Below are 461,373 nucleotides of genomic sequence, written 5' to 3' on the forward strand. Positions count from 1 at the left end.
TCCAACATTTCTGGAAAATCAGTGATTTGTGAAACTTCAATAACGGTTAAACCTTGATCCACAAGATATGAGTAGGTACCTCCTGTTGAGATGATTTCCCATCCCAATTCAAGAAGTTGATGACAAAACTCATAAACCCCTTCCTTATTGCTTACTGACACCAATGCTCTACGCTTCATGTTGCCCTCCTATTAGTACATGACGTCCATCGACTTTTAAACAATGATTACAGAAATAGACTACAGTTTTTACAATCAAAGCATGTTCAATTTCAAGAACACGATTGGTTAGTGATGTTACTGTATCTTCAGAATTAATTGCAACAATCTCTTGAAAAATAATAGGACCTTCGTCCGCTTGCTCTGAAACGAAGTGGGTCGTTACTCCTGTGTACCGAACACCATAGTCAAGTGCCACTTGCGCGACCTTTGCCCCGTAATACCCTTTTCCGCAAAAACTGGGAATTAGTGAAGGATGAATGTTAATGATTTTGTTTTGATATTGTTTAACAATCTGCTGCGGAACTATTTTAAGATAACCTGCTAATATGATACCGTCCGGTTGTACTTCATCAAGTTTCTTATTGAGAAATTCATCATAATTATGTTTGTCAGGAACGAATGTTTCGATTCCCTGTTTCTGAGCTCGTACAAGTCCGTATGCATTGGCATTATTAGAAACGACCAATACGATATCACCACAATATGCGTCACTATCCAGTAAAGCCTGAAGATTGCTTCCATTTCCAGAAATCATGACCACGAGTTTATGTCTTATTTTAGACATATGTTGCCATTTCCATCTTCAATTGTTCCTAAAATAAAGGCGGAATTCCCTAGTAATTCAAGTGTTTTATCGGTATCTTCTTCAGCAATAACAACGACGAATCCGACTCCCATATTGAAGGTGTTGTACATTTCTTCGATATTGATATTTCCGTAATTTTGAAGAAAACTGAAAATTTCCTGATGTGGAATATTTTTTGTTTGTACACGTGCAGATACATTACGAGGTAAAATTCGTGGTAAGTTTTCATAGAGACCCCCTCCGGTAATATGGGCCATTCCTTTAATCGAAACATGATCTCGAAGATTTAAAATTTCTGATACATAAATACGAGTTGGTTCCAACAATACTTGACCTAGAGTTTTCTCACTTTTACCAAATTTTTGATTTAAGCTAAGATCTGAAACGATTGCTCTAACAAGCGAAAAACCATTACTATGGATTCCTGAACTTTCGATTCCTATAAGAACATCCCCTTTTGAAATATCATTTCCTGTAATAATATCTTCTTTATTAACGATTCCTACGGCAAATCCTGCAAGATCATATTCAGAGCCATGATAGACTCCCGGCATCTCTGCAGTTTCACCACCGATTAAGGCCATGTTTGCCACTTGACACCCCTTCGCAACTCCTTCAACGACTGCGACAGAGATATCTGGATCCAGAGAACCTGTTGCAAGGTAATCCAAGAAAAATAAGGGTTTTGCTCCCTGACATAGAATATCATTAACACACATTGCGACACAGTCAATGCCAATACTGTCATGAATTCCCATTTCATAAGCCAATTTCACTTTTGTTCCTACTCCATCAGTACCCGATACCAAAACAGGATGCACTCCTTCATGACAATCCAACTCATAGAGTCCGGAAAATCCACCAAGATGGGAGAGAACATTAACACTATGAGTCTTATTAACCGCTTCTTTAATTCTCTCTACATGATGATAGCCTGTTTCTTTATTTACACCCGCATCACTATATGTCTTTACCATAATAACCTCCATCTTCCGCAATTGATTTGCCATCAAAGTATTCTGTATAGAAATGCGGTTGATGACAACTTGATATTAATTTTTCTAAACTTAAAAATTTAATGGAATCGCATCCTAGTTCATGGATAAGATCTTCTTCGGTCTTTCCGTGACACATTAAGTTCTTAGGATTTGGAATATCAATACTTAAATTATCTGCAAATAAGACGGGTGGTGATGAAACACGAATATGTACTTCGGATGCTCCGGCCTCTTTTAATAGTTTCACAATATGTTTGATCGTGGTTCCCCTTACAATTGAATCGTCTACTAAAACAACCGACTTTCCTTTTACCAGCCGACTGACAACTGATATTTTGATTTGAACGTGATTGTTTCGTTCTGAAGGATTAGCATTGATGAAAGTGCGGTTTACATATCGATTTTTTACCAGTGCTTTTTGATACGGAATCTGTGTCTCTTCTGAATAACCGAGCGCTGCTATCATCCCAGAGTCAGGTGACCCAACAACGATATCAGCGTTTACAGGATGTTCTTTCGCAAGTTCATGTCCCATTTGTTGTCGACATTGGTAGACAAGTTGACCATCAATGGTGGAATCAGGACGTGCAATATAAACCATCTCGAATAAACACAAATGCGGTTGATGGTGTTTTGATGATTGCAGACTCTTGAGTCCGTTTTCATCAATAACTATGGTTTCACCAGGCATGATATCACGAAGAACACTTCCACCTAAGCTTTCGATCGCGCAAGACTCAGATGCAACAATCCAAGTTTTTTTAATTCTTCCTAAGACAAGTGGTTTGATTCCCATTAAATCACGACTGCATATCATACTTGAAGGACTGATTTTAATTTGTGCTTGTGCATAATCCCCATCAAGACGTGACTTGCCATCTTCAATGATTAATGAATTATCAACACGAATTGGCATCATGGGTTCCTTTTTCTTTTGATTTGTAAAAGCATACCGTGTCATAGCACATGCGACAGATGCATGAATATCAACCGGATTCATAGTGTCGATCGTACTTGAATGATGAAAGATAACTTCTGTCTCATCTAACCACAGTCCAATTCCAATCCCATCTTGTCCTCGATGTTGCAAACCGTATATGCCTTTAATGAGTGTTGGGATCACATCTTCGTTTTGAAACGAAATACATCCAATTAAGCCACTCATCTAAAAATCCAATGCCTTGTTCATATCCAGAACGTGTTCTCTCATTGATTCTTTATGCTGTATCAGTGATTCCTTTAACTGTGGATCACGAATAGATAACATTTGAATTGCAAGATAAGCAGCATTTGCAGAGCCATTGATTGCGACAGTAGCAACAGGGACTCCTTGTGGCATTTGTACGGTTGAAAGCAACGCGTCCATTCCATCTAAAGCGGTGGATTTCACAGGAACACCAATTACTGGCTGAATGTTGATTCCGGCGATTACTCCTGCAAGGTGCGCAGCTTTTCCAGCAAAGGCTATGTAGACATCTGTGCATTCTTTCTCTTGTTCGCAATATGCTTGAAGATCGAAGAGTGCACGATGTGCTGAGATGACTTTAACTTCATAATTAATATTAAAATTCTTGAGTACGTTAATACAATCTTTAACACATTCTTTGTCACTAATACTTCCCATTATTACAGATACTTTCATGATTATTTACCCCCTATGAAATATTCAAATAGCATCGCAAGTAACGATTTATTATTTTCAATTTGACACAATGTCCCAATTATTCGACCTTCAGCAGCGTGCATTCCTATAACCATAGGTTGATTGCTAAGGGTTTCTGTAGCTTCTAAAAACACTTTATCAAATGAGTATTGGACCTCGATTTCGGAATAAAACGCATTGAGACTTACATCAAAGTGATTTCCTAGCTGATTTTGAAATAACGCATTTTCATCGGATACGACACGACACTTTAGATCGCGATGCATAAATTTATGGTGTGGATTTGAATAAACTTTGATATCATCACCGAAGTAATTGTGATTAATTAATCCGACAAAGCCAGCTCCACTACCAATTATTAAACCTTTCCTCGAAATAAGCATTTCTAAAGATTTTTTAACTTTCGGATGTGAAAGGAAAACACTGATTTGTGTTCCACTATTGAAGACGGTGTTAACCATTTTATAACCATCACATAGAAATAGTGTGTTGTGATTCTCTATTTTATTTACAAATCGATCAATTGAAGCCTCGTAATCATTTGTTTGAATAATTATAAATTCATGATGAATAGAAAGTGCTTTAAGGTTCATCTCAAGTTCCAAGTCCCCAGTCATTCCTGGCAATATTGGAATTAAAAGTGAACATGCTTCATCGTTTTTAAGTTCAAAATCTGCTTTATCCTTAGGTGTTGGTCGTAGTGTTCGCCATTTCGAAGTTTGATAAATTTCAGAGAGTGGTTTTTCCCACATATCTATTTGTTTACGAAGTGGTTGTTGGTTGAACTCCATTTTCTTAAGTGTCTTGCCAATTATTTGATAATCTAAATCCTTCAAAGATTCAAGGTTTTCTACTTCTAAGATTAAAGATCCAGGAAGAAATCCAACAGGTAGATTTTCTTCGAATGCGACTCCAATGAGCTTATCCGCTGTCATTTCTAAAACTTCGTGCTTTATATCAGTGGTCACAGTTGAAGCAGATAAAATTTTCTGTTCATTCATTAGTTTATGAATTAGAGTCATCTTACTTCTGTAGTTTTCAATATCAAGCAACGTTTCGTGAGAATAACCTGCATTAACAAGAATTAAAGTTGAGGTATTTGATTTGAGGGATCGACTGACTAAATTACCACCTTCAATAACTTGGATAGCAAAGCAAAGTAATGTCGGTGGTACCATCAACTCTTCAAACGTTCCACTCATGGAGTCTTTACCACCCAGTGCTGGAATATCGAGAGCTTTCATAACCTCAAATGCTCCGAGAAGACTGGCCAAAGGTTTCCCCCAAGATTCATCGCATGTAAGTTTTTCAAAATATTCTTGATATGATAAGCGAATATTTTCGAGTGATCCACCCATGGCAACAATCTTGGTAATTGCATCTATGGTTGCGACATAACCACTGTGATAAGGACTTGATTCAGCAATAAAGGGATTGTACCCATGAGTCATTAGCGACATTTTGGACGAGTAGCCGTCTTTTAAGGGTATGTACGACATCATTCCAAGTTGCGGAGTGTTGTTATGAAAATCCAAGTATTGACCATTAAATTGCTCTCTTAGGCCCTTTGCGACGCTTTATTCAAAGGATCCATTTCGCATTGAACCTCGTGGCTTTGCATCAATACATTTTGATGTTTAGAAACACCGTTGCTATCAAGAAAATTCCGAGTAATAGCTGCAACACACGAGTTATCATAAAACATTTCTAATTTTTGAGTGTCTGTAACTTCAGCAATGACAGTAGCTTCGAGATCTTCAAAAAATGCTTCACGAAACATGAATTCAACGTCGTCTTTTGCAACAACGATAGCCATGCGTTCCTGAGATTCCGAAAGCGCAATTTCTTCAGCAGAGAGTCCAGGATATTTGAGGGGCACACGGTCCAAATAGATTCGTAAACTTTCTGCAAGTTCACCTACTGCTACACTAACGCCACCCGCTCCAAAGTCATTGCAACGTTTAATACGTTTTAAAAATTCAGGTCTTTTAAATAAGCGAACAATTTTTCGTTCTAAAACCGGATTACCCTTTTGAACTTCAGCGCCAACTGAACTCAAACTGCGTTTTGTTGATGCTGATGATGACCCAACCGCGGCACCCAACCCATCACGTCCAGTTCTACCACCAATTAGAATGATACAATCACCCAATTCAGGAATTGATTTTTGAACATCTTCTTTAGGAACTGCAGCGATTAGAGCCCCCAGTTCAAGTCTTTTTGCTTCGAAGCCATCATGATAATATTCTTTAACATATCCCCCATCGATACCCATCTGATTCAGATAATCGGTATAACCTAAAGCAGCATCTTGACAGATTTTACGTGATGATAATTTTAGAGGGTGCGTTTTCTTGTATGAAAGTGTTGGATTTTTGGAACCACTAATACGCATAGCTTGATAAGCATACCCTCTTCCGGATAATGGATCTCTTACACCACCACCAATACAAGTTGATGCACCGCCATAAGGTTCAACTTCGGTAGGATGATTGTGAGTTTCGTTTTTAAATAAAAGTAGCGTCTCTTGGTTATCCAAAGTAACATTAATACTCGCTGCATTCACTTCTTCTGATATATCCCAATCCTCAAGAAATCCTTTTTTCTTTATTTCTTTGGCATTGATCGTTGCAAGGTCCATGAGTGTTATGGGTTTCGTTCGATTCAGATACTTTCTAGTTTCCAGATACGAATTCCAAGATTTTAAAATGAGATCTGTGTATGTTCCTTCGATAGAAACATCGTCCAGCACGGTGTTGAATGTTGTATGACGACAGTGATCAGACCAGTATGTATCAATGATTTTAAGCTCTAATTGATTCGGTACTCTATTCTCAGATTCAAAAGCTTGAAATACATAATCAAGATCTGCCTGATCCATGCCAAGTCCTAAAGTTTCGTTTTCAGCATAATTTGTTACACTGTTATTCTCATCTTCAGTGACAAGTTCCATTTCTAATGGATTAACAATATAATCCCGAAATATTTCAAACTCTTGATATGTGATACTTTCTAGTGAATAAATTAATGAATGTGTGATAGAAATATGATTGAATCCGAGCATGGTATGAACCATTTCTTCAACTTGGTCTTCGATAAAATCATATTGTCCTGAAATATGTTTTATCTTGAAATGAGTTCTTGGTAAACTTGGTACACTATCGTAGATAATACCAATAGGTTCTTTAAAAATTTGGTTTTTGATTGTATCGAGTTCGAATGAATTTGCATTTTCAATCTCAAATACGTGAAGAATTCTCACGGATTTAAGTGTTTGTAGTTTTAAGTAATTTGTAGCTTCAATAACAAGTCTACGACCTTCGTGGTTGTAGTTAGAAAAACGTTCTGTAATAATGGTTCGACCCATAATTTCCTCCTAGAATATAAGTCAGATACCCTATCGCTACCCTCAATAGGAGTTAGAAACAACAAAAAAAACAATCACAGTATAACTCCCCTTAAAAATATTGTGACAACTCGAACGGTTTTAAAACGATTCCGTTTTTAGCAACACGCATATTACCTGTCGAAACTTCATCGATAAGCATAATAGTATTTGATTGCGTATTGAGACCAAACTCGAGTTTGATATCCAATAAATCTAAGTCGTGATTGTGTAATTCTTCCTGAATTAATTTACAGATTGATTGTGTCATTTTTGTAATTAAGTTATAAGTCTCTAAATCCATAATATTGAGGATTTCAAGTCCTTGTGAAGTAATAAGTGGATCTTCTCGTAAATCATCTTTAAGAGTCATCTCCACATATGCATTCAGTGGTTGTCCATCTTCGATATATGCTCCGTAGCGCTTAACAAAGCTTCCTTTAGCAACATAACGACAAATCACTTCTACTCCTTGACCGAAAACCTGAGCTTCTTTAACAATCATTGTATTATCGTTCAAATCCGCACTCACAAAGTGTGTTGAAATTCCACTTTGATTAATAAGCTCAAAGAAGTATTTTGACATTCTCAAGTTTTCATTGCCAATGCCATCCATTGTAAGTCCGACATGATTAGCGCCCGGGTTAAAAACACCGTCTTCTCCGGTAACATCGTCCTTAAACTTCAATAACAAGTTCATACCATCGCATTGGTAGACATCTTTTGTCTTACCTGCTTGTTTCAATATCATTCCTTGTCCTCCTAAGGTGATAAGAAAAATAAAATAAGCCCAGAGTGGGTAGGCTTAGCGAAACCTACCCCTCTGGGCTTTTATCCCTTAGGTGTGACATCTTCATGTCTGTACCGCTTGGACCAGCAAACTTAAGTTTCGGAACCCTAGGTACACTTTCGCCCATTTCGTAATGAGCTTATTCTTTTTTCTAATTCCAAGATAACAACTTTTGAAAATAAAGTCAACTTGGAAACAAGAAAAAAGACATCTGAAACGGTTGTATAAGTAGAAATAACCGCTATAGAATGCCTTATTATCTATATATGAAACTTGTGAATTATTTCGAATTCTTTTCTAAAAGCGAACGTGGTGTCTTAAATACATCTTGCTTTAATTCTTGATTAAGACGTGAAATAATATCATTTACTGTTGGCTCAGTCAAGTCATCGAAGATGTTGAGTTGTTCGATTATTTCATCTTTATAAACAAGGTTAGATAATGAAATAGAAATGAATGTAACACCATCTAAACCATCAAATTCATCATAAAGACCCATAACTTTCTCGAAAATTACATCACTTGATTGAGTTGGTTCATCCAGGGTAATCGAGCGCGCAGCAGTCTTATAGTTTTGAAGTCGAATAGAAAAAGTAATTGTCTTTCCTACCATATCTCTGTTAAGAAGTCTGCGTTCTATTTCCTTGATTTCAAATAAAATAGCATTTCTTATTTCATCCAATTCTACCATTGGATGTGTAAAAGTCTTCGATTGACCTATGGATTTGGCCGTTGTGTCGGTTTCAATGGGGCTACTATCGATTCCATTTGCTTTATTGATGAAGTTTTGCGTATTAACACCTAAAGTATTTCGTAAACTATCTTCATTAGCCTGTGCTAAATCTCCAATTGTTTTTATGCCCATTTTTTGAAGCTTTGGAACAGTTTTAGAGCCAATTCCGTGCATGTCTTCAATCGGTAATTGCCACAACTTTGACTGTACCTCACGAATTCTAAGAACCGTTATTCCTTTGGGCTTTTCCATATCGCTTGCCATCTTTGCTAGGAATTTGTTGGGTGCAACACCAATCGAAATGGGCAACTTTAATTCGCGATACACGCGTGTCTGAATTTCATATGCAAGATCTAAAGGTCGTTCGTATTCTTTAATCTTTTCGGTTACATCAACATAACACTCATCAATACTTGCAGGCTGCATCAGTGTTGAATAGGAGCGAATAATATTCATAAATTTTGAAGACAAATCTTGGTACAACGAGAAATCGATTGGAACTACCACAAGATCTCGACAAAGCGTTTGTGCATAAGAAAGAGGCATCGCTGAATTGATGCCAAATTTTCGTGCTTCATAAGAAGCAGTAGTGATAACAGAACCACGGTGATTACTGCAAACCACGAGTGGTTTGCCTGCAAGTTCAGGCTCTACGACCGCATGAGCACTTGCATAAAATGCATTAATATCAATATGTAAAATTACTGCCATTAAAATTGTTGTCCTAACTGGTATATTTCTTCTGCTGCCTTGAGTGAATTGTCAGAATCATTTCCCGACATAATAAGCGCAATTTGTTGAATTCTTTGTTTTTCATCGATTTGTTTAATCGAAGTGATACTGGATTGATCATCGTGTGATTTTTCAATTAAATAGTGATGATGGGCACAAGCTGCTACCGAGCCAAGATGTGTAATGGATAACACTTGGGTTGTTTCTGATAAAGCCTTCATTTTTTCACCAATTCGAAGTCCAACACGACCACTTACTCCCGTATCTATCTCGTCGAAGACAAGAGTGGAAATTCCGTATATTTGTGAGAAGATTACTTTCAATCCTAACATCAATCTCGAAAGTTCTCCCCCGCTCGCGACTTTATCGAGTGGTGCTAAAGCCATCCCTTTATTCATGCTAACCATGAATTGTATCGTATCATAGCCATCATGAGATAGTTCTTTGTCAGATATTTTAATTTCGAACTGAGCTTCTTCTAAAAGCAACTCGTTTAATTGAATAACAATTTGTTCTTCAAGCTCTTTCGCTGCCCTTTGACGCACTTTTCTAATTTGTAAAGCTAGTTCTTCACAAACTGTTTTTTGGTGTTTTAATTCAATTTCTATATCTTCTAGAAACTCGTCATAGTTATCCGCTTGTTTAATTCGAATTTGCAACTCTTCTTGTTTCTCTAAAGCATTTTCGACGCTACCAAATTTTCGTTTTAAAGCTGTGTATTGCATCATTCTCTCTTGGTAACGATTAAATTCGTATTCATCGAACTGGGTATTGTTGTTTATCTTCTGAATGGATTCATAAACACTTTCTAATGAAAAATAGGCATCTTTGTAAGCTTGAACAAGTTCTTCATTTGCGATGCCTTCGATAATATGCATACCATCATAAAGCGTATCCATAACCGAGATACGGCCATTAAAGACCGCTTCGAGTTCATTCCATTTAGCCTTATTCTTCTCAAAAGCAATCATGGTTTCAAGTTTGCTTGCAATTTCTTCATAGTTATCCACAGTTGGTTGAATGGCCTCAATTTCTTTTAACTGAAACTTTGCGAAATCAATCTCATCAGGGTTGATATCACTATTCATGATGGCATCCCGTTCTTTTTCTAATTTTAAGTATTGACGATATTCGTCACGGTAATCTTGATGTAATGAACCATTGCCTGCGTACCGATCTAGTAAGAGTCCGTGGTTCTTCGCATCCAATAAATATTGAGTTTCGTGCTGTGAATGAATATCTAAGATACCTTCTAAGACATCTTTTACTACAGATAAATTCACAAGTCTTTGATTTATGCGGCACACACTGCGCCCTTCTTGACTCATTTCTCGTGAGACAATCATGACATGATCTTCTTCGTATAAGCCGTATTCATGAAGCTTATCATGAATGGGATCATTATCACTCATAATAAAGATTGCTTCTACACGTGCAAAAGTGTCGTGGTTTCCCACGACATGAGCGCCACTACGTTGCCCTGATATAAAATTCAGAGCATCAACGAGAAGTGATTTCCCTGCGCCCGTTTCACCAGTGAAAACATTAAACTGATTAGAGAGTTCGACATCAATATTTTGAATTAATACATAATTATGTACACTGAGTTGACTTAACATAGCGGTATCCTTTCTTTTAGTTCAAAGTGAAGAGTTTTAATGCATCATCAACATGAAGATGATTGCGTGTTTTGATATCCTTTGAGGATGCATTGAGATCGACATTGCTTAAATCAATTAACTTAAGATTGAGAAATTGGTGGGTTGCTGCACAATATTCTTGAATATTATGATACAACGCATTATTTGTCGACTCAGTATTATATACGACGACAAGTTTATTAAGTCTGATAAGGGCTTCGATCACTACATCATCGACATGATTCATATCAATAGCATTATATAATGCTATATTTAACTCATTATTAGAAATTCGTGATTTGAATTGTTGAACAGAATTGCCAAATGTTATTACAACACCATTTGAGTCATCATTTAATGGAAGTGCAAAGTATCCTTCTAATAAATTATCAGGTGCTGTTTCTACTACAAGTTTTTCGTATCCGGAACTGTAGTTTAAAACATTGATTCCAGGTTCATTCAATAATAGTTGAAGCAATTGGTAATTTTCACCAATTGAGGAACCCGTGTACATATTAATATTATCAAAATAATTAGGGTTCATAATCCCTTGTTTATAATACTCTCCTTGTGGCGAAAGTCCTGAATCAGAAATCAAAATTGTAATGGGGAGTTTGTTTAAAACAAACTGATTTACAAGTTGCGGATAACTTTCTAAGAATCGGTATGATTTCATCATCAAAACGACCTGTTTTCCAGATTCTACCATACCTGCTGCTATTGTAACTAAGGATTGTGTAGATCCTGATGTACTCAGATAACTCTGTGTATTTTGCAATGCAAAATCAATAAAGTGATCCTGAATTGAAATGGTATCTGCTAATACGAAGAGATTATCGCGTACTTTAGCTTCAGCTGATAGCAATTCATCAAATGCTTCTTGAGTCGTGGTGTAGTTTTCAGGACGTGTCATATCCGTTTTGAAAGCTGGGAACTCTAGTTTTCTTTCACTTCGGTGTTTGAGTCGTGTCTGGACGTGAATAATATTGGGTCCACTGAACTTTGTTGATAATTCAAACACTTTGATAAGCTCATTCATATTTTGTCCATTAATTGGCCCATGATAGTTAATTCCGAATTGGGTAAAAATTGTAGGTTCAAGGACTGTTTCTTTAACAGCATCTCGAATCTTTGTAAGTGTCGTAAGTAACGGTCTTGAAAAGGCATTGGAATCTAAAATGGCTTTCATATCTTTTTTTAATCCAGTATAGGTTTTACTAATACGGATTGATTTAACCAAAGAATCTACAGACGAGTAATGACGTAGTAAAGATTGTTGTTCATCAATCAAGATGATTGTAAGATCTGGTTGCAAACGACCAATTTGCATTAATGTTTCATATGTTAAGCCATAATTGAGTGCATTATCATCCATCATAATAACAGTTCTACCATTATCATTAAGTGCATAACCCAGTGCAACACCTAGACCCTCTCCAATGTCTCCTCCTTTATATGCATCATAAGGATTAGTCGGATCAAGATAGATAGGAGTATTGGTTCTTAATTCAAGTTCTGAAGCTCTACCAGTCAAGATTTTATGAACAAGAACTTGAGTACCACCATCAAAAATTAAATGATCTCTTTGAAAATCGTAAACATGATGAAGTGCTACTGTAGTTTCAAGAACATTTAAATTTTTAATAATTGTTTCAATATCAAAACGAGATTTCGAAGCTAAAAAACTAGCGATTTCATCACTAATTTTATTCATTTCTTTAACTGAAAGTTCTTTTAAGTCGATTGGATTTTCGAATTGATTCAAGATAACCGCCTCCTATAAATTACGGATCATCATTTCTTCAATGAGGTCTTTTAAATAAGAATCTTTTAACTCAAGTTTTAAAAGTAACGATTCAATGTCGTTAAAATATGATTGTGTAAGTTCTTGAGCTGCCTCAAGTCCTAATAAACTCACAATGGTAACCTTTTCTCGGTCAGCATCACTTTGGACACTTTTTCCAATTTCTTCACTTGTTTTCGTTACTTCAAGGAGATCATCCTGGAATTGGAAACAAACTCCCAATTTAAAACCTAAATCATGAGCGTCTGTTTGTTTTTCAGGTTGACCCGCAATGACCGTCGCCATTTCGAGCGCTGAGGCAAAGAGACATCCTGTCTTTAACTCATAGCAAGCTATTAACGCATCCAGATTGTGTATCTCGTTTTTAATATCATATTCTTGACCTAATATCATGCCTAATGAACCAGCATTACGAGCAAGAATTTCCATACAAGATGCTTTGATATTTGAGTTTAAATCAGATTGTGCAAGGGTCGTAAAGGCAGCAGTAAGCAAACCGTCACCACCTAGTATCGCCATTGCTTCACCGAATACATTATGATTTGTTGGTTTGTGACGTCTCATGTCATCATCATCCATCGCAGGAAGATCGTCATGTACTAATGAATAAGTATGAATCATCTCGAGCGCACACCCAGGATAAAGTCCTTGATTCATATCGCCACCGAGATCGTTCAATAACGATAATAGAAGTCTGGGACGAATACGTTTACCACCACTCATTAGTGAGTATGTCATTGAATCTTTAACAGTCGATTCAGGATAAATCTCTAAAGTTTTCAGTAAATTTGTTTCAATTAAGTTAATCATTTTTCTCCCCTTGATTTTTTTGAACAAGTTCTTTGACTGTTTCCCCGTATTCAGAAAGTTTCTCTTGGCAAATCTTCGATAATTCTAAACCTTCTTCAAAAAGTTTTATCGCATCATCAAGAGGCAAACTGTCTTTTTCAAGTTCATCAGCAATTGTTGTAAGACGAGCCATTGCTTCTTCAAAATTAAATTTATTTTCCATTTTTATAATCCTTTCGAATGACACGTGACGTGAGAATACCATCTTCAAATTCAAGTGTCAATTCATCATCGATTGAGACCTGATGAGCACTTGTGATCAGTGTGTCGTTTGATTTTGTTAGAGCATATCCTCGAGCCATTATAGCCAGTGGATTACGACTGCTCATTACCTTAAGTATATCGGTAAAACGGCTTTGTTTCAAGTTGAGAACCCTTCTCATTTGTGTGATGTTATGGGCATCTAATTGAGATATTTGTTTTTGGTTCAAGACAATTTTTTGGTCCAGTTGAGCCGTGATTCTTGAGAGTCTTGTATCTAAAATTTGATACTTATTTTTTTGATGGGTTAATTGTTGATTTAGGTAGAAGCCAAAGTCTCTTTCATGAGATACGAGCATTTGTTCTCGGCGCATAATTTTGGTATTCATAAGGTTAGTTAAATTTAATTGTGTTTCATTTAATTCCCTTTTCAAGCTATCAAAAATACGAATTTGATGAGTTATTCGACCTTGTAACATATCAAGTTGATATTGCTTGAGTTCAACAAATTTAACGGGGTCAGCGAGTTTACTTGATCCGATAATGTGTTTGAGATTTTGAGATTGTTTAAGATATTTATTACGCACCGCAATGTAGTAACGATTTTTGTAATCACGGAAAACTTGTTCGAGTTCTTTAGCATTGGGAGTTGCATATACGGCAGCTGCAGTCGGTGTCGCTGCACGATAGTCGGAGACGTAGTCGCTAATTGTTTCATCCGATTCATGACCAATCCCAGTCACGATAGGAATCGTACAATTATAGACAGCTTCAATAACCTCAAGTTCATTGAAAGCCCATAAATCCTCGATCGAACCTCCCCCACGTCCTAGTAGAATGGTGTCTACTCCAAGGTTTTGTGCTTTTTCAATTTGAGTCACAATACTCTTAACTGCAAACTCTCCCTGTACGTATGCTAATAAATCAATTTGTTCAGCAAGTGGCCATCTTTCTTTTAAGGTTCTGCTGATATCTGCATACGCTGCAGAGTTCTCTCCAACAATGACTGCAATGCGTTCTGGAAATTTAGGAATTGGTTTCTTATGAGCAGCATCAAAATATCCTTTTTGAGCAAGTTCTTTCTTGAGGGCATCATATCGTATATAAAGATCACCCAGTCCATCCAAATTCATACGTGATGCGTAAATCTGAACACTACCATTAGCCTCGAACACTTCACATGCGCCACTAATAATTACTTTATCGCCATCTTTCGGCTTAAAAAGAACAGACTGTGCTTTACTTCGAAACATGACACAGTTAATCCGACTTTTATCGTCCTTTAAACTAAAATAAAAATGTCCACTATGATGAGCTTTAAAGTTTGAAAGCTCACCGATCAGTGTGACATTATTAAAAGAAGGATGATTTTGTATCACATGTTTCAAATCACGTACGAATTCCGATACGGTTTGAGCATCCTTTATCATAGAGCGTCTAAGACTCCATTAATATATTTATATGAATCGGCGTCGCCATACTCTTTAGCAAGGCGTACTGCTTCATTGACAATAACTTCCTTAGGTTGGTATGCCAATTCAAGCTCAGCACATGCTAAAAGTAATACAGATTGTTCGATAAATCCAAGACGATCAAAGCGCCAATTTTTAAGATAATGCTGAATCGCACGACCATAAATTTCTTTACGTGATTCAACACGACTCACAATTTCATGCATTTCAGCACCTAATTTAAAACGAGGTAAAAATGTTTCAATTTTGAATTCTACTTCGTCTTCATCTTGTAAATCCAAATATGAATCTACAGGATTGTTGTCTTCTTCAGACATAACATAACCAATTGAAGTCACAAACTTATTATCAGCGAGTATTTCTTCAACTGACATTTCACGCATTAAGTGAATATAGATTACTGACATTGCATTTTGGCGTTCGATAACACGCGACATAACTAACCCTCCACAGTAAAAGAAGCAGATATCTGCTTCTAGTTAAACTTAAATCCTACAACACTGATGTTGATATCAACATCATCAAAATCAACCATTGTAGCAATGCTACGATGTAGTTCATCTTGTAATCCACGGCAGACTCTTTCAACGTCTCGACCATATTGCACTCTTACTTTTAAGTCAACTTTAGCATGACCATTTTCACTTGTAACTGACAACGACTTTTTGCCGGTTCCGTCTTCAAAGAAAACATACTTACTTTCGTTAACTGTAATCGCAGCAATGTGATTGATTACATTAATTGAAACTGCAATTTGTCCCAATCCTTCTGATTGAGGTTGAATTAATACATATTCATTTGCCATATTTATCACCTACTAAAGTCATTATAACAGAAATATATTAGAAACTAAAGAAGTTTCCTAAGAAGCCTTAGGCTAAATAACCAGGAAATCTATTTTCAGAATTACTTAAAGAAAAATATATGTAATTCTTTAAGTAATCTCAGACGAATGTTATTAAGTTATATAGTCTCAAGTTAAACTAGTTTGACTGAATCAGAATGTGTTATTTTCAATAAACTTTGAGACGATTTGCCAAAGTACCTGTATGGAGCTCAAATAAGTGATTATCATAATCATAAAAATACAAAGATGAAGCCTCTCCATCAATTCTTGGTCGTCCTGTTTTGATTTCTAGTCCCAAATCTGTAATCCGCTGGTAATATATATTAAAACTGTCTTCGTCAATCTTGAAAGCTGTATGATTGTATGATCTTTCTACAGATTCGCCTTGCATCGCACAAATCCAGATATCCCCAATCAAGAAAAACTTTTCTTCAGATATGGAAAAGTATTTACCATCTGAAGAGTAAACTTCTTTAGCGCCAAAAACACCCTCAAAAAATGCTTTTGCTTTATCTAGATCTTTTACTATAAAAGTTAAATGACTTATTCCTTCAATCATATGTATTTCGACTCCTTAAGTTATTTAATGTTTCTCCCCTTACCGTTATTTTTTTAAAAAAATGACAGTATCATCTCAATTCCCACGCTTAGGTAATTTCTAATTCAACTCAAAGAAAATAGAAACCGGTACGTTCTCACTGTATCAAGTAGAGGTTTAGGAAATAAAAACCCCCTAAACATTCCCTTCTTGAATTGCAAATGTTTGAAGCGAAATCTCCGTTCTATTGCAGTATGCTTCAAGCGATTCATGATCAATTCGAACCAACAAATTGAATGGGTCTGTTTTGGGAATTCTCTTAAATACGGGTGTTTTCTTAAATTCACGGACAACACCTTCAATGACCTCAAGATATCCATCAGGGTCATTTGCATAGTAATGGCTATACAACTCCGACTCTACCGGCTCAATACTTCCAATACCTTGATAATTCCAGTTCAAAGTATCGAAGCGCATATTCATTTTCCACAGGTCGCAATCACAGTTAGCTTTTGGGTCATTGACTTCGAAATATCGCAACTTTCTATAAAAATCAAAATCAGTGTTCATTGATAAATCAATTTCCCCTGTCTCTGTATTAACATCTAATGCAAACGCATAAAAACGCAAAGACTGGTGATCTTCAAGGAATAATGCAACGACTTCTTTGGTATAATCTAATAAATTATTTCGTATATTTGTATTTACTGTTCGTTTACTAACTACCATATCGTCCTCCATAACCTCATTTTACCATATTCTTTAATAAGAATAGTCTTCAAAACGATTACGAAGTCCTTTTGGATAGCGATTGTTTCCACGTTTCCCATCCCCTTTTACAAACCCTAGTGAAAGTCCGTTATAGGTTACACAATGTATTCCTTTAATGGGTGTGTTAATTGGATGACCGTACAGATAGCGATAAGCATCTTCAAGGGAAAGTTCAATACTCTCAAAATCATTTTTAAAGGAAACAGATTGAGAAAGTGCATGATCGTAATCAAAGTGCTTTTTCTTCATAACACCCATAAGGACACCGTCACGTTTGATATTTAAAGAGGATTTAAATGCACCTCTATTTTTGAGTCCATAAACAACATCCCCTTTAGAAATAAAATGGCCTTCAATTTTACGATCAAAAAAGTCGAACGATGATTCTTTGAATGGCTTAAATGTTAATTCGTTTTCTGACTCATGCTTATGAATCTTAAGTGCTGCGATAAAATGACCTTCCGCATCAGCAGATGGGAAATATCGTGTAACACTCTTTCCAAAACCTTCATACCCTTCACGACCTTCAGGTAAATTGAGAGGAATTAGAGAACACTCAGGATGACTCTCTAAGAAGTGTTTAATCACACCTTCGTTTTCATGAAGGTTTAGCGTACAGGTTGAATAAACGAGTGTTCCACCATCCTTAACGCACTGATAGGCATCCTCCAGTAATTCTTTTTGCAGTTTTGCAAATCCCATTGCATTTTGAGGCTGATACTCAAGTGCGAATTCGGGATCACGACGGAAAAGGCCTTCCCCACTACACGGAGCATCAAGAAGCACTTTATCGAAGGAATTGGGTAATGCTTTTGCAATTTGTTCAGTACTATTTTGAACCACCACCACATTTTCATGGCCCCAACGGTCAAAATTATGACAAAGCTTTTGATTCCGTTTGCTATCCACTTCATTTGCAACTAAAAAACCTTCAGATATTTTAGTTAAAATATACGTAGATTTACCACCTGGTGCAGCACACAAATCAAGCACTCGATCAGTTGGCTGTAAATTCAAAGCTACAACTGGCATTGAGGCAGATGGGTCTTGAATATAATACCCTCCTGCATGATGAAAAGGATGTGTTACCAACCGACTGTATTGATTCGGAAGGTACACATCACTATTTAATGGCGATGGTATGTCGTTTTCAAAGGGGTTAACCATTTTTAAAGAATTCATACGATAACCATGTACAGATTCTAAATTATATGCTTCTTCAATTTGGTGTGATAAATCGGCACCAAATGTAGATTCGAGCATACTCTTATATTGCGGATTCAATTTCATCGAATAATTTCACAGCCTTTTCTTTATCTTCGTTCATTTGCACAATTAATGCATCGATTGAATCGAACTTGATTTGTTCACGAAGGCATGAAACAAATGTTTGGGATATCACTTCTCCATAAATATCTTCGTCAAAATCAAGCAAATGAGATTCTACAGATAACTTAACAGAATGATTAAATGTTGGGTTATGACCAATGCTAATAAGTGAGCGGTATGTTTTACCTCGAACTGTTGCGTACCCTGCATAGACACCTTCTTGAGGTATCACGTATTCATCAGTGATTTCAATATTCGCAGTTGGAAATCCAATTTCACGCCCACGTTGATGGCCTTTCACAACGAAACCAGATAGATGATACTCACGTCCAAGCATGTCATTCGCTGATTCGATATCTCCTTTAAGTAAGGATTGAACAATAGCTGTAGTTCCAATTTTTTTATTAACAGAGTAATCAATTTCCATGATATGTGTATCAAAATAATAACGAGCATGTTCTTGTAAGAACGCAACATTACCAGCACCACGGTATCCGAATCGGAAATCTTCACCACAAACGAGTACTCGTACATTCAGAGGTACTAAAATGGTTTCTACAAATTCAATGGGTTCAAGTTTGGAGATATCTTTCGTAAACTCTATAATTATTAAATGATCAATGCCCATTGATTCAGCAAGTGCAATTTTATCGCGCATTGGCGTTAAATGGTTAACGTGTGATTTATTATTGACGACTGTCCACGGATCTGGATCAAATGTAATAATTGCGGATTTGAGTCCACGTTCTTTTGCTACGTCCTTAACTTCATTAATAAGAAGTTGGTGACCCTTGTGAAGTCCATCAAAATAACCAATACATGCGACAAGTTCATCGCGTTTTTCTACAAGTTGTAAACGATCTTTAATACGTGTTTCTTTCATCACCATAACCCTCTCACTGACTTAAATGTCTCATCTTTCTCTCGTTGGTAAACAGCATAGTACTCCCCTGCATCAACCAATACCTGATCATGAGGCGTGTTTAATTTAAGCCGTTTACCGTTTTTTACATAATCTTCCAATTTATCGTTTATGATTTTCGGAAGTGCAATCGAATCTTTGACATTCCATAGCTTTGTATCCGGTTGAATTTCATCAATAGAAATAGCATCGTCCAAAGTTAAGTTACCTACCCGAGTACGTTCTAGATAACTCATTGAACCGAGGTTATTTAGCTTCTCAGCGATATCTTCACACAGGGTTCGAATATACGTTCCATTTGAGACATGTGCTAAGAATTCTATTGTGTTTTCATCAAATGACAATAACTCTATTTTATAAATTTCAATATCAGTATACAACTGTTTTACTTCTTTATTCTCAAATACATAGTCATAGGAACGCTTTCCGTCGACTTTTTTCGCAGATACTTTCGGAACTCTTTGATTTAGAGGACCAGTTAGTGATTGAAACACTTCTAAAATTTGTGCTTCAGTGAATGGTTGTACTGGCTTTTCTTCAATAACGTCTCCCCAAATATCTCCAGTCGAAGTTTTTTGTCCCATCTGACACTTTCCGTGATACACCTTATCTTCAAGACCAAGATAAGGTAAAGCCTTGGTGGCTTGATTCACAGCGATAATAAGTAAGCCTGTTGCCATTGGATCCAAGGTTCCGGCATGACCCACTTTCGCATTCATGATTCGTCTAACTTTAGCTACAACATCAAATGATGTCATGTCTTGTGGTTTGTTTATACATAAAAGTCCCTTCATAACGACCTCTTTTCCTTATAAATTATAGCCTTTTTTATTTTATAGTCAAAGATAAACTTGACAATTATTCAAGCAGTGCTATCATGAATACGAAAAGATAAATATTAGAGGTAGCGGTGCAGATGAGTACTTACTGGAGTCGACAGACTGTGAAAGTAAGAAAAGGCAATCACCGCCGAATAGATTGTTTTGGTAAAAACAATCTATGGGGTTATGAGGAATACTTATAACACTCCTTTGTTAAGCAAAGCGGCGCTAGAATTCTCCCAATAAGGGCCTTCTAGTGAGGTCCTTTTTTATCTTTAAGGAGCAAGTATGAAAAAAATATTAATAGTATTAGCCTCACTTTTACTACTTACAGCCTGTTCTCAAACAAGTCCTAAAGAGAATACTTTAAAAGTGGGTATGGAGTGTAATTACGCACCTTTTAACTGGACTCAGAAAAATGATTCACCTGAGGCTGTCGCATTACCAAACAACCAGGGATACTGTGATGGTTATGATGTTCAAGTCGCTAAACATATCGCAAAAGATCTTGATATGAACCTTGTAATCAAAGACTATCCTGTATTTAAAGGATTGCTCGAAGGGGCAAAAGTTGGTGATATCGACTTAATTATTGCAGGAATGACGAATACAGAAGAACGTCGTCAAGAAGTTGACTTCACAGATATCTATTACAAGAGTGATATGGTTCTGGTTGTTAAAAACGACAGTACTTATGCTAATGCAACATCCATTAATGATTTCAAGGGAGCCCATGTTTCAGCTCAAATTGGAACAATGCATGATCAGCTAATTGATCAAATCCCTGATGTCAATCATGGAGTTCCACTTGAATCTTTCCCTTCGTTGGCAACAGCTTTAAAATCAAATGCGATTGATGCCTTCGTATCGGAAAAACCGGTTGCTCAATCAATTATCAGTAGCAATCCTAAACTCAAATATGTTGAATTCGCAGAAAACCAAGGATTTACTGTCGCGGATGAAGAAGTAACGGTATCTATTGGTCTTGCAAAAGGCAACGATAAACTTAAAGAAGCAGTGAATCAATCATTATCTTCATTAAGTAAAGAAGATCGCGATAAACTCATGTTGGAAGCCATTGAACGCCAGCCAACATCAGAAGAAAATGAATCTGCACAAATGCCGGCTGGATTCATTGCAGGAACATTATTTTTACTACAACATTACGGTTCACAATTTCTTAAAGGTGTTTGGGTAACGCTTCTTATTGCTTTATTAGGTACAGCATTTGGATTGTTTATTGGTCTTGTAATTGCAGGCTTACGACAAATTAAAATACATCCTCGAGACCGTGCAATGAAACGTGTCTTAAAACGTATTAATTCAGCAATTACAACTGCCTATGTTCAATACTTACGGGGAACTCCAATGATGGTACAAGGTATCTTAATCTATTACGGACTTAGAGGTATGGATGTAGCCATATCCCCTACTGTTGCTGCGGTAATCATTATTTCAATCAATACTTCCGCGTATATGTCAGAAATACTTCGTGCGGGTATCCAAGCCATTGATTCAGGTCAAAATGAAGCAGCACGATCTTTGGGACTCAGTGAATTCCAAACGATGTGTTATGTAATCCTTCCACAAGCAATCAGAAATGCCCTACCTGCAATTGGTAATGAATTCGTCGTAAATATTAAAGATTCCTCAGTATTAAATGTAATCACCGTTACAGAACTATTCTATCAAGGTAATAAACTGACAGGTATCTACTACCGTCAAATGGAGCCATTCTTCATTGTTTCCTTAATTTATCTATTCCTTACAATTGTTTCAACACAAGTACTTAATATGATAGAAAAGAAAATGGATGCTCCTAAAGGGAACTATCCAAAATCAGTAACTCACACTGTACATTATGACAGTTTGAAAGGAGATCAAAAATGACATTCCTAAAAATTGAACACTTAAGCAAATCTTTCGATGATTTAGAAGTCTTAAAAGATATTAATCTCAATATTGAAGAAGGAGAAGTCGTATCTTGTATCGGATCCAGTGGATCGGGAAAGTCCACCCTTCTTCGTTGCATCAACCTTCTTGAAGAATTTGACGAAGGAAAAATTTTCTTTGAAGGAAAAGATATTTCGGATATCAATATGGATATCAATGAATATCGCTCTCAAGTCGGTATCATCTTTCAATCTTTCAATCTTTTTAATAATCTTACCGTCTTAGAGAACTGCACTCTGGCACCAATCAAAGTCTTGAAAATGAATCCAGATGAAGTTAAGAATAATGCCATGGCCAACCTTGAACGAGTTGGAATGGCAGACTTTGCAAATGCAAATGTTAAAAAGCTATCAGGCGGTCAAAAACAACGTGTTGCGATTGCGAGAGCACTCACGATGAAACCTAAATTCTTATTACTAGATGAACCAACATCGGCATTAGACCCCGAAATGGTGGGCGATGTCTTGGACGTTATCGAAAGTCTTGCTAAAGAAGGCTATACGATGTTTGTTGTTACACACGAAATGTTATTTGCAAAACAAATTAGTACTCGAATTCTATTTATGGATAAAGGAATCATTTTGGAAGAAGGAACTCCTGATGAAATATTCAACCATCCGAAAGAAGAAAGAACAAAGCAATTCCTTGCACGATTCCACAATCAAAACGACTAAAAAAAAGGCGGTCATATAATTTGAACTGCTCCCTGTCAAGTAGACAGGTGAAATAAATAAAATACCCAAGATGATTTATCGCTTTACGATGAATCATCTTTTCTTATGCTACAGTCGCCTGCATTTGCTTTTCTCTAATGTTTGACCAATAAGCTTCAATTTTCTTGTTGGTTGGAATTGAATAACTTATAGGTGTCTCTGATCCTAATGCTTCAGTTCGAACCATCATTGGTGTTTTGTTTTTAAATCGTTTTTGAAGTCTCTTGTTGTTATAAAAATCAATATACACATCAATTGCTTTCTTTAACTCGCTTTTAGTATTGAATTCATTAGGATAGTACATTTCTGATTTGATAGTTCCCCAGAATCCTTCCATAGGACCATTATCAATACAGTGTCCCACTCTAGACATACTTTGTATCATTCCTTGATCTTCTAGCTGTTTTCTAAATACCCTACTTGTATATTGGAATCCTCGGTCACTGTGAAATAAAGGTTTTGCCTCTGGATATCTCGTGATAGCTTTATGATAAGTATCAAACACAAGTTGATTATTGTTACGATCACTTATGTGGTACGCCACAATACTCAAATCATAAAGATCAATAATCGCACTGAGATACAGCTTCTTACCTGAACCTTTAATCTTAAATTCTGTGACATCTGTCAACCATTTTTCATTTGGTTTAGAGGCAAAGAAGTTACGATTTAAAATATTTTCAGCTGTGATTTCAGGAGTGCTTCGTGAATACTTTTTAGACTTTTGCCGAATCACTGATTTCACACCCAGCTTCTTCATGAGTCTTCGAATTCTCTTTGGATTGTACTGAACTCTATTAAACTCATTAATCCAATCTGTCATTCGTCGATAGCCTAAGATATGTCCAAACATTTCATCATAATCAAGAATGAGATTACAAAGCTCATGATTCTCAATTTCATTGCTTGTTTCAACACGGTGCGTCCATTTATAATAACTACTTCTTGCGATTTTAAGTACTTTACACATCCATTGAATACTCCAACCATGTTTATGATGAAGTTCTTGGACTGCGAGATACTTTACTTCTTGTTTTGCTTTGGAGAATATCGCCGCCCTTCTATTTCCTTCACTTTTTTTAATAGAATATTCTCACGTTCTTTCAGTTCAAGTTCTCTTTCGAGTTGTTTGATTTTACGTTCTAAACGTTCTTCATTACTGAGTTGATCTTCTTGTTTTCGTTTGCCACGTTTATCAAGAAGCCCTTCATATCCTATCTCGTTATATTTTTGAACCCACTGGTAAACTTGAGCATAGGAAAGCCCGTAGAGTTCGGCTGTTCCCTTATAATCGTAGTCATGTTCAATACAATGTGCGACAATTTCTTGACGTTCTTCAATCGTTGTTTTTCTACCTTTTGTCATATAGACTTCTCCTTTAGGATCGTAATCCTTTATGGTTTCAAGTCTATTATACTTGTTTATCCATCCACGCAAAACCTCATCGGAACTTATATCGTATTTGATAATAATATCTGCGAGAGAACCTAGTCCTTCAAGGTAATCTTGAATAGCAGATTCCTTAAGTTCTTTCGAATAACTTTTATTTCGAGGTTTATATGAGAATGCTTCAACACCGACGATTTGGTATTTTTTCACCCATCTACGCAATGTCCCAGGATTAATCGATAATTCTTGGGATATTTCCATTGCACCTTTTATGCCGTTCAAATATTCTTTAACTACTTGTTCTTTTATTTCCGCTGGATATTTATTCTTTCTACCCATAGAAAAAGCTCCTCCTTTTTGTAGTACCCGTTTTTATTTATTTCGGGTGTCTACTTTAAGGGGAGCTTATCAATTGATCGCCTTTTATAATGTCTGATAAACAGTTTGTGTATCTCTCAGTTGCATTTGTAGTCTTGAGATTTCATCTTTTAAAGCATTTCTACCATCTCGAGTTATAGAGTAGTATCTTTGATTATTATCAGAGGGTAATTCCTTAATCATACCACTCTTAAGAAACTTCCCTGTAATGCCATATAACGTTCCAGGTGGCAAACTAATTCTCTCATTCGTTAACTCTTGAACATAACTTGCAATTTCAGACCCACATCGAGCCTTCTCTAGTAATGATAAAAGGACATAAAACATCGGTTCGCTCATAATTTCTCCTATCGTGTTGCGACATCGCTTTCCGATATTATATCATATATACACTCCTAATGCTATATTCCCTCGACTCATCTTAAATATAAAAATAAGCGGAATCGTAACGATTCCGCTTATTCTATTACTTTTTATTGTTTAATTCTTCGAGAATTGAATCAATATGTGATCCATATTCTGCAGATTCATCAAGTTTAAAGATGAGTTCTGGAGTTCTTCGAGTTGATAGAGCTTTACTTACATCTGTACGTAATAACCCTTTTGCTTTCTCTAAAGCTTCCATACCAGGAACTTTATCCTTTTCATCAAAGAAGCTGATGAAAATTGTTGCGAATGAGAAATCGTTCGTTACTTCCACATCAGTAATTGTTGCGAAAGATAGTGATTTGTCATTTAATTTATTTTGAATTGAACTTGCAATTTCTCGCTTAATAATTGATTCAATACGTTCTTTTTTAACTGTCATAATAAATTACTCCTGTTCTACTTGGATTTCTCCGTGTGATTCGATAACATCGCCCTCTTTAATATCATTAAAGTTTTCAATTGTAATACCACATTCATATCCTTGAGCAACTTCTTTAGCATCGTTTTGGAAACGTTTAAGTGATCCCAACATTCCTTCATAGATTACAACACCATCACGCATCAAGCGAACTGATGAATCTTTAACGATTTTACCGTCTGTAACCATACATCCAGCAATTGTTCCCACTTTGGATACTTTATAAATTTCACGAACTTCAGCTTGACCATGGATAACTTCTTCAAATACTGGAGCAAGCATCCCTTTCATAGCTGCTTCCATTGCTTCGATTGCCTTATAGATAATGTTGTAAAGGCGGATTTCAATACCTTCTTCTTCAGCTTTCTTACGAATTGCTGCAGTCGGTCTGATATTGAAACCAATAATGATAGCATTGGATGCAGAAGCAAGCATAATATCATTTTCAGTAATTCCACCCACTGTGGCACGAATTACTTTAACACTAACTTCTTTACCGTCTCCAACTTCAATACGTTCTAGAGCAGCCTTAACTGCCTCTGCAGAACCTTGTACGTCAGCTTTTAGGATGACGTTGATATCTTGGATATCACCATCAGCGATTTGTTGTGATAAATCATCAAGACTTAATGCACTTGATTGATTACGATCATGTTCAACACGAACAACATTACGTTTTGCAGCAACTGCACGAGATTTCTTTTCATCATCAAATGCTTTGAAGAGATCTCCAGCGATTGGAACTTCGCTAAGTCCGATAATTTCAACTGGCATTGAAGGAAGTGCTTCATTTAACTCACGATTTCTGTTGTCAACCATCTTACGGACACGTCCGTATGTCGTACCAACAACAATTGGATCACCTTGACGAAGTGTTCCCTTTTGAACAAGTAATGTTGCAACAGGGCCACGGCTCTTATCAAGTTTTGCTTCAATAACGGTACCAAATGCTAAACGGTTTGGATTAGCTTTCAATTCTTCAAGTTCAGCACTTACAAGTACTGTCTCAAGGAGTTGATCAATTCCTTCTCCAGTTTTAGCTGAAATCTTAACAAATACTGTATCGCCACCCCATTCTTCAGGCATAACACCTAAATCTGAGAATTCTGAGTAGACACGATCAATGTTTGTATCTGGTTTGTCAATTTTGTTAATTGCAACGATGAGTGGAACACCAGCTGCTTTAGCATGGTCAACCGCTTCGCGAGTTTGAGGCATAACCCCATCATCCGCAGCAACAACAACGATAACAATATCAGTAACACTTGCTCCACGAGCACGCATTGCTGTAAAAGCCTCGTGACCTGGAGTATCTAAGAATGTAATTTTTTTACCTTTATGTGTGATTTGGTAAGCACCAATATGCTGTGTAATACCACCAAATTCACCTTCTACAACAGCACTGTTACGGATTGTATCAAGTGTTGTTGTTTTACCATGGTCAACATGACCCATGATTGTAACGATTGCAGGTCTTTCTACAAGATCTGCAGGATCATCTTCGATTGAATCTTCTAACGTTAATTCGTCAACAGGTTCAACCTTCGTAGCTTCAACATTGTATTCCATACAAATAAGTTGAACTGTATCATCATCAAGTGATGTATTGATGGTTACCATAGTACCCATCATAAAGAGAAGCTTAATAACATCTGCGGGACTTTTATTGATAAGTTCTGATAAATCTTTAACAGTAATTCCTTCTGTATATTCAATATCAGTAACTACAATATCTTTCGGTTTAAAAGTCTCTTGAGTTGGTCGCTTACCTCGTTGATTGTTATTGTTTCTCTTCTTTGTATTTGGTCTCTTTTTATTCGTCACTATCTACGCCACCTCTTTCTGTATGAGCTTTTTTAACCAGGTTGCCCAATCCTGTATCACTAACCCCTACGGCAACACGATTCATTGTCCCAATCGCTTGAGAAAGTTCATCACGTTTAAGGCCAGTTACTACTGTTATCTTGTAGAAAGCACATTTATCAAGAATTTGCTTACGTGTGCGATCCGATGCATCATCTGCAACAACGACAACAGTTACATTTCTTTTTTGAATTGCTGGAATGAGTTCATCACCATGTACAAGTTTCCCTGCACGTTTACACAAACCTAAACTGTTAAGTAGTTTTGTGTTATTGGACATAATTCATCAGCTCCTCAAATATTTCGTCATCAATCTTAGTTTTTAATGCTCGATCTAATGCACGATTCTTTTTCGCTAGTTCTACAGCTTCAATTGTTTTAGAAAGATAAGCTCCACGCCCATTCTTTCTTCCTGATTCATCAATTTCTACTGTACCCTCTGGTGTCATTACAACTCTTAACAATTCATTTTTAGGAAATTGTTCCTGAGTTACAACGCATTTTCGCATTGGTATTTTACGCATTATCCACCTCCTATTTATTACTCTTGATCATAGTAGTCATCATACTCGTCAAAGTCGATTTCTTCCTCATACCATGAGTTTTCTTCGGCTTGTTCGCGTTTTTTGACTTCTAGCAACTCTTCTTCCGTATATTCTGGAACAATTTCATATTCCATTTCTTTTAGAAGTTCACTTGTATTTACAGGTTTTTCTTCTTCACGGTTATCGCGTTTGTTATATCTACGACGTGCTACAGGTTCTTGTTGTTTTGGAGCCCCAGCTAGTTGTTCAAACTTAGATACATAATCTGTACGTGGTTTGAATACATCTTTACGAGAAACCTTAACTTTTTCTTCTGCAGGTTCGTCTGTAGACTCTTCTTCAACCGCTTCTTCGATTGTTTCTTCAACAACTGCTTCTTCGACAGTTTCTTCGATAGCTTCTACTTCCGCTTCGACTTCTTCTACAATTTCTACTGCTTCAATTGTTTCAACAACTGCTTCAGTCGCTTCTTCAACGATTTCGTTTTCAACTTCTTCGACAACTGCTTCTTTAGCGAGTTTTTCGTTAATTTCAGCTTCGTACGCTGCCATCTTACCGAGATAGTCAATACCATCAGCAGTTGCATCCGATACTGATTTAATATCAATGCGTTGTTTTGTTAAACGAACAGCAAGACGTGCATTTTTACCACGTTTACCAATGGCAAGTGATAATTGAGAGTCATCAACAATTACAATTAATCCCTTGTTTTCATCATTTGGGAAAACAGCAACAACTTCTGCTGGAGCAAGTGCATTATGAATTAATTCAATCATGTTTTCGCTCCACTCAAAGATATCAATTTTTTCACCTTTAAGTTCTTCAATAATTGTTTGGACACGTGCACCACGTGGTCCAATACATGCTCCAATTGGATCAATATCTGGATCATGTGAGTAAACAGCAATCTTTGTACGTTCACCTGCTTCACGAGCAATCGCCTTAATTTCAACTTGTCCATCGAAAATTTCAGGAACTTCTGCTTCAAAAAGACGACGTACTAACATTGCATCTGCACGAGACACTAGAATTGGTGCCCCTTTAGCATCTTTATTTACATCTGTGATAACAACTTTTAATGTTTGACCTTCTTGATAGATTTCTCCTTCAATTTGTGCTGCGCGTGGCATCACCGCAAGAGATTTACCAAGATTTAAAACAACAAATTTATCTTCAACACTTTCAACCATAGCGAAGATCATTTCACCCAGTTGATCAATATATTCATCGTAGATTCCTTGTTTTTCAGCTTCACGAATACGTTGTTTAATAACGTTTTTCGCAAGAATTGCTGCAGCGCGACCTAATGAATCAATAGGTTGTTCAATCTGGTAGTAATCACCAACAACAAGTTCAACATTGTCATCATCTAATTCATGGATTCCAACTTCAAGTTCATCATCCATAACTTCTTCCACAATTTTATATTTATGGTAGAGTTTAATATCTCCTGATCCCTCAGAAATCACGACGTCTACTAACGCGTCAGGAACCCCTATTTGACGGCGGTAAGCCTTAGCAAGTGAGTCTTTTAAAGCGTCAATTACTATTTCTTTAGGAATATTCCGGTCGTTTTCGATAGCTTGCATCGCGAGCATTACTTTATCAACGTTCATTTTTAATCTCCTTACAACTTAACTGCTAATCTTAGCATTTTAATGTTTAAACGTTCAATTTTCACTTCTTTTAAAGCGTGTTTTTGTCTATAGGAAATTACGATATCTTGGTCATCCACAGATACGACAGTTCCTTCAACATAATCAGCACCCATAAATGGATTAACGAACTGCACTAAGACATATTGATCAACAAGGCTATCAAAGTCTTCTGCATCAATTTCTCGCTCAGCACCAGCTGAACCAACATCTAAACCGATTTCGTAATCTAAAGCTTCGCCAAAAGCTTCTGCTGCACGGGTGCATGTATCTAAATCAATAGGTTCATAGTTTTTATTCGCAATACTTATTTCCAATAAATCCTTGTTAATAAGTTCTGTTTCAATAATGTCTAATCCTAAAGAATCAGCTACAGGCTTAATAAGTTCTACATACTTTTCCATACTCGCTCCTTAGACAATATATAAGGAGTGGTCTGACCACTCCTTGTTAAAGTATATTTAAATTATAGCTTAACTCATAGTAAATATCAAGGTTACAATACTTACCAACACGATTTAAACTTGGAGTTGTTAAATCACAACTCTATTTTACCACAAACTCTTCTAAAATACCTAGATTAATGTCTTATAAGATTGTTTGTGACCCTCTTTGTATCGATAACTATGTTAAAATGAATCCAAGGAGGATTTACTATGTCAAAGATTGCTTTACCAAAAATGCTTGAGTCAGTAAGTCATGACTATGATTGTGTATATTATGATGAGACTTTAGGGGCTATGGATGATGTTGAAATTGTTGTTGGATATCCGAAAGACCTTATCGAATACATTGCGAACTACCCGTCCCTCAAGTTGGTTCACCTTGTTTCTGCAGGGTTTGATTATGTTGATTTGGAAACTTTAAAAAATCACGGAGTTGAGGTTTACAATGCACGGGGTGTTTATAGCATTCCTATTGCCGAGTACATTGTAGGTCATTTGTTATCGTTAACAAAACAAATCCCCTATTATCGTGATATGCAATCACAACAGCTTTGGGAACCCCAAGTAAGTCACGAACTCTTCGGCAAATCAGCACTCTTCTTAGGCGCAGGAGATATTGCTCAAGAAACTTCCAAACGATTAAGAAGTTTTGGCGTCACAACTACCGGTACCAATCGCAAGGGTAATCTAATTGAAACGTTCGATCAAGTGTATCCACTTGATAGCCTAAATGATTTGTTGCCAAACTACGATATTGTCATTAATACATTGCCGGCAAATAACCACACAATTCATATTCTAAATAAGCAGACCTTAAGTTTGATGAAAAAGGATGCGGTACTCATTAATATCGGAAGAGGAAATGCTCTATGTACCGATGATCTTCTTGAAATTTTAGATAATCATCTTGATCATGTTATTCTTGATGTATTCGAAGAAGAACCGTTACCCCAAAACCATCCTTTATGGAAACACCCCAAAGCAACCTTAACACCTCACTGCTCGGGTCGCTCTGACGCTATCGATTTGCGACTCTTTAATCTAATCAGCAAAAACATCGACGCCTTTATCCGAAAAGAACCAGTTGAAAATAAAATCATTTAAAAAAGTAACCTTACGGTTACTTTTATTATGCATTCTTTATAATCTTCTTCAGCGCAAAGACAAGTGGTGTCACAATCAATGTTACGATTATCGTCTTAATCAAAGTGGAAACTGAAATCGCACCTAAAATATATTGGAACGCGGGAATACCGGTTGTTTCATAAATCGGTTTTGCATACAACAGATACAACATTGCGTAGACTGCGAATGTATTGGTTAAATTCCCTACTACAGCAGAAATCCCAACAGCAAATTTTGAATTGATTTTCCCAGAAAGAGCTTTATAAACAAAATATGTTGTTACTGGAATAAGAACTCGCGGCAAAATAGATATCAGCGGATTAACAAAGAACGGATCCAGAACACCTGTGGGTGTCGTCAATGCAATAAACAAGCTAATCAACCCAAATACAAATGCTACAGCAACACCTTGCCACAATCCCAGCACCATTGCCGCAACAATCGCTGGAATATGAGCAATTGTCACACTAACCATTGGAAGTCGTAATGTTCCAAGTGGCGTAAACATCATTATTACTGTCAATGACACGAGCATTGCAGTAAAAACTAAATCTCTAGTTTTATTTTTTTCCATAAAGAAACCCCTTTAGCGCAAACATTGTAACATAAACAATCTCGAATTTCATTGATATCGCGTAATTCAAAAGTTCGAAAGAAAAACAGCGACTTACTTGAGACGCTGTTTTTAACTTAATTAGAAGTCAATGATGACAGGAATATACATGCAAGTATACGTTACATATACAGTCTTAGAATTTTCATCATAAGTAATAATTGGAGTCTCAGCCAAACTTGCTTTGAAATCAACAAATCCACCATATTCGGTTGAGCCATCGCCTATGTACCCATTTTGACTTTGAGAGTAAGATCCAAACGATTCTTTTTCGACCCCATTCTCATCTAAATAGAACGTATTCAATTGGACTTCCTTAGGTAAATCATTAATATTGAATTCCCAGTTAGATAACGTTACTGATTCCAGTTCTTCTCCGTACTTAACCACTACTGTGCGATTTGTGATGGGTTCATTGAATTTCAAATAGTAATTTGAAAAATCAATAACCTCCGCTTGGTAACGTGATAGATCAGGGACTGCTATAAAGTCCTTAGTTGGGTAACCGTTTTGAACATGTTTAAATTTCACAACAGTTGTCATATATTTAACGGCCTTATCATAAACCACTGTAACTTCTTGATTTGATGCAGTGAATGTTCCTTCAAAGTTCCCTTGAAATTCTTTGAATTGATAACCATCTATAATTGGCGCTTCAACTTTATAAGAACTCCCTGTCACCCCAGTAAGAGTTACAGGATCTTTGATTTGATTGCCTAGCATATCGTGATAATTAACTAAAACAGTACCTTCAGTTAGAAGTTTGTTATATGTAATCGTAATGATTTGATCTTCAACTAAGAATGTATTGTTGCCAGGATTAGAAATTTCTTTAAATTTATAGCCATCAATTTCGGGGATATCTACTTCGAAACCAGTACCTACTTCCCCAGACAAAACATTATTTGGTTTGAGCGGTGTTCCAGTTTCATCACGATATTCAATCGTTACCTTACCTATGGAAGAAACAATTTTTCTATATTGAACGATGACTTCTTGTTGCTGTTCAGTAAAGAGTCCTATGTTATTGCCGACAAACTTAACAAACTCATACCCGTCAATCATATCAATTGAAACAGTATAAGTACTGCCTATACTACCAGTCATAATTTTAGTAGGTCTGATTGTATTTCCATCAATGTCTTGGTAATTAACAGTCAAGTTTCCATTCTTTATTACTTTATCATATACAAGAGTTATCACTTGATGTTCTTTAGTGAATAAGGCATTACCTAGATTTTCAATATGATTGAATGTGTAGTTTGATATTTTAGGAATATCAACCTTAAATACAGATCCAATGCCACCTGTTAGCTTCATCTCAGGTTTGATAGCATTTCCTAAGGTATCGTGATAACGAAGTGTAACGAATCCAACTTTCGAATCGTTTTTTCGATAAATTGCAGTTACAGTTTGTTTTTCGATTGTGAAGCGCCCTTCAGAGTTACCTCTAAATTCTATAAATTGATATCCTTCGAGATCAACCACCTCAATTTTAAACGGTTTATTAACAACTCCTTTAACTTGAGTTTTGTTTGCGAGTACATTGCCAGTTTCATCTTGATAATGGACTTCAACTATGCCTTCTTTGTCTTCCACAACTTCATCAGGATTATCCTTTGCTGCAACTATATATCCTAGATATTTATAACCCTGAATATGTTCTGGTTTTGGAGTAAAGGCTTCACCCTTAGTGACTGTAAGCGTAGTATCTTGAATTAGCGTTGAAGCATCAGCATAAATGTTCATAGCACCAATTGCGCCTACAGCAATAATGGTTCCAAGAATAACCAATCCAAACAAATTACCTTTTCCTGTTTTTTTGAAGAGTAACATTAAACCAATTGCGAGAAGTGCGACTCCTATAAATATAAAGGGAGATACAGAATTGAGTCCTGTATTAGGAAGCTCATTACCTCCAGTAATTTTCGAATAGATCATCCGAATATTGTAAACGTCCTGAGTAACACTAATCTCAGAAGAATCTTTAATTATAGAAGCTTTCTCAGAATCTGATAAATTATCGTAATTTATATGTGATACTGTTATTTCAGATTTTTTCGTATCACTCAACGCAAATGTTTGAGTGGCACCCATCAGCGACATTACCAAGACCATACACAATAATCCAATCTTCTTTCTCATGTATTATTTCTTCCTTTCATATCGAGTCAGATCATAGCCAATTTAATCTTATTATATACGATGATTTCTTTACGTTGATGATACTTAAGTGAAATCATCATGAAACATAAGAAAGAGATGGTAATGAATACCATCTCTTCGCTATAATATTTTGTTAATAGTTGTAATGACTTCGTTTTTAAATCCCTCAACATCTAAATCTAATGCGACTGAAACATTGGGTTTTTTTAGTTCGTTTTGAATGTTTACATCCATTACGGTTCTTCCCCACTGTTTTTCATCGGTTAACACATCAATCTTAAATTTTGATGTAGAAACAAGATCTGGTCTCAGCAATGCAATTACCGCTAGTGGGTCATGCATTGCTGCTCCATTCCAAGCTGGATAGATCAGTTCATGGGCTTTGAAGTAGTGATCCATAATTGCATAAACTGTTTGCGCCTTAGCACTGCCCTGTTTCCATGATTCTAAGTCGTTTCTCGAGAAAATAGCTCGGGATGTCACATCGAGGCCAACCATAATAATCTCCATATCACTTTGAAACACAACTTTTGATGATTCAGGGTCTTGCATGATATTTGCTTCAGCAACAGCACTTACGTTACCTGGAACACATAGAGCACCACCCATAAGCGATAGTTTGCCGACCCGACTCATTACATCTGGATCCATTTTGATTGCATCTGCTAGATTAGTTAATGGTCCTGAAGCAATGATGACAAGTTCTTGACCATACTTACGAGCGGATTCTACAAGAAATGATGCTGCATCGAGCGCTTCATATTGGCGTGTTACATCAAGTGTAACGTTACCAATTCCATTATCTCCATGAAATATTTTACTTCCACGTTGTTGTTCATACGTGCTATTCTGCGAAGCATGCCCTGCTCCTCGATAAACAGGAACATCTGATCTTCCAAACAAATCAAGAAGTCCTAAAGTATTCCGAGTTGCTTGGTCTACATCCGTGTTACCATAAACACACGTTACCCCAATAAGTTCCACATCTTCAAGCGCGGCAAGGTATGCGAGGTTTAAAGTATCATCAATGCCTGTATCAACATCTAAAATAACTTTCATAATTATCCTGCAATCATAATTCCAAGTTGCGCTAGAATAGCACGACCGAGATAACTACCTAAGAATACAAAGAGAGCCACAATAATGTATTTCCATGAGTTTTTTGATAAATCACCGAGGTTATCTGCGACAGAAATTCCTGCGAAAGCAAGAACAGGCGTCGTGATTGAAAGGAAATCGACACCACTGATTGCTTGAATAAAGAAATCAGAAATGAGGCAGAAAATCAATGATGTCACGGATACCCAACCTAAAACCGGGAAATCAGCCAATACTTTAACACCTGTCTTTTTCATAAGTTCCGCAATCAGTAATCCAATGTACGCAAATAAGACAAGGACTATCAATCCCATAATAGTATTCATTGTAATCGGTGTTGAAGCTGGGTTTTTAATAAGTTTCACAAATTGAGTGAAGAGAATTAATCCTGCTCCTAAAAATAACATTTTTAATTTTGGTAATTGTTCTTTTATAATCGTAATCATGGGGCCTCCTAGTTAATAGCTCTTTCTTTTTTAAATACACGATACATGGCATTCATCAATGGAATTGAAACAAAGACCATTACATAAGTACCCATGAAACTTGTAACTAATTGACTTGCTCCTGCAAATGAAGTAATCGTACTTGCATGTTCTGGATAAAGACCTACAATCGCACTTGATGAAGCTGTCATCATACTTGCAGAACCCAACCCTGACGCAATAGCAAGCGCACGATAGTCAAATCCTACTGCACTTAATAGTGGTGGAATAAAGCTAAAGAATAACGATCCAAATAAGGTTCCTACAAGATACATTGATAGAACACCACGACCTTCATCGCCATTCAATCCAAATTTTTCAGTAATAAATGCAAGTTCACCTTCACGACCAATACCCAGAGTCGCACCGATTGCTTCACGATTTAAGCCTAATAACAGAGCTATTGGTAATCCTAAAATAACGGTACCGATATTTCCAACAGATTGGAGTAAGAATACCCAACCAAGTTGTAAAATTTCATTGATTTTAGGCGCAACATCCGCACCATAGCGTGCCATAAGTGGCAACATAATAAAGATTAAATTACTTCCTGCAAACTTGATGTTTTCCTTAGAATATACTGATTTCAAAGGCCCTTTTCTTAGTGCTGGTATTCCAATAATCATCGTTAGTAGCACAGCAAATACAAGTGGCAATACTAGAATTGTAATACTCCCTACTTTGATGAATTGCATACCAATCATTTCTGATATAAAAATAATTCCCATTACATATAGTAAAAATACTATTTTATCTTTTTTCAATGTGTTGTCTCTCCTTAAAGTCTGAATACTTAATCATCTCAACATGTTTAATCCCAAATTTTTGTATGGGATCACTTTCCGCAATAAATCCTTCTGATTTATAAAAGCTTTGTAAATGCGCTTGTGCACAAATCGTTGCAGTATTAATACCAAGTGTAAATGCCATATCAATTGAATCTTTCACAAGACGTCTTCCCAAAGATTGCTTACGGTAACTGTCTTTAACGCAGATTCGCTCTATATAGCCCCTTCCATCTACAATTCGTATTCGTGAACTGGCGGCAACTTCACCATTATTCGAATAAACAAGATGCATGCAATCGTCATCTTCCTCGTCTTCAGGATAGAAGTCAATCAAAGATTGTTCTTGAATGAAGACGGAGTTCCTTAGCGCAACAACGTCATCCCAGATAGGTTGTTGTCGGACATTACCAAAAAATCGTTCCACTATTCCTCCTTAAAATTAAAAAACTGCCATGTTCGGCAGAAAGAGAAAATAGTAAAACGATTTGCAATTGCAAATTCTCTTTTGCCATAGTTCGTATCTTTACGGGACACAAGTAGAGACTTCCGGACCTTATTACCAGAAATATATGGAGTTTTTACGAGACAATAGTATCATTTACAAACGTGAGAGTCAACCAAACGACTCCCTTTTAACTTGACTAAGATTTCACTTAGTTTTTATAGGTTTCAACAAAAAATAAAGACGAGCTATTGCTCGCCGTTGATACTAAATTTGATTGTGAATTTCTTTTGACTTACGCCATGCAAGAATAGCGTAACTGCTTGTAGCGATTGCCTCTACAATAATTGTATGAGTGTTTGTTATCGTATACAAACCACGAGCTTCATCGGGCATAATTAATGATAAAACAGATCCAGCTACAAAAAATACAGCGATAATAGTCATAATAATTTTAGATTTATGAACAACTTGATCATCCAAGCCGTCTCGAATCATCATATAACTTACAACAAAGAAGAGACAGGCGTATATCATTGCGAAGTCAAAACGTGTTAGAGACTCAATTGTTAATCCAAAAATGTCGACACAGAAATCTTTCACTACAATCATGACGATTAGCATCAAGAAACCGTATAATACCCCTTTACCTCTAATAGCCAGCATTCTTTCATCCATTTCACTTGTAAACATACTAATTCTCCTCTCTCCAGAATAAATCATTTAAAGTAACCTCCAACGCCTTACATATCTTAATACATAGATCCAAAGTTGGATTGTAATCTCCGTTTTCAACACTGACTATCGTTTGTCGTGATACTCCAACAATTTTCGCCAGTTCTAATTGCGAGTACTTCTTAGATAGTCGCAACGTTTTCATGGTTTCATTTTTAATGACGACCACCTCCAATGTCAAATATAGTATACACCGGGTTATTTCCGATGTCAAATATATTTTACATAATAAAAGAGAGCCTTTGCTCTCTTTATTTAGAATAAACTCATTTGATTACTTTCTTGAAGATGATCAGTTACTTTCAATTCATCGAGTTTCTTAACAGTTGTGGAACTGATGCCACCTCGAGACATTAAATCTTTTTTAGAAATAAACATTTGTTCTTCTCGAGCTTTAACAATTTGATTTGCAACGTTATTTCCCAAACCATCTACCACGTTAAACGGTGGTAAAATCGCTTTAGGATCTCGTGGATCTAAACAGTATTCTGTTGCTAGTGAAAGATTCAAGTCAATCGGACTAATATGGAAGCCACGACTGATCATCTCTATCGTAACTTCTAGAGTGTCGATGAGATTCTTTTCTTTAATGGATACATCCTTTTTAGTTTCGAAATCTTTAAGTCGCATATTAATAGAATTAAGGCGGCTTTGAACAACTTCGAGAGATTTGGTTTGTGTTTCAATTTCATGAGCATTTACCCGTAGTGTGAAGTACACTGCATAATATGCCAATGGATAATGAACTTTAAACCAGGCAACTCGTATCGCCATCATAACATAGGCAACAGCGTGAGCTTTCGGGAACATATATTTGATTTTTAAACAGGAATCAATGTACCACTGCGGTACAGAATTTTTATGCATCGATTCAATCCAGTTATCACGAAGGCCGCGTCCCTTACGAACACTTTCCATGATATCAAAGGATTCTTTTGCTTCTAAACCTGCATGCATGAGGAAAACCATAATATCATCACGACAACCAATAACATCCGTTAACGTTAATCCACCGCTTTTAATCAAATCTTCGGCATTGGTACGCCAAACGTCTGTTCCGTGAGAAAGTCCGGAAATTCGTACCAAATCAGAGAATTTATCAGGCATTGTAGCCTCCAACATTCCACGAACAAATGGCGTGCCAAACTCTGGTAATCCCAATCCACCTGTCGCTTCATGATACGTTCTCTCATCAACTTTCAATGCATCTGTTGTATTAAATAATGAAAGTGTTGCTGGGTCATTCATTGGTACATCATGAATATCAACTCCTGTAAGTCTTTCTAACATTTTCATTGCTGTTGGGTCAACATGACCTAAAATATCTAGTTTTAAAACGTTATCGTCAATATCGTGGAATTCAAAGTGCGTTGTATACCACGGAGAATCAGGGTTATTTGCTGGAAATTGAATGGGAGTAAAATCATGGACATCCATATAATCAGGAACAACAATGATTCCCCCAGGATGTTGTCCAGTCGTACGTTTAACACCTTCAGCACCCGAAGCAAGATATGTATTCCAAGCGTTATTTGTGTTTGAAATATTCATGCTTTCGTTATATCCCAAGACATAACCAAAGGCAGTTTTTTGAGCCACTGTAGAAATAGTACCCGCACGATATACATATTCGTCACCAAAGATTTCTTTGGTGAAGTTATGGGCGTGTTCTTGGTAATCTCCTGAGAAGTTCAAATCAATATCAGGAACTTTATCCCCTTCAAATCCAAGGAAAGTCTCAAATGGAATATCTTGCCCTTCACAAATTAGTGGTTTACCACAATTAGGGCAATCTTTGGCTTCTAAGTCATAACCACTCGATACTTCTCCATTTAAGAAGAACTCATTGTAATGACATTCTTTACATACATAGTGCGGTGCAAGCGGATTAACTTCCGTAATTTCAGCCATGGTGGCTACAAATGATGATCCAACCGATCCTCGCGATCCAACTAAGTATCCATCATCCAATGATCGTTTAACCATTAGGTGAGAAATATAATAGATAACGCCATATCCATTTCCAAAGATAGATTTCAATTCACGTTCGAGACGTTTTTCTACGAGTTCTGGTAATGGATTGCCATAAAGAGCATGCGCATTTTCATACACAATTTCTCGAAGGTTTTCATCAGAGTTTTCAATTTTTGGTGTGAACAGATCACTTTGTTTTGGTGAAAAATCCTCAATTTTATCGAGTAAGGCTACAGGATTATCAATTACAAATTCTTGAGCCTTTTCTTCTCCAAGCCACATGAACTCATTTAGCATTTCCTCAGTTGAACGGAAATGTTGATCGGGAGCTACAAACTTCATACGGCGTTCTTCATTAAAAATATAAAGTGGATGTCGTGATCCTCCAATACCTTGTGAATGAATATAAACATCACGAACAACTTTCTCACGAGGATGATTGTAATGTGCATCGCCCACAGCAAGAATTGGTTTGTTTAAGCGTTCTGCCGTACTAATAATTCGATTTAAAATTTCTTCAAGACGTTCTTCATTTTGAATTGCGTTATTTTCAATTAAAGGAGCATAATTTCCCAGTGGCATAATTTCGACATAGTCATAAAATGATACACATTGGTCAAGTGTAGCTTGGTTTTTATTCATAGCTATCTCAAAAAGCTCAGAATTGGTGCAGCCAGCACCAATTAATAAATTTTCACGATGTTCCATGAGATGACGGCGAAGAATTCTTGGTTCCGCCATAACAGCATCCCCTTTGCTCGTCTTGCCAAAGAACGCTAAGTATTCGGTATGTGACAATGAAATCAATTGATACAACGTTTTAAGACCCGTTCTATTTTTAGCAATAACGTTAACGTGTGAGTTGCGAAGTTTTGTAAAAGCATTTTTGCCACTCAACGTTTGAAGCTCATCAATCGTTTTCATGTTTTGAAGGCGATCATCACGTAAAAGCGCAAGATAAACAAGACTTAGAACTTCCGCATCATAGTCAGCACGGTGAGCAACACCTTCGTCATAAGGGATACGTAGCAAGCGAGCAATACTTCCCAATCGATAAGAACGTCTGTTATCAAACATGGCTCTCGAAAGATCCAATGTATCAACAACACTATTTGTGATGGGTTCACGACCAATACGGCGTAATGATTCTTGAATAAAATCAATATCAAACTGTGCGTTATGGGCAATAAGTGTTGCATCACCAATAAAGTTTAAAATATCATCAATACCTTCTTCAAAAGATTTCGCATCTTTTAGATCTTCGTTGGTAATATTTGTGAGTTCTTGAATGAATGGTCGTACAGGAACCGGAGGTTTAATAAACATCTGCATTTTTTCAACCGTTTTACCTTTAACGATACGAACAGCACCAAATTCAATAATATGATCGTAGTAGTTAGAAAGTCCTGTAGTTTCCAAGTCAAAAGAGATGTATTCAGTCATATGTAAATCTTGACCCTTAACATTTGATGCAATCTTAAGATTTTCTTCAACCATATTCATTTCCACACCGTAACCGAGCTTAAACTGATGGTCCGGATACTTCTTGCGAAGACCCTTCAATGACCCATAAGCTTTAGGGAATGATTGAACCGCAGTATGATCAGTAATAACCATACCAGGGTGTCCCCATTCAAAAGCTTGCGCCATATATTCTGAAGCATCAGAAATACCGTCCATTTCAGAATACTTAGTGTGAAGATGAAACTCAGCACGCTTGCGCGGTGCATGGTCGTAACGTTTGAAAATATCCTCAACAACTTCGTAGCGGTCCATTTTGAAAATATAATCTTTTTCGTAGCGCGCATCAAAGATATAATTCCCCATTGCTTTAATACATGTGTTTTTCGGAATAAACTCATCTTCAGAGTTCACAAATCCAGATACTACTAATGCACCTTTTCCGTCAGTTAAATAATACTTAACGATAAAAGATCCGGAGCGAGTTTCCCTTGTTTCAACTTCAAACACTTTCCCAACAATCGCAACATCATGAGCTTCATCAGTTAAAGCAGAAAGAACAATGTCTGTATATTCTTTCTTGCCACGTCTTTGCGGTTTATTAAAAGTCTGTGGCTTTTCTTGCTTTACAACGCGTTCACGCGGTGCAACCATCACAGTTTCTTCTTTAATTTCCATTTCAATCATACCTACTGCCACAGGGTATGTAATACCATAAACAGAAATCATCTCAATAAATTGAGGCAAAGATCTTTCGATTGCTTCAAGATGAGAATCATCACGACATAAGAGTCGAATTTCATTATTAATGAGTTGGTAAGAGGCATCCATAAGCGCCGAAATTCGTGAACTCCGAGCAACAAAATCAACATAATTAGAAACATTTAAAAAATCAAGGTTACAAGAATCTGAAACGACACTGAGTTTTACTTCACATTTAATAAATAGTTTTAATTTCTTTGCGAATTCACGGTAAACAGAAAAAGGTAAGGTTTCTCTTACCTTTATTTTTAATTCTAAAATATTATCATGACGATGGTAATCTGAAACGAGGAGTTCTGAAGACTCAAAATAGGAATAATACTTTTTATTAAAATCAATTTTATCTAACAATTCAAACATGTCTCACACCCCTATTTCACTAATTTCTCAAATGCATCCTTTGCAGCCATTTGTTCGGCTTTTTTCTTACTTAGACCTTTTCCAATTCCAAAAACGAGTTGATCAAGTTTCACAACAACTTCGAATTCTGGTGCATTAGAAGGTCCTGTTACGTTAATCACTTCATAGGATACAGATTTTCTCGAATCTGCTTGGATATATTCCTGAAGTTTCGTCTTGTAATCTGTAATTCCTAGTGAATCAAGATCATTTAAGGCTTTATTCATCACAATATCAAGGATAATATTGACTGAACTCATACCACTATCAAGATAAAGCGCACCAATAAAGCTCTCAAAAAGGTCCGCAATGATAGATGGACGTTGACGACCACCATTACGCTCTTCACCTAATCCCAACATTAAATATTCATTGAGACCCAGTTTAAGACTATACGAAGCCAACGCTTCCTCACAGACTAATTTTGCACGGTATAAAGTCATGTCACCTTCACTTAAAGGTACTTTATTCTTGAAAAGGCGCTCTGATACACAAATTTGTAAAACAGCATCACCCATAAACTCAAGACGTTCATTATCTTCTAAAAATTTGTTTTGTTCATTCACGTACGAAGAATGTACAAAAGCATTCAAAATTAAATCTTCATTATGATACGGAATATTTAATTTATCGAGTAGATTCCACACTGTCATTTTCTATCACCTGTTTTTAATTATACAACACTATATTGTTTTAAAATAGTCTTGACCTTTCACATGTTCCAAAATTTTAATATAATCCGGATTGTCGCTATTCGCTACAATTCGCTGCGCATCCTTTTTTGCTTGTTCCATAATTTTAATATCTTTTTCAATATCGCCAAGTAGAAACTGTGGTAGTCCTGACTGTCTAACTCCCAGTGCATCACCATAGCCTCTTTGGCGCATGTCTATCATAGAGAGTTCAAACCCGTCATGAGACTGAACGAGGGCCTGCAAACGATTGTTACTTTCTTCTGATTCACTTTTGGAAAGCAAATAACAGAGACCACCTTTTTCACCACGTCCGATACGACCTCTTAGTTGGTGTAATGTTGCGAGTCCAAACTGTTCCGCATTATAGATGATCATCATATTAGCATTATGAACATCCAGCCCAACTTCTATAACTGTTGTACTCACCAATATATCAATTTCATGATTTGCAAAGCTTGTCATCATGATTTGTTTATCTTGACCACTCATCCGCCCATGTAATATTCCTGTATTATATTCCGGAAATAACTTTTGCATTTGTTCATGAATACCAAGTACTGTCTTTACTCCCGGACGCTCATCCTCATCGATGGCGGCACACACAATATATATTTGACCCCCTGCACTGAGTTCTGCTTTCATTTGCGGAAGAAGTGTTCTTACCGAATTTTCCGAGATAAGTTCTGTCCTACTCTCTTTACGATGACTTGGGTAATGAGTAATATTTGAAATATCCAGATCATAAAAGAGTGTGTTTGCAAGTGTGCGAGGAATTGGTGTTGCTGAAAGCATCAACAAATCCACATCGTCTCCCTTATCAACTAATTTTTGACGTTGGAGAACTCCAAAACGATGCTGCTCGTCAATAAGTACAAACCCTAGCTTGTTAAAATGGACATCATCTTGAAATAAAGCATGGGTTCCAAAGACCAATGGGCAATTGCCATCTTTTAGATCTTCAAGAATTTTTACCTTATTCTCTGAATTTTGCGAATATACACTATAGTCAATATTCGGAAACAGTTTTGCAAAAGAAGCAGCGTGTTGATACAGCAAAACTTCAGTAGGAACCATATAAGCTACCTGGAAACCCGCTTCGATAGCAGCAATCAACGATAAAAACGAAACGATGGTCTTACCACTTCCTACATCCCCTTGTAAAAGACGATTCATACGCTTATTGGATTTTAAATCTCCCAATATTTCATGAAGTGCAATATTTTGATCTTCAGTTAATACAAACGGTAACGATTCTTGATATGTCTCAATGACATGATTATCAAAGCGCTTTGAAATACCATACTCAAAATCGCTCTTATTGAGCGCAATGGATACTTGGTATTTTAAGAATTCATCATATTTCAATGTGCGTTGAGCTTGATAGAGTTGTTCTTTAGTATTAGGAACGTGAATCCATTTGAGTGCTTGTTGTGTTGAAATGAGTTTATAACCACTCCTAAATTCTCGAGGTATGACGTCTTCAACATCACAAAGAGAAAGAGTTTTCTTCATTAACCGGATCACTTCATAATTTTTTATTCCACTCTTTAATGGATATTGCGGTTCAATCCCCAATACGTCATCAAGAGGTTTATTAGTAATCGTTCTTGCGACAACCTTTCCATCACTGAACTGTCCAGTAACCGTAATCCCTTGAGTATAATTCGATTCTTTAAGATAGGAGCGATTGTAAATAACAACTTTAATTACTTCATCATTCGTATTCACTTCAAAATTAGTTGCAGAACGATTTCTACCGAATCGATAGGTTTTAAAACTACTCGCTAAAAACCCCGAAAAAACTACAACATCTCCAGGTTTCCAAGTATCACGAGTTTTATATTCTAAAAATTGATAGCGATGAGGAAAGTGAAATAGAAAATCACAAGGAGATGTATATCCTAATGATTCGACTATTTTATTTTGTTTATCCGTTAACATAATAGTAAAAAAGGGCAAAGCCCTTTTTATTCAACTCCGATAATAAATGAGTATACCGGCTGATCCCCTACATGGGTTTCAACTTCGACATCAAAGGATGATTCAATATAATCTGTAATTTCAGATACTTCCTCTTCCTCAACACCTTCACCAACAATTAAAGTTAGTAATTCGCTCTCATCATCAATTAGTTTGTCACAAAGTTCTTTTGTCGCTTCAACACGATTTGGATTTGTGACAACGATATCTTTTTCTAAAATACCAATAAAGTCATTTTCTTTGATTTCGATTGATTCAAAGACGGTGTCTTTAATTGCATATGTAATTTGACCTGTTTTAGTATTTGCAACAGCTTCTAACATTTCTTCAAGGTTAGATTCAACGTCTGTGTCAGGATTAAACATAACACATGCTGCAAGTCCTTGAGGAACAGTCTTAGTTTCAATCACATGAATATCTTTATCTTCAAGAATTTGCTGCGCTTGTTTTGCAGCCATAATAATATTTGAATTATTTGGCAAGATGAAAATGTGATCTGCATCAATTTTTTCAATTACTTCTACGAAGTCTTCAGTTGATGGGTTCATTGTTTGACCACCACTAATGATATATTCTACGCGAAGATCATTAAACATTGAAACAACTCCTTCACCAGCAGCTACAGAAACAAGAGCATACTTGCTATGTTCTTTAGTTGCTTGAGCTTTATGAGCGTCGTTATCAAGAATTGTATTATGTTGTTCAGACATATTTTCAATTTTCAACTTAACAAACTCACCATATTGTTGTCCTAAGTTTAGAGCATTACCAGGTGTTAATGTATGAACGTGAACCTTAACGATATCTTCATCAGTAACAACTACTAAAGAGTTACCTAAAGCTTCAAGTTTGCTACGGAATTTATCTTCATTGTAACGGTGAACTGAATCTTCGTTTAAACGAATAATAAATTCTGTACAGTATCCAAATTCATCATGCTCGAAATCAGATGCAGCTGCATGAGATTCATCGCTGATATCTTTTAATTCAATTGGATTACCTTTAAGAGCTGCGACAAATCCTTCAAGAACTGTCACATAACCTTTTCCACCACTGTCAACAACGCCAACTTCTTTTAAGACTGGTAGTAATTCTGGTGTATTATCAAGTGATTTATTTGCTTCATCAACTAAGAACTCGAAGAATTCAAGAACAGATATTTCTGGATTCTTTAAGACATGTTCATAAGTTGCATCTGCACTTTCACGCAATACAGTTAAAATTGTACCTTCTACTGGACGCATAACAGCTTTATAAGCTACTTCTTTTCCACTTACAAAAGCATCTGCCAATTGTTGAACATTAACTTCATGGAAGTCTTCAACAGATTGCGCAAACCCTCTGAAAATTTGAGATAAAATAACTCCTGAGTTACCACGAGCTCCCATTAAAAGACCACGTGATAAAGTTTTGGATAATTGTCCAATATGTGATGTCATGACTTTTTTAGAATCATTCAATCCACTTGTGAACGTTAAATTCATATTGGTACCTGTATCACCATCTGGAACAGGGAAAACATTCAATGCGTTGATTTCAACATGTTTGTTTGTAAGATTGTGAGCACCACTCTCAAGCATTGTTAAAAATATATCACCATTTATTTTTTGCATTATTCTACTACCTTAATCCCTTGTACATAAACATTAACCGAGTTAACTGCGATTTGTAATGTTTTTTCAAGCATGTATTTTGCTTTCTTTTGAACTTCTAAAACCACTTCTGAAATTTTTACATTATAGCTCACAATAATGTACAAGTCCAAGTTAAATCCTTCTTCAGTATTCTTAACAATTACTCCTTTAGAGAAATTCTCTCCTTTAAGTAATTCTGCTAATCCATCTTTAAAAATTTGTTGAGAAGCCATACCAACAACACCGTAACATTCTGTTACAACGCCACCAGCTAGCATTGCGATTGCTTCATTGGAAATATTGATAGATCCAAATTCATTTGATTTTTCGATCGCCATATTCTCCTCCTCTTTCTCTTTTTATATTAATTAATCACATTCACGAGTTGTAACCGTTTGTGTTTCATCGTTAGGACCATACTCCGAAAAATAAAGACAACGATTATTCGGGTCAGCCTTACTTATTATAGTAGCATAATCCTTTAGCAATGGTAAAGTGTTCACGCCCGAATATGCACGATATTCGTTATTTAGAACAATCATCATCGCTGTTTCATCAAATTTTGTCGGTTGAAGATGAACTTCCGAAATTGCATTCAAGGTTGCATCTCCGACTTTACCAAAATTTTCTAAAAGTTCTTTTGTAAGAGATTCATCTGAGAATCCTTCAAATACCGGGAGTCCAACGATAATTGAACTATTATCTCCAACATCACGCTTCGTACCATCTGACATGAGTACTCGTAGCGGATCTTTTTGATATCCCACAGCTGTTACTTCATGGACATTAATGCTTACAATCCCCTTAGAATAATACAACGAAGCATCCAAACTTTCAACTCCTGGAATTTTTTTACCTTTTCTTTCGAGTAAAGGAGCAAGCTTCGTATAGATACGATCGCCTTCATAAATACCAAGACTTTCAGCAACTTCTTGTTGCGGAACAACATTAGTTCCATTGATTTTGACTTGTTTAATTCGTGAATATTCACTTTTATCAAACAGGTACCAGGCAACAATAAGAAGTATTAAAAGTAAGATACGAAAGACTTTCATTGTTGTACGTTTTCGTTTTCTTTTGCGCTCCAAACGTTTTTTTTCTTCTAAATCTTTTTTTATTTGATTGTAAGATTCATTATGATCAGATTGTTCAGTCTTTCGACGACCCATAACTATCTACCACCTTTTCTATACAATCAGCAATATCAGAAACTGCATTAGGCATCGCAAGATTTTTGGCATTGATACCTATTTGCTTACGTTTTTCTTCATCATCAAGAAGCGAATTAACCTTTTCATTCAAAGTTGTGGATCCAATGTTAGCTTCTTCAATCATCTCACAGGCATTTACATCATATAATGACTTAGCATTATAAAATTGATGGTTATTTGCAACATGAGGACTTGGAATGAGAAGCGATGATAACCCAAACGATTCAATTTCCGCGATGGTTGATGCACCAGAACGGCAAACAATTAAATCAATTTTAGGGAGCAATGCTTTTTGATCAACAAAATCCACAACATGTACATGTTCATCTGGTGTTCCCATTCGTTTAACAAAACCTTCGTAATTAGTAGGTCCAACAACAATAACTACTTGATAGTCCGTAAACTCAAAATTTTCAATATATTGTAGAAACTTCTCATTCATTGACGAAGATCCTTGAGATCCCATTACCATTAACACAGTTTTTAAGTCGTCTTTCAAACCTAATCGTTTCCACTCAGGTTCAGAATCAATAGTTTCATGGATTAATGAAGCACGAGGATTTCCAAGATACTGAACTGTTTTCATATCCGAGAACGCTTCTTTATAACAAGTAATAATAACCGATGCACGATCCGCTACCATTTTATTTGCTTTTCCAGGAAAGGCATTTTGTTCATGAAGAACCAAAGGAATGTTTAATTTAGATGCTGCAAGAGAAACTGGTGCGCTAACGTAACCACCAAAAGCAACAACAACATCTGGCTTAATATCCTTAAGATGCGACCTCGCGACACGATATGCTTTAAATTGAGAGAATACGGCTTTGACTTTGGCAATAACACTTCCTTGTAATCCCATATTGTGAATACCATAGAAAGCATAGCCTGCTTCAGGAATAATCTTACTTTCCATCTTGTAATCATTACCGATAAAGACGACTTCATCGCCTCTATTTTTGCTGATATAGTCAGCATACGTTAATGCAGGATAGATATGTCCGCCACTACCACCTGTTACAATACATACTTTCATAGGTCACTCCTCATCCATGACTTGCGTCAGTATTTCAATCTTTAAATGCTCATACGCTCTGGCTGTCGCGACACGACCTCGCGGTGTTCTATTTATAAAACCCAATTGTAATAGATAAGGTTCATAGACATCCTCTAGTGTCATTGTCTCTTCAGAAATTGATGCTGCAAGTGCTTCAATTCCGACAGGACCACCATCAAATCTTTCGATGATTCCACGGAGATATCGAATGTCGACATCATCTAATCCGACCTCATCTACTTTTAGTTTGTTGAGTGCAATTTGCGTAACTTCTAAATCTACGACATCATCATTAAGAACCATCGCGAAATCTCGAACTCTTCGAAAGAGTCGATTCGCAATACGTGGTGTTCCCCTTGATCTTTTAGCAATTTCGCAAACAGCCTCATATTCTATTTCTGTATCAAAAACGCGCGAAGTACGTGAAACAATTTGTTCAAGTTCTGGTTGTGCATAATACTCTAATTTAGAGATAATTCCAAATCGATCTCGTAAAGGACTTGATAAATCCCCTGCACGTGTTGTCGCACCCACTAATGTAAATGGTGGCAAATCAATTTGAATACTTCGTGTTGAAGAATCTTTACCTACCACTAAATCCAAAGTGAAATCTTCCATAGCAGGATAAAGAACTTCTTCGACTACTTTAGGGAGTCGATGTATTTCATCAATAAACAAGACATCCCCAGGTTCTAAACTCGATAGAATAGCAGCCAAGTCACCCGTTCTTTCAATACTCGGTCCTGAAGTAATTTTAATACCGGCATTCATCTCCTCAGCGATAATGTATGCGAGCGTTGTCTTACCCAGTCCAGGAGGACCATAAAACAAAAGATGGTCCAATGTTTCATTTCTCTTCTTCGCAGCCTGTATAAACACTTTAAGGTTTTCTTTCAACTCAAATTGACCAATATACTCATCAAGAGTTCCAGGTCTCAAAGTAACTTCATAATCATTGGCTGTTTCAAGTTTTTCTCCTGACACAATTCGATTCATCGTGACCCAACCTTTCTGGAGTGTAATAATTGTAATCCAAGCTTAATCAAACCGTCCACAGATTGATCCTCTGATGCAACGAGTTCTTTTTTTATCGCATTGATTTCATTACGTTTAAATCCTAGTTCAAGAAGTGTTGCCATAACATCATCAAGATTTGAAGATGAAGCTACAGATACATCCTGATCAGAAGATACAAATTTCCCTTTAAGATCAAGAACGATTTGGGATGCCATTTTCGGACCCACTCCAGGGAGTGTTCTTAAGAATACAATGTCTTCGTTCTCTACTGCTTCAATTAAGCGATTTGCAGGTGCTTTTCCTAAGATTCCAAGACCTGTCTTCGGTCCAACACCTTTCACGCTTATGATTCGCTTAAATAATGCGAGTTCTTGTTTGTTTGAAAAACCAAATAAAATGATTGCATCCTCTCTCACATGCTGATAAGTATACAATACAGTGGGTTCGTTCAAAGACATCTCATGACTTTTCGCACAATAAACCTGATAACCAATTCCGTGGTTATCAATAACTACTGATTCTAAATCTTTATCTACAACTGTTCCTGAAATAAATGCAATCATAATATCACCATTCTTATTCTACCATACCTTCATCAAAAATGAATTGTACATCTGCTAAAATTACTGTATCGCCATCACGAGCACCTGCGTCTCGCAGTGCTTGATCTACGCCGAGACGTTTCATAGCAAGACCAAATTGAATTACTGATTCTTCCGAATCGAATTCAAACTGTCTAAAGATACGATCAATAGCATCTCCCGCAACACGATATGTTTCTGCATTTACACGTTCAACATCAAATTCGCGTTTTGGAGCTTCATATTTATACACAACTGACTCTGATTGTTCTTCCACAGCTTCTTCAACTGTTTCATCAAGAATATCAGCAAGTGCATAGAGTAGTTGATCAACACCTTCACCCACCATTGTAATAAGTTCGTATACCTTTACACCTGGATAAGCTTCTTTAAAGCGTTCTAAGTTTTCTTGAGCGCCGTCCATATCCATCTTATTGGCAACTACTACCATTGGTTTATGAGTGAGTTTTTCATCATACTTCGCAAGTTCTTCATTAATAATGCGGTAATCTTCAACAGGATCACGACCATCTTCCGCTCCCATATCAACAACGTGTGTTAGAACACGACAACGTTCAATATGTTTTAAGAAGACATGACCTAAGCCTTTCCCTAGGTGAGCATCTTCAATAAGACCCGGAAGGTCTGCAACTGGGAATGAACGACCATCAGGTGATTGCGCAATTCCTAAGTTTGGTGCAATTGTTGTGAAATGATAGTCAGCAATTTCAGGTTTAGCACGAGAAATAACTGATAAAAGCGTCGATTTACCCACAGATGGGAAACCAATAATTCCAACATCAGCAAGTAATTTTAATTCTATAGTGATTTCCAAGCTTTGGCCTAACTCACCTTTTTCAGCAAAATTAGGAGCTGGATTTTTAGCAGAAGCAAAACGCGTGTTACCACGACCGCCTCTTCCACCGTGTGCAATAACTTCACGTTGACCAGGACGAATGAGATCCGCTATAACAATCCCCTTCTCCGTATCCGTGACAATGGTTCCAACAGGAACTTTAATGATCGTATCTTCAGCATCACGACCATGCATTTTTTTATTTTTTCCTGCTTGACCATGGCTTGCTTTAATTAAACGGTTATAACGCAAGTCTAAAAGTGTTGACTTGTGAGAATCCGCTACAAATACGATATTTCCGCCTCTACCGCCATCTCCACCGTAAGGTCCTCCTAAAGGAACATACGCTTCACGACGAAAAGACATCATTCCGTCCCCGCCATCACCGGCGACTACGTTGACTTTTACGCGATCTACAAACATAACATCATCCTTTCAATGAAAAATCCCCTAAACAGGGGATTTGATTAGCACTAAGCTACTGGATAAACAGATACGCATTTACGGTTTTTGCTAATGCGTTCAAATTTAACTACACCGTCTACTTTAGCAAACAATGTATCGTCACCACCACGTCCAACATTAGTACCTGGGTGAATTTTTGTACCGCGTTGACGGTAAAGAATTGAACCACCTGTTACAAATTCTCCATCAGCTGCTTTTGATCCAAGACGTTTCGAATGTGAATCACGACCGTTCTTTGATGAACCAACACCCTTTTTAGATGCGAATAGTTGAATATCTAATTTGAATTTCATGAACTTACCTCCTTTTCATGAATATTTATATAGTTTGGATATGTCTCTTCAATTGTTTTTAATTGAAGAAGCATAAATTTAAACATTAATTGATTTGAATCGTTAACCTGGTTAATATCAATCGCCACAAGTGGTGAATCATTCATTTCCAAATTAACATCATCATCTAATTCTGAGAAAGCATTGAGCGATCCAATCATGACGGTGCTCACACCGGCACAAACCAAATCAAACCCTGGTTCTCCTGAATATGCATGCCCACTGACACGGATTCCTTTATATTGGTTTCCTTCAGTTAAGACAGATACCTTTATCACTATAATTAACCTGAGATGATATCTGTAACGATTAATTTAGTATAAGGTTGACGATGACCTTGTTTACGACGTGTAGATCCTTTTTTGGATTTATATTTGAAAACAGTAATTTTCTTACCTTTTCCTTGTTTTTCTACACGAGCTGTAACTGTAGCACCCTTAACATAAGGAGCTCCAACTTTTAAAGTTCTGTTTTTTACAGCAACAACTGTATCAAAGACAACTTCTTCACCTTCTTGAACATCAAGTTTTTCTACGAAGATAGCTTGATCTTTTTCAACAAGAATTTGTTTTCCACCAGTTTCAATAATTGCGTACATAGTACACCTCCTTCAATTTGCCATAAGACTCGCCACTTAAGGTGGATTTCTCACTTGAACCTTAATATGTGCGGTTGTATGTCCTTGGGACATGCAACATACGCCTATAAATGCTTTAACATTATAATTCAAATAGATACCGAAATCAAGATATTCCACTAAAAAACATCATATTTACGATTTCTAATTAAAGTAAAGCACCCATTCAGCCATGGTTTAGCCGAATCTGTTTAAATTATACACTATTCTCGCCTTTTTAACCAATATATTTACTCGAAAGTTGATTCTATACACAAATTAATATAAACACATGTTTTCTGTCTTTTTTTCACAAGATTCTCAGTAAAACAGGACTGTTTTATGATAACATATAAGTATTATGAAAGGGACTGTTCAGAATTACAGATAAGGTCAATCTATGAAAGTACAACAAACAAAAAAAGTAAGAAAATTAAATAAGAAAGCAGTCGCGATACTAACACTCATTGTCGCAGTTCTTATTACAGGAGTTACCCTTCTCATCTTGGATCCATTCAACAAATACCCAAGATATATGAGAAAAGTAGACAACTCCCTTAAACAAGCAGGAACTCATGAAGTTACCAAAACAATGAATGACAATCTCATCCAGGTATCTCATTTCCCTAAATTCAAAAGCGAAGCAATGGATACTTGGGTAGCTGAAACACTCAAGAACCAAGAAACACAGGCACTCACTCAAGTTAAAGAAGGTACTAAAACTGAAGTACTTCAAGATTACACAAGTGAAAACGTCTTCGACATGTATACCTCCGTCGTTGTGAAGACACAGGTAAATAAAGAGACGATTGCCGAATCAGGTAAAGTGTTCTTTAAAAAAGAAGGCACTGCAGTAGAACCTTCAAACTTATTCAACCATCAAGGCGCACGTAAATTAACATATGATATTCGCAAGGATCTAACAATCACAAACGAAAATCGTAGTGCACTCTTAAATGCAACAAAGCTAGATGCTCAGACACCATGGAGTATCAACAAAGAATCTGTTTCATTTTATCCAGAAAATAAAGCAATCACCTTCAACTTTAAAGACATCACCGATTATCTTGAAGACAAAGTTGGAGATTATACAAAGACAGATGGTGCAATTCCACCAGTTTATCTTGACGAAGGTGTCAGTGGCAATGAGAAACTTGTCGCATTCACATTCGATGACGGTCCTCATCCAGAAAATACCAAACGCGCAATGGACATTCTTGAAAAATACAACGGTAAAGGAACTTTCTTCGTCGTCGGAGAACGCGTCGAAGGAAATGCCGGTACAGTTCGAGATGTTATAAATCGCGGCCATCAAATCGCAAGTCACTCATACGACCATCCAAACTTAAATGGATTACCTGTTGATCAAGTACAAAAACAAATCAACGAAACAGAAGCGCTCATTCGCAAGGTATCGGGATATGAACACCCTATTATGGTTCGTCCTCCTTACGGAGCCGCAAACGAAACTGTTCGAAACAGTGTTGACGTTTCCTTTGTAAACTGGTCGATCGATAGTGAAGACTGGCGTTCACACAATGCAGAATCAATTTGTAATATTGTTGAGACCTATCAACATGACGGGGCTATTGTTCTAATGCACGATCTTTACAAAACAACGATTGATGGATTTGAATGTTCAATTGAAAAACTAAGCCAAAAAGGTTATAAATTTGTAACAGTAGAAGAACTCTTAAAAGCTCGTAACATTCCGATTGAAAATCACAAATTGTACTTTGATGGTACAAAACCTAGAAATTAAACCTAAAGGAGCCCCGCTCCTTTTTTTTTTGATGTTTTGCTCAATAAAAAAATGCACGTACCTCTTTAGAAGTCAGTGCACTTTATCTTTAAATATTAGTGACCATTTTTTTCTTTTTTAATATTCTTAAAGATATCTTTCATTGAGAGCTTATTGCCATAATTTAGTGAACCGTAACGATAAATATAAATTGACAGTTTCGCTACAATGATAGTTGTTGCAATCATAACCAATGAAGAAATTAAGATTTCAATCCAGGATACCGAGGTCAACAGAACTCGAATCGGCATCGTGAATAAAGAAACAAACGGAATATACGAACTTATTTTGGCTAATGAACTCTGCGGCATTTGTAAACTAATTGATGCAATAACAAACGCTACAACAAACAACATTGTGATTGGTGTAACAGCGGAGTTCACATCTTCCACCTTCGAAACAAGTGATCCAAGTGAAGCATAGATAAATAAATATAATGCATAGCCAAGTACAGAGAATAGCAAATAGAGCAAGAAAACAGATGGTGTCATCGTATCTTGAAGTATTGCTAAGATCATTGGTGGATAGTTAACTTTATTAACAAGAATTCCTAACACTAAGGTAAGAAGGATTACACCAATTTGCAAGAGCCCAACACACCCCAACGCAGCAACTTTTCCTAAAATCAATGCCTTTGGCTTAGTACTTGTAATCAACAGTTCCATAGTACGGGAGTCTTTCTCGCGCGCAACCGAGGTTGCAACAGATTGTCCAAAGAATAAGATTAACATGTACATGATAAACATAATCGCGTAGGATACAAAGAACCCTTTAGAAGCGTCTTTTCCAAACTGTTCAACGACACCTTCAACTTTAATTGACTGTGCTTCATGAACGCGTTGTGTGTCAATTCCAAACGATGAAAGATACTCATCGGACGCATAACTTTGTAAGGCAGATTGAATCATTCCTTCTTCAAAAGAGTACATACCTTTATCATTAACTAGCATGGTATAAGAAGTCAAAGAATCAATCACAAAACCATAGGTTATTTCTTTGTCTTCGATCGCTTGTTTAAGTGCTTCTTTTGATTCATAAACATTAACAGATTGAAGTGCAAGATAACCACTCAGTTTTTCAGAAGAAACTTCAGAACTCAGAACAAACCCTAAATCGTTTCTTTCCCCTAATGAAGGTGTCACGTTTTCACTCGTTTCAGCAGGTTTCAAGTCCGCTTTATTAAACATTTTAGAGATTGTTGGAATAGACGCTCCAATAAACATGAAAATACATAATATAATCGTAGTCGTGAGAACACTTTTCTTCTTAATCATTTCAGAAAATTCGAATTTAAATACAATATTAAAATTATTCATGGTCTTCCCTCGCTACTTCTACAAAAATATCTTGAAGACTTGGAATATAATCATCAAAATATGATACTTCGAGGTTGTTATCGACACACGACTTCAATAGTTGTTGCTTGGTCAATGACTCAGGGCATGCAACGATAAGCGATTTCTTATCAAATTCCAAACTTACGTTTAATGTTTCTAGGTGGCTTTCTAATTCATCTCGTTGTGCACTATCAATTCTTAGTTTATTTTTACCCCAGTCTTTTTTTATTGTGCTGAGTGATCCATTAAGAACAATTCTACCTTTATCAATGATAGCAATATCATCACAGAATGTTTCAACATAACTCATTTGATGACTTGAGAAAATAATAATTCTATCCTCAGAAATATATTCAACAAGAGCATCCTGAAACACTTTTGAGTTTACAGGGTCAAGTCCTGAAAATGGTTCATCCAAAATAAGAATATCCGGTTCATTTAGAAATGCCTGTGTAATTTGAACTTTTTGTTGGTTTCCTTTTGACAAAGTATCTAATTTACGATTAAGATATTCTTCAATTTCAAATTTCTTAGCCCAGTATGTTGCAGATTTTCGAGCATCACTACGACTTGCTCCACGCAGCATTGCAAAGTAAATTAATTGATCCATAACTTTAGTTTTAGAATACATACCACGTTCTTCTGGCAAATATCCAATTTTATAATTCTTAGGGTCGAAAAGTTTTCCATCCATAAGAATTTCACCACTACTTGCTTTGAACACATCCATCATTATACGAATAGATGTAGTTTTCCCAGCTCCGTTTCTTCCTAAATATCCGAAAATCTGTCCACTTTTAACCGAAAAGCTAACATCTTTTAGAACATGGAATTCTTCGAAGTATTTGTTTATACTATTGAATTCTAATTTCATAAGTTTCTTTCTCCATGTGATTAAAAAAATCCATCCCGTTCATACGGTTGATGTGTAATACTTGGTGTTTCCAACTTCAAGGTATAAAAGAACGTTGATCCTTCTCCTACTGTCGACTCCACCCAACACTTGGAGCCCGTAGCATCACATATCGCTTTAACAATTGATAAGCCGAGTCCCGAACTTTTTACAGTTCGTTTATGATTTTTATCAATCTTGTAATATCGATCCCAGATATGTTCTAGAATTTCATCAGCGATACCAATACCATGATCTGTAACAGAAACAACTATTTCTTCCCCTACTTCATGTGTGTTTATTTCAATAATATTGTCGTCTCCGACATATTTTGTAGCATTATTTACAAAATTATAAAGGACTTGTCCCATTTTCACTTCATCAGCCACAACTTTAACCTTAGGTTTAACATTGACCACAAAATCAACATCCATTCCTGAAAATAAAGAAACTGTTTTTTCGATATGTTTTTGTAAATTAAAGGCCGAGAGTCGGATTTCAAACGCGTTCGCTTCATATTTAGAAAGTGTCAACATATCAGTAACTAAATTCTCAAGGTGTTCTGTTTCATCTAAGATAACTCCGAGATGCTTCGCACGCATTTCCGGATCATCACCAGATAAGTCCTGAACCATTTCAGCATAAGCTCGAATCATGGTCAGCGGCGTTTTTATGTCATGTGAGACGTTTGCAACCAAGTCACGGCGAAGTTCATCGGTCTTTTTAAATTCCTGCGTTGCATAGTTAAGCGTCTTCGAGAGGGCTTTAATCTCGGTGTAATCCTCACCTTCGAAATTAACCGTTAAATCCCCCATAGCCAAACGGTTCGCACTTTCTGTAATACGTACAATAGGAAACGATAATTTACGAGCTAAAATAAGCGTAACTATCGTTGCAATAGAAAATATAGATAACGCAATCAATGTGAATTGTTTTTTCAGTACATGAACCGTAACATCCGCCAACTGCACAGAACCACTGACAAAAATATAGTAAACATTATCGTTGACCTTACTATATTTCCCCACTAAATGAGTTTCTTGTAGATTGGTATCATCGACAAAAGGAATCGACATCACTCCCGATGGCGATTCATATGCCATAATCATATATTCATTGATAGTCGCTTGTGGCAACTCCTTTAAGAAACAATTACTCTTCACGTCATTAAGATTCGCAAGATTTGTTCCAAAGCCGTTGTAAATAGCTCCACAAAGATTATCGTAGCTTAAAAGCTTATTTGCTGCATCCCGCGTAGTATCTATCGAACCTTTGGACAACAAGACTTCAATTTCCGAAATTTGATTATCAATAGTTTGAACACGATTTCTTTCATAATATGATTCAACAAATGTTATTTGAAGAAGCCACAGTATTGAAAGAAGCAATGTTGTGAAAACTAAAAAATAGAACCAAATTCGAAATGCCATGTTTTTAGTTGTCGGCTTCAAACTTGTATCCCGTTCCTCTTACGGTAACAATATAATCACGGTAAGGGCCTAGGTTTTGTCTTAACATCTTAATGTGTGTATCTACAGTACGGTAATCACCAAAATAATTATAATTCCAAACTTTATCTAAAAGAACATCTCTCGATAACGCTTGATTTTTATGTTGAACTAAATAAACAAGTAGATCAAATTCTTTAGGCGTCACTGTAACACGCTCTTCATCAATGATAAGATTGCGGCCTGTGATATCAATTTCAAGAGTATCAAAACGATACACAGAGTGTTTCTTACCTTTTGAACGTTCAACCGCAACTTTCACACGAGCAATAAGTTCTCGAGGCGAAAAAGGTTTGGTAACGTAGTCATCAATCCCTAATTCAAATCCTAAAAGTTTATCAAACTCTTCTTGACGTGCTGAAAGCATGATAACTGGAATGTCTTTTATTTCTTTTATTTGACGACATGCCGTGTAACCATCAAGATTAGGCATCATGATATCCAAAATAACAACATCATAGTTACCTGTCTTAATCTTCTCTACCGCTTCAACACCATCTTCTGCTTCATCACATTCAAAGCCAGATACTAACGCGTATTCCTTAATGACCTCTCGAATTTTAATTTCGTCATCAACAATTAATAGCTTAATCATAATATCCCCGTCCTTTGTTATCTCTTCTCAAACTGATATATATCATTAACAATGATTGATTTCTCCTCTTTCATCGTTCCTTTGATTAATATTAGCGCCCCAACCTCTAAGGTTTCTTTAATACTATTATATACTCTTGGAAATAATACGCAATCAACATTTCCTGTATCATCGCTGATATTCACAAAAGCCATAAGTTCACCTTTTTTTGTTCGATGTTGTTTTATACGCTCAACCATACCAATAAAACGATAAGCTTCTTCTTGAATCCTTAAACTCATTATCGGTGTTGTCTTATGTTTCATACGAAGACTAAGACTTGGATGTTCTGAAAAATAGAAACCCAGCACATCCGATTCTTGAGTTAAAATTTCACGTGGACTCTCTTTCACCTCAGTAACCAACGGCTCCGAAATTAAAGAATAATCCAGTTTATCCCCTTCTATGGTAGATACTTTCACAATGTTTGCATATCGTAGTGCTTCATCAAGTGTCGCAAGCATATTGAGTCGATCATACCCAAAGTAATCAAAAGCCCCAGCTTTTATCAGATTCTCGAAATTATTTTTCTTGATACCCGCTAAATTCAAACGCGCAATAGCATCGAAAAATGATTGATAAGAACCTTTCAAACTACGTTCTTGTTCAATTACCTTACTTGTATTATAACTTATTCCCTTAACAACAGTAAAGGGCAAGCGAATTTTGCGCCCTTCAAGCTTGTAAGTGTCATAACTTTTTTCTAAATTTGGGCCCATTAGAAGTACATTTCTATTTCGGCATTCATCGATGTATTGTTTTGTTTTTGAATCACTACCGATTACACTGCTTAGTAAGTAAGTATAGAACATGTATGGATGATTCGCCTTTAGGTAAGCCATTTGATAGGCTATCAAACCATAAGCAACGGAGTGCGATTTATTGAATCCGTAATTCGCAAACTTAAGTACAAGTGCAAATAACTCTTCCGAAAAGTTCTTATCGTACCCCTGTTTAATACATCCAGATACAAATTGTTGATGAACCGATTCCAACTCTTCAACATTCTTTTTCCCCATCGCTTTTCTCAAAATATCTGCTTCACCCAAGTCAAATCCCGCCATAATTTGCGCAACTTGCATGATCTGTTCCTGATAAATTAAGACGCCATAAGTCGATTCTGTTATTTCCTTGAGTTTTGGATGCAAGTACTTAACCGACTTCGGGTTTTCCCGAGCACTTAGATACAGTGGGATGTTTTCCATAGGACCTGGGCGATACAACGCAATGGTATCCACGATATCAGAAAATTGGTATGGCTTCATTTTCATCAACAACTTCTTCATACCCTCTGATTCTAACTGGAATATCCCTACCGTTTCACCTCTACCTATCAAATCATAAGTTTTTTTGTCATCTAATGGTATTGTCATAATGTCAAAGGTTTCAGTAGTTTTTATTTGTCTTGAAATATTATCAATGATTGTTAAGTTTCTTAAGCCAAGAAAATCTATTTTAATAAGTCCAATTTTTTCAATGTGAACCATATCGTATTGGATACAGTAAGTCGTATCGTCCATCTGCATCATCGGAACAACACTCAGAAGTGGTTGCTTTGACATAACGATACCCGCCGCGTGAAGTGAAGTATGACGTGGTAACCCTTCTACTTTTACTGCAAGATTAAACACATCTTGCAATAAGGGATCCGTATCAATCATCGTTTTAAGTCTGCTTTGCTGTTCGTAATTATCTCGCAAGGATGCCTGATTCATCAATTTCGTCGCTTGGTCTACTTTCCTTATTGGAACCTGAAGAACACGTGCAACATCACGAAATGCTTGACGGGCTTTTAAAGTACCAAATGTCACAATGTGTGCGATATGATTATCCCCATACTTTTCTCGAACATAATCAATCACATCTTGACGACGGTCATCAGGAAAATCGATATCAATATCCGGCATTGAGATTCTTTTAGGATTTAAAAATCTTTCGAAAAGCAAATTATATTCGATTGGATCAACTTCAGTGATCCCTAAAGAGTATGCAACAAGTGATCCCGCAGCACTCCCACGACCCGGACCAACATAAATCCCTTCTTGTTTTGCAAAACGAATGATATCGTAGACAATTAAGAAATAATCTTCAAATGACATGGACGTGATTACAGAAAGTTCATAAGCTAATCGTTCTTTGTACTGCTGATTAAGCTTATTACCCAATCGTTTTTGCAGCCCAAATTGACTCAATTTTTCAAGGTAATAAGCATTTTCTACATTTTGTCCCGTTTCAAAACGAGGCAACTCAGTTTTTATACTTAAAATATCGACGTTACAGTCGTTCGCAATCAATTCAGTTTCCTTCAAAAGTGATTCAGAATAAAGTTCTCTCAATTCCTGTTCAGAATAGAAGTAGCGGTTCGGTGCTGATACCAATGTTTTATCACCAATATAAGTGCCCTTTTCAATTGCACGTAATGCTCGAAACGCTTCATCATCTGTTTTGTGTTTATAGAAAACTTTTGTCATAGCGACACATTTCACATCATTTAATAATGCAGTTTCATACAGTTTAAGATTTCGTTCTTTGAAGAAAGCAGATTCTTGATGTGACATACCAATTCTTAAATGTTTAAAAAGAGATTTATACTTTGTAATTTTAGTTTGAATCAATCCGTAATCTTCATGAATTAATGCTTCCTCAAAACATCCGTTTTCTGAGAACATAATGACATAAAGATTATCCGAGTCTTTAGCTAAATCTTCTAGATTAATACGATGATGTTGTGATAATTCAAATGAAATCGCCATAAGACGTTGATACCCGACATTATTCCTTGCAAGAACAAGTGCATCATATTGTTCTTCATTTTCTTCAATCGTAATTTCCATACCAAATATTGGTTTGATTCCTAAGGTTTGGGCACGAATAAAAAAATCTAACGATCCAAATAGAACATGATAATCAGTTAAAGCAACTGACTTCATACGATTCGATTTCGCAGATTCTAATATTTCATTTAAACTCATCATTCCATTTAGAAGTGAATAATAACTTCTGACATTTAAATGAACACTCATGATCACACCCCGCTTTCTCTATTATACCTTAAATAAGAAGCATTCGGGTTAACAAGCATAGTAAAAAGTGAAAATTAATCTTTGAACGATCAAGAGCAAGACTAAAAGGAAGTATGATAATCGCGGATTTTTAATATTATAGAAAAACGACGCAACTAAACTAATTACTAAAATCGCTATAAAATCATAAAACAAGAGTATATTATCTATAGATTTAACCTTTATTATCATTAAAAATAATGATTGAGATAGCGTGAGAACAAGAATAAAAAATACATTGATAAAGTAAAGAAGTTTCATTTTACAGCCAATTCGAATGCGGATCAAATTTTCTAATTGCTTTAAGTTGTTTATTGACGACAGTACAATCACAGCCTTCGTCGAAATATCAAAAAAGCTAATCCAAATCGTGCTGATATTTTGATACATAAAGCCATATTCAATCAAAAAGAACTCTTGAGGCGAATAATTTAAAGATAAATAAACAGCTAAAGAAGAGAAGATAATCCAAATCATTCTCCTCTGTATAATTAGCATATGTCTTATTTTAAATTTCAATAACATGGTCAAATTCTATTTTACTCATGTTTTCTTTATCATGAGATGCAATGATGATTGATTTCCCTTCGACAGATAATTCACTAATAAGTTTAATAAAAGAATCCACACTTACATCATCCAAGCCCCTAGTAGGCTCATCTAGTAAAATTAAATTTTGGTCTTCCATAATTGCTTGAATGATCCCTAATTTCTGTCTCATACCTAATGAGTATTTTTTTACTAAACTCGAATCGTAGAAGTCAAGATAAAACAAACTGCATAGTGATTCTAACTTTTCGATATCATACAAAGATTCTGATTTCAATTTAAAAAGAAAGTCTAAATTTTCTCGTGCCGTAAAGTTTGGAACAAAACTCGGGTTTTCTATAAGGGCCCCTATTTCCGTCCCTTCGCCATAAATTATCAATCCATCATCAGGCTCCAACAAACCCGCAATAAGCCGTAGAATCGTTGTTTTACCACTCCCATTACTTCCCTTGATTAAAGTGATATCACCTTTTTCAACACGCAACGATAAATCACAAATTATACTTTTTCCACCTAATTTTTTTGAAACATTAATTACTTCCAGCATCTTTCTATCCTCCATCAATTAATCCTTGTCCATATTTTTCTTTTCTAGATAATCTGTAAAGCTATATAAACATATATGTAGTAAATAACAGCAAAAACATAGATTGCATTTTTGGGTTTGTTTATTTTTTTATCAACCACTATAAAGGGCATAATTATAAATTTTCCCAGTTCAATTATTAAAATCAGACACAGTTCAAAACTTGGCTTGAACGGATAATGAATCCAAAGATTAAGTGATGTTAATATTACAAACGGAATAGACCATAAAAGCTCATACTTCTTGAGTAAGGTGAAGTAGGATTGACCCAATCGAAGCTGGCTATTGGTATGTACAATGTCGTAGAAATTAACACGTTCAATCAACAATAGTAGAAAAATCGGAAACAACACCATGGTCAGTCTGGCCTCGTAGAAGGATAAATTTAAGTACTCACTTATGTTTCCAGCGTCTAAATAAACTGAACCAAGAATTGATTTCCTCTCAACTGCAGTAACAACAACGTAAATAAATGCGATGCCTACAATCATTCGCAAGCTTATTTTTCTGAAACAAACCTTTCTTGAATGTCGGATCATATTCGCCCCATTCTTTCTAATTGAATAAGTTTCTTAGAAATCCAACGTATCAGCACCAAATAAACAATTAAAGAAGCCAGAAAATTAAACATATTTGAAAATGGCAACATAAATAAATCATAGTTTGGAAAAAGCAAGGTTAGTGGATTAATTATCGAAAATAGAGGTATTACAAAGGGTACGATTTCGTTAAAGAACGGAAAAATCATTGTAACCAAAGCAAACACAACAACAATACCTGTAGATACAGCAACTGTACCTAACAATAGTGATAGGTAATATAAATATTTGTTTGGTCTCAACCTGGTTAACATAAACAAACACACATTAGCGATTCCCATTCCAATTGATTGTAGAAAAACACTCAATAGAAATTCAATGATTGGATTATTCACTTGTGTCAGGGTATTATTTGTTACTGAAGAAACGAGCTTAACACCACTACTGGGATGCACAATCCATATTGTGACAATCACCGCAATATTAATAGCGACACCAAACACAAATCCTCTCATAAATGATTTTAGTTTTTCTCGCTTATAAAAATCTATGATAGATATTCTTTGAATGATTAGATAATCCATTCTCGAACTTACAGTCTCGATATTAAATCCATTCAGGAGCATCGGCATAGAAATTAGTAGAATTAGAATATATGGAAAACATCTGCCACACTGAAAATCACTCATTAGCGATAAAAAAGTATATTCTTCGACAAATATTACTTTTGGTATCTCATTATAAAGATAACTTAATACTACAAGCAAAATCACAAGAGAAAATAGCACGTATTGTGCTACTTTCTCACCAATACCTTTGGAAATTCTATTCATCAGTTATGGTCCCCATTCCACTTAGCTTTAATAGTAAGACCATGTGGATCAAAACCGTTTGTATTAACTCTAAGATGCAGTTGCGATCCTCTAGCAGAATCAAACATTGTCACAAGATTGTGACGATATCCTGTCCCAATTTTAAATGATTTTGAATAATACTGCCTGTTGGAGCTACTTACCATTTGACCTGTTGGCGCTAACCAGGCACTCACATCCCATGTTTCAACAGTTCCATAAGTACTCGTTGTTTCTTTTGTTGCGTAATCACTCGAGATAACAAATCCCCCTTTTGGTGGAACATATAGGGTTTCTCTACTTGAATATGCTGCATGAACCGTTTGAAAAATGATAATACATCCCAACATCAATATCACCTTACCAATAATATTGTTTACCCTCTTCACCGTTACCCCTCCTTCTAGCCTCGGCATTATAACATATGCATGAACCATCTTGTTTTCCTAATGTTAAGTGTTAAAAAAATTGATATATTCGTAAAAAAAAGAGACCTGAATGGTCTCTTTAGTTTTGACTGATTTCTGCGAGCTTCGCAATGATTTCTTGAACTTCTTCAAATGAAATATCACCGATACCACAAGCAAGACGGTGTCCTCCACCGCGATATTCGTTAGCTAGATCACTGACTGTAGCAGATCGTGAACGAAGTGATGCTGTATAGCGACCATCTTCCTTCTCAGCAAAGATTGCCCAGATAGCAAACTCTTCAATGCCACTCATCATATTAACTTGATCTTTTGCACCACGGTCAGTGATGCCAAGCGAATCCTGAGTTTTTTTATCGACAATAGCATAAGCAAAAGCATTATTCCATTGTACGAGGTTTTGTAATGTGCGACGCACTTCAAAGAATGTTAGTGATCTGTTAAATATTTTCGCATTCAACTCACTAATATTCGCACCATTTTCAAGTAAGAAGGCTGCTGACATTAGTGTTTGAGCTGAAGTATTTTCAATTGAGAATCGAATTGTATCTGTTAAAATACCTGATAATGTTGTATTCGCAATCTCATCATTCATTTTCAAATCACATGCTTTGAAGATATCTGCAACGATTTCACAGGCACTTCCGCGTGTTGTATCGACAATTTGTAAATCTCCATATTGATCAACTTCGAGATGATGATCAATCTTAATGATTTTTTCTGCTTTTAAGTATGTATCTGAATCGATACGATCTTGGTTTGCTGTGTCAATAACGATAGCGAGGAAAACATCTGCTAGTTCAGGATTTTCCATTTTGTCATAAATTTTAAATCCATGATCATCTTGTCCAAAAGTATGTACGTGCTTATTAGGATAATTATAGCGCAACCACTTTGTCATCCCAAGTTGTGAACCCAGTGCATCACCATCCGGATTGGTGTGACGATACACATAGATTGTGTCGTAAGCTTCTACAAGATTTAAGAATTCTTGCGTATTATACATTGTGGATTTCGTATGAATCGGTTGCAATCATAAGTTCTTCATTTGTAGGAACAATCCAAACATCTACTTTTGAATCATCAAGGCTGATTTTCACTTCATCGCCATGAACGGAATCGTTAAGAGCTTTATCATATGTAATTCCCATTCCTTCTGAGATTACTTCTAAAATCGCTTCACGTGTTCCATTATCATTTTCACCCAGTCCAGCTGTAAATACAATTGCATCTACACGACCAAGTTGTAATGCGTAAGCACCAACATATTGAAGAACGCGTTGTGCATACATTTTACGAGTTAAAATTGCACGAGGATTTCCTGCTTCAATACCTGCTTCAATATCACGAGCATCACTTGATAATCCGGAAATTCCTGCCATTCCTGATTTCTTATTAAAGATATCAAGAACTTCTTCAGCTGTAATATCTAATTTACGCATTAAGTAAGTAACGATTGCTGGATCTAAATCACCCGTACGTGTACCCATCATGACACCCGCAAGTGGTGTGAATCCCATTGAAGTATTGACACATTTACCATCTTTAACTGCTGAAATTGATGCACCGTTTCCTAAGTGAAGTGTAATTACGTTTGTACCTTCATTAGTGCGTCCCATTAACTCAGCAACACGGTGTGATACATATTCGTGTGAAACACCATGTGCTCCATAACGACGAACTTGTAAGTCTGTATAATATTCGTAAGGAAGAGCATACATGTATATTTCTTGTGCCATTGTTTGATGGAATGCTGTATCAAATGTGAATGTATGTGTAGCATTTGGTAATGCTTCTTTAAATGCACGGTAACCTATAAGGTTTGCTGGGTTGTGAAGCGGTGCTAAGTCAGCAAGTTCTTCAACTTTTGAAATTGAATCTTCATCACAGATTACAGATCCTTGGAAGTATTCTCCACCATGTACAACTCGGTGTCCTGCGGCTACGATATCTTGTAAATTTGCAACGATATTCTTTTCAACAAGTCCTTTAAGAACTAAGTCGGCTGCGACAGAATGATTCGGAATATCAAGAATTTCTGTATCTTTCTTTCCGTCATATTTGAAAGTGATAACACCATCATTTAAACCAATACGTTCAACGATACCACTTACTAAAACCTCAGCATGAGGCATTTCTAACAATTGAAACTTAAGGGAACTACTTCCCGCATTAACTGCCAATACTTTATCCATTATTCTATTCTCCTTTTTTTATGAATTCATCAAGTATTTGATTCACTCTTGAATCATTTAATTCACTTAACTTATTAAACAATGTTTGATATCGCGTTGCAACCCCAAGTTTTTTTTCATAATCTTCAAGAAGATTACTGGTACGATTTAAATTATCATACACGGCTGCACGAGATATTTCCTGAATATCTGCAATTTCTTGGTAGGACAGATCTTCATGATAATACATACGAAATACTTCTTTTTGTTTTTGAGTTAGAAGTGGTTCATAATAATCAAACAGTTGATTTAATAATATTGCTTTCTCAAAGCTCATGGTTATATACCAATTGGTACAGATATGCTTGGATATCAAAAGGTCTTAAATCATTAACCTTTTCACCCAAACCAATATGACTCACTTTTAAACCAAGTTCATCTTTAATGCTTAATAAGACGCCACCTTTTGGCGAACCATCCAATTTTGTCACAATTAATGAATCAACCGGAGTGACTTCCGTGAAGACACGTGCTTGGCTGAGTCCATTTTGACCAGTATTTCCATCAATCACTAAATATGTATGGTCAATACTTCCCGCCTCACGTTCAAGAACTCGTTTCATTTTTTCAAGTTCTTTCATCAAGTTTACTTTATTTTGAAGACGACCTGCACTATCACAAATCATGACGTCAAAGTTACCTTCTTTTGCATAACGAGCTGCATCAACATAAACGGATGCAGGATCGGCATTTTCTTTACCACCTACAAAATCCACACCGATTTCATCAGCCCAGACCTGCAACTGGCTACTCCCTGCTGCTCTGAAGGTGTCGCCACCAACTAGTAGGACCTTCTTACCATCTTGGTGGTATTGCGCAGCAAGTTTAGCGCATGTTGTAGTTTTACCAGAACCATTAACACCCACTACAAGAATTGTGTTCAAGCGGCCTGGCTCAACCTCATATGGAGCAACATCGTCACCGTATTGTTCTAATATGATTTCAACGAGCAGTTCAAGTGATTCCTCTTGTGTCATATTAGATTTAACTTTCTTACGGAAAGCCTTAATAATTTTTTGCGCACTTTTTAAAGAAACATCCGATTGGATTAATACTGCTAAGAGATGGTCATACCAAGCATCATCAAACTTAGGTTTACCCATAAACATTTCTTTTAGTTTGTTTCCAAAGGTTGCTTTTGTCGGTTCGAGACCCGTTGTGTATAATTCTTGATCTTCCTTGTTAGAGAAAGATTTTTTTAATTTATCAAAAAATCCCATTAAGCTTCCTCCTTGTCTTTCAATTCAATCGCTTCATCTAATTTAACGCGTAACATTGATGAAACACCTTTATTAGGCATGGTAACACCGTAGAGCACATCACACTGTGACATGGTTCCAGGACGGTGTGTAATGACAATAAACTGTGTGTCATCACTGAAGTTCTTAATATAGTTTGCAAGACGTTCAACGTTTGCTTGGTCCAGAGCAGCCTCAACCTCATCAAAAATACAGAGCGGAACATGTCTTGCCTTTAGAATGGCAAACAGAACTGAAATTGCAATTAAACTCTTTTCACCACCAGAGAACAATCGAATGTTTTGCACTGATTTTCCCGGAGGTTGAACATCAATATCAATTCCTGTATTGAGTAGATCATTCTCATCCTCTAACACAAGGCGAGCTTTACCACCACCAAAGAGTGCTCCGAATACTTCCGGCAATTCTTCGTTGATCCGATCAAACATTTCTTTGAACTGTTTAACCATAATTTGGTCCATGTCTTCAATAACTTGAAGCAACTTATCACGTGCTTCCACGAGTTCTGCAAGTTGTTTTGATAGGAACTCATAACGTTCGGATGCTTCCTTATATTCTTCAGGAGCCTCCAAGTTAACATTTCCTAAGGCACCAATATCACTACGAAGTTTCATAACTTCTTCACGACTTAATGCGGAATCTTCATCATAGACATTTTCCATCGCATAATCAAAGGTCATTTGATATTCTGATGATAAACGTTCTAATCCTGTTTCCATCTTAGTACGTGATTTTGTAATTTCCAGCGATCCTTGATGAAGTTTTTGAGTATATTCGTTTAACTCTGATCGATATTGACGTAACGACATTTCTTTTCGTTGCACTTCATTACCAAGATTCAAACGCTTTTCTCTCATCAATGAGAGATTCGATGTCAATTCATCACGCTCCATATAAATGCGGTTTAATTGTGAAACAACATCCTCACCAACACTAACCTCGTCTTCGTGATCGTCCAAATTAAGTTCTTCTAAATCTGCCTTTAAGCGATCGTATTTTGCTTTTTTCACATCAAGAAGTGGTTCAAGCTGTGCTAAAGCAATCCGACGTTGCATTAAGACTTCGTTAGAATCTTTAATTTTTGTTTCGAGTTCATTACGTTGATTTTCAGCAAGAATTAATTCATCTTTCTTTAAAGTGATTTCTGTTTCAAGCTGAGATTTATCTTTCTTGAGGGTTAGCATCGATTGACCTGAGCCTTTTGCTTTACCACCAGTCATCGTACCACCACGATGTATCACATCGCCATCGAGTGTCACAATCTTAACTTGGTGATTCAAGCGTTTCGCTAAAGTATTTGCTGCCTCAATATTAGAAACCACACATACATTACCTAATAGACTTTTATTTAGAATGTCATAAGCTTCATCATTTTCAACAAAGTCGCTTGCAATACCCAAATAACCGTCTACGTGGTTCGCAACCGTTTGTGCATCATCACTGACAAAACGATTTCGACATGAAGTAAGTGGAATAAAAGTTGCACGACCTGAGTAGTTTTTCTTGAGGAAGTTAATGGCATTAACTGCCGCTTTATCATTCTCAGTAACAACATGCATTAACGAACCCGATAACGCAGTTGAGATTGCAACTTCATACCCTTCCTTCGCAAGGAGGACACTTCCAACCACATCATGAATACCAAACAATGAATTCTTGTTATTCATAACGGCTTGGACACCCGCTTGTGATTCATAAGGTCTTTCAAGACGATGATTCACTAAATCAAGTCGGTTTTGTGCTTGATTGATATGTGAATGTAGACTGTTGACGCGTTGATTGCGCTCAGCACTCTCACGGTTTGCATCATAATTTGATTGAACAAGAAGTTCCACTTCAGCACTCAGTTCATGATGTCGCTTCAAACGATCATCATATTCTGTTTTTGATTCTTGAAGTTGTGCCCGAAGTTCCATAGCCTTAGCTTGTTGGTCACCAACTTCTAAGGTGTATTTACGACGTTCTTCAATCTCAATTTTTCGTGTTTCAAGATTACCAATTTCACGAACCATTTCCATCATTTTTTCTTGATACTTCACGATGTCCTGGTCAATCTTAAAAATAACCGAACGCTTCTCATTTATATCGTGGTCGTAGACACCAATATTTGTTTCAAGACCTGCAATCTTCGACTCTAAATCATACAAGCCAGATTGTGTTGCTTCGATAGCATCCGAACAAAGTTTGATATCATGACACAATACAGAAACCTCAATCGCTTCAAGCATCGCTTTTTTATCACGATAAAGTTCTGCTTTTTTTGCTGCTCTTTTTAAAGAATTAACCTGTCTCGAAATTTCATCAACAATATCTTGCATACGATCAACATTTTCTTTCGTTCGTTCGAGTTTGTTGATGGATTCAATTTTACGTTTTTTGTACTTCGAAACACCTGCAGCTTCTTCAAAAATTACGCGACGCTCAATAGGCTTCGCTTCTGCAAAATAACTAATCGTTCCTTGCGAAATAATCGATAATGAATCACGACCCAATCCTGTATCCAGAACTAAATCATGAATATCTCTTAAACGACATGGAACTTTATTAATTAAATATTCTGATTCACGTGTGTCTCTATAGAGACGACGTGTAACCTCAACCTCTTCATATTCAGAGTTTAATGCCTTGTAGGTATTATCAAAAACTAATGTGACTTCGGCCAAATTCACTTTTCTACGCGTTTCAGACCCATTAAAAATAACATCAGTCATACTGGATCCCCGCATCGATTTGACGGATTGCTCACCCAATACCCAGCGGATAGCATCACTAATGTTACTCTTACCACAACCATTAGGACCCACGATACCTGTGACGGGATCCTCAAAGTTTATGACAACACGATCAGCAAAGGACTTAAACCCCTGCATTTCAATTTTCTTGAGGAACATAATAACCCCCATTCTTAACTTTAATATTATATCTTATCTACTGATACATTGAAAGTTTTAATCTTGCTTTATCCACTGTTTGAACACTTTTTAGTAGAGAAACAGACTTTTAGATTCACTTTTTTTCTAATTTAGAGGCATAAAACCCTAATTTTCGTTCAATTAACCGCTTTATCAAAAATATTTTGTATGCGCTAACAATCCACTCCTGACTGAGTATAATGATCATTGACAACTTACCTTCTGAGTTAGGTTGTTGCATTCCTATCATAAACGTGGTAATCTATCCTATGTAAATAAGGAGGATTTTTGCAAACTATGCGAAAACGAATTGTTTTGATTGCATTCACATCAATAGCAGTTCTCTCACTATTTGTTGTCTTATACGATCAATTTAAACCCAAAACGAATGCTTTAGCACGTACAGCGACTACAACCGATAATGTTATCGCAACATCACAATCTTTCAGTGATGTGTCCAACTATTTTAAGACGAATCCCGGAACCCATGTTCTCTTCGTTAGAGATTCAAGTTCTGATTCTGATTATGTTGTCGATAATCTCTTATCACCACTCGCTCACGAGCACGACGTTCGACCTACTCCCAACATTGTGAGTGTCGACATGAGTGAAACTAAAGATTTATCCGTCACACGTTTAAAATCAACACTCGGTATTGAAAAATATCCAGCGTTTGTACTTGTAACGACAAATAATGAAAAGAATTCATTTAGCGTTGATTCAGTGATTGAATATGACAAGAAGAAACCTTTCTCAGTCACAGACTTAAGAAAATGGTTCTTCGATAATAAATTATGGACTGGACCTTACGGAGACAATTAAGTCTCCTTTTTTTATGTCCATGTCCACTTTGTTAAAAATCAATGACTAACATGTCATTTTCATCAAAACGCCAATCCTTCGAATAAGCAACTTCCCAATAATAACCATCCAAATCTTGGAAATAGCCACTATAACCACCCCATGCAACTTCTTGCGGCTGTTTTACAATGACGCCACCACTCAATTTAGCACGTTCTATAATTTCATCCACTTCATACTTCTCTTTTACATTACACGCTAATGTAATACCTGAAAACATTGAAACATCTCTTTGTGGTGGATTTTTAGAATCAATATCAGCTGCCAGGTTTTCAATAGGATACAATTCAAGTTTACTTCCCTGATTATTTAAAAATACAATTGCACTTCCCTCATTCGCCAATGTTTCAAATCCTAATGACTTATAAAATAATAATGAGGCATCGAGATCGGATACGCCCAAGCAAATCAAATTTATACGATTCATAATTTTCTCCTTTTTATAATTATATAACAAAAAACAACTATGGTTTAATAGTTGTTTAAAGTGTTTTTAGATATTCCGTGCAAATCAAGGCTGATTTTTCACTTGCAAGATTAAGATAGGTTTCAAAATCCATATCATTTCCTTCAACATGAGTCACATCACTCAGGCTTCGTAAAACGATAAAATCCGTTTCAGTACGTTCACATACTGCCGCAATAGCTGACGCTTCCATTTCTACACAAATAGCCTCAGGAAAGTTTTTTGCAATAACCGGGAACTGACTTTGATGCTTGGTAATAAATTGATCACCTGAAACAATCAGTCCTTCATGGTACTTCATTTCAAGTTCACTAAGTAGGTGAGTCGTTTGACGTCCATGTTTCACACTAGGAGTAAAAATGAATCGAGGATCTGTGGGTGTTTCGGGTCCAATATCTAAATCATGATATTGGAGCTTTGTTGCCACGACAATATCCCCTACTGTCTGGTTTTCTTTCAATCCACCTGCAGAACCAATATTGATGACAAGTTCTGGATTGCAGTGATGAATAAGCGTTGTCGCAGTATAAGCTGCATTAACTTTACCGACACCCGACCTTGCAACAACAACCTGTTTACCACTTAAAGTTCCTTCAAATAATTGAACATTTTGAAAAAGTTTCTCTTCAACAGTACTCATACATGCTTTTAGAGCATTAACTTCTTCATCCATTGCTCCGATAATTAAAATCATATTGACTCCTTTGTTGCAATCAAGCGAACTTTCTCACCTTCATCAGTAATTCCATCTTTATCAAAATCGGTCATTACTTTAACGTTATAACCTTTTTCTTTATAAGCATTAATTAGAATCTCCGGATTAAAAACCCACTGATAAATAGCATCAAACGTACCGTCAAGAAAATTAATGACATGAACCAGATGTTCACCTTCAACTTCAATTTGATAGGCATAGTCAAATGCATCCGTTGAGCCTTCCTCGTAATAATCATTACGGAATTCGTTAAGACGGAATGGATGATGACAATCAAGAATAATATGATCTGACAATTGCGTTGATACTTCAACAAATTTCATAAGGTCTTCTTTATTCAAGATGTAATTAAGACTATCACCGATACAAACACAGTTATCGTATCGTTTTGTATCGGTATACTCTAAGAAATCACCTTCAGAGACTTTACCTCTAAGATCCGGGAATTTTGTTAGAGTTGTCGCAATCATTGTTTCGTCAAGATCAATTCCTACTACATCGTATTTCTGGTTTAATCTGGATAAAATATCTCCTGTACCACATGCTAATTCAATAATGGAATGTCCAACAATATTATCAGACACGTATTTGTAATAAGCATCCAATCCTTCATCATTTGTGAACAATGCATCATAGTAATTAATCATTAATAATGTACCCCTGATAGAGTTTCTCAAGATTGTAGTGTGTTCTTTCTTCAGTTAAGAATAAATGAATCACGACATCACTGGCATCAATTAAGATCCAAGTGGATTCACGTTCTCTTTCAACATGCTTCACAGCATAACCTTCTTTTTCCAATGCTTCAATCACGTCATCTGCAATGGCATTAATTTGACGTAAGCTGGGTGCATCAGCAATAACAAAAAAGTCACAGAGTGAGTTTTCTCGCTTGAAATCAACGACAACGATGTCATTTGCTTTTTTATTATCTAATGTTTCCGTTACTAAATTTAATAATTTACTCATGGTTCCTCCTGTTTAAATACGATTCTTGTGAATCTTTGACGGCTAAAAAGCCTTTTCTAATATCTTTTTTTGCAAGCTCAATGAAGGGTTCACTATCATAACCTCTTCCCCGCTCGCACTTATCTGCAATATATAATAACATCCCGAGTTGGGTTGTCGACTTCCCGTTCACATGGCCTTGTATCGCTTTAAGTACATGTTTGTTTCGCACATAATATCTTTGACTCAACTCTGAAGAAGCTGCAAAGGCATGATAAAATGCAGGATGCAAATCAATTTGTTTCGAGAAATTCGCCTGAACAGAGTGCTTTAACTTATCTTTATCATCATCTTTTGCAAGATCATGCATCATGGCAGCGAGAAAAACTTCTGATTGGTTCATTCGATGATTGTTGGATATTTCCAAAGCACACTCCGTGACGCGAAGCACATGCTCATATCGAAACTCACTGACTCTGTTCTTAAGAATAGAGTCTAAATAGAGACCTTGAGTCATCATATAATTCAAAACACGAGGGCTCGTATTGGTACTCATACCATTTCGAATCTCTGTAGAGCTTACCTCTATAACAGGACCCTGTATTTGTGGATACTCATGATTTTCTACTATTTCAGTTCTCTTGTACACGACAAATTGAACTTCATCTTTAAGTTGGTCATAGTTTTTCCACTCATGCATTCTCGCTAATTGATCGGAGCCTATAAGCCAATCAAATTGAATACATGGGTATTGTTTTTTTAATGCCAGTACTGTGTCAATCGAGTAAGATGGTGATGGTAAATGATTTTCAATATCACAAATTTTTAACTTTCGAAATGGAGAAATCATCAATTCTATCATTGCTTGTCGATGTTCAAAAGATGTTCCTCCCGATTTAAACGGACTTACTTTAGTAGGGATAAACCACAATTCGTCGGCTTGCCGTTGTTTAAGCGCAGCCTTCGCAACATCAAGGTGTCCGTTGTGAATGGGATCAAAGCTCCCACCAAACAAGATGACATGTCTCAAACTTTAATGCGACCTTTCGAGGAATAACGATAAAGAACCGCAACACGACCAACTTTGCTGACGAGTTCGCAAGCAAATTGATCAACAAGTTGTTCTACAACTTCGTCAATTGTGATATCTGCATTCTTTTGGATTCCTACCTTCACAAGGTTATGTGAGACAAGTGCTAACTCAAAACTTTCAAGAACAGTTTCCGTTAGACCGTTTTTACCGATAGATACGACGGTATTTTCATTGTGAGACAAGCGTCTCAATTCTTTCTTTTGATCTTTATTTAACATTAGATTATTGCCTTTCTCATAATAATTTCCGCATCTTCATCGAAATACGTACTTAATTCCTTAATATCCCCTTGAATTGATATAAAACCAATGTCAAAGATTTCAATATCGATTTTATCACCACTCACCGGCCATTTTCTCATCTTATAAATTGGGTTGTCAATTTTAAAATCCAAATCTAAAGTGAGATTTTTTTCAACACGATCGGGTTTGACACGTTTTATGTCGAAAGGTAGATAAGAAATAACATTGATGGTTTTCTTGGGATCTACAGTGATTGCTCCGATGTTTCCAATCATTAACGATTGTTTTTCATAAATCTGAAATACAGCAGGTTTCAAAGTCTTTTGTGGTGCAAGTTTCACAAGATTTTCGTCATCTACTTTATCAAGTAATTTTGTTTCCACGCTTAATCCTGGTGTATCAAAGACATCTACAAATTCAGTCTCAATATGCACAACATCTGCTGTTGTTGATGCAACAGGAGATACTGAAAGTTGATCTTTTTTTAGAAGTGCATTAAGAAGCGATGATTTACCTGCATTAACACATCCAACAAATGCACACGGTGCATCATCAAGGTACGGTAGAAGTGGTTCTAGTGTTTTGTAACGTTTGGCAGATACAAAGATGAGATCCATAAGACTGACATCTGCATCTTTTAGAGCACGCATAATCGACTGAGAGAGCTTTCCATCTGACACTGATTGAGGGAGTAAATCTCTCTTATTGACGACTAACACGACATTTTTATTTCTAAGTGAACGTAGAAGTCCGGGATGAAGTGATTGATTGAGATGCATGATATCTAAAATCCAAAAGATGTGACCTTCGAAATTCTCAATGAATTCAAGGGTTGCGCCATCATCAACAACAGCTTTTACACGTTTGAAATCACGATAATGTTTGAGTCGAAAGCAAGATTGACATAAATCATTATCGATTGAATTTACATATCCTCTTCCCTCTTTATCTGTTGATTGAAGTACACTACCACAACCTGAACATTTTTTTTGATTCATTTATAGTTTCCTTTCATAAATTGCTAACATTAATAATATACCACATATAGTGCTTAATGTTTAAGTTTTACAAATAATAAAGTCTGGAATTCTCCAGACTTTATCGGTATAGAAATAGGGTTTTTATATATCTAACTTCATTGGTGTATCATGAGGTTCAGATTTAACACTTGGTTTCGCAACAACTGGAACATAAACTGGTTGATGTACAATCACAAAATCTGTTTCTGTTGTGGCCGTGGAGAATGTAGCATCCAAAGACATAATTGCAACATCTTTAACGGCTAGTGTTGAAAAATGATCATTGTATAACATGATATCATCTTGGATTCCACCTACGAGTACATCTTCAATATAATGAGGATTACTCTTTACGACTTTGACGACTAAGTTTCCTTGGGTCGCGCGATTATTAATAGGAAGATCTCCTTCTTTAATACGTTTGAATTGACCACGCTCACTCATGATGACAACATCACTTTCATTATGATGTGTTACAGAGCAAGATACGGTATCGCCTGTTTTTAACTTAATTCCAATAATTCCTTTGGCTTTAACCCCTAGTGGTGCAACATCATCAAGTTCAATACGGATGCCTTGACCATTGCGAGTAAACATGAGCAGATGATCTGACTCATGGGCAATGTGAGCTCCCACTAAGGTATCACCTTTCGCAAGTTTCATGACATCATAAAGTTTGTTGGTACGTTTAACTTCTAAATCTTCAATGAATGTCTTTTTAATCATCCCAGATGCTGTAGTTGTAACCAGCACCATATGTGTTTTAAATGTCTTCAAAGTAAATGCCGAGACAACACGTTCATCAGGATCAAATTTAAGATATTGGTTCATATGTGATCCAATATCGCGCCAACGCGCCTCTTCGATATCATGAACAAGAATAATTCCGTAGCGACCTTTTGTAGTCGTAAATACTAAATTATCAATGGTTTCTACTTCTCCAACAAAAATTGGAACATCGTCTTCTTTGAGTGCAAGAATGTCTTTTTGACTGGATCCATAGGAACGCAGTGATGTTCGTTTTAGATAACCGTCTCGCGAGAGTGTTAACATCACTTGTTCATTTGAAATTAAGCTTAAATGATCAACTTCTAGATCGGAGATTTCATCTTCGATTGATGATCGACGTGGCGTTTCAAAGTCCTTTTTAATTTCATTAAATTCTTTAACAAGCATCGCATTTAGCATGTCATTATTAGTTAGAACTAGGTTTAGCTCTTCAATTTCATTGGCTAATTTAGCAAACTCATCACGAAGTGCAAAAATATCTGTTGATGACAAACGATATAATTGTAAGTCCACAATTGCACTTGCCTGTTCATGGGTAAAACCGAATTCTTTCATGATATTATCACGTGAATCAGCACGGTTATTTGATTGACGAATGACCGCAATTATTTCATCAAGAATTGATGTTGCTTTCATGAGTCCTTCAATAATATGAATACGTTTTTCTTTTTGTGCTTTACGATACTCCGAACGCGCTAAGACTACTTCACGACGAAATTCAAGATAGGCATCCAACACTTGCATGACTGAACATACTTGTGGTCTACGATCAACAATCGCAACCATATTAGCATTGTAGTAAACTTGTAATTCGGTATGTTTGTAGAACAAGTTAAGAATCGACTGGGCATCAGCATCGCGTTTACAATCAATAACGATACGAAGACCATTTCTATCCGATTCATCTCGAACGTCCATAACATCTCCAAAACCTTCATTTGCTTTAGTAAAACGAAGTTCGTCAATTTTCTTCACGACATTGGATTTAATAACTTCATAGGGTAATTCGGTAATTACAATTTGCTTAAGACTTTTATTTTCTACAATCTCAGCACGTGCTTTTACAACAACACGACCGCGTCCCTTAGTAATAATATCGCGAATACCCTCTTTCCCCTGTACTACAGCACCTGTAGGGAAATCAGGACCTTGAATAATATCAAGAATATCATCATCTGAACATTCAGGATTATATAATCGATGAATTGTAGCATCCATTACTTCTGTAATATTAAATGGTGGGATATTGGTTGCATATCCTGCAGCAATACCTGTCGCACCATTAATGAGCAAGTTAGGATAACGAGCTGGTAATACAGATGGTTCTGAATCAGTATCATCAAAGTTTAAAACAAAGGGAACAACATCTTCATCAATATTATCAAGAAGACGATGGGATAGATGTGATAATCGTGCTTCGGTATAACGCATAGCTGCGGCCGGGTCATCATCAACACTCCCGTTATTTCCTTGCATATCAATAAGTGGCTTATTGTATTTCCAATCTTGAGACATACGAACCATCGCATCATAAACTGATGAATCACCATGAGGATGATAATTACCAATTACAAGCCCTACGGTCTTTGCAGACTTACGGTAAGGTTTATCAAAATGGTTGCGATCATTATACATCGCATAAAGAATACGACGTTGAACAGGTTTAAGTCCATCACGAACATCCGGTAATGCTCGATCTTGAATTATATATTTTGAATAGCGACCAAAACGCTCCCCAACAATATCTTCAATGGGAAGTTTGATCAAAGCATCATGAGACATATTCTTCCTCCTCTAATGTAAACGCGACATTTTGTTCAATCCAATTTCTTCGAATATCGACTTTATCGCCCATTAGGGTTGCAACTCGCTTATCAGCTGTCAAGAAATCATCGATTTGAACTTGAATAAGTGAACGAGTAGCTGGGTCCATGGTTGTTTCCCAAAGTTGATCCGCGTTCATTTCTCCCAATCCTTTGTATCGTTGAATTTCAATTTTTCCGTACTGTTTTCGGTACGCTTCCAATTCTTCTTCTGTATAGCAGTAGTGAGAATTTTTACCAGATTTAACACGGTAAAGTGGTGGTTGCGCAATGTAGACATATCCAGCTTCAACTAACGGTCTCATATGACGGAAAAAGAAAGTTAATAATAAAACTTGAATATGGGCACCGTCGGTATCAGCATCGGTCATGATGATAATTTTATTATAATTGCTATCCGCAACTTCGAAATCTTGACCCACACCTGCACCAATACAGTGAATAATAGTATTCAATTCTTCATTCTTTAAAATATCGTCAAATTTTGCTTTTTGAGTATTAAGTACCTTACCTCTGAGTGGCAAGATAGCTTGGAACTTACTGTCCCGACCTTGTTTAGCCGATCCACCCGCAGAATCTCCCTCAACAAGGAACAATTCATTTTTATTCTTGTTACGAGTTTGAGCATTCGCAAGTTTTCCAGATAAGATTCTTTCAATACGATTTTTCTTACCAGAACGCGCTTGTTCACGCGCTTTACGAGCCGCTTGACGCGCATGCGATGCTTTTTGAATTTTTGTTAGAATCATGGTTGCCTGTTCATGATGTGTATCAAGGTAAAACGGCAATTGTTCAGAAATGATCGTATCGACAACTTGTCGTGCAACAGGAGTACCAAGTTTTCCTTTTGTTTGTCCTTCGAATTGTAGTAAATGTTCCGGAATACTTACAGAAATGATAACTGAAAGTCCTTCACGAATATCGCCACCCTCGAAGTTTTTATCTTTTTCTTTTAAGAAATTATGTTTACGAGCATAATCATTCATTACTTTCGTAAAACCAGATCTAAATCCCGCAACATGAGTCCCACCATCATTAGTACGGACTAAGTTAACATATGAATAAGTATCCTCATTGTAGCCTTCGTTATATTGCAAAGCGACACGTGCTTCAATTTCTTGGTCTTCACCTTGTAATACGATTGCATCATTTAAAACAGTTTGATCTTCATGAATATAACTCATAAAGGCATTCAAGCCATCTTCATATAAGAATGTTTTTTGAGCATCAACTCTTAAGTCAACAACCTCAAAAGAAATCCCTTGTAATAAGAATGCAGACTCTTGTACCCTTTCGCAAATTGTATCGTAGCTAAATTTACAATTTTTGAAAATAGATTCATCCGCTCTAAAACGAACCCAACTTCCGACAGGTCCTTTTTCATCAATTTTCTCTAGAGAACTTACGTCTTTTCCGCCATTTGAAAAATGCATCATATACGTTTGACTCTTTGTAAATACCTTTACATCAACAAATTCACTTAATGCATTCACAACAGAAGCTCCAACACCATGGAGTCCCCCACTTGTTTTATATCCACCTGATTGTGAGAATTTCCCACCAGCATGTAAAACAGTAAAAATGACTTGCAATGCACTGACACCACTCGGGTGCTTTTCAATTGGCATTCCACGTCCTTCATCTCTAACACTAATTGTCAGGTCATCTTCGATAACCAGTTTAATTTTTGATCCAAAACCATTCAGCGCTTCGTCAATGGCATTATCCATGACCTCCCACACTAAATGATGGAGTCCACGTTGATCGGTTGATCCAATGTACATTCCTGGGCGTTTACGAACTGCTTCAAGTCCTTCTAATATTTCAATGCTTGATGCAGAATAATTTTTTTCACTCAACTTGTCCAACTCCTTTACAGACTGTATTATAACACGTTTATTCCCACAATATTTAATCAAGTTAAAACATTTTAGTACCAAAAACCTTTATAAAACTTAAAGATTGGGTATAATTAGAATACAGCTCATCCATCATAGCGGATGTAAGTTTTAAAGGAAAGGTTTATTTTCAAAAGGGGTAATTATTTATGCAAATATTTTTAGCGAGCCTGGTAGGCTATATTTTAGGTTCAATACCGAATGCGCTCGTAATCGGGAAAGTTTTCTACAATACGGATATCCGTGAACATGGATCCGGAAATCTTGGAGGTACCAACGCAGGACGAACACTGGGTGCAAAAGCTGGTATGTCCGTTGCTGTTCTTGACGTTTTAAAAGCAACAATTGCTATGGCTCTTGCCTATTTCCTTTTTCCACAGACAATCATATACGCGGGATTCTTTGCAACACTGGGACATTGCTTCCCTGTCTTTGCACAGTTCAAAGGTGGTAAGGCCGTATCAACGGCAGTCGGTTTCCTCCTTGGAATCACGATTTTCATCACCCATCAACCTGTTTACCATTTCATTATTCCAATTGCATTATTCTTCGGAATACTCTATTTAAGTAAAATGGTATCACTATCGGCAATCATCACACTTATTGTAACAAGTATCATCCTGGCTTTCACAACCTCTGACATTGCGATATCGGGATCATTCGCAATCATTACAGTTATCGTAATCTATCGCCATCGTAAAAATATCAAACGAATCATGAACGGAACTGAATCCAAAATCACTTGGATGTAACCTTAACAACTGAGACAATACGCTCTCAGTTTTTTTATCGTTGCATTACTGTACTATTTATGTGGTACAACATTCGATTTTATGATAAAATGAAGGCACATGAACTAAAGGAGAAGCATTCATGATCAAATTAGAAAATATTTCAAAGACATACAACAAAACACATCTTGCAGTTGATGACTTAACGTTAGAAATCAAGCCGGGTGAAATTGTTGGATTTATTGGCCCAAATGGTGCAGGAAAGACAACCACTTTAAAGATGTTGACCGGAATTCTTAAACCCGATACAGGAAGTATTTTTATCAATGGATACAACATTCAAACTGACCCTATTGAAGCTAAAAAAGAATTCGGCTATGTATCTGATGATCCCAATGCATTTTTAAAACTAAAAGGGATTGAATATTTGAATTTTATTGCTAACATGTATCAAGTTGATGTTGAAACTCGAAATGCACGTATTTCCGAATATTCCAAATTATTGCAAATGGAGAATGCATTGGGTGATACAATCAGTTCTTATTCTCACGGTATGCGTCAAAAGATTATGGTTATGGGAGTTCTTGTCCACGATCCGAATCTTTGGATTCTTGATGAGCCCCTTACAGGTCTTGACCCACAATCATCATACACATTAAAATCATTGATGAAACAACGTGCTTCGGAAGGAAAATCAGTTATTTTTTCGACCCATGTTCTTGAAGTAGCTGAGAAATTATGCGACCAAATTGCAATTATTAATCACGGAAAAATTGTGTACCAAGGCACACTTGAATACCTTAAAGAAACATCAGGAGATCTCTCTCTTGAAGAAATTTTCTTGGAGTTAACACGATGAGTAGAATTCTAAGCCTTACTAAAGTATTGCTGAAGACATCCACAGACGCTTCATTGCAATCCTTATCCTTCCGAAAAAAATCAAAGGATACATCCGGTAAAAAGATATTACGAATCATAGGGTTCGCATTCCTTGGTCTTTACCTCAGTTTTATTGCATTTATCTTCATTGATGGTTTGCTTTCACAATACGCCCCGATCCAACAAGAAGGTGCCGTACTCTTTTTAATCTACATGGTACTTACATTCTATTTACTCATGTTTAGTGTTCTCATTATTCCGTCAATATTCTATTTTTCAAAGGATATCGACTCTCTAATCGTCTTACCATTGAAACCTTGGGAAATTTTAATTTCTAAATTTCTCGCCACGCTTGCATCACTTTACGTAACAATTTCATTTATTGTATTACCTCTATTTATCAGTCTCTTGATACGTGTGCATCCAAGTTTCTTATCCATGGTTATCTACTGGATTAGCGTTATTCTTTTACCGATTATTCCACTAAGTATTGCATTAATCGTGATAGTCATCTTGATGGCGTTTATCCCTTTCTTTAAGAATAAGAATATCTATACTTATCTCACGATGGTGTTCTCATTAGGAATTGCTTTTGTATTCATGTCAATTGGTAATTCAATGAGCGCTGGTGCAGATGGTTTGGATACGTTGATGACCGCTTTGCAGCAAGGCAATAATTCCTTAATGAATTCACTTAATACTTTTATTCCTACTGTTAAATGGCTCTCTGACGCCATTATCTTCATAGATTTTAAGAGTCTCATCTACGCAATTTTATTTGCAACCGTACTCCCTTGTGCCGTACTCTTTGCAATTCAAAACCTGTACTTTAATGCTGTAGTTGGAATTGACGAACAAAGCAGTAAAAAGAAATCATTAACTTCTTCAGAACTAAAAAGAGAGAACAAACAAAACAAACGTTATGTATCAATCATGAAATATGATTGGATGACGATTAAAAGAACACCAACATTTATGATGAATTATCTTGTAATGTACATTATCATGCCTGTAATGATGTTATTTCCAATCATAACAAAAGGCGGTTTCTCAGAAATGTTTGCAGTTCAAGATGAGATAGTAGAAATGGTTGCCGTCATTCCACCACTGCGATTAGCTATCACTGTGACCGTGGTCGGATTCCTAGCTTCGATTGTGTTGGGAAGTATGAGTTCGATTAGCTCCACTGCAATTTCTCGCGAAGGACAATCAATTTTGTCCTTTAAATCAATGCCGTTTAACCTCTTAGAACTAATTCATGCAAAAATTATTTTGGGTTCAATCACCACTTTAATTCTTCCAACAATAATTGGAATTCTTGCCGTTATTTATTTAAAACTTAATCCGCTCTATTTTGTATTATTTGGCCTGGCGGCTATTTTAGGAGCTCTCGCCATTAATACAATTGAAATTAGTATGGATGTATTCTTCCCTAAACTTGATTGGGAAAACGAAGTACAAGCAGTTAAACAAAATTTTGTAGCTGCTATTATTCCGTTATCAGTTATCATGATTACATTTATTACCATTGGTTTAAGTTTCGTTATTGATATCAATACGGTTCTAATTATATATACAGGAATACTCATAATCATTGCTAGTATAGCTTATCAAATAATAAAGAAAGCTGGCATTAAGAAATTAAATGAAAAAATTGAATCACTATAAAAAAGATGAGGCCATTTAAGCCTCATCTTATTTTTTAGTTGTACGGTCATCAAGCCAATCAATGCTATCTTGAATAACTTCTTTGCCATTAGGTTCATTATAAAGAACATGGCCCATTCCCTCATATATTTTCAAATCTTTGTCCTTAGAAGCAATCGTATCGTAAAAGTGTTGCGAAACTGCTACAGGAATCGTTTGATCGTTTGCACCATGAGCAATGAAGCACGGATAATGATAACTATGCATCGTTCGTAAAACTTCACTGGTTGCGTCTACAAAGATTGTTTTTAAGAAACGAACAGTAAAGTATTCTGTTCTCATAGGATTTTCAGCACGCATATGATATTTTAGTTCGAGTTCAGCTTTTTCCTTTGGACTGTTGAATTCAATGATACCATCCTTAAAGTGTAGTAGCGAGTCCTCTGCGAGCATATTAAGTCCATTCATCAGAACCTTCAAACGCGGATTTATAGCGCGTGGATACCCTACAGCAGGTCCTACCATCACTTGGCCACTTAAGGTATTGGGATACTCTATACCAAATAGAGCAGAGACTAAACCACCCATACTAAAACCAAGCGTAAAAAGAGGAACATGGACATTTTCTCGAAGTGCCATTCGAACAATTGTATGAAGATCATAGATATAGGTTTGATATGTATCAATATCACCCAGTTCAGACAAAGTCTTTCCATGCCCTCTCATATCATAACGATATACAGTATACCCTCTTTTGTTAAGCGCTTTTGCGTATACCTCGTATTCACCAAGGTGATTTGAGAATCCATGGCACATGATCACAACGCCCCTTGGATTTTTTACTCGATCAACCAGATAAAATAATTGATCATTATTGCTAACTAATAAATAATTATCCATCATAAGCCCTCCGATATAATATATCGTACCACGATTTTAATAAAAGTGTCCTTAATAGCGATCATATTTCAGAACAATATCACAAAAAAAGACCAAACATAAGTTTGGTCTTAAATAACTCCCAAAGATTTGATTGATGTTTCAAGTCTTTTATAAGCTAAGTAATTAGCTGCTTTCAAATAATTATTACGTTCACCCAAAGACTCTGCAGCATCTACAAGATCTTTGAAAATCTCGTACATACTTTTCTCAAGTAAACGATCAACATGCTCGAAGCTAAAATGCTCAAATTGCGCATTTTGTCTCATTTCGATTCCTGACGCAACTACACCACCAGCGTTTGCTGCTTTTCCAGGTATAAACGTAATATCTGATTTCATAATTTCTTCGATTGCTTCTGTCGTTAGAGGTCTATTTGCCCCTTCCGCTATTACTTTGCATCCATTTTCAATAAGTGAAATAACATGCAGTTCATTTACCTCATTTTCATGAGCACACGGCAATGCAATGTCGCAAGGAACATTCCAGATTGGAAGTTCAAATACGAAACGGACGCTTGGATCAGAAATTTCAGAAAGTTTTTTCCCAGATTCTTTATGCTTCTGAATAGCAAGAATATCGAGTCCCGACTCCTTGTAAACATAACCACTACGATCACTCATAGCAATTACACGCCCACCAAGAGTATTCACTTTAAGTGCTGCATAAATTGCGACATTTCCGCTTCCTGATATTACAACGTTTTTATCTTCAAAAGAATCATGATGGTGATCTAACAGTGCATCAACCATATATACGAGTCCATAGCCCGTAGCTTCTGTTCTCGCAAGCGCACCACCATGTTCAATGTTTTTACCTGTAAGGGTTGGACTAAAGGAATTCGTCAATCTTTTATATTGTCCAAACAAATAGCCGATTTCTCGTTTACCAACACCGATATCTCCTGCTGGAATATCTGTTTCAGAACCAATATGTTTCGATAGTTCGGTCATAAATGACTGACAAAACATCATGATTTCCATTTCTGTTTTATCCTTAGGGTTAAAATCACTTCCCCCTTTAGCGCCACCTAAACCAAGTCCTGTTAAAGCATTTTTAAATGTCTGTTCAAAAGCAAGGAATTTCATGACGTCCAAGTCTACAGAAGGATCAAAGCGCAATCCTCCTTTATAAGGTCCGAGTGCACTATTATACTGTACACGATAACCATAATTAACTTGAACACGTCCATGACGATCTACCCAAGGAACACGAAATATAATCGTTCTCTCAGGATAGAGTAATAATTTCAAAATATCAGGTTCTATATGCTCTTCAATTGAGTCAACGAAATCCATTACAGCATTTTGGAATAAGGTCTCATCAGGATACTTCAATAAAATTTCTCTTGCTATTTCATTCATATTATTCTCCAGACTCTACATTATGATAGTAGTTTTGAACATCTTCAACTTCATCTAACATTTTAATCATTTTCTCATAGTTTGGCATGTCTTCTTCTGACATGGTCACATACTCATGAGGGAGATACGTAATTTCTAATACATCAAAGGTTGTTTCCCCTAATGCTTCTTCAATAGCTTCTTTTGCTTTGTGTAAGCTTGTAGGATCTACTGTTACTGTAATTGAATCTTCTTCAAGTTCAATGTCTTGTAAGTCAACTTCATGTTCCAGAAGAATTTCCATAATAGCTTCTTCATCATTATGTTTGAATGATAATAAACCAACATGGTCATATCCATGAACAACTGACCCATTGACACCAATTTTTCCTTTTGATTTAGTGAAACAGTTTCGAACTTCACTATAAGTACGATTGTCATTGTCTGTAAGACATTCAACAATAAATGAAGCGGAACCCGGTCCAAATCCTTCATAAGTTACTGCATGGTAATTTTCTTCTGAACCGCCTTTAGCTTTTTCAATAGCACGGTTGATGACATCAGCAGGAACTTGTTTCGCACGTGCTTCATCAATGATACGTTTTAATCCAGTATTCATTTCTGGATCAGGAACTCCTGCTTTCGCAGCCATATAAATTTCTTTTCCGTAACGTGAATATACTTTTGTTTTTGCCGCAGCAGTTTTAGCCATCGACGCTTTTCTAACTTCAAATGCTCTACCCATAACTTTTACCTCTTTTTCTTTTAACGAATTTCAACATTGTGTTTTTCAACTAACAGTGTTTTGATATCTTCCATTATAGCATTAATTTCTTCAATTTCTAAAGTTCTATTTTGGCCAAACGACAACTGGAATGCGATTGATTTCTTATCTCCTAATTTTTCAGAAGTAAAGACATCAAACACATTTAAATCAACGAGATAACGTTTCGAACCTTTTTCAATGGATTGAATTAAATCTTTAACCGCAATATCTTTATCACATAAGACCGCTAAGTCACGTGTCATGATTGGATATTTTGCAACAGGTTGCGCTTTGATTGAGCTCCCCTTTAAACCTAACAATACATCTAAATCAATTTCTGCATAAACAGCATCTTTGAGATCATTTTCTTTGAGAAGACGTGGATGGACATGTCCTATATAACCTATTGGTTTGCGATTAATCAAAATTTGAGCAGATTTATAGGGATGTAAGGTTTCTCCAAAATCGCAATCCGATTTAAACTCGAATCGTTTTTCGGCATATCCTAATTGATCGAAAAGATTCATAAGAATGCCTTTTAGTGTAAAGAAATCTAAATCGATCGAAACGTTATTCCAGTTCTCTTTAATTAAAGAACCACTACCAATCAATCCAAGACGATGTGTTTTTTCACCTTCTACTTGAATCGCTGTATGTTCAAAGTATAATCCTTCCGAAATTTTATGAGAGTTATTATACGATAGTACTTCTAACATTGAGTTAAAGAGTTGTGTTCTTAAGTAAGCACGTTTATCTGAGATTGGACTCATCAATTTCACAGGCGTACCCAAGCTAAACAATCCTTGTGTCTTTGGTAAATCTACAAGTGTATAGGTATTCGTTTGATTGGCACCATTACCAAGAAGCACGGATTCAATTTGACGAATTGTACGTTGGAATGGATTCAAGCTACCCATTGTTAAATCGAGTAATGGTAAAGTCTCTTCTAAAATATCATATCCAACAATGCGGATAACTTCTTCAATAAGATCCACTTCAATATCCAAGTCTTTACGATATGAAGGAACCGTACATTCAATGGTATCTCCACTTACAGCAGGATTAAAGTTTAAGCGTTCAAATACAGACACAATTGTTTCATTTTCTAACTTTGTTCCAAGATAGCTATTAATCTTGTCGCTTGTAATTTTTATTTTCTTAAGTTCTAAGTCAACATCACCATATTGTACAGTATCTTCAATTCCTGATGCATCCGCATATTCAATGAGTAAATCAACAGCACGATTTACAGCATTAAATGTAGCCATATTATCCATCGGTTTTGTAAAGCGTTGTGAAGAATCAGTACTTAATCCAAGACGTGTTGCTGTTTTACGGACGGACACGTGATTAAAACGTGCAGCTTCAATCACAATCGCAGTCGTATCATCTTGAATCATTGTATTACCAAGTCCCATAATACCTGCAATACCTACCGGTTTGTCGCCATTTAAAATAACTAAATCATTTTCTTCTAATTTGTACTCATGATCATCGAGTGCAACAACTGTTTGATTCAAGTTATCTGCTACAGAAAGGGTCATCGTATCCAGTGCTTTCTTATCATAGAAATGCATGGGTTGACCGGTTTCAAGCATTACAAAGTTCGAAATATCTACAAGGTTATTGATAGGTTTAATTCCAGAGCCAATTAACACTTCACGCATCCATGACGGTGATTCTTTGACCGTAACTGAGTTCACAACCTTAGCTAAGAATAAGAAACATTTTTCAGTTTCTGAACTTACTTGGAAGTCACTCTTAGTTCCTGTTTGCATATGATTTTTAATTTCAGGAATTTTTACTTCGCGTTCAAAAATCGCTGCTACTTCATGTGCAATTGCAAAAATAGACATAAAATCAGAACGGTTTGGCGTTTGAGAAACATCCAGTATTTCATCGTCCAAACCAAGTGCCACAGCAGGGTCACTACCTGGTTCAGATTTCGGTAATGTCACGATTCCTGTCTTTTGAGATTCTGTTTGGAATTTTTCTGCAACACCCAATTCATTTAAAGAACAAATCATCCCGTTGGATTGAACTCCACGGACTTTTGTTTCTTTAATAGACATATCTTTGAGTTCTGCACCAACCTTCGCAACAACAACATATTGTCCAGCAGCAATATTTTCTGCACCACAAACAATTTGTTCATGCATATCACCCAAATTTACTTGAGTAATATTTAGATGGTCACTATCAGGATGGGGTTCGCATGATTCCACATAACCAACAACAAGGTTTGTTCCTTGGATTAGTGAATCAACTCCCTCAACTTCAAGTCCTGCATTGGTTAATGAATCCGCAAGTTCTTGAGTTGAGATTCCTTCTAAATCTACATATCTGTTTAATAATTTTCTACTAACTAACATACTTTTCTCCTATTCAAAACGTTTAAACTGTTCAATAAAGCGTTTATCATTAATATAGAATGAACGAATATCTTCAATGCCATATTTTAACATTGCAATACGTTCAACACCCGCACCAAAGGCAAATCCTGTTAATGTTTCATCCTCATAGCCAGCATCTTTTAGAACATTTGGGTGAACCATTCCTGCTCCAAGTATTTCAATCCAACCCGTTTGTTTACATACGCTACATCCCTTACCATCACAAATATGGCAAGAGACATCAACTTCTACCGAAGGTTCTGTAAATTGGAAATAGGATGGTCTAAAACGGATGACACGCTTATCGCCAAACATACGCTTACCAAATAGAGATAATGTTCCCTTCAAGTCAGCAAGTGTGATACCGTGTCCTACGACAAGTCCTTCCATTTGAACAAATTGATGAGAATGGGTTGCATCATCATCGTCACGTCGGTAGACTTTACCAGGACAAATTACTTTCAGAGGAATACTTGGTGCAAAATGCTCCAATGTACGCGTTTGAATCGCTGTTGTATGAGTGCGTAATAAAGTATGCTCATCAATGTAGAAGGTGTCTTGCATTTCACGAGCTGGGTGATCTTGAGGAATATTTGCACGTTCAAAGTTATAGAGATCCAACTCTATTTCATCGCCTTCAACAACTGAATATCCCATCTCACGGAAAAGATCTTCAATTTCGCGTTGAATCATAACAAGCGGATTTTGAGAACCTGAAACAAATTGAACACCTGGCATTGAGACATCAATCTTGTCTTCTTTCATTTGTTCTAAGAGTTGTGCTTCTTGAAGTTCTTCTTGTTTTTCTTTAAGTGCAACTTCAATTTCCTGTTTCACTTCATTAACCTTTTTACCAAATAACGGTTTTTCTTCGTTAGGTAAAGATTTCATTTGTCCCATAACTTGAGTCAAATGACCTTTTTTACTTAAATACTCAATACGAACATCATTGAGTTTATCCAGAGTCGAAGCACTTTTAATAGCTTCAATCCCTGAATTCATAATATCTTTTAATTCCATATTTCTCCTCCTAAATATAAAAAAGTACCGCACGTCCAGGAACGTAATTACGCGGTACCATCCTGATTTATACAATTGTATACATCTCTCATGTTTTTAACGCAAACATACGGGAATGATTAGTTCCTCTCCGAGGTGAATTCGCAGCATATGATATAACACTCTCATCAATGTGTTACTTTCTGAAATCATACGGTATCTGTTACTCTGTCTCATCATAGATTTTACCATTATATTATATCGTAATCCTAGCTACTCTTCAAGGATAACCTCTAACTGATTGGACAATTAAATACTTTCAATAAAATGATCCTCATACACATTCCAATACTTATCATAAGTTCTTTCGACACCATCAAGATTCAATTGATACATTCTAAAGGTAACCTGAATATTTTTAGGTTGCCACATCTCAACATACGAATATTTATATTCCATCCCAAGTTTTTTCATAATTTTACCACTTGCGACATTATTTATATCGTGTGTTGCAGTGATGTAACGATATCCAACACGGGCCAATTCTTTTATTACCGCTTCGGATGCTTCAGTAATGATTCCTTGATTCCAATACTCTTTACGAAGTCCATATCCAAAATCGTGGCTATCATCACCACTTACCGTTATGTACCCGATAGGAAGATTATCCGTTTTTAAACATACAGCAAAATAAAAACCATTTTTATTTATATATCGGGTCAAAATACGTTTAGTATAAAAATCAATGGCTTCTTCAGTAGTACCCAATGGATACCACGGCAAATAGCGATTCACATCAACGTCTCTCATTATTTTGAATAATGCATGGTAGTCACCATCATTGTCTTCAAAATTTCTGATTATTAATCGTTCTGTTTCCATTTTCATTTCCTCATTCCTATAGATCTGTATCGTTGATTCTTCGATACATTGGATGTGAAGGTTCAAATTGAATTAGATCCCAGAGGTTTCCGTATAAATCTTTAAATACAGCAACCTTTCCATAATCGGCTTCTTTAGGTTCCCTTACAAACTCAATATTTTGATTCTTCAGTTTCTGGTAATGTCTATCAAAGTTATCGGTACTTAGAAACAGAAACACCCTCCCACCTGCCTGATTACCAACAAACAAATGTTGTTCTTCTTTTGATGCTTTCGCCAACAACAGAGTTGTTCCTAGAGAGTTGCGAGGAGAAACAACGACCCAGCGTTTATCTTGTTCAGCTTGGTACGTATCTTCAATTAACTCAAAATCAAGTTTGCTAACATAAAAATCAATGGCTTCATCATAATCTCTCACGACAAGTGCAATATGAACTATTTCCTGTTTCATCTTCAATCTCCCTGCACATTAAAGTAAATAACTATTTACCAAGCACCAATTCATCAAATTATTTATCACTTTTAGGATAAAAAGTTAGTGTTTTAATGCTTTTTAATCCATCGTTATACAAGAAAGCAATCGTTCCATTATCAAATTCAAATGAGTCTCGTGCGAGCGGTTTAGTTCCAGGTTTCCATCCCCACTCTTTAAGTATATCTTCGTTAATATCTTTAATATCTACGCCATTGTAAATGGCAACCCCCGGTTGTAAGTCCGCAAGGTCAAATGAATAATAATGTAATTCACCTGTTTTCGCTACTTCTTCAGTTTCCTTAGGAATACTGCTTGAACCATAATATTTTGTTTTAAATCCCGCTTCTAAGATACTTCCATCAATGTCAAATAAATACGAGAAAGTAATTGTTTCAGAGTCCTTTTTAACTGCTGCCGGCGGCACAATTTTTTTAACTTTATATTCTGAAAAGTCTGAGATATTCAGCCCTTTGGCAAAAGAAATTTCCTTCCCGTTAAATTCCAATGTTGTAGGAAGATTGTCAGATACTTTTGTCTCTTCTTTAGTTTCGGTTGGTTTACCAGAACTACACCCAACTAGCATTACACTCATTAATAACACGATTATAATTTTTTTCATGTTTGCCTCCAATAATTCGTCATAAGTTATACTGAAATTATACTTTTTTAAATGTTGCGAATCAAAGACTTATAAGAAATGTCATAAAGGTTTCACATTCAAACATAGATACCTAACTAAAGGATACTTTTCAATATAGCAAAAAAGGGATGTGATACTTTAACATCCCTTCGATCTATGCATGTTTTAAATTTCTTAATGATTTGTAGAATAACGAGAACACGAGCATCACAACACTTAGTAGAACAATGGTTCCACCTGGTGCAATATCAAGATGATACGAAATCGTTAATCCTAACCAAACGAAGATAAGTGATAAAATCACAGAAATACCCATCGTTGATTTATAACTCTTCGAAAATTGCATGGCACAGGCTGTTGGTATAACCATCAACGAGGATACAATCAGAGCCCCAATAATTCGTGATGCAATGGATACAGTAATTGCGGTAAGCATTGTGAATAGTAGGCTGAGTCGATCTACTGGGATACCTGCAAGTTTTGCGGCTTGCGGGTCAAACGCCATATAGAAGAACTCACGATAGTATTTAAGCGATAATACGATAACCACAATACTCAGTACAATTGCAAGCGTGTTATCATTATCACCAATCGCAACGATGCTTCCAAATAGGAAACTATTGAAGTTTGCTGGATTCTTCACAAATCCTAATAGCACACCTGATAAACCAATTCCAAATGACATAATTGCAGCAATTGCAATTTCTTGGTATTTTCCTAATTTCTTTTGAATAAATTCAATACTGATTGCGGCAATCAATGACATCACGATTGCTCCAATCAAAGGATTAATACCCAAAATGAGCCCAATTGTAATCCCACTGAGTGAAATATGCGATAATGCATCTCCTATCATAGACATCCTTTTAAAAACAATAACGACTCCAATTAGTGGAATAATGATTGCGAGTAATCCACCAATTATAAATGCGGTGCGCATAAACTCATATTGAAGCATGATGCACCTCCGTTAGTTCTCCATATTTAAGTTTATAGGTCTTTGTAAAACACTTGTTCATGTCCTCAATTTGATGAGTAACCATAAGAACAGTCATATCATGAACTTTTTGTAAATGTTCAATCAAGGTGAAAAGCGTTTGAATCGATTGCTGATCAAGTCCTGTTGTTGGTTCATCAAGAATTAACAGCTTCGGATCCATAATCATCTCTCGAGCAATTAGAACACGTTGTAGTTGACCACCAGACAAGTTACCAATCAAATCATATGCTTTATCTTTGAGTCCAACATGATCCAGTGCATTCATCGCTTTTTTGACACGATCTTTGTTCGAGAAATTAAAGAAATTTCCTTTAGGCAGTCTTAGAAGAACAACTTCTAATGCTGTAGCAGGAAATTGGGAAGACGCAATGAGTCCTCCCTGTGGTACATAACCAATACTATCAAATTGATTGAATTTTTGGATGGGTTGACCATGCAAAATTATTTCCCCAGTTTGAATCGGTAATTGATTTAATATTAATTTGAGCAGTGTCGACTTTCCTGATCCGTTCTCACCAATTAAGGCAACTACTTCACCAGATTGAATTTGAAAACTGACATTATCAAGAACCTGCGTTTCTCCAAAGGAGTGTGATAAGTTCTTAACTGTGAGGATGTCATTCATTTAATCCCTCCTTGAGTGACTTGAGATTCTCTTCCATTTTATCTAAATATGTTACACCTTTATCATATTCTTCTTGTGAAACAGTTTCAAGTGTACTGAGTTCATGAATTGAAACACCCGTTTCCTTCACAACAACATCCACAACTTTTTTAGCATTAAATGCATCGAGATAAATTGTTTTTATGTCGTTTGTCTTTATAAATTCAATAGCTTCCTCGATTTGCTTTGGAGTTGGTTCCTCACTAACAATTCCTTTAGCAATCGGTTTTTGTTCCAAATTGAAGTCTGCAGCAAGATAACCAAATGCTAAATGATCCACAACCATAGTACGTGTTTTAACGTTTGCGAAAGCTTCGGTATATTCAGCAATCAAACTGTCGATTTCTGTGCTGAATTTTTGGTAATTAGCTTCGTAATCTTGTGCATGTTCAGAATCTTTCTTAATGAACGAATCAGCGATCATTCTCGCTTCTAATCGAGCATTATTTGGACTCAACCAAGTATGGGGATCAAAAGACCCATGGTCATGACCCTCATGATCATGGTCGTCATGGTCATCGTGATCATCTTCGTTAGAACGCAATTGAACCGCTTTACTTACTTCAACAGTTTCAATCTTATCCCCTTTCAGAGATTTCACCACGGAATCCGTCCAAGATTCAAATCCTGCTCCATGATAGATAAAGACATCAGCATTTTCAATTTTTACACGGTCTTTCGCACTTGGTTCAAAGGAATGTGCTTCAGCACCAACAGGTAATACACTCACAACTTCAACATGGTCTCCTCCAATTATGTTAGCTAAGCTATAAAGCGGATAGAAACTTGTGACAACACTGAGCTTATCATTTTCTTTCGATGTCGATTGGCACCCAGTTAAAACCAACCCTAACACCATTATTGTAATTAGTATTTTTTTCATTATAATCTCCCTATTGCAAATCGTTCGCATTTAAATTATATTCATGCTCTTCCAAAATGTCAACAGAGAAACACTTTAAATTATTTTGTATTTAGGAATCGTTCATTATTTGTTCAAGAAACATTCTAAAAGAATCATTACGTTTCCAAAGATTAAAATCCTCGAGATTAAATACTTTTGGATGCAAATACCTAAACGTAGTTTCTACTTCTCTCACTGTGATTACTACGCATTTCTCGACGTTTTCGAGTGATAAACAAAGTGGATATTTACCAGGAATACGAGAATTCACAGCATGACTTGTTTTTAGTTCTTCCTTAGCATTCTGACCAAAACTATTATATGCATCAACGCCTTCAAGGTGATCGAAATTATCATACTGATCAATGATTCGATCATAAGCAATAATTCTCGGTTTATCAGCAACTACATCAATAATAAGTGGTCTCCCTGAATAATTAACAAAATTACTCGGCAAGTATCCTATCATCGAGTTTCCTTCCGAGAAACGCCATCGTAGACCATCACAGTCTCCCTCATCAATTCCGACTTCGAAATAAGTAATCAAATTATTATATTGATGAATCTTTCGAATATTTGAAAAACTTGACCCTTCTTTATAGTAACTTAACCCTCCATACGAGACCGAACAACGTTTACTTTGGTTGAGAATACCGACTTCAGAAGAATGAGCAGGACCATTTGGAACGACAAGTGTATGATAAAATACGCTGAGTTTAACATGTTCCTTAGATGGACTCACTTTAAAATTTTTATTTCCAATTTTCTTTTGAAGATTGGATTCATTCGGATAGAATAAAGGCGTTCTATAAGATTGACCCATAACTTTGGAATTTAAAACAAGATAAACTGTATATGATTCGTCCGGCGAAAACTTCTCATACGGAATTAAAGCAAAAAATCCGACATTATTGAATTCATAATTACATCTATTTTCATTTTTAGCCGATCCACTACACTTGGGATAACCTCGATACGCCATAAACGATGTAAGCGAAATCGGCTTTAGTTTGGCTGGTACCATAAATCTTTCCTTCTCACCCACGAATTCGAGTTGATAATTATGGGTTTTCTCACCAAAGAAATTATGAGATTCAAGCAACATCCCCCACCCTTCGATACTAATCCCAGTATCTGTCATTTGTACATTTCTTATTTCATATGAGAATAAAGATCGATCATCAACATCAATTGTATCGGCCTCGACACCCCTCACCATTGCAATTAAACATATTAAGATAACTAAAGTTTGTTTCAATTTAAACCCTCCTCATTTAAGTAGGCCTTGAGCAAGGGAATGCATAAAAAAAACCGCACATTAGCGGTTTTTAGATTATCGTCTGTTGTTACGATTATTATTGACTGCGATAAGTCTCAGAATGTTAAGTACTGTACTTAATAGTGCGGCAACATACGTTAATGCTGCAGCTGTTAGCATCTTTTTAGAACCTTCCAACTCACTACTATCTAAGATAGATTCTGAGCTTAATATCTTCAATGCACGTTTCGATGCATCAAATTCAACTGGAAGCGTTACAAATTGGAATAAAGCAATAATAGCAAGCATTGCAATCCCTACCGTGAAAAAGATACTAGTACCTTTTTGAGGTGAAGAGAAAGCAAGTCCAATAAATACAGACAACATACCAAATTTACTTGAAATAATTGTCATTGGTAAAAGCTTATTTCTGATTCCAATAAATGCATAAGATTCTGAATGTTGAATAGCATGCCCCACTTCGTGAGCAGCTACTGAAACAGAAGCAATTGATGAGTCATTGTATACTTTTGGAGAAAGTGCTACAACTTTTTTTGTTGGGTCATAGTGATCACTAAGAACACCACCACGAGACTCAACAATTTCCACATCGGTAATTCCTTTTAAATTCAAAATCATTCTCGCTACTTCAGCACCGGTACGGCCTTCAATAGTATCAATTTTACTGTATTTTGAATAGCTTGATGTCACAAACATTTGGGCAAACATCGCCAATAAAGCGGCAATGATTACAAACCAAATACCTGACGTATCAAAATAAAACAATGGCATTACAAACAACTCCTATCTTGAAAAGGAGCCATAGGCTCCTTAATTATTATTTAACTGCGTCTTTTAATGCTTTAGCTGGCTTGAATCCTACACTGTGTGATGCTTCAATGCGGATTTTTTCTTTTGTTTGTGGGTTGAATCCATCACGTGCTGCACGGTGACGAACTTCAAATTTTCCGAAACCTGCTAAATCAACAGTTCCTTTTTCCTCTAAGATTCCTTTTACTTCTTCAAGGAATGCGTCTACGAATTCATTTGCTTGTTTTTTACTTACATCTAATTTTTCTGCGATTGCTTCGCCTAATAATTTTTTATTGTATGTTTCAGTCATATGTGAAACCTCCATTTCTAATAAAATAATATCATCATACTGGTTAAAACACAAGTTAAAGATTTTCTGGCTTCAGATCTCTTTTCATCAAGTCATCAATGGCTTTACGGGGTTCTTTACCCTCGTACACTACTTTATAAACTTGTTCAGTAATGGGCATTAAAATACCTTCTTCAGAAGCAACATCATGGACTACTTTTGTAGCAAAAATACCCTCTACTGTTTTCTCTAAATTTTCAAGATAATTAACAGCCGAATTAGCTTTTCCAATTTCAAATCCAGCTTGGAAATTTCGTGAGTGAGGACTGGTACAGGTAACAATTAAATCACCAACACCACACAGTCCTAAAAAGGTTTCTTTCTGACCACCAAAGTAAACACCATATCGCGTCATTTCCGCTAAACCACGCGTTATTAGTGCTGCACGAGCATTGTCACCAAGGTCTAATCCAGCGGCAATTCCACTTGCTAATGATATAATATTTTTAATAGCAACTCCTATTTGAGAGCCAATAATATCAGTGTTTGTATATACTCTAAAGTAATCATTAGAGAACATGTTTTGAATCAGTACAGCAAGTGTTTCACTGTCTGAAACAGCATTGATTGTCGTTAACTTTCTAAGGATAACTTCCTCTGCATGTGATGGGCCAATTAGACTCACCACACCTGCAAATTTATCAGGGTCAACACTACGTTTAATAACCTCTGATAAGAGCTCATGTGTAGTAGGATGGAACCCCTTTGCAACGTTAATTATGATAGTTGGTTTCACCAAAATTTCATTTAGCTTTAACGAAACTGACTCAACTGCGCCTGTTGGAACAGCCAATAATATCGTTGAACACTCTTTTAGATCTTCAAAATTCAAAGTTGCTTTCAAATTTTCATTAATTAATGTATCACCAAAATACTTAGAGTTTTGATGTTTAAGGTTAATATCATCAATTTCAGAAGCCTGACGGCCCCAAATAATGACGTCATTATGGTTGTCAGCAAGCACTTGAGCAAGAGCTGTACCCCAACTACCAGAACCTACAACTCCAATCATATTAAGCACCTCTTTTTCTTACAATAATGTGAATCGGCGTTCCAGTAAAATCAAACGCTCTACGTAATGAATTCTCTAAATAACGTTTGTATGAGAAATGGAATATTTCCGGATCATTCACAAAAATTACAAACGTTGGTGGCGCAACACTGACTTGAGAAGCATAAAGAATCTTTAATTGCTTACCGTGACGTGTAGGTGGCGGTGTTAGCATTGCTGCATCATAAATAACCTCATTGATAACACTCGTACCAATACGTCTTTGACTGTTTGCATAAACTTCTTGAACAAGCGGTAAAATAGTGTGAACACGCTTCTTAGTTAGAGCCGATACAAAGACGATTGGAGCATATGATAAATATGAAAACTCAGTTTCAATTAACTTACGCATATCATCCATCGATGTTTCTTCAGTATCCACTGTATCCCATTTGTTAAAGACAATAATGATTGGTTTTCCTGCCTCATGTGCGTAACCAACAACATGCTTATCTTGAGCACGAATACCCGCTTCACCATCAATTAAGAACAAGATAACGTCCGAACGTTCAATGGCAGCCATGGAGCGAATAATTGAATATTTTTCAACTTCTTCATAAATTTTACCACGCTTACGAATACCCGCAGTGTCAATAACAACATAATCTTGATTGTTATATCTAAACGGAGTATCAATTGCGTCTCGTGTTGTACCTTCAATGTCCGATACAATTACACGATCTTGATTCAGTAATGCATTTACAAGTGATGATTTCCCAACATTAGGTCGACCAATCACACTAAAGCTCAACTCTTCATTGTATTGTTTTAATCCTTCTTCAGGTAAATTTTGAATTACTTGGTCTAAAAGATCACCAATACCAATTCCATGTTCACTACTTACTGCAATAGGTTCTTCATATCCTAATGCATAAAATTCATAGATGTCTGCTTTAAACTGCATATCATCTACTTTATTTGCGACAACAATAACAGGTTTGTTTGAAGCACGAAGAAGACGCGCAATATATTGATCATCATTAGTTAAGCCATCCATTGCACTTACTACAAAAAGAACCATATCTGCTTCTTCAATTGCGATTTCAACTTGAACTTGAATTTCTTCAGCAAAGTTTTGATCCTCAAGCTGAATACCACCTGTATCAATAAATCTCAAATTTTTTGTTAGCCATGTTGTTGCTCCATATAATCGATCACGAGTCACACCCGCTTCTTCATGAACAATTGAAATTCTATCGCCCATAATACGATTAAATAAAGAAGACTTCCCAACATTTGGACGGCCAACGATTGCTACGACACCATCAATCATTTAAACCCCTACTCTCTATATACTCTTTTACTAAATTTACAACATCATCAATTTCGAGGTAAGTTGTATTAATTTCCAATGCATCATCAACTTTGATTAGTGGAGATTCACTACGATTCATATCTCGGTAATCTCGTTCAACAAGATCATCATAAATTTCATCAAAATCAACTTTCATTCCAGAATTAATCATTTCGTCATAACGACGTTTCGCACGAACTGATACATCAGCTGTTTGATATACTTTTACTTCAGCATCTGGAAGTACTACAGACGTGATATCACGACCGTCTAATACATATCCCTTTTTCGACGCAATCTTGCGTTGCATATCTACTAATTTCTGGCGTACACCTGCAAACTTTGATACCTTGGAAGCAGCATATGAAACCTTATCATTTCTGATTAGACTTGATACGTCTTCTCCATTAACAAAGACTGAACCATCAGTCTTTAAGTTTAAATCAATATTATTTGCAGCTAACACGCACTCTTTTTCATCATCCAAATCAACACCATTGGTTAAACAGTAATAACCTACTGCACGATACATCGCACCGGTATCAATATGTGTAAATCCTAATTCTTTTGCTAATCGCTTAGCAATGGTACTTTTACCAGAGGCACTCGGGCCATCTATTGCTATATTAAACACACCAATCACCTCATTTAATTAAAAACTTTTCCAAATAAGCACTACAACTACCGCAATCGCAATAAACAATAACGATAACACTACATTCATTAAACGGTTCGTACGAACCATTGTTTCGTTCATTTCATCAAGACTACGTTCTTGATCAATGATTTTGTGTTGTAATGTTTGTGTTTGACTTAATAATTCTTTTCTAAATCGTTCATCATCGAATACCATGATATCTTCATCTTCAAGATCACCCTCAAGTGAAGATTCTGATAGAATATTAACACTTGATTCTACTACTGGTTCTTCTGCTTTAGAAATAATAATTTCTTCTACAAAATCATCTTCATCAGATTCTGAAATTTCATTATCTACATCACGAATTGCCATAGCAATTGTTTCTTCTAATGTAGACTCTGGTTGTGTTGATTCAACTAAAGCATCACTTCTATAAATTTGAGTTGCTTCAATTGATTCCTCTACATCTTCAATTTCTATTTCATCTTTAAGCTCAGGATCAACCTGTTGTAGCACTGACTTGATTTCTTCATCATTAAAAGGACGAACCATTTCAGGAGAAATGTTAAGTTCTTCAATAATGTTAGATTGAGTATCATCAACTTTACGATAACCTTTTTTAACGTTATACTCTTTCACTTCGTCAAGGAAGTCTTTAAGATACGCACTTTCAAAGGTATCAAAGTTTTGAACTGCTTTTTCTTCAGTACGCTCAAACTCTTCTTTGTTATCACGAGCATGCGAAAAATCGTAAGAACGATTATCATTGGTTTTTATCGTATCAAACTGTGAATCAATTTGATTGAGTCGGTCTGCAAAATGAGATAAATCTGAATTAACAACATCACTCTCTAAATCAGTAGCAAGTTGATCATGTAAAACTTGATTTTTTTGTACACGAGATTTCATAATTTTTTACCACTCCTTGAATCAATTATAGCATAGAATTATAACTTGATTCTATGTAAATATGGTTCAATAAGGTAGTATAAGGCGAATAAAATGCCTCCCTTAACAAGATTAAAGGGAAAATAGGTCGCAAACAAGATTTCCCAAGCACCATTTTTACTTAAATGGAATAGAGGGAAAGTAATATAGTAGTTTAATACATTCATAACTACAGCAGCTAAAACTACTGATATCGCTGCGAAAACTATTTTGTTAAATCCGTGTTTTAGTTGTGGTTTATAAATTGCGAATGGAGCAAGGATACAAACAGCATATAAGAAGTTTGCAATCTCTCCTGCAATCATTGGGTTTTTTGATATAAAGATTATATGTAATAAATTTTTCAATAGTGCAACACATATCCCAGGAATCCATCCCATTGTAACTGTTGCTATTATTACAGGTAAATCACTTAAATCCATTTGTAATGGTGGCATAATCGGGAACTCAAACATAAAGAGCACCGCTGACATTGCACTTAAAAAAGCAATGTATACCATTTTACGAGTCTTATTATTCTTCATCATTTTTCCTCCTTGTGAATCAATAATAATCCTCAAGGCACGAAAAAAAACTTCTTTCATCCAGACTTTAACTGTCGCCATCGTAATTACAACGATTCAACCTTTGTGGTTCGCGGGGTTTACCGCCGATCGGGAATTTCACCCTGCCCTGAAGTACACCTCAATTATAAAGAAAGAGCCCTGTAATGTCCATGATTAAACCTTTATATGCTTAGAGAGTATTCTAATTCAATCATCTTGCACTTATATTTAAGACTTAAGGGAACTAGTTTGTGACAATTTATCTGAAATATCACATAAAAAAAACCGCGGTAGCGGTTTAGTTAGCACGTCCTGAGTATTTACCATCCGTTGTATTGATAACAACAACTTCACCTTCAGAGATGAATAATGGAACACGAATTTCATATCCTGTTTCAAGAACTGCATTTTTTTGAGCATTTGTAGCTGTATCACCTTTAACTGCTGGTTCAGCCTCTGTAACAACGAGTGATACTTTTTCTGGTAAGTTGAGTCCTAAAACTTCTGATTCGTAGAGCACTATTGTGACGTCTGCATTTTCTTTCATGAAGTTTAGTTCCCATTCTAATTTATCTTTAGCGATTTCAATTTGTTCATATGTTTCGCCATCCATGAAAACGAGAACATCGCCACCATCATATAGATATTGCATTGGTCGTTTTTCAATGTGAGCTTGTTCTAACTTGTCTCCACCAATAAGCGTTAACTCTGTAACAGAACCTGATCTCATATTTCTAACTTTAGCTTTAATAATCATTTGACGTTGAGCTGTTTTATTGTGTGATGTATCAATAACTTGATATAAATTTCCTTCATAAATTATTGACATACCTGATCGTAAATCATTTGATTGAATCATACGTTTGACCTCCATTAGTTCAATTTATAACTTCCATCATCAATTATATCATAGACGTTATCAATTGAGATAGCCCCATCGACAAAAAGATATAATTTATCCGCGTCTTTAGAGGCTGTCACCCACGATTTATGGGTATATAAAAATAGAGGTTCTTCAGATTCTCGAAAGTGATTTAGAACTATTTCTTCAATTTCTAAAGAACTTCTAATTGTATCGAGATAGAACTGACTTTCATGGTACATCATGCGGTTTGCAATAACATCTGCATGCCACAATATAAATGATAAGAAGAATACAAGCACACTTATTAGAATAATTCCTTCGCGATTATTTTCCCATTTCATAATGAATGTCACAACTTTCATCAAAATATATTGATTCAACATTTTCAAGTAGGATTTCATATCCAGGACTTTTTACAATCCGGTTGCGATCAAAATAAATTTCAAACTTTCTCTGTTCATTGCTAATTGTTAGCACCGATTCACTACATCCAACCAAATGAGATCTTTGAACCAATTGCTGGAATTGAACATCAAAAATATCCTCTTGATTAACCATCTCAATCTTATGATTGACCATCACATTTAATATCCCAAGCTCGATAGTCAATATTATCGGAATAGATAGAAGGCAGAGTAGCACTTCGACAAGTGTAAACCCTATTTTTTTAATGATACAAACCCCCTAGAGTAAATACGATAACACCCAAAACTAACAGCGATAACATCACCTCAATGATTAAGCTACCTTTTTTCACAATTAAACCGTCCAAATCCGAGTTGAATCGTACAACTATAACCATTTGTAAGAATACTTTGGGCATGATTAACGTTGCCATTTTTATTAAACCAAAGTGATGTGGAATGGATTTGCGATTTACGTTCATACATCGCTTTTAGTTGTAAATAGTGAAGTTTTGAAGTGGGATCAGTACTAACATATATATGAATCGATAATAAACAAAGCATCATAAGAACGCCAATCACAAAGAGGACTGTCATCATCTCTAATAATGTAAAACCTTTCTTACTCATGTACTGCTTGGCCATTCAGAACATTAATCTTCGAACCATCCCCACAATAACACTGTCTATCAGATAAAAAACCACCTTCTACAAGCTGGGACATGCTGATTGGAATCGAGTCATTTTGCAATCGCCATTGCAAGATTGCAGCATCCACAACTTTCAATTGAGCATCACACCCTTTATCATTCACAACATGAATGGTTTTTTGAATATTTGGAATTGTTAATAGAAATAGAATAACAATTACCGATACCACAAGAACCATTTCCATTAGAGTAAAACCACGCTTCATCATAACCCCTCCATTATTTTCAGCGGAACCAATAAACTTAGATAAAACAGAACAACGGATACAAATATTGATAAATAGCTCAGAAATTTTATCCATCTTATTATTACCTTCTCACTTTGCTGAATATCTTCTTCCATTACTGCAAGATGATTTTGAAATGAGCAATTTTCATAATCAATCTGGATTAGATTTAGAGTATTTTGCGCCTCTTTATTTAAGTAAGAATTTTGAATACTTCTTTCCAGAGATTTCCCATTGATTAAATCATTACGTATTGATGACGCTACCCAAAATTGAGAAGTTTTACGCGTCATTTCCATAATTTCTTTTAATACATCTTGGATTGACAAAGAATAGGCAAGATAAATTGTAACTATTTTAATGAATTGGTAAGATATCAATTCATTAAAATATTTTCCGATTCCTTTATGTTGATACTTGAGCAAGAAACTTATCCTCAAGTCCACTTTAGAATAAATATAGAAACCTACGAAGACAGCAAAAATAACAATCAAACATATCCCAATTACACCACCAGAGATTAATCTATACGTATAAATTATAGTGGGGTTAACACCAAAATCGTTTAAGAAACCTATTAGTACTTTAGAAAAATACAAGCAATAAAACAATGAAAACAAAATAGCCACAAACCAGAGAAAAAGCGGGTACGCGAGTTTCAGACCAATATTTCGAATTCTTGTTTTCTTATCTCTATGTAACACTAAGTAAAGCTCAATGTTGCTGGGAGCAGATATCGTAGAAGAACAATAAAAATCAAATATATCTTTCATAAACGATTCAAGACTCTGGTTATTAATTGAATATTTAAACATGATATCATGCCACGATATTTCATGCTCCAAATCAAATTTTATTCGTTCAAGTTTATTATTTACTTCATTTCTTTTGAAGTAGTTTTTTAATTTCTCTTTGATTTTTAATTTTGTATTTAATGTGTACGTCGTTACCCTCTCTTTTCATTTCTTGAAATATGATTCCTTGAAGCAACATTTCTAAATCATCAATACTTGTATCTAACTCAGTGAGACGCCGTATCACTTGATCGAGTTCTCCACTATGGATTGTTGATGCGACTAAGTGCCCCGACAGACCACATCGTATGCATTGCCGGATGTCTTCTTCGGTTCTGATTTCTCCAAGAACAATAATATCTGGATCATGTCTTAGTAGTTGCGTAATCCCTTCCGAATACGTTAACAAATCATTAACTTCAACTTGAACCCAAGAATCATTAATACGCTCAATTGGATTCTCTAATGTATATATTTGTTTACTTTCAAGACTGGAAACAACATTAAATAACGTTGTAGACTTACCACTACCGGTTGAGCCACAAAACAATATGATGCCACTATTCGATTCAAAAAGCTTGGTTATCTTGACTCTATCCTCGGCGCTATTTATGGAACTTTGTATAGAATCAATTCGATTCATATTCAAAACTCGTATCACCCCCGTTTGGATGTTGTTGGTTTCTATACATGCAAAACGAAACTGATAGTCAAAGGAATTAATACAGTAGGAAAATACAACTGTTTGAGGGCGGAAACGATCAGTTAAACTGACTTTTGAGTAAAACTTAATATATTGGAATAATGCATCAATATCTTTTGATTTAAAGTCGGTAATTAACAATTTATGTCTTCTCAAAACAATCTTTTGAGATTTCGAGTCCATTGTGATATGAATATCAGTACAGCATTTACTAATAGCTAAATTCAAAAGATTGTTAAATTCTAAATGTAATTGTTCCATGTTAACAACTATGAATGATTCTTCATGAAACCTAAAAAAAAATCACCGAAGTGATTTCATTTTAGTGCTTGCTTAACATAATAATTACGTTTTATTTCTTCATCCAAGGTTGTTGTATTACCATGGCCTGGATATAATATGATCATGTCATCTTTATAAGTATCAACAAATTCGCGAATTGCTTCATTCAAAGCATTCATACTTCCTGTAGGCAAGTCTGTCCTACCCACAGATTCTTCAAAGATGAAATCACCATCAAATACATGATTATCCAAAACATAACTAATTGACCCACTTGTATGACCTGGTGTCTTGATAACATCAAAATCAAAAGATCCAATATTCAATGGTTCTAAATGGATTGGTGTTACCTCTGCTTCGATAATATACTCTTCCGGAATTTGATTGGATAGGTTAACTCGAGGATTTTTAAGGTAATGTATTTCTTCATGGTACATATAAACAGGACAATTGAATTTATCAACTACTGCATCGATACCAGAAATATGATCAAAATGACCATGTGTAATTAATACTGCTATAACCTCTTTGCCCTTTAATGGTTGTAGCAATCGTGTCGCATCACGATTAGGATCTAAACACGGATCAACAACGATAACTTCATTGTCTTTCTCAATGTAGTATGTGTTGGTAGCTGCAAACCCTAACGTACGATATGTTATTTTCATATCAATAGAAAAAAAGCCTATACTAGGCTTATTTTTTCTCTTTGTGTAGTGTATGTTTTTTGTCACGTGGGCAGTATTTTGTGACTTCCATACGTTCTAATTGAACTTTTTTATTACGTGATGTGTAGTAGTTTTCTTCACCACATTCAGCACATTTTAAAATAACTTGAGTTCTCATGGTTTACCTCCGTACTTAATAAGCTATGTCATTATAGCATAAATTAATTATCTTTCATATAGTAATCTATTACTTTTGTTGTAAGTGGACCACAAACATTTAATAACGCATATCCTGTTCCACGATCTGGATAAGCATTTGGAGCAACACAGCTCACAGCTACCTTTGGCGAATCAAACGGAGCAAATGCAACGAAGGTTGAATTACGCAATCCATTCGAATCTTGAGCGGTACCTGTTTTCGCAGCAACTGGGAATCCCAGACGGTTGATGTCAGTACAGTTTCCTGTTGCAGCACACTGTCTCATTCCTTCACGAACATGTGACAATGCCTCCGGATTTTCTAATACATTTAATACTTCAACATTGTTTTGATAAACAGTTTCTTTAGTATCATGATTTTGAGCTTCGGTTACAAAGCGAGGTTTCATTCGATATCCACCATTCGCAATGGTTGAAATATATTGATTTAATTGAAGCGCATTGTAGTTATCAAATTGGCCAATAGCAAATTCGAGTAATGTACCCGAGTTATTCGTTGAACCTTTAAATCCAATTTCTTCACGAGGATAGTCAACTTGAGTTTTAACACCTAAACCAAATTGGCTATAGTAATCTCGCATAGTTCCATAAGTTTTTATTGGATCTGGGAAAACTAGCGGTCCATTGGGAACGTAAGTTGTATTTCCTAAACCAATTGCAACATAGAACATATAAATATTACTTGAGAGTTTTAAAGATGACACATCATCTACCATACCAAGGTTACGATACGAGACACGTGCAGGAGTTCCTGCAATCGTCATAGGCGTATCCATAATCGCCTGACCATGTTTCATGACACCCTCGTTAAGTCCCATGTAAACAGTAGCTCCCTTAACGGTTGAACCGAGTGGGAAAGCATTTAACATGATACGTTGCGGATCATTGAAATAATTACCATCACTGCCTCGTGTAACTGCAGAAAATGCGAGAATATCTCCTGTATTCGGATCAGAAACAACGACTTGAATTTGGTCCATATTTTTCCGGTCAGCAATACCTTCCATACTTCTTAGAAGTGCTTCCGATTCACTTTCAACATATTTTTGCAAATCAAAGTCAATTGCAGTTACGAGATCAAATCCTTTTTGACCTGGTTTCTTTTCGCTGACTTCAATTTTGCTACCATTCTTTTCATATTCCACATCAACGCCAGAAAGTAAGCGTTCATATTGATACTCTAATCCATAGACTCCAACTTCAGCGTCTTTTGCATAACCGCTAGAAATAAAGTAATCGAGTTTCTCATATGGAATATCTCCAACACCACCGAAGATGGTTTCTAAGTTAATTTCTTCGTTATGTTCTCGTTCATATCGAATTCGATGTGAGAATCCAGGAAATTCATTAGCATGTTCTGCAAGGTATGCAATCTGTTCATTCGTAACTTCTTCCATAATTAATGCAGATTGACCCATCTGAATATTTTCCATTTTAGAAACGATATTAAAAGCTTTTCTCTTTTCAGAACTCAAAGAATTAATCATTTCCTCAGTAATTCGTTCTCGTTTCAATTTTTCAGCTTCTGATTCTTTCAAACTCCCCTTTTTGAAGAGTTCATTTTCTTCATCTGTTAATAGCTCTTTACCAAGTTTGTTTTCACGCAACCAAAGTGTTTTGAGATCATACTCATTGAGTTTTTCTTCAACCGGAAATGCATTTGCAAAATGCATTCCCAACTCCATTTTAGCGTCATAATCCATTGACTTAATAGGATCATAAACAATGGTATTAATCGTTCTATTAGAAACAAGTACTTTACCATTTCTATCATGGAATTCACCACGCATAACATTACCTTTTATAGGTGGTGTCGTATATTTTTCTCGAAGATCTGCAAAATGTTCTGCTTGAACAATTTGAACTTGATATAAACGCCAAACTAGAATTCCAACAAGGATCATGATAATCCCCATTAGAATCTTCAGTCTGTAATTTATAAGTTTCTCAACATCCATTTTCTTTTTAAGGTGTTCACTACTTCCTGAATAGTCTTTAACACGATTTTTATTTTTAAGGAAATTCATGACTCACCTCCGTTTTACATTTCTCGTTCTTTTTGTTTTGCTTTAGCTCTTTCTTTTTTCTGAAGTCTGATTTCTTCACGAATCATTGCACGTTTCTTACGTGACATCATATCATCAATCTCACGTTTACGTTTCACTTTGTATCCAGGTTTAACTTTAATCTTTTTACGATTTAAGATTTGAGCAACTTCAGGATCGACTTTTTTCGTGCGTTTCTCAATATTGTAGAAAGGACGTGCCGGAACCAAGGTCCCTTTTTCAATTTTCATATAATTGAATACAACATTACTCTTCATCAATTTTGAGACAGAATTTTGATCTTTAGGACCTACAATAGAGATACAGTATCCTTCACGACCAGAACGCCCTGTACGACCAGAACGGTGTGTATAGAATGATAAATCATGTGTTGGAAGTCCAACATTAATAACATGACTAATCTCTGGTAAGTCAATACCACGAGCAGCTAGGTCTGTTGCAACGATGTATTGAACTTTCTTACTATGAATTCGTGACATAACTTGTTTACGACCACGGTCATCAACATCTCCATGGATTTCAACGCAGTCGATACCATAATCACGTAAGTATCTCGCAATTTCAACAGCTTCTGTCTTTGTATTGGTAAAGATAATAACTAGAAGCGGATTGATAACTGATAAGATATCTAATACAGCTTCTTCACTATTACGGTGGCGCCTGTTTACTAATATATGTTCGATTCTAGGTTTAAGTTTTTCTTCCGTAGAAACAATTTCAATCGGATGATGAAGGTATTTTTTAATAAAACTTCTTAATCCCGATGGGATTGTTGCTGAGAAAAGCATAAAGGTAGTTTCAGTTAGCAATCGCGATGCGATGGTATCAACTTCATCAATAAATCCGTAGTCTAACATCATATCTGTTTCATCGATAATACATACCTTAATTGTATCAACACGAAGTACATTCCAACTTAAAATATCAATGAATTTACCAGGTGTTGTTATTAAGATATGAGGTTGTTTTGCCATTTTAGACTCAAGACGTTTGTTATCCATCCCACCAATTGCAAGTTCAATTGAAATTTTGGGTTCAACTTCGATAATATCACGCGCAAAATTATTTATTTGCATCGCAAGTTCACGAGTTGGCGCTAGAATTAAAGCCTGTGTTTGGTTTAAGTCTGGATTAATTTTTTCTAAAATTGCGAACAAAAAAGCATGTGTTTTCCCTGTTCCGGTATCGGATTTAACAATTAAATCTCGATTTGTTTTAATTTCCTTCAATACTTTTTCTTGTACCGAAGTTAACTCAACGAAATTATTTTTTTCAAATAACTTTTGTGATAGTTCATTCATGAGCACCACTTCCTTCTAAATACGTTTGTATCACATTGAATTCATGACTAAGGTTTTCATCATGTTGTTTTATTGTTTGTAATTTATCACGTCGTTGTTGCAGATGCTTAATGTATTCCACATCTTTATTACGTGATAAAATGGGACCAATTATTTGTTCTTGATCAGTTAGGATTCGTTCATTTTGGCTATAACTAACTTTAATAATAAAAGTAGGAATCGTACGATCAAACATAAATAGCTCATCTTCAATTTCAAAGCCTGCACCACTTAATTTTTGACGTAACCAAGGATTCTTAGTATTTGATTGAATAATTATCAAATCGTTTTTATCAAATGTATATCCCAAAATAATATCCCAAATTGTTTCAGCACCCATACCCGCAATTACAAAGCAATCAGCATCGCCCTCAAACCCCTCTAAGCCATTTCGCAATTGTAATTCAACACAATCATTCAAATCGTACTTAGCAATATTCTTTTGAGCTTGACTCAAGGGCAATTTCGCAATATCCAATCCATAGGCTTTACGAACCTTACCACTTTCAATACTTTTTGCAATCAACAACCCATGATCAGTTCCCACATCAGCAAGAATTGCATTTTGCGGGATTAAATCATGAATTGCCATTAATCTTTTTGATAACTGAATCATTATCGTTTGTCTACGAAGTCACGAAGACGTTTTGAGCGTGTAGGATGTTTAAGTTTTCGTAATGCTTTCGCTTCGATTTGACGAATACGTTCACGTGTAACATTAAACTCTTTACCAACTTCTTCAAGAGTGCGTGTTCTACCATCTTCAAGTCCGAAACGAAGACGCAATACTTTCTCTTCACGTTCAGTAAGGCCTTCTAACACCATGTTAATTTCTTCTTTGAGTAATTGATTGTTTGCATACTCATCTGGTGACATTGCATCTTTATCTTCGATAAAGTCTCCTAAATGAGAATCATCTTCTTCACCAATTGGTGTTTCCAATGAAACTGGATCTAAAGCAATCTTTTGAATTTCACGAACTTTTTCAGGTGTGATGCCTTCCATCTCAGCTGCAATTTCTTCTGCAGTCGGTTCACGTCCAAGTGTTTGAACTAATGAACGTTGCACACGAGTCAATTTATTAATTGTTTCAACCATGTGAACTGGGATACGAATTGTACGAGCTTGGTCAGCAATTGCACGTGTGATTGCTTGACGAATCCACCATGTTGCATAAGTTGAGAATTTGAATCCTTTCGTATAATCGAATTTTTCAACAGCTTTAACAAGACCCATATTACCTTCTTGGATCAAGTCAAGGAATAACATACCACGTCCAACATATTTCTTAGCAATTGAAACAACAAGACGTAAGTTAGCTGAAATTAAGATACGACGTGCTTCTTGTCCATCAAAGTATGTATCAATACAGTTGTCAACATAAGCAAGGTTTGATTCATCATCTTGGAAATGGTCTTGAAGAATGTCAAAGATATCTTCAATCTTCAACTCTTGCATAATTATCTCAAATTCTTCATCATCAACATCTGCTGCAAGATGCTCACGATAGAGATTTATAATCAATTCTTTCGCTTGTTCACCCTCTTGAAGTCGACGTGCAATTTCAGGTTCGTCTTTAGGATCAAGAAGATTAACACGACCAATTTCCTTCAAGTACATTTTCACTGGATCATTGATACGTACAAGGTTAGCGGATGTGAGTTCATTTTCATAGGAACTTAAATCAACCTTATTCATGGAGTCATCAAAAGGAACATCTCCATCAACAGCATCATCATCTAAAAGCGCATCGTCTTCCAATGCATCTTCGTCATCAAGAAGAACTTCTTCTTCAATGTCATCCTCTTCATCAACTAAGATAATATTATTATCTGAAAACCAATTGAAGAGTTCTTCTGATTCATCATCAGATAAATTCAAGTGATCAATTGCTTTCTCAACATATTCATTAAGTAAACGTTGATCTTTCTCAGACTGTTTTAAAAACTCCTCTTTTACTTCTTCTAAAGTTTTAATCTTTTTCGCCATTCATGTTCTCCTTTTTATTCGTTCTCATCGTTTTGATTGCTTGTTCAAATAATTCAATTTGATCATCAATCGTAACTTGCTCTCTTATTTGGTTTCGATACGCATTAACATTCATCGTTACCAAACGTTTCTTCACTAATTCAATATTTTGATATAACCCTTCTTTGTTATATCGATCAATCAGTTCATCCTCTTCCAATTCAATTGCGAACTTTTTCAATTTGTCATTCACATCCAAAGATAAAATATCGGCAATGGCAATTTCTTGTTGATTACGATATTGATCTAATAGAATCAACGCAAAATCAGTTGCTAAATCCGATATCAGAAATCCTAATTGATCTCGATATATATATGCAGCTTCTTTCGATAACATCATATATTTTAATATGGATCTTTCAGGGATGCTTATGTTAAATTGATTCATGTTCTCGACAATTGTTCGTTGCACAATTTCAGGTTGGTCCGTTTTATGAACAAGTTGTTGCGACAAGACGCTATACTCGAAACCTGTTTTGTCTGCAAGTTTCTTTAAATAATAACTTTGTTCAAGTTCGTCCTCTTGACCCAGATGTTTGAGCATAAATTCGACGACATGTTTGCGTTTTTCAAATGAATCAAGGCCGTATTGGCCAATCGCATAGCTCATTAAAAAATCAAGCCAATGGATTCTATCATCTATTCCACGTCTTACTGCGTCTTTCCCGTTTTTACGAACTGCTTCATCGGGGTCGAGACCACTATCATTATACCATACTGTGATATTACATTGTTCATTTCTTAATTTCGTTCCTATCTGATATGTTGCCTCGAGTCCAGCACGGTCACCATCGAATGCTAAAACAATATTATGACTGCATTCCTTAATAAGACGAATTTGGTCTGGAGTACATGCTACTCCGAGTAATGAAGCAACATTCGGGAAACCAATCTTAGTAAAAGCAATGGTATCCGTGACACCTTCTGATAAGATGATAAACCCCTGTTTACGAGCTACATCTTTAGCACGGTGAAAGTTGTAAACAGTTTTCCCCTTAACATAAAGCTTAGTCTCACTACTGTTGATATATTTAACAGAGTTATTGTTATCTAAAGCACGCGCGCTAAACGCGATAACTTGACCATATCTATTATGAATTGGAAACATAATACGATCATAGAATACATCCATAACGCCACGATCATTAAGGCGCGCCAAATCACACGCAATTAACGTTTCATCATCAAACCCTTTTGCTTTCAGAAATTTAGTAAGCTGAAAATTATCATAAACAACGCCAATTCCGAATTCTTTAATTAATGCGTCATCATAACCACGTTCACGAATCGCACTTAATCCGCGTTGCCCTTCTTTAGTAAAAAGTTGGAACGACGTAAATTTTTGCGCCTCATCCATGGCTTCTAATAACTTTTCTTTTTCTTCGTCAACAGGTTTTGTCTCTATTGATTCGTATTCACTCACATCAATATTTGCATACGTTGCTGTTTTTAATACTGCATCAATAAAATTCACTTTTTCATAATCTTGGATAAAAGTAAAAACATTGCCGCCCGCTCCACAAACAAAGCATTTATATATTTGCCGATCTGGAGAGACAGACATTGACGGATCATGATCATCGTGAAAAGGACAAACACCAACATAGTTTTTGCCCTTTTTTGATAATGAGATATAACGTGATACAACGTCAACAACATCCGTTTTAGAGCGAATGTCATTAATTAAACTTTCTGGCAATCGCCTCATTTTTCATCACCCATTAATTGCTTTTGTAATAATATCTTTTGCTTCTTCAATTGTTACACGAACTTGTTCCATTGAGTCACGGTAACGAAGTGTTACAGTGTTATCTTCAAGAGAATCAAAGTCTACTGTGATAACAAATGGTGTTCCAATCGCATCTTGACGACGGTATCGTTTGCCGATGCTTCCGCTTTCGTCATAATCGCATGCAAATTCGCCCATAAACTCACCAAGGACTTCTTGCCCTTTGTCAGATAGCTTTTTAGACAATGGTAAGATACATACTTGTACAGGAGCTACTTTCGGTGCAAATCGCATAACGATACGTGAATCGTTTTCAAGTTCTTCTTCATCATATGCTTCACAAATCAATGCTAACATGAGACGTTCAACCCCTAATGATGGTTCAACACAATAAGGAATATATTTTTCATTTGTTTCTGGATCTAAGTACTCCATATTAACTTTCGAATGAATTTGATGTTGTTTAAGGTCATAGTCAGTACGGTCTGCAATACCCCATAATTCATCAAATCCCCATGGGAAACGATATTCGATATCACTTGTACCTGTTGAATAGTGAGATAGCTCTTCAGCATCATGTTCACGCAAAATCAAGTTTTCTGAATCAATGCCTAAATCAATTAGCCAATTCATTGCAAAATCTTTCCAGTATTCATACCATTTTAAATCTTCACCTGGTTTAACAAAGAATTCAAGCTCCATTTGTTCAAATTCACGTGTTCTAAAGATGAATTGACCTGGTGTGATTTCATTACGGAATGACTTACCAATTTGAGCAATACCAAATGGTAACTTCTTACGCATCGTGCGTTGAACATTACGATAGTTTACAAACATACCTTGAGCGGTTTCAGGACGTAAATAAATTGCATTCGTATTATCTTCGGTAACACCTTGGAATGTTTTAAACATCAAATTAAACTGTCTAATTGATGTGAAATCATGACCACCACAGTTAGGACATGGAATTTTATGTTCAGCAATGTAGCTTTCCATTTCTTCATTTGTCATAACACCTGCATTAACAGTGTTCCCTGAAAATTCTTCAATTAATTTATCTGCACGATGACGTGTTTTACATTGACGACAATCCATCAATGGATCATTAAACGTATCTAAGTGTCCACTTGCTTTCCAAACACTTGGGTTCATTAAAATTGCAGACTGAATCCCAACGTTATAAGGGTTACGGGATACAAATGATTGCCACCATAACTTCTTAACATTTTCCTTTAATTCAATTCCTAAAGGTCCGAAATCCCATGTGTTAGCAAGACCTCCATAAATCTCGCTTCCTTGGAATACAAAACCTGTCTGTCTTACATGATTGACAATTGTTTCAAATTCATATTTCTTTACCATTTTCTCTCACCTTCTCATATACTTTCTCTATTATACATTAGAAATTAGTTTCCAACTATTAAATTTATAATCTCCATGATATTCCAAATAATCAATCAGTACTGATAGTACTTGTTTAGCGTCTATTTCTTCTAGATAATCACGAATAGATTCCCGTGTAAATAGACCTTTCAAGGCTATTAACAACTCTTTTTGATTATGTCGATGGTTTCTTACATGTTGTTGGCAAAGATACCCACCTTGCTCAACTGAGAATTGCGAAATCAGCGAACTACCGCAGATAACACAACCCGTGACATCTGGCGTAATCCCTTGAATTTCAATGATGTTTTTTACAAGCTCAATTAAAGTAATAACTTGAGATGTATCTCTTAAACCCTTTGCAAACATTGCATAGAACAGGTCATGATATTCTTCATCATAACAACGAATCGTAATCTCACTTAAACAAGAACTATACAACAACCAATCAAAATCTGATCGTCTCGTTAAATAACCATCTAGAAGTTCACCACCTGTAATACGGTTCAGTTGATTATCATTAAACTTTGATTCATATTTTACATAAGAATATTCCAAGCCCAGTTTCCCCTGTTTTGATTTAGGTTTATAGTAACCCGGCAAAATCAATCGCATGAGCCCATGGTTCTCGGATAAAAACGTAATCATTGCGTCATGTTCACGGTAAGGAACTACCGCAAGAACATAACCACAATCAGGATTCATATTGAATTTCAATATATCCGAGTTGATTTAACATCTTAGCACGATTACGCCAGTTTTTCTCAACGCGAACATAAGTTTCAAGATAGACTTTCCCACCCATGATTGTTTCTAATTCTTCACGAGCTAGAATACCAATTTTCTTAATCATTTGACCTTGTTTACCAATAATCATTCCTTTTTGTGAAGGTCTATCTACAAAGATAACAGCAGAAATAATAGTAGAACCATCCTTCTTCACAATCTTTTCAATAGCAACGGCCACTGAGTGTGGGATTTCTTCTTCCGTAAGTTTTAAAATTTTCTCGCGAATAATCTCAGCATAAATGAATTGTTCAGGATAAGCACTAACTTGATCTTTTGGATAGTACATTACTCCTTCTTCAAGATAATCTAACGTTACATCTAGTAAGCGATCAACATTTTGGTCTTGAAGTGCAGAAATTGGAATGATTTCTGTAAACTCAAAATCAGAGAATGTCGCAATTTTAAGTAACATTTCATCTTTCTCCATTAAGTCAGCCTTGTTGATAACAAGAAACACAGGCAACTTAACTTTCTTTAATTTTTCAATTACAAATTCATCACCTTTACCAAAAGGTTGTGATCCATCAATAATATAGTAAATAATGTCTACACCTTTAAAGTGAGCATACGAAGCACTATTCATTCGTTCGCCCAACTCATGTTTTGGTTTATGAATACCTGGAGTATCAATAAAAATCATTTGATAATCTTCTTCTGTTCTCACACCAATTATCGCATCGCGAGTTGTTTGTGCTTTTTCAGATACGATTGCAATTTTTTGCTTTACAATTTGATTAATAAGTGTTGATTTTCCTGCATTCGGTCTTCCAACAATTGATATAAATCCTGACTTAAATTCCATTCATTTCCTCTTTTCTTAAATAAATCGACCTACGACAATAATTACAGCCACAACGACCGCATATAATGCCGCCAACAACACTGCCCCTGCAGCGATATCTTTAACCTCTTTAACATGTAAATCATATTTTTTTTCAACAAGATCACATACATCTTCAATTGCTGAGTTCAAAAATTCTGTAATAAGAACTAAAAAAATTGCTGACAGAACAAAGAGCCACTCGTTTGTGGTAATTCTAAAAAAACTGAAAAAGACAATCGAAAGAATCGCAAATACAAATTGTATTTTGATACTTTTATCAAATCTTAGTCCAGCGATAATACCTTGAATAGCACATTGGAATTTTTTTATCGTTCGATTAACGAGACTTTCTTGCGATTTCATCCAATATCCTTTCTTGAAGCCCAAACATTTCCGCTTCATCTTCAGGAGTCATATGGTCATAACCCAAAAGATGTAAGTAACCATGAGTTACAAGAAAACAGAATTCTCTTTTTAAACTGTGTCCATAATCTTCAGCTTGACGACGAATTGCATCCACACTAATTACAATGTCCCCTAACATGTGAACGCCATCTTCAACTGAATGATCTTCAAAACTTAATACATCAGTCGGACGATCAATGTCTCTAAAATCTCGATTCATAACATGGATGTCCTCGTCATGAACTAAAACGACACTAACTTCCACATTTTTGTCTGTGTCCGTAAGCGTCAATGTCTTATCAAGAATTGGTTCTAAATACTTTTTATAAGAAGCCCATGATTGTTCACGGCTGTTATTTATATAGTTTATTTTCATATCATCACTTCCGTGTTCATTATATCACAATTTTATTTATTATTACCCTTTAATTACTCGCTATTCCCAAGTGTCCTTTCTCTAAATAATATGACTCCAATAAAAAAAGTGAATCACCGATATTCAATGACTCACTTTTTCACATTAATGTTTATTTTCGTAACTATCTTTTTTCTTTTTAATCATCTCAAGAAGGACAACCATTCCTCCGAGTGCTGCAACCGCCATTGGAAGTGAGTTTTCCGCCACACCCGTTTCCGGAAGTTTTTCTACAGGTTCAGGTTTAACTTCTGGTTTTGGGGTTTCGGGTTCTGTTACTTCGGGTTCTGGTTTAACTTCTGGATCTATGGATTTTTCATTCCATTTTGCAAAGAGAGTAATATCAGAATTAACAACATCAACAGTAAAATTCCATTGAGTTAAGAATGTTGAATCGCTATACCAACCTGCGAACGTAAATCCTTCGCGTTGTGTGATTGGTTCAATTAACAATGTTCCAGCACTTACCTTAAACAAATCATCGACCTCTGTTCCACCATTTTCCTCAAAAGTCACTGTATAAGTCACAGGGATTGCTTCCCATTTAGCATAGAGTGTCACATCTGATTCAACGAGATCAACTGCAAAGTTCCATACAGTTGTGAAACTAGCATCTCGATACCAACCTTTAAATGTATAACCCGCTTTTGTAGTTGTAGGTTCTGTTAGTTTCGTTCCTGTTTCTACTTCTGTAAGATTCGCAACCTCAGTTCCGCCATTTTCTTCATAAGTAACTGTGTACGACACAGGAATTGCTTCCCATTTCGCATAAAGTGTCACATCCGATTCAACAAGATCAATATCAAAGTTCCATACAGTTGTGAAACCTGTATCTCGGTACCAACCTTTAAATACGTAGCCCACTTTCGTAGTTGTAGGTTCTGTTAGTTTCGTTCCTGATTCTACTTCTGTAAGATCCGCAACCTCAGTTCCGCCATTTTCTTCATAAGTAACTGTGTACGACACAGGAATTGCTTCCCATTTCGCATAGAGTGTTACATCCGATTCAACAAGATCAATATCAAAGTTCCATACAGTTGTGAAACCTGTATCTCGGTACCAACCTTTAAATACGTAGCCCACTTTCGTAGTTGTAGGTTCTGTTAGTTTCGTTCCTGATTCTACTTCTGTAAGATCCGCAACTTCTGTTCCACCATTTTCTTCATATGTTACAGTGTATTTCTCATCAGTTGCTTCCCATTGAGCATATAGCGTTAGGTTTCTGGTAATTGGCATATCAAAATTAAAATCAATCATGAAATCATCATTATCAAAGTACCAGCCCATAAATTTGTAACCGGGTTTTACTGGATTGCCTTGATCAGCAATTAGTGAACCATTCTTTATATTAAGTATCGGGTCAATTGACGAACCACCATTCGTATCAAAATCAACTCTATGGAAGATTTCCAATTCCCCGACATCTACCAACACTTGATAACTAAAATATGTATTGAAATTATCTTCTGGAATTGCTCCATTTTCATCTACAGCACCATCGGGTATGTCGTAGTCCATAGAACCCGAAAGAACTTTTGTTGGTGAATTCATGGTATTCATTTCATAATCAGGATCATTACTTCGACGAATCATGTCTGCCATCTGTGCTTCACTTAGTAAGATTTCATAGCGTGTAAAGAACTCTGGAGCATCAATATCATCAGAAAACCCTTCTATTAAATTTCCATCTCTGTCTAAGTATCTAACTATAAGGGGTTTATCTAGTTCGTCGTAATAATCATCTGGATAATCATCATAACTTCCAAAGTCATAACTTGAATACACAGCATTTTTCATATATTTACTTTCAGAGTCGACCACTAGTTTATTTTGACTATTTAAGTATGTAACCATAAACGGATTATCAAATACAATTTTGTAGTAAACTTTCTCATCGACTATCTCAACTTCAGGTTTTTCAAAAAATGTTGTACCAATTTCTCCAGATTGCATTTCAAATGAAAACGATTCAGAACGTTGATTCAACTGGGTTAAAAAACTCATATCAACGAACTTTAGAGAGTAATCAAAATGTATTTGCACTTGATTTTCCCATCCACTTAAAACTGGATTGAAAGATAGAGCCAACAAAACTTTAATGACTTCATCTTCAAAAATTTTGACATTTTCTTTACTTGATAATGTTTTTGAAATGTACCAATCTTGGTCAAAATAATCTGCATTCATTACATCTTCCGGCAATTTTGCTTCAAAAACAACTTCATAAATATTTGTCATTTTAGCTAATCCTTGTAGCTCCTCATTAGTGATTGGTGTATTAGGATCAATTCTCACAGTTAATTTATTTACATTTTTAAAGTATTCAATACCTGTGTAATCACGAATTTCTCGATACTCGAATTTAGAGGTATCTTTATCTTCGAAAATATAAGGCGTTTCAAAATCATAAACGAAATTCAAATCATCTTCACTGAATGGCAATTCATATCCTTTTGCATCAATCATATACTGCACTAAATCATCCGAAATGAGTGAAGTGTCAAATTCCTTCTCCCAATATGCATAGAAAGTTTTATTTTCTGTAATGCGGCCTGATTGACTAATCTCAACTTTATATTCTTCATCCGCATACCACCCTTTAAAAATAAATCCTTCTTTTTTAGGTTCGGGATATGAAGAAAAAGCTTGCGAAGGATAGCTACCTTCATCTACTTCGTACACTGTTTTATCCATGGTTCCACCCATTGGATCAAAAGTTACAATTACTATAGCGTTATCTTCAAGCTGATCGAATTCGTTTTCTGAAATTTCAAGTTCGAGAATTTCTTTATCCTCAACAGGTTCCTTAGCCTCTTCGATTGATAAAGGTTCATCTTTATTATCTAAGGACTCAGCGTTTGTGTTAGAATTTGCAGTTGGTTCATCTAATAATGGTGACTCTTCTGCATTAATAAGAGCATAGTTACTAAACGAAAACAAAAGCAAACTCATAGATACTGTAATACTTATTGTTTTTTTCATACTTTTCTCCTTATTCATTACTATAAATTATAGATGTATTAATCTTTAACAATGTGATAGAACAACGAAAGTTAAAACAAAAAAGTGCATTTTGATCCATGTTGGAATACTATCTCATAAAAAAACGCCACAATCGTGACGTTTAATCTTACCCAAAATCAATGTGTTGACCCTTTACAATATAAATCACCTGTTCACAGATATTTTTCGAATGGTCCCCTGCTCGTTCAATATTTCTTAAAATGCCCGTTGTGGCAAGTGGGAAACGATGTGCTGCATCAGTATCATCAGCGAACCGATTCATAATACGTTTGAATGCATCATCAAGACGATCATCAAGTTCTGCAGCAATATAAGCTTGCTTCACATCTTGACTCTTTAAGACACCTACAACAGCGTCAAAGTTCTCTAAGAAGAGATTTCCGATTTCCTCAATCTCTTCATCATAAGGTGTTTCAAGATAATCATTTTTGATAACAAAACGACCAATGTTTTTTGAATAATCACCGATACGTTCTAAGTCTGAAGCAATTTTTATGCCACCTATTAACCAACGCAAATCTTTCGCAACAGGTTGCATTAGCGAGAGAATTTCAACCGCACTGTCATTGATACTCTCATCAGCATAGTTAATGTGATCATCACGTTCAATAACTTCTAATGCTAACTCTTTATCACCTGAAATTAATGCTTTAATAGCCATGTCCATTGATTTACGAACACGATTCGCCATATCCAAGATTTCTTCTTGGTATTCTTCCATTCTTTCTTCGATTCTCATAGAGTTCCTCCTTATCCGAAACGACCTGTAATATAATCTTCGGTTCGTTTATCTTTTGGTGTGTGGAATAGTTTTTTGGTTTCTTCATACTCAATAACTTCACCCAGCAAGAAGAATGCTGTCATATCAGAGATACGTGCTGCTTGTTGCATGGAGTGAGTAACGATAACGATTGTGAAGTCCTTTTTCAATTCCACAATTAATTCTTCAATTTTAGCGGTAGCGATTGGATCCAATGCTGAAGTAGGTTCATCCATCAAAATTACTTCCGGTTTAAGAGCAATGGCACGCGCAATACAGAGACGTTGTTGTTGTCCACCAGATAGGCGTAATGCAGAAGCATTCAAACGGTCTTTCACTTCTTCATAAAGTGCAGCTTTTTGAAGCGACTCTTTCACAACCTCATCTAAAATCTTCTTATCTTTAACACCTTGACAACGTAGGCCATAAGCAACGTTATCATAAATACTCATTGGGAATGGGTTTGGTTGTTGAAAAACCATTCCGACGTTTGTTCTTAGTTCTACAACATCAGTTTTACTACTATAGATGTTTGTTCCATTGAAATTGAAGGTTCCCTCAATACGACATGAAGGAATTAAATCATTCATTCGATTAAAACATCTTAGAAATGTTGATTTACCGCAACCAGATGGTCCAATAAAAGCGGTGACTTTACGATTTTTTATATTCATATTTATATTTTTTAAGGCTTGATGATCGCCATAATATAAATCTGCATTACTGACTTCAAAACTATTCATATTAAGCTCCTAACTTCTTACTGAGTCGTTTGGTAAACAACTTCACTGATATATTTAATATTAACACAATTGCTAAAATAATTAACGAAATGGCAGATGCTAACTCGAAATTTGGTTGTTCTGCACTCATAACTGCCCAGATGTGAACAGCAAGCGTTGTTGCACCTTTACCAATTTGCGGAGCATCATTGATAAATGTTCCCATCGTGTAAATAAGAGCAGCAGATTCTCCAATAACTCTACTTACCGCAAGTAGAACTGCCGATAAAATACCTGGCAATGCGGAAGGTAAGATGATCTTGAAGATAGTTTGAGTTTGAGTAGCACCCAAAGAAAGGCTCGACATACGATAGCCTGTAGGAACAACAATCAGAGACTCTTGAACTGATCGAATGATTACTGGCAAGAGAATAATAGCCATTGTCATTGATCCAAGTAAAATACTTAACCCGTCAATTCCCAGCATTGCTGTTATTGGGTAGAGTACAGCAATTCCCATTAGACCAAAGATAATACTTGGGACACCTGCCAACATTTCGATGCAACGTTCAATGAGTTTATTCATCTTATTAGGAACAGCAATTTCATTTAAATAAACAGCTGCGAAAATTCCCAATGGTAAAGCAAATAGTAGTGATAAACCAATCAACATTAACGTAGCCAGTAACGAGCCCCAGATTCCTCCTCCTGGTGTTTTAAAGTACAAGGAGTCAACATGATCCATGAAGTCTAGCTTCATCGCTAGCGACTCGGATTTATCACTGAAGATTGCACCACCAAACATAGGCGTTCCTGTTTCATTAGTTCCTTCAAGTTTTTCAACTTGATCTCCGACAGATATAGTCAATTTTTCACCGTAATTTGGTCCTTTTGACGCATTTACAGATTCATTGAAAGGCGACTTGGCATCAATATAGTCTACAACAATCAGTCTTTGTTTTTCATGACTGATGACATCTTTAAATCCAATTCCAAATTTATGACTAAAGTATACGTCATCACCGAGTGACTCAGGTTTTTCGAATTTACCCTGAGGGGCCTCACTCCATTCAACAAGATAATTTTGTGACCAGTAATCGTTACGTAACATATCAATACTTAATGTATCTTTACCTTTTACGAATACAAAAGCAAAAATAGCAACTAAAACAATTAACGAGAAGGAAGATGCGAGATACGTAAAGAATTTCGCAATACCGTCTTTAATTTTACGTTTTCTTGTCATTGTCCTTCAGCCCCCACTTTCTTCTTCAACTTATGAATAGCAAAGTTGGAAATTAGGATGGTTACCATAAGTACAATCCCTACTGAGAATCGAACGTCATAATCGACTCCCGTTGTTTCTTTAAGCCCTGATAACATCGTAGATGTAAGTGTTCTCGTAATATCAAAGGGATTCCAAGTTGGACCCAATGATTTATTACCAGCCACCATCGATACCGCTGTGGCTTCTCCAAAAGCCCTAGCTAGTCCTAAAATAAGTCCAGCAAAGATACCTGATTTAGCTGAAGTAAGAACAACCTTAAAGTTTGTTTGAGTTTCTGAGGCTCCTAAAGCAAGAGAACCAAGTTCTAAATTGTGGTCTACTGCTTTAATCGCAACGATGGATAATGAAGTCATTGTTGGTAAAACCATAATTGCTAACAAGATAACAACCGCAAGCATGGAACGACCACCAAATGTTGTGTAATTAAACGTTGCCGCAAGGCCATCAACCCATGAAACGATAATCCCAGATGCAAATACCCCGTAAACAACCGATGGTATCGCTGCGAGCAATTCGATAACTGTCGTTAAAACTTTATCCAATGGTTTAGGTGCTATTTTCACAATAAATAAAGCTGTTAATGTTCCGACAGGAAATGCAATTAACATTGCAAAGAAAGCTGTTATTAAAGTATTGATTACAATAAATAACACACCATAGATATGCTGGTCATTTCTCCAAACAAAACCGGTTAGAAATTGCCACAAATCAACTTGATCTGGACCATAAGATGGCAAGAATACTGAAATCCCCTTTTTAACGATAAATATGAAGATAAATACAATCATGGAGGCAGCGAGAATTCCCGCTAATTTAAAAATACTTCTAAAGATTATATCAACGATTTTTTTTCGCTTCTGATAACCACTTGACCACTGTTCATTCATAAACTTAATCCTTTCTTCATGCGAAAAGCTTAGCGTATGCTAAGCTTACTTGACGTCACTCCAGTTTTTTGCTGTTCCGCCAAATATTTCTACGAGTTGTTTTGCTGTAAAGTTTGTAAAATCTTTGTTGTCTTTATGAACAACAACGACTACTGCATCTTGAGCATAAACTCCTGTAGCCATTCCTTCGCTTACTTTTTCATCATCTTTGAAACTACGTGATGCAAATCCAATGTCGATACTGTTTGCACCTTCTTTTTCAGATCCGATTGTACGCTTTGCGCCATCCCCAGAACCTGTATGATTGGGTTCCCATTTGAAGTTACCAGCAAGAGGAATAAATTGTTCGACTGCAGCTTTTAGAGTTTTCTCTACTGAAGTAGATCCTCCTGTTTTAATTGTGATTGAAGAATTATCTTGTTCAACGATTGGATGATTTACTTTAAGCTCTGACCAAGGTTTCCCTTTACTTGTATCAACAATTCCCCCAGCTGCTAAGACAACTTGTAATCCTTCAGTTGAGTTTGTGAGATAGTCTAGGAACGCTACGATAAGTTGTTCTTTACTATCATTACCAAAATCACCTTGTGCACGGGTAACATAGCTGAATGGACGTGCTAGTTTATAGGTTCCATTGTTTACTGTTTCAATGGTTGGTTTTACACCTTCATAAGCCATTGGTAAGATACCATTTGCTTCAAAATCAGTTGTTAATGAAACATATCCGATTCCAGCAGGACTCGCACCAACTTGCTTAGCCATATCACCATTCGATGATGTTTCCGCACTATTGTTTGTCAGTGCTTCGAGTTTAATAATACTTTCAAATGCTTCACGTGTCCCGGATGATCCATCACGAGTATAGACCTTGATTTGTTTTGCATCCCCTGTTCCTGATTTTTGACCACAACCAACTAAAACGAAGAGTGCTAATAAGACCGCAAATACTTTTTTCATGGTTTTCTCCTTTGCAGTTATCTTCATCTGCACAGGTATCATACAATTCAAGTATTAATTTAAAACTAAAGAATTGTTAATTCTATGTTAATTAATTCATATTAACGCTTATAACATCCTGTTTTTGTAAAGGTCCATACCAATTCATATTAAATACTAAGGAATCAACGTGAAATATATTAATTTATGATAAAGTCTTAGTTATAAAAAAAGACAGATGTTAAGCATCTGTCTTAAGTTCAATAATAAAGCTAGAACCCTTTTGATATTCACTTTCAACTCGGATGGAACCACCATGAGCTTCAATAATAGACTTAGAAATTGCCAATCCCAGACCACTTCCACCTTTTTCTCGGCTCCGATCACCTTCACCACGATAAAATCTCTCAAAGATATGAGGAATCATTTCTTCTTTAATTCCCATACCATTATCCTTAAATTCAATAATTACACGATCTTTGTTATCAATTGCAGTGATTTCAATTGTACCATCGGGCGCGTAGTTTATGGCATTGTTAATAAGATTCGTGAAGACTTGTGTCAGTCTAAATTGATCTGCATAGACAACTAAATCTTCGGGACAATTAATAATTGTTTCAATTTTCGCATGATAAAGTGCTTGGCGTTTTTCGTAAACAATACTATCAAAGAACTGTTTCAAGTTAAATCGAGTTTTCTCAAGATATACTTGTTTTGACTTCAGTCGCGATTGAAGTAATAAATCTTCAACCATATGTTCAAGTCGATTTGCCTCTTTCTCAATTTGAAGATTAAACTCAGTACGTGTCTCTTCGTCATTAAAGTTTGACCGATTCATGATTTCAATCATCCCTTTAATTGAAGCAATCGGTGTTCGAAGTTCGTGTGATGCATCCGCAATAAATCTTTTTTGCATCTTTTCCCCTTCAAGGACACGTGTAATATCTTGGAAAATCAACATGCATCCATTGTATCGATTTCCTTCTACCATTAATGGAATTGATAATACTTGGAAATCAATACCGCGATAATTTAATTGCTTAACGAATTGACGTTCATTTAAGAACGCATCCAAGAGCGTTTGTCGTATAACCGTATCGATATCAATATCGTAAACCGATTCAGCATCTACCTTAATTAGAGAATTAAAGTATTGATTACTGACTTCAAAGTCACCTTTTTGATTAATATAAACTAATGGTGACGGTATCGCATTGATTAACTTAACAAGATTATCGTAAGCTTCGTCTGCCCTAACATTGGCTACTTTAGTTTCCTGTTTTGCCGTGTTCTTAATTGATTTAATATGATCTTTATTTCGATAGTGATTAAAAACCCAAATAGCAATCTGTCCAAATATTAATAGAAAAATTGTGAATGGTGTTTGAAATACCAACGCGAGTACAGACAGAATAAAGAATATGACCATCTGTATGCTTCTATTTTCGTTTTGCAACGTACCCTACCCCTCTCAATGAGCTAATTTTGACATTAGAATTTTCTAATTTATTTCTTAATTTAAAAACATGAACATCAACGATGCGTGTATCACCATCATAATCAAAATTCCATATTTCAGACAGAATCTGATCACGAGATAACACAATGTCGACGTTTTGTAATAGATAGACTAATAAATCAAATTCTTTCTTAGTGAGTTCGATTTCTTCATTGTCTATCGTTACACGGTGCTTATCGAGCTGTACAATGACATCTTCCACTTCGATAGTATGTTCCGAGTTTGGACTCTTAGCACGTCGCAAATGCGCATTTATACGCGCTGACAATTCACGAGGTGAAAATGGTTTCGTAAGATAATCATCGACTCCAGCTTCAAATGCTTCCAAAATATCAGTTTCTTCATCTTTTGCAGTAAGCATAATTAAGATAGAATCAATTTTTTTCTCGCGGAATGTCTCAACAAGTTCAATACCTGAATAAAATGGTAACATCCAGTCAACAATAATAACATCATAAGAATTAGCAAGTGCTAATGACATGCCTTCCTTGCCATCTTTTGCAGAATCAACTTCGAAGTTCATTTGTCTTAAATCATAACGCAGTAGACGACGAATTCCTTCTTCATCCTCAATTATGAGTATCTTTTTCATTTCGATCTCCCTCCGCAAATTTTTTCAATATCTTAATAACAAGTGGATGGCGCACAACATCAGAGTGTGCTAGATTAACAAAACTAATTTCAGGAATATCTGATAAGTACTCTTGAGCTACTTTCAGACCCGATTGTTGATGTCGAGGTAAATCAATTTGATCAACATCTCCAGTCACAATCATTTTAGAATTACGTCCAAGTCGTGACAAGAACATCATCATCTGTGCCTTTGTTGTGTTTTGAGCCTCATCTAAGATTACAACGGCATCATCAAGTGTACGGCCTCGCATATAGGCAAGTGGTGCAATTTCAATGATACCTTTCTCAATGTATCGTTGTACTCTTTCAGCTGATAACATATCATCAAGCGCATCATAGAGTGGTCTTAAGTAAGGGTCTACCTTTTCTTTGAGATCTCCAGGAAGAAACCCTAGATTTTCACCGGCCTCTACAGCAGGACGCGTAAGAATAATCTTTTGAATCTCACCTTTTTTTAGAAGATCAACTGCATAACAAACAGCAAGATACGTTTTACCCGTTCCTGCAGGGCCTACAGCAAATGTTAAATCATGACTTCTAATTTCATCGATAAATTTCTTTTGACCTAATGTTTTAGGACGAATTGGTTTCCCAGAGAATGAACGCGTAAATACTTCATCAAGCATTTCTACAAATCGTTCTTGTTTCCCACGACGAATAATGTCTCTCAGATAGTCCATATCTTCAACATCTACATGACCATATTTTTCCAACATTAAAACTAACAAGTTAATTAATTCTTTTGCTTCAGATACGGCTTCTTCATCTCCAACAAGTTCCAGAGAATTATTAGAGAGGTTAATATCAATACGATAAAAAGTTTCAATATCACGAATGATTTTATTTTCAACTCCAACTAAATTTTGAAGTGAAACATCATGTTCTAATAGATTAATTGTTTGACGAGCCAAATCATTTCCTCCTTGATATAGGTCTATCATATCATAAAAAAAGAAGCACGAATGCTTCTTTGATATCTTATTTACGTTTTTTACGACGTGCTTTTCTTGCTGCTTCCGACTTCATTTTACGACGGACGCCTGGTTTAACATAAAACTCTCTTTTGCGAGCCTCAGCAAGGGTACCATTACGAGATACTTGACGTTTGAAACGGCGTAATGCGTCATCCAAACCTTCGTTCTCTTTGACTACTACTCTAGACATAACTGACCTCCCTTCTGATGCAAGCAAGATTATTATACCACTTCACATATCAAAATCAAGCAATATTTTAGGAATAAGTGATAATAATACGAACTTAAAAGCCCTTTTTATAAATCAAGCCATAAATAACGATTTATAGGCTATTTATTCACTACTAAAATACGATTCAACGATTTCAAATTTAAGTGTAGAACAGTTAAATCTCGCTTGTATTCCATACGGAATCAATGTTCTAGGATAACTATGTCCAAAATTAAAATTAAAAATAACAGGAATATCCTTCAAGGCATTTTTTTGTTCAAGAATTGTGCGATACTCAGAGTAGAAAACTTCATCTTGAGGTTTACCAAGTAGGATCATTTTTACCGATGTGAGGAACTCATTTTCTATCAATACATCAATCATTGATTCGAATTGCTCTGGAGTCGCCTTTACTTCGCTTGTTTCAAGAAATAATATCATCTCTGATAATTCATTCTGATGTGGTATTAAGTCAAATCTACCAATGATACTTGGAATATTCTGATAACGTTCATCACCAATAAACATGTTAGTAATGCTCTCCAAACATCCTCCAAATAGTTTCCCCTCAACAATCCCTTCACCACGGATTAAATCATAACCACGCAGCTCACTGTGACTTACTCGAGGAGTCCCTAGCTGTGAGGAATCAAATTGTTTTCTTTCCTCGTACCATCTATCACTCGATTCAATTTGATAAGGAAATGTACTTCCGAAAAATCTCCGAAACTCATTTAATGTATAAGCTAACATTTCATCATCCAGTTCTGCGATATCATTTAAAAAGTTTGGTCCATAGAAAGAAACCATGCCAAGTTTATGGAACATAAAGTGGTTGTTGGTTGTATCCGAAAACCCCGTAAATATCTTAGGATTGTCGATAATCAGCTGTTTAAAGTCCTCATTCATCAAGTAAGGTATTGTACGATAGGTATCAATACCACCTATCGCGCAAAGTACTCCTTTAATCGTTCGATCAGAAAAAGCTTGGATAAGATCTTGAGCTCGAGCCTCAGGATGTTCTTCAAGATACGAAACACCACGAAGACTATTATTCATAAAGACAGGAATTAAGCCCAACTTTTCAAGTCTTTCGATTCCTAACTCAACTTGATGCTTACAAAAAGGCTCTCCCAAAATACCGCTAGACAGACTTACGATAGCAATGCGATCTCCTTTTTTAAGAGGACTTGGCTTCATCATTTCAGTATGGATATTCATGATCCACCTTCCTTTCAATCCAGAAAGTTACAAGATTCAATAAATTCATTAAGAAATGTAAAGAATTTCTTTAACGAGCCCTTGTTCATCTTCAGTGATGGTATACCAGTAGCTATTGTCATTGAGGACTTGCCAACGACGTTCTTCCTTGATGTAAGACCAATCCTTATCATTTTGATAATAGAGTTGTGTATCTCGAGCTTCTAAAATATTTAGAATTTGATTATCATGATAGTTAAATTCATCAAAGTCAGTAAATGCTTTATTTCCCATTTCTGAGTAAAGATCATTGAGTTCGAGTAAGAGATCGTGCACCTCAGTATCGAGTTTGTCCACGTTCAATCCTAATTCTTGCGCTTCACGAAGCATAATTGGGAATGAATGTGCAGGATATTCACTATTTAATTTCGTACTGATACGTTCTCTTTCTTCTTTATTGTGGTTGTGGTAGGCTAAAATGCTGTCCGCCACGCGAATTGATAGTGAACTCGATCGGTCAAGTGAACCCAAGATAATCGGGTGGATATACTTATAAAGTTCTTGGTAATGGTGAACAGAATCTTCTGGAGCATTTTCTTCCCAAAGTCGTTCAAGCCTTTGAATTTCATCTTGAGAAACAGAGACTTTAGCATTTGTAACAGGATCAATGGGAGATAGTTGATGACGTTTGGATGAGTCAATCGGTGTAAGATAAGCCAATGGACCCATTGATATTTTATCAGCACCCAACGCAATTAGAGTTGCTGCCGATGCACATTCCAATGGAATCAGGGCGTTGACATTTTCAGCATAATTACGAATCACATTAACAATTCGCAGTGAGGCAACCGTGTCACCACCATCTGACTTAATAAAGATAGCCACTTTATCAATATTGCCAACGTCTTTAAAGAGCTTATAGAAGGCTTGAACATCATTTTGACATACTGCCCCGTTAAATGAATTCCAATAAACAATCATTGGCATACCAATCTTCGCTTCAATCTTCTTAATTAATGCTTGTGTCTCGATGAATTTCATCGAGGGTTGTTTAATTTCAATATCACTCATAATAAAACCTCCAATAAAATCATCATACACTAACTACACTTTGCTGGTCTATATTATCCAACCACAATTCATTGAAACTTCATAATGCAAAAGAAAAACCGCTTCTTTCGAAGAGGTTTTATAGTAATCTTAGTAATTTGAATCTGATTTTTGACCTTCCATGATTGCGACGCCTGAAGATGCTCCGATACGTGTTGCTCCAGCTTCAACGAGTGCATTTACGTCTTCAATAGAACGAACACCACCCGATGCTTTAACTTGCGCACGGTCTTTCACAGTATCTTTCATGATTTTAACATCTTTGACTGTAGCTCCACCTGTTGAGAATCCTGTTGATGTCTTAACGAAATCAGCACCTGCAGCAACCGCAAGTTCACTAACTTTTGCGATTTCTTCGTCGGTTAGAAGACATGCTTCAATAATAACTTTAAGCACTTTAGATCCAACTGCCTCTTTTAGGACGCGAATTTCTTCTTGAACAAAATCATACTTTTTGTCTTTTAATGCCGAAATATTGATAACCATATCAACTTCATCTGCACCATTTTTAAGAGCGTCTTGAGTTTCAAATAACTTTGTAGCTGTTGTTGTTGCTCCTAATGGGAATCCCACAACTGTACAAACTTTAACATCTGAATCTTTAAGCAATTCATGGCTAAGAGCCACAAATCCTGGATTAATACATACTGACATAAAGTCGTATTGTTTTGCTTCTTCGCAAAGTGTACGAATTTGTGCTTCCGTTGCATCTGGTTTTAATAATGTGTGATCGATTAATTTATTGATTTTCATTTTCTTTTCCTCCATATAGTTCATTTAATATTTCTGTGGCGCAAACTTCATCGCCCATCCAAACCTCTTTACCATAATCTCTATAGATGAATTTTTCTTCACCTTTCCCAATGATTACAACTGAATCATTAGGTTGTGCCATTGTAAGTGCTTTTCGGATTGCATCTGTTCGAATGGGAACAAATTCATAATTATCATTTGGCATCCCTGCAATAATGTCTTGTGTAATTTCTTCAACTATCTCATTTCGATTATCATGTTCGGTAATAATAACATGATCACATAGCGTTGAACTTACTTCACCCATTATCGGACGTTTTAAGTGATCTCGTGCACCCGCTGCACCAAATACGGTAATGAGTCGGTTACCTTTTGGCGTAACAGTACGCACAAATTCATAAACATTTTTCATACTATCTGGAGCATGACCAAAGTCTACAAACACTTTGAAGGGTTGACCTGCCTCTACGATAGTCTGACGACCATCAACGTGTTCAATATCTTTTAGTTCAGGGATAATACGTTCCAAGTCATAACCTCTCATGTGCAAGATAGCAATGACTCCCAACATATTATAGACATTAAATTTCGCCACAAATGATGTTACCACAGGATATTCTTTACCATCATAAATCAGTGTAAACTCGGTTGACTTATCATGGAGTACAATATCTTTCGCCATATAAGTTGCAGGTGTATCAATTCCATAAGTAACAACATTATTATAATCTTGTGCTAATAAACGTTGTCCATATGGATCATCTGCATTAATTACATTAAATCCTTCTGGTTTAAGATTGTCAAATAACATCTTCTTAGCTTCGAAGTAATTTTCCATTGTTTTATGGTAATCAAGATGATCATGGCTAAGATTTGTGAATGAAGCGCAATCAAAATCAATTGATTCTACACGTCTAAGTGCCAGTCCTTGACTTGAAATTTCAAGACAAACCTCTTCAATCCCTTCATCTACCATATCACGAAGATAAGATTGTAACTCAACAATATCAGGTGTAGTTAAACTCGGTGCGAACTTGTGATCATTATACTCTACAGAAATTGTCCCAATATATCCCGATTTAACACCGAATCGTTCTAAGATATTTCGAACTGTTTTCATGGTAGTACTTTTACCATTTGTTCCTGTAATGCTATATACATACATTTTTTCGGATGGGTAGTCATAGAAAATATTGGTGATGCGATGTAACTCAGTCATAACATCATCCACTAATAGATACTGCACGCCTTCTCTTTTTTCAAGAGGTTTTGAATGTACGATTGCTACTGCACCATTATCAATAGCTTGCTTTGCAAATTGATGGCCATCAACCGTCAGACCTTCAAGACAAAAGAACATACCATTTTCTTTTTTATCTCTTGAATCTAAGATAAGATGTTCAATTTCAACATCACAATCACATTTTACGAATTTGCTGAGTTTCATACTATTTCCTCGATTTCTTTTCTTCTTTACGTCTGTCTTTTTGAATTTTTTTGATACATTTAGGTTTGAGCCACTCTTTATCAATCAAGATATCAATAAAGATTACATCGTCGTTCAATAATGCTCTAGCAAGATTCATCACATCATTGGAATCTAATGACACATCTGTTCTGATAGGAAATGTTTCACATTGCTTATCCTCAACACGATAGAATACATTTAATGACTCATTAAAGAGTATGAGTGTTTTTTCCTTACGTGCTAGGTATCGAGCATCCGACATATTTGCAGTAAGAACTAAGTCTTGATATGTATCTAGTGGAACCATTTTCGTAGTGAAATCATTATATAACTTAAAGAATTGTGGTAATTCTAGAATAGCCGTTTCACGATTATAAAGTCCGTTCATTAACTTATCAAAGAAAGGAATATAGATAGTTTCTTCCTCAAAAATAAATGAAGGTAGTTTTGATTTCATCGGTGCGAGATCACATTTCAACAGAAAATTACGCTCATTGAAACTTAGATTTTCCCACATATCAAATTGATGATTACGAGTAGTTTCAAATCCTGTTTCGAATTGTTGCTTCGTTTTAAGCCCTGTATCGAATACCGATAACATTAAGAGATCATACTCTTTCTTACAGTCGTATCCTAACTTATAAGTTTGATTTAACGTTTTATAGTGTTTCAACACATCTTTAGAACGTGATTGTTTATGATATTTATGTAACCACTTCATCGTACCACCTCACAGACCGATACCATATTACATACGAACATACTTGCTGTTTCTGCTCTAAATACTTGATTACCAAGAGAAACACACTGCCATTCATTTTGATTGAAAAAACTTCTTTCTTTATCGCTGAAACCACCTTCTGGTCCAACAATTACCGACAGGCTCTTACAATCCATATCAATAGCATTCACGATATGTTCATGATTACCCAAGTCAGCATATATGTTTTGTTCTGATTTAAACTGTTCTAAATCCTGAATCGTTGCAATTCCTTTTACTGAAACAGGATATTGTCGATAGGATTGTTCGCACGCTTCCTTAGCAATCAGATTGAGTCGCTCCATCTTACGATCTTCACGTTTTCCAAAATCACGAACAACACAACGCTCTGCTTGTAGTAAGATAATTTCGTCAACACCACACTCACAAGCTTTTTGAATCATCCACTCTAGTCTTTCAGTTCGAATTAGAGAAGCAATTAATCTTAGCTTATGTTGTTTCGGTGCCCATGTTAAGGGTTCAATTTCTCTTAACAGTGATGCACCATCGTCAACAAATTCAGCAAGAATACCCTTGCCTTCAAGATCCACAATTCGTATTTGATCTCCTCTACGCATTCGAAGTACTTTTTGACATTGTTGAAACTGTTTTGAGTCTAAGAACGGCGCTTCCAACTTTTCTACAAAAAACTGTTGCATTAAATCTCACCCTTTGCAGTTAACAATAACTTCTTAACTTCGAATGGTTTCAATTCACGATATTGTCCAATTTGAAGTTCTTCTACAGTAATTGGACCAATTGCGAATCGGTGTAATTTTAATACTGGAAGATTGAAATGAGCAAATATTTTACGAATTTGACGGTTTTTACCTTCGTGAAGCGTGATGTTAAAACGCGTACGATTCTTTTTAGGATCATATTTTACTGCGCTTATTTCGACACCTTGATAGTGAACTCCCTCAATCGTAATTCCTTCAGCGAGTTTTTGTGAGATGTCTAGGGTCAATCGACCGTCAACACTAACACGATATTGTTTGTTCATATCAAATTTAGGATGTGTCATATAGTTTGCAAAAGAGCCATCATTTGTCAGGATAATTGCTCCTGTCGTTTCACGGTCTAAACGTCCTACTGGGAAAACACGAAAACGACCTGGAACTAAGTTCACAACAGATTGACGATCTTTCTCATCCGCAGCCGTTGATACGACTCCCTTAGGTTTATTCAAGAGGTAATAAACATTTTGTTGTTCGATTACAATCTGTTTTCCATTAACTTTAACATTATCGTTATAAGCAACCTGGACCCCTTGTTCGGTTACCTTTTTGCCGTTAACCGTAACTTTTCCCGCTTGAATAAGTTCCTCTGCTTTACGACGTGAGCAGTAGCCGGTCATTGCAATAAATTTTTGTAGTCGTATTGTATCATTTAAAGAGTTCATTTTTTTCTTCCAACATTTCTAATTTAATTTCTGGCAATTCTTTTAAAGTCGTGAGTTTGAATACATCCATGAATGAATTGGTTACTTCATATAAAATAGGTTTTCCAATAGTTTCAGCACGTCCGCATTCGCGAATAAGATCAAGCGCTTCAAGACGACGACACATCATATCACTATTTACGCCACGAATTTCTTCAATTTCAAGTCGTGTGACGGGCTGCTTGTAGGCAATGATAGCAAGTGTTTCCAATGCCGCTTGAGAAAGTTGACGTGTTTTATTGAATTCAAACATATCAGCAATAATCTCATGCAAATGTGATTTGGTTACTAATTTGTAGCTTCCACCAAAGTTTGCTAATTCAAAGCCGCGGTTATCCTCATTTAGAAGTTCTTTGTATTCTTCTAGTAGTTGTGTTAGAGATTCTTCTTCAAGATTAAGTGCTAATTTTAACTGTTCAAAATCGACACCTTCATCACCAAATGCGAAGAGAATGCCTTCGAGTATTGCAATATTTGTCATGATAGAGCCCCTTTCAGATATACTTCTTCACCTTGGTAGCTAACCAACAATTCACCCATTCTTAACATATCAAGAATGGCCAAAAAGTTAACCAAGAGGTGTTGCATCGAACGCGAAGAATTTAAAACATCAGTTAATGTGTAAACTTCACGATTTAGAAATTTGTTTCTTAAGTCGTCAATCACATCATCCACAGATAACTCAACGCGTTGCAATGAAACATCTTGCGGATTCTGAATTCGAAACCGTTCCATGACTTTAATCATAGCATTCATTAAATCATACGGTGTTTGATCGTATGAAATTGTTTCATTGAGTTCTCGTTTAATTTGTTTGAATAGACCCGCCGAGAATGGCTTGCTATATTGCAAGGACCGCTCTTCATACCTTTGAGCAAGTTCGAGACTTACTTCTTTATAGCGTTGATACTCCAACAGTCTTCGGACAAGATCATTTTCATCATCCTCCAAATCCTCTGTTTCGAGTTCGCTTTTATCACGTGGTAAAAGTTTCTTACTTTTAAATTCGATTAAACCAGCAAGTTCACTAAGATACTCACTCGCAATTTCTAATTTAGAATCACGTGCATTATTGATGAACGCAATGTACTGATCGGCAAGTTCAACAATGTCCAAGTCAAAAAGATCAAGTTTTTTATCCTTGATCAAATGTAACATTAAGTCGAGTGGGCCATTAAACTGTTCTAACGAAATCTCAAAATTCATTCATATCACCTATCCGAAATTATAACACATCTGCAATAAGACTTGGTTTTGAAATTTCTTTATCTCCAAGAATAAAGCATTCTTGACATGCTTTCACATGTTCATCAGTAATTGGGTTTGAACTGTATAATGTTGCGACAACATCATTTGTTTGAACACGATCACCGACATCTTTTCTTAATACAATTCCAGCTTTGTAATCAATGCTGTCTTCTTTTGTTTGACGGCCTGCTCCTAAGTGCATGGAAACAATTCCTAATTCCATTGCTCTTAAGTCTTGTACAATACCCTCAGATTCTAAAGATACTTCGCGGACATAAGCTGCATGTGTAAAGGCATCGAGATCATCAAATACCGTTACATCGCCACCTTGAGCGGCAATCCATTTAAGGAAGCATTCATAAGCAGCACCACTTCTAAGTGTTTCTAATGCTAAATCATAACCAGCATCTTTGTCACTAACAAGACCTGCTTGAGCAAGCATGTATCCTGCAGCAACCACACACAATTCTTCAAGATCTTTAGGACCTTTATTATTTAATGTTTCGATTGCTTCACGAACTTCTAGTGCGTTTCCAATTGAATTACCCAGAGGTTGGTTCATGTTTGAAAGCATTGCATTCACTTCGCGACCCAATTTATCACCGATATCAATCATTGTTTGAGCTAAAACACGTGCATCATCAATTGTTTTCATGAATGCACCCTCACCGTATTTAACATCAAGAAGAATACAGTCTGCGCCCCCAGCTAATTTTTTGGACATTATCGAAGAAGCGATTAATGGAACAGCATTAACTGTACCCGTAACATCACGAAGTCCATATAAAACTTTATCAGCATAAACAAGATTTCCTGTTTGTCCAACAACAGCAACATTAATATCATTTACTTGTTTAATAAATTCATCTTGAGTTAATTCGATATTGTATCCAGGAATGGATTCTAATTTATCAAGTGTTCCACCGGTATGGCCCAATCCTCGTCCACTCATTTTCGCAACTTTTGCACCTGCAGCAGCAACAATTGGACTTAGAATAATGGTGGTTTTATCACCAACACCTCCGGTTGAATGTTTATCGACTTTCTTTCCAACAATTGAACTCAAATCAATAACATCCCCACTATGAAGCATTGCATCCGTTAGATATGCGGTTTCATCAACACTCATACCATTCAACACAATTGCCATTAAGAGTGCACTGGTTTGATATTCTTTAATAGAACCATCGGTAACACCCTCAATCCAAAACTTAATCTCAGCTTGAGTAAGTTCTTTCGAATCTCTTTTCTTTTCAATAATTTCTACAATAGTCATAATTTACACTATCCTTTCATAAGTTATCTGTAAAAATGTTTCTTTTTCACTACGACTTACGATCGTAAACTCATCCATTGAAAAATCCGGAAAAAACGTATCGCCGATGACATCGTTATCGATGTATGAGAGTACCAACCGATGAGCGTACGGTAAACTTTGACGATAGATTTCTCCTCCTCCTGCGATATAAATGATTTCCTCAGAATTTTGTGCATTGTTTAGAAATTCTTCAAAATCCTCAATCCGATTTGGATAATCCTTATTACGAGTCACAATTCTCATATCTCGTTGATCAAGATGTTTTGGAAGGCCTTCAAATGTTTTCCTTCCCATGACAACTGTATGATTAAGCGTTGTTTCTCTAAAGTGCTTCAGATCTTCTGGATTACGCCAAGGCATACTTCCATCAAGACCAATTGTCTTATGTTGATTCATGGCTGCAATAAGTACAATCATTAGACACTTACCTTAGCCTTAATAAGCGGATGGGGATCGTAACCAATGATTTCAAAATCCTCGAATTTAAAATCAGTGATTTCTTTTTGATTACCATGAATTACAAGTGTTGGCAAGGGACGTGGATCGCGTGCCAATTGTGTCTGAATTGCATCACGGTGGTCATTGTAAATGTGAAGATCTCCAAAAGTATGAACAAACTCCCCTACCTCTAAGTCACATACCTTCGCTACCATATGAGTCAGCAATGCATAAGAAGCAATATTAAAAGGTACTCCTAAGAATAAATCAGCACTGCGTTGGTATAACTGCAGTGAGAGTTTTCCGTCGGTACTTACATAAAATTGCATAAATGCATGACAAGGAGGTAAGGCCATGTCATCAACTTGAGAAGGATTCCAAGCGCTCACAATATGACGTCTTGAAAACGGGTTGTTTCGAATTGAATCGACAACCTTCTCTAACTGATCTATACCTTCAAAGTCACGCCATTGTTTCCCGTATACAGGTCCAAGATCACCATGTTCTTGGGCAAACTGCGCGTCACTACGAATCTTATCAACAAACTCCTCTAAGGTTTCTCCTTGGTAAGCTTCAGACTGAGTATACGTTTGATACGGCCACTCATTCCATATTCTTACCTTGTTGTCAACAAGCCACTTAATATTTGTGTCACCACTGACAAACCATAAAAGCTCTTTCGCTAAAGAAGGAAAGTGAACTTTCTTGGTTGTTAATAAAGGAAATCCTTCGCTTAAATCAAAGCGAGTCTGATAGCCAAAAACACCGCGCGTTCCTGTACCGGTACGATCCGCACGATCTTGACCCTTTTCTAAAACAAATTGACACATTTCTAAGTACTGTTTCATTTTATCACCTAGTCTAATTATACAAAAAAAAACATCACAAAGATACTACTTGTGATGTAAGAACTCAATATGTTCAGCGATTACGATGTATTGACCCTCAAAGACCTCTACCCGTCCTTTAATCGCCAACAAATCTCCCAACTTAATGGACTCAGCTATGGTATCACTGATACCCCGCCATAAACAAATACGAAAATCATCCGTTCTAAATTGACCGGTTGCTTCTCTAAAATTTGAAGTAACTGCTAAGGTCATTTCAGAATAATTGCGAGCTGTACTCTCCGGCCTTTGTTCAGGCATTTTGGATACAGTCCCCACCAATTGAATAAAATTCATCCAATCCCCCTTATACCCAGTAGTATACGCCAATATTTCACGAAAGCAAGCTAAAGAAAAGGCAACTATCACCAACGGTAGTAATTGCCTTTTAATCGCTATTATTCAGCGTTTTTCATCAGTAAAAATGTTTTGTCTTTTTTCTCAAAGTATTTCAAGCAAGCTTCAAGATCTTCAAATTTAAGGTTTTTAACCATCTCAAGATAATCAAAATAATTAACCCCATCGAAGTGTGCTCGTGCAATCGTAATTGCTAGGTCATCAAATTTCGCAAGCGCCATGATCATCTCACCGTAATATCGTTTCAGTAATTGATTAAACATCACTTCATCCAGTACCAGATTATTCATGATACCATCAATCAATGCTTCGAATTCTTGAGGCTTGTCCCCTTCATTCATGAAGAAGAGAACACCCATACCATCACGTAAGTCAATATCATAACCATATCCATTACTGATAATACCAGCATCCAACCAAGCTTGATAATCATCGCACATTTCCGAGAAATTCATTTCAAGAATCATTCGGATAATGAATTCATCTTTCAAACGATCTTGTCCTTCGTAAGGGAATTTATATGCCAAACTCATTTTAGGTTGTTCAACAATATCTTCAATCTCACGATATGCATTCGCAACTGTATTCGGTTCATCTTCAAATACATTTTCGATCGTTACATCTTTAAGTGGATGTGACAGACACTCCTCACGAATAATCGTTTCGAGCACTTCAGGTTCTTCAGGGCTAACTACAACAAGACACATTCTTTGATCGGAGTAATTTAACTCGTAAGCTTGTCGTAAATCCTCTAAAGTTGTGCTTCTTACACTTTCTTCTGTACCAGCAATATCATAGATGAAAGGATACGTATGGAAGATATTGCGATATGTTTCCATTAATAAACGCATGTCCGGCATTTGTTCATACATCTTTAATTCTTCAACAATAATCCCTTTTTCCTTCTCAACACTATCAGCTGTTACTGAGAACTTACTTACAAATTGAATGAGGAGTCTGAGTGGTTCTTCGATACTTCCATTGTGACCGAAGTAATACATCGTTTGATCGTAGGACGTAAATGCATTCGCATTTGCTCCAATATCAGCAAACTGACTAAGAACATCCTTTGTTTCATCCTCAAAAAGCTTGTGCTCTAAAAAGTGAGCCACTCCAGATTTATGTTCTACTGATTTGCCGTCTACAACTTGCTTCAAGTTTAAAGCACCGAAAGGCGTTCCATAAACAGCTGAAGAACGTTTAAATCCTGGGCGATGAACCAAATAAACCTGAAGTCCACTTTCAGTCACAAACGAATAAACTGATTCATTAAACTTATTTTCGATTTTATTCATGGTCATCACCTCGGTATGCGTAAATAAATCCTTCTGAAATATGATTCAGAACTTCTTTAACTTCTTCTTGAGTTACATCATTTAAAGCAGATTGAATCATTTCAACTGAGTCATCATGTTGAATCAAGTTGTTTCTGAATTCATGATCAACAATTCTTCTCAAATGTTCACTCGTTCCTTCCATTTGCAAGATTAAATATTGTTTTGCAGATTCGATGTCTAAAGATTCAGTCTTCATAATTGTGAATTGCTCTTGAATTAACTGGATAGCTTTATCAATATTTTTGTCATTTATACCAGTTGAAATATACATCACACCATCAAAAATATGACGAGCTGCATAGATTGAATAACAAAGACTGTGTTTTTCTCTTACATTTTGAAATAGTAATGATGATGGTAATTGACCAAGATAGGCAACCATTACAAGGTATGCATAATATAAGTCATGACCTGGAACGATATCCGTTTCATATAACAAGACAAGCTCAGTTTGAGATCCTTGATGGTGAACTTCATGATATCCGTTCGCAATTTTAGTAAACGATTGAGCAATTTCTATTTCTTCAGATTGTGCGCTCTCAAACGCTGTATAATTTAACTCGTTTTGGAAATCACCCGCGACATAAATTTCTTTAGCAAATTTGGAAACACACAATGCATGAAATGCTTTCACATCATCCAAACTAATTGTTTCAATATCTTGTAGTTCACCCATTGCTGAGAGCCCAAATACTTGATCCTTGCCAACATACTTAAACGATTCAGTAATCGCATATTGACTCGTATTTTCTTTAACTCTCATATGACTTTGTTTAAGATTTTTTACTGCTTCATTGAATGTTTCTTCATTTAAAAGTGGTTCAAAAAGCATATCTGCAACAAGATCCAATTGACCCTGTTGGAGATTATCATCTACAAATCGTTGTGAAATTGTGCGAACACTTAAATCAATAACTTGGTAAATACCACAGCTATATGTTAAAGCAGACATCTTCGCACCATATAATGCATCATGTCTTGCTGTAATGGATTGTTTTGTTGGATTTGATTGGAGTCTATCTCCCATCATTCTTGTTAATATATTGGCAATGGTATTCGTTCTTTTTTCCATAGGGAAAATAACGCGAACGGTTGCATACACTTCATTAAACTTAGTTTCTTGAATTGTGTATACATTGATACCATTATTCAATCGTTTTTTACTTTTCATGATACGCCCTCCGTAAAAAAATGATACAATGTAGTTATTATTGTACATCAATGTTTTACAAATAGAAAGAACGGTGACAAAATGATTGAAAATAACGATAACGTATTTCTAACAGACCTTTATGAGTTTACGATGGCTTACTCTTACTTTAAAGCAGGACGCCATGAAGAAATCGTTTATTTCGACATGTTTACACGAAAAATACCTAACGATGGTGGCTACTTAATCTTTAATGGCCTATCCAAACTTATTGAAGCTCTTAACAACTTTAAATTTAACCAAGGACACATTGACTATCTACGTACTCAAGGATTTACAGATGAAGCTTTCTTAGACTATCTTCTAAATATGAAACTGAATCTCGATATCTGGGCAGTTGAAGATGGAACTGTTGTCTTTAAAAACGAACCTTTTGTAACAGTTCGTGGTACGGTGATTGAAGCTCAATTAATTGAAACATTACTCTTGCTTTCAATAAACTACTCAACTTTAGTTACAACAAAAGCAAGTCGCATTGCCAATGCAGCACGTGGTCGTGCAGTCTTAGAATTTGGGGCACGTCGTGCTCACGGATACGATGCATCTGTTGATGGTGCTCGTGCAGCAATTATTGCAGGTTGTGTTGGAACATCACACACACTTGCTGGTTATAAGTATGGTGCCATGGTATCAGGTACAATGGCTCACTCCTATATTCAGCTTCATGATTCAGAACTTGAAGCCTTCATGGAGTTCTCTAAGTACAATCCTGATAACGCAATATTCTTAGTAGACACATATGACACATTAAATTCCGGTATTCCTAATGCAATCAAGGTTGCAAAAGAATACTTAATTCCTAATGGATATCGTCTCAAAGCAATTCGTTTAGATTCTGGTGACCTTGCCTACCTTTCAAAAGAAGCTCGTAAAATGTTAGATGAAAACGGACTTCAAGATTGTAAGATTATGGCATCTAATGCATTGGATGAATTCATTATCGACGACTTAATTTATCAAGGTGCGAAAATCGATCAATTTGGTGTTGGAGAAAACCTTATCACATCAAAATCAGAACCGGTTCTTGGTGGCGTATATAAACTTGTTGCTTCTGAAGCAGACAATGTGATCACACCTAAAATCAAGGTGAGCGAAAATATCGAAAAAATCACGAACCCTGGCTATAAACGTCTGTATCGTTTCTATGATAACAATACGAATAAAGCTCTTGCTGATTATATTGCACTTGCTGATGAATCGATTCCAACTGATACCATTACAATTTTCGACCCTAATGCAACATGGAAGAAAAAGACACTTACAAACTATCAAGTTCGCGAACTTCAAGTTCCAATATTTGTAGATGGTGAATGTGTCTATGAAGTGCCAACACTCGAAGAAATTCGAATTTATTCAGAAAAAGAGATGGAAACAATTTGGGACGAAGTGAAACGTCTTCACTACCCTCACAAATACTATGTCGACTTATCACAAGAATTGTATGATCTTAAATTACAACTCTTACATGACGTTAACAACGACTAAATAAATAATAAAACACGTACAAATCCTAAATGTACGTGTTTTTAATATACTTTTGCTCTCATTTCTACTTTTGTTTGATAAGCGAGATCTTCATATTTTCTTTCTCATCAAACTGAACGATTGCGAACTTTTTATGTTCGATTCGATATACAAAAGGAATTGCATGTTGATCGTACCCTTCATAGTTGATTGTAGTAATAACCAAGTCATTGCTTCCGTCTTTGTTATCTTTCAATTCAAAAATCCCTGCATAAGCCCCTTCAAGATTTGATTTTACTGATTCATCATTTGGAAATCCATTATAGACAACAAGACTTGACTCTTCACTATTCGGTTGTAAACGACCCATATTATTTGGAAGTTTTTGTGTTGGTTTATTTCCGAGATATCCTGTCATTGTATAGGATTTTATGTTGTATTTTTCACTTTCTCCTAACTCAGCAAAATCAAATGCAAAATCCTCAGAAAATAATAATACATTAGCAATATCTCCAGATATTTTACTATTTTTAAATTTATTGTTTTCGATTGATTGGTAAAATACTGACCCCTCTGGTGTTCGAGTTGTAAATCCGAACCTATTAAAACCTTTAACCAACTCTGTAGAAGTCATCACTTCGTAATCATCTTCGAGTGTATATTCACTAACCTCGTTATCAAAACTGTAAATGACTTCTGGGGTAAAATTTTGATATTTCACTACTTTTTGGTGAAGTTTTACAGCTTGATTGTTTTCCAATTCAAAAGATTCAAACGCATAATAAATCACATCATCGTATAAGTAAAAACTGGGTGACTTTGAAAAGTTATATATTAATCCTTGATCTATCACTTTATCAGCTGTATTCGGATGTGACGAAACAACTTGTATGTTTATTAATCTTGATTCAAGATTATCTAATTCATCTGGTGAAATCGTTGAAAAAATAACTTCATCATTAACGAGTATAAAATCCCAAACTCTAACATCATAATCAAATTCTTTTAGTGTTTTAATTTTTTTAGTTTTTAAATCTAATGCAAGTAATCGAATGGTACGAAAACCCGTAGTATAATCGTCATCAATTATATCTTCAGATACCAATAAAGTATTATTAACGAGTCCATGCGTATTATAGTTCGTATTGTCACCATCACTCGCAACTTCAAATGTACTTTCACACACGAACCTTACGCTATCCTCATTACTAGTACAACTCGACGCAACAAAAAGAAAGCAAGCCAAGACCGAAATTTGCAAATATTTCTTCATATGTTTCCCTCCTTTATTATTTTAAAAATACTGATAACATTATAGGCAGTTATTTCTCAAATAAAGCAAATAGGAAAGATTTAAAAACACCACTGAGATAAAAAAAGTATAAAATCAAGAAACACTCTTTCTTCATATAAATTTTAACATGAAAACACTCCAGTAACAATATTGCTCCCAATCTTATAACTAATAGCAACATAATTCTTTAGATTTTAGGCTGTAACATAAGTTCAACAAGTAAAAAAGCGGTAAATATACCGCTTTTAAATATATATTAATTGAAATCTAATGAATCTAGTTTTATCGCTTACCTTGATCATACGGATCACCCAGTGCTTTAGGAGCCGCAGATTTCTTAGAGGTAAAGATTAGAACAATAAGTGTCGCAACATATGGAATCATCTTGTAGAATTGTTCCGGAATTCCTGAATTTAAGAGAACAGGAATTGCTGAGTATGTGTTTGAGATTGTAAGTGCAACCGCAAAGAATAGCGACGATAAGAATACATTGAGTGGTTTCCATTGACCGAAGATTAAGATTGCAACAGCCAAGAATCCATAACCGTTAACGGTTCCACTGAATGATGTACTTACTGGTACGGTAATCAAGAGACCACCGAGCCCTGCAAGAGCTCCAGAAACCAAGACCGCTGTCCAACGTATTTTCTTAACATTAACACCAGCTGCATCGAGCGCATGTGGATTTTCTCCTGCCGCTTTGAGACGAAGTCCAAATCGTGTTTTATTAAGAATGTAAATGGTCACAATCAGTAGTATAATCCCAACTAAAGTTGAAATATATACATTGGTAAAGAACATTCTACCAATGACTGGTATATCACTTAATCCCGGAATCTTTCTAATTAAAAAAGTATTCTTGAATGGGATTTCTTTAACATTATTAAATAATCGAGCGACAAAGACTGTGAATGCTGGTGCAAACATGTTGATTGCTGTACCACTGATTGTTTGGTCAGCGTTCATATTAATTGATGCGAATGCATGAACTACCGCAAGCAACACCCCACTTAAAGCTGCGACAAGCATTGCAACGATGAAAAGTAATTGACCACTCATTGATCCTTGTAGGATAAACATCGTTACAATTCCGAAGAAAGATCCAAAAACCATGATTCCTTCAAGGGCAATGTTTACAACACCACTTCGTTCAGAGAAGAGTCCTCCCAAAGCAACAATCAGAAGTGGAATTGCGATATATAAGGTTTGTTGAAATATGAAATAGAACATATCCATAATTATTGAACCTCCTTATCTTTTTTCTTAAACTTACCAATGAACTTTTTAAGAAGAATTGATAAGGCACTAATATAAATAATAGCTGCAGTAATAACTTCAATAATCTCAGGTTGTAGATTGAGTAATTGTAAGTTGCTACCACCATAAGTGATATGAGATATAAAGATACCTGAGAAGATAATCGCAATTGGATTACTTTGAGCAAGTAAAGCAACAGAGATACCATCAAATCCTTCTTTTAGAATCGAGTACGAAGCATTTAAGTATACTCCGACATCTGACAAGTATAGTAGTGCTCCACCAAGTCCAGCTAGCATACCTGCTATTGCCATTGAGAGGATAATACTTTTCTTTTCATTAATTCCAGCATATTTACTTGAGTGTCTATTGTATCCAACAGCCTTAAGTTCAAAACCAAACGTTGTTTTATTTAAAATAATATGAATCACAATAGCAACTACTATAGCGATAACTATTCCTATATTAATTGATGATTTGGGAAAGATGACATCCAATCCCATACGAGGTAGGTATGCATTCTTTGGTTGAATGGTTCTACTGTATACTTGATCAAATGTTGAAATTCTCATCCAAAAGTTAACGAGATACATTGCAATGTAGTTCATCATAATAGAAGCGATAACTTCATTAACATTTCGATAAGCTTTGAGAGCTCCGACAATCATTCCCCAAATTGCTCCAGCAAATGCTCCAGCGAGCATAGCAACTAACCAAGCAATTGAGGGTGGAAGCCACGTCCAGTTAACACCTACATAGATTGCAGTAAATGCACCAATCATAAATTGACCAGAAGCACCAATGTTGAAGAGTCCTGTCTTAAATGCAAAACCAACAGACAACCCTGTTAGGATGATTGGTGTGGCACTAAACAGTACGTTTCCTAATCCAAAGATTCCATGATAGAATCCACCTTGCAAAATAATTCCAAATGCATCAATAGCATTTTTAGGATTTGTAGCTAGAATAATAATAAATCCAAATACAAGACCAAAAATAATTGCAAAGATCGATGCTAACAAGTTATCAAATTCATCAGTTTTACGGAATTCATTAAATCGTTTCATTCTTGTTACCTCGCTTTGCTCCAGCCATATAGAGACCTAATTCTTGTTGAGTTACGTCTTCAGGCTTAAATTCACCGACTAGTTCTCCATCATGAATTACTAAGATGCGATCACTAACGTTCATAATTTCTGATAATTCATAGGAAACGAGTAAAACTGATTTACCCGCATCTCGTTGAGCTACAAGTTGCTTGTGAATGTATTCAATAGCTCCAACATCAAGGCCTCGAGTTGGTTGAACTGCCATAAGGACATCAGAACCCAAATCGATTTCTCGTGCTAAAATTGCTTTTTGTTGGTTACCACCTGACATGCTTCGTGCAATGGAATCAGGACCCTTAGAACTACGAATATCAAAGGACTGAATTAAGTCACGGGCATATTTATCAATATGAGCAAATTTTAGAAAACCCTTCTCAGCAAACTGCGGCATAAAGTATTTCTTCAATGCCAAGTTGTATGCGAGATTATATTCTAAAACGAGACCGTCACGATGTCTGTCTTCAGGAATATGAGAAATACCATGTGTATTTCTGTATCGAATTGATTTATCTTCGATATTTTCACCGTTCAATACGATTTCTCCTGATTTGATAGGCATCATCCCAGCGATAGCATAGACAAGTTCACGTTGTCCATTCCCCTCAATACCAGCGATACTTACGATTTCACCGCTATGGAGTGCAAAGCTAGCACTTTTGACAGAATCATGGTTTCCATGGCTTGACTCAACCGAGAGATTTTCGACACTGAGTACGACATCACCACGTTCAATTGGTTTTAAATCAATATCAAGATCAACTTTACGACCAACCATCATTTCTGACATTTCTGGAATCGATACGTCAGCAACTTCAACAGTTCCAATATATTTTCCTTTACGTAAGACAGTGCAACGATCAGCAACACGTTTAATTTCACCAAGTTTGTGAGTAATCAAAATTATTGATTTCCCCTCTTTTTGAAGCTCCAACATAATTTCCATTAACTCTTCAATTTCTTGAGGTGTTAAAACAGCAGTCGGTTCGTCAAAAATCATAACATCACTTTCACGATACAATAATTTAAGAATTTCGACACGTTGTTGCATCCCTACAGAAATATCTTCAATTTTTGCATCAGGATCAACATTTAGATTATAACGTTCACTTAATTGAACAATTGCTTCACGAGCTTTCTTTTTATCAACAGCTCCCTTTACCACTTCTTCAACACCTAAAATGATGTTTTCGGTAACAGTAAAAGTATCTACTAATTTAAAATGTTGATGAACCATTCCAATTTTAAGCTCAGTTGCTTGTCTTGGATTGGTTATTTCTACTTTATTTCCATTTACAATTATTTCTCCAGAATCGGGTTGATACATTCCGAAGAGTATTGACATAAGGGTGGACTTACCTGCCCCATTTTCTCCTAAGAGAGCATGTATTTCACCCGTACGAAGAGCCAACGACACATCATCATTTGCAATGATGCCAGGAAATGTCTTCGTAATATGATTCATTTCGACTATATTTTTCATCTTTCGCACTCCTATACTTCTATTCTACACAATCAAAATACATAGTGAATTTCAACCAAAAAAACTACACAATTATCATAAATTGTATCTCACTAATCAATAAACATCTGACCCCTTTTTATATTGTGTTAAATAGTCATCAATAGCTGCATTCTTTCATTCTATTATTATGTTTATATGAAACCCTTTGTGTTGAGTTGTAATGAAATTGCGACACTATCTATCCTAATTACTATAGATATTTTAGCACTATACACTCATTTAAGCAAGCGGTTACATAAAGGCCATAATAAACTAAAACCCTCCACAGAGGGTTTTGGTTTTAGTTATAAATAACTTTTACTTTTTCAAGTTTGATATTTCCGAAATCATTATCATGTGTTTTTTCCATCTTAGTTCTGATTCCGTCTTTATCTTCTTTCAATTCTTTATAAATCTTATCGTAGTCAGCTTGTTTGAATTTTTCAAAACGGCTTGTATCCATTGGTAGTCCAACGGAATCTACATCGATACCATAAGAAAGTGTTTGTCCACCAGGGAATTCATTCTTAAAGTGTTTTGTTAGAGCATCCTTAACTGAAGTTTGTAATTGCTTAATAGCAGATGTAATAACTACATCACTTTCTTTACTTTGATCAGAGTCAACTCCGATTGCTTTTTTGTTTGCTGATTCAGCAGCAGCAAATACTGATGCACCAGCTCCCCCAGCAGCAGAGAAGATAACTTCAGTTCCGTTTGCATACCATCCAGCAGCTAATTGTTGAACTTCTGGTTTTGGTACGAAGCTATTAACATAGTTGTAACGAACTTCTACATCAACGCCTAATTCTTTAGCAGCAGCATCAGCACCGTATAGGTAACCAACACCGAATTTTTCAACTGCAGGAACACGAATACCACCAACGAAGCCAAGTTTTGTCATGCCTTCTTTAACTGCAGCATATCCAGCGAGGAATCCTGCTTGATGTTCTTCGTAAACTAATGACACTGTGTTTTCTCCAACTTTAACAGTTGAGAAATCGTCAGGGTCTAATTGAGGTTGACTATCGACAAAAATGAAGTGCACATCTGGGAATTCAGCTTGTGCTTGATAAACAGCTTTATTGAATAAGAAACCAGGAGTTACGATAACTTTAGCTCCACCTTGTTCAATCGCTTTTTTAATCGTATTGTAGTACTCATCATCATTTGTTGATTTAGGTCTTAGGTACCCAATTTTTACGTCTTTATTTTCTTTAGCGTATTCTTGTACCCCTTCCCAAGATCCTTGGTTGAATGAACGGTCATCGATTGTCCCTTCATCAGTAATTAATATAATATCAGCTTTACCGTCACCGAGTTCGGCAGCAGTATCTTCTTTTTCTTTACCACAAGCAGTTAACCCTAAAACAACTACTAATGATAAAGCAACCATAAGCAACTTCTTCATATTTTCCTCCTACAAGTTTTTCCTTGTAATCTTAGTGTATCCAATATATAAAATAAAATCAACATTTTTCGAAAGAATGTAACCGCTGTCAATATACATTTGTAGCGGTTTAGGTGCTATGTCATGACATATTGTTTGTGAAAAAACTCTCGAGTGATCGAGAGTTAATCTTTTTCTATTTCATGAATTGTTTTGTTTTTAATCTCATTATTGACAAGTTCTAAGAATTCTCCAAGTGAGTATGGATTTTGTGCACGCTCTCCAAATCGACGAAGGTTCACAGATTTATTTTCAATCTCTTTATCACCAATAATAACTTGAAGCGGAATTTTATTCACTTGAGCTTCACGAAGTCTGTATCCTAATTTTTCATTACGTCCATCCACATGAACTCTAACCCCTTGTTCTTCAAGTTGTTTAGCAACTTCATAAGCATAATCCATATGGAACTCTGTATTAACTGGAATTATTTCAACTTGAGTTGGAGCTAACCAAACTGGGAAGGCACCACCAAAGTGTTCAATTAATATTCCAATAAATCGCTCAATTGATCCAAAAATAGCACGGTGAAGCATGATTGGACGTTTTTTAGTGCCATCTTCTGCAACATATGTTAAATCAAATCGTTCTGGTAAGTTCATATCAAGTTGGACAGTACCACATTGCCAGATACGGTTTAGCGAATCACGAACCTTGAAGTCAAGTTTAGGACCATAGAATGCACCATCTCCAGGATTGATTTTAAACTCTTTTCCTGCTGCGCGACATGCATCTTCAAGAATTTTTTCTGAATGATCCCAAACGGAAATTTCTCCAATGTATTTGTCTTCGGGTCTTGTTGATAATTCAATTGAGTATGTTAGACCAAATACTGTATAAATTTCATCGATGAAATCTAGAATTTCAACAATTTCATCTTGAAGCTGTTCTTCTGTCATAAATAAGTGGGCATCGTCTTGTGTAAAGGAACGCACGCGGAATAGTCCGTTCAATGCACCACTTGCCTCGTGACGATGAACCGTGCCCATCTCAGCAAGACGAATTGGTAAGTCACGATATGAATGAAGACCATTCTTATAAACTAACATTCCACCTGGACAGTTCATTGGTTTAATTGCAAATTCACGGTCATCAATTGTTGATGTGTACATGTTATCACGATAATTTTGCCAGTGACCTGAAATTTCCCAAAGTTCTTTATTTAACATTGTAGGCGTTTGTGTAAATACATAGCCACGACGAACATGAGCTGCATGATAGTATTCGTCAAGTGCATGGCGGAGTGTCATACCATTTGGTAGCCAGAATGGGAATCCTGGACCATATTCACTCATCATGAAGAGTTCAAGTTCGCGACCTAATTTTTTATGGTCACGTGCTTTCGCAGCTTCTAGCCATTCAAGGTAGGCATCAAGATCCTCTTGAGTTTCGAATGTAATACCGTAAACACGTTGCAACATTTTATTGTTTGCATCACCTTTCCAGTAAGCACCAGAAACTTTTGTAAGCTTGAAATATTTCATTTTCTTTGTTGTTTCAACATGAGGTCCGCGACATAAGTCGATAAACTCCGCTTGACGATACGCTGAAATTGTCTCGTCATCTGAAAGATTGTTGATAATGTCAACTTTATAAGGGTCGTCACCAAATTCTTCTAAAGCTTCCGCTTTAGAGAGTTCAATACGAGTAATTCTTTTATCCTCTTTAGCTATCTTACGCATCATCGATTCAATTTTTGGAAGGTCCTCTTCAGTGATTTTATCATCACCTAAGTCGATGTCATAATAGAAACCATCTTCGATGACAGGTCCTACCCAAAAATGAGCTTGGGGATATAATCTTTTAACTGCATGTGCAAGTAAGTGTGCAGATGAGTGATTCAACACATTTAACTGCGGATCTTCTTTAATATTAACCATAATATCTCTCCTTTATATAATAAAAGCGTCCATTCGACAAAAGGACGAATGGACGCGGTACCACCTTTAATTCACTAAAAATATAGTGCTCTCAAACTGTTAACGCCAGCATACGGAACCTTTTCGAAAGTTCAACTCTGAGATGGTAATTAAAGACTTTTACGAGAAGTTTTCACCAACCACTTCACTCTCTAGTTCAAAGTACCTTTAACCTTGTTCTCTTCAATGTTTATAGATACATTATACAAATAATTTAATAAAAAACAAGTTAGAATGCTCTATTAATAACTATTTTACTATTAATTCTCATTTAGTGAACAATTCACAAAGTATTGTAACCCTTTTCATTGTTGTCATGATATAATTGTGTTGTGAAAGGAAGTTAAGCAATTAACTCTATGGTAAAGTTATGAAAAAAACTTTAATAATTTGCCTTGTGCTAATTCTGACCTTAGCGGGTTGTTCCAAAAAAGATACAGGTTCCAATGACGATGGGGGAAACCTGAACCACAAAAAGTGGTTGCTAAATTGGATACTAACAAACCATTCGTATATAGTGAAATTAAAGAAAAATATGATCAAAAGGAATCAATATCAAAATTCCTTGGAGAATCTATCTCGATGTCAAAAGGACCTATTTCCAAAGATCCTTACATGGGAGATCTTCAAAATATAACATTGAATTTTGATACCGAATCTTCAAAGAAAATTCAAGATGAATTAAACAAAGAAATTGATACTCTCGAAAAAGATCAAGTGAAATATGAAAATATGAAGGGAACTTTTGCACTCATTAATTACGCTGAAACTGATAATACAATTTCATTTATGACTTTCAAAAGTATCTTCCCTACCGTCCCTGCTGATGTCGGTATGTACACGATAAAGTCTTATGTTTTCAGCAAAAAAGATGGAAAACCAATGAACAAAAATGAAGTCTTAGACCTTGCAAAAGTTACCAATGATGATATTTACGAACAAATGATTAAAAATCTCAAACCAGAAGAACCTGACTACGATAAGAATGCAATCGACTACAAGATTGCTTTTGATTCTTGTGATGCAACAAAGTATGAAAAATGTATCTCAATTGGTACTGAGGATTCTTTATATATTAATGAAAACGGAAAGCTAAGTGTGATATTAACCTATCGCTATCTAACTCAAAATGCATTGGATCCTGACGCTGTATTCTATCTTGTTTTCCAAATGAATTAAGTTAATTATTATAGCTACTATGAGATTGCAGAAGACCCCAACAAGTGTTGGAGACTTCTTTTTATTTTTTTCACGTATTTTCGAGTAGCAAAAACATAATTAAACTAAAGCTAATGTCTATAAAATTATATTTCCCGCTTCGATAATGGTTACTTCCTGACCATCTTTTGTAATTCCAACCGCATTCATATCTTCACTACCAAACATAAAGTCTACGTGAATCATAGATTGGTTTACATTATGTTTAAGAAGTTCTTCTCGATCCATCATACCACCATCGGGAATTAATGGATAACCTTGTCCAAGAGCAATATGACACGATGCATTTTCATCAAAGAGTGTATTATAGAATAATAAGTTTAAATTTGAGATTGGTGAATCATGAGAAATTAACGCAATTTCTCCAATACGATTACTGTTTTCATCCGTTGCAAGGAGTTCTTTTAGTGCATCATAACCCTGTTTCGCATCAAAATCAACGACGACACCATTTTCAAATTTCAACCAGAATTCATCAATCAAACGTCCATTATTGTTTAAGGGTTTCGTGTTGTATACAATACCATCGACCGCCAATCTGTCTGGTGTTGTAAAGGATTCCTCAGTTGGAATATTCGCGTTAAATGCGATTCCTTTTTGAGAATTTTTCTTTCCGCCATTCCATATATGATTTTCTACTAAGCCTACTTGAATGTCCGTTCCTTTAGCATTTTTAAATTTAATTGCTTTAAAATCATAGTCATTAAGAAGTTTATTTTGGTGAGCAAGTACTTCATTATGTTCTACCCATGCTTGTTGCGGATCGTTATCTTCTGTTACTCGTGAAGCATATAGAATGCTTTCATATAGTTTTTGGTATCCTTCTTCACGTTCTGCATCTGGAAATACCGCTTTAGCCCAATTGTAGGTTGGGTATGCTGCAACTAACCATTGACCTTGGCTACTCATGGAGTAGTTTCTAAACTTAGCCATCGCCTTACCATTTGCTTGCATTGATGCGGAAACTTTCTTGCTATCAACATCATCCATTAATCCTGGATTAGGACTTCTCAACGCAATCATGCAAAGATCACGGTGACGATAGTCTTCGTATTCATCAACTTTCCAGCTAGGTATGTCTGTTAAGGTTTCTGTATCCATGTGGAGATAATTAAGTCTCGTAATGGCTTCACTAGTAAACTTAACGATAACTTCCTTTGCACCATTTTCATAGGCGATTTCAGTTAAAATCGTTACAAACTCATGATGTTCAGGTCCAGCGTTAATTAGCAATGTTTGCCCTTCTTGAACATTAACACCTGTTTTAACAAGTAGTTCTGCATATTTTCTATCTAAATTTTTCATTGTGTCTCCTTTATAAAAAAGCGTGACGAATCACGCTTTTAAATAACAAAATTTCCTTTATCAAATACTGTTATTTCTTGATTATCGTAAGTTAAACCAATAACACTCATATCTTCGCTACCAAACATGAAATCTTCATGGTTGATTGAGTCATTTGAATTATGTGCTAAAAGTTCCTCTTGTGTCATTTCTGTACCACCCTTGATATTCATTGGGTAAGCACGTCCTAAAGCCATATGGCATGACGCATTTTCATCAAAAAGCGTATTGTAAAATAAAATGTTTAAATCCGAAATCGGAGATTGATGAGAAATAAGAGCGATTTCTCCAATATGACGACTTCCTTCATCAGTATCAAGAAGTTGTTGGAGTGTTTCTTTTTCTTGTTTAGCATCAAAATCAATAACTTTACCATCTTTAAATTCTAACCAGAACTCATCAATAAGTTTTCCGTTATAGTTAAGAGGTTTTGTAGAGTAAACTCTACCATTTACATTTAAACGATCCGGCATTGTGAATGATTCTTCAGTTGGCATATTTGGATTAAAAGTTGTACCTTTTTCTGAAGTTTCTTCACCGCCAGCCCAAACGTGATCTTTTACAAGACCTACTACTATATCTGTTCCCTTATCATTTTTAAAATGTAATGATTTAAAGTTAAAGTCGTTTAAGACCTTATTTTGATGGGCAAGAACATGGTTATGTTTGTCCCATGCTTCGACCGGATCATCATTTTCATTAATTCTAACTGCATAGAGAATTGATTCAAATAGTTTTTGGTATGCTTCTTCATCTGAGAGTTCAGGGAAGACTACACGTGCCCAAGCAACTGTAGGAAGTGAAATGAGTGACCATTGACCACGATTAGCCATTGTATACTCTCTCATGCGTTTAAGAGCTTCTCCTTGTGCCTTAGCTTGTGCAGCAAGTTTCTCACCATCAACATCAGCCATAAGCCCTGGTGATGGCGCGTAGACAGAAAGCCTACATAAATCTTCACTTAAATAATCATCATTTTCATCGATTAACCATTGTGGTACTCGTGTAAATGTTTCAATATCTTGGTGTAATGCATGTTCTTTAGCAATAACATCATCGCCATACTTAACGACAACACGTTTTGCACCACATGCGTATGCTTCCTTAACAAGTAAACGAGCAAATTCATAGTGTTCAGCTTTAATATTGATAATCAAAGTTTGACCCTTTTGAACATTAACTCCAACTTGTACAGCAAGTTTTGCGTATTTTTCTAATAAAGTCATTATAGTTCCTCTTTTGAATAACATAACATTGCGGCACCGATAACTCCTGGTTCTTCAAGTGATGCCATAACAAATTCAGTATCTCTCATTTGAGGATGAACTAAATCTTGATATGCAGCAATCATTTTATCCCAGTATAAATCGCGTGACTTAGTCACACCACCACCAACTACGAATACATGTGGGTCACAAACATGTGCTATACATGAAAGCATCATTCCCATATCATAGCTCATGTTGTCGATGATTTCTTTCGCTGCTTCGTTGCCTTCTTCATAAAGCTTAAATACTTGATAGCCTGAAGTGATTTCAGGATCAATTAATTTTTGAGCTTTACGTACGATTGCGGAACCACTCGCTTCATTCTCAACTGCACCAGCATTAAGTGAGTTTACATCACTTAAACGTGGGCGGCTGCGATCAATCACAATGTTTCCGACCTCTCCGGCATATCCTTTATTTCCTGAAACAACATGCCCGTCTACTACAAGTGCGCCACCAATACCTGTTGAATGCGTAAAGTAATAAACAACACGTTTTCCCTTACCTGAGCCAACTAAGGCTTCAGCAAGTCCAGCAACATTGGCATCATTATCCATGTATACTGGTAGTTTAAATTCATTTTTAAAGAAATCAACAATTGGATATCCAGTAAATCCTTTAAGATTGGTTGCGAGTGAAACACAACCTCTTTCTGTATCAACTGGCCCAGGTATTCCTATTCCTATTCCTAAACAGTCCTTAAAGTGCTCTAAGTTGTTAATCATATCTACGATATTGTTAAGAACAATCTCAGGTCCCTCAGTTGCTAAAGAAGGGCGCTTTATTTCTTCAATAATTTCGCCCATCTCATCTACAACAGCGACACGAACATTTGTTCCTCCAATATCGATACCTAAATATCTCGACATTGTTGTCCCCCTTGTTATTTTACTTCAATAATTTTCATTAAGTTTGTGTTACCTGTTCCTGTAGGATATCCTGCAGCAATGATAACTTTTTTACCTGGTTCAACACCATATGATTTTGCAAATGCAGATGCTAATTCATCATCATTTGTCATATCATTTCTTACATCTGAGAACACAGGAATTACTCCCCATGTCATTGCAAGGCGACGTTGAACTTCGCGGTCAAATGTAACTGCAATAACTGGCACATTTGGACGGTATTTTGAAATACGACGTGCTGTTGTACCACTTTGTGTAAAGGCAACAACTGCTTCAACATCATCAAGGTTTAGAGCTGTTTCAGCAATTGACATACCAATGGAGTCTTGCATTGTACGTTTTGATGTTTTGATTGAGTGTTCTAATCTTTCACGGTAAGGAATAATTGCTTCCATTGCCAATGAGATTTCACGCATTACACGAACTGCTTCAACTGGGTAGTTCCCTACTGCTGATTCACCTGAAAGCATGATTGCATCTGTTCCGTCTAGGACAGCATTTGCAACGTCACTTGCTTCAGCACGTGTAGGACGTGGATTTTGTTGCATTGATTCAAGCATATGAGTAGCAGTGATAACTGGTTTACCCATTTTGTTTGCTGTTTTAATAATTTGTTTTTGATAGATTGGAACAAGGTGAGTTTTAACTTCAACACCTAAGTCACCACGAGCAACCATAACGCCGTCAGCAACTTCTAAGATGCTTTCTAAGTTATCGAAACCTTCTTGGTTTTCAATCTTAACAATGATTTGGATATCTGGTTTTCCAGCTGCATTGATAACTTCGCGAATATCAAGAACATCTTGTGCACGACGTACAAATGATGCTGCAATGAAGTCGATTCCGTTGTTTGCTCCAAATGTAATGTCACTACGATCTTTGTCTGACAAGAATGGCATACTTAGAACTACGTTAGGAATGTTTACACCTTTACGTGTTTTTACAAATCCTGGATTTTCAATACGGCAGATCAAGTCTTTGTCATCTTTATCGATAACTGTTAAACGAATTTTTCCGTCGTCAATTAACAAGTAGTTTCCAACTTGAACGTCATTATAAACTTCAGGAACTAATAAAGTAAAGCGTTCTTTGTTACCAACATAGTCAGCATCAAATCCAACTTTTACAATGTCGCCTTCAGCAAATTCAACTGCGCCATTTTCTAAATCGCCACAACGAATTTCTGGTCCTTTAGTATCTAAAAGAATTGCTAAGCTCATTCCAATACGATCGCTAACTTCGCGAACACGTTCCATACGTTTCAAGTGATTTTCTTGAACGTCATGTGAAAAGTTGAAACGAACAATATTCATTCCTTCTTTTGCTAATTTTTCAATCATTTCTGGGGACTCTGATGCAGGTCCTATAGTACAAATAACTTTGGTTTTTTTCATTTCTCTCATTAGAAAGTTCCTCCTATACCAATCTGTCATGCAATTCAAAAAATGGTCTTCTTGATTTCTTAGGCATTGCTAGAGCTTCTTTAATATCGATAGATATAATTTGTCCATCAACGAGCCCTAAACAACGACTGCTTTCACCGGCTATTAAGCATTGCACAGCTTTGTCACCGAATTCAGTTGCCAATATACGATCTCTTGCTGTTGGCGATCCACCTCTTTGGATATGTCCAAGAACTGTGGAACGACCTGAGAAATCAGTATGTTGTGAAATCTTTTGTGCTAACAATTCTGTATCAGTAATTTTTTCACTGATAATTACGATAGCATGACGTTTCTTCTTATATTCTTCAAAATAACGAAGACGCTCTAATACTTCAGCCTCATCATAACCTGTTTCTTTTGTGATAATAATTTCAGCCCCTGTGGTGATCCCTGCATAAATTGCTAGGTCTCCACAACGGTTTCCCATTACTTCCACTACAGAACAGCGATGATGCGAACTTGATGTATCTCGCAATTTGTCAACATTTAGAATAACAGTATTTAACGCAGTGTCAAATCCAATCGTATAATCTGTTGATGCGATATCATTATCGATTGTTCCTGGGATACCAATACAATTAATACCCATTTCACTTAGCGCCATTGCACCTCGATAACTACCATCACCACCGATAACGATGAGACCCTCAATACCATGCTTCTCTAAATTCGCAACTGCTTTCTTTCGAACTTCAAGCAATTTAAATTCTTCGAGGCGTGCACTTCCTAAAGTGGTTCCACCTTGGGTAATGATATCACTCACGTCTCCTCTTTCAAGACGACGAATGTTATTATTAACCAATCCTTCGTAACCATCGAATATACCATAAACTTCAAGTCCTGAGGAGATTCCAGAACGGACGATTGCACGAATTGCGGCATTCATTCCTGGAGCATCACCACCAGATGTCAATACACCGATTTTCTTCATAATTCACCTCTTGCACTATCATATCATTTTTTAATGTTATTTTCTTGCTAAATATTGTCAAAACCATGTAAAACATTGTTAATTTTTAGTTCTACGATTCATTCCAACCATTTCATAGGGCTGTGTTAGTGAAAAAATGCGATCTACGAGTCTTTTTGCACGGATTTCATCCGACACTCCCCTTTGATCTACTTTATACAACTCAACTAATAAATCTGGGTTATAGTTACTGGTTATCAATGTTTTGCGTTTGTTTTCCATTCGATCATTCAAGATAGAAAGTAAAATTTCATCACGACTCCATGATGTAATTGACTCAGCTCCCAGATCATCAAGTACCAATAATGGCACATTACGAAGTCTCCGCAATACATATTCCATTTGACTCGGATTATTAAAGTATTGCTTAAGGGTATTCATTAAGGTTGGAACATGAACGTACATTACTTTTTGTCCGTTTTTCGCAAATTGATTGCTTACACATGCACAAATATAACTTTTACCAATTCCAAGATTCCCATATAAGAAATATCCCAAGTTATTATCAGAAGTAAATTCAATCATTGTCTTTAGAATGTTTAAGTAATTTGGATTTTCTTGCTCAAGATTAATTGTTTCAAAATGAGCAGATTGAAGTGCGAGAGGCAATTCGAAAATCTCATAATTTTTGAGATATGCAACTTCTTTTTCTATTTCTTGGACAAGTGGAAGTTGATAGAATACTTCAGAAATTATTCCCGTATTACTGTCATACTCGAGATTAATATAGTTCCCTAGATTGGGATCTTTTTCTAACTGTTCACGTGTAAATGATTCAGCTTTTCGTTTACTTTCCAACCAATTTTTAAATGTGCTGGCATTTTCTTTCACAACATCTTCTGGACAATTATAGTGTTCGATAAATCTTTGAATTTCAGGTTGCTTAACGAGATACTCCGCGACTTTTTTTGAATACTCTACTTGCTCTTCGTTTAATTCATATTTGAAATTTCTAAATGACATTAGGAACCTCCCTTATTAATTAAATCTTTTAGATTTTGTTTTAATACAGTTACGTCACCTTCAATTTGATCATTTGTTGAATATTGCGGTGGTGCGATTTCAACTTTAACACGTGACTTAGTTGTGGTTGATTTTGTTTTCTGTAATGGCTTCGCTATTTCTTTTAATGCTTTGTCTAACGAATCAACATTGTTTCGTTTCCAAACCGATGCGATTTTTTCAACATACGAACGATTGAGATTTTTATTATTCGTTTCAAGAATGTACTCGATGAGAACATTGATAACTTGATTATCAAATCCAAAGTTTTGACTGAGCGAGTGCAATAAATTCCTATCTGCATCAACAATGTAGTCATGATTTTGTTTATATGCTAAGAAACTCAATGGATCTAATTCATATGGGTTTGATACTGTTTCTACAGAAACACGTCCGTAGTTTCTTTCAATAATTCTTTGGAATTTCTTTTCATCAAATGTATTCGAAGAAAAATTCGTAGCAGACATCAAACACGCTTTCATATCAGCGTGGTTCATTTTATAAAGAGAACCGAATTCTCCGATACACTGTGTCACCAATTGCGTTCTCAAACGTACGGGAAACACGGAAGGAGATAACGATTTATAGAATCCTTGGACATCAAAACTGTACTCACTCGCACTCTCAGTTTTTTGTCCAGCATCTGAAAATTCTGCCTCTTGGCTTTCATCCCAAGAAGATAAGCGTGTAATATCGAACGACGATGAAATTTCTTTTCCCTGATCAATTAGTAAACTTGATTGATAAAACATGGATTTTTCTATAAAAGCATCGTGTCCCATCACAATCGCATAAAGTCTACCAAATGTTGGATGAAGTAAAAATTCGCTCGGAATAAGTGGTCGATTCAACACAATATTATAGTTGTTTGTGTCGATATCAAAAGTTCTAATCAAAGCAAACTTTTCAAGTTCTTTACGAACAAGTTGAAGTTCTTCAATATCGAACTGTAAGTAAGTGCTCAAATCTCGAACATCAATGCCCCCTTCTCGAATTCCAAATTGATAAAGAGAAAGATACAAACTCATAGCTGGAAAAGCAAAGAGTGGTTGGTATAAGAGCGCCAATGACTCGTACTCATCCGGCGCTAACTTGAAAGCAACATTCACATTATATCTTTTCATTCAGTTCCTCCATTTCTTTAAGCAAATCATTGATTGTTTGGTGTAGATTATCAATCGTACCATCATTATTAATGAATACATCTGATTTGCGAATTTTCTCGTTCTCATCAAGATGACGATTCATTCTTTGATCTGCGTCTTGTTGATTAAGACCTCTTTTGCTCAATCGTTTAATTCGAAGATCATAGGGTGCGCTAACCATCCATATTTTATCAAATAATGATTCCATTTTCGCCTCAAATAGTAAAGGAACTTCAAAAAATACGATGGATTCAGTATTAATGGATTGAATTTCTTGTGTAATAAGTGGAAAAACTTGAGATTCTAACCACATTAACATTTCACGATTACTAAAAACATAGAATGCCATTTTCTTACGATCAATTTCGAAGTTTTCGTCAAGAATGTCTTCACCAAATTTTTCAAGCAGTATTTCATAGAGTGCGTGACCTTTTTGGTAATAGGTATGAGCCATTTTATCGGTATCGTAGACACGATAACCAAGTTCTGCAAGATACTTACCCACTTGAGACTTACCGCCCCCTATAGTTCCTGTAATCGCTATTTTCATCGTTTCACCTTTTGGCATTTCGGACAGAATACGGTTGAACGACCTCCAACTACAATTCGAACCATTGGCGTTTCACAACGAGAACAAGGTTCTCCTTCTTGACCATAAGCTTTAAGAGTAATTTGAAATCTTCCCGTAACATTTAATGCAGAGGTATAGGAACGAATCGTTGTTCCTCCTGCTGCAATCGCATTTTCTAAAGTGTTTCGTGTTGAGTTAATGATTAACTCGCATTGTTTTTTTGTTATTTTATTTCCTTTAGTTAACGGATGAATTTGAGTATCAAATAAAATTTCATCCGCATAAATATTTCCAATTCCCGTAATAATGCTCTGATCTAATAAAATCAGCTTGATAGCTCGTGTTGATTTATGAATTGCTTCATACAAATAACTACTTGTTAAATGAGTATCCCATGGCTCAAATCCTAATTTTTTTCTCATGAAATAAGAATCAGGATCTTTAGTTACTGCCATTCTCGAAAATTTACGAGTATCTAAATAATGAATCTCATGATGTTCAGTTTGCATGAGTAAGTGAGTATGCTTGGTTAATCGGTGATGTGTTCCATAGAGATGAAACTTCCCTTCCATTCGTAAATGAATAATCCAATAATATCCATCAGAAAACTCAAAACACAAATATTTTCCACGACGATGGAATCCCACGAATTTTTTGCCTTCAAGAATTTCCATCGGATACATACTATCAGTTTCTAAAAGAGGTTCATACATCAACTCGACATGATTGACTGTTTCATTCAACAACGATTTTTCCAATGTTCTTACAATCGTTTCTACTTCTGGTAATTCTGGCATGTTAATCCTCGAACCAATTCTTTCCAGTAGCAACCGAGACTTTTAACTTCACTGGCCAATCTACGATATTTTCCATAACATCAACCATCATTGGAACCACACGGTCGAGTTCTTCATCTTTGACATCAAAAATCAATTCATCATGTACTTGAAGAATCATTTTTGACTCAAATTGGTTATCATGTAATGTTTTCTCAGCTTTTATCATAGCAAGTTTAATAATGTCAGCTGCCGTTCCTTGAATAGGAGCATTCATTGCTGCACGTTTCCCAAATTCTTTCACTGCACGGTTTTTATCATAAATTTCGGTAATATATCGACGACGATTAAAGAGTGTTTTAACATAGCCGTTTTCTTCACAATCTATGACGACTTCATCCATGTATTTTGTAATATTTGGATATATTTCATTATATCGATTAATAAATTGAGTTGCTTCCTTGACAGGTATATCAAGTTGTTTTGATAAACCAAAGCCTGACATTCCATAAACAATTCCAAAGTTTACAGATTTTGCCTGACGTCTCATAAGACTCGTAATTTCATCTGTACCAAATATTGCTTTTGCAGTTTCAGTATGAATATCTTTATCATTATTAAAGGCATCTAACATTTGTTTCTCATCAGCTAAGTAAGATAAAACTCGTAATTCAATTTGAGAATAATCAATGGATACAAGTGTTGATCCTTCTGATGCCACAAACGCTTTTCTAATTTCTCGAGTTTCTTCATCGCGAACGGAGATGTTTTGTAAATTCGGCTCCGAAGATGATAAACGTCCTGTTTGCGTTGCATGTTGATTATAAGTTGTGTGAATCTTCATATCTGAGGAAATATGTTTCACAAGTCCAATTGCATAGGTACTATAGAGTTTTTGATATTTTCTATATTCTAAAATCGGAGTAATAATTGGGTGTTCTGATTCCAGGCTTTCGAGAACATCCACAGCTGTTGAACTCTTTTTCTTAGTTGGAAGTCCAAGTTTATCAAACAGTACTTCTGCTAGCTGTTTGGGTGAATTCAAGTTAAATGATTCACCCTCTACATAACCAAAAATTTCATCTTGTAAACGATCAATCTTTTCTTTTGTTTCATCCGCAATACGGTCAAGAACAGATTTATCAACATGAATACCGCGGTACTCACATGCTGCAAGAATTGAGACAAGCGGTAGTTCAATATCTTGATATACATGTACAACTTCATCATTTTGAGCCTTTGCTATTAAAGTTTCATACAAAGATTTTAAAGATTGAGTGAAAAGATAATCTCTTTTTTCTTCATCATATGCTTCAAACCATAAATTATATTCATCTTTCATTTTATCGAGAGTCGTAATCGATGAATCTACGATAAATGAAAGCAATGAAAGGTCTTGTACTTTTGTGGTAACCGGCATGTGATACTCTAGAGCAAATCGGTAGATTGGTTTCGAATCAGAACAAATGATTTCGCCACCACAGTTTAATAATTCCTTAAATTCAGTACGAGTCACCATTTCAGCAAGCGTCAAATAAGCAAATTTGTTATCTGATACGAGGTATACACCTCTTAATTGTTGCTTTTTATCCAAATCAGGGTGAAGATTAATGACTTCTTTCAACCAACTTGAATCGAATTCAGAAAGCACAATCTCAATATCCTCTTTTATTTCTTCTGTTTCATAATCTTCAGTAATCAAGGAATTCATATCATACTTACGATAGAACGCATTAAGTGTTTGAAGGGGTGCTGTATAGGCAATTTCTTCCAACTCCAGTTCAAAAGGAACTTCAGTTTCAATTTTTGCTAAATCATATGACATTCTAGCCTGATCTTCAAACTCGCGAAGTTTCTCACCCATTTTTCCTTTGATATCATCTTTATGATCATAAAGGTTTTCAAATGTACCATACTCTTTAATTAACTTTAATGCAGTCTTTTCACCAATTGAAGGCACTCCAGGAATATTATCACTGGTATCTCCCATCAATGCTTTAATATCAACAATCTGACTAGGTGTAATCTCCATTTCTTCATAGAGTGCTTCAGTAGTCATTGTCTTAATTTCAGTTAATCCTTTTTTCATCAATAAAACATCAGTATTTGGAGCAATAAGCTGTAACATATCCCGATCACTTGTAAGAATCTCAATGCGATCATTTGGAAATTTATTTGACATCGTTCCAATAATGTCATCTGCTTCATAGCCACTTAATTCAAATCGTTTAATAGGATAGGAATCTAAAAATTCACGAACTAAAGCAAATTGAGATACAAGCTCTTCATCCACTTCTTTTCGAGTTCCTTTATAATCTGAAAACATATTATGTCTAAAAGTTTTATCCTTTGTATCAAACGCAACCAAGATGTGTGTTGGTTTTGTAATCTCAATGGCTTTGTCCAACATGGTGGAAAAACCGAAAACAGCATTAGTGACGACGCCACTGCTCGACTTCATGTATCCACGCGACATAGTTCCATAATAAGCTCTGAAGAGCATCGAGTTTCCATCAATAACTAATATTTTATTCATTCCTTTACCCTCTTTCTAAGAAATAAAACCCTTGTGATTACTGAGCAGCAATCGTTTCAAGGGTTTCTAAGTTTTGATACATTTTATAGATATATGTTTGTTTATCTTTCATTTCCGCATCTGTCAATGTATAGACCGAACTTAAATTGATTGTTTTTAGATCCAGCTCTGTTTTTAACTGATTAAATAATTTGACATAATCGTCGGGCATGCCTTCTTCGTATGCAATATATCGCACATCGTCAGCCATAATACGAGTTCTAATTTCTTGTAAAGCCGTTTCATCCGGTAATACCCCATAGCGTGAAATAGTCATTGGATAAACTTCCACATTATAGCTCTTTTGCCAGTTACCAAAACTTGGAGTCATGGTTACAACTCGAATTGGTTTGTGATTTGATTTCAGTTTATTGTAATGAGCTTGTAAATCTGTAAGCTCAACTTCTAGCTCATTGAATCGTGTTTCAAACGTTTTACGTTCATCAGGATACGTTACATCAAGCCAATCTTTGATTGATCGTGCCATTGATGTCATTGCTAATGGATCCATCCAAAGGAACGGATCATTTTCATACAAGTCAACATCTTCCGGTTTAATTCCATCATAGTAAGGCGATTCTGTTGTAACTACTTGTCCACTAATTTCACTTGTTGTGTAACGTTGGAAACGGTAAAGCGTTGATTTCTCAGCTAGGTCAACCATTTCAATTTTTGAGTTATCGCTCATAACATCACGATACATTTCCCAGTAGGGTTGTAATTCGTTGATATAAAAGATTGCATCCGCATTTTTCAAGATTTCTTGATAATTCGGATCGATTGTAGCACGTTGTGGAACAGATCCCTTATCAATACGTTGAACGTTAACACGGTCTCCCGCAAGGCGCTCAAATAAAAATTGAACCGGATAATTTGTAACTACAACATTTTTATTTTTAGGCACACATCCTGTCATTACTGTCATCAGAATGGCACTCACACATATCATCTTGATTATACGTTTCATACAAACCTCTTTTCAAAAACAATTATACACTAATTCAGACCTTAAAGTTGCCAATTGTTACGTTTTAAATCACGAACAGCACGAATTGCGAAGTAAGTTGGCATAGATAAGAGAATTCCTACAAATCCAAAGAGCACACTTCCCGCAAAGAATACAAACAATGATGAGATTGGATCAACCTTATCACGTTTCGAATAAACCATTGGTGAAATCAAATATCCATCCACTTGAGACATTACCATCAATGCAATGGTTAGCGTAATAACACGTGGCATTGGTAATGTTAACGCAGTTAGAACTCCAAACACATGAACAACTGTAGGTCCAATATAAGGAATTAGTAATCCAAGTGCCGTAAGCACACCTAATACTAGCGCATAAGGATGTCCAACTAGAGTATATATTAAGCCATATTCAACACAGGTAATTGTCATAATGAATATTAACGTTCTAAGATATCCTAAAACTGCACGGTTAATTACAATAATTGATGCTGATAAACGCGGCGAAACTTTATGAGCCATATTCACAACACCACGTGTTACTCGTTCATAATCAAAGATAAAGTACATACCAATAATAAATGAGAACAATGCTGTCGTTAGAATTGAGAAGAATTGACCAACAAATTGCGATACCAATGCAGGTAACGAAGGTATTGAATCAATTAATCCTTTCAACACATTAATAACTTGGTTAAAAATATCTGTTACCCAAGGTTCTGATGTTCCATTATTCCACATTTGATATTCTCTAAATAATTTTTGTACACCATCAACACTCGTCGAGAACAATACTGAAATATCTTCATATAATGTTGGAATAATTGATGAGAATAGTAATACTAATATAAAAATAAAACCTAGCAGTGTTAATGGAACACTGATTGCTGGTTTAATCTTGTATTTCTCAAAAAACAAAGTAACAGGACGTAAGATATATGCAATCCCAAATCCAATAATAAATGGTTTTAAAATACGCATCAATAATACGTATGCAGTATTCCAAACTGGCCATGTTAAGTTTAATAAATAAACAACGAGTAAAACCACAAGTACAGGAATCAGTCGTTTTGCCGTAATTTTTTCGTCAAACCAATCACGGATTCGATACATTTTCGGACTTAATTTCTTAGGTTCTTTTTCATTGGAATTTTCCATAATAATTCTCCTTTGATATCATAATATCATAATTTAGCGAACATATATATTTTGCGCCTGTTTTAATATCGAAGAATGCATTTTTTGATAAAGTTTCAAAGGAATTACACAAAGTATCACATTACCCAGTATTACCCAGAAAGTTCTAAATGCGAGAAACGACATAAATGAGGTCTGCAAATTCTTAGTTAATACAATTAGAATGTACAGTGCTACTTCTTTTATAAAAAGACCTACGACTCCAATTAGAACATATTCGAAAGTGGAACTTCCAATATGTCGATCCCACCAACGTAAGATAATAATTGTGCCTGTATAGGCAATCATAAATACAGGGAAAGTACTGACATGAGTCAAGTCCATCCATAACCCTAAAAGAAATGCTTTGATAACAGATTCTAATTTACTATCATTTTGCGTTAGTAAGATAAGACCCAAAAAGTGTAAATTACTAATAAATAGGATCTTTGAACTTAGAAACTCATTTACGAACACATTTAGAAATGAATCAAGGACTAAAAGTGCGCTTAAATATACAAAATGAAGAAATCTTATCTTCCTCATGGTTTTTTCACCACCGAAACATAATTCAAGGCATTAAAATCGACTAACGATTTAGCATAGACTGTAATCCCTGCACCATCTGCTACTTCTTTAACAGAATCAACATTTCCTACAAAGAGCCCTGCAGGATACACCCCTCCTAATCCAGATGTGGAAATAACCATATCAGGAGTAATAGAGATATTTGTTTGTAGAAGACTTATTGTAAATAAATTTGTATCTTTGTTATAAGATTTCAGAATCCCTTGAACAAAACTTCCGGATGGTTCTTGAATTTTAACTGACATTTGCGAATAATCATCGTTTGCAACAATAAGTGAAACTACCGATGTTTTCGCATCAACCTTTATGACTCGACCCACGATTCCTTTTGGAGTTACAACACCATCACCAACTTCGATGCCATCATCACTTCCGCGATCAATAGTAACGGCACTATCCCATGTTTCGCTTGATCGATTCATAACTGTCGCATTAATTAAGGTATATTCAGAGTGAATTGTTTTTAGATTGTTAAGTTCCTTTAATTCATTAACTTCATGTTGCAATTCATTGAGTTGCGCTTGCCAATGATTCACAGCATCTAATTGAGATCGCAATTGATCGTTTTCATAGCGTACATCCCACATTGTTGCTACATCATTGCTAACGTTTCCTACTGTTTTAATTGGCTTATCAAATATGCCATAACGTATCATTGAAACGAAACTAAAAAAACTACGGTCCGCACTTTGATAATAGGCATTATTTTTAATAAAACCCATTCCAATCAAAGATACTACCGAGAAAGCTATAAAAAATAATACTACACGTTTAAAAACATTTTTTCGTTTCATTTAATCACCTCTTTTATTATACGAAAGCGCGACCCTTTTTACAAACAAAAGAATAAGAGAAACCTCTTATTCCTTAATTTCACATTTAAATATGTCAGTATTCTTCTCACGCATTGAAATATAGCGTCCATGCGACACAATATAGTGGTCAAGGATTACTATATCCATCATAGCACCAATTGAAACAAGTAACTTTGTAATCTCTTTATCTGCATCGCTTGCATACATGGTTTGACCTGGATGATTATGCACTAAAATCAAGCGTGTAGCATTACGTTGGATTGCAAGACGCATGATATCTCGCGGATGAACTAAACTTTGGTTTAATGTTCCTTTGAAGATTTTCTCGGAACCTAAATACGCATTTTGATTATTAAGAAACACAACCATAAAATGCTCTTGTACATCGTACCCTATTTCAAGATTGAGCCAATTCATTAATGATTGTGGGTTATCAAGAACAATACGATCATCAAGATTCGGTTCCACAATCCTCTTAGAAATCTCACATAACGCAAGAATTTCAATTGCTTTGGCACTCTTGATTCCTTTAATATCCAATAAATTCGAATGCGATAATTCATGCAGTTTGCGAATCGAACCACACTGATTCAATACTTCATCCGCAAGTTCAAGAGAAGACTTTTGTGCGGTTCCTGTTCGAATAAACAACGCCAAAAGTTCTCTATCTGACAAACTTGCCAATCCCAGTAATTCCGCCTTTTCACGCGGCCTAACTGATGGATTCATTTCGTATATTTTCACCATTCATCACCACTTAGAAATAAGCAATAAACAGTAATATTCCTTAATTACTTGAGAACCGTCGTAACAGCTTCTCCAAATTCATTTTTAATAAATTCTTTGACACGAGGATCTTCAAAAGCTTTTAGAATTGCAAGTGTTTTTTCAGATTTCTCATTACCCTCTTTTACCGCAACAACATTTACTGTTTTTTCAATCGTCTCAGGAGAGATTGATTCTGCCTGTAAACCTCGATCAATAATTTTTGCTCCTAATGCATAATTAACATTTAGAATGATGTAAGGCACATCATCAATTAGAGGTGCAATACTATCTGCAACAACTTCTTTGATCACGATTCCTTTTGGATTGTTGACGATATCTTTAATTGTAGCAGTATCTTTGTTTTCATTTAATTCAATCCAGCCTGCTTCCTCAAGAAGTTTTAAAGCACGTGAGAGGTTTGTTGCATCATCAGGCACTAATACTTCATCACCGGCTGCAACTTCGTCTAAAGTCTTCTTGCTGCCTCCATAAATGACGAGTGGTTCATAGTGAACTTTGAGCACATCGACAAGATGTGTTCCTGCTTGTTCATTAAAATCTAACATGTAAGGAATATGTTGGAAGTAATTAGCATCCAAGCTTCCATCTTCCACTAAAGTATTTGGCAATTTAAAATCATCCATCGTTTTAACTTCCAATTGAAATCCTTGCTCTTCCAAGCTAGGTCTGAGTTGTTCTAGTATTTCAGCATGAGGAACAGGTGTTGCCCCAATACGAATTACAGTATCTGCTTCTTTTGCTTTTGTAGAGGGCTTTGCCCCACATCCTGTAACTAATAATGCAATTAATAATATTAAGAAACTTTTTTTCATCCTATACTCCTCCTAAATGTTTCCTAAACACAAAAAACGCCCATCCCTAAGGACGAGCGTGCTCATGTTACCACCTTAATTTATCTATACTTCACAGTATAAATCTTATCGAGTACTATCATACTCTGACACTGTAACGGGTGTACCCGGTATCTCCTAAACTCTGAGTCTCAGAAATACTGCTCCAAGGCCATTTTCTTCTTAATGCCATCTATCTGTTTCCACCTAACCAGACTCTCTGTAAGATTTTCAAAAGAATACTTTCCTTTTCATCGCTTTTCATTATTATGAGATGTTTTTTCATAAAAGTCAACAACTATTCTACAAATGATTGTGTAAAATAGGTGGGGGAATACAAAAAGCGATAACTCGCTTATAATGGTTTTACTACAAACTATTAGAAAGTGAGCTATCGCCATGACTATTTTACCACAATTTGAATTATCCAACACCTTAAAAAATTTATTTGTGTCTATCCAGGAATCAACGAATTACCTTTTAGAACCTACCAATCAAGAATTTACGATCCGTAATTACTCTCAGTTTATTGAACATACTTCAGAATGGCTTCGCATTGCTGCTTGTGACTATCTTGTTCAAAACTTTGAACTTCTTGATTTAAAATTTAAGAATTCCGCACTTCGTAAAAGAGATTACTATGTTCACCAAACACGTGAACGCACCCTTATTACTGTATTTGGAGTCGTGAAGTTTAAACGAACTATCTACAAAGATAAGACTACAGGAAAAACCTTTATCTATGTCGATCGCAAACTAGGTTTACCTAAATATGATCGCTATGACCCATGCGTAAAGTGCATGATTGTGGAGACTTTTGCGAATCAAAATTCAATGATTAAAGTCGGAGAGCAGATTGGTGACAGAATCTTTTCTTCTTTCTCAACGTCTCAGCATCGTGAACATTATCGTATATCAAGACAAACAGTTTATAATACCGTTAAACGTCCCTTGCCGTCACTGTCTGAACTTTGTGAGCCTAAGCCTACACCAAGTCACTTATACATCATGGCCGATGAAAAGTATGTTCATATGCAACGTAATGAATCTCAGTCTGTCATGGTCAAGTCAGCTGTAATTTTTGAAGGTATAAAAGGACCTCAGAAGCGCCGTCAATTGATTAATAAAATGGTTTATTCAGGAACTGAAAGTAATTTCTGGAATAGTGTATATGACCTCTTATCAATCACGTATGATATGGATAAAATCAAGAATATTACCATACTCGGAGATGGTGCTTTATGGATTAAGTCAGGAACTCGTGAATTTTCTCATAGTAGCTTTGCCCTTGATAAGTTTCACTTTAAACAAGCACTTAATCATATCACCACAGATAAACCTACAAAAGAAATCCTCGCCTCCAATATAATTAACGGAAATACTGAAACCTTTAATCAAATCATTCAAACCTTGATAGATGGTACAGAACAATCAAATCGTCAAAAAACAATAGAAGAAAAATGTAATTATATACTACGCAATACTCTTGCGATACAGTACAGCTACAACGGCTTGAAAATAGGTTGTAGTATGGAGTCAGCTATCAGTCATAATCTCGCTTCTATATACTCAAATAGACCTAAGGGATACTGCAAAGAAAATTTAAATGCTTATCTTAATCTAAGAAACTTATTCCTTAACCATATCGATATTAGAAACTTATATTTAGATTCAATAGATCCTAAAAGTATAAAACAAAAAGAAGCCAAATATGACTTCTCGATGTTCGAACAACGAAATGCTTACGATAAATCCTCGAGTTCAAGATGGCTTAAGGCACATATCAGCAGAAATTAAAGAAACCATTATTTTCCCCCACTTATTTGACACTAACTCTACAAATACAATTCACTTCCTCTAAATTAGAGGTATAATTGTGTATACTAAGACTAGGAGGTAATTATGAAACTATTAGAATCAGCAACAATTGGAAAAATGGAATTAAAGAATCGTGTCATCATGGAACCGATGTGTATGTATTCCGCAACGGATCACGATGGAATTCCCACTCACTTTCATCGTGCTCATTATACAAGTCGTGCAATTGGACAAGTTGGACTTATCATCGTAGAAGCAACAGGTGTGGTCCCAGAAGGTCGCATTACCGATGATTGTTTAGGGTTATGGAATGATAAGCAAATGACTGCATTTAAAGACCTCGTTGAGTCTGTACATAGCCAAGGTAGCAAAATTGCAATTCAACTAAACCATGCAGGACGTAAATGCACTGCAGTTGATGGTGTTGATGAGATTTTTGCACCAAGTGCCATTGCATATAATGAAGACTATCGAAAACCAACAGAATTATCAAAAGATCAGATTAAAGAAGTTGTTCAAGCTTTCCAAGATGCAGCAAAAAGAGCGAATGAAGCAGGATTTGACGCTTTGGAAATTCATGCAGCTCACGGTTATTTATTATCAGAGTTTATGAGCCCTGTCTCAAATCAGAGAACTGATGAATATGCCGATGCAAGCATCATTATAAAAGAAGTGATTGATGCAATTAGAGTGGTCTGGCCTTCAGAAAAACCAATTCTCATTCGTGTCAGTGCAACAGACTATGAAGATCAAGGTCTCAACACTGATCTAACAATCAAAATATTAGAACCTATCAAAGACTCTGTTGATATTATTAACGTATCGACAGGTGGCATTACGCCAACCCCACCACATCAGATCTTCCCAGGTTACCAAGTTGAACACGCTCTAAAAATTAAAGACGCACTTCAAATGCCTGTCGTAGCGTGTGGTCTTCTTGGAAGTCACGACCTGGCCAGTTACCTACTTGAATCCAATCAAGTGGATTTCATTGGTCTTGCACGTCCCCTTCTTAAAAACCCTCATTGGGTTGTGGATTTCGCAAAGGCACGTCGAAAATCCGAATTCATTCCTCGCCAATACGAACGCGGATTCAAATAAGAACAAAAAAAGCTGTAACATTGAACCTCACGGATCTTTGCTACAGCTTTTGTTTAATTATAAATTATCGACTCTTGAAAAATTCAGGAATGTCGTTGTTTGTATCTTTTTTAGTTTCAGAAGATACATTTTGGTTGTTGTTACGTTTATCATTAAATGAGTTACGTACCGGTTCTTTAACTTCTTCTTCCTTGTCAAAACCCGTTGCAATAACTGTAACAATAATTGCATCACCAATGTTTTCATTGATTGCGACACCAAAGATAATATCAATATCATTTCCTGCAGCGTCACGGATGTAATCAACCGCTTCACTTGCATCTTGAATTGAAATTGAATCGCCACCAGTTACGTTAACAATAGCATTTCTTGCGCCTGAGATTTGAGCTTCAAGAAGTGGTGATGTAATTGCTTTTTGAGCAGCTTCTTCAGATTTGTTTTCACCTTGAGCCATACCAATACCAATTAAGGCACTACCTTGGTTAGCCATGACGGAACGAACATCTGCAAAGTCCAAGTTGATCATTGCTGGAACAGCAATAAGATCAGTGATGGTTTGAACACCTTGACGTAAGACATTATCCGCTTCTTTAAATGCTTCTTGGAATGGAATACGTCCAATAACTTCAAGAAGTTGGTTATTACTTACGATGATTAATGAATCAACATAAGCTTTTAATTCTTCAAGTCCTTCAAGTGCTTGATTCCCACGACGACGGCCTTCAAATGTAAATGGTTTTGTAACAATACCCACAACAAGTGCGCCTTCTTCTTGAGCAATTTTCGCTACCAATGGTGATGCACCTGTACCAGTACCCCCACCAAGACCTGCTGTAACAAAGACCATGTCGGCACCCTTCACAGCATCACGAATTTCATTTTCGCTTTCTACAGCGGCTTTGCGGCCTAATTCTGGATTAGCTCCAGCACCAAGACCCTTAGTAATTTCACGACCTAATTCGATTCGGTTTGTGACAGGTGAAACATTCAACACTTGCAAATCAGTATTTGCAACGTAAAATTCGACACCACGCATCCCTTCATCGACCATGCGGTTAACGGCATTACATCCGGCACCACCAACTCCAATAACTTTTATTTTCGCAACAGTTTGCATTGAATCCATATTAATTCCTCCACTTATTATCGTTCAAAGAACATGTTCTTTAATTTTTTTGTAATTGATTCTTCTTCAACTTCTTGATTATATTGTAACACAACTCGTTTATATTCTTCTTCATCAACGCTAGAAAGCGTGTAATCACGATAAACTTGTTGATCTTTGTAGTAATAGAATGCACCTAACAACGATGTTAGTCCTGCATCTTTCACTCCGAATGTTGTTGAGCGGTAACATTCCGCATCACATTCTGAAGCTTGTTCCATAAATTCAGGAATTCCAAGAATCTCACTGGATTCACCCGTAATCACATATCGAGGTTTTCCTAAAGTATATATCGGTTCACATCGATCCGATAAGTCACGTAACATATCTTTAACATCATCCGCTACGAGGTCCATAATATCTGCTTGCGTAATCGTGTAAGTATTCGACTTACTTGACCACATAAATATCGGATCCGTTCCCGCTTCTTGAAGACTCAGGTCTACATTATAATATAAGAGTCTGTGTACAACATCTGAAGGAACTTTTAGTGATGTTTCAAGTTTCCCTAAAATGCGATGGAATCCGTTATCAATCACTTCATTTGAGAGATACACGCCTTTATGGAATAAAGCTAAATGAACTGATTGTTCATTTAGAGTGAGACCAATAATTGGTGTATCTATCGAAGCTTCAAATAATGATGCCTCTTTTGCTAATCCGATATCATCAAGAATAATATCGATTACTTTTAATCCTGACTTTTCAACACAGCCGATAAAAGGAAATGCAATGGATTCCTTAATATAGTAACATTCCGCTTCAAGTGTTAAATTATCACACTTTTCATTCATTGGAACTTTACGTGTTGAGCTTCCATTTACAAAAAATTTACTGATGAGTATATCAGCCAATACATATCCTTCAGGAGATGGATATTTCAAGACTTCTCTATAAGCTCTACGTACATCGAGTTCAGAAATACGACCTGTAATTGGGATTCTTAATTGTCGATTCACATGTTTCATATTTGCGCTAGGTACTAAAAGAAGCACTCGACGAATCACAACCCCTAAATTACGAGATGCGTTCTCAACTGCTTTTTTTATTGCCTCTACAACATGATTTTCACTTACTATGGTATGTCCTTGAACACCCATGTGCGCTACGCGCTCTACTTTTAATATATTTAAACGACCGTTATAAAATTGCCCAACAAGCAATCGCACTTCATGATCCGCAATTTCTAAAGCTGCGAGTATTTGTTTTTCCATCTGCGAACCTCCTTGTGCTACAAGTATAATATCATATTAAATCGTAAGATTAAAGGCATTATAGCGTTCACAATAGAGTTTTTTCACAACCATTTAGAGATTTCACAACAAGTTCATAATTGTATATCACTTGTTTCACAAAAACCACTAAGAAAACATGTTTAGATATTGGTACAATAATCTTACAATCTTCATGACTTCTCAATTTTACAGACACTTCCTAAAACGCTCTACGAGTTCATATTTCTTCATTTTATCGTGCAAATACTTTTTTAAACAAAATATAGCTTTATCTCTTGCTAAATCAATATCTATATGATATAGTTACAAAGCGTTATTAAGACAAGAAAGGGGGTTACGGTATGCCTAGAGTATGTTCCGTATCCGGTAAAAAAACTTTATCAGGAAACAAACGCTCACATTCACTTCATGCAACTCCTAGAAAGTGGAATGTTAACTTACAAAAAGCGACGATTATGGTTGATGGAAAACCAACTAGAGTCCGTATTTCCGCCCGTGCACTAAAATCATTAAAGGCACAACAAGCTAAATAATAAAAAATACGGTGTTTGTGCCGTTTTTTTTATATATTATATTTGAATCATACCAACCTTTCTCATTGAATCGTTGGTTTTTTATTGCCTATAAAAGACAAAAAACACCATTGTCCAAAAGAAGACTCATGATGTTTTCGTTATGTATTAATCTTGATGATCGATTAATCTATGGTTTACTTTGGATCATCAGTACCGCCGCTTCTTCAAGGTAGACTGTTCCTGATGAATTGATAATTTCATTTGAAGTTAGAAATGTATCATTGGGTTTAATGGGTTGATTCGTAAGTGGATATTTAAATCCTTCCAAGGTTATGAAACCCGGCGTAATTATTAAAAATGAAATATATTGATAGTCTTGTTTGTTAATTACATAAGTCCCTGCATCGAGTCTTTGCATTCGATTTTGATCATCCACAATCTCTACACGGCTGTCCTGCATGGCAATCATCACGTTTAGATACTCATGGTCCCTTCGCCTGCCAAGTCCCCCTACTACGAGGATACGCTCATAATCGGCGCACAAACGATACGCATAGTCAAAATCCGTTAAGTCTTTTTCAGGATTAAGAGCTATCGTTTCATTTGCATAGGATTCGATAGCTTGAAATTGATCGGGCGTTACCGAATCAAAGTCACCACATGCTAGCATCATAGTAATATCTTTTAAGACACAAATGTATGCTCCATAATCGACACCTATGACATCGCCTTCCACCTCACCATTGAAGTCACCCAAGACAATGGTTACTGTTTTCATAGTAAAGAGGCTACAGCTTTTTCAATATCTTCTCCGAAGACATAGCTCCCTGCAACTAACACATCGGCACCATACTGACGAGAAATATCTCCAGTTTCTTTATTGATACCGCCATCTACTGAAATTAAATAACCATAATTGTTTAGTTTACGCATTTCATTAAGTTGTTGAATTCGAAGTCCCATCTCTGGAATATAAGCTTGTCCACCAAATCCAGGTTCAACACTCATAACCAATACCAAATCCACAAGTTTCAAATATGGAACAATGGCATCAAGTTCAGTACCTGGTCTTAACGTAATTCCAGCTTTGATTCCTTTTGATTTTAAATACTTAACAGCTTCCACGCCATCTTCAACATGTTTGAAACACTCAGCGTGAAATGTAATTGCATCGGCTCCAGCATCAATAAAAGCATCAAAATACTTACGTGGATCCATAATCATCAAGTGAACATCTAAAAATAAGTCACTTGCTTGATTAATTTGTTTTAAAATACCCGGACCAAAACTAATGTTATCAACGAATTGACCGTCCATAACATCATAGTGAAGCCATTTTGCCCCTGCAACTTCAACACGTTTTAATTGCTTATTCAAATCTTTAAAATCAATTGATAACAATGATGGTGAAACAATTCTTTCCATGATATTCTCCTTTTTTCTTTATTATAAACGATTCCCTACAAAAAAGTTAATAACGCACTACTTTAGTTTCTTCAATAAGCTTTAAACACTCCAAATAGTGTTGGTAGCGAACTTTCGATACACTACCATTTTCTACCGCTTCTTTCAGCGCACATCCCGGTTCTTTAATATGAAGACAATCACGATAACGACAATCATCACCATAGCCCCTAAAGTCCGGAATACTTCTGCTAAGTTCAAGTGGATCAACCATACTAAAATCTAACGATGAAAATCCTGGTGTATCAGCAATCCACCCTTGAGCAATTGGATACAGTTGATTGTGGCGAGTTGTATGTTTCCCACGACCCAACGCTTTAGAAATCTCTTGCGTATTCAATTCTAAGTCTTCATTGATTCGATTAAGGATGCTGGATTTCCCAACTCCGGATTGACCTGCAAGAACACTAATTTTATCTTTTAAAATTTCTTCAAGAGGTTGCGTATCATAACCCTCACCCGTAAATATAACATGATATCCCGCTTTTTCATATTCTTCACGAATTGATGTCATCAATGACTCTGAAGCTAAATCTGCTTTTGAAATCACAATGATTGGTTCAATATCGTTAAGGGATATCAAAAAGATCAAACGGTCAACAAGCGTGTATGAAAAGTCTGGTTCTAAAACTGACATCACAATCAATGCTTGATCAATATTCGCAACATGAGGTCGAATCAATTTATTTCTACGTGGCAACACTTTCTGCATTACATACTTTTCATCCAAAAGTTCCACTTCCACACGATCTCCTACAATCGGTTTATCTCCCAACCTCATTTTTCCCATTGCTACGACATCGTGGAACTCCGAATCAAAGTAGACTGTATATTTATTTGATACGATTCTCGTAATTATTGCTTCTTTAATCATAGTTATATCCTCTAATCATTTTGTGTTCCCGGTTTCTGATTGTTGTTGGCCTCATCACCATTGTCGGTATCAGGTTTTGGTTTGTCAGGTTCAGTCTTTTTAGTATAGTAATATAAAGTCACAGTTGAACTATCAGTTTGTACGTAATAACTACCTGGCATTGGATCTGTCTTCACAACAACTCCATATTTAAGATTGTTGATTTCACTTAAACTCAAGCCATCTTGAGATAATTCCTTACGCGAAACTTTAACGCCCAGATCAGTCAGTTGAGAAGATGCATCATCAAGACTCTTTCCGACTAAGTCATTAGGAAGTACTGTTTCAACTTTTGAACTCACCACAAGTGTAATATCACGAGGATTTTCCGGGTTGATTTTTTCTCCAGGAAGTAAAAGTTCTTGTCTTAATACAATCCCTTCTTTCATATCCTTGCGTGGTTCGTTAACACGTTTAATCTTTACGTTTTTACCATTAAGAATTGAGCTCACTTCTTCAAATGTTTTTCCTGTATAATCATCGATAACAAAATTCTTACCACTAGAAACTGTAAGTTTTACTTCAGTCCCTTTTTTCACTTGCGTTCCTTTTTCAGGACGGCTACTGATTACATATCCCGATTCCAAATCATCAGAATAAATATGAACTAAATTTGAAGAGTTATAGATTAAACCATTTTCTTTTAAGATTGCCTCTGCTTCATTAACCGTCATCTTTGTAAGATCTGGAAGTTCTACCGTCGAGGATTTCGATGGACTGAAGAACCAATACGTAAAGATGCCCAATGCCACAATTAATACTGCAGAAAGTGTTATCCAAAGTTTCTTTCGATTCTTAGGATTTTTATCTTCTACGCGATCAACCGTATCAAGTTTGTTGATTACTTTAGTTTCATCATCCGATTCTTCTTCAGGTTGCCATAGCGGTTCATCTTTTCGATTTTCAAATAAACACGTTTCTAAATCATCTAAAAATTCATGCATATTTGTATAGCGATAATTTCTGTTTTTATGTGTTGATTTTGCAACAATATTTTCAAGTGAGTTCGGCAGTGTTGGATTGAAGTCCAAGATTGATGGGAAAGGATCTCGAAGGTGTTTCATCGCAATTTCTACAGGTGTTTCACCTCGGAATGGTAGAGTTCCTGTCAACAACTCAAAAAACACTACACCTAATGAATAGACATCCGATTGAATGCTTGCCCCCTCACCTCGGGAACATTCTGGAGCCATATAGTGAACAGATCCTAAAACAGAATCATCACGTGTGAGTTGAAGTGCATCCCCAGCAAGTGCAATCCCAAAGTCTGTAATCTTTACTGTGCCATCATCTTTAATAAGAACATTTTGCGGTTTCACATCTCGATGGATAACCCCACTGTCATGGGCCTTTACAAGGCCACTTGCTAATTGTTTTGTAATCGCTACCGCTTCATACTTATCAAGGGCGCCACGGCGTTGCACCAATTGTTTCAGGGTTGTCCCTCGGACAACTTCCATGACAATATAGTGTTGGTCACCATCTTGTCCCACATCATAAATCTCCACAATATTAGGGTGATTAATACCACTGGCTGCATTCGCCTCGCGTTGAAAACGTAACAGTGCAACCGGATCATGAGATAAATCTCCACGTAATTTCTTAAGTGCTACTTCTCGGTTTAAGACGGTATCCATAGCGAGATACACATCTGCCATACCTCCTGAGCCAATTTTTTTGACCAACAGGTAACGGTTACTTATCATTTCACTCATCGCGGTCACCTTCAATCAAGACAATTGAGATATTATCATAGCCTCCTGCTTCATAAGAAAGTTTCAAGAGCTCTTGACGAATACTCAAAATATCATTCAACTTAAACGTTTCTTGAATTTTCTCAAATGGTACATAACCATGAAGTCCATCTGAAGAAATCATGAGATAATCCCATGGTTCCGTAATTTGAATAATTTCAAACTTCACATCTTCATCGATGCCTACTGCATTCATTAATACATTTCGTTTAGGATGTGTGTCAATTTCATTGAAGTCGATTTCATTTCTTAAATACATTTCATAAGCATACGTTTGATCATGTGACAAACATTCTAGCTTTCCATCATGTAAAGAATAGATTCGACTATCACCAATATTAAAACCCACAACCTCTGTACCCAATACAACAAGAGCAGCAAGTGTGGTTCCCATACCTGAATAATGTTTCACGACTAATGATTCATGAAACGTTGTTTTATTTATATGCTTGATTTCACTAACAAACCATTTTCTAACTTCTTCAATGGATTTAAATGAGCCTTTTTCCAAAAAGGATTCTTTGAGAAGGCTCTTAACCATATTACTGGCTACTTCGCCGGCATTGGCACCACCAATACCATCACAAACAACAGCAAGTAACGCATTTTCATTTTCAATGACAGTCGCGCTGTCTTGATTATTACTGCGAATTAATCCAATTTCACTAATACTTGTATATTTCACAACGAACCCTCACAATTTCTATATCTCAATAGTATCATTTTCGCATCAATTGTGCGATATAAAATCCATCCCCTTGTGTTTCATGAGGAATAAGAGTTTCTGAAGATATCACTTCAAAATCAGGATGTCTCTCAATAAATGCTTCAACTTGTTTCTCATTTTCTTTACGGTTTAGTGTACAGGTTGAATACACCAGCATGCCATTTTCAGCTAACATATCTGCAACATGATCCAACATTTTTGCTTGAAGAATTACCAATTCATCCAATTCACTTGGAAGAATATGATATCTTAAGTCATGTTTATGAGATAGAACACCCAGACCTGAGCACGGTGCATCTAAAAGAATTCGATCGTATTTAACATCTGATTTATATTCTAAAACGTCTGATGTATGAATCGTCGCATTGTTGACATTACAACGCTCCATCAAGGATTTAGTAGCAAGACTTCGTGATTCGTACAATTCAACACCATCAATGTGTCCCGAATTTCTAAGCTTGTTCGCAATCTGAACTGTTTTAGTTCCTGGACCACAACAACAATCCAAAATAGTCATATCTTCGACGATATCCATACGTTCAACGACTTTTTGACTGTTGATGTCTTGTACAAGGCAGTATCCATCCGACAAATAGGAACTTCTAAAGAGTTCCGGTTGGGCGATCCAGTTTCCATCTTGTTCAATGACAAGACTAGAATCCACGGATTCTAATGGTTTCAAGGTATTAAATCGTACATATGTAGGTTTAATACTTTGGCAATATCTTGCATAGTCCAATGCAAAAGTTTCACTGTACTGTTTCGATAATAACTTCATAATCCAAAGTGGCATACTTTCACGAATGGATGCTTGTGTGAGGGCATCACCGTGAATCTCACGTTCTCCACGTTGCACGATTTTTTTCAAGACTGCATTCACAACGCCAGCATATCGTTTTTTCCCTACTTGTTTGCATAAATCAACAGATTCATTCACTAATGCATAGTCAGGGATGGAGTCCATTTTAAAGAATTGGGCACACCCCATTTTAATAATTATTTGAACTTCAATGGGTAGTTTCTTATCGATAAGATCTTCATATTGATATTCTAAAAATAGACTATGTTGTAACGTAGTATAAACAAGGGCACTTACAAATGCTTGATCTTGTGGGGGTAATTGCTGTTCTTTTAGTACAAGATGAGCATGGCGATGTTTCACCAACACTTCCACAAGTACCTGATAACTTTCTAATCGTCTCATATTTATTCTAATGTCATGGGATTCACATCCACGACAACTCCTGTCTTATTAATTTTTTTATACACTTCTAAAGCTTCACCACATTTTTCAATCATGGTTTCAAGGTCTTTGCCTTTTAATATTATCCGATTTCGATGTTTGTTTTGAAGTCTTCGTAACGCAGTCGGCCCAATAATCTGAACATCGTCGGCTTTAAAAAGACTTTCAAATAGCGTCGCAGCTTTGAGTGTTGCGGCATCATCTTCATCTTGAAAAATCAATGATATTAAGTAACTGTATGGTGGGTATTGAGCCACCTTTCGATAACTCATTTCTTGTTTAAAGAAATGTTTGTATTTTTCATTTACAGCACAAATTACAGCGTAATGATCTGGATTAAACGTTTGAATCATCACTTCACCGCGATGTTTTCCACGTCCTGCTCGACCGGATGCTTGAAGCAACAAGTCAAATGTCATCTCAATGGATCGATAATCCGTATATGCAAGTGTTTCATCAGCATTGATGATTCCAACCAGCGTCACGTTTTCAATATCTAACCCTTTCGCAATCATTTGTGTCCCTATAAGGATATCATATTTATGGTCAATAAACTCTGTAAGTATCCGTTCATGGGCACCTTTTCGTTGTGTCGAATCAGCATCCATTCGTGTCACCCTCGCTTGTGGAAATAACTTTTCAATTTGTTCTTGAAGTCTTTGTGTTCCCACACCACCACCAACAAGTTGGACTGGTTTCCCATTCACAATTGGTAATTGGTGGGTTTGATAGCCACATTGATGACAACGAATGCTTCGGTCTTCCTTATGATAATTAAGTGCAACCTCGCAGTTTTGACATTGTAGGACCTGATTTGTATCCGCAACTTTTAGTAAGGTATGATAGCCGCGTCGATTTAAAAGTAACATCACCTGTTCACCATGGTCCAAGCGTTTTTGAATTCCTTCCAACAAAGGTGTCGTTAACCATGCTGATTGTTTCTGACGTAAAGCAGCCTGTGTGTCAATTACGGTTACAGTAGGAAATTGATGATTGATACGATCATGAAGTTCAAGCAATGTGTAATTGCCTTTCAAAGCACGAGCGTATGATTCTAATGCTGGGGATGCACTTCCTAAAATTAGTGGACAGTGATGGTACTCACTTCTTAAGACGGCAATGTCTCGAGTATGGTAGTACGGAACGTTAGTCTGTTTGTAGGAAAGATCGTGTTCTTCATCAACGACTATCAGTCCAAGACACTCAAAAGGCATGAAGACAGAAGAACGCGTACCCACAACAATGCGTACTTCATTATTTTTAACACGCATGTACTGTTCATATTTTTCTTGATCATTTAAAGCAGAATGATAGATGGCAACGTCCTCGCCAAATCGCGATGAAACTCGACGAATCATTTGTGGTGTCAGAGATATTTCAGGCACCAAAATCAATACTTGTCGCTTCATTTTCAGCGCAGTTTGTGCTGCTTGGAGGTAAACTTCTGTCTTCCCGCTTCCTGTGACACCATGTAATAGATACGTATTGGATTCTCCAAACTTAATAGCATCAAAAACATTTTTTTGGTCAGCTGTTAGGGGTAAAACTTCGTAAGTTTGTTCTACAACTTGTTCTTGATAAAGTACAACTTCATCTACCACCTCAATGACCCCTTTATCTACAAGAGATTTGTAACCATTATAAATTTGACGAAGATCTTTAAGAAGACATGAGTTCTGTTCTTTTATAAACGCAACAGCTTCTTCTTGTTTCTGTGTTAAAGATTGTGTTTCATCAACGAGATAAACAACTTTTTGGTATTTGAGAGGTGTAGCCGAAGATTTTGGCTTTAGCTTGTTAGGAAGAATTGTTTGAAGACATCGAATCATGGGTGATAAGGTATTATCTTTCATCCATGACGCAATTTCAAAGAGTTCTGAGTTTAGAAGCGGTGAGTCATCGATAACACCTGTAATTTCAGACACTTTGAAATCCATATCGATAGGATCATAGACGTTTGCCACAAACCCTACCATACTCCGATTTCTCAGCATGATATTCACACGCATCCCAACCTCAACATGAAAAGACCCACTTGAATAGGTGAGCGTTTGATTGTTTAGAAAACTTTCTTCTATGTAAACATCCAAATATTTCATGACTTTGAAGCCTCCTCTAACACAAAAACAACTCTTAAAGAGTTGTTTCGATATTTCGCTTAATAATTAGTGCAACAGAATCTGCAGCAAGTTGCGGATCTTCATTGCAAATTACATAACGATAATGATTCATCAATTCCATCTCTTTAGCTGCTTTTTCAAGACGTGAATTAATAACGTCTTGTGATTCAGTTTGACGTCCTTCAATGCGACGTTTTAACTCTTCCATGCTTGGTGGTACCAAGAAGATACTTAAAGAATCTGGAACTTTATCAATAACTTGTAAAGCACCTTGAACTTCAATTTCCAACAACACGTTTTTCCCCATATCACGTAGTCGTTCTACTTCTGAAATTAACGTTCCATAATAATTTCCAACAAATTCAGCATGCTCTAGAAGTTCCTCATTTTCTATTGCTTCCTGAAAACGATCATGAGTTACAAAATAATAATCACGGCCGTCCACTTCTCCATTTCTAGGTGAGCGAGTCGTAATTGAAATTGAGAATGCCAAGTTTAATTCTTCGCGATCAAAAAACAATTTACGAACCGTACCTTTTCCGACACCACTAGGTCCCGAAAATATAATTAAGAGTCCTCGTTTCATAGTCACCATCCCTTTTATTTCACTTATTATACCATAGTAAAACTAACATGGAAGTCTTATCCCTATAAACTTTTAATGTTTTAAATAAAATTCTATACTCGCTTTTTATTATCAAGTTAAATCGATTCGCAACGCATGGTGCATAATTATTTGTTATAATGAGTCCATTGAAGAAAGGCTGATATCTATGGCACTCGATGGCGTACTCTTAAAACGCATAACAAATATCATGAACGACAACGTTCCTGTAAAAATAAACAAAATCAATCAACCTTCAAACCACGAATTCGTATTTCAATGTTTTGCAGGTAAAAAAATTAATCTCTTTATTTCCACCCACCCTCTTTTTAGTAGAATTCAGTGGACTCACGAGAAGACAAGCGCTAACCTTGATCAAACTCACATGCTTGTTTTAATGAGAAAGCATCTTGATGGCGGTATTATTACTAAAATCGAACAATATGGTTTCGACCGTGTTATTGAACTCCACATTGAACATCGTGATGATATGGGGGTTATACGCCCCTACCGTCTTATTATTGAATTGCTTGGTAAATACGCAAACGTGATTATTGTAAATGATGAAGGACTTATCATTGATGCACTCAAGCGAATTTCTCCTTTCGAGAACTCTCAAAGAGCTATTGTAGCGGGTGGCGAATATGATTATCCTCCTCAATTTGACAAAAAGGACTTCACTGAACTAAGCACATACGATCCTCATGAATCGCTGAGTCATCAATTCAATGGAATCTCTCCCCTTTTAGAAAAAGAAATTTTGTATCGATTAAAGACACAAGATCCTCAATCGATTGTTGATGAAATCATGACTTCCAACACGCTGTATATCTATAAAAATGATTATCACATTCTTGAACTGAAGCATCTAAATCAAGAAGCGGTTGAAAAACCTATTATGGAAGGTTTGGATGAATTCTACCGAGATTTGCAAGAACGCGATCGTGTTAAGGCTCATACAGGGGATCTTCTTAAATTGATACGACGCGAATTAAAACGCTCCAAGCAAAAACTACCCAAACTTTATGATGATTTAGACAAGGCACTAGACTGTGATCATTTACGAGAAAAAGGAGACTTACTGTTTGCATTCGCAAGTAATAATCCTAAAGGGAACGATTCAATCACCTTGAATGATTTTGAAGGCAATGAAGTTGTTGTTGACCTTGACCCTCGATATGGTGGTAAGGACAATGCTCGTTTATACTTTAAAAAATACAACAAGGCTAAGACGAGCCTCATGTATCTTGAAGATCAGATTCAGAAAACTGAAGCGCGAATTGAATACTTCGAAAACCTTTACGTTCAAACAGAACAAGCAACTGTTGAAGATGCTCAAGAGATAACGGAAGAGCTTCTTAACAGTGGTATTATCAATCAACGCAGGCTCAAACAATCGAAACAACAAAAGAAGAAAAAGAAACCAAACTATACCGTACTTCAATATGATGATGAAACGACAATTTACATCGGTAAAAATAACATTCAAAATGAAGCAATCACCTTTAAGGTTGCACGTAAGGATGATATCTGGTTTCATGCCGCATATACTGGTGGTGCACATGTTTTAATTAAGACGCCCGAACTGGATGAACCCAAATTAAGACTTTGTGCTCAGCTTGCTGCTTACTTTTCTAAAAACAGACTTGGGAGCAGTGTCGAGATTCACTATACCCAAGCAAGAAACATTAAAAAAATTCCTGGTGCAGCTCCTGGACTCGTGAGTCTGGGTACTCATAAAGGAATGTTTATCGACCCTGATGAAACTTATATTTTGCACTCAATCGATACAATGAAAATCAAACAACAGTAAAGAAAAACCAAGAAACTATGGAACTTAGCCATTGATTTCTTGGTTTTTTTCGATAACAAGCACTTGATTTAAGAGTATGAATGAATCCAATTCATGGCGAATCCCACCATCATCCGCAATAAGAAGAACGGGTGCATATTCCGCATAACAATGGACATTTATCGGTTCTTCAAACATTACATGAGGGATTATTGAAGTACTAACCCAACCAAACCCTGGTTCGACGTGCATTGGTTCAGTTGTATCAATGATCGTGGGGCCCATAATCATCGCTCCGGCACTTGTACCCAAGAGAACTTGATTATTGAAAACATCCGCTCGATCAAAACCGTACTCAACTAAGAAAGCTTTCTCAATGAAAGGATCACCACCCATAAAATGAATAAGGTCTGCATGATCTACAAGCTCATGTGCCTTCTCTTTTGTGCAACGATAGTCAATCACTTCGTAATTTATAGGCGTATCCGAAAGTGCTACAAACCATGGTTTATTCCGATTAAAGTAATCATCGGTAACGTCATAATCTTTAGGGTTCGATGCAAACACAACCACATTTTTAAGATTGGGGAGATCTTTTCTTAATGAGTTAAAAGTAAGGGTATCAAACCCAATCATTTCGTCTGCAGGTCCTGATAATTGGTAAAATATCATTTTAAATACTTCCTTTCTATAGATTCTGATTTCTTTGCTTTTTGATACGTTGTTTATAATCAGGCATATGTCTTTCTATGATTGCATAGAATCGATGACTGTGATTAAACTCAATCCGATGGGCACATTCATGTAAAACAACATATTCAATAAATTCAACCGATTCATGGTATAAATAGGTATTAAATGCGAGTTCATGATTGGCACTACAGCGTCCGTGGAGACGTTTATACTTTCGAACCTTGTATTCAGGAACATCAAGATTCAAGAGTGAAGAATAATGGTCTAACATCCGATCAAGTTTCTCAACTAGCTGTTTCTTAAAATACGTTTCGACATATTTTTCAATTTTCTGATGGGATACATTCGAAGGATAATAAATGATAATTTGGTCTTCACTTTCTTCAAGTGACAAGCGAACAGATGGTACATATTCAACTTCTTTTATATCGCCAAAAACGCGGAGTGATTCGTCTTTGAATTCGAAATTTAGTTTTTCATAGCGGTTGATGTTTTTCGCAATCCAGTCAGATTTTTCATTAATAAAATTTTGAATGATTCGATCATCCATATTGTACGGAGCTCGCACATACGCCCGACCGTCCCTAACTTGAATTGCAAGTGTTTTTCTGTCTGATTTAATAATTTCTATCTTCATGTGAGTATCATATCATAAACATGATATAATAGGCACGGTGATAAAATGAATCGTAGTGAAATTTTTTATTTTGATGTGGATGGTACGTTGCTTGATAACGCAACCCATACGGTCCCTGAGTCAACATTAGAGGCTCTAAATGAATTGAAATCTAAAGGTTATCTTGTTGCTTTGTGTACAGGTAGAACTCTCGTAGGAATTCAAGAAGCAGGTGTTGATAAGCTCATTGATTGGGATGGTTACGTCTTAGCAAATGGCTCCCTCATTCTTGATAAAAATATGAATGTTATTAAGGAAGTCGTTATGGATCCTAAGTGGGTACAGACACTTGTGAAGCACAATCCTGGCCCTCTGTTGATTGAAGGTGAACGAAACTTTCTCACAGGCGAACCCAATGATCGTCTTCATGCCGCTTTGGAACACTTTAAAATACCAGAGGTATATCCTGTAGAAACATATACAGATCAAAAAGCATACAACATCATTACTTATAATTTTGATACATTCCCAGAAGATTTAAAAGAAACTTTCTTCGAAGATATCGATATAGTATTTGATCAACTTGGAAATTCAGAACTTATATTGAAAGCTTCAGGAAAACACAACGGTGTTCAAACCCTCAACAAGCATTTAAATGTCAGTTTATATTCCGGTTTCGGAGACGGACATAATGATGTGGATTTCTTAAAAAATGCGAATTATTCTGTGGCAATGATGAACGGTTGTTCTGAAGTTAAAGAAGTTGCAACCTTCACAACCCTAGCTGTTGCTGATAACGGCATTGCGCACGCATTAAAATACTTCGGAGTATTATAGGAGGATTCTATGAATCATACAGATGAAGATTTAATTAAAATGAATGTCTTTAAAGATAAACGTCGACGCATGTTATATCTTATTAAAGGAAAACAAGAAGGATACCACCTCCAAGAAAGTGATTTAAAAATCTTAAACTTACTTGATGGTCGAAAAATGTGGTCCCTCATGATTTTTGTAATGATGCTTGGAATCTTCAAAATTCAAATTATATGGTCTATCGCAGTCCCTGTTGTGGTCTATATTGCCATGACACTTTATTTCAAATTTGTATTTTTAAAAGATCGTAATATCGTGAAAATATCGGATGCGGATTTTGAAAGAATGGAACGTCCTGAGATGATTGAAGCATCAAACAGTGATAACTTACTCTTTACAATCATTCCTCTTTTCGCAGTTCTAATTATAGTATTATCGAATGTTGAAAAAAATGCAGCAGTAGCAGTGACAACTATGGATACCATCCTCTATTATGTTGCTGATGTCATTTTATTAAGTATTTCATTCTTCTACGGATCACGTTATTTCAAAACCAAACATAAATTAAAAGCTCTAAAAGTTTCCGAAAACAATCCAAAAGAAGCTGAAGAAACTAAAAAAGAATCAAAGAAAAACAAGAAAAAATAAACTCAATATCTAAATACTCAATGCACTCTGTACATTTCCTACAGAGTGCATTTTTTGTTTAAATACAATTTTGATTGTTGAATTTAGAGCATTTGCACTCTTAGAGCGATACTTAACTATCTACGATACAAAACAGGATAAGTGATATTTTTTTAACAAAAATCGATTATTCGAACTTTTTCTTCGTAGTACTCGATTGTTGCGATATCATCGAGTGACGCTATCTTATGCTGATTCATAATTTCCTCAATATAGGACTCATCCTTACCAATTTGTTTTAAGTTCTCTGTATAAATCACTTTATCAACGACAAGAAGGATTGGAAATTTTTGGCTTTCCTCCTTAGTAATCACGACAAGTTGCCCATTTTGTTCCAACTGAGCATGAAATATAGATTGGATATCCACTATTCCTTGGAGCCTCAACTTGAGATACAAATCAGATAAATTAATTTTAGCTTTCTCAACGCCGCTTCTTACAATTGCGCCATCTTCGATTACAGTAATTGTTGAACCATCCAGTGTTTTACGAAACCAATTATTCTTCTTTCTTAAAAAATTAACGGAGAGCGAAATCACTGCCCACGACGTCATGACAAAAACAAAATCTAAAACAGTAATCGAACGTGAATATAAAACACCTCCAATAATACCACCCAGAATATAGTTTTGAATTTGATCAATGGGTGACATTGGGGCTAAATTAGATTTCCCCGATATTTTCATTACCGCTACAGCATAAACAACACCAATTACGAGTTTTAAAAAGACATTAAGATAATCCATAGTTCCTCCTAAAAAAAGACTGTCCAAACAAGGACAGCCTTAAAGTCATAAATTATTTCTTTTTGTTTTTGAAGTAATAGAGCAATCCAATAACTACAACTGCTACAATACCTGCAGTAATAAACATTGCTTTCCAAGATCCAAAGACTGTTACAGCTAAGTAGTTTACGATAGCTAAGATAAGTCCTAGACCTCCAATAATAATATAAAAACTTTTTGGCTCAATCTTTAAAGTTTTAGAGATGAATTCTTTTTTACTCTGTGCAAAGTATCCCCCTACTAAAATTAAAGCTGTCACAACAATGATTAGCCAGTTCAAATCAAAGAACGTTCCCATATGTTTTCTCCTTAGTTATTATTCTAATTCTATTTTAACTTTCATTATCACAAAATTCAAGACATACTCTCGATAGGTTTGATTTCATCCATTTTGCGTTGCTCTCTCTTAAGTTCGCCTTTTTTCTCAATGGATTTTACGAAGGGATACCAGATCATCATTGATATTCCTAGGTTCACTACTACAAGTAATAAAGCACCCAAACTCTGTGTCATCATCCATGCACTAATACCTATTGGCATGTACCACATACTAAAGGCTGTAGTTGGTGCAGGTGCGATTCCTATTTTCACAAACAGATACGTAATGATGGGCAATACTAACCCATTGATCCACATTGGTATCATCAAGGTAGGATTCCATATTACAATTCCAAATGATACAGGTTCGCTAATATTTAAGACACTAGGGACGATAGAAGCCATTCCAAGAGTTTTGAGTGATTTGGATTTGGAGAAAAGTAACAAGAGTGTTAATCCAAGAGTAGCACCTTTCCCACCCAAATTAATATAAGCAATCCAAGTTTCATTGGTGAAAATATTTTGAGCTCCTGCAAGAGTATTCATAAGTATAGCTCCATTAAATACAGGATTTACAATCGGAGCCATAACCCAATTACTAATTCCCATAGAATAAAACACAACTGGTAAGAAACTCAAAATTACAAATCCAAAGAAAGTTTGAGCAATACTTTGAAGTGGCATTAACATGTTCACCATATACTTGTAGAGATCAAACTCTAAGAAAATAACAATAAACCATGCCGTAAATACAGCGACCAAGATTGGTAATACAGAATCGGTTCCATCAACCAGTGTCTCTGGAAAATTCTTAAAATATTTGGTTATCGTAAACTTTTCAAAAAGAATAAATATCTTAGCCGTAAATGTTCCCGCAATAATAGCGACAAACATGCCTCCCGCACCGAAGTTAGAGAATTGGTAAACATGTCCCATCTCAGTAACAATGGGGTTTACTAAAATCATATAAATTGAGATTCCGGTACACCCTGCAATGTACTTATGACGCGAGTCATCCTTCAACATTAGCGTATAATAAGGAATCATATAAACCATGAATAGTGAAATTAAACCATACGTGTAAAGTCGAATATCAGAAAGATCCAAAAGCCATGGTACATGGGCATATACCACCATGTATACTGAAATAACACTCCCAACAAAGATCATTGGCAGTGTTCTTAATTTTGCTTTATAGAGACCCTGAATCCAATAGTTTTCAGAGAGTCTATTCATGAGTGGTGACAGTTTAATCGTCACCCAGTCAATGAACCATTTCATAATGACCTCCTGATAAAAAAAGCAAACAGTCGCAACTATTTGCTTCTACGTTTAAACTTTAATGATTTCGTTTCCATCTAAATCAAAGTCATTCAGATTAACAACTTCAGTATTTAGGCTATCATAAAGACGATAGTAGTATGTTTGGGTATTTGAAATCATATATGCTGTATATTGTGTATAATCAATTGTCTTACGTTGTGTTACAACACTTCCTTTAGGAATATCCACATTATTAAGAATGTGGGATGCAGCAACAACGAGTTCTGCTTCATTCGCTGCTTTTTTAGTGCTTAGTTTTGAATAAAGTGCTTTAACAAAACGTGATGGTGGAGTAAGGTCTCCTGGAAGTCCGAAGGTTCCACTTCCTTGTCCAAACGCTTTAAAGTTTTCACCGTAAATTGTACGTGGCTCAACTTGTGCTGGATCAAGTCCAATATAACTTCTCACATTTGTTTTGTGCCAGCCGTAATCAGGACTGTTTGTAAGAACTCCCAGCTTATTTTCATAAATCTTAATTCCATCTTCAAGAGGTTCTACGATAATTGAATTTCCTTCAATATCTTGGAATACCCAGTGAAGGGGTGGAATCATTCCTAAGAACTCTAGCTTTAGTTCAACAAGATGATGTGTTTGAAACACTTCTTTAACATCTTCAACTGTTTTACATTTTGCAAGCATCCACATGACGATATCATTAGGAGCAATTGACTTTCCTTCAACTACTGTACTTTCGTAAGTTGCGTAACCTTCGAAATATAGAGCAGCGGCAGTAAGTCCATGTTCATTGATACCATCAGCAAGTGCAAAGACACCAATGTTTTTAGAGAGACCTAGAAATGCATAATGATGTTCTAATGGTTCATTAAACGCAAAATTCAATTTGAAATTACGAGGATAAACCATCATTTCAGGATCGAGTGCAAACGAAAAGTCCATGGTTCGTGCCATAAGCACTGTATTATCACTACTTTTTAAAGTTATATTTGTACACATAAGCGTCTCCTTCTTTAAATTCCTTTAATCATTTTATTAATACCGGTACCAATAAATCCAATTCCAATTGCAACAACTAAAAACGATTCAGCAAGTGATGGATTAAACAACATATAGACACAGTAAGCAATCACCATAACATCAATTACGATTGTCAATAAACGTACCCATGTACGGGAAATGAATCGCGCAAATTGAAGTTGAAGTGCTGAATCCATTAAAATCCAGAATATTAATAGGTAAGCAAGAATTGTTGTACTTTGAATGAAATCTCCAAACAGGAACATCAATCCTAACAATCCCACAAGAATCGCTTCAACTAATAAAATTGATCGTAATGTGAGAACTTCCGGGGTATTAAATGCAGCAATCAATAGCACAACACCCGAAATTGTCATTACCCATCCAATGACTAATGAGATTGATGCTAGTGTCGTAACAGGATGATTCATAACCCAAAATCCGAATGCTACATATACAACTCCAAACAGTACTGTTCCAATTCGTTGCCACAGAGTTCTATCTTCTATCATGACTCTGTCACCCCCTTTCTTACCTATTATAAAACACATTTTATTACTTGTGTGAAATATTCATAAAATTAGCACAAAAGTGCGCAAAAAAACTATCATTGGAAACAAGGTATGGTAAAATATTAATGAAAGGGAGAATTGATTATGTTTAACAAAGAAAAACTTACTAAGAACTACGGGGCAATTGTCATGATTGGTTTAGTAGGTACCTTAATTTCGAGTATTTTAAACTTTTTTATGGCTGGAACTTCAAGTTCGAATCATCCATTCATTTATCTGCTTTTAACACTTGCAAGTTTTGTTGTTACCTTCTTCTTTGCTGTATTCATTGAAACAGTAGCCATCCATGCATACCGTAATGATGATGCCATCACTATGGACAACTTTAAAGCAGCATTTGAACATGTTAATTGGGGTACTGCATTAAAGATTAACTTCATTGCATCATTCCTCATTGCTATCGGTCTTCTATTATTTGTTATTCCTGGTATCTACTTGTCATTAGCATTTTCATTTATCGGATTTTTACTTTACGATGAAAAAGGACATAGTAATCTTATCAAACGAAGTATGGAACTAACAGACGGATACAAGCTTAAGATCCTATTAGGAGGTATTGTTATTTCAATCCTTACGGGAGCTGTATCGAGTATCTTTGGTCTCTTTATTAAAGAACCAGCACTAATACGAACACTCGCAAGTCTTGTAACATTACTCGCACAACCAATCTATATCAACTATATTCTTGATATTTATATTGAGGCTTACGACCAAACTGTTGTCGAATAATCTGTTGGTAGAATAAGAAAGTCTAGGAATTAATCCTAGACTTTTTTTATCGGCGGGTATTTAGAAATTCAATCAGACTTTCAAACATGACTTTAGATGGTTCTTGGGTTAAATCAAAGAAGTAATCATGATTAAGTTCGTAATTACTATCCGTCCAATAAACAGTAGTGACTGAGATTTCATTCTCTTTTAATTTGTTTTCCATATCAAAAGATTGATATCTTAAAGGATCGGCATCCCCTACGGAAATAAAGGACTGAGGGAAATCCTGATTGACATGCTTAAGTGAAGATAATTCATCAATTCGTTCGAATTTCTGATATCTCTTGGTTCCTGTGTAACTCCAAGCAAACATATCAAATCCTGGAAAACCTGCATCGCCCACGGTATCAAAATTATAAACACCATTGAGAAGCAGCAATCCTTTTAGTTGGTTTGGCATAATAGTCTCAATAGATTTAAATTCATGTTCATAATCTGATTTATTGGTAATCATAGAACCTAATTGGGCTGATATTTGTGCTCCGGCTGAATTACCGCCAACAAAAATTTTAGTATTATCGATTCCCAATGATTGCGCATTCTCATTCAGATAATTCAAGCCTGCTATCGCTTGATAGATTGGTGTCGGATACTCGTATTTGGGAGCGAGTGAGTAGTCCAATGCCGCAACTGTATAACCACGAGAGGCTATCAGTTTAGAATAGGATTTGAGTTGTGCTGCATCTCCAATAATCCATCCACCACCATGAATAAAATAAACTAGCGGTTTGAGGGTGTTATCACCATTATCATAAATCGTAATTTTTGCATCAGGATAGCCTTCGACAGGAATCATAATCGGTTCATGTTCTACAATTGATTCCACATCGGTTTGATAATCACCCAGTTTCACGACATCATTATTAAGTTTATTCAATGACTTAAACATCGTTGCAAATGGTTGCGGTGTGAATATGTTGGCTACATATAGTGATCCAAATATTAGTATGATGACACCTAATAGTATTCCCATGACTTTCATTATTCTCCTTACTATCTTATTTTTACTATGTTCTTTGGCCATAAGTTCTTGCTCCTATTATGTATATGGCTAGCATAGACTAGTTTTATTAACTCATGGTAAACAAAATCTTGCAATACTAAACCAACAAAAAATCCTGGTTTCGAGATATTTGCTCTCAAAAAACAGGATTTTATATTGATTAGTTTAAGACTTGAGGTTTTTGAACGATAATAAATTCAGAACCTTCTGCATCGACCAACAATGTTGTATCATCGGCTACATCATCTTCGATGATGAGATAAGCAATGCGTGTTTCGATTTCACTTTGAATGAATCGTTTCATTGGTCGCGCACCAAATGTAACATCACTACCTTGAGCAACAATTAATGCAAGTGCAGCATCAGTAACTTCAAGATTGAGATTGCGTCTTTGAAGTCGTTTGTTGAGTTCTTCCATGAATTTTCTAGCTATATCTGTAAGAACTGTATCATTCAATGCATTAAAGATAATGATATCATCGATACGATTGATGAATTCTGGTTTGAAGTGATTTCTAACAGCATTCATATAGTGATCGTTTCGAGTGTTTAAATCTGTCTCAAATGCAAATTGGCTTCCTAAGTTTGAAGTCATGATGATGATCGTATTTTTAAAGTCTACGGTTACACCCTTACTATCAGTAATATGTCCGTCATCTAGAATTTGAAGTAGCACATTGAATACATCAGGGTGTGCTTTTTCAATCTCGTCAAGTAAGACAATTGAATACGGGTAGCGACGAACAGCTTCAGTGAGTTGGCCACCTTGTTCATATCCCACATATCCTGGAGGCGCACCGATGAGTCGTGACACACTGTGTTTCTCCATATATTCACTCATATCGATTCTAATGATACGATTTGAATCATCAAAGAGTTGACGTGCTAACACACGGGCAACTTCCGTCTTACCAACTCCGGTAGGTCCAAGGAACATAAAGGAACCTAACGGTCTATTCTCATCTTGAATTTGTGCTTTTGAACGAAGAATTGCATTGGTGACCGCTTGAAGAGCATCATCTTGACCTTTTACATCTCGGCCTAATTCGGATTTAAGATTGAGTAGTTTTTCTCGTTCTGTTGCAACAAGTTTTGTGATATCAATTTGTGTCCATTTGGAAACAATTTCCGCAATTAATGATTCTGTGACAACTTCTTGAATCATACCATCTGATTTTTCATTATCGATGCTCTCTTTAATTTTCTTTTCAAGAGCAGGAATTGTTTCATATTGAAGGCGAGCTGCTTCTTCATAGCGTGCTTCATTTTGAGCCTTTTCAAACTCAAGTTTTGCTTTTTCAAGTTCTTCTTTGGCACCTTTTACACCATCAAGTTGATTTTTTTCATTTTCCCATTTCGAATACATAGTTTGATACGTTTCTTTGAGATTGCTGAGCTCTTCTAGAATTTCATCCAGTCTTTCAAGTGTACGACTATCTGTTTCTTTCTTAAGTGCCATTTCTTCGATTTCGAGTTGACGAATTTTGCGATTCATCTCATCGAGTTCTTCTGGCATAGATTCCATTTCTACACGTATTGAAGCGCATGCCTCATCAATTAAATCTATCGCCTTATCTGGTAAGAATCGATCCGTAATATAACGGTCTGAAAGTTTGGATGCAGCAATGATGGCTTCATCAAGAATTTTAACCCCATGATGCGATTCAAAGCGATCTTTTAAACCTCTTAGAATTGAAATTGTATCTTCAACTGTTGGTTCACTGACTGTGACACGTTGGAAACGACGTTCTAATGCAGCATCTTTTTCAATATGTTGACGATACTCATTAAAAGTTGTTGCACCAATCATATGGAGTTCACCCCGTGCAAGCATTGGTTTAAGTAAGTTCGCAGCATCCATGGAACCTTCCGTCTTGCCAGCACCTACTAAGTTATGAACTTCATCAATAAAGAGAATGATGTTACCATCCGAAGCCTGAACTTCATCAAGTACCGCTTTTAAACGTTCTTCAAATTCACCACGATATTTAGCACCTGCAATTAATGATCCCATATCAAGTTCAATTAACTGTTTATGCTTTAAGCTGAAAGGAACATCGCCACGCATGATTCGCCAAGCAAGTCCCTCTGCAATTGCAGTTTTACCAACGCCAGGTTCACCTATTAGGATTGGATTATTTTTAGTTTTACGCGATAGTATTTGAATCACACGACGAATTTCTTCATCACGACCAATAATTGGATCAATTTTTCCATCTCGTACATCTTGGACCAAGTCACGACCATATTTTAAAAGAGCATCAATTTGATTTTCTGCAGTCGGTGTATCAACGGTCATTCCTTTACGATGATCAAGCATTACTTCTTCAATTTTTTTAATGTTGAATTGTTGAAGTGCTGGGGTTACCTCCAAAATTGCGAGGAACAATGCATAAATAGAGATATAAGTATCTCCTTGTTTTTCTGCCCATTTTTGTGCTTTATCAAGTGCTTTTTGTACAGAGGAATCCATTCCCATTTGTGCACCTTGAACGCGTGGTAATTTTTGGAGTTCTTGATCTAGCACAGATTGAATATGTGTCTTAGAAACTTCTGCTTCTTCTAAGATTAAATCTAAATCTTGCGAGTTTAAGATTGCTTTCGCAATATGGTAATTAGAAACAGCATTATTTTGCATTGATGTCGCATAGTTGACTGCTTCCATTAATATTTGTTGCGCTTTTTCTGTTAAATTTTCGTAGTTCATTCTGTTCACCTCCTATTAGCAGTTGACTACTTAGAGTGCTAATGCACTTGTTAAAGAAAAGTGATTTGCATCACTTAAACGCCTTCTTAAAACGGTCAAAGACGGAATCACCTTTCACTTCTCTTAGTTCTTCATATTGTTCACGTTCTGCACGTGATAATTTTGTTGGAACTTCAAGTTTTACTTCTACATATTGATCACCTAAGCGACCTGTTCTTAAATCTTTAACACCTTTTTCACGCAATCTAAATTTAGTATTTGGTTGCGTTCCAGCAGGCACTGTTAATTTCACATCACCATAAGCTGTAGGAACATCAATTTCCGTACCCAATGTCGCATCAATAACTGATAACGGCACTTGAATATGAATATCATTACCTTCACGTCTAAAGTGTTTGTGAGTACCTACGATTATTTCGATAAATAGATCCCCATGAGGGCCACCATTAATACCACGATCACCTTTACCAGCAACACGTAGTTGTTGACCAGTAACAATACCAGCAGGAATCTTAATATCTACATTCACTTTCTTAGTATTGTATCCTTTACCATGACACTCAGAACACTTCTTGGTAATTGTTTTACCTTTACCACCACAATCAGGGCATACTGTTTGTGATTGGAATGTACCAAATGGTGTTCTTTGTTGCGTTACAGTTTGACCTGTACCACCACATCGCGCACATGTTTTGATATCATCTTTGCTGTGTGCACCTGAACCATGGCATGTATGACACTCCTCATCGACATTAAGTTGAACCGTCTTTTCCGCACCAAAAATTGATTCCATAAAATCAATTTTCATGCTCATAAAACGATCTTGACCTTGTTGAGGCGCGTTAGGATTACGGGATTGTCCACCGCCGCCGAAAAACGAGCTAAAGATATCGCCGAAATCATCGAAACCTCCGCTGAATCCACCAGCTCCACCATTTTGGTCGAATGCTGCGTGACCGAATTGGTCATAAGTGCCACGTTTTTGTGAATCACTTAATACATCGTAAGCTTCCTGTACTTCTTTAAACTTAGCTTCAGCACCATCCTCTTTGTTAACATCAGGATGGTACTTTTTAGCTAAGGAACGATACGCTTTCTTAATTTCAGCATCGGTGGCAGATTTACTGACTCCTAATACTTCATAATAATCTTTTTTTGCCATAATCTACCTCCGCTAAAGCAATTAGTTCTTTTCTTCAAATTCTGCATCAACTACTGTATCATCTTGGGATGCACTTTGTCCAGCATCACCTTGTTGAGCAGCTTGTTCATACATTGCTTGTGACATTGCTTGAGCAGCTTGTTCAAGAGCATCAAGTTTTTCTTTTAATGTGTCCATATCATTTGCATCCAATGCTGCTTGAAGTTCGTCACGTAATTTTGTAACTTCTTCTTTTTGAGCATCGTCAATTGGTGCTTCTTCACTTGATAATGTTTCATCAATTTGGTGAATGAATTGTTCTGCACGGTTCTTTAATTCGATTTCTTCTTTAACTTTTGCATCTGCTTCAGCATTTTCTTCAGCTTCGCGAACCATACGTTCAATATCTTCTTCACTTAATCCTGAACTGTTTGAGATAGTGATTGATTGTTTCTTACCTGTACCTTTATCAGATGCAGATACGTTTACAATACCGTTTACGTCAATATCAAAGGTAACTTCGATTTGAGGAACACCACGACGAGCTGGAGCAATACCATCAAGTTTGAAGAGTCCTAATTCTTTGTTATCTTTTGCCATTGGACGTTCTCCTTGAAGAACGTTAATGTCTACTGCTGGTTGGTTATCTGCAGCTGTAGAGAACACTTGTGATTTTGATGTAGGAATTGTAGTATTACGTTCAATAAGTGTTGTCATCACACCACCCATTGTTTCAATACCTAATGACAATGGTGTAACGTCTAAGAGTAATACGTCTTTAACATCACCAGAGATAACACCACCTTGAATTGCAGCACCCATTGCTACAACTTCATCAGGGTTTACTGATTTGTTTGGTTCTTTACCAAGTTCTTTTTTAACTGCTTCAACGACTGCAGGAATACGTGTTGATCCACCAACTAATAATACTTGATGAATATCATTACGTGTTAGTCCAGCATCTTTAAGAGCTTGACGAACAGGAATTAATGTACGTTCTACAAGTGATTTTGTCATTTCATCAAATTTAGCACGTGTTAATGTTGTTTCTAAGTGTAATGGTCCTGCTTCACCAGCTGAGATAAATGGTAGTGAAATTGAAGCGGATACTGTAGCTGATAAATCTTTTTTAGCTTTTTCAGCAGCTTCTTTTAGACGTTGCATAGCCATTTTATCTTTGCTTAAGTCAACACCGTTTTCTTTTTTAAACATGTCTACAAGGTAATCAACGATAATGTGGTCAAAGTCATCACCACCAAGTTCGTTATCTCCTGCTGTAGATAATACTTCGAATGTTCCATCAGCTAGTTCTAGGATAGAAACGTCGAATGTACCACCACCAAGGTCAAATACTAATACTTTTTGTTCTTGATCTGTTTTATCGATACCAAATGCAAGTGCAGCTGCTGTTGGTTCGTTAATAATACGTTCTACTTCAAGTCCTGCAATTTTACCTGCGTCTTTTGTAGCTTGACGTTGTGCATCATTGAAATATGCTGGAACAGTAATAACTGCTTTGGTTACTTTTTCTCCAAGATATTCTTCTGCATATGATTTCATGTATGAAAGAATCATTGCTGAGATTTCTTCAGCTGTATAATCTTTTCCTTCAAGTGTAATTTTTTTGTTTGTACCAATTAAACGTTTTACTGAGATTGCTGAGTTAGGGTTTGTAACAACTTGACGTTTTGCAGCGTCCCCAACAATACGTTCTCCATTTTTAAAACTTACTACAGAAGGTGTTGTACGATTTCCTTCTGGGTTTGTAATAACTTTAGCTTCTCCGCCATCCATAACAGCAACAGCTGAGTTTGTAGTTCCTAAGTCGATTCCAATAACTTTACTCATAATATATATCCTCCTATTGGCTTACTTTAACGAGACTTGCTCGTAAGATACGATCTTTTAACATATAACCTTTTTGAAGTTCTTGAACCACAATATTAGGTTCAACGCCTTCAATTTCTTCCATCATCATTGCTTGATGGATATTGGGATCAAATTCATGATTCAATGCCTCAATTGGTGTAACACCTTCTGATTTTAATGAATCCATTAATTGATCATAAATCATTTGGACACCTTCGCGGAATGCTTCATCCGAAGTTTCTTGCGAGAGTGCGCGTTCCAAGTTATCAATCACTGGCAAAATACTTAATGCAAAGGATTGAATTCGGTATTTCCGTGTTTGTTCATGTTCTCTTTGAAGACGCTTCTTAAGATTTTCTGTATCTGCAAATGCCTTCAAATAGTCATTTTTTAGCGTTTCAATTTCTTCTTTTAACTTTTTATTTTCTTGTTCTAGTGAATCTTGAGAATCTTCTGTTTCTACTTCAGGTTCACAATTTTCATCAAGGACTTCCTCGACCACAACTTCTTCAAGTTTTTCGTTGTCATTTATCTTCTTGTCGCTCATCCTGACCACCTTTCCCATATACTTCTTCAACCATCTCTGAAACATAGTTCATGAGTGATACGACACGACCATATTCCATACGGCTCGGTCCCACAACCATTAATTGATGTTCTTCATCATCAATCGTTGTTAATTTACTGGATACAACAGCCATATCATCAAGCCAGATCATTTCACTATGTTCACTGGATTGTAATGGTGTATGTTTATGGCCTTCAGAAATTTCACGCCATAACTGACTGTTTTCTAGCATATCCATCAATTGTCTTAATTTACCTATATTCTCAAACTCAGGTTGATACAACATGTTCTTCTCACCACTGAGATAGACTTCATCTTGAGCAAACTTAACGAATGCATTTACGAATGCCTCAAACAATGCTTCATACTGTACAAGTCTTGCGGATAAGATAGGTCTTAAACCTTCCATCTTATCAACGATTTCTGAAAGCACTGTTCCTTTAAGACGCTCATTTAAGATTGAAGTACATGACTCAATATCCTCAACGGTAACTTCTGTTTCAAAGTTGAAGATACGATGCTCTGCATGACCTGTTTCAGTTACAAAGACTGCCATTGCACTTAACTCGTTTAATGGAATCAATTGTACTGAACGAAGTTTTTCATCCATAGCACTTGGTCCTAAGACAACCGTTGTTAATTTCGTCATTTGAGATATGATATCACCACTCTGACGGATTGCTTCTTCAATACCCAAACGTCGATCCGAGAAAATTTGAGCAATGGCTAATTCAACAGCCTGATTGCTTTCATCTTCCATGAGATGTTCAACATAGAATTGATATCCTTTTGTTGAAGGAACACGACCACTCGATGTGTGTGTTTTCTCAAGAAGCCCAATTTTTTCCAAGTCCGACATTTCATTTCTTATCGTTGCAGACGAGTAAGGTAAATTGAATTTATCAATTAACGTCTTTGAACCAACCGGTTCAGCAGTATTAATAAACTCTTGAACAATCGCTTTAAATATCTCTATTTTGCGCGGTGTCAACATAGTTTCTCGCCTCCTAGAAAGCACCATTTTCTGTGCCTAATAGTATTGTATAATAATCGTTTAGCACTGTCAAGGGTTTAGTGCTAAAAGTGAAAAATTATCTTCTATTCACAACTCAATCGACTTCCACAAATAGAAAAGAGCACCTAAATGGTGCTCAATCTACTGAGATGAATCTTTCAATAAAAATATACCCAGAATCAAAATAAGAATTCCTGTGTTAATATAGAAAGCTCGAATTTGATTTTGAGACAAGAGCAAGACAGACATCGTCACACCGTAACTTATTAAAACAATCGACTTATGAATCATTTCAATAAAATTTCCGATACGTTCCTAAGTAATTAACGACAAATGCCGCACCCAGTCCTACGATACCCGAAAATATCGGTCCACCCATTGTATTCGCAATATTCATGATACTACCACCCACATTTCGAACAAGTAACCCTTTCCCAGCATTTAAATATTGGAGTGCATAGGGGCTCGTTTTACCTAGAGTTCTACTTATTGTATTCACAATGGTATAAACAGCAGCACTTTTTTTAGCCAGACCATAAAGGTTTTTTCCTAAAATTGCGGCATCAAAGCCTCCCCCAATCTCAATCATTTCTTCATGTCCCAGCAGGACAGCATTACTTGGGTACACTAAATCCATTAAATCTTCCTTCCTTTTATGTCACACCTCTAAGTACGCATGTCCTCATAGGTTCCTAAAAAAAAAGAAGTTGCATTCAACTTCTTACTATATCATCAATAATTGGTTCAAATTATAATCACGTACACGGCCTTGAATTTGGAAAATATCAATCAACCAAAGTAAACCACACAGACCACCTGTTACCAACTTAAGTAATCCCATTCCGATATCTCCCATCAAGAATCGATCCAGCCCAAACTCACCAAAAAATATTGAGACAATTAACATCATCGTCGGATCTTTAAACTGCATAGACATTGCAAAGAGAAATTGATGATCCGTCATTCCCATTAGTCGATTGTGAACAAACGGAATTTGTGCGTTATCAAAATACTTTCCGTTATTCATTAAAAACATACGGACTTCACGTTCGCGTAAATCACGCATTGTATCGTTAGATTCAGTCATAGAAACACTCCTTCCGTTTTTATAAGTATATTTTATCACGCTCATTAAGGGATGTATAGAAATATGGCTCTATAAAGAAATACGACAACAAAAACAGTCGTTAATATAAAGAGTAACTTTTGGCTTCGTTTCGAATTTATCCAATCCGCAAGAACCATTACATACAAAGGCGCTAACCAAAAGAGTGGATGAAAGTATAAAGCATCTGAGATGTTTAAATTCAAAAAGGAAATCCAAGCACGACTCATTCCACAAAAGGGACATGGAAGATGAAATACAAACCGACTTAAACATCCGATTTGCAGGATATTAATGACCCCTACAAAAATCAAGGCCAGAATTACGAACTCTCGATTTTTTCGAGTATTCCAATTCTTAAATGCATTCATGATTTGACCACCTTTCGTTGTAATTGTTTTCACACCCTCTGAAATATTTACATATTTACCTGAAAACTGTTTCACTTTGTGTTAAATTATGTTACCATCTTCAACATAGAAGGAAATTATATATTAAGGAGTGATTTATATGGAAGTTTTTATGAACAGCTTTGTCATCGACAATAGCTTCTTCTATTTTACCATTATTATGATGGTATTTGCGATTGGAGATTGGGTTGGTATTTTATCAAAAGCCAAGATTTCATCAGTATTTGTGGTAATGCTGGTATTTCTTCTTGGTTTCATGTTTGGTATCTTTCCAGAAGATATCGTGGAAAAGGCAAAATTAACGCAACTTGCGAGCATGGCTGCAGCCATCCTTATATTCCACATGGGAACCATGATAAATCTCAAACAATTGATTGCGGAATGGAAAACAGTAGTTACAGCAGCATTATCCATGGTGGTTGTGGGTCTTGCATGTTTATTATTAATCCCAGTTATTGGTAAAGAAAACGCAATTGTCGCAATTCCGGTATTAAATGGCGGTATTATTTCGACACAAATTATGTCCCAAGCAGCAACACAAGCTAATTTAGAGATAGCTGCTGTGTTCGCAGCCATACTTTATGCCGTAAAGAAATTTGCCGGATCGTATCCCGCATCCTTTGTCGGTATGAAAGAAGCAAAATCAGTACTTAATGATTATCGAAATAATCCAAAACAAACAGTAGCTAAAGAGAACATGACTGAAAAAGCAGGATTCGCACAAACACATGAACGTTATTTTACTGATTTCACGTGTCTAATGATTAGTGTTTTATTCGCTTGGTTATCGGTCTCCCTTAACAAAATATTCCCAAGTATTAATTATTCGCTTTGGGCACTCGCTTTCGGAGCAATTCTCGGATATAAAAAATGGGTTCCAGCCAAGATACTCGAAAAAGGAAAATCATCCGGATTTTTCTCAATGTTAGTGTACGTCTCAATCCTCCCTTCCCTTGCAAAGGTTAAACTCTCGGATTTGGGAACTCTTGGTTTTTATATCGTTATTACACTCGCTGTCACAATTCTTGTTCTTTACCTCGTCTTCTCTGTACTTCCGGGATGGAAATTGGTTAAGTCCAAGCACCTCGCATTTGGTATTTCTTTATGTCAATATCTTGGTTTTCCCGCAACATACTTGATTGCTCAAGAAATATCAAAATCAGTTACAGATGATGAAACAGAACAACAAGTTGTCTTGGATCATATTATGCCAAGTTATGTTGTTGCTGGTATGGCTACGGTCACAACTTTATCGATTGTTGTCGCAAGTTTCTTAGTTAATTATATTTAGGAGGTTATTATGAAATTTGATCCATATATGTATCGTTACCCCTCTCGTAGAAATCTCGTTTACGGAAAAAACGGGATGGTAGGTAGCGCCAGTCCGCTCGCATGTCAAATCGGATTGGATATTATGAAAAAAGGTGGTAATGCCGTTGATGCGGCGATAGCAACCGCTGCGGCACTCACCGTCGTTGAGCCCTCTGGAAACGGAATTGGGGGCGATTGCTTTGCAATTGTTTGGATTGAAGGCGAAATGTATGGCCTCAATGCAAGCGGTGCTGCTCCCTTGAAAATGACCTCTGAAGCCATCCAAAGTAAAGGTTACAAAGAAATTACAAAGTTTGGTTTGGATCCTGTATCCGTACCAGGTGTTCCAAGCGGCTGGGCTGCTTTATCAGAACGCTTTGGCAAGCTTCCCCTAAGTGATGTCTTAGAACCCGCTGCAAAATTAGCCGAAGAAGGCTTCCCAGTATCTGTGAATGTTTCCCGATTATGGAATCGTTATTATAAAATATATAGCAATGCATTGAAAGACTACCCTGTACTTCAAACATGGTTCGATACTTTCTGTCCGAATGGGCATCCCCTTCAAGCTGGTGAACTTTTCAAATCAGAAGGACATGCGAAAACACTTCGTGAAATTGGCGCTACAAACGCCGCATCATTTTATACAGGAGCAATCGCTGATGAAATCGATGCATTCTCACGTGAACATGGAGGTTTCATTCGCAAAGAAGACCTTGCAAACCATCAAGTAGAATGGGTTAAGCCTCTCAGCGTAAATTATCGTGGCTACGATGTATGGGAACTCCCTCCCAATGGCATCGGAATCATGGCCCTTATGGCACTCAACATCCTTGAAAATTTCGACTTGAAAGGTAAAGAAGAAACAGATACCTATCACTATCAAATCGAAGCGATGAAACTTGCATTTTCAGATGGTATGGCTTATATTGGTGAACCTTCATCAATGCGCGCTGATGTTGATACACTAATTTCCAAGGAATACGCAAAACAAAGAGCCGCCCTTATCCAAGAAGGTGAATCCTTGACGCCAAGTCCTGGTGAGCTTGATAAAGCAGGTACTGTATATTTTTCAACCGCTGATAAAGATGGCAACATGGTTTCGTTTATTCAAAGTTGCTACACCGGGTTTGGTTCAGGTGCAGTAGTCCCAGGATACGGCATTAGCCTCCACAATCGAGGCTGTCAATTCACCCTTGAACCCAACCACCCCAACGAATTAAAACCCGGTAAACGTCCACTTCATACCATTATTCCTGGATTCATTACCAAAGATAATCAACCAGTCGGACCTTTTGGTGTTATGGGTGGCCCCTTGCAACCTCAAGCACATATGCAGGTCGTAAGTAGTATGGTTGATTTCCATCTTAATCCTCAGGATGCATTAGATGCTCCTCGCTGGCAATGGGTTAGTGGTAAAAAAGTTCAAGTTGAACATGCACTTCCATTTCACATCACCGAAGCATTGATGCGACGAGGTCATGAAATTGAAGTCCTCAATGAAACAATCATGTTAGGTAGAGGTCAAATAATCATCCGAAACAAAGACGGTGTTCTTGTCGGAGGAACCGAACCAAGATCTGATGGATATCTTGCTGTCTGGTAACAATAAAAGCTGTAGTGAACTTAATATCATTCACTACAGCTTTTACTTTGTATGTTTTAACTTGCATCAACCCAAAGATGATATTTATGACACTTTAAGCAACGAAACAGATAACCACAAAGATGACCATCCTTTGTAAGATAAGGTCGAATATCTTCATATTCATTTCGTCTTTCATAAGCTTCAATAACTTCATCCGCGATATCCATGTCTTCTAACTCTTCAGTTCCGACAGTTCCTAAATAAGCACAATAATCATCACAGCACGTCAACCAGTTTTCTCCTTGCCAACTAATATAACCTGGAGTTCTTTCAAATAACTCGCTGTATTTCTCTTTATCGATCAGCTCATTGGATTCTGCACTTTGAGAAAAAGTAGCCTTATATTTTAAGGCAGCAGTTCCATCCGCAATACACCCAGGACAAATATGTTCAACATTCTCAATGCAGTAAGGCATACTCGAATAGATTACCATCGTTTCTTTGGTACATGCCGGACATACTTCCGACTCATCAAGTATTTCAAAAGCACCTGTTCGTAAAGGATTGGGATGATATTTAAATGTTGGAATCTGGTAACGCAAATTTTTGTTCTTTATTTCCTCTTCTGTCTCGATGTACTTGGACAGAAGATTTCCATAATTTTTGTTCAAACCTGCAATTTTCGTATACGTCTTCATATTGCTTGTATCTTGTTTATTTATAGTCTTTCCAAGCAACTTATATGCTGAGTGATACATCTTCAGGGATAAATAAGTATTATTGAGTGTATCGTTATCTGTGCCGTCAAGTTCCAATTCATCCTTCAATCGCGATAATTCATAATAAACATCAACTTTTGGAGAATGCGTTTCAAGTTCTTTTACTAACTCTAAGTACCGATTTTGAAACGTCATAGATTTTTCCTTCTTTCTTTTATTTATACTATTTTACCGTTTAATAAAATTGACTGCAACGACTCTAGATTTTTGAATCAGAGTTTTAATTGCAGTCAATTAAATGTTATTTAGTTTGTGCTACACAAATTCGAGCAATTGGAACTCTAAACGGTGAACAAGACACGTAATTAAATCCCAACTTCTTAAAGAATTCGATAGAACGTGGATCACCACCGTGCTCACCACAGACACCAATTTTAATGTCAGGTTTTATTGAACGTGCTTTATGATAAGCAAGCTCAATGAGTTGCCCAACACCTTCAGTGTCTAACGAAGCAAAAGGATCCTTTGTAATGATTCCCAATCGATCATAATCTCTTAAGAATTCACCGGCATCATCACGAGAGAATCCAAATGACATTTGAGTAAGGTCATTGGTTCCAAACGAAATGAAATCAACACTTTTCGCAATTTGATCTGCCATGACACAAGCTCTTGGTAACTCGATCATCGTTCCAACACGATAGTTGAGCGATAACTCATGCTCATTAATAATTTTATCTGCTAATTCACGAATTCTCATCGCTAGGAAATTAAATTCTTTCACATCTCCTACTAGAGGAATCATGATTTCAGGTTGCACATCGTAACCTTCTGTTTTCTTCACTTCTAGTGCAGCTTCAATAATAGCCCGTGTTTGCATCATCGCAATTTCAGGATAACTAATAGCAAGACGGCAACCACGATGACCCATCATTGGGTTATATTCGTGTAAAGAACGAATGACAGTTTTAATATCAGATACCCCCATTGACATGATACTTGCCAATTCCTCAATTTCTTGAGTTGTCGTTGGCATAAATTCATGAAGTGGTGGATCGAGATAACGAATGGTTACGGGTAACTCTTTCATGACACTAAAGATATCTACGAAGTCTTGACGTTGAATTGGCAAGAGTTTTTCGAGTGCTTTTTCACGTTGAACTGTCGTTTGACTGAGTATCATTTCGCGCATAGCACGGATTCGATTCTTTTCAAAGAACATGTGTTCTGTTCGAATAAGACCAATGCCTCGTGCACCGTATTCCAATGCTTTTGCAGCATCTTTTGGTGTATCCGCATTTGTATATACTTTTACGGTAGCCAGTTCATCTGCCCATGTAAGTAATGTTTTAAACTCATCCGACAAGAGTCCTGGTTGAGTTCCAATACGTCCTTCATATACAAAGCCTGTGCTACCATCAATGGAGATAAGATCTCCTTCACGATAAGTTTTACCTTTTATGATTGCTGTTTTATTTTCTTTGACCGCAACTTCACTACATCCTACAATACAAGATTTACCCATACCACGCGCAACAACTGCTGCATGAGATGTCATCCCACCTCGACTTGTAAGAATACCACTTGATACATGCATTCCTTCAATATCTTCAGGAGATGTCTCAAGACGCACAAGGATACATGGTGTTCCCTTTTCAAAGTATTTAAGCGCTGTAGTTGCATCAAATACAATGGCACCACTTGCAGCCCCTGGTGATGCAGGAAGCCCCTTCGCAATCATATCCGCAACTGACAATGCTTTCTCATCAAATTGAGGATGTAATAACCCTTCAAGGATTTGCGTATCCAATTGGTTAATCGCTTCTTGTTTGGTGATAATACCTTCCTCAACCATATCGTAAGCAATCTGTACTGCCGCTTGAGCTGTACGTTTACCATTTCTTGTTTGCAACATAAAGAGTTTTCCTTTTTCAATCGTAAACTCCATATCTTGCATATCACGATAATGATGTTCTAATTTTTGAGATAAATCATAGAATTCTTGATAAGCTTCTGGCATTGTTTTTTCAAGTTGATCGATAGTTAATGGCGTATGAGTTCCTGCCACAACATCTTCACCTTGAGCATTAAATAAGAATTCACCATAAAGCATCTTCTCTCCGGAAGCAGGGTTACGTGAGAAAGCAACACCCGTTGCACAACCTTCCCCCTTGTTTCCAAAGACCATTTCCTGAATATTTACAGCCGTTCCCCACGATTCAGGAATATCATGCATCTTACGGTAATAAATTGCACGAGGATTATTCCATGAACGGAAGACAGCTTCAATAGCTTCCATTAATTGTACTCGTGGATCTTGAGGGAATGGTTCATTTGCATGATACTCATATATAACTTTATAGCGACGTACAAGTCCCTTTAGAGCATCCAAATCCAAATCATGATCCGAGTCAATGCCTGTTTCTTTTAAAACAAACTCTAATTCTTGATCAAAATATTTCTTATCAATCTCTTTCACAACATCTGCATACATCTGAATTAAACGTCTGTATGAATCAAATGCTGTTCTGGCATCATCTTGCGCCATAACTTCCACAACGTCATCAGTTAGTCCTAAATTAAGGACAGTGTCCATCATTCCAGGCATGGATGCACGTGCACCACTTCGAACTGAAACTAATAGAGGATTATGTGTTCCCCCAAATTGCTTGTTAGATACTGCTTCCAAGCGTGCGAGTTTTTCAAATATTTCTTTTTGAATACTCTTAGAAATTACTTTGTTTTCTTTGTAATAATCATTACAAGCTGCAGTTGATACAGTGAAACCTTGAGGTACAGGAAATCCTAATTGCGTCATTTCCGCTAAATTTGCGCCTTTACCACCAAGGACATCACGCATTGCTGCATTACCTTCACTAAACATATACACAAATTGCATAGATTTTTATTCCTCCTCTATACGAACATTATACATGTAAGCGCTTTACGTTGTGTGAAATCGTGAAGAAAAAAGTAGAAATCATCGTGATTCCTACTCCAGTCATTTATTGAAAATAATTCTTTGTTTTAAGATAAGATTCAAACACTTTATGATATAACAACAAGATTACAGTACTTAGCGCTGTCAGTGCAATACATAACTGTGTTTCAATTGGATTAAGGTGTACGAGCATTAACTGACGATAGAAGACGTAACAAACACTAATCAAGCAAAAGCTAGATAAGAGAAGGACTCCGACACGCTTAAGATCCATTGGATGGAACGCACGTACTACTAACATAAATGATAAGTACACTGTTACAAAGTAAATCATTGTATGTCTTACGGGTAGTGGCAATGGTAAGAGTAAGATGATGACAAATAAGGTAGCCATTGTCATACCATTTGGAATAATATTCCGACATATTTCTACCATAATATTGCCTTTAGGTTTCGTATAATTACTTTCAAATGTCACAAACGTTGATGGCATTCCTTCTACAAACATACTCATTACTGAAATTTGTAGTGGTGTAAATGGATACGATGTATTCATTACGATTGATACGATGGCTAATAAGAATGTAAGTAACGTTCCAAGATAATACATTGACGCCGATCGCGAAATGTTATTTGTAACGAGTCGCCCTTCCATGACAACATCAACCATTGTTTTAAATTCGTTATCTAAGAGAATGATTTGCGCTGCTTGGCGGGCTGCTTCGCTACCGCCACCCATGGCGATCGAACAATCCGCTGAACGAAGCGCAAGAACATCATTAACCCCATCTCCTACCATCGCAACACGTTCTCCATTTTTCTGAAGAAGCTTAACCATAGTTTGTTTTTGATATGGTGAAGCACGACCTATAACATTATAGTTCATAACAGCATATTCTAATTCTTCATCCGTAGTACACTCACTCACATCATAAGCACGGTGCCCATTGATAATTCCTGTTTTAGAAGCGACAGCGGTAAGTGTCTTAATGTTGTCTCCCGAAATAACTTTAACGATGACTTCATTGTTTTTAAAGAAGTCGAGTGCATCATACACATCTTCACGAATTGGATCCGATATGATGATAACTCCGTAAGGTTTGAGACTTGTTGGTTTATCTGTTGAACGGATAAACTCAGGAGTGAATGCCAATAAAAGCACTCGAGCACCCTGTGATTGATAGTTTAAAGCTTCATCAGGCAGGATGTAGTTCGGAATTAAAAATTCAGGCGCTCCAACAAAGATAGTTCCTAAATCATCAAAGCACATGGAACCCCATTTTCTTGAAGAAGAGAACGGTGTCGTGTGTGATGGTTCAGATGTATGATCTGTTTCCACATATTTCTTCATCGCAAGGGTTGTGAAGTCTGTATCACGGGTGTTGCTCATATATCGTGACATCATATCACTGACGGACTCTAAAGATTCAACATTGATAATCTTCTCGACTGCCATTTCGCCCTTTGTTAACGTCCCAGTCTTATCAATACATAGGACATCAACTTTCGATAATGTTTCAATTGAGTATATTTCCTGAACAAGCGTTCGCTGTTTTCCTAATCTGAAAACACTGACTCCAAACGACAGGCTCGTCAAGAGAATAAGACCTTTTGGTAAAAGTCCCAACAATACAGTCGACGTTGATAACACTGTGAATCGAAGGCTTTCGCCACGAATGACCATAGATTGGAACACAAGAATGATACCAATTGGGAGAACTATACGAACGCACCAACGTGTGACACGCATAAATGCTTCCATTAATTCCGATTTAACAGGTTCATGTTGTCGTGCTTCAACGGTAATCTTTTGTGCAAAGGAATCCTTACCGACACGAACAACCTGAGCGACACATGTTCCTGATGTCACAAAGCTTCCCGATAGCAGTTCAGAACCAGGGTATTTCATGACAGCTTCAGACTCTCCAGTAAGGAGTGACTCATTCATTTCAACATTGTCTTCAACGACAACAGAGTCTGCTGCTACTTGATCTCCAATTTGTAAATAAAGATAATCACCCAACACCACTTCTTCCGGCGATATTTTTATCAGTTTACCATCACGGATAACTTTTGTATCAGCCGCAATTAAGATATTTAGATTTTCAACGATTTTCTTCGATCTAATTTCTTGATAGGAACGAATCCCAATGTTCATAATAATAACATTGAGAAAGAATACAGATAAATATTCTTGAACCGCGATTAAGAATCCTGCAATGATAACATTGTAAAGATTGAACAGATTAAAAGTATGACCCAATACAATTTGCAGGTCACTTTTATTTTTCTGTTTGGGAATGGTATTAACATGTCCCAAATCAATTTGTTCTTGTACTTGTTGTTGCGTTAATCCGCGATGTTTTGATTCCATAATTTCACGATCCTATAGTTTAATATCATCAATGTGTTTGGGTTTACGTGCTCTTTCAGGTGGTAACTCTTCGTAGTGTTCACCATAATTCGCAACTAAAAATTCATGTTGGTTACCGGGTACAGGAAGGACATGTCCTTCAAAGACACCGTCTACCGGAGGGAAATAATCTGTGAATTGAATGCGTCGATCTTTAATACCTTCATACGGCCATGTAATTGCAATGGCAGCATAAGGTGAATTTGCTTTCTGATTCTTGTCATTGTAGCGACGCGCTCTATTAACATAGTGACGTTTTAATGCGACGGGATTAATCCCAATGTTTTCAATGAAAACAAGCAATCCCATCAAGAAAATGGAGTAAGCAATTTTTGATTGTTGAACCCATTTCTTTGTAGAGACATGCGAGATAATAAAGATATCAATAAATAATCCATCTCCATCACATTTATTTCGAAGTAAGTAATTTTGTTCTTTGATGTAAGTACCCTTCATTCTAAATTTTAATGCAGGGATAGTTACATTATAACGAGTGTCATTTTCAAAACAGTGATAATAATATGAACTTTCATCCGTTATTTCTTCACTCAAAGCAATTAAAAGTTTGTCGTAGTTTTCGTAGTCCATCATAACATCTACATCATCATCCCAAGGAATAAATCCTTTATGGCGATGTGCTCCAAGTGCTGTACCATAACCAAGTGAATATTCAATATCATGTTTTTTACAAATTGCATCAAAATCCAAGAGAATTTTCAAGATTAATTCTTGAGTATCTCGGAGCATTATTTTGCTTCCGTCTTCATTAACTTTTAATACATAATCTTCCATACATTACCCTCTAATCGTTTCTATTATATATAAATTTATTCACTTATTTCTTACACTTATGTCACGTTCTTTTCAAGTGTATCATATCTTTAATACAATATAAACAAAAAGGGTTACCCCTTTTCATAATATCTTACAACTGTTTTACTATATTTTTTTAAATTAACACAACCAAATCCTGAGATTTTTTCTGGAAGATCATATCTTAAATCTGTTTCAACGATTATAAGCCCCGACTCTTCGACAATTTGATTATCTATAATCATCTTAATGATTGTCTCTGTATGTTCATATGCATACGGAGGGTCGATAAAGATATAATCAAATGTTTGTGGTAATTGTTCAAGTATTTTTAGACTGTCTCCTTTAATAAGTTGACAGTTTTCATTTTCATTGAAAGCATCTATATTTTTTTGAATCATCTTTGAAGCGCGAATATCTTTTTCAAGAATGGTTACGCGTTTCATACCGCGACTTAAAGCTTCGAGTGACATTGCCCCACTTCCTCCAAAAACATCGAGAAAGGTTTCATCATTAAAGTAGGGTCCAATTTTACTAAAAATTGCTGCACGAACTTTGTCAGATGTAGGACGCGTTGTCATTCCTTTTAAAGTTTCAATATTTCGTGATCCGTATTTTCCGGCAATTACTCTCATTGTTGTACCACCTTTTTTTGTTTAGCAAGTGTTTGTTCACGATGGTATCGTGCAATTACATTTTGAACCAATCCAATCGCAATCATTATTGCAAGACGACTGGATCCTCCAGATGAGATGAAAAGTAACGGAACACCTGTTAACGGAATAAAGGCTGATAAACCACCCACATTAAAGAAGAAGTGAATCATGATATACGCCGCGGTACCCACGAGTATAATTTTATCTTTTTCGCTTTTGACTTTGAATGCATATTTAAACATATTATAGATTAGGATACCGTAGCCAACAATGATAATTCCAAATCCAACAATCCCTAATTCTTCAATTACGATGGCTAAGATGAAGTCAGTGTTTGCTTCTGGAATATAGCCGTATTTCATCAAACTATTACCATATCCTAAACCAAACCAACCCCCTTTAGTCATTGATACAAGACCATAAAAGATTTGCATACTATTACCATAAATATCGTGAAGTGGATCCGCACTTGTTTGAAAACGCGCTAGCATATAAGGCTTCCCAATCTTCGTAAAGATACTTTCAATCATTTTAAACCCAAAGGGTGTATCGATAAAGAACAGGAATGCGAATGCGAAGAGAAGCAATCCAAACATCCATTTTTGCGTCTTCGTAAGTTTTGAATTCGATGGAACGAGAATACAGAGATAACCAATCCCCAAGATTACAACCGCTGACCCCAAATCAGACTGCAAGACTGTAATAACCCCTACAGCAAATAGAATAAATAAGACTGGAACCATTAAGAGTTGCCACCACTTCTTATCTCTTTCCCCTCGCTTATCACCTAACGTATAAGCAACAGTCAGAATAACAATAATCTTCGTGAACTCACTCGGTTGAATCGTCATAAACGGAAGTTGAATCCATGCTTTTGCACCATTAACTCCTGAGAAGGCCAGTGGAACAAAGAGCATAACCGCTGTAATTCCTAATATAAAATAGAAATATTTACCAAATAACTTCATTGAAAAGTTACGAGCAACGAAAACCATTAAGATATAAGATATTATTACAAAGATAAATTCTTTGATTCCCGCTATCATTAAAGATTGAGTGGTTGATGTTGTACTCATACTTGCTGAAATAATCATTACCACACCAAAAAGATTCAATGCAAGAATCGTTGCATGAATTAATTTACTATAACCTGTCGGCATTTTTAAAGAAATCTTATTTTTTTTCATAGCCATATAATACCATAAAAATGGCGAAAGACTTCCAAAAAAGTCAGAAATGCGTTAATATACTATAAAGAGTTTGTTTTACATCTTTGTAAATAATATCTCATAATATATTTTTTTAATGTTTATTAGAAATAGAGGCAACCTATGAATAGAATCACTATGGACAATATTGTCCAAGACCCAAACCCTGTTCTGCGTCAAAAAGCAGAGTGGGTATCTTTTCCTTTGCAATCTGATGATATTGAAGCTATTGAAGCTATGATTCAATATGTTAACGATTCAAGGGACGACGAATTGGCTGAAAAGTACAATTTACAACCTGCCAATGGTATTGCAGCACCACAAATCGGTATTTCAAAACAAATGACAGTCGTTGTTGTGGAAGTTCCAACCAAAGATGGTGGCGTTACTGAAGTGTCTTATGCACTTATTAATCCGAAAATCGTGTCACATGCTGTGAAGCAAGCAGCGTTATCATATGGCGAAGGATGTTTATCCATTAGTGAAGAACACCCTGGCCTTGTTCGTCGTGCACAACGCATCACGATCGAAGCTTACGATTATATTACAAAAAAAGATGTGCGAATTGTCGCTAAAGACATGCTCGCAATAGTATTACAACATGAAATAGACCATTTAAACGGCGTACTCTTTTATGATCACATCGATCAAAATAATCTCTGGGTAGCTGAAGAGGGTCTTAAAATTATAGAATAGGAGTCATTATGACAGAAACTAATTTTAAAATAAAAAAATCTGATACCCTCGTCTATGCACTTGGGGGTCTCAATGAAGTCGGGAAAAATATGTACTGTATTGAAAACGACGATGAAATCATCATTATCGATGCAGGTGTTATGTTCCCAGAAGATGATTTATTGGGTGTTGACTATGTAATCCCCGATTTTTCACATCTCATTGCTAATCAAAAGAAAATTAAAGCATTAATTATTACTCACGGTCACGAAGACCATATAGGAGGCATCCCCTTCTTATTACAACGTGTAAATATTCCTAACATTTATGCACCTAAATTTGCGAAAGCTCAAATTGAAAGAAAACTTGAGGAACGCAAGATCCGTACAAAACATAAAATCATCGAAATTAACGCAGATTCAACAGTTAAAACAAAACATTTCGTGATTGGGTTCTTTAACGTTGTGCACTCGATTCCTGATGCACTCGGCGTTTTAGTCAATACACCAAACGGACGTATCGTATCGACAGGTGACTTTAAATTTGACTTGACACCAGTTGGTGAAAATCCAAGTTACCAAATTATGTCCTATATGGGAGAAATCGGTGTAACACTTCTCATGAGCGATTCAACAAATGCTCAAGTAAGTGGCTTTTCCATTAGTGAACGTGATGTTGCTAAAGAAATCAACCGTATCTTTAAAAAAGCAGATGGACGCATTATCATTGCGACATTCGCTTCAAACGTCTATCGTGTTCAACAAATTATCGAAGCAGCGATTGCATCCGATCGCAAAATCGCAATTTTTGGACGTTCAATGGAAAACGTTGTTGGAATTGCTCGTAAACTCGGACATATTGAAGCTTCCGATAAAAACTTCGTGAATGCCCATCAATTAAGCAAACTCCCTGCTGAAAAAGCTTGTATTATCTGTACAGGTAGCCAAGGAGAACCTCTTGCTGCGTTGAGTCGAATTGCAAATGGAACTCACCGTCAAATTAATATTATGCCTGGCGATACTGTGGTCTTCTCATCCAGTCCAATCCCTGGGAACGCAACAAGCGTATCTCATGTTGTAAACCAATTGACACGAGCAGGTGCTAAAGTTCTTACAAACTCACCACTTAACTCACTTCATACAACAGGTCATGCTTCTAAAGATGAACAAACACTGATGTTGCAATTGATTAAACCAAAGTACTTTATGCCAATGCACGGTGAGTACAAGATGTTGAAAACTCACAAACAAACTGCTATTGAAACTGGAGTTCCTGAGGAAAATGTGTTTGTATGTTCAAACGGTGATGTTATCGCACTTCGAAACGAGAAAGCATATCAAACCGACTTGAGACTTCAAGCAGACGACATCTATGTTGATGGTAATGATCAAACAGGCCTCTCAACTGCAGTTATTAAAGACCGTAAAATTTTATCTGATAGTGGCCTTGTCTCAGTTGTCGTAACCATCGACTCTCGTCAAAATAAGATTCTATGTAAACCAAGTATTGTAAGCCGTGGGTTTGTCTTTATTAAAGAAAACCAAACACTTCTAAAAGAAGCTGAACAAGTCGTTTACGATGCACTTAAGAAAAAAATGCAAAAGAAAGTTACTTTCGGAGAAATTAAAAACACAATCCGCGGCTCTCTTGAACCATTCTTATACAAACACACACAAAGAAATCCCCTTGTTATTCCAGTTATCTTAAACCAAAGAAGTGATACACCGCTTCCAAAAGTTAATGAAAAACCTCAAAAACAAAACAAGCCAAAAACAAAACCAAAACAAAATAAAACTAAAGATGCAGCTGAGCAAAAACCTAAGGCTAATAAACCAAAACAGCCGAAGAAAAAAGCTCCAAAAGTAAATGAAGAAGCATAAACGTCGCATTATCTTTGTCTTGGTTCTGGCTTTAATATCAACCTATCTGTTTTTTGAGATGACTCAGTTTGCCCCGAATCGATATAAATTAAGAATCGAAACGGTTCAATCCGAAAAAATACCCGAACAATTTAATAATGTCTCAATTGCTTTCTTTTCAGATATTTATGGTGATACTGAACATTTGAAACAAGCCATTGAATCAATCAATGATTTCAATCCCGATATTATTATTTTTAATGGGAATCTCTTCGATACGATTCCTACTGAAGAGCAAGGAAATGAGTATACTGCATTATTCAAATCAATGAAGTCTAAACTAGGAAAATTTGCAGTCCTTGGTAATAAGGACTATGAACTTTCATTTGAGACTTCACAAAACATCCTTAATAAAGCTGATTTTAGAGTCTTGAGCAATCAAGCTCTGACCATTCATAATGGTGATGACGCTCGAATTAAGCTAACGGGTTTAGATTCAAACACTCTTAATAAAGAAAGTTTAGATTCCATCTTAACCGAAGATGACTCTGAGCTATTCGATATTGTGTTTGCTCATAACCCCGATATTATTGATAGCCTTTCCAGTAACTATATTGATTTATTTCTTGCTGGAAAATCGTTGGGTGGACGTGTTGTAATTCCGTTTGTTGGACCTATTTTGGATTCACCAAAGCACTACAAACGAATCTCTAAAGTCAATGACACCCCACTCATTATTACTTCAGGACTTGGACTTGATGATCCAGAACTCAGACTATTCTCTAATCCTGAAACTGTTATCGTTGTCTTAAAATCCGGCAATAAAAACTAAAAAGAATCAGTACCGCAATAATGCGCTACTGATTCTTTTTGTGAGGAAAAGATTGACTTCACTATATACATCGTAATACAATGTATATAGTAAGGAGATGTATATGATAGATAAAGAAATGCTCAAAGGAATTATGAAAATACTGGTTCTAAAAGTAATTAGCCTTGAAGATACTTATGGATACGACTTAATAAAGACATTAAAAATGTTGAGTCATGATCTTATCGATATCAAAGAAGGAACTCTCTATCCGATACTCCATAATTTTGAAGCTCAAAAAGATATTCGAAGTTATTGGATAGAAAGTGATAAAGGTCGCAAGCGCAAGTATTATTCAATAACCGACAAAGGATTGCAAACACTCACCGAACTAACATCGCAATGGCAGCTGTTAGAAGAAGCCACTCACTTAATATTGGAGGGAAATCATGGAACCGTTAAGAAAAATAGCTAAAGATGCTACTAAAAATATTGATGATGTTTTTGAACGTAAGCAAGCGGAAACCGAAATCTATACTTCCCTTATGGACGCCTACGATCACGAAATGCTACAACAGAACAATTCCGAGAAGGCAATCCAGACAGTCGTTGATAATTTTGGCTACGAAGATCAAATGAGTGATGAATTAAAACAAGCACACTTGAGAAAACTCGGCTTAAAACAAATTCTATACCTTTGTTCAGCAACATTAGTCTTCTTCATTCTGTTATATTTACTTGTTTTTTGGCTGTTTAGCTAAGGAGGATTTAAAATGATTAAAAAATACTTATTCTGCCTTTCCGTTTATCTTCTAGTGTTTTTAGGCCTTGCTTCTTTCATTCTAAACAAAGTAGAGAGTGGTTTTGGGGTCATCATCATGAGTCTCATTATCTCTAATAGTTTAGCTGTGTTAATTGTAAGTATGTTTATGTCTTATCGATATGGATTTGATTATATCCACACCATTCTTATGTCCTTGATTTATTTAATCTCAGTCTATGTTGTCTTTAATGAATCTGCTTTGTTTTACCTCCCCTTCTACCTCCTCATTGACTTCGTTGGCTTCGGGATAGGACGACTCATAAGAAACACACGTCAACCATCATAAAAAACTGTAAAGTGAGGAAAATTTCCTTATTTACAGTTTTTTTGTTTAAAAATCGTATTTTAGCGCATTTTCATTTTCAATACTTATAACGCGTTGCTCCAAATCTCGTGCAAGTGTTTTTAATCTAAAGTGAACATCATCTTCTACGATTGTATCTTTGTAGAAGTCTCTCCCCTCAAGAAAGACGTACTTCTCAATCGTAGATGCTTTCATATAATTCAAGATTGGTTTCAATTGATATTCAGCTACTAAATAATGACGTGGAGACCCCGCGGTTACAACCATACCAATCGGTTTGTCCTTAATCGAATCAATGGGGAGCAAATCAAAGATATTCTTCAGCGCTCCGGGAATCGATGATTGATATACCGGAGTTCCCACAACAATACCATCTGCTTCAAATATCATTTCTATAATTCTCTTGGTATCACCTTCATAGTCTCGAAAATCACGACCATCAGCAAAATCTAAAGTTAGCTCACTCAAATCCACAATCTGATACTCAACAGAATCTGAGAATGCGATATTATTCAGTGCTATCTTTGTCTTTGATCCAAATACTGATCCAACAATTCCGAGTATTTTCATTTATACTTCCTCCTTTTCTTGACGTATTCTTATTTCTTCACGTACTCGAGGAGCTATCACTTTACCAATGACTTCAATGTTATATTTCACTTGTTCCCATGGCATACCACCCAAATCAAGTTGAAGCATAATACGATCATTTTTATAGATATCATATTGGTACAAGATTTTTTCAATGATTGTTTCAGGTTCTCCGACAAGAATCACATTACGAACATCGAGAGCATCAACGTAAGCCTCACGATTAAAGCCACGTCCATTTGCATTTTTAAAGGTATGATCAATATATTTGTAAAAGTTTTTAAATGCTTCCTGGTCAGTAGGCGCAGTATGAAAGAGGTTCGTAACCCCTACTTTCATGGCATCTGTATAGGAGTGATGAAGTCGGAAGTTTTCTCGATAAGTTTTTACAGAATGATTAAACAAGGTTGCAGGACCCGCAAGCGTTGCAAGCATCATAGGAACACCTTGTCTACCAGCAAGTACTGCGCTGTAAGGAGGACCCCCTACTGCTCTCCAAATTGGAAGTGACCCTTGATGAGGCTTTGGATATAATACCGCTTCATTTAACGGTGCTCGAAAGTGGCCACGCCAAGATATAGGTTGTTTTTTATTCAATTCGAGGAGTAGTTCGAATTTTTCTTCAAACAATGCCTCATAGTCTCTAACGTTATAACCTAAGAGCTCAAAGAGACCTATTCTTGACGCTCTTCCGCCAACAATTTCTGCACGTCCATTCGACATCAAATCAATTGTTGAAAAATTCTCATAAATTCGAACCGGATCGGAAGTAGACACAATCGTTGCGGAACTCGATATTTTAATATTCTTAGTTTCTCGCGCAATGCCTCCTAGAATTACCGCATGCGCTTGAGATATAAAATGTTCTTGATGGGATTCTCCGAGTGCAAAAACATCAAGACCCAATTCATCTGCTAATTTCGCAGCCTGAATTATTTCTTCAATACGTTGTTGTTCTGATACTTTAATATTTGTGTTTGGATCGGATAGATAATCACCAAGTGAATAAATTCCAATTTCAAAGTTAGCCATAAGGGATAACCACCTTTCTTATGACTTAATTATGATATAATTAAACAACATTGAGAAGTAGGCACTTAATTGTAACCAAGTATCTAATTTGATACTAATGAGTTGTGATGGGATAAAGAGGTACCAATGAAAAAAGTAGAAAATGTTGTATTTTGTAAAGTTGATGACGCACTATCAATTTTGAGCGGAAAATGGAAGGCATCAATACTTTTAACCCTGATATATCAGGGTCCGATGCGCTATGGCGAATTGAAAAGAGCACTGCCAAACATTACTCCAAAGATGTTATCAAGTCAGCTCAAAGAGCTGGAAGACGAAGGTCTTATTCTTCGTGAAGAATTCGCCGAGATTCCTCCCAAAGTAATCTATTCAATGACTGACTATGGTATGTCAATTGAACCCATTCTTTCGCAATTACACGACTGGGGTATAAACCACATCACTAGAAATTCACAATAAAAAAATTTAGCTGACTCTCTTAATGGGAATCAGCTACATTTTTAATTATGATTCTTTTCCAAATACTGGATTGTTGTTTACCATGACAAAGTAAAGTTCTGGATTGGTTTCATCCCACTTAAAAATCATTTTACTAATATTAGGACGTTGGTTCTTACGGATTTCTTTAATGATTACTACTGTACGTTCGCCTTCTTCTTTAATTATTAAATTTTCTTGTTCTGAAACGTCGAATCCATAAGACTCAAAGGTTTCTGCAATATAGTCTTCTTTTGATTTTATTTTTGAAGTATCTTTCGAATCCGTCTCAACCACCACTGTATCTTTAACTTCATCCTTTGGTGTTTCGACTTGTTTTTGACATCCTGTTAATGCTAATAATATGACCAGGACTAACGGCAAGATTTGTTGCATAATATCTCCTTTCCACCAGCCCTGGACATAGAAACTATGATTCGACTGCGTTTATAGTTTAACATATACACATACAAATACAATCAATCGTCATATATTTGTAACGAGAATGATTGTAATTAAAATTATCTTTCGTTATATTGTAGTTAGGAGGTATTTAATTATGTGTACATCGATTACTTTAAACAGTCTTAACAACGATTATATTCTTGCAAGAAATATGGATTTCTCATTTGAACTCAATCCATTTATGGCATTTTTCCCACGTAATGCAGCTTTAACATATCATCAGGATTGCAAACCTGATACCAATCACTATGCATTCATGGGACTCAGTAAGAAACTTGATACCTATGTTTTAGCTGATGGAATTAATGAGCATGGCCTTGCGGGTGCTGCATTATACTATAAAGGTTACGCCCATTACGACATTACTCTGGCAAATCTTGGAACAGAAACTATCTATCCAGAACATGTCATCAGTTTTATGCTCGCAAAATGTCGAACCTTGGATGATGTTGAAAAGAGTTTTAAATCAATTCGTATCGAACCCCGCTCAATTCCTGGAATGAATATTGTTCCCCCTCTTCATTGGATATTTAGAGATAGTCTAGGGAATGATATGATTGTGGAACTCAACCAACATGAGATTTCAATTATTAAAGATACTCTAGGAGTCATGGCTAACAGCCCTGATTACAACTGGCACCTTACTCATACACGTCTCTTTACCGGCCTTACAACACATCAGAGTACAGATTCCACATTCAACAACACATTAGTCAAACCATTTGGTGGTGACGGTGCTATGGGTCTCCCAGGAGATTACACTTCTCCTTCCCGTTTTATAAGAGCCCTTTTCAACTTACAAAACAGTAAAGAAGAACAAACTGCAAACGAAACAATTATCCGGGCAATGCATATTCTTGGAACGGTGAACATCCCTAAAGGAATTATCGAAACTACAACGAAAGCAATTGACTATACTCAATATTCTACTTATATGGTTACCAATAATTTAACGTATGTTTACAGACTTTACAGTGATCTCATTCCAAGACACTACAACTTAAACGACTACGAATGGGATACTAATGAAATTAAAATTCTGGAATAATTAAGTATTAATTGTACTTAATATATATTTCCTTGTTGCTAATATTCGCTTTAACTTCATCTCCAATAATAATATTTTTATCAGTTATTAAAATCAAATCGTCATTCATGTAGTATAGCCCTTGATACTCATCATTTGATTCTTCTTCCAGAGAGAGTTGATATGTTTCTAAATCAAATCGAAATAAATGCGACTTTCCATTGGAAGTAATTATATATAAAGATCCATCCACTAATATTGATTTGCAGGAAAGAAAACTTAGGTTTTCTTTTTTTATAACTTCAGATCCACTCCTAATCACCAATTGATTCTCCCCTTGATTATTTATACTATAGATAAAAATTGAATCATCAATGTACATAGGATATATTTCTGAATATCCATTCATTTCATGGATCGAATGAACACCAAAGTTAGAATCAATTTCGAGCATTCGAGTGTAATTCTCCTCATCTTGATATTCAGCAATCAAAAGAGAATCTCCAACATAATTCCAACTTAAAAATCTTCCCTGCCGTTTTACACTATATGTACTATCAAATGCTTTACCATTAATCCTATATATCTTGACTTCGTAAGTATCTTCCAGTTGATTGATACTGTATACAATCTGATTACGCACCAAAACCCCCATCGTTCTATCGGATACTTGCTTCGATTCTTTTACACCATTTGATATGTAATTCATGATTCCATCATTATCAATATATACCGCTTCCGATGAATTCATATCAAATGTAATCCAGGTTTTTTTCTGTCCCGCAATACGACTAATCTTCTCAGTTTTTTCATTAAATAGGTGAACTTTGTTTCTAGTTAGAAACGGAATTTCGTATTTTTTTTCCGAACTTTCAATTCCACTACATCCAGCTAGTAGTAATATATAAAGAAAACACAAAAAACTATTCTTTTTCATACCTAAATACCTCTACAATATTTATTCTAGTTAATTTTGTGATTGTTTCTAATGCTGTGAATACAACAGTTCCCAAAACTGCGGTACCACTTAGCAAAATGTATCGAAACTTCATGTCGATTTGGATGTTATAGCCGATTTGTGGTAAAACTTTATTCAATATATATGTTATAAGTGCCGTTAATAATGATGAAATTATAAAAGCTAGAAATCCAACCATTAAGTACTCACCGAGTAATATCATCACAATTTCTTTTTTCGAGTATCCCGAAGTCTTTAATATTGCAACTTCTTTCGACTTTCTTTTAAACTGATTTTTTGAAGATGAACGGATGACTACGATTAAAACAATCATCAGTAACAATGTAATTACAGGCATTCCCCATCGAATAAGATTCGCAAGCATAGGTAGCTCTTCATTTGCTTTTAAACTGTGCCACGTTAAGAGATTCCCTAAAGACTCGATGCTATGAGCCACTTCGTTCACATGTTCTGTGTCATCTACGATAACCACAAGCTTCTCTCGACCAATTTCCAACTTTGCATACTCCGGTTCAGTAATCCCTAGTTGACTCATGACAATACTTTTCTGGGTATCTGGGGATACAAGTGCTACATTGTGATTCCACGATGATAAAGTAGGTTGATCATAGTAACTCTCAAGTTCTATCGGTATACTACCTCTATATCCTGAATTATCAGTTACTTTCACATTAAAAGATAAATCATATTTTTGTGCACCATTAAAAACATCCTCAAGTTCTCTGTTTAAAAATATTTTGCCATCATTCATCAGAACACTTTTGTTAAGGATTGCACTAACTGATTCACTATCAATTCCAAGAATAAAAATACTCTCTCCCGATTCTCCTTCTTCAATAGAAGCAATCGACAGATTGTTGTAGAAAGCTGAATCTACATATTCTAAATCTTTAATTTCTAGAAGTGTTTCTTCTGAAATTAAATTTTCATTAGAAAAAACTTCGATATATCTTAAGTTCATATTATTATCGACTACATCATTAGAAAATTTAAATATCGTATTATTAGAAGCTACTATCAAGGAAACTAAAGTGATTAGCAGGGCTTGCACAATCATAATTCTCTTCATATTAATCAATTTTTGAATGAATGTATTATATAGATATTTAAAACTTGTATTCATTTGGAACCAGTTTCCCTTCTTCTAATTTTAATGAAATATCAGCAAAATCTTTAACAGTTTTACTGTGAGTGACAATGATTACTAATTTACCTTGATCTGCAAGAGTTCTAAAAATATCTAGAATTATTTTTTCACTTTCTTCATCAACGTTTCCAGTGGGTTCATCAGCTAAAACTACTTTGGGATTTGATACCAATGCTCTTGCTATCGCCGTTCTTTGCTGCTCTCCACCAGAAAGTGTCATTGGATAATGACTTATGCGATTTTTCAAACCCAATTTAGACAACCAAAGTTTCGCTATTCTTTTTGCTTCATCTTTAGATATTGTTTCGTTAGTCCACAGTGGTATCAATACATTATCCAAACAGGTCATGTTATCAATCAATTGATACTCTTGAAAAATTGCTCCAATATTATTTTGACGAAATTTAGGTAACTCTTTATTTGGTATTTTATCTATGACAATAGAATCGTAACAAACATGGCCAGAACTTGGATTATCTAGCAAAGAAATTATATTCAAAAGTGTTGTTTTACCCACTCCTGATTTACCTACAATTGTATAAATTTTTCCACTTTCAAACAAATAATTAATATCATCCAACACCTGAATCTTCTCACTACTATGCAAAAATGTCTTTGTAACCTTTGACAATGAAATTTTCATTTGAACCCCTCCACTATTGATTCAGAATTATTCTATACCAATACTAATTTATAGTCTTTATAGAACAATAAAGGGTTCAAATAGTGTACTTCATGGTACGTTTGATTCACTTAGCGTTCATATCATTCTAATAATCCGCAAGATACTAATATCCTACATTTTCGTCGTGAAATAAAAAAACCGCTTTTTAGCGGTCCTTTAAAATTTAATTATTTTCAATTACAAGTTCATTTGATGTGCTGGTTTCAGAGTTATAAATATCTAAATCAAGAGCATCCATTTCTTTAGATACACACACTGCACTAACACCATCATCAATAACATTCACTGCTGTTACTAACATTTCTACTGGTCTGTTAATTGCAAGAATGAAACTGTATGCAGCAAGAGCTGGTTGGTTAACATATCCCATTCCACTGATAATTGTAAAGAGTAGAATTGCTCCTGATCCAGGTGCTGCAGGCGTACTAATAGAACCAACTACAGTTAGTAAGACAATTGAGATTAACTCCAATACCCCGACTTGGTATCCCGCAACAGATGCTATAAACAATGTTGCAATGATTTGCATGATTGCAGTTCCAGTCATGTTAATGGTTGATGCAAGTGGTACTACAAATGATGCTACTGATGAATCCACTCCAAGATCATTTATGATTGTTTCTTGAGCGAGCGGTAGTGTAGCTGCTGAAGATGATGTTGAGAAACCGAAGATTCCAACTTTATACATTTTTTTAATAAATGCGAATGGATTGAGTCCTGTTTTAATGTAAATGTATGTTGGAAAGACTACCAATACCGTAAAGAGTAAGGTAACTACTGTAACAACCATATAGATAAGTGCAGGTCTTAAGTAGTCCGTACCGTATGATGCAAGTGTTCTTACAAGTAAGCAGTAAATTGCGACGGGTCCAAGTTTTAAAATTACAAAGTCTAACAATTTCATGGTGATGAGGTAGATTTCATCTACCAGTTTCTTAATAACTTGAATTTGATCTCCAAGAATTTGAATGATTACCCCAACGACAAGCGCAAGAACTACCACCGCAATGATGTTTCCATTATTACCTAATGTTGCGACCACGTTGTTATTGAAAGCATTAAGGATAATCATTAGTGGATTGGTTGCATTAGTGACACCTTGAGCAATTTCAATTGAATCAAGATTTGCAATTTGGAACCAACCAAGATTGTAAACGGTAAATCCAACCCCGACTGCTACTAAGATTGAAAGTGATAGAATTACAATAAAGTTTCCAAAAGTCTTTTTTGCTAGTTTATTTAATACGCGTGTTTCTTCAATGTGTTGAATTGCACGAATAATTGATGTAAATATAAGTGGAATCAAAACGAGCTGTAATATTCTCATAAAGATTTGACCAACTATAAACATAATTCCAATTGCTGATTTATTTGCTTCTTGTGTTATGTCAGCAAAGAGAAGGTTATTGATACCTGTCCATATATTTGCATGGTTATTGGCAATGAGTCCTTCCCTCAAAAAAATCATTCCAATTCCAGTAATCATCCCTAAGATCAGTGTAATCATAATCTTGGATGTAAATGTATTTCGTTTCATGTGTCTTCCTCCCGACTTCAGACCAAAATGTTTTTTTACAATAAAAAAACTTATTGAATCAATAAGTCCGATAAGATATAGAAAAGATACCAAAATATAGTGTATTTTAATTTCTCTCCTTATAAACATCTCGTGCTTATTTAAAGGATTCGTATGTAGTATATCCTTTCACAACCATAATTTCAACTGTTTGACACATTTTTCCCGAAATTTTAGTAAATATTATTTTCATAGCATTTAAAGTAGTGTTAGAGAGTCTTCGATTACTCGCAATATCATATGTTAGATATATTTCTAATATAATGATTGACATACTTCGAACATTATTTTATGATTGGTTTAGGAGGATTGTATTATGAACTATATCCAAACAGACTTATCCCATATCGATATTGCACTATTAATAGAAGAAGCCTATGGTACTGACTTCGATCAAAAATATAGCCCGAATCAAGTTTCATTCCTAAATGAAAACTACCCTAACTTTATTGAACGTCAAAAGAATCTTTACGAAGCATCATACGAAGTCCTTAAAAACTATTCGGTTATACAAGAACTAGCAGAAGCTAACAAACTCGATGTTTTTGCTGGTATTCTCTACCAATTTGAGGATACTAACTACGAAAACTTTAACTATCAAGAGTTTGTTCGCAATTCACTCAAGGTCTTACTCAACGATGTATATGGTGGTGATTTAAATCGAGCAAACTTAATTGAGAATGATATTCAGAAAATTTACCAAAATGACACAATCAATTTCGATACATTATTGTCGTACATCATGCAGCTTGAGGAAAGTGACGAGCAATGCTTTAAAATTATCAAGTATTTTAAAGCTACTGAATCTATATATTTTGAGTTTCAGGATATCATGGAAAACTTAAAACCAATCTACAGCGAATTTAAAACCTGGTGTATGACGACTTACGGTGATTTATTTACTCAAGAACCCGATCATGAAGCCTTTTACCAATGGGTTGATATTGATTCTTTTGATCAAAAAAATCACAACGGTATCTTCTATGATTTTTCAGTTATTAATACAAAAGGACTTGTAGCCAAAATTGCGGTTAACGACAACTCAAATACCTATGTATTATATGGAATCTTTTTCTCTAAGGAGATTCGTTCAAATTACGATTCCATTGATATTGAGAAAGTGAAGTATTACTTCCTGGCCCTCGGTGATGATAAACGATTTAGAATTTTTGAACATCTCATGACTGGAGAATACTATTTGAAGGAACTTGCTGAACTTCTAGAGCTAACCTCACCTACAGTTTCGCATCATATGGATATTTTCACGAAGGCTGGCATTGTAAAGCTCCGTGAGAAAGGAAAGAAGATTTACTACTCAATTAATCCTGAAGCTGTAAGTTTACTCGCACAATTCTTTGCACAACTTGAAGAAAGTTTGAGGAATCAACATGAAGACGTTACTTCTTAATAATAAAAAAGGATTCTTTCTGTACTTTCTAGGAATCATAATAACGGCACCATCGAATCTTATAATTAGCTATGCTTTAGCACAAATATTCACAATCCCTGAAAGTGATAACCCACTTACTAAACTTTTATTCATTGTTTGTCTTGCACTGACTCCTATCCTCATAGGAATAATTTCGCGCATGTTAAGAATCAGGTATATGAATGATGTTCTATATGATTTACGTACTGAATCCTATCAAAACATCGTTGCCCAAGACATCGATTCATTTCACTCTCATGAAAACAGTTATTATCATAGTAAGTTAGTTTCAGATATTAAAATATTTGAACAGGACTACTTTCTTTCATTATTGAGAATGGGTAATAACTTTAGTTCGTATCTTGTTGGTATCGGTGTTCTCTTTTATTTATCATGGGAATTAGGTGTTATCATCCTAATTGGAACACTCATCATTTTCGGATTATCACAATACTTTACAAAAGAAACAATCCGTAGAAAAAAGATCGTAACGGAACAAAACAAACTTAGTTTCAATGCAATCAATAACCTTATCTACGGCTTAAGATCCATTCAAATTTTTGGAGCACAAGTACAATTCAAAATGTTGTTTAATCAAGATATTAAACAATTGGAAGAACATAAAGCTAATTCAAATGACTGGGACTTTTTCCAAAAGAACATTCTGACAGTAACATCTTCAGGCATTCACTTTCTTTCATTTATCTTTGCAACCTACTTATTAGCTCAGGGTCGTATCTCAATGGTATCAACTATCATGGTTATGAACCTTTTATCACAACTACTCTGGAATGTCTCTGACGGATTTTCTTTCGTTAATAAATTTAAAGCTTCATTGAAGATCTATGACTCATTAATGGATCATCCTAAACCGCTTCAAAGAAATGAATCTTACACCTTCAACAATCTAATTTGTTTAGATAATGTCAGTTTCCACTATGATGATAAAGCTATCTTTGAAAATTTGAATGCGTGTATTCATAAAAATGATAAAGTATTCATCGTTGGCCCTTCTGGAAGCGGGAAGAGTACCCTACTTAATATAATGGCCGGACACATCAATAGTTATTCCGGTGATCTGTTTATTGATGGTGTCGCTCTTAATGATATTTCCTACAGTTCTCGATTTGATAATACTGCTTATGTTACTCAAGATCATTTCTTCTTTAACGAAAGTATCCGTGATAACATAATTCTTGATACACCATTCGATTCAGACCGCTATACTCTCATTCTTGAGCAGTGTGCGTTAACTTCTTGGATTGAATCTCTTGAAGAAAAAGATGCGCACTTATTGACTGACAACGCCCATAATATCTCAGGTGGTCAAAAACAACGAATTCATATTGCTCGAGAACTCTATCAGAATAAACCTGTTATTATCTTGGATGAAATGACAGCAAGTCTCGATGAAGATAACGCTTATGTAATCTACGAAACACTTCTGAATTTGGATAAAACTGTTATTTTCACCTCACATCGTCACCATCAATATTTAAAAGAAAAATCAGATCAAATCATTGATTTAGGAGGATACAGCTATGAAAATTAATCGCTACGGAAACAGAAAATTACTTATGCTCGTATCAATCATCCTATTTCTAGGTGCTATAGTTCAAGCAGGATATCTCAAGATGATTCAATTCGCAATTGATGCCGCCATAGCCCAAGATATGAACTTCTTTCCTAAAGCGTTGCTTGTATTAGTAGTTCTAACATTCTTAACATACATCATTTCCCGGATTGGTTCCAAAGTAAGAGTAAGGTATATTCAGACATCAGTCCTTGAAATGAAACAACTGTATGCAGAAAGGCTCTTTAATCTTCCCTTTGAAGACATCAATGAAGAGAAACATATCAGTCAATTAACTCAAGACTTAGATCGTTATGAATACCAAACATTGCATGGTCTTATTGATTTAATTGATACTTCCAGTTCAATCATTGTCTCCGTAATTCTTCTCTTTACAGTTTCATGGACAATCGGACTTGCTTCTCTTGTTCTGATCGTATTTTCTTACAACTTTTCAAAGAAAAACGCAGGACAAATGAAGAAAAATGAAAAACAAAAATCAGTGGCTCTTGAGCGCTACAGCGGTGCTGTAAAAGAAACACTGGATGCTATGGATGTTATTAAACAAAATAAAATTGAAGAAAAGATGAGCCAACGATTCAAGAGATTCGCAAAGGATTTACAAAAAGAACAATATAAAATCGACTTTAAAATAACATTCGTAGATGCTTTCAACTCAGCGATAAACCTTATCCTGATGTTTGGCCTCATGGGATCTGGTATCTATTTCGCCGCGAAGTTTGGTGTTTCAACAGGAACCGCATTGCTCATCGGAACAGCATTCTCCAATACCATGTGGCCAATGCAAGTTGTCCATCCCCTGCTAACACAAATTGAAAGCTCGTATGTAATTTTGGAAGATATAGAAAAGACATTAGTTGCTAACGAATATCACTATACCTATCAAACCGAAACAATTAATAAAGTTCAATTTGATGATGTAAGTCTTGGATATGATGATATAACCATACTAAACAACATTAATCTTGAGATTGACGCCGGTGATAAAATATTAATCTATGGCGAGAGTGGGTCAGGAAAGAGCACCTTCTTAAGTACTTTAAAAAGAATGCTTCCACAGCAACATGGTCGTATATCACTTAATAACAATGCAATTGATTCCTATGACTTGAAGTCCTATTATTCTAAATTTGCATTTATTGATCAAAAAGGATTTATATTTAATGGAAGCCTTCGCGATAACATTACTATGTATAATAATTCTCTTGAAGTTACGGGTATTCTTGCTACTGTTGGTCTCGAAGACTTGAACCCCGAAATGATTCTTACGGACAATGGTTCCAACGTTTCTGGAGGGCAACGCACCCGTATCATGTTAGCACGTGCTTTAATCCATAATGCGGATGTCATTGTATCCGATGAAGTCTTCGCTAATCTCGATGACGAACTTGCTTTTAAACTTGAAACTAATCTTTTATCATTAGATAAAACATTGATTAATGTCAGCCATGTTATGTTTGATGATCATAAAAAAGAATACACAAAGACATTTCATGTGGCAGATGCAACTATCACCCAAATCTAGCAATCAAAAAAGCCTCTTAATCCAAATTATGGATACAAGAGGCTTTTTTATGACTGTTAAACGAGCTCAAGTTCTAAAATTTCATCATCGTCTGCAGTTAGGTTCACAATCCATTTTTCCTTGCGAACAAATCGAAGTGCAAAGACAAGTTTTAAGATATCGGTGGATTGACCGACAAGATATAGTGCAATGATGCTCCAGTTTGTTGTATAAGTCGCAATCCCTACCGCAACCAAGTTAACACACCACATATAACCTGAATCGAGTAAAAGGGTCGACTTAGTATCGCCTCCCGCTCTTAGAATAAAGTAACAGGTTGTATTCAAGACATAAATACTAAATAGTGGACTCATAATTCGTAAGAATGTTTGTGCAGTATGCATCGCACTTTCTGATACATGGTAAATGGAAGGAATGATAAATGTTGATCCAAAAAGCAATGTACCAAAGAACATACTTAATATCACACCAAATCCGAGTATCTTATATCCATTATCTCGAGCTTCATCGAGTTTGTTAGCTCCTAGAGGTTGTGATACCAGAATAGTAATAGCTACCGACATTCCCGCATTCATCGTGAAGAACATATCTGATACGGTTGTTGAGATGGAGTAACCTGAAATAACATCCGCACCTCGAGTGGCATAGAATCTTAGCAACAGCGCCATTCCCGTAGCCCATAACACTTCATTGACTGCAAGTGGCAATGCCTTATTCGTAATCTTTTTAACAAGATTTTTAGATACAGAAAAGATATTTTTTAAGTTTGTCTTAAACTGATACTCACCTGTTTTTAAGAAGTATAGAATAAATGATAATTCAACTGACCGAGCAATAAGGGTACCAATTGCACCGCCTAAGACTCCAAGTGCAGGGAATCCAAAATGACCATAAATCAGTCCATAGTTAAAGAATGCATTGGTAGCCATTGAAATAAAACTTGCTACAAGTGGTGTTCGTGAATCACCCGTAGCTCTCATAGAGCCTGCAATTGCAAGCGTAAATAAGTTTGGAATAAATGTAAGTGCACAAACATAGATATAATCCATTCCATTTGAAATTACGACACTGTCATTAACAAAGAAACGTATAATGTTTTCTGGAAACAACATCGCTAGACATACAAAAGTCATCATAACTACGAAAGAAGCAATCAAAGCATATCGAAATGTTTCTTGCATACTATTTTTATCTTCTGCACCAAAAAATTGTGCCATAAATACTGCTGATGCAGCAATAATACCATTTGTACCAAATACAGCAATCATAAAGTAACGATTTACTGTCGCAACACCCGCAAGTGCATGGTCCCCTAATTGACCAATCATCAAATTATCTAACAAGTTAACTGAAGTACTCACGAGTTGTTGTAACATGAGAGGTATTGCAATGATTAATACCTTCTTGTAAAAGCTCCAATCCCCAAATATATTCTTTAACGCCATCTCTTCTCCTCCTCAACGCTAGAGTAATAATATAGAAATTTCAAACTTAAAACAATATGTTTACATCAAATTATGAGATATATTTCAAACGTCACAATTGCAATAAAAAAAACTCTATCAAAAAATCAATAGAGTTTCAATTTAATCTGTCTATTATTTAGTCAGCGTAGTTATCAAAATAACCTTGAACAAAGACGATTGGTGTCCCTTTATCACCAGATCCGCTTGTTAAATCGCAAAGTGATCCGATAAGGTCTACAAGACGACGTGGTGTTGTTCCTTGAGCAGCCATGCTACCTACTAAAGAACCACCATCTTTTTTACGAATTTCCTTCTCAAGTGCTTCTTTTAATTCAGCACCTGATAAGTCTTTGAAATCATTATCTGCTAGATATTTAAGTTTAATTTCGTTAGGTGTTCCTTCAAGTCCTTTGGTGTATGCTGGAGATACGGTTGGATCAGCAAGTTCCCAGATTTTACCCATTGGGTCTTTAAAGGCACCATCACCATAAACCATAACTTCTACATGTTTTCCAGTTGCGTCAAGCATTTGTTTTTGAATATCAGAAACGAGTTGACTTGCATCTTGAGGGAAAAGTTTTACAGAATCTTCAGTAGATTTATTAGAACCTAGAAGTCCATACTCTTGATTGTAACCACTGCCATCAACAGATTCACGAAGAATGTCATCCAATCCATAGACACGTTTTGCTCCAGATTCTTTTAAAATTCGTTTCGTACGAGCATTCGTATGAATATCACATGCAAGAACATTCTTTGTATAATCTAGAATTGTTCGGCAATTGTTTGAGAAGATAATTTCAACTTCTGCACCCATTTCTTCGATAAGTTCACCATAATAAGTAACATAGTCAATACCTGTAAAGGCATGCGTTGTATGTCCGAAATGATGACGATATTCTTCAAGTGACAATACATCACTGTATGGGTTAATGCCTGATGCATCTAATTGATCCATTGAAATCAATTCGTTTCCAACTTCATCAGCAGGATAACTCAACATCAAGATAACTTTTTTAGTACCTTTAGCAATACCTTTTAAACAAATTGAGAAACGGTTTCTTGATAAAATTGGAAAAATAACTCCAATTGTTTCTCCCTCAAATTTAGCTTCCACATCTTTAGCGATTGCCTCGAGTGAAGCATAATTTCCTTGAGCACGTGCAACGATGGATTCTGTGATTGCAATAATGTCTCGATCCCTAACCTCGAAATTTTCACTTTTTGCAGCCTCAAGAATACTTTCTGAAACGATAGTTGCCAAATCATCCCCTTCACGAATGATAGGACAACGTACACCTCTCGATACTGTACCTACTTTTCTATCCACAGTTCAACACCCTTTCTTTTATTATTTAAAGTCCTCATTAATTTTAACATCTCTCTTGAAACATGCAACACAAAAGAAAAAAACTTTTGTTTTAATGAAGTGTTTCGTGATTTCCATGCTTAGAATGGTAATAAATTGTGAAACCAACCGTCACAATAAGGATTACAATAAGACTCATACAGATTGCAGTGAGTCCTAAACTTTGATGAACCCATGCCCAACGTAAGTCAATGGAGAAGAGCAATGCCGCAATACCACCAATAACAACAGCATTCATTCGTAGACGTTTCTTACTGTATTCATACTCGATCTGGTTAATATGTTTAAAAATTAAAGGATCTTCAATATCTTCGATTTCATAACATTCTCGAATAGAACGTTTTTCATGGTAGTTAATAATTGCTTCAGTAATTAATAATGAACCTGTTCCAAGTAAAAACATCATTCCTTCATTTCGTGGTTTGCCATCTAAAAATAAAGCCATTAATATCACAGGGAAAATAATTATTATTCCCAAGAAGGCTTCGGTAATAAAATGACGAATTATTTCTTTCGATATTTTCATAATTAATGCTTCTCCTAGCTATAAATACATCTCTTACATTATCACCGATATTATATTTTTTGCAATCAAATGTATTTTTATTCGAGAGCATGATAGACTGTATAAAAGGATGTGACATATGAACAAAATACTTATTGAACAAGCAAAACTCTTTATTGAAGATGAGACTGATGAAATTGCCATTCTCGCAAACCTTTCTGCTTTATTTAATGAAAGTTTAGAAGATATTAACTGGGTAGGTTTCTATCTCTTCAAAGATGATCATCTCATCTTAGGTCCTTTCCAAGGAAAACCAGCCTGTATTCATCTCTACCCTGGTAAGGGTGTTTGCTCGCACGCCATTGAAACCAAACGTGGTTTGGTTGTGGATGATGTCCATGCATTTCCTGGACATATCGCCTGTGATTCAGCTTCTAATAGTGAATTGGTAGTTCCACTATTTGTTGACGGAATGCCGTATGGTGTTATCGATATTGACTCCCCCTCTTTCAATCGTTTCTCTCAAGAAGATCTTGACACGTTTATTGAAATAGGAAAAATTTTAGAAAATCATCTCAGAACGAAAAAATAGGAAGCTTTTAAGCTTCCTTTTCTTTTAAGTATCGATTATTTTGATTTTGGGTTCGAGAAACAGAAAGGTGAAAATCTTCACGACTTGGAATTGATGATTCGTATGTCACAGATTCTGTTCGTTTCTTTAATTCGTCTTCCAGTAAATTAACAACCTCAGACACAGCGATTTCACGACCCACAAGATTAGAAAGCGAGTCCATAGCATCAAGATCTATTTTTATTTCCTCGCTCTCACAAGCCTCATAGAAACCCTTCACAATCTGATTGCGGCGCATTTGATCACCATTAATATGAATATAACAAACTAATGCGACACCATCTTTAATTTTTCGTTGAGCTGTCCCACAAAATTTCTTTCCATTAATACTAATATCGGTTTTCCCAGGGCAGCATGCGCCAGAGATTTCTCCGATATTGATACCTGTCACAATTGGCTGCAAGGCATCCATAATGAATTGACCATAATAGTCATAATTGTCATACATTGATTGTGATGATCTAAAAATAAGAGACATACTCAAGACACCTTCATCGGCAACAATTGAACGTCCCCCTGAATTACGAATAATTACAGGTTCACCGACTGTCTCATAGTAAGCAAGACCTTTTGAAAAGCCTGGCATCTTAACATCATCCAATCCCATATTGATGCCTCGATGTTGAAACATATGAAGAATCATCTCATCATCATTAACATGTCTTGTATTATAGTCATCAATTGCAGTAGATTGCATTTCATTTTGAATACTACCAACTTCATTAATTATTATCCCTCTCACGCTTACCCTCTTTTCTATTAACACATTCATTGTAACGCTAAGTCTAATTATGTTACATCAAAAGGCTTAAGGTTTGAAGTCTGTAATTCCCTCATGGAGCAAGAGTTTTTCTTTCATGCCCAGTCCTCCACGAAAACCACGAAGTTTGCGATCTTTACCTAAAACACGATGACAAGGCGCTACAATCATCAGAGGATTTTGAGATATTGCATGAGCACATGCACGTGTAGCCGTTGGTTGACCGATTCCTTCAGCTACTTCTTGATACGACTCTGTTTTCCCATATGGGATTGTCATAAGATGCTTCCAAACTTTAATTTGAAAAGGCGTTCCAATAAAATCCATAGGAAAATCAAATTGAGGATTTAAACCATTATGATAATCCGTAAAAGTCTTTATGAATTCTTTAAAATCATCATCTGTATTTGACGCCACAAAAGTAACATTCTTAAATCGATTAAAGTAAGTATCTGTCGTAAGATCATCATCGTTACCAATATAACAATAACCCCGATCTGAACGCATCACTAAATAATCAATACCAGCAATTTTAATATGACGATAAATAATGTTTTCCATAACACTTACCTCGTTTTCTATTTATGCATCAACAACATCAAATCCCATTTGAATTGCGAAAGCGACAGCCTGATCTGAACGAATTTTCACACCGCGGATTGCTTCAACACTATAAAGAATTGATTGGAAATCACACTCGGTTAAATCAACCCCACGCATTTTGGTATCCGAGAAATTCATTCGCTCTATCTTACAGATTTTCATGACAAACTTTTTATGTTCCATGTTCATGAAGATTCCTTCTGTAACATCACATTCCTTCCATGTCATCCCCTGTAGTTTTCCTTCCGCAAACGAAACATACCGCATCAAACAATTTTCAAATTTCGTATCTCTAAAGTAATTTCCATTAAACAACGTGCCGGTCAACTTACAATTTTTGAATGTCACATTATTAAAGTAACTTTTATCGAATTCAAAATTAGAAAAGTCACAGTTAATAAACGAAGCATTCAAGACTTCAAGACGTTCCATTTTCTCCGGTGCAACAAGACATGACTCCAAGACAACATACTTAAACTCATATGCATCTTCTTCTAATATAATACGACAATTCTTATAGTAGGTGTGTTCTAAAAGCTCAGAACTTAGAAGTGTTTCTCCTTCAATTTTCTCATACATATCTGTTTTCATGCTATCATTCCTTCCAAATGTTCAATTTCTTCCCCTGTGCTTCTTCTTGAGCTTTTTCAAGTTGTCCTAAAATTTTATAATCCACTGTTTTTTTATTAACGTACTTAATTTCACCCAAGCCTTCACGAATGATTTTTTCTTGAAGTAATTCACCATCAAGATAAACCCACGCAAGGATTCTTCCATATTTATCTCGTTCATTCCCAATATCTTGCTTCAACTCCAAATTATTTGCGTTTTTTAATAAGTTACAAGTATATTCACTGGCTTCCTTACCATAAGGTTCAACAGGATGATTTGGTTTCACAGATTCTGGTGTATCAAGCGCTAACAATCTTACTTTCTCATCACCATATGCAAATGTATCTCCGTCAACACAACGAATTGTTTGCTTCCCTGTTTGTGTCATTACAACAGCTTGATTTTTAGATTTTAGATACGTATTATTGTAATAATTGACACCAAATGGTAGTAGAAATACAAGTAATGCTAAAACAAATTTATTTTGAACGTATTTTTTAAAGAAGCGTTCTATCTTTTTTTGATCTTGTTTCGTAATTTTATTCATAATTCTCCCTCATGCCATATTATTATACTTTATTTTATCGAACTTAGCATGAGTTCCCTGATATTAATTGACATCCGTTCTTAAAAACGATTAAATATAAACAATAACTTAATAGGAGATAGCTTATGCGATTTAAACGTTCCGAGTTTTTAGCCATTACACTTATGTTTTTCTCAATGTTTTTTGGTGCTGGAAATCTCATCTTCCCCACCATTATTGGACATGTGAGTGGTGAGTATTTAATTTTCGGACTGGTTGGCTTCGCAATTACAGCTATTGTTATTCCAATTATTGGTATTATTACTGTTTCTAAATCAGAGGGTATGGAGCCATTAGCATCCAGAGTATCACCATACTTCGGAACATTCTTTACTTTCTCGGTACTTTTTGCCATTGGACCTGGTCTTGCAATGCCACGCACAGGAATTTTACCGTTTGAAATTGGTATTAAACCGCTTCTTTCTCAAAATTTAGGAATTTGGCAAGTTGTTTTTACTCTTATCTTTTTCCTGACTGTTTATTTACTTTCCATTAGACCAAATAAGCTCGTCGATATTATGGGTAAAATCATTACACCTACATTACTCTTACTGATTCTTATTTTATTTCTATCAATTCTTGTGAAACAGCCTTTAAATCTGAACGTCCCAGCTGAAGCTCCAAACAAGACATTCTTCAATGCTTTCCTTGAAGGATATCAAACATTGGATGCTCTCGCAGCCCTTAATTATGGTACCGTCATTGTCTTTACGATTCAGCAATACAACGTCACCGATCGTCAAGAGCAATTAAGTCTTGCGAAAAAATTTGGTATTCTTACAGGTATTATTCTACTTCTTGTTTACTCAGTACTTAGTCTCATTGGAGCCCTGACGCCAACGCAAGGATTTACAAACGGTGCTGACATCATTTCCAGTGTTGGTACGAACAATTTAGGATTCATAGGCCAGATTATGATTGCTGCAATATTCACGCTTGCTTGCCTTGCTACCTGTACTGGACTCACAACTTCAATCTCACGATACTTCAGTCAACGATTTACCAAGACAACTTATAAACAATGGGTCATTGGTTTGGTTGCCTTTAGTTTTCTCATCGCAAATTTTGGACTTGATACACTTCTCACAGTATCGGTGCCCTTCTTGATGTCTTTATATCCCGTTTCATTAATGCTCATCATTTTAGGATTTTTTGACTACTTCAACAAAAATAACAATAGAGTCTACAAAATGGTTATTCCGTTTGTCTTCGTTATTTCTATAATTGATGTCTTAATTACAAACAACATACTCCCAAACATTTTTGCTTGGATTCCCCTTCAAGACTATGGTCTTGCATGGCTTTTACCAACACTGATACTTATTGCCATCAGCACTTTCATTCCTAAACATAAAAAAGATGATACGAATCTTAATTAGATTCAAAATCATCTTTTATTTTTCCTCGAAAGTGATATCAAGATATCCTGCGATAGCTTCGATATTTTTTTCATTATAACCTGCGAGATTGTATTTTTTTACCTTAGCATTTTCTTCTTGTAGATAAATGGTAAGAATGGGTGCAAACTTCGCATAGTTAATTGAGTAACTTCCGAGTTCTAATTGAACATCAAGACCACTGCGATCAAACGTTTGTTTCTTATCAAATAGATTTGAAATGGTAATCATTTGATTTGTGATTTCAATCTTATTAAAATTCTTAAATGCTTTATAAATGACATAAACCAATCCGATTGGAAGTGCAACCGTCATAATCGGTCCAAACTTATCAGGTATTTTTTTAGTCATGACGAGCACAAGCGAAATCACGCCCCCAATACCAATTCCAAAAATAAAATTAAATAAAATAACTTTTACTTTCTGCCCTACTGATTCATTAAACATTGTCTTTCCTCCATAGGCCAATTATACAGAAAAAAGCATTTAAAAAGGTGTTCACTTTGATAAGCTCCCCTTAAAGTAGACACCCGAAATAAATAAAAACGGGTACTACAAAAAGGAGGAGCTTTTTCTATGGGTAGAAAGAATAAATATCCAGCGGAAATAAAAGAACAAGTAGTTAAAGAATATTTGAACGGCATAAAAGGTGCAATGGAAATATCCCAAGAATTATCGATTAATCCTGGGACATTGCGTAGATGGGTGAAAAAATACCAAATCGTCGGTGTTGAAGCATTCTCATATAAACCTCGAAATAAAAGTTATTCGAAAGAACTTAAGGAATCTGCTATTCAAGATTACCTTGAAGGACTAGGTTCTCTCGCAGATATTATTATCAAATACGATATAAGTTCCGATGAGGTTTTGCGTGGATGGATAAACAAGTATAATAGACTTGAAACCATAAAGGATTACGATCCTAAAGGAGAAGTCTATATGACAAAAGGTAGAAAAACAACGATTGAAGAACGTCAAGAAATTGTCGCACATTGTATTGAACATGACTACGATTATAAGGGAACCGCCGAGCTCTATGGTCTTTCCTATGCTCAAGTTTACCAGTGGGTTCAAAAATATAACGAGATAGGATATGAAGGGCTTCTTGATAAACGTGGCAAACGAAAACAAGAAGATCAACTCAGTAATGAAGAACGTTTAGAACGTAAAATCAAACAACTCGAAAGAGAACTTGAACTGAAAGAACGTGAGAATATTCTATTAAAAAAAGTGAAGGAAATAGAAGGGCGGCGATATTCTCCAAAGCAAAACAAGAAGTAAAGTATCTTGCCGTGCAAGAACTTCATTATAAACATGGTTGGAGCATTCAATGGATGTGTAAGGTACTTAAAATCGCAAGAAGCAGTTATTATAAATGGACGCACCGTGTTGAAACAAGCAATGAAATTGAGAATCATGAGCTTTGTAATCTCATTCTTGATTATGATGAAATGTTTGGACATATCTTAGGTTATCGACGAATGACAGATTGGATTAATGAACTTAATAGAGTTCATTATAACCCAAAGAGGATTCATAGACTCATGAAGATGCTGGGTGTGAAATCAGTGATTCGTCAAAAGTCTAAAAAGTATTCACGAAGCACTCCTGAAATCACAGCTGAAAATATTTTAAATCGTAATTTCTTTGCTTCTAGACCAAATGAAAAATGGTTGACAGATGTCACAGAATTTAAGATTAAAGGTTCAGGTAAGAAGCTGTATCTCAGTGCGATTATTGATCTTTATGATTTGAGTATTGTGGCGTACCACATAAGTGATCGTAACAATAATCAACTTGTGTTTGATACTTATCATAAAGCTATCACGAGATATCCAGAGGCAAAGCCTTTATTTCACAGTGACCGAGGATTCCAATATACAAGTAGGGTATTTAGAAAACAGCTAGAAGATCAAGGAATGATACAAAGTATGTCTAGAGTGGGACACTGTATTGATAATGGTCCTATGGAAGGATTCTGGGGAACTATCAAATCAGAAATGTACTATCCTAATGAATTCAATACTAAAAGCGAGTTAAAGAAAGCAATTGATGCGTATATTGATTTTTATAACAACAAGAGACTTCAAAAACGATTTAAAAACAAAACACCAATGATGGTTCGAACTGAAGCATTAGGATCAGAGACACCTATAAGTTATTCAATTCCAACCAACAAGAAAATTGAAGCTTATTGGTCAAACATTAGAGAAAAGCAAATGCAGGCGACTGTAGCATAAGAAAAGATGATTCATCGTAAAGCGATAAATCATCTTGGGTATTTTATTTATTTCACCTGTCTACTTGACAGGGAGCAGTTCACTTTGTGAAACACCTTATTTTATTAATCAATATGAGATTCAATCCATCGCAATACATCGGCATATACTACTTCATTATCAATTTCATTCAGTATTTCATGACGATAATCTGGATATAGAGTACATTCAACGTCTTCCATACCTACTTTCTTAAAGGCTTCGTAAACCTTCAAAACATTTTTACCGTTATTTCCAACTGGATCTTTATCACCAGAAATCATGAATACAGGTAAATCTTTACGCATTTTCTCAAGATTTTTGGTTTCTTGAACTTGGTAACAAATATCAAAGAGATGATAGTACCCATTCAGTGTAAATTTGAACTGACAACGGGGTTCTGCTTGGTAAATATCAACTTGTTTCTCATCACGTGACAACCAATCGTTTGGTGTACGCGCTGGTTTAAATTGTTTGTTCATACCACCAAAAGCAAGATTGTTAATCATATCTGAGCGATAATCCCAACCCTTTGTGCGACTCATAATTTTGGTAAGTTTACGTGCAAATGATAACTGAGCCTTAGAGTTTTGTCCGGTACCACAAATTACAACACCGTCAATATCATCACTGAAATTACAAATAAAGAGTCTGGTAATGAAAGATCCCATACTGTGTCCCATTACAAAGTAAGGAACATTCGGGTAGTCTTTTTTGGTAAGCATCATCAGTGTACGCATATCGTTAATTAGAATTTGCGATGCATCGCCTTCATCGAAGTAGCCCCATTCAGCTTCTGAATTGACAGAACTACCATGACCAAGATGATCATGTCCTACTACAAGGACTCCATGATTGTTGAGATAATTTGCGAAATCATCGTAGCGATCAATAAATTCTACCATCCCATGCGCAATCTGTAAGATGGCTTTGGGTTCGGTTTTAGGTGTCCATTTTTGAGCATGAATTTGTGTTTTCTTATTTGTAGATAAAAAATTAAATGTTTCTTTCATATTGATTCTTCTTTCTAAATGTTCTAGAGAGATTCTTTAAATGCACGTCCAATTTTATCAGCTGCGATAATTGCACTTGCAACTGCTTCAACAGAAATATCAAATGGCATTGAATGAATCGACTCTTCTGGAATACATGCTTTCTCAGCAACATCCATTGCTTCTTGCCATGAAATGGTTTTTACGCCAATATCTTCAAGACAAATTGGCAAGCCAATGGTTGAAGAGAATGCCATGACTTCATCAATTTCCGCAGCTTCTGCTCCTTCTAATACGAGTTGAACGATTACTGAGAAGGCTACTTTTTCACCGTGATAATAGTGGTGAGTAGGTTCCAATGCTGTAAGACCATCATGAACGGCATGAATTGCGGCAAGACCTGCACTTTCAAAACCAAGTCCTGATAGTAAGATGTTTGCTTCAATTACGTTTTCAAGCGCTGGTGTTACCACACCATTTTCGCAGGCAATCATTGCTTGAGCTCCGTCTTCTAGAATTACATCATAACACTTTTCAGCTAACGTTTGTGCAGCGATTGTAGGTTTTGCTCCGGCAGTTTTTCCTTCACGAACACCACATGGAAGTCCTGCATTAATGTTTGCATAAGAATAGCTGTTTGCACGTGCTTCGAAATAGGTTGAGAGCGCATCGCCAATTCCAGCTGCCAAGAAACGTTTTGGTGCTTTCGCAATAATTGTAGTATCAACTAAAACTACACTTGGACTTTGCTTGAAGTAAGCATAGTCATCAAATGTACCATCCGCAAAGTACATAACTGCTGAATGGCTTGTAGGTGCATCTGTTGCTGCAATTGTAGGGACAATGATCAATGCATCACCTTCCGCAACACATTTTGCTGTATCGATAGCTTTACCGCCACCCAATCCAACAATACAATCAGAATGTTTAACGTTTGCTTCTTCTTGAAGTCGTTTAATTTCTTCACGGGTACATTCACCATTGAATGTACTTACCATAATATCTACATCGAATGTTTTTTGAGTTTCATCCAATTGTTTTTGAACACGAGCCACATCATCTTTGTGAGCAATTAAAAGTGCAGACTTTCCAAATGTACTGATAAAGTAACCTAAATTTAGTAATTCATTTTCCCCTTGTACGTATTTTGTTGGTGAAATAAATGCTTTTCTCATTAATTGTTTCCTCCTTATTATTTAATAATTAATGGTTTTAATTGCGATTCAATTTCATTAAGATCAACACCTGCTTCAAGTAAAGCACAGGCTGTATAACATCCTTCTACAAATGCTGCGTCATAAATTGTGACGGACTTATCGGTCATTTCTGATACGATATCAAGATTCATCTTTGCACTTCCTAAGTCATAGAATGCAAGTATTTTATCTGCTTGGTTTGTATCAACTGCATTTAAGATTGATTCAAAGCTTGTCCCCACACCTCCTTCTTCAGTTCCTCCTGAATATGTAATGGACACATTCGGTCCAATTTCAGACATTAATTGATGAACGCCTTTGGCCACACCCTCAACATGTGACACGATTAATACGCCATAATCTGTTCTCATAGAACACCTGCTTTGATTGCTGTTTCAAATAAGAGTTGTGATGATACTGCACCCGGATCACGATGTCCGATAGAACGATCACCCAAGAATGATGCTCGTCCTTTAGTTGCTTTCATATCATCTGTTTTCTTTGCATAGACTTCAATGTTTTCTAATTTTAAAGTTTGTGCTTCTAAGTCTGTTACTACAGGTCCCCAAACATCAAGCATTGTTTTCTCGTTAATTGTAGATTTACCACGAGATCCAATGGCTTCAAAACCCGCTTTAATCGTCTCTGAATCAAGTTTATCATTAGACATAACTTTACTCATCGCAATGAATGCAGAACCATAGAGTGGACCTGAAGCACCACCAACCTTACTCAACAATGTCATGCCCGTTAATTTCAAGAGTCCCGCATCATCAAGTTCTGGTTTTGTATCCATTGCTGCCAAAACAGCCTGCATACCACGACTCATGTTCGTGCCATGATCACCATCTCCAATGGGTGTATCAAGATCATTTAAAAGTGCCTTATTTTCTTCAATGCTTTGTGCATATTCTTTTAACCAATTTCGAATCATAGTCTTACCTCCACGCTGCTGTATTTACATCACTTTTTAATGCACTAATCCATTCTCTATTATTAAAACGAATCATGGTGAGTGAAATACCTTCCATATCTAACGATGTCATTAAATTACCTGATTTTTTAAATTCAATATTAAGACCTTCTTGTTCAAGCAAGCTTCTAACATCATTCATGAAAATATATTGTTCCATATAAGGTGTAGCACCCAATCCATTGACTAAGATTCCGTAAGTATCTCCAGGGCTCCAAGTAAATTCCTTTTTAAGTTTTTGGACCATTTCTTGAGCGAGTTCATGAGATGGTTTCATCGCTGTACGATGGTAACCAGGTTCGCCATGAATTCCCACACCAAACTCAATTTCTTGATCATTAAGTTCAAATCCTTTTTTACCTACCGCAGGAACGGTTGCGGCGTCAAGAGCGACACCAATTGTCTTAATATCCTTAACAAGTTTATCCCCCATTACTTTCAATGATTTTAAGTCCATTCCCTGTGCTGCATAATAACCTAAGATTTTATGTACAAACACAGTTCCTGCAACACCACGACGTCCCGTTGTATATGTACTGTCTTCGACAGCAATATCATCATTTACAACGACCATTTCAACATCAATTCCTTCATCAGCAGCAAGTTCTTGCGCCATTTCAAAGTTCATAATATCTCCGGAATAGTTCTTTACAATCAACAGAACGCCTTTATCATTTTTAACTGAAGTAATCGCTTCTAAGATTTGATCTGGTGTTGGTGAGGTAAAGATTTCACCGCACACAGCAGCAGTTAACATGCCATCGCCAACAAATCCCGCATGTGCAGGTTCATGACCACTTCCACCACCACTAATAAGCGATACACGATCATCGTGTTCTGATTTTGTCACGATTACTTCAGCTGAGTCTAACTTATACACGAGCTCGTCATTTTCATAACAGAAACCTCTTAACATTTCTTGTAAAATATCATCGGTATGATTAATTATTTTTTTCATTTGAGATACCTCCTATCTGTAGTGTATCCTGTAACCGCTTTCCAATCAACGGACACTTCTAAATTTGTGTCCAAACATTTAAAAAGACACTCTTATCTTTCATTAAAGAGTATCTTTCTTTTTTAGATTTTCTCGATTCTAATAATGCGATCAACATGATCCATGACATAATCATCATGCGATACGATGACGACTGTTTTCCCTTCATTATGAAGATCTAACAAGAGGTTCATAACGAGTTCTTTATTAAAATCGTCCAAACTACCTGTCGGTTCATCACAGAGTATTATCTGAGCATTTTTAATGAGTAATCTCGCTATCGCAACACGTTGTTGTTCACCACCCGAACACGTATAAATTTTCTTCTTCTCAAACCCAGACAACCCAACTTTTTCAAGAGCAGTACTTAAGTTATAACTACTCTCTTTTGATTTAGCTAAATTAAGATTGTAAGCAACTGTCTTATTATCTATCAAAGCAAAGTTTTGAAACAAATATCCAATATCATTTTTTAATACCCGAGTAGCACTACTACCGTAAGGTTTGGGTGCTATTTTGCCCCTTAGCAGGTACTCGCCACTGTCATAACGTTCTAATAAACCCAATATATTGAGAATTGTACTTTTACCCGAACCCGATAAGCCACTAATGCAGACCAGTTCCCCTTCTTCGATTTCAAGATTAAAATTTTCTAACACCTTGGTTTGATGATAGCTTTTTGATACGTTTTTCAATTCAATCACTTTCATTAAATAGACCCTCCCTTAATTATTTCAGATAACGAAGTCCTCTCAAATTGGTATAAATCATAAATTAAAACAACACTATCCAAAATAATTAGTGACACAATCATGAGATATATCCAACCTAAATTTATTTTATAGACATAATCAATGTTAAAGTAATTATTCCAGATTTCTTTAATGACCAAACTTAATCCGATTAGCATGGGCGCTAGTGTCCCGAAGATAACACCACGATACCTTTTTAACCGAGAAACGCCTGACAAGTATTGAACAGCAATCTTCTTTTTATGACTTTCTAAAATGATACGATGGATTAACTTATCAGCGATGAGTACAAAGATACATAACGATACATAGAATTCAATAACCATTTCTTTGTAAGTATTAACTTGCTTTTGGAAATAATTATCTCGTGCTTGATTGCTGATTCCTTGAACATACCCAATGTTATTAGAAATGTCCGCAATCACATCAACAAGTTTTGCCTTCGTTTTATTATCATAGTAGAAGATATCAAAATCATAATAGTCAAAATATTTTTCTGGATGGGCCATGACTAGTATCATTTTTTCATAAGTCGAATCCACAACGACTCCCGCTTTTTCAGATTTCAGTAACGGTACTGTATCAACAATTAAAATAGGACCATCAATCCACATTGAGTCAATTTTTGCTAAGGCACTTCTTGGTACAAGCAAGGTATCTTCAGCCATTGAATCAAAGGATATAGGATTCCCTTCTAAGTCTTTAATATCATAACCCTCGAGAAATGTCTGATTCGCGTACACGACATCTCTTTCGATTTCCTTAGTAGGATAGAGTAGCACATCAGCAAGAATACCCAGATTATATTTATCTATTGTCTTTAGGTATTTCGGATTAATTTCTTCTTCCCATTTTGAATCCTGCGGATGAATAAAAGGAAAATAAGGCTGTTGAATCATTGATATGGATATTCTATTCATGTACTCAGGATCTTGACTACGAATCGTCTTCGCAATGTTGGTATCATCGTAAGACTCATAATAATTCATACAAATAACCAGAAGACTGAATACTATAATCCCTTTCGAAATCATGGATACAAGTAGGAACCCGTATGAAGAAGCTGCAGTCTTTAAGTATTTCACGATATTCAAAGAACGAATCACAACAAATATAAGTGCATATACAATCAATATCCAAAGGGAATATCCAAGAATCGTCTTTATTAGAAGCATAGTGAAGGTATAACTCAAGGCATTAAATGAACCAATATTAACAAACCACAATATCAATGTAGTTAAGGAGAAAGACAACACAGTCAGCAGATAATCAATAAAGGTTATTGATAGGTAGGTTCTTAACTGATTGTTGCCATTTAACCTTCGAACCATGATTTCCTTAGTTTGATTAAAAATGGAATAAGCGAGTGTTATCAATAAAAGTGCCGCTGAAACAATAAATATTTTCTTTGTGACCGATCCGAAATACCAATAACTTCCAAATATTGTTAGTTTACGTTCCTGATACTGATCAAGCAGGCTTTCACTTCGGTACACAGATTTACATTCCTGAGTTCCACAAAAATTGTAAGGATCCATAATTTCCGTATACACAAGGTCATTAATTTCCGCTACAGATTTATCACTGAAATAGGCTAACGAAAATTGAATATGTGCATCTAAAGCCGGATGATTTCGAATCTTATATATAGGATAATAAAAACCATTACGATAATTTCGTACATCATTGGAATAATCATAATCTTCTTTTAAGTATTCTATAAAAGTAGCATTTGGGTCTTCAATATTAGGATTTGTTGTTAGGTAGCGAACTTCATCATTACGATCAAAATGGATATCTGAAATGTCTCGACTAAATACTGCGGTTGAGAAACCACTGTTATCACGAATGTTCGTAAAAGTTAGTCCCGTTTGCACACCATCTTCATCAAAACTTGAAATATAAATAGCAACTTCATCATTATTTAATTCAGAAACATTAATAATGTTCTCAAAAAAATGATGAGGTTCTTCAAGAAAATGCGTAGACGCTCTAAATTCAACGCCGTTTAAATCACCACTTTGAATCCGTCCGAACGCGACTTCAGCAGACATTTGGTTATAATATGTATTATAGAAATCATACAAACCGTTGAATGATAAGATTGACACTAAAACAGAGAAGACAATAATATATTTTCTCATAATGGCACCTTTTCTACTAAAAATAGGTGACAATCCTTACTTTATACGACCTCGACGAATACCTTGCTGGATTATCCTATTTTTGGTTAGTTGAGATGAAAGTGTACGAATTCATTTTCGTTAGTTCACTAGAGAGTAGATAAAAAAAGATAAATATTCGTGCAAATTTCTAACATAGAACAAAACAACTAATAAATCTTCAAAGTGCTTTGATTAGTTGCATTATAGCACTAATTAATTAAGTCGCAACAGATATTATCGTGGAAGCCACCCTATTTTCAACTAAATTTCATCCTTTTGCTACATCCTATGTGATAGGATTAACGAAAGGGAGGTTATTCATATGAAAGACCGTTATGATTTTTTAGATACTTTAAATCGATACTTTAATGTGAACTTAGTTATGGGAATTTGCTCCATTATCGTATTAATAAATGTTCAAGCGCTAACTGCTGTTGCTGGTTTAGCGACTTTAGTTTGTGCTATTTTATCACTTATTTACACGTGGAGGCTGTATAAAACATCCGCTAACACTAAAATGCGTACTGTTTTTTGGCTTCAAATTTCAGCTGGAATCGTGACCTTTATCATGATGATAACAATCATGTCCATGGTAATGAATATGATTTACAGCGAATCAATGATAACAGGATATGGGGCAAATGACTTAGATTTACTTGATCAGTTTCTTGAAGTTAACACAAACTTTTTATTAACAATTATTACATTCGGAGTCATCCTACTTGTGATTAGAATTATTACTACAGTCATGACCTTGTCATTTTTCAAAGACGAAGTTCCAACTGAGAATACGCTTAAGATTTATCCAACCGTATTAACATTGTCGATTGTAGCTATTGTGGTTGACTTAGCATTCTCGATATTTATGAACTCACAAGCATCTCTCAATGTTTCAAGTATCCTAAGTACGTTGATATTCCTTTACTTCCTTAATGTTTGTCGTAAAGAATATCAATTCATGCTTGATCATGAAAATGAAATGCGTTATCAAGATTTCGAATAAAGAGCTTCGGCTCTTTTTTATTGCAAGAAAATAACTTTCAATAATGATATAATATAAGTAACAACAGAGTCCTTTTAACTCAAGGACGTTCCAACAAGAAACATTGATTTAATCATTAAGAATTCATAACTCATCATTTGAATCAAAGGAGGATGCTCAAATGAAAGATCGTTATACATTTCTAGAAACTTTAAATCGTTATTTCTATGCCAACCTCATACTGGCTATCATTTCCATTCTAAATATCAGTAATTTACTTAACGGCAAAGAAGGTAATTCAGTATTAATCCTTATTTGTTCGATTTTTATTATTGTCTATACCTGGAATCTTTATGCTGTATCTGGGAATAAGAAAATGAAGTTTGTATTCTTCACTTATTTATTACTAATCGGTATTTCATTTTCTGTAACGATGTTTTTTCCATCTCTCTTAAATGCAGCGTACCAGGACACTATAAACTCGGGGGCAACAATCGTTAATTTAGATGATCCTCAAATTTATTTCGCACTAACGGACTTTAACTCAGCAATTATCATGGTAACTCTTTCACTTCTGATTATTTATATAATTATTAATATCGCTCAGATTTATCTCTCATTATCATTTTTCAAAGAAGAAATTGACACGACAAAAATCAAAAGTCTTTATCCTGTAATGCTAATCGTATCTATCGTCGTGATGATTACTGAAATTGTTCTCACAACAATTTACTCACCTTTAGGGGCTCTCGGTTCTTCATCAACCCTTAGTAGTATCATTTATATTTACTACCTATACGTTTGTAGACGTGAACTCAAACTCAATTCTAAAATTGATTCTTCAACCTTGAATAATTACAATTAAGAGCTTAGGCTCTTTTTTAATTGAGTTGGTTCTCTTTTTTTTGGTATAATAAGACTAATGAGGTGACACAATGTCTGCAACCATTATTACGAAGAAAACGATTGCGAAGTCGTTCAAGAATATTATGATGACAACGCCGATACAACAAATATCAATACGCCAAATCATGGATGACGCAAACATTAGACGCCAAACTTTTTATGACCATTTTTATGATAAATACCAATTAACAACATGGATCTATGAACAAGACTTTAAAGAGTATATTCAAGATTATATCAACTATGATCCCGTTGATAAAATTATGGTTCGTTTCTTGAACTATCTAAAGGACAATCATACATTCTATCAAAATGCTTTATCCTACCATGATCAAAATGCATTCGAAGAAACTATGCGTAATCATTTCTTTGAACTCTCGAAGGAAATATTGATGATAGAATTCAAAAAAAATAATACCACTGTAAGCCAAGATGAATTCCATGCGCTTGCGCACTTCATCTCTTTTGCTTTAGTTGGTATTATTATTGATTGGATTGACCAAGATTGTGACCAAGATGTTGATTCATTGGTTACCGAAATTATGATTTGTATTGAGCGAATGAGCCGTTAATTACCATGACGGAGCATTCGTTTTTTGATTCAAGTACTCAAGCCACATAGAATCTCTAAGCGGCAAGCAAGAAACCGAAACACCTTTCATATCCATACTTGTCATGAGGCTTCCCACTTTCACAAATGAACACTCAATGTTGTCTAATTCAATGAGTTGCATTAAATCATGATAGAAAATAAGTAATTCCATTTCTGGGGTTCCACCTAACCCATTCACTAAGATGGCAATCTGATCCCCTTTTTTCACATCACATTGTGATTTTAATTTATTCCAAATTTCATTAGCAAGTTCTGCTGAACCCCTGAAGTCTTCAATGCGATAACCTGATTCGCCATGGATTCCCATTCCGTAAGAAACATGACCAAACTCCAAATCAAACATAGGTGTTGCTTTGCCTGGTAATGTTCCTGATGAGAGTGCAACACCCAACGTATTAAGTTCCGATAGAGCACTTTCAGCAATCACTTTTAATTCATCCAATGATTTTCCTGCTTGAGCTGCGGCACCTATTATTTTATGAATAAACAGTGTACCTGCAACACCACGTCGTCTCTTTTTAAAGGAAGAGTCTTCAACAGAGCAATCGTCATTCACAATAATTGAGTCGACTTTGATACCTTTTTGACGCGCCATATCAATGCCAAGGTTAAAAGAAGTAACATCTTCAATAAAATTTTTAACAATAACAAAGACACCTTTTCCTTCATCAGCAGCACAAATCATTTGATACACTTCATCAGGTGTAGGCGGTACAAAGACTGCGCCCATCGCACATGCTTTTAACATACCTGCTCCGACATAACCAATGTGTGCTGGTTCATGGCCGCTACCCCCACCACTTACCACAGCAACGCTATCATACTGCTCTTTCGAGACGAAGACACCCGTATCTTCGATACGGAAGATAGCATCATGATAAAGTGATGCGAATGCTGAAAATAAATCATTTTCTACAGAATTAGGATTATTGATTAATTTCGTCATCATAAATCTCCTTTAACCTATTTTAACACTAAATCTTAATTTGGGGTATGTTAAAGGTGAACCTTAACAAAATAAAAAGAAACAACGCGGGTGCACGTCATTTCTTCTCAGCAATATAGGGTTCTGTTGTTTGATCAATCCATTCATTGAAACTATTGAGAATTTTCGCAAAAAATTGCATGGTATCTTCTTTAAAGTCGCCATTCTCATCAACATATTGATAGATACGACCAATATACACTTCAGGTTGAGCCATGACATAACAATTCATAGAAGTTAAGATTTGTCTCAAATGATGATTTGCTCCAAAACCTCCCAAACTTCCTGGTGAAACAGAAATAATGAGTGCAGGCTTATGTGACCATTCACTATTTCCAAAAGGCACAGATGCTGCATCAATAGCGTTTTTAAGGACAGCTGGAATTGACCGATTGTGCTCAGGCGTTATAAAGATATAAGCATCCTTTTCCGTTACTTTTTCCCTGAATACTTGATAAGAAACGGGAAGATTTTCAATATCTTCATCATATTCTTGGTTATACATTTCTAATTGTGATATATCCATAAGCTCATATTCACGAGAGTCATCCAGCTCCATAAACGCTTTCGCTACCTTCAAACTCCACGAATCCTTACGAAGACTCCCTACTAAAATTCCTACTTTTTTCATTTCGTTTTCTCCTATTGGTTGAATATCGATTCTAAGTTTTTTGAAACAGTTTCCATTAACAACATGGGTAAACGTTCCAATTCTTCACCAACATGAACCCCTCTCATATTTTTAACATCATCGTTGAAAATTGTATCAAATACCTTGATGTCATTGTCACTGTTATGCCCTATTTGAAAGGCATAGACTTCAACATATTGATTGAGAAGTCCTTCTAATGCTTGCTTTGTCGTACCTGGAAAACTGGATGCACCATCCGTAATCTCAAAAACCATTTTAATTTTTCGACCTGATTTCATAGCATTAATATCACTTCGTTCTAATCCATTTAATATTTCACGAAGACACTTACCATCATCTGTAGTACCATACTGACCATCGATACGTGTAATTGATTGAATCAATTCACTGCGATCTTGCTTCTTGTTATGAGAGTCATTATCCTTAATTTGTTTAAAGTCTGTCCCAAACAACCATGTCGATGTTTGTATCGACAAAGTCTGGTTTAATTTTTGAGCATTTTGTTTGAGATACAGGTCAAAATCTTCTAATGAAAGAAGTGTCATAGCCATCGCCTTACGCGCCGCATCAATCTTCTCAGCATCCATTGATCCTGAATTATCAACTAAGAAGATGATTTCAATTTCTTGAGGAAGTTTCTTTGTACTTGACTCAAGCTCATACCTTGAAAATATGGGTAAGTTCTTATAATTATGAAGTTGTTGTGCTTCATAAAACTGCGCATAATTAAATACTAAATCGTTAACATTCAACTTCCCTTTATTTTGCATGGTCTTTTTAACACTTTGTTCTTGTTTTGCATTTCCGACAAGTTTTGCCCAAAAAGACTTCATTTGTTGTCGTTGTTTCGATACTGCATTTTCGTAATAGTGGAAGAGCTCCATTTCTTCGGCATTAATACCAAAATCGGAAAACCCTTCATTTTTATTGATAGAATCTTGATACATTTGTTGATTTTTTATTTCTTCTTGCATCATGTCGTCTATAATTTTTTCTTGATCTTCTTGAGACGATTCAACACTATCCTCACTTGATTCTTGTTTGTCATCTAAGAGCTCGTATTCTCCTTCTGACATTTCCCCTTCTTCCTCTTGTGTCATCATATGGTCAATTTCATAGCACCAAAGTTTTTTATATTCAGGATAAATGATATTTCGGATAAAATCATCTTTAACATCAAGATTTGCATCCATAACAATAAACTTTTTAAATTGACGTTTCACAACGACATGAAGCGACTCGCCAAGTAATTGCAATTTAATGAGTGCTTCATCAAAACTGTATTCACCTTCATAATTTTCATTAATTTCATAAATCATAAAGGATCTAATAAATTCTTGTTGGGCAGGAAGCAAAGAAGTTTTTGCATATTCATAGCCATTTTTTCCAAGATAAGCGTTTATTGAATTCATTACTTCTGAATCTTGGTACACGGGGCACTTCTCCAAGACTGTGAGATAAGCAAGATACTGATCGAGAATAAATAAAAAATCTTTCATCTCATTTCTTACGTAATAACTTAGTTTTTGATTCGTATAATTAGGATTGCCTTTAAGTTTTTTTGACAGAAGATAGACAATTTGATTCATTTCTTTTTGCCAAGAATTAAGACGTTTTGCGTACAGTTCTGTTTCTGATTGCCATTTTGAGTAATGGGCTAATTCATAGTAGACATGCCACATGACTTCATGTTCATTCCAATCATTGTAAAGAAATTGTTCAAGGGGAATCACAACTTGTTTATGTTTTACATCCACTTTAATTTTTTCTAATTGAGGATCACTAACATAATGGAGGCCTGAATCCTGTGTGTATGTCACAAGATTTCGTACTTCACGATTTAAAAACATGTCAAAGTTTTGTGTTGCTTGCTCAATTAAAACCGCTTCTTTTTCCATAAAGTTCCTCCTTACTTATATAAATCAATGGCAAATAACGATTGATAATCTCTGAGCTTATTGATGCTCACAGCCTGCCAAATACCGTCAAGATTTTGGACGATAAATCCATCTTTCCATTGTGTTCCTAACACGATATCGGTTGTTAAATGAATCCAGGGATTTAATGTCCATTCATCAAAGAATCGTTCAAGTAAATACGTTTCCCCTTCATCATTTAATATAAGTGCCTCATCGCGATTCGCCACAACCGAGTATAAATGACCAGTCATACTGTCAATTTTTCGACTTTCAAATGTATCTAAACTAATAATGACGCACTGTCCCGAATCTCCTAATGCAATCAAGTGATTCTCATCGAGTAATTTGAGACTTGTAATTGATGATTCAAATACCCCTACTTGATGATTAAGTTCAAAGGAATCTTTAATCGAATAGACAAGAATTGATCCATCTTGTGTACCTATATAGACATATGAATCATCACATGTAATTGCAGACCATCGATCCGATACATCATACCCACTTCATATACATCATTCGATCCACGAAGTGCAACACATAGATTTAAGTCATTGAGATACACAACATGATGAGATGACATGAAAATGATATCTTGACCCCAATCTACAACCTCACTAGACGCAATATTTACGGATTCAGTTTCGATGACCTTAATGTTTTCATTCGTGATAATTTCAAAATGAAGGCATTCGGATTGGTTTGTATAACACTCTAATTCATGATCATGAGCCATCATTCCAATTATCTTCCCTTCGTAAAAAGGAAGATTCATGTTTTCAAGAACTAAGCCATTGACTTTATATATCTTCAAGGCACCACTTAGATATAAAGCCCCAAAATGTGTATCATCGATAAGCGATACCTGTTTTACCATATCCAAGCTCTCTTCTTCATCCATGACGCGAAAATTTGTTGTTTCAAAGTTAGTTTTCTTCCGAAAATCATCTTTGACTTGAAAATAAGGTAACAGTTCGAGCATTATCTGGTGTTGTTGGAGTTTAAGTTCTAAAAGTTCCTGTTCCGAAAGAGTATCCAATTGAATGTGTTCAAGTTGGTCTTGATATTCTTTCATTAACTCTGAAGGGTTAAGTTTCAATTGTCATCACCAGTTTCTTTAAGATAGTCAATCAAGAAACTCGTGTATTCTAAATTCTCTATTTCCTGATTCATATTCTGAATATCGGAGAGTTTTAGCGTTTCAATATGAGCTGCTTCATCACCAATTGTTTGTCTTAACTGTAATGGAACGGATTTATGTCGTGGTTTTTGACCGTAAAGAAGACCAATAATATCATAACTGCAGTATGTAGTAAGCGGTCCTCTAACGTAATCACTATCGTTGCTACGTATTTCTTCATAGTTCGTGATACCTTCACCGACTTCTTTACTTCTGACAGACCATCCTTCTCGCTCTGAAAAGAATCCATAGCGGACTGCTTGAGACAAGATATAGTTCTGATCATCAGCATTGGTTATGGAACTGATAAAGCCATCCCACAATGCCATAGTCAAACTCTTTTCTTCACCACAATTCCAGTTCTCTAGTACATGGATAATATTTCGAATTGAGAGTACTGCTTCACGAAGTTCAACAGTTGATTTACCATCAGCTTCAAATTCGCTAATTTTACCCATGAATACATTTTGTGTAAGACGACTTAACTGTGCAAATCGATATAATTCTTTCAAGGATTCCGGTCCATTAGGGAGTTGAATTGCACCTTCACGGTTGGCAAGAGTCGAAAGAATGACACGATAAAGTTCATTGTTAGTGTCATCAACATTGATATTTAAATCACCGACTAAATCTTGTGGTACGTAGTTATATTCAATCGTCACAAAACGAGATTGGAAGGCAGGATTTAATTGATTTGTTCCTTCATATTGAACCATTTGAGTAGAAAGGTTTCCTGTACCGATGAAAGCAAATCCTTTCGCAATCTTAACAGGACCAATCCCCGTAATATAGGCAGTTTGTCCTGCGTGACGTTGTAATAAGTCATTCAAGGCAATTAAGTTTTGCATCGCAATGGTATTTAGCTCATCAACAATAACAGGACGTCCTTGTCGTAATGCAATCAATATTTCTCGTTCTATTTTTTGAATGGTTGTACCAAAAGAGTTATTTTTAGCAATCAGTAAATCCGAAAAACTCTTCCATATTTGAACCTTTAACTGAAGCTGTTCTTCTGGTTTTAAACCTACAATTTCATGTTCGTGATGTTGTAACCAATTTAAATAATCATCAACCATCGTATTCAAATACGATTCAAAAGAATCACTTGAAAAGTTTTGTTCTAAGCTCAATGTCTTCTCCACAAACATATCTTCATAAGTTAAGTTATGAGAACCCGAAATAAAGAGTGGTTGTAAGGATTCAATTTCTTCTTCAGACCCCACTTCATAAATATGCTCGTAGTATGCTTTCCACTTCTCGTTCAGACGTTTAAACGCACATTTCGCATCATCTTCACTTGCATTTTTATGCTCTTGAAACCATGCCTCAAGATCGTCTGCAAGATGATCATTGATTTTATTTTGAATGGTAAAGTCTACGGCAGATTCAATCGCAATTTGTGTCTTTCCACTACCAAGATGTCCGACAAGATATACGGGCACCCCAAATTCAGAGAATCAATAATCTTATGTTTCGTTTTTTGGACATAAGGTACAGCTACCAATCTTTGGTTTGCTTGCGACTCAATATCTTCCAGCCATTGACGTGAATAATAGAATTGCCATGCTTCTGGTGATTTTGAAATGATATCTTTAATTTCTTGAGTATATGATGCGATTTGATCAACACGTAATCGTGTCGCATCAGTACTACGCATCGAAGCATTTCTTGACGGATCAAAATGATTTCGTTCCCAACTTAAGAAAAACTTTTGGTAAGCAATATCATTTTCTAGTGTTTCAATACGATCTTTTTGTGCATCAAATTCTTGGTTTAGATACGATTTGTATTGAGGATAGAGTTTATGAAATTGTGGTTGCGATTGTTCTTGCGAATCAAACATACGAAACGTTGAGAAAAATGATTGGTCTTCACTGATATCGAGTCGTGTTTCACGCTCAATATTTTGACGTGCAACCAATCTCATATCTTCGATAAAATCAGCATCAAGGCTCTCTAGTGTCGTGATGTTTTCAATTTCTTTTTTGTTTTGAATCATTTTTTTATCTCTCCTTAAAAAAAGTAATAGGACCCCGTTGACTTGGGATCCTATCACAGGCAGATACGAATTAGATTATTTTGTATTCTTTGAGTAATACTTCAACATCTGTATCTTTGATTTGTTTCATTAATTTACGACGAACAAGTGGAGGTAAGCTAATGTCTGGTTTTTCACCATCTAACAAGCTAACACCTGCATAGAGTAAGTAACGAATATCATAACGTGAGTTATAAACTTCAGGAACACCTTTTTCAACACCTGTAAGAACGTATACAGCTTCCATAGCAGTACGTCCTGAGTATTCGATTGTAAATACAGTGTCACGTCCTGGATCGTCAAGTGTTTCTGCGAATTGTCCTAAGAATGCAAAGTTTACACCGTTTGATGGCACTACAAGAGGACGGTCACCGTCTTCACGAGGCATAAATTGTGATGTAATGTAAGGCATCATAACTGGAATAGCTGTACATGATTCTGCAAGTTCTTCGATTTCATCGACAGGAACCCCAATGTGGTATAACCATTCTTTTGTGATTTCTTTACCTGTACAATCACGCATTGGTTTCTTGATATAATCTCCATCAACATCTGAGAAGAGACCGTATACCCAAACAACAACATCTTTTTCTGGTTGACCATAATATTGTTCTTGACGGTTGATTGTCCAGCTCATTAACCATGATGAGTCAGCAGCTGATACGATACCACCTGTAACTGTTTTACCAGTATATGGAGAACGTTTTGTGATTTTTTCAATGTATTCTGGAACACGTTCATCATGACATGTTACAGTACATGATTCCCAACTTGATTTTTCAGGATCACCACAGAATTTTTGTGGACGTCCGAATTCATCGGATTGTTTAGCAATGTTTTCCCAAAGTGTCCAACATCCCTTAGCTTCTTTAATGAATGGTGCTGGAGTATTATCATCACCGTATGCTGAACCTTCAGTCATGGAACCATTTGTAATGAATACTAAGTCATTTTCTGTAAGGTCGATTGAAATATCATTACCTTGTTTGTCTTTTGCGACAATCTTCTTAGCTACTTTTTTAGTAGGTGTAATATCAAATTCAACGTTATCTACTGTAACACCATATTTGAATTGTGCACCGTTGTCTTTAAGGTATTTAACCATTGGTAAAACAAATGATGTGAATTGATCATGTCTTGAGAATTGAAGTGCTGATAAATCAGGAAGTCCATCAACGTGGTGAATGAAACGATTTAAGTATAGTTTCATTTCAAGAGCACTGTGCCAGTTTTCAAAGGCAAACATTGTTCTCCAGTATAACCAGAAGTCACTATTTAGAAGTTCATCTGAGAAGATATCTTCAATTGTTTTATCTTCAAGTGATTCATCACTCATTGCAACGAAGGAAGCAAGTTCTTTAGCTGCTTTTTGACCTAAGTTAAATTTACCGTTGTCATAGCGTTCACCTTGGTTTTTTGTAACACGGCAATTGCTAAAGTTTGGATCATCGTAGTTTGTATAATAGAAGTGATCTAACACTGACATGCTAGGATCTTCTGTTGAAGGTAAAGAACTGAAAAGGCTCCAAAGCACTTCAAAGTGGTGTCCCATTTCACGTCCACCACGTGCAACGTAACCAGCGTTTTCACGAACGGCACCATCAAGTGAACCACCAGGTATATCAAGTTGTTCTAAGAATGTAATTTTACTTCCATCCATTTTCGCATCTCTAATTAAGAAACACGCTGCTGATAAAGCACCAATACCTGTACCGATAAGATAAGCTTGTTTATCTTCGATTCCTTCTGGCTTACGACTGTTTACAAGAGCATGGTATGAACCATTTGTAAGTGTAAGTCTTGGATCTTTTGTTTTTAATTCCATTAAAAATTTCCTTCTTTCTTTTTCAACGTTAGGAAACATCAAGCATCGATGATCAGTGCGCGCTGCACTTGATGTCTCTAACCTTTACAAGACACATTATATGCTCATTAAAAAAGAAGTCATTATACAATAAAAACCCCATGTCCGATTTTTAGACACAGGGTTTGAATTGTATAAATATTTGACACTTTGACCTTCGTGCCTAAAAACTATAGTGATGCTTCACTTCGTTTCAAAGAGTTTTGAATGTTACCATCAAAGAGGTAACCAATACGATCAACGATTTCTTCAGGCTCTTCTTTCATGCCTGTTTCAATCCAACGAATAACCATCGCTGTTAGTGCACACTGATAAAATGATGCAATCAATGAGCGATCACTTTCTAACGTATTCATCGCTTCATCTTCCGCAGCCTTATCAACATAACGTTGCATCACACTTCCCGAAACTTTATAAATATAGTCAATCAATTCTTCTTGTTGCATTGAGTCATACACATGATAAATTGCGGTTTTATTATCAATTGCGAACCGAGCCGCATGAATAAAACTTTCTTCCCAAGAGAGAGTATCATTGTATTCTTCAATAACTCGTTCTAATTCAGTTTGAAATATCTCTGACAATAATTCGTAGATGTCACTATAATAATAGTAAAATGCATTTCTATTAATATCACATGCGAGTGCAAGATCTTTAACCGTAATCTTCTTTAAAGGTCTCTCATTCAACATTTTAATAAAAGCATCGTGTATTAATTGCTTTGTATATTGTTGTACCAATATAACCAACCTTTCTTAATCGATTCGCTCGTCTCCCCAGAAAAAGAGTGCAATTGTTCCCGGACCAGTGTGGCTTCCAATAGTCGTTCCAATTGAATTAATTTTAACAGGACCATCAAGATTTGGGAATTTCTCTTCAATTAATGTTGCAAGTGTTTGCGCTTCATCATAGAATGCTGATTGCGAAATAAAACATTTGCCACGATAATCAACGCCTTCTTGTGCATGATTTGTCATTTCTTCCAACATCTTTCGTTCTACCTTCTTACGACCACGAACTTTATATTGAGGCGTTAATTGTCCCTTTGAGTTCATATTAAGTACCGGAATAATGTTTAAAGATGTCGCAATTGTTGCTTGTGTTTTTGTAATCCGTCCACCCTTAACATAGAATGACAGGTCCGTTGAGAAGAACCAGTGGTGCATCTTAAGTCTGTTGTCAGATGCCCATTGGTAAAGTGCTTCCAGTTCCATACCCTCATTTTTAAGATTTGCTAAAGTATCCATGAATAGACCATAACCCGATGAAGCACCTAAAGAATCCACTAAGAAAATTTTACGTTCAGGAAATTCTTCAAGTAGCAGTTCTCGTGCTATTTCAGCAGAATTAAAAACTCCTGAAAGGCCACTAGATAGACTAACATGAAGAATATCTTGACCTTTTTCTAAGAAAGGTCTGAAGTAATTCTCAAATTCTCCAGGACTTACTTGTGATGTTTGTGTTTCTGAACCTTCGGATAATCGTTTGTAAAATTCATCAAACGGCATACTCTGTCCTAAATCATCAACATACTCAACACCGTCAAGTGTATAGTGGAAATAGACTACATTGATATCTTTTTCCTTAAAGTAAGGTGCATCCAAATCCGCTGTTGAACAACAACTTAGTATATAATCGCTCATACTTTATCTCCTTATTTTCATATAATATACCTATTTTTCAACTCAAAAACGAAAGCAGTGACGTCAATGCAATGGCTATTGACTCCTTTCCCCACGAATCAATTTCCACTCCATCATAGATTTTCAAAATACAATATCTCAGATTTGAGAAACTACTTTACAAAATTTATATCGAAATAATAGATAATACCATTATAGCACGAAAAATGTTGATAACAATTAGGCTTGAACTTATTAACGAATTATGCTTTAGTTAAATGTATTAGAAAGTACGGTGTATTATTAATGTTTATTAAAAATGTTTTAGAAATTTGTGGCCTGTTTATGTTCACAGTTTCTGCTTTAATGTATTTATTTAAAACTAAACCGATTGATTGGTTCAAGATTGCAAAGGTTGCTTCTGGTATTCCTATTATGCTTATACCAAGGTTTTTAGATCCATGGTGGTCACAAACATTCTCAGCACTTACAACCTCTGGGTATTACCTCTTCATTTTTGCTTCTGTTTGGGGTGGTGAAGTAATTGGTGCCTATGGGCGATGGAAGCATTTTGATTCTTACCTCCATTTTGGAAGCGGAATTCTCTTTGCTATGATGGCTTGGGAACTTCTTTCGATTCCATCTGTACAAATCCCTGTTGCACTTACTGCAGTACTATCTTTCGCGATTGTCATGGCAATTGGATCAGTCTGGGAAATATACGAGTTCACTGTTGACCATTTCTTCGACCTTAACATGCAACGATATCGTGATTTCGAAGGCAATCAATTCATCGGTCAAGTCGCGCTTTACGATACGATGAAAGATATTATATGCAATGGCTCTGGAGCCCTACTCGGAGTGATTATAAAACTACTAGTATAAAAAAATCGGCTGATTCAATCAGTCGATTTTACATTCTATCTTCTAAATCTTTCATTCCAAAACTTAAAGGCATGAGCTCCGCAATCGTTGTCGTCATTTCCTCTTTCTTATTTGAAAGATAAATGGGCGTATCCGACTCCAAGAGTTCTGATAAAACTTGGCGGCAAATTCCACAAGGACCCGCCAACAGTTGGCCATCCGTCACAATTGCAATACCCGCAATATCCTTTTGACGATAACCATGAGAATAACAAGCAAAAATAGCACTTCGTTCACCGCAGTTTGTTGCTCCATAGGATGCGTTTTCTACATTAGCTCCGATAAAGTATTGACCATCATGTGTTAATACGCATGATCCTACGCGATAATTTGAATAAGGCACATATGCATTATTCATTGCTTCAAAAGCTTTTTCTAATAGTGTTTCTTTCATATTAGTTCCTCTCTTAGGTCTACATATTATAGCATCATATAGCGTATCTTAACATCTTTTTATGCCATTAGGCGTTATAATAAAAGGGGTGATATTTATGAGTCAAAAACAAATCAATGAAATTCTGAATAAAATAGAAATGGATCAGGAAAATTCACAATTTAAAGCTATGGGTTGGAAACCCATTGTTTCTGTACATCCCAATGCCAAGATTTTAATTATTGGGCAAGCACCAGGTTTGAAAACCCAGAATATTGGGAGTGTATTTCATGACCAAAGTGGGGATCGCTTACGTGAATGGTTGGGTGTCACTGAAGCACAGTTCTATGATCCAGCACTATTTGCGATTTTACCCATGGATTTCTACTTTCCTGGAAAAGGTAAATCAGGTGATTTGCCACCGCGAAAGAATTTCGCAACAAAGTGGCATCCACTCCTTTTGGAACAGATGCCACATATCAAACTTACCATTTTGATTGGATCTTACGCCCAAAATTACTATCTCAAAAATCGATGTGAGAGAAATCTAACCGAAACAGTTCGTAATTTTAAGGCTTATTTGCCTCAATATTTCACGATTGTACATCCTTCACCTCTTAATAGACGATGGATGGCCAAAAATCCATGGTACGAAACAGATGTCCTCCCAATCCTTAAGCAGAGTGTTAAGGCTATACTAGAATCTGATAGCCCCCTTGTTGAAGTTTCTTCTCAATAATTGAAGCTGTATCAACACTGGGTGCCTCATATGCAATTTTCGCAATACAATAGTTAATCTTCATATTAGAATGGAAACGATCGTGTTCAACATTGACGATGTTTCCTTTTTCATTTGCAATGATTTCAATTATTTCATGCAAGGAACCCGAACGATCTGGAATTTCCACTTTGAACTTAACCAATCGACGTTGTTGGAATAAGGCTCTACTTACTACTTTATTAAGAAGTTCTATATCGATGTTTCCCCCTGAAAGCACACAAGCGATACGCTTATGCTCAGGAAGTTTATCAAATTTAATTGCCGCAAAAGCTGTCGCTCCTGCTCCTTCCACAATCATTTTATTCTTTTCCATGATATGTAGAATCGATTCAGATATTTCATAATCGGAAACTGTGATAATATCGTCGACATATTGTTGGGTCATCATAAAATTACGAGAACCTGGTTCTTTTACTGCAATCCCATCAGCAATTGTTTCGACATCACTTAAACATTGAATATCTTGGTTCTGTAATGAAGCATGCATGGAGGCTGCTCCTTCTGCTTCCACACCATACACCTTGCAATGGGGCATTAAGGTCTTGATAACGTAGGCTATACCACTTATCAAACCCCCACCACCAACAGGTACGACGACTGCATCAAAATCTTTAATTTGTTCAATCATTTCCAATGCCACTGTTGCTTGTCCAGCGATAATATCATCATCATTGAAGGGCGGAACTCCTACTAATTCGTGGACATCCTTATATGCCTTAGCAACTCGTTTGGCATCATCAAAACAACCTGGAACAAGCTTCACATTTGCACCCATAGCTCTTGTAGCAGCAATTTTAGATGCTGAGCCACATTCCGGTATAAAAATGGTTGCTTTAATACCAAGGTTTTTTGCTGCATGTGCTACACCTTGTGCATGATTCCCGGCTGACCAGGCAATCACACCACGATCTTTTTCTTCTTGCGATAATTGACTTAAGAAGTAGGTTGCACCTCTTAATTTAAATGATCCAGTTTTTTGAAGATTTTCACATTTTAGAAATACTTCAACATCTTCTGAGAGACCTTCAGCCTTTACGACTGGTGTCTTAGTCACAATATCTTGTAATACATCATTGGCATCAAATACTTTATCGATATCTATCATAATAACTCCCTCATTGTAAACGCTAACATTTATACTCTTATTATATCGTGATATCTGTAGTTATGATAGATTAGAAACGACTTACGACACTTTAACATAATTAAAGGCACATCAGAGATGTACCTTTTAGAGTTCTTACTTTATTATTTTGTGATAATACTCATATAATGCATCAACATCCCCACTCGATATGAGTGGCAATGCTTTCTCTATTTCAGTTCGTGGCCAACAGTACCACTTCATTTCTAACAGTTTTAACGTTTCAGCGTCTGTAAACCGTTGTTTAATAAACTTGGCGGGATTGCCTCCTACAAGTGTATAGGGTTCAACATCCTTAGTAACGACACTTCCCGAAGCAATAATTGCGCCATCGCCAATGGTGATTCCAGGTAGAATCATGGCATCCATCCCTATCCAAACATCGTGACCAATTCGCGTATTACCCTTTGTTTGGTAAGATTCTTGAATTGTTTCAGCAAACGGATATAATGAGATCCAATCTGTTCGGTGGTTATGATTACCGCCCATTAGAATAACAGCACCACTTGCAATCGCTACATAATTACCAATAATCAAACGATCTAGCTGCCATCCATTCTGTTCAATAGGATTAAATAGGGATTGCGACAGAGCATCACCCCACATGAATCTTACGCATCCATCTTCAAAACTCTTGTGACTATAGTATCCTGAATAATAGGAGTACTCTCCTACCTCAATGAGTGGATTTCTTACAATATCTTTTAAATACTTCGGTTGAGACCAATGTTTATAATTTTCATTCATTTTTAAAACCTCTCTTCTATAAAATTATGTTTTGGCTAGAAGAGAGCACCTGCGGTTGCTACATTTTTGAACTGTTTTAAATAACGGATCATAACGTCACCTCGTTTTTCACTACACTATTATTCATAAAACTGGCGCAGTTGTCAAATCAATGACTTCTTAATACCCTAAATCTCTCGTAATTTTATTGATAATTGATTCAAGATTGGCATCATCATATATGAGGAATTCATTCTGTAAATTTAAGACATCATTCTCAACCCACCATGCTTTTAATTCTTGCATACCAAACTCATCAGTTTGTTTCAGAAGATGTCGTTTGTAAGTTGTATCAAAAGAAACATCAAAATAGAAATAGTAGCATTCAACATCTAATGTCTCAAGATCTAATAAGAAATCTCTATATTTGGATGAGGTCAGGATTCCTTCAAGAATTATGACCTCATAACGATTGATACCAAAGGAAATAATTTGTTTCATGAGTGGTATTGAATTATTATTTACGGTGTCTTTAACATTTAATATATCTCGACGAATGACATCTTGAGATACGATCATCGTCGAAACATTTAATCTATCTCGTAGTGCATGAGCAACCGTTGTTTTACCACATCCACTGTTACCTCTTAATATAACTAGTTTTGTCATTATTTTTCCTTTCAATCAAAAAAGGAACTTCACTAGAAGTTCCTATAAAATAACACGACTTACTCGTATCACGCTGTCCACTTTTCTTAAATTCGCAATTAAATTTCTCAGATGTTCAGCATCTTTGACGACAACGCGCATGGTTGTTGTAACATGAACTTTATCATCATTTACTTCCGAATTTACAGCATTTAATTTAACTTTAAGTTGCGACACTACAGTTACAAGATCCGTAAGCAAGAAGCTCCGGTCCGTTGATAGTAATGTCAATACAGCTTCATAGCTTCCACTATCAAAGTCTGTATCCCAGTGGACATCAATTAGGCGACTCTTTTCGTTCGCAATATTAGGGCAGTCACGTCGATGAACTTTAACACCGCTCCCCTTTGTAACATAACCTACGATGTCATCTCCATAAACGGGATTACAACATTGGCTCAGGCTTATCATCATGGAGTCGATTCCAGAAACCTTAACACCGATATCACTGCGTGATTTTGATTCTTGATTCCTTTGGAATACTTTCTCAAATTTAGCTTGATCTTCAATTGGCGTACGATTAGTATCGAGTTTTTCAAAGAGTGCTGGAATTGATAATGACTTGCTTGCGATAGCAAACATGAGATCATCGGTAGAATTGACTGAAAATTGATTTAGAACTGACTCAAATCGTTTGCTACTGCGTAATTCTTTTTCATCAATATTACGACGTTTACATTCTTCTTTAAAGGTTGCTTCCCCTTTAGTAATCATATGCTCACGATCGTCTTGTTCTTTTTTAATCATGAAGGAACGAATTTTATTACGGGCATGAGCTGTTTTCACAACCTTAAGCCAGTCTTCACTTGGAGTTGATTGTTTGTTCGTTCGAATCTGAACGACATCCCCTGTTTTAAGCTTCGTATTCAAGGGAACTAGGGTTCCATTTACAATGGCTCCAACAGTTTGATGCCCCACCTCTGTATGAATACGATAGGCAAAATCAATGGGTGTTGCCCCATTAGGTAAATCAATAACACGTCCCTTAGGAGTCATGACGTAAACATTCGCTTCAAAGATATCTTTTTGAAGCAAATTCATATAATTTTCAGCATCCGAATCAATGTCTTCTGTAATCATATTGAAATCACGAAGCCATGAGAGTCGATCTTCAATCTCTTTTTGATACGTTTCTTGATTTCTATTTTGACCTTCTTTATAACGCCAGTGAGCAGCAACTCCTCGTTCAGCAATTTCGTCCATTTTATAAGTACGAATTTGAACTTCAAAAATCATACCATCTTCACCTACTATTGTAGTATGGAGTGATTGGTACATATTCATTTTTGGCATCGCAATATAATCTTTGAGTCGTCCAGGGATTGGGCGATAGTTTGCATGAATATGTCCTAAGATTTCATAACAGTTCTGTTCTGTTTCAGTAATAATTCTGATTGCTAACAAGTCAAGAATTTCGTCGAATCGCTTATGTTTGGTCGTCATCTTCTTATAAATTGAATATAAGTGCTTTGAACGACCAAAAATATTAAACTTAATATTATTTTCCATTAAGAGATTCGCGAAGTTCTCAATCATAATTGAAACTTGAGCATCTCTTTCAGCTTTACGAGAATCAACCATACGCGCAATTTCGTAGTACTTATCGCGATGGAGATAAGAGAAACTGATATCTTCGAGTTCATTTTTAATTTCTCCAAGTCCAAGTCTATGGGCAATCGGAGCATAAACATCAAGTGTCTCTGCTGCAATTTTTTGTTGTTTTTCAGGACTTTGATATTGGAGTGTTCTCATATTATGTAGACGGTCAACCAATTTAATGAAGATAACTCGAACATCTTTTGCCATCGCAATAAAAATCTTACGGTGATTGGCAGCGAGATATTCTTTTTCATCTTTAAATTCAATATTACCAATCTTGGTAACACTCTCAACGAGCTCTGCTATTTCTGGAGTAAATGCTTTAGCAAGTTCATCCTTTGTGACATCGCAATCTTCAATGACATCATGTAATAAACCTGCAGCAATCGTAGTTGGAGACATTCTTAAATTAGCAAGGATATAACCAACATGAAGAATATGAATAATATAGGGTTCACCGCTTTTACGGTACTGACCGTCATGTTTTTCTTCAGCATAGTAATAAGCTCTCGTGATTAAATCAAGGTTTTCAGGCAATGAAATATATTCTTTACACTCATTTAAAACCTTATTAAAATCGATATCTTTCTCATTTTTCATATGACGACCTCCCTATCTTATTTTGGAAAAAAACGAAGACGTGCTTCGTTTTAATATTGCATAATTGTGTAGATTTCAGTATCCGTTAATTTGTCACGACCATTTAAGTCGAGGAGTTCAATTAAGAATCCACATCCGACTACTTCTCCACCTAACTCTTTTACTAAAGAGACAGCTGCTTCGATCGTACCTCCTGTAGCGAGTAAGTCATCAATGATGAGAACTTTCTGTCCAGGTTTGATGCCATCTTTATGCATGTGAAGTTCATTTGATCCATATTCCAAATCATAAGAATAAGAAATAGTTTCACGAGGTAATTTCCCAGGTTTACGTACTGGAATAAATCCAATCTTTAATTCATTAGCGACTGGACATCCGAAGATAAATCCTCGGGATTCCGGTCCCACAATTACTTCCGCTCCGACTTTCTTTGCAAATTCAACAAAGAGTCTTGTTGCTTCAGCAAATGCTTCACCGTTTGCCATTAGGGGCGTAATATCTCTAAATAACACGCCTTCTTTTGGAAAATCCTCAATAGATGCAATATAATTTTTTAAGTCCATAGTTTCCTCCAAAGTACACAAATCATTATATCATAAATTATTCTTTTTCCTACTGCGTTTAATATAAATAAATGTTGAGATACCACCCATTGCAATAATTGTGACAAGCAGTCCAATAATCAATGATTTATCATTGGTTCGTGATATACGACTGAACGTAATAATATAGTCATTGGAATCGACATTAAAACTAAGGCTATTAGAACTATCGGTTACAATTTCTTGGTTTGTATCAATGAGTTTATTTTCTTTTTCATCGTATTTATATAAGAAGTGCATGGTAGACAGGTTGGATTCTAGCAGTTCAGCGTCGACGATAACTCCAATTTCTTGTTTAATTGGTTGAAATTGAAGACGATAACTCTTACCTCCTACTTTAGGATAAATCTTTGAACTATCTTTAATTTCAGTTAGCGAGTATTTGAGATTCAAATCAGATTTGAGTGGTTCTTTAATAACAAAACCTACTTGGGGTCTATTTGCACTGTTGATAAGACGCAAGGTTAAAGAATCATACTCAATGCCCTCTAACGTATCTTGAGTTAATGTTATTGAATCAATGCCATTCATATTTTCTTTCAACAATGCTTCTTCAATAACAATCACTATTTCTGATTCTTTATTTTCACTCACAAATTCTTGAATTGCCTCTTTTGGAAATTCAAAAGCATACTTCTTACCTTTTTTGTAATCATATTCTTTGGCTGAGAGTACCAATTGGTTTTCATTTGTCTGTTCTACTTCTAATGGAATAACGCTGGCTCCGGTATCTGTTTTCTTAGGAATAACATTGACTTTAAGTTCGGTCACAATTCTGCCGATATTTGCTTTAACAGTTGTCGTTCCAAGTTTGAGTCCGACAAGTTCTTGGTCTTCAATTTCTAGAATAGTAGGATCTTCCACAACTAAAGTTGGCTTAATTTTTGAAGATGTATCATAAGGTACATAAATTAGTTCGGGAATTTCAATTTTTTCGCCGACAGACACTTCAATTTCTTCAGGATTAAACTTAATTTCGCGAAGGGGCACTGTAACGATAACTTTTACAGTAGTTTTATTTCCAGTTATTGTTGCGGAAATCGTCGTTTCTCCGATGGATAGTCCCTTAATTTTTCCATTCTCTACAGTCGCCACAGAGGGTTTTGATGAGTTCCATATGATATTCGACTCACTCAAAGAACTGTTCGATAATGAGTAGTTTAGTGTTGTTTCACTACCACGCACAATGTATACTTCTTGATCCGCAAATACAACACTACCCTTCGCTGCTGTCACGGTTACATCAACGGTTTTCTCGATAGTCTTTCCATTTGCTTCTAACACTAATACTACTTGGGTGCTTCCTGCTTTCACTGCAGTTATAATCCCTTTATTTGAGACTGTCGCAATCGATTCATCCTTACTTGTGAAAGAAAGTTTGTACTCCCCTTCATAGTTTACTTTATAAGCAATCGTTTCATTTTGACCTTCTGTTAACTGGTAACTTGTTTTGTTAATGGTTAAAGCATTTTCATCCAATTCAACGGGATTATTAGTTGGTGTTTCAACATTAGAAACTTGAGGTTTCAATTCATTTGAGGGACGTTTGTAATCCTCAACATGAACGAGTGATGAGCCTGTTGAAAACAACAAACTGTTTACGATAAGACTGACTAAGATTGTTTTCATAGCGCCCTCCTTTTTATTATCATATCATACTACGAATTAATTTCTTCAACAAATAGTACTGTCTTATTAGATTCTAAATCTAAAGAACCCACCAATGATTTGATACCATTTAGTTGGTAACGATCATAGCGTTGGGTGAAGAATACGGCTTCATCAAGCACATAATTATCAAAAATAAACTTGAACCCATAACCATTTAAATTAGTAACGCGATAATCAGCAGGTATATCCAGTTGAATCATCGGAAGTTTAAATCCTTCACCGTAAGGTTCAAAAGATTTGAGGTTATGAATGGCAGACTGAGTAATCCATGCAGGATCAATAGGAATAATTGATTGATTCGTATCTGTTTTTTCATCCAGTGCATCAAATGTATTCTGAATATCACTTACGAAAGAAGCATAGTATTCCTTTCGCACTGTCATTCCGTATGCAAAGTCATGACCACCCATTCCATCAAAGTATTTAGGATCTAAAGACTCAAATAAAACTTGAAGGGATGTCGTCATGGAACGAGCACTTCCCTTATAGTAGGTATCATACTCCGCCAATACAACTGTTGGTTTAAGTGTTTTTTGCGCAATATGATTGGCTACGATTCCCACGAGTCCTTCATGGAAATTCTCATGCGCAATAATATTAACAGACTGTTTAGAATCTACTTGCGATAATGCAAGTGTCTGTTGTTGCTTACTATACTTCTTCCGGTATTCATTAAGACTGATTAATTGCTTAGAGTAAGATGTAATTAGCTCATGATCTTGCGATGTCATATAAGTAACCACTGTGTTCACGTTTGATTTATCACTCATGCGTCCCACGGTATTGATCTTAGGAATGACTTGAAATGAAAGTAATTTCGCTGTGTATTCGGTTGAACGTGTACGCTTTACCAATTGATCAAAATGTTCAAATTGATTGCGATTTAATGCATCAAGTCCTTTAATAACAATTTCTCGGTTTTTACCCCAAAGTGGCATTACATCCGCAATGGTTGCTGTTGCTGCCATCGCTGCCATATAATCGTCTGCATAACCCATAGTCTCTGCTAAGCAGTAGATAAGACCTGTAGCACACATGGTTGCTTCATAAGGACCACAGACATCGGGATGCAAGAATGCACCAACTCTAACCGGTTCATCAATAATATGGTGATCAATAACCGCAACATTCATTCCTAGTTCATAAGCATAATCTATTTCTTTCTGAGCTTTTACACCATTATCTATAATGAGTAAATCGCGATAACCTTTGTCATACGCTTTTTGAATGGTTTCAATTTTGACACCATAGCCTTCTTCAATACGGTTTGGAATATAAAAACCAACATCAAGATTTAATTTACGAGCGAGTAAGACGGCAAGTGATGTCGACATCACACCATCACAGTCATAATCACCACAAATCATAAGCTGGGTTGCATGGTCAAAGAAACGAATGCAATCAGTGATTGCTGCATTTTCAACAAGACGATTTTCAGGGTGTTCAAGTTCATGCCACTGCTCGGGTGTAAGATTCATACTTTCCAGGAGGGTTTGTGTGAGGATATCCATTTCATTTTTTTCCATACTTTAAAGCCAACTTTCTGATAAACATAGAGAGAAAATAAATCAATAACAGTGCAAAATAAGCACTAAACAATAATATAAATATTAAGAAGAGACTTCTATTTGATAATTCATTAGGAACCATCATCATGATAGGTACACCCATGATTAAGAACATAGTTAAACTCAGTGATAACGAGTCTAAGAAGTCACGTTTGAAGAGTTCTGGATCTTGTACTGAAATAATTCGTTTATAGGAACTATAGTAACTAAATTCAATAAACGGAATTGATGCTGCAGTGAAGAGCGTGTCATAGCCATCAGAAATATTAAAAATATGTTTGAATATGTAAAATAATCCAAGGGTTAAAAATGAAAGTGCGGGAATAAACAAAGTATCGCGCAAATCATAATTCAGTCCGACAAAGAGCCAGGAAACACTAATAAATATTAAAACAATATTTATTAGTTCAGGTGTCGACACAGCACGTTCCCCACGATCAACATGGTAAAATGCTGTTTTCAAATTTAATTCTGTACTTATTTTTGTAACCACAAAGTCCATTGAATTCAACGGAATCTCTTGATCAAACTGAATCCAAATATCATGGTCATTACTGTGTTCACTATTTACTTGAAAATCATACAAACCAATACGGTGTAACAAAGCTTGCGCTTCCAAGTATTCTGGCGTTTCACAGTTCTCGATTATTAGATAATTGCCATGTTTTACTTCTCCGAGGTTTCGTGTTCGATCATGGGTGTAATAAAAAACACCACTCACCATCACAAGGACGAAGAATACAATGACGACGGCATCAAATCGTCTTTTTCGAAAGCGTTCCAAGTTAGTTTGAGTACGCATCTTAAATGTCAACAATCCTTCATAATCTGTGAGACTTGCGAAAAACGGAATCATCACTAAATTATAAACTGTTGCATTGAAGAAACTGATACTTGCAAATGCAATAAGGTAGTAGGCAGCACTTTTCAAACCATAATCACCGTAGGCAGAGCAAAGAATTGCGAGAATACCAAAAAAAGACATATAAATTAGTGAATTGCGCCAGTATTTCTTTTGGAAGTTCTTCTCTGTGGCTACCACTTGTCGTATTGAATTTCCAGAATAATCACTGAGATATACTTGTTTTTGATAGACAAGCATCATATACGAGATAAGCATTGCATACCAGATTGAACGTGTAAATGCATAACCCAGCCATCGCGTAAAGTACAAACTTAGTAATACAGACGATACGACATTTAAAGAAACAATGAGACCAAAAAATTTATAACGATACGATAAATACACAATCGTTATAAAAAGAAATAAAGTCATATACAGACTTAAAAATTGTTCAATATTTGCACGTTTAATTTCCGAACCAAAAGTTGCTTCATGAAGCAGATTTAGATCGGGAATTGACGTATTTAAATTTTCATAGAAAGTTTTTTCGTCATCCAAGCCACCTAAAACAACAAGATAAGTTGTCTCATCGATATTTTCAACAGAACTCTCAATTCCATTGCGTGCTTGTACATCAAAAAAATATCGTAATTCTTTTTCTTTACTGGTTTGTAGAATCAACTTCGTACTGTAATCAAAATCATTTCCAGTTTTGATTGAATCATAAGACAATATTCCAATCAGTAAAGAAATTACGAAAGCAGATACTAAAATCAAAAAAATGTTAAGTTTTGATTTTTGTGTCATTTAGAGCTCCTCATCCTCAAGCATTGGCAAAAAATCCTCTAAACTGTATCGGTATCCATCAATTTTAGATTCAGTGGCTAACCAGCGAACTATTGTTTCATCGGACACTCTAAATACATCACTTGCGATTTCATTTAGATGCACCGGTTGACCATTTTTCCAAATAAAATCACGGTACATGCGAACAAGATCATCAAAGAGAATTCCCTTCAATCCATTATTATGAAGTTGGCGAAGTCTTAGTGTTATTAGTAAATTTAGTTGTTGCGAATCCAAGTTCTCCACCTCATTCCATCTCTCCTATCATACACGATTTCATACAAATAAAAAACTCTCATTGAAGAGTTTTTATTGTTTCTTTGAATATATTACCACGTTCTTCGAAATTATCAAATTGATCATAGGAAGCACACGCTGGTGACAAGACGACAACATCACCACTTACAGCATCATTTGATGCAAGATTTATTGCTTCAATCATCGTTTCCACGATAATTGCCTCAGGCCAAATTTCTTTTAATTGTAAGGCGCTATCGCCAAATAAATATATTTTTTTTAATTTTGGTGTATAAGGTTTTAACAAATCAAATGAGATATGTTTATCATAACCCCCAGCCAATAATAGAATCGGTTTATCAAAAGCTTTCAGACAAACTTCTGTAGATTCAGGATTTGTTGCTTTTGAATCATTATAGTATCGTACCCCTCGAAGTTCTCTAACAAACTCGATACGATGCTCTACACCAACGAATGAGTAGAGAACCGTTTGTATCTGGTTTAGTGTGACACCTGCCTCCAATGCAAGAATGCAGGCAAACATGGCGTTCATGATATTGTGATCACCCACAATTTTCAATTCGTCAATGTCAAATAAAACAGAGCCTTTGTATATTACTTGTTTTCCTTGGCGATAAACATCTGCTTCAGTATTATCGAGGGAGATATTAATACATGGTCCTTCAAAATTCTTTGTTAGTCTCATAATATTCTTATCATCAAAGTTTCTCACAAACAATCCAACACGAGGAAGAATCTTACATTTTGCGAGATAGTAATCATCAACTTCTTCATAGCGATCCATGTGATCTGGACTGAGGTTGAGAAGCGCATATACTTTAGGTGAGAATGTCGGTGTTCCTTCCATTTGGAAAGCTGAGATTTCTAATGCGACATCACATTTCTCATTTCCTATTTCATACACACGTTGACTTAAAGCGTATCCAACATTACCAGCAAGCATGGCACTATCTGATTTCTCTTTTAACATTTCATAGAGTAAGGTCGTTGTTGTCGTCTTACCATTTGTTCCTGAAATAGCATAGTAATCATAGCTTGATGAAAACATGGATGCAATTTCGATTTCATTAAGAACCGTGTCAAATTGCGATACAAGCGGGTGGTCATTGGGTATTCCCGGATTTTTCACAACTACGTCGTAAGCGTCGACAAGGGACATGTCCTTATCGTCTAACAATACTTTGATACCTAATGCTTCAATTTCGCTTCTCTCGGAAAAGTCAGAATTGGTGGCAAGTGTGACATCATAGCCCTGTTGATTTAATAAGCGCGCACAACCTAAACCCGATCGTGCGCCGCCAATTATTAATGCCTTCATGATAATGCGTTAAGGGCAAATCCAATAACCATAAAAATGAGCCCTAAAATATAGAAGAAGTTCACAACATCTTTTTCTTTCCATCCACTCAGTGTAAAGCTATAGTGAATCGGTGTATAACGGAATACACGTTTATGACGCAATTTCCATGATGTTCGTTGAATAATAACACAGAGTGTTTCGAATACAAATACACCCCCTACAACAACAAGGAGAATTTCTTTGTGTAGTAGAATTGCGATTGAACCAAGGACGGCACCTAATGATAAGGAACCAACGTCACCCATGATAATTTGAGCGGGTTTACGGTTATAAACAAGGTAAGCAATCAATGATCCGATAATTGTAAGAATGAACATAAACATACCGTAGTTACCATCTGCAAATGCAAAGTAAGCAAATGGAACAAATGCTATTAATGCTGTACCGCCTGCAAGACCATCCATACCATCTGTAAGATTTACTGCATTGGATGTTCCAGAAAGTACTAACATAACGAATGGTAGATATAGAAGTCCGATATCCCATGGTTTATCAACAAAAGGAATGACAATTGTATTATCGCCTCCAATTGCTTGATAGATAACATAGAATACAACTGCTAATACTAATTGTGATAAGAATTTAGCACGTGGAGAGATTCCATCGTTTTTCCCTTCTTTCACAATTTTATAATCATCAACAAAACCAATTAAAGCATAAGCGAAGTAAATAAATAAGAGAAGAAACAATTCTGCATTCATCTTAAATCCATTAAAAATTATCGCAACAAGAATAGGTACGAGTACAAAGATTACCCCTCCAAAAGTTGGTGTTTTCTTTTTATTTTTAAACTCTTCGAGAGCATACTCACTAATTTGCTGTTTTACATCCATTTTTTGTAATGCTTTAATAAATTTTGGATAGACCACAAGGGCTACCACAAAAGATACAAACATTGCTACGATACCGATTACCATATTACCTTCTCCTTATTTCATTTCAGTTTCTTATTATACCAAATATCACCTTAAATTAACACTGATGACTTGATCTTTAGTAATCACACTTCCTGCTGGAATGGATTGATCTTTTACAAATCCTGAACCACTCATTTCAACTTGAATTCCCGTTATAGCCCAGAAGTTTGTCATTTCTTTTCGCGACCAGCCTGTAAAGTCTGGTACGGTTATCGATTCTCCATTTGTTAATAAGAGAATACGCTCATTACTTATAACCTGCTGTTTAGAGGACGGAACTTGACTAATTACAGTATTTCCTTGACCAATAACCACAGGTTGGTAACCTTTTTCTTTTAAATTATTTGTTGCGCTTTCTACATCATAGTTCACAACATTCATAACATAATCCGTTTTTATTTGCTCAACATCACCACCACCGACTTGTGTGTACTTGTCAGTAGCAACTACTTTCTTCACAATATCTTTAACATAAACAGCCGATGCATCAATACTATGTCCCATTTTTGCTTCATAAGCTGTATAAACAATGTATTTTGGATTATCGTGAGGGAATCCAACTACCGATGAAAAAATATAGTCTGTAGGAGAATAAATACCATTCTCAACTTTTTGTGCAGTCCCTGTTTTAGCAATGACTTCTGTCTCTTCGACTTCAAAACGCATTGCTGATCCTCCAGGAGCAACAACATCACGCATTAAATCTCTCATTTTTTTGGAAGTAGAGTCTTTGAATATTTTCCCAATTTTCTCAGTTTTCCCCTCGTATTGAACTTGTCCAGTTTGAGGATCTGAGATTGACTCCACAACATAAGGTTTTACCATTGTTCCATCAGTCATGATAGACGTATAAGCTTGAGCCATTTGTAACATGGTTACCGTTGATCCCTGACCAAATCCATCTGTTATTAACTCAAGAGGTCTTTCCGGTACTTCCACCCCTTCACTTTCAGGAACTAAATCTGTACCGACAACTTTATGGAATCCCAGTTTATGTTTGTACTCTTTAAATTTAAGTGGATCTAAATGACTTGTTAATAACTCTGAGATCATAACGTTCGAACTTTGGACATAACCATAATTATAGGAAATATCTCCGTAGTTTATGTTTTGAGCATTGGTAATCGTATGAATCGATCCAGTAGGCGAAGGAAGACGTACCCCTTTACCATCTTTAACCCCTACATAGAAAGGTCCAGAATAGAATGATTGTTCATCTGGCCATACACCCTCTTCAATTGCAGCGGCAACCGTGAAGGTTTTCATAGTAGAACCCGGCTCATACGTTGATTGTGACACATAGTTTAAGTATTCACTGATATCAAGAACATTTGGATCAAATGATGGCGCTTGGCCCCATCCCAAAATTTTCCCTGTATCTGCTTCTACAACAATACCCCAAGCTTTTTCTGCACGAACTTTTGGATCTTCCAACATTCCATGTAATGCTTGCGACAATGCATCTTGAATCGAACGATCAAGTGTTAACTTAATATCCGAGCCATTCTTAGGTTCTTCTCGAATCACTTGTTTATCATCGATGAAGTAACCACCCGCAGTTTTAGGGAATGTTTCACTACCGTTTTTACCAAGTAAATAGTTATCATAATAAGCTTCAATCCCAATTTGACCTTTAATATTTCGAACATTTTCAGACTCATCATATTTTGCGAATCCAATAAGTTCTGAAGCAAATTCATTATTAGGATAGATTCTCGCAATAATCGGCGTGAATCCAAGACCGGGTAATTTTGTTTCTTCAAGAGCAGCCTTTTGATCAGCTGTAATATACTTCCCTTTTTGACCAAATTCCACTTGAAGTGACGTCGAATTTAATTGAGCCATAACATCGGCACGATCAATTCCCACTATTTCAGATATTGCATCGGCGGTCGCTTCTTTATCAACTACGTGTGCTGGTGTTTTATCTCCATTAAAACGCGTTGTATCTAATTTTGCATCAAGTGTATAGGTTGTGACATCTTGAGCAATAATATTTCCATTTCTATCTTTAATTTTTCCACGTTCCGCATGAATCGGACGTAATACAATACTAACCCCTTCAGTAACCTTTTTAATGTTTTGTCCAGAGTTAAAATGATGACCAAATATCGTCATTACAAAAACATTGACACCTACTGTTAGAAACAGAAGTGCCATAATGATTGAAAGCATTAATACTTTAAAATTTGCACTGCGTCTCAAAACTACTCACCCTTTTCTGGCGTTGTAGTTGCCTCTCCTTGAACTTTAAACGTATTTTGTTGTTCTTTAAGTCCAGCGTCTTGTGCTGTTTGGGAAATTCGTGCGAAATCTGTTAATTTTTGAATTTCAGTTGTTAATTTCTCATTATCTTCATTGACCGATGCCATCTCTTGTTTAGCCTTTTGTACTTCAATAGTTATTTTGGCATTTTGAGTTTTAACCACGGTTTGCGTAATGAAAGAAGCAAGAATGGCAATCGTAAAAACGAATCCAATCATACCACTCCAACGTATTGTTCTTTTCTTTTTCTTTACGACATGCTTTGCCATATTACTTCACCCTTTCTATACACCTTAGTATTGCGCTGTGTGCTCGATTGTTATCTTCGAGTTCCTCAATACTTGGTTTTATCCCCTTTTTAATTAATTGATAATTGACACTATCTTCAACAATGACTGGAATTCTCGGATTTACTTTCGGAGGTTTTCCATAAGTGTTAAAGATATTTTTAACCATGCGATCTTCGAGTGAGTGGAATGTAATTACCACTACACGACCCTTTGGCTTAATACTGTGTATTGCTTGATTAATTGCATCTCTTGCTTCTCCAAACTCATCATTAACTTCAATGCGGAGTGCTTGGAATACCTTTTTAGCAGGATGCCCTTTTTTAAGTTCCTTTGAAGGATACGATTTTTTAATAATATCTACGAGATCAAATGTTGTCTCAACAGGTCTTGCCTTTATAATTTCTGAAGCAATACGCTTAGCGTAACGCTCCTCTGCGTTGTCTTTAAAGATTCTGACTAACTCATCCTCTTCATATTCATTCACAATCACATAAGCACTTAAAGCTTGACTCTGATCCATTCTCATATCTAATTTGCTATCAAAACGATAACTGAAGCCGCGAGCAGCATCATCAAACTGTGGTGATGAGACACCTAAATCAAAGAGTACTCCATCGACTTCATCGATTCCCATCTGATCTAATGTTTGTCTAAGATCTGTATAGCTACTATGAACCAAAGTTACTTTATCTTGATATGCTTCAAGTCTTTGAGTTCCTCTCACAATGGCATCCGCGTCTTTGTCAAAACAAATAAGCTTCCCTGTTGTAAGTCGTTTGCAGATTTCCAAGCTATGACCACCTGCTCCCAAAGTAGCGTCAATATAGACACCCTCAGGATTAATATTTAGTAAGTCCAACGACTCATTTAACATGACTGATATATGTTTCATTCAAAAAACTCCGTTAGCGATTCCGCGATTTCTTCAAAATTTTCGCTTGCTGTTTCATAATAAGCATCCCAACGTTCTTTATCCCAAATTTCAACATGATCACTAACTCCAACGAGAACACAATTTTTAGTTAAGTGAGCTTCTTGTGTTAGATGAGAAGGAATACGAATTCTTCCTTGGCTATCCATTTCACACTCTGCTGCTTTTGACATAATCATATGGGTATACATTCTTGCTTCACGTTTGGTTGAAGGCAGTTTCTTTAAGTTTTCGTAAACTTGTTGCCACTGTTCCATAGTGTAAATTGCAAGACAGCCATCAAGCCATCTGGTAACAATCATCACTTCTCCCAGTTCATCACGAAACTTAGCTGGTACAATGATGCGACCTTTTGTATCTATATTGTGTTGATATTCTCCAATAAACACCAAAATCGCCCCACTTTCCACCACTTTCATCCACTTCGTACCACTATTCTATCACAACTATATATTATTTGGAACTATCACCCGTTAAATTCATCTATTTTTCACTTAAATAAAAACTAACTTTAGCGAACTAAAGTTAGTTTAAGTAAGAAAATGGTGATTTTATGATGGTTTTCATAAAGAAATAAGCGTAAAAGCCCGTTTATAAGCCTGATTTTATCATTTTAGGTTAAACCCTTCTGAATTATGCCGATATTAAGATACTTAATCCCATATAATAAATGTATGGTTATGAAGTTCTACGGTGTACAAAAAGAAAAACACATTCTCAATTAGAATGTGTTTCTGTCAATTATTGTTCAAGTCTTAAGATTGTTGCGAGAAGTGACATTGCAAATCGGGTTTTAAATACCACAAGGATTACAATATAGAAAATCAATGCAATCACAATAATTACAATGAGTGAAATCTTAGCTGGTAAGAATGCTCCCATGAGGGGTCTTAACAATAAGATAACCACTCCCATCAAAATAGAACTTAAGAGAATTTTTAAGAAGTCAGAACGAATGTACTTCAAGTACAATTTACCGACATGTTTCTTCATTGTTTTATAAAGCGGTATACATGTTACGGTTGCTGCTACAACATAGGCTAGCGACAACCCTGATAGTCCGTGCCCAAATGGCATCAAGAGATTACCGAACAAGAACATTAAACCAATGAAAACGATTGAAAATAGAATGTGACTCTTAACCGGATTCTTCATATCTTGATAAGCAAAGTGTATACGGATCATAAGATCACGCATTGCTTGCGAAAATAGAACCAAAGAGTAACAGACAAATACCGGAACAATCGCTTTTATATCAGCAGGTGTCGTTGCATTTCTTAGGTAAACAAATGACACAATTTCATTTGCTAGTGTTATAAATCCAACAACAGCTGGGAAAACAAATAATGAAATCATTAAGATTGCTTCATTAATTGATTTATTTAACATCTTGTTATTGCCATCAACTACATTCTTTGCAATAGTTGGAAATGTAACTTGAAGAATTGAGACAAGGAATATTCCTTGAACAAAACCCACAAGCTTTGTAGCAGATGTCATATATACATAACCTTTATCACCATCGGGATAGAAGAAGGTCGATAAGTTTTTCATAATAACATCATTCAATTGACCTAGGAATGATGATAAGAAGAGTGGTAAAGCAAGTGCCATCATGATTCGAAGATCTTGATCTTTAAAATCAATAACCGCTGTATACTTGAAACCATTTTTCTTCATGGCATATAAGATTAACCCCGCTTGTAAAATGAACCCAAAGAGTTGAGCATAAGCAAGTACTTGTAAGTTGCCAGATTTACTACTGAGGAAAATACCAATGATAACAACAATGTTGATCGGTATTCCTGCCGCAGCAGGTGCTGCAAAGCTGTTCTTAACGTTTAAGTAACCTGTACCAAGTTGGAGTAGGGCTACCGAGAATGTACCCAAGGCAAACGTTCTAACAAACGAAGCTGCATAGATGACACCTTGATCACTCAATCCACTTGCAACCATTTTTACGGCAAGTTCCGGTAAGATAAACATGAATGCTGATACCAAAGCAGCAAAGAGCATCATAATGTTCAAGACATTGGATGCAAAGCGTTCACCACGGTCTTTGTCTTCGTGCATAATGCGCGTTAACATTGGGATGATTCCCGAAATGAGGGCCGCCCCAACTACTGTCAAGATCACACTTGGGATGGAAACAGCAGCTTGATAAGCAGCAGTCTCAGCCCCAAATCCGAAGAGCGATGTTAATGTGATATCTCTAATAAATCCTAAGACCTTAGCGATAACAGCAATAAACATGACAATAATGGTACTTTTCTTCATATTAGATTACTTTCCATTCTAATTCGAGTTCGACATCAAACTCTTCAGAAACTCTCTTTTTACATTCGTTAATAACCGCATGCATATCATGAACACTTGCATTACCTGTGTTCACAATAAAGCCAGGATGTTTTTCAGATACCATAGCATCCCCAACTTTATAACCACGGAGGTTTACAGTATCGAATAACTTCCAAACATAAAGTGAGTTTCCTTCTTTATCCTTTGGACGTTTGAAGACACTTCCTGCATTTGCATAATTTCGGGGTTGTTTAACATAACGTTCATGGCGATAATAAAGCATTTTTTCAAGTGCCTCGTTGTAATCACCTGGCAATGTTTTTAAACCAGCACCCAATACATAAACAGGCATTTCATTTAAGCGTGAATAACGATATCCGAAGAATCCTTCATCAGGAACAACACGTTCAATTTGCTCTGTCTCATAGTTATAGACATCAATCCATTTTACATATTGTCCAATTGAATATTGCCATTGTCCGGCATTCATGATGAGTGCACCACCAATAGTTCCTGGAATATCTTCTAAGAATTCCATTTCTCCTAATGACTGTTCACACGCAAACCAAGATAAGCGATTTAAACGAGCACCACTTTCCACAACAATTTCATTATTTTTGATCTCAATATTGTTTAAAAGAACGGTTACGATGAAGACAGTGTCATCGCCATAACTATCTTGTGAGAACACAATATTAGATCCATTTCCAATAATAACTATTTTTCTATCTTTATATTCTTTTAATGCATCAGCAAATCCTTGTAATGTATGCGGTAAAACAATTGTTTCCGCCATTACGTCTAATCTTAATGTATTATAACGCTTCAATGAAGCATTATTCATCACGAAATATTCTTTCATAAGAACTCCTTTTATACTTGTGTTAACCCTTATTAAGTTTACACGTTTATGCGTGTTTATTCAAGTTCACGAATCAATTTTGGCATATCTACAGCCGTTAAAATATGAAGAGGTGGTTGCGATAGTTTTCCATCCTCTGTTATCAGAATAGCAATCAGTACTTTTCCTTTATCATGGAGTCGTTCATAACGATCCACAACCTCTAAAATTGTCTCATGCGATGATACAAACATCACACGTTCATCATCCACATCACATTTCAAAACCTCAGAAATTGATAATGTATTGAGATCGATAATCTCATTTGCATTCAAACCAAGATAACGTTGATAAAGACGAGAATGCAAAATTCCTACATAGCGCTCTCCCACATAAACCGGAACAACCGAATAGTTTTTTTCCTCTTGAGTTTTGATAATTTCTTTTAAATCATCATCAATATCAGCACAATACACTTTTCCTTGAATGACTTCACGAATCCTTTTTGGTTCTGTAAGTTGCTTCGCAATTGATTCAAGGTGTTCAACCACTTCAAGATGTGGTTCTGCGATAACTTCTTCATATCCGACACGACTATGCACAATGGCATTTCGTAACTGAGCATAGTCGATGAGATCCATTTGATTTTTCTTAATAATGACATTTTTCTTAGCAGCTACAGCTACTAATTTAGAAAATGAAGCATGATCAATTTTCAATTCACGTTTCATAATTCGTTCAACTTCAACAAAAGCATTTAGAAATCTTGTGGAATTACGCTCCATCTTCAACCACCTTCTCATTCATCACTTCTGAAATTCTAATTTTAATTTCAGCAAGGCTATCTGTGTCTGGCCATGAGACGTAATATTTAAAGTTATCATCTTGACTGTACGTTGGTTGCATATCCCCTGTACCACTCAAACTCACTTCTTCAAACTGCCATACACCATTATTATCAATTTGTTCTGCAATTAATCGCGATAAGTTATAATCCGATAAATTCGTATCGATCATATAACGTATTTTTTGAAATAATTGCGGAGTTTTCATTAAAAACTGTGGAGAAACACTCTTCATAAAGATAGCCTTCACTAATTCTTGATGATGCATTCCTCGTGACACATCCCCATAATCGATGTGGTCACGTTCTCTGGCAAACGATAAGGCCTGCTCACCATTTACATGATTCATCCCTTCGGTAAAATGAAATCCTCCGTCGGTATCAAAGGTATAGTGAGATAACACATCAACACCATCAAGAGCATCCACGATTTCAACAAGTCCCGTGAAATTTAATCTCATGTAATAATTGATATCAACACCGTAAAACTTCTCAAGTGTTTTAACAGAGCATGCAACACCATAGATACCAGCATGAGTTAGTTTATCATAAGCTTTCGTTTCACAGCCTAGAGGCAAGTATGTATCTCGTGGCGTGGTAACCGAAAGAACTTTATGCGTTGCCGGATTTATAACTAGCAGCAAATTCATATCCGATCGTGAACGACTCACTACATCACCAAATACATCAATTCCACTTAAGTAGATAATGAAGGATTCTTTGGTAACATCCACTTCTTTAGCAATTGAAACTCGGGGTTCTTTAAATGTAAATGAATCAACAGATGTTGCTTCATTCGCAAACTTTGGTCGCAGCGTTGAAATATCTGCAAGAATTGTTTTATTAATTATCAGAGCGTCAATCTCATTTCCGTAAAGGGCATCAAGCATTGATGCCAGTGTGGGAAACGCACGATACTCTATTTCTTTATCAAGATATGCTTTTTGAATTTCAGATTCATGATTCTCTTTAACTCCAAAGACACCAATGACCTTAAGTGAATGATTCACATTTTCATTAAGTTGATAAACTGAGTACTCAACAACCTCAAAGTCTTTCGTATCAGAAATATCATTGACAACCCATTGAACTGAGACTAAGGCGATACTTACAATGATTATGAGTGCCGATAAAAGATATCGCCACACCGATTTTTTTGTCACAATCATGATTACCATCGTAATTGCAATGATAGAGAATAAGATTAACAATCGAATTCTCAACGGAATAAACCTCATAGTGAATAATGCAACAAGTAATATTACCATTGATACCAATACGCATATTGGGGCAATGACTCTATGATTTTTATTCATTTAATCACCTTTCTTTCATAATACTCCCACAAAATCACATAAAAAAATCTTGGCAAGCCAAGACAATTTTATTATTTAACATCTGCGCGGTTTACGCGGTGTGGTACTGACCATTCTCCTGTTTGAGGATCTTTTACCAATGTAACATTAGGTAATTTATAGTGTGTACGACGTTTTGCTTTTCGAGCTTTTGATGTTCGTCTTTTTGGAACTGCCATGATTTCACCTCCGTTTGGTTAATCTAATTTGAAATCTTTCAATTTAGCAAGTCTTGGATCTATTTGTTGACTTTTTTCTTTAATATAATCTTCTTCAGTCATTACGATCCAGCCATCACCTTTTGGATATTCATCCAAGTTAGGATCTATAGCTTTTAGTGGAACTTCAGCAAGTATTGCCCCTACTATATAAGGAGTCATATCAAGCTCTTCTCCATCAACTTCAATTATACCTTCGTCTTCCGCTTCCGCATCTACTGAATCGAAGCTAAAAACTTCAGATACTCTTGTAGAAAAGTCAATGTCAAAGGGATTCAATGTTATAGCACAAGGCACTGTCATAATCCCTTCAATTGATATATCTGCAATCAATGTTGAAGAATGACTATCATAGTACATATGACCTACTGCGAAGATATCACGCAAAGCAGTGCATCGAGGATGATTCTCAATAATTTCTGAATCAATCTCAATCGCTTCGCGGACTTCGAAATTCGGAGTCTTTAAGTGATCCAAATCCATTCTATTAAATATCATACTCTCACCTACTTTTTAACGCTACTTAATTATAGAGAAAATGATTTCGATTGTCAAACGAAATAGCCAATTTAAAGTGGGATTTTCTTAGGAATTGAATTGCATGCAAACAAAAAGAAAAAAGGCGATTGAACTGCTCCCTGTCAAGTAGACAGGTGAAATAAATAAAATACCCAAGATGATTTATCGCTTTACGATGAATCATCTTTTCTTATGCTACAGTCGCCTGCATTTGCTTTTCTCTAATGTTTGACCAATAAGCTTCAATTTTCTTGTTGGTTGGAATTGAATAACTTATAGGTGTCTCTGATCCTAATGCTTCAGTTCGAACCATCATTGGTGTTTTGTTTTTAAATCGTTTTTGAAGTCTCTTGTTGTTATAAAAATCAATATACGCATCAATTGCTTTCTTTAACTCGCTTTTAGTATTGAATTCATTAGGATAGTACATTTCTGATTTGATAGTTCCCCAGAATCCTTCCATAGGACCATTATCAATACAGTGTCCCACTCTAGACATACTTTGTATCATTCCTTGATCTTCTAGCTGTTTTCTAAATACCCTACTTGTATATTGGAATCCTCGGTCACTGTGAAATAAAGGCTTTGCCTCTGGATATCTCGTGATAGCTTTATGATAAGTATCAAACACAAGTTGATTATTGTTACGATCACTTATGTGGTACGCCACAATACTCAAATCATAAAGATCAATAATCGCACTGAGATACAGCTTCTTACCTGAACCTTTAATCTTAAATTCTGTGACATCTGTCAACCATTTTTCATTTGGTCTAGAAGCAAAGAAATTACGATTTAAAATATTTTCAGCTGTGATTTCAGGAGTGCTTCGTGAATACTTTTTAGACTTTTGACGAATCACTGATTTCACACCCAGCATCTTCATGAGTCTATGAATCCTCTTTGGGTTATAATGAACTCTATTAAGTTCATTAATCCAATCTGTCATTCGTCGATAACCTAAGATATGTCCAAACATTTCATCATAATCAAGAATGAGATTACAAAGCTCATGATTCTCAATTTCATTGCTTGTTTCAACACGGTGCGTCCATTTATAATAACTGCTTCTTGCGATTTTAAGTACCTTACACATCCATTGAATGCTCCAACCATGTTTATAATGAAGTTCTTGCACGGCAAGATACTTTACTTCTTGTTTTGCTTTGGAGAATATCGCCGCCCTTCTATTTCCTTCACTTTTTTTAATAGAATATTCTCACGTTCTTTCAGTTCAAGTTCTCTTTCGAGTTGTTTGATTTTACGTTCTAAACGTTCTTCATTACTGAGTTGATCTTCTTGTTTTCGTTTGCCACGTTTATCAAGAAGCCCTTCATATCCTATCTCGTTATATTTTTGAACCCACTGGTAAACTTGAGCATAGGAAAGACCATAGAGCTCGGCGGTTCCCTTATAATCGTAGTCATGTTCAATACAATGTGCGACAATTTCTTGACGTTCTTCAATCGTTGTTTTTCTACCTTTTGTCATATAGACTTCTCCTTTAGGATCGTAATCCTTTATGGTTTCAAGTCTATTATACTTGTTTATCCATCCACGCAAAACCTCATCGGAACTTATATCGTATTTGATAATAATATCTGCGAGAGAACCTAGTCCTTCAAGGTAATCTTGAATAGCAGATTCCTTAAGTTCTTTCGAATAACTTTTATTTCGAGGTTTATATGAGAATGCTTCAACACCGACGATTTGGTATTTTTTCACCCATCTACGCAATGTCCCAGGATTAATCGATAATTCTTGGGATATTTCCATTGCACCTTTTATGCCGTTCAAATATTCTTTAACTACTTGTTCTTTTATTTCCGCTGGATATTTATTCTTTCTACCCATAGAAAAAGCTCCTCCTTTTTGTAGTACCCGTTTTTATTTATTTCGGGTGTCTACTTTAAGGGGAGCTTATCAGATTATAAGTTGCCTTTTTTCTTTTAAGGGAAAGATTAATTTATATATGATAAGGATTAATATGGGGTATGAATTCTTTAAGGAGAAGAGTTTATCATATGCGCAAGAGATGGGGTCCTCTTACAATGAATACTATACAACTTAATTATGGTAGAACATTGCTCTCTTCGTGGTAGATTATGGGAACTCATCTCCCGAACTCCAGAAAAAAAAGGCCATTATAGCGGCCTCAATTTTTTAGGGAAAGTTTATATGATAAGTTTCATATGGGGTATGAATCTTTTAGGAGAAGAGTTTATCATATGCGCAAGAGATGGGGTCCTCTTACAATGAATACTATACAACTTAATTATGGTAGAATATTGCTCTCTTAATGGTATATTGTGGGAATGATATAAATATTACAGTTTCACAATCTAAAAAAGGCCCATTATTATAGAGGCCTTTATTTAGGGGAAAAATTATTTATATGATAAATATTCATAAGGGGCTATGAATATCTTTTTAGGAGAAGAGTTTATCATATGTGCAAGAGTCATATCCCTCTTACACTTAATAATATACGCTTCTTGTGTGTAATTAATGCGATAAGAAAATGTTAGATTATGGGAGTATCACTAATTCTTTCCATTTTTCTTCCCACTTCTTTGTTTTTACTCGTTTTAGGAATACTTCGTGCTTACCCGATCCAACTTTATACTCTGGTGTTGGCGAAATAACTAAATTTAATAAGTCTTCCACACCATGAGGTGCAATAACTTCCACTTTCCCTTCACGGATTCGTGCTGCAATTGCAGTACATGTTTCTGGAAATGCACCAATTGCATCCTCCACTGATATGAACGGATCTCTGTATCCATTATAGAGATGCATGTGACACTCATTTTTGACTTCCCAGTCGTATTGTGGATATTCGCTAAGAAATCTCTCTTGGATCTCTAATGTTTCTTCATAGCTAACAGATGGATCAAAGAAAACGACATCGACATCAGAAATGATTTCAAATTGATGATGACACAGGGTATCCCAAATATAATTTCGTATTGTACCTGCACAGAGACACCCTTGCTTCAAATCAAATTTTTCAACGATACGAAGTATCGCCATAATCTCATCGTTATTTTCAATCAAACCAACAATTCTATCCATCGCAAATTCCTCCTGTCACAATCTTAACTTTGCGAACAACTTAATGCAAGCGAAAAAAAAGGCCATTATAGTGGCCTCAATTTTTAGGGAAAGTTTATATGATAAGAATTCATATGGGGTATGAATCTTTTAGGAGAAGAGTTTATCATATGCGCAAGAGATGGGGTCCTCTTACAATGAATACTATACAACTTAATTATGGTAGAACATTGCCCTCTTCGTGGTAGATTATGGGAACTCATCTCATGAACTCCAGAAAAAAAAGGCCATTATAGCGGCCTTAACTTTTAGGGAAAGTTTATATGATAAGAATTCATATGGGGTATGAATCTTTTAGGAGAAGAGTTTATCATATGCGCAAGAGATGGGGTCCTCTTACAATGAATACTATACAACTTAATTATGGTAGAACATTGCTCTCTTCGTGGTAGATTATGGGAACTCATCTCATGAACTCCAGAAAAAAAAGGCCATTATAGCGGCCTCAATTTTTTAGGGAAAGTTTATATGATAAGTTTCATATGGGGTATGAATCTTTTAGGAGAAGAGTTTATCATATTTATAAGAGGATCTGCCTCTTACATGTATAACTATACATAATTAATATGTTAGAACATCTTCGAATTAATGTTAGATTATGGGATTAATCAAGAGGTAGATTTTTCATGGCCTCATCATAAGCATCTTTAATTCTTTTCATACTTACATGCGTATAGATCTGAGTGGTGCTTAACGATTCATGTCCAAGTAGTTCTTGAACAATTCTCAAGCTTGCCCCATTATCTAGAAGATGTGTTGCAAAGCTATGCCTTAGCATATGAGGATGTACATTTATTTTTAATCCAGCTTTCTCTGATTGTTTTTCTAGAATATATTGAACTCCGCGCGTTGTCAAAGGTTTTCCTTGTCCATTCACAAAAACAAAATCTTCGCCTGTTTTAGAAAGTTTGGGACGAACAACATTCAGATAATTCATGAGTTTCGGATTCAAGGCGTCATAGTAGAACAATATCCGCTCTTTATTCCCCTTACCGATAACTCTTACGACTCTCTCGCTAGTATCAATGTCTTTACACTTAAGATTGCATACTTCGCTTACACGAAGCCCACAGGCGTACATAAGCTCAATTAAAATCTGATTACGAATTCCTAAATTAGAGTCATCACAACTTAATAGTAGTTTCTCGATTTCATCAAACATTAAAAACTGTGGCAACTTGCGACTTTGCTTCCGAATTTTAATATGAATAAATGGGTTTGCTAAAGCGCCATAATTTTGTTGCAAAAATTTATAAAAAGATCGCAGCGAGGAAATTTTACGGGCAACACTGGCTGATGACAATCCTGATTCATACAGTTCATTTAAATACGAGTATGCTAGTTTGTCATCGACTTCTAGAACATTATGCGAACCAATAAATTCTAAAAACTGAGACACATCTCGATAATAAGCATCGGCAGTATGTTCTGATGATGTATTGGTAATCGCAATATGTCTCATGAATTCTTTAAGATATTGTGTCAATGAGTTCCTTAATATGAGTGATGCTTCTCTCAGCCATTTCTTCACGATCTTTGAGACGGTTCGCAATAAGCCCAAAGTTCGCATTCATAGGTTGAAATTGGTGAGGATTCGCATTTGCAACATAATTCGCCATCGATCCCATCATTGTTTCTGATGATAACTCTATCAGTGGTTTCTCTTCAAGATGTTGTATCATATTCAATGCTGCAAATAATCCACTTGCTGCCGATTCAACATATCCTTCAACACCACTAATTTGACCCGCAAAGAATAGATTGGAGTTTTTTAAAGTTTGGTAGTGACGATTTAATATTAACGGTGACTTGATAAATGTATTTCGATGCATAACACCATAACGTACGATTTCAACATTTTCAAGTCCTGGTATTAATTGAATAACTTTCTTTTGATCTCCCCATTTAAGTCGCGTTTGAAAACCGACGAGATTATAAAGTGATCCCGCTGCATTATCTTGTCTTAATTGTACAACGGCATATGGTTTTGAACCATTTGGTTTTTCTAAACCTACGGGTTTCAAAGGCCCAAATAACATTGTTTTCATACCGCGCTTGGCCATCACTTCCACAGGCATACACCCTTCAAAAACATTAACATCCTCAAATTCACGCATAGGTGCTTCTTCTGATCGAAGGATTGCATCATAGAATGCGAAAAATTCATCTTTAGTCATAGGACAGTTAATGTAGTCTTGACCGTCACCTTTATCATAACGGGATTTACGGTAAGCAATATCAAAATTAATATTATCGACGGACACGATTGGCGCAATTGCATCATAAAAGTGAAGCTCAGATTGTCCAAGATAATTCATAAGATACTTTGAAAATGTATCAGAAGTTAAGGGTCCTGTTGCAACTATTGTAGGCATATTATCAAATTCAACGAATTCTTGGTTAACAAAAGTTATATTATCCATAGACTTCAATTGATTTGTGACACTCTCACTAAATCCGTCACGGTCTACTGCAAGAGCACTACCTGCAGGCAACTGATGCAGATCTCCTTGTTTCATAATAATACTATCAAGAAGTCTCATTTCTTCTTTCAATAGTCCCACGGCATTCGTGATGTCATTGGATCGAAATGAATTTGAACATACAAGCTCAGCAAAATTTTCAGTAACATGCGCTGGTGTCATTTTGACAGAGCGCATTTCTACTAATTCGACTTGATATCCTTTTTTAGCAAGTTGGTAGGCAGCCTCACTTCCAGCTAAACCAGCACCAATAACTCTAACTTGCTGTTTCTTCATTCTCAGTTTCTTCCTTTTTCTTCTTTTCATTAGGTTGAATATAACGACATTTTGGGAATCCTGAGCAACCTACAAACCATGTACCATAACGACTCTTGCGTTTCACTAATGGTTTGCCACATTCTGGACATTCCTCGCCAGTAGGTTCTGGTGCTTCTTTCTTCGTTCCGTCTAACGCACGATTATAACGGCATTCCGGGAAGTTAGAACAAGCGACAAATTTTCCAAAACGTCCAAATCGATAAACAAGTTCACCGCCACATTCTGGACATTCTTCGCCAACTTTTTCCGCTTCAATTTTTTCCATCTTTTCATCAGCTTCTTCAAGCAATGGGTAGAATTTATCAACAAAACGTTGTAGCGCTTCGACGTTGTTTTTTTTACCTTCAGCAATTAAGTCTAATTCTTCTTCCATATTGGCAGTATAGTGAACATTAATAATTGATTCAAAGTGATCTTGTAACTTATCGTTCGTTAGCACGCCTTGCTCTGTAGGCTTAAATACTTTCGTTTTTGAAGTTTCAGATACAGCACCAAATGTTGCATACGCACGATACACAATTGTTTCCAAGATCATAGAATAGGTACTTGGACGTCCAATTCCTAATTCTTCAAGCTCTTTAATAAGTCGCGCTTCAGTAAAGCGTGATGGTGGTTGCGTAAAGTGTTGTTCTGGATCAATCTTTTGTGATTTGTATGCTTTAGATTCATCAAGTTCACCAAGCAATTTATCTGTAGATTTTTCATAATCGTATACTTTTAGATAACCATCAAATTTAAGAGTTGACCCGCTACCATTAAAGTCATAATCATTTTGTGTAAATTCAACACTTACTGCATCAAAAACAGCTGGAGCCATTAATGAAGCCAGAGAACGATAGTAAATAAAACGGTACAATTTATACTCATCATTAGTAAGATACGATTTCACGGAATCGGGAGTACGATTTACGTTTGTAGGACGAATAGCCTCGTGAGCGTCTTGTGTGTTTTCAGTTTTCTTACCTTGGCGGTATTTACCAACATATTCTTTACCATAGCTCTCAAGAATTAATGCTTTTGCATCATCAACAAAAGTTTGACTTAAACGTGTTGAGTCGGTACGCATATAGGTAATTAACCCTTCAGCATCACCACCCATTTCAATTCCCTCATAGAGTTTTTGAGCAACTCTCATTGTTTTCTTAGCTGGGAAACCAAGACGTGTTGATGCTTCTTGTTGAAGTGTTGATGTAATAAATGGAAGTTTAGAATCTTTTTTACGATTCTTCTTCTCCAACTTGGAAATAACAAAATCACCTTGAACTGCATCCACAACCGTTTGAGCCTCTTCAGCGTTTGTCATTTTTAATTTCTTACCTTTATAACGTTCAGCACTTGTTTCAATAAGGTTTCCATCATTTTCAAAGAATGCAAGGACTGTCCAGTATTCTTCCGGAATAAAAGCATCAATTTCTTTTTCACGATCTACAATTAATTTTAAAGCAACAGATTGAACACGACCTGCAGATTTACTTTTAATTTTTGATTGGAGCAATTTAGAAAGTTTAAATCCAATAATACGATCTAAAATACGACGTGTTTCTTGTGACTTTACAAGATCCATATCAATTTTACGAGGATTTTCGAATGCTTTCAAAACAGCATCTTTCGTAATTTCATTAAAGACTACTCTATTTTCTTGATCAATATCAACACCCAGTTCATTTGCAAGGTGCCAAGAAATAGCTTCCCCTTCACGGTCCGGGTCAGTTGCGAGGTAAACAGCATCTGCTTTTTTAGCTTTCGCTTTTAGCTCTTTAACGACATCTTTTTTATCTTTACTTATTTTATATGTTGCCTCGAAATCATTATCAAAATCTACACCGAGACCATCCTTACCTCTTGTAGCCAAATCTCTAATATGACCTTTTGAAGAAACAACTTCAAAATCAGGTCCTAGATATTTTTCGATTGTTTTTGATTTAGATGGGGACTCCACAATAACCAAATTTTTCATTTACAACACTCCCTTATTATTTATATATTGGATAAATCCTTTAAATTTGTCAACATACTCGCACCTTGTTCTATAAGATAATTACACCCTTTTCCAGTAGGGTCATTAATCTGATGAGGCAAGCATATTATTTCTCGGTTCAGCTTTAACGCTTCATCAACTGTTCCAAGTGTTCCGCTTTTTATTGTAGCGCTCATTACATAAATTTGTTTACTTAGTGCCGCAATAATTCGATTTCGAAATGGAAAATGATGACGCTGCGGATGGACACCTTTTGGGTACTCACTAAGTACGAGATGATTTGCTTTTAATTCTTCGAAGACATTTTGATGTCCTTTTGGATAACATACATCTACTCCACACCCTAACACAGCAACACTACTAAAATCAAGAGCATTTTTATGTGCTTCAATATCGATGCCATATGCAAGACCTGAAATTATCACGCAATTCGAACGCAACGATTTCACAAGACTCGCAGTTGCATTCAAGCTATATTCGCTCGGTTTTCGATTTCCAATGACAGCCACCGCAGGATTGTTTAATAAATCTAAGTTTCCTTCATAAAAAAGAACGTACGGAGGATACTCACATTGATAAAGTGCTGCCGGATATCTTTCATCACCATATTCTACATACTTACCATCATAACTAAACTCTGGAACTTGTTTACCAAGTTCTACATGTTTTCTTATTTTAAAATAGTCTCCATTATAAAGGATAGCTAAACTAAGATACTTCATTTTTATCACCCCTAATAATTGAGGATTAAAAAAGATAAGTCCTAAATATCAAACGATATTTGAAACTCATCTTTAAAAGTAAATGTTTTACGATGAATGGGACAGCGACCATAAGTTAGGATTGCTTCTTTATGTTTTGCTGTACCATATCCTTTATGCTGGGCAAAGCCATATTCTGGATAGATCTTATCGTATTCAACCATAAGTTCATCTCGATAGGTTTTCGCTAGAATACTCGCTGCAGCAATCGATATTGAACGCTGATCACCTTTAATAATAGATTCAAACGGAATTTTAACTTCAGTAAGTGGCATCGCATCCGTGAGGCTGACAGCTGCAGGACTGGTGTTGGTAATTAATTCCATACCCATTTGTGTTGCACGGTATATGTTGTGAGAATCAATCGCCTCAACATCCACCACCTCAATTGCATACCACAGGGCATTATCCTTAATGAGTTCACACAGTTCATCACGTTTCTTAGAAGAAAGCTTTTTTGAATCATTAATGAGGTCATGATCAAATCCAATAGGAAATACGACTCCAGCAACAACACAAGGTCCTGCCATGGGTCCACGACCTGCCTCATCAATTCCTACAACCAATTCATTCTTACACCAATACTTAGATTCAAACTCTTTTACAAGCGATCCCATGTAATCCGTGCTACTTTCCCGTTTTGTACATCACTTAAGAAATGAAGCTTTGCTTTCTCAATATCTTCAAGATTGTTGGCTTCCAACATACCTCTAAAACGAGCGATTTGTTCATAGAAATTATCAAATCCATCCAACTGATATCTTGAAATAAGTGCTTGTGGCATTGCTTCGATAAAATAATCCTTAGCAAAATCAGTCACTAAGTCAAGCGGGTATCCTGTTTCCTTAATGGACCCAATTAATGCAATATGAATTCCCATTTCTTCCGTTTCAAATTTAGGCCACAAGACTCCAGGGGTATCAACAATCTCTAGCTTATCTGATACTTTAACCAGTTTTAAGGCTTGTGTCACACCGGGACGATTTTCAACACTTGCTGCTTTTTTTGAAACAATCTTATTAATAATGCTGGATTTCCCAACATTAGGAACACCAACAATAAGAGCACGAGCAGGACGCGGTCTAATACCACGACGTTTATCTCGTTCCCATTTTTCTTTCATCACTATTTCTGTTTTTTCTAAAATTAACTTTTTAACAGGGTCCTTCAGAACATCAAGAAGTAACACAACATGTCCTTCAGATTCTAAATGTTTAACCCACTTTTCATTTTGGCCTGGCTCTGCTAAATCACTTTTTGTTAATATAACAAGGCGTCTTTTCTGATTCAATACTCGATTCAATGCAGGATTACTGGTTGAAATCGGAGCACGTGCATCACGACACTCAATAACAAAGTCGACAATTTTAACTTGTTCTTCAATGAGCCGCATCGCCTTGGCCATATGACCAGGGTACCAATGTACTTGACTCATAATTTAATGACCTACTTTTCTAATTTTATTCAATGGAAATAATACAAATACATCCTTACTTACAATATTTTTATAGTGGAATGATCCAATTCCGTTATTACGGGAATCACTGGATCGCGGGCGGTTATCCCCCACTAAGAAAAACTCTTCTTCTGGAATCTTATACGGTCCGAAATCAGGCGTAAATGCTTGATCATTTTCTACCATTTTTTGGAAGTATGGCGTATCTAGGAATGGTTCCGCTACAGGTTTATTATCGATATATAGTTGTTCGTCACGATATTCAATTGTTTCTCCTGGCAAACCAATGATTCTTTTAACAATATATTTATCTTGTGATTCTAAATAAACAACCACAATATCAAAACGTTTGTATGTTTTATGAGAAGCTCCAAAGATATTCGAAAAGCCGACTTCATGATTCTGAAGATTCGGGTACATAGAATCGCCCTCAACTCTAACAGGACGCGCAATAAATTGAGTAATAACGATTACTATAAGTAAACTAATCGCTACTGTCTTTATTGTCTCTTTAATTGTTTTTAAAAAACGATCATCTTTCTTTTCTATCATAATTGGCCTTCTTTCATAAAGAAAAAGCCGTATAAATACGGCTATTAACGAATTTCTTTAATACGCGCAGATTTACCTGAACGTTCACGTAGGTAGTATAATTTGCTACGACGAACTTTACCACGACGTACTACTGTTACGCTATCGATAATTGGTGAATGAACAGGGAATGTTCTTTCAACTCCAATTCCGGATGAAATTTTACGAACTGTGAATGTTTCAGCAATCCCTGAACCTTCACGTTTAATAACAACACCTTCAAATGCTTGAATACGTGTTTTTCCACCTTCTTGGATACGAACGTCTACACGAACTGTTGTACCCGCACGGAAACTAGGAATATCGTTACGTAATTGAGATTTCGTAATATCATTAACTAAATTTAATCCCATACAATAACTCCTTCTTCTATCTTAAACCGACTCATGAACATACTATCAGCGGAACCGGAGTGCTTTTAGCCTATTAAATTTAACATAATTTCTAATATTAATCAAGGAATATCATGAAATTAACTAAAACATTCTTGAGAACATTCTCATTTGTTTTTTCATCTTGTCATATTGATTGAGAAGACGGTTAACATCTGTTGTGGAAACACCTGCTCCATTTGCAATACGACGCTTACGTGTTGAACGAATGATTGATGGATCTTGACGTTCTGCAGGTGTCATACTTAAAATCATTGCTTCAGTTTTCTTTAAGCTTTCATTTGCATCATTGTCATCGATTTGGTTTGCAAACTTGTTAGCCCCTGGAATCATCTTCATTAATCCAGACATTGAGCCCATTTTAGATACTTGTTGGAGTTGAACGAGCATGTCATCTAATGTGAATTGCCCTTTCATCATACGTTCAGCTGATCTTTCTGCAGCTTCAACATCCATCTTTTCTTGAGCTTTTTCAACAAGACTTACAATATCACCCATTCCAAGAATACGAGATGCTGTACGGTCAGGGTGGAATGATTCAAGTTCATCAATACCTTCACCAACCCCAACATATTTAACTGGAACTTGGGTTAAGTAACGAACAGACAGGATGGATCCACCTCTTGAGTCACCATCAAATTTAGTAGCCACTAAACCTGTTAGCTTTAATTTTGATTTAAACCCGTTGGCAACGTTGATAACATCTTGCCCACTCATTGCATCAACAGACAGTAAGATTTCATCTGGTTTCGATAATGCTTGAATATCAACAAGTTGTTGCATCAATTCGTCATCAATTTGTAAACGACCCGCGGTATCAATCAAGATAACATCAAAATCTTTACCATATGCTAATGCTTCCGATACAACTTCTACCGGTGTAGAATCCATCTTCGCAAAGACCTCAACACCAATTTGTTGTCCTAAGATTTTCAATTGTTCAATCGCTGCAGGACGTGCAAGGTCAGCCGCTACAAGTAAAACCTTTTTATTTTCATCTTTAGTTAGTTTGTTTGCTATTTTAGCAATTGAAGTTGTTTTCCCTGAACCTTGCAAACCAACCATCATCATAACGCCTGGTTTTGACTTAAATTCAAGTTCTGCTGTTTCAGTTCCTAAAATTTCAATTAATTTATCATTAACTACTTTAACAAACATTTGTGATGGTTCGACATCACGCGTAACCTTCATACCCACTACTTCTTTACGGGTATGATCAAGAAGTTCATTAATTACTTCTAAGCTAACATCAGCTTCTAATAGGGAAATACGAATCTCACTGAGAGCATCGTTAATATTTTTTTCTGACAGTTTCCCCTTTCCTGTCATATTACGAAACGTATCTTGTAATCGATTTGTTAGTGTATCAAAAGCCATAATTTCCTCCTATAAGAACATTTCTGTGTTTTCTACTTCGCCACGTTTGAGAGTGAGCGTTTCAATACGATCTACTGCATCTTTTACAAGAGCATCAATATCAAAAGCAGATTCATAACGTTCAATTTTATCACCATGTGGCTTTGTTGTTGGTTTCTTTGGTGTGAAAATTGTACAACAGTCTTCAAATGGTAAAATTGATGTTTCATATGTATCAATTTCTTTTGCCAGATCAATTATTTCAATCTTATCATATGTGATAAGGGGACGCAAAATAGGAAGTGATGGGATATTTGTAATCTCCTTCATACTATGAAGCGTTTGTGAGGCAACTTGACCCAAGCTCTCACCGTTAGCAATTGCAAGGCAATTACGACGGTTTGCAAGTTCATTACCAATGCGTAACATGAAGCGACGCATAATTGTAATTGCATAGCTTTCAGGAACTTTTTTATAGATTTCAAGTTGTACATCAGTAAATGGTACAATATGAACTTTAATTTCATTTTGATATTCCGTAAGTTGTTGTGCTAAATCCGTTACTTTCTTTTGCGCTTCTGCTGAAGTGTATGGTGGTGATGCAAAATGAATTGCTTCAAGTTTAACGCCACGTTTCATCATAAGGTAGCCCGCAACAGGTGAATCAATTCCACCAGATAACATAAGCATTGCTTTTCCTTGAATTCCTACAGGATAACCTTTAGCACCTTCAATTTTTTTAAGCATAACATAAGCACTATCACTACGAATCTCAACAATAACTTTTACGTCTGGTTGTCTAACGTCTACTTTCCATTCTGTATTTTGAAGAATTGATGTAGCTACATGACGGTTAATTGTATCTGAGATATGCTCGAATGTCTTATCATGACGTCGTGCCATAATCTTGAAAGTTTTACCCTCTTCTTCTTGAATAAGATCAGTCGCAAGTTTCGCAATGACATCAAGATCACGCTCACATTTCATAGCAAGTGAGAAAGAACTTAAGCCAAATACTTTACGAAGTGATTCACTGACTTCAAGCCCATTTTCACCATTTAATGTAATATAAAGACGATCATAAGTTTCTTGATAGGTTAGTGCTGGAAAGTCTTTCAATTGCGCACGAACATTACGTGTCAAGCAAGCAATAAAGTTCTTTCTATTTTTACCTTTAGTGGATAGTTCACCATAACGGCAAACGATATAATCATAATTCGTGTTGTACATATTTTTTAATCTCCATGATTGTTTCTATTGTTTTTTCAATTTCAGCACGAGTCGTAAGATGTGATAAACTAATTCTTACTGAAGAGAGTGCACGTTTCTCATTAGCGCCCATTGCCATCAACACATGTGATGGCTTTAACGATTGAGAGTTACAGGTACTCTGTGCTGATACAGCAATTCCCTTTGCATTCAGTCCATTCATCATAATTTCAGAACCAACATTTAAAACTGACATATTAAAAATGTAGGGTGATCCAAGACGTGAAGAATTCAATACAATTCCTGGTTCGTTTTCAAATGTTTCATATAAAAGGTTAGAGAGCTCTTGAACATGATTATAATACGTTTTTGAGTCTTCAAGTGCAAGTCTTAAGGTCTTAGCCCAAAGGATAGCAGCCACGTTATCCGTAGTACCGCCGCGCTTGCCATATTGTTGCTGTCCACCATTAATAAGTGGGAGACATGGTGTGTGGGCTTTTAAGATCCACAATCCACTTCCTTTAACACCATATATTTTATGTGCTGAAAACGACACAGAATCAATTTGCTTTAATTCAAAATCATGACGTGCTAACGCTTGAACTCCATCAATATGAAGATAGGTATTGGGATTCTTTTTCACAATACTTGTAATTTCTTGAATATCGTTGATGCTTCCCACCTCATTGTTGACTGCGAGAAGTGCAACTAAGATGGTATCTTTACGAATTAATTGTTTAAGTTGATGAAGATCAACACTACCCGTTTCATCAACACCCACATAATCAACTTCAAATCCAAAAACATCTTCAAGTTGTTTGCACGCTCCCATGACTGAGCTATGTTCTACTTTTGATGTAATGATGTGGTTTCCTAAATGTTTATTTGCAAACGCAATCCCTTTTATTGCAGCACTATTCGATTCACTAGCTCCCGAAGTAAAGATCACTTCTTGTGGTAATACATTAAATTGTTTTGCTAAATACTGACGTGATTTCGTCACAAGGTCAGAAACACGCTGACCCCCATAGTGAAGTGAGTCAGCGTTTTCGAAAAACTCTTGTTGTATTTTATGAGCATCAGCAATAATTTCAGGTCTTATAGGAGTTGTACTCGCATAATCTAAATATATTGGTTTATCGTGCACTTTTTGCATTGTCTCGAATCATCTCCTCATAAGCAGTGTTTGGTTTGTAACGATCAATTGAATTAATAATAGTTGAAAGAGCTTGTGTGTATTCACCATTATTAAATGCTAACTCTGCTCGAGTTAATTCGGAATCAATATCAGGTACATAGGCTCTAAATTTGTTGGCATAAACAATCGCATTTTCACACATATCTACAACACCCACAAGATTATTAACATTGTTATGGAGTTTATAGATATAATCGATTGCTTCATCAACTGAATGATTAAGTTCTTTAACATTAACCATTTCAGCTTTTAATAAGCTGCTTACATTTCGTGTATAAGTTAGTGCAGTTTTTACATCCTCTTCAAATTTCTCAGAGATATAAGGTAATGAACGTTTCTTAATACGCACTTGGACATCATTGATGATGAGATACAATTTTAATAACTGTTTCTCGGCACGAACTTCATCACTGTTTGCTTGATCAATTGTTTGTTTCATTGTTTCAAATTGATTTTTAAGAATGGTGACATCTTGCCCCAACTCATTAACCGAAATCAGAATGGTTGATGCGGGAATTTGTTCTTCTTCAATCATGCGTTCTATTTTAAGTCGGAGCTCTTGGTATCCATCAATTTGTTGGCGATATTCTGCCATTGATGCTTCTAGTCCTTCAAAATTAAAGCGTTTCTCATAGACTGAACTCTTTTCATGAAGTTTGATGATTTCATTCATCAAGTAATCAATCGCATCAAATACTAGAACACTTTGATCGTTAACTTCATTGAAAGCTTTATCTTCTTTTTGAATTTGACCGGCAATTTGTTCAAGACGTTTTTGACTGTTCAACAGACTTTCTTTGGTCTTAATAATTTCACCTTGACCAATACCAATTAAATCATCACGTAAAATTTCAGATAAGACACCAATATTCTTAGGTACCTCTAAGTGGTCAACATAGACCCCTTTACTTCGAACACCTTGGAATAGTTTCGATACTTCTTCTAAGAGTTGCGGAATCAAACCTTTCGCAAATTCATAGAGTTTAGGAATCCCATTAACACGATCTTCAAAGAGTTGAATTTGTTCAGAAATATCTTCACTCACTTCATGTGCCTTTGTAAAATCAGATGCATACATCCATTCTTCAAACGCAGAGAAGAGATGTTCGATTTCCTTAACTTGTTCATCAAGAGCATCCATACTGCTTCCTAGGACGGAGGAACGCTCCTGTGCTGTAAGTTTTAGTTTTCTAAAACGTTCTTTTTGTTGTGTAATCTCATAACGTTGTTGCGTTTCTTGTTCTAAAAGTGTTTCAAGTTTTGAATCTAAGATTGTTGTTTGTTCTAATGTGTAGGCCACTAACTCATCGAGCTCTTCGATAAGATTTTTAGATTCTTTTAATTTCCCATAAGCAAGCGCATCTTCAGTATCTGCAAGTAAGCTTACAATTCGCTCTTGAGACTTAGAAAGATCATCAAAAGAAACTTTACATTCCTTAACTTTTTCATCAACTTTAGGGTTCAATTTAGCAAGCCCTAACGCTTTGTTGATTTTGAATAAAATAGGAATACTCATGAGTTCATTATATTGAATCTCAACGCCTTCAAATTGCTTTCTCAAACTTCTTTTGCGAGAGGATCGCGTTGCAAAAATAATTACCAAAAACAAGATTGCAAAACCAATGATAAAGTAATATTTATATTGATTTAAGATACTAAAAATAACTTCAAAGTTCATAACGTCACCTCATTGATGTAATTGTACCATATTCAGTAAAATTGTGTAATAACTTTAATTGACTTTCAAAGGCAATTTCGGTATATTATAGAAGCGTCATTATGCTCAGCATACAAAGTTGTTAGCCAAGTGTTTGCCACGCGGCAGTGACCAAAGTACTCTCGCTGAATGAGGAAACGGTTTTAGGTAAACTCAACTAAGAATAATTTGTAACCTGACTATGACATATAGGAGGTCATTCATATGGCAAGAATTAAAGGTCCAGTTTGGAAGAAATCCCGTCGTTTAAGTTACTCAATCCTTGAAACAGGTGAAGAACTACAACGTCGTGACTATGCTCCAGGACAACACGGTAAAGCACGCCGTCCAAAATTATCAAACTACGGTTTACAATTACGTGAGAAACAACGTATTCGTTATACTTATGGAATTACAGAAAAACAATTCTTTAATACATACAAAAAAGCTGTGAAACTCGAAGGTGTTACAGGTCATAACTTCTTATTCATGTTAGAATCACGTTTAGACAACGTTGTCTACAGAATGAATTTATCACGTACACGTCGTGGTGCACGTCAATTAGTTAACCACGGTCATATCTTAGTTGATGGAAAGAAAGTTGATATTCCATCATTCCAAGTAAAACCAGGTCAAACAATTGAAGTTAAAGAATCATCACGTTCAATGGCTTCCATCAAAGATGCTTTAGAAGCATCAGTAGGAACTGTTGAATATGTAACATTTGATGCAGATAAGATGAAAGGTGAATTCAAACGTTTACCAGAACGTAGCGAATTAAACCAAGAACTTAACGAAGCATTAGTTGTTGAATTCTACAACCGTTAATCTTGATATTAAGACTGAAGTCCCCTTCCTTAAAGGATTGGGTTTCAGTCTATTTTTATGCCTCTCCGTAACATCGAATCATTCTCTCATTTCATACACAAAACATCAAAGTAGAAATATCACATAATTGTTTCAATTGTGGTAGAATATCAGTAACGGAGGGAATTATGAAAAGGAAAATAGAAGATCAACCTGTTATAGCAATTTGCTACGACTTTGATAAGACACTCACCCCAGATGATATGCAGGCTCAAGGCTTTATCCAATCAGTCGGATATGATGTTCAAGAATTTTGGAAAGAAACCAATGGCCTTGCACAAGATCATGATATGGATACCAACCTCGCTTACATGTTTCAGATGGTGAAACACTCAAGCCCATCTACCCCACTCACGAAAGAACTATTAATGGACTATGGTTCAAAGATAGAACTTTTCCCAGGTGTGGAAACATGGTTTGAACGAATTAACCAATATGGAAAAGAACATAACATTGTTATTGAACACTATATTATTTCTTCAGGGGTTAAAGAAATGATTGAGGGGACCGTTTTAGGTAAAAATAATGTCTTTAGAAAGATATATGCAAGTTCATTTTATTATGAAAATGGTCTTGCAGTATGGCCAGCACAAGCCATCAACTATACAAACAAAACACAATTCTTGTTTAGAATTGAGAAAGGTGTTTTAGATATTAATTCACCCAGTGTTAACGAAAAATACAAAGATGGTGAACATCGCGTTCCATTTAGGAATATTGTCTATATTGGTGATAGTGACACAGATATCCCTTGTATGAAACTTGTTAATGATAATGGAGGGCAATCCATTGCGGTTTATGATCCCATTAAACAGGATAAAACCAAATCCTACAATATGATGAGAGATAAGCGTATTCGTTACTTTAAGGCAGCCGACTATCGTGAAGATAGCGACCTAGATCAACTCATTAAGGCAATTATATTAAAAACAAGCTATCACGAACAATTGGAATATGAATTCCAAAAGAATCGTCTCGAAGCTTTAAACTCAAATAAATAAAGGACAACCCAATGGGTTGTCCTTTAACTTTTACTCTTCAACTGTTTCTTCCACAGTTTCTTCTGCAGGAGTTTCTTCCGTTGTTGTTTCAGGTTCTTCTGGAACAACTTCTGGTTTGGGTTCCTCATACTTAAGTGGAATCATTACAAATTCTTTATATGTTTCGATACGGTTAAAACTCTTCCATGTCACAAGTATCTTAAGATTAACTTCTGGATTGGTCGTTTGATCACGAACAAGTGAAATGCCATTTCCATACTTTGCATCTTCTCGAGCTTGATTCGGAATCATACTTACCTTATCTTCAAAAACTCCAGATGTCACCATCATTTCTTTATTAAGAGCTATATCTTTAGTATCTTCTACTACAATGATTGAAATATCATACATCGCTACCCTTGGGTTATCAATGATTACTTGATACTTATACGTACCGTCGCTTTCTTTTTCAATCTTAGCTCTTAGATCAAAGTGTTTTGATTTAGAAGCAAAATCATCATTATCTAATACTGATTGGTATAATGACTCATATTTATTCAATTTTTCTTGATGTAATTTGTCTTTTCCTGATGTACATCCTGTTAAAAGGATAGCAACCAAAATAAATAATCCGATTTTCTTCATAGGACACCTCTTCAAAAATTATTATAGCACATGATTAATAAGATGATATGTTTTCTTACCACGACGGATAACAGTAATTTCTTTACCGATTGCATTATCCTTGGTAATCATAAACTCTAAGTCTTTTACAACTTCTCCATTAACACGGATGGCGCCGCCTTGAATTAATTCGCGAGCTTCACGTTTACTGGATATAATTTTAGTATCAACGAGCATTTCGACAATGTTTTTATCTTCATTAACTTCAATGACGACATTGCCTGCAAATGCTTGTTTTAATTCAGATACTGATAGATTTTGAACATCTCCTGAAAAGAGTGCTTCAGTCATTCTCATTGCTGAGTCGAGACCTTCTTTACCGTGCACAAGCTCTGTAAGTTCTTTAGCAAGTTCTTTTTGAGCGAGACGAAGATGCGGTTCGTTTTTGAATGATGCTTCAATTTCCATGATTTCTTCGTATGATTTAAAGGACAAGCGTCTCATGAAATCCATGACATCTTCATCTGATGTATTAATGAAGAATTGGTAGAAAGTATAAGCATCTGTTCTTTCTGGATCAAGCCAGATATTTTGACCTTCACTCTTACCAAATTTTGTTCCGTCAGCCTTCATAATGAGGTGTGATGTAATACCATAAACTTCAACTTCGGATCCTTCAATCTTACGAATAAGGTCTGTTCCACTTACAAGGTTTCCCCACTGATCTGAACCACCAATTTGGAGTTCAACATTGTGTTCCTTGTAAAGATGAAGGAAGTCAATCGATTGTAGAATTGTATATGTAAATTCAGTAAATGAAATTCCCGTACTTAAGCGTTTCGCAATGGTATCTTTTGCAAGCATGTTGCTGACGCTAAAGTATTTACCGTAGTCTCTTAAAAAGTCTAATGTCGTCATTTCTCCGAGCCAATCACGGTTATTTAGAATTTTAACAGGGTTATTGTCTGATGATAAAACTGATTCGATTTGGTTTCCAATTCCTTTAACATTCTTTTGCAAATCTTCTTCTGTAAGCATTGAACGTTCTGTAGTCGGACGTGGATCCCCTATCATCCCTGTAGCACCCCCTACGAGCGCAATTGGATGATGTCCTTGCATTTGGTATCTCTTTAATAAAACGAGCTGTTGAAGATGCCCTACATGAAGTGAATCTGCCGTCGGATCAAACCCACAATACAATACTACTGGTGTTTCCAATCGTTTCTTCAAATTCTCAAAGTTAGTCACATCCTTGACTAATCCTCGCCATTTAAGCTCATCTAAAAAATCCATAAATCCTCCCTTTAATAATTTTGTGTATCAAATAACATTTTAATTTTTAAATAGTAACGTTGCATAATATCCAACATACATGTTACCGCAAGAAGCGTTGTCGCATCATGAGGATAAATATATCCTGAAGTACAGAATTTATCCAACTCCGGCCATTTATCTTCTTTAAAGATTAAATTCTTAGATAAGAACTGAACTTTAAGAAGTGCTTGTTCGCCATTATGTAATAAGATTGCCTGATCGTCATGACGACTCATAATATAAAGTTGTGTCGACATAATTGACTTGTTCTTTTGTAAGAATGGTACATATTGGTTAAAGACTTCACGCATTCCATTTTGCATGATTCCATAACGTTTTGGATCCTCTTTCAAGAGATCATGATGTTCGAATCCTTCAGCAAACTTCTTAATTTGTTTTGTAATATCTGCATAACCACGAGAATTAATAAATCCAAACATCACAATACTTGTCATGAATACAGTATACTGATACGACTGTTGATTTAAAACAGCACGTTGAATTTTACTTTGTACTTCTTCTTGGAAATGATAAATATCCAGAACACTGTTTGAATTTACTGAGAAGATGCGATGAACCTCATCTTTATAAGCACGAACCAAATGAATGAATTTTTCAAAGTTCATTTGATCATTGCTACCCTTATAGTTAGGACCATACATACCAAATCCTAATTGTTTGGTAAATGCAGAAACATAACCATAAACTAAGATATTAGAAAGTATCGTTTGTTTATCACCTTTAACAATATAACCTTCAACACGTTTTGTATAATTATCGATATACTTAGGATCTTCTACAATGTCATCCATTAATTCTTTTAACGGTGTCTTATAATACTCATCCAAACGTTCTGCATATCCAAGTGATGAGCGAGTCCATGCTTGATTTTTACAATAAACCTCTGCATCAATTGCGAATCCTAATGGATGATGATCTTCATAATGAATCATCGTATCCTTAATGCCTTTAGCATCTTCTTCTAATTTAATATAGAAGATTAAACCTTCAGCATCGAATGTATAGGACCACGATTCCATATTAAAACGCTCCCACAACTCAAAAAAGATTGTGAAGACCGCATATGAAACGACATTGCGTTGTCTATCATCACCCGCGAAAGAACCACCCAGTACAAGCAATGATCCATCTTGATCATCAATCATACTTTTCATGATACTTACTCGCTTTTGACGTAGTTCGCGAATAGATTCCGATGTTAATTGAACAATATTCATAGAATTACCTCTTTCAATATACTTATTCTAACAGAAAATATGCAAATACGATATGAATTATCACAAAGTATCTGAAAATACTGCTGAGTTTTTAATTTTGTGCCTGATATCGTTTCATTAGGATTATTGGAATGATCATGGTTGCTCCCATAACCATAATCGTGGATTTGACGCTCATGATTTCCATTAAGTAGCCTGAAAGGATTGGCGTCACGATTGCGGACAACCCAATCGTCATTGAAACAGCCACCATTTGACCCGATGAGCGCAAACGTGGTGGTACCTCACGATACACTAAATCTTTTTGAGTAATAAGAATTAATGGGAACGTAATGCATTGTAGTAAGGTAATCAGATAAACATGATATACCTCCGTAACCAATCCATAAAGCATGAAACGAATTAACATGACAATGGAAGCAAATAACATTAAATTACGGCCTTTATATTTAAGGAGTAACCTTCCACCCAAAAATAGAATTGGAAGTTCAATTAAAGCCTGAATAAACCATTTCACGCCAATAGATTGGGCATCGCCACCCAATTCAAGAATCAATTCTGTAACAGTGATGGAATCCGCATTATAAACAAAATAAGTAATGAAGTATACGACAATTAAGATGACATAATTTCGATTGGAAAAGAGTTCACCAATATCTGACAACTTAAGATTTGTCGTTTCAACTTTTGTCGCATCTTCAAGAAATAACGATAAGAATACAAGAATGATACTAAAGATTGCGGCAACAATCCCAACAATATCATAGCTATAGTTCACGATAAGATAACCGGTTAGAAGAGAACCCAATGCCCATCCTAAAGAACCTAGAGCACGAATCAAACCAAATTTATCAAATAAACCATCAACTTCTAAGACCCACGTTTCAAAAAAACTTCCTAAAACACGGATGAGGCCTCCTGAAAATCCAAGTAGAACCAAGTGAACCCAAAAGTTCTTAGCTTCAAAGTGGTAAAACAAATAGCCACTGGCTGCAAGCATGAGTGTAAAGAAAATAAAAAACTTCTTTATGGTTCCATAACGATCTGACAGATAGCCTGTAAGAATTTGTCCGAGCATTCCAACTATCGCAAAATATGCCAATAAGAAGCCTCGCTCTGAAGATGAGTACCCAACATGTGTTAGATAGGGTACAAACTGTGTATAGAGAAATGAGTGTGACCAAAAGACCACAAACATCACGACACTAAATTTAAATGTTTTACTTTTTAACATGAATTATCCCTTCATTTGTTACGATTGCATCCAAGGCTATATCGTGTCCTTCTTGAAACTCTATGGCAACCTCTTGGAAGTCATAGGCAATACCAATTTTATAAGGATTAATATCCTTGAGGTATGTATCGTAATAACCTTTACCATAACCCACACGATATCCGCTTCGATTAAATGCAAGAAGTGGCACAATCATAAAATCAATACAATCAGGGTTTGTTAATGCCCTAGTAATCGGTTCATGGACTCCAAAGTGTCCCGGTTCCAATTGTGTTAGGCTTTCAATTTCGTAAAAATTCATCACGCTTCCCTCAATTTTCGGAACCGAAACTCTAATTTTTGAATCAAGGAGTGTTTGAATTAAGTGATGGGTGTCGACTTCATCATTAAACGATACATAGATTCCGACATGACGTGCAGTTTTTAACACACCCAAACATGTCTCATAAATCACGCTTTGATAGCGTAGCGCTTCTTCACTCGACAGATTCGATCTTTTTCGTAACATTTCCTTTGCGATATCCTTTTTATGCATGTCTTTCACTCCTAACACTAATTGCTTCTATTCTACCAAATAATGAACGCAATAGGTATTAATTTTGGAGCTTTTTATATGACACTTAAAACAAAAGGATGATTCTTAAATTCATCCCTTTAATCAACACTGCTTTTATGCAGATTTTGGTTTATTGTTTCGTATATTTTATTATCTGATTCGCTATTAATCGATGGCCCTTTTTATTTGGGTGAACCCCATCTATCTTCAGACATGGTTTAAAGTTTAACGTTTGATCCATCATTGGCACAAACTGAAGCTCATGGTTTTGAGCGTAAGTCTGAAGTAAGTTTTCGATAGTGATAAGATGTTCGCGATTCATATCATAGTTATAGACATCTTGGTTGTGGACTTTATAAATAGGTGGTGGCCCTATCAGTACAATTTTGCATTGTGGGCTGGTGCGACGAACTTGATTTAGGAGTTCTTCCAAATCGCTAATAAACTGATCCTCCCCATGCCATACATCATTCTTAGAGTCATTTGTTCCCAGTTGAATGAATACCATTTGATACTTGTGTTTGACAGCTTTTTCCCAGTTAACATAATCCATAATACTGCGCGGATTGTTTCGACTCAAAGTCGCACCATTAACGGTCAGACCATAAAGTATAAAACTGTCTTTATAAGCTTCTTTAAGAATGTTTCGATACAAGTGCTTCTTGCGACACATTGCAAGCATACCAAAGCCAATGCTATCACTAATCAACAACGCATTGCTTTGAGTATCATCAACAGATGGGAAGGGATGCACATAATCCATGTAGTAATAAATAATAACTTTGTATGATATCCAACCAAGGACCACTGCTATCACAACGCCTATTAGTATTGGTATCATTAGCGGTGCAACCTCTTACTTACTTCAAGTCTAAAGTTAGAATAAGATATGGATATCATGATAATCACAATAAGGATTGCTCCTGTTAAAGCTGCGACGCTTGGCCATATTACTGGAGATCCATGAATCAAACAAACGACAATTGGAAAAAGATTTAATCCTATCATTATTAAGACATCTGATATTTTATCTTGATATTTGTCTCGATTGAGTAAAAGACTCATCATACAAAGTACCGATACCATCGTTCCCATAAGCGGGAAAATAAATACTATCGACCATCCTATAAAACCATTCATAACATCAATAACAATACACATCACAACAAAGAATACATAGTTATTAATGATGCGACGCCCAAACTTTTTATGTTTATTAAACGTATCAAATAGAAATACGTTGGCGTACAAGCAACTTACAACGACAATAGGACTCCAATAGAATGAATTCACATGAAGCGTTAGTAAGTTCACAACTACCGCTACAATCGAAATAAAGGCCATAAGAAGCCGGGATACTTTTCGAATGTTGAAGGCTTGTTGATTAGGGTTTTCTTGGTACTCTATATATTGAAAGGGACTTTCGCCTTTTTCACCGACAGAGTGACCACATAAGGGGCAACATTCATGATTATCATAAACGTCAACCTGACAATGTTGGCATGTTTTCATACTATTCTTGACTCCATTCATTGGCATAAACCGAAACATTGAGGTCATAATTCTGGGATAACAATCTAAAGAATCTCCGAATCACGGCATTATCGGTATTTCTGTTAATAAACGATACTGTCATTTGATTGCCATACGTAATAACACCACAATTAATCGGACTTTTTTTCGTTGGATACAAAAGTGCCTCCATTCCAAGAATGTGTGCTTTCATTGGATCCGGCATATCAACAATTCCAATATTTGATAACGTGACTGTTTTCGTATTTTCTCCCAAGAAGAAAGAACCCAAACTGATAATTCTATTTTTTAATGCTAAAGGAACAAACGCAGCTCCTGGTATTTTTTCATAAGCAACATTATTGGTAATAATACTTTGTAATGAGTTCGGACTTAATTCAAACTGAAGTTGTTCTTTAACCGATTCAATGACTTCTTCTGAAGTTAATGTTTCTTCCCAGACAACACCAATATTTGCTACCCCGAAGAAATTACTGAGCGTTTTTGAATCAAAATGCTTTCGTAGATTCACAGGTATCGAAACAACAATGGGTTTGCCTTTACTTTGATCGGTTTCAATCGCAATGGCTTCAATCAGAGTTGCAGTTAATAAAGTTGTAATGGACACACCCAAGCTTTTCGAAAGCTTATGAATTTCGTCGACCTTTAAATGACCATGGATTGCTCCATTACCACCATTAGCATAAGGATATCCTTGGATATGATAAGCAAACGGAAGTTTCTTCTTCACATTAAAATGAGGTCGATAATTTTTCAGGTAACTATCTTCATAGTCATTACGGTTTAAGGAATCGGTAGTGCGAACTTTCCCTTGTGCATCATCACCTTCTAAGTAGAAGAAAACCAGCGACTTAAGAAATTCTGTAGCACCTGTTCCATCCGTTAAGGTATGAAAGACCTCAACCGATATTCTATTATTACCATATAAAATTCGTATTAAATCCCTGCTGTATTCAAAATCAAAAGGTTTACAAGGATAGTCACATTCTAGTGAGACTTGAATGGGTTCATCTAAAGAATTGAGATAATTCCAAAACAACCCTTTTCGAAGCTCAACCATATACATCGGATAGCATTCAAAAACTTTCATTGAGGCATTTTGTAACTGATCACCGTCAATTGTTTGATCTAAAATCATACTGACACGAAATACAGAAGAATTTTTTGAGTTCGCAACTGCTGGAAACAGGTTTGCGGAGTTATCAAGTTTATACCATGAATTTTTCATTAGAGACACCTATATATAACCTTTAATATCGTAAAGATAAGTATATACATTTGTGTTACACCAATGTCAAGAACTCACGATTAGTTCACATTGCTTTCCCACTATATACTTGTACCAGATACTGCCACTTCAAGATTCCAACTACCATAACCTCTTGAATCACAATTTTACTCTTATAATTATAATCGCGTCTCACCTTCTCTACAAGGTATTGAGTTACTTGATCGACCGTATCAGGATTGCTCTCCATACAAAGATAGATACCACTAGGCACCACAACAAGAGGTATGGTTTCATCATAACGTTCACACACTGTAAAGAGTTTCGTTTCGTTTTTATTTAAGTAGAGACCAGCGATATTTTCAAATTTAAATTTATCACTAAAATCCGGACCCAACTGTGCATAAAAACTTGCATGATAGTTTTCAAGATTGTTTAAATTTGGAACATCATCTGTATCAGATAAAAGCAAGACTCTCTTTGGATAGTTTATTTCAATGGCTTGATCTGCTCTAACATATTTCTTAGCCTTCTCTATAAAGTCCGCTTTAGCACGACTTATCTTTTCTCGACTCTCATTTAAAAGTTTGATTTTCTCTTCTGCCTTAGCCTCTGCCTCGTTCATGAATGCAATAACATCATTAAAATTATCATATTCCAGCACTTCTTTAATCCGTGCTAACGATATATCCATTTGTTGAAGAGACAGTATCGCCGTGAGTATTACCAAGTCTTGATCTGAATAATAGCGATATCGCGTTTCAGAATCAGTTTTAGACGGAACTAAGATTCCAATACGATCATAATGACGTAATGTTTCAGTTGTAATTCCTGCTTTTTTGGCAGTTTCACCTATGGTATAAAACTTCATCTGTATCACGTCCTTTTCTTTTTATAATCGTAACATGATGCACTTTATCTCACAATAAAAGATTAGGAAGTTCGAAAGTAATCTTTATTTCATATTAGTAAAGGTGGGATACTAATGTAAATAAGTTTTAAGCCAATTTCAATATTGTACTTGGTTATAACTTATGTTATAACCAGGTTAAAGAGGTGATTTCATGGCAACAATTAAGGTACGTAAAATTGGAAATTCAATGGGAATTATTTTACCCAAAGAAAGCGGGTTGCAAATTGGCGATAATTTAAGCTTTAGGAAAGAAGGGAAAAAATTGATCTTTGATACTGAAAATGTAGAAATAGAACATGATAAGAAACTCATTGAAGAAAGTTTTAGAGATTTCTCCAATAACAATACACTGCATGAAAAGGATATGAAACGTAAATTTTCAAAGTATGGTTGGAATACAGATGAATTATGACTTAATCTTTTCTGAAAATTTTGTTTTGAATCTCGAAAAATTAATCTACCATTGGGAGTCCGAATTGGGATTTTCTAATGAGGAAATTAGTAAATTTGTGACGTCAATTGGAACATCACTAAAACTACTAAGAAAAGTTCCTGAAATGCACGAGGAAGTTTCTAAAATATATCATTTCGCAATACCTACATATAGAATCTTAATTGGAAAACAGTATGCAATCTTTTATCGGGTCGATCATAAGACTAAACAAGTACATATTGGATCACTATTTAGCCAAAAACAGATGAGAGTTCATTTCTAAAAGTAGCATACGCTACTTTTTTATAAAAACAAACACTAAATACAAATATGTACTTAGTGTTTATTGAAAAGATTACCCAACAGAGCCTTCCATTTCCATCTTCATGAGTTGATTTAATTCAACAGCATATTCCATAGGAAGCTCACGTGTAAACGGTTCTAAAAATCCGAGGATAATTGTCTCCGAAGCTTGTTCTTCCGAAAGTCCACGACTCATAAGATAGAAAAGTTCTTCTTCTGATATTTTTGATACCCGTGCCTCATGTTCAATAATTGAAGCATTGGTTTCCACAATGTTAACCGGCATTGTATCACTCATTGAGAGTTGATCTAAAATTAAAGTATCACACTCAATCTTAGTTTTCGCATTTGTTGCATTCTTATCATGATGCACCACGCCTCGATAGTTAACGACGCCACCATTACGAGATACTGATTTTGAAATAATGGTACTTTGAGTATTAGGTGCTTTATGAATCATTTTAGCTCCCGCATCTTGCCATTGGTTCTTACTTGCTACAGCAATCGAAATTGTCATTCCTTTTGCATAAGGGCCATTAAGAATACAAGATGGGTATTTCATTGTTTTATAGGCACCAATGTTTCCATCAATCCATTCCATAATACCATGTGCTTCTACCATTGAACGTTTCGTTACCAGGTTATAGACATTGCCCGACCAGTTTTGAATGGTTGTGTAACGGCATTTTGCGTTCTCATGAACGAAGATTTCAACAACAGCTGCATGCATGGAGTTCTTAGAATAGATTGGTGCTGTACATCCTTCAACGTAGTGAACGTCTGCCCCTTCATCAACAATAATTAAAGTTCTTTCAAACTGCCCCATTTGTTCGGCATTAATTCTAAAGTAGGACTGGAGTGGTTTATCAAGAACAACACCTTTAGGAACATAAATAAAGGATCCCCCTGACCAGACCGCTGTATTAAGCGCAGCAAACTTATTATCATTATAAGGAACAAGTGTATTAAAGTATTTCTTGACGATTTCAGGATAATCTCTCAATCCTGTATCCATATCAAAGAATAAGATCCCCTTATCTTCAACTTCCTTCAACATGCTTGCATAAACAACTTCAGAATCATATTGTGTAGCAACTCCGGATAAATATTTTGCTTCTGCTTCTGGAATCCCTAATCTCTCAAATGTATTCCGAATGTCTTCGGGAACATCTTCCCAGTTTGTTTCTGCACGTTCACTTGCACGTAAGTAATAAATATACTCATCGAAGTTTACACCACTAAGATCTGCTCCCCATTCTGGCATTGGCATAGCTTCAAAAGCATGAAATGCTTTTAAACGTAACTCCAACATCCATTCCGGTTCTTGTTTGATTCGAGATATTTCACGAACCACATTTTCATTCAGTCCTTTATCAAATTCAACGACCGCTTGAACGTTATCATGAAACCCATATTGATATTCTTCATTGGGTAAACGATCGCGATCGGTTATCTTATCATCACACATCGGATTCATGTCCCTCCTCAATTATCTTCACAGCACCACGCCAGCCTAAAGTCGCACAGGTAATACGATTGGCTTGACGTCCAACATTTTTAAAAGCAACTGCCTCTTGCAAGAGCTCCTCATTATAAGATTCAAGATGAACCATACGATTAAACTCAGCAATGATTGCTTCTGCTTCTTCAATTGTTTTTCCTTTTAAGAGCTCAGTCATGATTGAAGCTGATGATGTTGCAATAGTACAGGCTTGACCATCAAAGCAAATGTCTTCAATAACATCGTTTACAATTTTCACTTGAATTGTAAGGTCATCAATACATGAATCAGTACTAACTCTTGCATGAGGGTAGTCTGCTTCTGTTCTTTTATTTCTTGGATTTTCATAGTGATCCATAATTATTTGTCTTAAAAATTGGGGATCATCAAAATAATTCATATTATCCCTCCTTATATATAGAGATCAATGCATTTCTCAAGCGTAATGGTACGCATTGCCTCTAAGAATTGTTGAATCTCAGCTTCTGTATTATAGAAATACAGAGATAAACGAATACTTTTTTCTGCATGGAGGACACCATTTAACATCTTGGCACAATGTTCTCCAGATCTTACATATACTTTTTCTTTATTTAAATAGGCTGCGACATCTTGAGCAAAGATGCCATCGACACTAAAGGATACAATCGCAGAATCCGATTCGGGGTTATAGACCTTTACATGTTCCATTTCAAGTAAGCCATCAATCACTTTTTTATGAAGTGGATCAACAATTTCATGAATGTTAGCCATGCCCAGATCATTTAAATAATCTAAAGCTGCACCAAATCCGATAACACCTTCGATATTAGGCGTCCCAGCTTCAAATTTTGCAGGAGCCTCTTTTAAGACAACTTCACCACAAGCATTAAAACGAACATTTGATCCACCACCATGGGCAATCGGATTCATTACTTTAAGCAGTTCTGGTTTTCCGTAAAGAACTCCCACACCTGTAGGACCTAACATTTTATGAGCAGAGAATGCGTAGAAATCGACATCTAATTCATTCACATCAACAGGCATATGCCCAATGGATTGCGCACCGTCAACACACAACACTGCCCCAAACTCATGAACAATTTGACCGATATGTTTTATATCATTAATATAACCCAAAACATTTGATATATGTGCGATTGATACGACCTTTACATCATCATGCATTGCGTTTCGCAGTGCAGTCTCCGTGATTCTTCCATTAGAATCTAATTTAATGAATTCAACTTTAATTCCAATATCTTGTGCTAAGGAATACCAAGGTAACGTATTAGAAGCATGTTCAGATTCGTTCAGTAATACAACGTCGCCCGCTTTCAAACAAGTCTTACCATAACCATAGGCCACTAAGTTTAAGCTCTCACTCGCACCGGAAGTAAACACAATGTTTTTTGCTTCGGTATTAATGAATTGTGCTGTTTTTTGTCGTGCAGACTCATATTTCTGACTGGTGATTAATGATGTTTCGTAATCACCACGATGAATGTTTGAACTTAAGTTTTCATAATAGTCCGTTACGGCATCAATCACGCACTTTGGTTTAAGTGTGGTTGCGGCATTATCAAAATAAGCGATATCTGGATGTTTAACAATAAATGGAAAATCATCTCTTATTCTTGCCATTGGTTATTCACCTTCTCCATAATTTCTTGTACCAGTGTTTCTTTGATACCTTCATCGTCTATTGCATCAACAATAGGCATGAGATATCCGGTAATGATTAATTTTAATGCATCAAGACGCGTTAAACCACGAGACTGAAGATAATAGACTTGCTCTTCATCAGGTTGCCCTACAGATGCAGCATGTGATGCCGCAACATCATTTTCATCAATCAATAACATTGGGTAGACCATACCATGTACATTCTCCCCTAAGTTCATTATCCGACTCATTTGATGGGTTTCGGAACCACTGTTTCCTTTTGAAATGCTTCCAATAATTTCAAGTTTCAACCGTGCATTATCTAAAACAATGGCATTACAAGTTACCATTGCATAACTCTTCTTAGCTTGATGATCTGCAAGGATTTTCCAATCAAGGGTATCAAAAGCAACAACAGCCCCTCTAAAATCAACATGAGAACCGAGCCCACAATATTCAATATGTGTTTCTTTCTTATGATTTCCCAGTGACATCTCACCATAGTTCGCAACAAAATGTGCATTTTCATTCATGATAATATGTTCTTTAACATGTAACACTTCGTTACTATGGTTAATCCATAGATACTTCCAATTACTATTTTCACCAACATGAATATCTAATGTCATGCTTCCTGAACCTAAAACTTCTAAATAGAGTGTTCCTTGTGTGTTAGGAAGAATTTGAAGTGTTACTGCGATATCATCACGAACATTCACTTGAAAGTGATTTAAGCCTTCACTAAGACTTAGTGTTTGTGTTTGATCTATATTTCGCATCTTATTTACCTACACGATCACGAATTGCACACGATTCTAAAGCGATTCGTTGTTTGTATTCCTTCTCTGTCTCGGCAGGTTTCGCATCAATCCAATCATAACCATCTTGGTCAATCTTAGTAACAAGAGATGCATCGGATGACAATACAATCTTTCCATCCATCATGACATGTGTATGTGTTGGACGGATAAGTTCAAAGAATCTCTCATAGTGACTCACAATGATTAAACCCATTTTACGTTTGTCTTGTTCTTCTTTTAAGACACGTGCTACAAGACCTAAAGCATCAATATCAAGTCCTGAGTCAATTTCATCAAGCATTGCGAATCGTGGTTCAAGAAGAATCATCTGTAAAATTTCATTGCGTTTCTTCTCACCGCCACTAAAGCCTTCATTTAAGAAGCGGTGTGCAAGATCCTCTTTCATTTTCAAACGCTCAACACCGGTTTCCATTGATTTAACAAACTCAAACAATCCAATGGGTGAGTCACGACGTGCATTCATTGCAGATTTCATAAAATCTGAATTAGTAACACCAGAAACTTCTTGTGGATATTGCATTCCTAAAAATAGTCCCAACTTACTTCGTTCATCAACTTCAAGCTCTAAAACATTGATATCATCAATCATGACAGATCCTTCTGTTATCTCGTAACGTGGGTGTCCCATAATAGCTGAAAGCAAGGTAGATTTTCCATTACCATTAGGTCCCATGATAGCATGAATTTCATTTTCATTTACCACGAGATCAACACCTTTCAAGATTTTTTTACCTTCAATTTCTACGTGAAGATTTTCAATTTTTAACTGTGCCATTTTTCTTCGTTTCCTCTCTGATAATCGTGAATTCATTATAACACAAGATAATTTTGTTTACCTCAGTAACTCGGTGCAAAATACACTGATATTATTGCAATGGGTTTCTAAATAACCTATAATTAATAAGATACAAAGGAGGAATCTAATGATTGACAATTTAAAAAAATATTGGTTTGTCATCGTTATTGGATTAGTTTTCATTGTTGGAATCGGATATTATAGCTCTCAACAAATGAATTCGGTTTTAAAAGGTAAAAAAGTCGACGGTAAACATGTCGTATCAGAAATTTCAGGTGTTAATTATTTAGCTGATGACTTATATACTGATGTAGTAAAACAAAACGGGAATGGCGAACTTTATAAGTTGTTTGAAAAAGAAGTAATTTCTTCAGTTCCAACAACGGATGAAGCAAAAGAATATGGTGAAAAACAAGCTAAAGCTTTAAAATCCCAATTCGCAGAAACAGGTAGCAAAGGATTAAAAGAAGTAGAAAACTATCTTAAATCAATGGGCTACAAAGATATTAACGAATTAAATATTTTCTTTGAAAATATGCATAAACGTGATAAATTAGTTTTTGATTTTGCAAGTGAAAACGAAGCAGAATATATCACACCGTTCTTAACACAAAATAAACCACGTATCGTGAAACACATTCTTGTGAAGATGGAAGATCCTGCAAACCCAACTGAAGCTGAACAAGCTAAGATGGATGAAGTTATTGCATCACTGAATGCAGGCGAAACATTCGACAAAGTTGCATCTGCAAAATCAGATGACACAAACTCCGCACTTCAAGGTGGACTTGTAGGTTATGTCGATGTATCCAATACACAATTAGTTCAAGAATTTAAAGATGCTGCAGTTGCTGCAGAAAATGGCGTTGTAACTGACTGGGTTCAAACAAACTTTGGTCGTCACTTAATCTTAGTTGATACAAGCATTGATAGCTTGAAAGCAAATGATGATTTCGTAGCTGCATTTGAAAATGCAAATCCTACTGTTGGATACAAAGCAGTTTGGAAACACGCACAAACCCTTGATATTAAATATAAAGATGACGCAACAAAACAAAGTCTCTTAGATTTCATGGGCATTAAGGAGGCAGAATAATGAAGAAAATATTAGCTGTTTTACTTACATTAATAATGCTAACCGGTTGCTCGACAGATGCAAATGCTAAGATTTCTAACTCAGGAGAACTTGTTAATGTAAATGGTAAGTCCATTTCAGATAATGATGTCTTCGGATTAATCAAGAATGCATATGGTACACAAAAAGTATTACAACAATCACAAAGTCAACTTGTAGAAACTATTTCAGATGAAGAAGTTGATGGTGAAGGCCGCAAGATGTTGGAAGAATATAAGAAAACATTCGGCGATGAATTTGAAAAACTATACCAACAAATTGGTTATGAAACTGAGGAAGCATACTACAAAGATAATATTCTTGCTCAATTAAAAATGGTTAAACTCTTAAAGAATGAAATGGAAGCTGATTTCGATACACTCGTAGCTGAAAACAGCCCTCGCAAGATGAGCATCCTTCAAGTAGATAATGCTGACGATGCAGCTAAGGCTCGCGAACGTATTGCTGCTGGTGAATCAATGCAGACAGTTGCTCTCGATTATCCGAAAGCAGGTTCAACATTTAGTGGTGTTGAACAAATCTACCTTGTAAAAGGTACAGAGTTCCCTGCAGTAGTTTCTCAATTTATTAAAGAAAATGATGTTCCTGTATTAAGTGATGTCCTAGCTGTTGATGGTGAAAACGAATCACTCAAAACAAACTACATTGTTCAACTTGTAGAAACTGATGCAAAAAACATGAAAGAAGAAGTTCTTGATACCTTTGCTAAGAACCAAACAATGAATAATAAATACCTAGCAAAACTATTCCAAAAGAACAACTTCAAAGTTTATGATCGTCAAATTTTTGACCAAGTAACAGAAAAATATCCTGACTATCTTAAATAATTAAAACCTCCTTCTCGGAGGTTTTTTCTTTTACTGATGTGATATTTGATGACTGTGTTGTATAATATTGACATAAGAAGGAGAATGATATGAAAACATTATTTGAAAAGATTGCAGATCGAGAAATACCTGGAAAAATCATATGGGAAGATACTGATGTCATCGCCTTTCTAGACATCTCACAAGCTACAAAAGGACATACGCTTGTCGTACCTAAGAAAGCAACAGAATCAGTCTTAACAGCCCCTGCTGAAGTTGTAAGCAAAGTTAACTTAGTAGCCCAAAGACTCGCAAAAGATCTTGTAGAGATATTTGGAGCAGAAGGCGTCAATATCATTACTAATGCTGGTGAAACATCTGGACAAACTGTTCCCCATTACCATGTCCACATAATTCCACGTTATGCTAAAGACGAATTCAAGTTTGTACCACAACCCAATGAAATTGATATCGAAGAAGTTTACGAAACTATTATTAATACTATTAAATAATATAAACAAAGGTTCCCATCAAATGATGAGAACCTCTTTTATTTATTTTTCTTCAGGAGTAGCAGGTTTTGCTTCTTCTGTTTTTACTTCTTCTTTTTTAACTTCTGGTTTAGGTAGCAATGCTTTACGAGAAACATTGATTCGACCACGATCATCAATTTCAGTTACTTTAACTTCAATGACATCACCTAGTTTTAGTACATCTTCAACTTTTTCTACACGTTCATGTGCAATCTTGGAAACATGGAGTAATCCATCTGTAGTTCCCCATAGATTTACGAATGCTCCGAATTTTTCGATACGAACAACTTTAGCCTTGTAGATTTCCCCCACTTTAGCTTCCTTAACAATTCCTTCAATGATAGTTTTCGCTTTGTTGATAGCTACTAGATCAGTATGGTAAATTACAACACGACCATCGTCTTCAATATCAATCTTTACATTGTCACAGTCTTCAATGATTTGGTTAATTACCTTACCACCTTGACCAATAACATCACGAATCTTATCTGGAGCAATTTGTAATTGAGCAATCTTAGGAGCATATTCACCTACAGTATCACGTGGTTCAGAGATTACAGCATCCATTGCTGTCATCATTTCTGCACGACCTACTTTAGCTTGAGCAAGTGCTTCACGAAGAATTTGTTCACTTAAACCTTTAATTTTAATATCCATTTGAAGTGCTGTGATACCTTGTTTAGTACCAGCAACTTTAAAGTCCATATCTCCAAAGTGATCTTCCATACCTTGAATATCAGTAAGGATTGTATAGTCATCACCATATTGAACAAGACCCATAGCAATACCACTTACTGCAGCTTTCACAGGAACCCCTGCAGCCATCATAGCGATTGATCCTGCACAAATTGAAGCTTGTGAGGAAGAACCATTTGACTCAAGAACTTCAGCAACAAGTCGAATTGTATAAGGGAATTCTTCAAAACTTGGTAATACATATGATAGCGCACGTTCACCTAAAGCACCGTGACCAATTTCACGACGTCCTGGAGCTCCCATACGTCCTGTTTCCCCTACTGAATATGGAGGGAAGTTATAGTGGTGTAAGAATCGTTTTGATTCTACTTCTGTTAAGTCATCAATAATTTGAGTATCGCCGGTTGCACCTAATGTACAGACTGATAATACTTGAGTTTCACCACGAGTAAATAAACCACTACCGTGTACACGTTTCAATAAGTCGATTTGTACATCCAATGGACGAACTTCATCAACTTTACGTCCATCAGGACGAATCTTTTCAATTGAAATTAAACGACGAACTTCATCAGCAACAATACTGTGTGTGTATTCTTTTACAAATTTTACAGCTTTATTCTTATCAGCTTCTGTTTCGTATTCCTTAGCTTCAAAGTGATCTGCAGCTTTTTCTTCAAGAACATCAATTGATTCATAGCGTTCTAGTTTCTTTTCGATTGCGACTGCTTTTCTAAGTTCAACACCAACAAGTTCTTCAATTTCGTTTTTGATTTCTTCTGGAATTTCATAAAGTGATACTTCCATCTTTTCTTTTGCTACTTCTTTAGCAATCTCAATTTGGAAGTCACATAGTTCTTGAATGTAACGGTGTCCAAACATCATAGCTTCTAAGAATTCTTCTTCAGAAACTTCTTCAGCACCCGCTTCAACCATATTGATAGCATCTTTAGTTCCCGCAACAATTAAATGCATACGTGAACGTTCTTGTTCTTCAATAGTTGGGTTAATGATATATTCTCCATCAATTAATCCAACAACTACACCAGCAATTGGTCCTTCAAATGGTACATCTGAAATACAAAGTGCTAGAGAAGCTCCAAACATTGCAGCCATATCTGGCGCACAATCTTGATCAACAGATAAAACTGTATTCACAACTTGAACTTCATTTCTAAATCCTTCTGCAAATAAAGGACGAATCGTTCTATCAATCAAACGTGACGTTAAAGTTGCATGTTCGCTTGGACGACCCTCTCTACGTAAAAATCCGCCTGGAATCTTTCCAACAGCGTATAGTTTTTCTTCATAAGTTACTGTTAACGGGAAGAAATCGATATCTTTAGCTTTCTTACTTGCAGTTGCAGCAGATAGAACTGCTGTATCTTCATAACGTACAAGAACTGATCCTCCAGCTTGTTTCGCAATTTCCCCAGTTTCAACGCTTAGACTTCTGCCACAGAAATCTAAATTAAATACTCTCTTACTCATAGGTTCACCTCAAATGTTCTGTACCAATTTTAACATATATTTCACATCTTTCCCATTAAAAGTAATAAAGTGCTTTTACTTTGGTTTCATATCTAAATCAAATACGTAAACTCAATGTAGATAGTGGACCAGTAGTCTTTGCAAAACGTACATCTATATACACTCAAAAACATCTTTAACTGATGATCCGTGGGTAACGATTCCACTAGTACTACTATCCTCGTCTTATGGAATTTCTTCACGCAATCATGTGCGATTGCCCAATCCATCATAGTCATGTGTAATATATTTACCATAGTTATTGGCTATATCTGTGAGTTGATTTGAAGCATCGCCCCCATAAATCTCTTTTAGACTATTTGAATATGCTTTATCATACTCATAGAGGCGTGTTTGTTGTTTACCGTCATTACATTCAGAATAATTGAAAATATAATAACAAGAATAGAAAAAACTCCACTACAGCTTAGTGTGGAGTTTTGAGTGATAATCAATCATATTGCACTGTATCGACTATATAAGTTTGACACTTAAACATATCAAATCGTGCTAGATTAAATTAGTATTTAGTAATTCATTAAATTATTCACTTGGCTGTGTTTCAAAACCACAATCAAGTTCTGCTTTAACAGTATAGTCTTTTTTACCAAATGGATCTTTTGGATAAATAACAGCACGGGTATTATTGATATCACATGCTGTTTTTGTTTCTTGATTAATGAATGATTCTACGATCGTTGCATTCTTACCGTTGTCATAACGACTTAGGTTATCAAGATTGATTTTAATGCCACTTTCTGTAAAACGATTGAAGAAATCTTTAGCATCGGCTTCATCCATGTTTGCACTAACATTATCAAAGTAGAAGTTTTCATAAAAATCTGCTCCCATTTCTGTTAGTTTTGTTTCAAGAACTTTAGGTCCTTCTTTAGGTTTTAATTGAGTAAAAATTAAATAGCCAACAAGAATTACTAATACTACTCCCGTAGCAATAAGAATTCCCTTCGTTTTATTAAATCCTTTTTTCTTTTGTATTTCGTTTTCCATTTTTCCCTCTAATTTCTAGATCTTCTCATCGTGTTGGGATTTTTCGTAGACAATCGTTTTTGGTTTTTTGCGAGTCATAATAAATACTACCGCAAGAATGAGTATCCAGATTGTACCGACACCTGCCCATAAGACACTATGATCCAATTTAAATCCAGTTGATTCTGATTCACGAATAACTTCGATTACATAAGTATTCATAATACCATCGGCATTACTTGCATGAATCTTAATGTAGTTGATGCCTTCTCTTAGTGTATTGTTTGCAGCGATGTTGATATTGGTATTCGCATCTTTCGGTGCTGCAGTAACAGCAAGATGATTAACATCATGCTCCACAATCATGTTATAAAAGAATACATCTTCTTTAAATCCTGGATTTAGTGCATACCCTCCAACAGAAATCGATGATAAGTAAGCACTACTTTCTGTTTCGCTACGATTAACGTTAATTGTAATGTCACGTTTTTCGCCACTTGGAGAAGTCACAGTAATCGTAATTTGATTGGCACCAAATGTCAATGATTCGTGACCCGTAATATTAACAGATGCATTTTGATCTTCAGGTGTTACTTTTAGATTTAAACGATCCGTATTTTTACCTACGTTGGCATGATACTCATTAACATCATGGCTTAAGTTAGGTTGTAGTGATATCCCTTCAATAGTACTGATGTAATTATTGACAGAGTTATTGTTGATGATTGTTGTATTTCCGTTTGAATCTTTACCTGTTTCAGACGTTGGTTTATCCGTATCTGGTTTGGGCTTTTCTTCTTTATCACCCGGAGTTGGTTTCTCTTCCGGCTTAGGATCGGGTTTTTCTTCAGGTTTTGGATCTGGCTTTTCGCCACCAGGATTTTCTTCTTTATCCTTATCCTTCTTTGTTACCACAACTGTATATGTTTTTTGAGTCCCATCTTCTGCTTCAACGACAATCTTAATAATGTTCTCACCTGGCTTAAGTTCATGACTTCCAGTTCCAGAAATAACTTTAGAGTGTTCATCTACTGGTAAAGCACTAATATCAATCGTATTGGTATTTTCACCAACCTCTAGTTTATAATCCAAAGTATTTTCATTGAATTTAGGATTTAACTCTAATTTAGTATCACCATCTTTAATGATTAGCTCTTTAAGTTGATTATTCGAAGATTCTTCTGGATTACTTTTATCTACAATATTAAGAACACTTTCCTTTGTAGATGCATCCAGTTCATTGAATTGTGTATCTGCAACTGCAGCATTTTTAATTGCAATTTTTGTTGCGCCCGAAGGTGCACTCTCTAAGATTTCAACTTCAATCTCAAATGCTACTATATCTTCTTTTTGTGCAATATTAGGTGGGTTATCATCATAACCAACAAACTTAATTTCTCCAGATGTTGGAGCGGTAGAAAACGCCCAACCTGATATTTTATTTTTTGCCTCTATAAATGTGAGGACACTGGGATCATACTGAAATGTTCCTGAGTACCCTTCAACACCATTTTTAAATGCCTGAACCTCTGATAGTTTAACTTGAAGATGGACACGTTCACCGCGTGTCACATCTTTTTGTTCGGGTTCAATAATTAACTTAGGTGTGGTAGCAGAAAGAGGAATTACTAATTGCAAAACAAGCATTGATAAAATCATCAGTAAAACGACGATTCCACGAATCAAAGTTGTTTGATTTCTCATTGTTTTTTTCATCTTTTGCCTCTATCTATTTTTCAAATAGATTTTTACTTCCTAGAATATGACTTCGTATTAAGATAAGGTCTGCAACCCCAACTTTTTTATCATGGTTAGTATCCGCTGCAACCTTCTGAGCATCATTTAGTGTTCCACCTAGTATATAGGTTCTAAGATTTACGACGTCAGCAACCCCAATGCGACCATCTCCGTTTACATCACCTTTTACAATCAATGTTTTTTCATCATACTCAACACCTTCTACAATCAATTTAATGATTGCACCGGTTCCAACGAGTTCTTGGTCTTCAAGGACACGTCCTTCACGATATATTGCCAGTGTTTCATTCTCATTTAACATTTGATTCTTCACGTCAAGTACGGTTTGCTTCTCATGGATTGTCTCAATGTAGACATCACCAATAACATGAATTTCTGATTCAAGTTTTAGTTCTTTCACATTGATTTCAACCGTATATTTTCTAGCTTCCATGTCTTCACGTGTTACGGTAATTGTAATTGTGTTTTTTCCAACCTTAAGTTCCGGTGCATCGATTGTTACCTTAGCTTGCGGATCTTCTGGTATGGCATTAACATTTAATCTCAGTTTGTCTTTTTGGTGAACATCTGCTGTATAAGCTAAGACATCTTTCTTAAATGAAGGGTTTAACGCGATATCCTTCAAATCGAGATGTGCTAAGGCATTACTCTTAACATCACCACGATTAACAATGACATAATAGGTTGCTTCTTCATTACGGTTTCGGGTCACTTTAACAGGGAAAGTATTGCTACCCAGCTCAAGCTTATGACTGCCTGTCCCCGTAATTTTCGCATCCTGATTATTAGTCATCGCTGAAATATCAATGGATGAGATTGCTTCATCTACATTGACATAATAGGTTTTGATTTCTTTATCGAAGGATGGTGATAATTCCCCCTCACTAACTTTTAAAGAATCCAACCCAAAAGTATTACTGTGAGCACGGTTTACAAAGAGTGTATACACACGTTTTGATCCATCCTCTGCGATACTTTCAATTTCTAAAGTATTTCTTCCTGGTTGAAGTGCATGGATTCCAAGATTGGATACTTTTTGTTTAGCATCAATTGCTGTTGCAAAGACTTCGATTGTTTTCACATCAGCATCGACATCAATGTTGTAGGCTGTTTTATCAGCCGAGAACACAGGATCGAGATGACCTTTGTCAGTCCATAGATTTTGCAATCCTTTTTCTGATGAAGGTTTCTGATTAAATTGAATCGTATAGATTCGAGGAATATTATTTTCACCTACAACTCTAACTTCATGGTTGTAAGGGAAGTCCGTAACGGTAATATTTCCGGTGCCACTAACCTTCATCGATTCAGAAGCAGTGGCTTCAATCTCAAATGCATGGTCATCAACCACGTCTACAACGAAGACGTTTGTCTTAGGATTGAACTCCGGTGTTAGTTTATAGTTCCCATGGTTCTCACCTTCTACAGTTAATTTTTCTAAAACATTGTTTGATTGTGCCGTACGAGTTACATGAATACGATACGTATTTGTTTGATTTCGTTTGGTATTCACACTAACTTCCACAACATGATCACTTCCGACTGGGATGTTATTTTGATTCTTGATTTCAACAGTAGCATCATCGTTTGATTCGTAAATTGGTGTTATTGCATCCAATTCGTAAGGAATCGTGAGATAGTAGTCATTTTGAAGTGGATTGAATTTCGGATTTATATTTCCTTCTTTAACACTTAATTTCTGGAGTAGAACTGATTCATCCTGTTTTTCTTGTACTTCAATTTGGTATGTCCTTACTTGTTTGCTTTGTGAGGTAACATGAATCGTGACAACTTTCTTTTCATCACTTTCTTTAGGATAGATAATTTCGACAGTTGCTTTTTCATGTTCTGAAATTGCGACAACATCAAGTTTTGTTTCTCGGTTTTCATACTGATATTCTTGAATCGTTTTCTCAAATCCTAAGAGTGCCTCATGATTAATATGAATTGATTTCAGATAGTTGTTGTCAGATGCTTCACGGTTAACTACGAACTCGTAGTTTTTCTCTTGACCATCTTTCGTTGTGACAGTCACGACATACGTTACTTTATCTTCTTCTATCTTAGGATCATTCACTTTAAACTTACTTTCTTTATCAGCAAGTTTCGCATCGATGAGCAATGTGTTCAAATTGGTATCACTTGGAACACTTACTTCATATTGCTGTGTTTCTTCATTCCAAGTTCCTGGCCATGAGTGTCCATCTTGTTTTACAGTAATAGAATCTATCGCCGTTTTATCTTTTTCTTTCACCACACGAACGGTGTACACAGACTGGTAGTTACCATTGGTTACAACCATATTTATATTCGTTGTATTTGGTAAAAGTGGTACGTTTTCAAAGGTACCTAGGATTTTAGCATTTGGATCTTCTGTTTTCGGATCAAAACTAATACTTAAATCTTTTTCCAAGACTTTAAGTTCGTATTCTAGAGTACTACTATTGAAAGTTGGTGTTAGGTCCCCTTTATCAGGATTTAATGCAGATAAACGTGTCGACAATCCTGCTTTAGCATGAATTGAGTAAGTTCTGATTTCACCGTTTTTGGCCTCTACTTTTACCTCAATCGTACGCGGTAAGGAAGAGACTTCGATATTTTCTAAAGCTTCTGGATTAAGAATACGAGCTTCGTATTTATCATCCAAGGTATAATAAACTCTAAAGTTTTCAACGCCTGGGAATAATGTAGCTTCATACTCCTGAATCTCTGGGTTAAACATTGGTGATAACATACCTTGGTTTTGTCCAATGTGTAGATCACTCAAATAGTTATACCCAACCTTACGTAATATAAGTTCATAAGTTAGAGTTTCTTTTGACTCTGACTCCGTTTTTATACGGTAAATTGTATCGCCAGCATTTTTTATTATGGTAGCACTATCCATAAAGATATTAGTTTTCGTATGATTTGCTTCAGCAATAACATCACCCGAACCCCAAGTATCAATGTTTTGAGGTACTTCCACAACATAGGACATGACATCGGATTTAAATTCTGGTGTCAGTTTCAATTCTTTATTTTTTAAACTTAATGATTTTAAGGTTGCATCATGGGATGCTTCGCGACTCACTTCCAAGACATAGTTTACTTTAGCTTCGCCATCATAAGCTAAAGCCGTAAAATTAAATGTATTCTTGCCTGGTTTCAATTCCAAGTCTTTATTAACTTGTCCTTGCCATTTGACTGAACTGTCATTCGCAACTGCTTTAAGATTTTGAATGGTTGAATTAGCATCCAGGCTATCCTTAAGTTGGTATGTCATCGTATTTGTTTGAGCATCATATTTTCCAGATGCAACATCAATATCTTGTGTTCCAAGTTTCAAGGATGTAAGTTCAATATCTTTATTCACAAGAATCTGATAAACCTGAGCCGGTGCGGAAGCATCTTCAGGTTGAACACGAACCGTGAATACATTTTTACCCGGTCTTACTTTAAATGATTCCTGACCTTTAATGACATGAGCGAGTGCATCTTTTGGAGTCACGTCAATCATAATTTCTTCCACATCACTAGGTACATGTTCAATTTCAAAGAGATCAAACGGTTCTTCATCAATACCATGGTTTAATGCTAATGGTTTGATGTTTCCATCTTTATCTTTGTAGGTTATTTTCATATCTTGAAGACGTGCATCATCAGAGAGACTTCGTGTAAAGGTGAATTCATAAAGATTTGTTTTTGCTGTCTTTGAATCTGTCAATACGATTGTCTTCACTAAAGTTTGTTTCCCCGTCATATCGACTTTTTGAGATACTGATTCAATAATCTCAATGCCATCATCAAGGACGAGACCTAAATCAAACTTTGGATTTTTATCTTTTAGGTAAGGATCCACATTTATTTCAAATGAAGATTCCCCTTTATATTCTGAAACATTTTTACCATTCAATGAAATACCTTTTAATGTTGGAAGCACTTCTGCTTCTTTACGAACATCAATGTGGATGGTTGCGACATGTTCGTTACTTTGAGTGCTCAAATCAAATTTGAATTCATTTTTCTCGGTATCACTTAGAGGTAAAGGATTCTTGTAGAATTTAGAAATTTGATATCCTTCTTCAAGTTTCGCATCACTTAAGTGTACATGTTTGTCTGTAAATTCTTTAAGATTACGCGGAACATATGCTACGTAGTAATAATGATTGGGTTCCGGATTTGAAATCTCCGTATCCTTATCGATAGAGATTACTGGATCTTTAATCTCAATATCTTTATCTTCATACTTCGTAAGTCGTTCTACATGTATTTCATAAACTTTTTTTGTTTTATTATCTTCTGCAGTAACTGTGATTTCTATTTTGTTTTGTCCTGCTTTAAGATTTTGGTTGCCATTAATGGTAACTGTTGCATTTGCATCTAAAGTTTTTGCTTCAATGTTTAAAGATGACGTGTCAGATGCAATGGGATCAAGTGTATATGACAACGTATCGCTAGAGAATCCAGGTACTGGTGTTCCCTCAACACTTAAGAGTGCGAGGTCTGCATTGGCACTTGAATCTTTCATCACATTCAACGTATAAACACGTGTTGATCCTGTTTGTGAGGTAACTACAAAACTAATGGTATTCTTACCTTTTTTGACAGGAACACTCACCTTGTTTGTTGTAAGTAATTGACCATCAAAGCTTACGGTAGCATTCACATCTGTTTTTTCAATTTCAATTTCGACAACCTCAACATCATTACTTAGCGATGTTTCAGAAGTATAAATATTATTAACGAACTCTGATGTAATATCTTTCCCATCCAACTTAATGACAGAAAGCGTGTTTATTTCAGATGGTTTTTTCTCAATCTTAATCGTATATGTTTGCTTGGTTACTTTATTTTCTGCAACCACATCAATCTTAACTTCTTTTGACTGCGAGTCTAAAGTTACTTCCATTGGCATGGTTTGATTGATAGTTGCAAACTCGCTTGCACGACCACTCAAGATAACATCTTTCACATTACTATCTACGGTAAGAACGTATTCATAAGTATCAGGATTAAATGATTTGTTAAAGTTACCTTGTGATGCTTTTAATTCTAGCAATTGAGCATTTGAATCATAAGCTCTCACAATCGTTAAAATGTATTTAGATTTAGGTTGCTTCATATCTTCAGGTGATACGATAAATTGATATGTATTTTTCGACCCTGTTACAAGATCAAGGGGTTCATCAGCCTCAATACTTGCATTAGCTGGCAATGTAAACGTTAAGTCATCAAGACTAAATGTCTTTTTAGAGTTTGGGACCTTAACGGTATAACGGTATACAAAGTCACCATCTTTATCTTTGTCACTATCTTTCGCAATGTCATCACCTTGTCCATTGGGATCTATAGGATTACCATCACCATCTTTTGGATCTGATTTAATATCATCTATCTGTGTTGGATCTTTGGGTTTAAAAGGATTGGTACCATTACCCTCTCCATCCGTTAGCTCTGAACTACTATTTCCCTTCATCGTAACAGTCAGAATATAAGTTTGTTTCTTACCACTTTCCGATACGATTTGAATTGGAAAATCATGGTTCCCACTCGTTAGTGTTTGTTCTGTTAGCACGGAATCATTTTCTATTTTCGCGCCACTTTTCGGGTCAACACTTGCATTGATTTTAATTTTTGTATTTTCCTTAAATTCAATCTCTCCTAAATCATAATTCAAGGTTTCAGGATTAAACGCAATGTTAATTGGTTTTCCGTCCAAAGTAACCGATAACTCTTGTAAGGTAGCATCATCATTTTGTTTACGTTTTAACGTAATACGATATGTATCCTTGGTGCCATCTTCTGCTCGAGTTTCGATTTCAACGATGTTATTTCCCTCAATCAAATTCAATTCTGATTCAAAAGTATTGTTGCTTTGAAGATTGGTTAAATCTTTCTTATTTAATGTTACACGATGAACACGTGCTTCATCGTATTGCATTTGCATCAAGATGTGAGAAAGTTTCGTATCACGATCAATTTCTACATCATAGTTACGTTCGTCTTTCTTCAAGTCTACAAGCGTATCGCCAACTTTGAGTTGTTTAAGGCTTGTGTCCTTTGATCCACGAACAAATGTCATTTTATAAAGGGCTTCCTTTACAATTGAAGGATCATCATTTCCAAATAGTGTTTCATATTTTTTTAATCCTGATTCACTTTTTACAGTAACATCCAAATCTGTATTTGCAGTGGGATTTAATGTCAGTTTAGAACCTTCAATGACACCATTTGACACATAACTAATTTCATTGGTTGGTGCTGTAGCAAACAATTCAAGACTATCAACACTTCCCTGTGTTTTCACAATACCGTTTGCTGGTGGATTTGCACTTGAGTAAACAACGAACTTATCGTTTTCTCCTTCATATTGAGCAATTAAATCCAACGATGTTTTCACATCCAAACGTTTTACATTAAAGCGATAGATACCAAGTGTTTCACCTTGGTACGCATAAATACCTAAGAAAGTATTATCACCGACTTCTAAGGATCGGTCTGTACTACTTCCTTTTTCTTTTCCAAATTTGAAACTGGCATTGTCATCTGGGTGACTCAATACGATATCTTCTTTAATTTTCGTAACCGTGTGAGGGACTACAATTTCCGGATACTCAAGTATTTTCTCATCAAACTGGGACCCAAGGTAGTCATGACCATCGGCACTGTTACCAAGTACATCCGCTTTAAGTGACACACCGTTTAGCGTTGGAGCAGGTTGTCCTGCTTCTTTTGCAACGTTGAGCTTAAAGGAAGTATCCGCTTCGATAGGTGTTACTTTAGTATTCGACATGTTATCGGCAACAACTAACTTGTTGTATCTAAACTTAATTTCTTTGCCTGGTGTTGCATCGGCTTTAACACGGAAATACATGACCATCATTGGACCTGATGCACTCAAAGCATATTCTGGCTTCGCAACAGTTTGTCCCGTGTAGATAATTAAATCATCAACAATATTGTGGTTAATCGTCCATACATGTACGCGATCTCGACCTTTTTTAACAGTCGGAAACACACCACCCTCATCATCTTTAGGATAAATTAAATCTTGATCATCCACTTCTACAACTTCAAGAAGTGTCTTATCATAATAGATTTCATATTGAAACATCGAGATATTATGCGTTCCGTTGGATTCAAAATCAACATCCAATCGGAACACATCTCCCGGTTTCACCACAGACCCCGAAGCAAGCTTCGGAGAGTCTGCGATATCTTCATACGTATATTCAGATTCGTCATAAGCTTTAAAACGAACGATATTATTCGTAGCAGCAAAGACATCATAATTTGGAATAGTTGTGACAAGAATTGCGACAAGCATTAATGTTATTAATTTATTTTTCATGTGTTGCTCCTATTCCATTCAATGAATCAAGGACTTTCAAGATAAAGTTCAAGATAAATCCTTGATCCAAGACGTCAACTTCAGTATCTTCGTTAACATCTGCAGCAATCTTTTCAATCGGTGTCATCGTGTAAGTTTGGGTAATGGCGTTAGAACTTAATCCTTCGTCCAAGACGTCAACTTCACCATCACCGTTGAGATCACCTTTTATTGCTATTTGTAACTCATCGTAAGTCACATCATTAACGATAAGTTTAATACGCATCGAAGTTCCGACATATCGGGAATTATCTTCGATAGTTTGCGATTCTTTATCAAATATAAAGAGACTTGTTTCTTCATTGATAAAGTATGACTTGTATGTTGCGATATCGGTTTGTGGTTCGCCACCGACAACATAATCACCAACATCTTCATGAGCCAATCCATCATCCAATCGTTTAATATCTAATGTTTCGCTGGTTAGTGTAAGGTTCATAACCGTAACACCAATCTGTGCTTTAACATTTGGATTTTGAACACTTGAGACAGTAACCATTGCACCACCTGGTTTTATAGCTTTAAGGTTACCGGCGGCATCAACTGTCACAACATCTGGATTACTGCTTGACCACGTAATTTCTTTGTTGGTTGCATTTTCTGGTTCAATACGAACCGCTAATTGTTTCACTTCATCCACACTCATCAAGATATTTGATTGTTCAAGATGCAATGCATGTATTTCTCGATTTCGTGTTATGTGAATTGTGATGGTTTCTTGAGTCTTATGGTCCTCAGAACTTACAGTAATGATTCGCTTATTCTCACCATATTGAAGATCTTCCATAGTATGCCCTGATATCAGTGCATTCTTACTATCTGTCAGTACTTCAAATTCAATTTCACTTACACGATCTTCGACTTCCATCGTATACTCTTTGATACTTTGATCAAACTTAGGCGTTAGGGTGCCTGCACTTGGAATGATATCCAGGATTTTAGCACTTGTTGCACTTGGTCTCATAATTTCAAACGTGTAGATATTTGTTTTCCCTGATTCACTCGTTACTTCAATTTGATGTGTATTTTTTCCAGGTTGGATTGCGACAACACCATCTCCCTTAACCTGACTTCCATCAGGAATGGTTACCTTGAATTCAACGTTTTCTTGACCTTCAATCGTATTGACAATGTAAGGACCAAGATCACTTGGATCAAATGTTTTCTCAAGGGTACCACCAATAACTTCAAGACTTTCAAGAGAATGATTATCATTAGGTAAACGTGTGATTCTAACAATATAACTTCGTTCAACATTTTCAAACGATGTTACGACAATACGATGTTCATTCACGCCTACTTTAAGATCACGAACCGTTCCTGTTCCACGAATTTGTGATTTCGCATCTTCAGGTGTTGCGATTACATCAATATCTGTAACCTCATAAGGCACTTCAATCTCGTAGTTATTGTGATATTTATCAAAACTTGGAGAGACATGACCTTGATTTGTTATCAAGTCTTTGAGGTAGTTACTACTAAAGATTTGACGTGTAACGGTAAATTCATAGATTGTATCAGGAATATCGTGCTTACTGTGAACCACAACTTGAACAGTATTCGTTCCAACTTTCAAGTTTTTATTTCCTTTAATTTCGTAGGTAGCATTAATTGGATCTTCAAGTATGATTTCATCCACCGTTAGATCGGTTACTTCATACGGCACTGATAATGTGTAGGCTTCAATATCTTTATCAAAGCGTGGATTTTCAATCATTGCTTCTTTAAATCGTATTGATGTTGCTTTTGAACTTTGTACCGAGTCACGAGTGACATCTACGTCATAGACAGCAATTTCTCCGAATCGGCTGGTTACCACAACATCAAACTCATTCAGTCCAATTTCAAGATCATGCACACCATCACCCGTAATGAGTGCTGTTTCGTCCATAGCTCTCGCAGCAATTTCGACACGCTCTTGTTCATGCGGTACAGCAGCTGTATAAGCTGAACGAAGTGGCGTAAACTGTGGCTCTAACTTTCCAGGATGAATCATAAGATGTGCCAACATCGCACTGGCCGATGTATCCTTTTGAATCTTGACGACATAAGTCATCGTGGCATCATTTTTACCGGTTACCACAATTGGCACGGTTTTACTTTGAATTCCTTCCAGATCAATGATTCCTGCTCCCTCAATTGATTTCACAGCCGACTCATCTTCCGGTTTTGCAGTCAACAAGACTCGTTTAACATCAGCAGGTAATTTCAAGGTATAAGGACCACCATTCGTTTTATCAAATGGTTCAACAAAGATTCCCGTATTACTTGTAAGAGATTCTAAGTAAATACTTTGTTGTGAAGAGTGATAGACATTCACAATGTATGTCTCCGAGTTTTTACCATTCGCAGATTGAGTCACAATTTTTACGCGATTGTTGTCATCTTTCATCGGTTCATCGATACCATTTCCAGATACAGTCCACGTTGTTTGTTTCGAAGACGCTTTAATTTCTGGTGTTAGGTACTCTACCCCTTTAGGTACATAGAGTGCATACTCTTTACGCGTTTTCATAAAGAGTGGCGATAAGGAACCTTCTTTAAACCTTAAGTCTTGAAGACTAGCATCACCAGAGAGTGCTTGGTTAATAATCACTTCATAGATTCTTAAGACACCATCTTTACTCTGGACTACAATTTTGAAACTATTACGTCCTGGTTTGACTTCAAAGGTTCCCACTCCTGAAAGGATGGTCGCATCGCTACTTTCCTTGACAGCATCGATCGTAACCTCTGTCGTTTCCATATCAACATTCACAACATAACGATTGGTGTTAGGTTTGAAGGTTGGGGACATTGTTTTACTTGGTGTAACCGTCAAGGAACTCAATCGGTTACTAAAGAGTGACGCATCTTGTTTCACAATTTTCAGTGTATAGTCACGTGTTTCTTTATTTTCAGCCTCAACACGAATTTCAACTTTATTTGTTCCTCTGTTTAGATTCTTAATAATATAGTTTCCATCGCCATCCTTTTCAGCATCGTGGCTAATAATTTTTACGGTTGCTTTAGGATCCTCTGGTTTAAGGGTTAGTGTTACAGATTGATGTTCATCTGAGATGAATGTTTCATAATCATGATGATCTTTCACGAATGTTGGTGATACCAATCCTTCACTAATTTCTAATATTTCTAAGTAGTTATTAAAGGAAGCGGATCGCACAACTTTTACATTGTAAACCGATTGTGATCCATCCGGTGAAGAGACTGTCAATGGTATGTGGTTATCACCAATTTCAAGTGACTTCCAACCGCCGCCACTGACTTGAGCAATCGGTCTATTTAAGGCGATTCCTTCAACCATCACTCTCTCAACATCCTGAGGTACCCAAACGACATATTCTAAGGTATCCATCTTAAAGACAGGATCCAATGTACCATGACTTAATTTAATCGATTGAAGTCGGTTGTCATACTCACGCACAATAACGAGTGGGTATTCTTTAGTATCACCATTTTGTGCTTCAACTGAAATCATGAACTTGTTTTCGCCATAATCTAGGGCATAGTCACCGTTACCTTTAATCTTAGCAAGGGCATCATGTGCCTTCGCTTCAATGCGAACCATGTCTGTCGCAGAATTAACGTTATATCTGAATGCTTCTTCTGTTTCTAAATCAAATGATTTTGTGATATCATCATGCATTACTTTGAGACTGTCTAAACCATTTTCACCAGAGAGTTTCTTGTTTACCTCAACAAAGTATGTTTTTGTCTTCGTTCTGTCCTCACTGGTTACGCTAATAGTTACATGGTTCTTACCATTTAATAACGGCTCATTACCACGAATCATGACCCGTGCATTGGGTGATGTCGGTGTGGCTTTAAATTCAACACCTTGGGCATTCTCATCAAGATTTAACGTGTAGTAGAGACGATCTTGGCTAAAGTCACCTTCTTCAAATTGAAGATCTTTTAGACCTTCTTCTTGAATTGAGAATGGAATTAATCCTGCCAAGGTCGCATCACTCGACATGGAGCGAACGATATTGACGTTATAGATTGATACATTTCCTTCTTCAGGTTCTGTCGATAAGAGTGTTACTGGATTGTTTCCAGATTTCAGTTTAACTTCAACACCATTTTCAACTTTATTGGCTGTAGCATTGCCTGCAACACCTTGAACAAGTGTTGTATTAACTTGCGGTGTTCCTTCTACCAATACGATATCAGTATTGCCACCTACTTCAACAGAGTAGTCTTTCAACGAACGTTTAAAGCGTGGTGAGAAGTTTTCACCTTGGCTGATAACTTTACCGTTCTCACTCACAGTAATACCTTGAAGGTAGCTGTTGTGACGCGGTTCTTTAAGAACATGAAGAATCGTATCTTGAGTTCGACCATTTTCAGCACGAACGCGAACAATGACATCGTTGTTACCTTCGCTGAGATGTTCATTATTAATGATCTCTACTTGAGCTTTCGGATCTTGAGCAACAGCCTTAATATCAAGAGCTTGTGTATCTGTTTCAATTTCAACATGATACTCGTATTTACCTTCTTCAAATTCAAAAGGTTTTCGTGTATTAAGAATTTCTAAAGATTTAAGGCTGGTATCATCATTCCCATTACGATGAATGGTGATCATACGATCTTTTGTTAAACCGAAAGGTGTTACAGTCTCAATTCGGAAATCATTGTTTCCGTATTTAAGACTTAACTTACTTATATCTTGAGGGTTGTTGTACTTATCATAAACATTAATTGTTTGTGATGGATGGCCTTTCGTAACTATAATACCGACACGATCGACTTCACGGGCAACACTGGTACGATATTGTGTCAATTGATTGTTGTAGGTAGGATCAACGCCTGCATTCTGTGCATCCGTAACTTCAATATTTTTTAAATCTAGAGTATTGGATAAGTTGCGTTTTAGAATGAGAACGTATTCGCGGATATCGCCACTCTCTGACTGAACTTGGATTGCGACTCGTGTCGAATCACCCAGTAGTTCTTTATCTCCAAGTGTAGAGAGTATCTTGGCTTTTGGATCTTGAGTAAACGCGCGAATTACAACTGATTTTGTATCTTCAAGAAGCCCAACTTCATATTCAGTTACATTCGGATCGAAAGGTTGTTTGAAGATACTTCCCTCTATTTGAATTCCCGAGAGTGCGTTATTCTTAGAACGTTTATACGTTACATTGAATGTGTACGAGGTCTTCGATTTACCATTCTCACTGTGAACTGTAATGACGAATGGTTTTAACACATTCGCTTCTAATGTTATGGGTTCTTCTGTTTCGTAAATAATTGTTGCGTTAGGATCAGTAGCTGCAATTTTCTTGATGAATGACTTATCAAATGTTTGGTTATCATCCGTCAACTCTAACGTGTAGTCAGTAACGTTAGGATTAAAGTTCTTATCGAGTGTTCCCGATTCAAATTCGATATTTTTTAGTTTCGAGTTATCACCGACTTCACGTTCCACTATAATACGGTACGTTTGCATCGTATAACCGTCTACTGCTCGAACTCTTATTTCATATATATTTTCTTGCGCAGTTTTCAATTCTAGGACGCCTGTTTTCTCAACAGTTGCATGCTTATCAACAAGATCAAAAATCACTTCATCACTCTTCAAGTTTGTTTTTGAGTTTGGAACTTTCAAGTGATACGTGAAGACATCCTCTTGGAATGGTTCCTGAAGTTTATACCCTTTAACACTGAGATTTGATAGACGCGTTTCGTCAGTCTTAGCACGCCCAATGTTGATTGTATATTCTTTTACATCACCATTTTCAGCCGTTACTTTAATCACACGTACGCTTTCCCCTGTTGGGAGTAATTTTCGTTCATGTCCCGTAATTCTCGCATTACGATCTTCGGTGCTGACATCAAATGATAATGTATTGGTAACACTTTCCGTATTGAGTTGATACGTATCTTCCGTATAAATGAAGTTTGGTGTCAGAGCACCATTGCTTGGCTTGATGTTTGTAAGAGCATTATTATCTGAAGCAGGACGTGTGAGGTTGATGGTGTAAACACGATCTCGACCCGAATCACTGGTTACCACGACTTCAAGTTTGTTGTCTCCTACTTTAATTTTTTTCTGGCCACTACCAGATATTGTTGTGGCAAGACTCTTGACTCCTATATCGACACTCTCAGTTCCGATTGGAACTGGATTCACAAGTGTATACTCTTGAATTTTAGGATCAAAGGCGGGTTTCATTTGAAGCACATCCCCTTTTAATTTGACACTTAAATCCTGCAAGTAATTCTCATGAGATCGACTTCTGTTTACAAACACATGGTAAGTTCTCGTGATACCTGTTTTTGAAGTAACGGGAATTTTAATATGTGTTTCCCCATAAGGAATATCATAATTACCCAGTCCCTCAACTTTAGATGAAGTTAATGTTGCTTCTCCATCAAGTTTCAAGGTACTTTCTTCAGGTGTTAAATCTACGTTATAAACAAGTGTTCCCTTGTAAAAGCTTGGTGTCAACTTATTCTTATTCACAGCCAGATACTCTAAATAGTTATTTGCGTAAATTTGACGATAAGCATGAATCGTATAGGTTTCTTGGAGATCTTTCTCGTTAGAAGTAACCTCGATAGTTATCGTGTTATCCCCTACTTCAAGATTTTGATTTCCAGTAACTTTATAGGTAGCATTGGGATCTATTTTTTCAATTTCCATTTGTAATGTCGTAACTTCATTATCAACATTGATAAAGTACTCGTTGACATCTGAGCTAAATCCTTCATCAAATGGATAGTTATCAACTTTTAAGTTTTTGAGTTTTGCAGAATTAATCGGTGCACGATTCACAATAAATGTGAACGTTTTAACCGTTCCATTTTCTGCTGTAACGTTGATATTGAATTGATTGCGGCCCACCTTAAGTTCATGAGTACCAATTCCTGTGAGGGTAGCATTTTTATCTTCTAAGATTCCATCAAATTGAATGGTTTCATGAGAATAATCCAAGTTTAATTCATAACTTGTTTGATCATTTTTAAAGGTTTCAAATTGGTTTCCATCAACGGACAATTCTTTAAGGTTTGTGTTATCAGAACCTTCACGGTTAACAACAACCGTATAGACTTTACTTGTTGAAGCTTCACTTACAACTTCAACATCAATAAAGTTATCGCCTACTTTAAGGGGTACTGTTTTTGGATAGTTTACCACTGCATCGTCATCTTCTGCTTTCGCTGACACGTTTACAGAGTGAAGTTCAAAGGGTGCCGACGCTTTATATACTGTCTTATTTGATACAAAAGTTGGTTCAAAGCGAACACCACTTATTGATAAATGAGAGAGGTTAGCATTTTTTGATGGAACCTTATCTACTGTTATTGTGTAGTCCTTAGTTGTTTGACGATCTTCTGCAGTCACCCGTACGATTACAACGTTTTTAGTTCCCGTAACAAAATCATGATTTCCTAATACTTCATAAGTTGCCTTTGGATGGTATGGGGAAGCAGAGACACTCAGTGCTCTTCGATCCGTCTTTCCAGAATAGGTTGAGACGTTTTTATCAAATTGAATTCCCTTATCAAGCAGTCCATTGACATAAAGACCTGCTAGAGACGCATCACTTGATGGTTTACGAGTCACTACAATTTGATAATCCATAATAATGTTATTCTTGGCACGGGTTCTAACTTTAATTAAGTTTTCTCCCACTTGCAAAGGATAACTTCCTAAGCCTTTGATTTCAGTTTGGCTTGTGATAGCTTCACCACTTACATCTATTTTGGTCACATCATTTTCTACCGTCGTTCGGTAGAATTGTTGCTTAGAATCGAATTCCGGTTTAAAAGTACCCGAAGAAGTTTTTAAAGACTTCAAACCAATGTTTTCAGATGCCTTTTCTTGAACTGTTACATTCAAGGCGTAATCTTTATGTGCTGATAAGCCTTCCGAATCAACTCTTACGATGACACGGTTTTTACCTGGGTTAAGGACATTATCAAGTATTTGAATTTTTGACTTAGGATTGACTGGCAATGCTTCTACCGTAAGTTTACTTGTTCCTTGAGGCACCAGTAAGGAATATTCGATAACATCTGACTTAAACTCACGATGTAATGCTCCTTCATGAACATACAACGTTTTTAAATCCGTATTGCTTGATTGGTCACGAACAACCTCAATAGTGTAGGTTGCTGGTGTCCCATCTTCAGCACGTGTTTTAATCTCGATGCTATTCGAACCAAGTTTAAGTTCATGCTTTCCATTACCGCTCATTACCGTAGATTGAATCATTGGTTCTGTTACAAACTCAATCATATCAATCTCATTGTTTACATTGAGTGTGTATTTATAGGTATCAGGATTAAACTCAGGTTCCATTGTACCTTCAGGTTTCGTCATGATTGATTTCAATCGTGCATCCACATTGGGTTTCATAGTTATATTCACGCTGTACGTTTCAATACGACCACTTTCCGCAGTTGCTAGAATTTCAACTCGGTTTACACCCGTTAATAATTCAATCCCTTGGTGCTTAGAAACTTCAGTAAGTGGATGCTTTGTTTCTGTTATAAGATTCAATCGTTCTTCCGTATAAGGAATTGTGATATTGTACTCCAAAGTTTCCGGATTAAAATCTTCGATTTCAAAGAGATTGGAGGTAATACTTGTAAGTTCATTGTTATCAGAGATTGCTTTATTGACTGTGAAAACGTATTGATTTACGTTTCCGTGATCAGCAGTAACACGAACATTAATGGTATTCTTTCCGCCTCGAAGTCTGACGGTATTTCCTGATGTTGTATACGTTGCTAATTCATTAGCTAACTCAATCTTAAGATCTGGATTAATCACATCATCTGCGACTTCAAATGTTTGTTTTAACACATCTGGATCGAATGGATCCATTTCTTTACCACCGATAGAGAGAGATTTGATCTTCGCATTTTTGGATTTGCTACGATTGATTTGAATGCGATAACTTCCTTTTGTACCGTCTTGAGCTTGGGTATTAATGACGAATTGATTGGATCCGACTTCTAATTTTTTAACACCCAGTCCTTCAACTGATGTTGCATCATTATCGACAACTCCCACAAGTTCAACTTCATCAATTTCATTCTCGACGTTCACAACATAATCGTTTAATACCTTTTGGTAATTTGGTGATAATGGTAAAGCCTCATCTTTATGAAGAATTTCAAGAGATTTTAAGAAGACATTCGAACTTTCTTCGCGATATATATTTAATGTGTAGTTTTTTACCAGACCATTTTCTGCAGTTACTTCATAGGTCAAGGTATTCATACCTAACTCGAGCTCTGCTGTTTCAGCTTTCACATCGATGACTGCATTAGGATCCATGGTTTCAGCATGAATATCTAAGTCAGATACTTTCTCGAATTCATGCGGAACGGATACATAATATTCAGTAATATCAGGATTAAATTCTAAGTCTCGTTCTGGTTTCAACATCGTCAAGGATTCCAAGTCCGCATTTCCAGTCATATCTCGATTGATTTCAAAGGAGTATGCATGGAAGCTCTCGCCATCTTCACTCATTACATCAATATAGTAATGATTATCGTAACCCGGTTGTAATTCAATGACACCTTCACCAGTCACAATTTGATAGGCATGAGATTTGATAACTGAGAATTCTAACGAACGAATGCGTGATGGAACTGTCATGCTATAGACAACACCCTGAGTTCCAAAATCTTGATTAACATCAAATTTCGGTGATAACTTACAGTAATCATCAGATGCTGAGCAAAGTGAAGGAATCAATCCATTAATAAGAATATTTTCCGGCATTGATTCTTTTGAAGCAGGGCGATTAACTTTAAGTGTATAAGTTTTAACATCACCATTTTCTGCAGTAACCAGTAAATCAAATTTCTGATTGCCTGCTGGAATATCATATTTACCATTACCAACGATAGTTGCATGAGGATCCATAGCAACACCTTTGATATTTAGCTCTGTCGTATCTGCATCCAGATCAACAGTATATTCTGTTTGTTTAAGATCAAACTCTGGAGTTAGTTTACCAGAACTGATTTCAATTTTGGATAAGTGATTATCTTCAGATGCTTTTCTCAATGCGGTAATGCGCACATAACCATTTCCTGAGTTTCCTACTGTATAACCACTGTCTTTACCTGGTATTCTTTCAAGCCCAGATTTTAGTTCTGTTTCACTGAGATAATATTTCTTATCGACAGTATATCCTTTAGGTTTGTGGGAGGTTTCAGTTAATACGTAACCCGATCCACCACCGCCACCGCGATCATCATCAGCTGAGTAGTCAGGATTTACACCACCGCCGCCGTACCAGCCACCACCACCGGCGCCACCACGACCATTGTTAGCATAAACACCGCGACCTCCAAGACCAAATTCGCCAAAGAGACCGGCTGCTGTTTGGGACCCACCTTGACCACCTGTACCATAATTTTCTGATCGTGATTGACCATAGTTTCCACCACCAGCGCCACCTTGTTTATTGGATGCCCCGACAGAACCACCACCACCAGCTACAAGAATACGATGGTACAGTGTTTCACCTGCGACACGAATATCAGAGGCACCACCACCATAGACACCATTACTTGCTGAGGCACCACCACCGTTATAACCTCGGGATATTGAATTACCAAATCCCCCAACGTTAATTGTGAGCTCCTCACCTTGCTTTAAGTGAACGAGGCCATTTGCATAGCCACCTTTACCACCTGATTGTGATCCACGGTTTCCCCCTTCAGCACCCCAGGCTTCAAGTTGGTAATTTCCTGTATACGGTGCAACAAAAGTTTCACTCTTGCCTTTATAGACATACTCATAAATTTTATCTTCACTACCTTCTCCTGAATCCGATCGATTCACATTGATAAGATAGACTTGTTTTCCTACATGTGGTTCATCAACTGTTACCGTTATTTTATTTTTACCCGGTCTAAGATAACCATTACCACTGACATTAATTGTTGCTTCATGGTCATATGCCACAGCATCGACGTTTATGGAAACCATTCCCATAGGAATATCGACATCATAATCAAAGGTTTCTGGTTCAAACTCAAAATTCACATCTGTGAGTTTCAATGACTTAAGAAGATTTGTATCTTCTATTCTCGGAGTAATCGTATAAGCATCCGATTCATTTCCCGTTTCAGATGTAATTCGAATTGAAACCGGTTTGTTGTTTTCAAACTCAACATTTCCGAGTCCTTCAATGACTTGACCTGGTTTGTTTTTTATCCCATCAATAAGCGCATTTCGATCTTGCTTATAATCAAGTTCAATTTCATAATTCATTGTTTTCGAGTCAAAATTATTGATTGATTTTTCATTAATACTTAAATTCTTCAGACTTGTATCTTTAGATGCTTCGCGATAGATATTCAGTTTATAAATACCCATGGTTCCATCTTGAGCAATGACTGGAAGTTCCACAACGGTTGTTCCTGGCATAATTGTAAGGACTTTATCTTTATCCCATTGCAACTCCGCATTGTGTTCCGTTACGTCACCTTTGATGACTAATTCATACTGTTCGGTGTCCATAACAACATTATATTCATGTTGGTTCGGACTGAACGGTTTATCCATGGTTCCAGAACTTAGTTCTAAAGACTTTAATGTTGCGTCAGATGAATACAGGTTAAGGATTGAAATACGGACAGCACCGTCACCCTCTTTACCTGTAATTGTAAATCCCTCAGGGCCTGGCATGCTAAAACTTCCAGCACCTAAAACAGTATTCGTCATTTGGTACTTATTAGAAGGTGCATAATTTGTTGGTTTGTATGATTTATCGGTGAATGCATAACTTGATCCGCCACCGCCGCCGTCACCATAATAATCACTGCGTTCGTTACGGTTTCCACCACCGCCATACCAACCACCGCCACCGCCACCGGCAGTTGCACGATATTGATTGCTATCATAGGTTCCGGATCCACCGTTACCAAATGCACCACTACTTGCTCCACCACTGCTTTGGGTTGCACCTTTTCCATAGTTTCTACCAGATGCATTTTGTCCTTCGGTGCCACCACCGTCAGCACCGGCACCACTCTTACCTGCCGCACCACCACCAGCTGCAACTAGAATACGATTATATACGCTCGTACCACCGACACGAATATCTGTAGCACCACCGCCTCGTTGGCTTCCATTATAACTTGTACCACCGCCATTATAACCACTATTAACTTCACCATCACCACCAACAGTGATATTCAAGATTTCGCCCTTCATCAGGTAAATATCACCTGCAGCATAGGCACCTTTACCACCTTTTACGGACTCAACACGACCTCCTTGAGCACCCCATGTCTCAAGACGATACATTCCCGTGTAAGGAACGGTGAATTGCTCCATTTTTCGAGTGTATCCAAATGACATATCTCTTTGTCGATGCGCTTTGATGATATATACAGAATCTTCAATACCTTCACGAGAAACAGTCACGCGAATTGTATTATCTCCAGGTAAGAGTTCTTCATTTGAAGCACCTTCTACCTTTACTTTCGCATCTTCATCATAAGTCGTTGCAATAATATTCAAGCCACCATATACATAGGACTTCATGTCATATTCATATTTATTACTATCAAATATCGAAGAGAATGCATTCGTATACTCATCCACCTTCAAATCATAAAGCTGTGTACTTTTTTCTCGCTTGAAGTTAATTTTATAATCTTGTTTAACTTTTTTATCAGCAGAGATTACAGAAATAGTTTGCGACGTATTATGGTAGTTATTTTTTACTTTTCCAGTTCCAGCAATAACTTGACCTGAATGACGTCTATCTACAGTGATTTCATCTTCTTGACGATAATCACCTGGAATAACTATCGTATATTCATATTTATTTGGATCAAATCCTTCAATAATTTTTCCATTAATACGAATCGCATCAAGATCTGCTGTATTTTCAGTATTTTTACCAAAATACGTAATTCGAGCATATCCATGTTCTGCATGACCAATTTCTCGAATTCCATCAATCCCGAAAAAACTTTCGTTTCCTTGCATAAGTTGGGCTTGAGTCATCTCATATTTACTATCAGGAGCATAATTACCAGGTCGGTATGATTGCGGAATGGTAATACCATTCTCAACACGTTTTCCAGTTAAAACGTATCCAGAACCACCGCCACCACCGTAGCCATAGCTGTTACTACGTTCGTTACGGTTTCCACCTCCGCCGTACCAGCCACCACCGCCACCACCGGCGACAGCATTATAACTATTACTATCATAGGTTCCACCGCCACCAGTTCCAAAAGATCCATTGAAATATCCATAGCTATTTTGGGTTGCACCTTTACCATATCCAGAGTTTCCAGATGCATCAACACCGTTGGTTCCACCACCGGCACCACCATGACCTGTTTGACCTGCAGCACCACCGCCACCAGCAACTAAAATACGATGATATAAACTCGAGCCGCCAATTCGGAAATCAGTTGCCCCGCCACCACGTTGGCTTCCATTGTAGCTGGATCCTCCACCATTGTAACCACGACCATTATTATAATCACCAAAGCCTCCAACTGTTACAGTGATTTCTTCACCTTTTTGTAGTGTGATGTGTCCAGAAGTATAACCGCCTTTACCACCATTGTAAGTACCTAAAGAACCTCCTTGTGCACCCCAGGCTTCTAACTGATATTCACCATCGTAAGGCGCAATAAATACCTGACTCTTGGATTTAAAATCAAAGTCGATGCTTCTCATCTTAATAACCTTAATTCTATATTCATTGTCTTCAATTCCATCATTTGATACATTTACGATAATGATGTCATTATCTTTATCATCTTTTTGATATATAGTTGTAACCACTGCATTTATATCAAACGTTTGATACTCAACTTCAACTTTTTCATTCTTAAAACTTTCAACTGTATACTCATTTTTAGTAAATTCAAAAGCTTCATCATCTTTATATACATGATTAGTTACTTTTAAATCATAAAGTTTGTTGCTTGGTTCACGCTCAAAATTCAAGGTATAAACCTTGTTTGTTTTTCCATCGGCAGAGAAGACCGTTAATTTTTGCACTTGATTATGATATTCAAATTCTACTTTCCCAGTACCAGCTACTACCTGTCCCGAGTGACGAAGATCTACAGTAATTTCATCCTCTTGACGATGTTCTCCTGGAATCTTAATGGTATATTCATATTTATTTGGGTCGAATCCCTCAATGATTTTTCCATTAATACGAATCGCATCGAGATCTGCTGTATTTTCAGTATTTTTACCAAAATACGTAATTCGAGCATATCCATGTTCTGCATGTCCAATTTCTCGCGTTCCATCAATACCGAAGAAACTCTCATTACCGTTTGCAAGATATTCCTTCTTCATTTCATACTTAGAATTTGGTACATAATTTCCAGGACGGTATGATTGAGGAATGGTAATGCCATTCTCAACACGTTTTCCAGTTAAAACGTATCCCGATCCACCGCCACCACCGTAGCCATAGCTGTTGCTGCGTTCATTACGGTTTCCACCGCCTCCGAACCAGCCACCACCGCCACCACCGGCGACAGAATTATAACTATTACTATCATAGGTTCCACCGCCACCAGTTCCAAAAGATCCATTGAAATATCCATAGCTATTTTGGGTTGCACCTTTACCATATCCAGAGTTTCCTGTTGCATCGACACCGTTGGTTCCACCACCGGCACCACCATGACCTGTTTGACCAGCCGCACCACCGCCACCGGCTACTAAAATACGATTATAAATACCGGTTCCACCAACGCGAAAATCTGTAGCACCACCGCCACGTTGGCTTCCATTGTAACTGGATCCACCACCATTGTAACCACGACCATTATTATAATCGCCAAAGCCTCCGACTGTTACAGTGATTTCTTCACCTTTTTGTAGTGTAATATGTCCAGAAGTATAACCGCCTTTACCACCATTATATGTACCTAAAGAACCTCCTTGCGCTCCCCATGCTTCAAGTTTATATTCACCATCATATGGCGCAATAAAGATTTGACTCTTTGATTGGAATTCAAAATCAAGACTTCGATGTTTGGTAACTTCGATTTCATATTCAAAGGGATCTATACCATCCCTTTGGACGCTTAAAGTAATGAGTTCCTTATTGTCGCTTAGTGGTTCGCGTACGACAGAGCCCACAGCATCCTTATCGAAAGTCATATAGCTTACTGAAACTTCTTCATCCAAAAAGCTATCGACAAAATATTTTTTCACGTTTGGATCGAAAGAAATATTATCTTTGAACGTATGATTATCTGCCTTTAGATTGAAAAGTTTGTTGCTAGGTTCTCGTTCAAAATTCAAGGTATAGACCTTGCTCGTTTTTCCATCTGCAGAAAAGACATTAATCTTTTGAACTAAATTATGGTATTCAAAATTAACTTTGCCTGTTCCGACGATAACCTGATCTACATGACGTCGGTCTACTGTGATTTCATCTTCTTGAGAGTATTCTCCAGGGATTTTTATTGTATATTCTAATTGTTTGGGATCAAATCCTTGAATGATATTTCCATTAATTCGAATGCCGTCAATATCCGCCGAATTTTCATTATCTTTACCATAGTATGTAATACGCGCATGTCCATGCGATTCATGACCAATTTCACGTACGCCATCGATTCCAAAAAAACTTTCATTTCCATGTGACAATTGCGCTTTATTCATTTCATACTTACTCTCTGGAGCATAATTACCAGGTCGGTAAGATGGGGCAATGGTTATACCGTTCTCAACACGGCTTCCAGTTAAAACATATCCAGAACCACCGCCTCCACCGTAACCATAACTGTTGCTACGCTCATTTCGGTTTCCACCACCGCCATACCAGCCACCACCGCCACCGCCGGCAACCGCATTATAGCTATTACTATCATAGGTCCCACCGCCACCAGTTGCGAATCCACCATTAAAATATCCATAACTACTTTGAGTGGCACCCTTTCCATATCCAGAGTTTCCTGATGCATCGAGTCCCTCTAGTCCACCACCAGCTCCACCATGTCCTGTTTTCCCCGCAGCACCACCACCGCCGGCAACTAAGATACGGTTATAAATCGAAGTTCCGCCAACACGAAAATCCGTGGCACCACCACCACGTTGACTTCCATTATAGCTAGAACCACCACCATTGTAGCCGCGACCACCATTGTAGTCGCCATCACCACCGACAGTAATCGTCAGTTCTTCACCTTTCTTAAGGTAGATTTCTCCGGAAGCAAAGCCCCCTTTACCTCCGCGATAATCGCCCAAGGATCCTCCTTGAGCACCCCAAGACTCTAGTAGATACAGTCCGTCCTTTTCAACATTGAAAGTGACAGGTTTACCTGTATACTCGAAGTTATGAACTTCGGGTTGTTCACTCGACACTTTTGTTTTCGTATCATTCGCAAAAATCTGATACGACGACAAAAACACTACAAAAAAGAGTAGTCCGAGCCCCCAGCACGAGAAACTTTTTTAATATTCATTTTAGTAAATCTTCCCCTCTTAAGCACAATTATTATAAGCTGTAATAATATCGACCTTATATTACAACAATTAAGCGTTTTTGTGTGGAATACTTGTGGATTTTAGCCATAAACGGGCAAAATACAAAAAAGAGTAGTAAAATATACTACTCCTTGATCTCTGAGCGAACAAAAAAAGGAGCCGAAGCTCCTTAGTAAGATTATTTTCTTAATCCTAGTTTTGTGATTAATTCACGGTAACGGTTGATGTCTTCGTTACGTAAGTAAGTTAATAGGTTACGACGACGTCCAACTTTTTTAAGAAGTCCACGGTTTGAATGGTGGTCTTTCTTGTGTACTTTCATATGTTCTGTTAACATATTGATTTCTGCTGTAAGAACTGCTACTTGAACTTCTACTGAACCAGTATCGTTTTCTGTACGAGCATATTCTTTCATGATTGCTTGTTTTTCATTTTTAGATAACATTGTGATTTCCTCCTAATATCTAAAGACCTTCACGACCGAGAATGATGTCGAGGTAACAAACACCCCAGTTGTAAAGCTTATAAATAATATCATGAATCATTTGATTAAGCAATATAATTCTACTATTATCTACTATTTAGTTTCGTGATTCATAATTAATATTCAAACACAAATGATTGATTTTGAACAGATTGGAGTATGGGTTCAAGATAAGCTTTTAAATCATCTGTATCGATTTCAAAGAAGTCTTCTGTTTTACTTCCTTTTTGGTATAAATATAAGTAAGATTCATCATCAGAAGCAACAATAAGTTTTACGACATATTCTTCATTTAGTTTATCACTGCAAAGATTGTATACTTTCTCATTATCTGTATTTTCAATCCTGATGATTGGTTTTGCATGTTTAACTAAATCTTCAAAAGAAACTTTGTCTGCAAGTGTCAATTTTACAGAAACTCCTGGGTTCTCAGGATACGTCTCTGTAAGATAAACATCTTCATAGTGAGCAAGTGATGTTATCTGGACATATGTCTTCATCGTGTTAGCAGAACATCCCACCAACATCATTAATAATACTAATAATACGCCAATCCTACGCGTCTGATTCATAAAGAATATTTCTCCAATCTTTATTTAACAAATATTATATAGACTACCACTATTTTGGATGTCTTTCAAGAGTCAATTTTCTAACGACTCTATGTCTTAAGTTTCAACTGAACTCATCATATCATATAAAAAATACCCGTAAGTGAAATTTCACGAAATAGTTATCCCGTGTTATACTATTCTCAAATTGGAGGGAAATATATATGAAGAATGTTGCATGGATTGGTACAGGTGTTATGGGTAAACCGATGGCACTACATTTAGCAAATGCGGGTTATGAAGTTTCCGCATATAACCGTACGTTTGAAAAAGCAAAAGCAATGGAACCGAAGGTACATGCTTTTAAATCTATTGAAGAAACTGTAAAGAATGCTGATGTTGTATTCACGATTGTTGGATATCCTAAAGATGTGGAGTCAGTCTACGAAGAAATCATGAAATATGCAAAAAAAGGAGCTATCCTTGTTGATATGACAACGTCATCACCCAGTCTTGCTGTATCACTTTCAAAGAAAGCTCATGAAATGGGTTACGAAATGCTCGATGCCCCTGTAACAGGAGGTGACCTTGGCGCTATTAATGGAACACTATCAATCATGGTTGGTGGCGACAAAGATATCTACGATGAAGTTTATCCTCTTTTAGAAGTCATGGGTAAAACAATTAACTACATGGGTAAAAATGGAAACGGCCAACATGCTAAGTTAGCAAATCAGGCAGCAATTGCTGGTGCCATCTCTGCAACAGCAGAGGCACTCCATTACGCAAACTACCATGAGATTGATATGAATACAATGCTTAATGTTATCGTTGGTGGATCTGCATCTTCTTGGCAAGCAGCTAATAACGGACCTAAAATGATTCAAAAAGATTATGCACCGGGATTTTTTGTGAAACACTTCCTCAAAGATCTCAAACTTATTCTTGATGAAAAAGGACCTTTATACCTCCCAGTTGTGGAAAATGTAACCAAGATGTACCAAGTCTTAAGTGATAATGGTTATAGCGAGGATGGTACTCAAGCCATCATCGAATATTACTTACAAGAGCTCAAATAATAACTAAAAGACACATCCTCTTTAAATCAGAGAATGTGTCTTTTTTAGTTCATATCGTCTTCAGGTAAGATATCCATAAATGGAATCAATACATCATCCAGCATCACAAATCCTGCAAATGTCGTTACGAGACGATTTTCTTCAACAATTAATAATTCTTTTTGAACCCCTTGTTCAATAGCATCTCTAAATACTTCAAACATAGATTGTCCGAATCGGGATTCAAATCGTTCAAATTCAATGCCATCTCTTAATCGTAATCCCATCATTATAAATTCAAACATTTCATCTTCTAGCGTAAGATCAATTGATTCAGCATAAGCATCTTTTTGAAGATACTCTCCGAGTTTTTTGGTCCATGTCTTACGTTGATGATCAACCTTTAGGCTTGAGCCCGGCCCAAGTGCATAAAAGTCTTCATAACGCCAGTAAACTTGATTGTGTTCACTTCGAGATCCTGGAAGGCTAAAGTTTGAAATTTCATATTGTTCGTAACCTGCACTTTCCATGATGTTGATGCATGACAGAAACATTTCTGTTTCAACTTCAACAGGAACTGGCTTAATTCCTTTTCTTCCAAACAAAGAATTGGGTTCAACAGTAAGCGCGTAGATAGAAACATGATCGGGTTTCAATTCAATAACATCACGCATGGATGATTCAAAACTTTCTAAAGTCTGACCAGGCAGTCCATACATCAAATCTAACGAGATGTTGGCGATACCAACTTCACGAAGGAGATCAACACCTTTTTTCACATCATAAAATTTATGATGGCGACCAATTTTTTCCAAAAGATCGTCATGGGTTGTTTGAACGCCAAGACTCATGCGATTCACGCCATAGTCATAGAGAAGTTTTACCTTATCATATGTTAAGTTTTCAGGATTCCCTTCAAATGTCCACTCATAGTCTTGAGAAAGCTTGGGTTTCAAAGCTTGTAGGAGTGCTTCTAGTTGATCATCTTGAAGTGATGTCGGTGTTCCGCCTCCAACATAAATTGTCTTTAAATTTCCAGGGAGTGCATTTATTTGCTGAAGAAGTCGAATCATAAATTGATCTGATATCATTCTCGCGTAGTTAAAACGTGTAAAATCACAATAACCACAGATGTGATCACAGAAAGGAATATGAACATATAGAGCTTCAGTACTCACGTTTCATAACCTCCTTAATTTTCTCTTGAATTAGTAAATCCATATCATAGTTGTTATCGATACATATTGCGTAACAGTACATCATGACATCGGCTAATTCTTTCTTAAGTGCTTCCTCATCTTCGTTAAGACTGTTAAAAAGTTCTTCTGCTTCTTCCTTAACACAGGAAACCAGGAATTCTAAAGTATCACTTTTGTCCCAACCAAAATGACGTCGCATCGCTTCAAATTCTTGAAGCGTTTGCTTATTCATCATCCATTGATAGAACCGACATGAACGCCTCTTGAGGTATTTCTACACTTCCGACTTGTTTCATTCGTTTCTTTCCTTCTTTTTGTTTCTCTAGGAGTTTTTTCTTACGTGAAATATCGCCACCATAACATTTAGCGATAACATTCTTACGAAGTGCTTTAATTGTTGATCGTGCAATAACTTTTTGATTAATGGAAGCTTGAATTGGAACTTCAAATTGTTGTCTTGGAATCAATGTTCTTAATTTTTCAGTAATTGCTTTTCCACGATGGAATGCAAAATCACGGTGAACAATGGTAGAAAGAGCATCCACAATCTCGCCATTTAATAAGATGTCCATCTTAACAAGATTTGATTCACGATATCCAATAAATTGGTAATCAAATGAAGCATATCCACGTGTTGATGATTTAAGACGGTCGAAGAAATCATAAACAATTTCTACAAGTGGCAAATGATACACAATATTCATTCGTGTCGCATCTAATGCTTGCATATCCACATAGATACCACGTTTATTTTGACACAATTCCATAACCGCTCCAACGTAATCTGTAGGAACAATAATTTGTGCTTCAACAAACGGTTCTTCAACATGATCAACACTTGATGTGTTGGGCATTTTTGATGGGTTATCCAGACGAATCATTTCTCCACTTGTCATAAAGACATGGAAAATTACAGATGGTGCTGTCGCAATTAGTTCTAATTGGTACTCACGTTCTAAACGTTCTTGAATAACATCCATATGTAGAAGTCCTAAGAAACCACATCTAAATCCAAATCCAAGCGCTTGGGATGTTTCCGGTTCAAAGACCAAGGATGCATCATTCAATGACATTTTCTCAAGAGCATCACGTAAATCTGTATAACGTTTACTATCAATCGGATAAAGTCCACAGAAAACCATTGGGTTTAACTTACGGTAACCTTCTAGAGGTTGGGATGCAGGTCTATCAGCAAGTGTAATTGTATCCCCTACTTGAACATCATGAATGGATTTGATGCTTGCACCAATCCATCCTACTTCACCTGCAACAAGCTTATTTTTTTTCACTTCGATAGGTGTACGCACACCAAGTTCAGTAACTTCAAAGGTAGCGCCAGATGCCATAAATTTAATTTCATCCCCGACTTTGACTTCACCTTCTTTAATTCGAACAGAAGCAATTACACCTCGATAAGAATCATAGATTGAATCAAAAACCAAAGCTTGTAATGGTGCTGTAACGTCACCCTCTGGTGCCGGAATTTGTGCGACAATACCTTCAAGTACTTGTTCAATGTTTAAACCAGTTTTCGCAGAGATCAGAGGTGCTTTACTGGAATCAATTCCGAGTACATCTTCAATCTCTTGTTTTACACGTTCAGGGTCAGCCGATGGTAAATCAACTTTGTTGATGACAACCATAATTTCAAGATCGTTCTCAATCGCTAGATAAGCATTAGCTAATGTTTGTGCTTGAATTCCTTGGGTTGCATCAACTACTAAAATAGCCCCTTCACATGCAGCAAGTGAACGTGATACTTCATAGGTAAAGTCAACGTGACCTGGAGTATCAATTAAATGGAATATATAATCTTCACCATTGTCAGCATGATATCCTAATTGGACAGAGTTAAGTTTAATCGTAATTCCTCGCTCACGCTCTAAGTCCAATTGATCAAGTAATTGTTCTTGCATGTCGCGTGTTGCGACAGTATTTGTTTTTTCTAAGATTCGATCGGCTAATGTTGATTTACCATGGTCAATATGAGCAATAATCGAAAAGTTTCTAATATTTTTTTGATTCATAAATTTGTCCCTCATAAGTATTTCTTAATATGTTTAATTCGCGGATAAAGCAGAACCATCATTCCCGCTGAAATGATTCCTTGTGCCGCATTTTGAAGCGCAGAGACAAAGAAATATTGAATGTTTCCTACTAGGAAAGCATCAATTGTTGCATAAGATACAACCATCATTAATGCTGCCATTCCAAATGGAAGTGCGCGTTTTGGTGTATCAATATGTTTGCGTAATAAGAAGATTATTACGACTTCAAAAGCTTTAATAAATAGTGTGAAGATTGCGTATTGTGGATATCCTGACATTAAATCAGCCATTGCGGATCCAATACCCGCAGCAAACATTGCTCCCCTAAATGGCAATATAACTGCAGCCACCATAATTACAAAATCTCCAAGATTTAAATAACCATAAGGTAATGGTATTTTCACAAACATGGTGATCGACGCGATAAGGGCAGTCATCAGTGCAATCAAGACCATTGTTTGTGTTCTTTTTATTTCATATTGCTCATTCATTCAAACATCTTCCCTTCCCAATCACGTCCAACGCCATTCGCAAAGTCTTTTATATCCATAGCGGGTTTCCCTGATAATTGAATTCGTGTTAAAACGATATAACCGCCTTCAGCTGCAACCATCATCCCATCCGGTTCAACTGAGACAATTTTCCCAAGTTCATGCTGATGATCTTTCATAATTTTAGAAGCACCATGTAATTTGATAGTTTGTCCTTCAACAACGCCATACCCTACTGGCCAAGGTATTAAACCACGAATGTGGTTGTAGACCTCATCAACATTTCGATTAAAGGAAATATATTCATCATCTCTTTGAATCGTATACGCAAGTGTTACTGCTTCATCATTTTGTTTTTGACGTTCAAGTTTACCATCAAGATAATCTTTTAAGTCTTCATGAATCAGTATTTTAGAAACTTCCATGAGTTTTGCTTCAACATGACCCATCGTATCATCTTCATCAATTGGAACATTTTGGAAAGCCAACATATCGCCACTATCCATTCCAACATCCATATGCATTAAGGTAACGCCTGTTTCCTTCTCACCACGAATGATGGACCAATGAATTGGAGCACCACCACGGAATTTTGGTAATAATGATGCGTGAACATTCAGGCAACCAAATTGAGGATAATCAAGAATTACTTTTGGTACAATCTGACCATAAGCACAAGTAATAATTAAGTCAGGTTTGTAGCTCAATACTTCTTCAAAATCTGTTCGTATTTTGACAGGTTGTAAGACATCAATTTCATTTTTTAATGCCAGTTCTTTAACTGAAGAAGCCTTCAATATTTTCTTACGACCAAAAGGTCTATCGGGTTGTGTCACTACAGCCACAACATCATAACCGTCATCCAACAATTGTTGAAGGATAACACATGAAAAAGGGGTTGTCCCCATAAAAATTACGCGCATTTTATCACATCCTATGCCTTATTATAACACGGTTAATTTATTCATGTATACTTCTCACTTTAAAAGATTAAGTGTGTCAGTTTTCGTCATATGTTCACCTAAGCGTAATTGATATATCGCATCAACTTTGATACAATTAATCTATGAAAAGGAGGATTTGTAATGCCAAATATTAAAAGTAATACCAAACGTGTAAAAACGAATGAAAAATCAGCGCTTAGCAATAAACGCCAAAAATCACAGTTGAAAAATACACTCAAGAATTTTACCGTCGCAGTTGAAAATCAAGATAAAGAGAAAGCAACCGAGTTATTTAGAAATGCAAATACTCTCTTAGACAAATCAATGACGAGTAACATTCATCACAAGAACTATGTAAGCCGTAAAAAGTCACATATTTCTCAATTGTATAATACACTTGATTAACACTGAATTCATTCAGTGTTTTTTTTATGCTCCAACAACTTTCATCAAGAACAATTCAAATGCAATAAACCGATCAACTTTCCCAAGCTTAACACCTTGATCAATAGTTCCTAATTCATTTAGTAGGCTGAGAACCTCCCACGAATTTCGATATTGATTTCTCAATATGAAACCTACTTGCTTGTCACTCATCTCCAAAGTGGATGCAATACGTTCATTACCATATCCTGATTCACTGAGTGCGCCAACTTGATAAAGACGTCTAAGACTTGATGCGACTAATCCCATCAACGCTATTGGGTCAAGACGTTGTGCTAAAAGTTCTTGGTAGACTTCGATAGCAGTTTTACCATCTTTTTTTAGTAATGCATCCGACAACCTAAATACGTTATCATCCAATTCACTTGAGACCAACATTTCAATATGTTTTACCTCAATCGGTTCGCCAACATTTTCAAGTTTAAGCATTTCTTGTTGAAGTCTCACTAAGTCCATTTTTACGCGCCCCGCTAAACTACGGGCCGCTCCCTCAGAAATCTCGAATCGACCTTTAGCTTGTTGGCGAATGTAATGAGAAATATCTGCTTCACGCGGATCTGCGACAACTTTAGTTTTCGCGTTCTTATCCAACATTTTTTTTAATTTCGATGATGCCAATAGTTTTTTTTCTAAGACAAGAACGAATTGAAAATCATTAAAGTGAGTGAGTGTTTCAATTAGAGAAGCCTCATCTAATTTACTCGAATCTTTATCACTGTAACGTAGAATAATAAACTGATAATTGCCAAACAATGAAATCGTATGCATGGCTTCATTCAACAAATCGAACTTAAAATCACGGTCTGCCATATTAAATTCCATACGATCCAAATCACCGTAGGTTGCAGCCGTTGTCTTTTCAATGTCCTTGATTTCCTTATCAATCAGAACTTTATTTTTTCCTATTAAAACATCTATCATCGAATCACCGTTTCTATTATATCAAATCCATGCGATGATGTAGTAATATATCGTAGAAATGGATACAGAATAATCGATATTGTTCCTTCCTTTGATGTTTCCAAGGCTCTCACATTCGCATTATAGAGGGTTCTCTGTACAGACGCATGAGGATGCCCATATGTCTTAGGATCCGAACTTATCATTCCGTAACGTGGCTGTATTGATTTCACAAATAAAGGATCTGTTGATGTTTTAGAGCCGTGATGCCCCAATTTTAAAACATCAATTTGATGATGTGGGAGGATTTTGATGATATCAAGTTCTTGATCACGAGTTGCATCCCCCATAAACATAAATCGTAACCCTTGAACTTCTGTTTCGCATATCAGACTATTTTCATTATCACCTTGATAGGTTTTATCATTGAGCAGAAATCGAAATAAGGGAACTGAAGCGGGCTTTTTATCGATCAATGTCGCTTCAGGATAACGTTCAAGAATGTATTCAACATTACCAGAGTGATCCAAATCATCATGGGTTACAATAAGATAATCAAGTTTAGAAACACCATATTGATTTAGCATTCTCGATAACATACCTTCTTTACTCGGTTTTCCTGTATCGATTAAAACAGTCATTGCATTCAAAGGAAACTGAATCAATGTCGCATCCCCTTGCCCAACATCAAGGTACCTCACCCGAGTTGAGAGAGGAAACAATCCGCTAAAAATCATTAATAATACAACCCACTTTTTATAACCATCTTTTCCTTTAATGGTTATCATAACTAATAACCCTATTCCCACGACACTAGGCGTCCCCACTATTCCTAACCTTTCGATTATGGTTGCATTCATACATTTTGAATATAGGTTCATGATGAATTCAATAACTATAAAGCTTTGACCAAATATAACTGTAAGCAGTGCAGCAATGAAGAGTACTCCAGCCATAAATTGGTGAAATCTAAAGGTTAGTGGTTGAAAAATCGAAAACTTATGAACTTTATGTAGCATCAACAACCCGTTAAATATATAGCGATTTGCATTTGATGTCCTTCTAGAAATATTTGTGTATAAGAAATATCCAAAGGGTAATAAGAACGAAAGGGAATGAGAACACTTGGGAAAGAATGCAAGTAATATCATAATCACATTTTCCCGATTCAAAAATAGTAATAACATAAGTCTTACCAACGAAAAATCGAAATCAAAATAAAATAATCCAAGTACGATCACGCAGCACCGTATTTTTTTAAATTGTTCTTCGGTAAGAAATCTTCGAAAGACACATTTAATCACAAGTAATACGCCAGACACTTGGATTGAAAAGGAGCTCAGCATGGGAAAATCTTCGTGATATTCATTCAGTAAAATTAATTTGGCCCAGTCGTTATCCTTAACTTCATTGGAAATTTTGAATTTTAAAAATGACATACTTTTTAAGGTGCTAACCCGTGGATTATCAATTTGATACTGGGTTCGAATCATAGATTGACGGTATGTTTTATTAACCTCAGTCTTTTCTCCTGTAACTTCAATATAGTCATGAATCTGTCCTTCATATTCTCCCTTAACAAGATATGACTCATTCAATCCTTTCACCGTGTAACTATATGGGTTTATGGTTGTGACGACACCTTTAATTGTATCTTGAGAATGATAAATATAGTGTTGGTGAAAGAGTACTAAGGACAACAAGAGAAAAAGATATCGATGGGTTCTATTGATTCGTTTTAGGTTAATCAAGGCAAATAGTAATCCAACAAGACAATAGATAAACGGTTTAAATTCAACTGCATTTAAGAGTAGTAGCTCATAAACTACAAGCATATTAAATCTTTAATCTTCTCAAATTTCTTAGAACCTATTCCTTTAACATTCATTAAGTCTTCAAGGGTTTGAAATTGCCCTATTTCACTTCGATATAAAACGATTGCTTCTGCAGTTGCGGGACCAATACCTGGCACATCAACAAGATCCTCCACGGATGCAGTATTAATCGAAACTTTTTGTTTTACTGTAATCACAGGTAATGTAATAACATCTCTGTGAAATAAAACTTGATTCAGATTCAATGCTTCATAGTCTATATTAGGCGGTAAATCGATATCTTTTATAACTTCTTGAATTGTTGCGAAAGGTTCAGTCTCAACATCCACACTATTTCCATCGATAACTACAGAAACTGTAATTTGATTTTCATCGTCTTCAATTGGATGAATATCATAGAGAGATAGTAGCGCCAAAATGACGAGACAAATAAGGATTCCAAAAATAAAAACTCGTTGCATGCAATCACCTATTTTAAATTAGGTAATGACACCAACGAGTCCTTATTTATATTATTTGATTTTTAGAATCTTAACTTTGTAAGGTTCGTCAACTTCAACTTCTACGATATCTCCAACAACTGCATCAAGCATTGCTTGTGCAAGTGGTGTTACGTTTGAAAGTTTACCATGTTCTGGATCGGCTTCAACTGAACCAACAATTGAATAAGTTGCTTCTTCGTCAAATTCCATATCTAGAATTGTAACAGTAGCTCCAAGAGAAACTGTTTTATGTTTCTTTGTGGTGCTTTCGATAATTTCAACTTTAGAAATTGTATGTTCAAGTTCACGGATTCTTGCTTCAACACGCGCTTGGCGGTCACGTGCTGTATCATAGTCAGCATTTTCGGACAAGTCCCCTTGTGCACGTGCTGCTTTTAAATCTTCAATAACTTCTGGTCTTTCTACATCGATTAGTTGACGTAGCTCACGATTTAACTCATCAAGACCTTCTTGTGTTACAGGAATTCTTTCTGTCATTTTATCACTCCTTGATTAAAAATTATAACATACTCGCATTAATGATACTACTTATTTTAGTAGTTAACAAATCAATCGCTACAGTATTATGAGCTCCCTCAGGAATAATAATATCTGCATGGCGTTTTGATGGTTCTACGAATTGTTCGTGCATGACACGAACTGTTGTCATGTATTGTTCGATAACATGATCCAATTGACGTCCACGTTTGTTCACATCACGTACAAGACGTCGGATGAAACGAATATCTGCAGGTGCATCAACAAATACTTTAATATCAAGCATGTTTCTGAGTTCTTCGCTATCAAGAATCATTAGCCCTTCGATTACGATAACATCACTGGGTTCAATTGTTTCTGTATATTGACTACGAGTATGATTCATAAAATCATAAACTGGTTTTTCAATCGCTTGACGATTTTTCAGCTTCGTAATATCACTGACGAGCAAATCCATGTCGAATGCAAATGGATGGTCATAGTTTGTATTCAAACGCACTTCCATTGGCAAATGGCTTTGATCTTTATAGTAATCATCCATACGGATAATTACAACATTTTGAGTTTCCTCAAAGTGTCCTTTAAGTATCTTAGCAATACTTGATTTTCCTGATGCACTACCACCAGCAATCCCGATAACAATTGGATTCATACTTTCCTCCTAGTATCCTAGTAATTCTTTTCGAACAGCTTCGTGTTCTTCATAAGTAACTTGGTAATATACTTTACCATCTTTTACATTATTGACATCTGCAATAAAGAATATATAATCGCTGGGCGTATAGTTCAGTACAGCAGTAATTGCCTTTAATGAAGGATTTAGGATTGGCCCTGGAGGCAACCCTTCATAAACATAAGTGTTATAAACTGTATCATGTTGGTTATTTTTAGCGCTCTCACACTCTGTCCATGAATCAAATTCATAGAGTGAATAACAAACAGTCACACTTGATTGAAGTTTCATATTTTGTTTCAAACGATTTAAGAATACTCCCGCAACAAGTTTCATATCTTCGTCAGTCGATGCTTCATATTCTACGATTGACGCTAAAGTCATGATTTCTTCTTGAGACATATCGAGTTTCTTTAAATCATTTTTATATTGTTGGAATTTATCATTTCCATTCTTGATAAGTTCGCGCGTGATATCTTCTTCACTTGCATCCTTTTTAAGGTTGTAAGTATCAGGATAGAGATAACCTTCAAGTTTCACTCTCACATTATCAAGTTTTAGAACGGATGCTGGAATGACTTCATAGTCTTTCATGAGAGACTCAATGAATTCATTGCTATTCCACAGTTCTAAAAATCTTTCAGCCTTAGTATTTGTTACTGCAGCAATTTCTTTCGCAATATCTTTCGCCCAGATTCCCTCTACGAGAGTGACTGTAACATTGTTCGTAGTATCTTTTGAAAAATCAGGATCAGCAAGTCGTGTCAGAATTTCTTTAGAATTTAAAGATTTATCCAATTCAAACGTTCCGTGGAAAGTTTGGTTTTTCTTACTGATTTTTGATTCAATTTTTGTAAAGAATGCCGAACGAATGATCCCCTCTGATTCAAGACGATCTAAGGTTGTTTGGAATGACTCCCCTTGTTTCACTTCAAAAAGAACAGTTTCGCTGTTCTTTGTAACACCTTGGGTATTAACTTTGTAAAGTGCGAAAAAAGAGCCAAGTGCTATAACAAGAGCAACAACAATTCCAACTAAAACACGTTTAGTGGTTGTGGTCATGGTTGCAGTTTTCGTCATGAACGTGTTCTTCAGCTTGAATGATGAATGTATTGAATACTTCTTCAATCATTGCCCATTCTTTTTCTTCAGTAACATTGTTCAATTCGCCTTCCTCAGTGTAAGATGATACAAATACTTCACCTGTTTCATCTGCTGGGTCGACATAAAGGACATAACTCTTATTGTATTCATCATCGTTAAATGTGAATAGAATTTCCATTTCTTTTTCTGATCCATCGTCGTCAATAACTACGATTGTTTTTTCATCTACTGATTTATTTTCTTCCATTATAGGTTTCCTCCATGGTGTTTTACTTGATCTAAGTAAGTTTGTAAGATATGAACGGCTGCAAGTTGATCTACAACTTTTTTACGTTTCTTACGAGAAACATCCAAATCAATGAGTTGGCGATTCGCCACGACACTGGTTAGACGCTCATCCATAAGTACTACATTACAATCAAACCAAGCTTCTAATGTTTCTTTAAATGATTCTGAAAGTTGTGCACGCTCTCCGATATCATTATTCATCATCTTAGGATATCCCAAGACAATCGTTTTAACCTTTTCTTTTTTAATAAGTGACTCTAAAGGTTCCTTAAGTTCATCAACGTTTACACTATAATAAAGTGTTGCATGAGGATGGGCAAACATACCCAATCCATCAGAGATTGCAACACCACAAGTTTTTGAACCTAAATCAAGTCCAATGATTTTTTCAATCATTTATTTTCTGTTTGGCTTAAGTAGAACCGCACAAGTTCTTCTATGATTTCGTAACGTTCAACTTGTTGAATCATTACCCGAGCATTTTTGTGTGAAGAAATGTACGCAGGATCATTTGAAATCAAATATCCTGAGATTTGGCTGACCGCTTGGTAGCCTCTTTCTTCTAAAGCTAAAGTTACTTCATCGAGGATTTCTTTGATCCGATCTTGCTTAACAGACTCTGAATTAAAAGCCATTGTTTCTGTTACATTATTTCGAGACATGCTATCACTCCCTTATACTCTAATTCTATTTTATCGCATTCAAACCAAAAGTTAAAGTTCAATCCCCACTTTAGTGAAAATTAAAGCCTTCGCATCACCAAGTTTTGTACTATCTTTACCACCAGATTGTGCAAAATTAGGGCGACCGCCACCATTTCCACCTGTAATGGTTGCAGCTTCCTTAGCAAGATCCCCTGCTTTGTATCCAGAAGTAATTGCATTTTCACTACATCCGACAATAAAGTTTAGTGATGATTCCTTAATATTTACAACGACAACGATATCTACTTGATTGCGGATGCGTTCCACAAGATCTTTCAATACAGGAACTTCCATATTTTCTTGTTCAATCCAAATAAACTTAAGATTGTTTTCGATATCTACGGCATTTTCAACATATTCCGCTGTTTTTGATTTAAGAACATCTGCTAACATTTCTTGGTTTTTATTCTTTAATTCTTTAATTTCTTTTTCCAGTTCATCAATCTTATCGAGAATATTCTTTTGTGGTGATAATTTAAGAGCTGCACGAATACTTGATACTTCTTGATCAAGAGCATGGAATTCTTGATATGCTCCTAAACTTGTTTTACCTGTGATTCGACGAACACCTGAACCAACACTTTCTTCTGAGACAAGTTTGAATGATCCAATTTCTCCTACTGACAAGGCATGCGTACCACCACAAAGCTCTTTAGAAACTGTACCCATTGAAACGACACGAACAAATGAACCATAATTTTCTGAGAATAAAGCCATTGCTCCAGTTTTCTTTGCATCTTCGAGTGCAAGAACTTCTGTTTGAATTGGCAATGATTTCGCAATCCAATCATTAATAAGTGTTTCAATTTCAAGGCATTGCGCGTCCGTTACTTTTTCAAAGTGGTTGAAATCAAATCTAAAGTACTCATCATCAACATAAGAACCCGCTTGATTTACATGATCACCAACGACTTGTTTTAATGCTGATTGAAGCAGGTGAACACATGAGTGATTTTTACGAATTAAGATACGGCGTTCCGCATTGATTTTAAGAGTGAAGGTATCTCCCTCATGAATCTCAACCTCAGATTCGACATGATGCAGGTGTTGACCACCGTTCGCTTTGGTAACATCATTAACTGTAGCAACTATTTTGCCATCAAGTTCAAGTGTTCCCGTATCGCCAACTTGTCCACCACTTTCAGCATAGAATGAAGTTTCTGCAAAGACGACTTCACCTTTACCTGAAAAGGACTCCACACGTTTTCCATTTACAAAAAGTCCAATTACTTGAGATTTATTTTCAAATGAATCATAGATAAATTCACTTTCTTCATGGAAGTTAAGAAGATCTTCTTGTTGAGAACCCATCGATTCAACTTTATGGCGACTACCACGAGCTCTTTCTTTTTGTTCTTCTAATGCTTGTTTGAATCCCTCAATATCTACATCATATCCTTGCTCTTGAGCAATTTCTAATGTCAATTCAATTGGGAATCCATAAGTATCATAGAGTTTAAATGCAATATCTCCAGCAATTGTTTTTCCATCTGTTGATTCAATGGTCTCAAGCAAGAGTTTTTCTCCGCCCGCAAGCGTTTTTTCAAATCGTTTTTCTTCAACATGAATAAGCTCTTGAACCATTTCTTGACGATCTGCAAGATAAGGATAGAACTCACCCATTGTTTCCACAACTACGGGTACAAGTTTATAGAGGAATGATTCAGAAATGTTAAGCACTTTTCCAAAACGTACAGCACGACGAAGTAAACGACGCAAGACGTAACCACGCCCTTCATTTGAGAATGTTGCACCATCAGCCAAAGTAAATACTAAAGAACGAATATGATCCGATACAACACGATATGCTACGACATTGTCTTTATAGGGTGTATCACTCATTTTTTCAATTTCACGAATAATCGGCATGAATAGATCCGTATCAAAGTTTGTTTCGCCACCTTGGACAATACTTACAAGACGTTCAAATCCCATACCTGTATCAATGTTCTTTTGTGGTAACTCTTCAAATGTATGAATATCGCCACCTTCAACACCATCAAATTGTGAGAACACAATATTCCAAATCTCTACATAACGGTCATTTTCCAAGTCTTCGAAGAATAATTTTTCACCAATATTTTCTGGGTCAAAATCAGGGCCTCGATCGTAAAAAATTTCTGAGTTTGGACCACATGGACCATCACCAATTTGCCAGAAATTATCATCTGTTTTTAAGATTCGTTTGGGATCCACATTAAATTTTTGTGTCCAAATATCGTATGCTTCTTGGTCATCCGTGTGAACGCTGAAGTATGCTTGATTTACATCCAAGCCAATCCATTCCTCACTGAATAAGAATTCATAAGCAAATCCAATGGCTTCCTCTTTAAAGTAATCACCGATTGAGAAGTTACCTAGCATCTCAAAGAACGTATGGTGACGTGCTGTTTTACCAACATTATCAATGTCATTAGTGCGCAATGACTTTTGCACATTAGTAATTCTTGGGTTTTCTGGTTTTACACGGCCATCAAAGTATTTCTTGAGAGCAGCAACACCTGAGTTAATCCATAGTAAAGTATCATCATCAATAGGGATTAATGGTGCGCCTGGTTCAACCATATGATTTTTCGATTTGAAATAGTCTAAGAACATATTTCTAATTTGATTTCCTGTCAATTCTTTCATAATTGCCTCCTAAAAATAAAAAAAACATTCCAACTACAGGAACGTTTTCACGCGGTACCATCCTGATTTATACGCCGAAACGTATACACCTCAAAGTTTTTAACGCAAACAACACGGAGTTTCCTCATCTGCTAAAGGAGCATTCATAAACTTCTATTCGGCATTCTCACCATCAGCCGTCTCTTTAAATAGAATTACTTTAAGAATATATCTTTAGTACGATTATCGCATTTATTATATCATATTTTTTTCTGTTGCCTAGCCTTGAACTAATTTTTCTACTTTATGAACATCTTGGATATTTCCAATGACCACAATCGTGTCTCCTACTTCGAGTGAAGCATCAGGACCTGGTGATAAAAGAACCTCACCATCATGATTAATAGCAATGATAGTCATCTGAGTTGTTTGATAGAAAGCAGAGGTCGCAATTGTTTTCCCTACAAGTTCTGATTTCGATGAGATTACAAATTCAAAACGCTTCATCGGATCTGAGAATGAGAAACGCGAACTTAAATCTACAATTTGATCAACGATTGTATGAATTTCTGCTTCAATCTCATTCTTCTTAGCCATCAAATCAGTAAGTCGATGCTTTAATTCAGTGACATCACTGACTGAACTAAACGATTGAAGATACGCTATGGCATGTGTCTTATCGCCAATGATGACCCCATAGTTGTTAATAACATGAACACATTCCACTTCTTCTAATAAGTTCACCGCGCGTCGAATTGTTTCAGGTGATACCTTATATTCACTCGATAAAATAGAACGTCCTGAAATACGTTCCCCTTCCACAAGGTCATTACGAGCGATACGTGCAGCAATATCGAGTGCAATTTGTTGGTAGATAGGTTGTCGTTTTATTCTTGTCATGGTGTCACCTCATTGCACCTAATATAGCATAAAAAAACTGCAATTTAAACTGCAGTTTCAATATGTCTTAATAATTAAACATTAATGTTGATAAATAACGTTCTCCAGTATCAGGAAGAATAACTACAATGTTCTTACCTTTGTTCTCAGGACGTTTCGCAAGCTCAATTGCAGCAAACTGCAGCTCCTGAAGAAATACCTACAAGAAGTCCTTCTTTGCGTGCAATATTACGACCTGTTTCAAATGCATCTTGATCTGAAACACGGATAATTTCATCAATTAATGATTCATCTAGAATTGAAGGAATAAATCCTGCACCAATACCCTGAATTTTATGAGGTCCAGGTTTTTCTCCTGAAAGAATTGCGGATGTTTCTGGTTCTACTGCAACCACTTTGATATTTGGGTTTTGTTCTTTTAAATATGAACCGGTTCCTGTTAGTGTACCACCTGTTCCGACACCTGATACAAGAATATCGACAGTACCTTCAGTATCACGATAAATTTCAGGTCCGGTTGTATTGTAGTGCATCTTAACATTGGCTGTGTTATCAAATTGTGATGGAATAAATGAATTTTCAAAAGATTCAGCAAGTTCATTGGCTTTCGCAATTGCACCTTTCATTCCAGTACTTCCATCTGTTAGAACAAGTTCAGCACCGTATGCCTTTAATAAGTTACGACGCTCTACGCTCATTGTTTCTGGCATTGTAAGAATGACACGCAATCCCATTGATGCACCAATCGAAGCAAGACCAATTCCTGTATTTCCACTGGTTGGTTCAATAATAACTGTTTCATCATTGATTAAGCCTTCTTTTTTAGCTTGTGATAACATTGCGAATGCAATACGGTCTTTAACACTTCCACCAGGATTAAAGAATTCAACTTTCGCTAAGATATTTGCTTGGACATCGTATTCTTTTTCAATATTCTTTAAAGATACGAGTGGTGTATTTCCGATTAATTCTGTGAGTTCATTATAAATTTTCATAGTAACCTTGTTATCCTCCATGTTATATATGTATTATACAACACTCACATTAAATTACAATTCGTTTACTCAGTCGGAATCATTGACTTTACCTTTTAAAACCCCTAACATATATTCATGTAAGGAGTGATGATTATGAAACTATCAGCACGAACACGCTACGGTATCGCGGCAATGACCTATATGCACATCAACGATCAAGATGTTACTACGTTAGTTAACATTGCTGATCACTTAAATATCTCAAAAATTTATTTGGAACAAGTTTTCTCAAGCCTAAAACAAGCAAACCTAGTAGATGCTATTAAAGGCCCTACAGGTGGATACTTTCTCAAGTCAAAAGAATGTAACATGTACAACATTCTTAATGCTTTAGAGCCTTCTATGTTTGAAAAAACACCGCCATCAACTGATGACGATATTATAAACTCAGCATTATGTACACATTTGTATACACCACTTGATGAAGCATTAAAAGCAGAACTTAAAGAGATTAAACTAAAAGATATCGCCGAAATCATTAAAACTGAATCCGGCGACAATCATATGTATTATATTTAATTTTCTTCAGACAAGGCATCTTCGATGTCTTGTTTTTCTTTGGTTACGCGTACCTTTGCAATCACTTTCTCATCCAAATCAATAATTGAGAAACGATAATCGCCAAAGACTACATCCGATTCATCAGACTGTACGTCTTCTGCATTCGGAATTCTTCCCAGCTCACCAACAATAAAGCCACTCACGGTGTCGTAATCATCTACAGGTAAATCAATTTCCAGGATATCTTCGAGATCTTCAAGATCTGCATTCCCTTCAACCAAGTATTCTCCAGGATGAACAAGAAGAATATCTTCAATCTCTTCATCATCATACTCATCCATGATATTACCCATAATTTCTTCAATTAAATCTTCCAATGTTACGATACCAGCCGTTCCACCATATTCATCAATAACAACAGCAAAGTGTGTTTTCGCAAGTTGTAATTCTCTAAAGAGTTCATCGGTGCGTTTTGAATCAGGCACGAAGATTGGTTCACGCATAACTTCTTTAATATTAAAGAGTTTTGGATTCTTCTCTTCGTTGATGAAGCGTAAAATATCTCGTAAATGAATCACACCAATGATATCATCAATGTTTTCTTCATAAACTGGATAACGTGTAAAGCGTTCCTCATCAATCAAATCGAGTATTTCATCAAAGGTTGTATCAACATCGATACCAATGACATCCGTACGGTGTGTCATAATATCCGATACATCTTGATTATCGAAATCAAAAATATTGTTGATCATTTCTTTTTCATTAATATCAATTTCACCCGCATCAACCATGATACGAATTTCTTCTTCTGTAACTTCGTCTTCAGTCTTATTCGGATCGATACCAATTATTCGTAAAACAACATTGGTTGAGAACGATAAGAATCGAACGAGAGGTTTCGTAATAATTGACATAATCCAAATTGGATACACAACAAAGAATGCAAACTTCTCTGGGTTTGTCATGGCAATTCGTTTCGGAACGAGTTCTCCAAATACCAACATTAAATATGCGGTAATCAAAGAAATGATTAACATTGATATTGGTTTAACCATCGCAGATGTCATCCATCCATTATTGACAACCCAATCCGTAATCAATTGCGCAAACGCCTCGGAAGCAAACATCCCTGATAAAATACTTGCTAATGAAACACCAATTTGTATCGTAGATAAAAATCGGTTAGGAACTTCTTTAAGTTGTAGTACGATCGTTGCCTTGCGGTTTCCATCTTCAGCCATGCTCTTTAGTTTATTATTATTGATTGATACAAATGCTAATTCACTTCCTGCAAAAAATGCATTTAAAAGAATTAACACTAGTAATGTAATTACTTGACTTAACATAGTACATCACCTCGTAGAGCATCTTCTATTCTGCTGTTTATATTCATAGTAGGGTTAGGTAAACTACCCTCGTCACTGTTTTCCACAAACAATCCTCCGTTTATATATATCAAATATTTTACAAACTTCCCCAAATAAAGTCAATAGGGTGACCTCTGTCACCCTATCTGAATTAATCATCAAATGTCTTTAAAGCTTCACTCATATTGACATGATTGGTTCTTCGAGCCATCAATAAATTTATGATAATTGAAATAATAAATGTTAGTGCAATTGAAGTCGCAACACTGGTCCATAAGAGCTCACGGTTAAACATAACCGCATCAATTTCAGCTTGTAAGATTACAAATTTATGGAGATAATATCCAAAGAATACACCAAAGAAAAGGCTGAGTATGGTCAGGACAATATTTTCCCTCAAAATATATTGAGCAAGTTCTTTCGGATAAAATCCGAGAACTTTAAGGGTTGCAAGTTCTTTTTGTCGCTCTGAAAGATTCATTGAAATTAAGTTTAATAATACAATAAGTTCTAATGCAAACGCAGCTCCGACTACAACATAGATGACAATATCAAAGTTACCCATTGCGTCTTGATAACTATCACGCATTTCTCTTAAAAACGATACTGAGAATACATCTGATTGTTCTAGCAAGGTTGTTTTAAATGTATCAGATGCTTCATCAGTTTGAAACAAGATGACATTATCTTTAACTTCATTGCCAGTAACACGTTGATACGTTTCATCACTCATATAAGCATAGTGCATTACATAGTTTTCAACAACTCCTGTAATTGGAACTTGATACTCACGGTCCAAAATTTCGAATGTGAATGAATCCCCCACATTTAAATCCTCTAGAATTGCGAGTTTTTCAGATATAATAACACCACTGTTATCAACTACGATATCATCATGTGATTTACGATCCTTAAAGTTAATAAATTGGTTAAGATTTTTGAGATCATCCGCCACAAACAGTTGCGCATCTCGTGTTCCTACAGTAATACCTTCAGACATGATTTCAATGCTGCCATCTAATTCTACTTTTGTTAAATCAACGGAACCATTATAAGTAATCATTCCATCATAATTGATGACTTGATCGAAATGCTTATCAATAATAGAGTAGATTGAATGGCGTAATCCAAATCCTGTAATGAGAAGTCCACAACAACCACCAATACCAATTACTGTCATTAAGAATCGCGTCTTATTTCTAAAGAGATTTCGCATACTTACTTTATAAAGAAAACTCATTCGTTCCCATAAGAATGTGATTCTTTCTAAGAAAATACGTTGACCTGACTTTGGAAGTGGCGGTCTTAGTAAATTCGCAGTCATTTCGCGACTAACTTTCATTGATCGAACCATCGCAATTCCAACTGAAGAAAGGAAACTTACCAATAAGGGTAACCAAGCATAAGACAGAATAATACCTGTTTCTAATTCTGGTGTTAAGTACATAATCCGATAGGCATCATAAATTAGAGTAGGTATAAAATAAAATCCTAATGCAATACCGAGAATTGATCCCAAAAACCAAGCAATGAATGCAAATCCAACAAATTTCAATGAGGTCTTAAACCAAGAGTATCCTAAGGCTTTATAAACTCCGATTTGCATTCTCGATTCGTCAACCATTCTGGACACAGTACTTAAAGTTACAAGTATCGCAACACCAAAGAAGATAAGCGGGAATACTTGGCCTATCGCTTCAATTCGGTCACTGTCTTGATAAAATTCACGATAACCAATTAAGACATCTTCACGCCCAAGTACGAATGCCTTACCTGTTCGGTTTGCCTCAATTTCTCCATAACCTTCATCAATTTTCTGTTGTGCTTCATCTATTTTTGAAAATGCATTGGCACGCTCCGAGCGATAGGTTTCTTCTTGTTTCGTATAAGTTGCAAGTCCTTCATCATATGTTTTTGACACATCCAATAACACAGCTGAGTTTGTTCTGATTTCTCCAAAGAGTGTATCAATTTCAGTTTGTTTAGCGTCAATTTGAGCAAGAACATCGGTAAGCTTTGTTTGAGCTTCAATCAAAGGTTGTTCTTTTTTTTCTATTTCTGCAAGTCCAGCTTTAACCATTTCGAATTGTTTTACTAATTCTGGATAGGCAGGTGACGACGGATCAGTACTTTCAATTGCTTGTTCCAATTCATCATATTGTTTTTGAAGCGGATCTTTTTGCGCTTTAATTTGAGCTAATCCTGCTTCAACTTCAGTTTGTTTCTTAGTTAACTCACCACGTTGCTTATCTAATTCAGCCTGTGCAGTGACTTGTTTTTCTTGAGAAACTCTCAAGACATCACCAATTTGTTTTTCGAAAGATCCTGCAGCCAGTTCCATATCAAGGCCTTGTGCCATTTTATAGATACCATCATCAATCGTTGTATAGAGTCCATCTAGTTTAGATTTTCCCTCATTTAATTGCTTTTTTGCGTCTGCAAATTGCGTTTCAGCTTCTTCGCGTGCAGTTTTTAATTCTGCTTCAGCATCTTTCAGTTTTTCAAGTTCAGGAGCTATCGCTCTTTCATAACGTGCTTGTGTTAAAACATCTTCCGAAGCTTTAACTTTCTTAATTTCCGCATCAACATCTGCACCTTCGTTTAAGTAAAAACGAGCACTGGTGTAGATATCATGCTTAGCTACTGGTTCATTTATATATAGAAAGCCAAGAATGTTACCCGAACCAATTTGTGAATTACCACGTTCTAAATTCATATAACGACTTGATTCTACAAAGCCAACGACTTTATAAGACTCCGCTTCAAATACATCGTTATCTTTAATCTCAACAATATCACCAAGTTTTAGTCCACGTTGGTCCTTAAGGATGTGGTCAGCCACCAATTCATGTGATTGTTTTGGAAGTTCTCCTTCAATTAAGGTGGTGTCTTGACCTGTTAGTTCCGTATATTCAATGAGTTTCATCACACCATCAAACGAGTTTGACTTAACAAAGCTATCGGTATCATTAACACCTACTGCTTTTCCATCTACAAGTTCACTTAACGATTCAATCATGGCATCATCAATTCCTAAAGTATGACGAAATTCCATGTTTAAAACATCGTGAGTTTCCATGTATAGGTCTGCCGTTTTACGCATGTCATAGCCTGTTACACGGATTCCCACAAAGAAACCAACACCCAGACATGTAATTAAAAGGATGGCTACAAACTGCAGCCATTTTGCTTTAATTTCACGAAGTATATCCTTTACCATACAATTTCATCTACATCTTTCACATCATTATTAAGACGATCTGATTCAACACGACCATTCTTAATTTCGATAACGCGATCTGCGAGTTGTGTAATGGTTTGATTATGAGTAATGACAACAACTGTCATGCGATAGATATCCGAACACTCTCTCAATACTTTAAGAATTTGTTGCCCTGTTTCTGTATCTAATGCCCCTGTTGGTTCATCACATAGTAACAACTTTGGGTTTTTAGCAATTGCCCGAGCAATCGCAACACGTTGTTGTTCCCCACCGCTCATCTGTGCTGGGAAGTTATTCATTCGATCTTTTAATCCCACTTGTTCAAGAACCTCTTGGGGATTCATAGCATCTTTACAAATTTGTGTCGCAAGTTCGACATTTTCAATCGCCGTTAAGTTAGGAATTAAATTATACGATTGGAATACAAAGCCAACATCATCACGACGATACTGTGTCATTTCTTTATCATTCAGATTCGAGATTTCTTTACCTGATATTTTCACTGATCCAGATGTTGGCTTGTCCATGCCACCCAGGATATTCATGACGGTTGTCTTACCAGCTCCCGAAGGACCGACAATCACGACAAACTCACCTTCATCGATTGCGAGAGAAACACCATCTGAGGCTTTTATCTCAACATTTCCGACTTGGTATACTTTTTTCATATCATTAATTTGAATATAACTCATTGATACTTCTCCTTTACATAACGAATGAGAGCCTTATGATCATTTTCAACTTTCTGATAGATTACTTGTTCTAAGAGTTCGTTTAAAACTTTATTAATCATTTCTAGTTTGATTCCCATTTTCTTAAGTAAGTTTCCATTAATTGCAAGGTCTGTTACTTCAGTTGGGTCCTCATTCACTTCAATTTCTTCTAAAATACGCATGAAATGGTTGCAACGTTCCAATTGATAATTAGCTTGGAATGACTTCGCCATATTATCTGCACGCTTAAATAAAACCAAATCTTTAGCATATTCCATATTACTGTTTTTAACTAAGAGTTGTAAATCTTCTTTTGTTGGTTGTAGTTTCAAACCATGATTTTCAATCAGCCACAACATCTTTTGTTTTTCTTTCTTTGCAAAACCATAACGACTTAAGATTTTGTTAGCCTTAATACTGCTAAGCTTTGCATGCTCTGGGTAATGCGCAATGCCTTCATCATCAAAGACTTGCGTCTCGATTTTTCCAAGATCATGGAATAATGCAACCCAACGATAGTTCGCTTCTTTGGGTAAATAGTTCATACAGATTACTGTATGTTTGTATAAATCATATTCGTGATACGGATTGTGTTGATCAAAACCAATCATTGTATTCACATCTTTAAAGATTGATCCTAAAAATTCAGGATAACCCATCGCTGTTTCTAAAAAATAACACCCTACGAAGTAACGGTCCAATTCTTGACGAATCAAACTCTTGGAAAGCCCCTTCATAAGCTTGGTTAACTTTAAAGCAGCACTTTCCGTTTCCGGTTCAAGTGCAAATCCAGTTTCAGAGCGGAATCGAAACAGTCGTGCAACACGAATTGGATCTTCTCTAAACCGAATCATTGGATCGCCAATACATCTTAAAATTTGATCTTTAAGATCTTGATATCCATTATAAGGATCAATCAATCCTTCATCTAAATCATAATAAAGTGCATTAATTGTGAAGTCACGTCGCTTTGCATCCTCATATACGTCGTCAACAAAAGTAACAGTATCCGGATGACGTACTGTTTTATCATAACTTTCGACACGCATGGTAGTGATTTCTACATTGTAGGGTTCAACTGTAAATTGAACACCATACTGATTCTTTTTATAATTATTATAATCTTTAAATATTTTATCGAGCAGTTCGGGTGTCGCACTGGTAGCAATATCCAGATCATCCGAAGTATATCCTAGTAGTGCATCTCTAACAAATCCACCCACTATATATGCTTGGTAAGACTGACTGTGTAATGCTTGGAAAACATCTTGAATTTCGGGTTCTAAGTTTATCATAAGACACCTCCGCGTAATTATTGTAACATAACAATGTTTTAGTGTAACTTGAATCTCTTTAAATATGAGTGATTTCATGGTGTCATATGTTTACAGATTCACACGTAGTCCACTTTTGGTTCATATTATACACCTTTTACAAAAAGATTGAAGATAATATATAAAGATTCAAAACTTATCTCTATGGTATAATTAAATTCTGAAAACCATCATAATCTACACTGTTTACGTCTTTTGCAACCCTCAGTTGACATATTATACGGTACAGATGATAGTATGCAACAGCACGGATTGGTAGAATTAAATCATCAGAAGGAGGACGTTTATGATATTAGCAGATAAGATTATTAAACATCGAAAACAATTAGGTTATAGCCAGGAAGAATTAGCAGATAAGCTCGGAGTCTCACGACAAGCCGTGTCGAAATGGGAGAGTACACTTTCTATTCCTGACTTGGATAAAATTATTAAAATGAGTCAATTATTTGGAGTTAGCACGGACTATTTAGTTCTAGATGATGTAGAGGATGCAACACCATCCATCGAAGCAGATGATTTAACTCCAACATTAAATCTTGATGAAACGAATCATTATATGGATACGGTAGCACGTGCAGCCATTAAGATTGCATTTGGAACGCTACTTTGTATTATCTCACCCATTCCATTGATTGTATTAACAAGTATGGTTGAAAATAAAAGCACTCAGATTTCTGAATCGGTTGCCTCAGGAATCGGTCTCATATTCTTAATTGTAGTTGTCGCGATTGCAGTTGGTCACTTTATTTATTACGGAATGCAACTTAGTGAGTTCCAATACTTAGATCAAGAGCCGTTTAATTTAGCCTATGGTGTTGAAGGTATTGTTAGACAACGTAAAAAAAGCTTCGAACAGAAATATCGGATAACACTGATTATCGGAATTGGCTTATGCATTTTATCCGTATTACCAATCTTTTTTATGATGATGTTGAATCGTCCTGAAGATGAGTATTTCATTGCCATTGCTTTACTTCTAATTTTAGTTTCAATTGGTGTCTCATTTATTATTAAAGTAGGGATGGTTTATGGAAGTTATAAAAAACTTCTTCAAGAAGGTGACTATCAAGTTGCTCGAAAAACAAATCGCAAGAAAATGGATCGTATCAGTGGTGCTTACTGGTGTACCATCACCGCAATTTATTTAGCAGTTAGCTTCTTAACCTTTGCATGGCATATCACATGGGTTATCTGGGTCGTTGCTGGTGTTTTATATGGCGCCATTGAAGCTTTATTTGGTGATAACTAAGACTTAGGGTCAGAAACTTTGGTTTCTGACCCTATTATATCCATTGATATTGATGACACCAGTGGTCATCTCTTTTTATATACTCAAGACATTCTGGCATGTCGTCTTTTGATGTCACGATAAATTCAAATTTATGTGGCTTAATGATAAATAATGTCCAATTTGGATTTATTTCTTGATCCCGATTTTCAATTTCTTGTTTTTTCCATGCAAAACGAGCACATGCTTCAAACTTTGAAACTACAGGCTGGGGGTAGTCACTGATTAACGAATAAGCTCTCACACTACTATCTTGCTTTAAATAATTCCTAAGACTATCTTGAACACGTGTTATTTCAATAGTACCTTGTAGGTTTGCTTGTTGATAGGTATCATAATTATTAAAACTCAAACTAACACTTTGAGACTCTGTTAAGTCCATCCAGAAACTATCTATGTTCATGGCAATATAGAAATTACCGAATGCATCAATAGATTCAATCTTGAGTGATCGAGATTTTAACGCTCCATCTCTATCAAGCATTGACAGTGTACCCACGAGTTCAGATTCTTCATGATGGTAAAACCACTTTTCTAACAAATCACTGGGATAATTCGGTAGCGATTTCCAATAATTACGTACTGTATTTTCGTTTGAGTTCCTATGTTGAGTCATATTCATACCTCCTAAGAATGACGTTGTAAATCAATTACAAAATCATTGTAGGGTATGGAACGCGTTTCATGTCAACACTCAATTATTCATATTTTTTTAATTTCTATCATTTCATAGTCAATAGCAACAGATGTAGGATTATCAGTAAATAAATATTGATAGAGTTTCTTACCTACCGTTATTAAATTATAATCAATACTTGTGAAATTCATTAATGTGCTCATATACGTATTCCCTTCACTAATAATGAAGAAGTTTTGGTGATGAACAAAACCTTTTTTCTTTGCCTCTACGATGAGGCTTGCACCTACTTCATCTGAATCCACAAAAATACCGACAATAGCATTATTATTTACTTGATCATGAATTTTATTCATAACCCCACCTGTGTTTTTGTCGGAAAAAACTGCATGAAAAAACTGACTTTCTGCAGGTTTTTTAAGTGTTTCCTCATATGCCCGCCATTTGGCTTGCGTACTTCGGCTCAGTTCAACGGATTTATTCGTTGTTGTGAAGATATCAGTACATCCATAATCCAATAAATGTTGGTAGATTTCATAATACGAGGCAATTCTTCTTGGATACACATTGGTAGCACCCGTAACAACCTTCTCTCGACAGATAGTGATTGGACCATATTTAGAGTATTCTGTTAAGTAATGATCCTCACATGCCTTCGAAATAAAGATAAGTCCATCCAACTCTTTCTTACGCAGCATTTCTAAGAAAACAAGTTCTCTTTCTATCTCATAGTTAGAACATAACAACATCACATTGTAACCATCTTGATTGGCAGCATCAATAATACCCTTTGAGACGGTATCATAGCCATAATAATCTACTTCAGGAACAACAAGTCCCACACACTGAGTTTTTCCTTTACTTAATTTAACGGCATTAGAGTTACTTACATAGTTATACTCATCCACAATTTCTAGAACACGACTTCGAACCGCATCAGAAACATAGGGATGATTATTAAGAACTCGTGACACTGTTGATACAGATACATTCGCCTCTTTCGCAATATCTCGAATATTAACCATAGCACGCTCCTTTAGAAACAGTATACCATTTTATGACTCTAACCGATGGCTTTGAACTTGGTATTATTTTTACGCAATCCCATTATCTTCACAGACTAAGTTGTGAAAATATAGGCATGATTAACTGTGAAATACAGCTTTGGGAGTGGGTTTGTTAAAAGTGTGTAAATTTGTGAATTTCGAGTTGAATTTATTATTGAAATATGAAATTATAGTCTTGTCCAAATTAAACACACAGGAGGGGACAATGAAAAAAAATCTATTAGTATTCCTAGTCATGATTTTGTTTTTAACAGGTTGTAGCGCAAAAGGTAATGATAAAGCATCAAAAAATATTGATGAATTAACGGTCTTTTTCGTTCCAAGCCGTGATCCAAAAGAAATCGCAGCCAAAACTGAACCACTTAAAGCATTGATTACTGATCAATTAAAAGAAGAAGGTTACACAATTGGTAATGTGAAGATTGAGATTTCACCAAACTACGAAGCAGCTGGAGAAGCACTTGATGCTGGAAAAGCACATATTGGTTTCATCCCTGCAAGTACATATGCTTTATACTCAGAAGATAAGAATGTCGATGTTATCTTGGCAGCTTCTAGAGATGGTTTAAACAAAGATTCAGAAAATGCTAAAGATTGGAATGATGGTCAACCAACACTTCCAGTTACTGACCAAGTTACATTCTATCGTTCATTAATTTATGCAGGAACATCTTCAAAAGGACGTGAACTTGCAGAAATCGTAAACAGTGGTAAAAAATTAAGTTGGGACGATTTAAATGGTGCTACATGGTGTCATTCAAATACAACCTCATCTGCTGGTTATGTATACCCTTCATTATGGTTATCAGAAAACTATGATGGAAAAATGATTGCTGATTTAACAAACAAAGTAGAAGTTACAGGCTACCCAGATACTGCAGCACGTCTTGCTACAGGACAATGTGATGTTGGTGTCGGATATGCAGATATTCGCCGTGACTACGAGAAAAACTGGACTGAAGAATGGAAAAAAGAAAATATCTGGACTGAAGTTGATGTTATCGGAGTTACTGAAGGAATCATGAATGATACAATTTCAGTATCGAACAAACTTGTTGATGATGAATTCAAAAAAGCACTTCAAAAAACATTTATCGAAATTGCTAAAACAGAAGATGGTAAAAAAGCAATTGAGATTTATAACCACACTGGATATAAAGAAGTCACAGACAAAGACTATGACTCATCACGTAAAGTACTCGAGTTATTAAAGAAACAGTAATAGTATTCAGTTCTTAAGCGGGGTGACCCGCTTTTTTAAAGTAGGAGAGTTTTTATGATTAAATTTAATAATGTTAGTAAAGTATATCCTAACGGTGTAAAAGCCTTGGATGGTGTTAATTTAGAAATTGAACAAGGTGAGTTTGTCGCAATCATCGGCCTATCAGGTGCTGGTAAGTCTACATTACTTCGAAGCATTAATCAGATGCATCCAATCACTGGAGGAGAACTGATCGTAAATGGTCAAGATGTTTCTTCACTTAGCGGTAAATCACTTCGTAAGTTTCGTCGTCAAATTGGAATGGTATTTCAATCATTTAATCTTGTAAAGCGTACAACAGTTATTAAGAATGTTCTTACAGCACGTGTCGCGGAAATGCCTTGGTTCAAAAGTTTATTAGGCCTCTATTCAAAAGAAGATACACTTTCTGCTCTTGAGAGCTTGGATCAAGTCGGAATCCTCGATAAAGCATACAGTCGTGCAGACGAACTTAGTGGTGGTCAACAGCAACGTGTTGCTCTTGCAAGATGTTTGGCGCAGAAACCTCAAATTATTCTTGCTGATGAACCAGTTGCTTCATTGGATCCAATTACAGCCCAACAAGTTATGGCAGACTTCGTGAAGATTAATGAGAAAACAAACATTACTGTTATCGTTAACATGCATCACGTTGATTTAGCACTAAATTATGCCAAACGTGTCATTGGTATCAAGGCAGGTCAAATTGTCTTTGATGGCCCCAGTTCTGAAGTAAATGAAGAAGTATTGGAACTTGTGTATGGTCGTTCTCTCAATGATGATGAAATGATGGGAGTGAAGTAAGATGTCCTTTCTTAAGTCGATACTCTATCCTAAAAGTATCACTTTAGATAATGGAAAGGTTGTGAAACCACCCATCAGAATGAATGTCATCATTTCAATCATTCTGATTATTCTAATTTATCTAAGTGCAAAAATTACAGGTTTTAACTTTTCAATGCTTATTCAAGGTGGGAGTGAATTCTTTAAATTCTTAACACGAATGATGCCACCCAACCTCGGGTTTGCTAAAGACGTTATGAATCCAATGCTACAAACTTTCGCAATGTCATTTCTCGGTACATTGCTTGCAGCTATCTTTGCCCTTCCTGTGGCATACCTTTCTGCAACCAATATGAATCAAAATACCGTTACTCGTACAATTATACGATTTATCATGAGTATTTTTAGAACGATTCCAGTTCTGATTATTGCCTTGATCATGACTTATATTTTTGGTTTGGGAACCTTTGCCGGAATGATAGCAATCTTCTTATTTACTTTTTCAATTGTTACCAAAATGACTTACGAACAAATTGAAATGGTAGATATGGGACCCTTTGAAGCAAGTATTTCTACAGGTGCTTCGCGATTTCAATCATTTATTGCTTCTGTAATACCTCAAATTAGCGGTCTTTACCTTTCGACCATCCTCTATAACTTGGAGATGAATATTCGTTCTGCCGCTGTTTTAGGGTATGTAGGTGCTGGTGGAATTGGTACTCTAATGAATCAAAGCATTGGATGGCGTCAATATCAAAACCTTGCAACAATTCTACTTATCTTATTGGTAAGTGTCGTCTGCATTGAAGCTTTGAGTCGTCAAATTAGAAAGAGGTTATCGTAATGAATCCAACAGTTCAAACGGTTTATGATAACCGTCCCAAAAAATACAAAAGAATCATTTTTATTTCTTTAATCGTAGTAGGTATTACCTTATTATCTGTTCCCTATGTTGATTATAATGGTATTGTTGAAAATGGAATGGATATTGTAAATAGTATTCTTATGGGAATACTCAAACCCAACTGGGAAGTACTCTTCACACTTTCAAAAGAAGGTGTTCCATATCTCGTATTCGAAACAGTAGCGATTGCATTCTTAGGAACCTTTGTAGGACTTGTCCTTTCAATTCCTATTGCATTTCTATCATCAGAGAATATTGTCTCTAAGAAATTTTCTTGGATTGGAACTTTCGTAATTACAGTAATCCGTACATTCCCACCTTTTGTTTATGGTCTTATGCTAATAAGAGTATCTGGCCCTGGTGCCTTTACAGGTGTTCTTACTCTCGCGATTACTTCAATCGGAATGATATCTAAAATGTTTGTGGAAGTCATTGAAGATTTAGATCAAGGTATTATTGAATCTTTAGATGCTTCAGGATGTAACACCATTCAAAAAATCCGTTATGGTATAATTCCTCAGTTAATGGGAAACTTTGCTTCAATTTCTATCTATCGATTTGAAATTAATGTTAAGAACGCATCAATTTTAGGCCTTGTTGGTGCTGGCGGTATTGGTGCTCCATTACTCTTCGCAATGTCTGGTTTTAGATGGGCAGATGCTGGTGCATTACTTTGGGGTCTCATTATCTTAGTTGTTGTTGTTGAAGCATTGTCTTCACGCATCAGATCCAAATTATCATAGAAAAATTAAAAACTCTCTTTACTATCAGAATCAAATACGATAGTTGGAGAGTTTTTTAGTTTCTTTGTTTAAATAAATCAGAATCCAATCCCAAGTCAGTTATTAATTCAGATATTATATTAGCCTCGGATATTACATCTTGGATGAATGTATCTGTTACTTCTTGATTGTTTTTTATCTCAAATGCATCACCACCAGTATTCGCAGCAATATAAATAACTCCTTCTGTTACAACCACACTCAACCTTGCGTGGAATTTATCTTTCAGATTCATTACTTTTTCCATAAAATGAGGTGTAAAAACATAAAAAGACTCTTCTTCATCGTTAGTATAGACATCAAAACGTTCATTAAAACGGTCATCCTCAAACGTAATTTTATGAACATTTGGAAGTTTGTGACCTTTAAAGATACCACTGAGGAATTTCTTATCTTTAATTTGTACATAATTTATTGTATCTTTATGAAAATTAAATTTGTATACCTGTCCCTTGAAATCAGTGTTTGTAGTTGTATTACCATCACTATCTGTTCTTTCGGTATATGTCCAAACATCAGCACGTGAAAAATCCACACCATCTTTTCTTCCTTTCAGAAGATCATTACTACTATATCGATTTCCAAAAGGAATGAGTTCAATTGTTTTTAACTCAGTTCTTGATATTCCTGTCTCAGGTGCAAACGATACATTCTCAAACATTTTTTCAAATACAAGGCTATTTATTACCTTCTTTACACTGTCTTTGTATTTTTTTGTTTTGGGCACGACGTATAAGTATCGAACCATAGAAGTAGCAATGAGTGCAATTATCGTGGGTAATACAATATCCACCATAGATGCATCACCTGGATCGTTAAGAATTTTTAATGATCCAGCTATTGGAAACATTAAAAATACAACAAGTAGGAACATGTTAATTGTGGTGGCCTTAGATGATGCTTCATATTCTTTTGAGAGTTCATTTCTTATTTTCGCAATTTCTTCCTTGTTAATTTCCATACTTACCTCTCTATTACGTCAAAGGATATACTTGGTAAAATACGTTCTTCGTACTGTGCTTCATAAAATGATGCAGGTTTCGCTTTAGCAAGACCATTTATCATACTACCAGGAAACATTGAGATACTTTGATTTAATTGGCTCACATTATGATTATAAAGGCGCCTTGCAGCCTGCAGATGCTCCTCAGTGTCCGCTAACGCTCTTTGCAGCATTAAGTATTGTTCGCTACTCTTAAGCTCGGGATAGTTCTCAGAAAGAGCTAATAATTGAGATACCGTTTGATTAAGTTGATATTCATACTCACTTCGACTCACTAGGAGGTCATTGCGTGCTTTAATCACAAGTTCCAATGTATCTCGTTCATGCTTTGAATAACCCTTAACTACCTCAACTAAATTAATAATAACATTGTATCTTTTGGATAATGCGACATCAATCCCAGAATAACCTTCTTGAACTTTAATTTCATTTGTTTTGATTTTATTATAATACCCAATCGTAAATACTAAAAATACAACTACAACTCCAACAACTACCCACATACTTTCACCTTCTTTATTTAAAGGTATCGAATTCCATACTTGATGTCAATGATATCCCAGTGAGACTTTGTGATAGTTTTATTACACTTTAAATTAACCACTTTGAGACGATTCATCTGTTTTGACTTATTAACATAAGAAAACCTCTTCCTATTAATGAAGAGGTTTAAATATTAAGATTCAGATGCTTTAGCAATTGCATCAATTGATGTTTGAAGTTTTTTATCAAATTCTTCATCCGTCAATTGAACTGTGATACCTTCGACTAACGCACGAGAGAAACTTGCAATCAATCCATGATTACGAGCAAGTCGACGATCAGCTTCTTCTTGTGAATACCCACCAGAAAGAGCAACAACTCTCACGACATGTTTGTCCTTCATAAGAGATTCATAGAAATTATCAACACTAGGAATACTCAATTTAAACATTACTTGTTCATCATCAAGGAGTGCTAAATGTCTTAGTAATGCTCCCTTTAAAAGAACTTCAGCTTCTGCTTTATCTTCAATAGTAATATCTACTTCAGGTTCGATGATAGGAACTAAACCATAAGAAGCAATTATCTTCGCAACTTCAAATTGCTGTGCAACAATTCTTTCGATACCTTCTGCAGATGCCTTCTTGATGACCGATCGCATCTTCGTACCAAAAATATTTCTCTCTACTGCATGTTTAAGGAGCGTTTCAAGTTCAGTCATCGGTTTCATGAGTTGAACCCCATCTACCTCATCCGCCAATCCTTTATCTACCTTTAAGAATGGTAAAATCCCTTTTACATTCCAGAGATAGTCAGCAGTATACTTATCATAAATCATTCGGTCCATTGTTTGTTCAAACAGAATGGCACCCAGTATTTTATTCGAATTAAAAGCAGGTGACGTAATAATACGCGTTCTCATCTCATGTACTTTATCAAACATTTCAGTTTCATTGTGATAATCTGTTTCCATGACACCATACTGTCTTAATGCCTTAGGCGTACTTCCACCACTTTGATCCAATGCTGCAATAAATCCTTGATCATTTCTCATTCGCGATAATTTAACATTATCCATACTTTCACTTCCTTCCATAGATATATTATATACCCTCAAACATAATCATTAAAGCAAATCAATATTTTTTATTTGAGCATAAAAAGAGTATCTCTTACGAGACACTCTAGAAATTACGATTTTTTAACTTTAATAAATAGAAATCCTAGGAGTATAAATCCAATTCCTATTATATATATTCCACTTGTACTCATTCCGGTCCCAGGTAATTTACCATTAGGGTATTCAGTTTCTGGAACTTTACCATTATCTCGGACTTTGAGATTGTTCATAGCACTCTTTAAATTTGAATACATCAAATCAACCATCTCTTGCGTTGTTTCTTCATTTATATTTTTAATAAAGTCATGTGCTTCTTTTCGAGCGGTTTCAAAAGGAATCCAAGTCAATTCTGTATAATAATCTTTATGTTTTAAATCAGATTCCTGAATAAGTTGAATTAAAGAATTCAAATCTATTTGATCAACTTCATTTTGTTTTATTGTAACAATCCGAGTATTACTTGCTTTAGAATAATTACCAGCCGTATCTTCCGCAACTACCCAGTATTGATAGTTATGTTCTGAGCTAAGATTGGAATCGAGATAATAGAGATTTTCCGTCGACGCAATTTCGACACCATCGCGATATACATGATATAGCTTGATACCCATATTATCCTCTGATTTGAGCCATTCAATTTGTACACTACTTTGCGATACAATATCTACCTTATCTATAACTGGTGCTGTGGGGGCTAGTGTATCTTTGACAGTTGGGGTGAACCAGTTCCCAGATACAACAATCATACTTAACAATCTTAAATTATTTCCAAAATATACTTCATCTTGAGTATCTGCAGAAGCATTTAAATCCCACAGGTCATTTAACCATGTCTGATGATCTGCGTGCATCATTGCGCTCACCATGAATGGCGCCGTAAAGGTTAAATCTTGCCAATCACCTACAACTTCTCCATTTAATGTAAATCCCGATTTAATTTCGTTTACATCATCACTTGTTGATTCTCTTAGCCATCTATTCAGAGTTTCCAGTTGACTATATGCACGTTTTTCTCCTGTAACTAAATAATCAGTTGCTAGTCTCCATGGAGTTCGAGCTGAGTTGTAGTAATAATTTCCATCATTTTCAGATTCTAAAAATTCCGAAGGCGCAGGAATATGTTTTCCCTCATCTAAAACAATAAAATCCGGTAACAGACCTGTATCTGTACTATATTCTTTATAAATAGTTTCAGATAGTTCGTAGGTATTATTAATCACGTTATCCCAACGCACATCTCCACTCACTATTCTAAAATCTTTAAGATGTTGCATCATCCAATCAGATGGACGTGTTGCTCCAAGATACTTATCACTATTTGCCCAATCAGCAAGATTAAGGGTCCACCTTTCATGGTCTACTTCGCTTTCCATAATAGCATCAATAACTTTTCTAGCTTCCGTTAAGTAATTAATATTACCCAAGCTTCCCCACTGTTCATGGGCAAGTATTAGTGAATAAGCGATATCCATATCACCATCAATTGCTGAATCAGCGCCATTGATATCTACAATAACTCCATCAACTAACCCTTGTTGCCAAGCCATTAGATTAGAGTTTATTTCTGATGGATGTGCCTTAAAATATCTAAACATCGCATCATAATCAGATTGAGTATGATTATATTGATTTGCCATCATCGCTAATATTATCATTCCATAACCATGAGCTTCCGAAACCGTAATTTCATTGTCCTCATAGTCATCGGGATTTCCGTCAGAATACCAAACATACTTCTGATCAATATTATTTGGATCTACTTTTAAATACTTTTGCTTCCACTCAGTGAATAGTCTTTGTACTGTCTGATCCATTTCTTCCTGACTAATATGATTTGGTCTAATTGAATCCGATACGTAGCGAGTATGCTGAGGAAAACTTCGTCCAATATGTCCTTCAAGAGTCATAATGATAACTTTATCTGATTTTTGAGATTCGATGTCCTCATCGTTCACTGCTGATACCTCGTAATTATAATTGGTTTTCTGAAGCAGTCCTGAATCTCTAAAGCTCGTAGAACGCGAAATTCCAATGAAAACATTATCTCTATATATTTTATAATACTTAATGCCTGTATCACTAATACTAGATTCCCAAGAAATTTCAACTTCATACTGACTTATTGCTTTTCCTATAACATTTTTAGGTGTCGTAGGAGGTTCATTTCCCTCTTGCTGTGAATTAATAATAATACTTGATACCTGTCCATTCGTACGGATTCCAACCGGTACGACATTGAACGAGTACTTAATATTCGGATTTATTTTATCAATTTTCAAATGAATATTATCTTCATCAGTCTCAATATACTGAGACCAGTGAGTTCCCATTTTATCGTTACTTTCATACACTCTATATCCACGAACCGGAGCACCTTTATCTGGTTTACTCCAACTTAGTTCCAGCTCATCATTATTCGCGGTATAAGTAAGGTTAGAGATTTGATTAGGAGCTTCGTCTGTTCTGACAATTCCATATTTATCATATTCAACCAAACCATCACCAACCGTATTTGCTTTCCCCTCGTCCTCAACGGCTGCTGTATAAGAAGTCATTGTTAGGATGTTTTCACTAATTCCCATATCTGTAAACATTTTTTTAAATGGTTGTTCATCGATAGCAGCAAAGAAATCGTCATAAGGAATTGGTTTTCCATCTTCTCCAATTATTTCGACTGCATCCCAATTTTCATCCAAATAGTGTTGGTTATTTTTTGTATAAAATTTATTCCCCAATGCATTTGGCATTAAATAGACAGTTCCCTTTGGATTAATATAATTACCGTCTGAATCTTTCTCAATACTTTCGAATGGAATTACTTCATTTCCGAGCATTTGAAAAGATCTCATGTACATATGGTCATGTGCTTCAAAAACCATATCTATAGCCAGCTCATCAAATACAGGAATAAGATGCTTTCGATAGAATTGAACGCGTTCATCTTCCCATTGAGCCGAGTTATCGCCTGCTGCATAAGGGGACTTATGGAATGTTACAAACTTCCATTTCTTTTCTGACTTAGCTACTGTATGCCGCATCCAGTCAACTTGTGCCCTAAACTCTGAATCTTCCCAAGCTATATATTCGCCATTTTCAGCAAGACCACCTTCAAATTGAGAGTTAAAAACCATGAAAAGAGCATCTCCATATTCGTATGAGTAAACGGAACCATCATGAGTTCCCTCTACTACATTTCTTTCCAAGTTAAAGTGGTTATAAAAATTATTATTTTCAGTAGTAACATCCCCATCATAATCGTTTACCTCGTGTCCTCCTAAAACAGGAACAAAAGGAACATTTAGAAGCGAATCTTCTGCGACACTTAACATATATTGCCAATGTGATTCTAAATCACCATTATCTACAAGATCTCCCGCAAGAATTAAAAACTTAGGGTCGTCAATATGATTTCGTGCTTTTCTAAAAGTATCTGCCCATGGTTTAAAGTTTTCAAGAGATGAAGCTTGGGAATCTGCTCCTACAATAAAATGAAAGCTTGAGTTTTCTTCTGTATCAGTGGTGAAAGAACCGATTTTTGACCATTCAAAACCATTTCCCAGACGGAATCGGTATTGTGTTCCAGGCTTTAAATCTAGAGCATCAACTTTATGAGAATAAAAAACATGCTTATTATCAGTTTTTCGATCATTTTCGTCAAGATACGTCTCTACTCTATCACTAATCCCTTTGTAAACTTGATATGAATCAAGAGGAAACTTCTCATCAATAACTTGAGACGCTTCTACTATTTGAACGATTGATTCAGTATTTGAGTCAGTATACCACGCAAATCCCATTGATGTTTTCGGAGATTTTGCAAAGGTCATATTCATGAGTTTAGGAATAAAAGGTGAAACCTGTGTTTCGAACGACCAGATTACATCCCGCACTAATTTTTGATTATCCGTTCCCTCCAATGACTCCTTATTAATTCTAACTGTATACTCTTCTCCAAAATTCAATGTTTCGTGATTGATTTTAATTTTGTTATTTTCAATTTCAAAAGTTATATTTGGGATATGTCCTTTATTTCCGATCATCGTGATATTATCTGATACTAATTTTATATCATAATTAAATGTTGCTTCTATCTTTGTATCTTCCGATACTTTTTTTGCACCATTAACTGGAAGAACATTAAGATCGCGGATAGGCTCAGAAATTTCTGAGTCATTGATTCGTAATCCTTCTATTTTAACTTCTTTAATTCGATTTGAACCATAACCTCCAATGTCTCCCCGCTCGTACTTACTGCAGTGTGTTTCTTCCATCGAATATAGACTAATGATTCATTATCGAAAATTGATGGCAACTCTTTCTGGTTCAATCTTGATTCATTTGTATATTTTTCTTTGCTCATTACTAACGTTTCATCATCAATATTTTCCCAATTTGTACCATCTAAACTTGCCTGAATTTTAAAATCTTTAGGTCCTGATCCTGAAGAAGTTTGACTCGAAGATAGTTTCAAATTTTTATATCCAAGTGTTGGAACAATCATTAACCAGTATTGTTCTACTTCTTCATCAGCACTCCAACCCCAATAGCTTAGAGTTCCTTGAGAATCTACACCTTCCAAATAAGGACCTCCCTTCGCTTCAAACGTCGCGGAGCTTCGGTATTGTCCATTTTGTGCTCGATAGACACCATGCTTGCTCTCTTCTTTAAAAGTAAACTCGGCAATTAAATCTGATTTTGCCTCATCTGCATGTGCAATCGGAATGCTTGCAACGCTTAAAGCTACAATCAACAATAAAACTCTCAATTTTTTGAGAATGTATTTCATAATTCCCTCCTACGGACTGATAGCCCTTTCTTCACTAGCCTATCAAACCTTAACTCTTTCAACAATCTTCTCAACCATCGTTTGAACTAGTACAAAAAAACATCACCTAAAGTGATGTTAAATAAACCTCATTAATAATTTCATAGAGTAGTGTCAGCGCTTTAGAAACCTGTTTAATCTTAATTCGAGACATTGAGATACGTATCGAGTTGTCATAATCGTCTTTATTGTAAAATGCCATTCTATTAGAAGAAACAATAATCGAGTTTTTTTCACATTCACGAATCAGTTGTTCAACATCGATTACTTTTGATAATCTAATTGTTGAGTAGTATCCACAGTCCCCACCTATATGTTCTGCTATTTTTGAGTCCCATTTTCGTGTAACTTCACGAGCAATTTTAAGTTTTTGTGTTAAACTATCTGACACTGATTGAGCATTTGTGACTAAAATATCTGATCTTACTGCTGCCTCTAATGTCGCTTGCGATACTAAATCCGGCATATGATATGATAAAAAATAGTTTTCATCTGCTGCTTCGGAAAACGAATCCGTTAAATCATCTGGGACTACAACATACCCAATTCTAATATATGGAAATAACTTAGAATATGATTTCATATAAATACAATTTTTAAAATCAGAAAAATAATATAGTGGCGAATATTTCGGAATTGCATAAGAATCATTGAAGTAATCATCCTCAACAATATACACTTCATATTGATGTGCAAGTCGAACAATTTCTTTTCGTTGTGAATGACTCAGAGCAGTTCCTAATGGATTGTGATTTCGAGGGACAATATAGAAAAACTTTATAGATTCTTCTTTAAATATACGTTCTAACTCAACTAAGTCAATACCCTCTTCGTTGCGGTTAATTGTAACAACGTCTAATCCGAGTGAATGCATCATTTCATTACAAAATGTATATGTTGGAGATTCTAAAAGAACTCGTGTATTACCGTTTGGAAATTCCATTCTTGATAATACAGATACGGTTTGTATTACGCCTTGAGTTAAGAAAAAATTCTCGGTTTTGCAGTAGATATCATAATTTTCAAGATGATCAACCATCAGTTCATTTAAGGATGACATTCCACGAACATCTGATTCCAACGAATTATTTCTATATAAATCAACAGCAATATTTAAAACATGTTTTGCTTCGATAATAGAAAAAGTATCAACGGTAGGATTCCCTGTTCCTAAATCCATTATATTTCCATTCTCTTCTTCATCCCTTAATAAATCGTCCGCAACGTAGAATCCGCTATTTGCTTTGGAGTACACTATATGTTCGTAGCGCAATATATCAAATGCTTTTATCACTGTTCCCTTACTACAATTATACTCTTTCGAAAGAAATCGTATTGATTCAAATCGCTCTCCAGGTAAAATTTCTCCATTAAGTATCTTATTTTTTAAGTCGTGTGCTATTTTCTCATACTTTAACATAACTCACCTCTTTTTACAGTTTAACATATTGTAGACCATTTCATAGCGTGTACTAGTACAAACGCTTGTTGATGCAATTGCTTGTAAGTTGCTTTCACGTTAACTTATAGGTGTAAGGGCTAACAGCTCATTAGAGGAGGAGAAATATTACATGACAAATCTCATGGAGAAATTTGCATCATGGCTTGAAGAACACTTCTTGCCTATAGCAAGTGCAATTGGTAACCAGAGACATTTAGTAGCATTACGTGATGGTTTTATTGCAACAATGCCAGTAAGTATGTCTGGTGCATTAGTTGTTATGTTTAAAGAAGTAATTTTTACTTCTGAATCGTTATTCGGAACTATGCTTAACAAACTAAGCTTTTATGCCGAAAATATTCAACCCGTGCTTGACCGAACACTTGTACCGGTATTGGAGCAAATGTGGTGGGGAACACTTGCTCTTGGTATTATATTTAGTGTGTTTACGATTGCTTATAAACTTGCTGAGCATTATAAACAAGATGCACTATCTGCTGGTGTTCTCGCAGTGGTATCTTATTTAATACTATTACCACAAGCAGTCGAAGGCGGAGAATGGGGTACAATTTCTTGGACATCATTCAACTCGGAAGCTATATTTACCGGATTAATTGTTGCCATGATTTCTACAGAAATCTTTAACTGGGTAGTAAACAAGGGCTGGACGATAAAAATGCCAGACAAAGTACCACCAGCAGTATCAAAAGCATTCTCTGCTATGATTCCAGCATTCTTTGTATTAACCTTCTTTGGTATCGTTTCAGTATGTTTCCAAGAAGGTCTTGGAATACCAATGCAACAGTTCATCAATAATGCTATTCAGGTTCCACTAACAAAATTAGGTCAGTCACCATTTACATTTATATTGCTAGTATTTATTGCCCAAATATTATGGTTCTTTGGTCTTCATGGAATCACAATTATCGGTCCTGTTTTAGACACAATGTATTCACCAGCTCTTGCAGCAAATGCAGAAGCTATTATGATTAAAGGAGTCGCTCCTACAAATGCAATCACACGTAACATGTTAGACTTATATGGTATGCATGGCGGCAGTGGTGCAACACTAGCTCTGATTATTGCTATATTCTTAGTATCAAAAAGAACCGAATACAAATCATTGGCTAAGATGTCTTTAATGCCAGGGGTTTTCCAAATTAATGAACCAATTATTTATGGATTGCCAATTGTATTAAATCCAATTTTAGCAATTCCATTTATTATTATTCCACCAATAACAGTATTTATTGGTTGGTTATTTACTGCTGTAATACCGTTTGCCGGTTTCGTTTACATTGATCCACCTTGGGTCGTTCCACCTGTACTTAATGCATTCCTTGCAACAGGAGGAGATATAAAAGCTGCAATTCTAGCATTCGCCACTTTAGTTATAGCAATACTAATTTACATGCCATTTATTATGATTGCTAACAAAATGGAAGATTCTATCTAATGAAAACCCATCTCGAATGAGATGGGTTTTTTGTAATAATAGCGATTATTAGTTATGAAACTGTGGTAAGAAATCTTTATGTGCTTCCATCAATTCTGATACTACTCGATTTGCCAATGCATCACTGGGGCATAATGGATTCGAACTCAATGCAGTAACAGCTAAATCATAATCACCTGTAACCGCAGCTTCACAAACCATTCTTTCAAATGATTTGATTGTTTGAATTGTACCATTAATCTTGGGATTTAATTCCCCAACTGCAATCGGTTTTGGACCATCTGAAGTGATGACACACGCTACCTCAATTGCACTATCAAGTGGCAAGTTAGTGATTGCCCCATTGTTACGTACATTTACATATTGAATGTCACAGGAATTATTATGAATTGAATGAATCAAACTACAGGCTGCATCAGAGTAATGTGCCCCGCCACGTTGTTCTAGTTGTTTTGGTTTAACTTTAAGAGATTGATCTTTATAAAGTTCAAAAAGTTCATCTTCAAGTTTTTTTACAACTTCCCCTCTTACTGTGCCTGTTTTAAACTCTTCGAGTTGAGTATTGAGTTGTTCTTCAGTGAAGTAATAGTAGTTATGGTAAGGACAAGGTATCGCACCAAGACCTCTTAAAAATTCTGGCGAATAAGAGAGTGCTTCAAAGTTTTTCATAGCCAGCGCTTTTTCACTCTCTTCAGTATATTTATCAATCACTTTATCTAGAATAGATGCCCCTTTATGATAGACATCAGTAACGAATACATGATGGTTTACACCACTAAGCTCCATTGAAATTTCCTCAGGATCTAATTCTAACATATCTGCGAAAGTGTGTTTCATATCAAAAGGAACGTTACATAAACCAATGACCTTTTTAAAATTTGTATACCTCAAGACTGCTTCCGTAACCATACCTGCAGGATTCGTAAAATTAATCAACCATGCATCAGGACAAAGCTCCTCCATGTCTTTAACAATTTCCAAAATGACAGGAATAGTTCTAAATGCTTTGAACATTCCCCCCGCCCCATTTGTTTCTTGACCAATCATACCATGTGATATTGGAATTCTCTCATCTAGTATTCTTGCTTGAAGCTGCCCCACTCGCATTTGCGTTGTTACATAGTCTGCATCTTTTAAAGCTTCTTTTCGGTCATAGCTTAAGTGAATTGTCATATTTACACCAGCTTCTTCAACCATCCGCTTTGCTAACGCTCCTACAATCTCTAATTTTTCCCTACCCTCTTCTATATCAACCAGCCACAATTCACTAATTGGTAACTCTCTATGTCTTAAAATGAATCCCTCAACCAATTCTGGAGTATATGAACTACCTCCACCAATAGTAACTACTTTAATTTTTTTCATTGTTTTTCCTCCGTTTTCATACAATAATAGGCTGCACCAATCTTGCCAGCATCATTATGATGTTTACAAACATCAATATTCCATATTTTATAATATGGGGTCATTTTCTGAAGTGCACTTTTAACATCTTGAATTAGTTTAGATGATGCACTGACACCACCACCCAATAAAATTGTATCGGGATCTATTGAAAACGCGATGTTGTAAATTCCTGTACTGAGACAACGTATCCATTCATCGTATATTTGGAGCAATGGTTCGTTTTCTGAGCTTAATAGTTCAAATACATTCCTCCCTGAAAATTCGCCATCGGAAATACCAAATAATTTAGATACTTTATTCACCAATGCCTCAGTTGCACTATTCTCGCTCATAATTTCATAGTCAGTATAATTACTAAATTCTTTTGTTATCATATATCCAAACTCGCCTGCCATAAAATTACTCCCATGATATAATTGGTTGTTGATGATTATTCCTCCACCAATTCCACTTCCAATTGTGATACAAACTAAATTGCTACTTCCTACACCATTACCCGTCCAGTGTTCAGCTAAGGTGGCACAGTTCGCATCATTTTCGAGAACAGTACGGATTCCAGTACGTTGTTCAATGATTTCTCCTAGATATTTATTTGATAGAGTTGGAATTGCTCCTCCCTCTATAATTATTCCAGAATCAGTATTTACAGCTCCCGGAATACTTAATCCTATTCCGTCTAAATCTGAATATTTGGATACTATTGTATCAATAATGTCTAGTATTTCTTCAAAGTTATCTCGAACACTTTTAATCGGTCTCGGGTCGTGAACGAGTGAATTTCCAAGTTCATCATACAGCCCATGTTTGATTTCAGTTCCACCGATATCAATTCCTAAATATCTCATTATTCTATCACCTTTCCACTTTTATGATACATCCTCAAATCTGTCTCTACAACAGAACCAAATCATCAATGTACCAGTACAAATCAACTACACCTATAGAAAAAAGAACAAGTCTAAATGTCAACTTGTTCTTTTATTATTTTTCAGAATTATCATTTAATCTACTTTCACGATTGCAATATTTCGAATACTCTCCCAAGCAATTTCAGTTTCTCCAAGATACAAGTATTCATCATCAGCAATACCTTCAAATTTTCCGACAATACTTTCCAAAAGATTTTGGTTATCATCTCTTATATTTAACTGTATTGAGATGGTTTTTGATTTCAAAAATGCATATTGTAGTACTTCATCAATTTCTAAACGACTCATAATCGGTAATTCTTTAACTTGATTTAAAGCTTCATCTTGTCCTTCTGTAATCACTTTAGTTAATTCCGCCAGTGAAAAAGCAGTTCCCCATTTTAGTCCAAAAGGACGATCGTGATAATCATTGTAATCAACGAATACTTTTTTTGTTCTTTTTCGTTCCATGATTTGCTTCCTCACTTCCGATTCCTTCCAAACCACCCGCATGTCCTCCGACAAGAGAGCTTCGAGCTATTGCACGACCCCCATCCGTAAGACTGCTAGCATAAACCATTGTTTTAAAACCATACTTATTTCTCACAAGATCAACTGCTGCATCGAGTTTTTTTTCTTTGTCTTTCAATTCAACAGGTTCAAACAAATTAATCTGTTCTTGGCGACAATGATCTAATTTTGTACAATTCACTGCTATATTTCTCACAATTTGGATATCATAATACTTATCAAAAATAGACAGCAATGTTTCCGCAATGCGATGACTATTATTGGTTGCTTCGATATTCACTTGTTTATGAAATCCTGTTTTACCCTCATCGTCAACATAACTTAGAGAGTAACCTACCCATAGACTAACACATCGTGTTTGAACATTTTCTTTCCGTAAACGTGTGGCGACTTGATCAGCCATCTCACGAATTACCACTTCGATTTGTTTTTTATCATAATAATCACGATTCAAGACTTGTGAGTTCCCAATTGTTTTAGACTTAGGAGTGTAGTGCTCACCAAGAAATGTACGATCTATTCCCCATGCATGTGCATAAAGTTGTGTACCCAGAATACCCATTTCTTTTTTTAGCATATAGTAATCTGCTTGCGCTAAATCATATACAGAATGTATACCCAATTTTTCCAATCTCTTTGCTGTTCTTTTTCCAATACCCCAAATATCAGTTATTTCCTTCACAGGCCACAATTTAGTACAAACATCTTCATATCGCCACTCAGCTTTCATATCTTTATTATGCTTAGCTTCAATGTCCAGAGCTAATTTTGCTAATAGTGGGTTATCACCAATACCGACAGTCGTATAGATCCCTGTTTCCTCATATACAGTGATTTGAATCAACTTTGCAAGTTCATATGGGGTACTACAATTAAAATAAGACAACGAATCCGTTACATCTAAAAATGTTTCATCAACCGAATATGTCGCAACATTTTCATCATCAACAAATCTTCGATATATATTATTAATTTGTTTATGAATTTTCATATAAAGGTGCATTCGTGGCGGTGCAATAAAAAGATCATCCGGATAGGGAAATGGTAAATCTCGAGCTCTACTTACGTTGCTAATATTGTATGCTTTCTTCGCTTCAGGGCTTGAAGCAAGAATGAGACCACTTCCTCGTTCTTCAGGACTATCACTTGGATAACTCATAACGACCAACTTTGCCTTCAAAGGATTTAAATTTAAGGCTACTGCTTCGCATGAAGCATAGAAACTCTTACAATCAATGCACAAGATATCTCGTGAGGGCTCTTTTTGATAATCAAACTCAAGTCTTTCTTCCATAACACCACCTCCTTTTCTTCTTATATTATAACTTAAATATGAGACAAATTACGGCATCTATTTTGTAATAAAATAAGAATATATTAAAAGACTCTACCACTTCATGTGATAGAGTCTTTCAGAATTTTTATAAATTAGCTATGCTTCCTCTTCTTCTTTCTTACGGCTTTTTGATCTTAATTTCAAGCCTCCTATGATTGAAGCGAGTCCTGCAAGTACCAAGGTCCCATCACTTGCCACTCCAGTACCTGGAAGTGTTGGTTTTGGTTTCTCTGGATTTGGTTTTTCTGGATCAACTGTTTCTTTCACTGTATTGGTAATTGTAAATCCATCAATTGCGGATTCATAATTCGCTACAGCTTCTTCGTCGACTGTATAGATGATTTTCGCTCCAGCTTTAAACTCTGGTAATGATTTGAATGTATAGTTCCATGTATCATTTCCCTTAGTCCATTCTGGTTTCACATCTACCTTCTCGCCATTCGCATAAAGATTTACGGTAATGCTTTCTGGTCGTTTGTTCTCTTTATTCGAATTATCGTCCCATATTTTTTGACCTTCAAGATCAATAAGGGATACTTCGTGTGTATTTACGAGATTCAATCCATTTACTACTGAGCTATAGCCTGCCACAGCTTCTTCTGTAATGGTGTATACAAGTTTCTCTCCATTTTCATATTCTGGAAGTTCTCCAAATGTATAACTCCATGTGTTTTCTGCTTTGGTCCATTGTGCTTTCACATCTTGAGCTTCTCCATTTTTGAAGAGTGTCACTGTGATTGCTTCTGGACGAAGTCCATCTTGATTGGATTCATCAACCCATTCTTTTTGTCCTTTTATTTCAACTACAGATGGTTTGTGAGTGTTGGTAATACTGTATCCTTCGATTCCCTTAACATAACCAGCTACTTCTGTTTCATCTACTGTATATGTTATTTTTTCTCCAGCTTTAAATTCTGGTTGGTTTTCAAAGACATAATGCCATACATCACCTTCTGTTTGAGTCCAAACTGGTTTCACATCCACTTTTTCGCCATTTGCATAAAGTGCTACTTCCACAGCTTCTGGGCGGATACCATCTTGGTTCTTATGATCATCCCATGTCTTCGTTCCTTCAATATTGATTAATGAAACTTCATGAGTATTCACAAGATTGTAATCTGTTATTTTTGCGGTATAACCATCAACACCAAGCTCTTCAATCACGTAATTAATGATTTCTTTATTTGCATACTTAGGTAGGTTCGCAAATTTGTAACTCCATGTATTACCATTCTTAATCCATTCTGGTTTTACTTCGAGTTTCTTACCATTCGCAATTAACTTAACGACAATATTTTCTGGTCGGATACCATCTTGGTTATCATTATCATTCCATACTTTCGTTCCGGTAATTGTTCTAACTTCAGTTGCTCGGGAGTTTGTGATATTGAGGCCTTCAATCTTAGTTGTATAGCCTACAACGTCATCTTCTTTAACTGTATATTCAATCAGTTCGCCACCTTTATACTCAGGTTGATCTGCGAATACATAGTTCCAAACATCTTCATCTGTTTGACTCCAAACTGCATCGGTATCTACTTTTTCACCATTTGCGTAAAGTGTTACTACAATTGTCTCTGGTCGTTTTCCGTCTTGATCCGAGGAATCCTTCCATGTTTTTGTTCCTTCGACATTAATCTTACTTGGTGTATGACTGTTTGTGATATTGAGTCCTTGAATATCTGTTGTATAGTGCTCGACAGCTTCTTCAGTTACGGTATATTCAATATCCACACCATTTTCTTTTACATCAAGATTCGCAAATTCATAGGTCCAAGTATTTTCTGCTTTGGTCCATGTTGGTTCTGCATTTACTTTTTCACCATTAGCGTAAAGGGTAATCTTGATTTCTTCAGGTCTGAATCCTGCGATATTACTTGCATCATCCCATGTCTTAACGCCGGTTACCACTTTCGTATCAGCTTTATGAGTATTTGTGATATCTAAGCCTGTAATCTTAGGTGTATACCCTGGCACTGTATCTTCAGTCACAGTATAGGTAATCAATTGGCCACCTTTGTATTCAGGTTGTCCTGCAAAGGTATAGATCCATGAGTGTTCACCTTTAACCCATGTTGGTTCTGCCGTTACTTCTTCGCCATTTGCATGGAGTGTAATTTTGATTTCTTCAGGTCGAATACCATCTTGGTTCTTATTATCGTCCCATGTCTTCGTACCTGTCACATCAATCTTACTTGGTGTATGACTGTTTGTGATATTGAGTCCTTGAATATCTGTTGTATAGTGCTCGACAGCTTCTTCAGTTACGGTATATTCAATATCGACACCATTTTCTTTCACTTCAAGATTCGCAAATTCATAGGTCCAAGTATTTTCAGCTTTGGTCCATGTTGGTTCTGCGTTTACTTTTTCACCATTAGCGTAAAGGGTAATCTCAATTTCTGCTGGTCTGAATCCTGCGATATTACTTGCATCATCCCATGTCTTAATGCCGGTTACCACTTTCGTATCAGCTTTATGACTGTTTGTGATATCTAAGCCTGTAATCTTAGGTGTGTATCCTGGTACTGTATCTTCAGTCACTGTATAAGTGATCAATTGGCCACCTTTGAATTCAGGTTGTCCTGCAAAGGTATAGCTCCATGAGTGTTCACCTTTAACCCATGTAGGTTCTGCCGTTACTTCTTCGCCATTTGCATAGAGTGTAATTTTGATTTCTTCAGGTCGGATACCATCTTGGTTCTTATTATCGTCCCATGTCTTCGTACCTATCACATCAATCTTACTTGGTGTGTGACTGTTTGTAATATTGAGTCCTTGAATATCTGTAGTGTAGTGCTCGACAGCTTCTTCAGTTACGGTATATTCAATATCGACACCATTTTCTTTCACTTCAAGATTCGCAAATTCATAGGTCCAAGTATTTTCAGCTTTGGTCCATGAAGGTTCTGCGTTTACTTTTTCACCATTAGCGTAAAGGGTAATCTCAATTTCTTCGGGTCTGAATCCTGCGATATTGCTTGCATCATCCCATGTCTTAACCCCTGTTACGGATCGTGTATCAGCCTTATGACTGTTTGTGATATCTAAACCTGTAATCTCAGGTGTATACCCTGGTACTGTATCTTCAGTCACAGTATAGGTAATCAATTGACCACCTTTGTATTCAGGTTGATTTGCAAAGGTATAGCTCCATGAGTGTTCACCTTTAATCCATGTAGGTTCTGCCGTTACTTCTTCGCCATTTGCATAGAGTGTAATTTTGATTTCTTCAGGTCGGATGCCATCTTGGTTCTTATTATCGTCCCATGTCTTCGTACCTGTCACATCAATCTTACTTGGTGTATGACTGTTTGTAATGTTGAGTCCTTGAATATCTGTTGTGTAGTGTTCGACAGCTTCTTCAGTTACGGTATATTCAATATCCACACCATTTTCTTTTTCAGGTAAATTTTCAAATGTATAGGTCCAAGTATTTTCTGCCTTGGTCCATGTTGGTTTAAGATTAAGCTCTGCACCATTGGCATGAAGTTTAACTGTAATCTCTTCGGGTCTGAATCCTGCGATATTGCTTGCATCATCCCATGTCTTAACCCCTGTTACGGATCGTGTATCAGCTTTATGACTGTTTGTGATATCTAAGCCTGTAATCTTAGGTGTATAGCCTGGCACTGTATCTTCAGTCACAGTATAGGTAATCAATTGACCACCTTTGTATTCAGGTTGTCCTGCAAAGGTATAGCTCCATGAGTGTTCACCTTTAACCCATGTTGGTTCTGCCGTTACTTTTTCACCATTTGCATAGAGTGTAATTTTGATTTCTTCAGGTCGGATGCCATCTTGGTTCTTATTATCGTCCCATGTCTTCGTTCCTGTCACATCAATCTTACTTGGTGTATGACTGTTTGTAATATTGAGTCCTTGAATATCTGTTGTGTAGTGTTCGACAGCTTCTTCAGTTACGGTATATTCAATATCAACACCATTTTCTTTTTCAGGTAAATTTTCAAATGTATAGGTCCAAGTATTTTCTGCCTTGGTCCATGTTGGTTTAAGATTAAGCTCTGTACCATTGGCATGAAGTTTAACTGTAATCTCTTCGGGTCTGAATCCTGCGATATTGCTTGCATCATCCCATGTCTTAACCCCTGTTACGGATCGTGTATCAGCTTTATGACTGTTTATGATATCTCGTCCAGTTATCTTTGTAGTATACCCTGGTACTTCTTCTTCAGTCACAGTATATGTAATTAATTGGCCACCTTTGAATTCAGGTTGTCCTGCAAAGGTATAGCTCCATGAGTGTTCACCTTTAACCCATGTTGGTTCTGCCGTTACTTTTTCACCATTTGCATAGAGTGTAATTTTGATTTCTTCAGGTCGAATGCCATCTTGGTTCTTATTATCGTCCCATGTCTTCGTACCTGTCACATCAATCTTACTTGGTGTATGACTGTTTGTAATCGTAAATTCTTGGACATCTTTAGTATATCCTTCTGGAACTACTTTCTCATCGACGGTATACGTAATTTCTTCACCATTCGCAAATTTTGGTAATGATGGATACGTGAAATTCCATGTATCCTTATTCGTATTTGTCCAAATTGGTGATGCTTTTACTTCTTGTCCATTTGCGTAAAGAATGATTGAAACTTCATCAGGTCGGATACCATCTTGGTTCTTATTATCATCCCAAACTTTCGTTCCAGATACGGTTTTTGTATCTGCTTTGTGAGTGTTTGTGATGTCTAAGCCGACGATAAGTTTATCATATCCGTCTACTTTAGTTTCTTCGACAGTATATTCAATTTCTTTACCATTTGCATACTTATCAAGATTTGAGTAAGTATAGCTCCACACATTCTTAGAATCAGTTTTCCATGTTGGTGTTGCTTCTACTTTGGTACCATCAGCGAATAATGTAATTTCGACTGTTTCAGGTCTGAGACCATCACTGTCATTATTATCAACCCATGTTTTTGTACCCGTTACATTGCGTTTACTTACTGTTCGTGAGTTCGTAATGTTTTTACCAGTTACGTTTGAAGTATAGTTTGCGACTTCATCTTCGGTAATCGTATATTGAATTACGGTTCCATTTTCTTTTTCGGGTACGTTTTCAAATGTATAGGTCCATGTATCACCATTCTTAACCCATGTTGGTTCAAGATTGAGTTCTGTGCCATTGGCATGAAGTCTTACCTTGATTGAACCTGGACGAAGGCCTTCTTTATTGGATGCATCTTCCCATGTTTTTGTACCCGTTACATTGCGTTTACTTACTGTTCGTGAGTTCGTAATGTTTTTACCAGTTACGTTTGAAGTATAGTTTGCGACTTCATCTTCGGTAATCGTATATTGAATTACGGTTCCATTTTCTTTTTCGGGTACGTTTTCAAATGTATAGGTCCATGTATCACCATTCTTAACCCATGTTGGTTCAAGATTGAGTTCTGTGCCATTGGCATGAAGTCTTACCTTGATTGAACCTGGACGAAGGCCTTCTTTATTGGATGCATCTTCCCATGTTTTAGTACCACTAATATTTATCGTTTTGTTTTCTACGAATTTATTAATGATATGAGTTCCATTAATTTCTTTCTCATAGTTTGGAAGTTGACTTACTTCATCAACGGTATAGATATACTTATTACCACTTGGATCTTTGGCATTTAGTCCTGACCAAGTATATGAGTTCGTTCCGTTTTCTAGTTCTACGGGCGCTCCCAGTTTATTACCATTTTGGAAGAGTTGTACAGAAATCGTTGGATGGACGTCTGGTCCACCTACCCATTCTTTCGTAACGGTAACTGAAGTTTTTTCATTCTTCGAGTTAATAACTTGAAGGGTATTGGTTCCTGATTTAACTGTAAACGGAATCTTACCTTCTTGGGCAATATACCCTGCAGGTGCTTTAGTTTCAACAAGGTAATAACTTTCACCTACCGCAAGGTTAGGGAGTGTTACATTACCATTTGAATTCGTCACAAGATTACTTAAGACAAGACGGTCTCGTGAGTCATAAACACTAAACTGTGCACCTTCAAGTTTGAGATTTTTATTAAATTCATCCACTTTTTCGATGACAACATCGTCACGTTCAAGATAAACTCTTGCTTCTGCACCCGGTGCATCCATGTAGGTTGTACCTTCATTAAGAGTTAGCGCAAAGTTATTGAATGCGATATCGTTATCTTTGATATTTGGATTATTTGGAATAACGTTGTTAGTAAATAATTGAACAGTTTGATTAACTCCCACAGTTTTTCCTGATTTCAGTACCGCCTTAATCATCGTTACTTTACTATAATCAGAAACTGAGCTTACCCAGTTAACACTTGGTTCATTCTTCACATCTTTTAGAGGTTCATCAACTGAATAATAGATATCAAACGTATCAGAACTGATAGCTTGAGTTAATGGAGTCTTAAATTGAGATCCTCTAGGAGTATGTGAACCATCACTATTGGCAACAATCGAAACATCTCCTGGATAAGGGAGTACATTGATCAATGTCATTGAGTTAATTGCAGATGAACTATCATTGACAAGATTCCAACGATAATCTACTTTGCTTCCACGTGTTGCGTCACGACCTGTCGATGAAGCAAATTGTGATCCTGATTTATCTGGATTCTTTACTTCATTATAGGATGAGAATACTCGGGCAGGCTTGATGGTTACATTAATTTTGCCAAAATTAACAATGCTCTTTGGAGCATCCAATCGGTTATCACCATCTTGAATGATATCCAACCAGGAATTATTCCAAAAATGATTTTCAGTAACAAATCCAACTTGTTTTCCATTTACAGTTTTTAGCTTGTTATTATCTTGCATATAAGCTGCATCAAATTCATATGTTTTTTCTTTAACTCGCTCTGACACCTTGATTTTCAATTGATATTCATGGGTTGCAGAATCAGAATAAAATCCTGGTTTTCCTTTTACATCAAAAACTTTAACTGGCTTCGCAATGACAAGTGTTTGGCCATTTTTAAAGTTCTTTAATGTTTTAATGCTTTCAAAGAATTGGCTATTATCACCAGTTACTTCAAAACCTTCTGGAAGTAAGTAATATACGTTCGGATTTTCTGCACGTGCAGAGTAAGATGCATCTCCTAAAATAGAAGCATATGAACGCATCATTAGTGTGAATTCATCTCCTGGGAAGAATGTATTTCCTTCCAAGGATCTTAAAACATCATTTCTACCAACTTGAGCATATTCAAGATTGATCAATACTTTAGCCTTTTTAGTTGTTTGGAAGGTTGATTTGATTCCAGTATTTCCTTCAATTGATGCAATGACTTGAACATTCGATTCAAATTCACTCTTAGGAAGAGCTGAGTTTGTATTAAATTTTTCCTTAAGTTCTTCAAACGATTTCTCGCTCGGTGTAAAAATAACTTCAGAGTGAACTTTATCTAAAAGATCAATGCTTCCCTCATCTTTAGTAAATGAAATTCCACCATTAGGATATTCAAATAAAACTTTTGTAAAATCTCCTTTTTGACCTGCTTTGACCCATTCTGATCCATTAAATGTTGATTCAACACTCGAGCCAGAGGTTCCAGTATTAATAGTTCCTAGAAGAACTCTATCAGTTCCTTTAACTCCGTACACCTTTGTACCATTTATTTTACTATTTAGTATCGCTTTATCAGATTCCTCAACAGAACCAATAAAGCCAATTCTAAATTCTTCGACATTCATAAATGATGGAACATCTAAAGTAGATGTTTCAATCGTTGCTTTGGATGGTCCAACATTTGGATCTCCTTCATTTTTAAGTCCCGAAGCATTTTTATGTGTCATTCTAAGACGAAGTTTATTATCGTTCAACTCAGAATATTTTAAGATTGCGGTTGCACTTGTCTTATCGGTAAAATGTTCAGGTCTTGATGAAACATAGTTATAATTTTCGTCAACGAAATTTACCCAAACCTGAGTATCGCCAAGCCATTTGTTATTTTCTTCGACAGTGCGAATAAAATATTTATTTTGTCCACTGTAATTATTGGTTGTAAGATCTGTTTGTACAACGCCATTTTCTACGATTTTAATTTCTAATGGTACGGTAATAACATGAGGTTCTGCTTGAGAAGTGTTTTTCAAATTTATTCCTGAAATATCGAGTTTTATCCCAGATCCAGGGTAAATAAATTTTTCACCATCATGAACACTTTTATGTAAGTTTTCTCGTGTTAAATCGCGATAATATTTGGTGCCATCAAAACTCCATGATCCCAGTCCATCATCAACAATTTTCGCTCCGGCTGGAATTGTTGCGTAAACACGGCGATCTCGGGAGTCATTAGTCACAGATCCAGAAACACCTGTCATTCCTTCTGACAAGAAGAAATCAGAGGTATTCTCTGGGATAATACCATCTACTACTATATCAGTCATATCTCTCTCTATAATTGAGAAATAAGGTTTTTCCATCGTTGCAGACATTTTGACTTTCAATTCATTAGCTGCAATTTCTTTACCATCAGGAGTTGTCCACGTTTGTGAAATAGTAAATGTTTTATTATTTGCTGGTGCATTATCCTTCATCGTTAGTTTAATTGGAATTGAAACATCGGTTCCTCCCGCCAAACTTTTTGATTTGATAGTGATAACATAATTATTTCCTACCAATTGAACTGATGCATCTTTATAGTACTCAGCTTTTACTAAGACATCTGATGCCTTTAATTCATTAATGTACTGCTTTGGCACATTAATTTTCAAAGTAGAATTCTCCGGTATAACATTCGATTCTGTTGAGGATATAATTAAATCAGTATAAACCGAAAATGTATCTCCCCCTTGGTAGCTATCTTTTTCACTTTGACCAAAAGATAAGCCAGATTGAATGTTAGAATTTGCTGCAGCTGCAGCAACCTGAACAGTTTTTTGCTTTGGAGTCTCAGATTCTTGTGTCTTATCATTATCGATCGTTTCGGTCAGGGTTTCCTTGTTCACCAAATCAACTTGAGGTTGCATTGATTCTTCTGCCCGAACAAGAGTTTGTGTCGAAACGAGGGCTAAGACCAAGGTCGTCAACAAGATATTTCTAAATCTCTTTTTCATATTCTTCCCTTCTTAGTACAGACTATCGTCATGTACATATATAATTAAATATACACGCAAAATTCGATACATCGATGTATTCAAAACGAAAATAGAGTGAGTATTATATGAAGATTATGAAAGATTTGTGAAACGAAACTTTAAGGTTCTCCTCCTAGTAGTTAAGAAGAGCACTGATTAGTCTTGTTATTACTAAAGATTTCTAGTGAAACAAATATATCTAAAATCCCAGACGTGATATGATTTGATAACAATAGGTTCTATATATTGATACTATTAAATAAACGGAGGCACAATTCATGATCTCTAAATCAAAATCAAGATTCCAACAATTCATCAGAGCAATATTAATTATTTATTATTGGTTTGTTTGTACTGCTGCACTTATTACACTGAGTGAGAAACTGAATTTCAACTCACAAATTGTATCAATCATAGCTTTTTCAATATTAGTCCTTTCTATTATTATTTTTGGTCTTAATATTATTTGGTACCAAAAAGATGATAAAAAAACTACCATTAAACTTACAAATAACGATTTAAATATCTTAGTTAAAAAGAATTTGTGGATAGTTTCTCTAACTAGTCTGTTACTTTTAGTCGTATATTGGATGATGCAAGTTAACTACCAATTGGAATACTTCGCAATTCTTGTATCATTTGGTCTTGTGCCGCCACTTGCGTGGTCATTCATTAAAATGGTTAGAGCTAAAACGATTCTAAATCGTCGTGAGGAATCGCTTTAATAGCAAAGCTTAAAAGAAGGGTATCAAGCGATACCCTTCTTTATTTCAATGCTTCTACTCTTTTAAATCTAAAATTTTAAATCGGTCTGCAATTTCTTTATACATACTTTGAATCATGGTTTCATCAATAATCATTCGTGCAGAAACTATGTGTATTTGGTTATCATAGATATCCTCGATTACTTTATACAATACCTCTTCTATTTCATCTTTACGAAGCTCATCCATTTGTGATGGAAGATAAAGAAGTCCTGTATGGAGTCTCAACTCTACGAAACTATCATAACTCAGTCCTTTATCCACTGATAATGGTCGATTAAGAAGACTATTTTTGATGAGATCACCATTTGAATCTATATAATCAGCATATAGCATTCTTTTGAAAATACGATATTCCGGCAAGTTATCTCTGTATCCATATAATTCATCAGAATATTTTTGAGTTTCGGTTAGTCTTTCCAACAAGGCATCAAGAATTACTTTATCGAGTGGTTCCATCATCTCACCTCTTTATAGATCTATTATACCCCTGACTGCGAACAATAACAATTTTACTCCCTCCAACAAGTTTAAGCCTTACAAATCCTTCCATAAAGTAAAATACCAACACTAATCTCTTAAACTTAGGTATTAGAGTTGGCATTGTATTTGTTTCACTTCAAGACAAATCAATTATTTAATCAATGTTTTTCTTATTTCTTTTTTCTAAAAGTAGTAAACCTAATCCACTTATAATTAATGCTGATGTAACCATCATGAGATAATTCGAAACTCCTGTATTAGGAAGAACTATTCCTTTAGAGTTTTTCTCCCATTGTGCATATAAATTTGTATCTTCGATAATGTTGAAGGTTGAAGCTACATCATAATTGATGCCTGATCCATCTGCTTTAGTATTCCAACCCATAAATTTATATCCATCGTTAACTAATGTGTTTTCATCAAATACAGTTACTGTTGCATTGACATCATATTTACTATTGTCTGTAGGAACCACACCTGATGTATTACCATTTCCATGATAGGTTACAGTATATTTCAGCGCCACTAGTTCAAGTTCCCATTGTGCGTATAAATCTGTGTCCTCTGTAATGGTAAAGATTGATCCTACATCATATTTTGTTCCTGATCCGTCTACTTGAGTATTCCATCCCATAAACTTATAGCCTTCTTTAACTAGATTATTTTTATCGAGTACTGTGACTAATGCATTTTCATCGTATTCAGTACCATCTACAGGAACGAGGCCTGATGTATTACCGTTTCCGTAATAGGTAACAGTATATTTCAGTGCTACTGGTTCAAGTTCCCATTGTGCGTATAAATCTGTGTCCTCTGTAATGATAAAGATTGATCCTACATCATATTTTGTTCCTGATCCGTCTACTTGAGTATTCCATCCCATAAACTTATAGCCTTCTTTAACTAGATTATTTTTATCGAGTACAGTAACTAATGCATTTTCATCGTATTCAGTACCGTCTACTGGAACGAGACCTGATGTATTTCCATTTCCATAATAGGTAACAGTATATTTCAGCGCTACTGGTTGAAGTTCCCATTGTGCGTATAAATCTGTGTCCTCTGTAATGTTGAAAGTTGAGTCCACACCATAATTGATGCCCAATCCATCTACTTTAGTATTCCAACCCATGAATTTATATCCATCTTTAACTAACGTACTTTCATTAAGTACAGTTACTGTTTCATTGACATCATATTCACCGCTATCTGTAGGAACTGCCCCTGATGTATTACCATTTCCATGGTATGTTACAGTATATTTATCGGAAACAGGTGCCCAAACCGCGTATACTTTTGGGGTTGATCGTGTAAGTTTAACTTCCGTCACTATTTGATCGACTGAACGACTATTATCTTGTTCACGTGACCATCCAACAAAAGTATATCCTTCCCGAGTCAATTCTAAATCACTGTTATTAAGTACTGGAACAGTTTTCTCTAAATATCCAACTTGGTAATAATTAGTGATTAAACCTTCCTCGTTTGTTGTATAAAATTCAGTTCCATCATACTCCCCAAGTGGTGATAAATTGAATTCTCCACCATTTGCATCATATTGTATTGAAGCAATTTGGATTGATCCGTGATCTTTATCACGTGGTAATCCTCTTTGACCGATACTTCCTAATTCAGCATTCCCTTTATAGGTATTATCTGCGATACTACCAGGTCTTATCATTACAGTTGGTATTACTTCATTATCAGTTCCTGCATGGATGTGTGATTCGTTAAATGCTAGCTTTAGTTGTGTAACTCCTAACACCTCATATAGAGCATCGTCAATCGTTGGATCATTAGAAATATTAATTACATTTCTATTTCCTAAATCGATGGAAGTACTATTACTCACATCTTTATACATGCTTTGTTCATTAATACTTCCGTTAGCATCAAAGACCTGATTAGCTACAAAAATATTTGCATCTAACGCTACACTTGGAGCTAGTAAAGAACTTTGACTTAAGCCGATTGCACCACCTTGTTGATCCTTATCGGAAGATTCATCACCACTTTGGTTTGATACAAAAGTTGAGGTTTTAACCGTATTACTTGAAGTTGATTTTGAACCCCCTCGATAATATTGAATTGCACCACCTGACTTATCTCCACCACTCTTTCCTCTTGCAACATTTTCTACAAAAGTTGAGTTAGTAATTGAAGTTTTCAGTTTTCCTTTACCACTTGATTCGAACAATACTGCGCCACCATCATCGTTCGCTTCATTTCTTATAAATGAAGTACCATTGATATCAACGATTCCATCACCATTATACACACGAACATAAATTGCACCACCATCGTCTGCCGCACTTGTTGGTGATGTAACATCTCCCAACGCTTTATTTTCTTCAAAGATAGACTGATTAATAATTATTGAACCAAATAAATCATTGATTGTAATGGCTCCGCCACTTCCACCAAGAAGACCTGTATTCTTAGTTGTATTGACGTTATTTCTAAATACTGAGTTTTCTATGATCATCGTTTTACGGTAATTTTTTGATGAAATAGCACCTGCTTCATATCCGTATCCAGAACCGTGATTATTCTCAATAGTTGAATTAGAAATCGTTAATGGAGCATTTTCATTAACTTTAATAGCAGATGCATTACCTACACCCTTGTTATTAAAAATGTGCATTCTATCTAAATGTGAATCGACACCAATATATATTACAGAGTTTCCAGAATTATATACTGAAGAATTTTTAAAGATTAATGAACCAGATGTTCTACTATCTTCAAATAAGTATCCATTTCTACCTTGCCCATCAATATTAATATTTTTGATTGTTAGCGTACTTTCCTTGTTTCCTATTATCTTAATGTTTCCTGAATTCCATACCACACCGTTTCCATTAATTGTAAAAGATACATCAGGAACGGTAATAGTGATTGGTTCAGAAACAAAATCAGGTGCGAGAATTAATTCTTGTCCTTCTTCTACTATTTCAATTGCAGCTAAAAGCTCTCCCACATTAGAAATCGAACTAATATTAACCTTATCATCTTGGACTTGACCCTCAATATTCAACTCAGTCGAATTATCACTAACATCTCCTTTATTTGAAATTAAATTATCTGACATATCAGATTCATTATTTGTAATTTCCGAAGTATTATCTTTTTCTATAATTTCATCTATCGATTCTACTGGGACTTCTAGATCAGTAGAATCTGATTCATTACTCATTTCATCTTTTTCAATTTGCTCTGTTTTTTCATTTTTTTCATCATCAGGTAAATTTAAATCTTTGTCTTCGTTTACATCATTCTTATTTTGACTAATATTTGCACTTTCTTCTATAGTGTTCTCCTGCGCATGTGCATTTGCATAAGGAACAGATAGCGATACGATTCCAACAGCAAGCAGTGTTATGATTGTTTTTTTCATAATCAAACCCTCTTTCTTGCCTTCATTCTACAATTTCTGTCTTTTTAAGATGAGTGTGATTGTATAAAACATAAAATAAATGTTACCAATAATTCCAGGCAAATATCTATAAAAATATACTTCTAAAAACAAAAACTCCAATTATTAAAATTAGAGTTCACTAGTTAGATATTTCCCATTTCCCAAAGTAACATCTAAAATATTTTATTCAATTTGATGCCGAAGCGAAGCTCATTTTTAATAATTAAAAAAACTGAGATTCATTTAGATAAGAATAATAATCGGATTGAATAAATTTTCTAAACCGGTAATTACTTCTCTACTTTAGGAGCATTCCTTTTATCACTTCTTGATTTAAAAAAGGAAAATAATAAAAATGCAATCCAGTTTGACGCTAAAATAACTTGAAGTATAAACACGATGTGAAGAATATTTACATTTGGAAATTGTATTACTACTAACAAAAATATACTAATGAAACAATAATATATTAATTGATAAAAAATTGTAGTTCCTACTGGGCTGGTTTCCGATGGATCCAATACTGAGTTTAATACATAGAGAAGTATCAAATTATAGAGGTTAGCAAAAGGAGCAAACATAAAAAGTGCAAAGATTGTAAAATCTACTTCACTAACAGTTGAGAAGTATTTAAAGTAAATCAGAATTGGTATAAGATATAATACAAATGTTCGTTTGATATACCGAAAAAAATATTTTCATGCGTTTAGATTCCCCTCCGAATATACTAATTGTATGCTATTCAACAAGCCTACTTCAAGTTTCAGTGATTACTATTCATAAATGTATCCCCATGGTATCCCCATCGAAAAAAAACGCATCAAAAAAACCCACTGATATGTGGGTTGATTTCTTATTGGTGCCCCAACACGGTCAAAGTCGAACTTTGAATTGAGGACTCGATCCATATGCAATGGATCATATCTGTAATAATATTATACCATGTATTTATCCTAATACAACCATTAGATTATTTTTCATCAATCACCACTGAATTATTATTGTTATTGCCGTTTTTCATATGAAACAGCAATAAGTCTTATCATAGAAGCAAAGCCTATCTACGATTGAGCATTAAGCTAAACTGAGTATTAATCTCGGTTATTCAAGATACTTGATCCATAATTACTTTTCTAAAAAACAGATGAATCATAAGAAAAAAAGAAACTCTATAAACTGTATCTCTCCGGTACTCCTATTAAATTAGAGATTAAGTGACCACTTGGATGTTTAGTACGTGACAACAGAATGTAAATCAGTTGCATTATCTCATGATAATTAGTTTTATCAGTGCATAGCTATTGACAAGCACAAGACTAATTTTTATATACTACCATGATAAGCAAATTGCTTTCAACTACCACGATATTATTTAACGGAAAATTATGTGTTATTAATACCAGACACAGTTAATTCAAAATGAGAATAGTACTGAGCACGTTTCCTTTATGAAACTATTCAGACTACATCTCCTTGATCGACCGTGTTATTTATTTGGAATATGACATCAAATTACATGACAAGGAAAAACACGACATAATAGCAATATATCGAGAAATCTTTGTAACGATAAAGAAAGCTATTTTAGTTGATTTAAGTTTTATTTACTTGGTGTTTTTCGTTTTTGTAGAACTGAACCATTTGTCTTTTAAAATCCTCAGTATACTCTCGTCGTTATCTTCGTGTCATTGTGTAATCTCTTGCTTTTCTTGAGTTTCCCACGGACTCCTTATCCTTTTGTGTCCACTAGAGTGTCACACATCCAACGCTCATACTTTGCCATCATAAAATACCAAGGTTTATGTGCTGACCTACGATTACTTAAACAGAAAATTTGAGGACACTGATGACTTAATAAAGTAATTAAGAAAAGAGTATTCGTGTGTTGTTTACTTTTGGATTTTATAGGAAGAGTATTGCTTATTAATAACAGGATATTACCATTGTAAATACAAAAAGCTCCGCCATAATTTAATATGATGGAGCCGCAACTCAAAAATAATATTGAAGTTCACCAACATTAGATTTTTACGATGCCTGAAATAATCTTCTAAAATGAGGCTACTTCTGAATTTTGTCGGAATAATTTCACTCAAATTTAACGATAGTACCAGTTATAGGCAATTATCGATAATAACTTATCTCATAATTTGTACATTCGCTCTAACTTTGAATGGTGTTATACACCCCATAGCCTGTGCATTTGCCATAGCGTTAACAGCTATTCCCTGTATTGCTGGATATGAAGTGTCATAAGTGTAGTCATATACGTCAGAAATAATAAGCTCTCCATAAACGGATGCTGGTTTGTACGAAAACTTATTTATCGAATAATATAAGTCTCCTGATGTAAATCGACTACTTCCGGCAATTGGCCACTTTCCTTTAACGGATGACCACCAAGATGTAGCTCTAATTTTATTTACGTTTCCACTTCCAAGATAATACACATTATTACTTGATGTATTTTTTGAAGCATAAACTAACAAGTCAGCAGATAGAGTATATCCATTATTTCTGAACCAAGTAACAATAGCAGCAACATTAATATTATGTCCTACACATCTACTGGTTATGACGGATCTACTATCTTGTCTACTAACCAAATTTGATTGTTGATTAATCATCTCAGTAACTGATTCTACCTGAATTTGGAGTTGGTTGATAATTATTGGATCTGTTTCATCTATAAGTCGTTGATTGTACTCATCTCTAAGATTCTCTAGAGTAGTTAAAACATCTTCTTTTGTAATTTCCGCTTCACCCATCTCCTTCAAAATAGCAACGGTTTCATCAGCAACTGTACTTTCATTGTCTGCGAAAGTAGGTGTTGAAAGCAAAGTAAAACTTATAAACAGTGAAAAGACTAATATCGAAAGTTTTCTTTTTTTCATAAAATGCCCTCCTAGTGTACCTCAGTTAATTCCTTTTGTTTTTAAGTGGGCTTTACACTCCTTTCTATCCGCCCTTTTTACTATCATAACTAAAGACAGCGATTTTTCCGTTCCCCATAAAAAAGTAATATTCAAGCTTATAGTCCTCTTGTGAGCTTAACGTAAAGATTGAAAAATACATAAAGTCCCCTGATTCAATCCGCTTATATGCATCAAGATCAGAGAATGAAGAAAAATTCTCTATAAAGTATGTTTTATCGAAGTTTTGAGATGGTTGGGGCTTCCAAGTGTCAGACAACTCTTGATAATCATAATCATCAAGTAATATTAGACTATAATAATCAGAGTTGTCTAAGAACCCTTTATTTTTTTTCGACTCAATTACCTCAAAATTAAAATGGATACGTTTTTCAATTATTTTAAAATTGGTATCTTCAGCAGAGAAATAAAACCATAAAAATACTCCTATTAAAATTAGACTTGTTAAAATTAGACTTGTTATAATTAATTTAGCCTTTTTCATAGTTACCTCACATTTAGTTTTATGATTATATTCTTTAAATTATTTGCGGTAAGAAACTGACATAATCAATCTTCTTTTCTATCTTTAGATTAACATGGTACTCTGATTATTTCAATTGAAATGAATTGTGTATACGCTACTACTTAACTAAAAGTACTGTAGACAGGATTATTATTGTTATAGTCGGAATTTATCGATATAAGAAGTATAATTTTCATTCAAATATATAAACGGATGAATAAATACCCTGTTTTTTCATCATAATTTATCATATTAAGTGCAACACTATTCAATAGAATTAGCCACTATCGTTTTACGACTAGGAAAACTTGGATTTATTACCAGTTCAAAATTATTATTGTTTAGCTCATAATAGTCTCTAAAATAGAGTGGAATTCCATTTTCAGAAAAAAAATCCAAATTACTAGTAGCTTGAATGTGGATATGCGGTTGTATTGAATTACCTGAATTTCCACATTCACCAATTTTTTCTCCAATTTTTACTTTTTGGCCTTTTTCTAAAGTAATCGTATTATTCTTAATATGTACAATACAAATGAATCCATCTGAATCACTATTCTTGATAATTACGTAATTCCCCGCGATTTTTGTAACCCCATTTTTAATTCGCTGACCTTGTTTTAATAGATATGGTATTCCAGTAAACAGTGATCTTCTTACTACATTATCGCTTTCTCCGTTATGCACCTCTACTATACATCCATCAACAGGCGACAATATATCCTCACCAAAGGCGTAAAAATCTTCAGGATTTTCCTTATACAATAGACTTCGCCAATTATAGCTCTTACTTACACGTTTTTTATCGTTAACTTTTACAAAATCATAAGCATAGCCTACCCCAAAGTTGAAAGTTCCGTGACTAGGAACTTTATAGGCTGGTGTTGCTGTTGCTATCCATTTTCCACTAAATGGAAGTTTCCCTGTAATAGAATTTATCATAATTGAATCCTCTTTACTCTCTATGAGTAATCGTATCATTTTACACACGTATTTGATACTAACTAAATATTTTTCTGATAGAATGATAATTAAAAAAAATGATATGTTCATTTATTATTGTAATTTCTAGTGACTATAACAAATAACTTGACTCTATTTAAATATTAAGTTCTTTTGGGTACTTTGGTTAATAATCAAAACATAAAAAAACCTACTAATTAGTAGGTTAAGTATTAATTTTGGTGCCCGAGGACGGACTCGAACCGTCATGAGTTTTACCTCGCTGGATTTTGAGTCCAGTGCGTCTACCGATTTCACCACTCGGGCGTGCTCATTAATAATATAGCAATTCCCTATTAAAATCAATATATTTCTTATAATTGATTGTGTAAAATAGGTGGGGGAATACAAAAAGCGATAACTCGCTTATAATGGTTTTACTACAAACTATTAGAAAGTGAGCTATCGCCATGACTATTTTACCACAATTTGAATTATCCAACACCTTAAAAAATTTATTTGTGTCTATCCAGGAATCAACGAATTACCTTTTAGAACCTACCAATCAAGAATTTACGATCCGTAATTACTCTCAGTTTATTGAACATACTTCAGAATGGCTTCGCATTGCTGCTTGTGACTATCTTGTTCAAAACTTTGAACTTCTTGATTTAAAATTTAAGAATTCCGCACTTCGTAAAAGAGATTACTATGTTCACCAAACACGTGAACGCACCCTTATTACTGTATTTGGAGTCGTGAAGTTTAAACGAACTATCTACAAAGATAAGACTACAGGAAAAACCTTTATCTATGTCGATCGCAAACTAGGTTTACCTAAATATGATCGCTATGACCCATGCGTAAAGTGCATGATTGTGGAGACTTTTGCGAATCAAAATTCAATGATTAAAGTCGGAGAGCAGATTGGTGACAGAATCTTTTCTTCTTTCTCAACGTCTCAGCATCGTGAACATTATCGTATATCAAGACAAACAGTTTATAATACCGTTAAACGTCCCTTGCCGTCACTGTCTGAACTTTGTGAGCCTAAGCCTACACCAAGTCACTTATACATCATGGCCGATGAAAAGTATGTTCATATGCAACGTAATGAATCTCAGTCTGTCATGGTCAAGTCAGCTGTAATTTTTGAAGGTATAAAAGGACCTCAGAAGCGCCGTCAATTGATTAATAAAATGGTTTATTCAGGAACTGAAAGTAATTTCTGGAATAGTGTATATGACCTCTTATCAATCACGTATGATATGGATAAAATCAAGAATATTACCATACTCGGAGATGGTGCTTTATGGATTAAGTCAGGAACTCGTGAATTTTCTCATAGTAGCTTTGCCCTTGATAAGTTTCACTTTAAACAAGCACTTAATCATATCACCACAGATAAACCTACAAAAGAAATCCTCGCCTCCAATATAATTAACGGAAATACTGAAACCTTTAATCAAATCATTCAAACCTTGATAGATGGTACAGAACAATCAAATCGTCAAAAAACAATAGAAGAAAAATGTAATTATATACTACGCAATACTCTTGCGATACAGTACAGCTACAACGGCTTGAAAATAGGTTGTAGTATGGAGTCAGCTATCAGTCATAATCTCGCTTCTATATACTCAAATAGACCTAAGGGATACTGCAAAGAAAATTTAAATGCTTATCTTAATCTAAGAAACTTATTCCTTAACCATATCGATATTAGAAACTTATATTTAGATTCAATAGATCCTAAAAGTATAAAACAAAAAGAAGCCAAATATGACTTCTCGATGTTCGAACAACGAAATGCTTACGATAAATCCTCGAGTTCAAGATGGCTTAAGGCACATATCAGCAGAAATTAAAGAAACCATTATTTTCCCCCACTTATTTGACACTAACCTTATAATTTCATAAATATAATTAGAAATATTATATGAGAATTCAAGTTGATATTGCTTATCTAATTTTGAGTTGCAAATTAATTGTTTTTAACTCAATTATTTATTACTATTAATATTAGTTTGATTATCAAACTAAGTGAGGTAATACAACAAATGATAAATAAAATAATTGAAAATTTAATTCAAGGTAATCGACGTTTTGAATCGGGTTCTATTACTCCAATTCAATACACTCAAGAAGATTTTCTATCTTTTGACAAGGAGCAACACCCATCAGTGGCTGTCTTAACGTGTTCGGATTCGAGGCTGTCTCCAAATATTGTATTCGATCAAAAGCTTGGCGAACTCTTTGTCATTCAGAATGCAGGTGCATTTTTGGATGATACAACCGCTGCAAGCCTTTCTTTCGCGGTAGAAGTGCTAAAGTGTTCTACGGTAATTGTAATGGGTCATACGCATTGTGGCGCCGTCAGTGCCGCTCATGCTCATACTATCCCTACAACGACACTTGCATCACCTGTACATCAGATTGAAAGAGTTATTGGCAGTTCAGAATCGGTGACGAAAGCCGTCGCAACTTGGACTGATTACACATATCAAAAAACTTGCGACCTTTCTTTTATAAAAGAAAACAATGTCGTCGTCGCACAAGCAATCTATGACATTGGTTCAGGGCATGTAGATTTTATACAAGATATGTAGCAATTATTGTAACACCCCATAAACTTAACGCATAGAGCGACATCGTAAGAACAAGTGAAGACACTTGTTCTTCTTCATATCTTTGGTTATAGAGTTTTAGTAGTGGTATTAATAGCACGAGTACAAATTCATCACGTGTTACAAGATGAAACCCTAACTGATTTCCTAGAAATGCTATGAAAAATATTAACGCTGCATATTTAACATAACTTAAGTAGAGTGTTTTTTTTGTAAATTGTGTGTAGGTTAAGATCATAAAGAGTATCAGAATTAGCGAGTGATTTAGTTTAACGGATAAAGCTAATAAGAAAAGTGCTGCTATTGTTGGTAAAACTGTATTAATGATACGGTGCTTTTTAACTTCAAATTCAATAATATCAATCAGATATAAGATAATGAGACCTATAAAAATAGCTGGAAACAAATATTGATTTAATCTAATATGCGAATCAATCACAAATACATTCATAAATACATCACCTAGAAACATAATGAGTGACATCAAGAAGAATGTCGTGAGGTATTGTTTAATATTGTGAGAGAGTAAATAGCTTTCCACAGCTAAGTAAGCAAGGCCAAATCGTGAAATAAGCTGACATGTTGATACAATTTTTTCATAGGATTCAGGAACTACCCATGTTAAATTTCCAATAATCATTAGGATAATAATACAAAGTCTTAAGTGTTTACGATTCATGATAGATCCTCCACCACTATCCTATCAACTATCTCTCACTTTACTCATCGATTGTCCTAACACTAACCTAACAAAAATGAAAGAAAACCTCGGAACTTATAAATTCCGAGGTTTTATATAATTAATCAACAAACTTGAAGATATCTTCTGTTTGAGCGGTAACTGTTTCGCCTTCTTTTAGAAGTTCGATTTTTTCACCTGATGTGAAGATGACTGGGCTAATTGTAGGTTTTCCTTTTTCTTTTATGAATTCAATATCCATAACAGTAAGGATGTCTCCTTGTTTTACTTTATCACCTTGTTTTACTTTAGGTGAGAAGCCATCACCATTGAGCTCAACAGTGTCAATTCCGAGATGAATTAAAATTTCTTTTCCATCTGCAGTTGTAAGTCCATATGCATGTCCTGTTGGAAACACTAATGTAACTTCCCCGTCAACTGGAGCATAAATATTATTTTCAGAAAGTTCAACTGCGAAGCCGTCTCCCATCATTTTTTGAGAAAAGACTTGATCTGGAACTTGTTCTAAAGACACAACTTTACCCGCACCGATTGATAAAAACTTTTGATTTACTGTTGATTTTTTCTTGCCAAATCCAAACATATTATCACACCATCCTATTGTTGTTTACTCTCTTATTTTATCACAAAGTTTCTAAATTATATAGTCATCATACAATCTTGATTATATTTTAAGAACGAGTGCCTCATAGGGTTTGAATGTATTCTTTCCTGAAAGTGAATTCACATTGTAGTTCGTAAGAAGAATTTCGCCACACTGATCGATGTCAGTATAGTCTATTTCTTTATTACTAAAATTACAGTAAACAATTACAGATTCTTGATCCAATGTCCTTTTATATATTAATAACTCTGGATGATCTAGTTCTAAGAATTCAATGTTTCCACTCTGAATCACCGGTAATTCTTTTCGTAAATGGATCAGTGCATGATAAGTATAATAGATTGAATCTGAGTCTGAAAGATTGTCTTCAACAGTTTGTAACTCAGGATACTCAGAAAGTGCTAACCATGGCTTTCCTGTTGTGAACCCATGTTGGTAACTATGATTCCAAGGAATTGGAGTTCGTCCATTATCACGAGATCTCTCATGGATAATAGCCGTCACTTCTGATTCAGTCAACCCTCTTTCTCTTAAAATTCGAATCATATTTATGGTTTCGATATCACGATAAGTTTCTAAGCTTTCAAAGTAACTATTCGGAAGTCCAATTTCCTCACCCTGGTAGATGTATGGCATTCCACGCATTAATTGCATCGCAATTGCTAACATTTTACCAGATTGTTTCCAATACTGTGTATCGTTACCGAAGCGAGAAATGGAGCGCGGTTGATCATGGTTATTTAGAAATAGAGCCATGAGTGCATCATTTTCCTGCATTGCATATTGCCAGGATGAAAGTATCTGTTTCAATTCAATGAAATCAAAGGGTTTAAGAGCCCATTTATCACCATTCTTATAATCTACTTTGAGATGATGGAAATTAAATATTGTGGAAAGTTCTTGATTTTTAGGATCTGCATAACGAACACCATTTTCAATATTGGTTGAAGATAATTCACCAACGGTAATAACGTCGTTATGTTTACCAAATGTTTCTTGGTTTAGTTTGTGTAAGTACTCATGGACTCTTTTTCCATCAGAGTAGAAACGGCGACCGTCTCCTTCAAAGTCATCCTCAAAAACTTCAGGCTTTGAAATAAGGTTAATGACATCAAATCGAAGACCTTTAACACCTTTATCCAACCAAAAATTCACGATTTTGCATACTTCTTCAAATACTGCATCATTTTCCCAGTTAAGATCTGCTTGTGTTACATCAAAGAGATGAAGATAATATAGTTTCATATCCTCTACGTATTCCCAAGCATTTCCACCAAACTTCGACTCCCAGTTCGTTGGTTTCTCTTTGAAAAAGTAATAGTCTTGATAAGTCTTATCACCTTTTAATGCCTTTTGAAACCATTCATGCTTAGTTGAAGTATGATTCAAAACCATATCGAACATGATGTCTAAATCACGGCTCTTTGCTTCTAAAAACAGTTCTTCTACGTCTTCCATGGTTCCGAATATCGGATCAATTTCATAATAATTTTCAATGTCATATCCGTTATCTCGTTGTGGTGAAACAAAGATAGGAGTTAACCAAATCACATCTACACCAAGATTTTTAAGGTAATCAAGCTTAGAGATGATACCCTGAACATCCCCAATACCATCGCCATTTGAATCCATAAATGATTTTGGATAAATTTGATAGACAACTTTATTATTTAACATATTACGCATTTTTCTTCTTTCCATAAATTACTGTAAGTGAGAAAGGTACGATCATTGCGACAACTGCAATAAGGAAGAATAATGGCCAACGGTCCAAATTAAAGGATAGGAAACCAAGAATACCACCAACCCCAACACTGTTAGCCATCAATCCCATACCTACGGAAATAATAGCTGCAATACTAGAACCAATCATCGCACAAATGAATGGGAATCCATATTTAAGGTTAATCCCAAACATAGCAGGTTCTGTAACTCCTAGATAAGCAGAAATTGCTGACGGAACTGAAACTTGTTCTTCTTCTTTATTACCACGATGTAACCACCAAATACCTAAGACGGCACTACCTTGAGCAATATTACTAAATGCAATCATTGGCCAGAGAAGTGTTCCACCAAAATCATTGGCTAATTGAAGGTCAATGGCATTGGTCATGTGGTGAAGTCCTGTAATAACAAGAGGTGAATAGAAGAAACCAAATACTGCAGCAAAGAGAACTCTAAATGAAGATGTAAGTCCTGCATATACTAGATTTGAAATCCATGATCCGATTGCCCATCCAATAGGTCCTAAAACGACGTGAGCGATAATAACAGTTGGTACTAATGCAAAGAGAGGCACGAATACCATTGAGATTGCATTCGGAATAATTTTCTTAAAGAATCTTTCAAGATAAACTAATGTAAATCCTGCTAGGATTGCCGGGATAACTTGTGCTTGATATCCAATCATTCTAATTTGCGTAAATCCAAAGTCCCAGAAAGGTATTTTAGCTGGGTCAGTTCCCGCTACTGCATAAGCATTAAGAAGTTGTGGCGAAACTAATGTAATTCCAAGTACAATACCTAAAATTTGAGTTGTCCCCATCTTACGTGTGATTGACCATGTAATACCGACAGGTAGGAAATGGAAGATTGCTTCACAAATTAGCCATAAGAATGAGTGTACTCCAGCCCAAAACTGGGAGTGAGATGCAATGGTTCCATAATCACCAAAGACCGCATCACCAATAATATTTCTAAATCCAAGGAGTAACCCCCTACAATGATTGCAGGAATAATCGGTGCAAATATTTCAGCAAGGTTGCTTGCAAGTTGTTGAAGTTTATTTTGATTTGTCTTTGCCATTTCTTTGACACTATCTTTGGTTGTTCCTTCAATACCTGATACATCAATAAAATCGTTGTAGAAGACATCTACATCATTTCCAATGATAACTTGGAATTGACCCGCTTGTGTAAACGTACCTTTTACCGAACTAAGTGCTTCTATTTTTTCAACATCTGTATTCTTCGCATCACGAAGTACAAATCTCATTCGAGTAACGCAGTGTGTTACGGCAGCAATATTATCTTTACCACCCAGGTAATTCAGTAAATCTTTTGAATCTTGAGTATACTTTCCCATATACTTCCTCCTTTTTATTTCGACTTAAGAAAAAATAAAAGACCTCCCATGCATACATCAAAAAGATGTACACATAGAAGGTCTTGCCCATTTTTTTTAGGTAACAAGCCTTCCTTGCTTACTTTGAGATCATTTCCAAACGGTTAAGATGAATCGTCATGTAAACAAGTTCCTGTGAATTTATTTTAACTTGAAGTCGGTTTTCAATATAATCCTGGATTTTGCAAGCACATTTATAAGCGCTTTCAAATTCCTCAATTACATTATAGAGCACATTTTCACTGAAGTCAACTTGTTGATTGCTCATCACTCTTTGCAATAACATTTTTAAATGAATCATAATTCTTTGCGTATTAACATCATCTAACTTTAGTGGAATCAAGTAGGTATCTCGAATAATATTTAAACAATCCCATACCATATCTGTAAGAACGCCTGACTTGTTATTCAATTTTGGATTGACACCATTCACAATATGCATGGTAAGAAATCCGGTTTCGTCTTCTGGAAGATTGATATTGTACAGTTTATTAATCTCTTTACGAATATGATCTGCAAACTGATACTCTTTTTCATAGAGGAATTGTAAATCATAACTCATCAAGTTTCGAATTTCTTGTCCCGATTCGAGTCGAATCATCGCAAAGTTTATGTGATCGATAATTGTAACATACGCATGTGCATCCAACTCAAGGTTAAAATCTTTTGATTGGTTTTCTAAAATTCGATATACTTCAAAGAACATGCTTTCAGGAATATCTTTTACAAGCTGTGTTGCTCTAATTGCATCCTCTTGTTTAAGTTCGAATATTTTTTCAATCTTTCGAGGATCTGCCTTTTGATTTACTTTGGCATTGAATCCAATTCCCAAACCAACAATAATGACCTCTTGGAAGTTGTTGACTGCAACAACAACATTGTTATTAAGAATCTTTTTAATTCGATATGTTTTTTGCATGATACAACCTCCCTTGTTCTAGTATTACAAATTTATTTAAAACTTGCAATTAAAAAAACACACCCGAAGGTGTGTAAATTAAATTTTAGAGTTCGTTTAGTGATGCAAGAAGCGCAACCATGAAATCATAGGTACGATCCAATGATTCTAGATCTAAACGTTCATCAGGTGTATGGATGTCAAACATAATTGGTCCGAAACTTACGATATCAAGTTCTGGCATTTTACCTTTCCAGATACCTAATTCCATACCACCATGTGTTGCAACGATATTCATATCTGTTCCGCGCATTGCTTTATAAACTTCGAGAGTTTTAGCACGAAGTGGAGATTTCGCATCGTAGTTCCAGCCTGGATAATTTGAAGAGAATTCAACATTCATTCCATATTGTCTTCCAATCCATTCAACTTGGCGCATAACATTTTCTTTTACAAATGCTTGCGTAGCACGTAAGGATACTGAGATTTCGAAACGTTCATCATTAAGATTTACTGTTCCGATGTTTGCGGAAGTAATAACAAGATCTTCAATTGCTTTACTCATTTGGATGACACCATATGGAAGCATGAAGAGCATATCTACAACCATTTCTGTATCTTTTTCAGAAAGAACTTTATCTGTTGTTCCTTCAATAAGATTAAATGTTAAACCAGCATCAGAGAATTCATATTGTGTTTTGAATTCTGCAGCAACAGGTGCAAACCAAGCTTTGAAAGCTTCAACATCTTCAACGGCTACTGTGAAGTCATTTTCACGAGTAATAGCATTCATTTTGAGACCACCATCAATCGCAACAACACGAAGTGGCATTTCATCCAATGCACGACGCAAGATAATACCCGCTAATTTTGAAGCATTCGCACGTTCTTGATCAATCTCGCCTCCAGAGTGTCCTCCAAGCAGACCACGGATTTCTACAGTTATAGTGTCGGATGTTTTTGATTCAAAAGTAACTTCTTTATTAAGAACACCACGAACACCACCACATGAAGAAACGTATGTTTCAATTTCTCCAGATCCGTCTAAACCAATGCACAGTTCAGATTTTAACATGGAAGTATCTAATTCAGTAGCACCTGTTAAACCTGTTTCTTCTTGAACTGTAAAAACACATTCAAGTGCAGGATGTTTCGCTTCTTTGTCAGCAAGAATTGCCATCATGTAAACAACACCAGCGCCATCATCAGCACCCAATGTTGTTCCTTTAGCATGTAAGAATCCGTCTTCAATATAAAGGTCCAAAGGATCATTATCAAAGTCATGATTACTATCTTTATTCTTTTCTGCAACCATATCCGTATGTGATTGTAACATCACAACAGGAGCATCTTCATACCCCTTTGATGCTGGCTTGAAAATAATGACATTATACATGTCATCAATCATAGTTTCTAATCCTAAATCCTTCGCAAAATTAACTAAATAATTGGCAATTTTTTCTTCATGAAATGAAGCGCGAGGAATCGCAGATATCTCTCTAAAATACTTTAAAACAGTTGATTCACTCATAAATAACCTTCTTTCTTTAATACTACGACTATAATAACACATTCTCTGTTCATATATCTTCAAAATAACTGTGAAATACTATAAACTAATAACTAAAGGAGATGTGAAAATGAAGAAATTTTTAAATGAATTCAAAGAATTTGCTATGCAAGGTAATGTTCTTGATATGGCAGTTGGGGTTGTAATTGGGGGCGCATTTGGAAAGATTGTTACCTCATTAGTTAACGATATCATTACACCGATTATAAGTATTATTACAGGTGGTATTAAACTCGATGATTTAAAGATTCTCCTATCCAGTGCTAAGGGACCCGATGTTGAAGCTGTTTACCTAAATTATGGTCAATTCCTTCAAGCAACTTTAGACTTTATTATCATCGCATTCTGTATCTTCTTAATGATTCGCGCATTTAATTCATTAAAACGCAAGAAACCAGACGAAGTGGAAGAACCCGTTGTAGTAGAACCAAGTAATGAAGAAAAACTATTACAAGAAATTCTCAACGAGTTAAAGCAAAAATAGATAAAAAAAAATAACACCATTATTATGCGGTGTTATTTTTCATTATAGTCTTATTGACCATAATAATAGATTTTGTCTCCCAAACCAAATCCACCAACGTCTAAGATTCATCACGTCTCAGACATCTTTTATTTTACCATACTTATGATTTTTGTAAAGTCGCAAAATGTGAAGGTACTTAAAGTTATTCAAATTCCTTAAGTCTATTTTTAATTGTGAAATTTAAATAGATAAACAAGGGTGTTGAAAAGAATGCGAATAAAGAATATAAATCACTCATATCTGTACCGTTAACTTCTTTCATCACAATCCCTACACCCAGTGGTATGAACATCATTAAGAATGCAAATTTCTTAGCGATACGCAGCCACTTTTTAGTTTCTTTTGTGTTCGGTAATCGGTCAAGAAACTCCCCAAGAAAATAGAAGAGCGTTGCAATCATAACGATTGCAATAAATCGAAGCACATTTTCTTTAAGTGTGTAGTCTAAAATCCTAGACATAATCAAACCTCCTCAAGAATAAACTTACTCAGTGAATCCTTCGAGGCGCTTCATGATATTTTCAATTTTATTTTGGCATGTTTTTAGTGATTCTTCATCCATTTGAGTTCCATGTTCATCTAAGAAGCTCTCGATTGATTCTAAGCTTTCGATTAATTTTTGTGTTGTTTCATTCATTTTTAATTCCTCTTCCTATTATTTTCTTTAATTCTTTGTTCAAGATAGGTATTTCTTTTTGACTCATGTGCATTTTCAACAGCAATCTCAAATGCACGATGTTCCCCAACCAGAATCAACGATTTCGATGCACGAGTTACACCAGTGTAATACAAACGGCGTGATAGCATTCTATAGAAATCTGTAACAGCTACTAAGATTACGATTGGATATTCACTTCCTTGTGCTTTATGGACGGACATTGCATACGCATGCGTAATATTTATAAAATTTTGCGGTTCATACTCAACAAAGGTTCCTTCAAAATCAACGACAAGTCTGCGTGCTTCGACTTCAACAAGAACCCCAATATCACCATTAAATACAAAGTCATCAGGCTGATTTTTTAATTGAAGAATTTTATCCCCTTCTCTAAAGATACGTGTTCCAACCATTATCTGATTCTTCAGAGTATTTTCTGGGTTACACATTTTTTGTAAGAAGTGGTTTAAATTATCGATGCCACCTGGTCCATTATACATGGGAGCCAATACTTGAACTTCACTCAAATCATACCCTTTTGACAACGCTTCGTCTACTACACGAAGGACAATATCTTTAACACTACCATATTTATTGTTAAAGAATTTAACATCTCTAGAATAATTAGAAACATCAAAGATACCATGATTCATGTTAATGGCTAAATCAATCACTTCTGATCCTGTTTCCTGTCGGTAGTTTCGTTCTAATTCAATCGTCTCAAAACCATTCGTTGCAATCATATCTCCCAGAACAAATCCAGGTCCAACTGAAGGAAGTTGATCTTTATCACCCACAAATAGAAATTTCTTCACATTTGTAGAAGCTTTAAGTAAATTTTGAAATAACCAAATATCAACCATTGAAAACTCATCAACAATTACAACATCTGCTTCCAATGGATTTTCTTGATTAACGCCAAATTTATTCGACTCTAAATCCCATTTTAAGATAGAATGCACGGTCGCCGCTTGGACATTGGTTAATTCCTCCAATCGCTTGGCAGCACGTCCTGTAGGGGCACAGAGCACGATTTTAAGCCATGGCATCTGTGTTTGCATCAAAGTGACAATACCCGATAATAACGTCGACTTCCCTGTTCCAGGACCTCCTGTAAGAATCATAATATCTTCTTCAAAGAAAGAAGTAATCGCATCCTTTTGAACTTGATCAAATTCTATTCTTAATTTATCTTCAACTTCATTAAGTTTCTCATCGAAATTCTCTAAATCAAAATCATAACCACGATATTCGAAATCACTTAAAAAGTTAGCAACATAACTCTCTGCATCATATTGCGTACAATGATATAACCGATCCTCATCTTCAATTAACTCCCGTTGACGAATAAGACTTTCATAAGCAATATCAAAGAGTTCACTATCTTGGTTGCCAAACAGATTCTTAAAAGTGTTGATTGGAATGTAGGAATCTCCTGCACCAAATACAGTCGATTTATATGTATCAAGAATTTGAGCTTCTACTCGTAAAGGATCATCCAAATCAAAACCTAAAGATAAAGCTACTTTATCAGCTGTTTTGAATCCAATACCGTCAATATCATATACAAGACGGTAAGGATTATCCTTGATAACTTCGATGGCTTTCTCACCATACTCTTTTGTAATCTTAATAATTTGTTTGTTACCCAGACCATGAGCTACTAAAAATGACACAGCATCTTCCATTGGATCTTGTGTTCGAATAACATCAATGATTTTCTGAGCTTTAACGGCACTTAACCCTTTCACATCAATCACGAAATCATCTTCTTGACGAATTCGATCTAAAACATCATTCCCATATTTCTCAACGATCGCAGTTGCAGTTTTATTTCCGATTCCAGGAAAGTTAGGTCCTGATAGAAATCTAACAATAAAGTCCGGATGTTCCGGTAACATTTTAGTGAAAGATACGACATTGAACTGCATACCAAATCGTGGATCTTCATGATAAGATCCTTGGAATTCATAATAGCTTTCGAGCTCAATATTAATGAGCGGCCCTTTAATTGTCAGTGGCTTTTGATTGCTGTTTAAAAGAGCAATCCGATAGATTCCAAATCCAGATTGCTCGTTTTTAAATATACATGTTTCTACGACGCCTTTAATACTTGTTTCCACGAAACATCACTTCCTACATTGTAATTAAAATCATAACAGTCGCAACGAGATTATTCAAGAAGTGAACGCCCATTGCTCCGAAAATAGATCCAGTTTTTTCATAAGCTAGAATCATAAAGAATGCCATACCAGAATATGGAATAAGGTAGAGTAACTCTGTTAGTTCATGTGTATTTGCAAATTGTGGTAAGACGTGGATTGCTCCAAAGAGTAAACACGATACTGCAATTGCCTTCCAAAATGATTTCTCAGAACGAAATGACTGATAAAGAGCGCCTCTAAATACAAGCTCCTCAACAATCGGAGCAAAAATAACGGTTGCGAAGATATTGATAAGCGGTGCTTGTCTTAGGCTTTCAACGACAAGCTGTTGATTCCCTGCTTGTGCATCCGGCCCTAGCAAAATTTGCATGAGAAGACCCGATATAATGTTGAAGAGAAATAACATACCCCAACATTTAAGAACTGTTATCCAAGGACTATCGTGATCGATACTCTTACTTCCTGAAACAAAATCTTTCCATGATTTACCCAGTGATTTTCCTGCCACAAGTAATGCCATAACAAGAATTACGAGATATATCATTATTAAAAAGTTAGGATGGATTTGACCAATCGGTGTCTTGTATACAAAGTAAGACATTGCCGAACCCAGCATGGGCATGACGACAGTGTATCCAACAAAGTAAACGACGAGTAGTAAAAGAGTTTGTGTTAATGTGAAACGGTTATCTTTTGATTCCAAATTATGATTTCGAATTGGAGTCATACTTTACCTCATTTCCATCAATATCAAATACCTTATCGATGCGACCACCACCCAGGCATTCATCACCATTGTAGAAAACAGCTTCTTGTCCTAAAGTTACAGCTTTTACATCATCAATCATGGTTACTTCGATACGTGCTTCATCAATCCAACGAATGGATACATTCATATCTTTTTGACGATAACGGAATTTTGCAGTACATTTCATATCTTCTTTTTTATCTGCAAACCAGTTTACATCAGCAATTTCAGCTTTTGAGGCATAGAGTAAGCGATGATCACTTCCCTTACCAACATAAATTATATTTTTAGAAAGGTCTTTGCCAACTACGAACCAAGGTCCTACAGCTGTGGAAATATCCAACCCATGACGTTGTCCGACTGTATAGAACATAACACCTGAGTGCTTTCCTAATACCTTTTGCGTATCAATATCAACAATGTCGCCTTCCACATCTTTAAGATAATTCTTAAGGAAATCACGATATTGACGTTCACCAATGAAGCAAATTCCTGTTGAATCCTTTTTCGTTGCAACGGGTAAATCTAACTTCTTTGCAATCGCTCTTACTTCAGGTTTATCTAAGTCACCGAGTGGAAAGATAACTCGTGGTAATACATCTTTATTAACACGACTTAAAAAGTATGTTTGATCTTTATTTAGATCTTTTGCACGATACATCTTACCATCACGAGTATTCGCATAGTGACCCGTAGCAAGTGCTTCAAAACCATTTGCCGCCATGAAGTCATAGAATGCATCGAATTTTACATAACGATTACAGAGAATATCTGGATTCGGTGTATTTCCTCTTTGAGTCTCCTCTAAAAAGAAAGTAAACACATTATCCCAATATTCCTTAACATAGTCTACGCGTAAAAGAGGCAAGCCTAAATGGTCTGCCACTCTTTTTGCATCGTCATAATCAACTTCTTGAGAACACATATCATCTTTGATGGTTGGGTTTCCTAATATGTCATTATTTGCAAATGAGTCCCAATTTCTCATAAATGCACATGTTACGTCGTGGCCTTGTTCTTTTAAAAGATATGCAGCAACTGCACTATCAACGCCACCTGATAAACCTACTAATATTTTCATTTTTTTTCATCTTTCATTTCTAATCTGTCATTATCAAACATTTGATTCACTGAAAAACTGCGATTACTACTTCTCATTTCTGGAGGTAGAAAGGCATCAATTTCTTCATCATCATACCCTACTAGGAAAGATTTATCATTCATAATGATTGGTCTTTTTAGGATAGATGGATGACGCTGAATAAATGTCACTAATTCACTAATGGATAAATCATCCAAGTCAATTTGAGATTCTTGCATAACTTTGGAACGTTTTGAAATGATGTCTTCGGTTCCATTTTCACTACGCATTAAGATATGCTTAATCTCTTTCTCACTGAGAACAGATGTAAAAATGTTTTTTTCTATAAATTTAAGATTCCGATCCTTGAGCCATTGACGTACTTTACGACATGACGCACAACCAGGGGATGAATAAAGTATGATCATAATGTATACCTCCCTTGCGTTATCATTATTATACTGTTTTTATTTCATTAATAAAAGTCTTTCTTGAAACAATTGCAAGGGAATTTTCACATTTTCTGAAAATGTTTTACCAAATCATTCCCATCTTTTTTTCCACTTTTGCTAGAGTTTCCTGAGCTGTAGGACGCACTGCATCCGCTCCTTCTTTTAATATTTCATCAATGATTTCGCTCCCTACGAACTCATCGTATTTGCTTTGTAACATCTCTAATTCTTCACAGACGCAATCTGCAACTGCCTTCTTAAAGGTTCCGTATTGTGCATCTTTAAATTCTGCACATGCTTCTTCAATGGTAATTTCTTTGAGTGATGCATAGATTGTAAGTAAGTTCGCAACTCCAGGTTGATTCTCAGGATCATATTGAACAATACCCACACTGTCTGTCACAGCAGACATAATTTTTTTACGAGCTTGTTTTAAATCATCACGAAGGTAAATAACACCTTTCTCACCTTCTTTATCCGATTTACTCATCTTCTTTGTTGGATCTTGAAGTGAATAAATTTTACTTCCCACTTTTTGAATAACAGGTTCCGGAACGACAAATGTCTCTCCGAATCGATTGTTGAAACGTTCTGCAGTATTACGTGCAAGTTCAACGTGTTGTTTCTGATCTTCGCCAACCGGAACATAATGTGCTTGATGAATTAAAATATCAGCACTCATCAGTGCAGGATATGTATAAAAGCCACCGCTTAATGAAATACCCGTATCTTTTTTATCTTTGAACTGAGTCATACGATTCAATTCTCCCATGGGTGTTAAACAAGCCATAATAAATCCAAGCTGAGCAATCTCGTGTACATCAGTCTGTAAGAAGATTGAACAACGCTTAGGATCAAGACCACTTGCAAGATAGAATGCCAGCGCATCTCTTAAGTTTGTTCTTAATTCTTCAGGTTCAATTGGCATGGTGACACAATGGAGGTTTGCTATAAATACTTTCAAATCATAGTCATCTTGTGATGCCACAAAAGGTTTTAAAGCCCCAATATAATTCCCTAGTGTTAATTGTCCTGTTGGTTTAATACCGCTTAACATAGTTTTTCTCATTTAATTTCTCCTACTTATATTCAATATCAATTTCATAAATCTCATCAGCACGTTCTCGTGTTAATTGTTTTTCTTCAACCATCCGTGCTAATACATGTTTCTGTCGTTTTTTAGCACCTTCTAAGTTGGTGCTTAAAGCATAGTAAGATGGCGCTTGAGGTAATCCCATTAGCAATGTTGCCTGGCCGTCATTCAATTCATTTGGGAAGACATTAAAGTAACCTTCACTTGCTTGGTAGATTCCATAGAATCCGTCACCATAATAAATAATGTTTAAATATAATTCTAATATTTCTTCTTTTGTATACTGATTGAGTAAATCACGGGTAACAAAGTACTCTGATATTTTTCTTACAAAAGATGCTGAATGATCAAAGTATATATTTTTCGCAACTTGTTGGGGAATTGTAGATCCCCCTTCAACCAGTCTAAAGGATGTAATGTTACGCCAGGTTGCACGGCCAATTGCCCAAAAATCCAAAACCGCATGACGCTCAAATAAACGATCATCTTCAGTCGCAACCATTGCTTGAGGAGCAATCGGATTCATTTCCGACAACGGTACATAGTCTTCACGTTGTCGTATCTCATCAATTGCGACATTTAGAGGTACCGTTTGGATGACTTCCTTATACTCTTTATGACCAAAATACACAACGACGCCACCCACGGAGATTGCGATTATCAGAGTATAAAGTATCAATTTTTTAAGTAATTTTTTCATATTTATAAAAAAAACACAGTCGCCTGTGTTTTTATTGTCCCATCGACTTCATGATTTGACGAATTTGTGCTTCTGAAGGTTTTCTACCCATTTGCATATACATAGCACGAATCATCTTTTCGTTTACGGGTGGATTTTCTTTCAATTGTTTTTCAAACATACGTTTAGAAATAAAAAATGCTGCGATACCACCAACTAATGCGCCCCCTAGGAAACTCCAAAGGCTTGACCAAAATGCGTTTAATAATACGAACATGACTTCACCATCCTTAATTCATTCTTATTTTATACTGTTTAGGCCCTAAACACAACCTAAAGATTGTAACTTTTAAAAGACCCAGAAGGGTGATATATTGTCCCTGTTTCTTACAGGTGGGTATCCTGTTCACTAATTTCTGGGATTCTGATATAAATACCAGTATTCACACTGTTAGTGGTACGTCCGGATTCCCTTATATCAAAGTGTCGGAAAAATATTTAGACCTTCTAGGTACTACTATTATATCACACTTTTTTGTCTTTCGTGATATACTATATAAGAAAAATAACGAGGTGACGTATGAAGTTAAGTAATAGTTTTTTCTATACCATTCGTGAAGATGTAAAAGACGAAGATTCAACGAGTGGCAATTTATTAGTTAGAGCTGGGTATATCCGCAAGACATCTGCTGGTGTCTATATGTTCATGCCTTTAGGTCTAAAAGTTAAGGATAAAGTTGAAAATATTATCCGTGAAGAAATGAATGGTGTTGGTTCACAAGAAATGACCATGCCGACATTAATCCCTGAAGAAGTATATATTGCATCAGGCCGTCGTGACATTATTGGTTCAAATATGTTTACACTTAAGGATAGATATCAAAAACCTTACGTGCTTGGACCTACCCACGAAGAATTGTTTGCGCAAGCAGCACAAATGAAAATTCGCTCTTACAAAGACATGCCGTTTAGCCTCTATCAATTCCAAACTAAGTTCCGTGATGAAACGCGTCCACGTTATGGACTGATTCGTGTCCGTGAATTTGTTATGAAGGACTCTTACACATTTGATTCTACGGCTGAAGGTGCTGAAGTTTCTTACAACGGAATGTTTGAAGCTTACAAACGTATTTTTGATCGTACACATTTAGATTATCGAATTGTGAAAGCTGATACTGGAATCATGGGCGGATTGCTATCCGAAGAATTCCAAGCAGTAACAGATATTGGAGAAGATATCTTAGTTCTTGGGGAAGAAACAGGCTATGCATCGAACATGGAAATCGCTGCGAATGTACACCGCATCATTTCTGAAGAAGATGCACTATCCAGCGAAAAAATCTACACTCCAAATGTACGAACCATCGAAGAAGTTGCGGAATTCCTAAAACAACCCAAACAAAAATTCGTTAAAACACTTATCTACCGTCTTGACGATAAATATGTAGCAGTTTGTGTTTCCGGAGACCGTGATGTCAACGAAACAAAACTTTCTAAATTATACGGAGCACTTGAAGTTGAACTTGCAGACTTCGAACATGTTCAATCAATTACCGGTGCTGATGTTGGATTTGCTGGTCCAGTAGGTCTTAAAGATATTGATATCGTTGTTGATCACGAAATTGAAGGACTTAAGAACTTTATTGTTGGTGCTAACGAAGATGACCATCACTATATCAATGTTAATCACTCTGATTTTGAAGCAACTCACTTTGCAGATATCACGAATGTTAAAGAAGGCGATCCTAACCCAGATGGTAAAGGTGTTCTTACATTCTCACGTGGTATTGAAGTAGGGAATACATTTAACCTAGGTGTTAAATATTCACAAGCAATGGGCCTTGAGTATCTTGATCAAAACAACAAATTACAAGACGTACATATGGGTTCATATGGAATCGGACTGGGACGTACAATTGCTGCTATCGTTGAACAAAACAATGATGAAAATGGTATTGTATGGCCATTCAATCTTGCTCCATACCAAGTTGCTATTGTCCTAATTAACTACAAAAATGAAGAGCATGTTGCTTATGCAAATGCACTTTATGATGAACTTACTGCAGCTGGTGTTGAAGTCATCTTGGATGATCGTCAACAAAGACCTGGTGTTAAATTCAATGATATGGACCTCATTGGTGTTCCTTTAAGAATTACAGTTGGACGCGATGTTGAATCAGATCAAGTTGAATTCAAAGAACGAAATAAAGATGAAGCAATCAAGCTTGATCGTAAAGATGTTCTCGCTAAAGTTAAATCATTCTATTAATATTAAGAAAACTCCCTTACGGGAGTTTTTTTTATTGTTTACGTTTTCTTTCTAAATAGATTGCTGCACTACCTAATGATAGTGTTGCGGCACCTACAATCAAGGAAGCATTAATCGGATCAACACCTGTTCCAGGAAGTTTTCCTTTATCCTTCTCTTTATCTTTTTCTACTTCTGGTGTTGGATCTTCTGGTTTTTCTGTTTCTGGATCCTTAGGTTCTTCTATTTTCTTGAGATCAACAATGCTTTGTTTTAATTGAGTTGCTGCATCATCGATCATTTCTTGAGTAATAATTTCATCTTCATCAATATTGTCGAGTAAGAGTGTCTTCGCATGCTCAAGGTTTTTAATGACTGCATCATAACTTTCTTTCGTATACAATGTTGCATCAAGTGCCTCTGCTTCTTTAATCAACTGATCAAGAACATCATAATCTAAGAGTGCATGGTTGTAGTCTCTTTCTAACATCGTCAGTAAACGATAAGGTTTTAACTCAGCATCATACAATTCCCAATCAACAGCGTTATTGTTCTTGAGATAGTCTACAAAAACTCGATCGAGTGAAGGACCTTCTTCACGTGCTCCACCCAGCATGCTATATCCATCTCCACCTGCTGCTAAGAAATCATTGGTTGCCATATAATAAGTTTTGTTTAAATCAAGAGGTAAGAACTCGTCGGCTTTACCATCATAGATATATACACCCAGTACACGACTTCCTGGTTCTTTCGTTGTATCATAAATAACACGAATCGTATTTGATACATGCAAGTATCCACCATTAGGTGAAATTAATGGCATGCCATGTGCGTCAAGTTCTTCGGTTGTTGTCGTTCGAACAGAATGTTCAAACATTTGTAAGATTTGGGTACCCGTAACTTGAATCTGACTGGTGATATTTCCAAACGGTAGGACACCAATGATATCTCCTTCAGTCACAACACCTGGTTTAATATCTTTACGAATTCCCCCACCATTAATCATTGCGAAATCAGTAGGATTTCTAAATCCTTCTTTACCATACGCTACCATTGCATCTGTAATAACATTTCCAAGGTTTGTTTCACGAGTTCTTACGAATTCACGCTGTCCGTTAAAATGAATCTTATTGTCATTAAGGACAACCCCTGATACGGATTCCTTAAATCCTTCGTAAGCATCATCAATTAATCCTTTCACGACAGGATCCGGTTCTGCAAGATCTTTCGTGATTGGTATGAGTTTTGCGGTAGAGTTTTTAAAGTTTGTAAGGTTTAAATTCACAACACCTAAATTGTTGAGATGTTCTCCTGTTTGAACAAGAATTACATTATCACCTTTGAAGATTCCTTTTTCAATTGGAGTATGTGAGTGACCGTCTACAATAATAATTGGTTTATCTTTCAACTTAGGATTTGCTGCAAGACTTTCTGCAAGTGTGTCTGAACGCCATTCTGTTTTGGTTTCTTTATCGATTCCAAGATGCGTTAAAACAACAAAGAAGTCAGCATCTTGATGTTCCGCTTTTTCAAGCTCTTCTGTTACAGCCGGAATCGGCTCTTTCCATTTAATTCCTTCAATATTCTTAGGGTGTGTTTTAGTGTGTGTTTCAGGTGTTGTTGCACCTGTTACCACAATTTTATAATTATCCTTCATTAAAGTTTGTGATTGACCGTTTTGAATATCTAAAGTAACCGTTGGTTTAAACAAAAGTGAATTATCATTATACACAGTATTCGATGAAAGTAATGGGAAGTCGAGTACTTTTCCAAATCCATCTTCTTTACCAAGAGCGACTGCCGAACCGAAATCAAATTCATGATTTCCTACGACCATAGCATCATACCCAACTTCATTCATAATTCGAGCCATATCAGCTCCCTTACTTGCATTAGAAATTGGTAACCCTTGGAAGGCATCCCCACCATCAAACATTAGCAGAGGTTTAATATTGTCTTTATATCCCTTAACTCTCGCCAGGGCATACAAGCCATCACTTGGCTCAATACGTCCATGCATATCATTCGTATGCATGATCGTTACAATATCATCCTCTGATGCACCCACAGCCATTGGGACTGCCGATGTACCAAACAGAAACAATACTAAAATAAGTACTAAACTCTTAAAGCTTTTCTTCATTTGTATTTCCTCCTATTCTCAAGATACACTGTAAACGCTTTCAAATCAAGTCCTTCTTTAAATGTTTCATAATCTGTCTATTAAAAAAAAAGATAAATGAAGATGGAAAATGTGAAAAATAACACGCCTAACTCGTTGATATAGTCACTATAATATGTTAATCTAGTTTTAGAAACTAGGTGACACATGAAAGAACAAGAAATCTGGATAAAAGATCTCGAAAATTTGCATTTGCCTCGTTTTAACGAACTACCGCAAATACCTTTATATTTAGATCAAGTTATCGAATATACTAACACTCAATTGAATGTTTTATTTCAGTTTGAGGAATCAATTTTAACACGGTCAATGGTTAATAATTATGTTAAACACAAGATGATGCCTGCTCCGCAAAAGAAGCGATATCAGCAAGAACATCTCGTCTATATTATTACCATTTCGATTCTAAAATCGATATTTAGTATCGGAAACATATCGAGTGGGATTGAGGGAGCATTAAATCAGTACGATATTGATGTTGCCTACGATATGTTTGTGGAATCCATTGAAGAGAGTTTAAAAATGTTGGTCAATGAATTGTATCAATATGACTTAAAGCTTGAAACAACTGAGCGCATTCGAACCCCACTAAAGGCAGCAACTCTTGCATTTGCTGCGAAAATTCTTGCCAATTATACATTTAATGCCTATGTGCAAAAGGAGAACACTCATGAGTGAAAAAATAGCTATCGTCGTTGATTCAGGATCCGATGTAAACAAGAAATTTAAAGATCAATATAATATCAAAAGCTTGCCCCTACGAATCAATATTGAGGGAAAAGAATATATTGATGGTGTTGATATTGAAATGGCAGAAGTTTTAAGAAGACTTGAAGAAACAAAAGTAACTACTTCCCTTCCTTCCGGTCAAGACATTGTGGATGCTTTAGAAGCACTCAAAAACGAGGGATACACTCATGTGATTGTCGTTACGATTTCTTCGGGTTTAAGCGGAACTTACAATGCAATCCGTAATATAAGTAATGATATTGACGGACTTACAGTATCCGTATTTGATACTAAAAACATCAGCTTGGGTAGTGGTCATCTCGCAATTCGCGCTGCACAAAACGTTGAAAAAGGCATGTCATTTGATGACGTTGTTAACGACTTGCATGCGTCAATCAATCAATCAAAAGTATTCTTCACTGTCGGATCTCTTGATTACCTCATTCGTGGTGGACGTATTGGTCATGTAGCAGGAACAGTTGCGAACATCTTAAATATTAAACCAATCATCTCATGTAACGAAGAAGGAATTTATCATACTGTAGATAAAGTACGTGGTGAACGACGTGTTATTAAGAAAATGATCGAAGCATGTGTTAGCTTTGCAGAGAATGCAAGTACAAGTAAAATTGAATTACTTACGGCTAATCCAGAAACAAACTATGATGAATTGAAAATTTCATTAAAGGAAGCAATTCCATCACTCACAGAGATTGGTATCACCGTTATCTCACCCGCACTTGCAATCCATACAGGACCTGAAGTACTTGGTATTTCAATTATAATCGACTAATTAAAAAATAAAACTGTAACCATAGAGACATCTCAAGAGTCCTTATCGTTACAGTTTTTCTTTTATCTAAATTTCTTCTTCATCTGGTTTAACATAAACATCACGGGGTTTGCTACCATTCGCAGGTCCAATAACCATGTTTGTTTCGAGTGCATCAATGAGGTTTGCAGCTCGGTTGTAACCAATTTTAAAGCGACGTTGTAATAAAGATGTCGACGCTTTTTGTTCAAGAATTACAAAATCAAACGCTTCCTCATAAAGTGGATCATCATTTTTACTCACAAAACCATGATTTCCTTCGACACCATTCAATTGAATGAAAGCATCATCGAAGATTGGTTTAGCTTGTGAGCTGGATCGTTCTGTAATTTTCTTAACTTCTTCATCACTAACATAAACACCTTGAACACGAGTTGCGTTGGGTTCTCCCATTGGGATATAGAGCATGTCTCCATAACCTAATAACTTCTCAGCACCTTGAGTATCAAGTATTGTTCTTGAATCAATGGCTGATGAAACTGCAAATGCAATTCTTGACGGAATATTAGCCTTAATAATTCCTGTCACAACATCCACAGAAGGACGTTGTGTCGCAACGATTAAGTGAATACCAGCAGCACGAGCAAGTTGCGTAATTCGTTGAATACTAGTTTCAACTTCTTTACCAGCAACAGCCATGAGGTCTGCAAGCTCATCGATAATGACTACAATCCAAGGCATCGGTGAAAGTCCCTCTTCTGGGAAAGCTTTGACCTTCTCATTGAAACTTGCGATATTTCTAACGCCTGCTTTTGAGAATGCATCATAGCGCGATTCCATTTGTTCAACAACTACTTTTAATGCCCCCGAAGCTTGTACAGGATCTGAAATAACAGGTCCCATTAGATGAGGGATATCAGTATAAGGTGTAAATTCAACCTTTTTAGGATCAATCAACAATAACTTTAATTCATCCGGTGTTTTAGTAAGAAGAATGGATGTGATAATTGCATTCATACATACTGATTTACCACTACCGGTTGCCCCTGCCACAAGTAAGTGAGGCATTTTATTCAAGGAAACGATAATTGGATTCCCCATCAAATCTTTTCCCAATGCAACTTGAACGTTATCTTTATCTTCAAACTTCGTACGGGCTTGAGCAATAACATCACGCATTCTTACTGGCATCATTTCTACGTTTGGAATTTCAATTCCAACTGCAGATTTCCCAGGAATTGGTGCTTCAATTCTTAATGTTTTAACTGCAAGTTCCATCATCAAGTTATCTTGAATCGAAACAATTTTACTAATTTTCACATTACTATCCGGTTTCAATTCAAACTTAGTGACGGCTGGTCCAATATGGATGTTAACGAGTGTCGCATCAATACCAAACTGTTTTAGCACTTCAATAAGGCGTTGGCCTTTTTCTTTTGCTGAAGAATCATTTTGAGCCGATCGTGATGAACCTTTTGTTCCTTCTAATAAAGAAAGTGATGGCACCTTGTACTTCTCGTAAGTCGTAGGACGTTTATCATCCTTTGGCTTTTCAGGAGCTGGAGCTGATGTTTCTGAAACAATGGTTTCTTCTTCACCAATCTCATCCGGTTCTAGAAATGCAATCTGACCATTATCCTTAGTAATAGTGTTCTCAGGTAAATCATGATTGACATGTTGATCATCTAGATTTAAGAATTGTGCTTTTGTTTTTTGTGGTTGGTAATTCTGTTCAATCATCTCATCAACAGAATTAAGATTTTCTTCTTTTTTCTCTGCCTTCTGTTTTTGTTTTTCTTGTTTATTTTCTTTCATCTTCTCAAATAAAGATTTTGTTTTCTCAGTTTGAGTCGATGCGGTGGATAACATTCTTTGTGGTGTCACAATCAATGCTAATCCAATCAATCCAAAGACAACTGTAAAGACAATGACGCCTTCACGATCCAGTAGATACGATAACAGTCCGTAAATTAAAGATCCAATAATACCGCCATAAGCAGGAACTGTATCATCACTAAATATCTTCGGAATATCTTTAAGATATGCTGTAAAGACATTAAAACCAATGACGTCCGTTTTGAACGTTAGGCTTAGGATAAGTACCATCGCAATAAAGAGAAGTCCTACTCCAAACCATACTCTAACCGTTTGCTTAAATACCTGAGGTTTAAAGATCAGTAAGCCACAAACGACAATAATTAATACATAATAAGGGATGACATATTGCCCCACAAGAACACGTAAAAGGCTATTGATGAAGACCCCTATGATTCCAAATTTAAACCATCCAACAAGTGAAAAACCAATAATTGCTATCGCTGATATAAAGCGAATGAGCTCTTTTTGTTTTGCTTGTTCTTTTTTAGTATTCCCCTTTTTTGCCAATCCCTATCACTCCAATCAAACTCTAATTTCAATAATTACAGGTAAAATCATTGGACGTTTTCCTGTTTGTTTATATACAAATTTTGACATTAAGTCACGTGCTTCATTACGAGCTGTGATGTTGTCATATTTCTTTTCTTTAACCATTTCCGCAATTTTATTTTCTAAAATATTGCCAACTTCTTTCATCACGTTATCTGCGTCTTTAAGATAAATAACGCCACGTGATTGAATATCAGGACCACCAATAACTTCTTTAGTTTTATTATTTAAGACGATACCCACAATAATTGCACCATCAGTAGCTAATGTTTGACGATCACGTAAAACAAGTCCTGATGTATCTAAATGATCTTTACCATCAATCAGTAAATCTTCGAGTTTCACGATTTCTGATGTAGACTTCAAGCGTCCATCCACAAACTCTGCAACTTGACCATTATCTAAAATTACGATATTAGCGGCCGAGATTCCCATATCAGTTGCGATATTTGCATTCGCAACAAGGTTCTGGTACTCACCTTTCACGGGAACATAGTAACGAGGTTTGAAAATTGATATCATCATTTTCAAATCTTCAATTGAAGCATGCATCGATAATACTTCTTTATAGTTCATGGTTGTGACACCCACGCCATCTTTAAAGAGTTCATTGACCATAAGCCCTGCTTCCGCTTCCGTACCAGGTACTTCAGGGGATGCAACGATTACATGATCGGTTTCTTTAATATCAACGACTTGATCTTCGCCCATAGCAATACGGGTCATTTTTCTGAAGACAGTTGGTCCGACGTCAGAAACGATAATAATAACGTTTTTAATATCATTGTTAAATTCTTCAGGTGCTATTTCCAAGTTCTTAGGTAATTTAATGTAGTTTAATTTTTCTAAGTGACGCACTAAACGACGTTGTTTTTCTCCATAGAAGAAAATGCGACGTTTGAATTTTTGAGCTGTTTCGATTACTTCCATTAAACGATAAATATTTTGTTCATACAAAGTAACAAATACGCGTTCTTCTGTATCTTCAAGCACACGTTCAAGGCGTTTATCAATACGATGGTTTGGGGATGTAAATCCTGTACGTTTCGCACCGACTGATTCTGCAGTGAGTAAGAAAACACCACGTTTTCCAATCTCTGAAATGCTTGCAATATCACTTTCAAACGATGCATTTTTCACATTGAAATCAATGATGTATTCCGAACCGTGAACAATATATCCTTGATCAGAACTGATTGCTATCCCAAATGAATCAGGAATGGAATGTGTAACACCAAACGCAACACATTCTCGGCTATTAATTCTAAAACGTCCATTACGTTTAATTCTAAAAATACTGGTATTGCGAATTTTATTTTCTTTGAAGATATCTTCAATCATTAAAGCGATAAGTGGTGTTGTGTAGATGGGTGCATTAACTTCCTTGATTAGGTAAGGAAGAGCTCCCATGACATCATCATGACCATGTGTAATAAAGATCCCTTTAACACGATCAGCACGTTGTTTTAAGTAACTCATATCAGGAATAACTGTTTCTACTCCTAATTGATCTGTTTGAGGGTATTTTAACCCTGCATCAATAACGTAAATTTCGTCATTGATTTCAACTAACGACATATTTTTGCCGTCTTCATCGAGTCCTCCTAATGCGAGAAAACGAATTTTATCCATAATAAAAATCTCCTTTTTGTTTTAAATTTATGATTTATGCTTTATTCTTATTTATATTATACACTAGAACGAATAAAGTTAATAATACGAACACCTAAGCATGATCATTGAGTTTTGTACTCAATATAATAGAGAAACACTCTGTAATACATTGTATCACAATAATAAGCTCACACATAATTAATTAACCGTCATTTAGGAAAGTTTTATATTAAATGAAACACTCTCCATCACTGATGAAGAGTGTTCTTTAATCTCGTTTTCTTGTCCATTTTGAGAGGAAGTACAAAACAATTCCCATCAGTGACAATTCAAATCCTAGGGATTGAATCCTTCCTGCAATTCCTGTATTAGGAAGGATATCCTTTGTATTTGAGTGCGGACTCTTATTTGCACCCAGTACATAGGGGTTATTGGGATTTCTTGGATCAAATGGTGTATTCGAATGATTCGTGTTAGAACCCTCTTTTCCATTGAGCCATTCTTGGTATTCCTCGGGCGTCATTTCACTGACATCAATATCAGAGCGTGTGAATTTGTGAGTTACTTGATTTCCTTGGATGTTTCTTTGATAACCTGGCAAGTATGTGAGAACTTCGATTCGATATTCAAAAGGATTGCCACTCTTATCATTAGTTGGCAAATAAGACCATGTGTAATGGGAGAGCCCCTCTTTCAACCAAATCGGATTGCCAAAGGGTTCTTCATTTTGGAGTAGTTGAATTTCAATATCGGGTTTCTGTTTAAAATCACCCAACCATTGACTGAAAACTGTGTAATCTTTCAACTTAGGAATGTATGTATTGATTACCAGATTGTTGTAGATACTTGTTTTAAAGTCAGGATGTTCATTTACTTGGATAACATGATACTCATAGCGATTTCCTTCATAATCTTCTTTAGGAATGTTATGCCATTGATATTGACTCATCTCATTCGAAATCTCCACAACATCACCGTAAGGATTATTATTACGCATTAATTGAAGCTTGATCACTGGTTTTGTTTTAGGACTGTTAACCCAAATCAACTTAGCCTCATAACTTGTTACTTCTTTTCGATAGGTATTAGTAATGATATTTTCATGAACTGATTTTTGATATCCATGAGGTACATTCACTTCATCAACATGATAGCGGTACTTCTTACCTTGTTCATCTTGTAAAGGTAAATCTTGCCATTGGTACTCTAATATACCAGATTTTAATGTTATAGGTTTTCCGTAAGCAACATCATCACGATAAAGTTGAACTTGAATATCCGGTTTAAGTGTGGGTCCGCCCTGCCATTTTTTAATGACTGTGTAGTTTGTTTTTAAGTTTCGAAGTGAGTGTACAAAGGTTACATCATGATTACCGCGAGTGATGACTCCCTTTATTACGCGACTGTGCGGTATTGGACTATATGTATCATTTGCTAAAACTTCAACTTGATAGTTCATTCCTTGAGTCAATCCCAAAATCTCAATAGATTCATAGCTATTAAAGAATACCAATCCTGAATCAGTATCCATTTCTTGGTTAAAATGTGGATTACGAATATCTTTCTTAACATAAGATCCTCTGTAAGGCTTACCGTTAATTAAAATTCGATATACGAAGTTATCATTGTTAAAGTAAAACTTTTGATCAGTATCACGAAGCTTGTTATGAATGGTTAAACGTGATGATTCAACATAAAAACCACCATTAATTGTGTCTGTCATCGTTTCTTCATCAAGATTAATGCGTTCTGAGATTCCCGCATGATCGATAGTTGATCCATTCACATCAATGTTTTTATCCGTAACATGATATCCGTCAGGAACTTCAAAAACAACCCTGTAAGCTCCCTTTGTGTACACTGGAAGTGTATACTTCCCTAGAGAATCCGTTTGAGTTTCATACACGTTGCCCCATGGATCCAAGGTCGGGTTAAGTTCTTCATCAACTAACTTTACATTGAGATTAGATAAAGGAACATCATTGGTATCAAAAACACCATTACGATTCGTATCCTCGAAAGCCAACCCATTGACACTGTATTTTACGTAACGAACTTCAGATATGTTTGATTCAAAGAAATCTAAAGTAGGGGTTGTCGCAATCGCATAAGAGCTTAATGCCCGTGAGCCTTCATCATAATCACCAATGGTACGTAGTTTGATTTCAAAATCGATATTCGTGACTTTTCCAAGTGACGCCGAATCTTTTAATTCAATTTTGATTGCCGTTGCCTGTGTGTAATCATCAAGACTTTGTTGCCAGTGAGCCTCTCTAACAAAATCACTTTCATCTTGGGTGTAAGCATCTTGGGTATACGATACAGTAAATCCGTCAGGAACACTTACGGGTTCTGCGAGCCGAAGTGTCATTTCTGAGTAAAAGGTATTTGGATCTAAATTACGATCAATCATGGCTTCGTTCACACTCAATTGACCTTCGGTTGGAAATACTTTTAGAAGAGTAAATGTATCAATCGGGTCTTCTGAATTATTAAATACTGAAAGAAGATATGAAATGTCTTGGTCTTGCTCGGTTCGTGCTTCTCCTGGCGGAAGCAGATGATGTTGGTCAAGATTCCCACGAACTCTTTGCGTAAGAATGACTTCTCGCGTCGCTATATAACGAATCGTTCGGCGACTGCTTGAAATTTGTGCTTCTTGATTTAAGTTGAGTTTGTAGATATCGTCAGTTACATTCATATTATTGCTGTTTGACTGATAGGGTTTAATGACATCACTATTCGTCCAGGTCAGATACGATTCGTTTTCATTATCACCCATAGCCGTCATTTTTCCAATTTGAAGTTGATACGTAACTTCAGAAAATGTAGAAAGAGATGTTGACAAGAGTCCCGTATGTTCAACAGTTTCCAAGTTCCAAACTAATGCGGTTTTACCACTGTTTTTATAGTTAGGAATAACTGTGGGTTCTGATTTAACCTTACCGTTACTTTTTACTATATTAAAGAATTTCACACTTCCTGAGCCTTCTACATAGCTCATACCTTGTGGAATAAAATCCACGACAGTTAAATTATCGAGAGTCTGCTTATTGTCTAACATGGTTCCTCGAATTTTCAACTTATAGGATACAGTATCATTCAGAAAATAACTAATTTGTGGCATATCAATTTCTTTTTGAATTCCAACTGATGGATCAACCTTCATAATCGTTAAGGTATCGCTACTACTTTTGGATACCATTTGTCCATTTTGGAGTCTTCCAGTAACAGCAGCATAGTTATGAAGTGAACGACGTGACTCATGTTGGGATAAAATGTTTGATGCCGTATCTCTGAAGTCAGTGAGAACATAAAATTCTATATTTTTACCACCTTCAAGAAAACTGCCTTCTGTAAAACTAATTTCTATCGAATCAATATCATCATTCTGAAATGATACAGTTTCTTTTCCTGTCGGATACCAATTAGACTTCACACGAGTTTTTCTTTGGTCTTTAGAGATGACATCAATATTAAAACTACCAATAAATCCATTCAATGAATTACTATCAAACTGAAGACCCGTATATTTTAAATGACTATCGAGATTGTAATCACGAATAATGACATCGCGTAAACGGTTGTTTGGGGTAGGCTGGGCACTGTTATTCAGTCGGATACGCCATTGCCCTACTTTTTCCTTTGACTGCGTAGCATCAAAGTATGTGCCTGCTCCATACTTATAAAAACTAATCGGATCTTGTACTGCTGGAATATCCGCCTTTAATCGAAAGGTTGACGGTGTTTCCCAAACAAGTGGCGCCTCATTCATACCTCTGTCTTTTTGGTAAGCTGTAATTTTCAAACTTCCTTCTATCGTTGAATCAATTTTTCCGTTGGGAAACTTAAGATTTAGAGGTTCTGTACTCGATTTTGACTTAGAACCCATAACAATCGGAGATTGAGGTTCATCAACATAGGTAACAGTTCGTTTCTTTTCATCATAGCTCCAATTTTTATTAGCTTCTTGGCTAAAGAATGCTCCATCAGGTAATTGATATTCAATCACAATTTTTTCAAACTCCCGATTTCCCCAAGTATTTGATACATTGGGTGAAAGTTGGTAGGCAAACTTCACAAAACTAAGCTCATTTAAATCAAGACTAAGGTAACCTGGGTTAGATTTACTTTCAATCCCCCGACACTATCCCGACCATTAAGATTATTATTGATTCGACTTGTAAGGTTGAGTGATTGAGTTTGTAGTGTAATTGTTTCTGTTGTTTCAGCTAAGATGCTTTGATCTGCATCATTTTTAAGGGTAGCTTCAATGTTTAACGAATGCTTGTCAGGAGTTTTTCCATTTAACATTTTAAATTTGAACGGTAAGTCCATAGAAACACCGGACGCTACTGGAAAGTTCCAATATCGTATTATTACAAATTCTTCTTCAATACGTACCTTTTTTTCATGCTCACTGTTCATATCTGAAATAACAAGAGATTCCACATCTAAATAAGTTTTTGGAATTTTTATCTCAAGTGTTGCATGATTCATGGTTCCACTATCGCGTCCCAAAGACATGCCCACATACATAAGAATTTCTTCCCCAGAATAATAAGTATCTTTAGAAGCTTCAGGTTTAAGAGTAAAACGCGAAATCTTCACGGGTAAGTCTAAGTGTGTTTCATCTTGATCATCAAGAGTTGGAAGTGAAATGCGAAAAGGTTCAAACTCTTTGGAGATTGAACTCAAATCTAAAATTAAATTATCTTGATCTAAGAACTCGTCACTGAGGTGTGCACTCAGTAATATTGTTCCAGATGTTATTTTTTCCTTTAAATTTAAAGAAACACTAAGCTTATTTTCAACTAGCTGAACACCTGAATCCGATTCCTTAAGTTTTACGTTAATTAATGACTTAGGTAACGCGACTTCATAGTATGAATCGGATTCGATGGCTTTAGAAGTATCGTCATCTAAGTTCCATTTAAGTTCTATTTCTAAGTGTGCATCCTTATGGTCATCTTCAACCACATCAATTTTATACTCTTTAAATAAAGAACGCTGTAAGTCATTAATGTCTTGAGTACTATTTTTATTTTCATCTGCATAAACACTGATATTTGCTGTGAAAAGTGCCACAATTAGCGTGAAAATAAGCAAACTTCTGCTCTTTTTAAAATGCTTCATAGTCATCCCCTTCATCTCATTGATCCCAGTGTATTGCATCGTTACCCAAATAGTTTTTAAGGTTGAAGGATGCATCTTTAGAAACTGCTGATGTTACATCGAGATTATCACTTGATTCGATTGGAATCTTAACAAGTATCCCTAAGTAAACTGGTATCGTATTTGCGTCAATTTGATATTCCACATAACCATATCGATATTTTGAATCTGTACCAATATGAGTTGTCATTTTTCGATAAGTACTTCCTGCATCAAAAGTAAGTAAATTCCCTTCAACATCACGTTGATTTTGATTTAGATACATCTCTAATATGCTTGTGTCGGACAAGTAAGCATCTACAAAATTTTTAACATCTTTAACATATGAAATATCACCACTCGGCTTCGATGATGTGACTTGATTATTTTCTTTTAAATTTGAAACAGTATAATCCCATGTTTTTTTCTTCAGTACATAATTTTCATGTGCTGGAGCTTGAGCCTCAAAGGAAATCGTTTCGTTATTTTTTAGTTTTGTATTTTTATTTGAATTTATTTTAATTGATTGTAAATATTGATTTAAACCAACATCTTGAGTTGGTTTAAGGGCAAGCGCCAATACCGCATTACCACTCGTTCCAGTAATACGAATGTCTAGGTATTCGATAAGGTTAACTTCTGATTGTGTCATTAAAGTAACCGGCTCATCGGGGGAATGATGAGTTATCGTTGAATTATTCGTAGTACTGGGGAGCGATTGATCGTCATACACTTCCTGGTTATCTGAAAGTGTATTCTCGTATGACGTTTTTGTATCGATATAAGGCAATGAGAATGGATCATCTTGCGGCATTATCATATTCATAAACAATGTTAAGGAACAAGCAGTGACAACAAATGTCTGAACTGTCTGACTGAATTGATTTGAATTGTGCTTAAGAATTAAATTATCAGTCGCACCAGACATCGCGCCATTCAAACTCTGAGTTATGTTTTGAAAGACCATACCTGAATCAAAGGGAATTATGTTTGGAGAAGCCTTCATACCTGCTATGAAGAACACAAGTGGATTGAATCCATAGAGATGGAAGCCATCGCCTTCTGCTGCTTCTAAAAGGTGCTTAATCTTTTCTTTAGCATACCGTAATCGGCTTTTAATTGAGTTCTCACTTACATTTAAAGATTCAGCTATTTCACGTGTCGTCATATCCTCAAAATAGAACATCATCACACATAAACGTTGGTCTTCAGGAATTTGAAATAATACTTCTTGAATTACATTGGTAACTTCTTGGTTTCCAGCAAAAATATCAGGTCGATCAAAAGTATGAGTGTCTTTAACTTCATATGTATAATCTTGATCGGATTCTTTAACAAGATCTGTAAACAGGTTCGGTTTTTTCTTCTTTAAGAAATCCTTTGCTTTATTAGAAGCAATACGATTCACCCATGCTTGGAAATTATCGAGATCATCGAGTTGATCAATATTTTCAAACGCACTGATATAAGTATCTTGGACAAGGTCTTGTACAGTATGGTGATTACGTACGAGTCTCGAAATAATATAAAATACCATTTTGTGTGTTTCATTATAAAGTTCTTCAAAGTCTTTTGGTCTATCAGATTTAATACTCTTTGCATCCTTGGAAACTGACATTCTTATCCCCATTCCTAATTTCCACCGTTATCCGGTTCTAACATTCTTTCAAGGGCCGCTAATATTTCTATCCACATTTGTTGGCGATAATCATCACTGACTTGGAATTCAGCAAGATCCTCTAACAATAATGCTTTAATTGCATCGTCATTCATCATGGCCTCCTATCGATACACTAATATAACGATTGGAGTTTGCAAATAGTTTTAAAAATAGTCAAAATATTTAAAATAATTACAAAATAATAACATTTAACCCTAATAGTTATTAAAATAGCATATTTCACCTAAGGAAACACGCTTTTTGCTTGTATAAAAAAAACGGTACCGAAGTACCGTTGGCACTGACCTAGTTTAGTGGGACACAATAAAAAAAGAAGCACCTTGTATTCGTACAATCGTTGTTAGACAATGACAAGTACAATAGGAGGTGCTTTTATATTATGGCTAAGAAAAACAATTATTACCCTCTAGAGGTTAAACTAGAAGCAATCAAGCTCAAAGAAGAGGGATACAGCGTAAAAGAAATTCAGGTGATGTTAGATATTAAAAGTGAATCGCAAGTATACACTTGGTACTACTGGTATCGTGATGGTGAAATTGAGAGATTGTCACAGTCACCTGGACAACAATATAGTTATGGTCATGGACCAACTGACAGGTCGAAAGAAGAAAGTTTAGAAATTAAAAACAAAATATTGGAGAATCAAATAAAGATATTAAAAAAGTACAAAGAGAAGGAAAGGAAGTGGTACCACAAATAATCATTGAGATTGTAAATGAATTCAAGGATTTGATGCCAATTAAGTTAATTCTAGAGTTATTTGATATTCCTCGATCAACATACTACAGATGGAAAAACAAAATAGAAGTAAATGAAATTTCTTATAATGAGAGAATAGTAATATCAAAATGCAAAGAAACGAATTATGAATATGGTTATCGTACAATAAAAGGAATACTTAAAGACGAAGGAAACCATTTAAATAAAAATACTGTTCAGAGAATTATGCAAAAATTCAATCTACAATGTAGGGTTAAACCTAAGAAAGTTAAACACGTTAAAGGAAAAGAATCGATTGTTGCCAGTAATATAATTGATCGTGACTTTACCGCAAATCGTCCATTAGAGAAACTGTCAACGGATATTACATATCTTCCATGGGGAGAAAAAACATTATATTTATCTACTATTATGGATCTTTATAATGGCGAAATTATTGCTTTTTCGTTGGACGATACACAGGATACAAATTTTGTGCTGGATACCTTAAATCAACTTCCTGAAATAAAGCATAGGTGTATACTTCACTCGGATCAAGGAACCGTGTATACATCAAAAATCTATCAGGAAACAGTATATAAAAAGAGCATTACCATGAGTATGTCCCGAAAAGGCACACCTGCAGATAACGCTCCAATCGAATCGTTTCATTCCACCTTAAAGTCTGAAACGTTCTATCGATATCCAGAACTGAAAAGTTCCAATGAAATTATATCACAAACTGTGATAAACTTTATTAAACATTATAACAACACACGAGTACAAGCAAAACTGGAATTTAAATCCCCGGTAAAGTATCGAGAATCTAGAATCCTAGGTTAATTTTTTTTATGAGTGTCTCACAAAACTAGGTCACTTCCGTTTAACCAATTTGTATACGTTCAATTTTTTCGGATTTCATCGTTTCATCATTCACAGTTACGACAACTGCATTGATGAAGGATTCACCCTTCGCAACCGTATAGTATGTTTTTTCTTGAAGAATTACATTTTCGTATATCTCTTCAACATCGCGTCCAATGATACTATCTTTCGCACCACACATACCAACATCTGTAATATAAGCGACTTGACCAATCAAGCGCTCATCTGCAGTTTGAACATGAGTATGTGTTCCGACACAAACATCAATATCATTTTGGTATACATGAGCAAACAGCATTTTTTCACTGGTGGACTCAGCATGGAAGTCAACGAAATAGAAATCACAGTTTGTATTTTCAAGAAGTTCATCCATGAATGGATAAGGGCTTCCCCCAACTCGATTCATAAATGCTTCACCATACATATTTGCTACACAGACTGATTTTCCTTTAACATCAAAAATCTTGTAGTAGTTCCCAAACTCAACCGGTTCAATATTTGCTGGAACCAATAGATTCGGACAATACTCATAGTCATCGAATATTTCTCTTTTAGCAAAGGTATGATTTCCCATCGTAATACATTCAACACCAGCTTCAGTGAGTTGATTGTATATCTTACGAGTAATCCCTTTCCCATGCGCAGCATTTTCACCATTCGCTATGGTAAAATCAATGTCATATTTTTCCTTCATCATAGGTAAGTGGTCGACAACAATTTGTCGACCACTCGCTCCTACGATATCACCTATAAACAAAATCTTCATTACTTCGCAATCTCCTGAGCACGAAGTTCACGGATAACATTCACTTTAATTTGACCTGGATAAGTTAGTTTTTCTTCGATTTCTTCACGAATTTCTCGTGCTAACTTAACGGTTTCGAGATCACTTACTGCATCGGGAATAACCATAACACGGAGTTCACGACCCGCTTGGATTGCGAATGCACGTTGTACGCCTTCTCGAGTCGTAGCGATAGCTTCAAGTTCTTCGAGTCTTTGAATGTAGTTTTCAAAGCTTTCGAAACGTGCTCCTGGTCGTGCAGCACTTAATGTATCTGCAGCAGCAACTAAGACAGCAATAGCACTTGTAGCTTCTGTATCACCATGGTGAGATGCAATCGCGTTGATAACCACCGGATGTTCGTTATGCTTCTTAGCAAGACGCACTCCCAATTCAACGTGAGATCCTTCCATTTCAAAATCTAAACCTTTTCCAATATCATGTAAGAGACCTGCACGTTTTGCAAGTTTTTGATTTAAGCCAAGTTCAGCTGCCATCATTCCTGCAAGGTTTGCAACCTCAATACTGTGGGCCAAAGCATTTTGACCATAGCTATAACGATATTTCAAACGTCCTAATACCGTTACAATTTCTTTATCCATCTTACTGATACCTAAATCAAATAAGGTATCTTGACCTGTTTTTTGAATGACTTGATAGAGTTCTTTACGCGATTTATCTACAACTTCCTCAATACGTCCTGGTTGAATGCGACCATCCACCATGAGTGTTTCAAGTGACATTCGTGCGATTTCACGACGAATTGGATCAAAACATGAAAGTGTAATTATTTCTGGAGTATCATCAATTAAGAGATCCACACCCGTAGCATTTTCAAATGCACGAATGTTACGACCTTCACGACCAATAATACGTCCCTTCATTTCTTCACTTGGTAGTGTAACCACTGAAGATGTTCTTTGCGTAGTTTCTTCTTGTGCATAACGTGAAATAGCCAAAGAGATTATGTTTCTTGCGACGTCTTCAGCTCTTTGATGAGCCATCTCTTCACGATCACGAATATATGCGAGTACTTCTTGTTCCATTTGTTTTTCAACAATATCAAAAAGTTCTTCTTTAGCTTCAGATGCTGGCATGGAAGCAATTCTTTCAAGCTCTTGTAACTGAACTTCAGTACGTTCACTTAAAACTTGTTCCATCTTTGTAAGTTCGAGACTCTTTGAATCCAGTTCTCGTTCTTTATGCAACATTTCTTTATCACGAATTACAAGATTAGCATCACGATTGTTTAAGTTTTCTTCACGACGATCTAATTTTCTTTCATATTCTTGCATTTCATGTTGTTGATTCTTAAGTTCTTTTTCAGCATTTAGCTTAATTTCATAGGCTTGCGTTTTAGCTTCTAGTTGTGCTTGACGCATTGAAGTTTCAGCTTTTTCTTCTGCTTCTTTAATGATGTTTTTTGATAATTCTTTAGAACGATTTAAGCCATTTTTGTTGATAACGACCATCGCAAGAATCGTTACCACTAAAACTATAATACCGGTCGAGATGGAATATAGTAGAATTGTTGTATTCATCTTATTCCTCTTCCTTCTTTAAATCATTATATTAGTTTCCTAACATATATATAATACTGTATTTAGCACATTTTCACAAGAACTAAATCATGACCACTCGGTTCATGAAACCACTTCCAACCAAGAAGGCAAAGAAAAACAAAGCATTACGCTTTGTCTTTTGTTTCTTCAATATTTTCACTATCTCTTTTTGGCATGATGCGCTCACGAATTTGTGATGCAATTTCTTCCGTAATCTCAGGATTATTTTCTAAGAATACACGAACTGCTTCGCGTCCTTGACCAATTTTTTCATCTTTGTATGAATACCATGATCCACTCTTATTAATAAGATCAAAGTCTACACCCATATCAATGACTTCACCTAAGTAACTAATTCCTTTACCATAGATAATTTCAACTTGGACTGCTTTAAATGGTGGAGCAACCTTGTTTTTAACAACTTTAATATTTGCTTTATTACCAACAATGTCACTACCCTGTTTAATTTGTTCAGAACGACGAATATCAAGACGAACGGATGAATAGAATTTCAACGCGCGACCACCTGGTGTTGTTTCAGGGTTACCAAACATAATCCCTACTTTTTCACGTAATTGGTTAATGAAGATTGCGGTACAATTACCACGGTTCATCCCACCAGATAACTTACGCATTGCTTTTGACATCATACGTGCTTGAAGCCCTACTTGAGCATCAGACATCTCACCATCAAGCTCAGCTTGCGGAACAAGAGCAGCTACCGAGTCAACAACAATAAGATCAACAGCACCACTTCGAACCAAGACATCCACAATTTCAAGACCTTGTTCACCACTATCAGGTTGACTCAAGATTAATTCATCAATGTTAACGCCTAAGTTGCGAGCATAAATGGGATCAATCGCGTTTTCCGCATCAATAAATGCAGCTTTTCCGCCAGCTTTTTGTACTTCAGCAATAGCATGTAATGCAAGTGTTGTTTTCCCACTTGATTCAGGTCCATATATTTCTATAATACGACCCTTAGGATAGCCACCTATACCCAATGCTGCATCCAAGCTCAATGATCCTGAACTGATTGCATCAACATCAACAGCGGAGCGTTCTCCTAATTTCATAATGGAACCTTTACCAAATTGTTTCTCAATTTGTTTTATTGCATCATCTAAATCTTTGTCTCTTTTATTTTGTTCCATAAGCATCTCCTTCTAACGTTAGTATACGTTAAGTTTTGAATAAACCCTAGATTGTCTCACTGATGTAAGCACGGCTTTGAATAACATAAGATGCACCACTAAGAAGTGACATTAATGTAGCAAACCATACTGCAATGGATGAAACTGGGATATTATACAATTCAAATGGTAAGTTATTAAGTAACACTAAAATAATTGCAATCATTTGTGCTGCTGTTTTAACCTTACCTAAATAACCAGCAGCCATTACGAGACCTTTTTGTGATAGAAGCATTCGAACAGCATCCACCACAGTATCGCGCCATATCATAATTAGTACAGCCACGACAGGCACAACACCTTGTACAGCAAAGATAATAAATAATGTATTCACTAATAGTTTATCAGCAATTGGATCTAAGAATTTTCCAAATACTGTAATTTGATTACGACTTCTTGCTATGTAACCATCTAAGAAGTCAGTGAAAGATGCTACTGTAAAAAGCACCAACACTGCAATATTTTTATACGATAATGTCACAAAATCAATTGAGATATAAGGTATAGAGATATTGAAATATGCATAGGGGAATAATTCCACCAACACAATAATTGGTATTAATATAATTCTAAACACTGTTAGTTTATTCGATAAATTCATTGCTTACTCCTCTACAAACTTGAAATTTAGTTTTGCTTTTCCTGCGAGACCTGAAACAGATTCATCAACTTCGACCGTTTCGCCATCGATGGTGAGCCCATTTCCTTGTGCATAACCAAATAGAATTTCTACAAATGTATCCTTTTGTGGTTGAACGATAACTTTTACTTCTTCATTGGGTTGGTATACCTTAGGAACCGGATTGGCCATACGTTTGGTATTTTCGTAGACTTCAATCCAGGAAGCATTCGCAATCTTCAAATCAAATACCACATTTTCGCCAGGCTTAAATCCAGAAACTTCATAGTTTTTAGCGTCAATCTTTTTAATGACGACTTTCTTTGCAGTTTCTTCAGGTTTTTTCTCTGGTTCTTTAGTCTCAGTTTCCGTATCATTTTCATCTTGTGGACGAACAATGACTTCTGGTTTATTGATTGGATCTTGAGCATCTTGAATCATGGGTAGAATCTTTGTAAAGAATGCGAACACTAAGAGTCCACTAATAATGATTACAAATGAGACCAGCCCAAAACTCTTTAAATCCAAACCTTTCGATTTCTTAACTTTTGTAGGTACAACACTCTTCTTAACTCGATTTTGAATATTATTATTAATATCCTCATTTTTTTGAATTTGTGTCACACTCATCGTATGTGTAAACTCATTAATCGTTTCATCAAGTGAATCTCGAAGTTCATCATAATTTAAGTCTAGAGCATTCGCATAGTAACGAACAAAGTAACTCAAATACGATAAGTCATCTTTAAAAAATTGAATGTTCCCCTCTTCAATTGCATTAAGTTGAATCGTTGACAATTTCGTTTTAATACTGACATCTTCAAGTGAATATCCAAGCTCTTCACGGCGGTTTTTTAATATTATTCCAATGTTTTCCAAACCTGCAACCTCCTTAATGTCATTCATTAAGATTATAACAATCATCACCAACTTTTACAATCTTAATTAAACTGTGGATAAAAACAAAAAAAGGACCGAAGTCCTTTAATGCATTAACACTCAATAAGCCATGTCCTGTCGTGATAATCATTTATCTGTGAAATATATATTTCACCCTGCTTAATCTTGAATTCGATCTTGCAAGCTCCCCTACCAATTTTGGGTTTCTCGCTTATGGGGTTTACCTCGTTCCACTTTCACTCTTTCGAATGAAACTTCGTCACTGTGGCACTTTTATAGTCTCGATCCATAGTTTCCCTTAGGATGTTGATCCGCCGTTATAGATGCCTCTATACCTTGGCTTATTTTTTCACCAAGCACAAACACTACAACCATCTCAGATTGTGCGAGCATGGACTTTCCTCTACATTTACATGCAGCGATTATCTTTCGTGTTATTTAATTATTGATTATTTCCTTCAAATACAGCTTGTTCTAAACGTGAGATACGTTTAAGAATATCAACATGACTGAATTGACTTGGAAATTCTTGTGAAACCCGGTTCTTACTCTCCAACTCAAGCAAACTACGACGTTGTTGAGCTAAAGTTTCTTCATACTTATCTAACAATTCTTGTTGTTGTTCAATAATTGATTGAAAAAACTCATAATCTTGAATAACATCATCAAGGAATTCATCAACTTCAATAGCGTTATAGCCCTTAAAGTCTACATGAAATTCTTTGTCGAAAATAGTTTCTTTTGTTAACTTTTGTCCCATAAATTTCACCTCGTTATTATTATCTCAAATAACCGTTAGGACTGCAAGCACCTTATTTAATTCTTATCAATAGAAGATGGTATCTTTCACAAAATCTACATAAACCACATGTTTAGTTAGTTTTCATGTTATATGGATGGTGTCTAAATGGATATTTTGTGATATTTTCCCTTGTTTATAGTATAATAACCATGGTGATTGCATGATACAGTACCCTAGTGGGAAAAAAGTGAATTCCAAACAAAAAAGTCTTGGAATAACCAGTCGACGTGGAATGAGTCTGGAAGAAGATATCAACAAAACAAATGAAGCCTATCTCTTTAAAGATAGAGCTGTCGTTCATAAAAAACCGACACCGATTCAAATTGTGAATGTTGACTATCCTTCTCGAAATAAAGCTAAGATAACAGAAGCTTATTTCCGCCATGCCTCGACGACAGATTATCAAGGCGTTTATCAGGGGTATGCCCTTGATTTTGAAGCCAAAGAAACTAAAAATAAGACGTTATTTCCTTTAGCTTCATTACACGAGCATCAGCTCAATCACATTAAGGCCGTCAAACGCCATGGTGCCATTGCATTCTTAATCATTCGATTTAATGCATTGGATGAAACCTATTTAATCTTCGCTGAAGATTTAATTAAACATATTAATCAAGATGATGTACGTTCATTGAGCATCCAATGGATTCGGTCTGTTGGATATGAAGTCTCTGGTACCTATCAAGTACCTTGCGATTATATTATGATCATTGATGATTACATTAAAAGGAGTAGTTATGACAAATAACAAAAATGAAATGGTTCCTAACGGGAAACGATCAGAAGTTGTGAATGCATCAAACTCTGATAATAACCCAAAGAAAACCAAGAAAAAGATTGTTAAAAAGAATAAGCCCAAAAAAGAAGGTCCTCGTGCCCAACGCATTGTTGCTTATATCTTAATCACAATCGTTTCCATTGGACTTATCGGAACGATGGTTGTCGGTGCCTTTGCATGGAAGAACATTCGCAACGCACCTGAAGTTACAAGCAGTTCGTTTATTCCAACAGCGTCTTCAACAATTCTCGATGATAAAGGGGAAGTAATCGCTAATACAGGTATGGTTCAACGTAATAACGTTAAATATGATGAACTACCTGTTTCATTAGTTGATGCACTTGTATCTATTGAAGACTCTCGATTCTTTGGACACAATGGATTCGACGTTCCTCGTTTTACTAAAGCAGCGTTCTCAAACTTATTTGATTCGCTAAAACGTGGTCGTATCTCATTTGGACAAGGTGGATCGACACTCACCATGCAATTAATTAAAAACTCATTGTTTGTGAATGATGGTGATAAAGAAGGTGCTATTACAGGTGCTGCTTCTTCAGGTTCTGGTGGTATTTCTCGTAAGATTCAAGAAATTTACCTTGCTGAAAAAGTAGAACGTAATAACATTCTTTCAAAAGAAATGATATTAGAACAATATCTAAACCGCATTGATTTTGGTGCTGGACGAGGCGGACAAATGGTTCGTGGTGTTGGTCAATCAGCAAAGGCATACTTCGGTAAAGAAGTTTCAGAACTCTCTTTAGTTGAATCAGCATTCCTTGCTGGAGTTCTCAACGCCCCTTATGGTTACTCACCTTATTACAGTAGCTCTGAAACAGTAAACAAACGTACGCAAGAAGTTCTAAGCTTGATGGAGTATCACGGATACATCACTTCAGAAGAACGAGAATTAGCACGTAATGTTAAAGTTGAAAACTTACTTGTTGATAACTCAACGAACAATGTTGATTCAGTCGGTACACCTTACTTAGCATTTACTGACCAAGTCATGAAAGATGTTAAGAAGTTAACAGGTAAAGATCCTGCAACAACAACAATGATTATTCATACAACGATGAATAAAGAAGTACAACAAGCTATTGATAAAGTTCAAAACCGTGAAGTTGCTAATTTAAATCATGGTAAAGACCGTGAAATACAAATGGGATCTGTTGTTATTGAAAATGCTACTGGTGAAATAAAAGGTATTGTCGGAGGTTATGACTATGTTAATGCCTTAAGTAATCCACGTGGTACACAAACATTGAAACAACCTGCTTCTACAATCAAACCAATTGTTGACTATGCACCTGCATTTGAATATCTCGGATGGGCAACTAGCCATGTCATTACTGACGAACCAATCGCATATACCAATAGCGGTGGAACGCTTTATAACTATGACCGTGCCTTCCAAGGTGAAATCGAATTGAAGCAAGCAATCGGTGATTCACGAAATATCCCTGCTGTAAAAGCATTAAAAGGGGTTGTTGAGAAAATCGGTGAAGATGCGATGGTTGATTATCTTTATAACATAGGGTTCTCATCTGTTAAGAATAAAGATCAACAATTTAACCTTGGTTACGGAATTGGGGGATCATTCCCTGCGAGTCCTGTACAAGTTGCTGGTGCTTATACCGTCCTCTTTAATGAAGGTAAATATATTGAACCACATACAGTAACTAAAGTTGAATTCCCAGATGAAAATACACCACCACTGATTCCAGAATACCCTTCAACACAAATCCTATCAGACGGCGCTGCTTACCTTGCAACACGAGGAATGTTAGATGTTATGCAACAACCTCAAAACTGGACAGCAAACCCAATGAAACGTGGCTATCCAATCTTTGGTAAGACGGGTACACAACGTTGGGAACAAACTGATGGATCACTCTATGGTATCCCAGCTGGTAATCAAAAAGAACGTTGGATGGTTGGTGCTTCAAGTAAATTTAGTATTGCTACATGGACTGGATTTGATTTACCATCCAAAGATAACCGTCCTTACTTTACATCAGCAGAACACCAGTTCAACCTTGCTGGTAAGTTAAATGGTTACCTATTCAATGAACTTGATAAACAATATGGACCAGGTACTGATATTCCCGTACCAAGTTCTGTAACACAAATTACACATATTAAAGGACCATTCCCTTATCAATCACCACTTCCTGATATGAATAAGGATTTAGTAACAACAGGATACATTAAGAAAGAATTCGCATCACTTAAAGAAGCTACTGCACAATCACTCGATAGCTTATCAAGCCAAAAAGTAACTGCATCAGCATCTAAGAATACAATTAAATTTGATGTCGCATTATCCGCTTATCCAAACCCTGAAAAACTTAAGGTAGCAGATAGCAAACTAACCATGACAGCTCCTGATGGTGCAGTTTATACTGGTGCTAAGATTTATGATGAAACATGGATCTATGGTGCTGTACGTTATAAAACAGAGATACGTGTAAACGGTAGCCCTGTAAAAGAAGAACTTTCAGAATCAGAAAACATCTCACTCACAATCAGTGCTCCTAAAGCAACTGACAAAGTACAAGTATGTTCATACTATACCTATGATAAAGCACCAAATATGAAGTCTAATGAAGTCTGTGAAGACATTGATGTTGGAGCACTTCCAGTATCTCAAGACTTTAGTCGCTTCATTGGGGATTCAATCTTCTCATTCAATGAGTGGTTAAAATCAATCGGCTCTACGAAAGAACCAAAAACTTCTTACCAATTCAGTGACAAGTACAATTACGATACAATTATGAAAATCAATCCTGATTATTCAAACCAAAATGTAACGCAAAAACAAATGGCTGAAACTGAATACAACGTAACACTTGCTGATCGTGAAGTTAAAGCAGATGGTAAACAATCTGCCGCTAACTATAAAGCAGCGTACGGTAAGATTGTGACATTCCAAAATCCCTCAAACGATGATTCCAAACTTGTAAAAGGATTCATCGTTGATGGAAAAACAGTTACTTCCTTCCCACTATCA

The 461,373-nt window shown here is 35.9% G+C and carries 413 protein-coding genes, 1 tRNA gene, 2 other RNA genes, 3 pseudogenes, 3 riboswitches and 4 other annotated features (2 of these 426 running past the window's edge); of the genes and pseudogenes, 65 read left to right on the top strand and 354 right to left on the bottom strand.

The features are described 5' to 3' along the window. The 21 genes from purH to truB form a co-directional block, all read right to left on the bottom strand. A protein-coding gene (gene purH / locus H9L01_RS08100) for a bifunctional phosphoribosylaminoimidazolecarboxamide formyltransferase/IMP cyclohydrolase (protein WP_187533457.1) crosses the window boundary here: on the bottom strand, positions 1 to 179 show its 5' end (the start). Its footprint begins 1,336 nt before the window's first position; only the first 179 of its 1,515 coding nucleotides appear in the window; it begins with the start codon at positions 177 to 179; its stop codon lies off the left edge, out of view. Next, complete coding sequence (gene purN / locus H9L01_RS08105) at positions 169 to 786, bottom strand: phosphoribosylglycinamide formyltransferase (RefSeq protein ID WP_187533458.1); 618 nt, start codon at positions 784 to 786, stop codon at positions 169 to 171. Before purN ends, purH begins: the two co-directional genes overlap by 11 nt. Then, positions 774 to 1,784 carry a phosphoribosylformylglycinamidine cyclo-ligase gene (gene purM / locus H9L01_RS08110; protein WP_187533459.1) on the bottom strand — a complete coding sequence of 337 codons (1,011 nt, stop codon included), beginning with the start codon at positions 1,782 to 1,784 and terminating at the stop codon, positions 774 to 776. The genes purN and purM overlap by 13 nt, the downstream gene beginning before the upstream one ends. Then, on the bottom strand, positions 1,768 to 2,970 hold the full coding sequence (locus H9L01_RS08115; RefSeq protein WP_187533460.1) for an amidophosphoribosyltransferase: 1,203 nt from the start codon (positions 2,968 to 2,970) through the stop codon (positions 1,768 to 1,770). The genes purM and H9L01_RS08115 overlap by 17 nt, the downstream gene beginning before the upstream one ends. After that, positions 2,971 to 3,447, bottom strand: a complete 477-nt coding sequence (gene purE / locus H9L01_RS08120) for a 5-(carboxyamino)imidazole ribonucleotide mutase (protein WP_187533461.1) — start codon at positions 3,445 to 3,447, stop codon at positions 2,971 to 2,973. Between the two features lie 2 nt (positions 3,448 to 3,449). After that, complete coding sequence (locus H9L01_RS08125) at positions 3,450 to 4,919, bottom strand: phosphoribosylformylglycinamidine synthase (protein ID WP_187533462.1); 1,470 nt, start codon at positions 4,917 to 4,919, stop codon at positions 3,450 to 3,452. Positions 4,920 to 5,026: 107 nt separating this feature from the next. Beyond that, on the bottom strand, positions 5,027 to 6,835 hold the full coding sequence (locus H9L01_RS08130) for an AIR synthase-related protein (RefSeq protein ID WP_187533463.1): 1,809 nt from the start codon (positions 6,833 to 6,835) through the stop codon (positions 5,027 to 5,029). Positions 6,836 to 6,926: 91 nt separating this feature from the next. Then, the gene (locus H9L01_RS08135; protein WP_187533464.1) at positions 6,927 to 7,604 is read right to left on the bottom strand and encodes a phosphoribosylaminoimidazolesuccinocarboxamide synthase; all 678 of its coding nucleotides are present in this window, start codon (positions 7,602 to 7,604) and stop codon (positions 6,927 to 6,929) included. Between the two features lie 319 nt (positions 7,605 to 7,923). Next, positions 7,924 to 9,087 (bottom strand): DNA polymerase IV, encoded by a 1,164-nt coding sequence (gene dinB / locus H9L01_RS08140; RefSeq protein ID WP_187533465.1) that lies wholly within the window; start codon positions 9,085 to 9,087, stop codon positions 7,924 to 7,926. Next, on the bottom strand, positions 9,087 to 10,727 hold the full coding sequence (gene recN / locus H9L01_RS08145) for a DNA repair protein RecN (protein WP_187533466.1): 1,641 nt from the start codon (positions 10,725 to 10,727) through the stop codon (positions 9,087 to 9,089). Before recN ends, dinB begins: the two co-directional genes overlap by 1 nt. Before the next feature lie 16 nt (positions 10,728 to 10,743). Next, positions 10,744 to 12,513, bottom strand: coding sequence for a 1-deoxy-D-xylulose-5-phosphate synthase N-terminal domain-containing protein (locus tag H9L01_RS08150; RefSeq protein ID WP_246448964.1), 1,770 nt, complete (start codon positions 12,511 to 12,513; stop codon positions 10,744 to 10,746). 12 nt (positions 12,514 to 12,525) lie between these two features. Then, a complete protein-coding gene (locus H9L01_RS08155; protein ID WP_187533467.1) occupies positions 12,526 to 13,362 on the bottom strand; it encodes a polyprenyl synthetase family protein in 837 nt (278 codons plus the stop codon). Then, positions 13,355 to 13,564, bottom strand: a complete 210-nt coding sequence (gene xseB, locus H9L01_RS08160) for an exodeoxyribonuclease VII small subunit (RefSeq protein ID WP_187533468.1) — start codon at positions 13,562 to 13,564, stop codon at positions 13,355 to 13,357. The genes H9L01_RS08155 and xseB overlap by 8 nt, the downstream gene beginning before the upstream one ends. After that, complete coding sequence (gene xseA, locus H9L01_RS08165; protein WP_187533469.1) at positions 13,554 to 15,032, bottom strand: exodeoxyribonuclease VII large subunit; 1,479 nt, start codon at positions 15,030 to 15,032, stop codon at positions 13,554 to 13,556. Before xseA ends, xseB begins: the two co-directional genes overlap by 11 nt. Further along, positions 15,029 to 15,511 carry a transcription antitermination factor NusB gene (locus tag H9L01_RS08170; protein ID WP_187533470.1) on the bottom strand — a complete coding sequence of 161 codons (483 nt, stop codon included), beginning with the start codon at positions 15,509 to 15,511 and terminating at the stop codon, positions 15,029 to 15,031. The genes xseA and H9L01_RS08170 overlap by 4 nt, the downstream gene beginning before the upstream one ends. Before the next feature lie 38 nt (positions 15,512 to 15,549). Continuing rightward, the gene (locus H9L01_RS08175) at positions 15,550 to 15,879 is read right to left on the bottom strand and encodes an Asp23/Gls24 family envelope stress response protein (RefSeq protein WP_187533471.1); all 330 of its coding nucleotides are present in this window, start codon (positions 15,877 to 15,879) and stop codon (positions 15,550 to 15,552) included. Positions 15,880 to 16,087: 208 nt separating this feature from the next. Next, positions 16,088 to 16,480 carry a FosX/FosE/FosI family fosfomycin resistance hydrolase gene (fosX, locus tag H9L01_RS08180; protein WP_187533472.1) on the bottom strand — a complete coding sequence of 131 codons (393 nt, stop codon included), beginning with the start codon at positions 16,478 to 16,480 and terminating at the stop codon, positions 16,088 to 16,090. Positions 16,481 to 16,654: 174 nt separating this feature from the next. After that, complete coding sequence (locus H9L01_RS08185) at positions 16,655 to 17,188, bottom strand: DUF4303 domain-containing protein (RefSeq protein ID WP_187533473.1); 534 nt, start codon at positions 17,186 to 17,188, stop codon at positions 16,655 to 16,657. A 33-nt stretch (positions 17,189 to 17,221) separates the two neighbouring features. Next, entirely contained in the window at positions 17,222 to 18,520 is a 1,299-nt protein-coding gene (locus tag H9L01_RS08190; protein WP_187533474.1) for a methyltransferase RsmF C-terminal domain-like protein, read from the bottom strand. Then, the gene (locus tag H9L01_RS08195) at positions 18,498 to 19,442 is read right to left on the bottom strand and encodes a bifunctional riboflavin kinase/FAD synthetase (protein ID WP_187533475.1); all 945 of its coding nucleotides are present in this window, start codon (positions 19,440 to 19,442) and stop codon (positions 18,498 to 18,500) included. Before H9L01_RS08195 ends, H9L01_RS08190 begins: the two co-directional genes overlap by 23 nt. Beyond that, the gene (truB, locus tag H9L01_RS08200) at positions 19,442 to 20,275 is read right to left on the bottom strand and encodes a tRNA pseudouridine(55) synthase TruB (protein WP_187533476.1); all 834 of its coding nucleotides are present in this window, start codon (positions 20,273 to 20,275) and stop codon (positions 19,442 to 19,444) included. Before truB ends, H9L01_RS08195 begins: the two co-directional genes overlap by 1 nt. Positions 20,276 to 20,372: 97 nt before the next feature. Continuing rightward, positions 20,373 to 20,541: riboswitch (Lysine riboswitch) on the top strand. A 49-nt stretch (positions 20,542 to 20,590) separates the two neighbouring features. Between truB and H9L01_RS08205 the strand changes: the two genes are divergently transcribed. Both H9L01_RS08205 and H9L01_RS08210 read left to right on the top strand, forming a co-directional pair. Next, positions 20,591 to 22,192 carry an ABC transporter substrate-binding protein/permease gene (locus H9L01_RS08205; protein WP_187533477.1) on the top strand — a complete coding sequence of 534 codons (1,602 nt, stop codon included), beginning with the start codon at positions 20,591 to 20,593 and terminating at the stop codon, positions 22,190 to 22,192. Next, positions 22,189 to 22,929, top strand: coding sequence for an amino acid ABC transporter ATP-binding protein (locus tag H9L01_RS08210; RefSeq protein WP_187533478.1), 741 nt, complete (start codon positions 22,189 to 22,191; stop codon positions 22,927 to 22,929). Before H9L01_RS08205 ends, H9L01_RS08210 begins: the two co-directional genes overlap by 4 nt. Before the next feature lie 103 nt (positions 22,930 to 23,032). On the opposite strand, the gene H9L01_RS08215 is transcribed toward H9L01_RS08210, so the two are convergent. The 9 genes from H9L01_RS08215 to H9L01_RS08255 form a co-directional block, all read right to left on the bottom strand. Further along, entirely contained in the window at positions 23,033 to 24,052 is a 1,020-nt protein-coding gene (locus H9L01_RS08215) for an IS3 family transposase (RefSeq protein WP_187534979.1), read from the bottom strand. Continuing rightward, on the bottom strand, positions 23,992 to 24,696 hold the full coding sequence (locus H9L01_RS08220; RefSeq protein WP_187533385.1) for a helix-turn-helix domain-containing protein: 705 nt from the start codon (positions 24,694 to 24,696) through the stop codon (positions 23,992 to 23,994). The genes H9L01_RS08215 and H9L01_RS08220 overlap by 61 nt, the downstream gene beginning before the upstream one ends. A gap of 84 nt (positions 24,697 to 24,780) precedes the next feature. After that, entirely contained in the window at positions 24,781 to 25,074 is a 294-nt protein-coding gene (locus tag H9L01_RS08225; protein WP_187533479.1) for a PadR family transcriptional regulator, read from the bottom strand. A 127-nt stretch (positions 25,075 to 25,201) separates the two neighbouring features. Next, positions 25,202 to 25,543 carry a 30S ribosome-binding factor RbfA gene (gene rbfA, locus H9L01_RS08230; RefSeq protein WP_187533480.1) on the bottom strand — a complete coding sequence of 114 codons (342 nt, stop codon included), beginning with the start codon at positions 25,541 to 25,543 and terminating at the stop codon, positions 25,202 to 25,204. Between the two features lie 6 nt (positions 25,544 to 25,549). Then, positions 25,550 to 27,406: a translation initiation factor IF-2 gene (gene infB, locus H9L01_RS08235; RefSeq protein WP_187533481.1), complete on the bottom strand. Its 1,857-nt coding sequence runs from the start codon at positions 27,404 to 27,406 to the stop codon at positions 25,550 to 25,552. Then, positions 27,396 to 27,725 (bottom strand): L7Ae/L30e/S12e/Gadd45 family ribosomal protein, encoded by a 330-nt coding sequence (locus H9L01_RS08240; RefSeq protein WP_187533482.1) that lies wholly within the window; start codon positions 27,723 to 27,725, stop codon positions 27,396 to 27,398. Before H9L01_RS08240 ends, infB begins: the two co-directional genes overlap by 11 nt. Continuing rightward, positions 27,715 to 27,969 (bottom strand): RNase P modulator RnpM, encoded by a 255-nt coding sequence (gene rnpM / locus H9L01_RS08245; protein WP_187533483.1) that lies wholly within the window; start codon positions 27,967 to 27,969, stop codon positions 27,715 to 27,717. The genes H9L01_RS08240 and rnpM overlap by 11 nt, the downstream gene beginning before the upstream one ends. Before the next feature lie 17 nt (positions 27,970 to 27,986). Next, positions 27,987 to 29,606, bottom strand: coding sequence for a transcription termination factor NusA (nusA, locus tag H9L01_RS08250; protein WP_187533484.1), 1,620 nt, complete (start codon positions 29,604 to 29,606; stop codon positions 27,987 to 27,989). An 11-nt stretch (positions 29,607 to 29,617) separates the two neighbouring features. Beyond that, positions 29,618 to 30,049, bottom strand: coding sequence for a ribosome maturation factor RimP (locus H9L01_RS08255; protein WP_187533485.1), 432 nt, complete (start codon positions 30,047 to 30,049; stop codon positions 29,618 to 29,620). A 252-nt stretch (positions 30,050 to 30,301) separates the two neighbouring features. On the opposite strand from H9L01_RS08255, the gene H9L01_RS08260 reads away from it, so the two are divergent. Then, a complete protein-coding gene (locus tag H9L01_RS08260; protein ID WP_187533486.1) occupies positions 30,302 to 31,195 on the top strand; it encodes a D-2-hydroxyacid dehydrogenase in 894 nt (297 codons plus the stop codon). Positions 31,196 to 31,220: 25 nt separating this feature from the next. Here H9L01_RS08260 and H9L01_RS08265 read toward each other — a convergent pair whose 3' ends face one another. The 21 genes from H9L01_RS08265 to rplU all read right to left on the bottom strand — a co-directional run bounded on the left by H9L01_RS08265 (position 31,221) and on the right by rplU (position 52,562). Beyond that, on the bottom strand, positions 31,221 to 31,790 hold the full coding sequence (locus H9L01_RS08265) for an ECF transporter S component (RefSeq protein WP_187533487.1): 570 nt from the start codon (positions 31,788 to 31,790) through the stop codon (positions 31,221 to 31,223). 120 nt (positions 31,791 to 31,910) lie between these two features. Then, positions 31,911 to 33,974, bottom strand: coding sequence for a MucBP domain-containing protein (locus H9L01_RS08270; RefSeq protein ID WP_187533488.1), 2,064 nt, complete (start codon positions 33,972 to 33,974; stop codon positions 31,911 to 31,913). A 141-nt stretch (positions 33,975 to 34,115) separates the two neighbouring features. Then, complete coding sequence (locus H9L01_RS08275; RefSeq protein WP_187533489.1) at positions 34,116 to 35,054, bottom strand: nucleoside hydrolase; 939 nt, start codon at positions 35,052 to 35,054, stop codon at positions 34,116 to 34,118. A 2-nt stretch (positions 35,055 to 35,056) separates the two neighbouring features. Next, a complete protein-coding gene (locus tag H9L01_RS08280; protein ID WP_187533490.1) occupies positions 35,057 to 35,539 on the bottom strand; it encodes a hypothetical protein in 483 nt (160 codons plus the stop codon). A gap of 8 nt (positions 35,540 to 35,547) precedes the next feature. Beyond that, positions 35,548 to 36,342, bottom strand: a complete 795-nt coding sequence (locus tag H9L01_RS08285) for a DUF3100 domain-containing protein (RefSeq protein WP_223151018.1) — start codon at positions 36,340 to 36,342, stop codon at positions 35,548 to 35,550. Then, a complete protein-coding gene (locus tag H9L01_RS08290) occupies positions 36,329 to 36,790 on the bottom strand; it encodes a GNAT family N-acetyltransferase (RefSeq protein ID WP_187533491.1) in 462 nt (153 codons plus the stop codon). Before H9L01_RS08290 ends, H9L01_RS08285 begins: the two co-directional genes overlap by 14 nt. A gap of 67 nt (positions 36,791 to 36,857) precedes the next feature. Then, positions 36,858 to 36,959: riboswitch (purine riboswitch) on the bottom strand. 116 nt (positions 36,960 to 37,075) lie between these two features. After that, on the bottom strand, positions 37,076 to 37,501 hold the full coding sequence (locus tag H9L01_RS08295; RefSeq protein WP_187533492.1) for a hypothetical protein: 426 nt from the start codon (positions 37,499 to 37,501) through the stop codon (positions 37,076 to 37,078). A 1-nt stretch (position 37,502) separates the two neighbouring features. Continuing rightward, the gene (locus H9L01_RS08300; RefSeq protein ID WP_187533493.1) at positions 37,503 to 37,688 is read right to left on the bottom strand and encodes a helix-turn-helix transcriptional regulator; all 186 of its coding nucleotides are present in this window, start codon (positions 37,686 to 37,688) and stop codon (positions 37,503 to 37,505) included. Between the two features lie 110 nt (positions 37,689 to 37,798). Beyond that, positions 37,799 to 42,100 (bottom strand): PolC-type DNA polymerase III, encoded by a 4,302-nt coding sequence (locus H9L01_RS08305; RefSeq protein WP_187533494.1) that lies wholly within the window; start codon positions 42,098 to 42,100, stop codon positions 37,799 to 37,801. Between the two features lie 11 nt (positions 42,101 to 42,111). Beyond that, positions 42,112 to 42,792, bottom strand: coding sequence for a ribonuclease III (gene rnc, locus H9L01_RS08310; RefSeq protein WP_187533495.1), 681 nt, complete (start codon positions 42,790 to 42,792; stop codon positions 42,112 to 42,114). A gap of 30 nt (positions 42,793 to 42,822) precedes the next feature. Further along, complete coding sequence (locus H9L01_RS08315; RefSeq protein WP_246448967.1) at positions 42,823 to 44,775, bottom strand: ATP-dependent DNA helicase RecG; 1,953 nt, start codon at positions 44,773 to 44,775, stop codon at positions 42,823 to 42,825. Between the two features lie 26 nt (positions 44,776 to 44,801). After that, positions 44,802 to 46,427: a DAK2 domain-containing protein gene (locus tag H9L01_RS08320; RefSeq protein ID WP_187533496.1), complete on the bottom strand. Its 1,626-nt coding sequence runs from the start codon at positions 46,425 to 46,427 to the stop codon at positions 44,802 to 44,804. Beyond that, complete coding sequence (locus H9L01_RS08325) at positions 46,427 to 46,786, bottom strand: Asp23/Gls24 family envelope stress response protein (protein ID WP_187533497.1); 360 nt, start codon at positions 46,784 to 46,786, stop codon at positions 46,427 to 46,429. The genes H9L01_RS08320 and H9L01_RS08325 overlap by 1 nt, the downstream gene beginning before the upstream one ends. 30 nt (positions 46,787 to 46,816) lie before the next feature. Then, positions 46,817 to 47,617: a cell division protein FtsQ/DivIB gene (locus H9L01_RS08330; protein WP_187533498.1), complete on the bottom strand. Its 801-nt coding sequence runs from the start codon at positions 47,615 to 47,617 to the stop codon at positions 46,817 to 46,819. Beyond that, positions 47,598 to 48,692 carry an undecaprenyldiphospho-muramoylpentapeptide beta-N-acetylglucosaminyltransferase gene (gene murG, locus H9L01_RS08335; RefSeq protein ID WP_187533499.1) on the bottom strand — a complete coding sequence of 365 codons (1,095 nt, stop codon included), beginning with the start codon at positions 48,690 to 48,692 and terminating at the stop codon, positions 47,598 to 47,600. The genes H9L01_RS08330 and murG overlap by 20 nt, the downstream gene beginning before the upstream one ends. 3 nt (positions 48,693 to 48,695) lie before the next feature. After that, positions 48,696 to 49,709, bottom strand: a complete 1,014-nt coding sequence (gene ruvB / locus H9L01_RS08340) for a Holliday junction branch migration DNA helicase RuvB (protein WP_187533500.1) — start codon at positions 49,707 to 49,709, stop codon at positions 48,696 to 48,698. Beyond that, positions 49,706 to 50,293: a Holliday junction branch migration protein RuvA gene (gene ruvA / locus H9L01_RS08345; RefSeq protein ID WP_187533501.1), complete on the bottom strand. Its 588-nt coding sequence runs from the start codon at positions 50,291 to 50,293 to the stop codon at positions 49,706 to 49,708. Before ruvA ends, ruvB begins: the two co-directional genes overlap by 4 nt. 13 nt (positions 50,294 to 50,306) lie before the next feature. Next, positions 50,307 to 51,590: a GTPase ObgE gene (gene obgE / locus H9L01_RS08350; protein ID WP_187533502.1), complete on the bottom strand. Its 1,284-nt coding sequence runs from the start codon at positions 51,588 to 51,590 to the stop codon at positions 50,307 to 50,309. A gap of 50 nt (positions 51,591 to 51,640) precedes the next feature. Then, complete coding sequence (rpmA, locus tag H9L01_RS08355) at positions 51,641 to 51,925, bottom strand: 50S ribosomal protein L27 (protein ID WP_187533503.1); 285 nt, start codon at positions 51,923 to 51,925, stop codon at positions 51,641 to 51,643. Continuing rightward, positions 51,922 to 52,242 carry a ribosomal-processing cysteine protease Prp gene (locus H9L01_RS08360; RefSeq protein WP_187533504.1) on the bottom strand — a complete coding sequence of 107 codons (321 nt, stop codon included), beginning with the start codon at positions 52,240 to 52,242 and terminating at the stop codon, positions 51,922 to 51,924. Before H9L01_RS08360 ends, rpmA begins: the two co-directional genes overlap by 4 nt. Positions 52,243 to 52,247: 5 nt before the next feature. Then, a complete protein-coding gene (gene rplU, locus H9L01_RS08365) occupies positions 52,248 to 52,562 on the bottom strand; it encodes a 50S ribosomal protein L21 (RefSeq protein WP_187533505.1) in 315 nt (104 codons plus the stop codon). A gap of 15 nt (positions 52,563 to 52,577) precedes the next feature. After that, positions 52,578 to 52,648 (bottom strand) — a sequence feature (ribosomal protein L21 leader region). A 332-nt stretch (positions 52,649 to 52,980) separates the two neighbouring features. Here rplU and H9L01_RS08370 point away from each other — a divergent pair. Beyond that, positions 52,981 to 54,342, top strand: a complete 1,362-nt coding sequence (locus H9L01_RS08370; protein WP_187533506.1) for a polysaccharide deacetylase family protein — start codon at positions 52,981 to 52,983, stop codon at positions 54,340 to 54,342. Between the two features lie 95 nt (positions 54,343 to 54,437). On the opposite strand, the gene H9L01_RS08375 is transcribed toward H9L01_RS08370, so the two are convergent. From H9L01_RS08375 to H9L01_RS08440, 14 genes are all read right to left on the bottom strand, one after another. Then, entirely contained in the window at positions 54,438 to 55,697 is a 1,260-nt protein-coding gene (locus tag H9L01_RS08375) for an ABC transporter permease (protein WP_187533507.1), read from the bottom strand. Next, on the bottom strand, positions 55,690 to 56,592 hold the full coding sequence (locus H9L01_RS08380) for an ABC transporter ATP-binding protein (RefSeq protein WP_187533508.1): 903 nt from the start codon (positions 56,590 to 56,592) through the stop codon (positions 55,690 to 55,692). The genes H9L01_RS08375 and H9L01_RS08380 overlap by 8 nt, the downstream gene beginning before the upstream one ends. A gap of 20 nt (positions 56,593 to 56,612) precedes the next feature. Further along, the gene (locus tag H9L01_RS08385; RefSeq protein WP_187533509.1) at positions 56,613 to 58,040 is read right to left on the bottom strand and encodes a sensor histidine kinase; all 1,428 of its coding nucleotides are present in this window, start codon (positions 58,038 to 58,040) and stop codon (positions 56,613 to 56,615) included. Between the two features lie 4 nt (positions 58,041 to 58,044). Further along, positions 58,045 to 58,713 (bottom strand): response regulator transcription factor, encoded by a 669-nt coding sequence (locus H9L01_RS08390; RefSeq protein WP_187533510.1) that lies wholly within the window; start codon positions 58,711 to 58,713, stop codon positions 58,045 to 58,047. A gap of 17 nt (positions 58,714 to 58,730) precedes the next feature. Beyond that, positions 58,731 to 61,775 (bottom strand): DNA polymerase III subunit alpha, encoded by a 3,045-nt coding sequence (gene dnaE / locus H9L01_RS08395; protein ID WP_187533511.1) that lies wholly within the window; start codon positions 61,773 to 61,775, stop codon positions 58,731 to 58,733. A gap of 547 nt (positions 61,776 to 62,322) precedes the next feature. After that, the gene (locus H9L01_RS08400; protein WP_187533512.1) at positions 62,323 to 62,910 is read right to left on the bottom strand and encodes an ATP-binding cassette domain-containing protein; all 588 of its coding nucleotides are present in this window, start codon (positions 62,908 to 62,910) and stop codon (positions 62,323 to 62,325) included. Between the two features lie 44 nt (positions 62,911 to 62,954). Then, complete coding sequence (locus H9L01_RS08405) at positions 62,955 to 63,440, bottom strand: hypothetical protein (RefSeq protein ID WP_187533513.1); 486 nt, start codon at positions 63,438 to 63,440, stop codon at positions 62,955 to 62,957. A gap of 44 nt (positions 63,441 to 63,484) precedes the next feature. Continuing rightward, entirely contained in the window at positions 63,485 to 64,321 is an 837-nt protein-coding gene (locus H9L01_RS08410) for a hypothetical protein (protein WP_187533514.1), read from the bottom strand. Beyond that, entirely contained in the window at positions 64,321 to 64,728 is a 408-nt protein-coding gene (locus H9L01_RS08415) for a hypothetical protein (RefSeq protein ID WP_187533515.1), read from the bottom strand. The genes H9L01_RS08410 and H9L01_RS08415 overlap by 1 nt, the downstream gene beginning before the upstream one ends. A gap of 118 nt (positions 64,729 to 64,846) precedes the next feature. Then, positions 64,847 to 65,773 carry a DHH family phosphoesterase gene (locus H9L01_RS08420; RefSeq protein ID WP_187533516.1) on the bottom strand — a complete coding sequence of 309 codons (927 nt, stop codon included), beginning with the start codon at positions 65,771 to 65,773 and terminating at the stop codon, positions 64,847 to 64,849. Next, positions 65,766 to 66,962: an acetate/propionate family kinase gene (locus H9L01_RS08425; protein WP_187533517.1), complete on the bottom strand. Its 1,197-nt coding sequence runs from the start codon at positions 66,960 to 66,962 to the stop codon at positions 65,766 to 65,768. The genes H9L01_RS08420 and H9L01_RS08425 overlap by 8 nt, the downstream gene beginning before the upstream one ends. A gap of 4 nt (positions 66,963 to 66,966) precedes the next feature. Further along, the gene (gene ylxM, locus H9L01_RS08430) at positions 66,967 to 67,278 is read right to left on the bottom strand and encodes a YlxM family DNA-binding protein (protein ID WP_187533518.1); all 312 of its coding nucleotides are present in this window, start codon (positions 67,276 to 67,278) and stop codon (positions 66,967 to 66,969) included. Beyond that, positions 67,268 to 68,221 carry a signal recognition particle-docking protein FtsY gene (gene ftsY / locus H9L01_RS08435; protein WP_187533519.1) on the bottom strand — a complete coding sequence of 318 codons (954 nt, stop codon included), beginning with the start codon at positions 68,219 to 68,221 and terminating at the stop codon, positions 67,268 to 67,270. Before ftsY ends, ylxM begins: the two co-directional genes overlap by 11 nt. Continuing rightward, positions 68,221 to 71,151, bottom strand: a complete 2,931-nt coding sequence (locus tag H9L01_RS08440; RefSeq protein ID WP_187533520.1) for a chromosome segregation protein SMC — start codon at positions 71,149 to 71,151, stop codon at positions 68,221 to 68,223. Before H9L01_RS08440 ends, ftsY begins: the two co-directional genes overlap by 1 nt. A 318-nt stretch (positions 71,152 to 71,469) precedes the next feature. Here H9L01_RS08440 and H9L01_RS08445 point away from each other — a divergent pair, with 318 nt between their 5' ends. After that, a complete protein-coding gene (locus tag H9L01_RS08445) occupies positions 71,470 to 71,994 on the top strand; it encodes a hypothetical protein (RefSeq protein ID WP_187533521.1) in 525 nt (174 codons plus the stop codon). Between the two features lie 31 nt (positions 71,995 to 72,025). Here the strand turns inward: H9L01_RS08445 and H9L01_RS08450 are convergent, their stop codons facing one another. The 9 genes from H9L01_RS08450 to parE form a co-directional block, all read right to left on the bottom strand. After that, entirely contained in the window at positions 72,026 to 72,460 is a 435-nt protein-coding gene (locus H9L01_RS08450) for a VOC family protein (RefSeq protein ID WP_187533522.1), read from the bottom strand. Between the two features lie 55 nt (positions 72,461 to 72,515). Beyond that, the gene (locus H9L01_RS08455) at positions 72,516 to 73,193 is read right to left on the bottom strand and encodes a 5'-methylthioadenosine/adenosylhomocysteine nucleosidase (protein WP_187533523.1); all 678 of its coding nucleotides are present in this window, start codon (positions 73,191 to 73,193) and stop codon (positions 72,516 to 72,518) included. Continuing rightward, complete coding sequence (locus H9L01_RS08460) at positions 73,190 to 73,861, bottom strand: class I SAM-dependent methyltransferase (RefSeq protein WP_187533524.1); 672 nt, start codon at positions 73,859 to 73,861, stop codon at positions 73,190 to 73,192. The genes H9L01_RS08455 and H9L01_RS08460 overlap by 4 nt, the downstream gene beginning before the upstream one ends. Next, the gene (gene rsfS / locus H9L01_RS08465) at positions 73,854 to 74,183 is read right to left on the bottom strand and encodes a ribosome silencing factor (RefSeq protein WP_187533525.1); all 330 of its coding nucleotides are present in this window, start codon (positions 74,181 to 74,183) and stop codon (positions 73,854 to 73,856) included. The genes H9L01_RS08460 and rsfS overlap by 8 nt, the downstream gene beginning before the upstream one ends. Continuing rightward, positions 74,176 to 75,192, bottom strand: coding sequence for a nicotinate (nicotinamide) nucleotide adenylyltransferase (nadD, locus tag H9L01_RS08470; protein WP_187533526.1), 1,017 nt, complete (start codon positions 75,190 to 75,192; stop codon positions 74,176 to 74,178). The genes rsfS and nadD overlap by 8 nt, the downstream gene beginning before the upstream one ends. After that, entirely contained in the window at positions 75,189 to 75,473 is a 285-nt protein-coding gene (locus tag H9L01_RS08475) for a YhbY family RNA-binding protein (RefSeq protein ID WP_187533527.1), read from the bottom strand. The genes nadD and H9L01_RS08475 overlap by 4 nt, the downstream gene beginning before the upstream one ends. Continuing rightward, positions 75,473 to 76,495 (bottom strand): GTPase, encoded by a 1,023-nt coding sequence (locus H9L01_RS08480; RefSeq protein WP_187533528.1) that lies wholly within the window; start codon positions 76,493 to 76,495, stop codon positions 75,473 to 75,475. Before H9L01_RS08480 ends, H9L01_RS08475 begins: the two co-directional genes overlap by 1 nt. A gap of 123 nt (positions 76,496 to 76,618) precedes the next feature. Continuing rightward, the gene (gene parC, locus H9L01_RS08485; protein WP_187533529.1) at positions 76,619 to 79,087 is read right to left on the bottom strand and encodes a DNA topoisomerase IV subunit A; all 2,469 of its coding nucleotides are present in this window, start codon (positions 79,085 to 79,087) and stop codon (positions 76,619 to 76,621) included. Next, positions 79,077 to 80,987, bottom strand: a complete 1,911-nt coding sequence (gene parE, locus H9L01_RS08490; RefSeq protein ID WP_187533530.1) for a DNA topoisomerase IV subunit B — start codon at positions 80,985 to 80,987, stop codon at positions 79,077 to 79,079. The genes parC and parE overlap by 11 nt, the downstream gene beginning before the upstream one ends. Positions 80,988 to 81,175: 188 nt before the next feature. On the opposite strand from parE, the gene plsY reads away from it, so the two are divergent. The 3 genes and pseudogenes from plsY (at position 81,176) to H9L01_RS08505 (ending at position 84,304) form a co-directional block, all read left to right on the top strand. Next, positions 81,176 to 81,778, top strand: a complete 603-nt coding sequence (plsY, locus tag H9L01_RS08495; RefSeq protein ID WP_187533531.1) for a glycerol-3-phosphate 1-O-acyltransferase PlsY — start codon at positions 81,176 to 81,178, stop codon at positions 81,776 to 81,778. 166 nt (positions 81,779 to 81,944) lie between these two features. Then, positions 81,945 to 82,616: pseudogene (locus H9L01_RS08500) on the top strand (ABC transporter ATP-binding protein); the annotation flags it as partial. Beyond that, positions 82,613 to 84,304 carry a putative ABC transporter permease subunit gene (locus H9L01_RS08505; RefSeq protein WP_187533533.1) on the top strand — a complete coding sequence of 564 codons (1,692 nt, stop codon included), beginning with the start codon at positions 82,613 to 82,615 and terminating at the stop codon, positions 84,302 to 84,304. The pseudogene H9L01_RS08500 and the gene H9L01_RS08505, both read left to right, overlap by 4 nt. 27 nt (positions 84,305 to 84,331) lie before the next feature. On the opposite strand, the gene H9L01_RS08510 is transcribed toward H9L01_RS08505, so the two are convergent. The 64 genes and pseudogenes from H9L01_RS08510 to H9L01_RS08820 all read right to left on the bottom strand — a co-directional run bounded on the left by H9L01_RS08510 (position 84,332) and on the right by H9L01_RS08820 (position 142,478). Further along, a complete protein-coding gene (locus H9L01_RS08510) occupies positions 84,332 to 85,183 on the bottom strand; it encodes an alpha/beta hydrolase (protein WP_187533534.1) in 852 nt (283 codons plus the stop codon). Positions 85,184 to 85,293: 110 nt separating this feature from the next. Continuing rightward, positions 85,294 to 86,586 carry an NADP-specific glutamate dehydrogenase gene (gene gdhA / locus H9L01_RS08515; protein WP_187533535.1) on the bottom strand — a complete coding sequence of 431 codons (1,293 nt, stop codon included), beginning with the start codon at positions 86,584 to 86,586 and terminating at the stop codon, positions 85,294 to 85,296. Between the two features lies 1 nt (position 86,587). Continuing rightward, the gene (locus tag H9L01_RS08520; protein WP_187533536.1) at positions 86,588 to 87,310 is read right to left on the bottom strand and encodes a YebC/PmpR family DNA-binding transcriptional regulator; all 723 of its coding nucleotides are present in this window, start codon (positions 87,308 to 87,310) and stop codon (positions 86,588 to 86,590) included. A 20-nt stretch (positions 87,311 to 87,330) separates the two neighbouring features. After that, positions 87,331 to 89,703: a phenylalanine--tRNA ligase subunit beta gene (pheT, locus tag H9L01_RS08525; protein ID WP_187533537.1), complete on the bottom strand. Its 2,373-nt coding sequence runs from the start codon at positions 89,701 to 89,703 to the stop codon at positions 87,331 to 87,333. Between the two features lie 9 nt (positions 89,704 to 89,712). Then, complete coding sequence (gene pheS, locus H9L01_RS08530) at positions 89,713 to 90,744, bottom strand: phenylalanine--tRNA ligase subunit alpha (RefSeq protein ID WP_187533538.1); 1,032 nt, start codon at positions 90,742 to 90,744, stop codon at positions 89,713 to 89,715. 34 nt (positions 90,745 to 90,778) lie between these two features. Beyond that, positions 90,779 to 90,972: a binding site (T-box leader), on the bottom strand. Between the two features lie 60 nt (positions 90,973 to 91,032). Continuing rightward, on the bottom strand, positions 91,033 to 91,605 hold the full coding sequence (locus tag H9L01_RS08535) for a GNAT family N-acetyltransferase (protein WP_246448978.1): 573 nt from the start codon (positions 91,603 to 91,605) through the stop codon (positions 91,033 to 91,035). Between the two features lie 16 nt (positions 91,606 to 91,621). Then, positions 91,622 to 92,056: a VOC family protein gene (locus H9L01_RS08540; protein WP_187533540.1), complete on the bottom strand. Its 435-nt coding sequence runs from the start codon at positions 92,054 to 92,056 to the stop codon at positions 91,622 to 91,624. A 58-nt stretch (positions 92,057 to 92,114) separates the two neighbouring features. Then, positions 92,115 to 92,699 carry an META domain-containing protein gene (locus H9L01_RS08545; RefSeq protein WP_187533541.1) on the bottom strand — a complete coding sequence of 195 codons (585 nt, stop codon included), beginning with the start codon at positions 92,697 to 92,699 and terminating at the stop codon, positions 92,115 to 92,117. A 175-nt stretch (positions 92,700 to 92,874) separates the two neighbouring features. Beyond that, complete coding sequence (locus H9L01_RS08550; RefSeq protein ID WP_187533542.1) at positions 92,875 to 93,678, bottom strand: metal ABC transporter permease; 804 nt, start codon at positions 93,676 to 93,678, stop codon at positions 92,875 to 92,877. Continuing rightward, a complete protein-coding gene (locus tag H9L01_RS08555) occupies positions 93,665 to 94,345 on the bottom strand; it encodes a metal ABC transporter ATP-binding protein (RefSeq protein ID WP_187533543.1) in 681 nt (226 codons plus the stop codon). Before H9L01_RS08555 ends, H9L01_RS08550 begins: the two co-directional genes overlap by 14 nt. Beyond that, the gene (locus H9L01_RS08560; RefSeq protein WP_187533544.1) at positions 94,338 to 95,267 is read right to left on the bottom strand and encodes a metal ABC transporter solute-binding protein, Zn/Mn family; all 930 of its coding nucleotides are present in this window, start codon (positions 95,265 to 95,267) and stop codon (positions 94,338 to 94,340) included. The genes H9L01_RS08555 and H9L01_RS08560 overlap by 8 nt, the downstream gene beginning before the upstream one ends. Positions 95,268 to 95,358: 91 nt before the next feature. Further along, positions 95,359 to 96,546, bottom strand: a complete 1,188-nt coding sequence (locus H9L01_RS08565) for a hypothetical protein (protein WP_187533545.1) — start codon at positions 96,544 to 96,546, stop codon at positions 95,359 to 95,361. Between the two features lie 75 nt (positions 96,547 to 96,621). Beyond that, the gene (locus H9L01_RS08570; protein ID WP_187533546.1) at positions 96,622 to 97,338 is read right to left on the bottom strand and encodes a zinc metallopeptidase; all 717 of its coding nucleotides are present in this window, start codon (positions 97,336 to 97,338) and stop codon (positions 96,622 to 96,624) included. A 46-nt stretch (positions 97,339 to 97,384) separates the two neighbouring features. Further along, positions 97,385 to 97,669: an HU family DNA-binding protein gene (locus H9L01_RS08575; RefSeq protein WP_187533547.1), complete on the bottom strand. Its 285-nt coding sequence runs from the start codon at positions 97,667 to 97,669 to the stop codon at positions 97,385 to 97,387. Between the two features lie 55 nt (positions 97,670 to 97,724). After that, positions 97,725 to 98,720 carry an NAD(P)H-dependent glycerol-3-phosphate dehydrogenase gene (locus H9L01_RS08580; RefSeq protein ID WP_187533548.1) on the bottom strand — a complete coding sequence of 332 codons (996 nt, stop codon included), beginning with the start codon at positions 98,718 to 98,720 and terminating at the stop codon, positions 97,725 to 97,727. A gap of 1 nt (position 98,721) precedes the next feature. Then, positions 98,722 to 100,032 (bottom strand): ribosome biogenesis GTPase Der, encoded by a 1,311-nt coding sequence (gene der, locus H9L01_RS08585; protein ID WP_187533549.1) that lies wholly within the window; start codon positions 100,030 to 100,032, stop codon positions 98,722 to 98,724. Further along, complete coding sequence (gene cmk / locus H9L01_RS08590) at positions 100,025 to 100,687, bottom strand: (d)CMP kinase (protein WP_187533550.1); 663 nt, start codon at positions 100,685 to 100,687, stop codon at positions 100,025 to 100,027. Before cmk ends, der begins: the two co-directional genes overlap by 8 nt. Before the next feature lie 18 nt (positions 100,688 to 100,705). Then, positions 100,706 to 101,602 carry a hypothetical protein gene (locus H9L01_RS08595; RefSeq protein ID WP_187533551.1) on the bottom strand — a complete coding sequence of 299 codons (897 nt, stop codon included), beginning with the start codon at positions 101,600 to 101,602 and terminating at the stop codon, positions 100,706 to 100,708. Positions 101,603 to 101,640: 38 nt separating this feature from the next. Then, positions 101,641 to 102,168 carry an ECF transporter S component gene (locus H9L01_RS08600; RefSeq protein ID WP_187533552.1) on the bottom strand — a complete coding sequence of 176 codons (528 nt, stop codon included), beginning with the start codon at positions 102,166 to 102,168 and terminating at the stop codon, positions 101,641 to 101,643. A 41-nt stretch (positions 102,169 to 102,209) separates the two neighbouring features. Continuing rightward, positions 102,210 to 102,325: riboswitch (FMN riboswitch) on the bottom strand. A 159-nt stretch (positions 102,326 to 102,484) separates the two neighbouring features. Then, positions 102,485 to 103,045: an elongation factor P gene (efp, locus tag H9L01_RS08605; protein WP_187533553.1), complete on the bottom strand. Its 561-nt coding sequence runs from the start codon at positions 103,043 to 103,045 to the stop codon at positions 102,485 to 102,487. A gap of 14 nt (positions 103,046 to 103,059) precedes the next feature. Then, positions 103,060 to 103,392: a hypothetical protein gene (locus H9L01_RS08610; RefSeq protein ID WP_187533554.1), complete on the bottom strand. Its 333-nt coding sequence runs from the start codon at positions 103,390 to 103,392 to the stop codon at positions 103,060 to 103,062. Next, positions 103,376 to 103,609: a hypothetical protein gene (locus H9L01_RS08615; RefSeq protein ID WP_187533555.1), complete on the bottom strand. Its 234-nt coding sequence runs from the start codon at positions 103,607 to 103,609 to the stop codon at positions 103,376 to 103,378. Before H9L01_RS08615 ends, H9L01_RS08610 begins: the two co-directional genes overlap by 17 nt. Before the next feature lie 109 nt (positions 103,610 to 103,718). Further along, complete coding sequence (locus H9L01_RS10810) at positions 103,719 to 103,937, bottom strand: hypothetical protein (protein WP_246448979.1); 219 nt, start codon at positions 103,935 to 103,937, stop codon at positions 103,719 to 103,721. Positions 103,938 to 104,019: 82 nt separating this feature from the next. Continuing rightward, a pseudogene (locus tag H9L01_RS10995) lies at positions 104,020 to 104,100 on the bottom strand (prepilin-type N-terminal cleavage/methylation domain-containing protein); the annotation flags it as partial. Next, positions 104,078 to 104,374: a competence type IV pilus major pilin ComGC gene (locus H9L01_RS08625; RefSeq protein ID WP_246448981.1), complete on the bottom strand. Its 297-nt coding sequence runs from the start codon at positions 104,372 to 104,374 to the stop codon at positions 104,078 to 104,080. The pseudogene H9L01_RS10995 and the gene H9L01_RS08625, both read right to left, overlap by 23 nt. Further along, a complete protein-coding gene (locus H9L01_RS08630) occupies positions 104,371 to 105,165 on the bottom strand; it encodes a hypothetical protein (RefSeq protein ID WP_187533557.1) in 795 nt (264 codons plus the stop codon). Before H9L01_RS08630 ends, H9L01_RS08625 begins: the two co-directional genes overlap by 4 nt. Positions 105,166 to 105,271: 106 nt before the next feature. Beyond that, the gene (locus H9L01_RS08635) at positions 105,272 to 106,150 is read right to left on the bottom strand and encodes an ATPase, T2SS/T4P/T4SS family (protein WP_187533558.1); all 879 of its coding nucleotides are present in this window, start codon (positions 106,148 to 106,150) and stop codon (positions 105,272 to 105,274) included. Positions 106,151 to 106,206: 56 nt separating this feature from the next. Then, entirely contained in the window at positions 106,207 to 106,839 is a 633-nt protein-coding gene (locus tag H9L01_RS08640) for an MBL fold metallo-hydrolase (RefSeq protein ID WP_187533559.1), read from the bottom strand. Positions 106,840 to 106,867: 28 nt separating this feature from the next. Beyond that, positions 106,868 to 107,017 (bottom strand): 50S ribosomal protein L33, encoded by a 150-nt coding sequence (rpmG, locus tag H9L01_RS08645; protein ID WP_187533560.1) that lies wholly within the window; start codon positions 107,015 to 107,017, stop codon positions 106,868 to 106,870. Between the two features lie 43 nt (positions 107,018 to 107,060). After that, positions 107,061 to 109,085: a peptidoglycan D,D-transpeptidase FtsI family protein gene (locus tag H9L01_RS08650; RefSeq protein ID WP_187533561.1), complete on the bottom strand. Its 2,025-nt coding sequence runs from the start codon at positions 109,083 to 109,085 to the stop codon at positions 107,061 to 107,063. A 14-nt stretch (positions 109,086 to 109,099) separates the two neighbouring features. Further along, complete coding sequence (locus H9L01_RS08655) at positions 109,100 to 110,425, bottom strand: DEAD/DEAH box helicase (protein WP_187533562.1); 1,326 nt, start codon at positions 110,423 to 110,425, stop codon at positions 109,100 to 109,102. After that, positions 110,418 to 111,080 carry a tRNA (adenine(22)-N(1))-methyltransferase gene (locus H9L01_RS08660; RefSeq protein WP_246448982.1) on the bottom strand — a complete coding sequence of 221 codons (663 nt, stop codon included), beginning with the start codon at positions 111,078 to 111,080 and terminating at the stop codon, positions 110,418 to 110,420. The genes H9L01_RS08655 and H9L01_RS08660 overlap by 8 nt, the downstream gene beginning before the upstream one ends. Continuing rightward, entirely contained in the window at positions 111,080 to 112,453 is a 1,374-nt protein-coding gene (gene rpoD, locus H9L01_RS08665; protein WP_187533563.1) for an RNA polymerase sigma factor RpoD, read from the bottom strand. Before rpoD ends, H9L01_RS08660 begins: the two co-directional genes overlap by 1 nt. Beyond that, the gene (gene dnaG, locus H9L01_RS08670; protein ID WP_187533564.1) at positions 112,437 to 114,200 is read right to left on the bottom strand and encodes a DNA primase; all 1,764 of its coding nucleotides are present in this window, start codon (positions 114,198 to 114,200) and stop codon (positions 112,437 to 112,439) included. Before dnaG ends, rpoD begins: the two co-directional genes overlap by 17 nt. A gap of 6 nt (positions 114,201 to 114,206) precedes the next feature. Beyond that, complete coding sequence (locus H9L01_RS08675) at positions 114,207 to 115,583, bottom strand: glycine--tRNA ligase (RefSeq protein ID WP_187533565.1); 1,377 nt, start codon at positions 115,581 to 115,583, stop codon at positions 114,207 to 114,209. A gap of 30 nt (positions 115,584 to 115,613) precedes the next feature. Continuing rightward, a complete protein-coding gene (gene recO / locus H9L01_RS08680) occupies positions 115,614 to 116,309 on the bottom strand; it encodes a DNA repair protein RecO (protein ID WP_187533566.1) in 696 nt (231 codons plus the stop codon). Next, positions 116,299 to 117,195 (bottom strand): GTPase Era, encoded by an 897-nt coding sequence (era, locus tag H9L01_RS08685; RefSeq protein ID WP_187533567.1) that lies wholly within the window; start codon positions 117,193 to 117,195, stop codon positions 116,299 to 116,301. The genes recO and era overlap by 11 nt, the downstream gene beginning before the upstream one ends. Positions 117,196 to 117,210: 15 nt before the next feature. Further along, positions 117,211 to 117,579: a diacylglycerol kinase family protein gene (locus H9L01_RS08690; RefSeq protein ID WP_187533568.1), complete on the bottom strand. Its 369-nt coding sequence runs from the start codon at positions 117,577 to 117,579 to the stop codon at positions 117,211 to 117,213. After that, the gene (gene ybeY / locus H9L01_RS08695) at positions 117,554 to 117,997 is read right to left on the bottom strand and encodes an rRNA maturation RNase YbeY (RefSeq protein WP_187533569.1); all 444 of its coding nucleotides are present in this window, start codon (positions 117,995 to 117,997) and stop codon (positions 117,554 to 117,556) included. The genes H9L01_RS08690 and ybeY overlap by 26 nt, the downstream gene beginning before the upstream one ends. A gap of 144 nt (positions 117,998 to 118,141) precedes the next feature. Continuing rightward, on the bottom strand, positions 118,142 to 121,018 hold the full coding sequence (locus H9L01_RS08700; RefSeq protein ID WP_187533570.1) for an InlB B-repeat-containing protein: 2,877 nt from the start codon (positions 121,016 to 121,018) through the stop codon (positions 118,142 to 118,144). A 148-nt stretch (positions 121,019 to 121,166) separates the two neighbouring features. Next, positions 121,167 to 121,799 (bottom strand): phosphate signaling complex protein PhoU, encoded by a 633-nt coding sequence (gene phoU, locus H9L01_RS08705; protein WP_187533571.1) that lies wholly within the window; start codon positions 121,797 to 121,799, stop codon positions 121,167 to 121,169. 11 nt (positions 121,800 to 121,810) lie between these two features. Next, positions 121,811 to 122,563, bottom strand: a complete 753-nt coding sequence (gene pstB, locus H9L01_RS08710) for a phosphate ABC transporter ATP-binding protein PstB (RefSeq protein ID WP_187533572.1) — start codon at positions 122,561 to 122,563, stop codon at positions 121,811 to 121,813. A gap of 1 nt (position 122,564) precedes the next feature. Then, positions 122,565 to 123,788 carry a phosphate ABC transporter permease PstA gene (gene pstA, locus H9L01_RS08715; protein WP_187533573.1) on the bottom strand — a complete coding sequence of 408 codons (1,224 nt, stop codon included), beginning with the start codon at positions 123,786 to 123,788 and terminating at the stop codon, positions 122,565 to 122,567. Then, complete coding sequence (gene pstC / locus H9L01_RS08720) at positions 123,785 to 124,717, bottom strand: phosphate ABC transporter permease subunit PstC (protein WP_187533574.1); 933 nt, start codon at positions 124,715 to 124,717, stop codon at positions 123,785 to 123,787. Before pstC ends, pstA begins: the two co-directional genes overlap by 4 nt. A 45-nt stretch (positions 124,718 to 124,762) precedes the next feature. Further along, complete coding sequence (locus tag H9L01_RS08725) at positions 124,763 to 125,674, bottom strand: substrate-binding domain-containing protein (RefSeq protein WP_187533575.1); 912 nt, start codon at positions 125,672 to 125,674, stop codon at positions 124,763 to 124,765. A gap of 220 nt (positions 125,675 to 125,894) precedes the next feature. Further along, the gene (locus H9L01_RS08730; protein WP_187533576.1) at positions 125,895 to 127,082 is read right to left on the bottom strand and encodes a sensor histidine kinase; all 1,188 of its coding nucleotides are present in this window, start codon (positions 127,080 to 127,082) and stop codon (positions 125,895 to 125,897) included. A gap of 10 nt (positions 127,083 to 127,092) precedes the next feature. Further along, positions 127,093 to 127,764 carry a response regulator transcription factor gene (locus tag H9L01_RS08735; protein WP_187533577.1) on the bottom strand — a complete coding sequence of 224 codons (672 nt, stop codon included), beginning with the start codon at positions 127,762 to 127,764 and terminating at the stop codon, positions 127,093 to 127,095. Further along, a complete protein-coding gene (locus H9L01_RS08740; protein WP_246448984.1) occupies positions 127,742 to 128,716 on the bottom strand; it encodes a PhoH family protein in 975 nt (324 codons plus the stop codon). The genes H9L01_RS08735 and H9L01_RS08740 overlap by 23 nt, the downstream gene beginning before the upstream one ends. Positions 128,717 to 128,783: 67 nt before the next feature. After that, positions 128,784 to 128,969: a 30S ribosomal protein S21 gene (rpsU, locus tag H9L01_RS08745; protein ID WP_187533579.1), complete on the bottom strand. Its 186-nt coding sequence runs from the start codon at positions 128,967 to 128,969 to the stop codon at positions 128,784 to 128,786. 144 nt (positions 128,970 to 129,113) lie between these two features. After that, complete coding sequence (locus H9L01_RS08750) at positions 129,114 to 130,211, bottom strand: S66 family peptidase (protein ID WP_223151019.1); 1,098 nt, start codon at positions 130,209 to 130,211, stop codon at positions 129,114 to 129,116. A gap of 48 nt (positions 130,212 to 130,259) precedes the next feature. Then, on the bottom strand, positions 130,260 to 131,261 hold the full coding sequence (locus tag H9L01_RS08755; RefSeq protein WP_187533580.1) for an SDH family Clp fold serine proteinase: 1,002 nt from the start codon (positions 131,259 to 131,261) through the stop codon (positions 130,260 to 130,262). Between the two features lie 129 nt (positions 131,262 to 131,390). Beyond that, positions 131,391 to 132,053 carry a deoxyribose-phosphate aldolase gene (gene deoC / locus H9L01_RS08760; RefSeq protein ID WP_187533581.1) on the bottom strand — a complete coding sequence of 221 codons (663 nt, stop codon included), beginning with the start codon at positions 132,051 to 132,053 and terminating at the stop codon, positions 131,391 to 131,393. After that, a complete protein-coding gene (locus H9L01_RS08765) occupies positions 132,040 to 133,500 on the bottom strand; it encodes a UDP-N-acetylmuramoyl-L-alanyl-D-glutamate--2,6-diaminopimelate ligase (protein WP_187533582.1) in 1,461 nt (486 codons plus the stop codon). Before H9L01_RS08765 ends, deoC begins: the two co-directional genes overlap by 14 nt. A gap of 1 nt (position 133,501) precedes the next feature. Continuing rightward, on the bottom strand, positions 133,502 to 134,242 hold the full coding sequence (locus tag H9L01_RS08770) for a hypothetical protein (protein WP_187533583.1): 741 nt from the start codon (positions 134,240 to 134,242) through the stop codon (positions 133,502 to 133,504). Next, positions 134,239 to 134,940 carry an RsmE family RNA methyltransferase gene (locus H9L01_RS08775; protein WP_187533584.1) on the bottom strand — a complete coding sequence of 234 codons (702 nt, stop codon included), beginning with the start codon at positions 134,938 to 134,940 and terminating at the stop codon, positions 134,239 to 134,241. Before H9L01_RS08775 ends, H9L01_RS08770 begins: the two co-directional genes overlap by 4 nt. Further along, positions 134,940 to 135,683 (bottom strand): pseudouridine synthase, encoded by a 744-nt coding sequence (locus tag H9L01_RS08780; RefSeq protein WP_187533585.1) that lies wholly within the window; start codon positions 135,681 to 135,683, stop codon positions 134,940 to 134,942. Before H9L01_RS08780 ends, H9L01_RS08775 begins: the two co-directional genes overlap by 1 nt. After that, a complete protein-coding gene (gene scpB, locus H9L01_RS08785; RefSeq protein WP_187533586.1) occupies positions 135,667 to 136,203 on the bottom strand; it encodes an SMC-Scp complex subunit ScpB in 537 nt (178 codons plus the stop codon). Before scpB ends, H9L01_RS08780 begins: the two co-directional genes overlap by 17 nt. Beyond that, positions 136,200 to 136,928, bottom strand: coding sequence for a segregation/condensation protein A (locus H9L01_RS08790; RefSeq protein WP_187533587.1), 729 nt, complete (start codon positions 136,926 to 136,928; stop codon positions 136,200 to 136,202). Before H9L01_RS08790 ends, scpB begins: the two co-directional genes overlap by 4 nt. 19 nt (positions 136,929 to 136,947) lie before the next feature. Continuing rightward, complete coding sequence (locus H9L01_RS08795) at positions 136,948 to 138,246, bottom strand: pyrimidine-nucleoside phosphorylase (RefSeq protein ID WP_187533588.1); 1,299 nt, start codon at positions 138,244 to 138,246, stop codon at positions 136,948 to 136,950. A 3-nt stretch (positions 138,247 to 138,249) separates the two neighbouring features. Continuing rightward, positions 138,250 to 138,705 carry a dihydrofolate reductase gene (locus tag H9L01_RS08800; protein WP_187533589.1) on the bottom strand — a complete coding sequence of 152 codons (456 nt, stop codon included), beginning with the start codon at positions 138,703 to 138,705 and terminating at the stop codon, positions 138,250 to 138,252. Next, on the bottom strand, positions 138,705 to 139,574 hold the full coding sequence (gene thyA, locus H9L01_RS08805; protein ID WP_187533590.1) for a thymidylate synthase: 870 nt from the start codon (positions 139,572 to 139,574) through the stop codon (positions 138,705 to 138,707). The genes H9L01_RS08800 and thyA overlap by 1 nt, the downstream gene beginning before the upstream one ends. Before the next feature lie 45 nt (positions 139,575 to 139,619). Next, positions 139,620 to 139,910 (bottom strand): single-stranded DNA-binding protein, encoded by a 291-nt coding sequence (locus H9L01_RS08810; protein ID WP_187533591.1) that lies wholly within the window; start codon positions 139,908 to 139,910, stop codon positions 139,620 to 139,622. A 101-nt stretch (positions 139,911 to 140,011) separates the two neighbouring features. Next, positions 140,012 to 141,265 (bottom strand): EF-P 5-aminopentanol modification-associated protein YfmH, encoded by a 1,254-nt coding sequence (gene yfmH / locus H9L01_RS08815; protein ID WP_187533592.1) that lies wholly within the window; start codon positions 141,263 to 141,265, stop codon positions 140,012 to 140,014. Further along, positions 141,258 to 142,478: a M16 family metallopeptidase gene (locus tag H9L01_RS08820; protein WP_187533593.1), complete on the bottom strand. Its 1,221-nt coding sequence runs from the start codon at positions 142,476 to 142,478 to the stop codon at positions 141,258 to 141,260. The genes yfmH and H9L01_RS08820 overlap by 8 nt, the downstream gene beginning before the upstream one ends. A gap of 81 nt (positions 142,479 to 142,559) precedes the next feature. Here H9L01_RS08820 and H9L01_RS08825 point away from each other — a divergent pair, with 81 nt between their 5' ends. Continuing rightward, the gene (locus H9L01_RS08825; protein ID WP_187533594.1) at positions 142,560 to 144,002 is read left to right on the top strand and encodes a nicotinate phosphoribosyltransferase; all 1,443 of its coding nucleotides are present in this window, start codon (positions 142,560 to 142,562) and stop codon (positions 144,000 to 144,002) included. A gap of 64 nt (positions 144,003 to 144,066) precedes the next feature. Here the strand turns inward: H9L01_RS08825 and H9L01_RS08830 are convergent, their stop codons facing one another. The 6 genes from H9L01_RS08830 to thrS all read right to left on the bottom strand — a co-directional run bounded on the left by H9L01_RS08830 (position 144,067) and on the right by thrS (position 152,469). Then, positions 144,067 to 145,254 (bottom strand): hypothetical protein, encoded by a 1,188-nt coding sequence (locus tag H9L01_RS08830; RefSeq protein WP_187533595.1) that lies wholly within the window; start codon positions 145,252 to 145,254, stop codon positions 144,067 to 144,069. 303 nt (positions 145,255 to 145,557) lie between these two features. Then, positions 145,558 to 146,511, bottom strand: a complete 954-nt coding sequence (locus H9L01_RS08835; protein WP_187533596.1) for an ABC transporter permease — start codon at positions 146,509 to 146,511, stop codon at positions 145,558 to 145,560. Between the two features lie 2 nt (positions 146,512 to 146,513). Then, positions 146,514 to 147,599, bottom strand: coding sequence for an ABC transporter permease (locus H9L01_RS08840; RefSeq protein WP_187533597.1), 1,086 nt, complete (start codon positions 147,597 to 147,599; stop codon positions 146,514 to 146,516). Next, entirely contained in the window at positions 147,586 to 149,121 is a 1,536-nt protein-coding gene (locus H9L01_RS08845; protein WP_187533598.1) for an ABC transporter ATP-binding protein, read from the bottom strand. The genes H9L01_RS08840 and H9L01_RS08845 overlap by 14 nt, the downstream gene beginning before the upstream one ends. A 322-nt stretch (positions 149,122 to 149,443) precedes the next feature. After that, a complete protein-coding gene (locus tag H9L01_RS08850) occupies positions 149,444 to 150,550 on the bottom strand; it encodes a BMP family lipoprotein (RefSeq protein ID WP_187533599.1) in 1,107 nt (368 codons plus the stop codon). Between the two features lie 164 nt (positions 150,551 to 150,714). Then, complete coding sequence (gene thrS, locus H9L01_RS08855) at positions 150,715 to 152,469, bottom strand: threonine--tRNA ligase (RefSeq protein WP_187533600.1); 1,755 nt, start codon at positions 152,467 to 152,469, stop codon at positions 150,715 to 150,717. 37 nt (positions 152,470 to 152,506) lie between these two features. After that, positions 152,507 to 152,704, bottom strand: a binding site (T-box leader). A gap of 281 nt (positions 152,705 to 152,985) precedes the next feature. Here thrS and H9L01_RS08860 point away from each other — a divergent pair. Then, a complete protein-coding gene (locus tag H9L01_RS08860; RefSeq protein WP_187533601.1) occupies positions 152,986 to 153,687 on the top strand; it encodes a hypothetical protein in 702 nt (233 codons plus the stop codon). Positions 153,688 to 153,804: 117 nt separating this feature from the next. Here the strand turns inward: H9L01_RS08860 and H9L01_RS08865 are convergent, their stop codons facing one another. The 16 genes from H9L01_RS08865 to H9L01_RS08940 all read right to left on the bottom strand — a co-directional run bounded on the left by H9L01_RS08865 (position 153,805) and on the right by H9L01_RS08940 (position 170,879). Further along, complete coding sequence (locus H9L01_RS08865) at positions 153,805 to 155,031, bottom strand: aminopeptidase (protein WP_187533602.1); 1,227 nt, start codon at positions 155,029 to 155,031, stop codon at positions 153,805 to 153,807. Between the two features lie 38 nt (positions 155,032 to 155,069). Then, on the bottom strand, positions 155,070 to 156,296 hold the full coding sequence (locus H9L01_RS08870) for an aminopeptidase (protein WP_246448985.1): 1,227 nt from the start codon (positions 156,294 to 156,296) through the stop codon (positions 155,070 to 155,072). After that, positions 156,296 to 157,207: an ROK family protein gene (locus tag H9L01_RS08875; RefSeq protein ID WP_187533603.1), complete on the bottom strand. Its 912-nt coding sequence runs from the start codon at positions 157,205 to 157,207 to the stop codon at positions 156,296 to 156,298. Before H9L01_RS08875 ends, H9L01_RS08870 begins: the two co-directional genes overlap by 1 nt. Before the next feature lie 14 nt (positions 157,208 to 157,221). Continuing rightward, positions 157,222 to 158,649, bottom strand: a complete 1,428-nt coding sequence (pyk, locus tag H9L01_RS08880; protein WP_187533604.1) for a pyruvate kinase — start codon at positions 158,647 to 158,649, stop codon at positions 157,222 to 157,224. A 13-nt stretch (positions 158,650 to 158,662) separates the two neighbouring features. Further along, entirely contained in the window at positions 158,663 to 159,622 is a 960-nt protein-coding gene (gene pfkA / locus H9L01_RS08885) for a 6-phosphofructokinase (RefSeq protein WP_187533605.1), read from the bottom strand. A 78-nt stretch (positions 159,623 to 159,700) separates the two neighbouring features. Continuing rightward, complete coding sequence (locus tag H9L01_RS08890; protein ID WP_187533606.1) at positions 159,701 to 160,624, bottom strand: ATP-binding protein; 924 nt, start codon at positions 160,622 to 160,624, stop codon at positions 159,701 to 159,703. After that, positions 160,624 to 161,787 (bottom strand): DnaD domain protein, encoded by a 1,164-nt coding sequence (locus H9L01_RS08895; protein ID WP_187533607.1) that lies wholly within the window; start codon positions 161,785 to 161,787, stop codon positions 160,624 to 160,626. The genes H9L01_RS08890 and H9L01_RS08895 overlap by 1 nt, the downstream gene beginning before the upstream one ends. After that, the gene (coaE, locus tag H9L01_RS08900) at positions 161,774 to 162,358 is read right to left on the bottom strand and encodes a dephospho-CoA kinase (RefSeq protein ID WP_187533608.1); all 585 of its coding nucleotides are present in this window, start codon (positions 162,356 to 162,358) and stop codon (positions 161,774 to 161,776) included. Before coaE ends, H9L01_RS08895 begins: the two co-directional genes overlap by 14 nt. After that, positions 162,355 to 163,176 (bottom strand): bifunctional DNA-formamidopyrimidine glycosylase/DNA-(apurinic or apyrimidinic site) lyase, encoded by an 822-nt coding sequence (gene mutM, locus H9L01_RS08905; RefSeq protein WP_187533609.1) that lies wholly within the window; start codon positions 163,174 to 163,176, stop codon positions 162,355 to 162,357. The genes coaE and mutM overlap by 4 nt, the downstream gene beginning before the upstream one ends. A 1-nt stretch (position 163,177) precedes the next feature. After that, entirely contained in the window at positions 163,178 to 165,691 is a 2,514-nt protein-coding gene (polA, locus tag H9L01_RS08910; RefSeq protein ID WP_187533610.1) for a DNA polymerase I, read from the bottom strand. A gap of 37 nt (positions 165,692 to 165,728) precedes the next feature. Then, entirely contained in the window at positions 165,729 to 166,697 is a 969-nt protein-coding gene (locus H9L01_RS08915) for a metal ABC transporter substrate-binding protein (protein ID WP_187533611.1), read from the bottom strand. Between the two features lie 41 nt (positions 166,698 to 166,738). After that, entirely contained in the window at positions 166,739 to 167,857 is a 1,119-nt protein-coding gene (locus H9L01_RS08920; protein ID WP_246448988.1) for an AI-2E family transporter, read from the bottom strand. Positions 167,858 to 167,890: 33 nt separating this feature from the next. Beyond that, complete coding sequence (locus tag H9L01_RS08925; protein WP_187533612.1) at positions 167,891 to 168,421, bottom strand: hypothetical protein; 531 nt, start codon at positions 168,419 to 168,421, stop codon at positions 167,891 to 167,893. After that, positions 168,418 to 169,257, bottom strand: coding sequence for a rod shape-determining protein MreC (gene mreC / locus H9L01_RS08930; protein ID WP_187533613.1), 840 nt, complete (start codon positions 169,255 to 169,257; stop codon positions 168,418 to 168,420). Before mreC ends, H9L01_RS08925 begins: the two co-directional genes overlap by 4 nt. 66 nt (positions 169,258 to 169,323) lie before the next feature. After that, positions 169,324 to 170,025, bottom strand: a complete 702-nt coding sequence (gene radC, locus H9L01_RS08935; protein ID WP_187533614.1) for a RadC family protein — start codon at positions 170,023 to 170,025, stop codon at positions 169,324 to 169,326. 44 nt (positions 170,026 to 170,069) lie between these two features. Then, a complete protein-coding gene (locus H9L01_RS08940; RefSeq protein ID WP_187533615.1) occupies positions 170,070 to 170,879 on the bottom strand; it encodes a MetQ/NlpA family ABC transporter substrate-binding protein in 810 nt (269 codons plus the stop codon). 45 nt (positions 170,880 to 170,924) lie between these two features. Continuing rightward, positions 170,925 to 171,161 (bottom strand) — a binding site (T-box leader). 135 nt (positions 171,162 to 171,296) lie between these two features. On the opposite strand from H9L01_RS08940, the gene H9L01_RS08945 reads away from it, so the two are divergent. Next, on the top strand, positions 171,297 to 172,694 hold the full coding sequence (locus H9L01_RS08945; RefSeq protein WP_187533310.1) for a UPF0236 family transposase-like protein: 1,398 nt from the start codon (positions 171,297 to 171,299) through the stop codon (positions 172,692 to 172,694). 105 nt (positions 172,695 to 172,799) lie between these two features. Continuing rightward, positions 172,800 to 173,816, top strand: coding sequence for an NADH:flavin oxidoreductase/NADH oxidase (locus H9L01_RS08950; RefSeq protein WP_223151020.1), 1,017 nt, complete (start codon positions 172,800 to 172,802; stop codon positions 173,814 to 173,816). A 64-nt stretch (positions 173,817 to 173,880) separates the two neighbouring features. On the opposite strand, the gene ftsZ is transcribed toward H9L01_RS08950, so the two are convergent. After that, on the bottom strand, positions 173,881 to 174,942 hold the full coding sequence (gene ftsZ / locus H9L01_RS08955) for a cell division protein FtsZ (protein WP_187533616.1): 1,062 nt from the start codon (positions 174,940 to 174,942) through the stop codon (positions 173,881 to 173,883). A gap of 17 nt (positions 174,943 to 174,959) precedes the next feature. Then, the gene (locus H9L01_RS08960; protein WP_187533617.1) at positions 174,960 to 176,195 is read right to left on the bottom strand and encodes an acetate and sugar kinases/Hsc70/actin family protein; all 1,236 of its coding nucleotides are present in this window, start codon (positions 176,193 to 176,195) and stop codon (positions 174,960 to 174,962) included. A gap of 362 nt (positions 176,196 to 176,557) precedes the next feature. Here H9L01_RS08960 and rpmB point away from each other — a divergent pair, with 362 nt between their 5' ends. Continuing rightward, positions 176,558 to 176,749 carry a 50S ribosomal protein L28 gene (gene rpmB, locus H9L01_RS08965; RefSeq protein WP_187533618.1) on the top strand — a complete coding sequence of 64 codons (192 nt, stop codon included), beginning with the start codon at positions 176,558 to 176,560 and terminating at the stop codon, positions 176,747 to 176,749. Between the two features lie 169 nt (positions 176,750 to 176,918). Here rpmB and H9L01_RS08970 read toward each other — a convergent pair whose 3' ends face one another. From H9L01_RS08970 to gmk, 8 genes are read right to left on the bottom strand one after another with little or no spacing between them, the layout of a single operon-like run. Continuing rightward, a complete protein-coding gene (locus tag H9L01_RS08970) occupies positions 176,919 to 177,509 on the bottom strand; it encodes a thiamine diphosphokinase (RefSeq protein WP_187533619.1) in 591 nt (196 codons plus the stop codon). Further along, positions 177,506 to 178,156 carry a ribulose-phosphate 3-epimerase gene (rpe, locus tag H9L01_RS08975; RefSeq protein ID WP_187533620.1) on the bottom strand — a complete coding sequence of 217 codons (651 nt, stop codon included), beginning with the start codon at positions 178,154 to 178,156 and terminating at the stop codon, positions 177,506 to 177,508. Before rpe ends, H9L01_RS08970 begins: the two co-directional genes overlap by 4 nt. A gap of 46 nt (positions 178,157 to 178,202) precedes the next feature. Then, on the bottom strand, positions 178,203 to 179,069 hold the full coding sequence (gene rsgA, locus H9L01_RS08980; protein ID WP_246448990.1) for a ribosome small subunit-dependent GTPase A: 867 nt from the start codon (positions 179,067 to 179,069) through the stop codon (positions 178,203 to 178,205). Positions 179,070 to 179,080: 11 nt separating this feature from the next. Beyond that, a complete protein-coding gene (gene pknB / locus H9L01_RS08985; protein WP_187533621.1) occupies positions 179,081 to 180,823 on the bottom strand; it encodes a Stk1 family PASTA domain-containing Ser/Thr kinase in 1,743 nt (580 codons plus the stop codon). Continuing rightward, positions 180,816 to 181,547 carry a PP2C family protein-serine/threonine phosphatase gene (locus tag H9L01_RS08990; protein WP_187533622.1) on the bottom strand — a complete coding sequence of 244 codons (732 nt, stop codon included), beginning with the start codon at positions 181,545 to 181,547 and terminating at the stop codon, positions 180,816 to 180,818. Before H9L01_RS08990 ends, pknB begins: the two co-directional genes overlap by 8 nt. Before the next feature lie 34 nt (positions 181,548 to 181,581). After that, the gene (locus tag H9L01_RS08995; protein ID WP_187533623.1) at positions 181,582 to 182,793 is read right to left on the bottom strand and encodes a transcription antitermination factor NusB; all 1,212 of its coding nucleotides are present in this window, start codon (positions 182,791 to 182,793) and stop codon (positions 181,582 to 181,584) included. A gap of 2 nt (positions 182,794 to 182,795) precedes the next feature. After that, positions 182,796 to 184,931 carry a replication restart helicase PriA gene (gene priA / locus H9L01_RS09000; RefSeq protein ID WP_187533624.1) on the bottom strand — a complete coding sequence of 712 codons (2,136 nt, stop codon included), beginning with the start codon at positions 184,929 to 184,931 and terminating at the stop codon, positions 182,796 to 182,798. Between the two features lie 34 nt (positions 184,932 to 184,965). Further along, positions 184,966 to 185,538, bottom strand: coding sequence for a guanylate kinase (gene gmk, locus H9L01_RS09005; RefSeq protein ID WP_187533625.1), 573 nt, complete (start codon positions 185,536 to 185,538; stop codon positions 184,966 to 184,968). 187 nt (positions 185,539 to 185,725) lie between these two features. Here gmk and H9L01_RS09010 point away from each other — a divergent pair, with 187 nt between their 5' ends. Then, on the top strand, positions 185,726 to 187,369 hold the full coding sequence (locus H9L01_RS09010; protein ID WP_187533626.1) for an Rqc2 family fibronectin-binding protein: 1,644 nt from the start codon (positions 185,726 to 185,728) through the stop codon (positions 187,367 to 187,369). Between the two features lie 24 nt (positions 187,370 to 187,393). Here the strand turns inward: H9L01_RS09010 and H9L01_RS09015 are convergent, their stop codons facing one another. Together H9L01_RS09015 and H9L01_RS09020 are read right to left on the bottom strand one after the other, a co-directional pair. After that, positions 187,394 to 188,020 (bottom strand): Type 1 glutamine amidotransferase-like domain-containing protein, encoded by a 627-nt coding sequence (locus H9L01_RS09015; protein WP_187533627.1) that lies wholly within the window; start codon positions 188,018 to 188,020, stop codon positions 187,394 to 187,396. Positions 188,021 to 188,036: 16 nt separating this feature from the next. Continuing rightward, positions 188,037 to 188,678: a M48 family metallopeptidase gene (locus H9L01_RS09020; protein ID WP_187533628.1), complete on the bottom strand. Its 642-nt coding sequence runs from the start codon at positions 188,676 to 188,678 to the stop codon at positions 188,037 to 188,039. Positions 188,679 to 188,723: 45 nt separating this feature from the next. Here H9L01_RS09020 and H9L01_RS09025 point away from each other — a divergent pair, with 45 nt between their 5' ends. Together H9L01_RS09025 and H9L01_RS09030 are read left to right on the top strand one after the other, a co-directional pair. Next, complete coding sequence (locus H9L01_RS09025) at positions 188,724 to 189,494, top strand: HAD family hydrolase (protein WP_187533629.1); 771 nt, start codon at positions 188,724 to 188,726, stop codon at positions 189,492 to 189,494. Positions 189,495 to 189,503: 9 nt separating this feature from the next. Continuing rightward, entirely contained in the window at positions 189,504 to 190,121 is a 618-nt protein-coding gene (locus H9L01_RS09030) for a hypothetical protein (RefSeq protein ID WP_187533630.1), read from the top strand. 152 nt (positions 190,122 to 190,273) lie between these two features. Here H9L01_RS09030 and H9L01_RS09035 read toward each other — a convergent pair whose 3' ends face one another. The 5 genes from H9L01_RS09035 to H9L01_RS09055 are packed head-to-tail and all read right to left on the bottom strand — an operon-like array spanning position 190,274 to position 194,073. Then, positions 190,274 to 190,906 carry a DUF421 domain-containing protein gene (locus H9L01_RS09035; RefSeq protein ID WP_187533631.1) on the bottom strand — a complete coding sequence of 211 codons (633 nt, stop codon included), beginning with the start codon at positions 190,904 to 190,906 and terminating at the stop codon, positions 190,274 to 190,276. A gap of 52 nt (positions 190,907 to 190,958) precedes the next feature. Further along, positions 190,959 to 191,243 (bottom strand): MFS transporter, encoded by a 285-nt coding sequence (locus H9L01_RS09040; RefSeq protein ID WP_187533632.1) that lies wholly within the window; start codon positions 191,241 to 191,243, stop codon positions 190,959 to 190,961. Between the two features lie 56 nt (positions 191,244 to 191,299). Beyond that, the gene (locus tag H9L01_RS09045) at positions 191,300 to 192,544 is read right to left on the bottom strand and encodes a PTS transporter subunit EIIC (protein WP_187533633.1); all 1,245 of its coding nucleotides are present in this window, start codon (positions 192,542 to 192,544) and stop codon (positions 191,300 to 191,302) included. 51 nt (positions 192,545 to 192,595) lie between these two features. Next, entirely contained in the window at positions 192,596 to 193,540 is a 945-nt protein-coding gene (locus H9L01_RS09050; RefSeq protein WP_187533634.1) for a linear amide C-N hydrolase, read from the bottom strand. Positions 193,541 to 193,554: 14 nt separating this feature from the next. Then, a complete protein-coding gene (locus tag H9L01_RS09055; RefSeq protein ID WP_187533635.1) occupies positions 193,555 to 194,073 on the bottom strand; it encodes a DUF308 domain-containing protein in 519 nt (172 codons plus the stop codon). 144 nt (positions 194,074 to 194,217) lie between these two features. On the opposite strand from H9L01_RS09055, the gene H9L01_RS09060 reads away from it, so the two are divergent. Next, positions 194,218 to 194,862 (top strand): hypothetical protein, encoded by a 645-nt coding sequence (locus H9L01_RS09060; protein WP_187533636.1) that lies wholly within the window; start codon positions 194,218 to 194,220, stop codon positions 194,860 to 194,862. A gap of 46 nt (positions 194,863 to 194,908) precedes the next feature. On the opposite strand, the gene H9L01_RS09065 is transcribed toward H9L01_RS09060, so the two are convergent. The 9 genes from H9L01_RS09065 to H9L01_RS09105 form a co-directional block, all read right to left on the bottom strand. Further along, entirely contained in the window at positions 194,909 to 195,877 is a 969-nt protein-coding gene (locus H9L01_RS09065; protein ID WP_187533637.1) for an alpha/beta hydrolase, read from the bottom strand. Between the two features lie 190 nt (positions 195,878 to 196,067). Then, a complete protein-coding gene (locus H9L01_RS09070) occupies positions 196,068 to 198,614 on the bottom strand; it encodes an ATP-dependent Clp protease ATP-binding subunit (RefSeq protein WP_187533638.1) in 2,547 nt (848 codons plus the stop codon). 70 nt (positions 198,615 to 198,684) lie between these two features. Then, positions 198,685 to 199,776, bottom strand: coding sequence for a molecular chaperone DnaJ (gene dnaJ, locus H9L01_RS09075; RefSeq protein ID WP_187533639.1), 1,092 nt, complete (start codon positions 199,774 to 199,776; stop codon positions 198,685 to 198,687). 21 nt (positions 199,777 to 199,797) lie between these two features. Continuing rightward, complete coding sequence (gene dnaK, locus H9L01_RS09080; protein ID WP_187533640.1) at positions 199,798 to 201,603, bottom strand: molecular chaperone DnaK; 1,806 nt, start codon at positions 201,601 to 201,603, stop codon at positions 199,798 to 199,800. Positions 201,604 to 201,616: 13 nt separating this feature from the next. Beyond that, complete coding sequence (gene grpE / locus H9L01_RS09085) at positions 201,617 to 202,171, bottom strand: nucleotide exchange factor GrpE (protein WP_187533641.1); 555 nt, start codon at positions 202,169 to 202,171, stop codon at positions 201,617 to 201,619. After that, positions 202,149 to 203,186 (bottom strand): heat-inducible transcriptional repressor HrcA, encoded by a 1,038-nt coding sequence (hrcA, locus tag H9L01_RS09090; RefSeq protein WP_187533642.1) that lies wholly within the window; start codon positions 203,184 to 203,186, stop codon positions 202,149 to 202,151. The genes grpE and hrcA overlap by 23 nt, the downstream gene beginning before the upstream one ends. Positions 203,187 to 203,499: 313 nt before the next feature. Then, positions 203,500 to 203,844: a hypothetical protein gene (locus H9L01_RS09095; RefSeq protein ID WP_187533643.1), complete on the bottom strand. Its 345-nt coding sequence runs from the start codon at positions 203,842 to 203,844 to the stop codon at positions 203,500 to 203,502. An 87-nt stretch (positions 203,845 to 203,931) separates the two neighbouring features. Then, complete coding sequence (locus H9L01_RS09100) at positions 203,932 to 204,294, bottom strand: TM2 domain-containing protein (protein ID WP_223151021.1); 363 nt, start codon at positions 204,292 to 204,294, stop codon at positions 203,932 to 203,934. A 44-nt stretch (positions 204,295 to 204,338) separates the two neighbouring features. After that, complete coding sequence (locus tag H9L01_RS09105; protein WP_187533644.1) at positions 204,339 to 204,758, bottom strand: DUF2752 domain-containing protein; 420 nt, start codon at positions 204,756 to 204,758, stop codon at positions 204,339 to 204,341. A 64-nt stretch (positions 204,759 to 204,822) separates the two neighbouring features. On the opposite strand from H9L01_RS09105, the gene H9L01_RS09110 reads away from it, so the two are divergent. After that, positions 204,823 to 206,013, top strand: coding sequence for a hypothetical protein (locus H9L01_RS09110; RefSeq protein ID WP_223151022.1), 1,191 nt, complete (start codon positions 204,823 to 204,825; stop codon positions 206,011 to 206,013). A 9-nt stretch (positions 206,014 to 206,022) separates the two neighbouring features. Further along, positions 206,023 to 207,636, top strand: a complete 1,614-nt coding sequence (ggt, locus tag H9L01_RS09115; protein ID WP_187533645.1) for a gamma-glutamyltransferase — start codon at positions 206,023 to 206,025, stop codon at positions 207,634 to 207,636. 56 nt (positions 207,637 to 207,692) lie between these two features. Here ggt and H9L01_RS09120 read toward each other — a convergent pair whose 3' ends face one another. The 6 genes from H9L01_RS09120 to H9L01_RS09145 all read right to left on the bottom strand — a co-directional run bounded on the left by H9L01_RS09120 (position 207,693) and on the right by H9L01_RS09145 (position 216,347). Next, the gene (locus tag H9L01_RS09120) at positions 207,693 to 208,532 is read right to left on the bottom strand and encodes a CbrC family protein (protein ID WP_187533646.1); all 840 of its coding nucleotides are present in this window, start codon (positions 208,530 to 208,532) and stop codon (positions 207,693 to 207,695) included. Between the two features lie 106 nt (positions 208,533 to 208,638). After that, entirely contained in the window at positions 208,639 to 211,236 is a 2,598-nt protein-coding gene (ppdK, locus tag H9L01_RS09125) for a pyruvate, phosphate dikinase (protein ID WP_187533647.1), read from the bottom strand. A gap of 106 nt (positions 211,237 to 211,342) precedes the next feature. Next, positions 211,343 to 213,652 carry an HAD-IC family P-type ATPase gene (locus H9L01_RS09130; protein ID WP_187533648.1) on the bottom strand — a complete coding sequence of 770 codons (2,310 nt, stop codon included), beginning with the start codon at positions 213,650 to 213,652 and terminating at the stop codon, positions 211,343 to 211,345. 12 nt (positions 213,653 to 213,664) lie between these two features. Then, entirely contained in the window at positions 213,665 to 214,483 is an 819-nt protein-coding gene (locus H9L01_RS09135; protein ID WP_187533649.1) for a LicD family protein, read from the bottom strand. Between the two features lie 113 nt (positions 214,484 to 214,596). Then, positions 214,597 to 215,139, bottom strand: a complete 543-nt coding sequence (rsmD, locus tag H9L01_RS09140) for a 16S rRNA (guanine(966)-N(2))-methyltransferase RsmD (RefSeq protein ID WP_187533650.1) — start codon at positions 215,137 to 215,139, stop codon at positions 214,597 to 214,599. Further along, entirely contained in the window at positions 215,136 to 216,347 is a 1,212-nt protein-coding gene (locus H9L01_RS09145; RefSeq protein ID WP_187533651.1) for an FtsW/RodA/SpoVE family cell cycle protein, read from the bottom strand. Before H9L01_RS09145 ends, rsmD begins: the two co-directional genes overlap by 4 nt. 144 nt (positions 216,348 to 216,491) lie before the next feature. On the opposite strand from H9L01_RS09145, the gene def reads away from it, so the two are divergent. The 6 genes from def to H9L01_RS09175 all read left to right on the top strand — a co-directional run bounded on the left by def (position 216,492) and on the right by H9L01_RS09175 (position 220,822). Continuing rightward, a complete protein-coding gene (gene def / locus H9L01_RS09150) occupies positions 216,492 to 217,064 on the top strand; it encodes a peptide deformylase (protein ID WP_187533652.1) in 573 nt (190 codons plus the stop codon). An 8-nt stretch (positions 217,065 to 217,072) separates the two neighbouring features. After that, on the top strand, positions 217,073 to 218,923 hold the full coding sequence (gene rnjA, locus H9L01_RS09155) for a ribonuclease J1 (protein WP_187533653.1): 1,851 nt from the start codon (positions 217,073 to 217,075) through the stop codon (positions 218,921 to 218,923). Then, a complete protein-coding gene (locus H9L01_RS09160; protein WP_187533654.1) occupies positions 218,910 to 219,734 on the top strand; it encodes a metallophosphoesterase in 825 nt (274 codons plus the stop codon). The genes rnjA and H9L01_RS09160 overlap by 14 nt, the downstream gene beginning before the upstream one ends. 103 nt (positions 219,735 to 219,837) lie before the next feature. Beyond that, complete coding sequence (locus H9L01_RS09165; RefSeq protein ID WP_187533655.1) at positions 219,838 to 220,188, top strand: PadR family transcriptional regulator; 351 nt, start codon at positions 219,838 to 219,840, stop codon at positions 220,186 to 220,188. Continuing rightward, on the top strand, positions 220,163 to 220,474 hold the full coding sequence (locus tag H9L01_RS09170) for a hypothetical protein (RefSeq protein ID WP_187533656.1): 312 nt from the start codon (positions 220,163 to 220,165) through the stop codon (positions 220,472 to 220,474). The genes H9L01_RS09165 and H9L01_RS09170 overlap by 26 nt, the downstream gene beginning before the upstream one ends. 12 nt (positions 220,475 to 220,486) lie before the next feature. Next, positions 220,487 to 220,822: a hypothetical protein gene (locus H9L01_RS09175; RefSeq protein WP_187533657.1), complete on the top strand. Its 336-nt coding sequence runs from the start codon at positions 220,487 to 220,489 to the stop codon at positions 220,820 to 220,822. 45 nt (positions 220,823 to 220,867) lie between these two features. On the opposite strand, the gene H9L01_RS09180 is transcribed toward H9L01_RS09175, so the two are convergent. Further along, complete coding sequence (locus H9L01_RS09180) at positions 220,868 to 221,410, bottom strand: NADPH-dependent FMN reductase (protein WP_187533658.1); 543 nt, start codon at positions 221,408 to 221,410, stop codon at positions 220,868 to 220,870. Next, positions 221,411 to 222,463 carry an LLM class flavin-dependent oxidoreductase gene (locus H9L01_RS09185; protein WP_187533659.1) on the bottom strand — a complete coding sequence of 351 codons (1,053 nt, stop codon included), beginning with the start codon at positions 222,461 to 222,463 and terminating at the stop codon, positions 221,411 to 221,413. 126 nt (positions 222,464 to 222,589) lie between these two features. Between H9L01_RS09185 and H9L01_RS09190 the strand changes: the two genes are divergently transcribed. Continuing rightward, on the top strand, positions 222,590 to 222,922 hold the full coding sequence (locus H9L01_RS09190) for a winged helix-turn-helix transcriptional regulator (RefSeq protein WP_187533660.1): 333 nt from the start codon (positions 222,590 to 222,592) through the stop codon (positions 222,920 to 222,922). 45 nt (positions 222,923 to 222,967) lie between these two features. On the opposite strand, the gene H9L01_RS09195 is transcribed toward H9L01_RS09190, so the two are convergent. Continuing rightward, positions 222,968 to 223,336, bottom strand: a complete 369-nt coding sequence (locus tag H9L01_RS09195) for a hypothetical protein (protein ID WP_187533661.1) — start codon at positions 223,334 to 223,336, stop codon at positions 222,968 to 222,970. A 163-nt stretch (positions 223,337 to 223,499) separates the two neighbouring features. Here H9L01_RS09195 and H9L01_RS09200 point away from each other — a divergent pair, with 163 nt between their 5' ends. Beyond that, on the top strand, positions 223,500 to 224,453 hold the full coding sequence (locus H9L01_RS09200) for a choloylglycine hydrolase family protein (RefSeq protein ID WP_187533662.1): 954 nt from the start codon (positions 223,500 to 223,502) through the stop codon (positions 224,451 to 224,453). A 7-nt stretch (positions 224,454 to 224,460) separates the two neighbouring features. Here H9L01_RS09200 and H9L01_RS09205 read toward each other — a convergent pair whose 3' ends face one another. The 5 genes from H9L01_RS09205 to H9L01_RS09225 all read right to left on the bottom strand — a co-directional run bounded on the left by H9L01_RS09205 (position 224,461) and on the right by H9L01_RS09225 (position 229,093). Next, on the bottom strand, positions 224,461 to 225,369 hold the full coding sequence (locus H9L01_RS09205) for a hypothetical protein (RefSeq protein WP_187533663.1): 909 nt from the start codon (positions 225,367 to 225,369) through the stop codon (positions 224,461 to 224,463). After that, positions 225,356 to 226,534 carry an ABC transporter permease gene (locus tag H9L01_RS09210; RefSeq protein WP_187533664.1) on the bottom strand — a complete coding sequence of 393 codons (1,179 nt, stop codon included), beginning with the start codon at positions 226,532 to 226,534 and terminating at the stop codon, positions 225,356 to 225,358. The genes H9L01_RS09205 and H9L01_RS09210 overlap by 14 nt, the downstream gene beginning before the upstream one ends. Beyond that, complete coding sequence (locus tag H9L01_RS09215; RefSeq protein ID WP_187533665.1) at positions 226,518 to 227,201, bottom strand: ABC transporter ATP-binding protein; 684 nt, start codon at positions 227,199 to 227,201, stop codon at positions 226,518 to 226,520. Before H9L01_RS09215 ends, H9L01_RS09210 begins: the two co-directional genes overlap by 17 nt. A 205-nt stretch (positions 227,202 to 227,406) precedes the next feature. Then, positions 227,407 to 228,780 (bottom strand): dicarboxylate/amino acid:cation symporter, encoded by a 1,374-nt coding sequence (locus tag H9L01_RS09220; protein ID WP_187533666.1) that lies wholly within the window; start codon positions 228,778 to 228,780, stop codon positions 227,407 to 227,409. Positions 228,781 to 228,916: 136 nt separating this feature from the next. Continuing rightward, positions 228,917 to 229,093 carry a hypothetical protein gene (locus H9L01_RS09225; RefSeq protein ID WP_187533667.1) on the bottom strand — a complete coding sequence of 59 codons (177 nt, stop codon included), beginning with the start codon at positions 229,091 to 229,093 and terminating at the stop codon, positions 228,917 to 228,919. A gap of 42 nt (positions 229,094 to 229,135) precedes the next feature. On the opposite strand from H9L01_RS09225, the gene H9L01_RS09230 reads away from it, so the two are divergent. From H9L01_RS09230 to H9L01_RS09240, 3 genes are read left to right on the top strand one after another with little or no spacing between them, the layout of a single operon-like run. Further along, positions 229,136 to 230,227: an ArsR/SmtB family transcription factor gene (locus H9L01_RS09230; RefSeq protein ID WP_187533668.1), complete on the top strand. Its 1,092-nt coding sequence runs from the start codon at positions 229,136 to 229,138 to the stop codon at positions 230,225 to 230,227. Continuing rightward, the gene (locus H9L01_RS09235) at positions 230,208 to 231,800 is read left to right on the top strand and encodes an ATP-binding cassette domain-containing protein (protein ID WP_187533669.1); all 1,593 of its coding nucleotides are present in this window, start codon (positions 230,208 to 230,210) and stop codon (positions 231,798 to 231,800) included. The genes H9L01_RS09230 and H9L01_RS09235 overlap by 20 nt, the downstream gene beginning before the upstream one ends. Continuing rightward, positions 231,790 to 233,367: an ATP-binding cassette domain-containing protein gene (locus H9L01_RS09240; protein WP_187533670.1), complete on the top strand. Its 1,578-nt coding sequence runs from the start codon at positions 231,790 to 231,792 to the stop codon at positions 233,365 to 233,367. The genes H9L01_RS09235 and H9L01_RS09240 overlap by 11 nt, the downstream gene beginning before the upstream one ends. 56 nt (positions 233,368 to 233,423) lie before the next feature. Here H9L01_RS09240 and H9L01_RS09245 read toward each other — a convergent pair whose 3' ends face one another. The 3 genes from H9L01_RS09245 to H9L01_RS09255 form a co-directional block, all read right to left on the bottom strand. Beyond that, entirely contained in the window at positions 233,424 to 234,812 is a 1,389-nt protein-coding gene (locus H9L01_RS09245) for an MATE family efflux transporter (RefSeq protein WP_187533671.1), read from the bottom strand. 157 nt (positions 234,813 to 234,969) lie between these two features. Beyond that, positions 234,970 to 236,163, bottom strand: a complete 1,194-nt coding sequence (locus H9L01_RS09250; RefSeq protein ID WP_187533672.1) for a coenzyme F420-0:L-glutamate ligase — start codon at positions 236,161 to 236,163, stop codon at positions 234,970 to 234,972. Between the two features lie 91 nt (positions 236,164 to 236,254). Further along, the gene (locus H9L01_RS09255) at positions 236,255 to 236,728 is read right to left on the bottom strand and encodes a hypothetical protein (protein WP_187533673.1); all 474 of its coding nucleotides are present in this window, start codon (positions 236,726 to 236,728) and stop codon (positions 236,255 to 236,257) included. A gap of 118 nt (positions 236,729 to 236,846) precedes the next feature. Between H9L01_RS09255 and H9L01_RS09260 the strand changes: the two genes are divergently transcribed. Next, positions 236,847 to 237,299: a GAF domain-containing protein gene (locus tag H9L01_RS09260; protein ID WP_187533674.1), complete on the top strand. Its 453-nt coding sequence runs from the start codon at positions 236,847 to 236,849 to the stop codon at positions 237,297 to 237,299. Positions 237,300 to 237,306: 7 nt separating this feature from the next. Here the strand turns inward: H9L01_RS09260 and H9L01_RS09265 are convergent, their stop codons facing one another. The 4 genes from H9L01_RS09265 to H9L01_RS09280 form a co-directional block, all read right to left on the bottom strand. Continuing rightward, the gene (locus tag H9L01_RS09265; protein ID WP_187533675.1) at positions 237,307 to 238,080 is read right to left on the bottom strand and encodes a lipoyl protein ligase domain-containing protein; all 774 of its coding nucleotides are present in this window, start codon (positions 238,078 to 238,080) and stop codon (positions 237,307 to 237,309) included. A gap of 66 nt (positions 238,081 to 238,146) precedes the next feature. Further along, entirely contained in the window at positions 238,147 to 238,659 is a 513-nt protein-coding gene (locus H9L01_RS09270; RefSeq protein ID WP_187533676.1) for a methylated-DNA--[protein]-cysteine S-methyltransferase, read from the bottom strand. A gap of 21 nt (positions 238,660 to 238,680) precedes the next feature. Beyond that, positions 238,681 to 239,292, bottom strand: a complete 612-nt coding sequence (locus H9L01_RS09275) for a pentapeptide repeat-containing protein (protein ID WP_187533677.1) — start codon at positions 239,290 to 239,292, stop codon at positions 238,681 to 238,683. A 4-nt stretch (positions 239,293 to 239,296) separates the two neighbouring features. Continuing rightward, positions 239,297 to 239,860 (bottom strand): thermonuclease family protein, encoded by a 564-nt coding sequence (locus H9L01_RS09280; RefSeq protein ID WP_187533678.1) that lies wholly within the window; start codon positions 239,858 to 239,860, stop codon positions 239,297 to 239,299. A 125-nt stretch (positions 239,861 to 239,985) separates the two neighbouring features. Between H9L01_RS09280 and brnQ the strand changes: the two genes are divergently transcribed. Beyond that, positions 239,986 to 241,278, top strand: coding sequence for a branched-chain amino acid transport system II carrier protein (gene brnQ / locus H9L01_RS09285; RefSeq protein WP_187533679.1), 1,293 nt, complete (start codon positions 239,986 to 239,988; stop codon positions 241,276 to 241,278). A gap of 15 nt (positions 241,279 to 241,293) precedes the next feature. On the opposite strand, the gene H9L01_RS09290 is transcribed toward brnQ, so the two are convergent. Beyond that, positions 241,294 to 241,743, bottom strand: a complete 450-nt coding sequence (locus H9L01_RS09290) for a hypothetical protein (protein WP_187533680.1) — start codon at positions 241,741 to 241,743, stop codon at positions 241,294 to 241,296. Positions 241,744 to 241,872: 129 nt separating this feature from the next. Here H9L01_RS09290 and H9L01_RS09295 point away from each other — a divergent pair, with 129 nt between their 5' ends. Next, on the top strand, positions 241,873 to 242,577 hold the full coding sequence (locus H9L01_RS09295; RefSeq protein ID WP_187533385.1) for a helix-turn-helix domain-containing protein: 705 nt from the start codon (positions 241,873 to 241,875) through the stop codon (positions 242,575 to 242,577). An 11-nt stretch (positions 242,578 to 242,588) separates the two neighbouring features. Next, complete coding sequence (locus tag H9L01_RS09300) at positions 242,589 to 243,536, top strand: IS3 family transposase (RefSeq protein ID WP_187533386.1); 948 nt, start codon at positions 242,589 to 242,591, stop codon at positions 243,534 to 243,536. A gap of 104 nt (positions 243,537 to 243,640) precedes the next feature. On the opposite strand, the gene H9L01_RS09305 is transcribed toward H9L01_RS09300, so the two are convergent. From H9L01_RS09305 to H9L01_RS09335, 7 genes are all read right to left on the bottom strand, one after another. Then, positions 243,641 to 244,567 carry an alpha/beta fold hydrolase gene (locus H9L01_RS09305; RefSeq protein ID WP_187533681.1) on the bottom strand — a complete coding sequence of 309 codons (927 nt, stop codon included), beginning with the start codon at positions 244,565 to 244,567 and terminating at the stop codon, positions 243,641 to 243,643. Positions 244,568 to 244,590: 23 nt separating this feature from the next. After that, positions 244,591 to 245,721, bottom strand: a complete 1,131-nt coding sequence (locus H9L01_RS09310) for a glycerol dehydrogenase (protein ID WP_187533682.1) — start codon at positions 245,719 to 245,721, stop codon at positions 244,591 to 244,593. 17 nt (positions 245,722 to 245,738) lie between these two features. Further along, on the bottom strand, positions 245,739 to 246,113 hold the full coding sequence (gene dhaM / locus H9L01_RS09315; protein WP_187533683.1) for a dihydroxyacetone kinase phosphoryl donor subunit DhaM: 375 nt from the start codon (positions 246,111 to 246,113) through the stop codon (positions 245,739 to 245,741). After that, positions 246,110 to 246,676 carry a dihydroxyacetone kinase subunit DhaL gene (gene dhaL, locus H9L01_RS09320; protein ID WP_187533684.1) on the bottom strand — a complete coding sequence of 189 codons (567 nt, stop codon included), beginning with the start codon at positions 246,674 to 246,676 and terminating at the stop codon, positions 246,110 to 246,112. Before dhaL ends, dhaM begins: the two co-directional genes overlap by 4 nt. A gap of 4 nt (positions 246,677 to 246,680) precedes the next feature. Beyond that, positions 246,681 to 247,673 carry a dihydroxyacetone kinase subunit DhaK gene (gene dhaK / locus H9L01_RS09325; protein ID WP_187533685.1) on the bottom strand — a complete coding sequence of 331 codons (993 nt, stop codon included), beginning with the start codon at positions 247,671 to 247,673 and terminating at the stop codon, positions 246,681 to 246,683. Between the two features lie 122 nt (positions 247,674 to 247,795). After that, positions 247,796 to 248,422 carry an ATP-binding cassette domain-containing protein gene (locus H9L01_RS09330; protein WP_187533686.1) on the bottom strand — a complete coding sequence of 209 codons (627 nt, stop codon included), beginning with the start codon at positions 248,420 to 248,422 and terminating at the stop codon, positions 247,796 to 247,798. After that, positions 248,422 to 250,608 (bottom strand): hypothetical protein, encoded by a 2,187-nt coding sequence (locus H9L01_RS09335; protein ID WP_187533687.1) that lies wholly within the window; start codon positions 250,606 to 250,608, stop codon positions 248,422 to 248,424. The genes H9L01_RS09330 and H9L01_RS09335 overlap by 1 nt, the downstream gene beginning before the upstream one ends. A gap of 343 nt (positions 250,609 to 250,951) precedes the next feature. Between H9L01_RS09335 and H9L01_RS09340 the strand changes: the two genes are divergently transcribed. From H9L01_RS09340 to dhaS, 3 genes are all read left to right on the top strand, one after another. Next, positions 250,952 to 251,632, top strand: a complete 681-nt coding sequence (locus H9L01_RS09340; RefSeq protein WP_187533688.1) for a hypothetical protein — start codon at positions 250,952 to 250,954, stop codon at positions 251,630 to 251,632. A gap of 160 nt (positions 251,633 to 251,792) precedes the next feature. Then, entirely contained in the window at positions 251,793 to 252,476 is a 684-nt protein-coding gene (locus H9L01_RS09345) for a hypothetical protein (RefSeq protein WP_187533689.1), read from the top strand. Positions 252,477 to 252,546: 70 nt separating this feature from the next. Further along, positions 252,547 to 253,089 (top strand): dihydroxyacetone kinase transcriptional activator DhaS, encoded by a 543-nt coding sequence (dhaS, locus tag H9L01_RS09350; protein WP_187533690.1) that lies wholly within the window; start codon positions 252,547 to 252,549, stop codon positions 253,087 to 253,089. Here the strand turns inward: dhaS and H9L01_RS09355 are convergent, their stop codons facing one another. From H9L01_RS09355 to H9L01_RS09395, 10 genes are all read right to left on the bottom strand, one after another. Then, positions 253,090 to 254,076: a dihydroxyacetone kinase subunit DhaK gene (locus H9L01_RS09355; RefSeq protein WP_187533691.1), complete on the bottom strand. Its 987-nt coding sequence runs from the start codon at positions 254,074 to 254,076 to the stop codon at positions 253,090 to 253,092. It abuts the gene before it with no gap. 97 nt (positions 254,077 to 254,173) lie between these two features. Continuing rightward, complete coding sequence (locus H9L01_RS09360) at positions 254,174 to 254,746, bottom strand: NADPH-dependent FMN reductase (RefSeq protein ID WP_187533692.1); 573 nt, start codon at positions 254,744 to 254,746, stop codon at positions 254,174 to 254,176. Positions 254,747 to 254,757: 11 nt separating this feature from the next. Further along, positions 254,758 to 256,665 (bottom strand): vWA domain-containing protein, encoded by a 1,908-nt coding sequence (locus tag H9L01_RS09365; protein ID WP_187533693.1) that lies wholly within the window; start codon positions 256,663 to 256,665, stop codon positions 254,758 to 254,760. Between the two features lie 11 nt (positions 256,666 to 256,676). Further along, a complete protein-coding gene (locus H9L01_RS09370) occupies positions 256,677 to 257,012 on the bottom strand; it encodes a hypothetical protein (RefSeq protein WP_187533694.1) in 336 nt (111 codons plus the stop codon). Between the two features lie 116 nt (positions 257,013 to 257,128). After that, positions 257,129 to 257,761, bottom strand: a complete 633-nt coding sequence (locus H9L01_RS09375) for a hypothetical protein (RefSeq protein WP_187533695.1) — start codon at positions 257,759 to 257,761, stop codon at positions 257,129 to 257,131. 20 nt (positions 257,762 to 257,781) lie between these two features. Next, positions 257,782 to 259,308 (bottom strand): hypothetical protein, encoded by a 1,527-nt coding sequence (locus H9L01_RS09380; protein ID WP_223151023.1) that lies wholly within the window; start codon positions 259,306 to 259,308, stop codon positions 257,782 to 257,784. Next, the gene (locus H9L01_RS10710; protein WP_223151024.1) at positions 259,242 to 259,865 is read right to left on the bottom strand and encodes a hypothetical protein; all 624 of its coding nucleotides are present in this window, start codon (positions 259,863 to 259,865) and stop codon (positions 259,242 to 259,244) included. Before H9L01_RS10710 ends, H9L01_RS09380 begins: the two co-directional genes overlap by 67 nt. A gap of 70 nt (positions 259,866 to 259,935) precedes the next feature. Continuing rightward, the gene (locus tag H9L01_RS09385) at positions 259,936 to 261,729 is read right to left on the bottom strand and encodes an oleate hydratase (protein ID WP_187533696.1); all 1,794 of its coding nucleotides are present in this window, start codon (positions 261,727 to 261,729) and stop codon (positions 259,936 to 259,938) included. Positions 261,730 to 261,938: 209 nt separating this feature from the next. Further along, positions 261,939 to 262,508 (bottom strand): TetR/AcrR family transcriptional regulator, encoded by a 570-nt coding sequence (locus H9L01_RS09390; protein WP_187533697.1) that lies wholly within the window; start codon positions 262,506 to 262,508, stop codon positions 261,939 to 261,941. Between the two features lie 15 nt (positions 262,509 to 262,523). Next, positions 262,524 to 263,411 (bottom strand): DegV family protein, encoded by an 888-nt coding sequence (locus H9L01_RS09395; RefSeq protein WP_187533698.1) that lies wholly within the window; start codon positions 263,409 to 263,411, stop codon positions 262,524 to 262,526. A gap of 285 nt (positions 263,412 to 263,696) precedes the next feature. Between H9L01_RS09395 and H9L01_RS09400 the strand changes: the two genes are divergently transcribed. Then, positions 263,697 to 264,275 (top strand): DUF2238 domain-containing protein, encoded by a 579-nt coding sequence (locus H9L01_RS09400; protein ID WP_187533699.1) that lies wholly within the window; start codon positions 263,697 to 263,699, stop codon positions 264,273 to 264,275. Between the two features lie 28 nt (positions 264,276 to 264,303). On the opposite strand, the gene cdd is transcribed toward H9L01_RS09400, so the two are convergent. Further along, complete coding sequence (gene cdd / locus H9L01_RS09405; protein WP_187533700.1) at positions 264,304 to 264,708, bottom strand: cytidine deaminase; 405 nt, start codon at positions 264,706 to 264,708, stop codon at positions 264,304 to 264,306. Positions 264,709 to 264,805: 97 nt separating this feature from the next. On the opposite strand from cdd, the gene H9L01_RS09410 reads away from it, so the two are divergent. Beyond that, positions 264,806 to 265,426 carry a uracil-DNA glycosylase family protein gene (locus H9L01_RS09410; RefSeq protein ID WP_187533701.1) on the top strand — a complete coding sequence of 207 codons (621 nt, stop codon included), beginning with the start codon at positions 264,806 to 264,808 and terminating at the stop codon, positions 265,424 to 265,426. Here H9L01_RS09410 and ilvA read toward each other — a convergent pair. The 36 genes from ilvA to H9L01_RS09590 form a co-directional block, all read right to left on the bottom strand. Further along, complete coding sequence (gene ilvA, locus H9L01_RS09415; protein WP_187533702.1) at positions 265,380 to 266,573, bottom strand: threonine ammonia-lyase; 1,194 nt, start codon at positions 266,571 to 266,573, stop codon at positions 265,380 to 265,382. The two genes, H9L01_RS09410 and ilvA, sit on opposite strands and share 47 nt — an antisense overlap. Before the next feature lie 135 nt (positions 266,574 to 266,708). Then, positions 266,709 to 267,359 (bottom strand): CatB-related O-acetyltransferase, encoded by a 651-nt coding sequence (locus tag H9L01_RS09420; protein WP_187533703.1) that lies wholly within the window; start codon positions 267,357 to 267,359, stop codon positions 266,709 to 266,711. 159 nt (positions 267,360 to 267,518) lie between these two features. After that, positions 267,519 to 268,007, bottom strand: a complete 489-nt coding sequence (locus H9L01_RS09425) for an AAA family ATPase (protein WP_187533704.1) — start codon at positions 268,005 to 268,007, stop codon at positions 267,519 to 267,521. Between the two features lie 42 nt (positions 268,008 to 268,049). Beyond that, complete coding sequence (locus H9L01_RS09430) at positions 268,050 to 270,245, bottom strand: RelA/SpoT family protein (RefSeq protein ID WP_187533705.1); 2,196 nt, start codon at positions 270,243 to 270,245, stop codon at positions 268,050 to 268,052. Between the two features lie 50 nt (positions 270,246 to 270,295). Next, complete coding sequence (locus H9L01_RS09435; protein WP_187533706.1) at positions 270,296 to 270,808, bottom strand: adenine phosphoribosyltransferase; 513 nt, start codon at positions 270,806 to 270,808, stop codon at positions 270,296 to 270,298. A gap of 30 nt (positions 270,809 to 270,838) precedes the next feature. Next, the gene (locus H9L01_RS09440; protein WP_187533707.1) at positions 270,839 to 272,476 is read right to left on the bottom strand and encodes an Ig-like domain-containing protein; all 1,638 of its coding nucleotides are present in this window, start codon (positions 272,474 to 272,476) and stop codon (positions 270,839 to 270,841) included. 29 nt (positions 272,477 to 272,505) lie between these two features. Then, entirely contained in the window at positions 272,506 to 274,044 is a 1,539-nt protein-coding gene (locus H9L01_RS09445) for a DHH family phosphoesterase (RefSeq protein ID WP_246448993.1), read from the bottom strand. Then, positions 274,031 to 275,737 carry a hypothetical protein gene (locus H9L01_RS09450; protein ID WP_187533708.1) on the bottom strand — a complete coding sequence of 569 codons (1,707 nt, stop codon included), beginning with the start codon at positions 275,735 to 275,737 and terminating at the stop codon, positions 274,031 to 274,033. Before H9L01_RS09450 ends, H9L01_RS09445 begins: the two co-directional genes overlap by 14 nt. Beyond that, the gene (locus tag H9L01_RS09455; protein WP_187533709.1) at positions 275,738 to 276,022 is read right to left on the bottom strand and encodes a post-transcriptional regulator; all 285 of its coding nucleotides are present in this window, start codon (positions 276,020 to 276,022) and stop codon (positions 275,738 to 275,740) included. It abuts the gene before it with no gap. A gap of 49 nt (positions 276,023 to 276,071) precedes the next feature. Continuing rightward, positions 276,072 to 277,352 (bottom strand): UDP-N-acetylmuramoyl-L-alanine--D-glutamate ligase, encoded by a 1,281-nt coding sequence (gene murD / locus H9L01_RS09460; RefSeq protein WP_187533710.1) that lies wholly within the window; start codon positions 277,350 to 277,352, stop codon positions 276,072 to 276,074. After that, positions 277,349 to 278,311 (bottom strand): phospho-N-acetylmuramoyl-pentapeptide-transferase, encoded by a 963-nt coding sequence (gene mraY / locus H9L01_RS09465; RefSeq protein ID WP_187533711.1) that lies wholly within the window; start codon positions 278,309 to 278,311, stop codon positions 277,349 to 277,351. The genes murD and mraY overlap by 4 nt, the downstream gene beginning before the upstream one ends. A 45-nt stretch (positions 278,312 to 278,356) precedes the next feature. Next, entirely contained in the window at positions 278,357 to 280,516 is a 2,160-nt protein-coding gene (locus H9L01_RS09470) for a penicillin-binding protein (RefSeq protein WP_246448996.1), read from the bottom strand. Positions 280,517 to 280,518: 2 nt separating this feature from the next. Next, positions 280,519 to 280,845 (bottom strand): cell division protein FtsL, encoded by a 327-nt coding sequence (locus H9L01_RS09475; RefSeq protein ID WP_187533712.1) that lies wholly within the window; start codon positions 280,843 to 280,845, stop codon positions 280,519 to 280,521. A gap of 1 nt (position 280,846) precedes the next feature. Next, positions 280,847 to 281,758 carry a 16S rRNA (cytosine(1402)-N(4))-methyltransferase RsmH gene (gene rsmH / locus H9L01_RS09480; RefSeq protein WP_187533713.1) on the bottom strand — a complete coding sequence of 304 codons (912 nt, stop codon included), beginning with the start codon at positions 281,756 to 281,758 and terminating at the stop codon, positions 280,847 to 280,849. Then, complete coding sequence (gene mraZ, locus H9L01_RS09485) at positions 281,755 to 282,210, bottom strand: division/cell wall cluster transcriptional repressor MraZ (protein WP_425486356.1); 456 nt, start codon at positions 282,208 to 282,210, stop codon at positions 281,755 to 281,757. The genes rsmH and mraZ overlap by 4 nt, the downstream gene beginning before the upstream one ends. A gap of 328 nt (positions 282,211 to 282,538) precedes the next feature. After that, positions 282,539 to 284,074 carry a murein biosynthesis integral membrane protein MurJ gene (gene murJ / locus H9L01_RS09490; protein ID WP_187533714.1) on the bottom strand — a complete coding sequence of 512 codons (1,536 nt, stop codon included), beginning with the start codon at positions 284,072 to 284,074 and terminating at the stop codon, positions 282,539 to 282,541. Between the two features lies 1 nt (position 284,075). Next, positions 284,076 to 284,957: a UDP-N-acetylmuramate dehydrogenase gene (murB, locus tag H9L01_RS09495; protein WP_187533715.1), complete on the bottom strand. Its 882-nt coding sequence runs from the start codon at positions 284,955 to 284,957 to the stop codon at positions 284,076 to 284,078. 56 nt (positions 284,958 to 285,013) lie between these two features. Next, a complete protein-coding gene (locus H9L01_RS09500) occupies positions 285,014 to 285,721 on the bottom strand; it encodes a CBS domain-containing protein (RefSeq protein WP_187533716.1) in 708 nt (235 codons plus the stop codon). Further along, positions 285,711 to 287,096, bottom strand: a complete 1,386-nt coding sequence (locus H9L01_RS09505) for an LCP family protein (protein ID WP_187533717.1) — start codon at positions 287,094 to 287,096, stop codon at positions 285,711 to 285,713. The genes H9L01_RS09500 and H9L01_RS09505 overlap by 11 nt, the downstream gene beginning before the upstream one ends. Before the next feature lie 71 nt (positions 287,097 to 287,167). Then, complete coding sequence (gene rpmF / locus H9L01_RS09510) at positions 287,168 to 287,314, bottom strand: 50S ribosomal protein L32 (RefSeq protein ID WP_187533718.1); 147 nt, start codon at positions 287,312 to 287,314, stop codon at positions 287,168 to 287,170. 18 nt (positions 287,315 to 287,332) lie between these two features. Beyond that, positions 287,333 to 287,851 carry a YceD family protein gene (locus tag H9L01_RS09515; protein ID WP_187533719.1) on the bottom strand — a complete coding sequence of 173 codons (519 nt, stop codon included), beginning with the start codon at positions 287,849 to 287,851 and terminating at the stop codon, positions 287,333 to 287,335. Positions 287,852 to 288,062: 211 nt separating this feature from the next. Then, complete coding sequence (locus tag H9L01_RS09520; protein ID WP_187533386.1) at positions 288,063 to 289,010, bottom strand: IS3 family transposase; 948 nt, start codon at positions 289,008 to 289,010, stop codon at positions 288,063 to 288,065. An 11-nt stretch (positions 289,011 to 289,021) separates the two neighbouring features. Further along, entirely contained in the window at positions 289,022 to 289,726 is a 705-nt protein-coding gene (locus H9L01_RS09525; protein ID WP_187533385.1) for a helix-turn-helix domain-containing protein, read from the bottom strand. 675 nt (positions 289,727 to 290,401) lie between these two features. Continuing rightward, positions 290,402 to 290,947, bottom strand: a complete 546-nt coding sequence (locus tag H9L01_RS09530) for a nucleotidyltransferase family protein (protein WP_187533720.1) — start codon at positions 290,945 to 290,947, stop codon at positions 290,402 to 290,404. Between the two features lie 643 nt (positions 290,948 to 291,590). Then, a complete protein-coding gene (gene xerA, locus H9L01_RS09535) occupies positions 291,591 to 292,472 on the bottom strand; it encodes a site-specific tyrosine recombinase/integron integrase (protein WP_246449005.1) in 882 nt (293 codons plus the stop codon). Then, positions 292,456 to 293,745, bottom strand: coding sequence for a methylenetetrahydrofolate--tRNA-(uracil(54)-C(5))-methyltransferase (FADH(2)-oxidizing) TrmFO (gene trmFO / locus H9L01_RS09540; RefSeq protein ID WP_187533722.1), 1,290 nt, complete (start codon positions 293,743 to 293,745; stop codon positions 292,456 to 292,458). Before trmFO ends, xerA begins: the two co-directional genes overlap by 17 nt. Continuing rightward, positions 293,726 to 295,744, bottom strand: coding sequence for a type I DNA topoisomerase (gene topA / locus H9L01_RS09545; RefSeq protein WP_187533723.1), 2,019 nt, complete (start codon positions 295,742 to 295,744; stop codon positions 293,726 to 293,728). The genes trmFO and topA overlap by 20 nt, the downstream gene beginning before the upstream one ends. Before the next feature lie 20 nt (positions 295,745 to 295,764). Beyond that, a complete protein-coding gene (gene dprA, locus H9L01_RS09550; protein WP_187533724.1) occupies positions 295,765 to 296,487 on the bottom strand; it encodes a DNA-processing protein DprA in 723 nt (240 codons plus the stop codon). 41 nt (positions 296,488 to 296,528) lie between these two features. Further along, complete coding sequence (locus H9L01_RS09555) at positions 296,529 to 297,143, bottom strand: ribonuclease HII (RefSeq protein WP_187533725.1); 615 nt, start codon at positions 297,141 to 297,143, stop codon at positions 296,529 to 296,531. Continuing rightward, positions 297,128 to 297,961, bottom strand: coding sequence for a ribosome biogenesis GTPase YlqF (ylqF, locus tag H9L01_RS09560; RefSeq protein ID WP_187533726.1), 834 nt, complete (start codon positions 297,959 to 297,961; stop codon positions 297,128 to 297,130). The genes H9L01_RS09555 and ylqF overlap by 16 nt, the downstream gene beginning before the upstream one ends. Before the next feature lie 3 nt (positions 297,962 to 297,964). After that, positions 297,965 to 298,534: a signal peptidase I gene (lepB, locus tag H9L01_RS09565; RefSeq protein ID WP_246449017.1), complete on the bottom strand. Its 570-nt coding sequence runs from the start codon at positions 298,532 to 298,534 to the stop codon at positions 297,965 to 297,967. A 44-nt stretch (positions 298,535 to 298,578) separates the two neighbouring features. Next, positions 298,579 to 298,926: a 50S ribosomal protein L19 gene (gene rplS / locus H9L01_RS09570; protein ID WP_187533727.1), complete on the bottom strand. Its 348-nt coding sequence runs from the start codon at positions 298,924 to 298,926 to the stop codon at positions 298,579 to 298,581. 123 nt (positions 298,927 to 299,049) lie between these two features. Then, positions 299,050 to 300,342: a signal recognition particle protein gene (gene ffh / locus H9L01_RS09575; RefSeq protein WP_187533728.1), complete on the bottom strand. Its 1,293-nt coding sequence runs from the start codon at positions 300,340 to 300,342 to the stop codon at positions 299,050 to 299,052. Positions 300,343 to 300,351: 9 nt separating this feature from the next. After that, positions 300,352 to 301,551 (bottom strand): tRNA uracil 4-sulfurtransferase ThiI, encoded by a 1,200-nt coding sequence (gene thiI, locus H9L01_RS09580; RefSeq protein ID WP_187533729.1) that lies wholly within the window; start codon positions 301,549 to 301,551, stop codon positions 300,352 to 300,354. Continuing rightward, positions 301,532 to 302,686, bottom strand: a complete 1,155-nt coding sequence (locus H9L01_RS09585) for a cysteine desulfurase family protein (RefSeq protein ID WP_187533730.1) — start codon at positions 302,684 to 302,686, stop codon at positions 301,532 to 301,534. The genes thiI and H9L01_RS09585 overlap by 20 nt, the downstream gene beginning before the upstream one ends. Next, positions 302,667 to 304,406, bottom strand: a complete 1,740-nt coding sequence (locus H9L01_RS09590) for a septation ring formation regulator EzrA (RefSeq protein WP_187533731.1) — start codon at positions 304,404 to 304,406, stop codon at positions 302,667 to 302,669. Before H9L01_RS09590 ends, H9L01_RS09585 begins: the two co-directional genes overlap by 20 nt. A gap of 243 nt (positions 304,407 to 304,649) precedes the next feature. On the opposite strand from H9L01_RS09590, the gene rpsD reads away from it, so the two are divergent. After that, positions 304,650 to 305,252, top strand: coding sequence for a 30S ribosomal protein S4 (rpsD, locus tag H9L01_RS09595; RefSeq protein ID WP_187533732.1), 603 nt, complete (start codon positions 304,650 to 304,652; stop codon positions 305,250 to 305,252). Between the two features lie 167 nt (positions 305,253 to 305,419). Next, positions 305,420 to 306,292 carry an HAD family hydrolase gene (locus H9L01_RS09600; RefSeq protein WP_187533733.1) on the top strand — a complete coding sequence of 291 codons (873 nt, stop codon included), beginning with the start codon at positions 305,420 to 305,422 and terminating at the stop codon, positions 306,290 to 306,292. 30 nt (positions 306,293 to 306,322) lie between these two features. Here the strand turns inward: H9L01_RS09600 and H9L01_RS09605 are convergent, their stop codons facing one another. The 9 genes from H9L01_RS09605 to H9L01_RS09645 all read right to left on the bottom strand — a co-directional run bounded on the left by H9L01_RS09605 (position 306,323) and on the right by H9L01_RS09645 (position 314,869). Continuing rightward, positions 306,323 to 306,916, bottom strand: coding sequence for a hypothetical protein (locus tag H9L01_RS09605; protein ID WP_187533734.1), 594 nt, complete (start codon positions 306,914 to 306,916; stop codon positions 306,323 to 306,325). A gap of 21 nt (positions 306,917 to 306,937) precedes the next feature. After that, on the bottom strand, positions 306,938 to 308,188 hold the full coding sequence (gene tyrS, locus H9L01_RS09610) for a tyrosine--tRNA ligase (protein WP_187533735.1): 1,251 nt from the start codon (positions 308,186 to 308,188) through the stop codon (positions 306,938 to 306,940). An 11-nt stretch (positions 308,189 to 308,199) separates the two neighbouring features. Further along, on the bottom strand, positions 308,200 to 309,447 hold the full coding sequence (locus H9L01_RS09615; RefSeq protein WP_187533736.1) for a citrate lyase holo-[acyl-carrier protein] synthase: 1,248 nt from the start codon (positions 309,445 to 309,447) through the stop codon (positions 308,200 to 308,202). A gap of 91 nt (positions 309,448 to 309,538) precedes the next feature. Continuing rightward, positions 309,539 to 310,681, bottom strand: a complete 1,143-nt coding sequence (locus H9L01_RS09620; RefSeq protein WP_187533737.1) for an MFS transporter — start codon at positions 310,679 to 310,681, stop codon at positions 309,539 to 309,541. Further along, positions 310,668 to 311,216 (bottom strand): 5-formyltetrahydrofolate cyclo-ligase, encoded by a 549-nt coding sequence (locus H9L01_RS09625; protein ID WP_187533738.1) that lies wholly within the window; start codon positions 311,214 to 311,216, stop codon positions 310,668 to 310,670. The genes H9L01_RS09620 and H9L01_RS09625 overlap by 14 nt, the downstream gene beginning before the upstream one ends. Positions 311,217 to 311,367: 151 nt before the next feature. Next, positions 311,368 to 312,078 carry an SGNH/GDSL hydrolase family protein gene (locus H9L01_RS09630; RefSeq protein ID WP_187533739.1) on the bottom strand — a complete coding sequence of 237 codons (711 nt, stop codon included), beginning with the start codon at positions 312,076 to 312,078 and terminating at the stop codon, positions 311,368 to 311,370. Then, positions 312,078 to 312,749 (bottom strand): DUF6320 domain-containing protein, encoded by a 672-nt coding sequence (locus H9L01_RS09635; RefSeq protein ID WP_187533740.1) that lies wholly within the window; start codon positions 312,747 to 312,749, stop codon positions 312,078 to 312,080. The genes H9L01_RS09630 and H9L01_RS09635 overlap by 1 nt, the downstream gene beginning before the upstream one ends. 1 nt (position 312,750) lies before the next feature. Next, the gene (locus H9L01_RS09640; RefSeq protein ID WP_187533741.1) at positions 312,751 to 313,998 is read right to left on the bottom strand and encodes an alcohol acetyltransferase; all 1,248 of its coding nucleotides are present in this window, start codon (positions 313,996 to 313,998) and stop codon (positions 312,751 to 312,753) included. Between the two features lie 85 nt (positions 313,999 to 314,083). Beyond that, positions 314,084 to 314,869 carry a MerR family transcriptional regulator gene (locus H9L01_RS09645; protein WP_187533742.1) on the bottom strand — a complete coding sequence of 262 codons (786 nt, stop codon included), beginning with the start codon at positions 314,867 to 314,869 and terminating at the stop codon, positions 314,084 to 314,086. Between the two features lie 193 nt (positions 314,870 to 315,062). Here H9L01_RS09645 and H9L01_RS09650 point away from each other — a divergent pair, with 193 nt between their 5' ends. Continuing rightward, on the top strand, positions 315,063 to 315,323 hold the full coding sequence (locus tag H9L01_RS09650; RefSeq protein ID WP_187533743.1) for an AbrB/MazE/SpoVT family DNA-binding domain-containing protein: 261 nt from the start codon (positions 315,063 to 315,065) through the stop codon (positions 315,321 to 315,323). Beyond that, positions 315,298 to 315,627 (top strand): type II toxin-antitoxin system RelE/ParE family toxin, encoded by a 330-nt coding sequence (locus H9L01_RS09655; RefSeq protein WP_246449019.1) that lies wholly within the window; start codon positions 315,298 to 315,300, stop codon positions 315,625 to 315,627. Before H9L01_RS09650 ends, H9L01_RS09655 begins: the two co-directional genes overlap by 26 nt. A gap of 72 nt (positions 315,628 to 315,699) precedes the next feature. On the opposite strand, the gene sufB is transcribed toward H9L01_RS09655, so the two are convergent. The 5 genes from sufB to sufC are packed head-to-tail and all read right to left on the bottom strand — an operon-like array spanning position 315,700 to position 320,388. Beyond that, a complete protein-coding gene (sufB, locus tag H9L01_RS09660) occupies positions 315,700 to 317,115 on the bottom strand; it encodes a Fe-S cluster assembly protein SufB (RefSeq protein WP_187535039.1) in 1,416 nt (471 codons plus the stop codon). Continuing rightward, positions 317,108 to 317,548, bottom strand: coding sequence for a Fe-S cluster assembly sulfur transfer protein SufU (gene sufU, locus H9L01_RS09665; RefSeq protein WP_187533744.1), 441 nt, complete (start codon positions 317,546 to 317,548; stop codon positions 317,108 to 317,110). Before sufU ends, sufB begins: the two co-directional genes overlap by 8 nt. A gap of 11 nt (positions 317,549 to 317,559) precedes the next feature. Then, entirely contained in the window at positions 317,560 to 318,771 is a 1,212-nt protein-coding gene (locus H9L01_RS09670; RefSeq protein WP_187533745.1) for an aminotransferase class V-fold PLP-dependent enzyme, read from the bottom strand. After that, positions 318,759 to 319,571: a SufD family Fe-S cluster assembly protein gene (locus H9L01_RS09675; RefSeq protein WP_187533746.1), complete on the bottom strand. Its 813-nt coding sequence runs from the start codon at positions 319,569 to 319,571 to the stop codon at positions 318,759 to 318,761. The genes H9L01_RS09670 and H9L01_RS09675 overlap by 13 nt, the downstream gene beginning before the upstream one ends. 1 nt (position 319,572) lies before the next feature. After that, positions 319,573 to 320,388, bottom strand: a complete 816-nt coding sequence (sufC, locus tag H9L01_RS09680; RefSeq protein ID WP_187533747.1) for a Fe-S cluster assembly ATPase SufC — start codon at positions 320,386 to 320,388, stop codon at positions 319,573 to 319,575. A gap of 148 nt (positions 320,389 to 320,536) precedes the next feature. Here sufC and H9L01_RS09685 point away from each other — a divergent pair, with 148 nt between their 5' ends. The 3 genes from H9L01_RS09685 (at position 320,537) to H9L01_RS09695 (ending at position 322,862) form a co-directional block, all read left to right on the top strand. Beyond that, entirely contained in the window at positions 320,537 to 321,505 is a 969-nt protein-coding gene (locus H9L01_RS09685; protein WP_187533748.1) for a peptidylprolyl isomerase, read from the top strand. Beyond that, positions 321,505 to 322,371 carry a peptidylprolyl isomerase PrsA gene (locus tag H9L01_RS09690; protein ID WP_187533749.1) on the top strand — a complete coding sequence of 289 codons (867 nt, stop codon included), beginning with the start codon at positions 321,505 to 321,507 and terminating at the stop codon, positions 322,369 to 322,371. The genes H9L01_RS09685 and H9L01_RS09690 overlap by 1 nt, the downstream gene beginning before the upstream one ends. An 89-nt stretch (positions 322,372 to 322,460) precedes the next feature. Then, positions 322,461 to 322,862 (top strand): HIT family protein, encoded by a 402-nt coding sequence (locus H9L01_RS09695; protein WP_187533750.1) that lies wholly within the window; start codon positions 322,461 to 322,463, stop codon positions 322,860 to 322,862. Positions 322,863 to 322,904: 42 nt separating this feature from the next. Here the strand turns inward: H9L01_RS09695 and pnp are convergent, their stop codons facing one another. The 7 genes from pnp to H9L01_RS09730 form a co-directional block, all read right to left on the bottom strand. Continuing rightward, positions 322,905 to 325,070, bottom strand: a complete 2,166-nt coding sequence (pnp, locus tag H9L01_RS09700; protein ID WP_187533751.1) for a polyribonucleotide nucleotidyltransferase — start codon at positions 325,068 to 325,070, stop codon at positions 322,905 to 322,907. Positions 325,071 to 325,652: 582 nt separating this feature from the next. Further along, complete coding sequence (locus H9L01_RS09705) at positions 325,653 to 326,117, bottom strand: hypothetical protein (protein WP_187533752.1); 465 nt, start codon at positions 326,115 to 326,117, stop codon at positions 325,653 to 325,655. 15 nt (positions 326,118 to 326,132) lie between these two features. Further along, positions 326,133 to 327,812 carry a cadherin-like beta sandwich domain-containing protein gene (locus tag H9L01_RS09710; protein WP_187533753.1) on the bottom strand — a complete coding sequence of 560 codons (1,680 nt, stop codon included), beginning with the start codon at positions 327,810 to 327,812 and terminating at the stop codon, positions 326,133 to 326,135. 13 nt (positions 327,813 to 327,825) lie between these two features. Next, positions 327,826 to 335,187, bottom strand: a complete 7,362-nt coding sequence (locus tag H9L01_RS09715) for a cadherin-like beta sandwich domain-containing protein (RefSeq protein WP_187533754.1) — start codon at positions 335,185 to 335,187, stop codon at positions 327,826 to 327,828. Continuing rightward, the gene (locus tag H9L01_RS09720) at positions 335,177 to 351,616 is read right to left on the bottom strand and encodes a cadherin-like beta sandwich domain-containing protein (protein ID WP_187533755.1); all 16,440 of its coding nucleotides are present in this window, start codon (positions 351,614 to 351,616) and stop codon (positions 335,177 to 335,179) included. Before H9L01_RS09720 ends, H9L01_RS09715 begins: the two co-directional genes overlap by 11 nt. 259 nt (positions 351,617 to 351,875) lie before the next feature. After that, positions 351,876 to 352,142, bottom strand: coding sequence for a 30S ribosomal protein S15 (gene rpsO / locus H9L01_RS09725; protein WP_187533756.1), 267 nt, complete (start codon positions 352,140 to 352,142; stop codon positions 351,876 to 351,878). Positions 352,143 to 352,297: 155 nt separating this feature from the next. Then, a complete protein-coding gene (locus H9L01_RS09730) occupies positions 352,298 to 352,753 on the bottom strand; it encodes a restriction endonuclease subunit S domain-containing protein (protein WP_187533757.1) in 456 nt (151 codons plus the stop codon). A 203-nt stretch (positions 352,754 to 352,956) separates the two neighbouring features. Here H9L01_RS09730 and H9L01_RS09735 point away from each other — a divergent pair, with 203 nt between their 5' ends. Then, a complete protein-coding gene (locus H9L01_RS09735; protein WP_187533758.1) occupies positions 352,957 to 353,811 on the top strand; it encodes an NAD(P)-dependent oxidoreductase in 855 nt (284 codons plus the stop codon). A gap of 44 nt (positions 353,812 to 353,855) precedes the next feature. Here the strand turns inward: H9L01_RS09735 and hemW are convergent, their stop codons facing one another. The 5 genes from hemW to fmt are packed head-to-tail and all read right to left on the bottom strand — an operon-like array spanning position 353,856 to position 358,451. Next, entirely contained in the window at positions 353,856 to 354,968 is a 1,113-nt protein-coding gene (gene hemW / locus H9L01_RS09740; protein ID WP_187533759.1) for a radical SAM family heme chaperone HemW, read from the bottom strand. Beyond that, positions 354,958 to 355,224 carry a MazG-like family protein gene (locus tag H9L01_RS09745; protein ID WP_246449021.1) on the bottom strand — a complete coding sequence of 89 codons (267 nt, stop codon included), beginning with the start codon at positions 355,222 to 355,224 and terminating at the stop codon, positions 354,958 to 354,960. Before H9L01_RS09745 ends, hemW begins: the two co-directional genes overlap by 11 nt. After that, positions 355,214 to 357,016: a translation elongation factor 4 gene (gene lepA / locus H9L01_RS09750; protein WP_187533760.1), complete on the bottom strand. Its 1,803-nt coding sequence runs from the start codon at positions 357,014 to 357,016 to the stop codon at positions 355,214 to 355,216. The genes H9L01_RS09745 and lepA overlap by 11 nt, the downstream gene beginning before the upstream one ends. A gap of 11 nt (positions 357,017 to 357,027) precedes the next feature. Further along, positions 357,028 to 357,528 carry an ECF transporter S component gene (locus tag H9L01_RS09755; RefSeq protein ID WP_187533761.1) on the bottom strand — a complete coding sequence of 167 codons (501 nt, stop codon included), beginning with the start codon at positions 357,526 to 357,528 and terminating at the stop codon, positions 357,028 to 357,030. After that, positions 357,525 to 358,451, bottom strand: coding sequence for a methionyl-tRNA formyltransferase (gene fmt, locus H9L01_RS09760; RefSeq protein WP_187533762.1), 927 nt, complete (start codon positions 358,449 to 358,451; stop codon positions 357,525 to 357,527). The genes H9L01_RS09755 and fmt overlap by 4 nt, the downstream gene beginning before the upstream one ends. Positions 358,452 to 358,613: 162 nt before the next feature. Here fmt and rpsT point away from each other — a divergent pair, with 162 nt between their 5' ends. Then, positions 358,614 to 358,877: a 30S ribosomal protein S20 gene (gene rpsT, locus H9L01_RS09765; protein ID WP_187533763.1), complete on the top strand. Its 264-nt coding sequence runs from the start codon at positions 358,614 to 358,616 to the stop codon at positions 358,875 to 358,877. Positions 358,878 to 358,901: 24 nt separating this feature from the next. On the opposite strand, the gene holA is transcribed toward rpsT, so the two are convergent. The 12 genes and pseudogenes from holA to cysK all read right to left on the bottom strand — a co-directional run bounded on the left by holA (position 358,902) and on the right by cysK (position 369,905). Further along, positions 358,902 to 359,837, bottom strand: a complete 936-nt coding sequence (gene holA, locus H9L01_RS09770; protein WP_187533764.1) for a DNA polymerase III subunit delta — start codon at positions 359,835 to 359,837, stop codon at positions 358,902 to 358,904. After that, on the bottom strand, positions 359,834 to 361,651 hold the full coding sequence (locus tag H9L01_RS09775) for a ComEC/Rec2 family competence protein (RefSeq protein ID WP_187533765.1): 1,818 nt from the start codon (positions 361,649 to 361,651) through the stop codon (positions 359,834 to 359,836). Before H9L01_RS09775 ends, holA begins: the two co-directional genes overlap by 4 nt. Next, a complete protein-coding gene (locus H9L01_RS09780; protein WP_187533766.1) occupies positions 361,642 to 362,112 on the bottom strand; it encodes a ComEA family DNA-binding protein in 471 nt (156 codons plus the stop codon). The genes H9L01_RS09775 and H9L01_RS09780 overlap by 10 nt, the downstream gene beginning before the upstream one ends. Positions 362,113 to 362,163: 51 nt before the next feature. Continuing rightward, positions 362,164 to 362,631, bottom strand: coding sequence for a transcription elongation factor GreA (greA, locus tag H9L01_RS09785; RefSeq protein WP_187533767.1), 468 nt, complete (start codon positions 362,629 to 362,631; stop codon positions 362,164 to 362,166). A gap of 22 nt (positions 362,632 to 362,653) precedes the next feature. Continuing rightward, the gene (udk, locus tag H9L01_RS09790; RefSeq protein WP_187533768.1) at positions 362,654 to 363,283 is read right to left on the bottom strand and encodes a uridine kinase; all 630 of its coding nucleotides are present in this window, start codon (positions 363,281 to 363,283) and stop codon (positions 362,654 to 362,656) included. Positions 363,284 to 363,292: 9 nt separating this feature from the next. Beyond that, positions 363,293 to 364,384: an endolytic transglycosylase MltG gene (gene mltG, locus H9L01_RS09795; protein WP_246449023.1), complete on the bottom strand. Its 1,092-nt coding sequence runs from the start codon at positions 364,382 to 364,384 to the stop codon at positions 363,293 to 363,295. After that, the gene (locus H9L01_RS09800) at positions 364,350 to 364,655 is read right to left on the bottom strand and encodes a DUF1292 domain-containing protein (RefSeq protein ID WP_187533769.1); all 306 of its coding nucleotides are present in this window, start codon (positions 364,653 to 364,655) and stop codon (positions 364,350 to 364,352) included. Before H9L01_RS09800 ends, mltG begins: the two co-directional genes overlap by 35 nt. Next, positions 364,655 to 365,092 carry a Holliday junction resolvase RuvX gene (gene ruvX, locus H9L01_RS09805; RefSeq protein ID WP_187533770.1) on the bottom strand — a complete coding sequence of 146 codons (438 nt, stop codon included), beginning with the start codon at positions 365,090 to 365,092 and terminating at the stop codon, positions 364,655 to 364,657. Before ruvX ends, H9L01_RS09800 begins: the two co-directional genes overlap by 1 nt. Further along, complete coding sequence (locus H9L01_RS09810; protein ID WP_187533771.1) at positions 365,089 to 365,358, bottom strand: IreB family regulatory phosphoprotein; 270 nt, start codon at positions 365,356 to 365,358, stop codon at positions 365,089 to 365,091. The genes ruvX and H9L01_RS09810 overlap by 4 nt, the downstream gene beginning before the upstream one ends. Positions 365,359 to 365,409: 51 nt before the next feature. Further along, positions 365,410 to 368,031: an alanine--tRNA ligase gene (gene alaS, locus H9L01_RS09815; protein WP_187533772.1), complete on the bottom strand. Its 2,622-nt coding sequence runs from the start codon at positions 368,029 to 368,031 to the stop codon at positions 365,410 to 365,412. 258 nt (positions 368,032 to 368,289) lie between these two features. Next, complete coding sequence (locus tag H9L01_RS09820) at positions 368,290 to 368,910, bottom strand: GntR family transcriptional regulator (protein WP_187533773.1); 621 nt, start codon at positions 368,908 to 368,910, stop codon at positions 368,290 to 368,292. Between the two features lie 67 nt (positions 368,911 to 368,977). After that, positions 368,978 to 369,905 (bottom strand): annotated as a pseudogene (cysK, locus tag H9L01_RS09825) (cysteine synthase A). A 135-nt stretch (positions 369,906 to 370,040) separates the two neighbouring features. Between cysK and H9L01_RS09830 the strand changes: the two are divergent. After that, positions 370,041 to 370,466 (top strand): RrF2 family transcriptional regulator, encoded by a 426-nt coding sequence (locus tag H9L01_RS09830; RefSeq protein WP_187533774.1) that lies wholly within the window; start codon positions 370,041 to 370,043, stop codon positions 370,464 to 370,466. Here H9L01_RS09830 and H9L01_RS09835 read toward each other — a convergent pair. The 4 genes from H9L01_RS09835 to H9L01_RS09850 form a co-directional block, all read right to left on the bottom strand. Then, positions 370,463 to 371,797 (bottom strand): hemolysin family protein, encoded by a 1,335-nt coding sequence (locus tag H9L01_RS09835; RefSeq protein WP_187533775.1) that lies wholly within the window; start codon positions 371,795 to 371,797, stop codon positions 370,463 to 370,465. The genes H9L01_RS09830 and H9L01_RS09835 overlap by 4 nt on opposite strands. Positions 371,798 to 371,969: 172 nt before the next feature. Then, the gene (locus H9L01_RS09840; protein WP_187533776.1) at positions 371,970 to 375,038 is read right to left on the bottom strand and encodes an ABC transporter permease; all 3,069 of its coding nucleotides are present in this window, start codon (positions 375,036 to 375,038) and stop codon (positions 371,970 to 371,972) included. Further along, positions 375,032 to 375,733: an ABC transporter ATP-binding protein gene (locus H9L01_RS09845; RefSeq protein ID WP_187533777.1), complete on the bottom strand. Its 702-nt coding sequence runs from the start codon at positions 375,731 to 375,733 to the stop codon at positions 375,032 to 375,034. Before H9L01_RS09845 ends, H9L01_RS09840 begins: the two co-directional genes overlap by 7 nt. Beyond that, a complete protein-coding gene (locus H9L01_RS09850) occupies positions 375,730 to 377,049 on the bottom strand; it encodes a CCA tRNA nucleotidyltransferase (RefSeq protein ID WP_187533778.1) in 1,320 nt (439 codons plus the stop codon). Before H9L01_RS09850 ends, H9L01_RS09845 begins: the two co-directional genes overlap by 4 nt. A 325-nt stretch (positions 377,050 to 377,374) precedes the next feature. Here H9L01_RS09850 and H9L01_RS09855 point away from each other — a divergent pair, with 325 nt between their 5' ends. Further along, positions 377,375 to 378,337: a helix-turn-helix domain-containing protein gene (locus tag H9L01_RS09855; RefSeq protein WP_187533779.1), complete on the top strand. Its 963-nt coding sequence runs from the start codon at positions 377,375 to 377,377 to the stop codon at positions 378,335 to 378,337. 34 nt (positions 378,338 to 378,371) lie between these two features. Here the strand turns inward: H9L01_RS09855 and H9L01_RS09860 are convergent, their stop codons facing one another. Next, a complete protein-coding gene (locus tag H9L01_RS09860; protein WP_187533780.1) occupies positions 378,372 to 378,992 on the bottom strand; it encodes a hypothetical protein in 621 nt (206 codons plus the stop codon). Between the two features lie 86 nt (positions 378,993 to 379,078). Next, positions 379,079 to 380,038: a LacI family DNA-binding transcriptional regulator gene (locus H9L01_RS09865; protein WP_187533781.1), complete on the bottom strand. Its 960-nt coding sequence runs from the start codon at positions 380,036 to 380,038 to the stop codon at positions 379,079 to 379,081. Between the two features lie 247 nt (positions 380,039 to 380,285). On the opposite strand from H9L01_RS09865, the gene H9L01_RS09870 reads away from it, so the two are divergent. From H9L01_RS09870 to phnE (H9L01_RS09885), 4 genes are read left to right on the top strand one after another with little or no spacing between them, the layout of a single operon-like run. After that, positions 380,286 to 381,302 carry a phosphate/phosphite/phosphonate ABC transporter substrate-binding protein gene (locus H9L01_RS09870; RefSeq protein WP_187533782.1) on the top strand — a complete coding sequence of 339 codons (1,017 nt, stop codon included), beginning with the start codon at positions 380,286 to 380,288 and terminating at the stop codon, positions 381,300 to 381,302. Between the two features lie 54 nt (positions 381,303 to 381,356). Further along, positions 381,357 to 382,124 carry a phosphonate ABC transporter ATP-binding protein gene (gene phnC, locus H9L01_RS09875; protein ID WP_187533783.1) on the top strand — a complete coding sequence of 256 codons (768 nt, stop codon included), beginning with the start codon at positions 381,357 to 381,359 and terminating at the stop codon, positions 382,122 to 382,124. A gap of 1 nt (position 382,125) precedes the next feature. After that, on the top strand, positions 382,126 to 382,947 hold the full coding sequence (phnE, locus tag H9L01_RS09880; RefSeq protein ID WP_187533784.1) for a phosphonate ABC transporter, permease protein PhnE: 822 nt from the start codon (positions 382,126 to 382,128) through the stop codon (positions 382,945 to 382,947). Beyond that, the gene (phnE, locus tag H9L01_RS09885; RefSeq protein WP_187533785.1) at positions 382,947 to 383,750 is read left to right on the top strand and encodes a phosphonate ABC transporter, permease protein PhnE; all 804 of its coding nucleotides are present in this window, start codon (positions 382,947 to 382,949) and stop codon (positions 383,748 to 383,750) included. The genes phnE (H9L01_RS09880) and phnE (H9L01_RS09885) overlap by 1 nt, the downstream gene beginning before the upstream one ends. A 55-nt stretch (positions 383,751 to 383,805) precedes the next feature. Here the strand turns inward: phnE (H9L01_RS09885) and H9L01_RS09890 are convergent, their stop codons facing one another. The 6 genes from H9L01_RS09890 to H9L01_RS09915 form a co-directional block, all read right to left on the bottom strand. Then, positions 383,806 to 384,750 carry a DUF3137 domain-containing protein gene (locus H9L01_RS09890; protein WP_187533786.1) on the bottom strand — a complete coding sequence of 315 codons (945 nt, stop codon included), beginning with the start codon at positions 384,748 to 384,750 and terminating at the stop codon, positions 383,806 to 383,808. Positions 384,751 to 384,752: 2 nt separating this feature from the next. Further along, positions 384,753 to 385,295, bottom strand: coding sequence for a LemA family protein (locus H9L01_RS09895; protein WP_187533787.1), 543 nt, complete (start codon positions 385,293 to 385,295; stop codon positions 384,753 to 384,755). A gap of 173 nt (positions 385,296 to 385,468) precedes the next feature. Further along, complete coding sequence (locus tag H9L01_RS09900; protein WP_187533788.1) at positions 385,469 to 386,353, bottom strand: fructose bisphosphate aldolase; 885 nt, start codon at positions 386,351 to 386,353, stop codon at positions 385,469 to 385,471. 113 nt (positions 386,354 to 386,466) lie between these two features. Further along, complete coding sequence (locus H9L01_RS09905) at positions 386,467 to 390,666, bottom strand: glycosyl hydrolase family 8 (protein ID WP_187533789.1); 4,200 nt, start codon at positions 390,664 to 390,666, stop codon at positions 386,467 to 386,469. Further along, on the bottom strand, positions 390,585 to 391,181 hold the full coding sequence (locus tag H9L01_RS09910; protein WP_187533790.1) for a hypothetical protein: 597 nt from the start codon (positions 391,179 to 391,181) through the stop codon (positions 390,585 to 390,587). Before H9L01_RS09910 ends, H9L01_RS09905 begins: the two co-directional genes overlap by 82 nt. Positions 391,182 to 391,287: 106 nt before the next feature. After that, positions 391,288 to 392,640, bottom strand: coding sequence for an aminotransferase-like domain-containing protein (locus tag H9L01_RS09915; RefSeq protein WP_187533791.1), 1,353 nt, complete (start codon positions 392,638 to 392,640; stop codon positions 391,288 to 391,290). 151 nt (positions 392,641 to 392,791) lie between these two features. On the opposite strand from H9L01_RS09915, the gene H9L01_RS09920 reads away from it, so the two are divergent. Beyond that, the gene (locus H9L01_RS09920; protein ID WP_187533792.1) at positions 392,792 to 394,117 is read left to right on the top strand and encodes a PTS sugar transporter subunit IIC; all 1,326 of its coding nucleotides are present in this window, start codon (positions 392,792 to 392,794) and stop codon (positions 394,115 to 394,117) included. A gap of 48 nt (positions 394,118 to 394,165) precedes the next feature. On the opposite strand, the gene H9L01_RS09925 is transcribed toward H9L01_RS09920, so the two are convergent. The 5 genes from H9L01_RS09925 to H9L01_RS09945 all read right to left on the bottom strand — a co-directional run bounded on the left by H9L01_RS09925 (position 394,166) and on the right by H9L01_RS09945 (position 407,341). Next, positions 394,166 to 395,482 (bottom strand): 6-phospho-beta-glucosidase, encoded by a 1,317-nt coding sequence (locus H9L01_RS09925; RefSeq protein ID WP_187533793.1) that lies wholly within the window; start codon positions 395,480 to 395,482, stop codon positions 394,166 to 394,168. Beyond that, a complete protein-coding gene (locus H9L01_RS09930) occupies positions 395,479 to 396,369 on the bottom strand; it encodes an ROK family protein (RefSeq protein ID WP_187533794.1) in 891 nt (296 codons plus the stop codon). The genes H9L01_RS09925 and H9L01_RS09930 overlap by 4 nt, the downstream gene beginning before the upstream one ends. Positions 396,370 to 396,525: 156 nt before the next feature. Next, positions 396,526 to 396,903 carry a hypothetical protein gene (locus H9L01_RS09935; RefSeq protein ID WP_187533795.1) on the bottom strand — a complete coding sequence of 126 codons (378 nt, stop codon included), beginning with the start codon at positions 396,901 to 396,903 and terminating at the stop codon, positions 396,526 to 396,528. Next, positions 396,869 to 398,257, bottom strand: a complete 1,389-nt coding sequence (locus H9L01_RS09940; RefSeq protein WP_187533796.1) for a Y-family DNA polymerase — start codon at positions 398,255 to 398,257, stop codon at positions 396,869 to 396,871. The genes H9L01_RS09935 and H9L01_RS09940 overlap by 35 nt, the downstream gene beginning before the upstream one ends. A 138-nt stretch (positions 398,258 to 398,395) precedes the next feature. After that, positions 398,396 to 407,341 carry a Cna B-type domain-containing protein gene (locus tag H9L01_RS09945; protein ID WP_187533797.1) on the bottom strand — a complete coding sequence of 2,982 codons (8,946 nt, stop codon included), beginning with the start codon at positions 407,339 to 407,341 and terminating at the stop codon, positions 398,396 to 398,398. 299 nt (positions 407,342 to 407,640) lie between these two features. Between H9L01_RS09945 and H9L01_RS09950 the strand changes: the two genes are divergently transcribed. Next, positions 407,641 to 408,087, top strand: a complete 447-nt coding sequence (locus H9L01_RS09950; protein WP_187533798.1) for a hypothetical protein — start codon at positions 407,641 to 407,643, stop codon at positions 408,085 to 408,087. A 54-nt stretch (positions 408,088 to 408,141) separates the two neighbouring features. Here H9L01_RS09950 and H9L01_RS09955 read toward each other — a convergent pair whose 3' ends face one another. From H9L01_RS09955 to H9L01_RS09980, 6 genes are all read right to left on the bottom strand, one after another. After that, a complete protein-coding gene (locus tag H9L01_RS09955; protein ID WP_223151026.1) occupies positions 408,142 to 408,585 on the bottom strand; it encodes a hypothetical protein in 444 nt (147 codons plus the stop codon). Between the two features lie 178 nt (positions 408,586 to 408,763). After that, a complete protein-coding gene (locus H9L01_RS09960) occupies positions 408,764 to 412,006 on the bottom strand; it encodes an InlB B-repeat-containing protein (RefSeq protein ID WP_187533800.1) in 3,243 nt (1,080 codons plus the stop codon). A 2,159-nt stretch (positions 412,007 to 414,165) separates the two neighbouring features. Beyond that, entirely contained in the window at positions 414,166 to 414,921 is a 756-nt protein-coding gene (locus tag H9L01_RS09965) for a hypothetical protein (protein WP_187533801.1), read from the bottom strand. A gap of 64 nt (positions 414,922 to 414,985) precedes the next feature. Next, the gene (locus H9L01_RS09970; protein WP_187533802.1) at positions 414,986 to 415,444 is read right to left on the bottom strand and encodes a hypothetical protein; all 459 of its coding nucleotides are present in this window, start codon (positions 415,442 to 415,444) and stop codon (positions 414,986 to 414,988) included. A gap of 285 nt (positions 415,445 to 415,729) precedes the next feature. After that, on the bottom strand, positions 415,730 to 416,407 hold the full coding sequence (locus H9L01_RS09975) for a M23 family metallopeptidase (RefSeq protein WP_187533803.1): 678 nt from the start codon (positions 416,405 to 416,407) through the stop codon (positions 415,730 to 415,732). A 240-nt stretch (positions 416,408 to 416,647) separates the two neighbouring features. Next, a tRNA-Leu gene (locus tag H9L01_RS09980) sits at positions 416,648 to 416,734 on the bottom strand. 143 nt (positions 416,735 to 416,877) lie between these two features. Here H9L01_RS09980 and H9L01_RS09985 point away from each other — a divergent pair. Together H9L01_RS09985 and H9L01_RS09990 are read left to right on the top strand one after the other, a co-directional pair. Beyond that, the gene (locus H9L01_RS09985) at positions 416,878 to 418,275 is read left to right on the top strand and encodes a UPF0236 family transposase-like protein (RefSeq protein WP_187533310.1); all 1,398 of its coding nucleotides are present in this window, start codon (positions 416,878 to 416,880) and stop codon (positions 418,273 to 418,275) included. A 192-nt stretch (positions 418,276 to 418,467) separates the two neighbouring features. Continuing rightward, the gene (locus tag H9L01_RS09990; RefSeq protein ID WP_187533804.1) at positions 418,468 to 419,016 is read left to right on the top strand and encodes a carbonic anhydrase; all 549 of its coding nucleotides are present in this window, start codon (positions 418,468 to 418,470) and stop codon (positions 419,014 to 419,016) included. On the opposite strand, the gene H9L01_RS09995 is transcribed toward H9L01_RS09990, so the two are convergent. From H9L01_RS09995 to pepD, 7 genes are all read right to left on the bottom strand, one after another. After that, positions 419,000 to 419,713, bottom strand: a complete 714-nt coding sequence (locus H9L01_RS09995) for a hypothetical protein (protein ID WP_187533805.1) — start codon at positions 419,711 to 419,713, stop codon at positions 419,000 to 419,002. The genes H9L01_RS09990 and H9L01_RS09995 overlap by 17 nt on opposite strands. Positions 419,714 to 419,834: 121 nt before the next feature. Next, the gene (locus H9L01_RS10000; RefSeq protein WP_187533806.1) at positions 419,835 to 420,317 is read right to left on the bottom strand and encodes a PTS sugar transporter subunit IIA; all 483 of its coding nucleotides are present in this window, start codon (positions 420,315 to 420,317) and stop codon (positions 419,835 to 419,837) included. Between the two features lie 81 nt (positions 420,318 to 420,398). Beyond that, on the bottom strand, positions 420,399 to 422,024 hold the full coding sequence (locus H9L01_RS10005) for an alpha,alpha-phosphotrehalase (protein ID WP_187533807.1): 1,626 nt from the start codon (positions 422,022 to 422,024) through the stop codon (positions 420,399 to 420,401). Further along, the gene (gene treB / locus H9L01_RS10010) at positions 422,017 to 423,030 is read right to left on the bottom strand and encodes a PTS trehalose transporter subunit IIBC (RefSeq protein ID WP_343062707.1); all 1,014 of its coding nucleotides are present in this window, start codon (positions 423,028 to 423,030) and stop codon (positions 422,017 to 422,019) included. The genes H9L01_RS10005 and treB overlap by 8 nt, the downstream gene beginning before the upstream one ends. Beyond that, positions 422,943 to 423,422 carry a PTS transporter subunit EIIB gene (locus tag H9L01_RS10825; RefSeq protein WP_246449026.1) on the bottom strand — a complete coding sequence of 160 codons (480 nt, stop codon included), beginning with the start codon at positions 423,420 to 423,422 and terminating at the stop codon, positions 422,943 to 422,945. The genes treB and H9L01_RS10825 overlap by 88 nt, the downstream gene beginning before the upstream one ends. 118 nt (positions 423,423 to 423,540) lie before the next feature. Next, complete coding sequence (locus tag H9L01_RS10015) at positions 423,541 to 424,380, bottom strand: PRD domain-containing protein (RefSeq protein ID WP_187533808.1); 840 nt, start codon at positions 424,378 to 424,380, stop codon at positions 423,541 to 423,543. 85 nt (positions 424,381 to 424,465) lie between these two features. Beyond that, positions 424,466 to 425,890, bottom strand: coding sequence for a beta-Ala-His dipeptidase (pepD, locus tag H9L01_RS10020; RefSeq protein WP_187533809.1), 1,425 nt, complete (start codon positions 425,888 to 425,890; stop codon positions 424,466 to 424,468). A 109-nt stretch (positions 425,891 to 425,999) separates the two neighbouring features. Between pepD and mscL the strand changes: the two genes are divergently transcribed. Then, positions 426,000 to 426,413 carry a large-conductance mechanosensitive channel protein MscL gene (gene mscL, locus H9L01_RS10025; RefSeq protein ID WP_187533810.1) on the top strand — a complete coding sequence of 138 codons (414 nt, stop codon included), beginning with the start codon at positions 426,000 to 426,002 and terminating at the stop codon, positions 426,411 to 426,413. A 184-nt stretch (positions 426,414 to 426,597) separates the two neighbouring features. Here mscL and H9L01_RS10030 read toward each other — a convergent pair whose 3' ends face one another. The 10 genes from H9L01_RS10030 to ssrS form a co-directional block, all read right to left on the bottom strand. Continuing rightward, positions 426,598 to 426,915: a hypothetical protein gene (locus H9L01_RS10030; protein ID WP_187533811.1), complete on the bottom strand. Its 318-nt coding sequence runs from the start codon at positions 426,913 to 426,915 to the stop codon at positions 426,598 to 426,600. 24 nt (positions 426,916 to 426,939) lie between these two features. Continuing rightward, positions 426,940 to 427,092 (bottom strand): hypothetical protein, encoded by a 153-nt coding sequence (locus tag H9L01_RS10035; protein ID WP_187533812.1) that lies wholly within the window; start codon positions 427,090 to 427,092, stop codon positions 426,940 to 426,942. A 2-nt stretch (positions 427,093 to 427,094) separates the two neighbouring features. Continuing rightward, the gene (gene recD2, locus H9L01_RS10040) at positions 427,095 to 429,236 is read right to left on the bottom strand and encodes an SF1B family DNA helicase RecD2 (RefSeq protein ID WP_187533813.1); all 2,142 of its coding nucleotides are present in this window, start codon (positions 429,234 to 429,236) and stop codon (positions 427,095 to 427,097) included. Positions 429,237 to 429,249: 13 nt separating this feature from the next. Next, a complete protein-coding gene (locus H9L01_RS10045; RefSeq protein ID WP_187533814.1) occupies positions 429,250 to 430,005 on the bottom strand; it encodes a CPBP family intramembrane glutamic endopeptidase in 756 nt (251 codons plus the stop codon). Next, complete coding sequence (mnmA, locus tag H9L01_RS10050) at positions 429,983 to 431,107, bottom strand: tRNA 2-thiouridine(34) synthase MnmA (RefSeq protein WP_187533815.1); 1,125 nt, start codon at positions 431,105 to 431,107, stop codon at positions 429,983 to 429,985. Before mnmA ends, H9L01_RS10045 begins: the two co-directional genes overlap by 23 nt. Beyond that, entirely contained in the window at positions 431,104 to 431,535 is a 432-nt protein-coding gene (spx, locus tag H9L01_RS10055; RefSeq protein WP_246449035.1) for a transcriptional regulator Spx, read from the bottom strand. Before spx ends, mnmA begins: the two co-directional genes overlap by 4 nt. 106 nt (positions 431,536 to 431,641) lie before the next feature. Further along, the gene (gene trpS / locus H9L01_RS10060; protein WP_187533816.1) at positions 431,642 to 432,628 is read right to left on the bottom strand and encodes a tryptophan--tRNA ligase; all 987 of its coding nucleotides are present in this window, start codon (positions 432,626 to 432,628) and stop codon (positions 431,642 to 431,644) included. 10 nt (positions 432,629 to 432,638) lie between these two features. After that, entirely contained in the window at positions 432,639 to 433,352 is a 714-nt protein-coding gene (locus H9L01_RS10065) for a biosynthetic peptidoglycan transglycosylase (protein ID WP_187533817.1), read from the bottom strand. A gap of 31 nt (positions 433,353 to 433,383) precedes the next feature. Next, entirely contained in the window at positions 433,384 to 433,608 is a 225-nt protein-coding gene (locus tag H9L01_RS10070; RefSeq protein WP_187533818.1) for a YneF family protein, read from the bottom strand. A 74-nt stretch (positions 433,609 to 433,682) separates the two neighbouring features. After that, a non-coding RNA gene (gene ssrS / locus H9L01_RS10075) (6S RNA) lies at positions 433,683 to 433,848 on the bottom strand. Between the two features lie 63 nt (positions 433,849 to 433,911). Between ssrS and H9L01_RS10080 the strand changes: the two genes are divergently transcribed. Beyond that, a complete protein-coding gene (locus H9L01_RS10080; protein ID WP_187533819.1) occupies positions 433,912 to 435,600 on the top strand; it encodes a proline--tRNA ligase in 1,689 nt (562 codons plus the stop codon). Between the two features lie 31 nt (positions 435,601 to 435,631). Here the strand turns inward: H9L01_RS10080 and H9L01_RS10085 are convergent, their stop codons facing one another. After that, a complete protein-coding gene (locus tag H9L01_RS10085; protein ID WP_187533820.1) occupies positions 435,632 to 437,722 on the bottom strand; it encodes a 5'-nucleotidase C-terminal domain-containing protein in 2,091 nt (696 codons plus the stop codon). Between the two features lie 186 nt (positions 437,723 to 437,908). On the opposite strand from H9L01_RS10085, the gene H9L01_RS10090 reads away from it, so the two are divergent. After that, positions 437,909 to 438,439 (top strand): DUF1836 domain-containing protein, encoded by a 531-nt coding sequence (locus H9L01_RS10090; protein WP_187533821.1) that lies wholly within the window; start codon positions 437,909 to 437,911, stop codon positions 438,437 to 438,439. Further along, entirely contained in the window at positions 438,432 to 439,283 is an 852-nt protein-coding gene (locus H9L01_RS10095) for a DegV family protein (RefSeq protein WP_187533822.1), read from the top strand. Before H9L01_RS10090 ends, H9L01_RS10095 begins: the two co-directional genes overlap by 8 nt. A 66-nt stretch (positions 439,284 to 439,349) precedes the next feature. Here H9L01_RS10095 and H9L01_RS10100 read toward each other — a convergent pair whose 3' ends face one another. The 6 genes from H9L01_RS10100 to H9L01_RS10125 form a co-directional block, all read right to left on the bottom strand. Then, on the bottom strand, positions 439,350 to 441,647 hold the full coding sequence (locus H9L01_RS10100) for an FtsK/SpoIIIE family DNA translocase (RefSeq protein ID WP_187533823.1): 2,298 nt from the start codon (positions 441,645 to 441,647) through the stop codon (positions 439,350 to 439,352). Positions 441,648 to 441,662: 15 nt separating this feature from the next. Beyond that, on the bottom strand, positions 441,663 to 443,321 hold the full coding sequence (locus H9L01_RS10105) for a ribonuclease J (protein ID WP_187533824.1): 1,659 nt from the start codon (positions 443,319 to 443,321) through the stop codon (positions 441,663 to 441,665). A gap of 250 nt (positions 443,322 to 443,571) precedes the next feature. Continuing rightward, positions 443,572 to 447,384 (bottom strand): Cna B-type domain-containing protein, encoded by a 3,813-nt coding sequence (locus tag H9L01_RS10110; RefSeq protein ID WP_187533825.1) that lies wholly within the window; start codon positions 447,382 to 447,384, stop codon positions 443,572 to 443,574. Between the two features lie 14 nt (positions 447,385 to 447,398). Then, the gene (locus H9L01_RS10115) at positions 447,399 to 448,439 is read right to left on the bottom strand and encodes a hypothetical protein (RefSeq protein WP_187533826.1); all 1,041 of its coding nucleotides are present in this window, start codon (positions 448,437 to 448,439) and stop codon (positions 447,399 to 447,401) included. A gap of 16 nt (positions 448,440 to 448,455) precedes the next feature. Beyond that, positions 448,456 to 450,087: an RNA polymerase sigma factor gene (locus tag H9L01_RS10120; RefSeq protein ID WP_187533827.1), complete on the bottom strand. Its 1,632-nt coding sequence runs from the start codon at positions 450,085 to 450,087 to the stop codon at positions 448,456 to 448,458. Positions 450,088 to 450,089: 2 nt separating this feature from the next. Then, on the bottom strand, positions 450,090 to 450,230 hold the full coding sequence (locus H9L01_RS10125; RefSeq protein WP_187533828.1) for a hypothetical protein: 141 nt from the start codon (positions 450,228 to 450,230) through the stop codon (positions 450,090 to 450,092). 287 nt (positions 450,231 to 450,517) lie between these two features. Between H9L01_RS10125 and H9L01_RS10130 the strand changes: the two genes are divergently transcribed. Continuing rightward, a protein-coding gene (locus H9L01_RS10130) for an IS3 family transposase (protein WP_187533829.1) occupies positions 450,518 to 451,680 on the top strand; the annotation gives its coding sequence in 2 pieces (ribosomal slippage) (positions 450,518 to 450,815 and positions 450,815 to 451,680; 1,164 coding nt in all). A gap of 40 nt (positions 451,681 to 451,720) precedes the next feature. Here the strand turns inward: H9L01_RS10130 and H9L01_RS10135 are convergent. The 7 genes from H9L01_RS10135 to H9L01_RS10165 form a co-directional block, all read right to left on the bottom strand. Further along, positions 451,721 to 452,488, bottom strand: coding sequence for a TIGR00282 family metallophosphoesterase (locus H9L01_RS10135; RefSeq protein WP_187533830.1), 768 nt, complete (start codon positions 452,486 to 452,488; stop codon positions 451,721 to 451,723). After that, the gene (gene rny / locus H9L01_RS10140) at positions 452,488 to 454,047 is read right to left on the bottom strand and encodes a ribonuclease Y (protein ID WP_187533831.1); all 1,560 of its coding nucleotides are present in this window, start codon (positions 454,045 to 454,047) and stop codon (positions 452,488 to 452,490) included. The genes H9L01_RS10135 and rny overlap by 1 nt, the downstream gene beginning before the upstream one ends. Positions 454,048 to 454,193: 146 nt before the next feature. Then, positions 454,194 to 455,225 (bottom strand): recombinase RecA, encoded by a 1,032-nt coding sequence (recA, locus tag H9L01_RS10145; protein ID WP_246449049.1) that lies wholly within the window; start codon positions 455,223 to 455,225, stop codon positions 454,194 to 454,196. Between the two features lie 46 nt (positions 455,226 to 455,271). Further along, on the bottom strand, positions 455,272 to 455,865 hold the full coding sequence (pgsA, locus tag H9L01_RS10150; protein ID WP_187533833.1) for a CDP-diacylglycerol--glycerol-3-phosphate 3-phosphatidyltransferase: 594 nt from the start codon (positions 455,863 to 455,865) through the stop codon (positions 455,272 to 455,274). 3 nt (positions 455,866 to 455,868) lie between these two features. Beyond that, the gene (locus H9L01_RS10155) at positions 455,869 to 456,762 is read right to left on the bottom strand and encodes a helix-turn-helix domain-containing protein (RefSeq protein WP_187533834.1); all 894 of its coding nucleotides are present in this window, start codon (positions 456,760 to 456,762) and stop codon (positions 455,869 to 455,871) included. Between the two features lie 121 nt (positions 456,763 to 456,883). Continuing rightward, an RNA gene (gene rnpB / locus H9L01_RS10160) (RNase P RNA component class B) lies at positions 456,884 to 457,218 on the bottom strand. A 7-nt stretch (positions 457,219 to 457,225) separates the two neighbouring features. After that, positions 457,226 to 457,543 carry a DivIVA domain-containing protein gene (locus H9L01_RS10165; protein ID WP_187533835.1) on the bottom strand — a complete coding sequence of 106 codons (318 nt, stop codon included), beginning with the start codon at positions 457,541 to 457,543 and terminating at the stop codon, positions 457,226 to 457,228. A 202-nt stretch (positions 457,544 to 457,745) separates the two neighbouring features. On the opposite strand from H9L01_RS10165, the gene recU reads away from it, so the two are divergent. Further along, the gene (recU, locus tag H9L01_RS10170) at positions 457,746 to 458,333 is read left to right on the top strand and encodes a Holliday junction resolvase RecU (protein ID WP_187533836.1); all 588 of its coding nucleotides are present in this window, start codon (positions 457,746 to 457,748) and stop codon (positions 458,331 to 458,333) included. Further along, positions 458,323 to 461,373 carry the 5' portion of a transglycosylase domain-containing protein gene (locus H9L01_RS10175; protein WP_187533837.1) on the top strand. It continues 42 nt past the right edge of the window, so the window shows 3,051 of its 3,093 coding nt (coding positions 1-3,051); the start codon lies at positions 458,323 to 458,325; the stop codon falls past the right edge of the window. The genes recU and H9L01_RS10175 overlap by 11 nt, the downstream gene beginning before the upstream one ends.

It is taken from the genome of Erysipelothrix inopinata, assembly GCF_014396165.1.
GTDB classification, from domain to species: domain Bacteria; phylum Bacillota_I; class Bacilli_A; order Erysipelotrichales; family Erysipelotrichaceae; genus Erysipelothrix; species Erysipelothrix inopinata.

Bases quoted from the DNA above. Each gene is read 5' to 3' on its own strand.
- purN (WP_187533458.1), bottom strand. From the start codon at position 786: ATGTCTAAAATAAGACATAAACTCGTGGTCATGATTTCTGGAAATGGA.
- purM (WP_187533459.1), bottom strand. From the start codon at position 1,784: ATGGTAAAGACATATAGTGATGCGGGTGTAAATAAAGAAACAGGCTAT.
- H9L01_RS08115 (WP_187533460.1), bottom strand. From the start codon at position 2,970: ATGAGTGGCTTAATTGGATGTATTTCGTTTCAAAACGAAGATGTGATC.
- purE (WP_187533461.1), bottom strand. From the start codon at position 3,447: ATGAAAGTATCTGTAATAATGGGAAGTATTAGTGACAAAGAATGTGTT.
- H9L01_RS08125 (WP_187533462.1), bottom strand. From the start codon at position 4,919: ATGACTCATGGGTACAATCCCTTTATTGCTGAATCAAGTCCTTATCAC.
- H9L01_RS08130 (WP_187533463.1), bottom strand. From the start codon at position 6,835: ATGGGTCGAACCATTATTACAGAACGTTTTTCTAACTACAACCACGAA.
- H9L01_RS08135 (WP_187533464.1), bottom strand. From the start codon at position 7,604: ATGATATTGAAACAAGCAGGTAAGACAAAAGATGTCTACCAATGCGAT.
- dinB (WP_187533465.1), bottom strand. From the start codon at position 9,087: ATGGCAGTAATTTTACATATTGATATTAATGCATTTTATGCAAGTGCT.
- recN (WP_187533466.1), bottom strand. From the start codon at position 10,727: ATGTTAAGTCAACTCAGTGTACATAATTATGTATTAATTCAAAATATT.
- H9L01_RS08155 (WP_187533467.1), bottom strand. From the start codon at position 13,362: ATGATTAACTTAATTGAAACAAATTTACTGAAAACTTTAGAGATTTAT.
- xseB (WP_187533468.1), bottom strand. From the start codon at position 13,564: ATGGAAAATAAATTTAATTTTGAAGAAGCAATGGCTCGTCTTACAACA.
- xseA (WP_187533469.1), bottom strand. From the start codon at position 15,032: ATGATAAAGGATGCTCAAACCGTATCGGAATTCGTACGTGATTTGAAA.
- H9L01_RS08170 (WP_187533470.1), bottom strand. From the start codon at position 15,511: ATGTCGCGTGTTATCGAACGCCAAAATGCAATGTCAGTAATCTATATT.
- H9L01_RS08175 (WP_187533471.1), bottom strand. From the start codon at position 15,879: ATGGCAAATGAATATGTATTAATTCAACCTCAATCAGAAGGATTGGGA.
- fosX (WP_187533472.1), bottom strand. From the start codon at position 16,480: ATGATTGAAGGAATAAGTCATTTAACTTTTATAGTAAAAGATCTAGAT.
- H9L01_RS08185 (WP_187533473.1), bottom strand. From the start codon at position 17,188: ATGGTAGTTAGTAAACGAACAGTAAATACAAATATACGAAATAATTTA.
- H9L01_RS08190 (WP_187533474.1), bottom strand. From the start codon at position 18,520: ATGAAATTGAATCCGCAATATAAGAGTATGCTCGAATCTACATTTGGT.
- H9L01_RS08195 (WP_187533475.1), bottom strand. From the start codon at position 19,442: ATGAAAGAAACACGTATTAAAGATCGTTTACAACTTGTAGAAAAACGC.
- truB (WP_187533476.1), bottom strand. From the start codon at position 20,275: ATGAAGGGACTTTTATGTATAAACAAACCACAAGACATGACATCATTT.
- H9L01_RS08205 (WP_187533477.1), top strand. From the start codon at position 20,591: ATGAAAAAAATATTAATAGTATTAGCCTCACTTTTACTACTTACAGCC.
- H9L01_RS08210 (WP_187533478.1), top strand. From the start codon at position 22,189: ATGACATTCCTAAAAATTGAACACTTAAGCAAATCTTTCGATGATTTA.
- H9L01_RS08220 (WP_187533385.1), bottom strand. From the start codon at position 24,696: ATGGGTAGAAAGAATAAATATCCAGCGGAAATAAAAGAACAAGTAGTT.
- H9L01_RS08225 (WP_187533479.1), bottom strand. From the start codon at position 25,074: ATGAGCGAACCGATGTTTTATGTCCTTTTATCATTACTAGAGAAGGCT.
- rbfA (WP_187533480.1), bottom strand. From the start codon at position 25,543: ATGACAGTTAAAAAAGAACGTATTGAATCAATTATTAAGCGAGAAATT.
- H9L01_RS08240 (WP_187533482.1), bottom strand. From the start codon at position 27,725: ATGTCCAATAACACAAAACTACTTAACAGTTTAGGTTTGTGTAAACGT.
- rnpM (WP_187533483.1), bottom strand. From the start codon at position 27,969: ATGCGTAAAATACCAATGCGAAAATGCGTTGTAACTCAGGAACAATTT.
- nusA (WP_187533484.1), bottom strand. From the start codon at position 29,606: ATGAACGTTGATAAAGTAATGCTCGCGATGCAAGCTATCGAAAACGAC.
- H9L01_RS08255 (WP_187533485.1), bottom strand. From the start codon at position 30,049: ATGGAAAAGTATGTAGAACTTATTAAGCCTGTAGCTGATTCTTTAGGA.
- H9L01_RS08260 (WP_187533486.1), top strand. From the start codon at position 30,302: ATGTCAAAGATTGCTTTACCAAAAATGCTTGAGTCAGTAAGTCATGAC.
- H9L01_RS08265 (WP_187533487.1), bottom strand. From the start codon at position 31,790: ATGGAAAAAAATAAAACTAGAGATTTAGTTTTTACTGCAATGCTCGTG.
- H9L01_RS08270 (WP_187533488.1), bottom strand. From the start codon at position 33,974: ATGAGAAAGAAGATTGGATTATTGTGTATGGTCTTGGTAATGTCGCTG.
- H9L01_RS08275 (WP_187533489.1), bottom strand. From the start codon at position 35,054: ATGAAAGTTATTTTAGATGTTGATACAGGCATTGATGATACTTTAAAC.
- H9L01_RS08280 (WP_187533490.1), bottom strand. From the start codon at position 35,539: ATGATTACGATTATAAAAGAACAATTACCAAAATTAAAAATGTTATTT.
- H9L01_RS08295 (WP_187533492.1), bottom strand. From the start codon at position 37,501: ATGTTTACAAGTGAAATGGATGAAAGAATGCTGGCTATTAGAGGTAAA.
- H9L01_RS08300 (WP_187533493.1), bottom strand. From the start codon at position 37,688: ATGAAAACGTTGCGACTATCTAAGAAGTACTCGCAATTAGAACTGGCG.
- H9L01_RS08305 (WP_187533494.1), bottom strand. From the start codon at position 42,100: ATGTTTGAATTGTTAGATAAAATTGATTTTAATAAAAAGTATTATTCC.
- rnc (WP_187533495.1), bottom strand. From the start codon at position 42,792: ATGACAGTGTGGAATCTACTCGATAAATTAAATATTCCGTATCATAAT.
- H9L01_RS08315 (WP_246448967.1), bottom strand. From the start codon at position 44,775: ATGTTAACGGATAAACAAAATAAAATAGTCGAATCATTAGGATATACA.
- H9L01_RS08320 (WP_187533496.1), bottom strand. From the start codon at position 46,427: ATGCAAAAAATAAATGGTGATATATTTTTAACAATGCTTGAGAGTGGT.
- H9L01_RS08325 (WP_187533497.1), bottom strand. From the start codon at position 46,786: ATGGCGATCGAAAAATCAAATGAATTTGGATCTATCAATATTTCCAAT.
- H9L01_RS08330 (WP_187533498.1), bottom strand. From the start codon at position 47,617: ATGGGTCGTCGAAAGACTGAACAATCTGATCATAATGAATCTTACAAT.
- murG (WP_187533499.1), bottom strand. From the start codon at position 48,692: ATGAAAGTATGTATTGTAACAGGTGGTAGTGGCGGACATATCTATCCT.
- ruvB (WP_187533500.1), bottom strand. From the start codon at position 49,709: ATGAATCGAATTGTGTCAGGAGAAAAACTTGAAACAGCCAATGATTAT.
- ruvA (WP_187533501.1), bottom strand. From the start codon at position 50,293: ATGATTGCATTTATTTCAGGAACAGTTGTAGATAAAGATTTAGAATCA.
- obgE (WP_187533502.1), bottom strand. From the start codon at position 51,590: ATGTTTGTAGATCGCGTAAAAGTCAACGTAGTCGCCGGTGATGGCGGG.
- rpmA (WP_187533503.1), bottom strand. From the start codon at position 51,925: ATGAAATTCAAATTAGATATTCAACTATTCGCATCTAAAAAGGGTGTT.
- rplU (WP_187533505.1), bottom strand. From the start codon at position 52,562: ATGTACGCAATTATTGAAACTGGTGGAAAACAAATTCTTGTTGAAAAA.
- H9L01_RS08370 (WP_187533506.1), top strand. From the start codon at position 52,981: ATGAAAGTACAACAAACAAAAAAAGTAAGAAAATTAAATAAGAAAGCA.
- H9L01_RS08375 (WP_187533507.1), bottom strand. From the start codon at position 55,697: ATGAATAATTTTAATATTGTATTTAAATTCGAATTTTCTGAAATGATT.
- H9L01_RS08380 (WP_187533508.1), bottom strand. From the start codon at position 56,592: ATGAAATTAGAATTCAATAGTATAAACAAATACTTCGAAGAATTCCAT.
- H9L01_RS08385 (WP_187533509.1), bottom strand. From the start codon at position 58,040: ATGGCATTTCGAATTTGGTTCTATTTTTTAGTTTTCACAACATTGCTT.
- H9L01_RS08390 (WP_187533510.1), bottom strand. From the start codon at position 58,713: ATGATTAAGCTATTAATTGTTGATGACGAAATTAAAATTCGAGAGGTC.
- dnaE (WP_187533511.1), bottom strand. From the start codon at position 61,775: ATGAGTGTTCATTTAAATGTCAGAAGTTATTATTCACTTCTAAATGGA.
- H9L01_RS08400 (WP_187533512.1), bottom strand. From the start codon at position 62,910: ATGCTGGAAGTAATTAATGTTTCAAAAAAATTAGGTGGAAAAAGTATA.
- H9L01_RS08405 (WP_187533513.1), bottom strand. From the start codon at position 63,440: ATGATTGTAGGCATCGCATTTATTTACGTTGTTGTTACTGCAGTTGAG.
- H9L01_RS08410 (WP_187533514.1), bottom strand. From the start codon at position 64,321: ATGAATAGAATTTCCAAAGGTATTGGTGAGAAAGTAGCACAATACGTG.
- H9L01_RS08420 (WP_187533516.1), bottom strand. From the start codon at position 65,773: ATGTATAATACGCAAGAATTCTTAAATCTTGTAGAAGCTTACGACACA.
- H9L01_RS08425 (WP_187533517.1), bottom strand. From the start codon at position 66,962: ATGGATAAAGTATTGGCAGTTAATGCGGGAAGTAGTTCCCTTAAGTTT.
- ylxM (WP_187533518.1), bottom strand. From the start codon at position 67,278: ATGAGCTTTGAGAAAGCAATATTATTAAATCAACTGTTTGATTATTAT.
- ftsY (WP_187533519.1), bottom strand. From the start codon at position 68,221: ATGGGATTTTTTGATAAATTAAAAAAATCTTTCTCTAACAAGGAAGAT.
- H9L01_RS08440 (WP_187533520.1), bottom strand. From the start codon at position 71,151: ATGTTCCTCAAGAAAATTGAAATGCAGGGGTTTAAGTCCTTTGCTGAT.
- H9L01_RS08445 (WP_187533521.1), top strand. From the start codon at position 71,470: ATGCGAAAACGAATTGTTTTGATTGCATTCACATCAATAGCAGTTCTC.
- H9L01_RS08450 (WP_187533522.1), bottom strand. From the start codon at position 72,460: ATGAATCGTATAAATTTGATTTGCTTGGGCGTATCCGATCTCGATGCC.
- H9L01_RS08455 (WP_187533523.1), bottom strand. From the start codon at position 73,193: ATGATTTTAATTATCGGAGCAATGGATGAAGAAGTTAATGCTCTAAAA.
- H9L01_RS08460 (WP_187533524.1), bottom strand. From the start codon at position 73,861: ATGATTAATTACTATGATGCATTGTTCACAAATGATGAAGGATTGGAT.
- rsfS (WP_187533525.1), bottom strand. From the start codon at position 74,183: ATGAGTAAATTATTAAATTTAGTAACGGAAACATTAGATAATAAAAAA.
- H9L01_RS08475 (WP_187533527.1), bottom strand. From the start codon at position 75,473: ATGTTAAATAAAGATCAAAAGAAAGAATTGAGACGCTTGTCTCACAAT.
- H9L01_RS08480 (WP_187533528.1), bottom strand. From the start codon at position 76,495: ATGAATCAAAAAAAATGTTCAGGTTGTGGTAGTGTACTTCAATCAACA.
- parC (WP_187533529.1), bottom strand. From the start codon at position 79,087: ATGTCTCATGATGCTTTGATCAAACTTCCCATTGAAGATATTGTTGGG.
- plsY (WP_187533531.1), top strand. From the start codon at position 81,176: ATGCAAATATTTTTAGCGAGCCTGGTAGGCTATATTTTAGGTTCAATA.
- H9L01_RS08505 (WP_187533533.1), top strand. From the start codon at position 82,613: ATGAGTAGAATTCTAAGCCTTACTAAAGTATTGCTGAAGACATCCACA.
- H9L01_RS08510 (WP_187533534.1), bottom strand. From the start codon at position 85,183: ATGGATAATTATTTATTAGTTAGCAATAATGATCAATTATTTTATCTG.
- gdhA (WP_187533535.1), bottom strand. From the start codon at position 86,586: ATGAATGAAATAGCAAGAGAAATTTTATTGAAGTATCCTGATGAGACC.
- H9L01_RS08520 (WP_187533536.1), bottom strand. From the start codon at position 87,310: ATGGGTAGAGCATTTGAAGTTAGAAAAGCGTCGATGGCTAAAACTGCT.
- pheT (WP_187533537.1), bottom strand. From the start codon at position 89,703: ATGTTAGTTAGTAGAAAATTATTAAACAGATATGTAGATTTAGAAGGA.
- pheS (WP_187533538.1), bottom strand. From the start codon at position 90,744: ATGGAATTAAAAGATATTATGAATTCAGGGATTGAAGCTATTAAAAGT.
- H9L01_RS08535 (WP_246448978.1), bottom strand. From the start codon at position 91,605: ATGGAAACAGAACGATTAATAATCAGAAATTTTGAAGACAATGATGGT.
- H9L01_RS08540 (WP_187533540.1), bottom strand. From the start codon at position 92,056: ATGAAACAGGAAATAGTTCATATTGCACTTGTCGTGAGAGATTATGAT.
- H9L01_RS08545 (WP_187533541.1), bottom strand. From the start codon at position 92,699: ATGAAAAAAATTATAATCGTGTTATTAATGAGTGTAATGCTAGTTGGG.
- H9L01_RS08550 (WP_187533542.1), bottom strand. From the start codon at position 93,678: ATGCTTCAATATGAGTTTATGCGCACCGCATTTATAATTGGTGGATTA.
- H9L01_RS08555 (WP_187533543.1), bottom strand. From the start codon at position 94,345: ATGAATGACATCCTCACAGTTAAGAACTTATCACACTCCTTTGGAGAA.
- H9L01_RS08560 (WP_187533544.1), bottom strand. From the start codon at position 95,267: ATGAAAAAAATACTAATTACAATAATGGTGTTAGGGTTGGTTTTAACT.
- H9L01_RS08570 (WP_187533546.1), bottom strand. From the start codon at position 97,338: ATGCCATTGTTTTATTTTGATACGTCAGGTATTTGGTTTGTAATCATT.
- H9L01_RS08575 (WP_187533547.1), bottom strand. From the start codon at position 97,669: ATGACTGAAACATACAATAAAAAATTATTAGGCGAAGCAATCGCAGAA.
- H9L01_RS08580 (WP_187533548.1), bottom strand. From the start codon at position 98,720: ATGATTGGAGTTGTAGGTTCTGGTAGTTGGGGTACAGCTCTTGCTCAA.
- der (WP_187533549.1), bottom strand. From the start codon at position 100,032: ATGATTGATGGTGTCGTAGCAATCGTTGGCCGTCCAAATGTTGGGAAG.
- H9L01_RS08595 (WP_187533551.1), bottom strand. From the start codon at position 101,602: ATGAAATCTCGTGTACAAAAAAATCAAGTTTTACATGATCAACTTGCT.
- H9L01_RS08600 (WP_187533552.1), bottom strand. From the start codon at position 102,168: ATGATGAAGAATAATAAGACTCGTAAAATGGTATACATTGCTTTTTTA.
- efp (WP_187533553.1), bottom strand. From the start codon at position 103,045: ATGATTCAATCAAATGATTTACGATCAGGTATGTCAATAATTTATGAA.
- H9L01_RS08610 (WP_187533554.1), bottom strand. From the start codon at position 103,392: ATGAAATGGGAAAATAATCGCGAAGGAATTATTCTAATAAGTGTGCTT.
- H9L01_RS08615 (WP_187533555.1), bottom strand. From the start codon at position 103,609: ATGGTTAATCAAGAGGATATTTTTGATGTTCAATTCCAGCAATTGGTT.
- H9L01_RS10810 (WP_246448979.1), bottom strand. From the start codon at position 103,937: ATGAACGTAAATCGCAAATCCATTCCACATCACTTTGGTTTAATAAAA.
- H9L01_RS08625 (WP_246448981.1), bottom strand. From the start codon at position 104,374: ATGATGAAGCGTGGTTTTACTCTAATGGAAATGGTTCTTGTGGTATCG.
- H9L01_RS08630 (WP_187533557.1), bottom strand. From the start codon at position 105,165: ATGAAAGATATATTTGATTTTTATTGTTCTTCTACGATATCTGCTCCC.
- H9L01_RS08635 (WP_187533558.1), bottom strand. From the start codon at position 106,150: ATGGAACAATTACATTTAGAATTTAACAATCTTTTGAATTTAGCTATT.
- H9L01_RS08640 (WP_187533559.1), bottom strand. From the start codon at position 106,839: ATGAAAATAACATATCGTACGTTAGGGTTTGCAGCTACCAACACATAC.
- rpmG (WP_187533560.1), bottom strand. From the start codon at position 107,017: ATGAGAACTCAAGTTATTTTAAAATGTGCTGAATGTGGTGAAGAAAAC.
- H9L01_RS08650 (WP_187533561.1), bottom strand. From the start codon at position 109,085: ATGAATTTCCTTAAAAATAAAAATCGTGTTAAAGACTATTCAGGAAGT.
- H9L01_RS08655 (WP_187533562.1), bottom strand. From the start codon at position 110,425: ATGAATGAACTATCACAAAAGTTATTTGAAAAAAATAATTTCGTTGAG.
- H9L01_RS08660 (WP_246448982.1), bottom strand. From the start codon at position 111,080: ATGATTCAGTTATCAAAAAGATTAATGGCAATTCATGATTTAATCCCG.
- rpoD (WP_187533563.1), bottom strand. From the start codon at position 112,453: ATGGCGAAAAAGATTAAAACTTTAGAAGAAGTAAAAGAGGAGTTTTTA.
- dnaG (WP_187533564.1), bottom strand. From the start codon at position 114,200: ATGAGGCGATTGCCAGAAAGTTTAATTAATGACATTCGCTCTAAAACG.
- H9L01_RS08675 (WP_187533565.1), bottom strand. From the start codon at position 115,583: ATGGTAAAGAAATATGAATTTGAAACAATTGTCAATCATGTAAGACAG.
- recO (WP_187533566.1), bottom strand. From the start codon at position 116,309: ATGAATCCTGATTGTGGTTATGTTCTTGCGGTAGTTCCTTACCGTGAA.
- era (WP_187533567.1), bottom strand. From the start codon at position 117,195: ATGGAATTTAAGTCAGGATTTATATCAATTGTTGGAAGACCGAATGCA.
- H9L01_RS08690 (WP_187533568.1), bottom strand. From the start codon at position 117,579: ATGAAATCGCAAGAAAGTCTCGTTAATCGAACGATAAAAAAATTCCAA.
- ybeY (WP_187533569.1), bottom strand. From the start codon at position 117,997: ATGAAAATAAACTATATAAATAACAGCCGTGAACAATCATGGGCTTCT.
- H9L01_RS08700 (WP_187533570.1), bottom strand. From the start codon at position 121,018: ATGAAAAAAACAATAAGTATTACAGTATCTATGAGTTTGCTTTTGTTT.
- phoU (WP_187533571.1), bottom strand. From the start codon at position 121,799: ATGAGAATCGAAGAAAGAATGGAAGAATACCAAGAAGAAATCTTGGAT.
- pstB (WP_187533572.1), bottom strand. From the start codon at position 122,563: ATGAATAGTTTTGAAGTCAGTAATGCAGATTTATATTATGGCGATCAT.
- pstA (WP_187533573.1), bottom strand. From the start codon at position 123,788: ATGACAAGAAAACGTAAAATTAAAGACGGTATTGCGAAATTCTTTACG.
- pstC (WP_187533574.1), bottom strand. From the start codon at position 124,717: ATGAATGAACAGTGGTCAAGTGGTTATCAGAAGCGAAAAAAAATCGTT.
- H9L01_RS08725 (WP_187533575.1), bottom strand. From the start codon at position 125,674: ATGAAAAAAGTATTTGCGGTCTTATTAGCACTCTTCGTTTTAGTTGGT.
- H9L01_RS08730 (WP_187533576.1), bottom strand. From the start codon at position 127,082: ATGGTCATATTCTTTATTCTGTCTGTACTCGCGTTGGTATTTCAAACA.
- H9L01_RS08735 (WP_187533577.1), bottom strand. From the start codon at position 127,764: ATGAAAAAGATACTCATAATTGAGGATGAAGAAGGAATTCGTCGTCTA.
- rpsU (WP_187533579.1), bottom strand. From the start codon at position 128,969: ATGTCTAGAGTAGTAGTCAAAGAGAACGAAGGTTTGGATGACGCATTA.
- H9L01_RS08750 (WP_223151019.1), bottom strand. From the start codon at position 130,211: ATGAATATCCATACTGAAATGATGAAGCCAAGTCCTCTTAAAAAAGGA.
- H9L01_RS08755 (WP_187533580.1), bottom strand. From the start codon at position 131,261: ATGAGTGATATTGAAATTAAACAACCCTCGATGAAATTCATCGAGACA.
- deoC (WP_187533581.1), bottom strand. From the start codon at position 132,053: ATGAAAATCAATAAATTAATCGATCACACATTATTAAAACCAGATGCA.
- H9L01_RS08765 (WP_187533582.1), bottom strand. From the start codon at position 133,500: ATGAAACTCAGCAAATTCGTAAAATGTGATTGTGATGTTGAAATTGAA.
- H9L01_RS08770 (WP_187533583.1), bottom strand. From the start codon at position 134,242: ATGAAGTGGTTACATAAATATCATAAACAATCACGTTCTAAAGATGTG.
- H9L01_RS08775 (WP_187533584.1), bottom strand. From the start codon at position 134,940: ATGCAACAGTTTTTTGTAGAAAAGTTGGAAGCGCCGTTCTTAGACTCA.
- H9L01_RS08780 (WP_187533585.1), bottom strand. From the start codon at position 135,683: ATGAACTCTTTAAATGATACAATACGACTACAAAAATTTATTGCAATG.
- scpB (WP_187533586.1), bottom strand. From the start codon at position 136,203: ATGACAAATATTGCAATACTCGAAGGCATTCTCTTCGCATTTGGTGAT.
- H9L01_RS08790 (WP_187533587.1), bottom strand. From the start codon at position 136,928: ATGAATTTTGAGATTTCGTTAGAACAGTTTAATGGCCCACTCGACTTA.
- H9L01_RS08795 (WP_187533588.1), bottom strand. From the start codon at position 138,246: ATGACTATTGTAGAAATTATTGAAAAGAAAAGAGATTCGAAAGAACTT.
- H9L01_RS08800 (WP_187533589.1), bottom strand. From the start codon at position 138,705: ATGATTGTACTTATTGCAGCCATGAATCAACATAAGACAATTGGTCTT.
- thyA (WP_187533590.1), bottom strand. From the start codon at position 139,574: ATGAAACAGTACTTAGAAATGTGTCAATTTGTTTTAGAAAAGGGTCAA.
- H9L01_RS08810 (WP_187533591.1), bottom strand. From the start codon at position 139,910: ATGAATTTTATTCAATTGGTGGGGACTGTATCCAAAATGCCTGAACAA.
- yfmH (WP_187533592.1), bottom strand. From the start codon at position 141,265: ATGAATAAAATCGAAAATAAGTTTAATGAATCAGTTTATTCGTTTGTG.
- H9L01_RS08820 (WP_187533593.1), bottom strand. From the start codon at position 142,478: ATGAAAAGTAAAAAACGATTGAATAATGGTATCAATGTATACACAATT.
- H9L01_RS08825 (WP_187533594.1), top strand. From the start codon at position 142,560: ATGATTGAAAATAACGATAACGTATTTCTAACAGACCTTTATGAGTTT.
- H9L01_RS08830 (WP_187533595.1), bottom strand. From the start codon at position 145,254: ATGAAGAAATATTTGCAAATTTCGGTCTTGGCTTGCTTTCTTTTTGTT.
- H9L01_RS08835 (WP_187533596.1), bottom strand. From the start codon at position 146,511: ATGGATATGTTCTATTTCATATTTCAACAAACCTTATATATCGCAATT.
- H9L01_RS08840 (WP_187533597.1), bottom strand. From the start codon at position 147,599: ATGAAACGATTTAATGAATTCCGTAAAACTGATGAATTTGATAACTTG.
- H9L01_RS08845 (WP_187533598.1), bottom strand. From the start codon at position 149,121: ATGAAAAATATAGTCGAAATGAATCATATTACGAAGACATTTCCTGGC.
- H9L01_RS08850 (WP_187533599.1), bottom strand. From the start codon at position 150,550: ATGAAGAAGTTGCTTATGGTTGCTTTATCATTAGTAGTTGTTTTAGGG.
- thrS (WP_187533600.1), bottom strand. From the start codon at position 152,469: ATGGTTAATATTAAAGAAGATCCGCAGTTAAATGTGTTGAATCACTCA.
- H9L01_RS08865 (WP_187533602.1), bottom strand. From the start codon at position 155,031: ATGAAAAATTTAGATAGAAAATATGCAGAACTACTTGTTAAAACAGGT.
- H9L01_RS08870 (WP_246448985.1), bottom strand. From the start codon at position 156,296: ATGACTTTATTAGAAAAATACGCAAAACTTGCTGTACAAGTTGGAGTT.
- H9L01_RS08875 (WP_187533603.1), bottom strand. From the start codon at position 157,207: ATGTCGAGATATTTAGGTATCGATATTGGAGGAACAAATGTTCGTGTC.
- pyk (WP_187533604.1), bottom strand. From the start codon at position 158,649: ATGAGAGAAATGAAAAAAACCAAAGTTATTTGTACTATAGGACCTGCA.
- pfkA (WP_187533605.1), bottom strand. From the start codon at position 159,622: ATGAAGAAAATCGGTGTATTGACATCTGGTGGTGATGCTCCAGGAATG.
- H9L01_RS08890 (WP_187533606.1), bottom strand. From the start codon at position 160,624: ATGTCATTTAGAAATTTCAAATATGAATTAAACGAAGAGCAAGTAGAG.
- H9L01_RS08895 (WP_187533607.1), bottom strand. From the start codon at position 161,787: ATGAAAAGATATAATGTGAATGTTGCTTTCAAGTTAGCGCCGGATGAG.
- coaE (WP_187533608.1), bottom strand. From the start codon at position 162,358: ATGAAAATAGCGATTACAGGAACTATAGGGGGCGGTAAGTCTCAAGTG.
- mutM (WP_187533609.1), bottom strand. From the start codon at position 163,176: ATGCCAGAATTACCAGAAGTAGAAACGATTGTAAGAACATTGGAAAAA.
- polA (WP_187533610.1), bottom strand. From the start codon at position 165,691: ATGAATAAAATATTAGTTATTGATGGAAACTCGATGCTCTTCAGAGCT.
- H9L01_RS08915 (WP_187533611.1), bottom strand. From the start codon at position 166,697: ATGAAACGTATAATCAAGATGATATGTGTGAGTGCCATTCTGATGACA.
- H9L01_RS08920 (WP_246448988.1), bottom strand. From the start codon at position 167,857: ATGGAAAATTCCAATGAAAAAGAACCTAAGAAATTAAGTCCGAAAATG.
- H9L01_RS08925 (WP_187533612.1), bottom strand. From the start codon at position 168,421: ATGAGGAAGATAAGATTTCTTCATTTTGTATATTTAAGCGCACTTTTA.
- mreC (WP_187533613.1), bottom strand. From the start codon at position 169,257: ATGAAACGAAAAAATGTTTTTAAACGTGTAGTATTATTTTTTATAGCT.
- radC (WP_187533614.1), bottom strand. From the start codon at position 170,025: ATGGTGAAAATATACGAAATGAATCCATCAGTTAGGCCGCGTGAAAAG.
- H9L01_RS08940 (WP_187533615.1), bottom strand. From the start codon at position 170,879: ATGAAAAAAAGTTTCTTAATATTATTAATTGCATTATTAGTTACAGGA.
- H9L01_RS08945 (WP_187533310.1), top strand. From the start codon at position 171,297: ATGACTATTTTACCACAATTTGAATTATCCAACACCTTAAAAAATTTA.
- H9L01_RS08950 (WP_223151020.1), top strand. From the start codon at position 172,800: ATGAAACTATTAGAATCAGCAACAATTGGAAAAATGGAATTAAAGAAT.
- ftsZ (WP_187533616.1), bottom strand. From the start codon at position 174,942: ATGGATTCAATGCAAACTGTTGCGAAAATAAAAGTTATTGGAGTTGGT.
- H9L01_RS08960 (WP_187533617.1), bottom strand. From the start codon at position 176,195: ATGGAAAAACAAATACTCGCAGCTTTAGAAATTGCGGATCATGAAGTG.
- rpmB (WP_187533618.1), top strand. From the start codon at position 176,558: ATGCCTAGAGTATGTTCCGTATCCGGTAAAAAAACTTTATCAGGAAAC.
- H9L01_RS08970 (WP_187533619.1), bottom strand. From the start codon at position 177,509: ATGAAAACAGTAACCATTGTCTTGGGTGACTTCAATGGTGAGGTGGAA.
- rpe (WP_187533620.1), bottom strand. From the start codon at position 178,156: ATGGAAAGAATTGTTTCACCATCATTGTTATCAATTGATTTTAAAGAT.
- rsgA (WP_246448990.1), bottom strand. From the start codon at position 179,069: ATGATTAAAGAAGCAATAATTACGAGAATCGTATCAAATAAATATACA.
- pknB (WP_187533621.1), bottom strand. From the start codon at position 180,823: ATGAGTGAAATGATAAGTAACCGTTACCTGTTGGTCAAAAAAATTGGC.
- H9L01_RS08995 (WP_187533623.1), bottom strand. From the start codon at position 182,793: ATGAGACGATTAGAAAGTTATCAGGTACTTGTGGAAGTGTTGGTGAAA.
- priA (WP_187533624.1), bottom strand. From the start codon at position 184,931: ATGAAATATTTGGATGTTTACATAGAAGAAAGTTTTCTAAACAATCAA.
- gmk (WP_187533625.1), bottom strand. From the start codon at position 185,538: ATGAAACGAGGACTCTTAATTATATTTTCGGGACCTAGTGGTGTCGGA.
- H9L01_RS09010 (WP_187533626.1), top strand. From the start codon at position 185,726: ATGGCACTCGATGGCGTACTCTTAAAACGCATAACAAATATCATGAAC.
- H9L01_RS09015 (WP_187533627.1), bottom strand. From the start codon at position 188,020: ATGATATTTTACCAATTATCAGGACCTGCAGACGAAATGATTGGGTTT.
- H9L01_RS09020 (WP_187533628.1), bottom strand. From the start codon at position 188,678: ATGAAGATAGAAATTATTAAATCAGACAGAAAAACACTTGCAATTCAA.
- H9L01_RS09025 (WP_187533629.1), top strand. From the start codon at position 188,724: ATGAATCGTAGTGAAATTTTTTATTTTGATGTGGATGGTACGTTGCTT.
- H9L01_RS09030 (WP_187533630.1), top strand. From the start codon at position 189,504: ATGAATCATACAGATGAAGATTTAATTAAAATGAATGTCTTTAAAGAT.
- H9L01_RS09035 (WP_187533631.1), bottom strand. From the start codon at position 190,906: ATGGATTATCTTAATGTCTTTTTAAAACTCGTAATTGGTGTTGTTTAT.
- H9L01_RS09040 (WP_187533632.1), bottom strand. From the start codon at position 191,243: ATGGGAACGTTCTTTGATTTGAACTGGCTAATCATTGTTGTGACAGCT.
- H9L01_RS09045 (WP_187533633.1), bottom strand. From the start codon at position 192,544: ATGAAATGGTTCATTGACTGGGTGACGATTAAACTGTCACCACTCATG.
- H9L01_RS09050 (WP_187533634.1), bottom strand. From the start codon at position 193,540: ATGTGTACAAATATAACTTTAAAAAGTAGTGATAATACAGTGCTTATG.
- H9L01_RS09055 (WP_187533635.1), bottom strand. From the start codon at position 194,073: ATGATAGAAGATAGAACTCTGTGGCAACGAATTGGAACAGTACTGTTT.
- H9L01_RS09060 (WP_187533636.1), top strand. From the start codon at position 194,218: ATGTTTAACAAAGAAAAACTTACTAAGAACTACGGGGCAATTGTCATG.
- H9L01_RS09065 (WP_187533637.1), bottom strand. From the start codon at position 195,877: ATGGGAATACTATTAGGTGTCATCATACTAATATTTGGATCACTATAT.
- H9L01_RS09070 (WP_187533638.1), bottom strand. From the start codon at position 198,614: ATGAACTACGAAAATTTAACAGAAAAAGCGCAACAAATATTAATGGAA.
- dnaJ (WP_187533639.1), bottom strand. From the start codon at position 199,776: ATGGCAAAAAAAGATTATTATGAAGTATTAGGAGTCAGTAAATCTGCC.
- dnaK (WP_187533640.1), bottom strand. From the start codon at position 201,603: ATGAGTAAAGTTATTGGAATCGACTTAGGAACTACAAACTCAGCTGTT.
- grpE (WP_187533641.1), bottom strand. From the start codon at position 202,171: ATGAGCGACAAGAAGATAAATGACAACGAAAAACTTGAAGAAGTTGTG.
- hrcA (WP_187533642.1), bottom strand. From the start codon at position 203,186: ATGTTGACACCGCGCAAAATAGAGATATTTAAAGCGATTGTTCAAGAG.
- H9L01_RS09095 (WP_187533643.1), bottom strand. From the start codon at position 203,844: ATGGATTTAGTGTACCCAAGTAATGCTGTCCTGCTGGGACATGAAGAA.
- H9L01_RS09100 (WP_223151021.1), bottom strand. From the start codon at position 204,294: ATGACTGAATCTAACGATACAATGCGTGATTTACGCGAACGTGAAGTC.
- H9L01_RS09110 (WP_223151022.1), top strand. From the start codon at position 204,823: ATGGAAGTTTTTATGAACAGCTTTGTCATCGACAATAGCTTCTTCTAT.
- ggt (WP_187533645.1), top strand. From the start codon at position 206,023: ATGAAATTTGATCCATATATGTATCGTTACCCCTCTCGTAGAAATCTC.
- H9L01_RS09120 (WP_187533646.1), bottom strand. From the start codon at position 208,532: ATGACGTTTCAAAATCGGTACTTAGAGTTAGTAAAAGAACTTGAAACG.
- ppdK (WP_187533647.1), bottom strand. From the start codon at position 211,236: ATGCAATTTGTGTATATGTTTAGTGAAGGTAATGCAGCAATGCGTGAT.
- H9L01_RS09130 (WP_187533648.1), bottom strand. From the start codon at position 213,652: ATGGAATCAAAACATCGCGGATTAACGCAACAACAAGTACAAGAACAA.
- H9L01_RS09135 (WP_187533649.1), bottom strand. From the start codon at position 214,483: ATGGAAGATTATGTATTAAAAGTTAATGAAGACGGAAGCAAAATAATG.
- rsmD (WP_187533650.1), bottom strand. From the start codon at position 215,139: ATGAGAGTAATTGCCGGAAAATACGGATCACGAAATATTGAAACTTTA.
- H9L01_RS09145 (WP_187533651.1), bottom strand. From the start codon at position 216,347: ATGAAAAAAAATAAGATTTCTTTAAAAATGCCGACAGGTTATAGTAAA.
- def (WP_187533652.1), top strand. From the start codon at position 216,492: ATGAATAGAATCACTATGGACAATATTGTCCAAGACCCAAACCCTGTT.
- rnjA (WP_187533653.1), top strand. From the start codon at position 217,073: ATGACAGAAACTAATTTTAAAATAAAAAAATCTGATACCCTCGTCTAT.
- H9L01_RS09160 (WP_187533654.1), top strand. From the start codon at position 218,910: ATGAAGAAGCATAAACGTCGCATTATCTTTGTCTTGGTTCTGGCTTTA.
- H9L01_RS09165 (WP_187533655.1), top strand. From the start codon at position 219,838: ATGATAGATAAAGAAATGCTCAAAGGAATTATGAAAATACTGGTTCTA.
- H9L01_RS09170 (WP_187533656.1), top strand. From the start codon at position 220,163: ATGGAACCGTTAAGAAAAATAGCTAAAGATGCTACTAAAAATATTGAT.
- H9L01_RS09175 (WP_187533657.1), top strand. From the start codon at position 220,487: ATGATTAAAAAATACTTATTCTGCCTTTCCGTTTATCTTCTAGTGTTT.
- H9L01_RS09180 (WP_187533658.1), bottom strand. From the start codon at position 221,410: ATGAAAATACTCGGAATTGTTGGATCAGTATTTGGATCAAAGACAAAG.
- H9L01_RS09185 (WP_187533659.1), bottom strand. From the start codon at position 222,463: ATGGCTAACTTTGAAATTGGAATTTATTCACTTGGTGATTATCTATCC.
- H9L01_RS09190 (WP_187533660.1), top strand. From the start codon at position 222,590: ATGAAAAAAGTAGAAAATGTTGTATTTTGTAAAGTTGATGACGCACTA.
- H9L01_RS09195 (WP_187533661.1), bottom strand. From the start codon at position 223,336: ATGCAACAAATCTTGCCGTTAGTCCTGGTCATATTATTAGCATTAACA.
- H9L01_RS09200 (WP_187533662.1), top strand. From the start codon at position 223,500: ATGTGTACATCGATTACTTTAAACAGTCTTAACAACGATTATATTCTT.
- H9L01_RS09205 (WP_187533663.1), bottom strand. From the start codon at position 225,369: ATGAAAAAGAATAGTTTTTTGTGTTTTCTTTATATATTACTACTAGCT.
- H9L01_RS09210 (WP_187533664.1), bottom strand. From the start codon at position 226,534: ATGAATACAAGTTTTAAATATCTATATAATACATTCATTCAAAAATTG.
- H9L01_RS09215 (WP_187533665.1), bottom strand. From the start codon at position 227,201: ATGAAAATTTCATTGTCAAAGGTTACAAAGACATTTTTGCATAGTAGT.
- H9L01_RS09220 (WP_187533666.1), bottom strand. From the start codon at position 228,780: ATGAAACGAAATACATTTACATCCAAGATTATGATTACACTGATCTTA.
- H9L01_RS09225 (WP_187533667.1), bottom strand. From the start codon at position 229,093: ATGTCAATCATTATATTAGAAATATATCTAACATATGATATTGCGAGT.
- H9L01_RS09230 (WP_187533668.1), top strand. From the start codon at position 229,136: ATGAACTATATCCAAACAGACTTATCCCATATCGATATTGCACTATTA.
- H9L01_RS09235 (WP_187533669.1), top strand. From the start codon at position 230,208: ATGAAGACGTTACTTCTTAATAATAAAAAAGGATTCTTTCTGTACTTT.
- H9L01_RS09240 (WP_187533670.1), top strand. From the start codon at position 231,790: ATGAAAATTAATCGCTACGGAAACAGAAAATTACTTATGCTCGTATCA.
- H9L01_RS09245 (WP_187533671.1), bottom strand. From the start codon at position 234,812: ATGGCGTTAAAGAATATATTTGGGGATTGGAGCTTTTACAAGAAGGTA.
- H9L01_RS09255 (WP_187533673.1), bottom strand. From the start codon at position 236,728: ATGAAAATATCGAAAGAAATAATTCGTCATTTTATTACCGAAGCCTTC.
- H9L01_RS09260 (WP_187533674.1), top strand. From the start codon at position 236,847: ATGAACAAAATACTTATTGAACAAGCAAAACTCTTTATTGAAGATGAG.
- H9L01_RS09270 (WP_187533676.1), bottom strand. From the start codon at position 238,659: ATGGAAAACATTATTTATCGTCATATTAAAATTGCTGGTATTGATTAT.
- H9L01_RS09275 (WP_187533677.1), bottom strand. From the start codon at position 239,292: ATGAAAACAGATATGTATGAGAAAATTGAAGGAGAAACACTTCTAAGT.
- H9L01_RS09280 (WP_187533678.1), bottom strand. From the start codon at position 239,860: ATGAATAAAATTACGAAACAAGATCAAAAAAAGATAGAACGCTTCTTT.
- brnQ (WP_187533679.1), top strand. From the start codon at position 239,986: ATGCGATTTAAACGTTCCGAGTTTTTAGCCATTACACTTATGTTTTTC.
- H9L01_RS09290 (WP_187533680.1), bottom strand. From the start codon at position 241,743: ATGTTTAATGAATCAGTAGGGCAGAAAGTAAAAGTTATTTTATTTAAT.
- H9L01_RS09295 (WP_187533385.1), top strand. From the start codon at position 241,873: ATGGGTAGAAAGAATAAATATCCAGCGGAAATAAAAGAACAAGTAGTT.
- H9L01_RS09305 (WP_187533681.1), bottom strand. From the start codon at position 244,567: ATGAAAGAAACATTTAATTTTTTATCTACAAATAAGAAAACACAAATT.
- H9L01_RS09310 (WP_187533682.1), bottom strand. From the start codon at position 245,721: ATGAGAAAAGCATTTATTTCACCAACAAAATACGTACAAGGGGAAAAT.
- dhaM (WP_187533683.1), bottom strand. From the start codon at position 246,113: ATGAGAACAGATTATGGCGTATTAATCGTGTCACATGTTGAGGGTGTG.
- dhaL (WP_187533684.1), bottom strand. From the start codon at position 246,676: ATGATTCGAAATTGGTTAAAAGAATATGCACAAAGCATTGAAGAAAAT.
- dhaK (WP_187533685.1), bottom strand. From the start codon at position 247,673: ATGAAAAAAATAATTAATCATACCGATGATATTTTACAAGAAATGTTA.
- H9L01_RS09330 (WP_187533686.1), bottom strand. From the start codon at position 248,422: ATGAAAGTGATTGAATTGAAAAACGTATCAAAAAGCTATCATCAAACC.
- H9L01_RS09335 (WP_187533687.1), bottom strand. From the start codon at position 250,608: ATGAGAAAATATATTATTGTCTTCTCTGTTTTAGTGTCAATCTTATCA.
- H9L01_RS09340 (WP_187533688.1), top strand. From the start codon at position 250,952: ATGAAAGACCGTTATGATTTTTTAGATACTTTAAATCGATACTTTAAT.
- H9L01_RS09345 (WP_187533689.1), top strand. From the start codon at position 251,793: ATGAAAGATCGTTATACATTTCTAGAAACTTTAAATCGTTATTTCTAT.
- dhaS (WP_187533690.1), top strand. From the start codon at position 252,547: ATGTCTGCAACCATTATTACGAAGAAAACGATTGCGAAGTCGTTCAAG.
- H9L01_RS09355 (WP_187533691.1), bottom strand. From the start codon at position 254,076: ATGACGAAATTAATCAATAATCCTAATTCTGTAGAAAATGATTTATTT.
- H9L01_RS09360 (WP_187533692.1), bottom strand. From the start codon at position 254,746: ATGAAAAAAGTAGGAATTTTAGTAGGGAGTCTTCGTAAGGATTCGTGG.
- H9L01_RS09365 (WP_187533693.1), bottom strand. From the start codon at position 256,665: ATGGAAAAAGAAGCGGTTTTAATTGAGCAAGCAACACAAAACTTTGAC.
- H9L01_RS09375 (WP_187533695.1), bottom strand. From the start codon at position 257,761: ATGAAAGAATATCAAGACCAACTTGAACACATTCAATTGGATACTCTT.
- H9L01_RS10710 (WP_223151024.1), bottom strand. From the start codon at position 259,865: ATGATTCAAAACAAAAAAGAAATTGAAAACATCACGACACTAGAGAGC.
- H9L01_RS09385 (WP_187533696.1), bottom strand. From the start codon at position 261,729: ATGGAATTAAAAACAAAAGATCCAAGACTTACACTTACAAATGGTTCA.
- H9L01_RS09395 (WP_187533698.1), bottom strand. From the start codon at position 263,411: ATGAGCGATTATATACTAAGTTGTTGTTCAACAGCGGATTTGGATGCA.
- H9L01_RS09400 (WP_187533699.1), top strand. From the start codon at position 263,697: ATGTTTATTAAAAATGTTTTAGAAATTTGTGGCCTGTTTATGTTCACA.
- cdd (WP_187533700.1), bottom strand. From the start codon at position 264,708: ATGAAAGAAACACTATTAGAAAAAGCTTTTGAAGCAATGAATAATGCA.
- H9L01_RS09410 (WP_187533701.1), top strand. From the start codon at position 264,806: ATGAGTCAAAAACAAATCAATGAAATTCTGAATAAAATAGAAATGGAT.
- ilvA (WP_187533702.1), bottom strand. From the start codon at position 266,573: ATGATAGATATCGATAAAGTATTTGATGCCAATGATGTATTACAAGAT.
- H9L01_RS09420 (WP_187533703.1), bottom strand. From the start codon at position 267,359: ATGAATGAAAATTATAAACATTGGTCTCAACCGAAGTATTTAAAAGAT.
- H9L01_RS09425 (WP_187533704.1), bottom strand. From the start codon at position 268,007: ATGACAAAACTAGTTATATTAAGAGGTAACAGTGGATGTGGTAAAACA.
- H9L01_RS09430 (WP_187533705.1), bottom strand. From the start codon at position 270,245: ATGAAAAATGAGAAAGATATCGATTTTAATAAGGTTTTAAATGAGTGT.
- H9L01_RS09435 (WP_187533706.1), bottom strand. From the start codon at position 270,808: ATGGACTTAAAAAATTATATTGCATCTATTGAGGATTTTCCAAAAGAA.
- H9L01_RS09440 (WP_187533707.1), bottom strand. From the start codon at position 272,476: ATGAAAACAATCTTAGTCAGTCTTATCGTAAACAGTTTGTTGTTTTCA.
- H9L01_RS09445 (WP_246448993.1), bottom strand. From the start codon at position 274,044: ATGGAAAAAAATGAAATGGATATCCTCACACAAACCCTCCTGGAAAGT.
- H9L01_RS09450 (WP_187533708.1), bottom strand. From the start codon at position 275,737: ATGACACAAAAATCAAAACTTAACATTTTTTTGATTTTAGTATCTGCT.
- murD (WP_187533710.1), bottom strand. From the start codon at position 277,352: ATGAAGGCATTAATAATTGGCGGCGCACGATCGGGTTTAGGTTGTGCG.
- mraY (WP_187533711.1), bottom strand. From the start codon at position 278,311: ATGGTAATCGGTATCGTAGCAATGTTTGTATCTTTTGTGGTAGCCCTT.
- H9L01_RS09475 (WP_187533712.1), bottom strand. From the start codon at position 280,845: ATGGCAAAGCATGTCGTAAAGAAAAAGAAAAGAACAATACGTTGGAGT.
- rsmH (WP_187533713.1), bottom strand. From the start codon at position 281,758: ATGAAACATATATCAGTCATGTTAAATGAGTCGTTGGACTTACTAAAT.
- murJ (WP_187533714.1), bottom strand. From the start codon at position 284,074: ATGAAGAAAAGTACCATTATTGTCATGTTTATTGCTGTTATCGCTAAG.
- murB (WP_187533715.1), bottom strand. From the start codon at position 284,957: ATGAAAGAATATTTCGTGATGAATAATGCTTCATTGAAGCGTTATAAT.
- H9L01_RS09500 (WP_187533716.1), bottom strand. From the start codon at position 285,721: ATGGAGCGTAATTCCACAAGATTTCTAAATGCTTTTGTTGAAGTTGAA.
- H9L01_RS09505 (WP_187533717.1), bottom strand. From the start codon at position 287,096: ATGAATAAAAATCATAGAGTCATTGCCCCAATATGCGTATTGGTATCA.
- rpmF (WP_187533718.1), bottom strand. From the start codon at position 287,314: ATGGCAGTTCCAAAAAGACGAACATCAAAAGCTCGAAAAGCAAAACGT.
- H9L01_RS09515 (WP_187533719.1), bottom strand. From the start codon at position 287,851: ATGATATTTAATAGAATGGATTTGGATCACTTAAAGACTCCGAATTTC.
- H9L01_RS09525 (WP_187533385.1), bottom strand. From the start codon at position 289,726: ATGGGTAGAAAGAATAAATATCCAGCGGAAATAAAAGAACAAGTAGTT.
- H9L01_RS09530 (WP_187533720.1), bottom strand. From the start codon at position 290,947: ATGGATAGAATTGTTGGTTTGATTGAAAATAACGATGAGATTATGGCG.
- trmFO (WP_187533722.1), bottom strand. From the start codon at position 293,745: ATGAAGAAACAGCAAGTTAGAGTTATTGGTGCTGGTTTAGCTGGAAGT.
- topA (WP_187533723.1), bottom strand. From the start codon at position 295,744: ATGAAAAATTTGGTTATTGTGGAGTCCCCATCTAAATCAAAAACAATC.
- dprA (WP_187533724.1), bottom strand. From the start codon at position 296,487: ATGAAGTATCTTAGTTTAGCTATCCTTTATAATGGAGACTATTTTAAA.
- H9L01_RS09555 (WP_187533725.1), bottom strand. From the start codon at position 297,143: ATGGGATCGCTTGTAAAAGAGTTTGAATCTAAGTATTGGTGTAAGAAT.
- ylqF (WP_187533726.1), bottom strand. From the start codon at position 297,961: ATGAGTCAAGTACATTGGTACCCTGGTCATATGGCCAAGGCGATGCGG.
- lepB (WP_246449017.1), bottom strand. From the start codon at position 298,534: ATGATAGAAAAGAAAGATGATCGTTTTTTAAAAACAATTAAAGAGACA.
- rplS (WP_187533727.1), bottom strand. From the start codon at position 298,926: ATGGGATTAAATTTAGTTAATGATATTACGAAATCTCAATTACGTAAC.
- ffh (WP_187533728.1), bottom strand. From the start codon at position 300,342: ATGGCTTTTGATACACTAACAAATCGATTACAAGATACGTTTCGTAAT.
- thiI (WP_187533729.1), bottom strand. From the start codon at position 301,551: ATGTACAACACGAATTATGATTATATCGTTTGCCGTTATGGTGAACTA.
- H9L01_RS09585 (WP_187533730.1), bottom strand. From the start codon at position 302,686: ATGCAAAAAGTGCACGATAAACCAATATATTTAGATTATGCGAGTACA.
- H9L01_RS09590 (WP_187533731.1), bottom strand. From the start codon at position 304,406: ATGAACTTTGAAGTTATTTTTAGTATCTTAAATCAATATAAATATTAC.
- rpsD (WP_187533732.1), top strand. From the start codon at position 304,650: ATGGCAAGAATTAAAGGTCCAGTTTGGAAGAAATCCCGTCGTTTAAGT.
- H9L01_RS09600 (WP_187533733.1), top strand. From the start codon at position 305,420: ATGAAAAGGAAAATAGAAGATCAACCTGTTATAGCAATTTGCTACGAC.
- H9L01_RS09605 (WP_187533734.1), bottom strand. From the start codon at position 306,916: ATGAAGAAAATCGGATTATTTATTTTGGTTGCTATCCTTTTAACAGGA.
- tyrS (WP_187533735.1), bottom strand. From the start codon at position 308,188: ATGGATTTTTTAGATGAGCTTAAATGGCGAGGATTAGTCAAGGATGTG.
- H9L01_RS09615 (WP_187533736.1), bottom strand. From the start codon at position 309,447: ATGAATATTGTTCAATTAACATCGGAATCTATTCGCGAACTACGTCAA.
- H9L01_RS09620 (WP_187533737.1), bottom strand. From the start codon at position 310,681: ATGTTAAAAAGTAAAACATTTAAATTTAGTGTCGTGATGTTTGTGGTC.
- H9L01_RS09625 (WP_187533738.1), bottom strand. From the start codon at position 311,216: ATGCATAAAAAGGATATCGCAAAGGAAATGTTACGAAAAAGATCGAAT.
- H9L01_RS09630 (WP_187533739.1), bottom strand. From the start codon at position 312,078: ATGATACCAATACTAATAGGCGTTGTGATAGCAGTGGTCCTTGGTTGG.
- H9L01_RS09635 (WP_187533740.1), bottom strand. From the start codon at position 312,749: ATGAAAACATGCCAACATTGTCAGGTTGACGTTTATGATAATCATGAA.
- H9L01_RS09640 (WP_187533741.1), bottom strand. From the start codon at position 313,998: ATGAAAAATTCATGGTATAAACTTGATAACTCCGCAAACCTGTTTCCA.
- H9L01_RS09645 (WP_187533742.1), bottom strand. From the start codon at position 314,869: ATGAAGTTTTATACCATAGGTGAAACTGCCAAAAAAGCAGGAATTACA.
- H9L01_RS09650 (WP_187533743.1), top strand. From the start codon at position 315,063: ATGGCAACAATTAAGGTACGTAAAATTGGAAATTCAATGGGAATTATT.
- H9L01_RS09655 (WP_246449019.1), top strand. From the start codon at position 315,298: ATGGTTGGAATACAGATGAATTATGACTTAATCTTTTCTGAAAATTTT.
- sufB (WP_187535039.1), bottom strand. From the start codon at position 317,115: ATGTGTGATGATAAGATAACCGATCGCGATCGTTTACCCAATGAAGAA.
- sufU (WP_187533744.1), bottom strand. From the start codon at position 317,548: ATGAATTATTTTGATGATCCCCAATTTTTAAGACAAATAATTATGGAT.
- H9L01_RS09670 (WP_187533745.1), bottom strand. From the start codon at position 318,771: ATGGCAAGAATAAGAGATGATTTTCCATTTATTGTTAAACATCCAGAT.
- H9L01_RS09675 (WP_187533746.1), bottom strand. From the start codon at position 319,571: ATGCGAAATATAGATCAAACACAAACACTAAGTCTTAGTGAAGGCTTA.
- sufC (WP_187533747.1), bottom strand. From the start codon at position 320,388: ATGGCACAGTTAAAAATTGAAAATCTTCACGTAGAAATTGAAGGTAAA.
- H9L01_RS09685 (WP_187533748.1), top strand. From the start codon at position 320,537: ATGATTGACAATTTAAAAAAATATTGGTTTGTCATCGTTATTGGATTA.
- H9L01_RS09690 (WP_187533749.1), top strand. From the start codon at position 321,505: ATGAAGAAAATATTAGCTGTTTTACTTACATTAATAATGCTAACCGGT.
- H9L01_RS09695 (WP_187533750.1), top strand. From the start codon at position 322,461: ATGAAAACATTATTTGAAAAGATTGCAGATCGAGAAATACCTGGAAAA.
- pnp (WP_187533751.1), bottom strand. From the start codon at position 325,070: ATGAGTAAGAGAGTATTTAATTTAGATTTCTGTGGCAGAAGTCTAAGC.
- H9L01_RS09705 (WP_187533752.1), bottom strand. From the start codon at position 326,117: ATGGAAAACGAAATACAAAAGAAAAAAGGATTTAATAAAACGAAGGGA.
- H9L01_RS09710 (WP_187533753.1), bottom strand. From the start codon at position 327,812: ATGAAAAAAACAATGAGAAATCAAACAACTTTGATTCGTGGAATCGTC.
- H9L01_RS09715 (WP_187533754.1), bottom strand. From the start codon at position 335,187: ATGAAAAATAAATTAATAACATTAATGCTTGTCGCAATTCTTGTCACA.
- rpsO (WP_187533756.1), bottom strand. From the start codon at position 352,142: ATGTTATCTAAAAATGAAAAACAAGCAATCATGAAAGAATATGCTCGT.
- H9L01_RS09730 (WP_187533757.1), bottom strand. From the start codon at position 352,753: ATGAATCAGACGCGTAGGATTGGCGTATTATTAGTATTATTAATGATG.
- H9L01_RS09735 (WP_187533758.1), top strand. From the start codon at position 352,957: ATGAAGAATGTTGCATGGATTGGTACAGGTGTTATGGGTAAACCGATG.
- H9L01_RS09745 (WP_246449021.1), bottom strand. From the start codon at position 355,224: ATGATGAATAAGCAAACGCTTCAAGAATTTGAAGCGATGCGACGTCAT.
- lepA (WP_187533760.1), bottom strand. From the start codon at position 357,016: ATGAATCAAAAAAATATTAGAAACTTTTCGATTATTGCTCATATTGAC.
- H9L01_RS09755 (WP_187533761.1), bottom strand. From the start codon at position 357,528: ATGAATGAGCAATATGAAATAAAAAGAACACAAACAATGGTCTTGATT.
- fmt (WP_187533762.1), bottom strand. From the start codon at position 358,451: ATGCGCGTAATTTTTATGGGGACAACCCCTTTTTCATGTGTTATCCTT.
- rpsT (WP_187533763.1), top strand. From the start codon at position 358,614: ATGCCAAATATTAAAAGTAATACCAAACGTGTAAAAACGAATGAAAAA.
- holA (WP_187533764.1), bottom strand. From the start codon at position 359,837: ATGATAGATGTTTTAATAGGAAAAAATAAAGTTCTGATTGATAAGGAA.
- H9L01_RS09775 (WP_187533765.1), bottom strand. From the start codon at position 361,651: ATGCTTGTAGTTTATGAGCTACTACTCTTAAATGCAGTTGAATTTAAA.
- H9L01_RS09780 (WP_187533766.1), bottom strand. From the start codon at position 362,112: ATGCAACGAGTTTTTATTTTTGGAATCCTTATTTGTCTCGTCATTTTG.
- greA (WP_187533767.1), bottom strand. From the start codon at position 362,631: ATGACAGAAAGAATTCCTGTAACACAAGAAGGTCTTGATGAGTTAAAT.
- udk (WP_187533768.1), bottom strand. From the start codon at position 363,283: ATGAATCCAATTGTTATCGGGATTGCTGGTGGTAGTGCATCAGGAAAA.
- mltG (WP_246449023.1), bottom strand. From the start codon at position 364,384: ATGACGAAAACTGCAACCATGACCACAACCACTAAACGTGTTTTAGTT.
- H9L01_RS09800 (WP_187533769.1), bottom strand. From the start codon at position 364,655: ATGGAAGAAAATAAATCAGTAGATGAAAAAACAATCGTAGTTATTGAC.
- ruvX (WP_187533770.1), bottom strand. From the start codon at position 365,092: ATGATTGAAAAAATCATTGGACTTGATTTAGGTTCAAAAACTTGTGGT.
- H9L01_RS09810 (WP_187533771.1), bottom strand. From the start codon at position 365,358: ATGTCTCGAAATAATGTAACAGAAACAATGGCTTTTAATTCAGAGTCT.
- alaS (WP_187533772.1), bottom strand. From the start codon at position 368,031: ATGAAAGAATTGACAGGAAATCAAATTAGAAATATGTTCTTAGACTAT.
- H9L01_RS09820 (WP_187533773.1), bottom strand. From the start codon at position 368,910: ATGACAAGAATAAAACGACAACCTATCTACCAACAAATTGCACTCGAT.
- H9L01_RS09830 (WP_187533774.1), top strand. From the start codon at position 370,041: ATGAAACTATCAGCACGAACACGCTACGGTATCGCGGCAATGACCTAT.
- H9L01_RS09835 (WP_187533775.1), bottom strand. From the start codon at position 371,797: ATGTTAAGTCAAGTAATTACATTACTAGTGTTAATTCTTTTAAATGCA.
- H9L01_RS09840 (WP_187533776.1), bottom strand. From the start codon at position 375,038: ATGGTAAAGGATATACTTCGTGAAATTAAAGCAAAATGGCTGCAGTTT.
- H9L01_RS09845 (WP_187533777.1), bottom strand. From the start codon at position 375,733: ATGAGTTATATTCAAATTAATGATATGAAAAAAGTATACCAAGTCGGA.
- H9L01_RS09850 (WP_187533778.1), bottom strand. From the start codon at position 377,049: ATGATAAACTTAGAACCCGAAATTCAAGATGTTTTCCAAGCATTACAC.
- H9L01_RS09855 (WP_187533779.1), top strand. From the start codon at position 377,375: ATGATATTAGCAGATAAGATTATTAAACATCGAAAACAATTAGGTTAT.
- H9L01_RS09860 (WP_187533780.1), bottom strand. From the start codon at position 378,992: ATGACTCAACATAGGAACTCAAACGAAAATACAGTACGTAATTATTGG.
- H9L01_RS09865 (WP_187533781.1), bottom strand. From the start codon at position 380,038: ATGGTTAATATTCGAGATATTGCGAAAGAGGCGAATGTATCTGTATCA.
- H9L01_RS09870 (WP_187533782.1), top strand. From the start codon at position 380,286: ATGAAAAAAAATCTATTAGTATTCCTAGTCATGATTTTGTTTTTAACA.
- phnC (WP_187533783.1), top strand. From the start codon at position 381,357: ATGATTAAATTTAATAATGTTAGTAAAGTATATCCTAACGGTGTAAAA.
- phnE (WP_187533784.1), top strand. From the start codon at position 382,126: ATGTCCTTTCTTAAGTCGATACTCTATCCTAAAAGTATCACTTTAGAT.
- phnE (WP_187533785.1), top strand. From the start codon at position 382,947: ATGAATCCAACAGTTCAAACGGTTTATGATAACCGTCCCAAAAAATAC.
- H9L01_RS09890 (WP_187533786.1), bottom strand. From the start codon at position 384,750: ATGGAAATTAACAAGGAAGAAATTGCGAAAATAAGAAATGAACTCTCA.
- H9L01_RS09895 (WP_187533787.1), bottom strand. From the start codon at position 385,295: ATGTGGGTAGTTGTTGGAGTTGTAGTTGTATTTTTAGTATTTACGATT.
- H9L01_RS09900 (WP_187533788.1), bottom strand. From the start codon at position 386,353: ATGGATAATGTTAAATTATCGCGAATGAGAAATGATCAAGGATTTATT.
- H9L01_RS09905 (WP_187533789.1), bottom strand. From the start codon at position 390,666: ATGGAAGAAACACACTGCAGTAAGTACGAGCGGGGAGACATTGGAGGT.
- H9L01_RS09910 (WP_187533790.1), bottom strand. From the start codon at position 391,181: ATGAAATACATTCTCAAAAAATTGAGAGTTTTATTGTTGATTGTAGCT.
- H9L01_RS09915 (WP_187533791.1), bottom strand. From the start codon at position 392,640: ATGTTAAAGTATGAGAAAATAGCACACGACTTAAAAAATAAGATACTT.
- H9L01_RS09920 (WP_187533792.1), top strand. From the start codon at position 392,792: ATGACAAATCTCATGGAGAAATTTGCATCATGGCTTGAAGAACACTTC.
- H9L01_RS09925 (WP_187533793.1), bottom strand. From the start codon at position 395,482: ATGAAAAAAATTAAAGTAGTTACTATTGGTGGAGGTAGTTCATATACT.
- H9L01_RS09930 (WP_187533794.1), bottom strand. From the start codon at position 396,369: ATGAGATATTTAGGAATTGATATCGGTGGAACTGAAATCAAACATGGG.
- H9L01_RS09935 (WP_187533795.1), bottom strand. From the start codon at position 396,903: ATGGAACGAAAAAGAACAAAAAAAGTATTCGTTGATTACAATGATTAT.
- H9L01_RS09940 (WP_187533796.1), bottom strand. From the start codon at position 398,257: ATGGAAGAAAGACTTGAGTTTGATTATCAAAAAGAGCCCTCACGAGAT.
- H9L01_RS09945 (WP_187533797.1), bottom strand. From the start codon at position 407,341: ATGAAAAAGAGATTTAGAAATATCTTGTTGACGACCTTGGTCTTAGCC.
- H9L01_RS09950 (WP_187533798.1), top strand. From the start codon at position 407,641: ATGATCTCTAAATCAAAATCAAGATTCCAACAATTCATCAGAGCAATA.
- H9L01_RS09955 (WP_223151026.1), bottom strand. From the start codon at position 408,585: ATGGAACCACTCGATAAAGTAATTCTTGATGCCTTGTTGGAAAGACTA.
- H9L01_RS09960 (WP_187533800.1), bottom strand. From the start codon at position 412,006: ATGAAAAAAACAATCATAACACTGCTTGCTGTTGGAATCGTATCGCTA.
- H9L01_RS09965 (WP_187533801.1), bottom strand. From the start codon at position 414,921: ATGAAAAAAAGAAAACTTTCGATATTAGTCTTTTCACTGTTTATAAGT.
- H9L01_RS09970 (WP_187533802.1), bottom strand. From the start codon at position 415,444: ATGAAAAAGGCTAAATTAATTATAACAAGTCTAATTTTAACAAGTCTA.
- H9L01_RS09975 (WP_187533803.1), bottom strand. From the start codon at position 416,407: ATGATAAATTCTATTACAGGGAAACTTCCATTTAGTGGAAAATGGATA.
- H9L01_RS09985 (WP_187533310.1), top strand. From the start codon at position 416,878: ATGACTATTTTACCACAATTTGAATTATCCAACACCTTAAAAAATTTA.
- H9L01_RS09990 (WP_187533804.1), top strand. From the start codon at position 418,468: ATGATAAATAAAATAATTGAAAATTTAATTCAAGGTAATCGACGTTTT.
- H9L01_RS09995 (WP_187533805.1), bottom strand. From the start codon at position 419,713: ATGAATCGTAAACACTTAAGACTTTGTATTATTATCCTAATGATTATT.
- H9L01_RS10000 (WP_187533806.1), bottom strand. From the start codon at position 420,317: ATGTTTGGATTTGGCAAGAAAAAATCAACAGTAAATCAAAAGTTTTTA.
- H9L01_RS10005 (WP_187533807.1), bottom strand. From the start codon at position 422,024: ATGCGTAATATGTTAAATAATAAAGTTGTCTATCAAATTTATCCAAAA.
- H9L01_RS10825 (WP_246449026.1), bottom strand. From the start codon at position 423,422: ATGGGAAAGTATACTCAAGATTCAAAAGATTTACTGAATTACCTGGGT.
- H9L01_RS10015 (WP_187533808.1), bottom strand. From the start codon at position 424,380: ATGCAAAAAACATATCGAATTAAAAAGATTCTTAATAACAATGTTGTT.
- pepD (WP_187533809.1), bottom strand. From the start codon at position 425,890: ATGAGTGAATCAACTGTTTTAAAGTATTTTAGAGAGATATCTGCGATT.
- mscL (WP_187533810.1), top strand. From the start codon at position 426,000: ATGAAGAAATTTTTAAATGAATTCAAAGAATTTGCTATGCAAGGTAAT.
- H9L01_RS10030 (WP_187533811.1), bottom strand. From the start codon at position 426,915: ATGTCTAGGATTTTAGACTACACACTTAAAGAAAATGTGCTTCGATTT.
- H9L01_RS10035 (WP_187533812.1), bottom strand. From the start codon at position 427,092: ATGAATGAAACAACACAAAAATTAATCGAAAGCTTAGAATCAATCGAG.
- H9L01_RS10045 (WP_187533814.1), bottom strand. From the start codon at position 430,005: ATGACTCCAATTCGAAATCATAATTTGGAATCAAAAGATAACCGTTTC.
- mnmA (WP_187533815.1), bottom strand. From the start codon at position 431,107: ATGAAAATATTAGTAGGTTTATCAGGTGGCGTTGATAGTGCAGTTGCT.
- spx (WP_246449035.1), bottom strand. From the start codon at position 431,535: ATGATCATACTTTATTCATCCCCTGGTTGTGCGTCATGTCGTAAAGTA.
- trpS (WP_187533816.1), bottom strand. From the start codon at position 432,628: ATGAGAAAAACTATGTTAAGCGGTATTAAACCAACAGGACAATTAACA.
- H9L01_RS10065 (WP_187533817.1), bottom strand. From the start codon at position 433,352: ATGAAAAAATTACTTAAAAAATTGATACTTTATACTCTGATAATCGCA.
- H9L01_RS10070 (WP_187533818.1), bottom strand. From the start codon at position 433,608: ATGTTCGTATTATTAAACGCATTTTGGTCAAGCCTTTGGAGTTTCCTA.
- H9L01_RS10080 (WP_187533819.1), top strand. From the start codon at position 433,912: ATGAAGTTAAGTAATAGTTTTTTCTATACCATTCGTGAAGATGTAAAA.
- H9L01_RS10085 (WP_187533820.1), bottom strand. From the start codon at position 437,722: ATGAAGAAAAGCTTTAAGAGTTTAGTACTTATTTTAGTATTGTTTCTG.
- H9L01_RS10090 (WP_187533821.1), top strand. From the start codon at position 437,909: ATGAAAGAACAAGAAATCTGGATAAAAGATCTCGAAAATTTGCATTTG.
- H9L01_RS10095 (WP_187533822.1), top strand. From the start codon at position 438,432: ATGAGTGAAAAAATAGCTATCGTCGTTGATTCAGGATCCGATGTAAAC.
- H9L01_RS10105 (WP_187533824.1), bottom strand. From the start codon at position 443,321: ATGGATAAAATTCGTTTTCTCGCATTAGGAGGACTCGATGAAGACGGC.
- H9L01_RS10115 (WP_187533826.1), bottom strand. From the start codon at position 448,439: ATGAAGCATTTTAAAAAGAGCAGAAGTTTGCTTATTTTCACGCTAATT.
- H9L01_RS10120 (WP_187533827.1), bottom strand. From the start codon at position 450,087: ATGGGGATAAGAATGTCAGTTTCCAAGGATGCAAAGAGTATTAAATCT.
- H9L01_RS10125 (WP_187533828.1), bottom strand. From the start codon at position 450,230: ATGAATGACGATGCAATTAAAGCATTATTGTTAGAGGATCTTGCTGAA.
- H9L01_RS10135 (WP_187533830.1), bottom strand. From the start codon at position 452,488: ATGAAGATTTTGTTTATAGGTGATATCGTAGGAGCGAGTGGTCGACAA.
- rny (WP_187533831.1), bottom strand. From the start codon at position 454,047: ATGAATACAACAATTCTACTATATTCCATCTCGACCGGTATTATAGTT.
- recA (WP_246449049.1), bottom strand. From the start codon at position 455,225: ATGGAACAAAATAAAAGAGACAAAGATTTAGATGATGCAATAAAACAA.
- pgsA (WP_187533833.1), bottom strand. From the start codon at position 455,865: ATGAATTTATCGAATAAACTAACAGTGTTTAGAATTATATTAATACCA.
- H9L01_RS10165 (WP_187533835.1), bottom strand. From the start codon at position 457,543: ATGGGACAAAAGTTAACAAAAGAAACTATTTTCGACAAAGAATTTCAT.
- recU (WP_187533836.1), top strand. From the start codon at position 457,746: ATGATACAGTACCCTAGTGGGAAAAAAGTGAATTCCAAACAAAAAAGT.